Consider the following 334,048-nt stretch of genomic DNA (forward strand, 5'->3'; position numbering starts at 1 on the left):
GGTAGCTACGACTGGGAGCGGTCTGCGGCCAAGTGGTTGCGCGAGCTGGTGCCGGCGCGTTACGGCAGCTACCCGGCGATGCTGCGGCACCCCGTCCTGCTCGCCCGGCACGCCCAGATCCAGGTCCAGCACGAGATCCGGGTCGCCCGCACGGCCCTGCAGACCGCCCGCGCCGAGCTGCCCGGCCTCGGGATGTCCGAGTCGGTCATCGAGCACACGATCAAGATGTACGCCGCCGAGGTCATGCAGCTGAGCCACATCGCACGCTCCATCCGGGCGGTCAGCCAGGCCCTCGTGGACCACAACCACGCCCGCGCCTCGCACTGACACGTGCGACGTACGCGATAGGCGGCGCCCGTGCCGGGAACACGATGAGAAGGTACGGGTAGAGGTACGGACGAGCGAGGGGCGGGACCGATGGACTCCTGGACCTGGGGTGTGATCGTCGCGATCGTGGTGGCGGCGGCCGCCGTCCTCGGCGTGGCCGTGTGGCTGCTCCTGCGCCTGGTGCGCACCCGGCGCGACCTCCAGCGGGCCGGGCTCCCCACCGGCCCCAAGTGGATCTTCTGGGGCGCTGTCCTCTATCTCGTCCTCCCGACGGACGTGCTGCCCGACCCGGTGTACCTCGACGACATCGGCGTCCTGCTGCTGGCACTGAAGTCGATGCGCTCCGGACGGCAGGACGCCCTGGCCGCCGAGCGCGGTGACGGCACGGGAACCGCCCTGCGGGGATGAGACGTTGTCGGGCTGACGGTCACTGCGACGGACGGCCCCGATGAGCGAGCTGGTACCCGGGGGCAATGTGCCCCTGCCGCACGGCACCCTGACGATCAGGGTGCCCGGCCCCTTCGACGTCTCCGCCCTCGTCACCGACGACACGGGCAGGGTGGGCGCCGACGCCGACTTCGTCTTCTACAACCAGTCGGCGGCGCCGGGCGCCCGCCTCGCCGGGGGGACCCTGACGGTGGATCCGCCCCGGCTGCGCGCCGGAGCGACCCGCCTCACCGTCGTGATCAGCCCGGCCGAACCGGGCACACCCCTCGGTGACCTCCCCGCCCCGACCCTGCTCGTCACCGGCGCCGACGGCCGCGTCCTCGCCCGCTTCACCCCGCCGCGCCCCCGGCGGGAGACGGTCCTGCTGCTGGCGGAGCTGTACCGCCGGGGGCCGGGCTGGAAGCTGCGGGCCCTGGGGCAGGGGTACGCGGACGGACTCGCGGGCGTGGCGCGGGACTTCGGCGTGGACATCGAGGAGGACGCGACCACCGCTCCCACGGCCAAGCAGGCGCCCGTCCCCGCCGCACCCACACCCCCGCAGGCGCCCTCCCCTGACGGCTTCCTGCGGCTCGTGAACTCCGCCCGGGCCTCCGCCGGTTCCCCCGCCGTGTCCCTGAGTCCGTACCTCACGAGTGCGGCCGGGGCGCATGCCGTCGCGATGGCGGCGCAGGGGCGGCTCGACTCGGAGGGGGCCGACGGGCTCTCCGTCCATCAGCGGGTCACCGCCGGGGGCTACCGCTATCTGACCGTCGGCGAGCACCTGGTGTCCGGTCCCCGCACCCCGGCCGAGTTCGTCGACTACTGCCTGTCCGACCCGCAGGCCCGGCGCACCCTCTGCGAGCCCGCGTGCAGCGAGGCCGGGCTCGGGCGGGCGACCGACCCGCGCACGGGCACCGTCTACTGGACCGCGCTGTGGGCCCGGCCCTTCTCCGCCGAAGGACTGCGGCGAACGGCGGACGAGGTCATCGCCCTCACCAACGCCCGGCGGACCGCGGCCGGGCTGCGCCCGCTCGCCTTCGACCCGCTGCTCACCGTCGCGGCGCAGGCGCACTGCGACGACATGGTGGCGCGGGCGTTCTACGCGCACACCTCCCCCGACGGCGGTGAACCCTGGGACCGCGCGGCGGCGGCCGGATCCACCCGGCGGACGATCGGGGAGAACATCGCCTGCGGGCAGCGTTCCGCCGCCGAGGTGGTGGAGGGCTGGATGAACAGCCCGGGCCACCGCGCGAACATCCTGAAGCCCGACTTCACCCATATGGGTGTGGGATTCACCGGGGGCGGCGGCGCGGGAACCTACTGGACCCAGCTGTTCGGCGGTTGAAACCGAACCTCCGTGCCTTTCCTTCTTTCGAGTCGCTCAACTCGGCACCCCAGTCAGCTACTTGACTCTCCGTGATCACTCGTCTCCAATGCACCCTGTCGATGGACAGAAGGCAACGGGAGACGAATCAGATGGTTTCGAGAACGGTGGGCGCCGGCGCGGCTGCCCTGGGCGCGGTCGTGTTGTCCCTGCTGACGGTCCCCGCGCAGGCGGCCACCCCACCCCCAGCGCCCGACGCCGCGGGCCCGGACGTCACCGCGGTCACGGCCCCCCTGGCCGCCCCGGACCAGGCGGAGCTGCGCAAGGCGCTGCGTACGGCCCTGTCGCAAGGAGCGCCGGGGGCGTTCGCGCGGGTCGACGACAACGGCAAGGCCATCCATCTGGCGGAGGGTGTCGCCGACCGGGGCACCGGGCGGGCCATCGGCACCGGGGACCTGATCCGCGTCGGCAGCGTCACCAAGACCTTCACGGCGGTGGTGCTGCTGCAGCTGGTCGACGAGGGCAAGCTGAAGCTCGACACCTCGGTGAACACCTATCTGCCGGGGCTGTTGCCCGACAGGCGGATCACCGTGCGTCATGTGCTCAGTCACCGTAGCGGTCTGTACGACTACGCCAACACCCTCTTCGCCCAGTCGGTGCAGGGGTTCGAGAACGTCCGCAACCGCGTCTACACCTACCGTCAGCTGATGGACCTGTCGCTCGCGAAGCCCCTCACCAACAAGCCGGGCGCGGTCTACTCGTACTCGAACGCCAACTTCGTCGTGGCGGGCATGCTCATCGAGAAGCTCACCAAGAAGCCGGTGGCGACGGCGTACCAGGACCGGATCATCAAGCCGCTGAAGCTGGCCGACACGTACTACGTCCATCCGAAGAACACGATCCCCGGCCGGTACTCCCGCGGTTACATGACCGCCGACTCCTCCGGCCGGAAGATCGACTCGACCCTGCAGACCGTGTCCTGGGCGCAGAGCGCGGGGGCCCTGGTGTCCAGCGGCAAGGACCTGAACACGTTCCTCTCCTCGCTGATGCGGGGCGAGCTGACCTCCGCCGCCCAGCTGAAGCAGATGCTGAAGTGGACGCCGGTGAACAGCACGCAGGCGTACGGGCTGGGGCTGCGCCGGCGTGATCTGTCGTGCGGCTCGGTGTACGGGCACACCGGCACCGTGCAGGGCTACTACACCTGGGCGTTCACCTCGAAGAACGGCAAGCGCAGCCTGACGTCGTTCGCCAACACCTCCAACAACGGGACGGTGTACACCACCATGAACCGCACACTGGAGGCCGCGTTCTGCGGCTGACCCCTCAGGCTCCGCGCCTCCCGTGCCGGCCGGGGCGCCGGTGCGGCGGCTGGTCCGGTGGCGGACCGGCCGGTCGTGCTGCCGGGATGTCCAGCCGCCGGGGTTTCTCCCCGTCGAGGGTGACCGGCTCGCCGTGGTGGCGGATGGTCAGGGAGTCACCGCCGACCAGCTCGTACGTGGCATGGCGGGGTTTGATCTCGACGCGCAGGCAGGTGTCCCGCAGTCCGAGGCTGAAGGCGAGCCTGCTCAGCCGCTCGGGGAGCCGGGGCGCGAAGTCGACGACCGGCCCCTGGTGGCGCATGCCGCCGAAGCCCGCGACGAGCGCCGTCCAGGTACCGGCGAGGGAGGCGATGTGCAGTCCGTCGCGGGTGTTGTTCTCCAGGTCCCGCAGATCCATCATCGCCGCCTCGGTCAGATAGTCGTAGGCCAGGTCGAGATGGCCGACCTGGGCGGCGATCACCGCCTGGCAGCAGGCGGAGAGGGAGGAGTCGCGGACCGTCAGCGGCTCGTAGTAGGCGAAGTCGCGGGCCACCTGCTCCTCGTCGAAGCGGTCCCCGCACTTGTACAGGGCGAGGACCAGGTCGGCCTGTTTGACGACCTGTTTGCGGTAGAGGTCGAAGTACGGGAAGTGCAGCATCAGCGGGTACTGGTCGGCGCGGGTGCCGCGGAAGTCCCAGCGCTGGTGGCGGGTGAACCCGGCGTGCTGCTCGTGGACGCCCAGTTCCGGGTCGTAGGGGATGTGCATGGCGTGGGCGGCGTCCCGCCAGGCGGCACTCTCCTCGTCGTCCACGCCGAGCCGGTCGGCCCGCTCGGGGTGGCGTTCCGCGGCGTCCGCGGCGGCCAGGAGGTTCGCGCGGGCCATGAGGTTGGTGTACGTGTTGTCGTCGACCACGGCGCTGTACTCGTCCGGGCCGGTCACCCCGTCGATGTGGAACGCGCCGTGGGGGTCGTGGTGGCCGAGGGAGCGCCACAGCCGGGCCGTCTCCACGAGGAGTTCGAGGCCGGTGTCGCGTTCGAAGTCGGTGTCGCCGGTGACGAGGGTGTGGCGGACCACGGCGTCGGCGATGTCGGCGTTGACGTGGAACGCGGCCGTACCGGCGGGCCAGTACGCGGAGCCCTCCGAGCCGTCGATGGTCCGCCACGGGAACGCGGCCCCCTCGAGGCCCAGTTGGGCGGCCCGGTCGCGGGCGGCGGGAAGGGTGTTCTGCCGCCAGCGCAAGGCCTCGGTGACCGCGCCGGGCGCGGTGTAGGTGAGCAGGGGCAGTACGAAGGTCTCGGTGTCCCAGAAGGCGTGCCCGTCGTATCCGGAGCCGGTGAGGCCCTTGGCGGGCAGGGCCCGCTGTTCGGCGCGGGCGCCCGCCTGGAGGACGTGGAACAGGGCGAACCGCACGGCCTGCTGGATCTCCTCGTCGCCGTCGACCTCGACGTCCGCACGGGCCCAGAAGTCGTCCAGGTAGGCGCGCTGTTCGTCGACGAGGCCCTGCCAGCCGCCGTGCGCGGCGGCGGACAGCGCGGCGTCGACCTGGTCCGCGACGGCGGGCAGCGAGCGGGTGCCGGACCAGCCGTGGGCGACGAGCTTCTCCACGCGCAAGGTCTGGCCGGGCTCCAGGACGGTCGTCGCGGTGAGGCGGGCCACGTCGTCCCGGCTCTCGCCGCTGGTGCTGACGGAACCGGGAGCGGTGACGAGGTGGTCGGCGGCGGCGCCGACCCGCAGTCCGGTGCGCCGGGTGCGGTGGACGAGCCTCAGCCGGGGCCCGTCCGCGAAGTGCTCCTCGGGTTCCAGCGGTGACTCCAGGGCGACGGCGGCCCGGGGATCGCCGTCGCGTTCGGGGAGTTGCTCGTTGGCCACCAGCTCCGACTGGACGACGACGCGGGCCTGGCCGTCCACGGCCTCGACCTCGTAGGCGACGGCGGCGATCGCCCGCTGGGTGAGGGAGACGAGGCGGGTGGAGCGGACGCGGACGGTCGTCCCGGCCGGGGAGGTCCACTCGCAGGTGCGCCGCAGCACGCCCTCACGCAGGTCGAGGACGCGTTCGTGGGAGTGGAGGCGGCCGTAGCGCAGGTCGAAGGGCTCGTCGTCGACGAGCAGACGGATGATCTTGCCGTTGGTGACGTCGATGACGGTCTGCCCGGACTCCGGGTAGCCGTAGCCGGCCTCCGCGTACGGCAGCGGGTGCGTCTCGTGGACGCCGTTGAGGTAGCTGCCCGGCAGGCCGTGGGGTTCGCCCTCGTCGAGGTTGCCGCGCCAGCCGATGTGGCCGTTGGACAGAGCGAACACCGATTCGCTCTGCGGCAGGAGGTCGAGGTCGAGGTGCCGTTCGCGCAGGGCCCAGGGTGCGACGCCGTACGAGCGGTGGGTGATCACGCCCAGTCCCCCAGTTCCGTCAGGTCCGGTACGACGACGTCGGCGCCGTGGGCGCGCAGGGCGTCCGCCTGGCCGACGCGGTCGATGCCGACGACGTGCCCGAAGTGGCCCGCCCGTCCGGCGTCCATGCCGGCGAGGGCGTCCTCGAAGACGGCGGCGTCGGCGGGTTGGACCCCGAGGTCGCGGGCGGCGGCGAGGAAGGTGTCCGGGGCCGGCTTGCCGGGCAGGCCGCGCTCGGCGGCGACCACGCCGTCGATCCGCACGTCGAAGAGGTGCTCGGCGCCGATGGAGCGCAGGACGTCACGGCAGTTGGCGCTGGAGGAGACGACCGCGGTCAGCAGCCCCCGGGCGCGGGCCTGCTCGACGTAGCGCAGGGTGCCGTCGTAGGCCTCGACGCCGTCGGTGCGGATGAGGTGGAGGAGCAGGTCGTTCTTGCGGTTGCCGAGGCCGTGCACGGTGGCCGCGTCCGGCGGGTCGTCGGGACCGCCCTCGGGCAGCTGGATGCCGCGGGAAGCCAGGAAGGTGCGGACGCCGTCGGCGCGGGGGCGGCCGTCCACGTACTCGTCGTAGTCCTTGCCGCGGTCGAAGGGGCGGAAGGAGTCGCCGTCGTGGCGGCGCAGGAACTCGTCGAACGCCTGCTTCCAGGCGGCGGCGTGCACCACGGCGGTCCGGGTGATGACGCCGTCGAGGTCGAAGAGGCAGGCCCGGACGTGCCGGGGAAGGCCCAGGTCCGTCGGTTCGGTGGTCTCTGTCATGGAAGGGGGGTGCCCCGTGCGGCGGGAGTCAGTGGGCGAAGATCGCGGATTTCGTCAGCGGCGCCGAACGCGGCTGCCGCTGTGGGCGCGGCCGAGGGCGTGGAGGTGTTCCAGGGCGTCCAGGACGACGGTGCGGTCGTACCAGGCGAGCCATGCGCCGGCCTCGTCACCGACCACGGTCAGGGCCTTGAGCTGAGCACGGGTCAGTTCCTGGAGGGGGCGTTCGAGATGGGCCGAGACCATGCCCACGCAGAGCCCGGACGCGGCGGTCAGGGGCACGCTGTGGCAGGCGCGGCTGCCCGCCAGGAGGATCGCCTGCCGGGCGTCCTCGGTGAACACCGGGTGCGTCGCCACGTCCCGGACGGTCACCTGGGTGATGTCGCGGGCGGCCAGCGCGCAGGAGGTGCCCTCCTCGCCGACGAACGCGAAGAAGTCGACGAAGTCGTCGGTGAGGCCCGTGTGCCGTTCGATGCGCAGTCCGCGCTCGGCGCGGTCGGCGATCTGGACGTTGCCCATGTCGGTGCCGACGACCGCGAGGGTCTGGCTGAGCACGGCGGTCAGCACCTCGCTCCGGTTGCCGCGTCCGGTACGGCGGTCGCCTCCCTCCGTGAAGGTGAGGGAGGGCTCCGCGCGCCGGGCCCGGCCGGGGAACCACAGGGTGCCGCGCCCCTCGGGTCTCGGCGCGCTCACGGCGGCCTCGGCGAGGGTGCGCAGCTTGACGTTGTACTGCTGCGAGGCGCGCTGGAGCAGGGCGAACGCGGTCTCCCCGTCGGGCAGCGCGTAGCGTTCCCGCAGCATGCCCTGGGCCTGGGCGATCAGGGGGCGGCTCGCCATCCTGGTGCGCAGTTGCCGGACCTCCGCCCGCAGCCGCGCCACTTCCTCCCGCATCGCCTCGACGTCGCCCACCGACCCCGGCTCGCGCTCCTCCTCCACGGTCACCTTCCACTCCCCTGTCACGCTCGCCAACAGCATCGCTCGCCTGCCCCGTCCGGACCGGGACAATCCGAATTGGTCTACCGTCGTCCGCATGTCCCTGACCTTCGACGACCTGCTGGAGCGGGCCGCCTCACTCGTCCGCCCCGGCCGCCGGGCCCTCCTGGGCATCACCGGCGGTCCGGGAGCCGGCAAGACCACCCTCGCCGAGCGACTGACCGGGGCGCTCAACGGCGACGGGGAGCCCTGGGTCGCCCATGTACCGATGGACGGCTTCCACCTCGCCGATGTGGAGCTGGACCGCCTGGGCCGCCGGGACCGCAAGGGCGCGCCGGACACGTTCGACGCGGCCGGGTACGCGGCCCTGCTGCGGCGGCTGCGGGACGACGAGCAGGACCTGGTGTACGCGCCGGGCTTCGAGCGGACGCTGGAGCAGCCGCTGGCCGGGGCGATCCCCGTGCCGCCCGCCGCCCGTCTGGTGGTGACGGAGGGGAACTACCTGCTGCTGGAGGAGGGGGCCTGGGCCCGCGTACGGGCCCGGCTGGACGAGGTCTGGTTCTGCGCGCTCGACGAGACCGAACGCGTACGGCGCCTCGTCGCCCGGCACGAGGAGTTCGGCAAGGGGCACGACGAGGCGGTCGCGTGGGCGCTGGGCACGGACCAGCGCAACGCCGACCTGGTGGCGGCGACACGGGAGCGGGCGGACCTGGTGGTTCCGCCCGCTGCGATGCCGGCGTCCGGCGCGGCGGTGCGCTGAGAGGGGCGGGACGAGGGCGGCCCGCCGGGGTCAGGTACCGGCGGGTCGCCCCCGCGTTCGGGGCGTGCTCAGCCGCGCAGGGTGAGCAGCGGTTCGCCGTGTTCGTCGCCCGCCGGGTCGCCGATGACGGCGGTGAACGCGTCCGTGCGGACCGTGAGGCCGTCCGGGGTGTGGGCGAAGGACGCCCGGAAGGTGTCGCCGGGTCCGTAGCGGACCGCGAAGACGTGCAGGTCGTCCGGGCCGCCCGGTACGGGGGTCGCCTCGACGGCCGTGGACGCCACCAGGTGGGACCAGCCCTCGTCGGGGCTGCCGTACCCGCGCGGGTCGGCGGCGAGGGTGAAGGCGGCCTGCTCCTGGGTGGTGTCGGCGCGGGCGTCGAAGTACTCCGGGCCCTCGGCGGTCGGGTGGGTCAGACGCAGGTCGCCCGCGGAGGCGACCTCGGCCTCGGCGATACGGCGCAGCCTGTCGCCGTCGTCCGACACGTACGGCAGGCCCGCGAGGAGGTACGGCTCGCCGGGGAGGCGTTCGACGGCGACCGTGGTCCACAGCCGGGTGCCGTCGGTGACGTACAGGGACCGCACGTGCCGCAGGACGTGGTCGCGGGTGACGACGGGCTTGGTGACGAGCTTGGCGGCCAGTGCGCCCGCCCGTACGTCGCGGACGCGGACCTCGCCCATGGGGCGGCACAGCAGGAAGCCGTCGACGACCGGGCCGAAGCCGTGCTGGCGGTTGACGGCGGCCGGCAGGAGGTACGTCCCGTCGGCCTCGATCAGTGACGGGGTCATCCGCGAGTCGAAGGCGACCGAGACGCCGCCCGCCCGCAGCTGGTGCCGGACGGGTTGCGTGGACGGTGTGCGGTGCCAGGGGGTGGTGTCCTGGATCTGCCAGACCAGCATCCATGCGAAGTGGCCGTCGACCCCGCCGTCCGGCTTGACCGCGTACCGGCCCCAGCTGGTGTCACCCCGGTAGCGGCCGAGGTCGGCGCCGACGCGGTGGCCGAAGTAGCGCAGGCCGAGCACGGACTCGAAGCCGGAGTGCTGCTCGCTGTAGCGGGGGCCGCCGAAGTCGAAGCCGCCGGTGGTGAGGCGGGCGTCGAGGTAGCGGGCGAGGGCCTCGCCGTCCTCGGCGAAGATCTCCGCGCCGCTCACCCGGTGGGCCTGGGCGAGGAAGGACAGGGAGATCGGACCGTAGTTGTTGTCGTAGGCGCCGCCGTGCTCCGGCGGCAGGAGCGCGCCCCGGTCGCGGACCCGGTGGGCGCGGATCTCGTCGGTGTACAGGGCGATCGCCCGCTCCCGGACCCGCTCGCCCTCCTCGGGGGGCAGGTGCCGGGCGAGCATCAGGCCGCCGACGACGCAGCCGATGGCCTGGTTGCCGGCCTCCTGCGGGTTGAAGAAGGTCGCCTCGGTCAGCCAGCGCCAGTGGCCGCGGGCCATGTCGCGCAGGGCGGCGGTCCGCTCGTCGTCGAGGAGGCCGTCGGCGAGGTCGAGCAGGTTGACGGCCTGGAGCAGCGACCACACCGTGCTCGGCCAGTCGCCGATGGGGTGGGCGCCCGCCTCCAGGACGTACCGGGCGTAGGGGAGGCCGGAGCCCCTGACCCTCAGGTTGGGGTAGCCGGGGTTGTCGTCGGTGTGGACGCGCTCGCGCAGGTGGAAGTCCGTGCTGCGGCGGACGGCCTCGGGGAGCCGGGGGTCCTTGGTGCGCTGCCAGGCGAGCGCCAGCAGGGAGGTGATGCCGAGGGAGGTGTCGCCGATGTCGTCGTCGCAGTCGGGGTGTTCGAGGTTGCCCTCGGGCGTGAGCCGGGCGAGGGCCTGCTCGGTGACGTCGGCGAGGACCTCGTCGTAGGCCTCGGGGGAGTCCGGGAGGTCGTGCAGCGAGCCGAGCTGGCGCGGGAGGTGCACGGGTGGACGCACGGGTGGATCAGCCCTTCGTACCGGAGGTGGCCATGGCGGGGGGCGGAGTCATGCGGCGGGGGCGTGCCGGTGGGCGCGCAGGGCGACGGTCAGGGTGTGCGGGCCGAGGCCACCGATGTACACGCGGTTCCCGGTCGTGGCGTCGGTGCCCCCGACCACGGTGTGGTCCTGACCCGGGTCGTACCGCAGGACGTCGCTCCGGTCGGGCCCGGCGAGCGGGCCGCCCGCCTCGACGGTGGCCTCGACCCGGATCTCGTCGTCGCCGGCCCGGTAGGTCATCGGCCCGGTGGTCAGGCACCAGCGTCCCTCGCCGAGCGGTACGGCGCCCTCTGGGGCGCAGCCCGGCCGGAAGGTCAGTTCGAGGGCCCAGGGCACCCGGGGGCCGCTGATGTCGATCCGCAGGTCGGCGCCGTCCTCCCGCAGGTCGACCTCGACGCGGGTCGTGTGGGTGACCTCGTCGCGGGGCCGGTCGGGGAACGCCATCGCGGCGGAGAAGCGGCCCTCGTCCACCAGCCGGTAGCCGCCGTCGTCGCGCCTGTCCCCCTTCGGGAGCGGCTGGTAGTAGGCGGCGGTGAGGGTCTCGGTGAGCCGGTACCGGTGGTCGGCGGCCTGTTCCATGGCGGCGGCGCGGAAGGGACCCAGGTCGAAGAACCCGCGGGACAGACGGACCGCGTCGAGGACGGCGTCGCCGGCGAACAGGCGCAGGAAGGTGGGGTTGCAGGCGAGGCCCGAGCGGACGCGCCGGTGCGCGGGCACGTCGGAGCCGCCGTACACCACGGTGTGCGCGGTGGCCGTCGCGCGTGCGGCGAGACCGGCGGTGGTGAGGTACCGGTGGCGCGGAAGGGTTTCCGCCGCCGGGTCCGGCAGGGTGCGGGCCAGGTCCGGGGTGAGGAGGGTCCGGGCGAGCAGGTCGGGGTCGTCGATGCCGCCGGCGGCCGCCAGGTGTGCGGCCCGGGCGAGGTCGCCGCGGCCGGTGCGGATCGCGAGCAGCCGGTAGTGCGGCAGGTAGGGCGCCAGTGGGAACGGGTGGTGCTGGTCCTGTCGTCGTGAGTGGACGGTCTCCACCGTGCCGTCGGGCCTGATCAGGTCCAGGGTCGTGGTGAGGTTGCGTTCGACGGCGTCCGACAGGTCGGCTCGGCCGAGGACGTCGGCGAGGAGCAGCAGCGACGGGTTGGAGACATGGGCCGCGTAGTTGGCGCTCCGTTCCGAGTACTGGCCGTCCGCGTCGATGTCGACGCCCTCGGCGAGCCACTCCTCGACGCGGTCGAGGAGCCGCTGGTCGGGGAACGACCGGTGCAGCCGGGCGAGCGCCGCGCACAGTTCCCAGCGGTGGTTGGGGGTGTGCACCCCTCCGGTCAGGAGGCTTTCCGTGGCGGCGCCGGCGATCTCGGCGAGCGCCGCCGTGACGTCGTGCAGGTCCGGTCCCGCCCCGGCGGCGAGGACGTGCGCGTCGCACACGTCGTTGACGGTGAACGCGGAGTCCGGTGGTGACTGCACGTTGTCGCCGCCGGCGAAGAGGCCGGTGGTGGTCTGCGCGGCCCGCAGGGCGGCGAGGTGGGTCGTCGCGGCGGCGACGGCCCGCTCGCTGCCGTGGAGTGCCGAATCCGGGGAACGGTACGCCGCGACCAGGGTCTTCACCCGGCGGGCGAGTGCCCGGTGGGGCTCACCGGCGGGCTCCTCGTCGGGGCGGGCCGCGAGCGGGGCGGCCCACCGGTCGGCGGCACGGGCCGCCGCGCGGAGGAACTCGTGGTCGAGCGGGGTGGGCAAGGTCAGTCCTTCAGTCCGGCGTTGATGTCGGCGTTCATGACGTAGCGCTGGAACACCAGGAAGACGACGATCAGCGGGATCATGGAGATGACCGAGGCGCCGAGCAGGACCGACCAGTTGATGTTCTGCGCGCCGACGATGCTCTGGATACCGATCTGCACGGTGAACTTGTTGGGGTCGTTGAGCATCAACAGCGGCCAGATGTAGTCGTTCCACCGCCACTGGAAGGACAGGATGGCGAGGGTGAGCATGATGGGCCGGGACAGCGGCACCATGATCCGCACGAAGATCGACAGCTCCCGCGCTCCGTCGATGCGTGCGGCTTCCACGAGTTCGTCGGGGACCGTCAGGAAGAACTGGCGGAACATGAAGCATCCGGTCGCGGTCAGCACGGCCGGGAGGATGATGCCGGCGAACGAGTTGTAGAGGCCCAGGTCGCGGACGACCAGGAACGACGGGGCGAGCATGACCTCACCCGGCAGCATGGTGGTCGCGAGGATGCAGATGAAGAAGGCCTTGAGCCATCGGTTGTCGTACTTGGCGAGCGCGTACCCCGTGCAGCAGCTGACACCCACCGTGAGGATCGTCGTGATCACGCACACGATGGTCGTGTTGATGAAGTACTGGGAGAAGTTGGCACTGCGCCACGCCGTCATGTAGCCGGACAGGGTGGGGTCGTGCGGCACCAGCGACAGCGGATAGGAGAACAGGTCGCTGGCCGGCTTGAGGGAGCTGAGGATGAACCACAGCACCGGCAACCCGTACAGGCACGCCATGATCCACAGCAGTGTCGTCGCGGGCACCGCCCGCCGCAGCCCACCGGTGGCCGGCTTGCGCGGCCCCGTCCTGGAGACGGCCCGTCCGGGCCCGGCGTCGACCGGGCGCGGGATGTCTGTGGTTGTCATCGGTTCTCCATCCGCCGGTTGACGATCAGCTGGATGATCGCGACGGCCATCAGGATGAGCATGAGCACGAAGGAAGCGGCGCTCGCGTAGCCGATCTGGCCCCGCTTGAAGCCGGTCTCGTAGATGTACTGGACGAGCAGGTTGTTCGACGTGCCGGGTCCGCCGTTGTTGAGGGCGACGAACACCGGGTACTCCTTCATCGCGTTGATCGTGTTGAGCAGGATCACGATGAACGAGGTGGGCGCGATGCTCGGCAGGGTGATGCTGAAGAACTGGCGCCACGGGCCGGCGCCGTCGAGCGAGGCCGCCTCGTAGTACGACACCGGCACGTTCTTGATCGCGGCGATGAACAGCAGCATCGTGAAGCCCGTCCAGGTCCAGGACGCCGCCATCACCACCACGAGCAGCGACAGGTCCGCGTTCGACTGCCACGGGACGGCACTGCCGCCCAGCTCGCCGATGACGTAGTTGACCAGTCCGAAGTTCTCACCGAACAGCCACCGCCACAGGACGCCCACGACGATGGGCGACAGCAGCCACGGGATGAAGAAGATGACGCGGGCGACCGACGTGCCCTTGGCGTGCTTGCTCACCACCAGGTTGGCGGCGAGCAGCGAGAGAGCGAAGTTCAGCGGGACGAAGAGAACGGTGTACAGCAGCGTCCGGGTCAGCGCGTGGTAGAAGGTGGAGTCCCCGACCAGGTTCCTGTAGTTCTCCAGTCCCGTGAACTGGGGAACCCCCACACCCGTGTAGTTGGTGAACGAGTAGACGAGCCCGATGACCGCCGGCCAGACGAAGAACAGCGCGAAGAGGACGACATTGGCCGCGATGAGGACGAGCGGCGCGAGGGTGTACTTGCTGCGTCTCCTGGGCGGGCTCACGGACACGGTTGAGGCGTCCGAGGCGCGTTTTGTCATGTTCCTGACTCCGTGCTGGTGGATGGGGTTCCGGTGGGCCCAGGCCATGAGCCCGGCATCACGCGGGGCCCGACGGCCCCAGGGCGGCGGTGTCCCGCTCCCGCCGCCCGGGGCCGTCGGCCCGCGTCAGCCGCCGACCTGCTGGTTGTAGCCGGCCACGATGTTCTCCAGGGCCTTGTCGGCCGACTGCTGGCCGTTGATCGCCTTGCCGAGCTCCGTCTTGGTCGGGTCCTCGGTGAGGCTCTTGCCGTTCAGCACCCACTGCGTCTGCGCGCCGTTGAAGTAGCCGGAGATGGGGTCGTAGAGCGGGATGGACTCGTTGTACAGCTTGAACGCCGCCTGCGCCGCCTCGGACTTGAAGGGGTACTTCGGGTTCAGACCGCTCTCGACCGGCAGGAAGCCGGAAGCCTCGCACAGCGCACGGTAGTTGTCCGGCTCGTACAGATAGGACAGGAACTTCTTGGCGGCGGCGGCCGCGTCGGCGTTGTTGTTGAACCCGACGATGTTGCCACCGGCGTTCACGTCACTGGCCTGCACCGGCTGAGCCGGGGTCGGGACGCTCGCCCACTCGAACTTCTTGATGCTCTCCGCGAAGGCGGGGACCTGCCACACACCGGACCAGTAGGCGACGACGTCACCGCTCTGGAACATGGCCGACGGGTCGGCGCCGCTGGTCCACACCGACTTCGGCATGGTCTTGTCGTCGTTCCAGCCGACGAAGGTGTTCACGGCCTTCTTGGTCGCCGCGTCCACCGAGAACTTGCCGGAGTCGTCCGCGTGGACGTACTTGCCGCCCATCTCGTACACCATGGCGCGCAGCCGGGACGGCGACTGGTCGAAGGTCAGGGAGTACTTGGCCTTGGTCTTCTCGCGGACCTTGTTCGCCGCCTTGATGAACTCGGTCCAGGTCCAGGTCTTCTCGGGCGAGGTCGGGAAGGAGACGCCGGCCTTCTCGAAGAGGGACTTGTTGATGAACATGCCGGACGCGGTGACGTCCGAGGGGATGGACAGCACCTTCCCCGACTTGTCCTTCGCGAGGAAGTTGGCGTTGATGTTGTTGCTCTTCTTGCCGGCGATGGAGCTGAGGTCTATCAGCTTGTTCGACCAGATCGGGTCCAGCGCCGGGACGGCCGCCACGTCGGGCAGGGAGTTCGCCTGCGCGGCGTTGTGCAGCTTGGTCGTGTAGCCGTCGTAGGGGATGTTGACGAGCTTGACCTTGACGCCCGTCTCCTTCTCGTACTGCGCCACCATCTTCTTCCAGCCCGCGTCCTGCCCCGGAACCGTGGAGATCCAGAACGTCAGCGACTTGGAGGTCCCGCCCGATTCGGATCCCCCGCCGCAGGCCGAGAGCAGCAGGCCGCCCGCCGTGGCGACGGCAGCGAGGGGAACCAGGCGGCGCATACCGCCGCGGCCGAGTCGGCGGGAGCGCCGCACACCCACAGTGATCATCTTCGTTCCCTTTTTCGTCGTAGGGGACAGAGCACGGCGCCGACCGAGGCGGCACAGGTGCAGTTTGCAGGTGAAGTCGCTTTCCGGGGGCGCGGCCTCGCCCGGCCGCGTCGTCCACGCGGAGCGGTATCCCCGGCCGCTGTGGCCGTCACCGCACGGGCACGCCCTCGTGCGGTTGCCGTACGTCTCGTACGGGCTGGGAGACTCGCCCCAAGCCGGCGTTCCCGGCCGACTTAGAAAGCGCTTGTCCGGACATTGGCAGATGTCCATGGAGTCCGTCAATCCTCCACTCGCACCCCTCCGGTCACGGTTTGGATTCCTCGGGCCACGGCCAGCCGACTGGCCCCCACGACGGTGCCACTTTCACCCAGCGCGCTGCTCACCACCTCGGTGGGCCAGCTGAGCCGGGCCAGCTCGGCCCGCACACCGGGCAGGAGCTGCGGGTTCGACCCGACGGCGCCGCCCAGGACGATCAGGCCGGGGTCGAGCACGGCCGTGGCCGCGGCGGCGAGCCGGCCCACGTCGGCGGCGTGCCGCCCCACCACCTCGCACGCCCTGGGGTGACCCTCGTCGGCCAGGGCGAACAGCCGCTCGGCGGTGCTCGGACAGGGCCCGTCGGCGTCCTGCCAGGCGCCCGCCGCCCGCCGGAGCAGGGAACCCGCCCCGAGGTGCGCCTCCAGGCCCTCGTGGCGCGGTTCCCGGTCCGCGTCCCACGGGTAGGGCAGCCGGGCCACCTCACCGGCGGCGTGGTTCGCGCCGCGCAGCACCTGGCCGCCGATGACCACCCCGAGGCCGATGCCCACGCCGATCCGCAGGTAGCCGAAGGTTTCCCGGCCGCGGGCGGCACCCTCATGGAGCTCCGCGAGCGCCGCGCAGTTCACGTTGTTCTCGAGGTGGACCGGGACGCCGGGTGGCAGGGCGACGGACATGGCGTCGAAGACGGGGCCCGCCTTGGCGGTCGCCGGGCGCTCCCCGCCACCCTCCCTCCGGGTGGTCACGTCGCCGACCGCCACCACGACGGCCCGCAGCGGGGCGCCCGGCGGCAGCTCGGCGAGGGCCCCGCTCACCACCGCCGCGGCGTCGGGCCGGGAGCCGGCGCCCTCGGCGAGCAGGGTGCCGTCGAGAGCGCAGCCGCGTACCCGGGTGCGGCTCGGGCCCAGGTCGACGGCGAGCACGGCGCCGGCGGCGGGCCCGAGGCCGTAGACGGCGGCGGAGCGTCCGGTGCCGCCGGAGGCGGTGCCCGAGCAGGCGGCGAGTCCGGCCGCCTCCAGCTCGGCCACGGCGGACGAGACGGTCGGCTTGGACAGGCCCGCCCCGGCGGCCAGTTGGGGGCGGGTGGCGGTGCACGTGGTCGCCAGCACGGCGAACACGGTGCGGGCGCTCTCGCTCAGGTACATGGTCTCCCCAGTCGTGCCGCGGCGGTCCGCACGGGTCGTGCGGCATCCGGGTCCGAACCTCTTGACGCTCCCTAATTCGTTAGTTAATTTCCTAACGAAGTCAAGCGGTACTCGCCTGCCGCACCAGCAGAGGCCCGTCCCGGGGCTTCCCGAGCACCCCCCACAGACTTTTCTGTGTCCAGGCACGGTTCGCCCGCCGTCGCAGCGCCCATCGCAACGCAACGACGAGAGAGGCCTGCCGTGCAGGAGTTCAGACCCGCGGTCGGTATCGACGTGGGCGGCACCAAGACCCATCTCCGTGCTGCCACGGGGACGGAGACCGTCGCCGACCACGTCCGTACGAGCCGCGGCTGGCGACCGCACGACCCGGCGGCGGCCACCGAGTGGCTCGCCGCGCTGGTCGAGGAGGTGGTGCCCGCGCGGGTCCCGCCGGCTGCCGTGGCGGTCGGCGCGCACGCCTGCGAGACCCCCCGGCAGTGCGAGGAGATCCGCCTCGCGCTGGAGGCTCGGCTTCAGGTGCCGTGCCTGGTCGTGGGCGACGCCGAACTGCTCGTGCCCGCCGCCGGTCTCGACGAGGGCGCGGCGCTGGTCGCCGGCACCGGTTCGGTGGCGGTCGGGCGCCGTGCCGACGGCACGCCGGTGCAGGTCGGTGGCTGGGGTGCGGTCCTCGGGGACGAGGGCGGCGCGGCCGGCCTGGTCCGTGAGGCGGCCCGTGCCGTCTGGGCGGCGCACGACCGCGGCGAGGCCCCAGACCCGCTGGCCCGCCTGCTGATCGCCTCCTTCGACGTGCGCGAGGTCCCGGCGCTGGGCGCGGCCCTGGAGAGCGCCACGGACATGTCCGCCGAGTGGGGCCGGCACGCTCCCGTGGTGTTCGAGGCCGCCGAGCAGGGGTCCGTCCTCGCGCACCGGGTGATCGACGACGGGGGCCGCGCCCTCGCCTCGCTCGTCGAGCGGCTCGCCGCGCGCGGGGTCACCGTCGACGACGTGGTGGTCGCGGGCGGCACGATCCTGTCGCGGCCCGCCCTGTACTCGGCGTTCGCCGTCGCCCTGACCCACACACTCCCCCTCGCCCGGCCGCAGCCCCTCCAGGTGCCGCCGGTCGAGGGGGCGGTCGCGTTCGCGCGATCCCTCCTGCGGCCGGCCGGATCCTGATCACCGGCCCGCCGCCGACCGGACATGTGCCGGTCGTACGTCAGCTCCACGCTCAGCCCGCACGATCACCCCACGCGAAAGGAGCGGCATCTCCATGCCGTCATCTGCCGGGCACCACACGTTCAATCGGCGTCACTTCCTCAGGAACTCCCTCGGCGTCTCGGCCGGCCTCCTCGCCGCTCCGACCCTCGTGAACCTGTGGCAGGCTCCCGAGGCCAAGGCCGCCACCGCGTTCGCCGCGTTCGTCGACGACTACAGCACGAACATCACGTCGAACCGGACCCCTGAGACCAACGCCGTGGTCCGGGCGCTCGGCGGTTTCGCCGAGATCTGGAAGACCGGCGGCGCCTGGAACACCGGCACCCCGCTGCTGCCGGAGATCCTGCGCGCCAACATGCGCTACTGCGCGCGTCTGACCGGCCGCCGCACCGAGGCTCAGGCCCGTGAGGCCTTCGTCTACGACCGGCAGCACCAGAGCTACGCGATGATCGGCGCGCTCGGCCCGCTGGCGGAGCTGTACCGCTCGGGCGCCAAGGCGGTCACCTCGATCACCGCCGCCCCGGACGGCATACCGGCGACGAAGATCAACGACGCGGTGCCCGCCGACGCGCCCGCCGGCTCCGCGCTGGGCGCCGGCTCCCACGACTCCGACCTGGGCCTGGTGGCCAAGCTCGTCGACACCGTGCGCGGGGACTTCACCTCCAGCAACCCGGCCAAGTTGACGTTCCAGTACCCGCGCCCGTGGCGGATGAACGAGGACAGCGAGGTCGTCGACACCGGGCAGAAGGACGAGCTCGGGTTCCCGGTGTACGACTCCGACGTCGTCGTCGTGAAGCAGCTGCTGCGGCAGCGCAGCGAGGTCCCCGCCGAGGACGGCGGTTTCCCCAGCGGCCACACCAACGCCTTCCACCTGGCGGCCCTGGCCTACGCGTACGCGGTCCCGGAGCGCTTCCAGGAGATCATCACCCGCGCCTTCGAGCTGAGCCACACCCGGATCATGTCCGGCATGCACTCCACGGTCGACGTCATGGGCGGCCGGATCATGGCCACCGCGCTCGCCGCGGCCGTGCTGTACAAGCCGGAGAACACCGCGCTCAAGGCCGCCGCGCGCAAGCAGGCCGCCGAGTACTTCCAGGCGAGGACGGGCACGACGGCGGACACACTGTTCGCCTACGCGCACTCGGACCCCGACGACCGGTACGCCGACCGCGGGGCCAACGCACGTCTGGTCGAGCCCAAGCTGACGTACGTGCTGACCCGGCGGGGCCGTTCGCAGGGGCTGACCGTGCCCAAGGGCGCCGAGGTCCTGCTGGAGACGCGGCTGCCGTACCTCGACGCGGCGCAGCGTCGCGAGGTGCTGCGCACGACCGCGCTGCCGTCCGGGTATGTGCTGCTGGACGGCTGGGAGCAGTGGGGGCGGCTCAACCTGTTCGCGGCGGCGGACGGCTACGGGGCCTTCGACTCGGACGTCACCGTCACGCTGGACGCCGCGCTCGGTGGTTTCCACGGGGCCGACGCCTGGCGCAACGACATCGCGGGCCCGGGCGGCCTGGTCAAGCGGGGCGGCGGCACGCTCACGCTGACCGGTGCGAACCGGTACACGGGCGGCACCACGGTGCAGGCCGGTGTGCTCGCGGCGGGCTCGAAGGAGGCCCTCGGCCGGGGTGACGTGCGGGTGGAGGGCGGCGGCACGCTCAGCACGGGCGACCGCACGGTCCGGGTCCGCGGCGGGTACACGCAGGCCGGGGTCCTCGACGTGACGCTGGACCGGGGCGCCGACCCGGCCCTCGTGGTGGACGGGCGCGCGGTCCTGGAGCGGGGCAGCGAGTTGGTGGTCCGCTTCGACGCCGGGCAGCCGCCGCGTTCGGGCAGCACGGTGGCGGTGCTCGGGGCGCACTCCCTGCGGGGCCGGTTCTCCGAGGTGACCGTCGCCGTCGAGGGCTGGACGGCCGAGCAGGTCTGCACCGGCCACGGTGTGGCGGTGCGGCTGCGGCGGAAGTAGCACCTCACGAGCAGGAGGACCGCACGGCGGTGAGGAGGTAGGGGGCGGCGGCAGCCGCCCCCTACCGTCGTCTCAGGGGGCCGGCGGCAGCGCCTGTTCGGCCCAGATGGTCTTGCCGGCGCCGCTCGGGCGGCTGCCCCAGCGGTCGGTGAGCTGGGCGACGAGGAGCAGGCCGCGGCCGCCCTCGTCGAAGGTGCGGGCCCGGCGCAGATGGGGCGAGGTGCTGCTGGCGTCGGACACCTCGCAGATGAGGGTGCGGTCGCGGATGAGCCGCAGCTCGATGGGGGCGCCGCCGTAGCGCATGGCGTTGGTGACGAGTTCGCTGACGACGAGTTCGGTGACGAAGACGGCGTCCTCCAGGCCCCAGCGCACCAGTTGGTCGGTGGCGAGCTTGCGCGCGTCGGCGACGAGGGAGGGGTCGTCGGCGAAGTTCCAGACGGCCACCTGTTCGGCGTCGAGGGCGCGGGTGCGGGCCAGCAGCAGGGCCACGTCGTCGGCCGGGGTGTCCGGCAGGAGGTCCCCGAGCACGGTGTCGCAGGCGCGTTCCAGGCTGCCGAGCGGCCCGCCCAGGGAGGCGCGGAGGGCGGCGGTGCCGGTGTCGACGTCCCGGTCCCGTGCCTCCACGAGGCCGTCGGTGTAGAGGGCGAGGACCGAGCCCTCGGGCAGGTCCAGCTCCGTCGACTCGAAGGGCAGGCCGCCGACGCCCAGCATCGGTCCCGCCACCACGTCGATGACGTCCACCTGGCCGTCGGGCCGTACGACGACGGGCGGTACGTGGCCCGCCGAGGCGATCGAGCAGGTGCGGGCCACCGGGTCGTACACCGCGTACAGGCAGGTGGCGCCGATCTCCCCGCCGCCGCTGTCGTCGCCCGCCGCGAGGTGTTCCACGAGGTCGTCGAGGTGGGTGAGGAGTTCGTCGGGCGGCAGGTCGACGTCGGCGAGCGCCCACACGGCCGTGCGCAGCCGGCCCATGGTGACCGAGGCGGGGATGCCGTGTCCGACGACGTCCCCGACGACCAGGGCGACCCGGGTGCCGGACAGCGGGATCACGTCGAACCAGTCGCCGCCCACCCCGGCCTGCGACAGCGCGGGCAGACAGCGGGAGGCGAAGTCGACGGCCGCCTGGCCCGCCACCGCCCTCGGTAGCAGGCTGCGCTGGAGGGCGAGCGCGGTGGAGCGTTCCCGGGTGTACCGGCGGGCGTTGTCCACGCAGACGGCGGCCCGGCCGCACAGTTCCTCGGCGAGGATCATGTCGTCCTGGTCGAACGCGTCGGGGTGCTCGGGGGTGAGGCTGCGGACGAACACGGCGACGCCGAGCGTGGTACCGCGGGCGACGAGCGGTACGGCCATGAGGGACAGCTCGTGCTCCGTGGCGTCCCGGAGCTTGGCGGAGCGGGCGTCGTGCCGGGCGAACCAGGTGTCGAGGTCGTGGTCGCCGGTCCTGGCGAGGACGGGCTCGCCGCCGAGGAGGGCGCGGGCGGGCGGCGAGAAGGGCGGATAGAGGTCGGCGGAGCCCAGGCCGATCGCCGCCTCGGGGACGCCGGGCGTGGCGGAGTGGTGGGCGGCCCGGCGCAGTTCGACGCCCCCGTCGGCCGGGCCCGTCTCGGGTTCCTCGCCCTGGAGCACGGACTCCAGGAGGTCGACGCTGGCGAAGTCGGCGAGCCGGGGCACGATCAGTTCGGCGAGTTCGCGGGCGGTGCGGACCACGTCGAGCTTGGTGCCGATGGAACCGGCGGCCTCGTTCAGCAGGGCCAGGCGCTGGCGTGCCCAGTGCTGCTCACTGCTGTCGAACGCGGCGAGGGCGGTGCCGATGAGGGCTCCGGTGCGGTCCCGCACCGGCCACATCTCCAGGTTCCAGGCGTGCGTGCGGCGGCCGGACGGCGAACTGGTCCAGCTCTCGTAGTGGACCGGCCGGCCGGTCTCCACGACCATCTCCAGATGCCGCAGGAAGCCGCGGCTGTGGTCGGCGTCCTCCACGGTCTCCGAGTAGTGCCGGTGCCGGAACTCGGACTCCGGCCGGCCCATGGCCCGGCACGCCGCGTCGTTCATCCGCAGACAGCGCTGCCCCGTGTCGAAGACCGACATGGACATGGACGCCTGCTGGAAGGCCAGCTCGCCGAGGGCGCTCTCGGGCGGGTTCGGACTCGCGACCACGACGAACCCCCGTCGGCTGTCGGTCCCGCCCAGCAGGGGCACCAGCCGCACGGCCGTCCGCTGGGGCCGGCCGTCCCGGTACCGCAGGGTCAGCAGTGTCTCGCCGTGCGCGAGCAGCGCCCGGCGGGCCGCCGTCGCGTCCCCTTCGACCAGGTGGGCCGCCGGCTGTCCGACGACGTCGTCGGCGGTGTACCCGGTGAGCCGGCGCGCGCCCTCGCTCCAGTCCGAGACGAGGCCGTCGGCGTCGACCACCGCCATCGCCTCGTCGGCCGTGGCCGCCCGCCGAGCACCGGACGCCTTCGTCACCATATGGCCAGGATGGTCCGATCGTGGCGGGGCAACAACCCGGATGGGCCGGGGCCAGAGGGCCCGGAACCGCCGCGCGGCGGGCGCCGCCCGGCGGTTCCGGTACGCGGGATGGTTCCGGCGCGTGCGGCGGACCCTGTGTCGAGCGGCGGTTCCGGTGACGAAGGGCGGTTCCGTTTCCGGCGGGCGTTCCTAGGCCGTGGTGCGGGATTCGAGGTCCTTGCGGGTGTCGTCGCCGTACACGCCGGTCTCGTCCCCGCGGATGCCGTACCAGAGCTGGAACCGGGCGACGGCCTCTCTGAGGACGACGTCGTACTCGCCCGAGGTGGGGCCGTCGTCGTACACGTTGGGGATGCGCCGCAGGCGCTGCTGGAGTTCGGAGACCTCGGGGCCGCTGTCGCCCTCGCGGAGGGTGCCGGGCCCGTCGGGGTCGGCGGCGGCGTCACGGGCCGGGGCGGAGGGCGTGGGCGCGTCCTCGGCCGGTGCCGACGGGGTGGGGTTGGCCGGGCGGGCCTCCGGCCGGGTCTCACCGCCGGGGAGGAGGAGCGCGGCGCCGAAGCCCAGGAGGGCCGCCGCGCCGACGCCGACGACGACCGCCGCGCGTTTGAGGCCCGCTCCCCCGCCGGGTGTCGGGCGTCTCCTCGGCCGTCGCTCGGCGCGCGGGGCGGCGCCGGTGGCGAAGTCCTCGCCGACCCGCACCGGCGGGAGTTCCTCGGTCTCGTACTCGTCCGTCCGGGGCAGGATGCGCTCGGGGTCCGGTGCCGTCGGCCGGTCCGGGGCGGGTGGGGGCGGGACGGCGACGGTCTCGTACTCCTCCTTGGGGGCCGTCGTCCCCTTGTACAGCTCGAACTCACGCAGCAGTTCCGCCAGGGCCTCGGTCCGGCGGCGTCGCATCACGTATGTGGGTTCGATCGTGGGACGCTTCGTCGTCTGCCCTGGTTCGGGCGGCATCGACACGCTGTTCTCCTTCCGTGCGAGCGGTCTCCCGCCATCCCCGTGAGGAGATACGGGAGGACCGGGCGGAGGGTTCAGCTCATCCGCCGCTCGGCGTCGCGGCCGGGAGCACGGCGACGACCTCCCAGCCGGGCCCGTCGGTGCGGCCGCGGGCCCCGCAGGGAGCCAGAGGTCAGGCGTCAGGCGTCAGGGTCACGCGGATGCCGACGGTGCCGTCCGTGCCCCGGCGGAGCCGGCTGCCCAGGAGGGTGAGGCGGCCGAGGATGCCGTACTTGCGGGCGATGAGCCGGCGGTAGGCGGCGGAGCCGGCCGCGTCGAGGATCTCGGCGCGGCCGGGGACGGACTCCCCGGTGGGGTTGCCGCGGACGTCGCAGGGGCCGACGGCGACATCGGCGCGGTTGCGGATCCGCTTGACCTTCCAGGAGTCGGCGACCGTCCAGACGCCGAGCGCGTCACCGTCCCGCACCACCCACACCGGGGTGGGGACGGCGGTGCCGTTCTTGCGGTAGGTGGTGATCAGCAGGTACTTGCCCGCGCCGAGCGCGTCGAGTGTGGTGTCGGCCATGGGCGGAGTGTAGGTGCACGGCCGCCGGTCGGACCGGCGGCCGTACCGCTAGGAGCGGCTCGCGAGGACGGGCGGCGTCAGTCGAGCAGGCCGTTGTAGTCCGGGAGCTTGAAGGTGCGCTCGGCGTGGCCGCCGACGAGGTCGGTGGTGTTGTTGCCGACGTTGGCGATGATCGTGTAGCCGTCGGACTCGATGTCCGCGCGCGAGGCGGTCTTGTAGGCGGAGACCTCGGCGAACAGGTCGGGCAGGTCACGGACGTACAGGCCGTCGACGGGGTAGCCGACGGACTTCAGGTTCCACTCGGTGATGCTCTCGATGATCCCCGGGCGGGCGGTGACGAAGAAGACGGCGACGCCGCGGGACTTGGCGTACTGGGCGAGCTGGAGGGAGGGCTTCAGCGCCGGGGTGGGCAGCTTGTACCAGGGCGTGTAGTGCGTCTCCAGCGTGGTGTTGTCGATGTCGAAGACGATGGCGAGCTTGCGCCCGGACGTGTTCGTGGTGCGCTGCTGCACATAGGGCGTCGCCGTGTCGACGACGGCCTTCACGTCCTTCTGCCAGGTGGCGTAGTCGACCTCGGCGGCCGCGGCCGCGGCCGCGCTCACCGCCGCCCGGCTCGGGGCGGCGGCCGCCGGCACCGCGGCGGTCAGCGAACCGCCCAGACTCAGGACGGCCACCGCGGCGACCGTCGTGACGCGGCGTCCCACACCGCTAGCTGTCATGTTCGTCCCCTTCGCATGTGAAAGCGGCGAGGTCGTTCGAACCGTCGCCGCACTCGTCATGGTCATGCCCATCAGTGGCCGGGAGACTACCCGAGAGTTACTGATTGGTAGAGGGGTCGCGACGATCAGAAAACCGCGGGCCCGGAGCGAGGACGGCATCCGGTCGCGGTGAAGATCGCAGAAGACTCGGCAAAGGCCAATCAACGGGTCTACATTGCCCGTTGACTCTGCTTGCGCCACAGAAGATCCAGGAGCTGATGCCGTGACCGACAACCCGGCAGCCTCGGACGACTTCCCCTCCTCCTCACTGAACAGCCGTATCGTCACCACCCGGCCGGTCGCGGCGCGGATCTGGAACTACTGGCTCGGCGGCAGGGACTACTACGAGGTCGACCGGAAAGCCGGGGACGAGATCAGCCGGATGCACCCGAGCATCCACGACTACGCCCGCGCCGACCGGCAGTTCCTGGGGCGGGCCGTGCGTCATCTGGCCGCCGACGTGGGCATCCGGCAGTTCCTGGACATCGGAGCGGGGCTGCCGACCGCGGACAACACCCATGAGGTCGCCCAGCGGATCGCTCCGGACGCGCGGGTCGTCTACGTCGACAACGACCCGCTGGTCCTGGTGCACGCCCGCGCCCTGCTGACCAGTTCGCCCGAGGGCAGCACGGACCATGTCGACGAGGACGTGCGCAATGTCGACTCGGTCCTCGAACACACCGCGCGGACCCTGGACCTGAGCCGGCCGGTCGCGCTGATGCTGCTCGACGTGATGGCGTTCGTAAGCGACGCCGAGGACCCATACGGCATCGTGCGCCGGCTGATGGACGCCCTGCCCGCGGGCAGCCATCTGGTGCTGTCGCACACCATCACGGGGCCGGGGTGGGCGGATGTCGACGCGGCGGCGGCCTGGTGGAACGTGCACGGCACGCCTCGGCTGACGCAGCGCACCCCGGAGGCGGTCACCCGCTTCTTCGACGGGCTGGACCTCCTCGAACCGGGCGTGGTGTCGTGCACGCGCTGGCGCCCGGAGAGCACGGGCGAGGACGCCGGGGAACCGGAGGAAGTGGCCATGTACTGCGGAGTGGGGGCCAAGCGGGGTTGACGATCGACCGGGTTGCCGACCGGTGAACACGCGCCCGTCGCCGCACGTATAAGGGAAGGGCGCTCAAGGACCGGACGCCCTCGCGGTGTTGACGCCGTGTCGTACGGGGTTCGGGAGCCAGGTAATGAGGCACGCACGACGACGAGTCGTGAAGCGAGTGGCACGGCTTGCGGCCGTGGGAGGACTGCTCTGCGGGGGCCTGATGGTCACCCAGGCGGCGATGGCGACCGAACCCACCACCTCGCCGCCCGCTACCCGCAGTTCGGTGCTGGCGGCCTCCGGCACGGGCACGGGCCTGGTGAGCAGACTCGGCTCCTCCCGTACGGCGGGCACCTGGATCGCCGACGACGGGCGCCCCGTCGTCGCGGTCACCGACGAGGAGGCGGCGGCCGAGGTGAAGGAGGCCGGCGCCCGCCCCAAGATGGTCCGCTACAGCGGCAAGGAGCTGAAGTCCGCCACCGCGGCCCTGCGGTCGGCGCCCCGTGTCCCGGGCACCTCCTGGGCCATCGACCCGGCGTCCAACGAGGTCGTGGTGCGCGCCGACAGCACGGTCTCCAAGGGCGACTGGGCCAAGCTGACGGACCTCGCCGAGGACATCGGTGGCTCGGTGCGGATGGAGCGCACCAAGGGCGCGTACACCATGCGGCTCAACGGCGCTCAGCCGATCTTCGGTACGGGTGGACGCTGTTCGATCGGCTTCAACGTCACCGACGGGGAGAACGCGTTCATGCTGACCGCCGGGCACTGCGGTCCGACGGGCTCGGTGTGGTTCTCCGACAACCAGGGCCGGGAGGAGATCGGCCGGACCGTCGAGACGAACTTCCCCGGTGGCGACTTCTCGCTGGTGCAGTACCTGAAGGACGCGCCGAGCAACACGAGCAACGTCATCGCCGTCGGCGACGGGCGCGGGGTGCGCATCACGGGTATCGGTGACGCGGCGATCGGCCAGCGGGTGTTCCGCAGCGGCAGTACGACCGGTTTCCGCAACGGTGAGGTGACCGGACTCGACGCGACGGTCAACTATCCGGAGGGCACGGTCTCCGGGCTCATCGAGACCACGGTGTGCGCGGAGCCCGGCGACAGCGGCGGCCCGCTGTTCTCGGAGGGGGTGGCCCTCGGCGTCACCTCGGGCGGCAACGGTGACTGCACCCAGGGCGGGACGACCTTCTTCCAGCCGCTGGGGGACGCCCTGGACGAGTTGAACGTCCAGCTGGCGGGTGTTCCGCAGGCCCAGGCCACCGCCGGTGCCGACGCGCCCTCCGACGACGCGGAGCAGGGGGCGTCCGCGCCGGGTGCCGTGGAGCCGGGGGCGGTGGGGCCGGTGGACGCGTCCGGTGCCGCGTCGAATCTGATCGACCGACTCGCCGACCCGCGCAATGTGGGTCCTGGCCTTCTGGTCGTCGCCGGGAGCATGGTCGCTCTGGCGGCGACCCGCTTCATCCGTACGGAACAGGACCGGCAGGCCTACCGCCGCCAGTATTCGCAGACGTGGGGCTGAGCGCCCCGTCACGATCGGCCACGAGTCAGCCGCGGCCGGGGGGAGCTACTGGGCCGCGGCCCATTCGAGGACGAGGCGCTCGTACTGGCTGCGCTGCTCCGTGTTCAATGTCCCGCCGCTCCGGAACCAGAGCGCCCGGATCTCCTCGTTGACCTCGGCGGCCGTGCGTACCGGTCTTTCCGCTCTTTCCAGGACGACATCAGGGGTAGTGGACATGATGTAAACCCTATGTCGTCACAGGTGAAGCCGATGTGAGTAAAGATCCCAGTTCGGACATTACGGACCGTGAAGCTGATCACTCTGCGTGGAGGAATCGGCGGCCCCGAGTACCAGGACCTGGATGGCGAGCACGGCGGCGCCGCGCGCCCAGTCATGGAAGTCGGACACCTTGGTCTCCAGGGGGACCGGTGCGGCGAGGGGGTGCCGGTTGGCGCGGACGGCGTCGTCCACCGCCCGGCCCGCGACCTCCATCAGCCCGACCCCTTCCCCGGCGAGCAGGATCTTCTGGGGCATGACGAAGTTGGCGATCTGGGCCACGAGCGTGCCGAGCGCGCGGCCCGCCTCGCCGATGACGCGTGCGCACATCGGATCGCCGGCCGCCGCCTCCGCGAGGATCTCCTCGTACGTCACCTCGCGGCCGGTCGCCGCCTGGACCTGGTAGCGGATGGCCGGGATGGTGAGCAGGGACACGGCGCTGCCGCGTTCGCCGGTGGGGGTGAGCGGGCCGCCCGGGTCGATGATCCAGTGGCGTCCGAAGCCCCGGTCCTCCTCGCCGCCGCGGACCTGTGTGCCGCCGAGGACGAGTCCGTAGCCGAGGCCCGCGCCGATGGTGAGGACGACGAAGCGGTCGAGGCCGCGGCCCGCGCCGAACCAGGTCTCGGCCTCGACGAGCGCGGCCACGTCGTTCTCCACGACCACGGGCAGCCCGGTGCGCTCCTCGACGAGTCCGGCCAGCGGGACGTCGCGCCACAGCAGGAAGGGTGACTCGCCGACCACGGCCTGGTGCTCGACGAGTCCGCCGACACCGATGCCGATGCCCGCGAGGCAGGGGTGGCGGCCGGCGAGTTCCCCGGTCATCTCGGCGAGCAGATCGGCGACCCGCTCGGGTTCGTGCGAGGTGAGCGGGCGGTCGTGCCGGGCGACGATGTCGCTCCTGAGGGTGGTGACCACGCCGTACACCATGTCGTCGGTGATCTTGAAGCCGAGGAAGGTGCGGGACTCGGCGACGATGTCCAGCGGCTGGGAGGGGCGCCCCTGCCGGGTCTCGTGGAGCGCGGCGCCCTCGGCGGTCTCGACCAGGAGTCCCGACTCGATCAGCGGTTTGGTCAGCCGGGTGAGGCTTCCCGCGGACAGGCCGAGCCGCCGGGCGAGGTCGGTGCGCGAGAGCGGGCCGTGCACGAGCACCTCGATCGCCACGGCGCGTTCTCCGGCGCTGAGCGGCAGCCAGCTGGCAGCGAGAGCGGTCATGGGGTCACACTCCCACACCTTGTTTTTTTCATTACGGAAGCAACCACGCCATCGTAGCGGGCGCGATGCCGCCACTGGAAGAAGCCCGCCGCGCCTCTTGACGGCCCAATATTTTCGCAACGAAAGTAAGTGGCGAGCTTTGAGGCCGAGCCGCCGACGAGGGAGCCTCCGATGACCGTCGCCTCCAGCAGCCCGCCGTCCCGTCTTCCCCTGAGTGGAGCCGAGCCCCTGGAACCGCCGAGGAAGACGAGAACGCGTGCCCGGGGCGACGGCCCGGTCGCGGCCCTGTTCATCGCCCCGGCGATGCTGGGCTTCCTGGTGTTCCTGCTCTGGCCGACCCTGCGGGGCGTCTATCTCAGCTTCACCCGCTTCAACCTGCTCACCCCGCCGCGGTGGGTCGGCCTCGACAACTATGTCCGTATGGTCAACGACCCCATCTTCTGGGACTCGTTGACGGTCACGGTCGAGTACGTCGTCATCAACATCGGGGTGCAGACGGTCGCGGCCCTCGCCATCGCCGTCCTCCTCCAGCGGCTCACCCGGTCCGCCCTGCTGCGCGGGATCGTGCTCACGCCGTATCTGATGTCCAACGTGGTCGCCGGTCTGGTCTGGCTGTGGATCCTCGACACCCAGCTCGGCATCGGCAACGAGATCGCCGGCGCCCTCGGCGTCGACCGCGTCCCGTTCCTCGCCGACGAGACCTGGGCGATCCCCACCATCGCCCTGATCAATGTGTGGCGGCACGTCGGCTACACCGCACTGCTGATCTTCGCCGGTCTCCAGGCGATCCCCGACGACGTGTACGAGGCGGCGCGGGTGGACGGCGCGAGCGAGTGGCGAATGTTCTGGCGGATCACCATGCCGCTGCTGCGCCCCGTTCTCGCGGTCGTGCTGATCATGACGGTGATCGGCTCGTTCCAGGTCTTCGACACCGTGGCGGTGACCACGGCGGGCGGTCCCGCGAACGCGACCAACGTGCTCCAGTACTACATCTACGGCTCCGCCTTCGGCCGCTTCCAGTTCGGCTACGCCTCGGCCATGTCCGTCGCCCTGCTCGTCGTGCTCAGCGCGATCACCGTCCTGCAGTACCGGCTCACCCGGGCCGGCCGGAGCGACCTCGGCTGACGGAAAGGAGACACCGACATGGCCGCCGTGACCACACCATCGACCTCGGCCCCCGCGCCCACCCCGGCTCCGGCCGTACGCCCCGCCCGGCGACGACGCCTCCCCCTCGGGCGGGCCGCCGCCTGGACCGCGATGGGCCTGATCGTCCTCATCACCCTGCTGCCCTTCTACTGGATCCTGCGCACCGCGCTGTCCAGCAACGCCGGACTCAACGCCGACCCCGCCGACCCGTTCCCCGTGGACATCACCACCAGCGGCTTCGAACGGGCCCTCGGGCTCCAGTCGGCCGAGGAGGCCATCGCCCAGGGCGGGGCGGGTGGCGGGCTCGACTTCTGGCGGTATCTGCTCAACTCGGTGATCGTCTCGACCCTGATCACCGGCTGCCAGATCTTCTTCTCCGCCATGGCCGCCTACGCCTTCGCCCGGCTGCGCTGGCGGGGCCGGGACCAGGTGTTCGGGCTGTTCCTCGCCGGCCTGATGGTGCCGACCCTCTTCACGCTGCTGCCGAACTTCGTCCTCATCAAGGAGCTGCACCTGGTGGACTCGCTGCTCGGCATCGCGCTGCCCAGCCTCTTCATGACGCCGTTCGCGGTGTTCTTCCTGCGCCAGTTCTTCATGAACATCCCGCGCGAGGTGGAGGAGGCGGCGCTGCTCGACGGCGCCGGAAAGATCAAGATCTTCTTCCGGGTGGTCCTGCCGATGGCGTCCACACCGATCATCACGCTGTCCGTGCTGACGTACATCACCGCCTGGAACGACTACTTCTGGCCGCTGATGGTCTCCTACAGCGACAGCTCGCGCGTCCTGACCGTGGCGCTGGCGATCTTCCGGGCGCAGACCCCGGCGACCGGTGTCGACTGGTCGGGGCTCACGGCCGCGACGTTGATCGCCGCGCTGCCGATGCTGGTGCTCTTCGGCTGCTTCGCCCGCCGCATCGTCAGCTCCATCGGCTTCACCGGGATCAAGTGAGGTACCACTGATGCGACTTCGTACGCTGACCGCGCTCGCCGGAGCGCTGACGCTGTCCCTGGTGGCCGGCTGCGCGCAGGGCGGCGGCACCGGCGCGTCCTCGAACACGGTGACGTACTGGCTGTGGGACGCCAACCAGCTGCCCGCCTACCAGGCCTGCGCGAAGGGGTTCGAGAAGGAGAACCCCGGACTGGACGTGAGGATCACGCAGTTGGGCTGGTCCGACTACTGGACCAAGCTCACCGCGGGCTTCATCGCGGGCACCCAGCCCGATGTGTTCACCGACCACATCCAGAACTTCGGCCAGTTCGCCGACCTGAAGGTCCTCGAACCGCTCGACGACCTCGGCATCGACGACTCCGCCTACCAGCCGGGGCTCGCCGCCAACTGGATCGGCAAGGACGGCCACCGCTACGGCGCCCCCAAGGACTGGGACACCGTCGCGCTGTTCTACAACTCGAAGATGACCGCCGAAGCGGGGCTCACCGCCGAGGAGCTGAACAACCTTTCCTGGAACCCCGAGGACGGGGGCACCTTCGAGAAGGCCATCGCCCACCTCACGATCGACCGGAACGGCAGGCGGGGCGACGAACCGGGCTTCGACAGGCACAACGTGAAGGTGTACGGGCTGGCCACGGGCGGCGGCGGCTATGGCGACGGCCAGACCCAGTGGAGCAACTTCGCCGCCTCCGCCGGGTGGGACTACCTCGACAAAGCGCGCTGGGGCACGAAGTACCAGTACGACAGCAGGACCTTCCAGTCCGTGATCAAGTGGTACTTCGGCCTGGCGAAGAAGGGGTACATGCCGCCCCTGACGGACTACAACGTCCAGTCCAACCAGCAGAACACCCAGATCGCCGCGGGCAGGGCCGCCACCGCGTTCGACGGGGCCTGGATGATCTCCACCTACGCGGGCTTCAAGGGCAAGGACATCCGGACCGCCCTGACGCCGGTCGGCCCGACCGGCAAGCGCGCCACCATGATGAACGGCCTCGCCGACTCCATCGCCAAGGCGTCCAGGAACAAGGAGGGCGCCCGCAAGTGGGTGTCCTACCTGGCCTCGGACGCGTGCCAGAAGGTCGTCGGCGGGTACGGCGTCGTGTTCCCCGCCACCCCGGCAGGCACCGAGGCCGCCGTGGCCGCGTACCGGAAGAAGGGCATCGACGTCTCGTCGTTCACCGAGCCCGTGGCCGACAAGAAGCGCTTCCGGACGTTCTCCTACCCGATCGCCAGCTACTCGGCCGACATGACGGCGCTGATGCAGCCCGCGATGGAGGACATCTACGGGGGCGGCAAGCCGGTGAGCAGCCTCGACGAGACCAACGACCAGATCAACCTCATCCTCTCGCAGTGACCTGTCGATCCATGAAGGGCACCTCTTCCATGACGTTCTCCCTCGGCATCGTGGGCGCCGGCCAGTTCTCCGGCCAGTTCGCCACGCTGTTCCAGGCCCACCCCGGCGTCGGCGACGTGTACGTCACCGATCTGCTGCCCGAGCGTGCCGAGCACCTGGTCGCCGCCCAGGGCCTGGCCGGCACCTTCCCCTCGTACGAGGCGATGCTGGAGTCGAAGGCCGTCGACGCGGTCGCGATCTTCACCCAGCGCTGGACGCACGGGCCGCTGGTCCTGAAGGGCCTCGACGCCGGCAAGCATGTGTACTCCGCGGTGCCCATGGCGATCACCACGGAGGAGATCGCGGCGATCATCGACGCGGTCAGGGCGACCGGGCTGACGTACATGATGGGTGAGACCAGCCAGTACAACCCGGCGACCGTGCACGCCCGCAACCAGATCGCCGAGGGCGCCTTCGGGCGGCTGTTCTACGCCGAGGGCGACTACGTCCACGACATGGACCTGGGGTTCTACGAGGCGTACCAGTACAGCGGTGGCGAGAACTGGAAGCGGACCGCGAGCTATCCCCCGCTGCTGTACCCGACGCACTCGGTGGGCGGGGTGCTCGGCGCCTGGCAGACGCACGCGGTGAGCGTCTCCGCGATCGGGGTCGTCGACGGGCGCGGGGACGGAGTGTTCGACAAGGACGTCAGCCAGTTCGGCAACGACTTCTCCAACGCGACCGCGCTGTTCGAGGTGGCGGGCGGCGGCTCGTTCCGTACGAACGAGTTCCGGCGGGTGGGCTACCCCTCGCACATACGGGAGTCCCGTTTCCGGTTCTTCGGGACGGAGGCGAGCATGGAGCAGCTCGCCACGGTCGCGCTGTGGCAGGACAAGAAGGGGGTGAAGGACATCAGCGAGCTGCTCGAACCCAAGCAGACGCTGTCCCCCGACGACCCGTCCCTCCAGCACATCGCGCCGGATCTGCGGGCCGCGTTCACCTCCGGTTCGGCGCCGGTGCACGACCGGTCGCGGCTGCCGCGGGCGTTCGACCATCTGCACAACGGCCACGAGGGCAGCCACCACTTCCTGGTGGACGACTTCGTGACCGCCGTGAACTCCCGCACCCTGCCGTCCGTCAACGCGTGGGTGGCGGCCCGCTACACCCTGCCGGGGATCGTCGCGCACGAGTCCGCGCGGCAGGGTGGGGTGCGGTTGGAGATCCCGGACTTCGGGGACGCGCCCGAGGCGTGATGTGCACGGCGGTCCGTGAGCCGGGCTCCTGGCGGTCCGTCAGGTGCCCGGCTTGCGGCCGTACACGTAGACGTCGTCGCCCTTCTTCAGCAGCGACCAGTACTTCTTGGCGTCGGCCTTCGTCAGGTTGACGCAGCCGCGGGAGCCGGGCGGGTTGTACATGCTGACGGCGGCGGCGTGGAAGGCCTGGCCGCCGTCGAAGAACTGGCTGTACGGCATCGGCACGTTGTAGATGGACGAGACGTGGTCGATGTTGCGCCAGTAGATCTTCTTCAGACCGGTGCGGGTCTCGTAGCCGTCGCGACCGGTGCGGACGGGCACGGGCCCGTACACGAGCTTGCTGCCGTCCTGGATCCAGCTCAGCTGGAGCGTCAGGTCGACGCAGGCGATGCGGCCCTTGTTGACCGGGCACTTCCCGGCCTTGTTCGGGTTCTTGCCGACGGCCTTCTGCTTGTTCATCAGGTCCATCACACCCCAGGTGACGGAGCCCGCGTACCCGATGTTCGGGCTGATGCCGTGCCTGGTCTGGAACGCCTTGATGGCCAGGCAGTCGGCGGCCGACTGCCTGCCGTCGACCGGTCGGCCGAGGAACTTCTCGACCTGCTTCTGGTACGGCCCGGCCGATGTCGTGCAACTCGCCGCCTGCGCGGGCGTCGTGCCCAGCGCGAGCGTGAGCGGCGCCAGCAGTCCGGTGACGGTCAGTGCGATGGCGCCTCGTCTTCCTATGTCCCCCATGGCGGGCCTTTCCCTTTCACGCGTTTTGTAGGTTCTGCGGAGGTAGACAGCCGGCGTCGGCCGACGGTTGTGGTCCGGGTCGCTTCGAGACGAAACAGTTACACGGCGAGTAATTCGCATATAGAGTTCCCCTCATGAGCAACAGCGATTCCATATCTCGCGTGGCCCTCAAGAAAATCACCCCGGATGTGTCCGCGGCAATGGGCTCCCTGCACTCCGCCGCCGTTTCCGCGGCGCGGGACGCGAAGGTCGAGCCGGAAATCCTCGAACTGATCCGCATTCGCGCCTCGCAGATCAACGGCTGTGCCTTCTGTCTGGACATGCACACCAAGGACGCCCGCGCCCGGGGCGAGACCGAGCAGCGGATCTACGCGCTGAACGCCTGGCGCGAGACACCCTTCTTCACCGCTCGGGAGCGGGCCGCACTGGCCCTCACCGAGGCGGTGACCTCGGTGGACGAGGGGCATGTGCCGGACGACGTGTACGCGGCCGCGGCCGAGGTGTTCGACGACGATCAGCTCGCGGCCCTCATCTGGGCGGCCACCGTGATCAACGCCTACAACCGGATAGCGATCGCGACCCGGATGGTCCCCGGCGCCTATCAGCCGGTACAGAAGCAGCCGGTACGGAAGTGAAATTTCACAGGTAGTGCGGCGTGGAATGCGCCGGGCCGTTTCCATTCGGTCCGGCGCTTGCCCTCGCTCCCCTGCTTCCTATGTTTCGGGAAGTGGCTCCATAATGCCGTCCAGCCATTTCCGCCATTGTGGTGCGTGTACCGCCCGGCCGGCGGTCATGGGTCTGCCGGTCCAGGCGGCGACGGGGCGGATCCCGTGCAGGGCGTTGACGAGCCACACCTCGCGGCCGTCGAGGTCGGCCAGGGAACGCTCGCGGTGGGCGACGCGGACCCCGGTGCGGGCCGCCCGCTCCAGGACGAGCGCCGTGGTCACCCCGGGCAGGACGGGCAGCCGGGGCGGCGGCAGACAGAGCGTGTCGTCCTCCCACCACAGCAGGCTGGAGTTGGCGGCCTCCAGGACCAGTCCGGACGGGGCGATCAGCACGGCCTCGTCGGCCTGCGCGCCGGAGGCCCGGCCGCGCACCCGGGCCAGGGCGTCCAGGTCGGGTCCCTTGCGGCGGGGCACGGTGCGCGGGTCGGGCTGCCCGGCCGCCCACACCCGCACTTCGGCACCGAGGGGCGGGGCATGCCGCAGCAGCAGACGCAACTCCAGCGATCCGGAGGCGAGTTCCACCCGGGGGAACCACTCCCCCGTGCGGGGCAGCGCGGCCGTCATGTCCGTCCAGAAGTCGACCACCCGGCCGAGCGGTGGTGCCCCGCACTCGCCGCAGGACCGCAGGAACCGCTCGCGGTGCCGGTCGAAACCGCGCACCCGCCCGTCGCGCAGCAACCATGAGTCCGCGACGAGCAGCCGCCCGCCCTGGGCCTGACCGGGAGTCAGACCGTGTTCGGGGGACCAGGTCGACAGACCTTCCGCGATGGCCGGTTGTGTCACTCAGTGCTCCTGTGTTCGTTCGATCCCGGTTCAGTACGTGCGGCCCGTCAGTAGGTGCGGCCCGTGACGGCCGGGGCGCCGTGCCGGGGGCCGTACGGCGCGTGTTCCAGCCAGGCGCCGCACCGGGGGACGACGGGGGCGAGGGCCGCCGCCGCGCGCTGCTTGACGCGGACGATACGGCGCCGCGGCCGCAGATGGTCCAGGGCGGTGCCCGCGGCGGCGCTGTTGAAGAGGCCCGCGGCGCGCCGGACCTCGGCGAATCCGGCGACGGCCTCGGGCGTGCCGTCGGCGATCGCCCGGGCGGCCGCCGCCGCGTCGGCGATCCCGCTGTTCATGCCGCGTGCCCCGAACGGCGGGAAGAGGTGGGCGGCCTCACCGGCGAGCAGCACCCGGCGGTGCGGGTCGGTGAAGACGGCGGCGACCTTGCGCAGGAAGCGGTAGCTGGAGACCCACAGGACGCGGTCGCCGTAGCCGTCGCCGACGACCTCGGGCAGCCAGCGGCGCACGGCGTCCTCGGTGCCGTACTCCTCGGCCGTGTCGTCGTCCCGGCACTGCAGGTCGAGTTGGAAGCCGCCGGTGAACGGCACGCGCATGACGCTGCGGTGGCCGAGCGCCGGGTGCTCGTAGTGGAAGACCCGTTCCAGGGGCAGTTCGGCCCCGGCGATGTCGGCGATGTCGACGACGACGTGGAAGCCCTCCCCGTGGGTGCCCTCCAGGGGGATGCCCAGTTCGCGGCGTACGGCGGAGCGGGCGCCGTCGGCGGCGACGGCGTGCGTGCCCTCCCAGGTGCGGCCGCCGGCGTCGGTGAGCCGCACCCCCGTCGGGTCGGTGTGCACGCCGGTGATCCGCGCGTCCCACACGAACTCCACTCCGGCGTCCTCGCAGGCGGCGAGCAGGAAGCGCTCGGTGTCGACCTGGCGGAGGCTGGTGAACGGCGGGGTGCCGGTGGGCGGCGGGAAGGTGCGCGCGTAGACCTCGCGGCCCCGGTAGAGGGTGCGCTTGGTGTGCCAGGTCTGCCCGTACGCGGCGATCGTCGCCGCAAGGCCGGGGCGCATGCCCTCCAGGAGTTCCAGGGTCTCGCGGTGGACGAACAGGGCGCGGCTGCCCGGCCGTTCGCGGCCCTCGGGGTCGGCTTCGAGCAGGACGACGGGGAGGCCGTGGGCGCGCAGGGCGAGGGCGGCGGCCAGGCCGACCGGGCCGGCGCCCACGACGAGTGCGGGGGTCGTCATGTGCGGGCGCCCTCGGTGAGCATGCGGGTGATCTCGACCCGCTTGACCTTCCAGGTGGAGGTCATGGGCAGGTCCTCGAACCGCCACTGCCTCGGCTCCGCCATGGCCGGCAGGTCCGCGGTGGCCTCCTGCCAGCGCAGGGGGTCCAGGGGGCGTTCGCCGCGTACGCAGACCACGGGGACGGGTTCGCGGTCGGCGCCGGGGACGATGACGACCTCGCGCAGCTCCTCCAGGCGGGACATCAGGGTGTCCTCGACCTCCAGGTTGCTGTGGACGGAGTCGATCTGGTCGATCTCGCGGTCGATGAGGTGGAGGGCGCCCCAGCGGCTCTGGTAGCCCATGTCTCCCATCTGCCACCAGTCGCCGTCGAGTTGGCGCAGATAGCGTTCACGGGCGCCGAGGTAGGTGAGGATGCGGCCGCGGGTGCGGGCCTCGATGCGGCCGGGGGTGCCGGGAGCGACCCGGCGGCCCCTGTCGTCGGTGACGCGGACGCGGGTGAAGCCGGGGATGCCGATGCCGACCCGGCGGCCGTCCGCGCGGGCCGCGCTGCGGCGGGTGAACCACTGGAAGGCGACCGGGCCGGTCTCGCTCTGCCCGTACAGCTGGATGAGCCACGGGGAGCGCCGCTTGGAGGCGTCCAGCAGCCTTTGCACGGTCCGTGGGTGGATGGCGTCGAAGGTGGAGCCGTAGGAGCGGACGCGGGACAGCGGGGCGCCGGGCGCGTCGGCCAGTTCCTCCCACAGGACGAAGGTGTTGGGGTGGGTCTCGACGATGCCGGGGCGGTGGCGGGCGAGGAGCGGGCCCACGTTCGCCGGTTCCGGGTCGAGGATGAGGACCAGCGGACTGCCGAAGTGCAGCAGGACGCCGAGCAGATGGTAGAAGCGCGAGTGCACGAACGACATGTGCAGCGCGGCGGTCTCGCCCCGGGTGGGCCAGCCCATGGCCTTCTGCGGGACGAGCCGGTTCCACATGGTGTTCGGGCAGTGCACGGCGAGCTTGGGGACGCCGGTCGTGCCGGAGCTGTGGGTGATCAGGGAGGGTTCGCGGGGGTGGAGGCGTACGGCGGCGGGCGTCGCCGCGCCCGCGTACTTCTCCAGCGGTTCGGCCCCCGGGGCGTCGTCGACGCAGAGGGTGCGCCGGACGGCACCGGTGAGGTCGACGTCCCGCAGCGGGCCGTCGAGCTTGGCGCGGTCGGTGATCAGCCAGGGCTGGTGGAGGCGTTCGAGGAGCTGTCCGACGACGGGGCCCGCGAGGCCGGGCGACAGCAGGACGGGGACGGCGCCGATACGGGAGATCGCGCAGGTCAGCAGCACGATGTCGACGTTGTCCGACTTGTGGACGGCGACCTCCTCGGAGGGGCGCACGCCCGCTTCCCAGAGGCGGCCGGAGAGTTCGTCGACCAGGTCGGCGAGGCTGGCGTATGTGAGGTCGGTCCCGGCGGCGGGTGCGACGTCGAGGGGCCGGTCGAGGGTGACGAAGATCTGCCCGTGGCGGTCGGCGGCCTCCCGGAGCATCGAGCCCAGGTAGAAGCCGCGCCCGGCCGGCACGGGCGGCGCGCTCGGCCCGGCCTGCTGCTGGTGTCGCATGGTGCCCAACCTTTCTGCGGGGGCGGGGGCGGACGTGGCGGCCATGGCTCACCACGCCCCTTGGCGGACGAGGTGCCGGCGGAGCTTTCCGGTCGCGGTGCGGGGCAGGGTGGGCACGAAGCTCACACTGCGGGGGACTTTGAAGGCGGCCAGGTTGTCGCGGGCCATGCAGACGAGTTCGGCCTCCAGGCCGACCCCGATGGGCGGGACGGGAACGACGAAGGCCCGCAGTCGGCTGGCGCCGCGTTCGTCGGTGACGGCCACGACGGCGACGTCCCGCACCCCGGGGTGGGTGCGCAGCAGGGCCTCCACCTCCAGCGGGGAGACGGTGATGCCGCCGACCATCTCCATGTCGTCGGCGCGGCCCAGGTGCCGGTAGGTGCCGTCGGGTTCGCGGCGGGCCCGGTCCCGGGTGCCCAGCCAGCCGCCGACCAGGGCCCGTGCGGACTCCTCGGGCCGGTTGAGGTAGCCGGGCGTCACCGTCGGCCCGCGCACCCAGAGTTCGCCGGTCTCGCCGTCGGGCACGGGGTTGCCGGCGCGGTCGCGCAGTTCGATCTCGAAGCCGGGGACGGGGCGGCCGACCGTGCCGGGGTGGTTGTGGTCGAAGCCGTTGGCGCAGAAGGCGTGGCCGGCCTCCGTGGAGCCGATCTGCTCCAGGACGGGGGCGCCCAGCAGGTGGGTGACCCGCTTCCCGATGCCGGCGGGCATGCCCTCGCCGGCGGAGATCGCCCCGCGAACCGAGGCGAAGCAGCCCTCGTGCCCGTCGGCCAGGTCGGCCACCAGGGCGGCGTACGCGGACGGCACCGAGTACAGCAGGGTCACGCGGTGGCGGGCGACCAGTTCGTCCACGGTCGCGGGGGTGGGGCGGCGGCCGGTGAGGACCGCGCTGGAGCCGGAGAAGAGGGGGAAGACGAAGGCGTTGCCGAAGCCGTAGGCGAAGTAGAGCCGGGAGACGGAGAGGGCGACGTCGTCGGGGGTGATGCGCAGGACCCGGCGGCCTATGAGGTCGTGGTAGGTCCTCGGGTCGCCGTGGACGTGGACGACGCCCTTGGGGCGGCCCGTGGTGCCGGAGGTGTACTGGATGTAGAGCGGGGTGTGGGCGTCCACCGGGTGCGCCGTCTTCATGGGTCGTGCCGTCGCGGTCAGCGCGGCCAGCTGGTCGGAGCCGAGGCGCGGCGCTCGGGGGGCCGCGGTGGGTGTGGTCGTGCGGGCCGGGAGGCTCCGGTCCAGGCCGGGTCCCGTCACCCACAGCGCGGCCTCCGTGTCGTCCGCCATGAACTGCAGGTCGGGCGGCGGGAGTTCGGGGTTGACCAGCACCGCGACCGCACCCAGTCGGGCGAGTGCGAGGAAGGTGGTGACCCAGGTGACGGAGTCGGGCAGGGCCAGCAGGACCCGGTCTCCGGGGCGTACTCCGTGGTCGTGCAGCACGGTGGCCGTGCGGGCCGCGAGGTCGTGGACGGCGCCGTGGGTGTGGGCGCGGTGGCCCTGGTGGAAGGCGGGGCGGTCGGTCCAGCCGCGGCGCTCGGCGAGGGCCGCCAGGTGCGCGGCGAGGTTGCCGGGGGCGTCCGCGTCGGCCGGCCGGGACGCGGAGGCGCTCCGCTGGGCGGGGATGCCCGCGGCGGCCTCGATCAGCGTGGGGTGCGGTGTCGTCGTCATCGGGTGCTCTCCTCGGTGACGGCCGGGGCGGAGGCGTGCTCGCGGTGGGCCCGCATGAGTGCCGCGGTCTTCAGGAGCATCTCGTCGTACTCGGAGGCCGGGTCGGAGTCGAGGACGATCGCGCCGCCGGCGCCCAGGTGCATACGTCCGCCCCGGAACACGGCGGTGCGGATGACGATGTTGAGGTCGGCGCCGCCGCCGCAGCCGAGGTAGCCGAGGGCGCCCGAGTAGACGCCCCTCGCCTCGGTCTCCACCGCGTCGATGATCTCCATGGTGCGGAGCTTGGGCGCCCCCGTCATGGAGCCGCCCGGGAAGCAGGCCCGAACGCAGTCCACGGCGTCGGTGCCCTCGCGCAGCCGTCCCTCGACGGTGGAGACGAGCTGGTGCACGGTGGCGTACGTCTCGGTGGCCATGAGGCGGGAGACGCGTACGGTGCCGGTCCGCGAGACCCGGCCGAGGTCGTTGCGGAGCAGGTCGACGATCATCAGGTTCTCGGCGCGGGTCTTGGCGTCCGCGGCGAGTTCGTCCCGCAGCCGGTCGTCCTCCTCCGGTGTGGCGCCTCTCGGGGCGGTGCCCTTGATGGGTTTGGCCTCGGCGAGGCCGTCGCGGGTGATCCGCAGGAAGCGTTCGGGTGAGGAGCCCGCGATGTCGAGGTCGCCGAACCTGAGGAAGGCCGCGTACGGGGCGGGGTTGACGCGGCGCAGCGCCCGGTAGAAGTCGTAGGGGTCGTACGGGGCGGGTAAACGGGCCGCGTTGGTGAGGCAGACCTCGTAGCTGGTGCCGGCGTGGAGTTCTGCCTTGCAGGCGTCGATGTCGGCGAGGTAGGTGGCGCGGTCGCGCACCAGCCAGGGTTCGGCGGCGCGCGGGTAGGGCGCGGACGACCGCAGCGGCAGGGTGGGGTTCGTGGCGATGAAGGTCAGCTGGGCGAGCGCCGTGTCGAGCCAGTCGGCGGCCTCGCGGGCGGCGGCCGGGGTGTCCTCGGCGAGGCAGACGGCGTAGGTGTGGCCCTCCTGGTGGTCGACGGCGATCAGCCGGTCCGCGAACAGCCAGCAGGCGTCGGGGGTGTCGGCGGTGTGGCGGTTCGGGGAGCCGCTGTCGGCCTTCAGTTCGTAGCCGAAGTAGCCGACGTAGCCGCCGGTGAGGTCGAAGGGGAGGCCGCTCGCGTCGACCTTGCGGCTGGCCAGCTGCCGCTTCAGATAGTCGTACACGCTCGCGCGGACCCGGCGAGTGGGCCGCCCCTCCCGCTCGATCTCGCAGACGCCGCTGTCGACGTCGTAGCGGACGAACTCGGCGAGGGGGCCGGTGCCGTCGCCGAAGAACGAGAACCGGGACAGGCCCTCCTCGACGCGGGAGCTGTCCAGCCAGAAGGCGCGCGGCGCGTCGGCGTGCAGCCGGGTGAAGGCGGCCTCGGCGTCGACGGCGACGGCGATACGGCGGGAGTGCAGCCGGTACGCGGGCCCGGGGGCGCGCCGGGGGCGGGGGATCGCGCCGGAGAGGGGGGTGACGGCGGTGGTCCCCGCGCGGGCCGGAGCGGGGACGGGGGCGCTCCTCGGCGGATCGGGCGGGGCGCTCCTCGGCAGGTCGGACGGGGCGCTGCGGGAGCTTCTCGTACGGGGGCCGCCGGCTCGTTCCTCCGTGAGCTCGCGGAAGTTGACCAGCAGGCGGTGCCCGTGGTCGGTGAGGACGGACTCCGGGTGGAACTGGACGCCCCACAGCGGCCGTTCACGGTGGCGCAGCCCCATGAGGACACCGTCCTCGGACCAGGCGGTGGCCTCCAGGCTCGGCGGCAGCGGCTCGCGCACGGACAGCGAGTGGTAGCGGACGACGGTGAAGTTCTGCGGGAGCCCGCGGAACAGGTCACGGCCGTCGTGCCGGACCGTGGAGAGGTGTCCGTGGCGGGGCCACGGGGCGGGCTCGACGTCGGCCCGCTCCCCCACCGCGATGCCCTGGTGGCCCATGCAGACGCCCAGCACGGGGATCGCGGCCTCGGCGATGACCTGCGCGGCGATACCGAAGTCGCGCGGTTCCGACGGGTGGCCCGGCCCGGGCGACACCACGACGTTGTCGAATTCCCGCAGTTCCGGAATGGCGTCGGGCGAGGCGTCGTTGAGCACGACCACCGGCTCCTCGCCGTTGACCTCGGCGATCAGCTGGAACAGGTTGTACGTGTACGAGTCATAATTGTCGATGAGCAAGGTTTTCAACCTGCCCACCCCCCTCTGATCGTTCTCGGACCTAGGCGGTCCGACGTTTGTGCCGGCCGCGCAGCGCCTGCAACGGTGGATACAGCCATTTTTTGAGGAATCGCTGGAGCCTCGGCATGAGAATCCAGGTGACGATGGCCGTCACGGACAGACACAGCAGAAGTGTTCGGACGAGTGGATTGAGATCGGCGAGATAAGGGAGGACCAGCAGGTTGAACAGGAGCACGGGTGGGAAGACCGCGCTCATATTCACCAGCCAGAGTTTCCATTTCGGGGGCGGGCGCGGGGCGGCCGGCGCCGGTTCCCGGGCGGCCTGGGAGTCGAACCAGGCCTTGGAGCCCGTCACGCTGCGGCGACCAGTCTCCCGGGCCAGCCCCTCGGCGCGTGCCGCCCACTCGACCCTGACCAGGGAGTTCTCCCAGGTTCGGGCCGAATCCTCACTGTCGAAGCGGTAGACCACATGCCACTCCGCCTCTCCGTCGACCAGTACGCCGCCCCCCAGAAAGCCCGGCTGTCGCGCACTCGTACGCAGCGCGGCCCACCCCCACGAGTGGAAGTCGGCCTCACGCCCCGGCACCACGTGATACGCGATGGTGACGGTAACGGGATTCCTGCTCACGCCGTCGAGTACGGGAAGAACTGTCGCCCCGTTCAAATCTTCAACGAACTTTTTCAAGCTGTCCGGATCGTTCGCGTATGACGCTCTTTCAGCCGCCTTGGAGTCGTCTGTCGGGGAGTACGACGGAGCAACTTCCGTCAATTTCGGGAAGCGCTTGCCGGAGAAACCGCGAAAGGCGCACCATCACCCTCAGGCTCCGCGGAAAAGCGCAGCAAACCAAAGGAGAGACATGTCCAGGTACGACTGGGATATGCACCACGAGGGAATCGACCGGGCGCGCGCCGCAATCGAACCGGTACGGAAGGAAGTCACCGCGCACCCGATCTACCGGCGGGTGGAGAGCCGTGCGGACCTGGCCGTTTTCATGGAGCACCATGTGTACGCGGTGTGGGACTTCATGTCCCTGCTGAAGTCCCTCCAGCGGGACCTCACATGCGTCGACGTCCCGTGGGTGCCACGGGGTTCGGAGGTGAGCCGGCGGCTCATCAACGACATCGTCCTGGTCGAGGAGAGCGACGAGCTGAACGGCGGGTTCACCAGTCACTTCGAGCTGTACCGGGCGGGCATGGCCGAGGCCGGCGCGAGCACCGCCCGCCTCGACAGGTTCCTGGGGCTGGTCGGGGAGGGCCACGACGTGCCGGCCGCCCTGAAGGTGGCTCAAGTGCCCGGCCCCGCAGCGGAGTTCGTCCGGACCACGTTCGAGATCATCGCGGAGCGGCCGCTGCACTGCCGGGCCGCGGCGTTCGCGTTCTCACGGGAGGACCTGATCCCCGACATGTTCGACCAGGTGATCGGTACGGAGGGCACCGACCGGTTCCCCCTCTTCCGGGACTATCTGGCACGGCACATCGAGGTCGACGGCGAGGAGCACACCCCGATGGCGATGGCCATGGTGGCCGACCTGTGCGGGGGCGAGGAGAGGCGGTGGGAGGAGGCCGTGGAGACGGCGACCGCCGCGCTTGAGGCGAGGGCCCGCTTGTGGGACGGGGTTGTGGAGGCGATGGGGCAGGGGGTGGGGTAGAGGGGGTGGGGGCGGCGCAGGGGACTGTCGCCGGAAGTGTTGTACGGAGCCGTCGTGACAGCACCGCCGGAAGCGCGGGAGGGCGCTGCCGTCGCGCCGCCGATCAGTCCAGTTTCCTCGAAGTGGCCCACGACCGGGTCTCCGTCCCGCCCTACGCTGCGGGTTCATGGACCCCGTGCTCGCCGACGATCTCTCCCGGCTCCCCGATCTCCTGCAGTCCGCCCGTGACTTCGCCGCCAAGGAGGTGGCGGGCATCGCGGAGCGCCCCGTCGCCCGACCCGGCGACCGGCCCGGTCCCGTACCGCTTCCGTCGGCGGGCATCGGGGCGGAGGGTGCCCTCGCCCGCTTCACGGAGCGCTGGGCGCCGGGATTCTCCGGCTCCGCCGGGCCCCGCTACCTCGGCTTCGTCACCGGGGGCGCCACCCCGGCCGCCGTCACCGGGGACTGGCTGACCAGCGCCTATGACCAGAACGTGTCCGGGGGCGGCGACTCCTTCGCGACGGCCCTGGAGCGCGAGACCCTGGGTTGGCTGCGGGAGTTGTTCGGGTTGGGCGGGGAGTACGGGGGCGCGTTCGTGACCGGCGCGACCGTCTCCAACACGGTGGGGCTGGCCGTCGCCCGCGAGTGGCTCGGCGAGCGCCTGGGCGTGGACGTGTCCCGCGAGGGCGCGGCGGCCCTCGGCCCGGTCGACGTCCTGTCCGGCAGCCCGCACTCCAGCGTCACCAAGGCACTCTCCGTCCTCGGCATCGGCCGGGACCGCCTGCTCACGGTCCCGCTGCTGCCCGGCGGCCGGGAGGCGGTGGACGTGGACGCTCTCGCCGCCGCCCTGGAATCGCTCGGCGGGCGCCCGGCGATCGTCGTGGCCAACGCCGGGACGGTGAACACGGTCGACTTCGACGATCTGCGGGCCGTCGCCGCGCTGAAGGAGCGGTACGACTTCTGGCTGCACGTCGACGCCGCCTTCGGCGGTTTCGCCGCGCTGTCCCCGGCGTACGCGCATCTCGTCGACGGCCTCGACGCCGCCGACTCGGTCTGCGTCGACCTGCACAAGTGGCTGAACGTGCCCTACGACGCGGCCGTCCAGTACACCCGCCGCCAGGACCTCCAGGTCCGCGTCTTCCACAACGCCTCCCCGTACCTGGGTCTCCCCTCCGGCGAGCCCGACTTCCTGCATCTCACCCCTGAGAACTCCCGGCGGCTGCGCGCCCTGCCGGCCTGGTTCTCGCTGATGGCGTACGGCCGTGACGGGCACCGTGAGATCGTCGAGCGTAACGTCGCGCTGGCCCGCACCCTGGGGGAACGACTGGCAGGAGCACCGGAGCTGGTCCTGGCGGCGCCGGTCCGGCTGAACGTCGTGTGCTTCACGCTCGCCGAACGGCCGACGCGGGAGCGGGTGCACGCGCTGGCCGACGCGATCGCCGCCGGGGGCGAGACCTTCGTGACGCCGACGGTCCTCCACGGGACGCACGCGCTGCGGGCGGCGTTCAGCAACTGGCGGACGGAGGAGGCGGACGTGGAGCGCGTCGTGGAAGCGGTGCTGGCGGGCGCGGCGAAGGCAGACGTCTGAGCCTCTGGGAGATCCGGGTGGGCGCCGCCCCGGTCCTGCCCGGCGCCTACCCGTCCTCCCCCACCACATGCTCCTCCTCTCGCCAGGCGCGTGCCACCCGCTCGAAGGAGGTGTTGACGGCCAGCAGGCCGCCGTCGACGCGCAGGGTCGTGCCGGTGATCCAGGCGGCGTCGCGCGAGGCCAGGAACGCGACGGCGGCCGCGATGTCCTCCGGCTCTCCGACCCGGCCCAGCGGATAGATCTCGCCGAGGGCGTCGAGGTGGGCCTCGCGGCCCGCCCAGCCCGAGGTGCGGACGGTTCCGGGGGCCACGAGGTTGACGCGGACGCCGCGCGGGGCGGCGTCCCCGGCGAGCGTACGGGTCAGCGAGGCGAGGCCCGCCTTGGCGGCGCTGTAGGCGTGGTTGCCGAAGTCCTGGAGGCCGTTGACGGAGCCGATGTTGACGATCGCCCCGCGCCCGGAGGCCACCAGGTGCGGCAGCGCAGCGCGGGAGCAGCGGAACGCGCTCGTGAGGGTCAGGTCGAGGTCACGCTCCCAGGTCTCGTCCGGGGTGTCCTCGAACAGGGGTGTGTCCGGGGTGCAGCCGAAGGCGTTGTTCACGAGCGCGTCGAGGGAGCCGAAGAGGTCCACGGCGTGCGCGACGGCCGCCTCGACGGAGGCCCGGTCGCCGACGTCGCAGGGGAAGGCGTGCGCCGCGGACCCCCGACGGCGCAGGTCCGCGGCGGTCCGTTCGGCCGCCGGCAGGTCCACGTCGGTGACCAGGACCCGAGCGCCCTCCCCGGCCAGCCGCCGAGCGGTGGCCGCCCCGATCCCCCGCGCCGCACCCGTGATGAGCACGCCGTACCCCTCGAAGCGTCCTGTCGCATCCATACGCCAGAACGTACTGCGCGTCCGATCACCACGAAAGGATCACCACGACAGGCGCGACACGATCCTGAGTTCAGCGGTAGCCGGTGGTGTCTGCCGGCTTGCCGGCGTCCTGGACCTCTACGAGGTAGCGCCAGGCGTCCGGGCGGCTGCCGTCCAGGTCGGTGAAGCCGTACACCTGGGCGAGGCCGCCGCTGGAGAGGGAGGTGCCGTTGTGGCGGGCGACGTCGGGGTCGGCGGCGAGGGCGGCGACGGCCCGGCCGACGTAGCGCGGGGTCTCGGAGATGGCGAAGTGGGGGACGGTGTCCAGGGCGTCGCGCCAGTTGTCCTCGGTGACGCCGTAGACGTCGAGCATCATCTCCGAGCGGAGCCAGCCCGGGGTGAGGGCCACGGCCGTGGCACCGCGCGGGCCCAGTTCATGCCCCAGGGCGAACGCCATGCGCAGGACTGCGGCCTTGGCGAGGTCGTAGAAGAACGAGACGCGGTAGGTGTCGCGGTTGTATTCGGCGGTGCCGTCGGTCATCTCGACCACCAGGCCGCCCGGGTGGCGCAGCAGCAGGGGCAGCGCGTGGTGGCTGGTGATCGCGTGGGTGTCCACGGCGAGCCGCAGCAGCCGCAACCCGTTGTCGAGGTCGTGCTCCCAGACCGGGGCCTCCCAGTCGAAGAGTTTCTCGCCGCCCCAGATGTCGTTGACCAGGACGTCGAGCCGGCCCTGCTCCTTGTCGATCCGGTCCACCAAGGTCTTCACCTGGGTCGGTTCGAGGTGGTCCGTGGGGACGGCGATGCCCTGCCCGCCGGCCTCGGTGACCAGGTCGGCCGTGTCCTCCAGCGTCTCCGGGCGGTCGTACTCCGAGCGCCGCTGCCGTGTGCTGCGTCCCGTCACGTACACCGTCGCCCCGGCCGCGCCCAGCTCGACCGCGATCCCGCGCCCCGCTCCGCGTGAGGCTCCCGCCACCAGCGCGACCTTGCCGTCCAACGGCTTCACCATGCCGACCTCCTGTGCGTACGACTGTCACCATGACCGACGTCGGGGGTGCCCCGGCGTCCTCGACACGAGCCTTCCCGAGAAGCCGGACATCCTCTGTCGCCTTTTCTCGCTTTCCCGTGCCGGGTGCGCCTGGCAGGATGCGCGGATCATGGACGAGACGGCACCTTGCGGACGATGTGGAGGAACGGTCGCCCCGGACGGGCACTGCTGGGACTGCGGCGCGGCTCAGGTCGCCTTCCGGTCGCGCCTGGAGATCGAGGCGGACAGCGGCGCGGCCGGGGTGAGCGATCGTGGCCTGCGGCGCGAGATCAACGCGGACGCGATGGCGCTGGTGACGCGCGGGGCGTGGACGATCGGAGTCGTCTGCGACGGCGTGTCGATGGCGCCGCGCGCCGAACGGGCCGCCCGGGTCGCGGCCGAGGTGGGTGTCATCGCACTGGCGGGGTTGTTGGAGTCCGGTGTCCTGCCGGAGGTCGCGCTCGTCGAGGCCGCCGGGCGGGCGGGGCGGGTGGTCGCCGGACTGGCGGACACGGGGACGGCGCACACCGGGGAGCGGGGCGGGGTCGCCCCTGCGTGCACCTGGGTGGCGGGCGTCGTGGGACCGGAGGGCCTGTGGAGCGGCTCGGTGGGTGACAGCCGTGCCTATTGGCTGCCGGACGAGGGGCCCGGTATGACGCTCACCGAGGACGACACGGGCGACCTGGAGGCCCTCACCGCGTGGCTGGGAGCCGACGCGGACGAGCCCGTGCCGCACGTCCGGAGCTATCGGCCTGGGTGCGCGGGTCGGCTGCTGCTGTGCACCGACGGACTGTGGCGCCATCTGCCGGACCATGCCGCACTCAGGGCGGTGCTGCGGGAGGCCGGCCCACTCGACGGCGCACGGGCCCTGGTGTCGTATGCCCTGGAGGCCGGTGGCCAGGACAACATCACCGCGCTCGTCGTCCCGGTGACGGCGACGAGGGGCTGAGGGGGACGGCGACGAGGGCCGAGAGGGACCGCAGGGAGGGGCTGGCAGGAACGGCGGCGACAGGCTGACAGGAACGGCCGTGGGAGCGGGGCCGACGCCCGCGCGGAGCCGAACTGACGTACTGCCGGGCCGCTGTTGATGCACGGCGAGCCAAGGCGGCACCATGCCACGCCGACGGCGCCGAGCCGGGCCGACCGTCGACGCGCCTCAAACCTCGGCGACCATCGACGCGCCTCGAACCACGCCGGCCGTCTACGCGCTGCGAACCGGGGCGGGCCGACGCCGGGCGGTCAGCGGCAGTTGACCCGATGCGAGCCCGGCCGACAACCCGCCGAGTCGACCGGCGCCGCCGAGCCGGACCACCCCTACCCCAGCCGCCCAGCCGCCCAGCCCCCCCCAGCGCCGACGTAACGACCGACCGCCTCCCCTTCCCCCTCCCAGCCGGTGCCGGCCGCCATGCCTTCGCGGTGGCCGGCACCTCTGCGGGGAGGGGCGGGGGCGGTGGTGGATCAGTGGCCGCGGTCGAGCCACTCCTGGAGGTTCGGGGCCTCGGCGCCGATGGTCGTGCTGTCGCCGTGACCCGTGCGGACGACCGTCTCGGGCGGCAGCGCCAGCAGGCGGTCGCGGATGGAGTCGATGATGGTCGGGAAGTCGCTGTACGACCTGCCCGTCGCCCCCGGTCCGCCCGCGAAGAGGGTGTCGCCGGTGAAGACCGTGCCGAGGCCCGGGTCGTAGAGGCACACCGCGCCCGGCGCGTGGCCCGGGGTGTGCAGGACCGTGAGGTCGGCGCCGGCGGTCTCGATGACCTGACCGTCGGCGAGCCAGTGGTCGGGCTGCCGGCCGGGGTGGGTCTGCTTCCACAGCGGCAGGTCGTCCGGGTGGAGCCAGATCGGGGCGCCGGTGCGCTCGGCGAGGGCGGGCGCGGCGTCGATGTGGTCGTTGTGGGCGTGGGTGCAGATGATGGCGGTCAGCCTGCGGTCGCCGATGGCCTCGGCGATGGCGTCGGCGTCGTGGGCGGCGTCGATGACGACGACCTCGCGGTCGTCGCCGACGATCCACACGTTGTTGTCGACGTCCCAGGTGCCGCCGTCCAGACTGAACGTGCCGGACGTGACGAGGTGTTCGATCCGTGCGGTCATCAGAGCGTCACCACCGAACGCAGGACGTCCCCGGCGTGCATCCGCTCGAACGCCTTCTCCACGTCGTCGAGTCCGATGGTCTCGGTCACGAACGCCTCCAGGTCCAGGCGGCCCTGGAGGTAGAGGTTGATGAGCATGGGGAAGTCACGGTCGGGCAGGCAGTCGCCGTACCAGGACGACTTCAGGGCCCCGCCGCGGCCGAAGACGTCGAGCAGCGGGAGTTCCAGCTTCATGTCGGGGGTGGGGACGCCGACGAGGACGACCGTGCCGGCGAGGTCGCGGGCGTAGAAAGCCTGCTGGTACGTCTCGGGGCGGCCCACCGCCTCGATGACGACGTCGGCGCCGAAGCCGCCGGTCAGCTCACGGATCGCCTCGACCGGGTCCGTCTCACGGGAGTTGACGGTGTGGGTGGCACCGATCTTCTTGGCCGTGGTCAGCTTCCGGTCGTCGATGTCGACGGCGATGATCTTCTCGGCGCCGGCCAGCAGGGACCCGGCGATGGCCGCGTCCCCGACGCCGCCGCAGCCGATGACGGCGACGCTGTCGCCGCGGCCCACGTTGCCGGTGTTGATGGCGGCGCCGATGCCGGCCATGACCCCGCAGCCCAGCAGACCGGCGACCGCCGGGGAGGCGGCCGGGTCGACCTTGGTGCACTGCCCGGCGGCGACGAGCGTCTTCTCGGCGAAGGCGCCGATGCCGAGGGCGGGCGACAGCTCCTGACCCGTGGAGGCGAGGGTCATCTTCTGGCCGGCGTTGTGCGTGGCGAAGCAGTACCAGGGCCGACCGCGTCGACAGGCGCGGCAATTGCCGCACACGGCACGCCAGTTGAGAATCACGAAGTCACCGGGGGCGACGTCCGTGACGCCCTCGCCGACCGACTCCACCACGCCCGCCGCCTCATGGCCGAGCAGGAAGGGGAAGTCGTCGTTGATGCCGCCCTGCTTGTAGTGGAGGTCGGTGTGGCACACCCCGCACGCCTGTACCTTCACCACGGCCTCCCCGGGCCCCGGATCGGGCACGACGATCGTCTCGATCCGCACCGGTTCGTTCCTGCCCGGTGCGATCACGCCGCGTACTTCCTGCGCCATGGTGAACCCTTCCGTCGTTCCGTACGGACGGTCTCCCGTCCATGGTCACCCTACGGACCGACCAGCGGGTAGGCCCGCCCGTACGGGCGGATCCCTGGCCGAAAAGCTCGCCCGTGACGTACGCGCACCTCCCGGCTCCCGAGCTCCCCAGATACCCCCCAGGGTATTTCTGCTACCGTTGCGAACATACCCCCGGGGGTAATGCACCCCGGGTTCTCAGGCATCTGCCGCCGTACGAGGAGAGGAGCACTGCCGTGTACTTCGTCGACACGATCGAGGTGCCGGGGCTGGGCAACCGCAGCTATCTGGCGGGTGGTCCGCAAGGCGCCGTGGTGGTCGATCCGCCGCGCGACATCGACCGGATGATCACGGCCGCGGCCCGGCGGGGCGCGCGGATCGCGTACGTCGTCGAGACGCACGTGCACAACGACTACGTCACCGGCGGCCCGGAGCTGGCCCGGCTGACCGGCGCCGCGTACCTGGTGCCCGCCGGGGCGCGCGTCGCCTACGAACGGGTGCCGGTGCACGACGGGGACACGGTGAGGATCGACGCGGAACTGACCCTGCGCGCCGTGGCCACCCCGGGCCACACCCCGCACCACACCGCGTACGTGCTGGAGGAGGGCGGTCGGGCGGTGGCCGCGTTCACCGGCGGGTCCCTGCTCATCGGCACGGTCGGCCGCCCGGATCTCGTCGAGCCCCGGCTGACCGGTGAGCTGGCCCGCGCGCAGCACGCCTCGGCGCGCCGGCTCGCCGACGCACTGCCGGAGGAGACGGCCGTGCTGCCCACGCACGGTTTCGGCAGCTTCTGTTCCGCCGGGCGGGCGACGGGCGGGGCGACGACCGTCGGGCACGAGCGGGCCACCAACGAGGCGCTGGTCAAGGACGTCGAGACGTTCGTCGCCGATCTCCTGGCCGACCTCGACGACATTCCGGCGTACTACGCGCAGATGGGTCCCGTGAACGCGCGGGGTCCCGCCCCGGTCGATCTGACGCCGCCCGCCCCGGCGGACGCGGAGGAGATCGCCGCCCGTCTGGCGGCGGGCGAATGGGTCGTGGATCTGCGCAACCGGGTCGCGTTCGCACAGGGGCATGTGGCCGGGTCGGTGAACTTCGAGGCGGAGGGGCAGCTCGCCACGTATCTCGCGTGGCTGCTGCCGTGGGGCAGGCCTGTGACGCTGCTCGCCGCGTCACCGGAGCAACTCGCCTCGGCGCAGCGGGAGTTGGTACGGGTCGGGATCGACCGGCCGGTGGCGGCGGCGACCGGCTCCCCGGGCGACTGGCTGCGCGAGGGCGAGAGTCCGCGCTCCTTCCCGCGCGGCACGTTCGCCGACCTGGCGAGGGTCCACGGCGCCCAGGGGACCGTCGTCCTGGACGTCCGGCGCGACTCCGAGCGCGCCGGCGGCCATGTCGCGGGCTCCCTGCACATCCCCGTGCATCAGCTGCGCGAGCGGCTCCCCGAGATACCCGGCGGCACGATCTGGGTCCACTGCGCCGGAGGCATGCGGGCCGCCATCGCCGCCTCCGTCCTGGACGCGGCCGGCCACCGGGTGGTCGCCGTGGACGACGCCTTCGCCAACGCGGCCGGGGCGGGACTGCCGATGGCCAAGACCTCCGGGACACGGACGGCCACGGAGCTCGCCGCCGGGGCACGGACGCCTGCGGAGCGCGTCGCCGGGGCACAGGGGGCCGCGGAGCGCGCCGCCGAGTCCGGCCGTACGGGCGCGGCCTCCGCGGAGCGCGCGGCTGCGGGCCGCCGCCGCCCGGCGCTCCCCGCGTCCGCGTCGACGGGTGTCCCGTCCGAATGAGCGGCCTCGTTCTCGCCCTGCTCGCCGGGGGTGTGATCGGGGTGGCGCTCGGGGCGTTGGGCGGCGGGGGGAGTGTGCTCGCCGTGCCCGCGCTGGTCTATCTGCTGGGGTTCGCGCCCGCCGCGGCCACCACCGCGAGTCTGGTGATCGTCGCGTTCACCTCGGCGACCGCGCTGGCCGCGCACGCCCGGTCCGGTGCGGTCCGCTGGCGCGGCGGGATGCTCTTCGCGGCGGCGGGACTGGTGCCCTCGGCGCTGGGCGGGGCGCTCACCGCCCGTCTGCCCGCCGGACTGCTGACCGTGGCGTTCGCCGTGGTCGCGGGGGTCGCCGCCCATCGGATGCTGCGGCCCTCGGCCACACGCCGGGCGGAGTCGACCGTACGGGCGAGCCGGGTCGCCGCGTCCGGCGCGGGGCTCGGCGCGGTCACCGGTGTCCTGGGCGTGGGCGGCGGCTTCCTCGCCGTACCGGCCCTGGTGAACGTGGTGGGCCTGCGGATGCGCGACGCGGTCGGCACCAGTCTGCTCGTGATCACCGTGAACTCGCTGGCCGCGCTGGCCGCCCGCGCCGGGACGAGCGCGCACCTCGACTGGGCGGTCGTGGCCCCGTTCACGGGGGCCGCGATCCTCGGCGCGTGGGACGGCAGACGGCTGGCGGGCAGGGTCTCCGGGGACACCCTGCAGCGCGTCTTCGCCTGGGCGCTCCTCGCCATGGCCGCGCTCATGCTCGTCGACGCGCTCGTCTGACGGGGACTCGTCTGACCGGGGACAGGGGCAGCCCCCCCAGAGGTGCGGGGAACTGCGGCAGCAACCACGAACCACCCGCACCCGCCGACGAACCGCGCACCCCCGAGCCACCCCACGCCCGCGCCCCTCACGCCAGCGACAGGAACAGTTTCTCCAGCCGGGCCCGCATCTGCTCCGTCGTCTCGCCGTTCCGCTCGTTCTTCTCGGAGTCGGTGAGGCACTGCTGCAGCCCGGTGGCGATGATCGCGAATCCGGCCCGGTCGAGCGCCCGGGAGGCCGCGGCGAGCTGGGTGACGACGTCCTCGCAGTCGCGCCCCTCCTCGATCATCTTGATCACCCCGGAGATCTGCCCCTGCGCCCGGCGCAGCCGGTTCAGCACCGACTTGAGCTCATCGCCCTCGAACTGCAACTCCACGACCGACCCACTTCCTCTACATACCCTTGGGGGTATTTTACCGCCCCCTCAGGAAAGGATCGCAGGACCCATGACCACTCCCCTCACTCCCTCCGCTCCTCGCCGCCTCACCGTCCGTGAAGTCCGGGCGCGCCTGGCGGAGCTGACCGTCGTCGACGTCCGCACACCCGGCGAGTACGCCTCCGGGCATCTGCCCGGTGCCCTGAACGTCCCGCTGGACCAGCTGGAGCGGGCGCTGCCCGCGTTGAGGGCCGCCGGCGGCGAGCTGCTGATCGTCTGCCGGTCGGGGGCGCGGTCCGCGAAGGCGTGCGCCTTGCTGGCCGGGCACGGCATCGTGGCGGCCGACCTGACCGGCGGTACGACCGCGTGGGCGGCCGACGGCCATGAGCTGCACCACCCGGCCGGGGCCGCCCGGGCCGGCTGGGCGATGGAGCGTCAGGTCCGGTTCACCGCCGGCGCGTTGATCCTGGCCGGCCTCGGGCTCGGGCTGCTCCACCCGGCGTGGCAGCTGCTCTCGGCGGGCGTCGCTGGCGGTCTCGTCCTCTCGGCCCTCACCGACACCTGCGGGATGGCCGCGCTGCTGGCGAGGCTGCCGCACAACCGCCCGCGCGCCGCCGACCTCGACACGACCCTCGCCGCGCTGGCAGCGTCCGGCACGCGCTAGCCGAGCGTGGGGGAGAGTGCCGCCCCTCCCCCGGTCGCCGTCACCGCAGGAAGTCCCGCACCGCCGACGAGGTGCCGGCCTCGTCCAGCCCGTCGCGTCCCCTGAGGCCAGCAGTCGGTGCGGGACAAGTCACCGACCTCGCCACCACCGGCGCCCGCGCGGACGCCGGGGTCCCCGGGGTCCACCGCCACTGGCTGGGCGACCGCACCGTGGCCGACAGTGACCTCGGTGCGCAAGGGGCGACGGACGCGCTGGTCACCCTGGTGAGCCACCGGCCTTCCCCGTGTCCGCCGAAGCCCTGGACCTGCTGTGCGCCGCGCTGGACCCGTATCTCGACGCCCCGTTGGGGAACGTGATGCGCGGAGCGCGGTAATCCCGAGGCCGCGCCGCTCGACCGGGTCGCGTCCACCGTGCCCGCGCTGTTCGCGCTGCACGTGGCGCAGTTCCGGCTGCTGGAGAGCCGGGGCGTGAAGCTTGCGGGCGCCGCACACCCCGCTGGTCTCCGACGTCACGGCCCGGGCGGTCGGGGACGAGGCGACCGAAGTCAGCATCCGGCTGCGGGAGTTGAGTGATCCGGTGCGGTTCACCGACGCGGTCGGCCTGCTGAGCGGGGACGGGACGGACACGTTCCTGGAACTGCGCCCGGGCGAGGTCCTGGCTGGCATGCTCGACTCGTCCCCGCCACCCCGGGACGGGACGGAAGGGGCACCGGTGGTGCCGGCCCTGAGCCGGGACCGGCGGCAGCTGCTGGGCGGGGGAAAAGTCGTTCACGGTGCCGCTCACCACCGACGTAGGCTGAAGCTCCGCGCCCGGTCCCCACTCCCCGACCGACCTGCCGAGGAGCGTCGTGAGCACGACTGACCCCCAGGCCGAGCAGCAGCCCGACTGGCGGCTGCTGCTCGGCTATGTACGGCCCCATCGCTGGGCACTTCTGCTGGGCGCACTGCTGTCCCTGGTCACCGGGGCGACCGGACTCGCCCTGCCCCTGGTCGCCCGTGAACTGATCGACGACCTGTCCCACGACCGCGCCATCACCTGGGCGCTGCTGCTGATGTCCGCGCTGGTCGTGGGCAACGCGGCGGTGGGCGCCATGGGTTCGTACGTGCTGCGGCGCACCGCCGAGTCGGTGGTGCTGGGCGCACGGCGCACCCTGTCGTCGTACCTGCTGCGGCTGCGGATCACCGCGGTGGACCGCAGCGAGCCGGGCGACCTGATGGCGCGCATCACCTCCGACACCACCCTGCTGCGCGAGGTCACGACCGACACCCTCGTGGGCCTCGGCACCGGCGGGCTCACGCTCGTCGCGACGGTGGTGTTGATGGGATTCGTCGACCCGGTGCTGCTGGCAGTGACACTGGGCGTGATCCTCGGCGCGGGTGTGGTGTTCGGCGTGATCGTGCCGCGCATCAACCGGGCCAGCCGGGCGGCGCAGGACGCGGTCGGGGCGATGGGCGCCTCGCTGGAGCGGATCCTCGGCGCGCTGCGCACGGTGAAGGCGTCCGGCGCCGAGCACCGTGAGGAGGAGACCGTGCACGCGGCGGCCGAGGAGTCGTGGCGGCAGAGCGTACGGGCCGCCAAGTGGTCGGCGGCCGCGGGCAACACGGCGGGGCTCGCCATGCAGATCGCCTTCATCACGGTGCTGGCGGTGGGCGGCGCCCGCGTCGCCACCGGCGCGATCGACGTGGGCACACTGGTGGCGTTCCTGCTGTACGTGTTCTATCTGATGTCGCCGATCCAGCAGGTCGTGGGCGCCATCACCCAGTACCAGACCGGTGCCGCCGCGCTCGCCCGCATCCAGGAGGCGCTGCGGCTGCCCGCCGAGCCGGCCGCCCGGCCCGCACCACTGCCGGGCCCGGACACCGAGCCGGCCGCGGTCGCCTTCGCCGACGTCCGCTTCCGGTACGCCGACGAGCTGCCGTATGTGCACCACGGGGTGACGTTCGAGGTCCCGGCGCGGGGGATGACCGCGTTCGTCGGGCCCTCGGGCGCGGGCAAGACCACCGTGTTCTCGCTCATCGAGCGGTTCTACGACCCGGAGGCGGGCGTCATCACGGTCGACGGCCGGGACGTCACCGCGTGGGAACTGCCACGGCTGCGGGCGGCGATCGGCTATGTGGAGCAGGACGCGCCGGTGCTGTCCGGCACCCTGCGGGACAACCTGCTGCTGGGCAACCCCGAGGCCGACGAGGGCGAACTCGGCCGGGTGCTGAAGACGACCCGGCTGGACGGCCTGGTCGCCAAACTGCCGCAGGGTCTGGAGACACTGGTCGGCCACCGGGGCACCAAGCTGTCCGGGGGTGAGCGCCAGCGCGTCGCCATCGCCCGCGCGCTGCTGCGACGCCCGCGTCTGCTGCTGCTCGACGAGGCGACCAGTCAGCTGGACGCGGTCAACGAGGCGGCGCTGCGCGACACGGTCGCCGACGTGGCCCGGACGACGACGGTGCTGGTGGTGGCGCACCGGCTGTCCACGGTGACGATGGCCGACCGCATCGTGGTCATGGACGCGGGGCGGGTCCGCGCGGTCGGCACCCACCGGGAGCTGGTGGCCGCCGACCCGCTGTACGCGGAGCTGGCGGCCACACAGTTCCTGGCGTCCGGCCCGGTCGCTCAGAACGGGTAGTGCGCCTGCTGGGTGGACATGGTCACCCAGCGGGTGTTCGAGAAGGCCTCGATGCCCCAGCGGCCACCGAACCGCCCGTAGCCGGAGGCCTTCACACCGCCGAAGGGCACCTGGGGCTCGTCGGCCACGGACTGGTCGTTGATGTGCACGATGCCGGTGCGGATCCGGCGGGCGACGGCCAGGCCGTGGGTGGCGTTCTCGGTGATGATGCCGCAGCTCAGGCCGTTGTCGGTGTCGTTGGCGAGCTTCACGGCGATGTCGTCCTCGGCGAACGTCTCCAGAACGCAGAGCGGGCCGAAGGACTCGGTGTAGTACAGGTCGGCGTCCTTGGGGACGTCGGTGAGCACGGTCGCCGGGTGCACCGCGCCCTCGGGCCGGCCGCCCCCGGTGAGGACGGTGGCGCCCTTGGCGACCGCGTCCCGCACCAGCGCCGCGATCCGCTCGGCGGCGGAGGCGGTCACCAGGGGCCCGACCACCGTGTGCGGGTGGCCGGGGTCACCGGCGCGCAGGGTGGCGACCTTGGCGGTGAACTTCTGCGCGAACTCCTCGGCCAGCGACTCGTGGACGAGGATCCGGTCGCCGGACATGCAGATCTGTCCGGCGTTCATGAAGACGCTGAAGGTGACGGCGTCGACCGCGTAGTCCACGTCGGCGTCGTCGAGGACGATGACCGCGTTCTTGCCGCCCAACTCCAGGACGGCGGGCTTGAGATGACGGGCCGCGTGCTCGCCGATGATCCGTCCGACGTTGGTGGAGCCGGTGAAGTTGACCGCGCGCACCCGCTCGTCGGAGATCAGCGCCTCGGCGATCTCGGCCGCGTCCTCGGGCGCGTTGGTGATCACGTTGAGGACGCCGTCGGGCAGACCGGCCTCCCGGAACACGTCGGCGACGAGGAGACCGCAGGCGATGGGCGCGTCCTCGCTGGGCTTGACGACGACGGTGTTGCCGGCGGCCAGCGGCGCCGCGACGGCCCGTACCCCGAGGATGACGGGCGCGTTCCACGGCGCGAACGCCGCGACCACGCCGAGCGGTTCACGGACGGCGAGGCTCAGCGCGCCCTCCTTCTGGGAGCTGAGCACCTCGCCGCGCGGGGCGGTGATCGCGGCGGCCGCCTCGCGCAGGATGTTGGCGGCGAGCATCACGTTGAACAGCGCCCAGGGGCGGGTGCCGCCCGCCTCCCGCGCCATGATCTCGGCGACCTGGTCGCCCCGGGCCTCCAGCAGTTCGGCGGCCTTGAAGAAGACGGCCCGCCGGGCGAAGGGCGCGAGGGCCGCCCACTCCTCGAAGGCCGCGTCGGCGGCGTCCACGGCCCGCCGGACGTCCTCCGGACCGGCCGCCGCGACCGTCGCGTACACCTCCCCGGTGTACGGCTCGAAGTCCTCGGTGGTGCGGCCGGACGCGGCGGGCACGTCCTTGCCGCCGATCAGAAGGTCACGGGTTATGGCCATGGCGCGGCTTCCTCGGGGGTACGGTCGACGACGGTACGGGAGGGGGCGAAATCCCACCCCTTGTTCGTAAAGTGAAGATCACTTCACGTTACACACTCGTGATGCTCTGCCGGGGTCCCGGGAAAGTCAAGGGCCCACCGTGGACACGGCCCGCGCCGGGGCCTGTCAGCGCTTGCCGGGTTCCGCGCTGCGGAGGAGGCTCGATAGCAGGAGTCCCTCGCGGCCCGCTCCCCCGCCGGGCCGCGGCCTTCCGAGGAGGTCACCCATGGCTACCGCGCCAAGCCCCGCCTTCGACACCGAGACGTTGCGCCGAGGCACCGAGCAGGCGGACGCGTCGACCCTGCTGTCGCTCTACGCGGACGACGCCGAGTTGCGCGTCGTCGACCACAACACCCAGCCCAGCCACCCCAAGGTCCTGCACGGCCGCGGGGAGATCGGCGCGATGCTGGAGGACGTCTGCAGCCGGGACATGACGCACAAGGTGGAGCAGTGCGTCGTCCAGGGCGACCAGGTCGCCTACACCGAGTCCTGCGAGTACCCGGACGGCGTGCGGGTGCTGGCCAGCTCGATGATCACCCTGCGCGACGGCAAGATCGTCGACCACACGCTGCTTCAGGCCTGGGACGAGTAAGACGAGCAAGACGAGTAAGCCGGTCCGCGCGCATCCCGGGACGGCCGTCGGCCGCCGCGACCAGCGGCGCGCCGTCGTGCCGGCGCGCCGTCGTGCCGGCACGCCGTCATGCGGGTGCGCCGCTTGCCGGTACGCCGTCATGCGGGTGCGCCGTCTGCCGGTACGCCGTCATGCGGGTGCGCCCTCATGCGGGGACGCCCAGCGCGTCCAGCAGTCGGTGCATGTCCCCTTCGGCGAGTCCCGGGTTGGAGGCCGCGGGCCAGGCCGTGTCCGGGTCCCTCAGCAGTTCCTCGATCCTGTCCCGGGTGAGCCGGGGATCGGACGCGGCGGCCCTGCGCACCCACACGGCCTCGTCGCGGGTCAGGCGCTCGATCACCTCCGGTGCGGCGTCCGGGTCCTGAACGGCCAGCCGCCGCAAGCGGGGCTCGTCGTGGTCGGCGTACCGGGCGAGGCCCTTCGCCGGGAACTGCGGCAGGCGCACCATGTCGTGGACGGAGCGGCCGTCCCACTCCAGCGCCGTCCGCAGCAACACCCCCGCCGGCGCGTCCGGTTGGTACTCGCAGATCATCAGGCGGACCACGAAGTCCTCGTCCTCGGCGAGCCGTTCGACGAGGTCGGCCGGGAGAGCCGGGTGGACGGCCGCGCTCCTGCGCAGCCAGCGGTGGGCGGAGGCCGCGCAGGCGCGCAGGGCGTCCGAGTCCCCGTCGAGCGCCAGGACCCAGCCGAGGGGGCGCAGGGCGTCCGAGCGCCGCACGCTGTGGTCGACGGCCGCGCGCTGCTCCTCGGTGAGTTCGGGGCGCGCCGACACCGCGCGGCGCACCTCGTGCTCGGGGTCCGTGGCCAGCCGCGCCACGAGGTCGGGCGGCAGCGACGGATTGCCCGCCAGCGTCTGCCGGTCGTAGGGGTCGTCGAGGTCCATGAGCCGCACGGCGGTGGCGCGGGGAAGGCACGCCCCGGCCAGGATCTCCCGGCGGTGCACCGCCGTCATGGCGGCGAGCACGCCGTCGGTGTGGGCGGGGTCCGTCCGGCAGGCCTGCCGGGCCGCCGCCGCGCGTACGGCGGGGTCGGGGTCGTCGAGCAGTGCCTGCCGGTCGGCCGGGGTCAGCATGTCCCAGGCCCGGCACACGCCTGCGCGGACGCCGGGGTCGTCGTGGCCGGTGTGACGGGCGAGGACTCGGACCGGGATGCTCGGGGACATGGCCGCCGTGCCGCGCACCTCCGGGTCTGCGGCGGTGAGCAGTCGGGTGTACGCGGCGTCGGGGAGGGGTTCGGCGGTGGCGCGGTACGGGGTCGGGCCGTGCGCCAGCTCCAGCAGTACCCGGCGGTCGGCGTCGTCCACCAGCCGTGCCCGGTCGGCCGCGGGGGCGACCTCGCTCTGGGCGAAGGAGGCGCGCATCCGCCAGTCCGGGTGGGTGACGAACGCGTCGACCGCGGCGGTGGGCAGCTCCGCCCGCCGGCAGAGCCAGAGCCAGGCGGCCTTCGTCTCGGGCCGCGTCAGCCGCAGCAGCACCCCGGTGCTCGCGGCCCTGTTCAGGGCCAGGCCCTGGACGACCTCGTTCCGTTGGTACGTCATCGATCGGCTCCCCCGTCGTCGTATCGGCCGGTCATCGTACGGCGGGGGCGGCGGCGGGGAGGGAGAGGCGGTTTCGCGTCATCGCGGGCCGTCCGCCTGTTCCGGGGCGGTCGCGCCGCCATACTGGCCTGCGTGCGCGTAGCGATCATGACGGCGGGTTCCCGGGGCGACGTGGCCCCGTACACCGGGTTGGGGCACGGGCTGGTGCGGGCCGGGCACGAGGTCACCCTGGTGACGCACGACCGCTTCCGGCCGCTGGTGGCGGGCTCGGGGGTCGCCTTCCACGCGCTGCCCGTCGATCCACGGGCCGAGCTGGAGTCGGAGAGCGGGCGGAAGCTGCACCGCAGCGGCACCGGTGCCGGGAAGCTGCTGCGGGCGGTGAACATGGCCCGCGACGCCGTCGGGCGGATGGCCGACGACCTGGTGGTCGCCGCCCGCACCAGCGAGGCCCTGCTACTGGCCGGCACGCTCGCCCCGTTCGGACACACGGTCGCCGAGGCACTGTCGATTCCGAGCTTCGGCGTGAACCTCCAGCCGCTGGCGCCGACGGGCGCGTTCGCGCCCCCGATGACCGGGGTGCGGTCCTGGGGGCCCGTCCTCAACCGGGCGGCGGGGCACGCGGTGAACCTCGCCGTGGAGTGGATCTTCACGGAGGAGGTGCGCAGGCTGCGCGCCGCGTACGGACTGCCGCGCACCGGGCGGATCGCGGCGCGCCGGGCCCGGGAGCGGCTGGGGTGGACGGTGTTCCACGGGTTCAGCGCGCGGGTGGTGCCCCGGCCGGGCGACTGGCGGCGCGGACTGGACGTCACCGGGTACTGGTGGCCGTACGACCGCGAGGACCGGCTGCCCGCTCAGGTGCTGGACTTCCTCGACGCCGGGCCGGCCCCGGTGTTCGTGGGACTCGGCAGTGCCACGGTGCCGGACGCCGAGCGGATGAGCGACCAGGTCGTACGGGCCCTGCGGGCGGCCGGGCTGCGCGGGGTGATCCAGCGCGGCTGGGGCGAACTGCGGGGCGAGGGCGACGACATGCTGACCATCGGCGAGGTGCCGCACTCCCTGCTCTTCCCCCGGATGGCCGCGGTCGTGCACCACGCTGGCGCCGGGACCACGGCGGCGGGCCTGCGCGCCGGTGTCCCCGCCGTACCGGTCCCCGTCCAGTTCGACGAGGCGTTCTGGGCGGCCCGGCTGGTCGCGCTCGGAGTGTCGCCGGGAGCGGTGCCGCTGCGGGGCTTCACCGCCGACGCCCTGGCCGCGGCGCTGCGACGGGCGACCACCGACCCGTCGTACGCCCACCGCGCCCGGGCCCTGGCGGCGGAGCTGAGGGCGGAGGACGGAGTGGCCCCGGTCCTCGAGGCGGTGAACCGGCTGGCGGGCTGAGGCGACGGGTCGGTCCCATCGGACGAGACCGCCGCACGCCGGACCGACCCGCCAACTGCCGACCGGCGAGAGGCGAGAGGCGAGAGGCGCTCCGGTGACCGTCTCAGAAGGCCTCTCGGATCGCCGCGCCAACTCGCCGCCCGAACCCCCCGTCCCACCACACCGCCCGAACCCCCCGTCCCACCACACCGCCCGAACCCCCCGTCCCACCACACCGCCCGGACCGCCCGTCCCACCACGCCGCCCAAACGCCGTCCCGCCACGCTCGCCGGGCTGCGTCCGCCACGCGGTGCCGCTCTGTCCGCCGTCTCAGGAACTCTCCGGGGTCCACCCCACCGGGCGGAGGATCCCGAGGAGCAGTCGGACCAGTTCGTCGACCACCTCGTCGAGGTCGGCGTCGACATAGCCGGCCTGCCAGTCGTGGAGGAGGCCGTTGACGCTGCCGATGAAGGCCGTGGCGGCGAGGCGGTAGTCGCGGTGGGCGGCCTCTCCGCGGTCGGCGGCCGCGGCGGCCTCCGCGCAGAGGAAGTCGACCCAGCGGGAGCGGCGTTCGAGACGCTGCCGCTCCAACCGGGGGCTCACGCCGATGATCTCGGTGAAGGTGATGCGCAACCGGCGCGGATCCCCCGTCACGTTGGCGGCGTACGCACGGAACGCGGCGGTGACCCGCTCGGCGACCGGCCGCCCCTCCGCCGTGGCGAGGCCGTTGAGCGCGGCCTCCTCGGCCCAGTCGTTGACCTGGAGGTGGAGCGCGGCCAGCACGTCCTCCAGGGTGCGGAACTCCTCGTAGAACTGACGGGTCGACAGACCCGCCGCCTCACTGAGGGCCGCGATGGTGGTGCCCCGGAAACCGGGGCCGTCGCCGAAGAGTTGGAGGCCCGCGTCGAGGAAGCGGCGTCGGCGCTCGGCCTGGCGCTCCTCGGCGGACCGTCCTCCGTAACGGCCGGTGGGCTGTTTGAGCCTGCCCGCCACGCTTCTCCTCCCGACACAGCGTCACCCGTTCGACGGCCGAACCGGCGCTCCCCCGATTTTGTCGCGTCCGTGGTCTTGTGGAGAAGCACGCCCGTTCCTTACTTTCCAGTAAGTCAACTCTGAACGCCGCTGTATTCAGATTTCTCGCCCCGTTCTCTCCCCAGAGCCGCCTTGTCATGCCCCCAGCAAGCAGGAGGAACCAGCCATGATCCCCACCCCCGGCCCCCGTCGGCGCCGGGCCCGTCACCTCGGTGCCGTGGCCGCCGCGCTCACCCTGACCGCCTCCGCCGCCGCGACCGCGTCGGCCGCCCCCGCGGCCGGTACCGCGGACCTGCGCGAGGTGATGTTCGTGGGCAACAACTGGGAGGGCACCGCCGATGTCATCAAGGGCTCCGGCGACTTCGCGAAGATCGGCCGGGTGAACGTCATCCCGGACAAGGCCCAGCGGATGGCGGAGATCAACGCCGACCCGATCAAGTGGATCGCCTTCATGACGATCCGCAACAGCGTGGGTGAGGGCCACGACCAGTTCGTGGACGACATGTACTCCACGCCCGACGGCTCGGCGATGGTCGTCTCCCGCCCCAGCTTCGCCGACGTCGTGTCGATCAACCTCACCACCGGCGCCATCAACTGGCGTTTCCCGGTGTCGGGTTTCCGCGCCGACCACATGGCGGTCTCCCCCGACGGCAAGCGGGTCGCGGTCTCGGCGTCGACCGGGAACACGGTGCACGTCCTGGACATCGTCACCGGCAAACAGGTCGGTTCCTTCAAGACCGGCGACAAGCCGCACGAGAACATCTTCACCCGTGACGGCAAGTACATCTGGAACATGGCGATCGGCGATGTGAACACCCAGACCGACGCGCCCTGGCTGGACTGGACGAAGGGCGACCGGAAGATCACCATCGCCGACGCGAACACCTTCCAGCAGGTCAAGGTGATCGACATGCGCGAGCGGCTGAACGCGATCGGACTGAACGACTACTCGGACGCCGTCCGCCCCGCCGCGTTCTCGCCCGACGAGACGAAGCTGTACTTCCAGGTGTCGTTCTTCAACGGCTTCTTCGAGTACGACATCGCAACGGACAAGATCACCCGCACCAAGACCCTGCCGAAGTCGCCGGGGGTCAGCGACGACCGCACCACCTTCGTCAACGACTCCCGTCACCACGGCCTCACGATGAAGCCGGACGGCACCAAGCTGTGCATCGCGGGGACGATGGACGACTACGCGACCGTCGTGGACCGCGCGACCCTCCAGGAAGGGCCGCTCGTCCCCGTCTCCAAGCCGTACTGGTCGACCGTCAGCGGTGACGGAAAGTCCTGTGTGGTGTCCGAGAGCGGCGCCGACCAGGTCACGGTGATCGACTTCGCCACAGGGAAGAAGACCGTGTCCGTGCCGGTCGGCGACCACCCGCAGCGGGTGCGCGTCGCGCAGGTGCCCGTCGGCTGGACCGGGACCTCCGCCCGCTGACCTTCGGCTAGCCGAACTCCGAGGCCAGCCACCCCGACAGCTCCGCGCGCGCCGCGTCCAACCGCGTCGCGGACGGGGCTGTCGCCCCGTTGGTGACCAGGGCGTAGTGCAGCTTGCCCGAGTCGGGGGCGGTGAGCAGCAGCCGTCGGCTGCCGGTGCCGCCCGGTTCCGTGGCCGCCGCGATCGGGGTGGACGTGGTGTACGCCGGCGGCGCGGACGTCACCCCGAGGTCGGACACCACCGTCGTGGACGCGGTGGGGAAGGACGCCGGCAGGTGCAGTTCCGTCGGCTCGGTGCTGCCGTCGGAGCGCCACACCAGCAGGGCGTACTGCCCGGACCCGACGAGCGAGGAGACGTTCGGCAGGGTGCTGGGCACCGGGTTCCAGGTCAGCGTGGTGGAGCCGTCGCGGGAGCGGTCCTCGTAGGTGAAGGCGAGGGCGCTGCCCGCCGTGGCGCTCGGGTAGACCCGGTCGAGGAGCCGGGCGTCCTGGCGGAGCACGGCCGTGCCGGAGTCGTCGAGGCGTACGGCGGAGAGGTCCTCCCCGTTCCAGGCGTCGCCCTCGGTCTGCACCTTGTCGGGGTTGTCGTTCATCAGCTCGCGGTGCCGGCCGTGGTAGATGTCCCACTGCCACTGCGAACCGGACAGGACCGGGCCGGAGGCGGCCGGGTCCGACCACCAACTGCCGCCCTTCACGCGGGAGTCGAGCGCCTGGTACATGGCCTTGTAGACCGTGGGCGCCTTGTCGGAGACCGACCCGGCGAGCGGGTGCCCGAACTCGCTGACGATCGCGGTCGTGCCGCCCGCGGCGGCCCGGTCACGGACGGTCCCGAAGTTGGTGGTGTACTGGCCGTTCTCCGCCTTGCCCCACATGAAGACGCCGGAGATCGCCTTCTGGTCGTAGAAGTGGGTGTTGAAGACGTAGCGCGGGCCGATGGTGCCCGCGTCGAGCAGTCCGCCCTCCTGCTTCTGGAAGTCGATGTTGGCGTTCCAGAAGAGGTTCGGCTCCACGAAGGCGGGCTTGGACTGCCAGCCCGCCGCGTCCATCCGCGCGCGGAACTTGACGTAGAACGGCCACATGACGTCCTTCTCCCACGCCCTGCTCGTCTGCCCCGAGTCGAGGACGCCGGGATGCGGCTCGTTCCACGGGTCGAAGCCGACGACGCCCTGGAACTGGGCCGCCGAGAGGTTCTGCTTGATGTACGCCATGGTCTTCTGGGCGGTGGCCAGGAAGGAGTCCTGGACGCCGTACGTGTTGTGCCAGAAGTCGTACGTCGACTTCGTGACGGCGGCGTTCGAGGTGATGTTCTGCCCCCAGAACGGGCAGATGCCGCAGTACTCGTCGGGATAGTTCCCGAGGTCGACGGCCCACTTGGGCGCGCCGTCGCCGGTGTACCAGCTGTCGGAGTCGAACAGCCAGCGGGAGTAGAGGTCCTGGTGGAAGTCCGGGTAGACCCGGGTCCCCGCGTCGAGGAAGGCGCCGATCTGGGCGGTGGCCGCCGAGAGATAGGCGGTGTCGACCTGGCCGCGCACGGGCTCGGCGTACGCCCAGGACAGCAGGAAGCGGACGGAGTTGCCGCCGCCGAGCGCCCGGAGCGCGGTCGCCGATTTCCTGGCGTCGGCGACCGAGGCGAAGGGCAGACCGTTGTTCTCCTTGAGCTTCGTCTCGCCGGAGACGTTGTAGCCGCGCAGGACGACCTCGCGGCCGAGGCCGTCCTTGAACCTGCCGCCGTCGACCGTGAGGGTCGCCGCGGCCCGGGAGTCGAACCAGAGTTCGTCAGTGAGAGCGGAGGCGGGCTGGGTGGGGCCCGCCGTGGTCAGGAAGCCGGTGACGAGTACCAGGACACCGAGCAGACGTGTGCGCAATCTTGACATGTCCGCCACATTCGACATGTCCCTACCGTCCCAATGGACAGCCGAGCCGTCAATAGCATCTGACGCACGAGTAAGTACCCGTTTTTGCAAGACAGTTCACCTGCAACGGCGATTCTTCGCCGTCGCCGCGGCCCGTCACCCCCCGCTGTGACCACGGCCTTTCGGCGCCGGCCGAAAGGCTTGGCCTGCTTTTCGGTGCGCGGACCACACTGAGGCCGAACCACAGGAGCCCCACCAAGCCCGAGGGTCACGGCACCTTCGCGGGAGGGGGCGGTCCGGCCGGACCGGTTGCGACGACAGAGGAGATCACATGAGCGTGAGAAGTATCAGAAAGCGGGCGGCCGCCATGGTCGTGACGGTGATCGCCGCATTGGCCCTTCCGCTGGCGGCGCAGGCACCAGCACAGGCAGCGCCGAACGTCGCGGCCGGAAGGGCCGCATGGACACCGGAGATCTACCCCCTGTACTCGGGTGAGCGGGTATGGGCACGGGATGTGTCCGGTGCCAATCGGAACGCGGCGCTGCTTGCGTGCTCCGCGGCATCTGGAATCGCCTGCGTGTCGGTTGGCCAGGGCGACGGCAATCACAGCGTCTTCCACCTGTTCAGGTGCGAAACGCGTTCGCTCTCGAACTTCATCGACGCGCTGGCTGTTCGCAACAACCAGACCGGCGGAGCCGTGGTCCGGTTCTGGGGGCCCAACTATCGCGCCAACATCGAGGCGAACGGCCGGATCACCGAGGTCGGCCCGAACGAGGCGGTGTACGACTTCACTCACATCGACATCTGCTGAGGGCACTCGACCCGGGCACGCCGGTCGTGGTGTCCTGGTCGGAAGCCTTTGCGGTGACGGCCGCGGAGTGACGACCGTCTGACGTACAGGTGGTCGAGACCCTGATCGACCACGCCCTCTGGCGAGGGTCAGTCCGTGGCCGCTCGCTCGCTCGTCGGGCGCCTGCGCAAGGTCGGCTCGGTGAGGGGGCGGGGCTGCCAGACGCCGTCGGCGCGGTAGAGGTCCGTGCCCGGCGCCACGATCTCGTCGATCCGGTCGAGCACCGCGTCGTCGAGCACCAGGTCGGCCCCCTTGAGCAGCGAGGTGAGCTGGTCCATCGTGCGCGGGCCGATGATGACCGAGGTGACGGCCGGGTGCACCAGCGGGAAGGCGACGGCCAGTTCCGGCAGGGTGCGGCCCATCTCCTCGGCGAGGGCGACGAGGCGCTCGACGGCCGCGTACTTCTCCGCGTTGCCCGGGAGCGCCGGGTCGAAGCGGTGCGGGGTGAGCCTGGGCCGGCCGGCGGTGAGGTCGACCGGTCGTCCCTCGCGGTAGGCGCCGGACAGGAAGCCCGAGGCGAGCGGCGACCAGGTCAGCACCCCCATGCCCAGGCGCTCCGCGGTGGGCAGCACGGCCCGTTCGATGCCGCGCGCGAGGATCGAGTACGGCGGCTGCTCCGTGCGCAGCCGCATCAGTCCGCGCCGCTCCGCCACGTGGTGCGCCTCGACGAGGTCCTCCGCGGGGAACGTGGAGCAGCCGAACGCCCGGATCTTGCCCGCCCGCACCAGGTCGGTGAGGACGGACAGCGTCTCCTCGATGTCGGTGGTGTGGTCCGGGCGGTGCACCTGGTAGAGGTCGATCCAGTCGGTGTCCAGCCGCCGCAGGCTGTCCTCGACGGCCCGGACGATCCAGCGACGCGAGTTGCCGCTGCGATTGCGTCCCTCGCCCAGCGGGAAGTGCACCTTGGTGGCGAGCACGATGTCGTCGCGCACGCCCTTGAGTGCCTTGCCGACGATCTCCTCGCTCTCCCCTGCCGAGTACATGTCGGCGGTGTCCACGAAGTTGATGCCCGCGTCGAGCGCGGCGCGGATGACGCGCGCGCCGTCCTCGTGGTCCGGGTTGCCGACGGCGCCGAACATCATCGTGCCGAGGCAGTGGGTGCTGACCTCGATGCCGGTCTTGCCGAGGACTCGATAGCGCATGCCGTTGCTCCGTCGCAGGTGGGTGGATCGGGAGCGTCAGCCTAGGAGTTGGAGTGCGCTCGACGGCAAGGGCGGGCGGCGGGAACACACCGGCGGCTCCCGCCCGTCCCGCGCCGGGGTCGGTCCGCTGGGCCGTGTCAGCCGAAGGCGGCGCGCAGTGCGGGCAGCAGCGTCTTCTCCGACCAGTCCAGATAGGCGGGCTGGGACTCGCCGCCGATCTGCACCAGCGCGATCTCGGTGAACCCCGCCTCCGCGTAGGGGCGTACGGCCTCGACGAAGGCGTCCGGGTCGTCGCCGCACGGAATGGACTCGGCGACGTCCTCGGGCCGGACGAACTGGGTGGCCGAGGCGAACGAATCGGGGTGCGGCAGCTCGGAGTTCACCTTCCAGCCGCTGCCGAACCAGCGGAACTGGTCGTGGGCGCGCCGGACGGCCGTGTCACGGTCGGGGTCGTAGCAGATCGGCAACTGACCCACGCGTGGCTTGCCCTCGCCGCCGTGCCGGTCGAAGGCCGACAGCAGTCCGGCGTCCGGCTCCGTCGCGATGACGAGGTCGGCGAGCCGGCCCGCGAGGGCGCAGGACTGCTCGCCGGAGACGGCGATGCCGAGGGGCGGCGGCTCGTCCGGCAGGTCCCACAGCCGGGCGGACTCCACGTCGAAGTGGGGGCCGTGGTGGGTCACATGGCCGCCCTCGAAGAGCCCTCGGATGATCTCCACGGCCTCTTCCAGCATCTCGTGCCGTACGTCGACGGAGGGCCAGCCGCCGCCCACGACATGCTCGTTGAGGTTCTCGCCCGAACCGAGCCCGAGCCGGAACCGCCCCTCGGACAGCAGCTGCATCGTCGCCGCCTTCTGCGCCACCACCGCCGGGTGGTAGCGGAACGACGGGCAGGTCACATAGGTCATCAGCGGGATGCGGGACGTCGCCTGGGCGGCGGCGCCGAGCACGCTCCACGCGTACGGCGAGTGGCCCTGCGAACGCAGCCACGGGAAGTAGTGGTCGGAGGTGACCGAGAAGTCGAAGCCCGCGTCCTCGGCCCGGACGACATGGTCGACGAGCTCACGGGGACCGGCCTGCTCGGTCATCATCGTGTATCCGATGTGCACCATGGCTGCCGGGTCCCCGGCCGGGGCGGGTCCGAAACAGCCCGTCCGCGCCGGAGGGGCGGCGGAGGCGGAACCGTCGGACGCTGGAACCGGGGGCGTGGTGAGAGGAGCGCGGCCATGCGTGAGGTCCTCCCGGCGGTCGGCGAGTGGTACGCGGCGGGCGTCCCGTTCGGGCTCGCGACCGTCGTCACGGTCACCCGGAGCGCGCCTCGCGAACCGGGAGCCGCGCTGGCGGTCGGCCCCGGCGGCGAGGTCGTGGGCAGTGTGTCCGGCGGCTGTGTGGAGGGCGCGGTGTTCGAGCTGGCCCAGGAGGTGGTGGCGTCCGGGCAGGCGCGGCTGGAGACGTTCGGGTACAGCGACGAGGACGCGTTCGCGGTGGGGCTGACCTGCGGCGGGGAGATCGGTGTGCTGGTGCGGCGGGTGACACCCGAGGAGGACCCGGCGCTGGGGGAGGTCGTCCGGGCCGTGGCCGCCGGCCGGCCCGTGACCCTGGCGACCGTCGTCGACGGCCCCGCGCCGCGCGGCGCCACCCTCGCCGTCCGGCCGGAGGCGGTGTCCGGCTCCCTCGGCGCGGCCGGGCTGGACGCGGCGGTCGCCGCCGACGCGCGTGGGGAGCTGGCCCTGGGCGCGACGGTGGAGCGGCACTACGGGCCGCGCGGGGAACGCCGTGAGGACGCCGTGACCGTGTTCCTGCACTCGTTCGCGCCGCCGCCGCGCATGCTGGTGTTCGGCGCGATCGACTACGCGGCCGCGGTCGCCCGTATCGGCGTCTTCCTGGGCTACCGGGTGACGGTGTGCGACGCCCGGCCGGTCTTCGCCACGCCGCAGCGGTTCCCGGACCCCGTCGAGGTGGTCGTCGAGTGGCCGCACCGCTTCCTGCGCGGGACGCCCACCGACGACCGCACGGTCGTCTGCGTCCTGACCCACGACCCGAAGTTCGACGTGCCGCTGCTGGAGGAGGCGCTGCGCCGGCCGGCCGCGTACATCGGGGCGATGGGCAGCCGCCGTACGCACGACGACCGGATGCGGCGGCTGCGGGAGGCCGGCCTGGACGACGCCGAGCTGGCCCGGCTGCGCTCCCCCGTCGGCCTCGACCTTGGCGCCCGTACGCCCGAGGAGGTGGCGGTGTCCGTGGCGGCCGAGATCGTCGCGCTCAGATGGGGCGGCAGCGGGGCGCCGCTGACGGCGACGTCCGGGGTGATCCATCCGCCGGCCCCGTGAATCCGTCAGCGCCGACCCCTGAAAGCCGTGGCGGCGACCGTGACGGGCCCCGGTGAGGCTCAGGTCCGGGGCGGCAGCCGGTGCAGGCGTACGTCCCTCAGCTCGCCGTCCGCCGCGGTCGCCGTCATGTAGGTGCAGTGCGGCTGGCGGCGCCGGTCCGTCGGGGAGCCCGGATTGAGCAGCCTCAGGCCGGTGTCGGTGGTGGTGTCCCAGGGGATGTGGCTGTGGCCGAAGACGAGGACGTCGGTGTCGGGGAAGCGGTCGGCGCAGCGGCGTTCGCGGCCCTGGGCCGGGCCCGTCTCGTGGACCACGGCGAGACGCAGCCCGTCGAGGTCGGCACGGGCCACCTCGGGGAGGCGGGCGCGCAGGGCGGGGCCGTCGTTGTTGCCGTACACCCCGATGAGGCGGCGGGAGCGCTGTTCGAGGAGGTCGAGGGTGGCCTCGTCGACCCAGTCGCCGGCGTGGACGACCACGTCGGCGTGCGGGAGGTCGGCGAGGAGCCGCTCGGGCAGCGCCCTGGCGCGTCGGGGCAGGTGGGTGTCGGACATCAGGAGCAGGCGCACACCACCAGGGTGTCAGCCGATGGGGATCTCCGCCCACACCTGTTTGCCGCCGCTCACCGGTAGGGTGCCCCACGCCGCCGACACTGCCTCGACGAGGAGGACACCGCGGCCGCCCGTGGCCTGCCAGCCGATGTTGGCCGGTTTGATCGGGGTGCGCGGCGAGTTGTCGGCGACGGCGACCCGCAGCCGGTCCTGGAGGAGGGTGAGGTCGAGGCGGACCCTGCCGTCGGTGTGCACGAGGGCGTTGGTGACGAGTTCGGAGACCACGAGGAGGACGGCGTCCGCCTCCTCCCGGATGCCCCAGGCCCGCAGGACACGCCGGGTGTAGCGGCGGGCCTGGCCGACCGCCTGGGGCAACCGCCACACCGTCCAGTTCTCGCGGCGCGGACGCAGGGCCATGCCGTCGTAGCGGACCAGGAGCAGGGCCACGTCGTCGTCGCGGTTGGCGCCGCCGAGCAGGGTGTCGGCCACGACGCCGAGGTGGGCGGGGTCGGCGGCTGACAGGCCGGAGGCGAGCTGGTCGAGGCCGTCCTCCACGTCGAGGTCGGCGGACTCGACGAGGCCGTCCGTGGTGAGCGCGAGCAGGGCGCCGGGGGCCAGGCGCAGCGAGGCCATCGGGAAGTCGGCCTGCCGGAGGACGCCGAGCGGGGGCCCTCCCTCGGACTCGGTGATCTCGGCGGTGCCGTCCGGGTGACGCAGCACGGGCGGGATGTGGCCGGCGCGGACGTACCAGGCCAGGCCCTCCTCCATGTCGACGTCGACGTAGCAGCAGGTGGCGAAGAGGTCGGTCTCCATGTCGACGAGGAGGCGGTTGGCGTGCGCGACGACGACGTCCGGGGGGTGCCCCTCGACTGCGTACGCGCGCAGGGCGGTGCGCATCTGGCCCATGAGGGTGGCGGCGCCCGCGTTGTGGCCCTGGACGTCGCCGATGACGAACGCGACATGGTTGTCGGACAGGGGGATCACGTCGTACCAGTCGCCGCCGACCTCCAGCCCGGCGGTGGTGGGCAGGTAGCGGGCGACGGCGACCGCGCCGGGCAGCCGCGGCAGGCGGCGCGGGAGGAGGGTGCGCTGGAGCATGCCGACGAGTTCGTGTTCGGCGTCGAAGGCGTGGGCCCGCATCAGGGCCTGACCGGCCAGGCCCGCGGCTGCGGTGAGCAGGGCGCGTTCCTCGGGGCCGAAGTCGTGGGGGCTGTCCCAGCCGATCAGGCAGGCCCCGGCCATCCGGCCGCCGGCCGACAGCGGGAGGACGGCGAGGCCGCCCGGTCCGACCTCGGCGAGTGCGGGCTCCAGATCGGCGTCGGCGGGCCAGACCGCGGCACGGCCCTCGCGGAGCGCCGTGGCGAGGGTCGGCATGGTGCGCACCGGCGCGTCGGGCCATTCGGTGCGCCACTCGGTGCGCCAGACCTCGGGCCACGCCTCGGGCTGGGGCGGATCGAGCACGGTGACGACGAGCCGGTCGCCCTCCAGTTCGGCGAGGGCGATCCGGTCCGCCTGGAGGGGCTTGCGGAGAGCGGCGACGACGGCCTGGCTGACGTCCCGGACGGTGCCGGCGGTGGCGAGGGCGGCGGCGAGGCGCTGGACGCGGGCCACGTCACCGCGTCCGGTGCGCAGGGTGGAGGCGTCGGCGACGGTGCCGACGAGGCGGGCCTCGCGGTCCTCGCCGCCGGGCAGCAGCCTGCCGCGCAACCTGAGCCACTTCTGTTCGCCGGAAGGCTGCAGGATGCGGAACTCCAGCTCCCGGTCGCCGATGGACATGTGGTCGGCCTCGACGACGGACATCACGGCGGGCAGGTCCTCGGGCACGGTCATCGCGAGCAGGGTCTCGACCCGGCCCTCGAAGTCGTCGGGGCCGATCCCGAACAGCTCCAGCAGCTGGTCGTCGACCTCGATCTGTCCGGTGTCCATGGCCAGGTCGAACGAGGCGCCCGGGCCGAGCGGCGGGGCCGGGGCGGCCCGGGTGACCGCCTCCGCGAACAGGTCGAGGCACTGCCGGTCCTCGGCGGCGAAGCCGTCCAGGTCGTCGCTCACGGCGAGCAGACAGCCCCGTTCGTCCAGCGGCAGCACCCCCACCGAGAACTCACCGACGACCGAGCGGCGGGCGTCCGCGTCCTGGACGAGGTCGGCGGAGCCGCGCCACACCGGGTGGCCCGTGCGGACCGCCTCGGCGAGGGAGGTGGCGCCGGAGGTGGGATAGCTGTCGAGCAGCCCGTACAGGTTCGTCGGGACGCCGGCCGACGCGGTCAGGGAGAGCCGCTCGCCCTCGTCGTCCGGGGTGTAGACGGCGGCGAGCGTCGCCTCCGTGAAGACGAGCACCTGTTCGAGGATGGCGTGGAGGCGGTCGCGTGGGTCGAGGTCGTCGGCGAGGGACGCGAGGGCAAGTTCGGCACGCGGCTTCCTCGTTCCGCGTCCCGCCGCGCCCTCACTGACCACGTCCGCAATTACAGCGCTTCCGGCACGCGCGCGCAGCCCCTGTGGCCGGTCCGGGGGAGACCGGAACACACAGCGCGCACAGCGGGGATCGAAAGGGCCCGAACAAGTCTTTACGCATGCGTTCCGCACGGTGATCGCGTGACACGCGTGACGGCTTTCCGGTGACAGCCGTGACTGTCGGGCGCCCCGCCCGGCTGGAAGGCTCGACACCACACGGCCCAGGGACACGGCTCACACGACCCGGGGGGACTCGCATGGACAAGCGGTACGAGGCGTACGCGCTCGCCGACAGACACTTCTACGAGACACCGGACCGGCTGTCGGCCGGTGAGCGCGCCGGCACGACCGCGCCCGAGTACGACACGGCCCGCCGGGCGGTGCCCGAGGGCTGGCGGGCCGCCCGGATCGGCGACTGGCTGACCCTGACCCCCGTCGACGGAGCCGGCCGTCCGCGCCCCGCGCCCACCCAGGGCTGGAAGGTGCACGCCTCCGCCACCCGGGCGAACGCGGAGCGGATCGCGGCGACCGTGTGGGACTACTGCGTGCCCCGGCTGATCCCGTTCAAGTTCGTGCCCGGCCCGCATCTGCTGCATCTGCGCAACGCCAAGTACGCGGGCCGCGACACCAGCGGCAAGTTCGTCACGATCTACCCGGCCGACGAGGAGCAGCTGCACCTCGTCCTGCGGGAACTGGGCGCGCTCCTGGAGGGCCTCGACGGCCCGTACATCCTCACCGACCTGCGCTGGAACGAAGGTCCCCTCTACGTCCGCTACGGCGCCTTCGCCCGGTCCTTCGTCGTCGACGAGCGCGGCTCGCTGGTCCCTGCGGTCCGCGACGGCTCGGGCACCCTGGTGCCGGACCAGCGGAAGCCGACCTTCCATGTACCCGAGTGGGTGACGCTGCCCGCGTTCCTCGCACCGCAGCTGGCGGCGCGGAACACCACCACGGTCGGCGATCTGCCGTACCGCATCGAGAAGGCCCTGCACTTCTCCAACGGCGGCGGGGTGTACGTCGGCACCGACACCCGTGACGGGCGCAAGGTGGTCCTCAAGGAGGGGCGCCCGCACGCCGGGCTGGCCGCCGACGGGGCCGACGCGGTGACCCGGCTGGAGCGGGAGAGGGCCGCGCTGGAGCGGCTGTCGGGGCTGGGCGTCGTGCCCGAGGTCCGCGACTGGTTCACCCTCGGCGACCACCGCTTCCTCGTCATGGACTTCGTCGAGGGCCGCCCGCTCAACTCGTACGTCGCGGAACGCCACCCCCTGCTGGCCTCCGATCCCGACCCGGACGCGGTGGCCGCGTACACCGACTGGGCGTTACGAATCCACCGGGCCGTCGAGGAGGCGGTCGAGTCGGTGCACGCGCGCGGGATCGTCTTCAACGACCTGCACGTCTTCAACATCATGGTCGCGCCGGACGAGCGGTCGGTGTCCCTGCTGGACTTCGAGGCGGCGGCCCCCACCGAGGAGAACGGCCGGCAGATCGTCGCCCACCCCGGCTTCCTGGCACCCCCGGACCGCACGGGCCCCGACATCGACCGCTACGCCCTCGCCTGTCTGCGCCTCGCGCTGTTCCTGCCGGTCACCTCGCTCCTCGTGATCGACCGGGCGAAGGCCGCGCATCTGGCCGCGGTGATCGCGGGACAGTTCCCGGCCGTGCCACGACGGTTCCTGGACGAGGCGGTCGCCGAGATCGTACGGGCGGGCGCAAGCACGGGCACCGGGCGCGAGGCGGACGGCCAGGGGCGGGCGGCAGGGGGCGGCGTCGGCGCGCGGGGGGTTGACGCAGCGGGCGGCGACGGCGCACGGGGGCGCGGCGCGGTGAGCGGCGACGGCGCACCGGGGCTTGGCGCTGTGAGCGGCGACGCACGGGGGCTTGGTTCAGGGGGCGGCGGCACCCCCGTCGTCCCCGCCGGGGCCTCGCCGTTCGCGTCGCTCGCCGAGCCCGTGGACTGGCCGTACAGCCGGGACTCGATGGTCAAGGCGATCCTGGCGTCGGCCACACCCGAGCGGGACGACCGGCTCTTCCCCGGTGACGTCGCCCAGTTCTCGGACGGCGGCGGTCTCGGCCTCGCCCATGGAGCCGCCGGCGTGCTGTACGCGCTGGCCGTGACGGGGGCCGAGCGGTACGAGGAGGGCGAGCGCTGGCTGCTCGACCACACCGACCCGGTGCCCCTCGGCACTCCGCTGGGCCTGTACGACGGGCTCGCCGGGGTGGCGCACGTCCTGGACCTGCTCGGTCACCGGGAACGGGCCCTCGACCTCGTCGAGCGCGTCCTGTCCGAGAAGTGGCACAAGCTCTCCTCCGACCTGCGCGGCGGCCTGGCCGGACTCGGGCTGGTCCTCGGGCACCTGGCACGGGCCACCGGCGAGACGGAGCTGGACGAACGCGCCGACGAGATCGCGGCGCTCCTCGTGCGGCGCCTCGCCGAGCCCCGCCCCGCACCGCCCCGCCGACGCGCCGGCCTGCTGCGCGGCGCGAGCGGTCCCGCGCTCCTGCTGCTGCGCCGGTACGAGGCGACGGGCGACCGAGCGCTCCTCGACGCGGCGGGCGACGCCCTGCGGCTCGACCTGGAGTGCCTCGTCGAGCAGAAGAACGGCGGCCTGGCCGTCGACGAGGGCTGGCGGACGATGCCGTACCTCGGCGACGGCGGGGCGGGCCTCGGCATGGTCCTCGACGACTACCTGGCGGCGAGGGGGCTCCCCGGCGCCTCCGGTGACTTCGAGCGGGCCCGTGCGGGTGTCCTCGCCGCCGCCACCTACCGCTTCTACGCGCAGCCCGGTCTTTTCGAGGGCAGGGCCGGAATGATCCTCCATCTCGCGCGGACGGGCGCGTCCCGTGACCTGCTCAGGGAGCAGGTCGACGCGCTCGGCTGGCACGCCATGCCGTACCAGGGGCAGCTCGCCTTCCCCGGCAGTCACCTGATGCGGCTCTCCATGGACCTCGGTACCGGAACGGCGGGGTGCCTGCTGGCACTCGGTGCGGCGCTCGCCGACGACGCCCGGCCCCACCTGCCGTTCCTTCCGCCGCCACGGCGGCCCTGAGACGCGGCTCCGCGCTCCGGCGGAGTCGTGACGCACCACCCCGTCCCCAGGTCCCCCTCGGGGGAACCCAACCGAAAGGAAGCGACATGGCACTCCTCGACCTGCAGACGATGGAAGCCGACGAGACCACGGGCACCGGCGGGCCCAGCTCCCTGAGCGTGCTGTCGTGTGTGAGCGCGGCCAGCATCACTCTCTGTCTCTGACCCGGCGGGGCGCCAGCCCCGGACGGTCTTCCGTCGCATCGGCGCGGCACCGCGGTCGCATCCGCGGCGGCGGGGTCGCGCCACGGCTCCGGACGGTCCCTCCTCCCCAGTCCGGGGAGGGGCCGTCCGGGCCCTGCGCATGTCCGGCCCCCGTACGGCGCCTCCCCGCCCGGGTGGAGCGCCGACCTCGGCAGTCCCCCGGCAGTTTCCGGCCCCACGTCAGGACGGGTATGACGACCCTCACCGAACCCGGTGGTCACGCCGAACAGGGTGGTCACGGTCCGGCCGCCGCGTCCACCGACCCCGCCACGGCCCGCGCGTCAGGTACGCCGCCCGCACCGCCCGTGTCCGACGCCCTGCTGTCCGCGACGGTGCGGTACTCCGCGCGCCGCTGCACCGCCCTCGTGCTGGTGGCCCTGGCCACGACGGGGGCGAACCTGGTGCTGCCGGTCGCCCTGGGCCGCGCCCTGGACCTCCTGCTGACGGCCGACCCGGCGGCGACCCGCTGGGTGCTGTGGTGCGCCGCGCTGATGCTGCTCCTCACCGTGCTGGACGCGGTGGAGACCGTCGTCGGCGGGACGACGAGCGCGCGGGCCACGGCCTGGCTGCGCCGGCGTCTGACGGGGCACGTGCTGGCGGTGGGCCCGCGCGCCGTCGCCGGGTCCGGCCCCGGGGACCTGGTGGCACGGCTGGTGGGGAACGCCGCGCAGGCGGGAACGGCCCCCGCCACCGTGGCCGCGCTGCTCGCCGCGCTCGCCGGGCCGGTGGGCGCGGTGGCGGCGCTCGCCCTGATCCACCCATGGCTGGCGGGGGTGTTCCTGGTCGGGGCCCCCGCCTTGGCCCTGCTGCTGCGCGGACTCGCCCGTGACTCCTCGGCCTGTGTGACCCGCTACCAGGAGCTCCAGGGTCGTATCGCCGCCGGACTGGCCGAGGCCGTCGCCGGTGCGCGCACGATCGCGGCGGCCGGAACCGCCGGCCGGACCGTGGCCCGCGTCCTGCGCCCGCTGCCGGAACTCTCCCGCGAGGGCCACCGCATGTGGCGCGTCCAGGGGCGCGCCGCCGCGCGGGCCGCCGCCGTGGCCCCGCTGCTCCAGATCGGGGTGCTGGCGACGGCCGGTGCGCTGCTCGCCCGGCGACAGATGTCGGTCGGCGAGCTGCTGGCCGCGTCGCGTTACGCCGTGCTGGCGGCGGGCGTCGGCGTCCTCGTCGGACAGCTCTCCGGGCTGGTCCGCGCCCGGGCGGCGGCCCGGCGCCTCGACGAGGTGCTGGCCGAGCCTCCGCTCGGGTACGGGCAACGCCGGCTGCCGCCGTCCGGGCGCGGCCGGCTGGAGCTGCGCGGGGTGACCGTCCGCCGGGGCGCGCGCCCCGTCCTGGACGGGGTGGACCTCGTCGTGCCGGCCGGGACGACGCTCGCCGTGGTCGGTCGCTCCGGCGCGGGCAAGTCGCTGCTCGCCGCCGTCGCCGGCCGTCTGATCGACCCGGACGAGGGAGAGGTACGGCTGGACGGTGTGCACCTGCGCGCGCTGGACCACCGGGAGCTGCGCGCAGCGATCACCCACGCGTTCGAACGGCCCGCCCTGCTCGGCGACTCGATCGAGGACACCATCGCCCTCGGCGTCTCCCGCCCCTCCGCCGGCCGGGTGCGCCAGGCTGCGCGGGCCGCTCGCGCCGACGTCTTCATCAACCGCCTCCCCCACGGCTATGCCACCCGCTGCGCCGAGGCCCCCCTGTCGGGCGGCGAGACCCAGCGCCTCGGCCTCGCCCGAGCCTTCGCCCGCACGCCCCGTCTCCTCGTCCTCGACGACGCCCTCTCCAGCCTCGACACGGTCACCGAGCACGCCATCACCGCCGCCCTCCTCCACCGCACCCCCGCCCGCACCCGCCTCCTCATCACCCACCGCCCCACCACAGCCGCCGCCGCGGACACCGTCGTCTGGCTAGACGGGGGTCGAGTACGAGCAACGGGAACACACCGGGAGCTCTGGCACCTGCGGGGTTACCGGGAGCTGTTCGGGGCGGGGGGCGATGGGTTGGCGGGGGCGGACGGAGCGGAGGGCGACGGATCGATGGGGGCGTGCGGGAGATTCGGGGGCGTACGGAACGCCGGGCGCGCCGGTCACGCCGGGGAGGGGAGCCCGTCGAGCCGCGTTTGCGAGCCGCCCCACCCAACGGAGGGAGGGAACTGATGCGAAGGCGACGGGCCGCCAGGCAGCCGGACTCCCCGGCATTGGCGACCGAACCGCCGTCGGGCGAGGAGCCCGTGGAGCCTCGCCCGACGGACAGCGAGACGCACCCACAGCCCCGCCGCACGACGGACAGCGAGACGCGCCCGGAGCCCCGCACGGAGGACGGTGGGAAGTACCCAGGGCCCCGGCCCCGCACGGAGGACGGCGTGGAGTACCCAGCGCCCCGCGCGGCGGACGGCGAGGGGACCGGGCCGGTGGGAAGCGACCGCGCCGGAGCCGTACCGGACGGAGGCAGCGCCGAAGCCGCGCCAGACGGAGGCACCGCCGGAGCCGTACCGGACGGAGGCACCGCCGAAGCCCCGCCAGACGGCAGCGCCGGAGCCGCGCCGGGCGGAGGCACCGCCGGAGCCGTGCCGGACGGTGACTCCGCCGGATCAGCAGCCGCCCGCGTCGTTCCAGAGCCTCTGGCCCCACGCCGCCCCCTTCTCGCCGGTCTCGCTGAGCCTCCGCCTCCGCTCCGCCCTCCTCACCTCGGTGTGGCCGAGCCACCGTCTCCGCCCCACCCCTCTCACCCCGATCTCCCTGAGCCGCCATCCCCACCCGATCCCCCTCACCCCGATCTCCCCGAGCCCCCGCCTCCGTCCCACCCCCCTCGCCCCGGCCTCCCGCGACGCGCCCTCCGCTTTCTGGGGCGGCGGGTGGCCGTCGTCGTGCGGCTCGTGGCGTGGTCCGTGTTGGAGACGGCGCAGACGTTCCTCATGGGGTACGCGCTCGCCCGGGCCCTCGACGACGGGTTCCTGGTGGGACGGGCCGGCGTCGGGCTGGGGTGGCTCGGCGTCGGGGCCGCGGCCGTGGTCGTCGGGGCGTACGGGACCGGGCGGGTGTACGGGTGCGTCGCGGCACTGGTGGAACCGTTGCGGGACCGCCTCGTGCGCGGCGTCGTCGAGCGGGGTGTGCGGGAGGCCGACGACGGCGCGCTGTCCGGGCTGACCCAGCAGGTGGAGATCGCCCGGGACACCTTCGCCGGCCTGGTGATGGTGTCCCGCTCGTTCGTGTTCACGGCCGCCGGCGCGCTCGTCGGGCTGTTCTCGCTCGCTCCCCCGCTGCTGCTGGTCGTCGTCCCCCCGCTGGTGGTGGGCGTGGCCCTCTTCCTCGCGTCGCTCCGCCCCCTGGCGCGCAGGCAGGAGGCGTTCCTCGTGGCCGACGAGGCCCTCGCCACCGGCCTGGGCGCCGTGTGCCCGGGGTTGCGGGACATCACGGCGGCCGGTGCGGAGGAGTCGGTCGCCGACGACACGGGGCGGCGCGTCGACGCCGAGTACCGCGCGGCGCGCTCCCTCGCCCGCTGGGGGGTCATGCGGGTCGCGTCCCTCGCGGTCGGCGGCCAGCTCCCCGTCGTGCTGCTGCTGGCGGCCGCTCCCTGGCTGCTGGCGCGCGGTGTGACCGCGGGCGCCCTGATCGGCGCGCTCGCCTACGTCACCCAGTCGCTCCTCCCTGCCCTGCAGAACCTGGTCCACGGCCTGGGCACGAGCGGCTCCCGCCTCGCGGTGGTCCTGCGCCGGCTGGCCCCGGCGGACGAGCCGTCCCGCGCCCCCCGGCAGGAACCGAGGCCGGCCCCGGCGCCCCGCCCCACGGGCCCCCCACAGGAACCGGCGTCGCCCCCCGCCGCAGGCCGTCCCCCGGCGCCCCGGCAGAAGCCGGCGTCGCCGCCCGCCGCAGCCCGCCCCTCCACGGCCCACCCTGCGGCGCCCCGAACCACCCCGGCCGACCCCCCGCTCCCCCCGGCCCCGCCCGACGCCCTCACCCTCTCCTCCGTCACCTTCGCCTACGGCCCCGCCGCCGCGCCCGTGATCGAGGACCTCGACCTCCGGGTGCCCCGGGGCACCCACCTCGCCGTCGTGGGGCCCAGCGGCATCGGGAAGTCCACGCTCGCCGGGATCGTCGCGGGTCTCCTGCGCCCCCGGCACGGCTCCGTCCACTTGTGCGGACACCGGGTGCCCGGCGCCACATCCCGCGCACACCGGGTGCTCATTCCGCAGGAGGCGTACGTCTTCAGGGGATCCCTCGCGGAAAATCTCGGCGAGCTGCGGCCGAAACCCGTGCCCGCAGAGGACCTGTGGGCCGCCGCGAAGGCCGTGGGGCTGACGGAGCTGATGGAACGGCTGGGCGGGCCGGACGCCGAGATCGACCCCGACGCGCTGTCCGCCGGCGAGCGGCAGCTGATCGCGCTGGCCCGGGCCCATCTGTCGGACGCACCCGTCGTGATCCTCGACGAGGCGACCTGTCATCTGGACCCGGAGGCCGAGGAGCGCGCGGAGCGGGCCTTCGTACGGCGGCCCGGCACGACCCTCCTGGTGGTCGCCCACCGTGTCGGCTCGGCCCGCCGCGCGGACCGTGTGCTGGTCATGGACGGCCGCCGCGTCGCGTTCGGCACGCACGACGACCTGATGACCCGCTCACCGCTCTACCAGGACCTCATGGGCACCTGGTCCCCCACCGCCCCGGTCTCGTCGTCCCCCACCGCCCCGGTCTCCTCGTCAGAGCCAGCCCTCGCCCTGGGAGATCCGGATGGCGTCGATCCTGTTGCGCGCGCCCGTCTTGCGGGTGATCGCGGCCATGTAGTTGCGCACGGTCCCGTGGGACAGATGAAGGCTGCCGGCGATCTCCGCGACGGAGGCGCCCTCGGCAGCCAGGGATAACACGCTCAGCTCGCGTCTGGTCAGCGGCATCTCCGCGGCCTTGAGGAAGCCGAAGCCGAGCGAGTCATCGACGAAACGTTTCCCTCCGGCGACCTGGCGGATCGCGGCCACCAGCCGCTCCGGGGCGCCCTCCTTGTCCACATAGCCGAGGACCCCGGCCTCCGCCGCGCGCTTCAGCAGACCGGGGCGGCTGGCCTGGGCGAGCACCACGAGCCCCGCCGCGGCGCCGCCCGCGCCGCCGCGCAGATCGCCGAGGGGTGGGACGCCCACCGCGTCGGCGCAGTCCAGGTCAGCCGCGCAGACGTCCGGCCGCAGGAACCGCGCGCGCCCCGGCGCGGTGCGCCAGGGCGCGTCGTACACCAGCAGGTCGGTCTCCCGGCGGAGCCACTCCGCCAGTACCGACCGGACCAGACATTCGTCGTGCACGAGAAGTACCCGGATCACTGTCGCCCTCCGCCTCCCCCGGCCGCCGCCACTTCCTCGTCTCAGCGCGTGCCCATTGTTGGCGTCTGTGACCGCGCACGGTTCGCGAAGAACCAGCCAACGGGATGCGCGGGGGCGCACGCAGGGCGCCCGTGCGCAAGGCCGCGCATCCATCCAGGGGGAATGTCCGCGGCGAGTCGGGGTACGGGGCCTCGGCCTCCGCGGGGTGCTCGCCGTGCGTGTCGGGCCGTCAAGAGGGAGCCTTGACGCGGGGGCGTGGCGCGACCGTGCGAGGAGGTGGTCAGCATGTCCGACGTCCCGGCGTCCGGTGGGCGGACGACGGTCGAAACGGCACGTATGGGCCACCCCCTGCTGTCCCTCGCGCTGGCCGCGATGATGGACGACGTGCAGGCGCACTCCGGTGCGGTGTACCTGCTGGCCCATGACGCGCCCGTCCTGGAGATGGCGGTGATGGCGGGGCTGCCGCGGTCCTTCGCCGCGCCGTGGGAGCGGGTGAGCCTGAGCGCCCCGGCCCCGGTCTCCGAGGCCGTCCGGGAACGGCGGCTGGTGTGGGTCAACGGCGAGGAGCAGATGGCCCGCCGCTACCCCCGGATCGCCGTCGTCCTGCCCTATCCGTTCGCTATGGCCGCGCTGCCGGTCGCGACCCGTGACACCACGTACGGCGCCGTCTTCCTGACCTGGCCGGGCTCGCACCCCCCGGAACTCAGCGAACGCGAGCGGGACAAGCTCACCTCCGCCTGCGACCGGCTCGCGATACGGCTGCGGCGTGCGGAGGAGGAGGGCAGGCCGGTACTGCCCGAGCCGGACCTCTCGGCGCCGTCGACGACCACGGTGGCCGGGACGCTCGGCACGGTGGAGGCGGCCCGGATGGTGGCGCGTCTGCCGTACGGGATGTGCGCGCTCGATCTGCACGGGCGGATCACCTTCGCCAACGCGGCCACCGCCGAGCTGCTCGGCATCCCGGTGAGCGCGCTGCTGGGCATGCAGCTGTGGGCGTCCGTGCCGTGGCTGAACGACCCCGCGCACGAGGACCGCTACCGGGCCGCGCTGATGAGTCAGCACGTCACGTCGTTCATGGCGCTGAAGCCGCCGGGCGAGTGGCTGTCGTTCCGGCTGTATCCGGGGACGAACGGACTGAGCGTGCGGATCTCCCGGGCCCGCTCGGTCGCCTCGCCGAAGAGTGCCGCACGCCAGGAGGACGACGACGGTCCCGGCCGGCTGGTGACCATCGACCACGTGCTGGCCATGGCGAGCGCCCTCACCGAGGCGGTGGGGGTGCAGGACGTGGTGGAGCTGGTCGCGAACGAGATCGTCCCGGCCGTCGGCTCCCAGGCGCTGGTGATGCTCGGCTCACGGGCGGGACGGCTCCATGTACTGGGCCACCACGGGTACCCCGACCCGCACCTCGTCGAACGGTTCGACGGCATGCCGCTCAGCGCGCAGACCCCCGGCGCCCGCGCCCTGACCGCCGGGGTGCCCGCCTTCTTCGAGAGCCGGCAGCAGCTGGAGCATCTGTACCCGGTGCGCCAGACGACCCCGGACGGGATGGGCGCCTGGGCGTATCTGCCGCTGATCGCCCAGGGGCAGCCGGTGGGCACCTGTGTGCTCGGGTACGCCGATCCGCATCCCTTCCCGGCGGAGGAGCGCGCGGTGCTGACCAGCCTCAGCGGGCTGATCGCCCAGGCGTTGCAGCGGGCGCTGCTGTACGACGCCAAGCATCAGCTCGCGCACGGTCTGCAGGCCGCGCTGCTGCCGCACTCGCTGCCGTCGATCCCCGGTATCGACGCGGCCTCCCGCTATCTGCCGGCGACCCGGGGCATGGACATCGGCGGCGACTTCTTCGACCTGGTGCTCTCGCACGGCCGGGCGTCGGCGGTGATCGGCGACGTGCAGGGGCACAACGTGACGGCGGCGGGGCTGATGGGGCAGATCCGTACCGCGGTCCGCGCGTACACGACCGTGGGGCAGGCACCTGAGGACGTGATGAGCAGCACCAACCGGCTGCTGATCGACCTCGGCAGCGATCTGTTCGCCAGTTGTCTGTACCTGCGTCTCGACCCGGCGCACGGCACGGCCGTCATGGCGCGTGCCGGTCATCCGCCGCCGCTGCTGCGCCGGCCGGACGGGCGGGTGAAGGTGCTGGACCTCGCGGGCGGGCCGCTCCTCGGCATCGACGCGTCCGCCACGTATCCGACGACCGAGGTCGCGCTCTCGGAGGGTTCCGTGCTCGCGCTCTACACCGACGGGCTCATCGAGTCGCCGGGCGTCGACATCGAGGACGCGCTGGCCGATCTCGGGGAGCGGCTCGCGACGACCGGTGACCGGCCGCTGGAGGCGCTCGCCGACGGGCTCGTCCGGGAGACGGGGACGGCGGAGGAACGGTCGGACGACGTGGCGTTGCTGCTGCTGCGGGCGGTCGCCACCGGATGACTCGGCGATCGCGATCGCGATCGCGGGCGCGGTGCGCGGGCCGGGCCACGGCCACGGCCACGGGACAGGGGAAGGATGGCGGCATGGAACATGTGCGGGGAATCGGCGGGTACTTCGTCCGGGCCGCCGACCCGGCGGCCCTGAGCGCCTGGTACCGCGACTGCCTGGGTTTGGACATCGACGCGACGGGGCTGTGGCGTCAGGAGGCCGGACCCACGGTGTTCGCGGCGTTCGAGTCCGGGACCGACTACTTCGGGCCCGGCGACCAGCGGACCATGCTCAACTTCCGGGTACGCGACCTGGACGCGATGCTCGCCCAGCTGCGGGCCGCGGGCGCCGATGTCGCCGAGGAGACGCAGGAGATGGACGGTGTCGGCCGGTTCGGCTGGGTCACCGATCCCGAGGGCAATCGCATCGAGCTGTGGCAGCCGGTCTGAGCGTCACCGACCGCGGACACGGCAGCGGTCCGGCCCTCCCCTCGGAGGGCCGGACCGTTCCACCTGCGGGCCGGTGTGGTGTGGTGCGGCCCGCGGGTGGATCGTGGGGCCGACGGTCCGCTGTCAGTGGCCGCTGGTCACGGAACCGTCGTCCACGCCTTCACCGCTGTGCGGTCACCGACCGGCGTTGCCCTGCTGGTCGACGCCCTGGTCATCGGCGCCCTGCTGCTGCTCCTGGCCCGCACCGGCGTCACCGGCACCGGCCACGGCGCCCGCGTCGCCCTTGTCGCCCGCACCGGCGTCGCCCGCGTCGCCGGCACCGCCGACCGCCTGCTCGCCCGCGCCCGCCGCGGCGGCACCCTCTTCCTGGCCGGCGCCCGCGCCACCGTCGGCCTGCTCGCCCGCACCCGCGCCACCGGCCGCTTCCTCGCCGGCGCCCGCGGCGTCACCGGCACCGCCGGCGGCCTCCTCGCCGGCGCCCGCGCCGCCTTCGCCGATGGTGGCGCCGACCGCCGCGAGGGCGGTGGTGACGGGCTGGAAGAAGGTCTCGCCGCCCACAGTGCAGTCACCGCTGCCACCGGAGGTCAGGCCGATGGCCTGGCCGTCCTGGGTGAACAGCGAGCCGCCGCTGTCGCCGGGCTCGGCGCAGACGTTGGTCTGGATGAGGCCGGTGACGGTGCCCTCGGGGTAGTTCACCGTCGCGTCGAGGCCGGTGACCTGGCCGTCGGCGAGACCGGTGGTGCTGCCCATGCGGAAGACCTGGAGGCCGACGGTGGCCTCGCCCGCGGCGTTGATGTTCACCGTCTGGCCGTTGCCGAGGTCGACGGTGCTGGCCGCCTGGGTGGCGGGATCGTTGTACTTGACCAGGGCGAAGTCACCGACGCCGGGGAAGGTGGCGGTCTCCGCGTCGACCGTGCCGATCGGCGCGCCGCCCTCCTCCTCCGACCACTCGGGCTCCACGACACCGCAGTGACCGGCCGTCAGGAAGCCAGGCGTGCCGTCGGCGTTGGTGACGTTGAAGCCGGCCGAGCAGCGCGCGCCGCCGCCGAAGATGGCGTCGCCGCCCTCCAGGAAGGGCTTGAAGGTACCGGCGGACTTCTTGACGGTCGCCATGCCGGCGCCGAGGGACTTCACCGTGGACTCGACGGTGTCCCAGTTCTCACCGGTGACCGTGGAGTCGGCGGTGACCTGGATCTTGTTGGTGCGGGGGTCGATCGCCCAGGCGGTGCCCGGGACGGTCGCCTGCTTCTTCAGCGTGGCGGCGCCGGCCTTGAGCTCGGACCAGCTGTTGTCGACCTCACGGATCTCCGCACCGGCCTGCTCGGCCTGGGCGAGCACGTTGTCGCCGCCTTGGATCCGCTGGCGGTCGACGTTGACGACGAGCTGCTTGTCGCCCGATTCGTAGTACGCGCCTGCGAACGCCTCACCGAGTGTCTTCTGAAGCTGGGCGGCAAGAACGGAGGCGTCACTCGCGGCGAGCGTCTTCGGGGCGGCCTGGTTCGACTCCGTCTGGGACGCCATCGCGTTCGGCAGGATGAGGGCCGCGGCCCCGAGCGCCGCCACACCGCCTGCGGCAATGAACGCCTTACGCTTGGTGGCTCGTTTGTGACTCAACTCTTGACCTCCTGGGGACGGGGTCCGTGCCGCCGTCCGGCGGGTGAACTGGGGGCGCCTGGTTGCCAGTTGGTACGGATGGTTCCGGTGGGGTGTTCAACGCCTCGCAAAAAGATTTCGACGTTGCGTTTCGCAAAGTGCGGTTCGGGTGGGCATTTCACGACTTCCCGCCCGTGTGAGCGGGAACGATGCCCGCATGACGCTCACACCCGCCGAAGCCGACAAGATCCTCGCCGCCAACTTCGCCCCCTGGGTGCTCGACCTGGGCCTGACGGCCGTCGACCTGGACGAGGGGCGCGCGATGCTGCGCCTGCCGTGGTCCGACCGGCTGACCCGTGAAGGCGGCGCCCTGTCGGGTCAGGCACTGATGGCGGCGGCCGACACGGCGACGGTGATCGCGGTGTCGGCGGCGCGCGGCTCCTTCGTACCGATGACGACGGTCCAGCAGTCGACCAGCTTCCAGCGGGCGGTGGTGGGTGAGGACGTGCTCGTCGAGGCGGTGCTCACCAAGCTGGGCCGCCGGATGGCCTTCGCCGAGATCGCGATGACGACGGCCGACTCGGGCGAGCTGGCGGCCCGGGCGAGCACGGTGTACGCCCTGTTGGGGTGACAAGTCGCCCTTTCCGTGGCCGATCATCGCAACTGGGCGCCGTCGTGGGCACGTTCAGCGATGGCTCGACAGCGGTCCGTTCCGGTCACCGATGGAGACGACGGCTTCAGGGAATCTCCACACCGAATGCCCAGCGGGGTCACGGCGCCCGGCGGATCTGCACAGCGGTCCGCCGGGCGCCGCGTCTTTGAGGCGGGAGTGTCCAGTTCGTTTTCCGAGTGGCAATCAAGCGGTGATGACGATGCCGGGCGCGGTGTGAAGAACTTGGCCCCAACGCGTGCGCGGCCCTGCACGGATGACCGGCCTCGGTCACCAAGTGCGCTGGTGAGAGCACTTCTTGATTGGATGTGCGCCACGGCGATCTGCTTTGATCCATCGCACCGCGAGGGGCCGCCGAGCTCTCGGAGACGAGAGTCGAGCGCCCCCGTGTGCGGCCGTCGTTCTGTCCCCAGAAGGGGGCCGCTCCCCCCTTATGAATATCCATACGAAGGGAAGTTCCATCATGAACTCCACCCCCCAGGTTGAGACCGCCGAGCTGTCGGACGCCGCGCTGGACGCCGTTGCCGGTGGTCTGCAGATCAACGCCGTCGGCACCGTCACCGGCCTGGTGGACGGCGTCGCCCCGGTTTCCGGCCTGGCCAACACGGCCGTCAGCACCGTCGAGGGTGTCACCGGCCTGAACACCGCGCCGCTCACCAGCCTGGTCGCCGGTCTCTGATCGACCCCTGGTACCGCTGAGTCCCGGAACCGCCTGACGGTTCCGGGACTCTCGGGTGCCGTCGTCCCGTCCTCCGTTCCTCGCAGGTGAGGGAAGTCCCGTGCAGTTCCGCCAACAGGCCCTCGCCAAGCTCCAGTCGCCGGAGGAACTCGACCTCCCCGTGCGTTTCGCCCGCCCGCAGGGCTGGCTCGTGCTGTCCGTGACGGTGGTGGCCATGGCCGCCGCGTCCGCGTGGGCCGTCACCGGTTCCGTCGCCTCCACGGTCGGCGCGCCCGCCGTCCTCACGCACAACCAGGGCAGTTACGTCCTGCAGAGCCCGGTCTCGGGCCAGGTCACCGCCGTCCTCGTGAAGCAGGGCGAGCGGCTCCCCGCCAGGGCCCCGGTCCTGAAGGTGGCCACCGCCGACGGCGAGACCGTCGTACGGTCCGTCGCCGCGGGCCGGATCTCCGCGCTCGCCGCCACGATGGGCCAGATCATCCGCACCGGCGCCGATGTCGCGGCCGTCGAGAAGGTCGCGGAACCCGACGACCCGCTGTACGCCACGGTGTACGTGCCCGCCGAGAACGCCGCCTCCATCCCCCGGAACGCGCGCGTGGACCTGACCGTCCAGTCGGCGCCCGCCCAGCGCTACGGGGTGCTGCGCGGCCATGTGAAGTCCGTGGACCGCACCGCGCAGACACCGCAGTCGATCGCCGCGTTCCTCGGGGACCGCCAGCTCGGTGAGCAGTTCACCAAGAAAGGCCGGCCCGTGGCCGTCACCGTGCGGCTGGACCGGGAGGCGTCGACCAGGTCGGGCTACCGGTGGTCGTCGCAGGACGGGCCGCCGTTCGAGCTGACCTCCATGACCATGGCCACGGCTTCCGTCCGCATGGCCGACGAGCGTCCGATCGATTGGCTGCTCCCGTGACCTCATCCCCCGACACCGCGCCACCGTCGACGCACGGCAGGCGCAAGACGGCGCCGAGGAAACGCCCGGTGCCCAAGGGCGTCCGCAAGGGCGTCCGGACCCCGACCGTCCTCCAGATGGAGGCCGTGGAGTGCGGCGCCGCCTCCCTCGCCATGGTCCTCGGGCACTACGGGCGGCACATCCCGCTGGAGGAGCTGCGCATCGCCTGCGGTGTCTCCCGCGACGGCTCCCGTGCGAGCAATCTGCTGAAGGCGGCCCGTGGTTACGGTCTGACCGCCAAGGGCATGCAGATGGACGTGGCCGCCCTCGCCGAGGTACGGGCCCCGGCCATCCTGTTCTGGGAGTTCAACCACTACGTCGTCTACGACGGGATGGGGCGCCGCTTCGGCCGGCGCGGCGTCCACATCAACGATCCCGGCAAGGGCCGCCGTTTCGTGGCGATGGAGGACTTCGACTCCAGCTTCACGGGAGTCGTCCTCGTCATGGAACCGGGCGACGACTTCGAGCGGGGCGGCCGCCGACCGGGGGTGCTGGGCGCGATGCCCGCCCGGATGCGCGGCACGTCCGGCACCCTGCCGGCCGCCGTCCTCGCGAGTCTGCTGCTGGTGGCGGTGGGCGCGGCGGTGCCCGCCCTCAGCCGCACCTACATCGACATGTTCCTGATCGGCGGCCAGACCTCGCTGCTGGGTGTGCTGTTCACGTCCATGGGCGCGTGCGTGCTGCTGACGGTGCTGCTGACCTGGCTGCAGCAGGCGAACCTGCTGCGCGGCCGGCTGATCTCGTCGACGCTCAGCAGTGCCCGCTTCCTGCGCCATCTCCTGCGCCTGCCCGTCACGTTCTTCGCGCAGCGCAGCCCCGCCGACCTCGTCCAGCGGCTCCAGTCCAACGACGCGGTCGCCGAGACCCTGGCCCGCGACCTCGCGGCGGCCGGCGTGGACGCGATCGTGGTGGTCCTCTACGCCGTGCTCCTCTACACCTACGACCCGCAGCTCACCTTCGTCGGCATCGCGGTCGCCCTGCTGAACGTGGTGGCGATGCGGGTCGTGATCCGGCTGCGCGCGACCCGCACCGCCAAGCTGCGCGCCGACAACGCCCGGCTCACGAACACCGCGTACACCGGTCTGCAGCTGATCGAGACGATGAAGGCGACCGGCGGCGAGGACGGCTACTTCCGCAAGTGGGCCGGACAGCACGCGACCACGCTGGAGGAGCAGCAGCGGCTGGGCGTGCCGAGCGCCTGGCTGGGGGTGGTCGCCCCGACCCTCGCCACCCTCAACAGCGCGCTGATCCTGTGGATCGGCGGGATGCGCGCCGTCGAGGGCCACATCTCGGTGGGGCTGCTGGTGGCCTTCCAGGCGCTGGTCACGCGTTTCACCGCGCCGATCACCCGCCTCAACGGTGTCGCGGGCCGTATCCAGGACTTCGCGGCCGACGTGGCGCGGCTGAAGGACGTGGAGAACTTCCAGGCCGACCCGCTGTACGGCCGCCCCGACGGCGCCGAGTCGACCCGCCGGCTGCACGGCCACGTCGAGCTGGAGAGCATCACCTTCGGCTACAGCCCCCTCGACAAGCCGCTGCTCTCCGGCTTCGACCTGACGGTCGGACCGGGCCGGCAGGTGGCGCTGGTGGGCGGCTCCGGCAGCGGCAAGTCGACGGTGTCCCGGCTGATCTCGGGCCTGTACGCGCCGTGGGAGGGCGTGATCCGGATCGACGGCCGGCGTCTGGAGGACATCCCGCGCGGCGCGCTCGCCGCGTCCGTCTCCTTCGTCGACCAGGAGGTGTTCCTGTTCGAGGGCACCGTCCGCGACAACGTGGCCCTGTGGGATCCGTCGATCCCGGACGAGGCCGTGGTGGAGGCGCTGCGGGACGCGGCCCTGTACGACGTGGTGGTCCGCCGCCCCGGTGGCATCCACAGCCGGGTCGAGCAGGACGGGCGGAACTTCTCCGGCGGTCAGCGGCAACGTCTGGAGATCGCGCGGGCGTTGGTCCGCCGGCCCAGCATCCTCGTCCTCGACGAGGTGACCAGCGCGCTCGACGCGGAGACGGAGCTGGTCGTCATGGACAACCTGCGCAAGCGCGGCTGCGCCTGCGTGGTGATCGCCCACCGGCTCAGCACGGTCCGCGACAGCGACGAGATCGTCGTCCTGGAGCACGGCACGATCGTGGAGCGCGGCCGGCACGAGGAACTGGTGGCGCGCGGCGGCGCGTACGCCCGGCTGGTCAGGGAGCGGTGAGATGACTGCCGTCCACGAGGGAGACCTCGTTCTCGGTGCGCTGGGCGCCATGGGCGCGCCGTTGGACTGCGCGGGCCTCACCCGTCTCGACCTCGAAGGCCCGCAGGTGCTGTGGCTGGTGGCCTCCGGCGCCCTGGACCTGTTCGCGGTCGACGCCGCGGAGCAGGGTCACTGGCACCATCTCGGCCGACTGGAGGCGGGCGCCCTGCTGCTCGGCCCGGTCGCGGGGTCCCAGCACACCCTGGTGGCCCGCCCGCTCAGGGACTGTGTGGTGCGCCGTATCGGCCTGCGGGAGCTGTACCAGCCGGCGAACACCGAGACCTGGTCGTACGACGAGTGGGGCAACCCGCAGCTGGTGCCCCCGCAGAGCAGTCCGCTGGAGTACGCGCTCGCCCTGGGCGTCGGCCGCGGTCTGTCCATTCTCTTCCAGGCGCCGATGGCCACCGAGCAGGCCGCGGCCCCCACCGACGACGACGTGTTCTGGATGCAGGTCCCGCCGGGCAGCGTCCAGTACGGCTCGCTGTACGGGGCGGAGGCGGCGGCCGATCTGCTGATGGACCCGGGGGTCTGGCAGAGCATGGTCGACCAGCAGTACCGGCTGCTGGCCACCCTGGACCGCTGGATCGAGCAGCTGGAGCGCACCCACGAGGACCGTACGGCGGCCGGCATCAAGGCCGGTGAGGCCGTCCGCGTCCAGGCCGACCGGACGCTGCTCGCCTCCATCGGCCGGTCCTCGGCGGCCCGGCGGACGACGGCCGCGGACGCCGACGCGACGTACGCGGCCTGCCGGCTCGTCGCCCGCGCGGCCGGGATCGTGCTCGCGGAGCCCGCGCAGAGCGGCGCGGAGAGCGACCGGCTCGATCCGGTCGAGCGGATCGCGCTGGCCTCCCGGGTCCGGGTCCGTGCCGTACGGCTGGACGGGCACTGGTGGCGGGACGACGTGGGTCCGCTGGTCGGCCACCGGGCGCTGTCCGGTGCCCCTGTGGCCCTGTTGTGGCGGCGCGGCGGCTATGTGGCCGTGCAGCCGTCCTCGGGCCGGGAGACGCCGGTCGAGAGGGCGAACGCGGCGGAGTTCGAGCCGCGGGCGGTGATGTTCTATCGTCCGTTGCCCGAACGGGCGCTGACGCCGCTGCGGTTGACGCGGTTCAGCCTCCACGGCACCGGCGGCGACATGACGGGCCTGCTGCTGAGCGGTCTGGTGACGGTGGTGCTGGGCTCGCTGGTGCCGATCGCGACGGGCCGGATCCTCGGCGAGTACGTGCCGAAGGCGCAGGAGAACCTGATCGCGCAGGCGTGTCTCGCGGTGATGCTCGCGAGTGTGGTGTCGGCGGCGTTCCTGCTGTTGCAGAACCTGACGATCCTCAGGCTGGAGGGCCGGATCGAGGCGACGCTCCAACCAGCGGTGTGGGACCGGCTGCTGAGGCTGCCGACGAAGTTCTTCGCGTCGCGTTCGACGGGTGAGCTGGCGAGCGCCGCCATGGGCATCAGCGCCATCCGCCGCACGCTCGCCGGGGTGGGCCCGGTGGTCGCGCAGTCGGTGACGGTCGGTGCCGTGAACCTGGCGCTGCTGCTCTGGTACAGCGTGCCGATGGCGCTGGCCGCGATCGGCATGCTCGTGGTGGTGACCGCGGTGTTCCTCGGCCTCGGTCTGTGGCAGGTGCGCTGGCAGCGGCGGCTGGTGGTCCTGGGCAACAAGCTGAACAACCAGGCGTTCCAGACGCTGCGGGGACTGCCGAAGCTACGGGTGGCGGCCGCGGAGAACTACGCCTACGCCGCCTGGGCGGGCGAGTTCGCGCGCAGCCGGGAGCTCCAGCAGAAGGTCGGCGGCATCAAGAACCTCAACACGGTGCTGGGGGCGGTGTATCTGCCGCTGTGCACGCTGCTGATGTTCATGCTGCTGGCGGGTCCGGCGCGCGGTTCGATGTCGGCGGCGGAGTTCCTCACCTTCAACACCTCGGTGACCATGCTGCTGACCTCGGTCACCCAGCTGACCGGCGCGTTCGTGTCGGCGGTGGCCGTGCTGCCGCTGTTCGAGGAGATCAAGCCGGTGCTGGAGGCGACCCCCGAGGTGCGGACGGCCAGCACGCGCCCCGGCGTGCTCTCCGGCGCGATCGAGGCCCGCCGGCTGTCCTTCCGGTACGCGGACGACGGGCCGCTGGTGCTGGACGACGTGTCCTTCGCGATCGAGCCCGGCGAGTTCGTCGCGGTCGTCGGCCCGAGCGGCTGCGGCAAGTCGACCCTGCTGCGTCTGCTCATCGGCTTCGACCGGCCGGTGTCGGGCGGTGTCCTGTACGACGGGCAGGACCTGACCGCCCTCGACCAGTCCGCCGTGCGCCGGCAGTGCGGTGTGGTGCTCCAGCACGCCCAGCCGTTCACGGGTTCGATCCTGGACGTCATCTGCGGCACGGAGCCGTACACGCCGGAGGAGGCGATGACGGCGGCGGAGATGGCGGGGCTCGCGGAGGACATCCGGCGCATGCCGATGGGCCTGCACACCATCGTCCAGGGCAACGGGGCGGTCTCCGGCGGCCAGCGCCAGCGGCTGATGATCGCCCAGGCCCTCATCCGGCGCCCCCGCATCCTCTTCTTCGACGAGGCGACCAGCGCCCTCGACAACGAGACCCAGCGCACGGTCATGGAGAGCACCCGCGCCCTCAACGCCACGCGGATCGTGATCGCGCACCGGCTGTCCACGGTGATGGACGCGGACCGGGTGGTCGTGATGGAGGACGGCAAGGTCGTCGAAGTGGGCCCACCGGCGGTTCTGCTGGCGGACACCGGGGGACGCCTGCACGAGCTGGTACGACGCCAGTTGGCCTGACGCCCCGTCCGGTGGCGGTCCGGGGTGGGCCTGCCGTGGGAGCTGCGGTTGCCGGACGGACGGTCGCCGTGCGGCTGCCTCACCCGTACGGGCGCCGGATCCGTTCCCGCAGGGCGGGGTCGCGCAGCACGTCGACGGCCGTGCACGCCAGCGCCTCCGTGGCCGCCCGGAGCACCCGGCGGGCCCGTTCCGAGACGCCGGCCTCGGCGAACTCGGGTGTGTGGTCGGACCCGTCCTCGTCCATGATCGCGACGAACGGGTGGATGGCGGGGACGCGGGCGCTGACGTTGCCGATGTCGGAGGAGCCGAGGTACACGCCGTCCGCGGGCGGGCCCAGACGGACGCCGGCGCGGTCGAGGTGGGCGGCGAAGCGGTCGGAGAGCGGCCCACTGTCCCGGAAGTGCTCGTACCGGATGGTGGCCCGCTCGACGGTGACGCTCGTGCCGGTGGCCAGGGCCACGCCCTCGGCGCTGGTCGCGAGCTGTCGGGCGAGGTCGTCGAGGGCACCGGTGGTGGCCGCGCGCAGCCCGAAGCGGCCTTCCGCGAGGGCGGGGACGATGTTCGTGGCCTCGCCGCCGTGGGTGACGATGCCCTGGATGTGGGAGGCCCGCGGCAGTCGGCGGCCGAGCGCGGCCAGGACGTTGAAGAGTTCCACGAGGGCGGCGAGCGCGTCGACGCCCTCGGTGGGGTTGCCCGTGGGATGGGCGGCCCGCCCGTGGAAGGCGACCCGGTACTGCTCCTGCGCCGTCAGCGGGGCCCGGGTCCAGTCGTGCACCCCCGGATGGAACATGAGCGCGGCGTCGATGCCGTCGAAGACACCGGCCTCCACCTCCAGTGCCTTGCCTCCGCCGCCCTCCTCGGCCGGGGTGCCCACCGCCAGCACGGAGCCGGCGCCGTCGTCCAGGGCGGTGCGGGCGGCGAGGGCGGCGCCGAGGCCGGCGGCGGCGATCAGGTGGTGGCCGCAGGCGTGGCCGAGCCCGGGCAGGGCGTCGTACTCCAGCAGCAGCGCCACCGCGGGCCGCTCGGCGCCCGACCGCGCCACGAAGGCCGTCGGCATGCCCGCCACCCCCTCCTGGACCTCGAAGCCGGCCCGCCGCAGCTCACCGGTGAGCAGCGCCGCCGCCCGCCGCTCGTCGAAGGCGTACTCCGGGTCGGCGTGCAGGGTCGTCGCCACCTTCCAGCACGCGTCGGCCTGTTCGGCGACCGCCGCGCGCACCCGCCGGTACAGGGCGTCGGAGTGCTGGATCACGGGGCCTCCCGGTCCTCGGCGAACCTGTCGTCGTCGGCCTCCGGGTTCCACCGGACACCGGACCGACACCGCCGGGGGCCCTCCGAACACTTCTTCGGGGCGCTCCCCCGACCCGGCCCGTCCGGGGTGCGTCAGCCGGCGGCGCCCGCCTCGACCGCGTCCACCTCGACCGCCCCCGGCCGGGCCTCCCCCGCCTCGGCCTCGGTGTCGCCGCCCTCGGGCGGGCCGGGCTCCCAGCGGAGCAGGTCTCCCGGCTGGCACTCCAGCACCTCGCACAGGGCCTCCAGCGTGGTGAACCGCACCGCCCTGGCCCGGCCGTTCTTGAGCACGGCCAGGTTGGCGGGGGTGATCCCGACGCGGTCGGCGAGTTCGCCCACGGACATCTTCCGCCTGGCCAGCATCACGTCGATGTCGACGGCGATCGGCATCAGATCACCTCGGCCAGTTCGGCCCGCATCCGCGCCGCCTCGATGTCGCGGGCGACGGCCTTGGCGAGGAGCAGCCGCAGGACGAGCACGATGAGTGCGACCCCCAGGACCGCCAGGGAGACACCGCCCAGCAGCAGCACGACGCCCGGTGCGACCGCCTCGCCGGGCGCCAGCACCACGCCGAGTGCGAACACGAGGGCGGAGGCCGCCACCATCGCGCCGATGACGCCGTGCACATAGCGGAAGGCCTCGTGGGAGAAGACCGTGTCGCGCCGGACCATCGTCACCAGCCGCCATACACAGACCAACACCGCCTGAACGGTCACCACGCCCAGGACCACGATCACCAGCACCGGGGTGCGCACATGCGCCATGTCCGGGTCGAGACCGTCCAGATCGGCGGCCAGCAAGGGCACCATCACCCCCTGCACCAGCACCGAACCCGCCAACAGCACCGCGATCACCACGCGGAGCGCGAGCGTCGTCAGCTTTCCCATCACCCCTCCTTCTCTCGATGAGCGATGGAAATCTATCGATATTCGATACGCGAGGCAACAGCAGGGCCCATCACGGGCCACCGCGGAGGGACCGTCAGTGCCGCCCGGCCGCGCGCGAGCGGCGCGGCAGCAGCAGGATCGAGGCGACCGGGACGGCCGCCAGCACCGCCCAGGGGACGGCCGGGGGCAGCCCGGTGTCCATGAGGGACCCGGCGCCCGCGCTGCCGAGCAGGACGATCAGACCGGAGACGGAGGACATGGCCCCCGTGTACAGCCCGAGGCGGCCCTCGACGGCGAGGTCCGGCACCCAGGCCCGGGCGGCCGGGGCCACGAGCATCTGCCCGAGCGTCAGCAGGACCACGAACCCGGCGGCGGGCAGCAGCCCCGCGGTGCCCGTCCATCCGGCGGGCCGGGCGAGGGCCACCACGCCGAACCCGGCCGCGATCAGCAGCAGCCCCGCCGCCATCGACCGTCGCAGATCCAACCGGTCCCCCGCCCAGCGGGTCACCGGCAGCTGCGCGGTCACCACCAGCAGCGAGGACAGCCCGAACAGCCAGGCGAGCGCGGCCTGCGACCCGGTGGCCCGCTCCACCTCGTCGGGCAGCAGGAGGTACAGCTGGTTGTAGGCGAGCAGATAGGCCCCGTAGGCGCCGCACAGTGCCAGGAACCGGCGGTTGCGCAGCAGCCCGCCGAGGCCGCCCCGCACCTCGACCCGCTCCCGGCCGGGTATGTGCTGCGGCAGCAGCCGGGCGTGACCGGCGAGGACGAGGACGAAGACACCGGCGCCCCCGAGGCACACCACGCGGTAGTCGACGGCGAGCAGCAGAGCGCCGATGAGCGGGCCGACGAACGCCCCGGCCTGCCCCGCGACCGTGAACAGAGCGAGCACCCGCGTACGGGACCCGCCGCCCGACTCCTCCCAGACCACGGCCTGCCGGGCGACCTCGGACTCGACGGCGGGCGAGAACAGGGCCGCCGCGAAGCCGATGAGCAGCACGGCGCCGATGACCGACCAGGCCGCTTCGGCGTAGCCGAGCCATGCGAACCCCGCGATCCGGAGCACACAGCCCACGAGGACGACGGGGCGCACGCCGTACCGGTCGGCGAGCGCCCCGCCCACCACGAACAGGCCCTGCTGGCTGAACGTCCGCAGCCCGAGCACGAACCCGACCATCCAGCCGGCCATCCCGATCGCCGTGCCGAGGTGCTCGGCGAGGAAGGGCAGTACGGCGAAGAAGCCGACGTTGAAGGCCAGCTGGGTGAGGATCAGCAGCCGCAGCAGGGGGTTCAGCCGCCCCCAGGCGCGGAGCCGCGAGGGCTTTTCGGGCCCGCCTCGCGAGGGCTCGGCGGGTCGGCGTCGCGAGGGGCCGGCGGACGTCGGTACGGGCGCCTCGCCCACGTCGGCCACCCGGTCCGGGGCGGTTCCGCTCGGCTGTCGCTGGGGCTCGGTCATGCGGTCTCTCCTGCGGGGGTGGCGACGGCGGGCTCCGGCCGCCGTGCGGCCCTGGTGCGCGGACGGGGCAGCCGCACTCCGCCCGCGGCTGTGACGGCGAGCGCGCCCAGCAGTGCGAGGGCGGCGGCGGGTGCGAGGACGGCCCAGGGGGCGCGTTCGGCGTACGGCTGGTTCTCGGCGAGGAGGAGGCCCCACTCGGGGTCGGGCGGCTGGGCGCCGAGGCCGAGGAAGCCGAGGGAGGTCAGGGCGAGGGCCACGCCGGGCAGCCGCAGCAGGGCGTGGTGGGTGACGGGCGGCAGGAGCGCGGGGAGGATCTCGCGGCGGAGGAGCTGTCCGCCGGTCGCGCCGAGGCCCTTGGTGGCGGTGATGTGGGTGGTGGCCCGTTCCTGTTCGAGCAGGGCGGTGGTGTGGGCGGCGAGCGGCACCCAGGCGACGGCAGCCACGGCCAGCGCCGGGGTGGCCGCCCCGTTCCCGACGGCACCGGCGACGAGCAGGCCGGCGAGGACCGCCGGTATGGCGTTGACGGTGTCGACGAGCGGCCCGGACAGACGGGGCAGCAGCCCGAGCAGCACACCGGTCAGCAGTGCGGCGGCGCTGATCGCGACCGCCAGGGAGAGGGTGGTGAACGCGCCGTGTCCGATCCGGGCGAGGAGGTCCCGGCCGAGCGCGTCGGTGCCCAACGGGTGCGCCCAGGAGGGGGGTTCGAGGCGGGCGCCGGTGTCGAGGGCGAGCGGGTCGCGGGTCAGCCCGAGGGCCACGGTGCCGAGGAGGGCGGTGCCGAGCACGAGGGGGGCGACGCGTGGTCCGGCGGGCTTCGGGCGGTGCGGGGAGGCCAGGGCGCCGTCGCGCAGGGCGGGGCCGATGAGGAGGCGGGCGGCGAGCCGGGCGCAGGCTCCGGCGAGGGCGGCCAGCAGGACGAGGGCGAGGGTGCCGGCCTGGAGGACGGGGAGGTCCTGGGCGACGGCGGCCTGGAGTGTGGTGCGGCCGAGGCCGGGTATGTCGAAGATCTGCTCGACGGCGACGGCGCCGCCGGTGAGGCCGACCACGAACAGGCCCACGTTCGGCAGGAGTCCGGGCACACAGCGGCGTACGGCGCGGCGGGCCACGATCCGCCCGGGTGTGCCGCGCGCGGCGGCGGCGAGCGCCCAGGGTTCGGCGAAGGCGCCCGGCAGCAGGTCGTCGAGCATCCGGCCGAGCAGTGCCCCGGCGGGCAGACCGAGGGCGAGGGCGGGCAGCACCGTCCACCGCGGCCCGTACCAGCCGAGCGCGGGGAGCCAGCCGAGGTGGACCCCGACCACGACCGCGAGCACCGATCCGGTGAGGAACTCGGGCAGCGCGGCCAGCATCGCCGCCCCGCCGCCTCCGCCCCCGCGGTCGTCGAGGCGTCGGCCCGCGCCCCGCAGCAGGGTGCGGGCGCACACCGCACCGGCCGTGAGCAGCGCGACCACGAGCGCGGCGGCCATCAGCAGCAGGGAGACGCCGAGCGCCTGGACCACGGCGGGGGTGACCTCGCCGCCGGAGATCCACGACCGTCCGGCGTCTCCGCGCGCGAGCCCGCCGAACCACTCCCCGAGCAGTTTCGCCGGGCCCGCGTCGAGGCCCAGTTGATCCCGTACGGCGGCCAGGGCGTCCGGTGTCGGGTCACGTTCCGCGGAGCGCGCCTTGAGGACGGTGAGCGCCGGGTCGGTGCGCGACAGCCACGGCAGCAGGCCGATACCGCACAGCAGGGCGGCGGCGAGCAGGACGCGCCACAGGTTCCGTATCAGCGCCGGGTCCCCGTTCCGATGAGGGTGCGCTCGTACGGGTCGAGGAGCACACCGCGTACGGAGGTCCCGACGCCGGTGATGATCCGCTGGTGGACGAGCGGCACCGTGGCGTCGGTGGCGAGGACGGCCGCCTCGGCCTTCAACGCCGCCCGCTGCCGCTCGGCGGTGTCGGACTCCTGCTGGGCGTCCGCGACGGCACGGTCGACCTTCTTGTCGCACAGCAGCGCGAGGTTGTAGCCGCCGTCGCAGGTGAAGTCGCTCGCCAGGACGGAGACGGGGTCGCCGGTGTCGAGCAGGGAGTTGCGGGCGCCGACGAACGCGTCGAACTTCCCGGCGAGGGCGTCGCTCTCCAGCCGCGAGTACTCGCGCACCTCCAGTTTCACCTTGAATCCGGCGTTCTTGAGCTGCTGCTGGAGCACCTGGGCGACCTCGGGCAGTTCGGGCCGGTTGTCGTAGGTGGCGACGGTGATCGCGATGCCCGCGGGGTCGGCCGCCTCCGCCCGTCCGGCGGGTTCGGGGCGTTTGCCGGCGGCCCAGGTCACGGCCGGGCCGAAGACGCCGACACCGGGGTCGGCGTGCCCCTCGTACACGTCCTTGGCGAGGACGGAGCCGTCGACGGCCTCACGGGCGGCGGCGCGCAGTTCCGGGTCCGTGAAGGCGCCGTTCCTGGTGTTGAGCAGAAGGCTGGTGGTGCGGGTGGTGGCCGTCTCGTGGCGGGTGCCCCGGGTGAGGGTGGACCCCTGCGACACCGGGACGGCCTCGGCCACGTCGACCTGGCGTGTGCGCAGGGCGTTGGTGCGGGCGGTGCCGTCGGCGATGAACCGGGCGTCGATACCGGACGCCTGGGCCCGGCCGCCCCAGTAGTCGTCGTAGCGGTCCAGGGTGGCGGCGGTGGTGCCGGTGACCTCGGTCAGCTCGAACGGGCCGGTGGCCGCGCCGACGGGATTCACGCGCTTCCCGGCGTAGGCCTTGGCGGAGAGGATCGCGAGGCCGGGGCTGGCCAGCCGCAGCGGCAGGGCGGGGTCGGGGTTCTCGGTGGTGATCCGGACCTGCCGGTCGCCGTTCTTCTTCGCGGTGAGCGTGACGCCCGAGAGCGCCGGGGTGACGGGTCGGGCCTCGGCGGCGTGGGTGAGGGCGGCGGCGACCGCGGCGGGAGTGACGTCGGTGCCGTCCTGGAACGTCGCCTCGCGCAGGGTGAACAGCCAGTTCCGGTCGTTCTCGCGCGTCCAGGACCGGGCGAGCGCGGGGGCCGCCGCCCCGTTGGCGTCCAGCGCGGTCAGCCCCTCGGTGACACCGAGCCGGCTGAGGAGGGTGGCGTCGGCGCCGTACGGGGAGAAGTTCTCGGCGGGCGGGAACGCGAGGGCGACCCGCAACCGGGAGCCGTCGGCGGAGCCGCCCCCGGAGGAACCGCCCCCGGAGGCGAAGCAGCCGGTCAGAGCGGGGGCGAGCAGCAGTCCGGCGACGACGCGACGGCGGCGGCGGGGGGAGCGCATGGTCCTTGGTTCTCCGGGGGGCGGGGACGACCGATGGGGAGGCGGGGAGGGCCGTTGGGGGGCGGGCGGGCCGGTCAGGGGGCGGGGACGGCCGGTTGAGGGCCCGTTGCACGGCACCCTGTGTCATCCGACAGGCGAGGTGGCCGTGCCGACCGCCGTGCCGGGGGTGGGACGCGCCGGCAGCGGGATCTCGAAGTGCACGACCCGCTCGCCGGTCTCCGCACGCTCGTCGCACACCACGTCGCCCTGGGAACGCCAGAAATCCTCGGCGCCGGGCACGGCGGGGTCGGTGTGCAGATAGACGGAGTGGTAGCCGCCGTCGGCCGCCGCGAAGTCCAGCAGTGCCGCGACCAGTCGGCGGGCGAGGCCGCGCCGTCGGTGCTCGGGGCGCACATAGACGCGGCGCAGCTGGGCGGTCCGGCCGGACGGGTACCGCTCGGCCAGGGCGCGCGGGTTGGGCGGATGCGCGGGGCCTCGGGAGTCCAGCGCGCCGGTGGCGACGACCGCTCCGTCCCGCCGGTCGACCGCCACCAGGAGGGTGTGCCGGGCGGGCATGACGTACGCGTCGCGCAGATCGATGATGTCGCCGTGCCAGCGCGGGACGTAGCCCGTGCCGAAATCCCGGTAGACGGTGTCGAGCATCACCGCGCGGGCACGGTCGAGGTCGTCGGGGCCCGCGGGCCTGATGTCGTATTCCTGCACCTGCACATCATATGCAATAAGGCTGATCATCTTGATCGGGGGGTGGGTCGGCAGGCCATGGCCGGGGTGGTGAGCGGGAGCGCCCGGTCGGCCGGTACACGACTGTTCACCCCTGACCGCCGTTCGCGGCACGCGTGTCGCGGCGGCTCGCGGGTACTCCGGGGTCATGCGGATGAGCGTGGTGGATGTGGGATCGAACACCGTACGGCTCGTGGTGGCGGACACCGAGGGCGGCGTGCCGCTGCCGGTGCACACCGCCAAGTGGCGGCTGCGGCTGTCCGAGCAGGTGCCTCCCGGAGGGGACGTCCCCGACGAAGCCGTACGACAGCTGTCGGAGGCGGTCGCGGCCGCGGCGCGGACGGCGGAACGCTGGGGCGCCTCGGCCCCGTTGGCGTTCGCGACGGCCGTGGTGCGTTCCGCGCCGAACTGCCGGGACGTGCTGCGCGCCGTGCGCGAGGAGACCGGCGTACGCCTGTGCACCCTGCCCGGCGAGGTGGAGGCGGAGCTGACCTTCCTCGGGGCGCGGCGGTGGATGGGCTGGCGGTCGGGACCGCTCGCGCTGCTCGACATCGGGGGTGGCTCCCTGGAGGTGGCGTTCGGCCGGGGGCGGCTGCCGGACTTCGTGGCGTCGCTGCCGCTGGGCGCGGGCCGGCTGACGCATGAGTTCTTCGACGGGCAGGACATCCCGTCGCCCGACAGCGTCAAGGCGCTGCGCCGCAAGGTCCGCCACCAGCTGCGGGACGTCGCCGCGCGGATCCGGTGGGAGGGGCCGCGCACCGCGGTGGCCACGTCCCGCACGTTCCAGCAGCTGGCGAGACTCTGCGGCGCCTCGCCCGGTCGGCACGGCCCGTTCGTGGAGCGGGAGTTGCACCGGTCGGACCTGGCGCGCGCGATCGACCGCCTCGCCGCGCTCCCCGCGGCCGAGCGGTACACGCTCCCGGGCATCTCCGCGCCGCGCGCGGCGCAGAGCCTGGCCGGAGCGGTGGTCGGGCACACGACCATGAAGCTGACCGACCTCAGGTCGGTGACCGTCTGCCCCTGGGCGATCCGCGAGGGCGTGTTCCTCCGGCACATCGAGGACGGCCCGGCCTGGTGGGCGGAGGTCACCCACGACGACGCGGGGCCCGCCGCCCCGCTGCCGAGTCAGGCCGGTCCGGTCGCCCTACGGATCGCGACACCGGCCGGCTGACGCCCCAGGAAAGGAGAAGGAACCCCATGACCCGTCACCAGAAGCGCGTGCCCGGCGACCGGCCCGAGACGGCACTGGAGGAGGTCCTGCACGAGGCCGAGGAGGCGGAGACCCGTGTCACCGACTCCGCCCGGCAGCGCCGCCACCGGGGCGAGGCCGGTGAGGCGATCACGCCCAACGAACGGGCCCAGGAGGAGTCACGGCACGACGGCGATCACGACCGGGGCCGCGAATGAAACCGTGACCCACACCGGCGAGGCCGGTGAACGGCGCGCGTGGGGCCGGGCGGCGGACCGCCCGGCCCCACGGGTGCGCGGACACGGGAGGACGGCCCCCGCGCCAACGGCGAAGCCACGCCCAGTGGTTCAGCGGCCGGCCGGGACATCGGGTGGAACGATGGAGGGACCTGGGGGCAGGTGTACACCGTGCCGGTCGCGCCGGTACCAATCCGAGCCACACAGAAGTGGAGACGCGCGAAGTGAAGTTCCTTCTCGAGGTCGATCTGGACAGTACGGGCTGGGACGAGGGCACCGCCGTCCAGGAGTTGGAGCGCATCCTGCGGTACTGGGGCGGCAACCTCCGCCACTGCGAGATGGCGCCGGGCGACGGGCAGGCCCTGTACGACTCCGGACACCGGGAGGTGGGCCGCTGGACCGTCACCACCGAGTGACGGTCGGACCTGGACCCCGGACGATCGGCCCCACATGATCGGCCCCACGGAGAATCAGGCCCCGAGAATCAGCCCCGGACACAAGATGCCGGGGGTCGGCCGGCGGCCCCACTCCGCCTGGCCGACCCCCGGACGGGATCGCGTGGCACACCACGACAGGGCACGCACTCCCCAGTTACGGGCCCTCGCTCATCACTCGCGGAACCACACGACCCCGGTCTCGGGATCCCCTCCGGAAGGGGAACGGCACCGTCGCCCTAGAAGGCGAACAGGACCGACGTCGCGGAGTTCTTCACGCAATCATTGGAGAAGACACGCTCGTACGCGACGCGCTTGCCCTGCCAGACGCCCTGGACGGTGACGACCACGGGGTCGTACTGCTTGGTGCAGAACGCCCCGGTCGTACCGTTGAGGGCGCTGAAGTCCCCGTCGCTCGCCCGGAGTTCGGCGCACGCCTGGGCGGCGGCCGGGTGGGTTCCGGAGGGGCGCGGCGCGCAGGTCAGGGTGACCGCGCGCTCAGGGGTGGCGACCGCGGCGTCCTCACCGTGGCCGGTGGTCAGAACCATCGCTGAGGGCGCGTACAGCCCGGACGTGCCGGGCTGCGGGGCGGCCAGCGCGGAGCCCGCGAAGGGGCCGCAGACGGCGGTGGCCGTCAGGGTGAGAGTCGCTGCCCATCGCGCGGTGTTCGGCATTGTGTGCATCCTTCCGCTCTTGGATTGCCGGCGGTTTCGTCTCACCTGTCACGTGGACGAAGCCGCCCGATCGGTGCCGGTTCGGCGTGCGCCACTCTGCCGGGTCCGAGGCCGGAACACACATCGACCCCATGGGTTTCAGTAACTTTGAGTGTTGAAGTAGTGGCGTGAAGTCACGGAATTCGAACAAGCAAACCCCGATTCTGAGCGGCTCTTGATCGTCCGTTGATCACAGATGGCTGGATCTCCACGGCTCGGCAATCGGCCTGAAACATTCCGCTTGCCGCCGTGACTAATCCCGGATCGACTCCCGTGAGACCTTCGCGAGACCCCCGTGAGACCGCTGGAGTTCATGTCGGGACGCGGGGGACGAGGGTGGCGGGAGCGGCGGTGAAGTGGCGCACCGCGTCCCGGTGGTGGACGGCGGCGGACCGACTCGTCAGGATCGTCGGCGGGCGTGCTCGACGACGAGAGGCGGGACGGCGCGGATGGCAAAGCACTGGGCGGATTTCCAGTACGAGATCTATCTGAACGGGATGGCGGGGGCCGTGCCGCGGCTGCCCACCGACCTCACCCGGCTGGAGGAACTCGCCGAGCACCGTCTCGGTGCCGGCCCCGTCGGCTATGTGGCGGGCAGCGCGGGCGACGGCAGCACCGCTCGCGCCAACCGCGCGGCCCTGGACCGCCACCGGATCGTGCCCCGGCTGCTGCGGGACGTACGGGAACGGGACCTCACCGTCGAGGCCCTGGGCCGCACCCTGCCCGCGCCCCTGGCCCTCGCCCCGGTCGGGGTGCTGTCGATCGTCCACCCCGACGCGGAGTCCGCCGCCGCCCGGGCCGCCGCGGCTCAGGGCGTGCCGTACATCCTGTCCTCGGCGTCCAGCACACCCATGGAGGAGATAGCGGAGGTGATGGGCGACGCGGAGCGCTGGTTCCAGCTGTACTGGGCGAAGGACCGCGAGGTCACCCGGAGCTTCCTCGCGCGGGCCAGGGCCACCGGGTTCTCGGTGCTGGTCGTCACCCTGGACACACCGATGCTCGGCTGGCGGCCACGGGACCTGGAGCGGGCGTATCTGCCGTTCCTGCACGGCGTCGGCACCGCCAACTACTTCTCCGACCCGGCGTTCCGGGCGGGGCTCGCCAAGCCGGTGCACGAGGACCCCGACGCGGCCGTGCTGCACTTCGTGGGCATGTTCGGGGATCCGGGCAAGACCTGGCCCGACCTCGCGTTCCTGCGGGAGCACTGGGACGGGCCGATCGTCCTCAAGGGCGTTCTGCATCCCGACGACGCCCGGCTCGCCGTCGAAGCCGGGATGGACGGTGTGGTCGTGTCCAACCACGGCGGCCGTCAGGTGGCCGGCTCCATCGGCGCCGCGGACGCGCTGCCCGGGGTGGCCGAGGCGGTCGGGGACCGGCTGACCGTCCTCTTCGACAGCGGTGTCCGCACCGGCGACGACATCTTCAAAGCGCTGGCGCTGGGCGCCCGGGCCGTCCTCGTGGGCCGTCCTTACGTATACGGTCTCGCCCTCGACGGCCGGACCGGTGTCGAGCACGTCGTCCGTTCCCTGCTGGCCGAGTTCGACCTCACCCTGGCTCTCTCAGGACACCGGACGCCCGCGACCGTCGACCGGGACTGCCTGGCCACCGCCCCGGCGTGACGACACGGCGGCGGGGCGAAGGGGGCAGGGGTGGATCAGGCGGCCTGCAACTCCCGCGCGGGAAGCCGGCCCGCGCGTACGGCCCGGGTCAGGGCCTGGTGGTCGCGCTCGTTCTGGTCGGCGTAGGCCTCCGCGAAGGTGGCGAGGGCCCGGTCGAACGACTCACCGCCGCCCAGGTACGCGGCGATCGCGATCCGGTCGCCGGACCGGGCGTGCGCACGCGCCAGGGTGAACCCGCACAGCGCGCCGAACGCCCGCATGTCCTTCGGCCGCATCCGCTCCGGCATGGCGATGCCCTTCCAGTCACGCAGTTGACGGACGTAGAAGTCGCGCTGCTTGCCGTCGAACCCGTCCACCCGTTCCCAGCCGAGGAAGATGTCGCTGGTGGCCTGCATCAGCCGCTGGCCCGCGACGACCCGCTCGCCCTGGTTGGCGTACTTGCTCGCGCCGACGTGCGGGGCGAGGACGGACGCGTCGGCCTCCTTGGCCTGGAGGAAGAGGGGGTCCCGGCCGTCCCGGCCGAGCAGGAGGAAGATCCAGCACCGGGTGCCCACGCTGCCGACGCCGACGACCTTGCGGGCGACGTCGACGAGCCGGTAGTCCGCGAGGAGCGAGCGCCGGTCGGACGACAGGGTCCTGGCGTACCGCTCCAGCAGACCCCTGAATTGGCGTTCGAGACCGGCGCGCTCGATGTCCGGCAGCAGATCGGAGACCGGGATGAGCAGCGGGGGGTCCGCCGCGATCCTGGGCCGGCCGTCGACCGTCTCGGTGAGCTTGTCGAACACCTGAAGACTGTCGCGGGTACGAGCCTTGGCCAGGGCCTGGCTCAGATTCCGTTGGCTGCGCTTGCCCAGCCGGCCCGCGGCGAGGGTTTCGAGGACGTCCGCGCCGACCTTCGCGTACCAGACGTCGAGGTTGCCCGCCTCCGCGAAGCGGTTCATCGACTCGCGGTACTGACGGACGGTGGCCCGCACGATACGGGCGCGCTGGGCGTCGTCGAACCCGTTGGCCCGGCCCGCGATGACGAGACTGGCCGAGAGCCGCTTGACGTCCCACTCCCAGGGGCCCGGCAGCGTCTCGTCGAAGTCGTTGATGTCGAACATCAGCTGTCTCTCCGGCGAGGCCAGCAGCCGGAAGTTCAGCATGTGCGCGTCCCCGCACAGTTGCGCCGTGAGACCCGAAGTCGGGCTGCCGACCAGGTCGGAGGCCATGATCGCGGCGGCGCCCCGGTAGAAGCGGAACGGGGACTCCATCATCCGGCCGTAGCGGATCGGGACCAGTTCGGGCACCCGGGCCGCGGACTGCGTCTCCAGGATCGACAGCGGGTCCGGCCGGTGGGGGGACGGCTTGTACACGGCGTGGCCCGACCGCGGCGAGCGGCGGCGCGCCGCTTTGCCGAGGGCCGCGCGTTCCTCGGGTGTGGCGTGGGGTGCCACGCGCATCGCCGTGGTCGCGTTCTGGGACATCGAGCCCCTCCTGCCTGTGGTGCTGCGGCCCGTACGGTCAGCCCCGGGGCTCGATCCCGGCCTCGGCGACGGCGATGGCGATGCCGAGGGCGGTGGAGATGTTCCCCGCCGCCGTCATGACGCGGGCGGTACCGACGATGGGCGCGATGGCGACCAGTACGTCCTGGAGCTGCTCGGCGGTCAGACCGGACCGCAGGGCCGGGTCGATGTGCGCCACATAGGAGATGGGCGGGGCGTCCGACGCGGCGAGTGCCGCGATCCGCGTGAGGATCAGCATGTCCGGGGGCAGCCCGCACCGCTCCAACGAGTCGACCGTCATGGCGGCGAGGGTGTCCAGAACCGGGGTTTCAGATGCAGTGGACATGTCTAATGCCCTCCAGGTGAGGTGCGAGCCGGGGGGAAGACAGGAGGGAGGGGCTCCGGGTTCCGCGAGCTCGGGACTTCCCTCAACGGTAGAGCGGGTCCGGGCCGCGCGCACGGGATGGGCTGGTGGGCCCGGTGGTGCGGCCGTTTCGGCGGGAGCCATGCGGATGTCTCGGATGTCCGTTGTCGCCCATGGCAGCAGAATGGTCACTGTCCACCCGTTGGGTGAGGGATGGGAGACCTCCATGAAGGACCTCAAGTTCGAGCAGAAGCGCTCGCTGTCACGTCGTGAGGCGGCCGACCAACTCAAGGCGCTGGCCGAGGCCCTGCGGGAGGGCGGGGAGGCCGACATCGATCTCACCCCCGGCACGCTGAGCCTGCGGATCCCCGACGACCTCCGCAGCGAGATCGAGGTCGAGATCGGCGACGGCGAGGTCGAGCTGGAGATCGAGTTGAAGTGGCGGACGGCGGGCAGCCGCACGGCATCGAGCGAAGCGGCGAATCCGGCCCCGGACAAGCCGACGCCCCGCAGGAGCACACCCGCCAAGTCCGCCCGAGGCGGCCCGAGCAAGCCCAGAACGACGAAGCGGTCCCCCGCGAAGGCCTCCTGAGCCGGGCGAACGCGTCCGTGTCAGGCAGGTCATCCGTGTGCGGGGTGGGTCAGGGTGTGATCGGGGATCTCTCCGGGGCGGCCCCCGATGCCTGGGCGGGTGGCCGTCCGGCAGTGTGAGGGCATGACCTCGATTCGCATGTCACGCAGGGCTTTTGGGGGCGTCGGCCTGTGGGGGACGGCCGCGCCGGCCGCCGCCTCGGTGCCGCCCGCGCCCCGGTTGCGCGTCGGCGGCACGGGCGGCGGCCGTTGGCACGGCAACGCGGGGGTGGCCGACCAGCCGGATGATCGCCCGTGTCGTCGGCCTGCTCACCCGCGTCACCGGCGCCGCGGATGCGGCGCCCCGGGCATGACCGAACACGCTGGTCACAGCCACGCGTCGCGCCTCCCCTTCCTACGAGGCGCCCCCCGGCAGCAGGTTCGGCAGGGTCGGCGGCTTCGGCAGGCGCAGTGTGGTGAGGGCGGGCGGGGTGTCGGAGTTCGCTTCCGAATCGGTCGGGGTGTCGTCGCCGATGGACATGATCGAGCCGTTCTGCTCGGCGTCCGGGGAGACGCCGGGCTCGGGCTCGTCCGGCTTCCGCGCATCCGGCGTCGGCGCCTTCTCCTTCGCCTCCGGCTCCTTCGTGACCGGCTCGGTCTCGGCGGTGGGCGCCTCGGAGCCGGAGACGGAGAGCGACTCGGGGCTGGCGGTGACGCCGTCGGTGAGCCAGCGCTGGGTGGTGGAGTTGTCCCGGCCCTTCACCACGACATCGGCCTTGGCCTCGGTCTCCGTCGGGGCGACGGCCAGCCCCTCACCCCACCGGGGCAGCAACTCCCCCTGCGCGCTGAAGTCGTAGCGCACGTCCTCGCCGCGCCTGGAGTCCTCGTCGGCGCAGGTGCCGAGCACGACGACACCGGCGTCCACCTGGGAGTCCAGGCACAGCTCCGGATTGGCGACACTGCGCAGCAGCCCGTCCTTCTCGTAGGACCACTTCTGGGTCCAGTCGGAGGAGCACACGGCGAGTTCCGTGGAGGCGCCCTTCACCGCCTTGCCGCCCTGGATGTCGAGGCACAGGTCTGCGGCCTGGTTGCGCAGCCGGGTCTGCTGGGGTGCCGTGGGGCGGCCGGCCTTCGCGGGCGGCGTCGGCGAGGCGCTGGTGCCGCTCTCGTCGCCGGTGTCGGGCGCCGTGGCGACACCGGCGCCCGCGCTGGTGGACGCGGCGGGGTCCGCACCGCTGCCGTCGTCGGACAGCAGGGCGGCACCGAGGATGGCGGCGAGCACCGCGCCGGAGGAGACGCCGACGGTGAGCAGGGCCCGGGGGGAGCGTGCCCCGGCGGTGATCCGGCGGCGCTGGGCGGGGATCTGGGAGAGCAGACGGTGCTTGCCACCGCCACCCGAACGTCTCGAGTTCCCCTTGAACGGCGCCCGGCCGGGCCGGGAGTCGAGATAACGCCGCGCGCCCCAGCCGAGCACGGCCTCGGCGATGACCCCGCCGAGTCCGCCCTCGAAATGACTGAGCTGTTCCGCCGCGTAACGGCAGTAGCGGCACTCCAGCAGATGCTGCTGCACATCGGGGAGCAGGGCGCCGCCGCGGCGAATCGGCACGTCCAGCAGGCGGTTGTAGAAGCGGCAGTCCTTGGAGGGTGCGAGTTCCCGGTGGGCGCGCACACAGCCCTCGCGGAATTTCTCGCGCGCCTGCTCCAGTGTGGCCGTCGCGCTGTCGGCGTCCAGCCCCAGCAGACCGGTGGGTATGGTTATCGTTTCGGCTTCTACCTCGGTGTGCCACAACAGACACTGGGCGACGGCCGGGAGAGCCTGGAAAGACCGCTCGACGAGCTTGCGATTTTCGGGCGTCATGGACTTCGCCGCCCGCATACCGCGGCCTCCGGCAGGCTTGCGCAGGTCCGGCAGAACGCCGGAGACACCTTCCTCGGCGGACCACTCCTTGACGGTGTCCCGCGCGGCCACAAGCAGCCTGGGCCGCAACGCGACACCCGACTCGCCCCGCATCAACCCGTCGAACACCCGGTGGAAGGCCGTCGCGGTGACCATCGAGGCGACACTGGACCCCGAGGCGAGGCAGATGACGGCGTAGTCGTACGTCGGCTGCCAGTGCCGTGCCATCAACAGGGCGGCGGGATCGCCGGTGCCGCCTTCCGGCCAGCCTCGCAGCCGGGCGGCGAGAGTCTCGTCGGACTCCCCGGGGACCGGTCCCGGCGCGGGCGCGAAGGCAGGGCGGGGAGGGTGGGGGGTGTGCACAGAGCGGGTTCCTTCCAAGGCACAAGATGGCACACGGAGTTGTGACCGCCGAAAAGGGCCCTGGATTGGTGCGTACCTTTTGGCGGGCGCCGGGAAAGCGGCCGGGGACTGAGCCGCACGATGGCCGTCGACCTCGAGCCCTTTCGGACTCTTCGGTGGCCCGAAAAACCAATTGGCCTTTCAGGCCGGGCCCTTACCCATGCGCAGGAAGGTCACCCTTGCACAAGTTACTCGTGGCTAACAAGGCACTTGGACAACATCTGCATCACTAAAAGCAGGTCAGATGACCGGAACACAGCACTCCGATTCGCAGAACGAACCCTTCCGGTTCCCTGGTGGATTCCTGGTCCAAGCGCCCCGTGTGAACCGCGCGCACGCCTCGATGGCCTACGCACTCTCCCGGTACGAGGCGGGCTGGTTGTTGACTGAAAACGGCCGACTCGCTTGGGCCACGCGCGGAACGGCGGCTCTCCCGCGCGAAACGGGCCGCCGACCTTGTTCCTCCCGCCCTCGGTCGGCGGCCCCGGCGTTCCGCGTCAGATCTGCCAGGAGCGGAGGCAGTCCGCCGCCCCGTAGACATCCGTCTTCCCGGAGATCAGATCGCGGGCGAGGTCCACGAGGGCCCCGTAGGGCGGGTTGATACCGACACCGCTGACGAACATGTACGCGACGGCCGTGGCGCAGGCGAACCGCGCGTTGGCGGCCGGCAGGGGCTTGAGCACCGCCAGGGTGTGCAGCAGCGCGGCGGCCCGCCAGGCCGGGTCCGAGTCGACCCCGAGGCGTGGCGGGTCGACCCGATGCCTGGCCACGGCGGCCACGAGGGCGGAGAAGTCGTTGATCGTGGGCTGCTCGGGGAGGACCTCTTCGTGCCGTTGGAGCAGCCAGGGCACGTCGATGTGGATGACGGGAGCCATCGGTCAGACGGCCCGTCCCTCGACGGTGCGCGAGACGGGTTCGTCGTCGGGAAAGGCGGCGGCGAACTCGTCGGCGTGCGCGGTGAAGAACCGCCGGAAGGCCTCGGCCCCCTCCTTCAGCGCCCGGTGGCGCACGATGTCGGCCGCGGCCGCCTCCCGCACGAGCGCCTTCATCGACGTACCGCGTTCCTTGGCGATCTGCCGCAGGTCCTCTAGCTCGCGGTCGCTGAACTCCACATTCAGAGCTGGCATGCGCCAACGGTACCGCTCGGGTACTTACCCGTAAATATTCCCAGGTCAACGCAAGTTTCATGCGGTACCGAAAAGGGTGCGGCCGACGCCCCTGGCTGGGGTGCCGGCCGCCCGGGACGGATCAGGAGCTCAGGTCTGGTCCGCCACGAACGAGGCCATGCGGGCCAGCGCGGCGTTCCAGTTGATCGTGTGCTCGTTGGTCGACCAGGACTGGATGTCGTCGATGTAGCAGAACTGACCGACGCAGCCCTGGAGTTTCCCCTGCGCGAAGGGGTCCTGGATCCCCGAGTTGGCACCGCCCGCGAGGGTGCCCGCGGGCGGGTTCGGCTGGGTCGGGTCCAGCTGGTGGGCGTACCACCGGGCGTGCTGGTTGTGGGCGTTGACCTCGCCGTATCCGGTGACGTACGAGATGTTGAGGGCGTTGCGGCCGAAGAGGTAGTCCATGCTCTGGAGCGCGCCCTCGCGGTACTTCGACGCCCCGGTGAGGTCGTACGCGGAGGCGATGACGACCGCGTTGTTGAGGATCTGGTGGTTGGAGCCCCAGTCGTAGAGGTTCTTGTCGGGGGCGTACGGCAGGCCGTACGGGTGGTCCTGGAGCGTCGCCAGGTAGCGGTCGGCGCCCTTGATCACGGACTGGCGGACCTTGTCCCGGCCGGGCAGCTTGTTCGGTACGAGCGCGAGGTCGAGGCGCCCGGCGGCGGCCGTCCTCGCCCAGTCGAAGCCGATGGGCCCGAAGATGTCGGCCGTGTGCACCGGTGAGCCGAGGACGAAGTCCGCGTACTTCTTCTCGCCGGTGGTGAGGTAGAGCTGGGCGGCCGCCCAGTAGAACTCGTCGGCGACGTTGTTGTCGGCGTAGGCGCCGCCACCCGTGCCGTCGCTCTCGGAGGCGTACATCTCGGGATGCGCCCGGGCGGCCTCCCAGGCGGTGCGGGCGGCGGCGAGGTTCTTCGCCGCGTAGGCACGGTCGAAGGGGCGGTAGAGGCGGGCCGCCTGGGCGGCGGTGGCCGCGAGGTTCAGGGTGGCCGCCGTGCTCGGCGGGTGCAGTTCACGCTTCTGCGGGTCGTCGGCCGGCATCAGCGGCAGACCGGTCCACTGCTCGTCGTGGATCTTGTGGTGGGCCATGCCCGCGAGCGGCTTGCCCTGCGGCACCTGCATCTTCAGCAGGAAGTCCAGCTCCCAGCGGACCTCGTCGAGCAGGTCGGGGACCTTGTTGCCGCTCTCGGGGATGTCCAGCGAACCGTCGCCCAGCTTGTGGGTCCGCCCGGTGCGGGCGTACAGGGAGCGCTCGTACGTGCTCAGCACCTCCCAGGTGGAGATGCCGCCGTTGACGACGTACTTTCCGTGGTCGCCGGCGTCGTACCAGCCGCCGGTGACGTCGAGGGTGTAGTCGCAGACGCCGGGCTGGCAGGGCACGTCGTCGTCGCCCTTGTTGGGGGCGGCGTTGAGGTGTCCGGCGGCGCGGCCGTAGCCGGGGCGCAGTTCGTCGCGGATCGCGATGCCGCTGCGCTGGGTGTAGTAGTACTTCAGCGAGTCGAGCCGGAGCTTTCGGTAGGCGCTCGGGTCGATGTCGAAGGGGCGGCTGGTCTCGCCGTCGACGACCAGCGTGAAGCCGGTGCCGCGCTTGCGGTAGGAGCCGAAGTCGACGGAGTGGACGTTCTGCCCGGAGGAGGCGTCCACGCCGCGCGGGCGGGTGGAGCCGCGGGCGACCACGGAACCCGAGGCGTTCTTGAGTTGCCACGGCAGTTTGGCGGTGGCCTCGGTGACGAGGGTGGCGTTCTTCGGCCCGGCGGGCAGATAGGCGACCTGGTTGACGCGTACCCGTGGTCCGGTGTCGGGCTCGTAGACCTCCGGCGGCACCCCGCCGAGCAGGGACACGTCGTCCATGCAGAAGGTGAAGGGGTCGGCGTTGCCGCCCACCTGGAAGCCGACCTGGGCCTGGGGGGTGTCGACGGGTGAGGTGAAGGTGTACGAGTAACGGTCGCCCGAGACGTTCAGCTGCGGGCTCACCTCGAAGTAGGTGTCGTACGGCGCGGCCTGGAGGCCGACGATCGCCCGCAGGACCTTGCCCTGGGGCACGCCGGAGGCGGAGAAGCTGAACCGGTAGGACTCGCCCTTGACCAGGGTGATGTCGTTCTGGCCGACGGCGGCGTCCCAGCGGTTGGCGGTGCCACCGGGGATCTCGGCGCACAGGCGGCCGTCGGTGAGGGCGGCGGTGACGTTGCCGGTGGTCCACCACGGGGCGGTGGTGGTGTCGAACGTGCCGTTCTTGACCTGTTCGACCTCCTCGGCCTGGGCGGACCCGGCGGGCAGCGCGGTCAGTGCGGCCGCGAGCAGGGTCGTCAGGGCGAGCAGGGTGGTTCTACGTCGTTTCACGTCTGGGCTCCTCGGGGGAGGTGGGGGCGCACAGCGGTGACACGAGGCGTGGGAGCGCTCCCAGATGCGGACGATGGCCAATGCTGTTCGAGACATGACAGCCCGTCAACGGTCCGGACGGGACGGGTTTTCCGACCGGGAGCGGAACGACCGGATCCACCGGGGCGGAGCCGGCCGTTCCGTCCTGTCGCCCTGGTGCTGTGGGGGCTCCCGTCGCCGAGGGGCCCACGAGCCATCACAATCGATCGCGATCCAACAGAATCGGGCGAAGTGCCTCAGGGGCGCCAGGTGTCCCGCGCGTCACTCACGCCCGTACCGGCGCGACGACCCCCGCAGAATGCGGTTTCGAGCCCCCTTTCGCAGCAGAGCACATAGGCTTGAATTCACCCGTAAGCCCGTTCGGTACGGCGGAATGGAACTCGCGACGATGAGGACCCGCAAGGTAACGCACGGTGACACTGCGTATGCCCTGGACGGTGCCGCCACCGCGCGGGCGGTCCTGGACGGCGACGGCCGCGTCGTCGAGTGGAACGAGGGGGCCGAGCGTCTGCTGGGCCGGTCCGCGGCGGACGTCGTCGGACGACCCGCCGCCGAGCTGCTGGCCCCGGAGGCGTCCTGTCTGCCGCCCCCGCCGGGCAGCCTCAGCTGGAGCGGCACGCTCGCGCTGCGTCACCGCGACGGACACACGGTGACGGTGTGGCTCCTCGCCCACCAGTGCGGGCCGAAGGACGGGGACGGCAGCGGCGGCTGGCTGGTTCTGTGCCCGTTGGACGACCCCGGCCCGCTGGTCCGCGACGATCCGCTGGCCGCGGCGGTCATGGTCCAGTCCCCGTGCGCCATGGCGGTGTTCGACGACCGGCTGCGGCTGCGCGGCATCAACGACGTGATGGCCGACGCCGTGGGCATCCCCGAGAGGAAGCTCCGGGGACTGCACATGTCGGAGATCGTGGGCGGCCGACAGGGCGAGAAGCTGGAGGAGCACCTGCGCGAGGTCCTCGCCCTCGGCCGACGCAAGGACGTGCAGACCTTCCTCCGGGCCGCCGACGAGAACCGCGCCCACGCCTGGTCGGCGGCGATCGCCCCGCTGTGCGACGACACCGGCCGGCCGATCGGGGTCTGCGTCACCGGGCACGACATCACCGAGCAGTACCTGGCCCGTCAGCGGCTCCAGCTGGTGAACGAGGCGAGCATCCGCATCGGCACCACCCTCGATGTCCGGCGCACCGCCCAGGAGCTGGCCGACGTGTGCGTCCCGGCCCTCGCCGACTTCGTCAGCGTCGACCTCATGGAGTCCCTGGACCACGGGGACGAACCGCACGAGGGCCCGCTGTCCGCGCCCTTCACCCTGCGCCGCACCGCCCACCAGTCGATCACCCCCGGCAGCCCCGAAGCCGTCGTCGAGCTCGGCCGGACCGACGTCTACCCGGCCACCTCACCACAGGCGGCCTCACTGTCGGTGGGCCACACGATCGTCGCGACCGACCCCGCCAACACGCTCGTGGACTGGCTCGCCTGGGACCCGATACGCAGCGCGCGGGTCAAGGAACTGGGCGTCCACACCACCATGTCGGTGCCGATCCGGGCCCGCGGCACGACGCTCGGCGTGGCCGTCCTGACCCGCTTCAAACGCCTCGACCCGTTCACCCAGGACGACGAGCTGCTGGCCGAGGAGGTCACGGCACGGGCGGCCGTCTGCATCGACAACGCCCGCCGCTACTCCCGCGAGCGGGAGACGGCCCTCGCCCTCCAGCGCAGTCTCCTCCCCCAGACCCTGCCCCGCATGCCGGCCCTGGAGGCCGCCTCGCGGTACCTCCCGGCCGCGCAGGCCGGGGTCGGCGGCGACTGGTTCGACGTGATCCCGATGTCAGGGATGCGGGTCGCCATGGTCGTCGGCGACGTCGTCGGACACGGCGTCCAGGCCTCCGCCACCATGGGCCGGCTGCGCACCGCCGTCCGCACCCTCGCCGACGTCGACCTCGCCCCGGACGAACTGCTGACCCACCTCGACGACCTCGTCGTCCGGCTCTCCGAGGAGGCCGGCAGCGAGGGCGTCACCGGTGAGGTGGGCGCCACCTGTCTGTACGTCGTCTACGACCCGGTGACCCGGCGCTGCACCTTCGCCCGCGCCGGCCATCCCCCGCCGGTGGTGCTGGACCCGGACGGGCGGCCGATGGAGGTGCACGTGCCGTCGGGGCAGCCGCTGGGCCTCGGCGGACTGCCCTTCGAGTCCGCCGAACTCGAACTGCCCGAGGGCACCGTCATCGCCCTCTACACCGACGGGCTGATCGAGACCCGGGACCGCGACATCGACGCCGGCCAGGAACTGCTCGCCGACGCGCTCTCCGGCCGCAAGGGGCCGCTGGACGATATCTGCCGTGAGGTCGTCCAGTCGCTGCTCCCCGCGGGCGGCGCCCCCGACGACGTGGCGCTGCTCCTGGCCCGCACGAGAGGGCTGCGGCCCACCCAGGTCGCGACCTGGTCGATCCCCGCCGACCCGGCGTTCGTCGCCCGCACCCGGCAGTACGTGCTCACGCAGATGGCGCTGTGGGGCATCAGCGAGGCCGCGTTCACGGCGGAGCTGGTGGTGAGCGAGCTGGTCACCAACGCCATCCGGCACGGCGCCCCACCGATCCAGCTGCGGCTGATCCACGACGAGACCACCCTCATCTGCGAGGTCTCCGACGGCAGTGGCACCGCCCCGCACCTGCGCCGGGCGAAGACCTTCGACGAGGGCGGCCGCGGACTGCTGCTGGTCGCCCAGCTCACTCAGCGGTGGGGCAGCCGGCACACCGAGGAGGGCAAGACGATCTGGGCGGAGATGACCCTGTCGGAGGAGTGACGTCGGTCCCATGAGGATCCGGCGTGACGTCGGTCCCCTGAGGATCCGGCGCGACCGGAGGAAACGGACGCGTCCGACCTGCGCCTTTCCGCCGGAGCAGCCGCCCGGCCCGCGTCCCGGAACGCCCGTGGAAGCCGTACGCCCGTTCGTCGCGCGCTCGTTCACGGCGGTAATGTTCGTCAGTCGCCGTGCCGCCGAAGTCCCGAAAGTCCTTTTGTGAACACCGCCCTCGCCGAGGTCCTCTCCGTCTTCCTCCTCATCGTGGTACTCGGCGCCGCGGTCGCCCGGCCGTTCGGGCTGCCGGAGGCCGTCGTCGCCGTACCGGCGGCCGGGATCGCGGTCGCCACGGGCGCCGTCTCCCTGGACCACGCGCGGGACGAGGCCGAACTGCTCGGACCGGTGCTCGGGTTCCTCGCGGCCGTGCTCGTGCTGGCCAAGCTGTGCGACGACGAGGGGCTGTTCAAGGCGTGCGGAGCCTGGATGGCGCGGGCCTCGGCGGGGCGCCCCCAGCGGCTGCTGGGCTCGACGTTCGTGCTGGCCTCCGGGATCACGGCGGTACTGAGCCTGGACGCGACGATCGTGCTGCTCACGCCGGTGGTGTTCGCGACCGTCGCCCGGCTGGGCGCCCGCCCCAAGCCGCATGTGTACGCGACCGCGCACCTGTCGAACACGGCGTCGCTGCTGCTGCCCGTCTCCAACCTGACCAACCTGCTGGCGTTCACCGCGAGCGGTCTCACCTTCACCCGGTTCGCGCTGCTGATGGCGGCGCCCTGGGCGGTGGCGGTGGCCGCCGAGTACGTGGTGTTCCGGCGGTTCTTCGCGGACGACCTGGGTATGGCGACGCCGGTGGAGGAGACCGTCGAGCGGCCGCGGATGCCGATGTTCGCGCTGGTCACCGTCGTGTGCACGCTCGCCGGGTTCGTGGTGACGTCGGCGCTCGGCATCGAGCCCGCGTGGGCGGCGCTGGCCGGTGCGCTGGTGCTGTCGGTGCGGGCGCTGGTGCGGCGCAGCACCACTCCGGTGGCCCTCTTCCGATCGATCTCGCTGCCGTTCCTGGCGTTCGTGCTGGCGCTCGGCATCGTGGTGCGGGCGGTGGTCGACAACGGCCTCGCCGACGCGCTGGGCCGGGTGATGCCGTCCGGTTCGGGCCTTCTGGCCCTGCTGGGTGTCGCCGCGCTGGCCGCGCTGATCGCCAACGTCATCAACAACCTGCCGGCCGTCCTCGTCCTGGTGCCGCTGGCGGCGCCGCTCGGCACGGGCGCGGTCCTCGCCGTCCTCCTCGGCGTCAACATCGGCCCCAACCTCACCTACGCCGGGTCGCTGGCGACCCTGCTGTGGCGGCGCATCGTGCACCACCACGACCACGACGTGGACCTCCGCGAGTTCACCCGGCTGGGGCTCCTCACCGTCCCGGCGGCACTGGGTTCGGCCGTGGTGGCGCTGTGGCTGTCGCTGCGCGTGTTCGGAGGCTGACCGGGCTCGTGCGGCGCCGGCGGCCGGACCGAAGAGTCCGACGCGGCCGGTCGCCGCTCAGCCGCCGTCCCTGAGCGTCTGCCGGTACGCGCCCGGCGGCAGCCCGTAGCGCTGCCGGAACACCCGGCTGAAGTGGAACGGGCTGCCGAACCCGGAGGCCCTGGCCACCCGCTCCACGGGCAGTTCGGTCGCCTCCAGGAGCCGCGCGGCATGCAACAGGCGGGCGTGCAGCAGCGCGCGCATCGGGGAGTGGCCGACCTGCTCGGTGAACAGGTGGGCGAACCGCGACGGGGAGAGCGCGACCCGCTCGGCGAGGGAACGGACGGTGTGCGGGGCGCCGGGGTCCGCGGTGATCAGGTCCTGCGCGCGCCGGACCCTCGGATCGGCGTCGGACCGGTGGGGTTCCGCGCGGGCCGCGGTGAGCAGCACGATCTCCTCCAGCGAGCACAGGGCGAGTTCGCGGGCCGCGGTGCCGTGCGCCACGGCGACCTCGCCGTCCGCCGGGGCGCCGTCGGGCGGCGGGGGTGTGCCCTCCCCCGTCCAGCGGGCGTCGGCGAGCATCCGGCGGAAGGCGGTGTCGACGCGGTCGCGGCTGCCGTCGGGCGCCGGGGTGACGGCGTACACCCGGTCGCCGATCTCGTACGGCCGCAGCCACGCCGCCCAGGACGCCCTCGGCTGGCAGTGCACCCACCAGAACCCCCAGTGCCCGGCGCCGGGTGCGACCGCGTAGTGATGGGGCACGCCGGGCCCGAGGACGACCAGGTCGCCCGGGTGCGCGAGCGTCCCGGCCGCGCCCTGGCGGAGGACTCCCCCGCCGCCCGTGGTCCAGGTGAACAGCCAGCTGTCGGCGCCGTCCGGCCGGTTGACGGCGTAGGGCGGGCGCTGGTCGAAACGGCCGATGATCACCTGGCCCGGCGGCGGCGACGGATCCGCGGGCGCAGCGGTCTCGGACAGGTCGTCAGCACGCACAGGCATCCTCCCGAAAGGCGCTTCGACCTAGCGTGAAGCACATCGGACACCGAAGGGAAGGGGCGCTCGGATGGCAGCCACAGGCAAGGTCGACTTCGAGGAGAACGGTTATCTGGTGGTGCGGGACCTGTTCTCCCCCGTCGAGATCGGTCAGCTGTGCGAGCGGTTCACGGCGCTGCGGGCGGGCGGCCCGATCCCCGGTCACTTCCAGCCCCGCCCGCCGGCGGCCGACGGACCGGCCGACCCGCTGCACACCCACCCCCGGGTGATGCACCCGCACCGCATCGACGACATGTCGCTGCGGGTGCTCCTCGACGCGCGGCTGCGCGAGATCCTGGAGGAGCTGCTCGAGGAGGAGGTCCTGGCCGCGCAGAGCATGTTCTACTTCAAGCCGCCGGGTGCCCGGGGGCAGGCGCTGCACCAGGACAACTTCTACCTTCGGGTGGAGCCGGGCACCTGTGTGGCCGCGTGGATCGCCTGCGATGTGATCGACCGGGAGAACGGCGGCCTTGAGGTCGTGCCGGGGACGCACCGCATGGACCTGTTCTGCCCGGAGGAGGCCGACGAGGAGTTGTCCTTCGTCCGCGAGTACGTTCCGCCGCCGCCCGGACTGACCCCCGTGCCCGTCGACATGGCGCCGGGCGACGTGCTGTTCTTCAACGGCAGTCTGGTGCACGGCTCACAGCCCAACCGCACCACCGACCGCTTCCGGCGCTCCTTCATCGGCCACTACGTCGGCCGCTCCACCGAACGCATCGGGCGGTACTACGAGACGCTGACGATGAGCGGGGAGCCCGTCGCGCTGGCGGAGAGCGAGGGCGCGGGCCCGTGCGGCACGGAGTTCGAACCGTCGGGCGCCCACTGATCTCCGCCGGCACCGGGGGTCGGCGTCGGGCGCCGTACAGCGGGCGGGGGGGCGGCGGGCGCCGTACGGCGGGCGGCGGGCGGGGGGGTCAGCCGAGTTCCAGCAGCCCCCGTCGGACGGCCTCCGAGACCGTGCTCGCCCGGTTCTCCGTGCCCAGCTTGCGGTAGATGCGGACCAGGTGCGTCTTGACCGTGGCCTCGGTGACGTGCAGGGAGGCGGCGATGGAGCGGTTGCTGCCGCCCCGCGCCAGCAGCCGCACGACCTGGATCTCCCGTTCGCTGAGGAGGGTCCCCGGTTCGGCCAGCGGACCGGCGAGGTGTCCCGCCACCTCCGGGGCGAGGCCCATCCCGCCCGCGGCGGCGGCGCGCACGGCACGGAACAGTTCCTCGGGCGGGCCCGCCTTGAGGATGTAGCCGCGGGCGCCCGCCTCCATCGCGCGCAGGACGTCGCCCTGGCCGCTGTAGCTCGTGAGGACGACCACGCGGGTCTGCGGGGTGCCGGCGACGATGCGGCGGGTCGCGTCGAGTCCGTTCAGCCGGTCGCCCGGGTCGGTGTCGGGCGTCAGACGGAGGTCCATCAGGACGACGTCGGGGTGGAGCCGGGCCGCGAGGCGGACGGCTTCGGCGCCGTCGCCCGTCTCACCGACCACGTCGAAGCCGGGCTCACCGGTGAGGAGGGCGCGCAGCCCGGCCCGTACGACGGTGTGGTCGTCGACGATCAGGACGCGGAGCGGGGCGAGGTTTTCGTTCACCGGCCGCCCGCCCGGCCGGCCAGGGCGGGGGCGCCGACGGGGAGGGTGGCGCGGGCGAGGGTGCCGCGTCCCGGAGCGCTGTCGAGGGTGAGCGATCCGCCGAGGGCGCCGAGGCGCTCCCGGCCCGCGCTCAGCCCGTGGCCCCGGTCGCCGGGGCGGGTCGGTGCCGTCGCGGTGTCGAAGCCGACGCCGTCGTCCCGGACCTCGACGGTGACCGTGTTCTGTTCGCGGTGGTCGAGGGTGACCCACACATGGCGGGCGCGTGCGTGTTCGCAGGCGTTGGCCACCAGGCCCTGGGCGACGCGGAGCAGGGCGGCGGCCCGGTCGGCGGTGAGGGCGGCCGGGCGGCCCTCCACGCGGAACACCACGTGGGCCGGTGTGCTGGTGCGGCGGGCACAAAGGGAGCGCAGCGCGGTCCCGAGGTCGTCGTGCTCCAGGGCGGGCGGGGTGAGGTCGCGGATGATGGTGCGGGTCTCGGCGAGGTGGGCGCCGAGCGCGTCGGCGACCGCCCGGACCTGGGTCCTTGCGAGGTCGGGGCGGCGGTCCCAGTCGCGGTCGGCGGCCTGGAGGAGCATGCGGCTGCCGGCGAGTTCCTGGGCGAGCGTGTCGTGCAGATCGCGGGCGATGCGGGCGCGTTCGGCGAGTCGTCCGGCCTCACGCTGACCGCGCGCCAACTCCTCGCGGGTGCGGCGCAGTTCGCCGAGGATGTGCTGCTGGCGCCGGTAGAGGGCGACGGTCGCCCAGACCGCGGCGGCCGGCGGCACGACCCGTTCGATGTCGAAGGTGCCGGTGGCGCGGGCCACGAAGAGGACGACCAGGGCCGTGATCACGCCGACCGCCGCAAGGGCCGCCCGGTCGCCGAACATCCTGAGCGCGAGGATCGCGAGCGGGACCGCGAGCCAGGTGTAGCCGCTGCCGTGCTCGGCGGGGACGGCCCAGGAGATCCAGCACCACAGGCCGAGCAGCGTGCCGAGCCAGACGGGTCTGCCCCGCCGCCCCAGCCGCCCCCAGAGGGCCAGTCCGCCCACGTACCCGACGGCGAGCAGCACGGTCGGGGGCACGACGATCCAGCACAGCGCGGAGTTGAGGTCGACGAGCCGGATCAGGCCGCCGATGACGACGGTCAGGAACACCAGGTCGGGCAGCCGTCCGGGCGAGAGCCGGCTGCGGCGTACGACGGCGGGGACGGCGATGGCGGGGACGGCGATGGCGGGCACGGCGGCGGTTCCCTCTGCGACGGTCCGGGCGGGCGAGGAGCCAGCCGAGTGTAGGCAGTTGATCGTGTGACCGCAGTAAAGGATGACGCCGTGCCCGCTGTTTTGAGTCAGCCGGTCAGCGACCGGGGTGCAGACCCAGGGAGCCCGGCGTGGGGTCGCCCTTCACCTCGCCGAAGTAGAGGGCGAACGTCTGCTTCAGCCGTTCGACGTTCGCGCGGTCCTCCATGAAGCGGGGGAAGCCGTCGACATGCGCGTTGCCGTACTCCCAGACGGGCTTGAGTCCGCCGGCCGGGGTGACGTCCGTGCGGACGGACCAGCCGTTGAAGGAGCCCCGCTGACGCTCGGCGGACAGCGACCAGTTGAGGTACAGCTTGGCGGCGGTCGGGTGGGCGGCCCCGCGCAGGATCGCGGCGCGCTGGCCCCAGGCCATGAAGGGGTGCCCGTCGGCCACGGCCCAGCGGGTGGGGGCGCTCGCGGGGGTGGTCAGTGAGCCGGAGCCGCCGACGCCGATGACCTTCTGCCCGGCGTTGACGGCGGCGCCCGGGGAGTGCGAGCCCCGGTTGAACTGCGGCTGCTGCGCGGCGAACCTAGCGATCCAGTCCCAGCCGTACGCCTGCTGGTAGAGGGAGAAGAGGTAGAGCACCGCGTCGTCGTCGTGCGGGTAGGAGGACGCGATGCGGCCCTTCCAGCGCGGATCGACCAGCTCGTAGGGCGACTTGGGAGCGTCGGCGCCGGCCGCGGCCACGTCGTACAGGTAGCTGAAGCCGATGACCGACACGGCCGTCCACGCGCCGTCCGGGTCGCGGAAGGGCCGGTACACCTTCGAGAACCCCGCGGGCCGGTACGGCAGCAGTGCGCCGAGGTGCTTCCAGCGGGTGAAGTCCTGGAGGGTCTGGAGCTGGACGACATCGGGGACCAGGGTGCCGGTGGCGAGCTGGTTGTCGACGCGGACGTCGTGGTACTTGCTGTAGTCCACGACGACCGTGAGGTCGATGTCGGGGAAGCGGGCGCGGAACGCCGCGGCCGTGCCGTTCTGCTGGGTGGCGGTGTCGCCGCCCGCGTAGACGACGAGCCGGCCGCCCTCGGCGACGGCGGCGCGGTACAGCTCGTCGAGCGACCGGGTCTCCTCGCCGCGGGCCGCCGAGGACCGGCTCGACACCGCCTCGGGGGTGGCGGCCCGTGCGGTGCCGCCGACGGCGAGTCCGCCGAGCGCGGCACCCGCCGAGGTGGTGAGGATGCGTCGTCGGCTGGGATTGCTGGCCATGGGGGGTACGGTCCTTTCCGCGGCTCTGAGTCGTTCGGCGTGCCGCCGGGGCGGCGCCGTCAGTCTGCGGCGGGGTGAGGATCTCGCGCGTCGCCCGAAGGCCGATGACCGGTTCAACCGTTCGGTTGAACGGGGTGGCTCTCCGTCGCCAGCAGGTCCAGCGCCCGCTCCCACCGGAACTCGGGGCGCACGCCGTCGGATCGGACCTCACCGGCGTACGGGTCGCCGAACCGTACGCCCATGCCGCGCAGTCGCTCCAGGCTGGCGCGGTACGCCGGGTGGGCCGCCAGCGCGTCGGAGACACAGGGCAGGACGGCGATGGGGACGCCGAGGCCGTACGCCTCGCAGAGGGTGCCGAGGGCGAGGGTGTCGGCCGTGCCCGCCGCCCACTTGTTGAGGGTGTTGAAGGTGGCGGGCGCGACCACGACGGCGTCCGGCGGTGGGAAGGGCCGCGGGTCGCCCGGGGAGCGCCAGGCCGAGCGGATGGGGCGGCCGGTCCGTGCCTCGACGGCCGCCGCGTCGAAGAACCCGCCCATGGCCACGGGGGTCGCGAAGACCCCGACCTCCCAGCCCCGTCGCTGTGCCGCCGCGATGAGTCGGTCGACCTCGGCGGCGATCCCTGCGGCGCAGACGACGACGTAGAGGAAGGGCCGGTCGGGGGCGGGCTCCGGGCTCTGCCGGGTTCCGGGCGCGGTGTCGGTCATCGTGGAACCCTACTGAACCGCCAGCCGCCGGGCGCCCACTCGACGAGACGTTCGACGTCCGCGGCGGTCGGGGCGGGGCAGTCCGTCCAGCCCGACAGGAGGGAGGCAAGGAGGCGGCGACCCCGGACGGGCGCGAGCCACGTCCGGGCCCCTCCCCCGTCTCAGCCCGTCAGGGCGGTCACCCGGCGCATGACCTCCTTGCAGAACGCGCCCACCCCGTCGGGGTCGTCGATGAACTGGTTCGGCTTGACGCAGAACGTCGTGAACCCCTGCTCCAGTTGTTCCGGCAGGCAGGCGAGGGCCGCGCCGAGGTCCGCCGGGGAGCGATCGTCGGGGAAGACCGCCTGGGTGCCGCCGATCATCTCCAGCTCGGCGATGTCCCGGCCGGCCGCGGCCATGGCCTCCTTCAGCGCCTGGATGTCCTGCGGCGTGGGCCGGCCGAGCGGGTGGAAGCCGTGGCCGTACCGGACCAGGCGGCGCAGCACCGGGCCGTGCAGCCGCTGTCCGCCGAACCACAGCCGGGGCCCCTCGGGCCGGTACGCCTTGGGCTCGAAGTACACGTCCCGGAACGGGTAGTGCTCGCTCTCGTGGGAGATGGGGGACGGTCCCCACGCCTTCGCCCAGACGGCGAGGTGCTCGTCGAGCAGCCGCCCCCGGCTGCCGAAGGACACGCCGAGCGCGTCGTACTCGTCCTTGCTCCAGCTCACCGTGGGCTGCACCAGCAGCCGTCCCTCGCTGATGAGGTCGAGGGTGCCCAGCTCCCTGGCCATCAGCAGGGGGTGGCGCAGCGGGGCGAGCACCGCGGCGGCGGCGAGCCGCAGGCGCTCGGTGACGGAGGCGATCGCGGCGAGCAGCAGCAGGGAGTTGGGCCAAGGGGTGTACGGGTCCTGGTTGCCCGGGAGGGCGTAGTCGCGGGGGTTGCCCATGAGGCCCGCCGCCCCGGCGTCGGGGCCGAGCACGATGTGCTCGCTGACCATGACGGAGTCGAATCCGGCGTCCTCCGCCTCGCGGGCCCACCGTACGGCCGTGGGCAGATCGGCCCGGCCGCCGGTCAGCGTCCAGTTCTCGCTCAGCACGAGCAGCATGCGTGGTGCGGCGACCATGACACCCCCATTTCATTTGTGTCCAAACAAGATAAGGAGGCCGGGATTCCCGGGTCAATACCTGTCCAGGTGGATACTTGTGCGCCTACGGCGGCGTCGTGTCCGTCCGCCGTCCCCGGTCCGGCGCCGAAATTCGATTGCACTGGCGGGGCGCCCGCCCCCAAGCTCTGCCCATGTACATCACCGATGCCCTCCTGCCGCCGACCTCCGCCGCCGCTCGTCCGGTGCGGGGTCAGCAGCAGTCCGGCCGACCGTGGGGACCGACGCCGCCCCGGTCATGACGGCCGCGCTCGTCGCGGGACTCCTCGCGGGCTATGGCATCGCCATCCCCGTCGGAGCGGTCGCGACCTATCTGGTCTCCCTCACCGCCCGTACGTCCCTGCGCACCGGCGCGTGCGCCGCTCTCGGCGTCGCGACCGCCGACGGGCTCTACGCCCTGGTCGCCGCCCTCGGCGGTACGGCGCTCGCGGTCGCCCTCCAACCCGTGCTGGTGCCGTTGCGCTGGGCGTCCGCCCTGGTGCTCCTCGCGCTCGCGGTGCGCGGCGCGGTCACCGCCCTGCGCCAGTACCGGGCCCGGCGGCTGCCCGGTCGGCAGCAGGGGGACCCGGTGGGCCCGGCACGCGCGTACACCGCGCTCCTCGGGATCACCCTCCTGAACCCCACCACCGTCGTCTACTTCGCCGCGCTCGTCCTGGGCAGCCGCGCAGCCGAGGCCGTACGCCCGCTGGAGCAGGCGGTGTTCGTCCTCGCCGCGTTCCTCGCCTCCGCGAGCTGGCAGCTGCTGCTGGCCGGTGGCGGTGCCCTGCTCGGCCGCGCGCTGACCGGGCACCGGGGGCGGCTGGCGACGGGGCTCGTGTCGAGTGCCGTCATCGCGGTGCTGGCGGCACGCATGCTGCTGCCGTCCTGAACACCGGGGGGCGGGCGCCGAAACCGTTTCCGCGCCCGGCCCCCGGTGAGGATGAAAACGGCGGGGGCGTGTGTTGAAGACGGGGCGGTATCCGGACCCGACAGGAAGGGACTGTTGCCCCATGCCTCTTCAAGGCGAGTATGTGCCGAGCCCCACGCAATGGGTGCGGGACCAGGTGGAGTTGTACGAGAGCTCGGGCGGCACCGAGGGGACGACGCTGCTCGACACGGGGATGCCCGTCGTCATCCTCACCACCCGCGGCGCGAAGAGCGGCAAGATCCGCAAGACCCCGCTGATGCGCGTGGAGCACGACGGGCGGTACGCGGTCGTGGCGTCGCAGGGCGGCGCGCCCAAGCACCCCGTCTGGTACCACAACGTCACGTCCGACCCGCACGTGGAGCTCCAGGACGGCGCGACCCGGCAGGACATGACGGCCCGTGAGGTCACCGGGGACGAGAAGGCCCTGTGGTGGGAGCGCGCGGTCGCCGCGTACCCGCCGTACGACGACTACCAGAAGAAGACCGACCGGGAGATCCCGGTCTTCGTGCTGGAGCCGGCGACGGGCGCGTAGGAGAGGCCGGTGCGCCCGGTCGAGGGGAGAAAAATCCGCGGAGCGACGCGCATGATCCCCCGGACGCCGGGCATCCGAGTCTCAGGCCCCGCCGCGTTCCCCCGTCGCGGCGGGGCTCTTCGCTGTCTTCCCGCCCCCCGCGGCCCCCTCCCCCGGCTCTCCCCGCTCGGCCTGCCGCGCCCGCCGCGCGGCACGGGCGTCCGTCACGTCGAGGAAGATCTGTTCGGCCTCGGGGACGATGTGGGCGATGGAGCGCTTGATGCGTACGGCGATCTCCTCGACCCGTTCGCTGTCGAGACCGGGGACGAGGTCCACGCGGGCGGCCACCAGGGTGGAGTCCAGACCGAGCTCCATGGTGAGCAGGGCCTCGACGCTGTCGATCTCGGGCTGCGCCTCCAGCAGGGCACGGATCCTGTGGCTCGCCTCGGCGCCCGCCGCGCGCCCGATGAGCTGCTCGCGGGCGTCCCGGCCGAGCCAGAACGCCACGTACATGAGGAGGGCGCCGATCCCGAACGAGGCGAGCGCCTCCCAGAGCACCTGACCCGTCACCATGTGCAGGGCCATCCCGGCGATCGCGAGGGTCACGCCCAGTACGGCGGTGCCGTCCTCGGCGACGACCGTCCGCAGCGCCGGGTCCCGCAGGCCGCCCGCGCCGCCGCCCTGTGCGCGCACCTGGTGCAGGGCGCGCAACAGGGAGGCGCCCTCGGAGAGCAGGGCGACGCCGAGGACGGCGAGCCCGGCGACATAGCCGTCGTAGGAGTCCTCCGAGCCGCCGACCAGGGCGTGGAAGCCCTGGAAGACGGAGAAGCAGCCGCCCATGACGAAGATGCCGACGGCGGCGAGCAGGGACCAGAAGAAGCGTTCCTTGCCGTAGCCGAAGGGGTGCCGGCTGTCCGCCGGGCGGCGGCTGCGGCGCAGCGCGGCGAGGAGGAAGACCTCGTTGAGGCTGTCGGCGACCGAGTGCGCGGCCTCGGAGAGGAGGGCCGGGGATCCGGCGAGCAGTCCTCCGATGGTCTTGGCGACGGCGATCACGAGGTTCGCGCCGAGCGCGACCAGGACGGTGACGCGGGTCCTGCGGTCGGCGCCGTCCGCGCCGCCCCGCCGCGGGGTCGGCTCACACAGCTCGGCCGCACCGTCCCCGAGCCCGTCCCGCGGGCCGGGCACCGCACCGTCCGTACGATCCGGCGCGGGCTCCGACCCGTCGAGCCGCGCCCCCTCCGCGTCGCGCGCTGCGCACTCCCGCCTGCCGAGCCCTGCGCCGTCCGCATCGCGCGGTGCGTGGTCCGGCGTTTCGAACCCCGTCCCGTCCGCATCGCGCGGTGCGCTCTCCGACCCCCCGGGCCCCGTCCCGTCCGTATCGCGCGGTACGCGTTCCGGCGCTTCGAGCCCCTCGTCCACATGGCGAGGTCGGCGCTCCGGCCCGTCGTGCCGTGATGTACCGCCCTTGCCGCTCCCAGCCGTCGCGGTCCCGGGCGTTCCGTCGCCCCCCGTCTCCTTCCCCGGTGTTCCGTCCCCGTGCATCCCGTGCCCGGGTATCCCGGTGCCGGGCCGTTCCCGCCCCATGAAGCTCCTCCTGGCCCCCGCCGTCCGATGTGTTCGTCGGCCTCGTCGTCCTCGTGGCCGTCACTGTCCGGTCACCTGTGCCCGACTGCCCCGGCCGTTCCCGCTCACACCGTGGGGGTCGCGGAAATCGGGGAACCCGCACCAGGGCACACGTATCGAGGCGAGCGGATCGGGAAGGGCGAGCACGGTGAGTGGCGGCGAGGGCAACGAGGAGTACGGCCGGAGGCGGTTCGAGCGGTCGGCGAGCCATTTCACGGACCGCATCACCGCCGACGGCCGGGACGGCCGGCGCGTGGAGGCGGGCCGGTACCGGCTGGTCGTCAGCAGGGCGTGCCCCTGGGCGAGCCGGGCGGTGATCTCGCGGCGGCTGCTGGGACTGGAGGACGCCCTGTCGATGGCGATCGCCGACCCCGTCCAGGACGACCGCAGCTGGCGGTTCACTCTGGACCCGGACGGACGCGACCCCGTCCTCGGCATCCGGTTCCTGAAGGAGGCGTACGACGCGCGGGAGAGCGACTACCCGGGCGGGGTGAGCGTCCCGGCGGTCGTGGACGTGCCGAGCGGGAAGCTCGTCACCAACGACTACCAGCGGCTCACCCTCGACCTCGCCACCGAGTGGACCGCCCTGCACCGGCCGGGCGCGCCCGAGCTGTATCCGGAGGGGCGGCGCGACGAGATCGACGCGGTGATGGCGGAGGTCTACGAGGACGTCAACAACGGCGTGTACCGGGCGGGCTTCGCCACGGAGCAGAAGGAGTACGAGGAGGCGTGCGCCGCGGTGTTCCGGCGGCTGGAGGCGCTGTCGGAGCGGCTCGCGGGGCAGCGGTACCTGGTCGGGGAGACGATCACGGAGGCGGACATCCGGCTGTTCACGACGCTGGTGCGTTTCGACCCCGTCTATCACGGTCACTTCAAGTGCAATCGCTGGAAGCTGGCGGAGGACCCGGTGCTGTGGGCGTACGCGCGTGATCTGTTCCAGACCCCCGGGTTCGGTGACACCGTCGACTTCGACCACATCAAGCAGCACTACTACCGGGTGCACACGGGCATCAACCCGACCGGCATCGTGCCGCTCGGGCCGGATCTGTCGGGGTGGCTCACGCCGCACGGCCGCGCGGATCTGGGCGGCCGCCCGTTCGGCGACGGCACGCCGCCCGGACCGGTGCCCGCCGCCGAGGTCGTGCCCCCGCGGGGGCGGGCCTGACGCCGGCCGTACGGCGACGCTTCAGACCGCAACGCGAAGGAGGAAGGCCAAGTGTCCAAGAAGAAGAAACTGCCCCTCGCCTACAAGCCCGTCGGATTCGCCCTCGGCTGGGTGAGCGGTGCGCTGGCCTCGATGGCGTTCCAGAAGACGTGGAAGGTGATCCGGCACGAGGACAACGCCCCGGACGCGCTGGACCGGGATCGCGGGTGGGGCGAGATCCTGCTGGCGGCGGCCGTGCAGGGTGCGATCTTCGCGGTCGTGCGCAGCGCCGTGGACCGCACGGGCGCGAAGGCCATCGAGCGGTCCACCGGCGTGTGGCCGGCCCCGGAGAAGGGGGGCCGGGACTGAGCCCGACGGGGGTCAGCCCTGCTTGGGGGCCGTGGGGTGGTCGCGGCGCAGGGTGAAGGAGTGGCCGGCCGGGTCGGAGTAGCCACGCTCCTCGAACGGCCCGGCCGGCTCCTTCGTGTCGACGGGACGGCCGCCCAGCGAGACGATGCGCCGCTCGGCCTCGTCGAGGTCGTCGACGTAGAAGTCCAGGTGGGCCTGGAGGGAGTTCTCGGGGCGCGGCCAGCTCGGCGGCGTCGCGTTCACGTCGCGGCGGAAGGCCATCCGGGTGCCGCAGGCCCCCTGGATCTCCACGCGGTTCGCGGTCGCGTCCGTCTCCTCCGCGTCGAGCAAGTCCTTGTAGAACGCCGCGAGCTTCTCGGGCTCGGCGCAGTCCAGCACGACGAGTCCTGCCCGTACCAGTGCCATGTCTCTCCTCCGCGCGGTCTCCGGACGCGGGCGGACCCCCGGCGCCCATACGCTCCCCGGGTACCCCGAACTACCGCCCCCACCGGCGTACGGACCCCCTCTGTTTCCTGGACACTCGTCCAGCTATAGTGGACATCTGTCCAAGAAGTCGGTGACGGTGCCGAGTGGGTTGTGGAGGCTGTTGAGCATGGAGATCCTCGCTGGTGCGCTGGTTGCGTTGGTGGCGGTGGAGCACCTGTACATCCTGGTGATGGAGATGTTCCTGTGGCAGAAGGCGCCGGGGATGAGATTCCACGGGTTCGACGCGGACATGGCGCAGCGAACGGCGGCGATGGCGGCCAACCAGGGCCTCTACAACGGCTTCCTCGCGGCGGGCCTGGTGTGGGGCCTGATCGCGGACGACCCGACCGGGTTCCGCGCCCAGATCTTCTTCCTGAGCTGCGTCGTCGTCGCCGGTGTGTACGGCGCCGCCACCGCCAACCGCCGGATCCTCGTCATGCAGGCGCTGCCCGCCGCGCTCGCCCTGGCCGCCGTCCTCGTCGCCGGATGACCGCGGAGGACCCCCGGGCCGCCCGCACCCGGGCCAAGCTGCGGGAAGCCCTCCTCGACGAGTGCGCCCGGCGCCCCCTGGAGGAGGTCAGCGTGGCCGCGCTGGTCCGCCGGGCGGGGGTGGGCCGGGCCACGTTCTACGTGCACTACGCCGACCTGGAGGCGCTGGCGGTGGACGCCTGCGCCGATGTCGTACGGGAGGCCGTGGAGGCGCTGCACGCCTGGCGCGGCCGCCCCGACCCGGTACGGGCCCCCGCGGCCCTGGTGGAGTTCTTCGCGTCGCTCACCCCACGCACCGCCCTGTACCGCACCCTGCTGGCCCCCGGGGGCAGCGGCCCGCTCGGGCGGGTGCTGTACCAGGACCTGCGGGCGTACAGCCTCCGCGAGCGCGAGCTGGCGGGGGCCGCGGACGCGCCCCTGGTGGCGTCGGCCGTGGCCGCCACCTTCGCGGGGGTCCTCGCCGACTGGCTGCACGGCAGGATCGAGGCCACCTCGGAGGAGATCGCCCACCAGTCGTGGCAACTGCTCGTCGCCCTGCACCGCAGCCGGTGAGCCCCTCCCCACGCCCACGCGATGAGCCCCCGGTCAGGCGCAGCCGTGGCCCTCGGCCACCCGGGGCCACAGCTCGACGCCGTCCGGGGTGCGGACGTACGCCTTGGACGGGTCGTCCTCGACCAGCCACAGCTCCCAGTCCTCGGCCTCGTAGCGGTACCCGGTGTCGCGGGCCGCCTCGGGCAGGGCGACATCGCCGTCGTAGGCGGAGGTGAGCATCCCGTCGGGGAGGACGCCCTCGGGGTCACGGCCGTACAGTGCGCTGCCGTCGGCCCGGTCCCGGCCGGTCGACAGGAAGTGGGCCTTCTGCCAGTCGCAGTGTTCGGCGCCCTCGGAGCTGTGCACGGTCGTGATCGGCACCCGCCGGCCCTTGACGTCGGTCCAGATCTCGTACCACTGGGAGTCGGTGTAGCTCGCGGGCAGTTCGGCCGGGTCGCAGGACGCACTGGTCTCGGGGCCCCAGCCGGGGCTGTTGTCGCGGTCCTTGGCGACGATCACGGCGACCTTGGTGCGGCCGTCGACGTCGTACGAGAAGAGGGCCCGGTCCTTCTCCTCGCGCTCCAGGCGGTAACCCTCCCGCGGCACGTCGGGCTGCTCGATGTCGAAGTACGCCTCCAGCCCCTCCTCGGGTGTCCCTCCCCCGTCGTCCTTGCCCCAGCCGCCCGGACCGCCGCCGCCCGAGTAGAGCTCGCCGTCGCACTCCAGCGCCCGTCCGGCCGCGCCCGACTCCGTCCGCATCGCGTCGGCGTCGTCCTCGTCGACCTCCTTGTGCGGCACGTACAGCGGTCCGTCGTACGGAGTGGCGGGCGGTGTCCCGGTGATCACCGCGCTGTTGTCCCCGCCGGCGCCGCAGCCCACCGCCAACCCGGCCAGGGCGACCGCCGTCACCATGAGCCCTCTGCGCATTACCCACCCCTGCTCGTTGCGAACATGCTCTCCCTCCTCCGACGCCGCAGAGGCCCCGGACGTTCGACGGCCCGGCGGATGACCTGGTACGCGGTCACCCACCGGGCCGGAGCCACGCGGGGAGTGCGCGGCTCGGAGGGAGGACTCGGGTCAGAACGTCAGCACGGGCTTGATGCTGGTGCCGTCGCGCATGTCGGCCACCGCCCGGTCGATGTCCTCGAACTTGTAACGGCTGATCAGGCGCTCCAGCGGGAGCTTGCCGTCCTTGACCAGCTGGACGAGGACGGGGATGGCGGTCTGGATCTCGTTGTCGCCGAGGGTGAGACCGACGACGCGCTTGCCGCCGAGCATGCCGTTGACGTCGAGGGAGACCTCGGTGCCGAACGGCGGGGCGCCGACGATGACGAGGGTGCCGCGCGCGGCCAGGGCGTCCACGCCCTTGCGCAGGACGAAGACGCTGCCGGTGGTCTCCACGGCGCCGTCGACGCCCTGACCGCCGGTGATCTCCATGACGGCCTCGGCGATGTCGGCGACCTCGCTCGCGTTCACCGTGTGCGTGGCCCCCAGCTCCTTGGCCAGTTCCAGGCGCCCGGCGACCTTGTCGACGGCGATGACCGTGGTCGCCGGGGTGAGGGCGGCGGCCATGGCGGCGGACAGGCCGACGGCTCCGGCGCCGAGGACGAGGAGCGTGCTGCCCGCCCGGGGCTCCAGTACGTTCCAGACGGCGCCCACACCGGTCTGGACGCCGCAGCCCAGCGGGGCGATGGAGTCCAGCGGGACGTCGGGGTCGACCTTGACGAGGCCGCGCTCGTCGACCAGGGCACGCTCGGCGAAGGACGACTGGCCGAAGAAGTGGCCGCCGAGGTCCTGCCCGTCGCGGCTGATGGTGCTGGTGCCGTCGGCGCGACGGCCCCCGATCAGGTTCAGCGGCAGCCAGGTGGCGCAGTACGCCGGGTGGCCGTCACGGCAGTTGCGGCAGCCGCCGCAGGAGGTGAAGGACAGCACGACGTGGTCGCCCGGCTCGACGGAGGTGACACCCGGGCCGACGGCCTCGACGACACCGGCGCCCTCGTGGCCGAGGACGCCCGGCAGGGGGAAGGGCAGCGCGCCGCTGGCGACACCGAGGTCGGTGTGGCAGAGCCCGGCGGCGACCATGCGGACCAGCGCCTCGCCCGGCCCCGGCTGGTCGAGGACGACCTCGGAGAGGGTGAAGGGCGCGCCGCCGGACTCGACCACGGCGGCACGTGTGGTGGTGGACATGCTCGTGTACTCCTTCTTCGGCGGCGGGCCGCCGCAGCACCGCGGCCCGCCTGTGGTCCCGGGAGGGCGCTCAGTCGAGCGAGACGACGACGGACTTGACCTTGGTGTAGGACTCCAGGGCCTCGGGCCCGTACTCCCGCCCGAAACCGGAGGACTTCACACCGCCGAAGGGCACGGCCGGGTCGAGCATGGCCCAGTCGTTGATCCAGACGATGCCCGCCTCCAGCTGGTCGGCGACGCGGTGGGCGCGGGCCAGGTCGGTGGTCTGGAGGCCGGAGGCGAGGCCGTACGGGGTGGAGTTGGCGAGGGCGACGGCCTCGTCCTCGGTGTCGAAGGGCTGCACGGTGAGGACCGGGCCGAAGATCTCCTCCTGGACGACGCGGGAGTCGTTCGCGAGGTCGGCGATGACAGTGGGCTTGTAGTAGAAGCCGCCGTTCAGGTCGAGGCGCTCGCCGCCGCAGACGATGCGGGCGCCCTCCTTGCGGGCCAGCTCGACGTACTCCTCGACCTTCCTCAGGTGCCGCTCCCCCGCCATCGGGCCGACCACGGTCTCGGGCTGCCGGGGGTCGCCGACAGGCACACCGGGCACGGCGTCGGCGAGGATGCCGACGACGGTCTCGTACAGCGGGCGGGCGACGAGCAGACGGGGGCCGCCCATGCAGAACTGGCCGGTGTTGAAGACGAAGCCCTTGATGATCGCGCCGACGGCCTTCTCGATGTCGGCGTCCTCGAAGACGATGTGGGCCGCGTTGCCGCCGAGTTCCAGCGTGACCGGCTTCAGGCCCTCACCGGCGACGCTCGCCGAGTGCCGGCCGACGGCGGTGGAACCGGTGAACGCGATCTTGTCGACACCGGGGTGGCGGAGCAGTGCCTCGCCGGCGACCGGGCCCGTGCCCGTGACGACGTTGTAGACGCCGTCCGGGACGCCGGCCTTCTTGAGGAGCTCGGCCATGTAGAGGGCGCTGAGCGGGGTCTCCTCGGCGGGCTTGTGGACGACCGTGTTGCCGGCCGCGAGCGCCGGGGCGATCTTGCTGCCGGCGAGGATGAGCGGGAAGTTGAAGGGGGTGATCGCGCCGACGACGCCGATCGGACCGCGCTTGGTGTAGGCGAGGCGGTTCATGGGGACGTCGCGGTTGCCGCCGTCCAGGGTCCAGGCGAGGGAGGCGTAGTACTCGTAGTCGTTGGCGGCGTTCGTCACGTCGACGGCGTGGCAGAGCGTGATGGGCTTGCCGACGTCCTGGCTCTCCAGTGCGGCGATGTCGTCGGCGTTCTCACGGATCAGCTGGGCGACCCGGTGGAGCACCCGGCCGCGTTCCCGGCCGCTCAGCCGGGACCAGGCTCCGCTGTCGAAGGCCTCACGCGCGGCCCGTACGGCGTCGTCGACGTCGGCGGCGCCCGCTTCCGCGACGGTCGTGACCACCTGCCCCGTGGACGGGTCGACCACGTCCGTCCGTGCCCCGTCGGCCGCATCGCGCCACTGTCCACCGATGAACAGCCGCCCGGGTCCGCTCTCGAAGGTGGTCGTCATTGCCCACTCCCCAGCCTTGATCGCCAAGAGTTCAACAAACAGGTTTCCTGTTGGTCGCAGTCTCAACACACACAGGTTTCCTGTCAATGCCTTACGCTGACCCCCATGGTCGGCACCAAGGCACCCCCGTCGCTGCTCTATATGGTCAAACAGGTCGAGCTGGTTGTCCGCTCACACCTGGACGAGCTGGTGAGACCGGCCGGGATCACGGCCCTGCAGTACACCTCCCTGACCGTGCTGGAGCGGCACGACGGGCTCTCGGCGGCGCAGCTCGCCCGGGACTCGTTCGTCACCGCCCAGTCCATCGCGGACCTGGTCCGCAGCCTCGAGAACCGTGGCCTGGTACGCCGGGAGCGCAACCCGCACAACCGGCGCGAGCTGCGGATCCTGCTCACCGCCGACGGGCGCGAGCTGCTCGCCCGCTTCGCCGAACCGGTGCGTGACCTGGAAGAACGCATGATCGGCGAGCTCACCGCGCACCAGGCCGAGCAGTTCCGGCAGGCCCTGTCCAAGGCATGGCAGGCGCTGTCGTAGACCGTGGTGCGCGAAATTCCGGACGACCGGCCGAAGAAATCAAAGACATATGTCAATCGAACATGCTGAAATTCACCCTGACGGGGGTAACTTGCAGAGCGGGGACGGGTTTTGCCCTCACACAGTCCGGTTGGAGGCGATGCCGTCGTGTCGAGCGACCCCACACCTCCGGGCACCGGCCATCTGCGCGTGCGCGAGGACCGCGGCCGCACCGTGCTCGAACTCCACGGGGAGATCGACATCGCGGCGGCCGTGGAGATCATCCCGCACCTGGACGCGCTGACCGGCCGCCCCGGCGCACGGATCGTCATCGACCTCAGGCACGTCGAGTTCTTCGACTGCTCCGGACTGCGCCTGCTCCACCGGGCCCGGCACCGGGTCCTCGACCGGGGCGGTGAGCTGCGCCTGGTCTGCACCCATCCGCTCACCCTGCGCGTCCTCCGGGTCACCGGCCTGTCCCGGCTGCTGCCCCCGGCACCCTCGCTGGACGCGGCCCTGGAACAGCCCGAGGCCACCTCGGGCACGTTATGACGCGCTTCAGAGGCCCTTTCCTCGCGAAACCGCCTCTGAAGCGCGAACCCGCCCGCCGCGAACCCGCCCGCCGCGCCCGCGCGCTCAGTGACCCGGCAGCGCGTCGAACAGCGCGCTGACGGACTCGCCGTTGTGGATCCGGCGCACGGCCTCGGCGAAGGCGGGGGCGATGGAGAGAACCCGTAGCTTCTCGGTGCGCTCCTCGACGGGCACGGGCACCGTGTTGGTGCACACGATCTCCAGGACGTCCGGCTGCTCCCCCAGCCGTTTGAGGGCCCCCGCCGCGAACAGCCCGTGGGTGCAGGCCACCCGGATCGAGCGCGGCCCCAGCTCCCGCAGCCGTTGGAGGAGTTCCAGGACGGTACTGCCCTTGGCGATCTCGTCGTCGAGCACGATGACGTCCCGCCCGGCGACCTCGCCGATCACCGAGCTGATGCTCACCCGGTCGTCCGCGAAGCGCTGTTTCGCCCCCGCGGCGACCTGCGCGCCGATCATCCGCGCGAACGCCGCCGCCTCCTTGGCGTTGCCCAGGTCCGGAGAGACGACCGTCGTACGGCTCAGGTCGTACTGGCGGAAGTGCGCGGCCAGCTCCCGCAGCGCGTGCAGATGGTCGACCGGCACCGAGAAGAAGCCGTGCACCTGAGGCGAGTGCAGGGTCATCGTGAGCACCCGCCCGGCCCCCGCCGAGACCAGCAGATCCGCGACAAGACGACCGCCGATGGAGATGCGTGGGGCGTCCTTCTTGTCGGAGCGGGCGTACGAGTAGTGCGGCATGACGACGGTGATCCGGCCCGCCGAGGCGCCGCGCGCCGCGTCGCACATCAGGAGCAGTTCCACGAGGTGCTCCTGCACCGGCGCGACCAGCGGCTGCACCAGGAACACGTCCCGCTCCCGGCAGTTGCCCTGGAGCTGCACCTCCAGACAGTCGTTCGCGAACCGGCTCACCCGGGACGGGCTCAGCGGCACCCCGAGGTGCGCGCAGATCTCTTCCGCCAGTTCGGGGTGGGCGCTGCCGGTGAAGACGGCGATGTCACGCACGGTCGGCTCCTCGCATGAACATGATCAATACGGGTGGCGCGGCTCATGCTACTGGCCGTCCCTTCTACGCCGATTCGGGCATCGGCTCCCGGGCGGAGGACGCCGCCGGTCTACGGCGAAGTACGGACAATCTCCAACTCCGCGTTCCGCCAAGGTCCCTGCGGGCATTCGTTGAATCAGGAAGGAGGGCCGTCGACATGACGACGTCCATCAAGCGCACCCGTCTGCCCGGCTGGGCCAAGGTGCTCATAGCCGTGGTGGTCCTCATCGTGGTGCTGCTGGCCGCGCTGAGGCTGCTGGTCTTCAAGGGCTTCGACGACATGTTCGGCACCGAGGAGCACGACCGCTCGGGGCCCACCCTGCTCCGGTCCATCCAGGACATGAGCCGCTACGAGGCAGCCTCGGGCAACTTCCAGGTGGTCGTCGACCTGGAGAAGGACGCCAAGTACCTGCCGGACGCGATCCGCGGCACCCGCACGCTGTACGTCGGCGCGGGCACCGTGGACGCCTATGTCGACCTCGGCAAGGTCGGCGACGACGACGTGAAGGTGAACAAGGACCGCACATCGGCCACCATCAACCTCCCGCACGCCAGGCTCGGCGCCCCCGCCCTCGACACCGAGCACTCCTACGCCGTCTCCAAGCAGCGCGGCCTCCTCGACCGTCTCGGCGACCTGTTCTCCGACAACCCCAACAGCGAGCAGGCCGTCCAGCGGCTCGCCGTCAAGCACATCGGCGACGCCGCGAAGGACAGCCGGCTGACGGACCGCGCCGAGGCCAACACCACCGACATGCTCGAAGGGCTGCTGAAATCCCTGGGCTTCAAGGAGGTGAAGGTGACCTACGGCGGCTGACCCGCCCACCGGCACCTCCCGGAGCGCGCATCGCGGGCCGCTTCGGGGGTAACCGCCTTGACACACAAGGAAGTTGAAACGGGGAGGGTTGGATGGCCCGTACGACATCACGTTCCCGGTCCACCGTCTCGGGCCGCCGTTCGCCGACCGCGCAAGGCGATCGACGGCCCCTTCCGCTGCCCTTGCGGGTGCTGGTGATGGCACTGGCCTTCGCGGCCATGGTGGCGTTCGGCGCGGTGCTGGCGGGGCTCACGCTCCAGCCGTCGCCCGCCTCGGAGACCCTCACACACAGCAACCTGCGCCCCGGCAGCTCCCTGGAGCTCTACTGGCACCACCCGTCTCCGCGTGACGCCCTCAAGCAGCTCGGCGGGAACGTCCTGCTGGGGGTGCCCTTCGGCATCCTGCTGCCGGTGCTGGCGCCGGGGACCCGCGGACTGCTGCGGGTGCCCGCGCTGACGGCCCTGATGATGCTGCTGGTCGAACTGGTACAGGGCGCACTGGTGACCGGCCGCGCGTTCGACATCGACGACGTCATCCTCAACACCACGGGAGCCCTGCTCGGCTATCTGCTGCTCGGCCGGCGGCTCGGCAGGGCCGTGCACGCCCCTGCGGTACGGAAGCAGCCGAAGACCACGCGCGGTGGCACCGCCGGGCGGCCACGGACGGCCCGCAAGGCGGCGTTCCGCAAGATCGCCTGGCGCCTGCCCCGCCGGGCCAAGGGAGGGGGCGGCGCCGCCGAACGGGCTAGCGCGGCGTCCAAGTGAACTTGTCGCCGCCCACCCAGCGCACCTGCTCCGGGTCGTCGAGGTCATGGACGGTGATCCCGTACGCCGCGGCGGCCTGGAGCACGTCCGTCATCGCCTTGGCCTCGCCGACCACCTGACCGTCGATCTCCACGATCCGGAACGGCGGCGTACCCGGCTGCACGCCGAGCACCATGACCCGCGGGTGGGAGATATAGGGACTCGCGATTTCGGTCATGTCTAGAGCGTAGGCCCGTTCCGCCGTCCGTGACCGGGCGGCGGACGGCCGCCGTGCGGGTACCCGGCGGCTGGGCGAGTCTGTAAGCGGAACGCTGGAGGTGCCATGGATCCCGTCGAGGCCCTGGAGCGGATCGCCTTCCTGCTGGAGCGGGACCGGGCCCCCACCTATCGCGTACGGGCGTTCCGTACGGCCGCCGAGGTGCTCGGCGCGTTCCCGGCGGACGAGGTGGCCGAGCGGGCGGCCTCGGGGTCGCTGGAGTCGCTGAAGGGAATCGGGCCGAAGACCGCGCAGGTGGTACGGGAGGCGCTGGCCGGGCAGGTGCCGGACTACCTGGAGAAGCTGGAGCGGGAGGCCGAGACCCCGCTCACGGACGGCGGCCACCGGCTGAGGGAGCTGATCCGGGGCGACTGCCATGTGCATTCGGACTGGTCGGACGGGGGCAGCCCGATCGAGGAGATGGGCCGGACCGCCGCACGTCTCGGCCACGAGTGGGCGGTCCTCACCGATCACTCGCCCCGGCTGACCGTCGCCCGTGGCCTGTCCCCCGAGCGGCTGCGCGAGCAGCTGGACGTGGTGGCCGCGCTGAACGAGACCTGGGCGCCGTTCCGGCTGCTCACGGGCATCGAGTGCGACATCCTCGACGACGGCTCGCTGGACCAGGAACCCGAGCTGCTGGACCGCCTCGACGTCGTGGTCGTGTCGGTGCACTCCAAGCTGCGGATGGACGCCCGGTCGATGACCCGGCGGATGGTCGCCGCGGTCCGTGACCCGCGCTCCGACGTGCTGGGGCACTGCACGGGGCGGCTGCTCACCGGGCGGGGCCGGCCGGAGTCGGAGTTCGACGCGGACGCGGTGTTCACGGCCTGCGCGGAGACCGGCACGGCCCTGGAGATCAACTCCAGGCCGGAGCGGCTGGACCCGCCCCGGCGGCTGCTGCGGCGGGCGGTGGAGGCCGGGGTGCTGTTCTCCGTGGACACGGACGCGCACGCGCCGGGGCAGCTCACCTGGCAGATCCACGGGTGTGCGCGAGCCGAGGAGTGCGGGGTACCCGAGGACCGGGTGGTGACGACGTGGGGCGTGGAGGATCTGCTGCGGTGGGCCCACGACCGGAAGGTGCCCGCGCCGGGCGCCCCGCGGGGAACACCGCCCCTTGCGGAACGCGAGAAGTGACACCCGATGCGAGGAAAGGTGCGTCATGGCCAAGGCCGCTGTGTTCGATGTCGACGGGACCCTCGTCGACACCAACCATCTGCACGTGGTCGCCTGGTGGGAGGCGTTCCGTCAGGCCGGGCACCAGGTGGCGATGCATGACATCCACCGGGCGGTGGGGCTGCCGTCGCGGGACCTGATCACCCATGTGCTGGCCGGGGAACCGAAGCCGGAGGAGAGCGACGCGCTGAGCGCGGCGCACAAGGCGTTGTACGGGACGTACTTCGAGCGGTTGCCCCCGCTGCCGGAGGCCGGACGGCTGCTGCGGCGGCTCGACGGGCAGGGCTGGCGGGTGGTGCTGGCGACGTCCGCCAGTGGGCCGGAGCTGGCCGCGCTGCGGCGCGCGATCGGCGCGGACGACGCCATCATGGCGACGGCGAGCGCGGAGGACGTGGCCGAGGGCAAACCGGCCCCCGACCCGGTGGAGCACGCGCTGGAGCTGGCGAAGGCCCCGGCCGAGCGGTCGGTGTTCGTCGGGGACACGGTGTGGGACATGCGGGCCGGTGTCCGGGCGGGGGTCCGCTGTGTGGCCGTGCTCAGCGGGGGCATTCCCCGTCCCGAGCTGGAGGCGGCCGGGGCGGAGATGGTGTTCCGGAATCCGGCCCATCTGCTGGCCGCGCTGGACGACAGCCCGCTGGGCCGCGAGGAATGACCTGACGAGGGCCGCCGCGGACCCGTCCCGGCGACGTGACACGGATCACTCGCGAGACCCTGATCGGAGGGAACAGCCACGAGTGGTTGCCCGTTGAACAAACCGTGGGTGTGGATGGGACAGTGTCCCCGGGCCTCACCTTTTGCCCACAGGGAAGATCGTTCGGCTGAAGCCCTGTGGAGCGTTTCGCCGAGAGGCGACCGCCATCCGCACCCACACACAGACCGCCCCGACCGTGATTCCCCCGTCCGGTCGGGGCTTCTCTTTTGCGTGACCCTTTTCGCGTGAGCGGGAGCGTCAGTCCGTGAGGTCTCTCGGCCCGTACAGGGCGGCGGGCGCACCCGTCCGCAGGGCCCAGTAGCGGTCGCCGTACGACCAGTGCCACCACTCGGTGGGGTAGTTGACCAGCCCGGCCTCCGTAAGGGCGGCCCCCAGGGTCTCCCGGTGGGCGCGGGCCTCGGCCGGGATGTTCCCGGCGCCCGTGTAGCAGGCGCCCGCGCTGTCCTCGGGGCTGGCGTTGACCGGCGTACCGCAGTCGAGTTCGCGGCCGTCGGCGTCGACGAGGGCCAGGTCGACGGCGGCGCCCGCCGAGTGCGGGGCCAGCTCGGGCGGCGAGACATAGCGGCTGGCCGCCGTGCGGACGCGGGCGGCGTCCCAGTCGGGGTGCAGGGCGCGCATCTCGGCCGTGTACTCCTCGAAGTAACGGCGTTGCAGGTCCGGGGGCCGGTACCCCTCGACGAACAGCAGGCGCAGACCGTCCGGCAGCAGCGACTGGGCCCGGACCAGCCTCTCCAGCACGCTCGCGCGCAGATGGGCGTAGGCACCCGTGGCGTCGGCCTTGCGGGGGTCGACCGTCAGGGCACCGTCCCGGCGTACGTCGACGAGCGGATCGTCGCAGTCGTGCACGGGTACGGCCGCGACCTCGGGATCGGACATCAGGATGATCTCGGTCATGGGGGTGATCCTCTCGTGGGCGCGTCGGGGCACCACGGGAATCGGCCAGACCGGCGCCCGCCGGGGAGGGCCGCCGCGTGCATCGGCGTGGGCCGGGTACTCGTGGGCGGCCCTGGAAGTCGCGGCGCGAGAGGAGTCAGCGGTGAACAAGGAGTCCGGCGACAGGATCGTGATCACGGGCGCCACCGGCAATGTCGGAACGAGCCTGGTACGGCTGCTCGCGGAGGACGAGCGGGTCGGGCAGGTGCGGGGCCTCGCCCGTCGGGTCCCCGACTGGTCGCCCGAGAAGACGGAGTGGTCGGCCGTGGACCTGGGGTCCGGGGACGCCGACCTGACGAAGGAGTTCGAGGGGGCGACGGCGGTCGTCCATCTCGCGTGGGCCTTCCAGCCCACCCACGACCCGGCCACCACCTGGCGGACCAATGTGCTCGGCAGCATGCGGGTCTTCGAGGCGGTGGCGGCGGCGAAGGTCCCGACCCTGGTGCACGCCTCCTCGGTCGGCGCGTACTCGCCGGGTCCGAAGGACCGGTCCGTCGACGAGTCGTGGCCCACCCACGGCTGGCCGGACGCCGCGTACTGCCGGGAGAAGGCGTATCTGGAGCGTGCCCTGGACTCCTTCGAGTACGAGCATCCCGAGGTGCGGGTGGTGCGGATGCGGCCCGCGTTCCTGTTCAAGCGGGAGTCGGCGAGCGAGCAGCGCCGGATCTTCGGCGGACGTCTTCTGCCGGGGCCGCTCGCCCGGCCCGAGCTGCTGCCGTTCCTGCCCGACATTCCGGGGCTGCGGGTGCAGGCGCTGCACACCGACGACGCCGCCCACGCGTACCGGCTGGCGCTCCACTCCGATGTGCGCGGCGCCTTCAACCTGGCGGCCGAGCCGCCCGTGGACGCGGGGCTGCTGGGCGAGATGACGGGGTCGCGGCCGATGCGGCTGCCGCGGGCCGCCGTACGGTCGGCGGTCGCCGCCGCGTGGAACCTGAGGCTGCTGCCCGCCTCGCCGCACCTATTCGACGCGGTGCTGCGGCTGCCGCTGATGGACTGCAGCCGGGCCCGTGACGAGTTGCACTGGCGGCCCGAGCGGACGGCCGTCGAGGTGCTGGAGGAGTTTCTGGAGGGGCTGCGACAGGGTGCCGGCGCCGACACGGAACCGCTGCGGGGCCGGAAGGTGGGCTGAGCGGCCACCCCGAAAGGTGCGCCCCGAAAGGTGCGCTGATCAGCCGCCCGGATCGGACGGCTGAGGAGCGTGCCACCCGGACATGACGGCGCCTCCCCGGGTCCCACCGGGGAGGCGCCGAGTCTTCGTGGCCTCAGCGGCCGTGCGGCCGACCGCCTCACGGCGACGGCCGCGAGCCCTCCGGATCAGTCGGACGGCTCGTCGGGGACGGGCTGCTCGGGGTGGACACCGCCCGAGCGGGGCGCGCCCTGGCGTCCGGTGCCCGCCTCGTCCGTGTCCGGCACATCGGTGCCGGTCTCCTCTGACGCGGCCTCGTCCTCGGACCCACCGGTCCCCTGCCCGGGGGCCACCTCCCAGGGGTCCTCGCCCTCGGTCGCCTGCTGATCGGGCAGGTCCCTCGGGATCGGGTCACCGTTCTCGCCGGGACCCTCCAGCCGGTGATCGGTCACGGCGTGCTCCCTTCCTGTCGTGCACCGCGCGCGAGTACCTCGCGGCGATCGGCTGAAACCCGTGGGCCCCGACCGGCGCCGCCCAGTTCGTCGAGGGCGGCCGTCAGGTGGGGCGCGACCCGCTCCCGCCGCCAGGCGATGTCGTCCGCGTCCGCCTCGCGCGGCACCGTCTCCACCAGCATGATCAGGCAGAGGTAGCTGCGGTAGAGGGCGTAGCGCCGGGCGGCGCCCGGAGACAGGTGGGGGTCCCCTCCCGCTTCCTGATAGCCCGCCAGGAAGTCCGTGTCCTGCCGGATGTCCCCGAGCAGAGCGAGGGAGACGAAGTCGGCGACCGGGTCGCCCCAGAACATGCGCTCGCCGTCGATCAGACCGCCCACTCGGGCGGACGCCCCGTGCTCCACGAGGATGTTGCCGTCCCACAGGTCGAAGTGGACGAGCCTCGGCACGGTCACCTCGTCGAGCGCGTCGTAGGCGTGCCGCGCGGTGCGGGCCATCTCGTCGACGGGGCGGGGCAGCCAGGCCGCGTAGCGGCGGGCGTCGTCGAGCACGGCCTCGTACATGGTGGTGAAGGCGGTGCGCCAGTCGGGGGCGAGGGGGCCGAGGGCCCCGGTCGGGTAGCCGAATCCGGGCCCGGTGACCTTGTGCAGCCGGGCCACCAGGCCGCCCAGCTCGCGGCGCGCTCCCGCCTTCCGTTCCGCCGTCAGTCCCTCCCATCCGGCGCCGGGGCAGTGACTGAGCAGCACATGGCGGCCCGTCGGCGCGTTCTCGTCGAGGGCGGCGCCGACCACCCTTGGCACGGGGACCCCGACGGTCCCGGCCGCACGGCAGAACGCGGCCTCGCCGACGAGGAGGTCACGCTCGTGGGACAGGCCGGGGGCGGTGGACGGCGGAGGGATCTTGAGCACCAGCCGGGTGCCGTCGGTGAGGCGGAGTTCCTCGACCGTGTTGTAGGTGCCGCCGCCGAGCGGCAGCCGCTCGGCGAGGCTCTCCGGCGGCAGTCCCGCCGCCGCCAGGACGAGCCGAGCACGCTCCTCCGCGTCCACCGCGGTCCCCCTTCGTTCGCATCCGGGCACGGGGGCCCACTGTGCCAGTCGGCCCCCCGGACCGCACGGGGGTGACGGCGTCGTGGGGCGGAACCGCGCCATGGACCTCTTCGACCGCATCCCGCTGCCGGCGGCGGTGTGCGAGGTGTACGGCCGGGTGCTCCTGGCGAACCCGGCGATAGCCGGGGAGGGGGTGCGACACCGGGCCGGCTGTGTGGGCGGGACGTGCTGGAGCCGCTCCGTCCGCGGGAGGCGGCGCGGGTGGAACGGACCGCCCAGGCACTGCGCCTGCGGCACCGGTCGCGCTGTCCGGTGTCCGTGCGGTGGGACGCGGCGGACGAGGTCCGTCGGCACGGGGAGATGACGGCCGACCCGATCAGCGACGGCCCGGGCACCACACCCTCGTTGCTGGTCCTGGTCCTGGTCCGGGTACGGGGCGAAGCGGCCGAGACCGCGCAGCGACCCGCCGATCCCCCGGCGAGTCCGACCGAGGCCCGCGTCCTGGCCCCCCGGGGTGTGGCCGCCCGCCCCCGCCCCACGACGAAATTCATTGGCCCCTCCCCCGAAGTCTGAGTAGCTTAGGCAAGAACCTAGTGGCCCTAGGTTTTAGCCATCGAGCCACGTCCCACAGCCCCTTCCGGAGGACCGCCATGAAGCCGCTCACCGAGCAGGAGATCCGCAGCTCGTTCATCAACTGCTCCAAGGGCGAGGCGAAGCGCATCTCCCTCCCCCGCGACCTGGACGAACGCCCCTGGGACGACCTGGACTTCCTCGGCTGGCGGGATCCCGGCGCGCCCGACCGCAGCTATCTCGTCACCGAACGCGACGGTCGGCCCGTGGGGGTCACCCTGCGGTTCCCCTCCGCCCAGCGCGGCTTCCTGCACCGCAGCATGTGTTCCCTGTGCCTGACCACGCACCGGGGCAGCGGGGTCTCACTGATGACGGCCCGCAAGGCGGGCGCGGCCGGTCGGGAAGGCAACTCGGTAGGGGTGTACATGTGCGCCGACCTGGCCTGTTCCCTCTACGTGCGCGGCAAGAAGGCCCTCGACACGGGCAGCCGATTCGAGGAGAGCCTCACCACGGAGGAGCAGATCGCCCGGACGGTCGGCCACCTGAGCGCCTTCCTGGACAAGCTCTACGCCTGATCCTCCTGCCGAATCGTTTTGGTGATTAGGGTCCTCGGTCAGGAGTTCGGTGTACCGGCAAGGGGAACAGCGCAAGGATGCGAGACGTACGTGGCGTAAGGGCCCTGATGCACACAAAGGTGTCCCAGTGGCGACAGGATCCGGTGGTCGTGCAGTCCGTGCGGTCGGCCGCGGCCGCATCGGTCGCCTACGCGGTGGCGGTCTGGTTCAGCACGTCACCGGCGCCGCTGACGGCACCACTGACCGCGCTCCTCGTCGTCCAGGTCACCCTCTACGCCACGCTCACCAACGGCATCCGCCGGGTGAACTCGGTGGTCGCCGGTGTCCTCGTCGCCATCGGCTTCAGCGCGGTCGTCGGCCTGACCTGGTGGAGCCTCGCCCTGCTCATCCTCGCCTCACTGGCCGTCGGCCATCTGGTCCGGGTCAGCGAGTACGTACCCGAGGTGGCGATCAGCGCGATGCTGGTGCTCGGGGTGACCAGCGTCGGGGACACGGCGTGGACCCGGGTCCTGGAGACACTGATCGGCGCCGTCGTCGGACTCGCCTTCAATCTGCTGCTGGCTCCCCCGGTGTGGGTGGAGGCGGCCGGCGAGTCCATCGAGGACCTGGCCCGTCGTATGCGGCGGCTGATGAACCGCGTCGGTGAGGAGGCCGCCGGCCGCCCCGCCTTCGAGGTGGCGGCGGCCCGGCTGCACGAGGCCCGTGAGCTCGACTTCGACATCGTCGAGGTCGACGCGGCCCTCAGGCAGGCCGAGGACAGCCTGAAGCTCAATCCGCGGGTCCGGGAAGGACTGCTGCACCGGGTCGTGCTGCGCACCGGCCTCGACACGCTGGAGATCTGCACGGTGGTGCTGCGCGTGCTGGCCCGCACCCTCACCGACCTGGCCCGCGAACGGGAGCCCAGCCCGCTGTTCTCCCCCGAGGTGGGGGCGACCCTCGAACGGCTGCTCGGCGAGATCGGCGACGCGGTGGTCAGCTTCGCGGTCCTCGTCACCACCGACGTCAGCCGCAGCGCCGAGTCCGCGGAGGACCGCCTCGCCGCCGAGCTGTCGACGGCCGCCTCGACCCGCGACAAACTCGCGCAACTGCTGCTGGAGGACGTCCGTCGCGACCCGAGCGAGTGGCAGCTGTACGGCGCCGTGCTGACCGAGGTCAACCGCATACTGGACGAGCTGGACACCCAGCACCGCTCCCAGCGGCTGCTGGAGGAACTCGACCGCTGCACCCGCGAGCAGCGCGAGCGCTCCCCGCGCCTCACCGGCCTGAGCGAGCGCCTGCGCACCGCGCTGCCCTCCCGGCGGAACCGCTCCGGCCCCGTCGGACGTACTAAGTCACAAGGCACGACGCGATGACGAGGGGAGCGTACGGAATGGCCGACGGCACCGTGCGGATCGACGGGACGACACTTCACCTGCCGGGTGGTGTGCGGGTGCGCTTCATCCGCACGCTGCGCCTGCCCGAGACGGGCACGCACCAGCTTCCGCCCGGTCTGGGCGACTTCCCGATCCGCCGGGTCGAGGACTATCCGCACACGGCCCCCGAGGAGATGCGGGCGCGTGGCGGGGTGATGCTCCCCGTGTATCTCCGCGAGGCGATGTGGCTGCACTTCGGCGGTTCCCTGGAGCCGGCCGCGCTCCAGGTCGGCGTCGGCAAGGTGTGCGCGGTGTCGGGTGAGCCGTGGAGCAACCGGCTCAGCCGGAAACCGCAGAACTACGTGGTGCTGCCGCGTCAGCCGTGGCTCGACGGCATCAACTCCGGGAAGGGCACGGTCCGCCAGTTCGTCGCCGTCCCGCTGGGGCTCGGCGCGACGGTCGAGGGACAGGTCACCGGCGAGGAGGTGTTCGGCGGGGTGCAGTTGCAGTCGTTCCCGCTGAACGACACCCAGCTCGCCGTCTGGCGGGAGGCGGAGCGGCAGCGGGCCGCGCGGGAGCGGAACTTCGGCCCGGTCGGCGGTTACGGCGGCCCGGTACCGATGCCGCCGCCGGGCGCCGCCCCGATGCCCGCCCCCATGGCCGCGCCGCCCGGTGGCGCGCCCCTGCCTCCGCCGGCGCCGGGCGGCGCGCCCTTGCCACCGTCGGCGCCGGGCGGCAGCCCGATGGCGTTCGCGGCGCCGGGTGCCGCGCCGGCGGCCCGTGCGGCGGTGCCACCGCGGGCCCCGGCCGCGATGGGACTCGGTGTCGGCGGTTCGATGCGCCAGGAGGTCTACCAGGACACCTGGCCGCGCGGCAGCTGGGCGGAGCGGCCGGCCGGCCGGGTCTTCGTGCACCTCGTCACCCCGCCCGAGTGGCGCCGGATCACCGGTGAGGCCCCGCCGCCGTCGCCGGTGGACCGCGCTGCCTACACGAACGCGGGCCCCTGGTTCGACTACTACGACCAGGACGGGGTCGACGTCGAGCCCGCCGACGCGCTCGGCGCGGTCAAGCCGGTCGGCGACTGGCTCGGCACCGACCTCGACCCCTGGCAGCCGCCCGCCCCTGGCCAGATCAAGCCCCTCGGCGACGCCCCGGGCAGGCCGATCCAGGACGGCGACTGGTAACACCCCGACGGCGCCTGTTCTGGCGGGTCGACCCGCGCGGGCGTGAGCCGGGCGGGGGGCAAGGGCGAAGGTCGGGACCGGACAAAGAGGGGGCCGAGCCGGGCTCGGACCTGCCTCGGGGCCGGGGCTCGGACCCGGCCCGGACCTCGGCTCGCGCCGGCCCTGGCCGGCCCTGGCCGGCCCTGGCCGGTCGGGGCAGGTGGGGGCCGGTCGGGGCAGGTGGGTCTCGTGCTGGGGCGAGCAGGGCTCGTGCTCGTCGGAGTTCTCGGCGGCGGACGTCGCTTGGCACGCGGCGTCCGCCGTCCACGTTTTGCCTCGGGCCGCTCGGAGCCGTCAAGGTGGGTTCGGACGGGACGAGCGAGACCTGGGGTGCGACGGATGACGAGTGAGGCGGGGCGGGAGCCCGGCGCCTGGAGCAGGCGCCGGGTGCTGGGCATGCTGGCGGCGACGGCCGTACCGGCGTCCCTGGCGGGGTGCTCCGGGTCCGAGGGGACCACCGGCTCCTCGTCGTCACCGTCGTCGTCCGGGCCGTCGTCGTCCGCGCCGTCGGCGAGCGTCCCGGCTGCGGAGGCCGGTTCCCCCTCGGTGTCCCCCACGCCCACCGGCCCGAGGCCGTTGTTCCTCGGTACGTACACCTCGGAGGAGGGCGGCGGCACCGGTGTCGGCGTGGCGGTGTACGACGCCCGCAGCGGCCGGATCACGGGCCGGGGGACGATCGACGGTGTGGGTGACCCGTCGTATCTCGCGGTCCACCCGGACGGCCGGACGCTGTACACGGTGAACGAGCGCCCCGAGGGCGGGGTGACCGCGGTACGGCTGTCCGACCGGAAGGTCCTCTCCACCCGGAGCAGTGGCGGCGAGGCCCCCTGCCATCTCTCGGTGCACCCCGGCGGACGGTGGCTGCTCAGCGCGAACTACGGCACGGGCAGTGTCGCCGTGCACCCCGTCGAGCCCTCGGGCGCCCTCGGTGAGCGTACGGACCTGGTCGTGCACAGCAGCCCGGCGCCCGGTCCGGGGCAGCAGGGGCCGCACGCGCACCAGGTCGTCACGAGCCCCGACGGCGGTCATGTCCTCGCCGTCGATCTGGGCACCGACACGGTGTACACGTACCGGCTCGACGAGAAGCGCGGCACGCTGAGCGAGGTCTCCCGGGCGCGGACCCGGCCGGGCGCGGGGCCCCGGCACCTCACGTTCCATCCGGGCGGCCGGTACGCGTACCTCGCAAACGAGGTCGACGACACGGTGGTGGTCTGCGCCTACGACCCGGACAGCGGCCGGCTCACACCGGGCGGGCCCCGGTCCACGGGGACGGGGTCGGGCACGAACTATCCGGCGCAGCTGGTGGTGACGCCGGACGGCGCGTACGCGTATCTCGCCAACCGGGGGCACGACAGTCTGACGCGCTACGCGGTCGAGGCGGGGGGTGCCCGGCTGCGGCTGCTGGACACGGTGCCGGTGGGTGGGGAGTTCCCCCGTCAGATCGCCCTCTCCCCCGACGGCGGTCTGCTGTTCGCCGCGCTCCAGCGGTCGAGCGCGGTCAGTGTCTTCCGGGTCGATCCGGACTCCGGTGAACTGCGGCGGGCGGGTGAGCCGTTCGCGTCACCCGTCGCCGTCTGCGCGCTGCCGCTGTAGGGCGCGGGGGCAGGAGGCGGCGCTCGCCTGGGACAGCAGGACGTGCATGCGTTCGGTGAGCTGCGCCATGTCGTCGGCGGGTTTGTGGAACGTCAGGCGCACGTCGCCGTCGGTGCGGGCCCGTTCGACGCGCAGGGTGAGGCCGTGGCGGTCGACGGCGAGCGGCTGGACGCGTACGGCGCCGTGCAGGCTGTCGTGGGGGACGAGCCGGGTGAGCCGCTCGACGGCGTCGGGGTGGGCGTCGGCGAGGTGGGTCAGCAGCCTCGGCTCGGCCGTGGCCAGCGGGTCGGGTGCCGCGGCGGCGAAGTCGTCGAGGTCGACGACGACGGCGCCGGACGGCTCGCGCAGCACGATCCTGGTGGGCCGGAACTCCAGGTCGCCGTCATTGGGCGCGAACCAGCCGGCGAGCCACAGCCGGGCCCGGATGCGGCCCCGCACCGGGACGGGCGCGACGTCGGCGAACTCCAGCACGGCGGACGGCTCGCCGCGCGGCGCGCAGATCGCGGCGGCCATGAGCGTGCTGTCCTCGGGGACGCGCAGGATCACCCGGCCGTCCTCGGTGACGGTGTGCGCGCCGACGAACTCCTCGCGGCCGCCCTCGGCGGTCACCGCGCAGGACCACGCCGCCGCGAGCACCGAGCGGGCACGCTCCGCCGCGGCGGGCGCGGCCGTCCAGGTGTGACGGTCACCCATCCCAAACCTCCCTTAGGTAAGCCTTGCCTAACTTATCGAAGATCCGGGCGTACGCCAACCACGCCCGCCGATCCGGCAGGACGTGGTCCTCAGCTCAGGGAGCGAGCACCCCGAACAGCGCCCGCACACACAGGTCCCGCACCTGCCGCCGCGACAGCTCCGAGCCCCGGAGCCACTCAAGGCAGACGGCCGTGGTGAACGACAGCCACCCGCGCACGGCGAGCCGGGTACCGGGCCGCCCGTCCAGCGCCGCCCCGAACTCCGCGTCCGCGGCGAGCGCCTGGAGGATCTGCGCCTCCTGGGCGGCGAGCGCCCGCTGGTAGACCCGGCGCACGACCTGGTCACCGGTGGCGTCGGCACGATGGAAGGCCCGGAAGCCGTGGGGATGCTCGTCGACGTACGCGAGGAAGACGTCGAGCCCGTTGGTGAGCCGCTCGCGGGCCGAGCGCCCCGGCGCCGGGGTCATCGTGCGCAGCATCCGCTCGCTCTCGCACTCCACGACGGCCGCGAAGAACTCCCGCTTGTTCGGGAAGTAGTGGTAGAGCAACCCCCGCGAGACGCCGGCGATCTCGGCGACCTGCTCGATCCACACGTCGTCATACGGACTCTCCGAGAACAGCCGGGCCCCGACATCGAGGAGCTGCTCCCGCCGCTCGGCGGTGCTGAGCCGGCGGCGCGGACGCTCCCCCTGCTTGGCTGCCATGGCGTCACCTTACTTGACGTGAGTTCAACAACAGGTCGAGACTGAGCGCGTTATTGAACCCGAGTACAACAGCTTCGACAGGGCCTGCGCACGAGGGAGACGGTGCCATGACGGCGACGACGGGGACCACGGCCGCCAGGGGTTTCCGCAGCGCGGAGCTGAGCTGGCCCGAGCTCCACCGGATACCGCATCCGCCGCACCGGCTGCCCCTGATCGGCGACGCCCTCGGCTCCAACCCCCGTACGCCGGTGCAGGACTCCATGCGGCTCGGCCGGCGGCTCGGGCCGATCTTCCGGCGGAAGGCGTTCGGCAAGGAGATCGTCTTCGTGGGTGGCGCGGCTCTCGCGGCCGACATGGCGGATGAGTCACGGTTCGCCAAGCACGTCGGGCTGGGGGTCGCCAATCTGCGGCCGGTCGCCGGGGACGGGCTGTTCACGGCGTACAACGACGAGCCCAACTGGCAGCTCGCCCACGACGTCCTGGCGCCGGGCTTCAGCCGGGAGGCCATGGCCGGGTACCACCCGATGATGCTCGACGTCACCGAACGGCTGATGGACCACTGGGACCGGGCGGGTGCGGCCGGTCGGCCCGTGGACGTGCCCGGCGACATGACCAAGCTGACCCTGGAGACGATCGCCAGGACCGGCTTCGGCCATGACTTCGGCTCCTTCGAACGGGACCGCCCGCACCCCTTCGTCTCCGCGATGGTCGGCGTCCTCGCCTACGCCCAGCGCCGCAATGTCGTCCCCGACCCGCTGGCGCCGCTGCTGCTGCGGGCCGCCTCCCGGCAGAACGCCGTGGACATGGCGTTCCTCAACGACACGGTGGACGCGGTGGTGCGCGCACGCCGTTCGTCCGGGGTCGGCGGCGGGAACGACGGCGCCGGGGACCTGCTCGACCGGATGCTGGAGACCGCGCACCCGGAGACCGGGGAACGGCTGGCCGCCACGAACGTGCGCCGCCAGGTCCTCACCTTCCTGATCGCCGGGCACGAGACCACCTCGGGCGCCCTGTCGTTCGCCCTGCACTACCTCGCCCTGCACCCCGAACTCGCCGCGCGCGCCCGCGCCGAGGTGGACCGGGTGTGGGGCGACACGCCCAGGCCCGGCTACGACCAGGTCGCCAAGCTGCGCTACGTACGCCGGGTGCTCGACGAGACGCTGCGGCTGTGGCCGACGGCGCCCGCCTACTCGCGGGAGGCCCTGGAGGACACCGTGCTCGGCGGTGCCCATCCGGTGCGGCGCGGCGGCTGGGCGCTGGTGCTGACGACGATGCTGCACCGGGATCCGGAGGTGTGGGGCGCCGACGCCGAGACGTTCGACCCGGACCGCTTCGACGCGGCGGCCGTCCGCGCGCGGCCCCCGCACACCTACAAGCCGTTCGGCACGGGGGCACGGGCCTGCATCGGCCGCCAGTTCGCGCTGCACGAGGCCACGCTGGTGCTGGGACTGCTGCTGCGCCGTTACGAGTTGCGGCCGGACCCGGCGTACCGGCTGAGGGTCACCGAGCGGCTGACACTGATGCCGGAAGGACTTCGGGTACGCCTGGAGCGGCGCCCGGGGTACCGGCCCGAGGCCGTGGACACCGCGCCGGGCGCGGGCGCCGAAGACGGGGTCGAGGGGTCGCACGTCACGGGCTCGCGGGCGGGTGCGTCCCGTCACGCTGCCCAGTGACCGGGGCGGGTGACTGACGCCGGGAGCCGGGTGGCGGCGCTGCCCCGGGCCGCGTTGATCTGCGGCTGGGTGAGGAAGAACGCGCCGGTCAGGTCGGCGTCGGTGAGGTCCGTGTCGCGCAGGTCCGCACCGATGAGGTCGGCGCCCCGCAGATCGGCGCCGGTCAGGTCGGCGGCTATCAGATAGGCGCCGCGCAGATTGGCCTTCCGGAGGTCGGCGCCCTTGAGACGCGCGCCCATCAGGTCGGCTCCCCGGCGGTTCTTCGCGCGTCCCGCGCCCGCCCGCACGAGGTCGCTGACCTTCAGCAGCACCTCGTTGACGCGCTGCCGGTGCGCGGCGACATCGAGCTCCGCCAGTTCCTCGGCGGTGCGCCGGGTCAGCCGCTCGGTCTCGTCGAGCGCCCGGCGGACCTCCGCGTGGGCCGGGCGGGCGGCGGGCAGTGTCAGGGCCTCGGTCAGGTACCAGAGGAGTTCGTGCAGATGCCGGACGACCGGGAACACGTCGAACATCCGCCGGGCGTGCTCACGGCCGCCCGAGCGCCAGTCCCGGCCGCCGAAGGTGACCTGGGAGACCTTCTGTCCGGCGCCGAAGCAGTCGTAGACGGTGCAGCCGGTGAAGCCCTCGTCCCGCAGCCGGGTGTGGATGCCGCACCGGAAGTCGTCGCGGAGGTTCCCGCAGGGCTTGCCCGCGGCCTTGTCGACGGCGAAGTCCGCCGAGGCGGCGAAGGGCAGCGCCACACAGCACAGCCCGAAGCAGTTGCCGCAGTCGGCGCGCAGGGATGGTCGTTCCATGGGGATCACCCTAACGACGGCGGCCCGGGGCCGGGCGCGCCGCTTCAGCGGGGGAACACCTCGAAGGCCACGGCCGGAGTCCCGCCGAAGCGTTCGCCCGCCGCCCGGGCGTGGCCGGTGAGGAAGTCCCGGGCGTAGGTCTCGGGGTCCTGGTCGGTCAACGTCTCCAGGTAGGTGCGGTGTTCGAGGAGGGAGGCCACGGCGCGGTCGAGGCCGGGGGTCGCGTCGACGGCGTGGGTGGGGTGCGGGGAGCCGGCGACGGCCACCCAGCGGACGCCGTCCCACGGCTCCAGGCCCCGCTCGACGAGTTCGGGGAAGATCCAGCGGTTCCCGGCGTCGCCGGCGGCGTCCAGGGTGGCGCGGCCCACCGCGACGTGGTCGGGCGTGTTCCAGACGGTGCCGCCCCAGGTGTCGCGGTGGTTCAGGGTGATCACGAGTTCGGGGCGGTGTCGGCGGATCGCGGCGGCGATGTCCCGGCGCAGGGCGGTGCCGTACTCGATGACACCGTCCCGGTGGTCGAGGAACTCCACCGCCGAGACACCCACGACGGCCGCGCCGGCCCGCTGCTCCCGCTCGCGCAGCGGGCCGCACCGCGCGGGCTCCAGGGTGTCGATGCCCGCCTCGCCGCGGGTGGCCAGGACGTACGCCACCTCGCGTCCGGCGTCGGTCCAGGCGGCGATCGCCGCCGCGCAGCCGTACTCGAGGTCGTCCGGGTGGGCCACCACGGCGAGGGCGCGCCGCCAGTCGTCGGGCAGCGGCAGGAGCCGGTCGGTCGGTGCGTCGGCCATCGTCACTCCTCGTCGCGCGCCAGCGCCAGCAGCCGGTCCAGGACCCGCGGCCCACCGGCCCGTACGCCGTCGTGTTCGAACTCGTCGGTCACCCAGGTGCGCAGGCCCCGGACGGCCCGTGCCGTCTGAAGCGAGTGGGCCGTGTCGACGTACATGTCGTCGTGGTAGATCGCGGCGGCGACCGGCACCTCGTTGACGGCGAGCCGGTCCGGGTCGTACAGAGGTGCCCAGCCCCGCTCCCGCGCCAGGTCCTCGGCCGTCTCGCGCAGTGGGCGCAGGGCGGGGTCGTTCTCGAACATCCAGGGGTGCACGGACTCCCCCGTGAACAGCAGCGGGCCGTCACCGGTCAACGTCTTGGCGGCGTCGAACTGCGGGAACCGCACCCGCACCCGCTCCGCGGCCCAGTCGGTGGGGCCCGGGTCCTGGCCGTAGATCGCCTCGTGGAGGAGGGCGTACAGCGGGTGGCCTGCGTACGACAGGAGCCCCTGGACCTCCTCCTGGAAGGCGTCGGAGAGGGCGGGTCCCCGCGGGGTGCGCACGAAGGCGTCCTCCAGCAGGAAGTGCAGCCGGTGGCTGCCGTCGGAGCGGCCGAGCATGATGCCGAGCGACTGGAACGCCTCGACGGTGAACCGGTAGCCGTTCGGCAGGACCACGTCGTGCTGGAGCAGGTGCTCGGCGATCCGGCGGGCCCGCTCGACGTCCTGCGGGTAGCGGGCGTAGTGGGCGGCGACCTTGCGTTCGATGCGCGGGTAGGCGGCGTGGTAGACATCGTCGGCGGTCGCGTCGAGGGAGGGCAGTCCGCCGGTGATGAGGGCGGTGCTCAGCCCCTCGGGGGCGAAGGACAGATAGGTGACCGCGCAGAAGCCGCCGAAGCTCTGGCCGAGGACGGTCCAGGGGGCGCCGCCGGTGACCTCTCGGCGGATGGCCTCGCAGTCGCGGACGATGGAGTCGGCGCGGAAGCGGGCGAGGTAGTCGGCCTGCTCGGCGGGGCCGCCGCGCAACGGGAGGGTCTGGCGGTTGGCCGGGGTGGAGGCGCCGGTGCCGCGCTGGTCGAGGAGCAGGACCCGGTACTCCTTCAGGGCCCGGTCCAGCCATGCCTGGCGGCCGACGAAGCGGTTGGCGCCGAAGCCGGGGCCGCCCTGGAGATAGAGCAGCCAGGGCAGGTCCTGGCCGGCCTTGTCGCCCGCGACGACCTCACGCCCGTACAGCTCGATCCGCTCCCCCGCCGGGTCGTGGTGGTCGAGGGGGACGCTGAAGCGGCGGTCGGTGAGGACGACACCGGGCTGCCGGTAGCTGACGGACAACGGGGCTCCTTGCGCGGACGGATTCCAGGCCGTGATCCAGTCCAGCACAGATTCTCCGCTCCGCCGAGCCCGTGGATCAAGAAGATCCCGCTCTGTCCCGTGCCGGGTTGCTGATTTCCCGGTCAGTCCGGGCGGCGGTGACGGCGCCCCGTCGGCTGAACGGCCGGTCAGCGCGCCGAGAGGCTGGAGCGGCGCACCACCAACTCCGGCTGGAGGACGACCCGCCGGTGCTCGTGCGGGGTCGGCGCGGTGTCGGCCTCGGTCTCCTCCAGGAGCAGCTCGGCGGCGAGGGCGCCCATGGTGCCGGCGGGCTGGCGCACGGAGGTGAGGGGGACGGCGGCCGCGGCGGCGAACTCGATGTCGTCGTAGCCGACGATGGCGAGGTCGTCGGGGACGCTGACCCCGGCCGCGTACATGGCCTGCAGGACGCCGAGGGCCAGCAGGTCATTGGCGCAGAACACGGCGGTCGGACGTTCCGCGAGGCCGAGGAGGCGGGCGCCCGCGTCCCGCCCGGCGGCCACGTCGAGGCGCTCGGTCGGCAGTTCCCGCAGGGAGTCCGGGCCGAGGCCCGCCTCCTCCAGCGCCTTCAGGGCGCCGGTGCGGCGGTCGCGGACCTGGTTGAGGCCCGAGGGGCCGCTGACGTAGGCGAGGGAGCGGTGGCCCGCGTCCACCAGGTGCCGTACGGCGAGCGCGCCGCCCGCGACGTCGTCGACGGAGACCGAGCACTCGGTGGTGCCCTCGGCGACACGGTCGACGAGGACGAAGGGGATGCCGTGGCGGCGGAACGCCTCGATGTTCCGTCCGGTGGCGTCGGCGGGCGTCAGCAGGACGCCCCGGACGCGCTGCTCGGCGAAGAGCGACAGGTACTCGGACTCCTCGCTCGCGCTCTGGGCGCTGTTGCAGACCATCACGCCGAGCCCGGCGTCGCGCGCGGCCCGCTCGGCGCCGCGCGCGACGTCGACGAAGAAGGGGTTGCCCATGTCGAGCACGAGCAGTCCCATGATCCGGCTCCGCCCGGCTCGCAGCTGGCGCGCCGACTCGCTGCGGACGTAGCCGAGGCGGTCGATCGCGGCGAGCACCCGGGCCCGGGTCCCGGAGGCCACCGAGTCCGGCCGGTTGATGACGTTCGACACCGTGCCGACGGAGACTCCGGCGGCGGCGGCGACGTCCTTGATACCCACCGACTGGGCCATGGGGCGGGGACCTCCAGGAAGGTGCGGAGCGGCGGGCACACGTTCACATTACCGTCGGGTCACCACAGGAATGGCCCGGTCAGGTGCGGGAACGCTCCCCTCGCCCAGGATTCAGGCGGGGAGGGCGAAGTCGATGACGCGGAGCGCCGACGGCGTGGTTCCGCTGGACTTCACCTGGTACATCACGGACAGGACATTGTCCTGTGCGATACGGGTCTCGTCGATGACGACCTCGCCGAAGGCGTTGAGACCGCTGGGGTCGAACAGCGACTTCCAGTCGGTGTACCCGGAGGCGGCGGACGCTCCCCATATCCGGCCGAAGGGCAGGACCGCGTACGCGTTGTCGTACTTGTCGAGGGCGAGCTTGGTGCGCTGGCTGGAGCCGAGGGGTACGGGGATCTCGGTCTTCTGCCAGGTGCCGGAGGCGTTCCTGCGGACGTGGAAGGCCCGGCCGCCCGCGGTGCGGTCGGCGACGTAGTTCGTCGTGCACTGGCCGAAGCGGCCGGGGACATAGCTGATGATCGCGTGCGGGCGGCCGGCGGAGTCGGTGAACTGGCTCTCCTGGTTCATCAGCGAGTGGTCCGGGTTGAGGGGGTCCACCACCAGGCCGGAGTCGGTGACGGCGACCTTGTCGGAGCCGCCGGTGGTGCCGACGACGGTGCCCGCGTTGTTGCGCCAGGTGCGGCCGCGGTCGTCGGAGTAGACGTAGCCGGTGTCGTGGTTGGTGATGCCGCCGCCGTTGCACATCACGGCGCCGTTCTGCTCGCGCCAGGTGAAGAAGGAGTGCAGCCGGCCGTTCCGGTCGTAGTCGATGCCGTGCAGGTACATGTTGCGGGCGGTGGAGGAGCCGTGCTCGCTGGTGTAGGTGCCGGTGGAGCCGCTCCACTCGCCCAGGTTCGTCCAGGACGAGCCGTCGTACTCGGCGAGGGCGTTGCGGCCGTTGCCGGAGACGCCGGCGCGGTAGCTGAGCTGGAGCTTGCCCTCGGGCGTCGAGACGAACTGCGGATAGGTGAACTGCGAGGTGAGGGCGAGCCCGTCGAGGGTCGACCGGGGGGCGCCGAAGCGGCTCGCGGTCCAGCTCAGGCCCGCCGGGTTGTCCAGCAGACCGGCGACCGACTTGACGTAGGTGAAGCCGTCGCTGTGGGAGTCCATGTTGAGGTGCAGACGGCCGTCGACCTTGGAGACACCCATGGAGATGACGTTGTGGGAGTCGTTGTAGCGCAGCGTGTGGCCGACCTTGACGGTGGACCAGGTGCCGGAGCCGACGGCGCGGCGGCCGACGACGGCGTTGCGGTCGGCGGTGTACCAGACGGCGTACTGGTGGCCCTTGTAGGTCAGGAGGCCGTTCTTCTGGAACGCGTTGTTGTTGACCAGCCCGTCGTACGAGACGAAGTAGATGGCCTGGCTGTCCAGCAGGGTGGTGCCGGTCTGGCGGACCGAGGGGCCCGGGTCGGCGGCGCGGGCGGTGGTGGCGCCGAGGGCGGGGGCCACCACGGCGCCTGCGAGGGCGGCGCCGAGCGCGGTACGTCTCTTCATCTCCGGGGACTCCGTTGTCGTGCGAAAGGGGGGAGGGGTGACGGGAGCGGCGGGGTGAGCCGGGGGTTCAGGCCAGGTGGAACACCTCGGTGAGGGGCTTCATGGCCTCGTCGGGGCGGGCGCCGTCGAGGGACTCGAAGAAGGGTCCCATCTCCTTCTGCCAGCGGGCGTTGACCTCGGTGGCCTCCATGCCGGCGAGGGCGGCCCGGAAGTCGTCGGTCTCCAGGTAGCCGACGAGGAGGCCGTCGTCGCGCAGGAAGAGGGAGTAGTTGTGCCAGCCGGTGGCCGAGAGCGCTTCGAGCATCTCCGGCCACACGGCGGCGTGCCGCTCGCGGTACTCGTCGATCCGGTCCTCGCGGACCTTGAGCAGAAAGCAGACGCGCTGCATGAGATACCGCTCCAGGGGGTGAGGGGGGTGGCGTCGACTCGGCTGCCGGGATCAGAAGTCGAACTTGTCGATGTTCTCCTTGGTGAAGACGGTGGGCTTGCCGAGGTTGATCACACCGTCCTTGCCGATGGTGTACTCGCCCATGTCGCCGGCGGTGAAGGTCTCGCCCTCCTTGCCGGTGATCTGGCCGGAGACCAGCGCGACCGCGGTACGGGCGGCCAGTTCGCCGAGCTTCGCCGGGTCCCACAGCTCGAAGCCCTCGACGGTGCCGTCCTTGACGTACTTGCGCATGTCGTTGGGGGTGCCGAGGCCGGTCAGCTTCACCTTGCCCTTGTACTTGGAGCCCGACAGGTACTGGGCGGCTGCCTTGATGCCGACCGTGGTCGGGGAGATGATCCCCTTCAGCTTCGGATACTCCTGGAGCAGGCCCTGGGTCTGCTGGAAGGACTTCTGGGCGTCGTCGTCGCCGTAGGCGACCTTGACGAGCTTGATGTCCTTGTACTTAGGGTCCTTGAGTTCGTCCTTCATGAACTCGATCCAGGTGTTCTGGTTGGTCGCGGTCTGCGCGGCCGACAGGATCGCGATCTCGCCCTTGTAGCCGATCTGTTCGGCGAGCAGCTGGACCTCGGTGCGGCCCAGGTCCTCCGCGCTGGCCTGCGAGACGAAGGCGTTGCGGCACTCGGGCTTGGTGTCGGAGTCGTAGGTGACGACCTTGATGTCGTTGGTCATGGCCTGCTTGAGGGCGGTGCACAGGGCGCCCGGGTCCTGCGCGGAGACGGCCATGGCGTCGACCTGCTGCTGGGTGAGGGTGTTGACGTAGTTCACCTGGCCGGAGGTGTCGGTGGCGCTGGAGGGGCCGACCTCCTTGTAGCTGGAGCCCAGCTCCTTGAGGGCCGTCTCGCCGCCCTTGTCGGCGGAGGTGAAGTATGGGTTGTTGACCTGCTTGGGCAGGAAGCCGACCGTCAGGCCCTTCTTCAGCTCGGCGTTCGGGTCGGCCTTGCCGGTCGCGCTCGCCGAGGCGGCGTCGTTCTTGACGTCCTCCTTGGTGGTGCCGCCGCAGGCGGTGGCCGCCAGGGCGAAGGAGGTGACGGCCGCGAGCGCCGCACAGGAGCGACGGAGGGTTGTCTTGCGCATGAGGATTCCTTGGATACGGAGGGACGGGCGGGTACGCGGGTGCGGAATCGGCGGTGGGGGCCCAGGGGGTAGCCGTCAGGAGGCTGGAGTGGGCGCCTTGGGAACCGGGGCTGAGGCCGCGCCGCGGCCGGCCCTCGCGACGGAGATCTGGCGTGCGACCCGGGGGCCGAGCACGGAGAGGACGAGCAGGACACCGGTGACGAGGATCTGCGACTGGGCGGAGACGTCCCGCAGGCTCATCACGTTCTGGAGGGTGCCGAGGAGGAACACGCCGGCGATCGCGCCGCCGAGGGCGCCCTTGCCGCCGTCGAAGTCGATGCCGCCGAGGAGTACGGCCGCGATGACGGACAGTTCGAGTCCGGTGGCGTTGTCGTAGCGGGCGCTGGCGTAGTGCAGGGCCCAGAAGATCCCGGTGAGGGAGGCCATCAGACCGGTGACGGTGAAGAGGATCAGCTTCTGGCGCCTGACGCGGATGCCGGTGAAGCGCGCGGCCTCCTCGCTGGCGCCGATCGCGAACAGGGACCGCCCGAACGGGGTGGCGTGCAGGGCGATCACGGCGATGACGAGCAGGACCAGGAAGGGGACGAGGGCCTGCGGGACGAAGCTGTCACCGATGCGGCCGGCCGCGAAGTCGAGGTACTGCGCGGGGAAGTCGGTGACCGCGTCGGAGCCGAGCACGATCTGCGCGACGCCCCGGTAGGCGGCGAGGGTACCGATGGTGACGGCGAGGGAGGACAGGCCGAGCCGGGTGACCAGCAGGCCGTTGATCAGTCCGCAGACCACGCCGAGGGCCAGACAGATCGGGATGATCGTCTCGATGGTCATGCCCTGGTTCCACAGGGCGCCCATGACCGCGCCGGACAGGCCGGCCGTGGAGGCGACGGACAGGTCGATCTCGCCGGACACCACGAGCAGGGTCATCGGCAGGGCGATCAGCGCGATCGGCAGCGTGTTGCCGATCAGGAAGGACAGGTTGAGCGCGTTGCCGAAGCCGTCGACGGTGGAGAAGGACAGCAGGAGCACGACGATCAGGAGGGCGCCGACGGTGGAGTCCCACCGCTTCAGGGCGGACCAGCGGCTCACGCGCGAGGACGTGGTGTCAGCCATGGCGGGCGTTCCTCTTCTTCAGGGCGGTCGCCACCCGCAGCGCGACCACGCGGTCCACGGCGATGGCGAGGATGAGCAGGACGCCGTTGATGGCGAGCACCCACACCGAGCTGACGCCGAGGGCGGGCAGCACGCTGTTGATGGACGTCAGCAGCAGGGCACCGAGCGCGGCACCGTAGACGCTGCCGGAGCCGCCGGTGAAGACGACACCGCCGACCACGACCGCGCTGACGACGGTCAGTTCGTAGCCGGTGCCCGTGCCGGAGTCGACGTTGCCGAAGCGGGCCAGGTAGAGGGCGCCCGCGAGACCGGCGAGGGCCCCGCAGAAGGTGTAGGCGACCAGGATCCGCTTGCGGACGGGGATGCCGGCGAGGCGGGCGGCCTCGGGGTTGGAGCCGAGCGCGTACAGCTCGCGGCCGCTGACGAAGTGCTTCAGGTAGTAGGCCGTCGCCACCAGGACCACGAACGCGATCAGGGCGAGGTAGGGCACCGCGAGGATGCCGCCGGAGCCGAAGTCGATGAACCCGTCCGGCAGGCCGGAGGCGACGATCTGCCGGGAGCCGACCCAGATCGAGTCGATGCCGCGGATGATGTAGAGGGTGCCGAGGGTGACGACGAGGGCGGGCACCTGGCCGAGGCTGACGAGCAGTCCGTTGAGCAGGCCGAAGCCGATGCCCGTCAGGACCGCCAGGAGCACGGCCACGACCGCGTTCCCGCCGCCCTGGAGACAGGTGCCGGCGGCGAAGGCGCTGATGCCGAGCGTGGAGCCGACCGACAGGTCGACGTTGCGCGTGATGACGACCAGGGACTGGCCGACGGCGACCAGCACCAGGATGGTCGCGTTGAGCAGCAGGTCCTTGATGCCCTGCTCGGTGAGGAACTCGCTGTTGCCGAGCTGGGTGACGACGATCATCGCCGCGAAGACCACCAGGATGGCGAGTTCACGCATCTTGAAGACGCGGTCCACGAGCCGGGCGCCGCTGGACCTCGGCACCTCGGCGACGGGGGTGTTCTCGGGGGCGGTCACCGTCATGCGGCTGCCCTCCCGGTGGCCGCGGCCATCACGGTTTCCTCGGTGGCTTCGGAGCGAGGGATCTCGGCGGTGAGCCGGCCCTCGTGCATCACGAGCACGCGGTCGGCCATGCCGAGGATCTCGGGCAGGTCGGAGGAGATCATCAGGACCGCCACACCGTCGGCGGCGAGCCGGCTGAGGAGGCGGTGCACCTCGGCCTTGGTGCCGACGTCGATGCCGCGGGTCGGCTCGTCGACGATCAGCACCTTCGGGCCCGTGGCGAGCCACTTGGCGAGCACGACCTTCTGCTGGTTGCCGCCGGACAGCGTGTTGACGGTGTCCGCGAGGCGGGCGTACTTCACCTGGAGTTTGACCGCCCAGTCGAGGGAGCGGCTGCGTTCGGCGCCGCGGTCCACCAGGCCGGCCTTCACGGTCGTGCGGAGGCCGGTGAGACCGATGTTGCGCTCGATGGACATGTCCATCACCAGGCCCTGGGCTCGACGGTCCTCGGGGACCAGGGCGAGCCCGGCGGACATGGCGGCGGAGGGCGCCCCGTTGGTGAGGGGCTTCCCGTCGACGGCGACCTCGCCCGCGTCCCAGCGGTCGACGCCGAAGACGGCCCGGGCCACCTCGGTGCGGCCCGCGCCGACGAGGCCGGCCAGGCCGACGATCTCGCCGCGGCGGACGTCGAAGGAGACATCGGTGAAGACGCCCTCACGGGTCAGCCGGCGCACGCTCAGGGCGACCTCTCCGGGCTCGACCTCCTGCTTGGGGTACAGCTCCTCCAGGTCGCGGCCCACCATGCGGCGCACCAGGTCGTCCTCGGTCATGCCGTCGACGGGTTCGCTGGAGATCCAGGCGCCGTCGCGCAGGGTGGTGACCCGCCGACAGATCTGGAAGATCTCCTCCAGGCGGTGGGAGATGAACAGGACGGCGGAGCCCTGCTCGCGCAGGGCGCGGACGACGCCGAAGAGGCGGGCGACCTCGCTGCCGGTGAGGGCCGCCGTCGGCTCGTCCATGATCAGGACGCGGGCCTCGAAGGAGAGCGCCTTGGCGATCTCGACGATCTGCTGGTCGGCGATGGACAGGCCGCGTGCCGGGCGGTCGGGGTCGAGTTCGACGCCGAGCCGCCGCATCAGGGCGAGGGTCGCCGCATGGGTGGCCTTGTGGTCGATCCGGCCGAGGGCACGCCGGGGCCGGCGGCCCATGAAGAGGTTCTCGGCGATCGACAGGTCGGGGAAGAGCGTAGGCTCCTGGTAGATCACGGCGATGCCCGCGTCGCGGGCGTCGGCCGGACCGTGGAACACCGTGGGCACTCCGTCGAGGAGCACCTGACCGGAGTCCGGTCGGTGCACCCCGGCGAGCGTCTTGATCAGGGTCGACTTGCCCGCTCCGTTCTCACCGGCGAGTGCGTGCACCTCGCCCGGGAACAGTTCCAGGGACACGTCCCGCAGGGCGCGTACGGCGCCGAAGGACTTGGAGATGCCCTTCAGCGCGAGAACGGGGGCCGGACCCGTGTCGGACCGGTCTGTCATGGGGACTCCTCGACGACGCCGGTGGCGGAGGGTCGAGCCCTCACCGCGTCGTGAAAGGTTTCAACTAGGTTGCCGGGACGTTAGGCACCCCACGCAGGTCACGTCAATGGGTTCCAGTCGAAAATCTTTCGACGGAAGAGGTCACGAAAGGGCCACGGGCAACGGTCTTGACCTGGGGGGTTGACAGTCGGACGAGCCACTCATAGTTTCCCGTGCTGAATCGTTTCAGACATCAAAGCCGGTAGGAGCCCTGACGTGACCGAGCTCGCCGCGGTGAAGGCCGCCCTCAGGACACAGGCCGTCGAGACGCCGTCGTGGGCGTACGGAAACTCCGGAACCCGTTTCAAGGTCTTCGCGCAGGCGGGCGTGCCCCGCAACCCCTGGGAGAAGCTCGACGACGCCGGAAAGGTGCACGAGTTCACGGGCGTGGCTCCCACGGTGGCCCTGCACATCCCCTGGGACAAGGTCGACGACTACGCGGCCCTCGCCGAGCACGCCCAGCAGCGGGGCGTGCGGCTCGGCGCGATCAACTCCAACACCTTCCAGGACGACGACTACAGGCTGGGCAGCATCTGCCACCCGGACGCGGCGATCCGCCGCAAGGCCGTCGACCATCTGCTGGAGTGCGTCGACATCATGGACGCCACCGGGTCCCGCGATCTGAAGCTGTGGTTCGCGGACGGCACGAACTACCCCGGTCAGGACGATGTGCGTGAGCGGCAGGACCGGCTGGCCGAGGGGCTGGCCGAGGTGTATGAGCGGCTCGGGGACGAGCAGCGGATGCTGCTGGAGTACAAGTTCTTCGAGCCGGCGTTCTACACGACCGACGTCCCGGACTGGGGCACCGCCTACGCCCACTGCCTGAAGCTCGGGCCGAAGGCGCGGGTCGTCGTCGACACCGGGCACCACGCGCCCGGCACCAACATCGAGTTCATCGTGGCGACGCTGCTGCGGGAGGGGAAGCTCGGCGCGTTCGACTTCAACTCCCGGTTCTACGCCGACGACGACCTGATGGTCGGCGCGGCCGACCCCTTCCAGCTGTTCCGGATCATGTACGAGGTGGTGCGCGGGGGTGGGTTCACTCCCGAGGTCGCGTTCATGCTCGACCAGTGCCACAACATCGAGGCGAAGATCCCGGCGATCATCCGGTCGGTGATGAACGTCCAGGAGGCCACGGCGAAGGCGCTGCTGGTGGACCGGGAGGCGCTGCGCTCCGCTCAGCGGGCCGGGGACGTGCTGGAGGCCAACGCCGTGCTGATGGACGCGTACAACACGGATGTGCGGCCGCTGCTGCGTGAGGTGCGGGAGGAGATGGGGCTGGACCCCGACCCGCTGAAGGCGTACCGCGCGTCCGGGTGGGCGTCGAAGATCGTCGAGGAGCGGGTGGGGGGAGAACAGGCGGGTTGGGGGGCGTGACCGCCGCGCTGCGCTGGAGCCGATGCCGCGTCTCGTCTGCCTGTTCTTGTTCGTTGCGGACCGCGGGCCGTTCGTGGCTGGTCGCGCAGTTCCCCGCGCCCCTGAAGGCCCAGGCCCTGCGGGCCTGAGAAGCACGGGGCGCAGCCCCTGCTTTTCAGGGGCGCGGGGAACTGCGCGAGAAGCCCCCCACTCACCCGCACCCGGCGACGCACCACCGAGGCCCGAGCTGAACCCCGTACCCCGTACCCATCTAACCGTAAGGATTGATCGCACATGGCAACCCATCCCGCAGCCGCAGCTCTGCTCGCCCGGTCCCGGCGGCTCGGTGCCGATCCCCGGAACACCAACTACGCCGGTGGCAACACGTCCGCCAAGGGGACCGACACCGATCCCGTCACCGGGGGCGACGTGGAGCTGATGTGGGTGAAGGGGTCCGGGGGCGACCTCGGGACGCTCACCGAGGCGGGGCTGGCCGTGCTGCGGCTGGACCGGATGCGGGCGCTCGTCGACGTGTACCCGGGGGTGGAGCGCGAGGACGAGATGGTCGCCGCGTTCGACTACTGCCTGCACGGCAAGGGCGGGGCCGCCCCGTCGATCGACACGGCCATGCACGGGCTCGTGGACGCCGCCCACGTGGACCATCTGCACCCGGACTCCGGGATCGCGCTGGCCTGCGCGGCCGACGGGGAGAAGCTGACCGCCGAGTGTTTCGGGGACAGCGTGGTGTGGGTGCCGTGGCGGCGGCCCGGCTTCCAGCTGGGGCTGGACATCGCCACCGTGAAGCGGGACAACCCGGGGGCCGTCGGCTGTGTGCTCGGGGGGCACGGCATCACCGCCTGGGGCGACACCGCCGAGGAGTGCGAGCGGAACTCGCTCCACATCATCCGCACCGCCGAGGCGTTCCTTGAGGAGAGGGGGAAGGCCGAGCCGTTCGGGCCGGTCGTCGAGGGGTACGAGGCCCTGGAGCCCGGTGCTCGCCGGGAACGGGCCGCCGCGCTGGCGCCGCACGTCCGGGCCCTCGCCTCGCAGGACAAGCCGCAGGTCGGGCACTTCACCGACTCCGACGTCGTCCTCGACTTCCTGGCGCGCGCGGAGCACCCGCGGCTCGCCGCGCTGGGCACCTCGTGCCCGGACCACTTCCTCCGTACGAAGGTCCGCCCGCTCGTGCTGGACCTGCCCCCGGCCGCGGGCCTGGACACGGTGATCGCCCGGCTGAAGGAGCTGCACGCCGGGTACCGCGAGGGGTACGCCGCCTACTACCGGCGGCACGCCGAGCCCGACTCCCCCGCGATGCGCGGCGCCGACCCGGCGATCGTGCTGATCCCGGGCGTGGGCATGTTCAGCTTCGGCAAGGACAAGCAGACGGCGCGGGTGGCCGGAGAGTTCTACGTCAACGCGATCAACGTGATGCGGGGCGCCGAGGCGGTCTCCACGTACGCGCCCATCGAGGATTCGGAGAAGTTCCGCATCGAGTACTGGGCCCTTGAGGAGGCCAAGCTCCAGCGGATGCCGAAGCCGAAGCCGCTGGCCACGCGGGTGGCGCTGGTGACGGGCGCGGGCAGCGGGATCGGCAGGGCGATCGCGCACCGGCTGGTCGCGGAGGGTGCGTGTGTCGTCGTCGCCGATCTGAACGGCGAGAACGCCGCCGCGGTGGCCGAGGAGCTGGGCGGGACCGACAAGGCCGTCGCCGTGACGGTCGACGTGACCGACGAGGAGCAGATCGCCGGGGCCTTCAAGGCGGCCGTGCTCGCCTTCGGCGGGGTCGACCTCGTCGTCAACAACGCCGGAATCTCGATCTCCAAGCCGCTGCTGGAGACCTCCGCCGAGGACTGGGACCTCCAGCACGACATCATGGCCCGCGGTTCGTTCCTGGTGTCGCGCGAGGCGGCGCGGGTGATGATCGCGCAGAAGCTGGGCGGTGACATCGTCTACATCGCCTCCAAGAACGCCGTGTTCGCCGGCCCCAACAACGTCGCGTACTCCGCCACCAAGGCCGACCAGGCTCACCAGGTGCGGCTGCTCGCCGCCGAGTTGGGCGAGCACGGCATCCGCGTCAACGGCGTCAACCCGGACGGTGTGGTGCGCGGGTCCGGCATCTTCGCCGGCGGCTGGGGCGCCCAGCGGGCGGCGACGTACGGCATCGAGGAGGAGAAGCTCGGCGAGTTCTACGCCCAGCGGACCATCCTCAAGCGGGAGGTGCTGCCGGAGCATGTCGCCAACGCGGTGTTCGCGTTGACCGGCGGCGAGCTGACGCACACCACCGGGCTGCACGTCCCGGTCGACGCCGGCGTCGCCGCCGCGTTCCTGCGATGAGCACGGCGGTGAAGTCGTACGCCGCGGTCGACCTCGGCGCGTCCAGCGGGCGGGTCATGGTCGGCCGGGCGAACCGGGACTCGCTGGAGCTGGTCGAGGCGCACCGGTTCCCCAACCGGCCGGTGCGGACGCCCGAGGGGTTGCGCTGGGACGTGCTCGCCCTGTACGCGGGGGTCCTCGACGGGCTGAAGGCGGCCGGACGGGTCGACTCCGTCGGCATCGACAGCTGGGCCGTCGACTACGGCCTGCTCGACGCCGACGGGGCCCTCCTCGGCAACCCGGCCCACTACCGGGACACCCGCACCGACGGCGTCGCCGAGAAGGTGTGGGCCACCGTGCCCGCCGCCGAGCTGTACGCGGCCACCGGGTTGCAGTACGCGCCGTTCAACACGCTGTACCAGCTGGTCGCCGCCAGGTCCTCGGCACAGCTGGCGTACGCGAGGCGGCTGCTGCTGATCCCGGACCTGCTGTCGTACTGGCTCACGGGCGAGTTGGGCACGGAGCTGACGAACGCGTCCACGACCCAGCTGATCGATCCGCGCACCCGTGACTGGGCGTACGGCGTGGCGGAGCGGCTCGGGGTCGACCTGGAGCTGTTCGCGCCGCTGCGGCGGCCGGGCGACCCGGCGGGGCTGCTGCTGCCGCGGGTGCTGGAGGAGACGGGGCTGACCGGGCCGGTGCCGGTGACGACCGTGGGGTCCCACGACACCGCCTCGGCGGTCGCGGCCGTACCCGCCACCGGTGAGCGGTTCGCGTACATCTGCACCGGCACCTGGTCGCTGGCCGGGCTGGAGCTGGACGCGCCGGTGCTGACCGAGGAGAGCCGGGCCGCCAATTTCACCAATGAGCTGGGACTCGACGGCACGGTCCGGTATCTGCGGAACATCATGGGCCTGTGGCTGCTGCAGGAGTGCGTACGGGACTGGGGGGACCCGGATCTCGGGGGGCTGCTGCGGGCCGCCGCCGGGGTGCCGGCGCTGCGGTCGGTCGTGGACGCGGGGGACTCGGCGTTCCTCGCGCCCGGCCGGATGCCGGAGCGGATCGCCACGGCGTGCCGGGAGTCGGGGCAGCCGGTGCCCTCCTCCCCCGCCGAGGTCACCCGCTGCATCCTCGACTCCCTCGCCCTCGCCCACCGGCGGGCCGTCGCCGAGGCCCAGGCGCTGGCGGACCACCCGGTGGACGTCGTCCACATCGTCGGGGGCGGTACCCGCAACGCCCTGCTGTGTCGGCTCACCGCCGACGCCTGCGGGCTGCCGGTGGTGGCGGGCCCCGCGGAGGCGGCGGCCCTGGGCAACGTCCTGGTCCAGGCCCGCACGCACGGTGTGGTGGGCGACCGGGCCTCGATGCGCCGGCTCGTCGCCCGCACGCAGCCGCTGGTGCGGTACGAGCCGCAGGGCGACCCGGCGGCCTGGCGCGCGGCGGAGGACCGGCTCGCGCGGGCGTGAGGGGCGCCCCGGCGGCGTGTGCCGGGTTGACGCCTGCTCCGGCGGCCGGTGCCGCTTCCTGTGGGCGCCCTCCCCTGCCCAAGGAGGGGCTCCCCAGGGACGGGCGGGCCCCGCGCGTCCCTGGGGAGCCCCTCGCCCTTCGAGCATTGACGTCGTACTCTGCTTTCATCCGATGATCGACCCTCGAGGAGCCGCGATGCGTGTCGCCCTGTTCCTGACCTGTGTCAACGACACGCTCTATCCGGACACCGGTCGCGCCGTGGTGAAACTGCTGACCAGGCTGGGCGTCGAGGTGGACTTCCCGATGGATCAGACGTGCTGCGGGCAGGCGCACTACAACACCGGGTACCGACATCAGGCGGAGCCCTTGGCTCGGAAGTTCTCCGATGTATTTGGCGGGTGCGAGGCGATCGTGACGCCGTCCGGGTCGTGCGGGGCGATGGTGCGGGAGCTGTATCCGCGGATGGGTGAGCGGGCGCGGGCCGAGGGCCGCGGCGACACGCTGGCGCGCGCCCTCGCGCCGGTCGTGCCGAAGACGTACGAGCTGACCGAGTTCCTGGTGGATGTGCTGGGCGTGACGGACGTCGGGGCGTACTACCCGCACAAGGTCACCTACCACCCGACCTGCCACGGGCTGCGCGGTCTGGGACTGGGCGAGCGGCCGCGCCGGCTGCTCCAGGCGGTGAAGGGGCTGGAGCTGGTGGAGCTGCCGGGGGCGGACGAGTGCTGCGGTTTCGGCGGCACCTTCGCCGTGAAGAACTCCGACGTCTCGGCGGCGATGGGCCGGGACAAGGTGCGCAACGCCGAGTCGACGGGCGCGGAGGTGCTGTGCGCGGCCGACAACTCGTGTCTGATGCACATCGGCGGCACCATGGCCCGGCTGCGCACGGGCATGCGGCCGGTCCACATCGCGGAGATCCTGGCGAGCACGGAAGAGGAGCCGCTGGTATGACCGGTCGTAAGGAGAAGACGGTGAACGGGGCCGTGACGAACAGGATCGGGGGTGACCGGTGAGCGGGACGTTCGTCGGGATGCCGGCGTTTCCGAAGGCGGCGCACGAGGCCGTGCACAACGCGACGCTGCGCGGCAACCTGCGGCACGCCACGCACACGATCCGCGCGAAGCGGGCCAAGGCCGTCACGGAGGTGTCGGACTGGGCGGAGCTGCGCGAGGCCGGCAAGCGGATCAAAGACCACACGCTCCGTCATCTCGACCGGTATCTGGTGCGGTTGGAGGAGTCGGTGACGGCGGCGGGCGGTACCGTCCACTGGGCCGCCGACGCGGACGAGGCCAACCGCATCGTGACCTACCTGGTCAAGGCGACCGGTGAGACGGAGGTCGTCAAGGTCAAGTCGATGGCCACGCAGGAGATCGGGCTGAACGAGGCGCTGGAGGCCGAGGGCATCCGCGCCTACGAGACGGATCTCGCCGAGCTGATCGTGCAGTTGGGCAAGGACCGCCCGTCGCACATCCTCGTCCCCGCGATCCACCGCAACCGGGGCGAGATCCGGGACATCTTCGCGAAGGAGATGAGCGAGTGGGGCCGCCCGGCCCCCGACGGGCTGACCGACACGCCCGCCGAGCTGGCGGAGGCGGCGCGCCTGCATCTGCGGGAGAAGTTCCTGCGGGCCAAGGTGGGCATCTCCGGAGCCAACTTCATGGTCGCCGACACCGGCACGCTGGTCGTGGTGGAGTCGGAGGGCAACGGCCGGATGTGCCTCACCCTGCCCGAGACGCTGATCTCGGTGGTCGGGATCGAGAAGATCGTGCCGACGTGGCAGGACCTGGAGGTCTTCCTCCAGACGCTCCCCCGTTCGTCCACGGCCGAGCGGATGAACCCGTACACCTCGATGTGGACCGGCACGACGGGCTCCGGGACGACCGACGGCCCGAGCACCTTCCACCTCGTCCTCATCGACAACGGCCGCACCGACACGCTCGCCGACGAGGTCGGCCGCCAGGCGCTGCGCTGCATCCGCTGCTCGGCGTGCCTGAACGTCTGCCCCGTGTACGAGCGGGCGGGCGGCCACGCGTACGGGTCGGTCTACCCCGGCCCCATCGGCGCCATCCTCAGCCCGCAACTGCGGGGCACGGGAAGCGAGATCGACGCCTCGCTGCCCTACGCCTCGTCGCTGTGCGGCGCCTGCTACGAGGTGTGCCCGGTGGCCATCGACATCCCGGAGGTGCTGGTGCATCTGCGGGAGCGTGTCGCGCAGGGCGGGCAGGTCACCGAGAAGGGCGCCAAGGTCGTCCTCAAGCCCGCGAAGGGCCACGCCGCCGAGCGGGCGGCGATGCGGGCGGCCGGCTGGGCCTTCACCCACCCCGCGGCGCTGCGCACCGGCCAGCGGCTGGCGTCCCGCACCCGCCGCTTCCACCCCCGCACGCTGCCGGGCCCCGGCATGGCGTGGAGCGCGAGCCGCGCCCTGCCGACGCTGCCGGCGGAACCGTTCCGCGACTGGTGGCAGCGGACGAACGGGGGGCGGACGGAACAGGGGGGCGCGGACGGGGGCCGAGCGGACGGGGGCCGAGCGAACAGTGAGAGGACCCGCCACGGAGAGGACAGCGGCAAGTGAGCAGCAGGGATCTGATCCTGGGTCGGGTGCGGCGCGCGCTCGCCGACGTACGACGCGACGACGCTCCCCCAGCGACCGACGAAGCTCGTCGGGACCCCCAGTACGAGCAGGCCGTTCCACGAACGTACCTCCGGGAACACGGCGAACGGACCGTGGCGGAGACGGTGGACCTGCTGGCCGAGAACCTGGCCGACTACCGGGCGATCGTCCACCGCACGGACACGGCCGGACTCCCCGGTGTCATCGCGGAGTTGCTGACGGCGCACGGCTCGTCCTCGGTGCTCGTGCCGCCCGCGCTGCCCGAGGAGTGGCTGTCGGCGACGGAGGTGACCCGGGTCGCCGACCGGGCCGAGAGCACGCCGCACCAACTGGACGAGGTGGACAGCGTGGTCACGGCCTGCGCGCTCGCGATCGCGGAGACCGGCACGATCGTCCTGGACGGCTCCCCGGACCAGGGCCGCCGCCGCATCACGCTGGTCCCCGACCACCACATCTGCGTCGTACGCGTCCCCGAGCAGGTCGTCGCCTCGGTCCCCCTGGCCCTGGAACGCCTCGACCCCACCCGCCCCCTGACCTGGATCTCCGGCCCCTCCGCCACGAGCGACATCGAACTGGACCGGGTGGAGGGGGTCCACGGCCCCCGCACACTGGAGGTGGTGCTGGTCGCCGGGAGCAGGGACGAGTGAGAGGGTGCCGCGTCCGGGTTGGGCGGGGCGCCGAGGCTCAACCGGACGAGGTGTGAGTCCGGCGCCGAAAAACGGGGGCCGTCGGACGCGACGGCCCCGACTTCGTACGTGAGCCGGCCGTGAAGGAATCCTGGCCTGGGATTGCGTGGCAGACGGTGGGCTGGACCGCGTCCGTCCGAGGGAACCGGCCTCGAACAGGGCACGCCGTGGTGAGCGTGGGTCCGCCGGCGGGCCATCGTGGTGCGGCAAACCGATGGCGCTACGGATGGGGAACGCGGATGTCCGAATCGACCCGGGCCATGGGCCGGCGCAGTCTGCTCCTCGCCGGCGGGGCGTTGGCGACCACCGTCGCTGCCACGGGCGAGTCCAGCGCTCTGACCAGGGGGGAAGCGGTGCCGCGGGGCTCAAGGAGCGGCAATGACGCCGACCGGGCAAGGATCGACGTCCACCACCATTTCACCGCTCCGGCATGGGTTGACTGGGCGGAGCGCGAGGGGCTGGTGCAGCGGCAGGAGCTGCCGTGGTGGGCGCGTTGGGATCTGGACTCCACCCTGGCACTGATGGACCGGGTAGGAATCAGGACCGCGGTCCTCAACCCGACCATGCAGGACCGGTACCGCACCGCGGCGCAGGCCAGGGAAGGTCTCACCGTCGTCTTCGAGGCGATGGCCGACCTGATGGCCCTCCACCCGGGCCGTTTCGCCGTCCTCGCTCCCGCTGTCCTGGACCATCCCGAAGTGACCACGTGGGCTCTCCGCCGCGCCTTCGACGAGCTCGGTGCCGTCGGAGCCAGCGTGAAAGCCAACTACAACGGTGTCTACCTCGGTGATCCCTCGTACGACCGCCTGCTCGCCGAACTCGACGAGCGCGCCGCGGTCCTCTTCACACATCCGCTCGACCTCCCGGGCGGAACACCCGGCGTGCCCACCGTCCCCGGAATTCCGAACTTCATGTGTGATTTCCTGCTGGACACCACGCGTGCTGCTGTGAACCTGATCCGTACCAGGACACTCGACCGCTACCCGCACCTGTCAGTCATCCTCCCGCACGCCGGAGGATTCCTCCCTCAGATCGCCACCCGCATGGAGGCCTTCGGCGGCTTCTGCACTCCGCCCCTCGATGCTGCCCGTGTACGGGACTACCTCCACCGCTTCTACTACGACACGGCGGGCCCGTCGGCCCCCTCGGGCACTCTGGTGGCCACCGCCGGCGCCGACCGGATCCTCTTCGGCACCGACTGGCCGGCCGCCTCCGCAGACATCATCACCGACTTCACGGTGCCGGCCATCGAGACCGACCCCGTCTTCACCGACCGTCAACGACGCGGCATCAACCGCGACAACGCGCTCCGCCTGTTGCCCACGCTGAGGCGCGACTAGGGCCGTCTCAAGTCGGCGCCAATCGAAACGCAGCGGCGCGCCCTCGCTCCGCGGCCTGTACCTGCTGTGGCCTCAGCCACCGCTTCTCCCCGCCAGCGCCTCCGCCGCCACCCTGAGGTCCGCCACCAGCCCCGCGTACGCGCCCTCGCGGTCGTCGGCGCGCAGGACGGCCGACGGGTGGAGCGTGGCGACGACATGAGGGCGGCCGTCCTGGTCCTCGTCGTCACCCGGCAACGGCAGCAGGGCGCCCCGGTCCTTGGTGACCCGGAAGGAGCTGCCCAGCAGTGCCTTGCCGGCGGTCGCGCCGAGGGCCACCACGATCTCGGGGTGCACCAGGCGCAGTTCGGCACGCAGCCAGGGGCGGCAGGCGGCGACCTCCCGGAGTTCGGGCGCCTTGTGGATGCGGCGCTTGCCGCCTCCCGGCGGTCGTACGAACTTGAAGTGCTTGACCGCGTTGGTCACATACGCCTCGTCCATGTCGATCCCGGCCTCCTCGGCGGCCCGCCGCAGCAGCCGTCCGGCGGGGCCGACGAAGGGCTCGCCCTGCCGGTCCTCCTGGTCGCCGGGCTGCTCCCCCACGAGGAGGATCCTCGCGGACTCCGGGCCGGCGCCGAACACCGTCTGCGTGGCGTCCTCGTGCAGCGGGCAGCCTCGGCAGTCGGCCGCCGCGCGCCGGTGTGCCGCGAGGCCGCCGCGACTGGGCAGGAACGGCCCGGCGTCGTAGGTCCGGCCGCCCTCCCGCGAGGCACTCGCGGCTTCCCTGTCGCTTCCGGCACGGCTGCCGCTGCCGGACCGCTTGTCGGCCGCAGACCGCGTGCCTCCGCTCGAAGACCGCTTGCCTCCGCTCGCGGGCCTCGTGTCTCCGCTCGCCGACCGTGACCGCGCGTCGCTCGTGGGTCGCGTGGGGCTCATACGGGTCCGCCTCCTTCACCGGAGCGGGTGGTCGGGGCCCGATCCGGGTACCCCGACCGACGCGGATCCACCCCGCCCCGACGCGGATCCACCCCGCCCGGCACCCGTCCGCGGCAGCACGCCCGCGCCCGCCTCGCGCCCCGCCCCGTCCCGCCCCGGGTCAGACGTCCGCCAGCACCGCCAGGACGTCCGCGTCCGTGAGCTGGTCGAAGTTGTCGTACCAGTGGCCGACCGCGCGGAAGCCGTACGGGCTGCGCAGGCAGATCACCACGTCCGCCTCGCCGCGCAGCAGTTCGACGGACTCGGGGGCGCCGACGGGCACGGCGAGGATCAGGCGCGCGGGGTGTGCCCGGCGGGCGGCGCGCAGCGCGGCGCGGGCCGTGACGCCGGTCGCCAGGCCGTCGTCGACGACGATCGCGGTGCGGCCGCGCAGGTCGAGGGCGGGTCGGCCGCCCCGGTAGCGGCGCTCGCGGCGGCGGAGTTCGTCCCGCTCCCGTGCGACGACGGGGGCGAGGTCGGCCTCGGTGAGCCCCAGGGCGGCGAGCGCCGACCGGTCGAACAGGGGCGGGGCGTCGCCGACGATCGCGCCGACGCCGAGTTCCGGCTGGAACGGCGCGCCGATCTTGCGGGCCACCAGCACGTCGAGGGGCGCACCGAGCGCCCGCGCGACCTCCCGGGCGACGGGGACGCCGCCGCGCGGCAGGGCGAGGACGACCGGGTCGGGCAGCTCGCCCCTCTCCCCCGGCGGGCGCAGGCGCGCGGCCAGCTCCCGCCCGGCGTGCGACCGGTCGCGAAAACGCGTCGCCGCCGGGGCTCCACCATGGCTCAGCTGCGGATTCATGGCCTACCTCCCCTCCAGTGTCGCCGCCCGCGGGCGGCCCGTCCACGCCGGGCGTGTCCGAAACCGTTCACCAAACTTGGGTCATTCGTTTTCTTGAACTATTCGTGTTTGAGGGGGTAGGTTGGTCGTCATGACCGAGCCCCAGACTCCGACCACCGCCGAGGAGCTGCGCGGTGCCGGCCTGCGGGTGACGGCCGCGCGGGTCGCTCTGCTGGAGACCGTCCGGGACGGCGACCACCTCGGCGTCGAGGCGATCGCCTCCGGCGTGCGCGATCGCGTCGGCCACATATCCGTCCAGGCCGTGTACGACGCGCTGGGCGCGCTCACCGAAGCGGGACTCGTGCGCCGTCTCGAACCACCCGGCAGCCCGGCCCTGTACGAGGGCCGTGTCGGGGACAACCACCATCACCTCGTGTGCCGGTCCTGCGGCACCGTGGTCGACGTCGACTGCGCGGTGGGCCACGCCCCGTGCTTGACGGCGTCCGACGACCGCGGCTTCGCGATCGACGAGGCCGAGGTCATCTACTGGGGCCTGTGCCCTCAGTGCTCGCAAGCCAACGCCAGCAGTTAGCACCGTGATCCACCCAGTTCGGAAGGACTCCCATGACTGAGAACCACGACGCGATCGTCACGGATCAGAAGGCGGAGGGTGCAGGCGGTTGCCCGGTCGCCCACGGCCGCGCCGCGCACCCCACTCAGGGTGGCGGTAACCGTCAGTGGTGGCCGGAGCGGCTCAACCTCAAGATCCTCGCCAAGAACCCCGCGGTGGCGAACCCCCTCGGCGAGGAGTTCGACTACGCCGAGGCCTTCAAGAACCTCGACCTGGCGGCAGTGAAGCAGGACATCGCCGAGGTGCTGACCACCTCGCAGGACTGGTGGCCGGCCGACTTCGGCAACTACGGCCCGCTGATGATCCGTATGGCCTGGCACAGCGCCGGCACCTACCGCATCAGCGACGGCCGTGGTGGCGCCGGCGCCGGTCAGCAGCGCTTCGCGCCGCTGAACAGCTGGCCGGACAACGCCAACCTGGACAAGGCCCGCCGTCTGCTGTGGCCGGTCAAGAAGAAGTACGGACAGTCCATCTCCTGGGCCGACCTCATGATCCTCACCGGCAATGTCGCGCTGGAGCAGATGGGCTTCGAGACCTTCGGCTTCGGCGGCGGCCGCGTGGACGTCTGGGAGGCCGAGGAGGACGTGTACTGGGGTCCCGAGACCACCTGGCTCGACGACCAGCGCTACTCCGGCGACCGCGAGCTGGAGAACCCGCTCGGCGCCGTCCAGATGGGTCTGATCTACGTCAACCCCGAGGGCCCGAACGGCAACCCGGACCCGGTCGCCGCCGCCCGCGACATCCGTGAGACGTTCCGCCGCATGGCGATGGACGACGAGGAGACCGTCGCCCTCATCGCCGGTGGTCACACCTTCGGCAAGACCCACGGCGCCGGCCCCGCGGACAACGTCGGCGCCGACCCCGAGGCCGCCTCCCTGGAGGAGCAGGGCCTCGGCTGGAAGTCCAGCTACGGCACCGGCAAGGGCGGCGACACCATCACCTCCGGCCTGGAGGTGACCTGGACGGCCACGCCGACCCAGTGGAGCAACGGCTTCTTCAAGAACCTCTTCGAGTACGAGTACGAGCTGACGGAGTCCCCGGCCGGCGCCAAGCAGTGGGTGGCGAAGAACGCCGAGGCGATCATCCCGGACGCGCACGACGCGTCGAAGAAGCACCTGCCGACCATGCTCACCACCGACCTGTCGCTGCGCTTCGACCCGGTCTACGAGCAGATCTCCCGTCGCTTCTACGAGAACCCCGACCAGTTCGCGGACGCCTTCGCCCGCGCCTGGTACAAGCTGACCCACCGTGACATGGGCCCGAAGTCGCTGTACCTCGGCCCGGAGGTCCCGGAGGAGACGCTGCTCTGGCAGGACCCGCTGCCTCAGGCCGAGGGCGAGGCCATCGACGCCGCCGACATCGCGGCGCTCAAGGCCAAGCTGCTCGACTCGGGTCTCACCGTCTCCCAGCTGGTCTCCACCGCCTGGGCGTCGGCGTCCACCTTCCGCGGCAGCGACAAGCGCGGCGGTGCCAACGGCGCCCGTATCCGTCTGGAGCCGCAGCGCGGCTGGGAGGTCAACAACCCGGACGAGCTGCGTCACGTCCTGAGCGTCCTCGAAGGCGTCCAGGCCGGGTTCAACACCGGCGCCAAGAAGGTCTCCCTGGCGGACCTGATCATCCTCGGTGGTGCCGCCGCCGTGGAGAAGGCCGCCAAGGACGCCGGCTTCGACGTGGAGGTCCCCTTCACGCCGGGCCGTGTGGACGCGACGGAGGAGCACACCGACGTCGAGTCGTTCGCCGCGCTGGAGCCGACCTCCGACGGCTTCCGCAACTACCTGGGCAAGGGCAACCGCCTCCCCGCCGAGTACCTGCTGCTCGACCGGGCGAACCTGCTGACCCTGAGCGCCCCCGAGATGACGGCCCTCGTCGGTGGTCTGCGCGTCCTGGGCGCCAACACCGGTGGCTCCCCGCACGGCGTCTTCACCGAGACCCCGGGCAAGCTGACCAACGACTTCTTCGTCAACCTGCTCGACCTGGGCACGACCTGGAAGTCCACCTCCGAGGACCAGACCCTGTTCGAGGGCCGTGACGCGGTCACCGGCGAGGTCAAGTGGACCGGCACCCGTGCCGACCTGGTCTTCGGCTCGAACTCCGAACTCCGTGCCCTCGCCGAGGTGTACGCGAGCGACGACGCCAAGGAGAAGTTCGTCAAGGACTTCGTCGCGGCGTGGGCCAAGGTCTCCGACCTGGACCGGTTCGACCTCGTCTGATCCCGCGGGGATCCCGATCCCCGGGTGACACGGGCCGGGGCTGATCCGGCCCCGTCCGACCCCGGCGTCCGGGCCGGCCCCCATGGGCCGGCCCGGACGTCCGCGTATGGACCTCCGTGTGCGGGCCTCCATGTGCGGGTGTCCGCGCGCGGGCGTCCCGCGGTGCCACGGGGCAGCGGTGTTATGTCTCCGACGCGGTGTTCGCCCCGCACGGGAACCGGTCGATCGCCGAGACCGCCGACGCCCTCGATTCCGGCCTGCTGCTCCTGCGGGACCCTGCGCGAACTCCACCTCGGCGCCACGGGCGAACTCCCTGCACTGGGAGATGCTGGCCCAGCTCGCGCAGGCGGCGAGGGACCCGGCGCTGCTCTCACTGGCCTCCGCCTGTCGCCCGCGGACACTGCGCCAGACGCGCTGGACCAACACCATGATCAAGACGATGTCACCGCAGGTGCTGACCAGCCTGTGACCCCGTCCGTCACGGGTGCCGCTGCTGCGTGGGCGCGATGACCAGCTCCTCTATCAGCGTCCGCTCCGGAAGCGACGCGCACAGCAGCACGGCGCGCGCCACATCCTCGGGCCGCACCATGGCCGCCCGCTGCTCCGGGCCCGGCGGTACGGCACGGGTGTCGTGGACCGGCGTGTCGACCGCGCCGGGCAGGACGCAGGTCGCCCGGATGCCTTCGTCGCGGTAGCTGTTGCGGAGGTACGCCATGAAGTTCCGCACGCCGGCCTTCGCGGCGCCGTACGGGGCGCCGCCGAGAAGGGTGGGCCGGATCGCGGCCAGGGAGGAGATCGTGACGATGGAGCCGCCGCCACGCTCGATCATGTCCGGGAGGACGGCCTGGGTGAGCAGATAGACCGCGGTGAGGTTGACGCCCATGACGGCGTTCCACTCGTCCTCTCCGGTCCAGCGGACGTCCACGACCCGGCCCGCGCCGCCCGCGTTGTTGACGAGGATGTCGACGGGCCCGGCCGTGTCCCTGGTCCAGGCGACGAGTGCCCGTACGTCCTCGGCGTTCTCGATGTGCGCGGGGCGGGTGAAGGCCGTGCCGCCGTTTTGCGTGACGGCGGCGGCGACCTCGTCCAGCACATGCCGGCGCCGTCCGACGAGGACGACGCCGGCGCCCTCCTCGGCGAGCAGCAGCGCCGTCTCCCGGCCGATGCCGGTGCCCGCGCCGGTGATCAGCGCGGTCTTCCCGGCCAGGGTTCGCGCCTGTTTGCGGTCCCCGATTCCCATGCCTCAGCCCTCCCGCCGGGGGCGCGTCGTGCGCCCTTGTACTGGCCCTCGAACTCGCCCTTGAACTGAGCATGCCCACCGGACGGGAGGTGCCGAGGTCAGGCGCCGTAGAAGGCCGGGCGGTCGACCAGGTGGACCTCGACGCGGCCACCCTCTGTCTGGGAGCGGACGGCCGCCTCGCAGATCGCCGAGACGGCGTACCCGTCCCAGACGCCGGGGCCGGTCGCCTCACCGCGGCGGGTGGCGTCGACCCACGCCTGGACCTCGCGGTCGTAGGCGTCCTCGAACCGTTCCAGGTAGCCGGGGGTGACCGTGCCGCCCCAGCGTCCCGCGGTGGTGACGAGCAGGTCGTGTCCGTCGCCGATGCGGGCCGTGCCGTGCTCGCAGACGGCCTCGGCCTGGACCTGGTAGCCGTAGCGGGCGTTGAGGTAGATCTCGACGTCGGAGAGGGCGCCGCCGTCGGTCTCCAGGACGACGAACTGGGGGTCGGCGAGGCCCTCGGGGGCGTTCCCGGACGGGCGGGGGCGCAGCACGGTGACGGCGGTGACCTCCTGGCCGAGGAGCCAGCGGGTGATGTCCATCTCGTGGGCCACGGAGTCGTTGATGGCCATGGCGCTGGTGAAGCCGGGCGGGTTCTCGGGGTTGCGGTGCCGGTTGTGCAGCATCAGCGGGCGGCCCAGGTCCCCGCCGTCCAGCAGGGCCTTGAGCCTGACGTACTCACGGTCGTAGCGGCGCATGAAGCCCACCTGCACCCTGCGGTGGCCGAGCCGCTGCTCGGCCTCCAGCAGGCGGAGCGCGGCGGCGGTGTCCGGGGTGAGGGGCTTCTCGCACAGGACGGGCAGGTCGTGAGCGAATGCGGTGAGCAGGGCCGCCTCATGGGCCGGGCCCGGCGAGGCGACGAGCACGGCGTCGACGCCCGGCGAGGCCAGCGCCTCGGCGGGGTCGGCGAAGGCGGTGCAGCCGTCGACGCCCGCGGCGATCGCCTCGGCCCGGTCGGTGTCGAGGTCGACGACGGCGGCGACATGGGCGCCACTGGTCACCTCGGTGATCCGGCGCACATGGTCGGCGCCCATCCGGCCGGTGCCGATGACGGCGACACCGAGGGAGCTCTGCTGGGTCATACGGGTCCTTCGCTCGACGGGGCGATCACCTGATCGCAATATTGTCCGCGCGTCGAACGATCACCCGTTAAGCTCCCCCGGCGCGTACGGCGCGCACATGGGGTGGGGAATCGGCGTGGGGACATCGGCGTGGGGGACATGAACGACCGTCAAGGGGCGCCCGAGAAGGGCACGGGGGCGTGGGGCCAGGCGATCCTGGCGTTCGTCCTGTTCGGGGTGGTGGCCGCCGGCCTGTGGCTGCAGGACGCCTTCGCCGGACCGGGCACGGACAGTGGGCCGGCCACCTGCTCGACCTCGGACGACGCCTCACCGGCGCCGAGGAAGCGGGTCTCCGGGGCGCAGTTGTGCGCCGCGCTGAACCGCGAGGACCTGCCGAAGCTCGTCGGCACACCGCTGGAGGAGGCGGAGTCCGCGTCGGGCAGCGAGAGCGAGTCCCGCTGGGCCGGTGGCACCAAGACCATCACCCCCGAGGCGAAGGTCGAACTGGAGTCCCACACCGTACAGATCTCGGCGTCGTACGACGATCTCCCGGTCGCGGAGTCGATCGACTATCTGGGCGCCGGGGCCCAGTCCAAGACGGTCCTGGGGCACAAGGCGGTGCTCTACTCGGGGCAGACCATCGCCATCTCCTTCCGGCTCGACGGCGGCGACGCCACGTCGGGACCCGGTGGTGTCGCCCGCCATCTGCTGGTGGCGAGCGACACCGAGGACAGGGGCGACACCTACGACCTGGTCATCTGGCGTGAGGACCGGCTGCCGCCGGACGACGCGGCGCTGTTCCGCATCGCCGAGAAGGTGCTGCCGACGCTTCCCGGCTGGAAGTCCGGCTGAGCCGGAGGCGCGTCAGGCCAGGGTCACCTCGACCGGCAGCTTCTTGATGCCGTTGACGAAGTTGGACCGCACGCGCGGGACGTCACCGGCGAGCCGGATGTCCGCGAGGCGGGGGATCAACTCCTCGAACATGATGCGGATCTCGGTGCGGGCCAGCAGATTGCCGAGGCACAGGTGCGGGCTGCCCTTGCCGAAGGTGACGTGGTCGTTGTTCCGCCGGGCGACGTCGAAGTCGTACGGGTTGCCGAAGACCTCCTCGTCGCGGTTGCCGGAGGCGAACCACATGACGACCTTCTCGCCCTCCTTGATGTGCTTGCCGCCCAGCTCCACGTCCCGGGTCGCGGTGCGGCGGAAGTGGTAGACGGGCGAGGCCCAGCGCAGGAACTCCTCCACCGCGACCGGGATCAGCGACGGGTCCTCCTGGAGGCGGGCCAGCTGCTCGGGGTGCTGGAGCAGGGCCAGCATGGAGTGGGAGATGGTGTGGCGGGTGGTCTCGTTGCCGGCCACCACCAGCAGCAGGAAGTAGTTGTCGAAGTCCTGCGCGGAGAGCGGGACCCCGTCGCGGGGCGTGGCGTTGACGAGGCGGGACACCAGGTCGGTGCCGTCCCCGCCGCGCCGCTGCCGGGCCAGTTCGCGGCCGTACTCGAAGACCTCCACCGAGGCGGGCGAGCGGAACGGCAGATGACGGTACTTCTCGCTCTCCTCGCTGTGCAGCAGGACGTCCGCGTAGTCGGGGTCGGTGTTGCCGATGATGCGGTTGCCCCAGTCGATGAGCTTCTGGTTGTCCTCCGGCGGCACGTCCAGCAGCCGGGCGAGGACGTTGATGGGGAAGTCGGCGGAGACGTCGGCGACGAAGTCGAAGGTGCCCTTCGCCAGGGCCGCGTCCAGGGTGGTGGCGGTCAGGCCGCGCAGGAAGTCGGTGTAGCCGTTGATCACGCCCGCGCCGAACTGCCGCTGGATCACGCTGCGCAGCGCGCGGTGGCGCACGCCGTCCATCTCCAGGATGGAGGCACGGGTCTTGATCTGGTCGTCGTCGACCTCCTCCAGGTTGACGAACCTGGTCGAGGTGAAGGTCTCGGCGTCCCGGTCGACGCGGGCGATGTCGGCGTGCCGGGTGACGGCCCAGAAACCGGAGTTGGGGGCGTCCTCGGGCTGCCAGTGCACCGGGTCCTCGTGGCGCAGGGTGTGGAACATGCGCCAGGGCGTGATGCCGTCGGTGAAGTTGCCGAGGTCGGCGAGGTCCACGTCGGCCAGCGGCAGGGGTTCCTGGAGGGCCTCGCGGACGGAGGGGAGGTGGGCGGAAGTGGTCATGGTCTTGGTTCTCCTGGACGTCACAGGTGGTAGGCGTACTCGGTGAACTCCCAGTCGGTGACGTGCCGGTGGAAGCGTTCGACCTCGTTCCGCTTGTAGCCGAGGTACGAGGTGGTGAAGTCCTTGCCGAGGACCTCGGTGAGGGCGGTGTCCGCCTCCAGCGCGTCGAGGGCGTCGGGCAGGCTCTTGGGCAGGACGGCCGAGCGGGCGGTGTCGTAGCCGTAGCCCTCCAGCGGAGCGGGGGGCTCCTCGCCCGCCCGGACCCCGAGGAGCGCGGCGGCGACCGTGCCGGCGATCAGCAGGTACGGGTTGGCACTTGCGTCGCCGAGCCGCAGTTCGAGACGGGCGCCCGAGCCGCGCTCCGGCGGGACGCGGACCATGGCACTGCGGTTGTCGAGCCCCCAGTCGATCAGCCAGGGCGCGAGGGTGTCGGGCCCGAAACGCTTGAAGGAGTTGACCGTCGGGTTGGCGAGGGCGGCGAGGGCCGGGGCGTGGGCGAGGACGCCGGCGATGGCGTGCCGGGCTGTGGCGGACAGGCCGTGGGCGCCGGACGGGTCGTCGAAGGCGTTCTTCCCGCGCTCGTCGTCGCAGGACAGATGGAGATGGAAGCCGGAACCGCCGGCGTCGTTGAACGGCTTGGCCATGAAGGTGGCGAGCCGGCCCTCCTTACGGGCGAGCTCCTTGACTGCGGCCTTGAAGCGGAAGGACCGGTCGGCGGCCGACAGCGCCTCGGAGTGGTCGAGGTTGATCTCGAACTGCCCGCCGTCGAACTCGTGGTTGCCGTTGGTGGCGCCGATCCGCAGGTCGCGGAGGTGGCGCAGGGTGCGCAGCAGATGGTTGTCGGGGTCGGCGCGCAGGCCGGCGGTGTAGACGACTCCGGCCGCGCCCGAGTAGCGCTTCCAGCCGCTGGGGGACGCGGGGTCCTCGTCGCACAGGAAGTACTCCAGCTCGGGTCCGACGATGGGGGTCAGGCCCTGTTCGGCGCAGCGGGCGAGCACGGTGCGCAGCAGGTCGCGGGGCGACTCGGGGGCGGGTGACCCGGTGGCCGGGTCGACGGTCTCCCCGAGGCAGGCGGCGACGCCGGGCTCCCACGGCAGCGGGACCAGGGTGTCGAGGTCGGGTCGTACATGGATGTCAGGCAGTCCGGCGTCGAGGCCGCCCGGCACCGGGACGACGTCCCCCTGGGGGGAGGTGTGGTAGACGGCCCGGCAGAAGGTGAGGCCGTGTGCGCAGGCCGTGGGGAGGCTGTCGAGCAGGACGTCCCGGGCGCGGTCGGTGCCGATGAGATCGGGGTAGGTCACGCGGACCACGTCGATGCCCTCGGCGGCGAGCCGCTCCTGGTGCTGACGAATGTCCGGTGTTGGGGATGCGCTCACCGTTGTCTCCTCGGCGGCAGGTAAATGATTTGAGCCCAAACGATAAGAAGGGGTCCAGGGGCCCGCAAGGGGTTGAGGTCAAAAAATTATCCACCTGGACAGCTATTGACCAGGGGTGTGCGGCTTCCTATGTTGTTTGGAGCCAAATGACCTGAGGAGGACCGGCCATGAAGGTCGTCGTCGACATGAACAAGTGCCAGGACCACGGCCAGTGCGTTTTCGCCGCCCCCGAGGTCTTCCAGCTGGACGCGAACGGGCGGCTGGCCTACGTCAGCGACCCCGACGACGCGCTGCTCGACGAGGTCGAGGAAGCCGCCGACGTCTGTCCGCTCCAGGCCATCCGGATCGAGGCCTGACCATGGCTCCCACCAGCACACGCGTCGTCGTCGCCGGCGCCTCCATGGCCGGTCTGCGCGCCGCCGAGCAGTTGCGCGCGGCCGGCTGGACCGGGGCGATCACGCTCGTCGGCGACGAGCCCCACATGCCCTACAACCGCCCCCCGCTCTCCAAGGAGGTGCTGGCCGGGAAGGCGCCCTTCGAGTCCCTCGCCTTCCGGCCCCGCGCGAGCGTGGCCGACGTGGAGTGGCGCCTCGGCACCAGGGTCGTCGCGTCCCGCCTCGCCGACCGGACCGTCGTCCTCGACGACGGCTCGGAGCTGTCGTACGACGGGCTGGTGGCCGCCACCGGCATGCGGCCCCGGCGGCTGGGCTGCCCCGGCCCCCTCGCCGGACGCCACACGGTCCGCACCCTCGCCGACGCGCAGGGCCTGCGGGCGGAGCTGACCCGGCCCGGTGCCCGGGTGGTCGTCGTCGGCGCCGGGTTCATCGGCTGCGAGGTGGCCGCGACCGCCGTGGCCCTCGGTGTCGCCGAGGTGACCGTCGTCGATCCGCTGCCGCTGCCCATGGTCGGCCCGCTCGGCGAGCTGCTCGGCCGCGCGCTGCTCGCCCGGCACGAGGAGCGCGGGGTGCGCTTCGCCCTCGGCAGCGGGGTCGCCGGCTTCGCCGGCGAGGACCATGTCACCGGGGTGATCCTCGACGACGGGACCGTACTGCCCGCCGACGTGGTGGTGGAGTCGGTCGGCTCGCTCGCCAACACCGAGTGGCTGCGCGGCAACGGCCTCGACCTGACCGACGGAGTGCTCACCGACGAGCAGCTGCGGGTCGGCGGACGGCCGGAGGTCGTCGCGGTGGGCGACGTGGCACGCTTCCCCAACGCCCGCTACGACGGCGTACCGCGCCGGGTCGAGCACTGGTGCATCCCCACCGACACCGCCAAGCACGCGGCCAAGGTCCTCACCGGCGCCACGCCCGCGCCCTTCGCCCCGCTGCCCACCTTCTGGAGCGACCAGCACGACTTCCGGCTCCAGTCCTTCGGCGCTCCCGTCCTCGGCAAGGACGACGTGCGCGTCCTGGAGGGCGACCCGGCCGGGGACGTCCTGGTCGGCTACCACCGCGACGACCGGCTGGTCGGCGTCGTCGCGCTCGGCGGCCCGGCCATCGCCTCCGCCGCCGCCCGCCACCGCGCCGACCTCCTGAAGCAACCCGCCCTCACCGCGTAAGGAACCGCCTCACCATGACGACCGTCCGTGGATTCCTCCACCCCAAGACGGCGACGGGCTCCTCGTCGCTGATCCCCTCCCCGCCCTGGCGCTACTCGGGCGACCTGCTCACCGTCGAGTACCGCACGGACCCGGCACGGGTGCGTGAACTGCTGCCGGAGCCGCTGGAACTCGCCGACGAGGACCCGGGCGCGGTGGCGCTGATCTGGGCCGACTGGCAGTCCTGCTCGGCGTCCGGCGAGGAACTGCTCGACCCGGTGCTCTCCCAGTACAAGGAGGCCTTCGCGGTCGTCCGGTGCGGGTACCGGGGGCGGACGTACTCGCGATGCGTGTACATCTGGGTCGACAAGGACTTCGCGATCGCCCGCGGGCTGCACCAGGGCTACCCGAAGAAGCTCGGTTCCATCCACCAGACCCGGCCCCACCCGTACGGGCCCGCTCCGCGGATCGAGGCGGGGGCCCGCTTCGGGGCGACGCTCGCCGCGGCGGACCGGCGGCTCGCCCAGACGGTGGTGACGCTGCGGGAGCCGTCGGAGACGAACGGCTTCGTCAACGCCCACCCCATGGCCCACCACCGGTGGCTGCCGTCGATCGAGAAGGGGAAGGGACTGGCGCTGGACGAGCTGATCGAGTCCGGCGCGGCCTCCTTCGAGGGCGGGCAGCCCTGGGTCGGCGAGGCGGAGCTGGAGCTGTTCGAGGCGCCGACGGAGGAGTTGGCGCGACTGACGGTCGAGGAGCCGATCGCCGCGTACTACCGGCAGGTCGGCGTGGTGTGGGACGGCGGGCGGCTGCTGGAGTCCGGGATATCGGGAGCGGCCGCCGACTGAGCCCGACGGTTGAGCCCGGCGGGCCGCCACGGGCCGCCCGTGGCACGCCGCGCCCCCGCGGCACAGCCGCATGTCGACACGTCCCGCGCCCCTGGGCCGGCGCACCTCCCCTTCGCTGCAAAGGACACCTCTCCCCATGTCTGACAAGATCGTCGTCGGCGGAGTCCCCGTCGACACCCGGCACTGGATCGGCGGCGAACGCGTCGCCTCCCCGGACACGTTCACCGACCACTCCCCCATCGACGGCGCCGTACTCGGCGAGATCGCCCGCGGTGGCCCCGCCGAGGCCGCGGCCGCCGTCGCCGCCGCGAAGGCCGCGTTCCCCGGATGGGCCGCGACCCCGCGGGCCGAGCGGGCACGGATCCTGCACGCCGTCGCCGACGGCGTGGAGAAGCGCCTGGAGGAGCTCGCCGTCGTCGAGACCACCGACAACGGCGCCCTGCTGCGGTCGCACCGGCGCGGCGTGATGCCCCGGGTGGCACACAACTTCCGGTTCTTCGCGGACTGGCTGCTGAAGCTGGAGCACGAGGACTTCGAGACGCGCGGGCACAGGAACCACGTGTCGTGGGACCCGGCGGGCCCCTGCGTCCTGATCACCCCGTGGAACGCCCCGCTGATGCTCGCCACGTGGAAGGTCGCCCCGGCGCTCGCCGCCGGCGACACCGTGGTGCTGAAGCCCGCCGAGTGGTCACCGCTGACGGCCTCCCTGCTCGCCGACATCGCCGCCGAGGCGGGACTGCCGGCCGGTGTGCTGAACGTGGTGCAGGGCTACGGCGCCGAGATCGGCGACGCCCTCACCTCGCACCCGGACGTGCGCCGCATCAGCTTCACCGGCTCGGTGCCCACGGCCCAGCGGATCGCCGGATCGGCCGCCGCCCACCTCACCCCGCTCAGCCTCGAACTCGGCGGCAAGTCCCCGCTGCTGGTGTTCGCCGACGCCGACCTGGACCTCGCCGTCGACCTCGCCGTGGAGCAGTACGACAACGCCGGGCAGGTGTGCCTGGCCGCGACGCGCCTCCTCGTCGAGGAGTCGGTCGCCGAGGAGTTCACCCGCCGCTTCGTCGAGAAGGCGAGCGCGCTGAAGCAGGGTGATCCACGGGACGAGGCCACCGACATCGGCCCGAACATCCACCCCCGGCAGCTGGAGAAGATCGACGGCTTCGTGCGGCGGGCCCTCGCGGACGGGGCGCGGGCCGTCATCGGCGGGCACCGGCTGGACGGGCAGTACTACGCGCCGACCCTGCTCACCGACGTGGCGCAGGACTCGGAGATCGTGCAGGAGGAGGTCTTCGGGCCGGTCCTCACCCTCCAGACCTTCACCGACGAGGACGAGGCCGTCCGGCTCGCCAACGACACCCGCTTCGGGCTGGCCGCCACCCTCGCCACCGGCGACCCCGCCCGCGCCGAACGGGTCACCGCCCGGCTCGTCGCGGGCACGGTCTGGGTCAACTGCTTCTTCGTCCGCGACCTCCGGGCGCCCTTCGGCGGCTCCCGCCAGTCCGGGGTGGGCCGCGAGGGCGGCACCTGGAGCTTCGACTTCTACTGCGACCTGAAGAACACGGTCACCGCGCCGAACGGATGGAACAACCATGGGTGAGATCGTCGGGGCGGGCCTCCTCGCCCACGTCCCCACCATCGTGCTGCCCGAGGAGGACCGGCTGGAGCTCAACGAGGGCAAGGAGATCACCCTCGTCACGGGCCTGAAACAGCTCCGCAAGGACGTCTTCGAGCGGGACGACTACGACACCGTCGTGGTCCTCGACTCGCACTGGGCGACCACCGTCGAGTTCGTGGTCACCGCGCAGCAGCGGCGGGCGGGGCTGTTCACGTCCGAGGAGCTGCCGCGCGGGATGTGCCGTATGCCGTACGACTTCCCCGGCGACCCCGAACTCGCCCGCGGCATCGAGAAGTTCGCCGACAAGCACGGCACCTGGATCACCGCGATCGAGGACGAGTACCTGCCGATCTACTACGCCACCATCAACCTGTGGAAGTTCCTCGGCGAGGGCCTGCCGGACAAGCGGTGGGTGACCATCGGGGTCTGTCAGACCGGCGACATGGAGGACCACCTGCGCCTGGGCCGGGCGCTCGCCGACGGCATCGCGGCCACCCCGGGCCGCCGGGTGCTGCTGATCGCCTCGGGCGCCCTCTCGCACACGTTCTGGCCGCTGCGCGAGCTGCGCGACCACGAGGCCAGCGACCCGGTGCACATCTTCACCCCCGAGGCGCGCGCGGCCGACTACGAGCGGATCGCCTGGTTCAAGGAGGGCCGCCACGACCGGGTCCTCGACACCATGGACGAGTTCTGGAAGTACAAGCCGGAGGCGAAGTTCTTCCACTACCTGATGATGGCCGGCGCCCTCGGCGAGCGCGCCTGCGTCGCCAGGGCCCGGCAGTACGGCGCGTACGAGAACTCGATCGGCACCGGCCAGGTGCACCTCTGGTTCGACCGGCCCGCCGACGGCTGGACCGCATCCCACACCCCCGTACAGGAGTCCTCCCATGCCTGAGTACCGCCGCATCCTGCTCGACGGCGCCGCCGTCCAGGTCACCGTCGAGGGGGACGAGCTGGTCGCCGGGGACGGCCGCCGCGTCAAGACCGAGGACGCGCACCACCTGCCCCCGGTCGTCCCTTCCAAGGTGATCGCGGTCCACCTCAACCACCGCAGCCGGGTCGACGAGTTCGGGATCGAGCTGCCGGACACGCCCACGTACTTCCACAAGCCGACCTCAGCCCTCAACTCCCACCGGGGCGCGATCGTCCGTCCCGAGGGCTGCAAGTGGCTCAACTACGAGGGCGAGGTCGCCATCGTCATCGGGCGGACGGCGCGCAACATCTCCCCCGCCGAAGCGGGCGAGTACATCGCGGGCTACACCGTCGCCAACGACTACGGCCTGCACGACTTCCGCGACACCGACGCGGGCTCCATGCTCCGGGTGAAGGGCTCCGACACCTTCTGCCCCCTCGGTCCCGGACTGGTCACCGACTGGGACTTCCACGGCAAGAGCCTGCGCACCTACGTCAACGGCGAGGTCGCGCAGGACGGATCGACCGACGAGATGCAGTGGGACATGCACTACCTCGTCGCCGACATCGCCCGCACCATCACCCTCTACCCGGGCGACGTACTCCTGTCCGGCACCCCCGCCAACTCTCGCCCCGTCCGACCCGGTGACGTCGTCGAGGTCGAGGTGGAGGGCCTCGGACGGCTCACCAACCACATCGTCACCGGCCCCACCCCGGTCCGTACCGACGTCGGCGCGCAGCCCACCGAGTCCGAGGAGGTGCTGTCCACCGCGCTCGGCGGCGACTGGGAGTTCCGCGGCATCCGCCCGCCCAAGCGCTGACACGGCCTAGTCCTGCCGCACCGGGCCGCCGCACCGGGCGCCCGGTGCGGTACGGCGGACCGCTCGGACGCCCCGCGGGGGCCCGGAACCGTACAGGTAGGGTCACCGGCATGACCGACTCCGCCGACGCGCCCAAGAGCCGGAAGCCACGCAAGCGCCTGCACTACGGTGAGGGGCGGGAAGCCCTGCTGAACGCCGCTGTCCGGGTGGTGGCACGGGGCGGACTGCGCAAGCTCACCTATCGGGCCGTCGCGGAGGAGGCCGGGGTCACCCATGGACTCGTCGTCCACCACTTCGGTTCGCGGGACGCGCTGATCGAGGAGGCGCTCGCCCACACCATCCGCACGTCGCTGAGCGTCAGCGCGCTCGAACCCGGCACCGGCAAGGTCGCCGACTTCTCGACGGGCCTTTCGGAGATGGTCACGGCGGACCCCGGGCGGCAGGCGTTCCAGTACGAGCTGCTGCTGGAGTCCCGCCGCCGCCCCGAGCTGCTGCCCCAGCTGAGGGCGCTCTACGACGAGTACTTCGACGCCACCCGGCGCGAGCTGAGCCGCATGCTGCCGGCCGGCGCCGACCAGGCGCTGGTCCGGCTGGTGTTCGCCGCGCTCGACGGTCTGGTGCTGCACCAGCTCGTGCTGGGCGAGCCGGAGGTCACGGACGCCGCCGTGGAGCGGCTGCGCGGGCTGCTGCGGCTCCTCGAAGCCGACGGCGCCGACCGCACCGACGGCGGGGACGCCGCCGAGTAGCCCTCATCTGCGCTTTCCGAGGCCCCGGACGACGTTTCGTCCGGGGCTCCGTCGTGTCGCGCGCCGCCATCGGGGCTCTGCGCACGGGGGTGTCCACCCAGTGGAAAATCTTGCTCTCACCCCCTTGCCAAACGGATAGTTCAAGCCCACGATAAGGCAACTCGTTTGACCCGAAACGAACCTCCATCCCTCCCCGTCCCGACAGGTGATCCGAGTGGACAGTCAGACGGCGGTCGCCCCGCACACCTCGCAAGGTTCCTCCACGGCAAGCAGGCTCAAGCCCGACTCCCTCGGCGTCCTGGGCATCCTCTTCTTCGTCCTCTCCGCCCAGGCCCCGCTGACCGGCATCGCCGGCGCCGTGCCCATCGCGGTCGTCATCGGCAACGGGGCCGGCGCCCCCGCCGCGTATGTCGCGGCCGGCCTGGTGGTCCTGCTGTTCTCCATCGGCTTCGTCGCCATGGGCCGCCACGTCGTGGACGCCGGCGCCTTCTACACGTACATCGGCAAGGGCCTCGGCCGGTCGACGGGCTCCGGCAGCGCCGGCGTGGCCCTCTTCGCCTACTGCGCGATCCAGGCCGCCATGTACGGGCTGTACGGCGCGACCATGAGCGGTCTCGTCGAGCACTACACCGGCATCGGCGTCGCCTGGTGGGTGTGGGCGCTGGTCACGATGGCGGTCGTGCAGGTGCTGGGCGCCGCCGGCATCGAGATGGGCGCCAAGGTGCTCGCCGTTTTCGTCCTCGCGGAGTTCAGCATCCTCATCGCCTTCGCCCTGGTGACCTTCTTCCGGGGCGGCGGTCCCGAGGGGCTCGGCTTCACCGACAGCTTCTCGCCGGACGCGGCCCTCCAGGGCGCCCCGGGTGTGGCGCTGATGTTCGCGGTGGCGTCGATGTTCGGCTTCGAGGCCACCGCCATCTACGGCGAGGAGGCACGGGAACCGAAGAGGACCGTCCCCCGGGCCACCTATCTGTCGGTCGCCGTGATCACCCTGTTCTTCGCCTTCACGTCGTGGATGCTGGTCTCCGCGCACGGCGCGTCCAGGGCGACGGCGGACGCGGGCAAGGCGCTGGAGAGCGGTGACGCCGCCTCCTGGGTGTTCACCCCGATCGCCGACCTGTTCGGCGCGTGGACCGGCGACGTCCTGCCGATCCTGCTCGCCACGTCGCTGTTCGCGGGCATCCTCGCCTTCCACAACTCCGCCAACCGCTATCTGTTCTCCCTGGGACGCGAGGGTCTGCTGCCGCACGGTCTGACCGCGCTCAACGGCCGTCACTCCCCCTGGGTCGCCGGTACCGTCCAGACCGTGATCGCGGTGGCCCTCGTCGTCCCGTTCGCGCTCCTCGGCAAGGACCCGGTCCTGACCCTCTTCTCCTGGTTCAGCGGGGTCGCCGTCCTGGCGATCATGCTGCTCTACTTCTTGACCTCCGTGTCCGTGGTCGTCTTCTTCCGCCGCTCCCGCGCCGACACCCGGCTCTGGAACACGCTGATCGCCCCTGTCCTGGGCGCCCTCGGTATCGCCGGCGCGATCTGGCTGATCATCGAGAACTTCACCACGCTCATCGGCGGCGACCCCACCACCGCCCTCTGGCTCCAGCTGACCGTGCCCGTCGTGCTGGCTCTGGGGCTCGTCGCGGCCCGGCTGACCCGACGGAGCCACGCGGCCGCCGGCTGATCCCGACGTCCCGCCCGGCGGCCGACGGCGGCGCCACTCCCTGGTGCCGCCGTCGGCCCACTCCCCTCCCCCACCGATCCGACCTGCCGTCCCCCTCCCCCCGACTCAGGAAGAGGAGAGCCGATGCCGGCCCTCGCCCACGACGACCTCCTGCGCAGCGCCAAGGACCTGGACCTGCCCGCCCACCACCACATCGACGGGGCGGACGAGCCGGGCGGCGGCACCGCGTTCACCGTCGTCTCGCCCCGCAACGGACACGTCCTGCGCGAGGTCGCCGACGCCCGCCCCGCCGAGGTCGACCTGGCCGTGGCCGCCGCGCGCCGCGCCTTCGACTCCGGTCCCTGGCCCCGCCTCGCACCCGCCGACCGCGGCCGGATCCTGCTGCGCGTCGCCGAACTCCTCGAAGAACACCGGGAGAAGCTGGCCCTCACCATCAGCCTGGAGATGGGCAAGCCGATCACGGAGGCGTACGAGATCGAACTGCGGGCCGCGATCAACACGTTCCGCTGGTACGGGCAGCTGGCCGACAAGCTCACCGACGAGTCCCCCCACACCGCCCCCGACGCCCTCGCCCTCGTCACCCGCGAGCCCGCCGGGGTCGTCGGCGCAGTCGTCCCGTGGAACTTCCCCCTGACGCTGGCCGGCTGGAAGGTCGCCCCGGCCCTCGCCGCCGGCTGCACGGTCGTCCTGAAGCCGTCGGAGAACTCCCCCCTGTCCGCGCTGCTCCTCGGCCGGATCGCCACCGAGGCCGGACTTCCGCCGGGCGTCCTCAACGTCGTCACCGGCGACGGGCCGGTGGCCGGGCGGGCCATCGGGCTGCACCCGGACGTGGACGTGCTGGCGTTCACCGGTTCCACCGCGGTCGGCCGCCACTTCCTGCGCTACGCCGCCGACTCCAACCTCAAGCGCGTCTGGCTGGAGCTGGGCGGCAAGTCGCCGAACATCATCCTTCCCGACGCCCCCGACCTGGAGAAGGCCGCCGCCACCGCCGCCTGGGGCATCTTCTTCAACCAGGGCGAGATGTGCACCGCGCCCTCCCGGCTGCTGGTGCACTCCTCCGTCGCCGAGCGCGTCACCGAGGCGATCGTGGCCCGCGCCCGTGACCTGCGCGTCGGCGACCCGCTCGACCCGGCGACCGAGATGGGCGCCCTGGTCGGCGAGGCCCATCTGGAGCGCGTCCTCGACCACATCGGCACCGGCCGCGAGGAGGGCGCGCGGCTGCTGACCGGCGGCGAGCGCACCCTGACCGGAACCGGCGGCAGCTATCTGCGGCCCACCGTCTTCGACGGGGTGGACCCGGGCATGCGCCTGGCCCGCGAGGAGATCTTCGGCCCGGTCCTCTCCGTGCTGACCTTCGACGACCTGGACGAGGCCGTGCGCCTCGCCAACGCCACCGAGTACGGCCTCGCCGCCGGCCTGTGGACCTCCGACCTGTCCACCGCGCACCGGGTCTCCCGCGCCCTGAGGGCGGGCACCGTCTGGGTCAACTGCTACGAGGAGGGCGACCTGACCGTCCCCTTCGGCGGCATGAAGCAGTCCGGCAACGGCCGCGACAAGTCCGCGCACGCCATCGACAAGTACACCGAACTGAAGACCACCTGGATCCAGCTGTGACCCCTTCGCCCACGCGGCCCCTGACGCCCATGCGCCCCCTGACGCCTCATCGACCCCTGATCGCGATTCCGGCCCGGTTCGCCGCCACCACGTCCGCGCTCCGGTACGCCGCCGAGGTCAACGCCCGTGCCCTGATCGAGGCGGTGTGGCGGGCCGGCGGGGAGCCGGTGAGCGTGCACCCCGCCGCCGGGGACGTGGCCGCCCGCCTCGCCCGCTTCGACGGTGTCCTGCTGCCCGGCGGCGGCGACCTCGCCCCCCACCGCTACGGCGCGACCGACACCCACGCCACCGTGTACGACGTGGACGAGACGCAGGACGCCTTCGACCTGGCGGTCGCCCGCGAGACGCTCGCCCTGGGGCTGCCCCTGCTGGCGGTCTGCCGGGGCCTCCAGGTCGTCAACGTCGCCCTCGGCGGCACCCTGGAGCAGGACATGGGCGGCCCGGAGCGCGAGCACCGGCACCTCGTGCACCCCGTCACCCTGCGACCGGCGTCGGAGGTGGCGCGCGCGACGGGCGCCGAGAAGGTCGACGCGTCGTGCTACCACCACCAGCGTGTCGACCGCCTCGGCACGGGGCTCGAGGTGACGGCCACCGCGGTGGACGGCACCGCCGAGGCGCTCGAACTCACCGGTGCGCGCGGTTGGTTCACGGCCGTCCAGTGGCACCCCGAGGACACCGCCGCCGAGGACCCGGCCCAGCAGAACCTCTTCGACGCACTCGTCCGGGCCGCCCGCGACCGGAGCTGAGCACGGGGCAAGAGGAACTGAGAACGAGTTCAGGGACGGAGCACGGGTTCAAGGGCTGAGGACGGGTTCAAGGGCTGAGGACGGGTTCAGGACTCGGGGTGAAGCGGAGCAGTTCGTCGCCGCCCGGCTGCACCACGCCGTAGCTGCTCTCCGGGACCTCGTTCCAGGCGCCGGGCAGGTCCCCCAGGGGCTCGGAGACGACGAGCCGGGTCTCGTCGGAGACCTCGCGCAGGAAGGTCAGGTCGGGGTGGAGCGACCGGAGCGTCTCCACATCGGTGCTGTAGTAGAGCGAACGCGAGGCGCCCTGGCTGGAGTAGCGGAAGGCCCACAGCCGCCGCCCCTCCGTGACGGCCACCGTCATCTGGAGCGGGAACTCCACCCCGTGCTCGCGGCCGACCCGCTCCACCAGGCCCGCCATCCGCGCGACGGCGCCCGGCGGGTCCTCCTCCAGACCGAAGGTGAGCGCCAGGTAGAACATCATCTCGGAGTCCGTCGATCCCTCCATGTCGAGGAACAGCTCCGGGTCGACGACGAGTGCGAGGTCCCGGCGCATCCGTTGGAACTCGGCGATCGCGCCGTTGTGCATCCACATCCAGCGGCCGTGCCGGAACGGATGGCAGTTGGTCTGCTGCACGGCCGTGCCGGTGGTCGCCCGGATGTGGGCGAAGAACAGCGGGGACTCCACGTGGTCGGCGATCTCCCGCAGGTTCCGGTTGCTCCACGCCGGTCCGATGTCCCGGAAGACGGCCGGGGTGCTGGTGTGCGGGTACATGTCGTACCAGCCGACGCCGAATCCGTCGCCGTTGGTCGTCTCCACGCCCATCCGCGAGTGCAGGCTCTGGTCGATCAGCGAGTGCGCGGGCCGGTACAGGATGGTGTCGAGCAGCACAGGTGTTCCCGAGTAGGCAAGCCACCGGCACATGGGTCTCCGCCTTTCTTGGTCACCGACGGGGCCCCGGCCGGCGGCGCTCTCCTGGGCGCCGCCTCCGGTGGGGCCCTGACCGGGGTCGTGCCCTTCCCCTCCTCCTGCTCTCACATGCCGCTCGAAGCGAGGGAGTCGTCCTTGCGCACCACGCACAGGGCCCAGATGACGAACCCCGACACCGCGATCATCACGATCGACCACGCCGGGTAGTACGGCAGGGAGAGGAAGTTCGCGATGATGATGAGCGAGGCGATCGCCACGCCCGCGACACGTGCCCACGTGGACGTCTGGAACAGCCCGGCACTCACGATCAGGGCGACGGCACCCAGGATCAGGTGGATCCAGCCCCAGCTGGTGAGGTCGAACTCGTAGACGTAGTTGCGGGTCGTGAGGAAGACGTCGTCCTCGGCGATCGCCGCGATGCCGCGCATCACGTCGAGGACACCGGCGATCAGGAGCATGACGGCGGCGAACGCCGTCAGTCCGGCGGCCCATCCCTGCTTGGCCGAGTGTTCGCGCGTGGGGCGGGTGTGGTGTGTGGTTGCCATGCTGCTGCCTCGTTTCGTGTCGGCTCCGGGCGCGGTCGGCGACCGGAGGAGTGGGGGACGTGAGTCAGCGCTCCGGAGCGCCGGAGCCGCTCAGCACCAGTTCCTTGGCCCGGCGGTACTCCTCGTCGGTGATGTCACCGCGGGCGCGGATCTCGGACAGCCTGGTCAGTTCGTCGACGCTGCTGGTCCGGCCGGCGGAACCGGCGGCGGTCTCACGGATGTAGCTGTCGAAGGCCTGCTGCTGGGCCCGGGCCTGCGCCACCTCGCGGCGCCCCATGTTCTTGCCGCGGGCGACCACGTAGACGAACACACCCAGGAAGGGCAGGACGATCGCGAACACCAGCCAGCCGGCCTTGGCCCCACCGCTCAGCTCGTCGTCGCGGAAGATGTCGGCGATGACCCGGAACAGCAGGACGAACCACATGACCCACAGGAAGAACACCAGCATCGTCCAGAAGGCGCTCAGCAGTGGATAGTCGTACGCGAGATAGGTCGGCCCGCTCATGTCTGTCCTCCGTCCAGCCCGTGCCCGGCAGTCATGCCTGGCCTTGCTCCCTCAGCGTGCCCACGGTGGCAACCGCGCGTCCTCACCCGAGAAGGGTGAAGCCGCGTCGCCGACGGTGCGGACCGGCGTCCCCTCCGCTCACTCGTGGTCCTGGGGCCGACGGCGCGGCAGGCGGGCCGTCCGGTACCAGCCGGTGGCCGCGACCACGGGGCCGAGGGCCAGGCCGGACACGGCGACCAGGAACACCGCGATCAGCCAGGACAGGAACGTGAAGACCGGTCCGAGCGGGCCGAACTCCTCCAGGCTGCGCTGCGTGGCCGCGGGCATGAACAGGCGGGCCGCCCAGCTCAGCACCACCGTGCCCGTCCCCGCCAGCACGGCTCCGGGGAACAGCTCCCGCCAGCCGATCCGTCCGCCGAGCAGCAGATGCTGGGACCACCACCACAGCAGCGGCGCCGCCAGCACGGACAGCACCAGCCCCGCCACGGTGCCCAGCCCGAAGCCACCGCGCAGCGGTGCCTGGAACAGCAGGGCGCCCAGCCAGACCACGAGCCAGAGCAACCAGCGCCACGCCGTCACCGCCCGAAGGGGTGCCCTGGGCAGGTGCCAGCACCGTTCGCACACCGCTTGGAGCGCCCGGCTGAAGGCGGTGGCGGAGACGAGGGTGATCAGCACGCCGAGGGCGCCGACGGTGTCGCGGGTGGTACCGGTCGCGGCGAAGGCGTGACGCATCTCGTCGAGGGTGTCGCCGCGGATCCCCAGCACCGCGCGGAGCGAGTCGACCAGCAGGTCCTGGATTCCTCCGGGGGCGAAGGACGCCACCGTCATCAGCAGGGGGAGCGCCGTGACGAACGCCTGGGCGGCCAGTCGTACGGAGCCTTCCACCACGTTGAGGGCCGACAGGCGGGGCAGGAGCCGGGCGGCGGGACCCGCGCGCAGCCCGGCGGCGACCCGTTCAGCCCTGCTTCTGCGGGCGGGGGTGGCGGGGTCAGCCGGGGCGCGCCGTCTGGTCATGGCTCAGGGAGCCGCTCGCTCCGCGTCACCGTGGAGCCGCCTCGGCTCAGCGGTCATCGCTGCTCCCCCGGGCGGACGCGCGGCCCGGTGCGGCGCGCCCGGCGAGGGCGACGGCGCCCTCGGCCAGGCCGAGCAGGACGAGCCACAGGCCGAGCAGCCGGGTCAGGGCCCGTGCGGACTCGGCCGGGAGGGCCAGCACCACGACCCCCGCGACGGCACCGAGGATCGCGGCGCCGAGGAGGAAGCCGCGGTGGGGAAGGTCCTGGGCGGACATGGCCGTGTACAGGGCGAGGAGGCCCGTCACGAGCCACACCATGCCGACGATCAGTGCCAGCGCGGTGATGGTCTGCAGGGGGTTGCGCAGGCACAGCACTCCGGCCACCACGTACAGCACGGCGATCAGCAGTCCGGGGAAGCGTTCGCCATGGTCGGGACGGGCGAACGCGGCGACGAAGCGGAAGCCGCCGAGCACGAGCAGGTGCAGGCCGACGAGGACCGCGAGGACGTGCAGGGTCTCGTCCGGCCAGACGAGTACGAGGATGCCGGGCACGATCGTGGCGACGGCCGCCCCCAGCAGCCAGGTCCAGGACCCGCCGAGCCCCCCGAGCACCTCCGCCGGCCCGTCCCCGGACCGGGAGCCCACGGAGCCGGCACCCGGGCCGGAGTCGTGGGCCGCGGAGCCGGGGGCGGCCGTGGGGTGGTGGGCCGGGAGGCCTGGGGGCACCATCGGTCGGGAGGCCGTGGGGTCGGGACCGCCCGTGCGTCCGGAGGCCGGCGCGGGGTCGTGCGGCGCGGTCATGGAGGTCCTCCTCGCACTGTCACGCGGGACGTTCGCACGCCGTGGCCACGGGCACGTGGTGGCCGACGGGGCCAGCGTCCCCCGTCCGGCCGACCGCCGGGTCACCCGCGACGGGTGACCTGGGGCGTGGCCACGGGGCTGGACCGGAGGGCTTGAGCGCGCTCGGCGGCGTCGTACGGGCGGGGGCGGGGGTGCCGCCCCGTGGCGCCCGGCGGAGGCGCGCGTCGGCCGCGCGGCGGAGAGGATGGGCACGAGATGAGTGATCCCTCTGAGAAGCGGGCGGGCCACGGCCGCTCCCGCGCGGCCGACTCCCGGCGGCACCGTGAACGCCGTACCCGCCGGCGGGCGACGCGCGCGGTGGTCGCCCGTACGGTGCTGATGGCCTCCGGTCTCCTCGCCGCGTACTACCTGCTGCCCCTGGAGGAGTACCGCACCGGCGGTGCCCTGACTCTGATCGCGTGCGGTCTGCTGGCGGTCGTGCTGCTGTTCGTGTGGCAGGTCAGGATCATCGCCCGCTCGCCCTATCCGCGGCTGCGGGCCGTGGAGTCCCTCACCCTGACGCTGGTCGTGTTCCTGGTGCTGTTCGCGACGACGTACTACCTGATGGACCGCACCACGCCCGGCTCCTTCACCGAGCCGATGACCAGGACGGACTCCCTGTACTACACGCTGACGACGTTCACCACCGTCGGCTTCGGCGACATCACCGCCCGTTCGGAGACGGGACGGGTGGCGACCATGATCCAGATGGTGGTGGGTCTGCTGCTCGTGGGCGGTGCCGCGCGGGTGCTGGCGACGGCGGTCGAGGTGGGACTGCGTCGGCGAGGAGGGGAGCCGTCGGCCCAGGACGGCTCCGGTGCCGGGCCGGAGGGACGGGGCCGCGCGTCCGGGCCGTGAGTCGTTCCGGCTCATTCCGGCAGTTGGCGCATCTCCACGACCCGCAGTCCCAGTGACCGGCAGCGTGCCAGCAGCCCGTACAGGTGTGCCTCGTCGATGACGTGGCCGAACAGTAGGGTCTGTCCGGACATCAGCACGTGATCCAGCTCCGGAAAGGCCTTGGCCAGCGTCTCCGACATATGTCCCTCGACGCGGATCTCGTAGCGCATGAGCTGTTCTCCCGCGGGCGGCCGGGGTGCGAACTCCGTCCCTGTCCCGACGATCGTGCCGGTCGGTGCGTCCCCGGGCCTCACCCCGTGCAGGTGAACTCCCGTGACGGTGGACGCCGAGGCCCCGTGACGGCGGTCGCGGGGCCTCGATCAGTGTTTGAGGAAGAGCTTGAAGCAGATGATCGGCACGCCGAGCAGCACATTGACGGACGCGGCGATCAGGACGAGACGCCACGAGGCGCCGGCCCACCGTGCCGCAGCGACGGACCAGCCCACCTGCCCGGCCAGGGCCACGGCGAGCGCCAGCCAGACGGCGCCCTGGACGTCCAGGCCGAGGAGCGGGCTGACCGCCACCGCCAGGGCGGGCGGGACGGCGGCCTTCATGATCGGCCACTCCTCCTGGCAGACGCGCAGCACGACCCGGTGGTCCAGGGCCCGCTGGGCGAGGCGTTCCCCGAACAGCACGGCGTGCACGTGCGCGATCCAGAAGACGATGCCGGTGAGCAGCAACAGCAGCACCATCTCCACCCGCGGGAAGGATCCCAGGGTGCCGGCGCCGAGGACCACGGACGCCGCCAGCATGGAGCCGTAGATGCCGCCGGTGTAGTCCGCGTGGGCGCGGCGCTCGGTCCGCCTGGCCTGGACGGTGGTCCGGTCGTGGGCGGTGGTCCGGTCGCTCTCGGACACGGGAACCCCCTTCATGGGCGGCGGGTCGACCGGGGCGTTCCGGCGGCCGGGGCGGCGGCGTCCGGCGGCGCCGCCGGGCCTTTCCCGCCGGTCCCTCCGGTCCGCCCCGTCGGCAGATGCGGTGTGACGAGGTAGCTGGCGAGGGTGATGCCGCCGGCGGCGAGGAGGGCCGCCTTGAGACCGTTCAGCTGGGCGGTGGCGTAGGCGCCGGTGAGCGCCTCGACCTCGGACGGCGGCAGCCCGGCCCGCTCGGCGGCGGAGCGCACCTGGTCGGTGGGGACGAAGGAGATCCCGGCCTCCAGGGCGACACCCGTGCGCTCGCGGGTCTCCTCGGACAGCCGAGGGTCGTCGGCGACCTGGGAGGTGAAGGCGTGGGCGAGCGCGCCGACGAGGATCGAGCCCATGAGTGCCGTACCCAGTGCGGAGCCCAGGTTCTGCGCGGTGAACTGCATACCGCCGGCCTCGCTGCGCGCCTCCTCGTCCACGCTGGACTGCACAACGTTGCCCAGTTGCGAGGCGAGCATGCCCATGCCCACGCCGAGCAGGGCCATGGCGCAGGCGAACTGCGCGTCGTCGATGACGGGGTCGACGGTGGCCAGCAGCCACACGACGGCCCCGACGAGTGCGGCGAGGCCCAGCCGGACCATGCGGCGCGGCCCCACCCGCCGGCCCAGCCGGGCGGCGACGGTGGACGCCACGAGCATGGTGACGGACACCGGGAGCAGCCGCAGTCCCGTCTGGAACGCGTCGAATCCCTGGACGACCTGGAGGTACAGCGGGATGGTGAAGAACAGGCCGAGCAGGATGAGGTTCTGGCTCACCAGCGTCATCAGACCGGATCGCAACGCGGGGACGCCCAGCAGCGACAGATGCACCAGGGGGTCGCGGTGCTCACGCTCCCGGTGCCGTTCCCAGTGCCGGAAGAAGGCCAGGACGGCCACTCCGGCGGCGACGACGAACAGGGTGGGCGCGAATCCGAGGACGGTGAAGGGCGGGTTCCGGGGCTGCACCCAGCCCCAGGTTCCGCTCTGGAGCACCCCCAGCACGCCCAGGCCGAGCCCGGCGGCCGAGAGGGTCGCGCCGACGGCGTCCAGCCGGGGGCGCGGCCCGGTCCGGGGGAAGTCGGCGATCACCCGGCGGAAGCAGAGGACGGTCACGACGACCACCACCTCGCCGGCGAAGACCAGCCGCCAGGTGAGGTACGTGGTGACCCAGCCACCCAGCAGCGGGCCGACCGCGATGCCCGCACCGGCGAGTCCGCCGATGACGCCGTAGGCGACGGCCCGGTCCCGGCCGCGGTAGGACTCGGCGACGAGGGCCGCCATGGCGGGCAGCACCATGGCGGCCCCGATCCCCTCGATGACGGACCAGCCCAGCGTGAGGACCCACAGGGTGGGGGCCACGGCGGTCAGGGCCGATCCGGTGGCGTAGACGACGAGGCCCAGGAGGAAGACGCGGCGTCGCCCGAGGATGTCCCCGAGGCGTCCTCCGATGAGCATGAACGCGGCCATGACCAGCGCGTACAGGGTGATCACGGCCTGGATGGCCGTGACCTCGGTGTCGAAGTCCTCGACGAGCTGACTGATCGAGACGTTCATGACGGAGGTGTCCAGCACCATGAGGAACTGGGCCGTACCGAGAACGATCAGAGCCCGCCAGTGCGCCACGCCGCCCACCTCGCCGAGTCGGCCCGGGACACCGGTGAGGTAGCCCGGACAGCGACCCTCCGCCGACCGGCCGCCACGTCCATCGCAGCGCACGACCCCGCCGGCCGCCTCACCCGCCACGGGCGAGGCGGCCACGGCATGCGGGGTGACCGCCGCATGGTTGGTAGGGCCGGTCCACGGCCACTGGATGGCGGCCGCGGGCGTCGGCGCCGGACCTCCGGAATCGTCCGCGGCGGCGACAGGGGCAGCGGCGACGCCGCCCGCCTCGGGCGAGAACCCGGCCGCGGAAACCGCCCGTCGGGACGCGGTGCAGCGCGACGGCGGCGTTGCGTTCGTGGATCTCGACGCCGGCGCGTTCGGCGGCCTCCGCCAGGCCGTGGACGTACTTGCCGAGATCACTCTTGCTCAGGAGCGTGGTCTCGTGGCCGAAGTTCTCGGCCAGGTCGCGCTGCTTGTCCCGCATGCTCTCGAAGTGCCGCGGCTTGAACGCGACCCCCAGACGCCCTACACGCCGGAAGTCGCAGTCGATCCGCTCCTTGACCGTCAGCTCCTCCACGACGTCCACCGCCGTGCGGAAGGCGTCGTACAGTTCCCGGGCCCGCGGCTGCCCGTAGCGCTTGCGCGCCTCGGCGGGGCTGATGGTGATGCCCTGGGTGCACATGCTGCCGTTGCGTCCGGAGGCGATCCCCTACTGGCTCGACACCGCCCCCGCCTTTCCCGACCGGACCGGCAAGCCCCTGCCCGAGCGGGCGGACCTGGTGGTCGTCGGCGGCGGCCTCACCGGTCTGTCCACCGCCTACCACGCGGCACGCAAGGGCGCCCGCGTCGTCCTCGTGGAGAAGGACAAGGTCGGCTCGGGCTGCTTCATGGCGTACGTCCTCGGGTCTTCCTGGTCGTCCAGGGGTGTTTCTCTTGGTCCCGGCCTCAGCAGCCGAGCAGCGCCGGCAGGCCCGACAGGTCCGGCAGCTCGTCGTAGGGCCGGTAGTCGGCGCTGCCGCTGTGGAATTCGTAGCGGTTGATCCACACACGGCGCGCGAGGCCGAGGTCGCGGGTGGGAATGAGGTCGTACTCCCATCCCTGGGCCACGTGGATGACCTGGGCGGGGTCGATGTCCATGGCCTGGAAGGCGTACTCGAAGGTCCGCCGGGACGGCTTGTAGGCCTTGGCCTGCTGGGCGGTGACGACATGGTCGAACTCGACGCCGATGTTGGCCAGGTTCTGGGCGATGAGGTCGTCGTCCGTGTTGGAGATGATGGCGATCTCGTACCGGGACTTCAGCGCCCGCAGCGCGGCCGGGACCTCGGGGTGGGGGCCGAAGGTGGGCACGGCCTCGACCAGGGCCTCACCGTCGGACGTCCGGTACTCCAGACCGTGCAGACGCATGGCTGCCTCCAGGCTGGAGGGCAGCACCTCGCGGAAGGGGCGGTAGGCCTCCAGGACGGCCTGGAAGCGCATGACACGGAAGTCGTCGAGGAACTCGTCGACGTTCAGGCCGTCCAGGTCCAACCGGTCGGCGAGGACCTTCAGGGTGGTGGGGCCGAGCTGGAAGTCGACCAGGGTGCCGTAGGCATCGAAGGTGACGATCTGACGCATGACGTTCAACCTCTTTCCAGACATATGGGGCACCTCGTGCATCGAGGAGTCACGATCTCGTCGAGTGCGGCCGGGTTCGCCGCATCGGGGGTGGTTCAGGGGGCCTGTCGCGGCGTTGGCAACGACCCGTCGAGGACGGGATGCCGGTCAGGCGGTCGGCGGCGGCACCGCTGCCGCGCTCCGAGCGATGAGCGTTTCTCCCATCGAGGTGATACGTCAGTGAAGCACCGTGGAGAATCCGGCAACAAGGGACGTGAGGCCGCGAGATCGACCGGACAGATTGTGCCTGTGCACAATCACTGCGTTCCGGGGATCAGGAAACCGTCGCCCGGAAGCGGGCGCCCGCGTCCGTCTCCAGCCAGGCCAGGGCGAGGACCAGCCGGGCGGCGTCGGCCGGCCTGGACAGCTTCAGCCCGGTCGCCTCCTCCGCGGCCTGCAGGCGGTTGCCCACCGTGTTCCGGTGGCGGTAGGTACGGGCGGCCACCTCGGCGACCGAGCCCAGGTCGAAGTAGCAGCGCAGGGTGTCGAGGATGCTGTCGCTGTCACGCAGCCGGAGGAGCGGGCGCAGCACGCCGGTGGCCATCGCGCCGGGGAGCTCCTCCTGCGCCGACATGATCGCCCCGACCCAGTGGCCCTCCACATGCCGCACTCCGGGCCGCGTGGAGCTGCGGATCGCGGCGCGCGCGAACCGGATACCCCGTGCCGTCAGCGCCAGCCCGGGGACCTCAGCGACGCCGCAGCGCCACGGGGCGAACGGCTGGAGCATGGCGAGCACGGTCTCCCGGTCCAACCGTCCGTGGCGGATGACGCCGAGGAGTTCGTCGCCCATCCAGCCGAAGTGCCGCAGCAGGCCGCCCCGACGCAGCGCGTCGTCGACCTGGGACAGAGCCGGGTCCCCGGTGGGAACGGATTCGACCACGACCACGGTCAGGGCGACGTGCTCGGAGAAGCCCAGCAGCGTCGAAGCCTCGGCGACCGTGGAGGGGTCCTGCTCGCCTTCCAGGACGAGGCGGCTGAAGGCTCGGTTGCGTACCTCCGTACGACGGCTCGCCAGGTCGCGTTCGGTGCGGCGGTAGGCGTCGACGACTTCGACGCTGTTGGCGTCCGTCGCCTCCCAGACGCGGATCAACCCGTCGAGGAAGTCGGGATCGGCGCTGATGCCCCGTGCTCGCCCCTCCTCCAGCACGGCCTCCCACAGGGTCCTGAGGTCCAGCTGGAAGGAGTGCATCAGGGCGGTCAGGGGGAACGCCTGTTCCGCCCGCTCGCGTCCCACGTCCTCGGTGGCGCGTGAGACCGCCGCGGGCACGGGACCGCCGGCCAGCCGGGTCAGGGCGAGTTCGAGGGTTCGGCGCATCCCCTCCCGTTTCCGCACCGGGTCCCAGTCCGCCGACGCGTAGGCGGACTCCTCGGCTTCCAGCTTCGTGAGAGCACGAGAGGTCAGTTCGTCGAGTCGTTCATCCAGGAGCCGGCGCGCGATCGCCTGAACGGCGTCATGGCGGGCCCCACCCGTGGAGCGTCCCGAACTGCTCATGAGGACCGCCTTCTCCCGACAACAGTCGCACCGAGATTGTGCACAAGCACAAACTACAGGGTGGATGTCGCGGCCTCACGTCCCTTGTTGCCGGATTCTCCACGGTGCTTCACTGACGCAGCACCTCAGGCTGGAGAGCCGTGGGGGGCCACGCACGTGGAGCAGCCGCAGAGGCCCGCCGCGGCGGCTACGCCCGCCGTCGCATGGGACCGCGTCGATCGGACCGTCCGGGAACCCCGTCCGGGAACCCCGTCCGGCGGCGCGGCAGGGATCAGGCCGAGACCGAGCGCGTGACGCGGGTGACCCGAGCACGTGACGCAGGCCCCCTTTGAGTCATGTGCGGCCTGACGACGAGAGAGAGAACGTACCGATGACCTCAGTGACCACCACCGACCGGGACGGAGCGGCCGTCCCCGGTCCCACCCGCCAGTTGCCGGGCCCGCTCCTCGATCAGGTGCTGCGGCAGTCCTTCGGGCTCGAGGGATACGTCCAGCACCCGCTGGGAGGGGAGGTCGACCAGAACGTCCGGATCACCGGCGCCGACGGCACGCGCTACTTCGTACGGGTCACCCTCGCGGAGCCGGACTCGGCCGACGTCCTCTGGCAGAACGCGCTCCTCCAGCATCTCGCCGCCACCGTCCCCGACCTTCCGGTGCCTCGGCTGGTCCCGACGCGCGAGGGGCAGTGTCTCGCCGACGTCGTACACGAGGGCCGGACGCACGTGGTCCGTGTGATGAGCTGGCTCGAGGGCCGGGTGCTGGCGGATCTCGACGACCACCCCGCGGTACTTCTGCGTCGGTTGGGAGAAGCCGCAGGGCGGCTGAGCCTCGGACTCTCCAGTATGGAGCCGCCGGTGGGCCTGGCACCGCACGACTGGGACATGCGCCGGGCCGCCGAGATCGTCGAGGGGTCGCTGGACGCCGTCCAGGACGCGGACCGGCGGGAGTCGGTGCGCACGATCATGGGCTGGTACGACGATCTCCTGCCGGCCCTGGACCGGCTGCCGTGGAGCGTCCTGCACCAGGATCTCAACGACGCCAACGTCCTGGCCGACGCCGACGCCGACGGGGTGCCGCGGATCTCGGGCATCGTCGACCTGGGCGACTCCCTCTACGGTGTGCGCGCTGCGGAGGTGGCGATCGCGGCGGGCTACGCCATGGTGCGCAAGGCCGACCCGCTCGCCGCGGCCGCCGAGGTCGTGGCCGGCTTCCACTCGGTGCTCCCTCTCACGGCGGAGGAACTGGCGGCCGTCTATCCGCTGGCGGCCGCCCGGCTGTGCATGAACGCCGTGACGTGGACGCGCCGGGTCGCCGAGAGTGACACACCGTACGGGCGGACCCGCGTGCGGCACACCTGGCCGACGATCGCACAGGTGGCCGACATCTGCCCCGAGGTCGCCGAGGCGACGTTCCGGGTCGCGTGCGGGCTCCCCCCGACGCGGGAGCAGAGGCGGTTGGAAGAGGTCCTGGCGAAGGCTGCCGGAAAGGACGCCCCCTACGCACCGGCTCCGCGGCTGGTCGACCTGCGACCGGCCAGCGATCTCTACGACGAGGTCGACTGGCACGACGCGGGGGCGGTACGCGCGCGCGTCGACGACGTCCTCGACGGACGACGGCGGCGGGGTTACGTGCCCCACCTCAGCGCCTCGCTGCTCCTGGGGGGCCGGCGCCGCCCGGGAGTCGAGGAGCCCGCGACGGTGCAGGTCGGCGGCACGCTGATCCTGGCGGACGCCGAGGAGGTCGCCAGCCCGCTGTCCGGGGTCGTCGAGTCCCACGGTGGCCCCGGTGAGCCGTTGGTGCTGCGACACGCGGTCGAGGGCCTGGAGTTCTGGACGTGCTGGTGGGGGCTGGACGACGCGCCGCCCGTCGCGGCGAAGGTCCCGGCGGGGGCGCCGTTGGGACGCGCCGCCGTGAGCGAGGAGACGGACCCGCTCGGGCCCCGCGTCCAGGTACAGGTACACCGCACCGCGCGGATGGCCACGTGGCCGCCGCCTCGTGTCGTGCCACCTTCCGCACGGCAGGTGTGGAGCCACCTGTCACCCGACCCCGCCCGGCTCCTCGGGTTCACCGAGTCCTCCACCCCGGCCCCCACCGTCGACGACGTCGTCTCAGTGCGCCGTCGCCACATCGCTCGCTCCCAGCGCAACTACTACCGCACCCCGATGAACCTCGTGCGCGGGCGGGACGTGTGGTTCCACGACGAGGACGGCCTGGCCTATCTGGACTCGCTGAACAACGTCACCCACGTCGGCCACGCCGAGCCACGGGTGACGGCGGCCGCCACCCGACAGCTGCGCAAGCTCAACACCAACAGCCGTTTCGTCTACCCGCAGATCGCCAGTTACGTGCGGAAGCTGGTGGCCACGCTGCCCGACCCTCTCGAGGTCGTCTTCCTCGTGTGCACGGGCAGCGAGGCGAACGACCTGGCGCTGCGGATCGCCCGCCAGGTGACGGGCCGTAAGCACCTCGTCAACATCGACGGCGCGTACCACGGCAACACCGGCGTGGTGACCGGGATCAGCCCGAACCGTTACAAGGGTCCCGGCGGCGCCGGCGCACCCGCCACCACCCACGAGGTGGTCATCCCGGACCGCTACCGCGGCACCTACGGGTACGACGACGCGGACGCCGGAGCCAAGTACGCGCGCGACGCCGCGGCCGTCATCGAGCGGATCTCGGCCGACGGCCGCTCCCCGGCCGCCTTCATCGCCGAGTCCCTGATGGGATCCGGCGGGAACATCGTGTTCCCCGACGGTTACCTCGACGGCGTGTTCACCGCTGCCAGGCGGGCGGGCGCCCTGTGCATCTCCGACGAGGTCCAGGTCGGCGTCGGACGACTCGGGCCCTGGTGGGGTTTCGAGCTCCAGGGGGTCGTCCCGGACATCGTCACGATGGGCAAGCCGCTCGGGAACGGGCACCCCCTCGCGGCCGTGGTCACGACCCGGGAGATCGCCGACGCCTTCGACACGGGCATGAAGTACTTCAACACCTTCGGCGGCAACCCGGTCTCCTGCGCGATCGGCGAGGCCGTGCTCGACATCGTCGAGCGGGACGGGCTGAGGGAGAACGCCGTGAGCGTGGGCGGGTACTTCGCCCAGTCGCTGCGCGAACTCCAGCAGCGCCAACCGCTCATCGGCGACGTACGGGCCCAAGGGCTCTACCTCGGCGTCGAACTGGTCCGCAACCGCACCACCAAGACGCCGGCCACGGAGCAGGCCTTCATGGTCACCGAACTCATGAAGGAGCGAGGCGTCATCGTCTTCCCCAACGGCGTGCACGACAACGTACTGAAGATCAAACCACCCATGACCTTCCGCCGCGAACACGTGGATCTCTACGTCGACGCGCTGGACGAGGTCCTGTCCCTGCCCGAGCTGCGCTCGGCCGTTCAGTCCTGAGACGGTGCCCACGGCCGGCCGGCGGCAGCGTCACCCGGCGGCGGCCCCGGTCTCATCGACGTTCTGGTGAGAGCCGAGGGCCAGGTAGACGGCGTGCACCGCGAGGATCCGTTCGACCTCGTCGATGATCGGGGCGAAGAACTCCCGTCGGTGGTCGGCGTCGGTCATCGAGGTGATGGCGAAGTACATGCTGCCGAACGCGGCGATGAGTGTGGCGTTGCGCAGGAGCGCGAGCGGGGCGTCAGGCAGGAGGACCGAGTAGGCGGGCGGGGAGCCGATCCACTGTTCCGCCGTTTCCGGCGTGACCACGATCAGGCCGAGGACGAGGAAGAAGAGGAACAGCCCGAGACCGAACACCGCTGCCTGCACCAGCTGGCGGAGAGCGAACAACAACAGCAGGTTGCGGACCTGGCGCTTGTTGAGGGAGACGGGATCGAGTGCCGCACGGGGTGTCAGCCCGTCGATGTCCACGGAGGCGAGGGGTGTGCTCTGACACGCCCTCGACAGCAAGGGCGGGCTGAGGTCCTGCTCGACCCGCCCGATCTCGTCGCGCAGGCGGGCGGCAGCGGCGAGCACCGTGACTCCCACGAACAGCACGACGATCAGGGCGAGCCGCAACCAGGAAAGCCTGTTCATGGCCTGCCACAGTTCACCGGTGAAGAAGATGAACAGCGTCACGAACAACATGGGCGGCAGGGCTCGCCCCATCAGGTGCGCACTGTTGCGCAGGTCGTGGAGGGCGTGCCGGATCGCACGGCGCATCAGTGCGCCGACGCCGTACGCCGTGGCCGTGGCCGTGGTGACGAAGACGGCGGCGAAGAAGACGACGAACCCCAGGAGACCGGCGCCCTTGCCGCCGGGCGGTGTGACGGTGTCATCGACGGCGACCTGCAGCAGGGGGACCGCGATCGGCATCGCCGCATAGGCGCTGAGGACCCCGACCGTGGCCTTGGGCGAGACGCGGGGCAGTCGCCTGACGAACAGCCTGATCGTCGCCCAGCTGGCCAGTGTCACGACGGCCACGGTGGCGAGCAGGACCCACCGCCCCGAGCCCACGCCCTTGAGCGGCACGAGCCAGACGAGACTGGCGAGGGTCACGAAGCAGAGGGTCGGCAGCATCCGAGGAAGGACATCCTTGGTGAAACCGTAACCCTCGATCATGGTGGGCGTGCCTTCGCGGATGAACCAACGCTCCGTTCGGCGCAGCACGCCCGGCGCGGCGGCCACTCGCAAGGTTCCACCATTCCTGGGGGGGACAACTGCGCCGCGATCGTACAGCAGTCGCAATATGGCGGGATGTGCCGGCCGCCGTCCGTGCGCGGGCCGAGCCGCGGGATCAGACCGACTTCAGCCAGGCGCGACTTCCGGACAACGAGGATTCGCGGGCGCGCCACACCTTGACCCCGTCCGGGCAGGGCCCTAGCGTCCCGCTTGCTTGTTCGGCCCACGAAACATTGTGCGTAGCGCGCACATATCAGGAGGAGCCGTATGCGAAGGCGTGTTCTCGGTTGTGCCATAGCCGTGGTGACGGTCGCGGCGGCGGCCGGTTGTGGATCCTCCTCGTCGTCGGGCGGCGGTTCGCCGTCCTCGGACGGGAAGACCACACAGGTCACCGTCGGCATCATCCCGATCGTCGATGTGGCCCCGCTGTACCTGGGACAGGAGAAGGGCTTCTTCGACAAGCGCGGCATCGAGCTGAAGATGGAACTCGCCCAGGGCGGCGCCGCGATCGTCCCCGGTGTGGTCAGCGGTCAGTTCCAGTTCGGCTTCAGCAACGTCACCTCCCTGATGATCGCCCAGACCAAGGGAGTGCCGATCAAGTCGGTGGTCAACGGGGCCGCCTCCACCGGCGACACGGGCAACGACATCAGCGGGGTCGCCGTCAAGAAGAACAGCCCCATCAAGTCCGCCAAGGAGCTGGCCGGCAAGAAGGTGGCGGTCAACACCCTGCAGAACATCGGCGACACCACGGTCCGTGAAGTGGTGCGCCAGGACGGCGGCGACCCCTCGAAGGTCACGTTCGTGGAGATGCCGTTCGACCAGATGCCGGCCGCCCTGGACGGCGGGCAGGTCGACGCCGCGTGGATGGGTGAGCCCGCGCTGACCATCGCCAAGGGCCAGGGCGCCCGCGTCGTGGCCTCGCCGTTCGCCGAGACCGACCCGAAGCTCACCATCGCCACCTACTTCACCTCCGTCAAACTCCTCAAGGACAACCCCGACCTGGTGAAGAAGTTCACCGAGGCCATGACCGAGTCGCTGGAGTACGCCTCCGAACACCCCGACGAGGCACGTCGGACACTCACCACCTACACCAAGATCGACGGTGCGGTGCTGAAGGACCTGACGCTGCCGACCTGGCCCGCGGAGTACGACATGGCCTCCCTGGAGAAGCTGGCCTCGCTCGGCGAGGAGGACGGCATCTTCGGCGGCAAGAAGCCGGACCTGGACGCCCTGTTCTCATGACCGGGCACGGAACCGCCTCATGACCGAATCCGGGAGCACTCCTGTGCTGACGAAGACGCTCACCGGCGTGGGGACCGACAAGGGGCCCGGCGGGCCGGGCGGCGGCCGATCCCGGCGCCCACCGGCCGGACTCGTCACCCCGCTGCGGGGACTGGCCGGCCTGACCGGGCTGGTGGCGCTGCTCGAAGTGCTGCCGCGCACCCCTGTCGTCTCCGCCGACTACCTCCCACCCGCGTCGAAGACGGCCGAGGCCCTGGGGCAGCTGCTCGCCGAGGACGCGTTCTGGACCGCGCTGGGTGACACCCTGACCGGATGGGGCCTCGGCCTGGCCATCGCCGTCGTGGCGGGGGTGGTGGCCGGAGTCGTGATCGGTTCCGTGCCCGTGCTACGGGCGGTCACCGCCTCCACGATCGAGTTCCTGCGACCGATCCCGTCCGTGGCCCTGATCCCGGTGGCGGTCCTGCTCTACGGCACCGACCTGAGGTCGAAACTCCTGCTCGTGGTGTACGCCGCGTTCTGGCAGGTCCTCGTCCAGGTGCTGGCCGGCATGCAGGACGTCGACCCGGTGGCCGACGACACCGCCCGCAGCTACCGGTTGGGCACCTGGGGACGGGTGCGGTACGTCATGTGGCCCACGGCGCTGCCGTATGTGATGACCGGCGTGCGGCTGGCCGCCACCGTGGCCCTCGTCCTCACCATCACCGCCGAACTCGTCATCGGCGCACCGGGGTTGGGCAACCAGATCGCCGTGGCGCAGAACTCCGGAGCCGTGCCCCGGGTCTACGCCCTGGTCCTCGTCACCGGAGTGCTGGGCGTCACGATCAACCTGATGGCGCGGGCGGTGGAGCGGCGCGCGCTGCACTGGCACCAGTCCGTCCGCAGGGAGGGATGAGCCCCATGACCCGGACGACGTCAACCGTCCTCACCCTCGTCCGGCGTGCGCTGCTGGCCCTGGGTCTGCCCGCGGTCCTGTTCGCCGTGTGGTGGTTCGCCACCGCCGGGAGCACCGACTTCTACGTCCCCCCGCTCTCCACCGTCCTCGGCAGGTTCGGGGAGGTCTGGACGGGTGAGCGGCTCCTGACCGACGTCGTACCGAGCCTCGCGCGGCTGGCCGTGGGCTATCTCCTCGCCGCCGTCGCCGGGGTGGGGCTCGGCCTGGTGATCGGCACGAGCCGCGTCGTACGCGACGTCCTGGAGCCCGTCCTGGAACTCTTCCGGGCCATACCGCCACCGGTGCTCGTGCCCGTCATCATGCTGTTCGCGGGGATCGGCGACACCATGAAGGTGATCGTCATCGTCAGCGGCTGCATCTGGCCGATCCTGCTCAACACCGTCGAAGGGGTGCGCGCCGTCGACGAGGTGCTGAGCGACACCTGCCGCTCCTACGGCATCACCGGACCGTCCCGGCTGTGGCACCTGACGCTGCGCTCGGCCAGCCCCCAGATCGTCACCGGCATGCGGCAGGCGCTGTCCATCGCGATCATCCTCATGGTCATCAGCGAGATGTTCGCCGCCAGCAACGGGCTCGGCTTCACCATCGTGCAGTTCCAGCGTTCCTTCGCCATCCCCGAGATGTGGAGCGGCGTACTGCTGCTCGGACTGCTCGGCTTCGCCCTGTCGCTGCTCTTCCGGTTCGCCGAGAACCGGGTCCTGGCCTGGTACCACGGCCTGCGCCGCGCGCAGCGCAACCCCTGACAAGGAGACGAGCGATGCTCGACGTACGCGACCTGCAGAAGATCTACACCGGACGGCACCGCAACGTCGAGGCCCTGCGGAACCTGACCTTTCACATCGGCGCCGGCGAACTCGTCTGCCTGGTGGGCCCGTCGGGCTGCGGCAAGACCACCCTGCTGAAGTGCATGGCGGGACTGCTGGCCCCGACCGGCGGCGAGGTGCGCCTGGACGGCAGCCCGGTCACCGGGCCCCCGCCCGGCATGGCGGTGGTCTTCCAGGAGTACGGCCGCTCCCTGTTCGCCTGGATGAACGTCCGCGACAACGTCGCCCTGCCCCTGCGCCGCAAGAAGCTCGGCAAGGCCCGCGAGAGGGAACTCGTGGACCACGCCCTGGAGGTGGTCGGGCTGGCCGACGCCCACCGGGCCCACCCCTGGCAGCTCTCGGGAGGAATGCAGCAGCGCGTCGCCATCGCCCGCGCCGTCGCCTTCGAACCGAAGGTGCTGCTCATGGACGAGCCGTTCGCCGCCGTCGACGCACAGACCCGCGCCGAACTGGAGGACCTCATCCGGCGGTTGTGGCGCGAACTGGGCGTCACCGTCCTGTTCGTCACCCACGACATCGACGAGGCCGTCTACCTCGGCCAGCGCACCCTCATCCTGTCCACGTCACCGACCGTCGTGCAGGAGGACCTGACCATCGACCTCCCCGACGAGCGCGACCAGTTGCACACCCGCTCCAGCACCCGCTTCGCCGAACTGCGCGCGCACGTCTACGAGCAGATCCAGCGCGCCAAACACCACAACGGCGACCTGGAGGCACCGCCCGCCGACCGCGGCGACGACCTCGCACCGCAGACCACGAAATCGTGACGCGGCATCAGGGAACCGCACCACAGGGACAACCGCGGAGGCGCCATGACATCGACACACGAGGCGCCGCCTACCGACTCCGCGCTGTCGCCCGTGTCGCCCGCGCCACCTGAGCCTCCCGAGGAAGCCGTCACCCCCCTCATGCGCGGGATCGCCGTACTGCGCGGACTCACCGATGTCGGAGGGGCGGCGACCCTCAGCGATCTGGGTCGGGCCACGGGGTTGGCCCGCTCCACCGTCGACCGGGTCGCCGCGACCCTCGCCCGCATGGGATACGTCCGCCTCGACGGCAGCAACGCCGCCCTGGCTCCCCGTCTGATGGAGCTGGGCAACGCGTATCTGGCCGCGCTGCGCCTCCCCGACCTGCTGAGCGGGCACGCCGACGCCCTCGCCGACGCGCTGGACGAGTCGGTCTCCCTCGCGGTGGCGGACGGTGACGGCATCCGGTTCATCCACCAGGCGATCCGTCGGCGCGCCCTGTCCCTGAGCTTCCGCATCGGCGACCTGCTGCCCGCGGAACGCACGGCACCGGGCCCCCTGCTGGCAACGGAGTGGAGTGCCCAGGACTGGGCTCGCTGGCGGGAGCGACAGCTGGCCGACCCCGAGGACCTCGGCTTCCCCGCCATCCCCCGGCGCGCCCACGATGCCGCCACCGCGGACTTCCCGCGACGGGTGGAAGAGGCGCGGCTGCGGGGCTGGGCCCTGGACGACCAGCTGATCGAGCCGGGCCTGGTGGCCCTGTCCGTCCCCGTGCGCATGCCGGACAGCCGGATCGCCTGCGTGGCGAGTGCCGTGAGCCACACCAGCAGACACGGCGTGGACTCGTTGCGCGCTTCCCTCCTGCCCAGACTCCGCGACGCGGTCGCCGCCATGGAGCGGGAACTGGCCGTCGCGCCACCGCCCGAAAGGACGAGCGGGCCGACCGGCCTCGCCGCCTGGACGATCGCCTCCAAACAGGAACTGGGCGGGGAGTTCATCACGTCACTGGCCCGCGGCCTGACCGCGATCACCGCGTTCGGCGAGGGCCGCGCCGAACTGACGCTCTCCGAGGTCGCCGAGCGCACCGGATTGCCGCGGGCCACAGCGCGCCGGGCCTTGATCACCCTCCAGCACCTCGGCCATGTCACCGTCGAGGGGCGGTCGTTCCGGCTCGCGCCACGGGTCCTGTCCCTGGGGTTTCCCCCGCTGTCCAAGGCCACACTCACCCACATCGCCCGCCCCCATCTCACCGCTCTGACCGGGAGGGTGAAGAACTCCACGTCCCTGGCCGAGCTCACCGACGACCACGTCCAGTGCGCGGTCTCGGTGACCGCGGGCCGCATCATGGACGTCGACATCGCGGCGGGCTCCCGCGTACCCGCCTACGCGACATCCGCCGGCCGGGTCCTCGTGGCGAGTCTGCCGGGCGAGAGGCGCGCCGCCTGGCTCGCCCACGTACGGCTGGAGGCGTTGACCAAGCGCACCGTCACCAGGCCCACCGATTTGGAGGCGATACTCGAACGGGTCCGGGACGACGGGTACGCGCTGGTCGACGACGAACTGGAAGAAGGTCTCCGCTCCATCGCCGTCCCGGTGCGTGACCGCGCCGGGGTGGTCGTCGCGGCGGTCAACGTCCACATGCACAGCGGGCGTGGCACGGCCGCCGAGTGCGCCACGGACATCGTGCCGGAGCTGCGCGCCACGGCCGACTCGCTGGAGGCCGATCTGCACGTGACCGGTAGGTTCGTGCACGTTCCCGTCTCCTGAGAGACCTCGGCGGGGGGCGTTGTTGTCATGAGTGGAGTCGAACCGGTGCCGCTGGACCTGCGCCTCACCGCTCTCACACCCCACGGCCCGGCCGCCCTCTGGGGCAGCCTCGCCGCCGCGACGCTCCTGTCCACCGCCGCCGTCGCCCGCTGAGAAGGACCGGTCTCCTCGCCGCGTTGCGGCCGGTCGAGCGGCGGCAGGGACAGGAACCGTCAGTTCTCCTGGCGCCAGCGCTGGTTCGCGCCGCCCGAGCAGCTCCACAGCTGGATCTTCGTCCCGTTGGCCGTGCCCTGGCCGGCCGCGTCGAGGCAGAGGCCGGACTGCGCCGCGGTGATCGTGCCGTCGGCGCCGACGGTCCACTGCTGGTCCGCCTGGCCGTTGCAGTCCCAGATCGCCACGGGGGTGCCGTTGCCCGCGGACTGGCCGACCCCCAGGCACTTGTTGCCGTAGACGACCAGCTGCTTGCTCGCGGTGTGCGTCCAGCGCTGGTTGGAGCCGCCGTTGCAGTCCCACAGCTGTGCCTGCGTGCCGTTGGTGGTGGTGGAGTTGTTGATGTCGAGGCAGCGGCCCGACTGCTGGCCGACGATCTTCTGGCTCTCGGAGGGCTGCGGGGGTGGCGTGTTCGAGCCGAATTGGGTGAAGAACTGCCACACCGCGCCCGATGTCCAGGTGCGCCAGCCGCTCCCGGTGGACCCCTCCAGCGGGCCGGGGTCGTGCCCGCCGTCGAACGCGGCCCAGACGACGGGGTAGCCGGACCTGCATCCGGAGTACGTGGTGATGATGTGCCGGAGGCTTCCGGACGCCGGCTCGGGCGGGTTCTGCCGGGTGCAGCCGTTGTTCCGGACGAAGGTGTCGCGCAGTTCCCGTCCGAGGGAGATGGGCAGCACGTTGTCCCTGAGTCCGTGCAGACCCATGTAGGCGATGGGCTGGGTGCCGCCGTTGCATCCGCTGAGGTTCGCGCCGGAGTAGACCGCGACCGCCCGGAAGACCGTCGCCCGCGAGCAGGCGATGGCGTACGACATGCCGCCGCCGTAGCTGAAGCCCGCGGCGAACAGCTGGGCGGTGTCGACGCACAGGCCCGCCTGGAGCTGGTTGACCATGGCGTCGACGAAGGCCAGGTCCTGGCCTCCGGGGTTGGCCCAGCCGTTGCCGTTGCCCTGGGGGGCGACGAAGATCGTGCCGTTGTTCGCGGTGTCCGCCAGGCGCCGCAGACCGTAGTAGGACCAGTTGTAACCGTCCGTTCCGCCCGAGTCGACGTCGTTGGCCGTACCGCCCCGCCAGTGGAACCCGAAGACCAGCCGGTAGGGGCGGTTGCTGTCATAGCCGGCCGGGACCCGCAGGATGTAGCTGCGGGTCTGGCCGCCGCTCTGGATCGTGCGGGTGCCGCTGCTCAGCGCCGGGGGCTTGCCGCACCCGGCGCTGCCCGCGGCCGCGGCCTTCGTGGCCGAGGGGGGCGCGCCGGGGGTGCTGCCCAAGGAGCTTCCCGCGGTCGTCAGGACGAGGATCAGCGCGGCCACGAGGGACATCAGGAGCGGTTGGCGTCTCATGTTCTCCTTCTTCCGTGCTCGATGGGTGGAAGGGGAGTGCCGGTGAAAAGGGGGTGCCGGTGTTCGGACAGCGGTGATGGTCCACGCGTTGGTGGTGCTGGGGGGCGCCGTCCACATCACCGTGGCCGCGCCGACGGTGGTGCTGCCACCGCCGTCGAGAGCGGTGCGCGCGCCGGAGGACCGCCCCTCATGAGGGGCCAGAACGCCCCGAGATCATCCACTGGGAACCCTCAGGCATCCCATGTCGATAGTGATTCCACACACCACTGTGACTGTCAATAGCCACGCCAACCCCGGCTGGAACCACATCCGTCCCATGTCTGGGGCGAGTTGACAACAACGGGGGCAGGGCGACAACCGCGTACGGTGACTGCCCTGCCCCGGTGACCGCACGGCGGCCGTAAGTGGCTCGGATCGAACGCGATCAGCCGTCCGCCGCGGCGGTCACCGTGGCGGGGTCCACCCCGGTCAGTTCGGCGATGCGGTGCGGCGGCACGCCGGCGGCCAGTGCGCGCCCGATAAGGCCGTCCCTGCCGTCCGCGCAGTCCCGGTAGGAGAGCAGCTCCTCCTCGATCCGGGCGAGCGGCTCCGGCACCAACTGGTGGCGGAGCCGGCTCGTCTCCTCGTCGCTCAGCGGGACGGGCAGCCGTTCCGCTCCCTCGGGGATCGCCGCCGTCTCCTCCGGCGGCAGCAGCCGCACGCGCGGTGAGGTGCGCGTGATTCCGTGGGCGTCCAGCCATCCGTGTACGGCGGGGGTTTCCATGCAGGCGAGATCACCGACGGCGGCGGGGGCCACTCCCAGCGACGAGGACATGTCGTCCAGCAGGAACAGGTAGGCGTCGTCGGTCATCCTCGTTCTCCTTCACATCGGTGTGAGACGGCGATTGGATGACGTCCCATTACCCCGTCGGTTCGGAATTAGGGCCTGTCGTTTGGATCATGTCCGGGTCGCGGGGGTGCGTGGCCCGGAGGACGCTCAGCGGCAGAGCTCCATGATGGTGTCGCCGAACGTAGGGAACTCCCGGGTGGCCAGTTCGACCACGGCGGAGGCCGACCGGCGCGGGCCCGGCGCGAAGCGTTCGGCGACGGCCGTCAGATCGCGGTCGGGGTGCGCGATCCAGTCAGGTGCGTAGGAGGTGGCGGCCTCCCAGGGGCCGAAGCCGTCGGCCAGGAGCCACAGAAAGTCGCCCAGGTCGCGCGCCACGACTCCCGTCTCGCCCTCGGACCCCAGGAAGACGACGGGCTGGTCGGTGAGCGGCCGGCTCGGGCGGACGAGCCAGAACGCCGCGTACCCTCCCGAGCCGTCCTGACCGAAGACGCGGAATTCGGCGCCGTCGAGTTCGTCGTTTCCGGTCCACGCCTGGAACCATTCGGTGGTGTCCTCGGCGGACAGGAACTCCTCGAAGGGCTCGAAGTCGACTCCGTCACCGCCCTCGTAGTCGAACGGCACGGCCAGCGCGGCGGCGAGCGCGGCGGGGAACTGTCGATCATCAGCAAGCGTCACTCGCACAGGCTAGCGAGACTGCGATCCCCGCCCGCGCTCGGGCAGCCCGTCAGAGTGCCCCCGTCCGAGGGCAAAAAACCTGCAGGTCTCGAGGGTGTGGAGCGCCGACGGCCGGGCAAACGGCGGGGCGGAGGTGGAAAGAAATGGTTCCTTTGTTGCTCGTTCTGCTGCTGGCTCTGATCCTTTTCGGCGCCGGTTTCGCCCTGAAGGCCCTGTGGTGGATCGCCGTCATCGTGCTGGTGGTCTGGCTGCTCGGCTTCGTCGCCCGCTCCACGGGCCCCAGTGGTCAGCGGGGCCGCTGGTACCGCTGGTAGGCGGCGCCACGCACCGGGCACGCGCAGGTGAGGCCGACGCACCGAGCGGCGGCCTGGGCTGGGAGCGGGGCGGCTGCGGGTCGGCAGCCGCCTCGCTCCGCGCTCCTGGGTCCGGTCAGCCTCGGACGATGTTCTGGGCCTGGGGGCCCTTCTGGCCCTGGCCGATGTCGAAGGTGACGTGCTCACCTTCGGTCAGCTCGCGGTAGCCGGAGCCCTTGATCTCGGAGTAGTGGGCGAAGACGTCGGGGCCCCCGCCGTCCTGCTCGATGAAACCGAAGCCCTTCTCCGAGTTGAACCACTTGACGGTGCCGCTTGCCATACTGTTCGATCCTTCGTTCATGCCCGGGAACAGCCCTTCATCCGGGCATGCTCCGGCTCGGTACAGTCACACGAGCCACAGCTTTTCTACCCCGTTACACCCGGCTCACCCGACCGGCGACACAGCCGTTCCTCGCCGAAGTTCGAGCGGACGCGGCGCCCGGGCGACGCTGATGGTCTAACGCGGTGCGGTCAGGGCGGTGGCCGCCGTGAACTGCCACCAGTTGATGTTGAGCAGATAGCCGCTCCCTCCGGTGAAGCGCAGGTAGAGGTCCTGGGTGCCGGTGGCGCCGCTCACCGGACAGTTGACCGTCGTCCATGTCTGCCAGCCCCCGGTGCCCGGCACACCGCACCGGCCGACGACCGTCCCGTTCGGGGAGCCCAGGCGCAGTTCCACGGTGCCGCCGCTGCTGCCGGAGGCCACCCGCGCGGCGAACGAGGACGCGCCCGGCCCGAAGGCCACTCCTTTGACCTTGAGGTGGTCGCCGTTCTCGATCCAGCCGACGTTCATGCCGCCTTCCGCGGCCGGTTCGGTCTCGATCCCGGAACCCCAGGCGATCGTCTCGGCCTCCTGGCGCACATACGGATTGAGCGTGCCTACCTGAGGGGCCCCGGTGTTCGTCATGGTGATCGTCGGGATCGTGCCGTCGGCGTTGTAGGAGAACCTCTCCACCGCGACCGAGCGGGTGTAGCCGCCCCCGCCGGGCAGCGCGCCGTTGTGGTAGAAGAAGTACGAATTTCCCTTGAAGTCGACGATGCCCGGATGGTTGGTGAAGCTGCTGCCCTGAGTGGGCATGACGGTCCCCCGGTAGGTCCAGGGGCCGGTCGGGCCGGGCGCCGTGGAGTAGGCGATGAACTCCGAGCAGCACTTGGCGGCGAACACCATGTAGTACAGCCCGTTCCGCTTGTAGACCCAGGGGCCCTCCTCGTACAGGGTGGGCCGGTTGGGGTCGCCGGTGCGGGTGCCGAACCCGGCGGTGGTGAGCGGGATCCGGGTGGGGCTGCCCGAGTAGGAGGTCATGTCGGCGTTCAGCTTGACGTACCACAGGTTCGGGTTGCCCCAGTACAGGTACGCCTGGCCGTTGTCGTCGATGAAGACGCTCGGGTCGATCTCGCCGTTCTCCACCAGCGGACGGCCGAGGGCGTCCCGGAACGGGCCGGTGGGGCTGTCCGCGACGGCCACGCCGATGGCCATCCGGCCGGTCGCCCGGTTCTTCACCGGCACGTACCAGTAGAACCGGCCGCCCCGCTGCACGGCCTGTCCCGCCCACGCGTCGGCGGACGCCCAGCTGAACGTGGCGAGGCTGAGCGGAGAGCCGTGGTCGGTCCAGTTGACCATGTCGGCCGAGGACCAGACCCGCCAGTCCTTCATGGTGAAGTAGGTGGACCCGTCCTCGTCGTGCCCGGTGTAGAGGTAGACCCGTCCGTCGTGGACCAGGGGGGCCGGGTCGGCGGTGTAGACGTGCTGCACGATGGGGTTGTCGGCCCTGGCCGCCGAGGGCTGCACCGTGGCGGGGACAAGGGCGAACGCCAGCACGAGGCCCGTGATCCAGGCGACCGACCGCGCGATGTCCCTCATGTGCGGCTCCACTTCTGGCCGGACTGTCCGTTGCAGCTCCACAGGACCGCCGCCGTGCCGTTGGCGGTGCCGGACCCGTTGACATCGAGGCACAGCCCGGAACGGACGTTGCGGATCGATCCGTCGGCCTGTGCGGTCCACTTCTGGTTGTCCTGACCGTTGCAGGTCCAGATGATGACGCGGGTGCCGTTGGTGGTCCCCTGGTTGTAGGCGTCCAGGCACTTGTCGCCGAAGACGCGGATCTCGCCGCCGGCCCAGGTGGTCCACAGCTGGTTGGCGGCGGTGTGGCAGTCCCAGATCAACGCCGCGGTCCCCGCCGCGGTGGAGGCGCGATCCACGTCCAGGCAGCGGCCGGACCCGGTGCCGCGCAGGCGGGCGGTGGTGGCGGCCAGTGCGCTGCCGCCGCTGACCCGGAACACGGCGACGCCGTGGGCTGGCACGCTCGCGGAGACCTGACCGGTGGTGCTGGACGTGGCACCGGTCCACAGGTCGGTGAGGGTGAACGGCCCGCCCGTGAGGCCGACCTGGGCGGCGGTGGTGGTGACGGTCGCGGCGCTGCCGCCCCGGTTGAACAGACCTACGGCGACGGAGCCGTCGGCGAGGGGTTTGGCGAACACCTCGGTGCTGCCGTCGTCACGGACGCGGCGACCGCCGGCGCCGAGCCGGTCCTGGTTGACCGCGAGGAGACGGGGGTTGCGCAGGATCGCGCTGACGTCGGCGGACATGGTGCGGATGTCGTTGCCGGCCATCAGCGGGGCGGCCATCAGCGCCCACAGGGCGAAGTGGGAGCGCGACTCGGTCAGCGACAGGCCGGGACGCCCGACGACCAGCATGTCCGGGTCGTTCCAGTGGCCCGGGCCGGACTGCGCGGCCAGGGGCGCGGTGACGTCCAGGACGTTGCCGACACCCATCGGGTAGCTGTTGGTGTTGTTGTTCTGCCAGATGTCGAGCAGGTCCTCCGTGGTCCGCCACAGATCCGCCACCTCACCCCAGTTGTACGTGGAGCCGGTGATCGCGTGGAAGCTGTTGGGGTTGATGCTGTAGACGATCGGGCGCCCGGTGGCCCGCAGCGCGTCGCGCATGACGCTGAACCGCGCGACCTGCTCGTCACGGGTACCGCTGGAGGAGCACCAGTCGTACTTGAGATAGTCGACGCCCCATGAGGCGAACACGCGGGCGTCCTGCGCCTCGTGCCCCCTGCTGCCCGTCGACCCCGGATAGGCACCGGTGGTCTGCGCGCACGTCTTCTCTCCCGGCACCTGGTAGATGCCGAACTTCAGTCCCTTGCTGTGGATGTAGTCGCCGAGCGCCTTCATTCCGCTGGGGAACTTGGTCGGGTTGGCCCGCAGGTTGCCCGCTCCGTCGCGCTGCGGGTCGAACCAGCAGTCGTCCACCACCACGTACTGGTAGCCCGCGTCCTTCATCCCCGAGGACACCATCGCGTCCGCGGCCTGACGCACCTGCGCCTCGGTGATCCCGCATCCGAAGCTGTTCCAACTGTTCCACCCCAGGGGTGGAGTGAGCGCCGGGCTGCCCGGCGCAGCGGCGGGCGCGGCGGTGGCGGTGGAGTGGACGGAGGTCGTCACTGATGCGGCGACCGTCAGTGCGGCGGCGGCCAGGACATGGAGCAGTCGCCTGCCTGATCGTGTGGGCACCGGGGCTCCTTTCGGGGAGAGCGCGGTGGGGAACCCATCCCTCATGTCACGCCCATGACATGTCGACTCAGGGATGGATACGAAATTTCGAACCGGATTCGGAAAGTCTGGGCGTGACGGATCCTAGAGAGACGCGTGAACATGTCAACACCATCGGGACGTGAACCCGTCGACCGGGCACCACAACTTCCCGAATGTTTCGACGCGAGGACCGCATCGTGCGCCGAGCGCCCCTCCGACCTTGAGGTGACACGCCACCGGATGGTCTATCCGGCCTGTTCGCCGACCCCGCCAAATAACGTGCTAAATATGAAGAAATCCACTTTCGCCTCCCTGGTGTGCACGGCAGCGGTCATCGGCACAGGACTCGGGGCCGCCCCGTCGGTCGCCGCCCATCACAAGATCCACGTGGTCTTCCCCGGGAAGTCGATCCAGAAAGCGGTGGACGCCGCGAGGCCGGGAGACACCGTTCTCCTGGCCTCCGGCACGTACCACGAGAGCGTCACGGTGACCACGCCGCGGATCACCCTGCGCGGCATGGACCGCGGCGCCGTCGTCAAGCCGGCCAGGAAGAAGGCCGGCGACAGCTGCGCCAAGAGCGGCAACGGCATCTGTGTGACCGGGACGAAGAAGCGCAGCGTCGACGGCGTCACCCTCGCCTCCCTCACCGTGACCGGCTTCACCGGCAGCGGTGTGGTCGCCACATCGACCGACCGGCTGACCGTGCGCCGGGTGACCGCGACGAAGAACGGGGTCTGGGGCATCGCCCTGGAGCGTTCCGTGCGCAGTGTGCTCCGCGGGAACACCGCCCGCGGCAACGGCGACGCCGGCCTGTTCCTCGCAAACACCATCAAGGCCGAAGAAGGCGCCCAGAACACGCGGGGAGCGGTGGTCGAACGCAACCGCCTGTCGGAGAACCGGATCGGCATCACCGTCCGGCGCCTGCGGAACCTCACCGTCGCCGACAACCACCTCACCGGCAACTGCGCGGGCGTGTTCGTCGTCGGCGACGAGAACAAGCCGAGGGCCGGCGCGCTGACCGTACGGGACAACCTCGTCGCGCAGAACAACAAGTCCTGCCCCAAGACCGCGCGGCTGGACGCGCTGCAGGGCTCCGGCATCGTCCTGACCGGCACCGAGGACACCCTGGTGACGGGGAACCGGGTCATGGACCACGCCGGCACCTCCCCCCTGTCCGGCGGCATCGTCCTCTGGAAGAGCTTCGTGGGCACCCCCAGCGAGCGGAACCGGATCACCGACAACTTGGTGCAGGGCAACGCGCCCGCGGACCTCATCAACACCGACACCGGCAAGGGCAACACCTTCGAACGCAACTCCTGCCGGGCTTCCAGGCCCGCGGGGCTGTGCTGACCGGCGCCACGAGCGCTCAGGGACGGTCACTCATGAATTCGAGGAAGGGAAGCGGCGCATGACGACCGCACAGACTGCACCACCGCCGGCCATGCGGCTCCGGGAGCTGGTGTTCGGGGCCGCGTGCGCCGCCGCCATCCGAGCGGCCGCGCGGCTCGGGGTCGCCGACGCCCTCGGTGACGACCCGATGCCGGTGACGGACCTCGCCGCCGCCGTCAAGGCCGAACCGAAGCCACTGCGCCGGCTGTTGCGGGCGCTGACCTGCTACGGCATCTTCGCCGAGCAACCGGACGGGGCCTTCGCCCACACCGACATGTCCCGGCAGCTGCGCGAGGACGCCCCGGACAGCCTGCACTTCATCGCGCTGTGGTGCACCGAACCCTGGACCTGGGACGCCTGGCCCAGGCTGGACGAGGCGGTGCGCTCCGGTCGGAACGTCGTCGAGGACCTGTACGGGAAGGAGTTCTTCGACTACCTCAACAACGACGCGCCGGAATCGGCCGATGTCTTCAACCGCGCCATGACGACCTCCAGCGCGCAGTCCGCGCGGGACGTCGCGCAGTTCCTCGACCTGTCGGGAAGTTCGACCGTGGCCGACATCGGCGGCGGCCAGGGGCACGTGGTGGCGAGCCTGCTGGAGAAGCACCCGTCGCTGACCGGCATCCTGCTCGACCTGCCGCGCGTCGTGGAGAACGCCGACCCGCGGCTGCGGCCGGGCGGCGCGCTCGCGGACCGGATGCGTATCGTCCCCGGTGACTGCCGTGCGGCCGTCCCGGCCCACGCCGATGTGTACATCATCAAGAACATCCTGGAGTGGGACGAGGACAGCACCCGCCGGACCCTGCGCAACGTCATCGAGGCGGGCGGCCCCGGAGCACGGGTCATCGTCATCGAGAACCTCGTCGACGACACCCCCTCCATGCGGTTCAGCACCGCCATGGACCTGCTGCTCCTCCTCAACGTCGGAGGGGCCAAGCACACCACCGAGAGCATGGTCGCCAGGCTCACCGACGCGGGCCTCGTCATCGGCGACATCCGCCCCGTCAACCCCTACCTGCACGCGTTCGACTGCACCGTCCCCGGGTGACCGCCTCCCCCGGCGGAGCCTGCGGGCAGCCGGTCGCCGGGCACACGAGTGTCGTGTGCCCGGCGACCCGGCGCCGCGCCTCGGTCCCACCGGCTCAGGAGGAGGTCTCCCGCTCCCAGCGGTAGAAGCAGTGCGCCATCGCGTCCTTCGGTGAACGCCAGGTCGCCGGGTCGTACGCGGTGACGTACGCCGACAGCCGTTCGCTGACGTCCTGGAACAGGGGGTGCCCGGCCGCCTTGGCGATGGCGGGGCCGGGGTCCCGCTCGGACTCGATGAGGTGCAGATACACATCACCGAACTGGAAGAGGCTGCGGCGGGCGACCCCCACCAGGTGGGGCAGTTCCCCCCGGTCCGACTCCCCGAACACGTCGGCGATGTCGGGGGCCGACCCCGGGGCCATCCGGGCGACGATCAGAGTCTGGTGCATCGTGCTGTCCTCCGTCGGATCAGTCGGACAGCGTCGGCACGAGCCGGCGTTCCTTGGCGGCCTGCTCGATACGCTCCCGGATCAGGGCCATCTGGACCTTGGAGTTCCGGTTGATGTTGTCCGTCATCCAGGCGTCGTCGACCGGTGCGTCCGGCTTCATCTCGAAGTCCTGGGTCCACACCATGCGGGTGCCGGCGGGGACTTCCTCGTACTGCCACAGGATGTTCATGTGGGCGAAGGGGCCGGTCTCGATGCGGCGGGCCCGCACGCTGAGGGTGTCGCGGTCGGTCTCCCGCTCCGAGACCCAGGTCCACACGGTGCCGTTCTCGTCGGGGTGCATGGTCAGCCGGAACGTGGTCCGGTTCCCCTCCCGCGAGATGATGTCGGCGGAGGCGTACTCGCTGAACAACTGCGGCCAGTTCTCGACGTCGTTGGTCATGTCCCAGACCAGGTCGACCGGTGCGCCGATGGTGATCTCGTTCTGCGTGTGTCCGGCCATGTCAGGCTCCCGCGGGAAGTGCGCTGTTGACGGCGTCGAGGAACTGTCGGGGGCTCTTGCTCTTCTCCGAGTCCGGGGGCATCGGCGTGCCGTAGCGCTTCTCCAGCTCGCCCACGATGCCGAGCAACCCGAGCGAGTCGATGCCGAAGGTGTCGAAGCTGTCGTCGGAACGCTCCCGGAGTTCCTCGGGGGCCACGGTGATGCCGGCGGCCTTCTTCATCAGCTCGGCCAGCTCTTCCGGGGTGATGTTGTCACTCATGCGGTTTCACTCCTTGCTCCGTGATGTGTGCTGACGAGGCCTCAGTGGGAGGCGTCGGAGGCGCCGAGCCGTAGCACCAGCGCCGAGTTCGACCCCATGAGTCCACGGCTGAGGACCAGCGCCGTGCGCAGTTCGCTGGCGCGGGCGTGGGTCGTCACGAGGTCGAGGTCGTGGCAGACGTCGTGGACGTTGGGGGTGGGTGGGATCACGCCGTGCTCCATCGCGAGCACCGCCGCGGCGACGTCCAGGACGGGCGCCGCGCAGTATCCCCGGCCGATCGCGGTCTTCGGTGCCGTCACCGGGACCCGTCGGCCGTGGGCGCCCAGCGCGTCCGCGATCGCCAGCGCCTCGGCGCGGTCCGCCTCCGGTACGCCGAGGGCGTCGGCGAAGACCACGTCGATCTCCTCGGGCGCGCAGGCGGCCTCCTCCAGGGCGCCCCTGATGGCCTGCGCCAGTCCCTCGCGGGACTGCTGCCAGCGGGAGGCGCCGGTGAACGTCGCCGCGTGTCCCGCCAGCGTCGCCCGTGCCGGCGCTCCCCGGTCCCGGGCCGAGGTCTCGGCCTCCACGACGAGCATCGCGCCTCCCTCGGCGGGCACGAACCCGCAGGCCGCCGAGGTGAACGGGCGGTAGGCGCACTCCGGGACGTCCTCCGTGCTCAGCTCCTCGTAGCCGAGCTGGCAGACCACCGAGTAGGGGGCAAGCGGCGCCTCGGTCGCCCCGGCCACCAGGACGTCCGTGCCGCGTCGTACGGCCCGCGCCGCGTGCGCCAGCGCGTCCAGACCGCCGGCCTCGTCGGCGGCGACCACTCCGCAGGGGCCCTTGAAGCCCCGGCGGATGGAGATCTGGCCGGTGCTCGCGGCGTAGAACCAGGCGATGGACTGGTACGGGCCCACGTAGCGGCTGCCCTTGTCCCACAGCTGTTGCAGTTCCCGCTGGCCGAACTCGCCGCCGCCGGAACCGGCCGCGGTGACCACGCCCACGGAGAACGGCGAGCCGTCGGTGTCGGACCGGCTGAGGCCGGCCTCGTCGATCGCCAGGTCGGCCGCGGCCATGGCGAAGTGGGTGAAGCGGTCGGTCTGGACGAGGTAGCGCTCCTCGACCGCCGAGGGCGGATCGAAGTCCCGGATCTCACCGGCCACGCGCAGCGGCAGGTGCTCGCACCCTTCGCGGGTGACCCGGTCCAGCACGCTGATGCCTTCCCTGGTGGCCTTCCAGAAGGTCTCGGTGCTGGTTCCGTTGGGCGCCACCACGCCGATCCCGGTGACGACGGCGCGCCGGGTGTGCGGTTCGCTCATCACGTCTTTCCCTTCGGCCGGGTGAGGACCACCGCGGACTGGAAGCCGCCGAAGCCGCTGCCCACGGAGAGGACGCTGTTCAGCCGCCGCTCCCGGGCCACGCGCGGGACGTAGTCCAGGTCGCACTCGGGGTCCGGCGTCTCGTAGTTCGCGGTGGGCGGGACGACCTGGTGGGCCAGGGCCAGCACACAGGCGACGACCTCGATCGCCCCGATCGCGCCGAGGGAGTGGCCCACCATGGACTTGATGGAACTCATGGGCGTGGCGTAGGCGTGGGCGCCCAGGACCCGTTTGACCGCGGCCGTCTCGTGCCGGTCGTTCTGCTGGGTTCCCGACCCGTGGGCGTTGACGTAGTCGATGGCCGTGCCGTCGAGCCGGGCATGGTCGAGGGCGTCCTCGATGGCGCGGGCCATCTCCAGGCCCTCGGTGGTCAGGCCGGTCATGTGGTAGGCGTTGCCGAAGGTGGCGTAACCGCTGAGCTCGCAGTACACGCGCGCGCCGCGCGCCCGGGCGTGTTCCAGCTCCTCCAGGACGAGTACCGCTCCGCCCTCGCCCATGACGAACCCGTTGCGGTCGGCGTCGAAGGGCCGGGAGGCGTGCGCGGGATCGTCGTTGTTCGGGGAGGTGGCCTTGATCGCGTCGAAGCAGGCCATCGTGATGGGGGAGATCGGGGAGTCGGAGGCGCCGGCGATGCACACGTCGGCCCTGCCCTCCTCGATCGTGTGGAAGGCGTACCCGACGGCGTCGAGCCCCGAGGTGCAGCCGGTGGAGACGGTCTGCACCGGCCCGCGCGCCTCGAACCGCTCCGCCACCGTCGAGGCGAGGGTGCTGGGCGAGAACGCCCGGTGCAGATGCGGACCGGCCTCCCGGTGGTCCACGTCCCAGCGCTGCCCGCCATGGCTGACCAGCACGTAGTCGTGCTCCAGCCGGGTGGTTCCGCCGACGGCGGTGCCCAGGGAGACGCCGACGCGCCAGGGGTTCTCGGCGGCGAGGTCGAGGCCGGAGTCCCGTACCGCCTCCTCCCCCGCGACCAACGCGAACTGGATGTACCGGTCGCAGCGCGCGACGTCCTCCGCCGCCAACCCGTGGGCCGACGGGTCGAAGTCGCACTCGGCTGCGATCCGCGAACGCAGCCCGGACGGGTCGAAGAACGTGATGCCCCGTGTCGCCGTGCGACCGTTCGCGAGGAGATCCCAGAACGCCGGTATGCCGATCCCGCCGGGGGCGACGACGCCGATGCCGGTGACCGCGACGCGCCTGGTCATGAGCCGACTCGACTTCGCTCGGCGATCCGGTGCCCGCCCTCGTGGGCCGCGACCGGCGCGGCGTCGGTCTCCTCGGTGTCGACGTGGCCGAGCGGCGGGCTGGGGGCCAGCGGGCCGAGGTGGAAGACCAGGCGGGCCTCCACGTTGCCGACGTTGCGGAAGCGGTGCCGGACGTGGGCGGGGATCATCAGCCCCTGCTCGGGCAGCAGCGGATGGGGTTCACCGTCCAGGTCGACCTCCAGCTGCCCGCAGACGACGTAGACGAACTCCTCGGAGTACGGGTGGTAGTGCTCGGCGATGCGGTCGCCGGGCTGCACGATGGCCACACCCATGAAACCGCTGGTGGAGCCGACTGTGGTGGGGGTGAGCATGGCGCGTAGGTCGCCACCGCGCCTGGTGTTGGGCTCGATCTCACTGAGATCCACGATCGCGGGATGGCTGTTCGTCACGGCGTTCCTCCGAACTGGTGCTGTGGAAAGACGAGGGAGTGGCTGTCACGGCCCGGGAGGGGACGGCGGTCAGGCGCCGGGGGCGCGGCGGTCGGTCACGAGGCGCATGCGGGCGGCCGTCGCCAGGGAGGCGAGGGCTCCCTCTTCGGGGGCGGAACCGTTCGCGCCGAGGGCTCCCTCGTCGAGGAGCGCCGTCAGCTCGGCCGCCTGGCCGCGGTCCGTGAGTCCGAACACGGCTCCGGAAGCGGTGTCGGACCCGGCGCGGACGTCGACCAGCCGCACCACGACGTCGTCGCGGTGGAAGATCGTGCTGCGCAGCACCGGTCCGTGCGCGTCGTCCGCGGCCGCGGCGTCCTGCCGGGCGAGCAGTTCCGCCAGGCGCATGCCGCTGCCCTCGCGGGCGGGGTAGTAGTAGGCGCGCCGTTCGGCGTTCCCGCTCTCCTGGCTCGCCGTCACATGGTGCACGGCGGGCAGCGCGGCGCGGGTGAAGAAGAGGCGGGCGGACTCCGGGTCGTCCAGGTCCCGGTCCTGCTCCAGATAGGGGTTGATGGCCTCCTCGACGGCCCGTACCTCGGGCTGCCGGGCGACGTGCCGCAGCGCGGCGAGCAGGTCGCCCCGGACCTCGATGGCCCGCACGACCCGGTTGCCGTGCATGAACAGGGAGGTGCGGCAGAGCCGGGTGGTGGCGTCGACCTGCGGCTCCGGTGGGTCGTAGTCGGCGAGGATCTTGGCGACGACGTCTTCGCTGCCCGGCTTGACGGTGAAGGTGAGCGCGTGGCGGATCACTCCGTCACCGATGCGGGGTGACGCCTGGAGGCGACGCTGCCCGGACGCGGCCTCGGCCGCCGGGCCGCCGGTCTCCCGGACGATGTGGAAGCGCAGGGACCGGGTGTCGCGGACGCAGCTGTGCAGCGGCTCCACCATCCGTACGTGTTCCTCGCTGTTGACCCAGGTGAGGAAGGGCGGGGCGCTCTCCCACTCGCTCGTGATGAGCCATTGGGAGGGGTTCTCGATGGACTGGCACAGCTGGTCGCTGACATGTCCGGGGACGGACGCGACCTGGTTGCACAGGCCCTCGTACGCCTCCAGGAACTGCTGTTGGGCCCCTTCGTGGACGTCGACCAGCAGGACGACCCGCAGCCGGGAGCCGTCGAACACTGACTGGGAGACGCGCTGCGATGCCGGTGACGCCGGCGGTTCCGAAAGGCGGTCAGATGTGGTGGTCATCCTGCGCACTTCTCCTTCATTGGCGGAGGCGGACGAATGTCGGTTTCTCGATCCTGTGCCCGGCTGGGGAAGCGCGCGACTCGTGTGCTCTGCCCAGGTGACCGCCATCCGCTCGACGCGAAGGGCGGGGACCGCGGACGACGGCGGGCGGCCGTCCGCGCCCATGGGAAAGCCGCTGCGGCCGTCACGCGACGAGGGCGTGACGGCGACAGCGGCCGGCGTTTCCGGAGCAGCCCCAGGGGGGCGGCCGCCTGTGGTGCGGCGTCGTCTCCGGGGGGTCAGAGGGCCAGGACGGTCTCCAGCACCTGGCGCAGGGTCGTCTCGGGGTCCGGGACCCGCTCGGGGGATCGCCACGCCACGAACCCGTCGGGCCGGACGAGGACGGCGCCCGAGGGTGTCGTTCCGTGGGCGGCCGACCAGCTCGCGTCGCCGACGGGTGTCAGCTCGGCGTCGGGTCCGTCGCCCAGCCGGTACGACGTCAGGGGGACGGACGTCGACGCGGCGAGACGGACGGCGGCCTCGTGCCATCCGTTCGGGGCGCCGGCGTCGCTGAGCAGGACGAACGACCGCTCGTAGAGGTCGAGGGTGGAGATCTGTTCACCCCGGTGGCGTACCGGTACGTGGGGTGCCCGACTGCCGGGTTCCCCGGACAGGTCGAGGCGCTCCGGTACGGCCGGTGTGGCGGGGTCGGCGCCGACGACGGCGCCTTGCGGATAGCGGTAGCCGAGGGCCACGTTGAGGATGCCGCTCTGGGGGCCGCCGCCCTGCGCTCCGGGGGGCGGGGCGAAGCCGGGATGGCTGTGCTCGACCGACCGTGCGGCGGCGCGGGCGCTGGTCGCCTCCGCCACCGGGCGGCGCTCCACGTCGTACGTGTCGAGCAGCTCCTCCCCGGCCCAGCCGCCCAGCACCGCGGCCAGCTTCCACGCCAGGTTGTGGGCGTCCTGGATGCCGGTGTTGGAGCCGAAGGCCCCGGTGGGGGACATCTCGTGGGCCGAGTCACCGGCCAGGAAGACATGGCCCGACCGGTAGCGGCGGGCGACCCGTTGGGCGGCGTGCCAGGGAGCCCTGCCGGTGATCTCCACGTCGAGGTCGGCGACGCCGATCGCGCGGCGGATGTGAGCGACGCACCGCTCGTCGGTGAACTCCTCCAGGGTTTCGCCGTGTTCGGGGTGCCAGGGGGCGTGGAAGACCCAGTTCTCCCGGTTGTCCACGGGCAGCAGCGCGCCGTCGGCTTCGGGGCTGGTCAGGTAGCAGACGATGAAGCGCCGGTCACCGACGACGTCGGCGAGCCGGCGGGAGCGGAACGTGATGCTGACGTTGTGGAAGAGGTCCCCGGGACCGCTCTGCTCGATGCCGAGCTGCTCGCGGACGGGGCTGCGCGGGCCGTCGGCGGCGACGAGGTACTGCGCGCGGATGGTGGTGTGCTCGCCCGTCTCGCGGCTCTTGACGACGGCGGTGACGCCGGAGGGTTCGTCGGTGAACGACATCAGCTCGGTGGCGTAGCGCAGGTCGCCGCCGAGGTTCCTCGCGTGGTCGAACAGGACGGGTTCCAGGTCGTTCTGGCTGCACAGGCACCACGCGCTGGGGCTGAATCGGGCGGGGCCGCCGCCCGCGTCGATCTCCTTGAACAGCCACTCCCCCGCGTCGCCGACCAGGGTGGGTGTCTGCAGGATGCCGTGGTTGTCGGCCAGTGTGGCGGCGGCCTCCCGGATCTTCGGCTCGACGCCGGCGGCCCGGAACAGTTCCATCGTGCGGATGTTGTTGCCTCGCCCACGGGGGTGGATGGAGGTGCCGGCGTGGCGCTCCACGAGGATGTGCCGGACCCCCAGCCGGCCCAGGAACAGCGAGGTCGACAGGCCGACGAGGGAACCGCCGACGATGAGGACCGGGACCTGGGGGGTCGTGGGGTCGGTTTGCTCGTCTCGTGGGTTCACCGCTCGCCTCCCGTGCTGCGTGACCGTCGATTCGGCCGCGTGCGGCCGTGCGGTTCATGCATGCCCCGCGGTGCGGAGGCCGCGTCACGCTTCACCCGCTAGGCCGCCCGTTTCGCCGAGTCGCGGACGGGCCGCCCGCGTGGCGTCGGGCGGCGCCGAGGCAGGGCCGTCAGTGGGACTCGCGGCTCACCTCGGATCCGCTGGAACCGGTCAGGAAGTCGAGGTCGGCGCCGGTGTCGGCCTGCGTGACGTGGTCGACGTAGAGGCGTTCCCAGCCGCGGCGGGGGGCGGCGTAACCGTCGACCGTGGCCTTGTCGGGGGTGCGGCGGGCGAGTTCGTCGGCGGGTACGTCGACGTCAATGCGGCGGGCCTCGACGTCGAGGACGATGACGTCGCCCGTGCGGACGAGGGCGAGGGGGCCGCCGGCCGCGGCCTCCGGGGCCACGTGGAGCACGACGGTGCCGTAGGCGGTGCCGCTCATCCGGCCGTCGCAGACGCGGACCATGTCACGGACGCCCTGTTCGAGGAGTTTCCTCGGCAGCGGCATGTTGGAGACCTCGGGCATGCCCGGGTAGCCCTTGGGGCCGCAGCCGCGCAGGACGAGGACGGAGTCGGCGTCCACGTCGAGGTCGGGGTCGTCGATGCGTGCCCGGAAGTCCTCGATGGAGTCGAAGACGACGGCCCGGCCGCGGTGGCGGAGCAGGTGCGGGGAGGCGGCGGCCGGTTTGATCACGGCGCCGTCGGGGGCGAGGTTGCCGCGCAGGACGGCGATGCCGCCCTCGGCGACCAGCGGTTCGGCGCGGGTGCGGATGACTTCGGCGTCGTAGATCGGAGCGTCGTCCAGGTAGGTCACCAGCGGCTCGCCCGTGACGGTCAGCGCGTCGGGGTCGAGCAGGTCGCGGACCTCGCGCAGCACGGCGAGCAGGCCGCCGGCGCGGTGGAGGTCCTCCATCAGGAAGCGGCCCGCCGGCTGGAGGTCCACCAGGACGGGGACGCGTGAGCCGATGCGGTCGAAGTCGTCGAGCGTCAGGTCGATGCCCAGCCGGCCCGCGATCGCGAGGAGGTGGACGACCGCGTTGGTGGAGCCGCCGATGGCGGCGAGGGCCACGATCGCGTTGTGGAAGGACCCCTTGGTCAGGAAGGTCGCGGGCCGCCGGTCGACCGCGACCATGTCCACCGCCAGCCGGCCGGTGTGGTGCGCCGACTTCAGCAGCCGGCTGTCCGGGGCGGGGGTGCCGGCCACACCGGGGATCACCGTGCCCAGCGCCTCGGCGACCAGCGCCATCGTCGACGCCGTACCCATCGTGTTGCAGTGGCCCCGGCTGCGGATCATCGCCGACTCGGAGCGGAGGAACTGCTCCTGGGAGAGCGTGCCCGCGCGGACCTCCTCCGACAGCTGCCACACCCCGGTGCCGCAGCCCAGCAGACTGCCGCGGAAGGTGCCGTTGAGCATCGGGCCGCCCGGCACCACCACCGCGGGCAGGTCCACGGACGCGGCTGCCATGAGCAGGGAGGGGATCGTCTTGTCGCAGCCGCCGAGGAGGACGACGCCGTCGATGGGGTTGGCCCGCAGCATCTCCTCGGTGGCCATGGCCGCCATGTTGCGCCACAGCATGGCGGTGGGCCGCACGTTCGTCTCCCCCAGCGACACCACGGGCAGGTCCAGGGGGATGCCGCCCGCCTCGTACACGCCGTTGCGGACCGAGGCGGCCACCTCGTCGAGGTGGGCGTTGCAGGGGGTGAGGTCGGAGGCGGTGTTGGCGATGGCGATCTGGGGCCGACCGGTGAAGGCGTCGTCCGGTACTCCTCGGCGCATCCAGGCCCGGTGGATGTAGGAGTTGCGGTCCTGCCCCTCGTACCACTGCGCGCTGCGGAGTCTCACGGTCGGGCCCTTTCCATTATTCGGTACGACGATCTACAGTCTGGAACGCCATGCAGGATACGCAGACGTACGACGAATCGACAGACCCCGCCGGGGTGGGCGGGGCCGGGTCCGAGGACGGCGGTGCGGCCGGCCCGGAGGGGGGCCGTCTCGTGGGCTCGGACCGGGTGCTCGCCGTGCTCAAGGAGCTGGCCCGGTATCCCGACGGGGTGGGGCTGGACGAGCTGACCCGGGTGATCGGCAGTCCCAAACCGACCGTGCACCGGGCGCTGGGGGCCCTGCGCCGGGCCGGTCTCGCCGACCAGGACGACAGCAGCCGCTATGTGCTCGGGGACGAGTTCCTGCGCATGGCGTTCGCGCACCACGAGGCACGGCCCGACCACGTCCGGGTCCGGCCGGTGCTGGAGGCGCTGGCGCACCGCTTCGGGGAGACGGCGCACTACGCGGTGCTGGACGGCCGGGAGGTCGTCTACCGCGCGAAGGTCGACCCGCCCACCGGGGCCGTCAGGCTGACATCGACGATCGGCGGCCGCAACCCCGCCCACTCCACGGCGGTCGGAAAGGTGCTGCTGGCCCGGGAGTTGACATCCCTGGAGGAGGTCCGGGCGTGGGTGGGTGACGTGCCGCCCGAGCGCCGGACGCCCCGGACGCTGTGCACGGCGGCCGACCTGCACGCCGCGCTCGGGGAGGCGGCCGCCCAGGGCTATGCCTGCGAAGACCAGGAGAACGAGACCGGTGTGCACTGCCTCGCCCTGCCCGTGTACCTCACCTCGCCCACGGCCCCTTCCGGCGCGGTGAGCATCAGCGCCCTCGCCTACCGGACGCCCCTGACCGCCCTGGTGGACGCGCTCGACGAGATCCGGGCGCTGCTCGGTCCGCTCGCCGAGCCGCACGCCTGACCCACCCCCGCTCCCCCGCCGCCCCACCCTGGAGACAGCCCCGTGTACCTCATGCGCATCGGCGCCCACGGCGCCGAGAAGCCCGTCGCCCGCATCGACGACGAGACGTATGTCGACCTCTCCGACACCGTCACGGACTTCGACGAGCGCTTCTTCGGCTCCGGCGGCCTGGACCGCGTACGCCCCCTGGTGGCCGAACGCGTGGCCGCGGGCCGGGTGGCGCGGTTCGCGGGGGAGCGCGTCGGCGCCCCCTTCGCCCGCCCGCACCAGATCCTGTGCATCGGGCTCAACTACCGTGACCACGCGGCCGAGAGCGGCATGCCCGTGCCGGACGAGCCGATCCTGTTCACCAAGTCGCCCAACACCCTGATCGGCCCGAACGACGATGTGCGCATCCCGCGCGGCTCGACGAAGACGGACTGGGAGGTGGAGCTCGGCATCGTCATCGGCCGCCGCACCTCCTATCTGGAGTCGGTCGAGGAGGCACGTGAGGCGATCGCCGGCTATGTGGTCGTCAACGACGTCAGCGAGCGCGGCTTCCAGCTGGAGCGGGGCGGCCAGTGGGCCAAGGGCAAGTCCGCCGAGACGTTCAACCCGGCGGGGCCCTGGCTCGCCACCGCCGACGAGATCGACGACGTCCTCGCGCTCGACATGTGGCTGGACGTCAACGGGGTGCGGCGGCAGACCGGCAGCACCAAGACGATGGTCTTCGACCCGTACTTCATCGTGCACTACCTCAGTCAGTTCCTCGTCCTGGAGCCCGGCGACCTCATCAACACCGGCACCCCGCCCGGCGTCGGCATGGGCCTGACCCCGCCCACCTACCTCCGGCCCGGTGACGTGATGGAACTGGGCATCAGGCACCTCGGCGTCCAGCGGCAGCGTGTCGTGGCGCCCCGGTGAGCCGTCGCCCCATGCGTGCCTTCGTGCTGACCGGTCCCGGCGCGTACGAGGTACGGGAGGTGCCCTCGCCGGTGGCGGGCGCCGGCGAGGCCGTGGTCGACGTCGAACGGGTCGGGGTGTGCGGTACCGACGTGGAGTTCTTCACCGGCGAGATGGCCTACCTCCATCAGGGGCACGCCGCCTACCCCCTACGGCCCGGCCATGAGTGGTGCGGACGCGTCACGGCGGTGGGGGACGGTGTCGACCCCGGCTGGATCGGCCGCCGCGTCATGGGCGACACGATGCTCGGCTGTGGCGGCTGCCGCCGCTGTGAGCGCGGGCGTGGGCATGTGTGCGAGGCGCGGCAGGAGGTCGGCATCCGCGGTGCGCGGGACGGAGCGCTGGCGGAGCGGCTCGCCGTTCCGGCGTCCTCGTTGCACGCGCTGCCCGACTCCGTCGACGCCGTCCTCGGCGCGCTCGTCGAACCGGGCGGCAACGCCCTGCGCGCCGCGCGGGCCGCCGCGCCGGGCCCCGGCGACCGTGCCCTGGTCCTGGGCCCGGGGACGATCGGCCTGCTGACCGCGATGTTCCTGCGTGCCGCCGGTGCCGAGGTCCATCTGATGGGAGCCACCGAGGGCTCCCTCTCCTTCGCCCGCGGCCTGGGCTTCGAGCACGTCTGGACGGAGGACTCGGTGCCCGACCTGCCCTTCGACGCGGTCGTGGACGCCTCGAACGCCGCCCCGCTGCCGGCGAGGGCCCTGGAACTCGTCGAGCCGGGCGGCCGCCTCGTGTACATCGGGCTGGCCGGGGAGCCCAGTCCCCTCGACACACGCGCCCTCGTCCTCAAGGACGTCACGGCGGTCGGCATCCTGTCCGCGTCCCCCGGTCTCGACGCCACGATCCGGGCGTACGCCGACGCGACGGTCGACCCCGGACCGCTCGTCGCCGCGACCGTGGGCCTCGACGAGGTCGGCCCCGTCCTCGCCGGCCGACGCCCGGCGGGCGCGGGACCCGGACCGAAGATCCATGTCACCCCGTGAAGCCGGGTACGGCGTGGTAGGACGAAACCCATGACCCCCACGCCAGATCCGGGATCGTCACAGCAACCGGAGTTCACGGGCGCGGCGTACCGCGTCGTTGCGGCGGTTCACGGCCAGTTTGCGGTAGGCGCTCTTGAGGTGGGTCTTCACGGTGTTGATTGACACGTACAGGTCGGCGGCGATCTCCTCCGTCGACATCATCTCGGCGGCCCGCCGCAGAACGTCCCGCTCGCGTCCGCTCAGCTGCTCCACGATCACCGCGGAGTCGTCGGCGGGGGCGGCGTCCGGGTGGGCGGTGCCGGGCTGGAGCCAGCCCGCCGCCAGTTCCCGCAGGGGCGGCGCGACGAGGAACGGCCGGATCCAGGGGCCCGTCTCGTGGAAGGGCCGGCGCAGTTCGTCGCGGCGCGCCTGGTGCAGGGCCCGGGCCAGGAGCCTGCGGGTGGCGGCGGGGTCGCCCGCCCGGTACGCGGCCTGCGCGCGGACCAGGGTGGCGCGGACGGACACCGCGGGGCCGCCGCGCTCCTCCGGGTGCGCCCGGTCGAGCAGGTCGAGCGCCGCGTCGGGCCGGCCGGCCGCCAGCTGGGCGCGGGCGGCGCCCACCGCGCACGCCGGCTGGTCCTCGGGCAGTGACCTGAGCAGTTCGGCGGCCTCCTCCGGTCGGCCCTCGGCGAGGTGGACGTCGGAGGTGATCAGCGTGGCGCACGCCTCGGCCCAGGGGGAGGCCACCTCGGCGGGGACGGACGACCGTACGGCCCGCAGCGCCGCCCGGGTCCGGTCGCGTGCCAGCAGCAGACGCGCGGTCGTGAGGGCCTGGCCGGCGTCCAGCACCGGGTCGCGCAGCACGGACTCGGAGCCGTCCACGGTCTCCAGGAGGGACTCGGCGGAGGCGAGGTCGTCGCGGTCGACGGCCACGGCGGCCAGGACCAGTCGTCCGACGCCGCAACCGGACGGCTGCGACGGTCCGCACCGCTCCGCGGCGGCCGTCGCCGCGCGCGCGGTGCGCTCCGCCCGGCCGGTCCAGCCGTTCAGGCAGTCGATCAGCGCCAGGCGGCCCAGGCAGTCGGCGCGCAGGAGTTCGGTGGCCGCTCCGCCGGCGGCGTCGATCACCGAGGACAGGGCGGTACGGGCGTCCTCGAAGCGGCCGCCCCACAGCAGGGCCGAGCCCAGGTGGGCCACGAGCTGCGCGGTGAGTTCCGGATGCTTCTCCAGCAGGTCGGCGGGGATCCGGTTGCTGAGTCTCTCGGCCGCCGCCACCGCCCGGAGCGCCTTGCCGGGTGATCCGGTCTGCCGGGCCACCACGGCCTCCAGCAGGGCGCAGCTCAGCCAGGCGGCCGCGAGGCCGGTGGCGTCCTCCGCCGGGCCCCGCGCCATGAGGCCCTCCTCCGCGTGCCGCAGGTGGGCCAGGCCCCGGTCGACGTCGTGCCGGGCCAGTTCGCGGGCCGCGCGGACCAGGTCGGTGGCGGGGCTCGTCGCGTCGGGGCCCATCCGGGAGAACAGGTCGGCCAGTTCGTGGGAGCGCAGTCCGGTGAACAGCTGCCCGATGGCGAGGTCGTCGACGAGGACACCGGCGGTGAAGTCCCAGACGCCCGCCGCGGCGCCGTGGTCGAGGGTCTCGGTGAGGGAGCCGGAGTCGCGCAGCCACTCGGCTGCCCTGCGGTGCAGTTCGGGTTCGAGACCGGGTGCGCGCTCATGGAGGTGGGCGCGGAGTATCTCCCCGAACAGCGGGTGGAGGCGGTACCAGTTGTGGCCGAGGTGCTCCACGAACGCGTTGGCGCGGTGCAGCCCGGCCAGGATGGGCTCGGCGTCGAGGCGTCCGGTCAGCGCGTTCGCCAGGTCGGGGCAGAAGCGGTCGAGGACGCTGGTCCTGAGCAGGAGGTCCTGCGTCTCGGGTGTCTGCCGCTTGAGCACCTCCGCCAGCAGGTAGTCGGCCATCGGGGTGCGGTCGGCCTCGAACTCCTTGAGGTAGGTCTCCGGGTGCGGGCTCTCGCGTGCCGCGAGGGCGCACAGCCGTAGCCCCGCCGCCCAGCCGCGGGTCCGCTCGACGAGCGCGTCGGTCTCGGCCGGCGGGAGGCGCAGTCCGTGCAGCTTCAGCAGGGTGGCGGCCTCCTCCGGTGTGAAGGCCAGCTCCGCGTCCCTGATCTCGGTGACCTCGCCCGCCACCCGGTAGCGGTGCAGCGGCAGCAGCGGTTCGGTGCGGGTGACGAGGACCAGGCGCAGTCCCTCCCCCGCGTGGTGCAGCACGAAGTCGAGCTGGTCCGGCACCTCGGGGGCGGTGACCCGGTCGAACTCGTCGAGGACCACCGTCACGGGCCGTTCGCGTGCGCTCAGCGCGGTGGCGAGCCGGGTCAGTGTCGCGGGGTCGACCCGGCGGGCGTCCGTGGGCGGATCGACCTCGGGCAGTCCCTCGCCGCAGAGCCGGAGTGCCTCAAGGAGGTACGCCCAGAACATGCCGCCGACCTGGCCGACCGTGTCGGCGGTGAGCCAGACCACGGGGCCTTCCCGCCCGTCCGCCCAGTCGGCGGCCAGCAGCGTCTTGCCCGCGCCGGCGGCGCCCTCCACCAGGGTCAGCGGCGTCCGCCCGGCTTCGTCCAGGCGTGCGACCAGCCGGTCGCGGCGCAGGAATGTGGTCGGGCGTACGGGTAGGGCGAACCGGGTCCGCAGGAACGGGTCGCCCTTCGGGTCGGCCCGCTCCGCGGCTCCCCCCGATGCGTTCTCCTCGACCCCGGCCACGGCGCTCACCACCTGCGTTCGTCAGGTCGTGGACAGGTTGTCCGTCCTCAGCATCCCAGTGTTCGCGCCTGCCCGCCCGTCCGGCGCAACCCTGCCGTTCGAGGGACGGGCCACCAGGGCTACGGGCCGGGCCGAGGCGGGGCCGGAGAAGGGCGGGGCGGGGTGGGGCACGGGGCAGGCGGGGCAGGGCGGGCGGAAGGGCTTCCTCCGCCTGGGCGCGACTCGCTAGGTCGTGACAGGCCCTAGGCCTGCGGGCGGCGGCCGCTGCGGCGGGGGGCCGGGGCCGCGCCGTCGAGGAGGGCGAGGCGGCGCTCCTCGCCGTGCTCCTCGACCTGGAGGACGACGCGCCGCAGTCCGTCGGCGACGCTGCGGCACTCGTCGACGTCGAGCTGCGCGGCGACGAAGGCCTCCTCCTCGTTGAACGCGGGGAACACGCGCCGCATCAGCTCCTCGCCATCCTCGGTGAGGCTGAGCAGCACCAGTCGGCCGTCGGTGGGGTGCCCCGCCCGCCGCAGCAGGCCCCGCTTCTCCAGCGTCCGGGAGACCCCGGTGAGCGTCCCCTTGGAGATGCCCGCCTCCTCAGCGACGTGCCGGGTCTCCGACTCGCCCCAGATCCAGACCACCCACAGCACGACGAACGCCGTCCAGGTCAGGTCGGCGCCGCGCAGCACCGAGTTCTCCAGGTGCTGCCTGACCGCCGACGCGGCCCGGTAGATGTTGGCGACGACGGCCATCTGCTCGTGGCGGACGGGGATGCCCCCGAGCTTCGCCTCCGCCAGCTTCTCGGCTTGCGTGATGGATCGTTGGCCGGGCACGGGCACACTCCTTGACGCCATGGGGCACATCGGATCTCAGATGTCGTTCGGCTCCAAATTGTACGGAGCGCGGCGACGCGAGCGGTGATCACGTCCCCCGCCCGGAGAGCGCCGCGGCCCTACCATGGCGTCATGTCCGTCGAACTGTTCGCAGGCGTCCTCGTCAACGACTACGAAGCGGCACTCGGTTGGTACGAGCGCCTGTTCGGTTCGCCGCCGACGTTCATCCCGAACGACACGGAGGCCGTGTGGGAGCTGGCGGAGCACCGGTACGTGTACATCGAGCACCGGCCGGGGCGCGGCGGTCACGCCCTGCACACCGTGTTCGTCGACGATCTCGACGCCCGTGTCGAGGGGATCACGGACCGGGGGCTGAAGCCCGCGAACCGGGAGACCTACGCCAACGGCGTCCGCAAGATCACGTACCACGACCCGGACGGCAACGAGATCGGCTTCGGCGGCGCCCCCGCCCAGCTCTGACCGCCGCCCGTCGGACGCCCCCTCCTCCGGTCAGGACGCGCAGGACGACACCCATGCCTTCCGGTACGCCTCCCCTCACCCCGGAGCAGGCCGTCGAGCTGGTCCGGGCCCGGTACGCCCGGCCGCGGTCGGCCGACGGCTCCCCCGCCGAGCTGCACGTGCACGAGTTCGACGTCGGCTATCTGGTGTACGCGGTCCTTCCGCCCCGCACCGATCCCTCCGGCCGCCCGACGCCCGCTCCGCCGGGCGGCGCCAAGGTCGTGGTCTCCAAGGAGACCGGCGAGACGGTCACCGTCCCGAACCTCCCGACGGAGCAGGCCGTGGCCCTCTACCGGCGGAATCTCGCGCACGCCGCTCAGCGCCACCGGTAGGTCTGCTCCGAAAGGGGGCCGTGGTCGTCGTCCGCGGCCCCCGAGGGCGTCAGCTCTTGCCGAGGAGGCGCCAGATCTGGTTCTTCTTGGTGCCCAGCGCGCTCGCCGGGTCACAGGGCCACTGGTGGATCTTCGCGCCGGCCGCGGTGGAGATCTGGCTGACGTCCACGCACTTGCCGCTGTGCACGGCGACCAGTTGGTAGTCCTTGCTGTTGCCGAGGGCGCTGACGGGCTTGAGGGTGAACATCTGGTTAGTGGAGCCGTTGCAGGTGTACTGGATGACGGCTGCGCCGTCGGCGGTGGAGGCGCTGGCGACGTCCAGGCACTTGCCGCTGTACTCGTTGACGATGGTGTAGGTGTCCGCCCGTCCGGCGACCGGCTTGAAGTCGAGCATCTGCTGGTAGCCGCCCTCGCAGTGGTACTGCTGGTACTGCGTGCCGTTGGCGGTGGAGCGGTTGGTGTCGTCCAGGCACTGGCCGCTGTGCTGGGCGACGGCCACGGTGGAGACGGTGGTGTGGGACGGCGGGAGCAGGGTGACGGTGTAGCCGTCGGAGGCGTTCGTCCACGGCACGTTCACCGAGGTTGAGTTGCCGCTGACGGTCAGGGTCTGGTCGGAGACCGTCTCCGGACCTGTCACCGCGGCGCCGCCGTTGTTCGGTACGCGCTGGACGATCGCGCGGACCCGGTTGCCCTCCACCACCGAGGTCGTGTCGAGACGATCGAGGTTCACGGTCACGGTGCCGGTGTTGCCGTTGCTGCCCAGCAGGATCTTCGCGTCGCGAGCCGCGTTGTCCTTCGTCGCCAGCCCGTCGATGTTCGTGCCGGCCGTGACCTTCACGACGTTCCCGGTCTGCGAGCCGTAGTACCGGTAGAGGAACCACTCACCCAACGGCAGGTACTGGCCGGCGCTGTTCTTCGTGAGCAGCTTCGCCTGGAAGTCGTGCAGGTTGTTCGCGGACGCCCAGTTGGCGCGCAGGCCGTCGGCCCCGGCCCGTTCGAGGCGGGAGATGTACCAGCCGCCACGGCCCGGGTTCTGCTCGGTGGTGCCGGCGTACTCGTTGACCTGGAACGGACGGCTCGTCGTCATCGACCGCGCCGACAGCATGGATTTCACCGCATTGCTGTCGGCGACCGGGTCACCGGGCAGATCGTGCCAGCTGTAGGTGTCCGGCTCGGCGTCGTTCGCCTTCACGTAGTCGAGATACGTGTTCCACCAGGTGTTGCTCCCGGAGGGCTTGCCGCAGGTACTCGGCCCGACGACGACGGCGCCGGGGAAGGCGGCCCGGATCTTCTGGTAGGAGCGCTTCCACATCTGCAGGTACTGGGCCTGGCCCGAGCCCCAGAACGAGCGGCAGTCGGGCTCGTTCCAGATGTCCCACTCGATGTCGGTCATCCCCGCGGCCTTCACGTCCCCGAGGAGCCGGTCGTAGAAGGCGTCGAAGCTCGACCAGTCCCCGTTGTCACCGGGGAAGGTGGGCGTGGTGGTCCCGTCCGCGCCCCACAGGTCGTGCACCAGCATGACGAAGGTTCCGTCGAGCGCCTTGGTCCGCTTGTACTGGGCCAGGGTGCTGTTCCACCGGCGGTCGTACTTACCGGCGACCCAGCCGCCCGGCTTGTCCAGCTGGGCCCCGCCCGCCCTCATGAACTTCCACTTGATGTCCGTGTAGAAGTGGTCCTGGGGCAGCGAGCCGTTCTCGGTCATCCCGTAGATCGTGCCCGAGGCGCGGTAGGTGGGAGCGCCCCCGGTGGTGGCGAAGTCGACAGCGACGCTGGTGTCGGCGGCCTGGGACGGGCCGGCGGGCACCAGGGTCGTGGCCAGTGCGGCCAGGAGTACGGCGACGGTCGGGGTCAGTCGTCGCCGGGTGCGGGCTGCTGCTCTGGGAGGTGCGGTGCGCGACGTCATCGTGCGGCTCCTATGGACGGGAGAAGGGTGAAGGTGACCGGGCCCGGTCGGTCCCGGGGCATGAGGGAGGCGGCAGGTCAGCGGCTGTCGCGCTGGGTGTGGGCCTCGGCGAGGAGTAGGTAGGCGGCGGCGGTCCAGGTGTAGGCGCGGTCGCGCAGGCCCGTGCCGGTGAGGGCGTCGAAGTTCTCGGCGAAGCCGTGGGTCTCGCACAGGGCGCGGAAGCGGGTGCTGATCTCGTCCGCGAGGCGGTGGTGGCCTGCGCGGCGCAGGCCGTCCTCGACGAGGACGGTGGCGGGGGCCCAGATCGGGCCGCGCCAGTAGCCGTCGGAGAGGTAGTGCGGCGAGTCGGGTTGTTCGGTGGCCAGGCCGTACGGGGTGAGGTGGGTTCCGATCCGATCGGCGAGGACGGCGCCGACGGACTCCGGCAGGTGCTCCCCGAGGGCGATGGGCATCAGGTCGAGCAGGCTCGCGCTGGTCCAGATCTCGCCGGTGTCGGCCGACCGGGCGGCGAACCGGTCGCCCTTCCACAGGTCGCCGAGTATCGCGGCCTGCGTCTCGTCAGCCGTCCGCGTCCAGCGGCGGACGTCATCCGGCCGACCCAACTCCTCCGCCAGCGTGACGAGTTCGCGCAGTTGCAGGGTGAGGAAGGCGGCCAGGTCGGCGGTGACGACCACGCGTGCGGGGTCGAAGGTGGTGGCGTTGTCCCAGCCGCTGTCGTTGCCGTGCTGGTAGTGGGGCAGGGCGGCACCGGGTGCGCGCCGGGCGGTGAGCCAGAAGTCCGTCCAGCGACTCAACCGCTTGTACGCCTCTGTGAGTTGGGCGTGGGTGAGCGGTTCGGGGAGCCGTCGGCGCAGCAGGCCGAGCGTCCAGCCGTGGATGGGGGGCTTGACGAAGTTGTGCAGGACCTCGGAGTGGGTGACCGAGTCGGGCAGGGCGCCGGTCTCGTCCTGGTGGTCGAAGGGCAGGGAGAACTGGTCCCAGGCCAGGTCGGGGAAGCCGGGGGCGAGGGCGAGGGCGTTGAAGCAGTGGTCCCAGCTCCACACCTTGTCCATCCAGTGCTTGGACATCAGCACCGCGGGCCGGGTCACGAAGCCCCGTGGGCGGACGGTGGCCGACCACAGGACGTAGGCGGCGAGTTCGGCGGCCGGGGTCCCCGCCGAACGCCAGGGCGCCACGCGGTCGGCGAACGCGGCGAAGGCGGTGCGCGCGGCCGTCACGACCTGGTCGAAGCCGGTGGTCGAGGTGTAGGGGCGGCGCGCGGTCTCGTACTCCTCGACCGCCACCTCCCACGTCCGGTCTGCTTCGGCGCCGACCGTGACACCGCGCTCCGCACCGCCCAGCGCCTGCGCTCCGGGCACTCCGTCGACGGTGCCGGACAGGACGGTGATCCGGTAGCGCCGCCCGGTCTCGTACGAGGTGAAGACGTACGCCTCGGAGCCGGGCTCCCGGTAGAAGTAGGTGCCGCTGAACGGGGTCAGGGTCCGCGCGGCGGCCCGGAGGGCGAGGGAGAGGCCGCTCCCCCGCAGCCGTACGGTGTCCGGCGTCTCGTAGGCGAGGTCGACGCGGCCGTCCGCACCGGTCCAGCCGAGCAGGCCGGGGGTCGCCTCGACGCGGGTGTCGGCCCGGCCGCCCGTCACCGGGTCCAGGGGGACCAGGCGCAGCACGGCGTGCATGCCGTTCTGGTGGGAGACGAGGTGGAGGTCCTCGGCGCGCGTCTTCTCCGCCAGCACGGGAGAGATGCCGAACCAGGACCCGTACGTGCTGAAGGGGATGTCGTGGACGGAGAAGGACGGGCCGGACGGTGCGGCGGTCATGAAAGGTCACTCGTTTCTCGGCAGGGGGGATCGCGGCGCACCGCGTGGCGGTGGCGCCGTGACGTGGAGGGAGGAGGGACGTGGAGGGAGGAGGGAGGTCAGTCCTTGACCGCGCCGGCGGTGACGCCCGCGGCGACGTACCGCTGCGCGAGGACGAGGATGACCGCGGCCGGCAGGGAGGCCACGACGGCGGTGGCCATGATGGCGTTCCACTCCTGGTTGTTGTTGCCTATGTAGTGGTAGATGCCGAGCGTGATCGGCTCGTGGGCCCCGCCGTTGACGAGGGTCCCGGCGAAGACGAAGTCGGACCACGACCACAGGAACGCGAACAGCGACACCGTGACGACGGCGTTGCGGCTCATCGGCAGGACGATCGACACGAAGGTGCGCAGCGCCCCGGCGCCGTCGGTCTTCGCGGCCTGGAGCAGTTCGCCGGGGATGCCGGACATGAACGCGGTGAAGATGAGCACGCCGAAGGGGACGGCGAGGGTGGAGTCGGCGACGATCAGGCCGGGGACGGACTGGAGCAGGCCGAGTTGGAGGTAGATGGCGTAGAAGCCCATCGCCATGATGATGCCGGGGATCATCTGGGCCGCCAGCAGCAGGAAGCTGAGGATGCCGCCGCCACGCGGGCGCAGCTTGGCCAGCGCGTACCCGGCGGGCGCGGCCAGGGCCACCGTGAGGACGACGGTGCCCAGGCCGACGACGAGGCTGGTGCCGAGGTACGGCACCTGCTCGTGCAGCACGGTGCGGTAGCCGTCGAGGGTGCCGTGCGCGGGGAACAGGTCCGGTGGGCTCTTGCGCATGTCCTGCTCGGGGGTGAGCGACACGTTGAGCATCCAGTAGACCGGGAAGAGCATGAGCCCGGTCAGGAGAAGGCCGAGGGCGGTCTTCCACCAGGAGCGTGCGGCGCTTCGGTTCATGACAGTGCCTGCTTTCGCTGGACCTTCAGGTAGATCAGGCCGAACACCAGCGCCGCGACCACGAGCAGGTTGCCGACGGCCGCGCCGGGCCCGAAGGCGGGCAGGAGGTTGCCGAATCCGAGCTGGTAGGACCAGGTGGCGAAGGTGGTCGAGGAGTCGGCGGGGCCGCCCTTGGTCATGATCCAGATGATGTCGAAGACCTTGAGCGTGTAGACCAGCCCCAGCAGCAGCGTGATCGCCGACACCGGGCGCAGCAGCGGGAAGGTGATCCGCCAGAACCGCTGCCAGGCGTTCGCCCCGTCGAGGGCGGCGGCCTCGTACAGGCTTTCGGGGATGGATTGGAGGCCGCTGTGGAGGACGACCAGGTTGAACGGGACGCCGATCCAGATGTTCGCGATGATCACCGAGGTCAGCGACCAGTCGGGGGAGGTCAGCCAGTTCACCGGGCCGACGCCGACGGCGTGCAGGGCCGCGTTGACGATGCCGGAGTCGCTGTTGAGCATCCACGACCAGGTCGAGCCGGACACGATCAGCGGCAGCAGCCACGGCACCAGGAACAGCGCCCGCAGGGTCGTGGAGAGCCGGAAGTGCTGGTGGAAGAAGACCGCGAGGGCCAGGCCGATCGCGTACTGGAAGACCAGGCAAACGGCGGTGAAGACGACGGTGTGCAGCAGGGCCGGCGCGAAGGTCGGGTCGTCGAAGATTTTCGTGTAGTTCGCCAGGCCGGTGAACGGCGCGTCGCCCTGGACGAAGGAGCGGACGGTGTAGTTGCGCAGGCTGAGGTCGAGGTTGCGGTAGAGCGGATAGGCGTAGAAGAGGGCGAGGTAGAGGGTGACCGGGGCGAGGAACGCCCAGGCGGCCCACTGTGGGGAGGTCGGGCGGCGCCGTGCTCGCGCGTCGACCGGCCGGGGGGCGGCGGCCGCCGCCGCTCCCTTGCGGACCTGTGCGGGTCGGCGATCCGGCATCTGTGTCACGGGGTTCATCTGCGGACCGGTCAATCCCGGCTACTGGGCGGCGGACTGCGCCTTGGCCAGCGCGTCCTTCGGCGACCCGGCACCGCTGAGGGCGGACTGCACGGCCTTCCACAACTGCTCGGAGATCTTCGGGTACTTGGTGCCCAGGTCGTCGCTGGTGCGGCCCTTGGCCGCCCTGACCGCGTCCACCCAGGGCTTGAGCTGGGCGTTGGCCGCGATCTGCTTGTCCTGAACCTCGGCGGTGGGCGCCACGTAGGACAGGGTGGTGTCGGTGTCGAACAGGTTCTGAGTGCTGGTCAGGCAGGTGGCCAGCTTCCGCGCGGTGGCGTAGCGGCTGGTGTCGCCCTGTACCGGAAGGGTGACGAACTCACCGCCGGTCGGGGCGGCGGCGTTGCCCCCCTGCGCGCCGGGTATGGGAAGGACGCCGTAGTCGAAGCCCGCCTTGTCGGCATTGGCGAGCTGCCAGGTGCCGTTCTCCGCGAACGCGTAGTCGCCGCTCGCGAACTCCTGCCAGCTCGTCGTCTGCGTGTTGTTGATGACGGAGTTGGGGGCGTAGCCCTTGTCCAGCCAGCCCTTCCACAGCGACAGCGCGGAGACGGCCTGGTCGGAGTCGAGGTCGGTCAGCTGGGCGCCGGAGCCCCAGAACCACGGCAGGAACTGGAAGCTGCCCTCCTCAGTCCCGATCGCGGAGAACGTGATGCCCTTCTTGCCGGCCTTCTTCACCTTCGCCAGCGCCGACGTCAGCGACTTCCAGTCCTTGACCGAGGCGACGTCCACACCGGCCTTCTTCAGCACCTCCTTGTTGTAGTAGAGGGCCAGGGTGTTGGCGCCGATCGGTGTGCCGTAGGTCTTGCCGCCGGACTGGCCGGCCGCGAGCAGGTTCGGGTCCGCCTTGGAGGTGTCCAGCTTGTTCTCGTCGGTCGTGGTCAGCACGCCCGCCTCGGCCAGCGTCGACACCACCGGGTTGTCGACGATGAGCACGTCGGCGGAGTTGTCCTGCTGCGCGGCCAGCAGCGCCTTGTTCGACAGATCGCTGGTGTCGAAGGCGGTCCGCTTGATCTTCACGCCGGCCTTGGTGCCGCACTTGTCGAGCAGCTTCGCCCAGGCCGAGCCCTTGTCGAACTGCGGGTACGGGTCCCAGATCGTGTACGTGCCACCGTCCGTGTCCTTGGCGGCACCGGTGCTGCCCGAGCCGGAGGAGCAGGCGGTGCCGACGACGGCGACGACGGTCGCCAGGGCCGCGGCGAGGAGACAGCGGCTGGTGGTTCTACGCATGGCGGGTTCCTTGCTTCCAGGCACGGCTGTGCCGTGAGAGGGGCGGAAGAGGGGCATACGGGCACACCGAACGGCCCTGTCAGGGGTGTCGATTCGGGCTGACCGGTGCACAGAGAGGCGAACGGGAAGGCCCGTGGTCTGCGGTCAGGAGTCGCTGGTCAGGGATTGCGGCTAGGAGGACAGCGGTTCGGAGATCGGCGGCTCGGGGCTTGCGGCTCGGGGATCGGCGGCTCGGGGAGCCGCGGTTCAGGAGGGGCTGGCGGGTGTCGGGGCCTGGGCGAAGGAGGCGCCGCCGGCGGGGCCGGTGCTGGCCCGCAGGGAGATCGGCGGGGCGAGGAGGAGGTGGCGGGGAGCGGCGCCGGGGTGGTCGAGGCGCTCGATGAGCAGGTCGACGGCGCGCCGGCCCATCTCCTCGGCCGGTACGTCCGCCGCGGTGAGCTGCGGGGTCACCGTCTGAGCCCACCTGGACGCGACCACTCCCGTCACGGAGAAGTCACGCGGTACGTGGCGGCCCGCGTGGGCGAGCCCCCGGTAGAGACCGCCCAGGGCGGCCTCGTTCAGCGTGACCAGGGCCGTGGTGGCCCGATCGTCGTGCAGGATCTGCTCCAGACACGCCTGCCCCGAGGCGGCATCGTCACCGCAGCAGTACGTGCGCACGGTCAGCCCGCGTTCCGCGGCGGCCTTGGTGAAACCGTCCAGGCCCCGGTGCGCGGACTCGTAGCCCGCCCGCAGAAGCTGCTCGGGCCGGTTGACGAAGGCGACCCGGCGGTGGCCGAGGTCGGCGAGGTGGTGGACGCACGCCGCGGCCAGCGCGGTGTGGTCCAGGCCCACCCACCAGGTGCCCTCGGGCCGGGCGGTGCGGCCGATGGTGACGGAGGGGAAGTCCAGTTCGGCCAGGTGATCGACCCGGTCGTCCTGCAACCTGATCTCCATCAGGATCGCCCCGTCGACCCGCCGCTCCCCCAGCAGCCGCTGGAACGAACGGTCACTGTCCACACCACTCGGCGACAACAGCACGTCGTAGTCATGAGCCGCCGCCGCCTCCACCACACTGCCGATGAAATCGAGCTGCATCCCCGTGTAATGGTTGCCTGCCGGCGGGAAGACCAGACCGATCGTGCTGGTCCGCCCGTTGGCCAGGGCCCGGGCACTGGCGTTCGGACGGTAGCCCAGCTCGTCGATGACCCGCTGGATCTTCTCCCGGGTCTCGTCCGACACCGGACGCTTGCCACTCAGCGCGTACGACACGGTGGAACGCGAGACACCGGCTCGCTTGGCGATCTCACCGATGTTCACGGCACTCCTTCGTCGAACCGGTTCGAGGGCGAACCGCTCGTCGAACCGGTTCGCGTGAAGGGAAGGTAGGAGCCGCCCCGGACACTGTCAACCCCTCGCGCCGCGCTCCGCACCGCCTGTCCACGGGTCCCTGTCGGGAGTATTGCTGGGGCGATACGGCGATGCTAGGTTCCGGCGAACCGGTTCGACAGAGCCGCACCCTGTCACGCGATCCTCGAATCGACCCCCGGGATGCCGGGCTCCCCCACCCCGTATCCCATCGAACCGGCTCGGCCCTGGGCGGATCACCTCACGGAGACCTCAGTGCGACGCAATCGCAGCAGAACCCGAGCCGCGGCAGCCGGTGCCACCGGGGTCACGGCCCTCGCCGCCCTGCTCGCCGGACCCGCCGCGGGCACCGCCGGCGCGGCGGAGCCGGAACGGCTCGTCATCGATCTCGGCACCGACACCGGCGCCTTCCACGGCGGCGCCTCCGGCTCCCTGTACGGCGTCTACGGCGACGGCGTACCGAGCCGCAACCTCATCGAGGGGATGGGCCTGCGCACGGTGTCGACGAAGGCGCAGGACGGTCCCCAGCATCCGGGCGCCGACGCGCTGGAGATGCTTCCGCCGTTCGTGGACTCCGGCGGCAAGGACGTCTACATCTACATGACCGACATCTACCGCGGCTTCCCCTACCAGTGGCCGGGTGCCGACGGCCCCGCCCGGCTCGCGGACTTCCAGCAGAGGATCAGGAAGCAGGTCGCCCAGGTCAAGACGATGGGCGCCTACAAGGACCATGTCGTCTACGTCCCCTTCAACGAACCCGAGGGGAACATGTTCGGCACGGGCGAGTGGAGCTACGACAAGGTCTCCTGGCTCGACGACCCGCAGCACTTCTTCGCGGCGTGGAAGGACACCTACCGGCTCATCAAGGGCCTCGACCCCGAGGCGCGGATCGCCGGCCCCAACACCTCGGTCCTCTACGACCAGATCAAGGGCTTCCTCCGGTACGCGAAGGCCAACGACGTCGTGCCGGACGTGATGACCTGGCACGAGCTGTCCTCACCCGCCAAGGTCCGCACGAGCGTGGCCACCTACCGGGGGTGGGAGAAGGAGATCGGCGTCGGCCCGCTGCCGGTCAATGTCAACGAGTACGGCCACAACTACCACCTGTCGGTGCCGGGCCAGGTCGTCCAGTGGGTCTCCGCCATCGAGGAGTCCAAGATCGACGCCGACCTGGCGTACTGGAACATCGACGGCAACCTCAACGACTCGGCCGTGGAGGCCAACAGGGGCAACGGCCAGTGGTGGCTGTTCCACGCCTACGCGCAGATGTCCGGGCACACCGTCGAGGTGACCGCCCCACACCCCAACCAGCAGTACACGCTCCAGGGCGTGGCGACCCTGGACGAGGACAAGAAGCAGTCCCGGGCCCTCTTCGGCGGGCAGAGCGGCGCCGCGGACATCGTGTTCCGGAACATCGACCCCGCTTTGTTCGGGACGACCGTGCGGGCCACGGTCCAGGAGATCCCGTGGACCGGTCAGGTCGGGGACTCGGCGCAGCCGCTGCGGCTCTCGGACCGGGAGGTGACGGTCGGCGCCGACGGTTCGGTGACCCTGCCGATGACCGGCATGAACGAGATGTCGGCGTACCAGGTCATCCTCTCCCCCGGCGGCAACGGCGGGGACCCGGCCGCGCCGTCGGTGAGCTGGCGCCGGACCTACGAGGCGGAGAACGCCACCTACACCGGCAAGGGCTACTCCAGGAACGGCCCCGAGGGGACGCCCTCGGACGTGGGCAGGTTCGCGACGTCCGGCGCCTACGACGTGGGCGGGCTGCGCACCGGATCCGACGGGGTCCTCGCCTTCGACGTCGAGGTCCCGCGGGACGGCACCTACGACCTGAGCGTCTTCGCCAACTCCTACAACCTCTACGACCTGGTGAAGGAGCAGGGCCCGACCAATGTGTTCCTGCGGGTCGACGGGAAGGACCCTCGGGAGTTGCGGCTGCCGCTCGGCTACAAGTGGGTCGTCTGGGGCCACACCGACACCACCGTCGAACTGACCGCCGGCACGCACCGGATCACGCTCGCCGCGCGGGACCCGGAACTGGGCGTCACCAAGGGCGACGCGATCATCGACAAGATCGACCTCGCGCTGCGCGACGAGAACGTGATCGCCCCCGCGATCTACGAGGCCGCGTACGCCTCGCTCTCCGGGACGCGGCCGGACTACGGCCGGCCCGGTGCCTCGGGTCCCGGCACGGTGCCGCTGGCGAAGGGCGACTCGGCGACGTTCTGGGTGTACGCGCCCGCCGACGGCGAGGCGACCGTGTCGGTCGACCACCTCGGCGGCGGCCGGGCGGGCCTCTCGCTCAACGGCGAGCGACTCGACGTGCCCGAGGTCGGCGGGGCCGGGAAGGGCACGGACCGGGTGCAAGTCTTCCTCTCCGGCGGCATCAACAAGATCACCGTCACCGGCACCGCCCGTGAACTCGCCCTCGACCGGCTCCGGATCGCCCCGTCCGCCGGCTCCCTGAAGACCCGCGTGTACCAGGCGGAGGACGGCACGGTGACGGGGGCCGCCAAGGTGACCGACGCCTACACCTTCGCGACCAACGGCAAGGCGGTCACCGGCATCGGCGACGGCAGGGCCAACGCGCTGACGTTCGACGTCGTCGCCGAGCGGCCCGGCCGGCACGCGCTGACCATCCGCTACTCCAACGCGGAGCAGGCGCCCGCCACCCACTACAACCCCGACCCGATCGCCCGCCACGCCGACCTCTCGATCAACGGCGGCGCGACCCGGCGGATCCTGTTCCCGACGACCTTCCACTTCAACAACTTCTGGGACCTGACCGTCCCCGTCACGCTGGAGAAGGGTGCCAACCGGCTCACCTTCACCGCGGAGGAACTGCCCGACTTCGACGGCGACACCTACAACCAGTACGACCAGCGGTCGCCGTACGCCCCGGTCATCGACCGGATCGGCGTGACACCGCTGGCCGGGAGGTAGTCGGGGCCGGTCCGGTGGGGCGCGCGTAAATCGGTGGAACGACGCCGACGCGCGCCGCTACCGTGCTGCCGACCCGAGTCGCCCGATCAAGGACGTGCCGTTGTACACCGTGTGAGACCTCCCGACTGCTGATCTGTCGCGCGTCGCGCCTGTCCGTGCGCCGCGCTGCTTCCTGCTGCGGACTTCTCACTGAAACCGGTGTACTTCTGTGCTCACCACCTGGGTGGTCATGCCCACCTGCCTGCCTCTCGTCGTGCGTCGCTGCTCCGTGTGCGCGTCGGAGCGCTTCCGGGCGAACGGCAAATTCCGTGTCAACGCGAACCACAAGCTCATCGACGCCTGGCTCCTCGTGCGCTGCACGGGGTGCGGGGACACCGCGAAGCTCACGGTCCTGGAGCGGACGCGGGTGCGTTCCCTCCGACCGGAGCTCCTGGACCGGATGCACGACAACGATCCCGCCCTGGCGGCCGAGGTGCTGGGGGATCCGGTCGTACGCCGCCGTCACCGCGTCGCCCTCGACTGGGACGGCGCCTGGCGTCTCGACACCGGCGGTGCGGATCTCCCGGACCGCGAGGTGATCGACGTGTCGGTCCGCTTCGCGGCGCCGATCCCCGTACGACCGGTACGGCTGATCGCCGAAGGCTGCGGTCTCCCGCGGGCCGAGGTCGAGCGGCTGATCGAGGAAGGGAAGCTCGTCTCGGCGGTCCGGCTGAACAGCAGACTCGCCGGCGACTTCACCTTCACGCTCAAGCGCTGACCGTCCCACGGAAACGGGGGCCTGTCCGGCGAGTCCGCCGGACAGGCCCCCGGTGGGCAGGGGGCTGTGTCGGTCCGGGCGGGCGCGCTTAAGGTCCCGGTATGAGCAACGTACGGATCTCGGAGCGCGCCCGGGCGGTCGCCCCGTTCTACGCGATGGAGTTCGGCAAGCACGCCGCCGCCCTGGAGGCCCAGGGGCACCACGTCGTCAAACTGAGCCTCGGGGAACCGGACTTCGGGGCGCCGCCCGCCGTGCTGGACGCGATGCGGGAGGCCATGGACGGGCGCCCCCTGACCTACACGGCGGCCCTCGGGCTGCCCGCGCTGCGGCAGGCCATCGCCCGGTTCTACGAGGACCGGCACGGCGTCGAGGTCGACCCGGCCCGGGTGGTCGTGACCGCGGGCGCCTCGGCGGCGCTGCTGCTGGCCGCCGCCGCGCTCGTCGACCCCGGTGACGAGGTGCTCCTCGCGGACCCGGCGTACCCGTGCAACCGGCAGATCGTCGAGAGCTTCGGCGCCCGCGTCACCCTCGTCCCGACCACCGCCGAGGGCCGGTACCAGCTGACCGCCTCCTCGGTGCGGGCCGGCTGGACGGAGCGCACCCGCGGGGTCATGGTCGCCACGCCGTCCAACCCGACGGGCACCTCGGTGCCGGCCGGCGAACTCGCGGCGATCTGCGAGGCGGCCCGCGAGCGGGACGCGTGGCGTCTCGTCGACGAGATCTACCTCGATCTCGGCGACCACGACGGGCAGGGACGGCCGCCGCGCAGCGCCCTGTCGTTCGACCCCGGTGCCGTCGTCATCAACAGCTTCTCGAAGTTCTTCGGCATGACCGGCTGGCGGCTCGGCTGGTGCGTCGTGCCCGAGCCGCTCGTACCGGCGCTGGAGCGCCTGGCCCAGAACTACTTCCTGTGCGCGTCCGCCCCGGCCCAGCTGGCCGCGCTCGCCTGCTTCACCCCGGAGTCCCTGGCGGTGTGCGAGGCCCGCCGTGTCGAGTTCACCGAGCGGCGGGCGCTCGTCCTCGACGGACTGCGCCGCATCGGGCTGCCGGTCCCGGTGCCGCCGGACGGCGCGTTCTACGTCTACTTCGACGTCAGCGGCACCGGGCTCACCTCGTGGGAGTTCTGCGAACGGGCCCTGCGGGAGGCCCATGTCGCGCTGACCCCTGGCCGGGACTTCGGCGTGGGTACGGCGGACAGCCACGTACGGCTGTCGTACGCGGCGTCGGCCGAGGACCTGCGCGAGGGCATCGCCCGGCTGGGGAAGTTCCTGGCGACCCTGGGGTAGGGCCGTCAGCCGGCGCGTACCGCCGCGTCGAGGAGGGGGCCGAGTTCCCGGGCGACGGTGGTCAGGGCGCGCACGTCGCGCTCGGCCCTGGCCATCAGGATCGCCCCCTCCAGGGCGCTGATCATGAGCGTGGCGAGCGCTCCCGCCCGCTCCTCCGGCACCCCCATGTCCGTCAGCGCCGCCGCCACCGGGCCGGTCCAGCCGGCGAACGCGGCGGCGGCCGCGGCCCGCGTGGACGCGGTGGACTCGGCGCAGTCCACCGTCGCGGCGGCGACGGGGCAGCCGCCCGCGAACCCGACGGTCTCGTACTCGTCGGTCCACTGGCGCACCATCTCGGCGAACAGCCCGCCGGGCGTCGGCTCGTCCAGCGCGGCGAGGAAGCGGGCGACCCGCTTGCCCGCGTACCGGCCCGCCCAGTCCACGGCCTCGTTGACCAGTTGTTCCTTGCCGCCGGGGAAGTAATGCTGCAACGAGCCGCGCGGCGCCCCCGCGTGGGCGGCGACCTCCCGCATCCCGGTCGCCGCCACCCCGTCGCGCCGGATCAGCTGGGCCGCGCTGAAGACCATCCGCTCCCGCGGCCCCCGTACGGACTCCGCCATGCCCCGACCTCCCGCGTCCCGCATGTCCCGGCACCTTCGCGGCCGACCTCACGGCGCCACCCTATGACCGCTGTCATAGCGGGGGCTACTATGACCGCTGTCATAGTCGAGTGCGGGGCGGCGGGCTCATGGACGGGCCGGGAAGGCAGTGCGTCGTGGACGTCGGTTTCATCGGCCTCGGGGTCATGGGGCAGCCCATGGCCCTCAACCTGGCCCGTGCCGGGACACCCCTCGTCGTCTGGAACCGCACCCCGGACCGGTGCGCGCCCCCGCGTGCCGCCGGTGCCGAGGTCGCGGCGGGCCCGGGTGAGGTGTTCGAGCGGGCCGGGACCGTGTTCCTGATGCTGGCCGACGAGACCGCCGTCGACGCGGTCCTGGGCCGCGGCACCCCTGATTTCGCCGCCCGTGTCGCCGGACGCACGGTCGTCCACATGGGCACGACCTCCGCCGAGTTCTCGGCCGCTCTGCGGGACGACATCCGGGCGTCCGGCGGGCAGTACGTCGAGGCACCGGTCTCCGGATCCCGTGTTCCGGCCGAGCGTGGCGAGCTGGTGGGGATGCTCGCGGGCGACGAGGACGCCGTGGCGGCCGTACGGCCCCTGCTCGCTCCCCTGTGCCGGGAGACGTTCGACTGCGGTGCCGTTCCGGGGGCGCTGCTGATGAAGTTCTCCGTCAACCTCTTCCTGATCACTCTGGTCACCGGGCTCGCCGAGGCGTTCCACTTCGCCGACCGGCACGGTCTCGACCGGGGGCTGCTGCGGGACGTGCTGGACGCGGGGCCGATGGCCAGCGCCGTCTCCCGGATGAAGGGGCCCAAGCTGCTGACCCGTGACTTCGCCGTGCAGGCCGCCGCCGCGGACGTCCTGAAGAACAATCGTCTGATCGCGGAGGCCGCCCGCGAGGCCGACCTGGCCTCCCCGCTCCTCGACGTCTGCCACGCGCTCTACGGCGAGACCGTCGAGCAGGGCTTCGGCGGGGAGGACATGGTGGCCGTGGTGCGCGCCCTGGAGGCCCGGACGGACGGTGCCCGGGGGAATCACCGTCACCGCACGCCCTGAGCGCCTGGCGGTCCCGTATGCCAGGTAGGGGGCCTGGGCGGCCACACCCGCGACAGCCCGGGTCCCCGTTGCCTACAGTGAGGGCAGGGACGGCCCGGGCGAGAGGGGACGCGATGCACGATGCTCCCGACCCGGCGACCTCCGCCGCGGCCACGCGCTCGGGCACCAGTCGCAGTACCTCCGCCACCATCGCGCCCAACATCCTGCGGTATCTCGCACGGGTCGCCGAGGAGGACGGTGTCGACCTGCGGCCCGTGCTCGACGAGGTGGGGCTGGACGCCACGGTGATGCGGTCCGCCGCCCTGCGCGTCTCCTACCGGCAGGGCAGCGACGTCATCCGCCGGGCCCTGGAACGGACCGGGGACGAACACCTGGGACTGCGGGTCGGCGCGGCGCAGCATCTCACCGCGTGGGGGCCGCTCGGCCTCGCCATGATGGCCGCCGAGACCTTCCAGGAGGCCATCGAGACGGGCTTGCGCTACCAGAACCTCTCGGGGGCGATGCTGGTGTGGTCGGCCCGTTGGGAGGGCGACGGCTATGTGCTGCGCGCCGACCTGCCGGACCCGGCGCTGGACCCGGCGGTCGCCGTCTTCCTGATCGAGGAGGCGTATTCCAGCGCCGCCACCCTCACCCGGCTGAACGTGGGCGCCTCGTTCGCCCCCGAGGTCGTCGACTTCGCGTTCCCCGCGCCGCGCGACACACGACGGTTCGAGGAGCTGTTCCGCTGCCCGCTGCGCTTCGGCGCACCCGGCAACCGCCTGGTGCTCCCCGCCCGCTGGGTGCGTGCGACGCAGCCGGGCCGGGACTCCATCACCTATACGTCGACCCTGGAGCTGCTGGACTCGCAGCTGGCGTCACGCCGCGACCAGCAGGACCTCCTCGAAGTGCTGGAGGTGTCCATCGCGCAGAGCCTCCCGGACGTCCCCTCCTTCGTGGAGCAGGCCCGCCGGCACGCGTCCAGCGAACGCACCCTGCGCCGCCGGCTCGCCGAGTGCGGCACCACGTACGAGGCGCTCGTCGACGGAGTGCGCCGGGAGAGGGTCGAACAGCTCCTCCCCCGGCCCGAGTCGACCCTGCGCGACATCACCCGTCAGGCCGGCTTCGCCGACGTGCGGGCGCTCCGGCGGGCGGTGCGGCGCTGGCACGGTGTGACACCGGTGGAGCTGCGGGCGAGGCTGCTGGAGCGCCGGGGGGCGGTCGGCAGACCGCCCGCTTGACGTCCGGCCCACGTCGCCGCCCCTGACGGCCCCGATCGCCCCGGGCCTCCTCGGTCTCAGCGCGTCCGGATCCAGACCGTCTTCTCCCGCGTCCACTGGTGGAAGGCGTCGGTCGACTTCTCCGCGCCGCCGAAACCGGACTGCTTCCAGCCGCCGAAGGGCGTGGTGATGTCGCCCTCGCTGTAGGCGTTGACGGACACCACCCCCGCCTGGACGCCACGCGCGAGGCGGAGCGCGGTGTCGAGGTCGCGGGTCCAGACCGACGCGGCGAGCCCGTACTCGGTGGCGTTGGCCAGGCGTATCGCCTCGTCCTCGGAGGTGAACGTCTGGACGGTGACGACCGGGCCGAACAGCTCCTTGGTGAGGACGTCGCTGCCCTCGGGCGGGCGGGTGATCACGGTGGGCGGGTAGTAGGCCCCGTGCCGGGGCAGGCCGTGGGGCAGGCCGCCGGTGTGGACGCGGGCCCCGCCGTCCCGTGCGGCGTCGACCGCCGCCGCGACCCGGGCGAAGGCCGCCCGGTCGATCAACGGTCCCACCTGGGTGCCGGGGTCCGCCGGGTGGCCGATGACCAGGCCCCTCGCGGCGGTGGTGAACCGTTCCACCACCTCGTCGGCGATGTCGCGGTGGACCAGGACACGGGACCCGGCCGTGCAGTTCTGCCCCATCGTGAGGAACGCGGACTCGATCATGTGGTCGATGAGTTCGTCGCCGTAGGAGAGGGCGTCGGCCATCAGCACCTGGGGGCTCTTGCCGCCCATCTCCAGCGACACGCGTTTGAAGTTGCTGTCGGCGGCGTCCTTGAGGATGCGCCGCCCGGTGGCGGTGGAACCGGTGAACGACAGGGCGCCCACGAGGGGGCTGCGGGCGAGGGCGGCTCCGGTGACGGAGCCGTGGCCGGTGAGGACCGTGAGGACGCCGTCGGGCAGGCCGGCCTCGGCGGCGAGCCGGGCCAGGTGCAGGGCCGAGCGCGGGGTCGCCTCGGCGGGCTTGACCAGCAGGCAGTTGCCCGCCGCGAGGGCGGGGCCGACCTTCCAGGCGGTCATGGCGAGGGGATAGTTCCAGGGCAGGATCGCCGCCACCACCCCGACCGGTTCCCGGGTGACCAGGCCCAGGGCGTCCGGTCCGCCCGCGGAGACGCGGCCGAAGACCTTGTCGGCCGCCTCGGCGAACCAGCGGATCGACTCGACGGCGCCCGGCACATCACCGGTGAGGCATTCCGTGATGGGCTTCCCCGCGTCCTCGCTGTCCAGCCGGGCGAGGATCCCGGTGTCGCGTTCCACCAGGTCGGCGAGGCGCAGCAGTACCGCGGCTCGATCCCGGACGGGCAGCCGCGACCACACGCCGGACTCATGGACCCTCCGGGCCCGGTCGGCGGCCTCGGCGACCCCTTCGGCACTGGTGGCGGCCACCGTGGTGATCAGCTCCCCGGTGGCCGGGTCGACGACGGTCAGCAGGGCGGTGCTCTCGACGACGGTCACGCCTCCTCCACCAGTTCCCAGCGTCCGTCGACCTGTCGGGCCAGTCCGCGCCGGCGCAGCTCGTCGAGGTAGCGGGCCATGCCGCGTTCGCCGCGCTGGCGGAACAGCGGGAACATCCTGGGCAGCAGGTTCGGCACCAGCATCGCGAGCCGCACCAGCCGGGACTCGCCGGGCCGGGGGTACGCCTCCAGCCGGGGCCGGTCGAGAAGGCTCACCACGGCGGCCACCACGTCGGCGGGCTGCTGCGGCACGTCCTGGAACTGCAGGGAGTTCCCGCCGTCGACCGCTTCCTGGCGCAGCATCCGGGTGTCGGTCGCCGAGGGCAGGACGGACCCCGCGAGGATGCCCTTGCCGCGCAGGTCCAGGCCGATGGCGAGCATCGCGCCGCGCAGCCCGAACTTCGACGCCGTGTAGATGGGGGTCTCGCCCAGGGGGAAGATCCCGCCGAGGGAGACGGTGGTGATCACGCGGGCGTCCCGCGCGGCCCGCAGCAGCGGTACGGCGATCCTGGTGGTGACGAGCGGCGACGTCAGGTTGACGGCGATCTCCCGCTCGATGCTCTCGACGCTGCGGACGTCGAAGCGTTCGGCGCTGGTCATGCCGACGTTGTTGACCAGCACGTCGAGCCTGCCGTACACGTCGGCGACCTGTTCGAAGAGGTGCTCGACCTGGGTCCGGTCGGTCAGGTCGCAGGCGAGGGCGGTGTGGCCCGTGCCGGGCAGTTCGGCGGCGACGCGCCGGGCGCGACCCTCGTCGAGGTCGACGACGACGCAGCGGGCGCCTCCGGTGGCGAAGCGGTGGCACAGGGCGCTGCCGATCCCGCCGGCGCCGCCGGTCACCAGCATGACCTTGTCGTGGAAGTCGTAGCGGCTCATGACAGCGCCTCCAGGTGTCGCGGGGACCGCACGGCCGGGGGCTGGCCCTCGGTGCGCCAGCCCATGTCGGCGGCGATCCTGGAGAGGTGCTTCACGATGGCGGTGCTGTCGACGTAGCCGGTGTGGCGGGGTGAGGCGACGAACTTGATGCCGCCGGACAGGTCGGGGCGGTCGGTGCGGATCATGCGGGCGAACCGCTCCGCGTTCGGCAGCCGGTGCCGTACGTCGTGGATGTACCCGGCGATCAGCTGGGCCTGGGTGTCGAACAGCCGGTAGGCGCCGGAGTTGGTCTCGATGAAGCCGACGCCGAACAGGCCCTCGTGGTCGCGGGAGAACGACGACAGATACAGGTCGGGGTGCTGTTCGTCGCCGAAGTACTTCTGGGCGACCGGCACCTTGTGGACGTATCCGGTGGCCAGCAGGATCAGGTCGAAGTCGTCGCGGGTGCCGTCGGTGAAGTGGACGGTGCGGCCCTCGGTGCGGGCGATCCCCGGCCGGGCGGTGATGTCGCCGTGCTGGAGGTGGTGGATCAGCAGCGAGTTGATCGCGGGGTGCGTCTCGAACAGCTTGTGGTCCGGCTTCGGCAGGCCGAGGCGGGTCGGGTCGCCGTTGAGGAGCCGCAGGAGGGTGCCGAAGACCCGCTGGGCGAGCCACATCGGCAGGTGCGGTCCGCCGCTCGCGATGGTGTCCACGGGCCGGCCGAAGAGGTGCTTGGGGATGAACCAGTAGCCGCGGCGCATGCTGATCACCGCGTGGTCCGCGCTGCGGGCCGCGTCGCAGGCGATGTCGCAGCCGGAGTTCCCGGCGCCCACCACCAGGACCCGCTTGCCGCACAGTTCCTCCGCGCTGCGGTAGCCGACGGTGTGGCGGATCTCGCCGGTGAAGTGGCCGGGGATCTCCGGCGCGTTGGGGTGCCACTGGGCGCCCGTGCAGACCACGACCTGCCCGTGCGTGGTCCGCCGGCCGTCGGTCCGGGTGACCGTCCAGGTGCCGTCGGCGTTCTTCTCGACGTACTCGACCTCCACGCCGAACTCGATGCGCTCGGTCAGCCGGTAGGCGTCGGCGAAGGAGGTCAGGTACGACAGGATCTGCCGGTGGGGCGGATAGTCCGCGAAGGTGTCGGGCATCGGGAACCCGCCGAAGCCGGACAGGGTCCTGCTGGAGATGAAGTGGGCCGACTCGTACATCGGGCTGCCCGGGTTGTCGATGTCCCAGATGCCGCCCGGCCCGGTGTGCCGTTCGAGGTGGGTGTACGGCAGGTTCCGCTCCGACAGGGCCCTGGCGACCGCCAGCCCCGCGGGCCCCGCCCCGATCACGCATGTGTCGTACCGGCTTGTTTCCATGAACCAGTTCCCTTGTCCGGCCGTTCGCGGTCCCCTCGTCGAGGGGTAGTAGGGAACCTACGGAGCGGCGGTGCGGGAGGAACTGGTCGTCGCGGTCAAAGAGGGGGCCTCAGCGGCCAGCGGCGGGGCCGCCGGGATGCCCGGCGCGTGCCTTCTCCCACAGGATCGGGTCGTGCGCGTTGACGATGGTCAGGTCCGCGTCGCCCCGCCCGTACAGCTCGGCCAGGCGGGCGTGGTTGGCGCGGACCTTCGGGAAGTCGTGGGCGAGCAGCGCTTCCGTGGCGCGCAGGACACGCGGCACCGGGGTGCGGCCGTCGACGAGGCCGCGGTGGAAGAAGGAGTCGCCGGCGTGCAGGATCCAGCGGTCACCGGTGTCGACGGCGACGCAGGCGTGGCCGCGGGTGTGGCCCGGCAGGGAGATCAGGACGATGCCGGGGGCGATGGTGTCGAGTTCCTTGGCGGCGGCGAAGCCGCGCCAGGGCTCACCGTCGGGGGTGTGTTCGACGAGTTTCGGTCCGTGCGCCCACTGGATGGGCCGGTAGCGGTTCCGCTCCCGGCGGGACGGGGAGGTGATGGCCCCGCGGACCTCGGCCGCGGTGGTGTGCACCTGGGCGTCGGGGAAGTCGGACAGCCCGCCGATGTGGTCCAGGTCGAAGTGGGTGAGGACGATGTGCCGGACGTCCGCGCGGCGGAACCCGAGGGCCTCGACCTGGCGGGCCGCCGTCTCGTCGGCCTTGAGCACGGGCCTGAGCAGCCGGCGTGATCCTCCGAGGCGACGTCCGGGGTCGTCGATGTCGTGCAGTCCGAAGCCTGAGTCCACCAGGACCAGGCCGGTCGGCGCCTCGACGAGCAGGACGTGGCAGACCAGCCGGGCGGTGGGCGGGAGCAGGGTTCCGCAGTTGAGGTGATGGACCCTCATGGCAGTACGACCTCCGGAGGGTCGGCGTAGGGGCAACGGTGACGGGGCCTGGGGGACGGGCCTCCGGGCGGAGGCGGGGCGGGGTGGCGGTGCGCGGCGCGAGGACGACGCTCCGCCCGGCGCCGCACGTCAGGCGTGCTTGAGCGGTACGCACCACACCAGGGCGGTGCCTCCGCCCGGGGGCTCCGTGAGGTCGAACCCACCGCCGAGCTGCTCGGCGCGTTCGGCCATGTTGCGCAGTCCGCTGCGGCGGCCCTCGGCCGGGACGCCCACGCCGTTGTCGGTGACGGACAGCCGCAGCTCGTTCCCGTCGGTGGCGAGGACGACCTCGGCGCGGTCGGCCCGGGCGTGGCGGGCGATGTTGGTGAGGGCCTCGGAGAGGACGGCCACCGCGTGGTCGGCGATCTCCTTGGGCACCTCGGTGTCCAGCAGGCCCTCCATGCGCACGCTGGGAGCGAAGCCCACGACCGGCGCCGCGTCCCCGACCACTCGTACGGTGCGGGCCCGCAGGCCGGTGCCCGCCGCTCCCTCGCGGGTGCGCAGGCCGAAGATCGTCGACCTGATGATCTTGATGGTCTCGTCCAGGTCGTCCACGGCCCGCGAGACGCGTTCGGAGGCCTCGGTGTGCTCGATGAACCGGCCCGCGCTCTGCAGGGTCATCCCGGTGGCGAACAGCCGCTGAATGGCCAGGTCGTGCAGGTCCCGGGCGATCCGGTCACGGTCCTTGAGGACCGCGACCTCCTCGGCCTCCAGCCTGCGTTCCGCGAGCTCCATCGCGATGGCCGCCTGGGCGGCGAAGCCCCGCAGGAGGTCGATCTCCTTCTCCGTGAACGCCGGCCGCCCCGCCTCCCGCACCAGGAGCAGCACACCGCGGACGCCGCTCTCGCCGGTGCCGACGGGTACGGCGACGGCCGGTCCGAGGCCGGTGAAGCCCGGTGCCCCCGCCGAGACCCGTACGTCGTGGACGACGTCCGGGCTGGTGACGGCGGTCGCCCCGGCGAAGGCCTCGCCGAGGAGGCTGCCCTGCACGGGCAGGACCAGACCGTTCAGGGTCTCGGCCTCCTGGCCGAGGGCGAGTTCGACGGACAGCGAGTCCGTCTCCTCCATCGGCATCGCGACCCCGGCGAGGGCGGCGCCGGTGATCTCGCGGGCCCGGTCGGCGATCAGGCCGAGGACCTCGGTACGGTCCCCGCCGGCCATCAGACGGTGCACGATCTCGGCGTTCGCCCGCAGCCAGCGCTCACGGAGCCGGGACTCCGCGTAGAGCCGGGCGTTGTCGATCGCGACACCCGCCGCGACGGCCAGGGTGAGGGTGACCGAGACGTCCTCCTCGTCGAACTGGGCACCGCCGCGTTTCTCGGTCAGGTACAGGTTCCCGAAGACCTGGTCGCGGACCCGGATGGGGACGCCGAGGAAGGTGTTCATCGGCGGGTGGTGGGGCGGGAAGCCGTACGACGCCGGATGGTCGGAGAGCTTCGCCAGGCGCAGCGGCTCGGGGTGGCGGATCAGCTCGCCGAGGATGCCGTGGCCCTCCGGGAAGGGGCCGATCCGGGCGATCTGCTCCTCGCCCACGCCGACGGTGTGGAAGGCGGACAGACGCTTGCCGTCGGGGCCGATGACCCCGAGGGCCGCGTACTCGGCGTCGACGAGTACGGCGGCGGCCTCCACGATGCTGCGCAGGGCCTGCTCCAGGTCCAGCTCCCGGCCCACCGAGAGCACCGCCTCCAGCAGGCTGTGCACCCGGTCCCGGGTGCCGCGGGCGGCGTCCAGGCGGGCCTGGAGCTCCTCCAGCAGCTCGTCCAGCCTCAGCTGCGGCAGCCGTACCCGGGCCTCCTCCGAGCGTCCCACCTGACGGTTCCTCCGGTCCCCTGTTCGCGGACCCCACCGGTCCGGCCCCTGTGGCCAACGTAACGGTCGGCCGCGTGGCACGGTAGCGAATCCAGCCGTACCGACGGGGACCGGGCGGGCAGCTCCGCCTGCGGCGGAGGGCAGCGAACGACGCCGGGACGGGCCCCGAGGTCGGGACCTTCGGCCCCTGCGGGACGGGTGGGGTCGGAGTGACAATGGAACGAGGAGCGGCACCGATCCCCCGCGGTGTCGCTCCGTTCTCCGTAGCGGCCGGCGGCCCTCGGCGGACCGGGGTGGCGCGAGGGTCAGGCCGCGCGGACGGCGACCTCTCGGTGCGGCAGGTCGCCGAGCACCACCTTCAGGGCTCCGGTGTCGGTGGCGCGGCCGAAGACGTCGTACGCCTCCTCCATGTGGTTCAGCGGGAACGTGTGGGTGACCAGGTCCGCGGTGGGCAGGCGCCCGGCGGCGGCCATGCGCAGCAGCGTGGGGGTGGAGCTGGTGTCGACCAGGCCGGTGGTGAGGGTGACGTTCTTGATCCACAGGTCTTCGAGGTGCAGCACGGCGGGCTTGCCGTGGACGCCGACGTTGGCGACGTGGCCGCCGGGGCGCACCATGCGGGTGCACGCCTCGAAGCTCTCCGGCAGACCGACCGCCTCGATGACCACGTCGGCGCCGAGTCCGTCCGTGAGGTCGGCGACGAGCTGCTCGGGGTCCTCTCGGGCGTCGGCCACGGCGTCGGCGCCGAGCCGCTTGGCGGCCTCCAGCCGGGCCGGTGCCGGATCCACGGCGACGATCCGCTCGGGGGCGAACAGCCGCGCCGTGGCGATCGCGGCGAGACCGATGGGGCCGGCCCCGACGACGGCGACGGTGTCCCCGGGCCGCACGTGCCCGTTGAGCACACCCACCTCGTAGGAGGTCGGGAAGATGTCCGCGAGGAGCACGGCGTCCTCGTTGCCGACCGTGCTGGGCAGTACGTGGACGGACAGGTCGGCGTGGGGGACGCGGACGTACTCGGCCTGGGTGCCGTCGATCAGATGGCCGAGGATCCAGCCCCCGCCGCCCCGGCACTGCCCGTAGGCGCTCTCCCGGCAGAATCGGCAGCGGCCGCAGGCGCTGATGCAGGAGACGAGGACGCGGTCGCCGGGGCGTACGGTCCGGACGTCGCCGCCGACCTCGACGATCTCGCCGACGGCCTCGTGGCCGAGGACCGTGCCGGGACGCACGTCGGGGACGTCGCCCTTGAGGATGTGCAGATCCGTGCCGCAGATGGTCACGGCGTCGACCCGTACGACCGCGTCGGTCGGGTCCTTGAGCGCGGGGTCCGGGATGTCCTGCCAGGCCGACTGCCCGGGTCCGTGGAAGACGAAGCCTTTCATGACGCTCCTCACCGTCCTTCTGCGCATGCCGGGAAAATCCCCTACATCCAGCTTGTCCGCTGGACGCGGACCTCGCACGGTCCCGCCCGGGCCCTCGTGCCGGATCCCGGTCCTGTTCGGGCCGGCACAAAGGGGACCGAACGGCCCTACCGCCGACCCGGTCAGCAGGGCTTGTCTCATCCCATGGACGAGAACGACACCGGGTCCGCGCCGTACCGCACCCACCGCACCTCCGGCGGCGCGACCGTCGTGACACTGCGGGGCGAGATAGACGTCGTGACGGCTCCCGCGCTCGCGGCCCGTCTGGACGCCCTGACCTGCCGTCCCCACCCCGACCTGGTGCTGGACCTGCGCCCGGTCGACTTCATCGACTGCTCCGGGCTCGGTGTGCTGTGCCGGGCCCGCAATCGCGCGCGGGACCAGCACGGGCGGCTCCACCTGGTCACCGACGACTCCGGCTTCCTGAGGCTGCTGCGCTGCACCGGCCTGACCGACGTGTTCGAGGTGCGTCCCCGGCTGCCCGGGGAGCCGGCGGGCCCGGTGCCCGCCGCGGCCCGCTGAACCATCCGCGTACGGCGACGGCCGGCGATCCACCGATGGAAGGCGTTTCCACCGGTGGACGGCGGCCGTCAGGCGTTCCAGGTCCAGTCGGCGACCTCGGGCAGGTCGGTGCCGTGCTCGCGGATCCAGGCGTGGTGGCGGGTCCGGGCGTCGGCCATCCGCTGCCGAACGGCGGCGGCGCGGACGGCGAGGCCGGGGACGCGGTCGACGACGTCCATGACGAGGCGGTAGCGGTCGAGGTCGTTGCGGACGACCATGTCGAACGGTGTGGTCGTCGTGCCGGACTCCTTGTAGCCGCGGACGTGCAGGTTCTTGTGGCCGGTGCGGCGGTAGGCGAGGCGGTGGATCAGCCACGGATAGCCGTGGTAGGCGAAGATCACCGGCTTGTCGGTGGTGAACAGCCCGTCGTACTCGAAGTCGCTCATCCCGTGCGGGTGTTCCTCCCGCGGCAGCAGCCGGGTCATGTCGACGACGTTCACCACGCGCACGGCGAGTCCGGGCAGGTGCCGGCGCAGCAGTTGCGCGGCGGCCAGCACCTCCTGGGTGGGGACGTCGCCGGCGCAGGCGAGGACGACGTCGGGTTCGCCGCCGTTCTCCGTGCCCGCCCAGTCCCAGATGCCCGCGCCGCGCGCGCAGTGGGCACGGGCGGCGTCCATGGACAGCCAGTCGTAGCAGGGCTGCTTCCCGGCCACGACGACGTTGACGTAGTCCCGGCTGCGCAGGACGTGGTCCGCGACGGAGAGCAGGGTGTTGGCGTCCGGTGGCAGATAGACCCGGACGACCTCGGGGCTCTTGTTGAGGACGTGGTCGACGAAGCCGGGGTCCTGGTGGGAGAAGCCGTTGTGGTCCTGGCGCCACACATGGGAGGTGAGCAGGTAGTTGAGGGAGGCGATGGGGGCCCGCCAGGGCAGCTCGCGGGAAGTCCGCAGCCATTTGATGTGCTGGTTGACCATGGAGTCGACGATGTGGACGAACGCCTCGTAGCAGGAGAACAGGCCGTGCCGGCCAGTGAGCAGGTAGCCCTCCAGCCAGCCCTGACAGGTGTGCTCGGAGAGGATCTCCAGCACCCGGCCGTGCCGGTCCAGGTGCTCGTCCACCGGCAGCATCCCGGCCTGCCATGCCTTGCCGCTGGCGTCGAAGACGGCCTGGAGGCGGTTGGAGGCCGTCTCGTCCGGGCCGACGACGCGGAAGTCCCGGCGGGCGCGGGTGTCGTTCATGACCGCTTCCAGGAGGCCGCCGAGGACCCGGGTCGGCTCGTGGAGGGTGGCGCCGGGCTTGTCCACCGGGACGGCGAAGTCGTCGAGGGAGCGGACGGGCAGGTCGCGGACGAGGAGACCGCCGTTGGCGTGCGGGGTGGCGCCGAGGCGGCGGGGGCCTTCGGGGACGCAGGCGAGGACGTCCGGGACGGGCCGGCCGTCGGGGCCGAACAGGTCCTGCGGCCGGTACGACCGCAGCCACGCCTCCAACTGCCGCAGATGGTCCGGGTTCTCCCGTACCCCGGCCAGCGGGACCTGGTGGGCGCGCCAGGTTCCCTCGACGGGCTCCCCGTCGACCTCGGCGGGGCCGGTCCAGCCCTTCGGGGTGCGCAGGACGATCACCGGCCAGTGCACGCGCTCGGTGACGCCGTCCTCGCGGGCGGTGCGCTGCATGAGGGCGATCCGGTCGAGGGCCTCGTCGAGGGCCGCGGCCATCGCGCGGTGCACCTGCGCCGGGTCGTCGCCGGTCACATGGATCGGGACGTGCCCGTAGCCGCGCAGCAGGGTGTCCAACTCGCTCTCGGGGAGACGGGAGAGGACGGTCGGGTTGGCGATCTTGTAGCCGTTGAGGTGGAGGATCGGCAGGACCGCGCCGTCGTGCACGGGGTCGAGGAACTTGTTCGAGTGCCAGGCGGCCGCCAGCGGCCCGGTCTCCGCCTCGCCGTCCCCGATCACGCAGGCGACCAGGAGGCCGGGGTTGTCGAAGGCCGCGCCGTACGCGTGGGCCAGCGAGTAGCCGAGTTCGCCGCCCTCGTGGATGGAGCCGGGGGTCTCCGGGGCGACATGGCTCGGCACTCCGCCGGGGAAGGAGAACTGCCGGAACAGCCGCTCCATGCCCCGCTCGTCGCGCGGGACGTCGGGGTAGATCTCGCTGTAGCTGCCCTCCAGCCAGGAGTTGGCGAGCACGGACGGCCCTCCGTGGCCGGGGCCCCAGACGCACAGCGCGTCCAGTCCGCGTGCCTTGATCACGCGGTTGAGGTGGGTGTGCACGAGGTTGAGGCCGGGTGAGGTGCCCCAGTGGCCGAGGAGCCGCGGTTTGATGTGCTCCGGCCGCAGCGGTTCGGTCAGCAGGGGGTTCGCCATCAGGTAGATCTGTCCGGCGGCCAGGTAGTTGGCGGCCCTCCAGTGGGCGTCCAGGGTGCGCAGTTCGTCGTCGGAAAGTACGGTGACGTTCTGGTGTTCGACCTTGGTCATGGGTGACTCCGGAACTCATCGACGGGGGTCATTGGGCGGTGGAGGCGGCATGGCCGGCAAGAAGGCGACGAGGGTGCCGCGCGCGGCGTACGAAGAGGAACTGCTGCGTCTGCAGACGGAGTTGGTGAAGCTCCAGGAATGGGTGCGGGCGACGGGCGCCCGACTGGTCGTGATCTTCGAGGGGCGGGACGCGGCGGGCAAGGGCGGCACGATCAAGCGGGTCGCCGAGCACCTCAACCCGCGCGTCGCCCGGATCGCCGCGCTGCCGAAGCCGACGGAGCGCGAGCGCACCCAGTGGTACTTCCAGCGGTACATCCAGCACCTTCCGGCGGCCGGGGAGATCGTGCTGTTCGACCGGTCCTGGTACAACCGGGCCGGCGTCGAGCACGTGATGGGCTTCTGCACCGAGGAGGAGTACCAACTTTTCCTGCGACAGTGCCCCATCTTCGAGCGGATGCTGGTGGAGGACGGGATCCTGCTGCGCAAGTACTGGTTCTCGGTGAGCGACACCGAGCAGCAGGACCGGTTCCGCAAACGGCTGGAGGATCCGCTGCGGCGCTGGAAGCTGTCGCCGATGGACCTGGAGTCGATCTCCCGCTGGGAGGCGTACTCGCGGGCCAAGGACGCGATGATGGTGCACACCGACATCGCCGAGGCGCGGTGGTTCGTGGTGGAGAGCGACGACAAGCGGCGGGCCCGGCTGAACATGATCGCCCACCTGCTGGCCTCGGTGCCGTACCACGAGGTCCCGCCGCCGGTGCTGGACCTGCCCGAGCGTCCCGCGTCGACCGGCTACCAGCGCCCTCCGCGCGATCTGCGGACCTACGTCCCGGACCACGCGGCGAAACTCTGAACGGCGGCGCTCCGGACGTCGGCGACGCTCCGATCGGCGGGCCGCCGGGCTCACCGCCGGAGCTGTTCGTGTACGGCCATGTGCTGGTGTACGGCCATGGAGGTGCTCCCCTTCGTCCGTGGCCGGGCCGCGGCCCGGCGTCGCTCGACCTCGCGTCCTCACTCTCGCGGACCGCGGCCGACCGCGCCGGATGCCGAAGGGCCGCGACGACGGGGCCGGACGGCCCGAAGGGGGCGGGCCCGGTGGCCCCTGGCGCGGCGCCCGGGCACGCCCGCGCGCGGAGGGTGCGCTCGTGGGGGCCGATCGGCCCTAGTGCGGGCGGCACGGGCGGCGTGATGATCGGCATCATGGGCAGACCCGTGATCTGTCCTCTTCGCCGGGGAACGAGGGGCCACGATGTCCGAGCCACGTACTTTCACCGAGCAGAACCCGATCCGTGTGTTCCTGCTCGACGATCACGAGGTCGTCCGGCGGGGCCTCGCCGATCTGCTCGACTGCGAGCCGGACATCTCCGTGATCGGCGACGCCGGCACCGTCGAGCAGGCGCTGGTGCGGGCCCCGGCGCTGCGGCCCGACGTCGCCGTCCTCGACGTGCGGCTGCCGGACGGCGACGGCATCTCGGTCTGCCGTGAGCTGCGCAGCCGGATGCCGGGGCTGAGGTGTCTGATGCTGACCTCGTTCGACGACGAGGAGGCCCTGCTCGACGCGATCATGGCCGGTGCCTCCGGGTACGTCCTCAAGCAGATCAAGGGGTCGGACCTGGTCTCCGCGGTCCGTACGGTGGCCTCCGGCCAGTCGATGCTGGACCCCGCGACCACCGCCCGGCTGATGCGGTCGCTGCGGGCCGAGCCGGCGCCGGGGCCGGCCGAGCCGTCGGAGCTGGCGGCGCTGTCACCGAGGGAACGGGACATCCTGGCGCTGATCGGCGAGGGGCTCACCAACCGGGAGATCGGCAAGAGGCTCTACCTGTCCGAGAAGACCGTCAAGAACCACATCTCCCGCCTCCTGGCCAAGCTGGGCGTCCAACGCCGCGTCCAGGCCGCCGTCCTCGCCACCCACCTGGACCAGCCGGCCCCGGGCGAACACCGGCCGGGCTGAACGAAACAGTGGCCGCCCCTCAGTGGACCCCGGCCGGACGGGGTGGAGAACGGGCCGACCGGCCCTACCCGCGTTCGACTGTCGTACGGACGATGGGCTGATGGTTCAGAATGATGCGTTTCGCGTGCTCGACCGGCAGGAGTGCCTGAGACTGCTGGCCAAGGTGCCGGTCGGGCGGGTGGTCTACACCCGGCGCGCGCTGCCCGCCGTACTGCCGGTCAACTTCGCCCTCGACAGCGACGACGCCGTGCTGCTGTGCACGTCGGCCGGCTCCGACCTGGTGCGGGCGATCGACGGTGTCGTCGTCGCGTTCGAGGGCGACGAGTTCGACCCGGCCACCCGGTCCGGCTGGAGCGTCGTCGTCACCGGCCGGGCCGACGTGGTGACCGATCCCGCCGAGCACGAGCGGCTGTCCCGCACCGGCCCCGTCTCCTGGATGCCCGCACGGAACGAGGTCTTCGTGCGGATCGCGTCGGAGATGGTCACCGGCCGGGAACTCGGCACGCGCTGATCGGGCGTCGGCGCCGCGACAGGGCTCTTGGGAGGTCGTTCCGGGGCCACCCGGTCCCACGTCGGACGCACCCGTGGGCCGATGCTCCCGACTCGATGGGGCCATTGGTCCCCACTTCGCCGGTGATGGGCGAACGGCGCCGAAACGCAGTCCCTTGCCTGATACACAGAAGGCCGGCGCCCGGGACGCGGCGCCCGACCCCACCTCTTCCGCCCCTTCCTGGGAGGCCTCATGCTGTCCGCAGCCGGCCGCGCAGGCCGCGCAGGCCGACCAGGTCGAGCGGGCCGGCCGGAGCGACCGGGGCGACCAGGGCGGTGCGGAGTTGCGGAGCGGTGCGGAGTTCCGGAGCGGTCTGATGGACCTCGACGGTCTCGAACTGCCCCAGGACGCCACGGTGTTCCTGTGCGGGCCGCTGCCCTTCATGCGGGCGGTGCGCGGTCAGCTGCTGGCCGGGGGGACACCCGCCCGCAGCATCCGGTACGAGGTGTTCGGCCCCGACCTGTGGCTGCCCGGTTCCTGAGGGAGCGGGCACCCGAGGGGGGAGCGGCTGACCGGATCGGTCCGCTTCCGGACCCGATGCGGCCTGTCGCCGTCCCCTCCGCGCGGCCGAGGCTTGGGGCATGACCCGTGCACTGATCGTCATCGATGTCCAGGAGTCCTTCCGCGCCCGCCCGCTGTGGGAGGCGATCTCCGACCCGAAGATCGCCGACAAGGTCAACCGGTTGGTCCGGTTGGCCCGCCGGGCCGGTGACCTGGTGGTGTGGGTGCTGCACTCCGAACCCGGCACCGGCGGCGCCTTCGACCCGGCCCTCGGCCACGTCCGCCTGCTGGAGGAGCTGGAGCGGCCCGAGGCCGGCGAGCCGCTCGTCCACAAAACCTCGCACAACGCCTTCACCACCACCAACCTGCAGCAACTCCTCACGGAGCGCGGAGTCCGCGAACTCACCGTCTGCGGCATCCGCACCGAGCAGTGCGTCGAGACCACCGCCCGCGTCGGCAGCGACCTCGGCTATCGGGTGACCTTCGTCACCGACGCCACCGCCACCGATCCGATCCCGCACCGCGACGCGCCCGCCGACCGTAGCGTCGCCGAGCTGCTCGCCGACCCGCGCACCCTGCCCGCCGCCGAGGTGATCCGCCGCACCGAGTACGCGCTCGCGGGACGGTTCGCCACGATAGCGACGGTGGACGGGCTGGAGGCCGCGGCTCACGATCCGGCATGATGACCGGATCGTGAGCCACGTCGTGTTCTTCCTGGTGCCCGGGGTCCATCTGCTGGACCTGGCCGGCCCCGCGCAGGTCTTCTCCACCGCGGCGGACTTCGGGCAGCCCTACACCCTCCGCTACGTCGCCGAGCGGCCCCAGGTCCCCACCGCTCAGGGTCTGCCCCTGGTGGCCGGGGCCGACTGGCCGGACCTCGGGCCCGAGGACCTGATCGTGGTGCCGGGCTGGCGGACCGTCACCCTCGCCGACTCCCCGGCCATCGCCGAGGCCTCCCTGAAGGTCCTGCGGGACCACCATGCCCGGGGCGGCACGGTGGCCAGCGTCTGCGCCGGCGCGGAGGCGCTCGGGCGGGCCGGCCTCCTCAGGGGCCGCCGCTGCACCACCCACCACGATGTGCAGGACGAACTGGCCCTGCGCCATCCCGGCGCGGTCGTCGTGCGCGACGTGCTGTTCACCGCCGACGACCGGGTGATCACCTCGGCCGGTATCGCCAGCGGCATCGACCTGGCCCTGCATCTCGTCGCGGGCAGGCACGGCCCCGCCGTCGCCGCCCGGGTCGCCCGCGACATGGTCGTCTACGCCCGCCGCAACGGCCACGAGCCGCAGACGAGCGCGATGTTCCGGCACAGGTCCCACCTCGACGACACCGTGCACCGCGTCCAGGACCTCATCGACACCCGCTTCGACCGGCCGCTCCCGCTGCCGGGTCTGGCCTCGGCCGTCGGCGTCAGCGAGCGCACCCTCACCCGGATGTTCACCCGCGCCACCGGCCTCACCCCGCTCCGCTACCAGCAGACGCTGCGCCTGGAGCGCGCCGAGCACCTCATCAGCCACGGCGCCACGGTCGACGCCGCGGCGCGCTCGGTCGGCTTCGAGGACGCCCGGATGCTCCGCCGCCTGCGCGCCCGCGCGAACTGACCCGGCCCCGGGCCGCGCGGGTCACGCCGAGGCCGGGTCCGGTGCCTCGGCGGGGCTCTCGGCGACCAGGTCCGGCAGGAGCCCGCGCAGCGCCTCTCGCTGCGCGGGCCCCATGAACTCACCGAGCGCGTCGGTGACCGTCCCGGCGAGCGCGTCGGATGCCTCCTTCAGCAGGCGCCGCGCCTTCTCGGTGAGCGCGACCTGGATCCCGCGCTTGTCGCCGCACACCGAGGCACGGGCGACGAGGTCGGAGTGCTGGAGGCAGGCGATCTGGTAGGTGAGCCGGGTCTTGGGGCGGCCGAGGAGCTCCGCGATCCGGGTCATGCGCAGCCCGTCCTCGGGCTGGGTGGCCAGCAGGCACAGGACCAGGAACTCGTCGTGGGAGACGCCGAGCCGCTCCTTCACGACCGCGCGCAACCGCTGCTCCACCGCGCCCGTCGCGCCCAGCAGCAGCATCCAGGCGTGCAGCTCGACCGGCAGCAGGCCGCCGCTCCCCTGCACGGACGGGCATTCAGGCAGGTGAGCGGGGTGTTTGTCGTGTTCGGCCATGGGCCCAGTGTACCTGTTGTCCATTTTTGGAAGACCAGGTTGTCCAAATTCGAATTACGAGCTAGCTTCACTCATACAAATTTGGACGACCGCTGGATCATGACTCCCCTCATGACCGCTCGACAGGAGAAACCCCATGACCGTCGCCGTGGAAACCGGACTGTGGCAGCTCGACACCACCGCCTCCACCGTCGCCCTGCAGCACAGGACGATGTGGGGCCTGGTCACCGTGAAGGGAGCCTTCGGCACCGTCGGCGGCCAGGGCGAGGTGCGGCCCGACGGGTCCGCCGTGGGCGTCGTGACCGTCGACGCCGCCTCGCTGGACACCAGGAGCGCCAAGCGCGACGAGCACCTGAGGTCCGCCGACTTCTTCGACGTGGACCACCACCCGGAGATCACCTTCGCCGTCCGCAGCGCCGAGCTCCGGGACGGCGACACGGTGGGCGTCGTCGGCCAACTCACCGTGCGCGGCATCAGCAGGCCGCTGTCCCTCACGGCGCGCCTGACCGAGGCGAGCGCCGAAGGGGTCACCCTGGGCACCGAGTTCACCGTCGACCGGGAGCAGTTCGGCATGGGCTGGAACCAGCTCGGCATGATGCGCGGCGCGGCCACGATCACGGCGACGCTGCGCTTCGTCCGGACCGCCGCCTGAGCACACCGCCTCCGCCAGGTGTCGGGGCGCCCAGAAGGGGGACTTGGTGGGCAGACCGGGTTCAGCGGCCTTCCCCCGGGGACTGACCCGGTTCAGGCTCCTCCTGTTCAGCAGTGAGCCGGGGGAGCCGACGCCCCGAGGTCAGCCGAGGTTGCCCTGTTCGCAGACGCGGCGGGCGATCTCGCGGAGTTTGACGTTGCTCTCCTGGGAGTAGCGGCGCAGTACGTCGAACGCTTGCTCCTCGGTGAGGTGCCGGCTTCCCATCAGGATGCCCATGGCCTCCCCGATGACATGGCGGGTGGCGACCGCCTGCTCCATCTGGGCATGGGTGCGTGCGGTGGAGAAGGCGATCGCCGCGTGGGACGCCAGCAGCCAGCCGGCCAGTTCGCTCGCCTGGGTGAAGGCGCCGGGCCTACGGGAGTAGAGGTTCAGCGCGCCGAAATCCTCGTCGTCGGTGAACAGCAGGAAGCCCGTCATGCTGCCCACGCCGAGGGCGCGCGCCCGGGGCGCGAAGGCGGGCCAGCGCTGCTGCTCGGCGGTGAGGTCGGCGATACGGAAGACCCGCTCGCCCTCCGAGCTGCGGGCGGCGTCGAAGCAGGGCCCCTCCCCCAGCTGCTGCTGCAGCGCATCGCTCTCGGTGACCAGATCGTGGGTCGGCGCGAGGCTCTCCACCTTCGTGTCGTGCAGGACGAGGATGCCGGCGGCGTCGCAGCCGTCGACCAGTTCGGTTGCCGACGCAGTGATCCGCTCCAGGGTCTCCGTCACTGATTCCTGCGCGAGGAGATCCCTCGCCATCGTCGCCATCTGCTGGGCGAACCGTCCCCAGTCCACGTCGTCCTCCGCTCCTCGTCGCACGGGGAGACCACTACCCCGACTTGTGCCCGTGCGTCGCGGTGCCACCGAGGATCACGAGACGCACCGCCTCACACCACCATGCTGCGCCTACGCCGGGGCGCGGGCCACGCGTGCCCCGACGCCGTACTCGGCCGTTCGGGGCGCTGTCAGTGGGCGGTGGCAGCATCGGACGCATGACCGACATGGACAGCACGGCATTCGACTGGCAGTCCTTTCTGCGGGCGTGGAGCGGGGAGTGGGCGGACTCCGTGCCGGACGACGAGTCACGGGATGAGGAAGAGACCGCCCGGGAGACCCGTTGGCTGGGATTCCCGCCCGCGTCCGAGGAGCGGATCACGGCCATGGAGGAGCGCCTCGGGCGACGGATGCCCCCGTCGTACCGCGCGTTCCTGAGGATCAGCGACGGCTGGCGGCACGCGGGCGGGTTCGTGTGGCGGCTGGCGGGCACCGGGCACGCCCGCTGGCACGACAACGAGTCGGGACTCGCGGATTTCATCGAGGAGCACCTGGACGAGGATGCGGGGCCCGAGGAGCGGCGCGAGGCGGACGTGTGGCGGCGCGGGCTGCAGCTCGACGTCGAGTCCGACGCCACCCGCGTTCTCCTGGACCCCGGCGACGTCGACGAGCGGGGGGAATGGGCGGTGTACACGTGGGCGAGCTGGCGGGCCGCGCCACCCGAGCGGTTCGCGGACTTCGGCGCGTTCATGCGGGAGATGCACCGTGAGTTCCACCGGCTGCGGGCGCGCGGCGGCGACGGCGCCCCGGAGTTCGTCAACGACACGACGCGCGGGCTGGACGCCCGGATGGACGAGGCCCGGTCGACGGCGCTGCGCGGCGACTGGGAACGGGCCGTGAGGGTGCTGGACGAGGCCAAGGAGTACGGCAGGCCGCGCGCCGCCGGCCTGGGCGACCAGATACGGCGCCTGCTCGGGGAGACCTACATGGTCCACTTCGAGGACGTGGTGACGGACCCGAGGTACGCGCCCGACCTGCTGCCGCCACTGGTCGCCGAGCGAGCGGCGCACTCCCATCGGGGGGACACCACACTGAGGTTTTCCCTGCGGGGCGCCGACCAGGAGCTGGTGTCCCTCGCGTACGCGACGCTGGACGAGGTCAGGAGCGGTGCGTACCGGTACACGGCGGGCGGACCGTTCGGGGAGGCGGTCGAGCGGGCGCGGGAGCTGGCGCGGTGGGGCGACTCCGACGGTGCGTGGCGGACGCTGATCGACGCGGTCCCGCTGTGGGAGCCACTGGGACCGGACCACCTGGCTCCGCTGGGCTGGCTGGCCGACCCGGTACTCGGGCCGCTGCTGACCGAGGAGCGGGGCCGGGAGCTGCTGTCCACTCCCCGGGGCGGACAGTCCGGTGCGGTGCCGGAGCCGGCGGGGGCGCTCGACCCGGGCGGTCTGGCGTGGCTCGCGGAGCCTGACCCGGGCAACAACCGCGTGTCCTACCGGTTCGTGCTGGTGGAGGGGGCCGAGCCACAGGAGCTGCCCGCACGTCTCGCGGACGGTGACGGCGCCACGCTGGGTGCCCCGCGGACCCGCGGGGAGGCGCGCCGCGGAGCGCCGGCCGACCGCAGGGAGTTCCCGCCCTTCGAGGACAGGGCGCTCATGTCGGTGGGCCGGGCCGGCACCGGTTGGAGTTTCGCCTTCGACGGCGAGCCCGCCCCGTTCGACCGGCGGCGGTTCGTCTCCCCGGCCGAGGCCGCCTCCGTCGACGGCACCCGCGCGGTGGTGGTGTGGAGCGCTCTGCGGACACATCACCGGCCGTCCTTCCATCTCTCGGTGGCGCGGGACGGCGCCGAGCGGTACGCGTTCACGTACGCCGAGGGAGAAATACGGCGGAGCGGCGAGATACCACGGGCGCTGGACCCGAGCAGGTTCTTCGGCGACCGGGCGGACGGCGCGCAGGCGGAACGGGCGGTGCTGGAGGCGGTGGCGGAGGAGTTCGGCGTGTCCCTGCCCCGGCACGCCATCGTCCGGGGGCGACTGCACACCTTCACCACCCGCTCCTGGAGGCGTCCCCCCTTGGACGGAGAGATCTACACGGTCATCCGCGTGGGGTGAAGCCGTCCGCAGACACTCGCGTCTGCCGCGCTCGCGGCAGTCCGCCGCGTCGCGCGGCGGCACCACAGCACCTAGTCCCGTTGTCGCCGTCCCCTTGGCCTCACCGGCCCCGGCACGGCGAGGTGCACCCGCTCGGCACCTCCCGCGCGGCAGATTCGGGTACTCCTTCCGGAGGTGGCGTCATGTCCGAATGGCGCGTACGCGCGGCCCGCGCCGGGAAGTGGCCCCTGCGCTCCTCGGGCCACGCCGGCCGCGGCGGTACGGAGCCGGCCCCGGAGCACGCCCTGGACGCGTGGACGGAACCGGACGACGTGCCACGGGTGCCGCTGGAGCGCAGCCTGGTGGACGCGGCGGTCTACCGCGACGGACGACGCGTCGACGCCGCCGCGTCCCTGGCGGAGATCTACGAGCAGCTGCCCGGCGCGCCCGGGACGATGGCCTGGATAGGGCTGTACCGGCCGACCCCGGAGCAACTGTGGCAGGCCGCCGATCAGTTCGGGCTGCACGAGCTGGCCGTGGAGGACGCGATCGTCGCCCACCAGCGGCCCAAACTGGAGCGCTACGGGGCCACGCTGTTCGTCGTCCTGCGCTCGGCCCGCTATCTGGACGAGACGGAGGAGGTCGACTTCGGGGAGATCCACATCTTCGTCGGCCCGGAGTTCGTCCTCACCGTCCGCCACAGCCAGGTCCCGGACCTGGGTGCCGTCCGCAAACGGCTGGAGACCGACCAGGGCCTGCTGGCGATGGGCCCGGAGGCGGTGCTGTACGCGATCCTGGACGCCGTCGTCGACGGGTACGCGCCGGTGGTGGCGGGTCTGCAGAACGACATCGACGAGATCGAGACCGAGGTGTTCGGCGGCGACCCGAAGGTGTCCCGCCGTATCTACGAGCTGTCCCGTGAGGTCGTCGACTTCCAGCGGGCCACCCGTCCGCTGCTGACCATCATGCGCAGCCTGGAGGCCGGCTTCGCGAAGTACGGCACGAACGAGGAGCTGCAGCGCTATCTGCGGGACGTCGCCGACCACGCGACCACCGTCGCCGAACGCGTCGACGGCTTCCGGCAGGCGCTCGGCGACATCCTCACCGTCAACGCCACCCTCGTCACCCAGGCGCAGAACGAGGAGATGAAGGCCCTGGCCGAGGCGGGCCACGCGCAGAACAACGAGATCAAGAAGATCTCCAGCTGGGCGGCCATCCTCTTCGCGCCCACCCTCATCGGCACCGTCTACGGCATGAACTTCGACCATATGCCGGAGCTGCACTGGGTCCTCGGCTACCCCTTCGCGATCGTGCTGATGGCCCTGGTCTGCGTCAGCCTGTACGTCGTGTTCAAGCACCGGGACTGGCTGTGAGCCGCGCCGGGGAGGGTCAGTGGCCGCGGGGGGCGTACATGATGACGGCCATGCCGGCCAGGCAGATCAGCGCGCCCACGACGTCCCACCGGTCGGGGCGGTAGCCGTCGGCGACCATGCCCCAGGCGAGGGAGCCGGCCACGAAGACACCGCCGTAGGCGGCGAGGATCCGCCCGAAGTTCTCGTCGCTCTGGAAGGTCGCGACGACGCCGTACAGACCGAGGGCGATGACGCCCGCGCCGATCCAGGCCCACCCCTTGTGCTCGCGGACGCCCTGCCAGACCAGCCAGGCCCCGCCGATCTCCAGGAGGGCGGCGACGAGGAAGAGGGCGGCGGAGCGAGCGACGGTCATGGGCGCGACACTACCGACGGGGGCGTACCGCCCCTCCCGGCAGTCCTCCAGGACTCGCCCTGCCTCGGCGCCGTCAGCGCTCGAAGCGGTATCCCATCCCCGGCTCCGTGATGAAGTGCTTCGGGTGCGACGGGTCCGCCTCCAGTTTCCGGCGCAGTTGTGCCATGTAGACCCGGAGGTAGTTCGTCTCCTTGCCGTACGACGGGCCCCAGACCTCCTGGAGCAGCTGCTTCTGGCTGACCAGGCGGCCGGTGTTGCGCACCAGCACCTCCAGCAGCTGCCACTCGGTCGGGGTGAGGCGTACGTCCTCGCCGCCCCGGTTGACCTTCTTCGCGGCCAGGTCCACGGTGAACCCGGCGGTCTCCACCAGGACGTCCTCGCCGACGGTGGGTTCGGCGCGGCGGACGGCCACCCGCAGCCGGGCGAGGAGTTCGTCCATGCCGAACGGCTTGGTGACGTAGTCGTCGGCGCCCGCGTCGAGCGCCTCGACCTTCTCGTCCGAGGTGTGCCGGGCGGACAGCACGATGATCGGCACCCGGGTCCAGCCGCGCAGGCCCCTGATGACGTCGACGCCGTCCATGTCGGGCAGCCCCAGGTCGAGGACGACCACGTCGGGGTGGCGGGAGGCGACGAGCTGAAGGGCGGTGGCTCCGTCGGACGCCGCGTCGACGTCGTACTTGCGCGCCTTGAGGTTGATCACGAGCGCGCGCACGATCTGTGGCTCGTCGTCGATCACGAGCACCCGGGTCATCAGGTCTGCCTCTCGGTGGGTACCAGGTGGTGCGGCCCCGCGGTCGCCGCCGGTACGGGCTGCCGGGGTCCGGTGCCCGTTCCCGCGGCGCGGAGGGTCAGGACCATTGTGAGGCCGCCGCCGGGGGTGTCCTCCGCGGTGAGGGTGCCGCCCATGGCCTCGGCGAAGCCGCGGGCGACCGCGAGGCCCAGGCCGACCCCGGCGCCGCGCGGGGCGTCGCCGTGCCGCTGGAAGGGCTCGAAGATGCGGCCCTTCGCCTCGTCGGGGACGCCGGGACCGCGGTCCACGACCCGGACCTCCACCCGGTCGGCCAGGGCGCTGGCCGCGACCACGACCGGCTCGCCCCGGGGGCTGTACTTGACGGCGTTCTCGACGACGTTGGCGACGACCCGCTCCAGGAGCCCCTTGTCCGTGACGACCATGGGCAGGCTCTCCGGCACGTCCAGGACGACCGCCGACCCGGGGTCCGGTATGCCGCCCATCGCCATGGGCACCACCTCGTCCAGGTCGGTCTCCGTCATGAGCGGGGTGACGGTGCCGGTCTGCAGGCGCGACATGTCCAGCAGATTGCCCACGAGGTGGTCGAGACGGTCGGCACCGTCCTCGATCGCCGCCAGCAGCTCGGCCCGGTCCTCCTCGGACCACTCCACGTCGTCCGAGCGCAGCGACGACACCGACACCTTGATCCCGGCGAGCGGGGTGCGCAGGTCGTGGCTGACGGCGGCCAGCAGAGCGGTGCGGATGCGGTTGCCCTCGGCGAGTTCCTTGGCCCGGTCCGCCTCCTGCCGAAGCCGTTGACGGTCCAGGACCACGGCGGCCTGGGCGGCGAAGGCGGCCAGCACCCGGCGGTCGGAGGCGGGCAGCACCCGCCCGGACAGCGCGAGCGCCATGTGGTCGCCGACGGGCATGTCGACGTCCGCCTCCTCGGGGCTCCCGGCGGGACGAGGGCCCACGCTGCCGGCGCGTATCCAGGGATCGACGTCGCTGGTCCGTTCCAGCAGCGCCGCCGACTCCATGGCGAAGGTCTCCCGGACGCGTTCCAGCAGCGCCTCCAGACTGGTCTCACCGCGCAGCACACTGCCGGCCAGGAAGGAGAGGATCTCCGACTCCGCGCGCAGCCGTGCCGCCTGGTGGGTGCGCCGTGCCGCCAGGTCCACGACCGACGCCACCGCCACCGCCACCCCCACGAAGATCACGATGGCGAGGATGTTCTCGGGGTCGGCGATCGTGAGCGTGTGGAAGGGCGGGGTGAAGAACCAGTTCAGCAGCACACAGCCCACCACGGCCGAGGCGAGCGCCGGGAGCAGACCGCCGAGCAGGGCCGCCGCCACCGTCAGTGCCAGGAACAGCAGCATGTCGTTGGCCAGGCCGGCGTCGGGCCCGAGCTGGAGCAGCAGGGTGAGCAGGACGGGCCCCACGACGCCGACGAGCCAGCCTGCGACGATCCGTGCCCGGCCGAGCCGGGCGCCGCGCGCCACCGGCAGCCCGCGCCCCTTGCCCGCCTCGTCGTGGGTGATCAGATGGACGTCCAGGTCGGGGCCCGAGTCGCGGGCCACCGTCGCGCCCACGCCCGGCCCGAACACGTACTGCCGGCTCTTGCGGCGCGAGACACCCAGCACGATCTGGGTGGCGTTCACCCCGCGCGCGAAGTCCAGCAGCGCCGCCGGGATGTCCTCGCCCACGACGTGGTGGAAGGTGCCGCCCAGGTCCTCCACCAGGGTGCGCTGGACGGCCAGTTCCTTGGGCGAGGCGGAGGTCAGCCCGTCGCTGCGGGCGATGTAGACGGCCAGGACCTCGCCGCCCGCGCCCTTCTCCGCCAGCCGGGCCGCCCGCCGCAGGAGGGTGCGTCCCTCGGGACCGCCGGTCAGGCCGACGACGATGCGCTCCCGCGAGCCCCATATCGTCGACACCCGGTGCTCGCTGCGGTACTCCGTCAGGTACTCGTCGACCCGGTCGGCCACCCACAGCAGGGCCAGCTCCCGCAGGGCGGTGAGGTTGCCGGGGCGGAAGTAGTTGGACAGCGCCGCGTCGACCTCGTCCGGCTTGTAGACGTTGCCGTGCGCCATGCGCCGCCGCAGCGCCTGCGGGTCCATGTCGACCAGTTCGATCTCGTGGGCGCGGCGCACCGTCTCGTCCGGCACGGTATCCCGCTGCCGCACTCCCGTGATCGACTCCACCACGTCGCCCAGTGACTCCAGGTGCTGGATGTTCACCGTGGAGATGACGTCGATCCCGGCCGCCAGCAGTTCCTCCACGTCCTGCCAGCGCTTGGTGTTGCGGGAGCCGGGCACATTGGTGTGGGCGAGTTCGTCGACCAGCGCCACCCGCGGGCGCCGTGCGAGGACCGCGTCGACGTCCATCTCCGTGAAGACCGTACCGCGGTACTCCAGCTCGCGGCGCGGGACCTCCTCCAGACCGTGCAGCATGACCTCGGTGCGCGGCCGCCCGTGGTGCTCCACGAAGGCCACCACGCAGTCGGTGCCGCGTTCGGTCCGGCGGTGCGCCTCGGACAGCATCGCGTACGTCTTGCCGACGCCCGGCGCCGCGCCGAGGTAGATCCTGAGCTTCCCGCGTGCCATGGTCTCGTCTCTGCTCTCGTCTGCTGTCGTGCGCGGTTCCGGCCGTGGGGCGGGGCTCACGTCTCGAAGCGGTAGCCCGTCCCCGGCTCGGTGATGAGGTGGCGGGGCCGGGAGGGGTCCGCCTCCAGTTTGCGGCGCAGCCGATGTACACCCGCAGGTAGGGGGTCCGGTCGCCCTCGGGCGGCCCCCCACACCTCCCGCGGCAGGTCCTTCTGCGGGACGAGGCGGCCGGGGCTGGTGATCAGGATCTCCAGCCGGCGCGCAGCCGGACCATCAGCGCGTCCATGGCGAACGGTTTGGTGATGTAGTCGTCGGCGCCCGGGTCGAGGGCCGCGGCCTTGTCATCGGAGGAAGTCCGCGCGGACAGCACGAGGATGGGGGCGGGGGTGCTGCCGCGCAGGGCCTTGATGACGTCCACGCCGTCCACGTCGGGCAGACCGAGGTCGAGCATGACCACGTCGGGGCGGTGATCACCGGCGACTGAGTCGCTCCGCCCGTTCTCCCGCGTTCAGCTCCCGGACCCCAGGCACACGACGGGTACCCGTTGGACGAGGTTGTTGGTGAACCCGCCCCGGTTCCAGGGCTGGTCCAGGGGCTGGGTGCGGCCCTCGGCGTCGGTGGCCCGTGCCATCAGGACGTGGTCGCCGGGGACGGCCGTCCACGCGAAGCGCCACCGGCGCCAGGCCCAGCGATGCGCGCCCGCCGGCTCGACCTCGGCCTCGCCCCAACCGCGTCCCCCGTCCGTGCTGAGCTGCACCCGTGACACCGGCGCCCGCCCCGACCAGGCGCGCCCCTCCAACTCCAGAGCGCCGGGCCGGACGACCCGCGCCCGCGACATGAAGTCGGGGAAGCCGGGCGGGATCAGCAGGGCGCGCGGTGCCATGCGGGTGACCGGCTCGCCCTCCTCCTCGGGGTGCTGCCGGAGCCGGTAGGCCACGGTCTGCTGGAAACCGGTGAACGGACGGTCGGTCACGGTGATGTCGCGCAGCCACTTCACGTGCGCCATGCCGTACCAGCCGGGGACCACGAGGCGCAGCGGGCGGCCGTGCTGGGGAGGCAGCGGGGCACCGTTCATCGTGTGGGCGACCAGCACATCGGCCCGGTCGCTCACGGCCACGTCCATGGGGAGGGCGCGCCGGTAGTCCTGCTCGACGCCGCGCTCCACACCGTGATCGGCGCCGGTGAAGACGACGTCGACGGCACCGTCCTCGACCCCGGCGTCGGCGAGCAGCAGCCGCAGCGGGACTCCCGTCCACTCCGCTGTGCCGACCGCCTCGACCAGCCAGGGCTGGCTGACCGGCCGGGGCGTCAGCAGGGCCCGCCCGTTGCCGGCGCATTCCAGGGTGACGCGCAGGGTGACGGCGGGGTACGCGCGCAGATCCGTCGGGGTGAGGCGCAGGGGACGGCGGACGCCGCCCCCGATGGTCAGTTCCCACGACACCTCGTCGGCGACGTAGGGGATGTCGTAGTGGGTGAGGACGTAGTGCAGTCCGGGCGGAGTGAGGTCGTACCGCAGGGCCTCCAGCGGCAGACCGTGATTGCGGGCGGCCAGCGCCAGTTCGTCCCGGCCGATGCCTTCGTCCGGCCCGGCCAGCCGCGCTGGTGCGCTCACATCGGAGAGCCGACGCCCCATGCTCGTATTGTCCGCTTCTCAGGCGGTGCCTGCACGGCGCTCACCCCTCGTCGGTGAGGGCGGCGGCGCCGAAGGAGACGTCGAAGCGGTCGCACCAGATGGTGACGCTGGTGTACCGGGAGGGGTCGACGCCGCCGGGCAGCGGATAGTTCTGGCTTCCCTTGTTGCCCTTGAGCTTTCCGAGGCTGACGTGGGCGCCGTCGTCGAAGACGTGCCAGCCGGCCCGCCCTTCCTTCACCGGCGCGTCGGTCAGCCACACGCGCAGATCGGGGCCGTTGCTGGTGTCGAGCCCCTCCAGCCGGACCACGTGCGACCCGTCGGCGAGCCGTACGAGCCGCACCGTGCCCGTCGTCGTGTGCTCGTGGCTGATCAGATCGCCGCTCGACACGGTCACCGGCCCGGTCGGCGCCGAGCGGGAGGGCGACTCCTCCGGTTCCGCCGGCTCAGCCGCGGGGTCCCGGGAGACGTCCACGACCGTACCGGGCAGGGCTTCCGTCACCGTCTCGTCCTGCCACAGCTTCCACGGCTGGAACCAGTACAGCCCGGCGGCCATGGCCACGACCACCATCGCCGTCAGCCCGGTGATCAGCGGCGTCCTCCGCTTGCGCCCCATGCCGTTCCCTCTTCCTGTTCCGTGGTCCGCCGGTGCGTCCGTGCGTCCGTGTCGTCTCCTCCATTCAACGTGCTCCGGGGCGCCCGTCCCACCGTCACCGTCTTACGGAAGCGTGACGTGCCGGGCGTGGCCCTGGGGTGCGGCCGGTGGCCGGTTCTAGCGTGGGCCGCATGCGAGTACTGGTCACCGGCGGTGCCGGATTCATCGGGTCCCATGTCGTCGACGCGTTGGCGGAAGACGGCCACGAGCCCGTCGTGTTCGACGTGGCGGTGGACGCGAGCGAGGACGTACGGGACCGCGATGCCGTCGCCCGCGCGCTGGACGGTGTGGACGCCGTGTGCCATCAGGCGGCGATGGTCGGGCTGGGCACGGGGTTCGCCGACGCGCCGGAGTACGTCTCGCGCAACGACCTGGGGACCGCCGTGCTGCTCACCGCCATGGCGGACGCGGGGGTGCGGCGGCTCGTGCTGGCGGGGTCGATGGTGGTGTACGGGGAGGGACGGTACGCGTGCGCGCGGCACGGCGTGGTGCGGCCGGGGCCACGGGACACCTCCGGTCTCGCGGCCGGGCGCTTCGAGCCGCTGTGCCCGGGGTGCGGGGCCGAGCTGTCGCCGGGGCTGGTGGAGGAGGACGCGCCGGTCGACCCGCGCAATGTGTACGCGACGACGAAGCTCGCCCAGGAGCATCTGGCGGCGGCCTGGGCCCGGGCCACGGGCGGAACCGCCGTCTCGCTGCGCTACCACAACGTGTACGGGCCCCGGATGCCGCGGGACACCCCGTACGCGGGGGTGGCGTCGTTCTTCCGTTCCGCGCTCGCACGCGGTGAGGCGCCCCGGGTGTTCGAGGACGGCCGTCAGCGGCGGGACTTCGTCCACGTCCGGGACGTGGCGGCGGCCAACGCGGCGGCGCTGGAGGCGGACACGGCCACCGGCGCGCTGACCGTGTACAACACCGGGAGCGGCGAGCCGCACACCGTCGGGGAGATGGCGCGGGCGCTGGCCGCCGCCCACGGCGGACCCGAACCGGTCGTCACCGGCGAGTACCGGCTCGGCGACGTCCGGCACATCACCGCCGACTCGCGACGGCTGCGGGCCGAGCTGGGCTGGAAGCCGGAGGTCGGGTTCGCCGAGGGGATGCGGGAGTTCGCCCGGGCCGGGATGCGCGGCGCGTAGGCCCCCTGGACCGGTGGTGCTGCCCGCTTTCAGGAAGCGGCCGCGGGCAGCACCACCTCGAAGCGGCAGCCGCCGGGGATGTTGCGTACGGAGGCGTGTCCCCGGTGGGCCTCCACGATCCCCCGCACGATGGCGAGGCCGAGACCCGCGCCGGCCGGGGGTGTGCGGGCGTGGGTGCCGCGCCAGCCGGTGTCGAAGACCCTCGGCAGGTCCTCCTCGGCGATGCCGCCGCAGCCGTCGGTCACGGAGAGCACCACGCCGTCCGGGGACCGCTCGGCCGCCACCGCGACCGTGCCGTCGGCGGGGGTCCGGCGGATGGCGTTGACCAGCAGGTTGGCGAGGACCCGGCTCATCTCCTTGCCGTCGACCTCGACCGGCACGGGTTCGACGCGCGCGGCGGCGAGCCGCACACCGTGTTCGCGGGCGAGCGGGTCGGCGCCCGCCAGGGCGTCCCCGACGAGGTCGTACAGGGACATCCGGGAGAAGGAGAGGGTCAGGCTGCCCGCGTGGATGCGGGAGAGCTCGAAGAGGTCGCCGACCATGCCGTCGAGGCTCTCCACCTCGGTACGGATCTGCCGGAGATAGCGGTGGGGGTCGGCGGCGACCCCGTCCTCCAGTGCCTCGGCCATGGCGCGCAGGCCCGCGAGCGGGGTGCGCAGGTCGTGGGAGATCCAGGCGACGAGTTCACGCCGGGAGGACTCCAGGGCGCGCTCGCGTTCCCTGGACGCGGCGAGCTTGGCACTCGTGGCGGCCAACTCGGCGCTGAGTGCGGCGAGTTCGGCTGTGGCCGGGCCGTCGGGGGCGGTGAAGTCGCCGCCGTCGCCGAAGGATCGCGCGGCGATCTGGAGGGCGCGGCTGCGGGCGACGACCCAGCGGCCGAGGAGCAGCGCGGTGGCCAGGGAGACGACGGCGGCCATGGCGACGACCGTGGTGACGACGGTCAGGTCGTGCGGGGAGAGGAACATCGCCCAGGCGACGGCGAGCGTGCCGGCGAGCATGGCGGTCACGGCGACGGCGGCCACGACGGTGAGCGACGCGGTGAGCGAACGGCGGCGCAGCGGCCACAGCGCCAGCGCGCCCAGCCCTCCGGCCGCGACGGCGCCGAGGAACGCGTACAGGGCGATGAGCAGGGTGTCGCGCATCGTCAGTCCTCCCTGCCCTCGGACGGGGCGTGCTGTGCGTTGCCGTCGGCGGGCGTGCGCGTGGGGTCGAAGCGGTAGCCGACGCCCCACACCGTCTGGATCAGCCGCGGTCGCGCCGGGTCGTCCTCGATCTTGCCGCGCAGCCGGCGGACGTGGACGGTGACCGTGGAGAGGTCGCCGAAGTCCCAGCCCCACACCTCCCGCATGAGGTCCTCACGGCTGTGCGCGCGGCCCGGGTTGCGGAGGAAGAAGGCGAGGAGGTCGAACTCACGCAGGGTCAGGGCCAGTTCGGTGTCGTCGCGGGTGGCCCGGCGGGCGGCCGGGTCGAGGCGGAGACCGGCCGAGCTGAGGAGCCGGACGTCGGGTGCGGGTCGGGCGCGGCGCAGCACGGACTCGACGCGCAGGACCAGTTCGCGGGGACTGAAGGGCTTGGTGACATAGTCGTCGGCGCCGACCTCCAGCCCCAGGATGCGGTCGTCCTCGTCGCCCCGCGCGGTGAGCATGATGACCGGGACCGGACCGCGCGCCCGCAGCCGACGGCACACTTCCAGGCCGTCCATGCCGGGCAGCATCAGGTCCAGCACGACCAGGTCGGGCCGGTGGGCGGCGGCGCGGGCCAGCGCGGCCGGGCCGTCGTCGGCGCGGTCCACGGCGTAGCCGGCGCGGTCGAGGTATCCGGTGACGACCTCGGCGACCGTGGGGTCGTCGTCCACCACCAGGACGCGCGCGGCCGCCGGTGGACTCGATTGCTGTTCCATGCGGTCAGCCTCGCACCTCACCGGGCGTTCGGGCGGCGCGGACCGGGAGGAGGCCGTCGACGTCCGTGTTTCGTAAGGAGACCGCGCCCGTTATGCGAAGTTCGTCCTCGTAGGGTGAAAGCCGTGACTACCTCTCCCCCGCCTTCGGGCGTCGACGTCGTGCTGCCCTGCCTGGACGAGGCGGAGGCCCTGCCCTGGGTGCTGGCCAGGATCCCGGCCGGCTGGCGCGCCCTGGTCGTGGACAACGGCTCGACCGACGGTTCGGCGGACCTCGCCCGCTCGTTGGGCGCGCATGTGATCCATGAACCGCGCCGCGGCTTCGGTGCGGCCTGCCATGCCGGGCTGACCGCGGCGACGGCCGACATCGTGTGCTTCTGCGACTGCGACGCCTCCCTCGACCCGTCCCTCCTCGTCCCCTTCGTCAGCGAGGTCGCGGACGGGCGGGCCGACCTGGTGCTCGGCAGGAGACGGCCGCGGGGCCGGGGCGCGTGGCCCGCGCACGCCCGGGCCGGAAATCTGGCGCTCGCCCGGATGGTGCGCCGCCGCACGGGGCTGCGCCTGTACGACCTGGGCCCGCTGCGCGCCGCCCGCCGCGAACCGCTCCTCGCCCTCGGCCTGACCGACCGGCGCAGCGGCTATCCGCTGCAGATGGTGGTGCGTGCCGCCGACGCGGGCTGGCGCGTCACCGAGCACGACGTGCCGTACCGGCCGCGCACCGGGGCCTCGAAGGTCACGGGGACCTGGCGGGGCACCTGGCAGGCGGTACGGGACATGAGCCGCGTCCTCAACGAGACGCCGACGCCCGCCGAGGCGGAGGGGGTCCGCCGATGACCACGCTGCTCGTCATCGCCAAGGAGCCGAGGCCGGGCCGGGTGAAGACCCGGCTGTGCCCGCCCTTCACCCCGGCCGAGGCGGCGGCGCTCGCCGAGGCCGCCCTGGTGGACACCCTGGACGCGGTGGCCGCGACCCCCGCGGACCGTCGTGTCCTGGTCCTGGACGGGGAGCCGGGCCCCTGGATGCCGCCCGGCTTCGATGTCGTCCCGCAGCGGGGCGGCGGGCTCGACGAACGGCTCGCCGCCGCCTTCGCCGGCTGCGACGGCCCCGCCCTGCTCGTCGGCATGGACACCCCGCAGGTCACCCCGGAGCTGCTGAGCGTGGACCTGGCGGCCTGCGACGCGTACTTCGGTCCGGCGCAGGACGGCGGTTTCTGGGCCCTCGGGCTCGCCGCACCGGACCCGGAGCTGCTGAGGGGGGTGCCCATGTCGACGTCCGTCACCGGCGCCGTCCAGCGGGCCCGGCTGACCGCCGCCGGTCTGCGGGTCCGCGACCTGCCGACCCTCCGGGACGTCGACACGGCCGACGACGCGGAGGCCGTCGCCGCGGTCGCGCCGCACGGCCGTTTCACGGCGGAACTGGCCCGGCTGCGCGCGGTGAGCGGCCGATGAGCGGGCACGGGCAGGACACCATACGGCGGCCGACCCGGCCCACGGACCCGACCCGAACCCCGGAGCCGACCCGAACCCCGGACCCGGCCTGGGCCTGCGATCCCTACGCCGACGCCCTGCGCGCCGGCCGGGGCCCGCTGTTCCTGCGCCGCGGCGACGGCTGGATGCTGCCCCTGGAGGTGGAACGATGGTGCGCCCGCGCCGACGAGGTGGACCTCCAGGTCCTGGAGCGGTGCGAGGGCGCCGTCCTCGACGTGGGGTGCGGGCCGGGGCGGCTGGTCGCCGAACTCGCCGCCCGTGGGCGGACCGTGCTCGGCGTCGACGTCAGCCGCGCCGCCGTCGCCCGCACCCGACGGCTCGGCGGCCAGGCCCTCACCCGCTCGGTGTTCGAGCCGCTGCCCGGCGAAGGTCGCTGGGACACCGCGCTGCTCCTCGACGGCAACCTCGGCATCGGCGGCGACCCTGCCGCCCTGCTGCGCCGACTGGCCCGACTGCTGTGCCCCGGTGGTCTGTTGATCGCGGAAACGGTGCCGATGGATGTGGACGAGCGGGCCGAGGTCCGCCTGGTGAGCGGTGCCGGGCCCGACGCCGGTGCCGAGACCGCGTTCCCGTGGGCGCGGCTCGGCACACCGGCGCTGCTGCGGCACGCCCGCCGCCTCGGCTGGCGTGCCGCCGATCAGTGGACGGCGGGCGGGCGGTCCTTCGTCGCCCTGCGCGCCCGCAGCACCAGCAGCAGCGCCGAACCGCCGAACAACAGGGCCGTGATCAGCAGCCAGCGGCCGAGGAAGCCACTGGCCGACATCCCGGTGGCGGACGCGTAGCGGTCCGCGACCCGCCCGCTGATCAGCGGGAACCACACCAGCAGGAGCAGCCCGGACAGGGCGGCGGGCACCCGCACGTACATGACGCGCGCCCGCCGTACCGGGAGCGGCGTGGGCGCCGCTCCCTTAAGGGGGCCAGCCGGGCCCTCGCGGGACCCGGCACTGTCCGCCGCCCGGACGAGCGCGCGGTCCGCCGCCGCGTACAGCGGCAGCAGGACGAGGTCGTGCACCACCGCGGCTCCCACGAACCACAGCGCGACGCCGACCCAGTCGTCCGCGAGCAGCCGCACCCCGGCGTACCCGGCGAGCGCGAACGAGCCTGCCAGAAGCAGCAGTTGGAGAGGTCTGCCGAGCGGCAGCCGGTAGCTGGTCATCACAGGTCTCCGAACGTCATCCGTGCCACCCACTTGGTGTTGAGGACTCCGGGCGCGGCGGGCACGATGATCCGCGCCGGGTGGCCGTGGTCCGGGGACAGCCGCTCGCCGTTCACCTCCAGGGCGAGCAGGGAACGGGAGTCGCGGACCTGGTTGGCGCGCAGCGCGGCGCGGCGGAAGGCGCCGTGCCGCTGGAGGGACTCCACCAGGACGTCGGGGGCCGTCTCGGGTTCGTGTCCGACGAGTGCGGCGAGGTCCCGCAGCCGTACGCCCCGCCACCACTGGTCGGAGGTGGACCAGCCCTCGACGCAGGCGATGGGCAGTGCCGCGCTGTGCAGGGGCAGTTCGGCCAGTTCGGCGCGGCTCAGCCGGACGGTGCCGGAAGGCCCTGTGACGACCAGGCGCCATGCCTCCTCGCTCGTCTCCGCCGCGCTGATCCCTCTCGCCGCGGCCGTCTTGTTGATCTGGAAGCCGTTCGGTCCGCTGCCCGGTTCGGCGCCGCCGTGCGGGGCGAGGAGGGCCGTGCGCCGTGGCAGACCGTCGAAGTTGCGGCCCACGGTCGTCCCGAGCAGCAGCAGTGATCCACCCCCGACCAGCCACACGGCACCGCGCCGCGACACGGTGGGCTCGGCAGGGTCCGGGGACACCAGCGAGGGTTCCTCCGCCGACACCGGCGGCGCGACCCCTTCCCCTCCGCCCGCCGGGGACCTCGGGGGCCGAGGCCCGTCCTCCTCGCCCGCCCGCGACCCCGCAGGCCGAGGCCCGTCCTCCTCGCCCGCCCGCATCCGGCGCAGGTTGCGTACGGCTGTCGGCGCCCTCAGCACCACGTGGACGGCGAACGCCGCGAAGAACACCCACGCCCCGTAGAAGTGCAGGGGGTAGAAGGATCCGGGAAAGACGTAGTCGAGCTGGATGTTGAGCACACCGGTCACGAACTCGAACAGCACACCGCCGACGAGCAGGAGCAGCGAGATCCGCTCCAGGGCGTGGGCCACGGACCGCGCCGGGGGCAGTTGGAACAGCCTCGGCACCACCGACCACAGCTTGGCCAGCAGCACGGGGACGAGCGCGATGCCGAGGGTGACGTGGACGCCCTGGGTGAGCCGGTACAGCCAGGGCGGGTCCGTCGGCCAGGGAAACAGATAGAAGCCGAGGACGCCCTTGTCCGGGGTCTTGTCGTTGACCGGCGACAGATCCGGGTTGTACGCGGCGTACGACAGCAGTCCCGTCACGAACAGCACGGTGATCCCGGCGAGGAGGACCACGCCGAGGAGGGAGGTGAACCAGGGGCCGCGCAGGGGACTGCGCCAGAAGGCGGGCGAGGAAGGAGACCGTTCCATGCCCCGACGCTAGGCCCGGGACACCCCGTGCGGGGGTGCGCGACTCATGACGAAACGCTGACGTCCGCGCCCGTCGGGCGGGCACCGGCCGCTGTCCGGCCTAACGTCTCGGAGCGTGAACCGCGATCTCCGCCGTGACCTGTACGCCGTCGCCGCCGCCGCGCTGCTCGTCGTGACGGCCGCGCTGGTCGGCGTCGCCGTCAAGCGCGCCAAGGACGTCCTGCACGTGGGGTGGCCGCCCCTGTACGCCAACTGGCTGCCCCACGCCGGCCCGGGCACGCCCGCCGCGCTCACCGTGGCCGTCGCCGTCGTGGCGTACGGCCCGACCCTGGCCGCCCGGCTGCCCTGGCGGCCCCTGCTGTGGACCGCGTGGGCCGGCGCCACGGCGTGGACGTTCTCCCTCGCCCTCGTCGACGGCTGGCACCGCGGGATCGCCCGCCGGCTGACCACCCGGTACGAGTACCTCCAGGTCATCGACCGCTTCGACGACATCCCCCGCACCCTGCGGGACTTCACCCGGCACATTCTGCTCGGCTCCCCCGACCACTGGCCCCCGCACGTCGCGGGCCACCCGCCCGGGGCCACGCTCACGTTCGTCCTCCTCGACCGGATCGGCCTGGGCGGCGGTGCCTGGGCGGGCGTCCTCGTCATCACGGTGGGGGCGGCCACCACGGCGGCGGTCCTGGTCACCGTACGGACGCTCACGAGCGAGGCTCTGGCGCGCCGCGCCGCCCCGTTCCTCGTCCTGTCCCCGGCGGCGGTGTGGGCGGGGACGTCGGCGGACGGGTACTTCGCGGCGGTCGCCGCCTGGGCCGTGGCGTTCCTGGCCCTCGCGGTGACCGGACACCGGCCGCGCACCACCGCCTTTGCCGCCGGCCTCCTCCTCGGCCTCACGGTCTACCTGTCGTACGGCCTCACGCTCTTCGCCGTGATGGTCGCGGCCGTCCTGTTCCTCGGCACCCGGCGCGGGACGGTCGTCCCGTACGTGATCGGGGGACTCTGCGTCGTCCCGGCCGCGTTCACCGTGGTGGGCTTCGACTGGTGGGAGGCGTACCGCCTGCTGGTGGAGCGCTACCACCAAGGTGCGGGCGGCTTCCGCCCGTACGGCTACTGGGTGTGGGCCAACCTCGCGTGCACCGTCCTCGTCGTGGGTCCGGCGACGGTGGCGGGCCTGCGCCGCACGGGCGCCGTCCTGGCGCGGTGGGGCGCCTCGCCCGCCGTCGAGCGCCGTCTGGGGCTGCTGCTGGGCGCGGCCCTGCTCATGCTGCTCGTCGCCGACCTGTCCGGGATGAGCAAGGCGGAGACGGAACGGATCTGGCTGCCGTTCGCGATGTGGCTGCTCGCGGCAGGCGCCTTCCTCGACCGCCCCCGCGTCTGGCTGACCGCCCAGGCGGCCCTGGCCCTGCTCCTCAACCACCTGCTGCTGACGGGCTGGTGAAGCGGACCCGAGCCACCCACCGCCCTGTGCGTCGCCGCCCGCCGCTCAGGCTTCCCCGGGGGAGCGGCGCCGGGATCCTGACGGGGCACGCCTGGCGCGCGCCGCTCCGCTTCGAGGTCGGCCTCGGGGGGTACCCGGGCCGGGTCTCCGGAGTGTCGGGCCGTGCCGTGAAGGAGGCGTCGTGATGAGCGTGCGAGACCGGATGGCCGAGCTGCGCCGCGTCGCCCGGGAACAGTTCGGGTGGAGCGATCTGGCCGCCGAGCAGACGGAGGCGATGGAGGCGCTGCTCGACGGCCGCGACGTACTGGTGGTCATGCCCACGGGTTCCGGCAAGTCGGCGATCTATCAGGTGCCGACCGTCATGCTCGGTGGTCCGGCGGTCGTGGTGTCGCCGCTGATCGCCCTGCAGCGCGACCAGGTCGCCGGTCTGCGGGAGAGCGGGGCGCCGGACGCCGTGGCCGTGAACTCCGCACAGCCCCGATCCGCCACCGACAGTGGCTGGCGGGCGATCCGGAACGGTGATGCCGAGTACCTGTTCTTGTCCCCCGAGCAGCTGACCAAGGACAGTGTCGTGGAACAGCTGCGCGAACTGGGCCCTTCGCTGTTCGTCGTGGACGAGGCCCACTGCGTCTCCGCCTGGGGACACGACTTCCGCCCCGACTACCTGAACCTGGGCGAGGCCGCCGAACGTCTGGGCCGCCCGCCGGTTCTCGCTCTGACGGCGACGGCCGCGTCCCCGGTCCGGGCCGACATCGTCGAGCACCTGCACATGCGCGAGGCCCACGTCGTGGCGACCGGGACCGATCGGCCCACCATCCATCTGGCGGTGCGCACCTTCACCGACGACCCCGCCAAACGCGAGGCCGTCGCACGCTGGACGGCCCGGGCGCGCGCCCCCGGCATCCTCTACGCCGCCACCCGCAAGGACGCCGAGGCGTACGCGGGGCGGCTTCGACAGGACGGCGTGGACGCCGAGGCGTACCACGCGGGCATGGCGGCCGCCGACCGCCGCCGGATCCACGACGGCTTCATGGCCGGCGCTCCCGCCGTGGTGGTGGCCACCTCCGCGTTCGGGATGGGCATCGACAAGGCGGACGTACGGTTCGTCGCCCACGCGTCCGTCCCGGAGTCCCTGGACTCCTACTACCAGGAGATCGGGCGCGCCGGCCGGGACGGGGAGCCGGCCCGCGCGGTGCTGTTCTACCGCCCCGAGGACCTGGGGCTGCAGAGGTTCCTCACGGCCCGGGCCCTGGATTCCGACGCACTGCGCCGGATCATGACCACGCTGCTCGGCCAGGACGCCCCGCAGAGCCGTAGCGGGATCGCGCGACTGTGCGGCCTGTCGCGCCGGAAGACCAGCGATCTGCTGAACCTGCTGGAAGAGGCGGGAGCGGTGACGGTCGAGGGCAGGCGCCGCGCGGTCCGGGCTCTCACCGGGCACGGGGCGGACGAGGCCGCGGAAGCCGACGAAGCCGCGGCGGGGGCGGCACGCGTGTTCGAGCGGCGGCGCCGCGTCGACCGCTCGCGCATCGAGATGATGCGCGGCTACGCCGAGACGCCCACCTGCCGCCGCCAGTACCTTCTGGGCTACTTCGGTGAGCAACTGGACGCGCCGTGCGGGCGGTGCGACGTCTGCGACCGCGTGGACGAGCACCCCGTCACCGGAGCCGGGCGCGGGGACGCCGCCCTGCCGCACGGGCACGGGCCCTATGAGACGAATGACCGGGTGCGCCACGCGGAGTGGGGTGCGGGCACCGTGATGCGCACGGAGGAGGACCGCCTCGTCGTGCTGTTCGAACAGGTCGGCTACAAGACGCTGTCGCTGACAGCGGTACAGGAGGGCGACTTGCTGACCGGCACCTGACGCGTTCGGCGACCGGGTCATGACCGGTCGACGCCGGTGACCGGTGACCGGACCATGACCGGCCGGACAGCGGGTGAGAACACCGCAAACGGTATGCCGCGCCGCGTAGGGGTACCCGCCACCGGACACTGTCGGCAGCCGCTGGGGCGGCCGGGCGTCGCGGCCGGTCCGCGCAGAGGAGAGACCCGGAGAGACCCATGCCCGAGACGATCAAAGAGCAGACGGTTGGGCAACTGGGCGGCCCGAGCAGCGTGCTGGCCCGGCAACGCCGTGATCATGCCGAGATGGACAGTTTGATGGACCGCCATCAGACCCTGGTGGACGGTGAGGACCGCGAGCGGGTTCTGCGGGAGACCGTCCAGTTGGTCTTCAGCCATGCCTTCGCCGAGGAGACCGTCCTGTGGCCGGCCGTCCGGCGCTCGGTCGAGGGCGGGCACGAGTTGACCTCGCGGGTCGAGGAGGAACACCAGCAGATCAACGATCTTGTCGCCGACATCGAACGCCTGAGTCCGGGTTCTCCTGAGCGTGAGGAGAAGGTACGGCAGGTCTTCGCGCTGATACGGCAGGACATCCGCGACGAGGAGGACCTCGTGCTGCCCCGGCTGCAGGAAGCGCTGCCCGCGGCGCAGCTGCGCCGGCTCGGCACGGCATGGGACACGGTACGGCGCGGCGCGCCCACCCACCCCCACCCCGTCATCCCTCGGCGCCCGCCCGGCAACGCGGTCCTGGGTGTACCACTCGGTCTCTACGACCGGCTGCGCGACGCCATCGGACCGAGCACGCCCATGGCCGCTGCCAAGAAGGTGTTCACCGGCCTCGCCGGGGTCCTGACGCTGGTCGCGGCCGTCGCGATGCGTCGCAAACGACATTGAACACGCATCTTCTGATCGGGAGGCATCATGTCCGTGCGGGGATGGTTCCGCGAACACCTGGGAGGTCGTACGACCGAGTCCTCCGCGGAGGTCCGTTCGGGCCGGTCGGAGGACATGGGCGGTAAGCCGGACACCGAGGCGGCGGACCGGCACAGCACGACGGGCACGACACCCAACGACGTCTTCGTGGGCCGGGTCGCGGGCGACGACCCCGGCTACCTGGAGACGGGCGCCGAGAAGCGCGCCGAATCGGACACCGGGGAGGGCGACGAGCCCACGACACCGGCGTAGGCGAGACGCCGCCCCCGAGCGCGGGTGTACTTGTGCTTGGCACTGTCCTGGCGGGTACCCGGCGCCGGCATCCCCAGCCGACGTCGACTTACGGCAGGAAGGAAGAGCATTGCGCGACTCCGTCGAGTCCGACACCGCACCGGGCGGCTCCGCGTCCCGCAGGTCCATGGGCGTCTGCGCGCTGATCGGGGCGGCGGTCATGGCCTCGGTCGACGAGATCGTCTTCCATCAGATCCTGGGGTGGCACCACTTCTACGACCGTTCCACCTCCGGCGTGGGCCTGTTGTCCGACGGACTGCTGCACACCGCCGAACTGCTGGCTCTTGTCGCGGGCTTCTTCCTCTACGCCGATCTGCGCCGCCGCAGGGCCCTGGCGTCGGCCCACGCGTGGTCGGGCTTCTTCCTGGGGCTGGGCCTCTTCCAGCTGTTCGACGGGATCGTGGATCACAAACTGCTGCGTCTGCACCAGATCCGGTACGGGGTGGAGGTCACTCCGTACGACTGGGTGTGGAACATCGCCGGCCTGGTCCTGCTGCTCGTCGGCGTGGTCCTGGCCCTGCGTGCGGCCCGCCGCAGCGGGGCCGGGGCGGCGTCGTGACACTCGCGCACGTCCACCCCGGCCCGGCCACCGGACCTGGGACGGGCCAGCTGCTCACCGTCGTGGCCGCGCTGCTGGTGGCGGTGGCCTATCTGCTGGCCGCGGGGCGTCTACGACGCCGCGGGGACGCCTGGCCCCGGTGGCGGGATGTGTCGTTCACCGCCGGGGGCGTCGGTATGGCCTGGGCGTCGGGGGGGACCATTCCGGGAGGACCGTTCACCGGGCACATGATCCAGCACCTCGTCGTCGGCATGGCCGCCCCGTTGTCGTTCGTCGTGGCCCGCCCTCTCACCCTCGCCCTGCGAGCCCTCAGGCCGGGCCGGGCACGACGGCGCCTGCTGGTCCTCGCGCGATCCCGTCCCGTCGGCTGGCTCGTGCTCCCACCGCTGGCCGCCCTGCTGAACGTGGGCGGTCTCTGGCTGCTGTATCGGACGGACCTGTTCGCGACCATGCGGCACCAGCCGGTGCTGCACGGCGTGGTGCACACGCACATGCTGGCGGCGGGGCTCGTGTTCACCTTCGCCGTCTGCCAGCTCGATCCGGTGCGCCGTCGCTGGAGTACCGCCGTGCGCGGTGCCACCTTGCTGGCCGCCGGCGCCGCGCACGCGGCGCTCGCCAAGACGCTGTACGCATCGCCGCCGCCCGACACCGACTTCGCTGCCGCCGACCTGCACAGCGGCGTCCAGTGGATGTACTACGGCGGCGATGTGGTGGATGCGGCCTTGGCGGTGGTGCTGGGGGTGGGCTGGTACACGGCCGGCGGACGGGCCCGTGCCCGTCGCACCCGACGTGGAGCTGCCCCGACCGGCTCCGAACAGACGGTTCGCCACCTTGACGGTTCGCCACCTCGCCTGCCCTCGGAGCCATGGCGACCCCATGGCGGATCAGCCCGGAGCTGCCCTGGACAGCGCCCTGGAGCCGACCTGCTCGAGGCGGCGGCGCCGGACACGACGACCTAGTCGGCGCCGACTCCAGCAGGTCTTGATCCTTACGGCGTCATCATGCCGGTCCGTCCTGGTCACCGATTCGCCGTGTCCCACCCACCGGGACGCCGCCCGCCGCACGACCAGTGCGTGACGGCGGTCGTACCGGGTACTCGCCAGGGCATGATCAAACGCGCACTGTGGCAGGGACTGCTCGCCGGTACCGCCGGAGGCGTCGTGATGACTCTCGGCGAGAAGATCGAGCAGGGCGTCACCGGCCGGCCCGACTCCCATGTGCCCGCGCGGGTCCTGCAACGGCTGACCGGCCTGCCCGAACGACCCGGCCCCCGGTCGCTGGCGGTCAACTGGGGCATGCACTACGGCCAGGCCGCCCTCCTCGGGGTGCTCCGGTCGGTCATGGCCCAGGCCGGACTGCGCGGACCGGTCGCCTCCGCCAAGTTCGCCGTCGTCCGCCTCACCAACGACCAGATCCTGGAAAACGCGACCGGCGTCGGTGCCCCACCGCAGACCTGGCCCCGCAAGGAACTCGTCGTGGACCTGCTGCACAAGGCCGTTTACGCCTTCGCCACGGGTGCCGTCGCCGACGCCCTGGCCGCTCGCGGCGGCCCGGGTCCAGGGCAGCGCCACGCCGCCGCCCGCCCCGGCCACCACGCCCACGTGGGTCCCCTCCCCCGTAGGCATGCCTACGGGGGATGAATCCGGCAGTCGTCACCGACGGCGCGTCGGACCAGCCGTCCGGGCGGTGATGACGGGAGCCGCTCGTTCACCGTCGGCCGCTCCTGACGTCCCGTGTACTCCGCGCTGGGGAGGAACGCAGCCAGGCCGCGATCCATCCGGTCTGCATCGCGGCGTCGAGGAGGTACGTCGGCCGGATCCGCCCCTTGGGTACGTAGACCAGGTCGACGGCCAGGAGGGTCAGGGCGGTGCCCAGCCCGATGCGGCGGGCGTGGGCCGGGCCCTGCGTGTCCCCGGCCGCCGCGAGCTGGGCGGCGCCGACGGAGGCGAGCAGTCCGCCCGTCGTCATTTGGAGCCACTCGTCGGTCTTGGGGCCGAAGATCCACTCGAAGCTGCGCAGGTGCAGCAGGGGCCACAGTCCGCCCACGATGTTGAAGGCACCGTGCGCCACCGCCAGCGTGTGGGCGGGGCCCCGCACTCCGGTTCTGCTCACGGGACATCCCTCCGTAGGTCCCCTGCCGGGTACCCCTGCCCGGGTGCCCTCACTCCGGGCTGAGTTCGACCGTCGTCGTGACGCGGTCCGGTGGTGAGACGCAGGTCGAGGGGTCATCCGGCCTGGTCGGCCGTTTGCGGTAGGCGCAGATGGGGACCCGGCTGCTCATGACCACGACGCCACGCCCTCGGCTGCGGCAGAACCGGGTCCTGGCGCTGCCGGACCGCCTGGAGCGAGACCCTCGGACCGGTACGGTGATCGACGCGATCAGCCGGGGGGTGCGGGCCCTGCCGCTCGATCGCGGCCGGGACGCGCTGCACGGCGGGTGGCTGGGCCACCCCGCGCATCCACTGATGGTGCAGGTGCCGGTCGGCAGCCGACTGTCCGCGGCCCTGCCCGATCTACGGCCCGTCGCGATACGCCTGCGCCGGGACGACCGAGCCGAGCACGCGGGCACCGACCGGCAGACAGCTCGGGAACCGGGCGCCGCGAAGGAGGATGTGCCTCATGGATTCCCTGGCCACCACGTCTGACAACGGGAATGACGCCACAGATGGCGCCGTAGCCGACAAGGCGGCTGACCACCGCCTCGCACCACGCCTGCGCGAGCTGGCCCGGCGCACCGGACGACGGTACTCCGCAGGGCACGACCGGCCGCTGGGCGGCTATCTCGCGTCCATGACGGGATTCGGAGCGTACACGGCGGCCTGGGCCACGGCGGTACGGCTGCGCGGGCGCCCCCTGCCCGACCGGCCCCAGCCCTGGGACGTGGCCCTGACCTCGGTCGCCACCTTCCGGCTCAGCAGGCTCCTGAGCAAGGCGTCCGTCACCAGTCCGCTCCGCGCGCCCTTCACGCGGTACGTCGGCCCGCAGGGCCCCGCCGAGCTGCACGAGGAGGCGGAGGGCGGCAGGGACACCGTCGGCGAGCTGGTGACCTGCCCGTTCTGCACGGGCGTCTGGGTGGTGTCCACCCTGACCGCCGGCCAGTTGCTGTGGCCGCGTGCCACCCGGACCGCCATGGGCGCGCTCGCGGCACTGGCCGGCGCGGACGCGCTGCACTTGGCGTACGGCGCACTGGTGAGCCGGACCACCGGGGACGACTGACCTTCCGGGCGGCTACGACGGCACCGTCGGCAGTTCAGGGTGACGGCGCATAGTGGTGGGCAAGGGCCGTGGCGAGGTCTCTGAGGTGAGCCCTGACTTCGGTGGGGCCGTGCACGGTGATGGCGCTCCCGAACGGCAGCAGCGCTCGCACGTCCTCCAGACGCAGGAAGCGGATCGTCACCCTGTGGCCGGTGGCGGACCGGGCGGTGGCCGCCGCGTCCTCGTGGTCGTCCCGGACGAGTCGTCGGCCGAAGATCCGTCGCGCTCGCTCGATCTGGGTCTGGTCGATGGTGGCGCTGACGTCTATGGCGTGGTCGTGTTCCCACTGATCAACGAGCGCCGCGGCGACGGTGGCCAGGGTCTGGCTCTCGCGGACCCGTCGTGGCTGGTCGACCTCTTTCCACGCCGTGATCCGTTCGAGTCGGTACATCCGTGGCACTCGGGCACAGTCGGCGACGAGGTACCAGATGCCGGCCTTGGCGAACAGTCCGTAGGGATCCACGACCCGCTCGCGCGCGCGTGATTCGCGTGGGCTGTCGTACTCGATCCGCAGCCGGCGACCCCGCCGCACCGCACCGATCAGCGAAGCCGGAGTCGTGTCGGAGGCTCGTGCCTGACGCCAGGGACGGCTGTCCACGTGCACCACGTCGGTGAGCGGCAGGAGCTCATGCACTCGACGTGGCCGTGCAGCGGCGATCTTGGAGAGCGCGCGCCGGCTTTCGACCGATGCGTCGAGCTCCGCGCGTTGCCTCTCGTCCAGCCCGGTGAGCGACAGATGATCGCGCTCGCCCGGCGTGAGTCGCGTGAGGTCGAACCCGGACCCGGGCAGCACGGTCACGCCTCCGAGGCGGCCCCGGTGCGCGGTCACCGGCAGACCGGCGTCGCGGAGCCAGTTCAGGTCCCGGGTGATGGTGCGAAGGGACACCCCGAGCGCCGAGGCGAGTTCCTGAGTGGTCACGGCATCCCTCGATGTGAGGAGCAGCATCAGGGTGAAGAAGCGATCTGGGGTCACCCACCGAGCTTTTCAAGGAATTGCGACACGATGCGGCGCATATCCCGGTCAGGCTGGTGGATCCGTACCGTCGACCTGTGAGAAGGAACGACCATGACCACGTCCGTGGTGTCCATCGTCTATGTGAACGACGCACCGGCCGCAGCTCGCTTCTACGGCGAACTCCTCGGCATGAGCCCCTCGTTCGAGACGCCGGGATACATCACCTTCGACCTCGGGCCAGGAGCTGACCTCGCCCTGTGGTCCGGCCAGTTCGAGGATCTGTCACCGGATGTCCCGCGGACCGGTGAGGTGTGCCTGGCCATCGACGGTGGACCCGACGAGATCAGCGCGATCTTCGAGCAGTGGAGGTCCAAGGCGGTCACGATCCTGGGCGAGCCTCACGATGCGGGATTCGGGCTGACCTTCCTCGCCGCCGATCCTGACGGGAACCGAATCCGCGTCGCACCGCGGGGCTGAAAGGCCGCGATGCGGCAGGCACGCACGACAGGTGTCGCGCCTGCCGCCAACGGCTGTCCGTCACCTCCGGATTCACGGTCCGCCGCCGTCGGCCACCGCCTCGGCGTCGTCGGACGGTTCCTCCGACAACGCTGCCGTCGGCCGCCTCACCACGAGGCGCTGGACCTCGTACGACATCTCCTTGACATGGGGAGCCGGTCGGGGGTGATAGCGGCCCGCGCACACAGACAGGTTGACGATGAGGTAGGCGTGCCAGGCAGGTCCCACGCCTCGGCGGTCGGCGAACACCTGGCTGCCGTTCACCCACCAGATCACGGACCTCGCGCCGAACTCGACGCGAAGGTCGACCCACGCGCCCGGGCGGATGGCGGAGTCGCGGTAGTAGAGGTTGGCGCCGCGGACGTGGTTGGTCAGCTCCAGGAGGTCGGGGTTGTCGGGGTGGTACTCAAAGACATCAATCTCCTGGTCGCCGTCGCGCCAGGTCCAGATGGCGGGCCAGGCCCCGATTTCGCGCGGCAGTCTGACCCGCGCCTCGAGAACGTCCCCCGCACGGACGGTGAAGCCCTCCTCACTCCCCTCTGTGGTGAGCAGGCCCGTCTTCCACCGGCCGTCCTTGCGGAGCGTGGCGCGGAAGGTGCCCGAGCGGCTGTACGCGGGGTCCGCCGTCAGGTGATCCAGTTTGTTGTCGCCCGGGTTGATCGGTCCGCCGTTCGGATATGCCCACGAACGCCCTGCCACCCATTGACGGGTGGACGCGAAGTCCGCCGTGAAGACCACCCCGAGTCGGGACGAGATCTCCTCAGCCGACGGTGTTCCGTCGCATGCAGGATTCTCCATGCGCGGATGCTGCTCCTTACAGGACTTCGGCATGCAAAGACCGATGAATCCTGAGAAAAGGTAACTCGGACGGGTGAATCCATTGGTCACCCCTTGCGCGAATAACTCGGCAGCAACGGCCGCCGTCGCCCGGTCGCCTCCGCCGCCAGGCCCCGCTCGCCGCGCCGGTGCGTGACCGCCGTCCTACGCTCGGGGCACGCGACGCCGCCCGATGCGTGACGACACCCACGGCGATGCCGCCGGCGTTCTTCACCAGCTGGACGGCGTAGGCGCCGAGTCCGCCGGTGGCACCCCAGATCAGCACGATGTCGCCCAGATGCGCTGCTCGGCACCGAGCATGCCCTCGGCGTGGGTGACGGGTGCCTGGTCGCCCACCTGGACGCAGCTGACGACGACGTGCTCGCCCACCCGCCAGCGCCGTACCCCGGCACCCGTCCGGACGATGATCCCGGCGGGTCCATGGGCGGGCGCGGACCGGCCGAGGGGGGCGACAGCACGGAGAGGACGGCTGCGGGAGGTGGGGGGAGGGGGAGGGGGACGGCGAGGGGCTGGGAAGAGAGGAGGGCGAAGGGCTGGGGAGCGGGGAGGACGGCGACGTCCGGGAGGACGGCCGACCAGGTCGGGCACCGACATGTTCGGCAGCAGGTTGTGGTCGCCCTTGTCGCCCAACAGGTACAGCGAGCTGACGGCGTCGCGGAAGGTCGCGGGGTCGCCGTAGGGTGCCAGGCCCATCACCTTGTACTCGTCGCCGAAGCCGTAGCCGAGCAGCTGGGTGGCGTTGAGGTAGAGCATGCCCGGTGACTTGAAGACCGGGTAGTCGGCCAGCTTCTCCAGCCGTCCCCCGCCCGCCCGGTAGACGGTGCCGGAGTTCTCCTCGCCGCGGCCGTCCAGGACCAGCACCAGCGACTCCGGCATCCCGGCGCGGCGGCCTGTGCCAGTGGGAAGGTCCGGCCGATGAGTGGCCGCAACTCGCCGCGGGGTGCCGCTTCGACAGCCCGCGGCGCCAGCCGCCGCCGGTCCTCGGCGGAACGTCGCACATCCTGGATGCCGCGTAGCCGCACACCCCGCTCCCGTGCGGCCCGCGTATCGACATCGGTGAAGGAACCGCTGGGCGCGCCATGCGCGGAGAACCGCGCGCCCGGCACCGTGAGTTCGAAGGCGGCTGGGCCGACCGCCCCGCCCACGCCGTCGAAGACGACATCGACGCCCCGGCCATCGGTGGCGCCTGCCGCCCGTGCGTCACACGCTGAGCGCTGCTCGTACGGTCTGCTCGGACTCCGCTCCTCCCGATCCCGAGGAGGTGACGCGTCCGGCTTCCAGTACGTAGTACTGCTGCGCGGCGCGCATGGCGAAGCCGACGTGCTGTTCGACGAGGAGGACGGACAGGCCGCCGCGCCGGGTCAGGGCGAGGATCGTCTCCTCGATCTCGGCGACGACGGAGGGCTGGATGCCCTCGGTCGGTTCGTCGAGGAGGAGGAGCCTGGGGCGGGTGATCAGAGCGCGGGCGATGGCGAGTTGCTGACGCTGACCGCCGGAGAGCAGGCCGGCGCGGCGGCCGGACAGCTCGCGCAGGACGGGGAACAGGTCCAGGGCCTCGGCGATGGCCTCGTTGCCGTCCGGGCGGCCGTCGGCGACGAGTTGGAGGTTCTCGGCGGTGGTCAGGTGGGGGAAGGACTGCTGGCCCTGGGGGACGTAGGCCATACCGCGGGCGACCCGCTGGTGCGGAGCGAGGCGGGTGATGTCCTCTCCGTCCAGCAGGATCGTCCCGTTCGTCGGCCTGATCAGGCCCATGGCCGCACGCAGAAGGGTGCTCTTGCCTGCGCCGTTGTGGCCGAGGACGGCCGCGACGCCGTCCTTCGGTACCGCGAGGGTCACTTCGTGCAGCACGGTGGTGCGGTCGTAGCCCGCCCGGACGGTGTTGATCTCCAGCATGGGCGTCACGCCTCCTCGGCGACAGGAACGGCAGCGGGCTCGGGTTCGGAGGCGCGCCCGAGGTAGACCTCCTGGACCTTGGTGTCGGCCTGGACTTCGGTGACGGAGCCTTCGCTGAGCACTCTGCCGGCGTGCAGGACGGTGACGCTGCGGGCGAAGGAGCGCATGAAGTCCATGTCGTGCTCGATGACGACGACCGTGTGGTCCTCGCTCACACGCTGCAGGAGTTCGCCGGTGGCCTCGCGTTCGTCGTGGCTCATGCCGGCGACGGGCTCGTCGAGCATCAGCAGCTTCACATCCTGGACCAGCAGCATGCCGATCTCCAGCCACTGCTTCTGGCCGTGGGCGAGCACGCCCGCCGGGCGGTCCCGCAGCTCGGTCAGGCCGGTGGTCTCCAGTGCCTTCGTCACCGCCTCGGGGACGCCCTTGCGGCGCCGCAGCATCGTCAGCGGACCGCGCCTGGCTCCGGCGGCGATGTCGAGGTTCTGCAGAACGGTCAGCTCTTCGAAGACGGTGGCCGTCTGGAAGGTACGGCCGATCCCGAGGCGGGCGATGCGGTGCACGGGCTTGCCCAGGAGTTCCTCGCCGCCGAAGCGCACGGACCCGGTGGCCTTCACCAGTCCGGTGACCGCGTCAACCAGGGTGGTCTTGCCGGCGCCGTTGGGGCCGATGAGGAAGCGCAGGTCTCCGGGGCGGATGTCCAGGTCCACGCCGTCGACGGCCTTGAACCCGTCGAACGTCACCCGCAGGTCGCGGACGGTCAGTCCCTCGCCGCTCATGCGGTCTCTCCAGTCGTACGGGTAGGGATACGGCGCTTGCGCAGGACGGTCACCAGCGAGGCCAGACCGCCGGGCAGGAAGCCGACGGCCACCACGAACAGCAGGCCCTGGAGGTACGTCCACGCGGCGGGGTAGGCGTCCGAGAGCGTGCTCTGCGTCCAAGCCACCGCGATCGCGCCGAGTACGGCGCCCACCAGGCTGGCCCGGCCGCCGACCGCTGCGCCGATGACGAAGCCGATGGACGGCACGATCCCGATCAGTGCCGGGGAGATGATGCCGACGGCGGGGACGAAGAGCGCGCCGGCCAGGCCCGCCATGCCGGCCGCGATGACGTACGCCACGAGCTTGACGTTGGCGGGGTCGTAGCCGAGGAAGCGCACCCGTTCCTCGGAGTCCCGTACGGCGATGAGGAGTTCGCCGTAGCGGCTGACGAACAGTTGGCGGGCGGCTGCCATGAGCAGGAGCAGCACAGCGGCGACGATGAAGTACACCGTCCGCTGGTTGACGGGGTCGTTCAGGTCGTAGCCGAAGAAGCCCTGGATGTCGGTCAGGCCGTTGGTGCCGCCCGTGGTGGCCTGCTGGCCGACCAGCCAGATCGCGAGGGCCGCGGCGAGTGCCTGGCTGAGGATCGCGAAGTACGCGCCCTTCACCCGGCGGCGGAAGACGAAGAAGCCGAGCAGCGCGGCCACCGCCATCGGCAGCAGTACCGTCATGGCGAGCGCGAACGCCGGGTTGGCGAACGGTTTCCACCACCAGGGCAGGGCGTCACCTGTGCCGTACAGCTGCATGAAGTCGGGCAGGGTCTGGCCGGTGGCGGCGGCGTCGGCGAGCTTGAGGTGCATGGCCATCGCATAGCCACCGAGGCCGAAGAAGACACCCTGGCCGAGGACCATCAGTCCGCCGCGGCCCCAGGCGAGGCTCACGCCTACGGCCACGATGGCGTAACACAGGTACTTGGCCAGGAGGTTGAGCCGGAAGTCGGACAGGACGAGCGGGGCGATGCCGAGGAGGAGGACGGCGCCGAGGAGGAAGGCGCCCGGTACGCGGAAGCGTTCCGGAAGGGACGCCGACGGCTGCGCGACGGACGTCGTCGTCGTGGTCGGGGAGGTCGTTGTCGTCATGCCAGGCTCCGGGTGCGCAGTGTGTACAGGCCCTGGGGTCGCCATTGGAGGAAGGCGACGATCGCCACGAGCACGATGACCTTCGCGACGCTCACAGTGGTCGAGTACTCCAGGACCGACTGCAGCACGCCGAGCGCGAAGGCGGTGATGATGCTGCCCTTGAGCCGGCCGATGCCGCCGACGACCACGACCAGGAAGGCGTCGACGATGTAGTTGGTGCCCATCGTCGGGCCGATCGGGCCGACCAGGGTGAGTGCGACGCCGGCCACACCGGCCAGGCCCGAGCCGATGAAGAACGTCGTACGGTCCACCCGCTCGGTGGCGATGCCCGACACCTCGGCGAGGTCGCGGTTCTGCACGACGGCCCTGATGCGGCGCCCGAGCGGGGTGAGCCGCAGGATCAGCGCGAGGCCGAGGACGCACAGCAGCGCAAGGCCGAGGATGAACAGTCGGTTGTTGGCGAGGGTGGTCCCCGCGACCGAGATGTTGCCGGTCAGCAGGTCCGGGGCGGCGGTCTGCACGTTGGGGGCGCCGAAGATGTCACGGGCGAGTTGCTGGAGCATCAGGGAGACGCCCCAGGTGACCAGCAGGGTGTCCAGCGGCCGGGTGTACAGACGCCGGATGAGCAGCCACTCCAGGAGCGCTCCCATGGCGCCGGCGACGAGGAAGGCCAGTGGCAGAGCGACGAGCAGGGAGAGGCCGGCGCTGCTGATGGACTTCTGCAGCACGTAGGTGGTGTAGGCGCCGGCCATGATGAACTCGCCGTGCGCCATGTTGATCACGCCCATCTGCCCGAAGGTCAGGGTCAGGCCGAGCGCGATGAGCAGCAGGACGGCGCCGATGCTGACGCCGGTGAAGGACTGGTTGAGGATGACCGTCATGAAGCGGCTCCGGGTCCGGGACGAAAGGTGCGGGCTTTCCATGGGCGTGACCCGGCCTCACGACGAGGCCGGGTTCCACCGGTGGAGGACTGGGCTCAGGAGAGGCCGGAGGCCCAGTCGTAGCCCTTCAGATAGGGGTCCGGCTTGACCGGCTTGCCTGAGTTCCAGACCTCCTCGATGAGGCCGTCCGAGCCGACCTTGCCGATGCGGGCCGTCTTGTAGACGTGCTGGGTGGCGCCGTCGACGGTGACCTTGCCCTCGGGGGCGTCGAAGGTGATGCCGTCGGAGGCGGCCTTCACCTTGGCGACGTCGAAGGAGCCGGCCTTCTCGACCATCGCCTTCCACAGGTAGACGGAGATGTAGGCGGCCTCCATCGGGTCGGACGTCGGCTTGTCCTTGCCGTAGGCGGCCTGGTACGCCTTGACGAACTTCTCGTTCGCGGCGCCCGGAGTGGTCTGGTAGTAGTTCCAGGCCGTCAGCTGACCTTCCAGGTACTGGGTGCCGATGCTCTTGACCTCCTCCTCGGCGATGGAGACCGACAGCACCGGCAGGCTCTTCGCGGTGAGCCCGGCGGACTTGTACTCCTTGAAGAAGGCCACGTTGCTGTCGCCGTTGAGGGTGTTGAACACGGCGTCCGCGCCGGCGTCCTTGACCTTGTTGACGATGGTGCTGAACTCCGTTGAGCCCAGCGGCGCGTAGTCCTCGCCGAGCACCTCCATGCCGTTGGCCTTCGCGTACGCCCTGATCTCCTTGTTGGCGGTGCGCGGAAAGACGTAGTCGCTGCCGACCAGATAGATCTTCGTCAGGCCCTGCTTCTTGAGGTAGTCCAGCGCGGGCACGATCTGCTGGTTGGTGGTCGCGCCGATGTAGAAGATGTACGGCGACTGCTCAAGGCCCTCGTACTGCACCGGGTAGAACAGCAGCGACTTGTTCCGCTCGAAGACCGGCTTGACGGCCTTGCGGCTGGCCGAGGTCCAACAGCCGAACGTGGCCACGACCTTGTCGTCCGTGATCAGTGTCTGCGCCTTCTCGGCGAAGGTGGGCCAGTCGGAGGCGCCGTCCTGGCTGATCGGCTTGAGCTTCTTGCCGAGCACACCGCCTGCGGCGTTGATCTCCTTGACCGCGAGCAGCAGCGCGTTGTGGACGGTCACCTCGCTGATGGCCATGGTGCCCGAGAGCGAGTTCAGCAGACCGACCTTGACGGTGTCGCCCGAGGTGTCCGCCTGCGCGCCGGCGGAGGACGTGTCGCTGCCGGTCTTGGCGCCGCACGCGCTGAGGGCGGCCGAGGCGCCGAGAGCGGATACGCCTGCCAGAAGACCGCGCCTGCTGATGTTGAGCCCGGACATGCAAAACCTCCTTGCCCCGAAGGGCGGTGCGAAGCGAGCGGAAGACTCTGGGGAGGAAGGGAAAGAGATGGATCGGACGCGCTTCAGTGGCGGCGGCGTTGGCACGCGACTCCCCCAGCCGTTCCGGGGTGGCCTCCGGGCTGGTCGCTGAAGTGCGTCCACAGCCTGCGGCGGAACTGTTTCACGCGCGTTTCGGCGCAATTGAAGAACAGTTTCCAGCGGAAGTATCAATGTGGGTCAAGAAAGAGAGAAGCCGCCACTGATGACTCACGACCGACGGTATCTCAGGGACCACATTTATTGCTTCCAGCAGAAAGGTTTAGATCTGGGAATGCTCGTCAAGAGTGAGGTGATCGACGGTAGGCTCGTGGCATCCCCGCCGGCGGGGAGGTTGCGGACGCAAGCTGAGGAGTGCAATGGCGAGGCGGCCCCATGAACTGCTCCACCTGCTGACCCGGGCCGAGCGCCTCTCGGTGCGCCGAGTGCAGTCCGTGCTCGACGAGTTCGACTGCTCCATCGAGGCGTGGCGGGTGCTCGACCTGCTCTCCGACAGCGAGGGGCACAACATGACGGCCCTCGCCGACCACGCCTTCCTACCGGCACCCACCCTGACGAAGCTGATCGACCAACTCGTCGACCAGAACCTGGTCTTCCGCCGCATCGACCCCGCCGACCGGCGCCGCGTCCTGGCCCAGCTCACCCCCCGGGGTCGAGAGCGCTGGCAGCGGCTTTCCCGCGCGGTCCGGGCCGACTGGGGCGAGGTGGAGCCTCTGGTCGCGGAGGACGAAGAGGAGCAGCTGAAGATCCTGCTCGATCAGCTGGCCGGGGCGTTGGAGGGCAACGGCTCCGTCACAGCAGCTCGCGCGGAGCGCTCAGTTGGGCGAGCACGTTGAAGTCGAGGCCGTCCGCTTCCGCCAGGTAGATGCGCTGGCGCACGTGCCGTCCCTCCAGGCTCAGCAGGCCGCGCGGCCCTTCGTAGGCGACGTGCTCGGCGGCCGCTCCGATGGCGGACACGTCGAGGGTGCGGGCCCGTTCGATGAGCGCCGCGAGCAGCAGCACGCCTTCGTAGCAGGACTCGCCGAGGCTGCCGGGCACCGGTGCGTCCACGCCGAAGCGAGCGGCGTACCGGCCGTGGAAGTCCATGGTGTTCTGGTCGGCCAGTGAGGCGAAGAACCCGGCCGTGCTGTGGAGGTCGGCGGTTGCCTCGGGACCGCTTGCCAGCAGCATGCTCTCGTCCATGAGCGTGCTCAGCCGCAGGCAGCGCTGGTCGAGGCCGGCGGCACCGAAGGCCCGGTTGAAACGGACCGCGTCGCTGCCCACCAGGAGCATGAGCACGCCGTCGGCGTCCGTCCGTTCGATGCGCCGCAAAACGTCGGTGAAGTCGTCGGTGCCCAGCGGGAGGTATGCCTCACCGCAGACGCGGCCCCGGCATTCGCGGGCGTAGCGGCGGGCGGCCTGGGCGGTGCGCCGGGGCCAGACGTAGTTGTTGCCGACGACGAACCAGCGGCGCACGCCCCGCGCCTCCGCGAGCAGCCGCATGGCGGGCAGCAGTTGCCAGGCTGGGGTCTCGCTGGTCATGAAGACGCCCTCGGTGCTCTCGCCGCCTTCGTACAAGGCCGTGTAGACGTACGGCACCCGGTGCGCGATCCGCGGAGCCACGGCCTGCCGCACCGAGGAGATGTGCCAGCCGCTGACGCCCTGCACCGCGCCCGTGGTCACCAGGGCCTCGACCTCGTCCGCCACCCGTTGGGGGTCCGCGCCGCCGTCGACCTCGAGCAGCCGCAGCTCCTTGCCGAGCACGCCGCCCGCCTTGTTGATCTCCTCGGCGGCCAGCCGTCCGCATGCCTCGCAGGTGGGCCCGAAGATCCCGGCAGGCCCCTGCATCGGGTACACGAACGCCACATTCAGGGTGGACTCGTCGGCCGTGAACCACTCGGGGGCGTGGAGGCGGAGCGACGGCGGGTGCATGGGCCCATCTTTGCCGCACCGCCCTCAGCGCCCAAGCGGTGGCCCGGATCGAGACCGATTCGTAGAAATAGGGCGCGACTCGCTGCCTCGGCAGCCGGATCAGGTCTGCGCGGGTCCTCGTAGAGGGCGGAGTCCAGCATCGCCGCACCCCACGCCGGGGTTGAACCCGCGCGACCCGGCCCGCTATCCGGGACATCAGGACCTCGAACGCCTCCTGCCAGCGGGCAGGGTCTACGCTGTGACTCCCGGCCACCGCATGATCTTCAGTCTTCGCACACCGATGATCAACGGTGGCCGCGCCCGTCTTCACCGCCCCTCGGTCACGATGTGCGAAGACGGGGTCGCGCCCGCCGTCTCGTGCCAGGAGGACACATGCGACGTGGTGAAGTCTGGTGGGTCGACTTCGATGAGCGACGCCCGGTCGTGCTGCTCTCGGACGAGGAGTCATCCGGGTTTCAGGCGATGCAGGTCGTTGCGCCGGCGGGCGTCGACATCAGCGGCCTGGGCGTTGAAGTGGCCGTAGGGGCCGAGGAAGGACTGCCCTTCGAAGGCGTGCTGCGGTTGGCGTTCCCGCGTCCAGGCTTCGCTCCGTGCACATGGCTGACCACCGTGGCCCGGGACGACCTGATCGAGCGGGCGGGCGTGTTGTCCTCCGTGAAGCTCAGCGAGGTTGGAGAAGCCCTCCGTGCCGCTGGGCAGAGGAGGGAGTGGACCCCGATGGCAGCTGCCAGGATCAGCGAGATCAAAGATGCCCGCCGTCTCGGAGGACTCGGGTAGCGGACGCCTGCGCTGCCAGCTCGATCTCGCGCGGCGCCGGGGCATCCGCGCGGTCATTCCGCAACCGTCCGACCAGATCGACCACCGCCTACGGCGAGGCCGCCACGGCGGACGCCCGCCCAGCTTCGACACCCAGGTCTACAAGCAGCGCGACACCGTCGAGCGGTGCGCCAACCGCCTCAAGCAGTGGCGCGGCCTGCGCACACGAACCGACATGCTCGCCATCGCATACCAGGCCGCACTCCACCTCGCTGCCATCCTCATCTGGAGCCGACGCCGACCAAAGAGACAGAACCTCGTAGAGGACTTCAGGCTTGGACACTCTTTCGTAAGCGGCTGGCTACACCTGGTCACGCTGCAAGCGGCGAGCGGGATTCGCAGGCGGGCCGGGGTCGCGGCGAGCGCGATGTCGCCGTCCCCCGGGGCGAGGTCGGGGACCACCACGCCCCGGGCGGTCGGCACGGCCAACCGGTCGAGCACTGGTACTACCCCTTCGCGCACGCCACGCACTGGTCCGGGTTCAGGATGGGGTGACGGCGAGGACACGGCCCAGTGCGCTGTCGGGCCGGGTGGTGAGTTCCTCCCAGGTGCCTTCCTCCGTGATGCGGCCGGCTTCGAGGACGGCGATGCGGTCGGCGCGGCGGATGGTGGCGGGGCGGTGGGCGATGACGATCGTTGTGCGGCTCTCTCTGCCGAGCACGCTGGCGAGTTGGGCGTCGCCGGTGTTGTCGAGGTGGGCGGTGGTCTCGTCGAGGACGAGGACTCGGGGCTGCGCGAGCAGCGCGCGGGCGAGGGCGATCCGGGCGCGCTGGCCGCCGGAGAGGGTGGAGCCGCGCTCGCCGACGAGGGTGTCCATGGTGGCGATGCGGTCGACGCCGCACAGCCGAGCGGTTTCGGCGAGGAGGTAGTCGTCCGCCTCTGGTGCGGCGAGCCGCAGGTTGTCGGCGAGGGTGCCGTGGAAGAGGGGGGTGTCCTGGCCCACCACGGCAACGGCGCGCCGGAGTTCGGCATCGCTCAGGTCGCGTACGTCGACGGGCTCGCCGCCGCGGGGTATCAGGTGGACGGTGCCCTTGGACGGGTCCCAGAAGCGGGCCAGCAGGTGGGCGCAGGTCGACTTGCCGGCCCCCGAGACACCGACCAGGGCGAGGGTCTGCCCTGCGCGGACTGTCAGTTCGACCCCGTTCAGCACGGGTTGACCGCCGTAGTCGAAGCTCACCTGGTGCAGCCGGACGCCCAGCGGACCGGAGGGAAGCGGGCGGGGTGAGGCGGGCGGCGGGGCGAGAGCGGGGGCCTGCACGGCCGCGTCGACACGGGCGGCAGCGGCGCGCAGTCCCACTGCCTGGCTCAGTGCCCTGGCCGACTCGGCGACGGGGCCCAGCACCGACAGGGCCAGCGCCATCGCCGCCGGGGCCCACGCGCCGTGCAGCCGCCCGGAGGTCACGGACTGTGCCGCGGCGGCCACCACACCGAGGACCGCGAGCACGATGAGGAGGTCGCGGACCGCGGCGGCCATGGCCTCCCACGTGGCCTCGGCCTTCTGGGCCTCCCCCACCTGCCGGCCCTGTTCGGCGAGTCGGCGGCGCCGCTCGCTCAGCCCGCCGAAGGCGAGCAGCTCACGCAGCCCGTCGACGGTCTCCACGGTGTCGGCCGACAGCTTCGCGGCGGCCGCCCGGGTGCGGGCTCCGCGTGCCGCACGTCCGCGCATGTCGGCGAAGGGCGCCGCGGCGAGCAGCGCGGCGACCGGCAGCACCGCCGCCAGCAGCCATGGCTCCACCGTGGCCAGAACAGCGGCACCGCCAGTGAACACCGCCCCCGAGGCGAGGAGTTGGGCCGTGGTGTGGGCGTAGAAGAACTCCAGTGCCTCCACGTCGGCCATGGCGGTGGCGGCAAGGTCCCCGCTGCGCCGGCCGGCGACGCGGGCGGGCGCACTGCGGGCGAGCCCGTCGAAGACCCGCACGCGCAGTTCCGCCAGCACCCGGTAGGCCAGGTCGTGGCTGAGGTCCATCTCGCGCCAGGTCGTCAGGGCGCGTACGAGCACGAGGACGATGAGCGCAGTGACCGTACCGGCCGAGGGGGCGCGGTCCTCGATGACGGCGGTTCCGACGGTGTGAGCGGCCAGCGTCAGCAACGTGACGAGTGAGCCCTGTTCGACGAGTGCGGCACCGCACGTGCGGGCCATCATGACCCGGTGCCCGGCGAGCACGGGGAGCAGGGCGCGCAGTGAACCGCGTGCGGGGATGTCGGCGCTACCGCGATCGGTGGTGGTGCTGCTCATGCGGCGAGCCCTTCCTCGTGAGCGTGGCCCGCCGTGACGAGCTTGGCGTAGACGCCCCCGGCTTCGACGAGGGTGGTGTGCTCGCCGACGGCGTCCACGCGTCCGCCGTCCAGCACCACGATGCGGTCGGCGTGCCGGACGGCGGCGAGCCGGTGGGCTACCACCAGGACGGTCCGGCCACCTGCGGCGTCGAGCAGCTCGCGGATGATGTCCGCCTCACGGCGTTCGTCGACCGCGCTGGTGGCCTCGTCGAGGACGAGTACCGGAGCGTCGGCCAGGAGGGCGCGCGCGAGGGCGAGCCGCTGGCGCTGGCCGCCGGACAGGGTGGCGCCCCGTTCCCCGAGGACGGTGGCGTAGCCGTCCGGGAGGGCGGTGATCTCCTCGTGGATGCCGGCGGTTCGTGTCGCGCGTGTCAGCTCGTCGTCCGTGGCGTCCGGCCGGGCCAGGCGCAGGTTGTCGGCGATGGTGGCGTGGAAGAGGTACGTCTCCTGGGAGACGACGGCGATGCCCTGCCGCAGTGAGTCGAGCGCGTACGCGGTCACGTCGTGGCCGTCGAGGGTGATCCGGCCGCCCTGCGGGTCGCGGTGGCGCAGGAGCAGGCTGAGGAGCGTGGACTTGCCGGCGCCGGACGGGCCGACGATCGCGGTCGTGCATCCCGCCTCGGCGGTGAAGGTGACGCCGCGGAGCGCGGGCGTCTCGGCGCCGTCATAGGTGAAATCGAGGTTCTCGAAGCGCAGTTCGGGCGGACCCGACCAGTGCGCAGGAGCCGATCCTGTGTCGGGGACGGCGGGTTCGGCGGTGCGCAGCGCCGCGAGCCCGTCGGCTGCCGACACGCCCAGGTAGCCGGCATGCCATTCGCGGGACAGGTCGCGGACCGGACGGAAGCACTCGGAGGCCAGGAGCAGCACCAGGTAGGTGCCGGTCGCCGTCGTGGATCCGGTGACGGCCGCCCAACAGGCCAGCAGCCCGGCGGCCGCGGTGCCGCCCTGGATGGCCAGGTCGGTGAGGCCGGTGTCGACGAGGGACACGCGCAACTTGGCGACGGTGGCCCGGTGCAGCGCCGCCGACCGCTTCTCCAGCCGCTCCCGGGTGCGACCGACGGCGCCTGCGGCTCGCAGGGCGGGCATGCCCTGCAGTGCTTCGAGGTAGTCGGCGCCCAGTTCTTCGTAAGTGTCCCAGTGTTCCTTGCCGCGCTGGGCCAGGAGCCGGTCCCAGGCGCGCGGTCCGAAGAGGGCGAGCAGGAGGGCGGGTACGAGGCCGAGGAGGGCGGCCGGTTCGATGACCGCCAAGGCACCGAGCAGCAGGGGCGGCACGGTGAGGGTGATCAGGAGCTGGGGCAGGTAGCGGGAGACGTAGGCGTCGACGCCCTCCACGCCGTCGACGAGAGTGGTGCGGACGGCCCCGGCGCGGGCGGTGGTCAGGTGCGCGGGGCCCAGCTGTCCGAGGCGGGTGAGGAGTTCGTCCCGCAGAGCGACCCTGACTCCGGCCCCGGCTCGGGTGGCGGTGCGCCGTTGCCAGTTGCCGAGCCCGGCACGTGCGGCGACGACGCCGAGCACCGCGCCGAGGAGCAGCGGCAGCCGGTCCGTTGCGCCGCGGGCCAGGTCGGCGAGGGCCACTGCCAGCAGTACGGCCTGCGCCAGGTGGGTGAGGGTGACGGCCGCCTGCAGGAGGGTGGCCGCGAGCAGGGGTCGCCTTGCGTGCCGTGCGGCGTGGCGCAGCTCGGGGTGGACGATCACGAGGTCTTCTCCTCGTCGGGGTGGGTGGTGCCGAGGGCCAGACCATGGACGATCCAGTCCCGGCCCGGTGGGGCGCCGAGGGCGGCGCCCAGGTCCGCCTGCTGCCAGGAGCCGACGGGGCGGGCGGTCAGCCCACGCCGTACGGCGGTCAGGTGGGCGAGGTGGACGGCGAAGCCGGCCCGTAGGTGCGTTCGGCGGATCAGCGCTGCGGCGGCGTCTGCCGGACAGCCGTAGGCGAGGAGGACTGCGCCCGCGTCGGCGATCCACGCCTGGCCCGCGGCCCAGGCGGCGAGCGTCGGCCGTGCCTCCCCGGCCGCGAGCCGCCGCAGTGTTCCGTCGGGGGCCGGCTCGACCAGTTCGGGCTGCGGTTCGCCGACGGCCACGCACCAGGCGAGGTCACCGGCGCTCGCCTGAACGGCAGTGGTGAGCACCGCGCGCAGGACGTCCCGCGACGGGGTGCCTGTGAGCGGTGGTGCGGCGCTGCGGCGGGCCAGCAGCTCTCCGGGGGCGGATGCCTCCATGGGCGGGCTCGCCCCATCAGGCCGAGAAACCCGGCCTGCCCTCCGAGGCGGGGTGACGTGCAGTGCGGCCAGAGGGCCTTCGCTCAGCCCGTCCAAGCGGAGTGCGGGCTCTGCCATGTCCAGCGCACGGGCCGCGAGCCACAACGCCCCGGCGACGTGCCCGGTGTCCAGCAGCATCAGCGGCCAGGCGCGGTGGCCGTAGTGGGAGACCGTGCGCCGTGGGGTGACGGAAAGTTCGACGGTCACCCCGGGTGGCGTGCCGCCGGTTGCGGGACCGAGGCGGTGAACGCGGTGGCGCAGCGGGTCGTAGCCGTAATGCCCGGGTGGCAGCAGGCAGCCGGCGCCAACGACGAGCTCGGCGTCCACCGGGTGCAGCCCGCCGGCGGAGGGGGCGGGCCGCAGCCGCCCGGAGCCGTCCCAGGCCGCGAGGGAGAGGCGGAGCAGCAGGTCCAGGTCCAGCTGCCCGGGGGCGGCCTGCGGCAGGGCGAGCGGCGGTCCCGGCCAAGGGCGGACGACGGGACCGGCGGGCGTGTCCGGGCCCGGCGGCTCGGGCGAACGGGCGCGGGCGAGGGCGGTGACGAGGTCCACGCTCTCATGAAGGAGGTCCACAGGGAGGAGGCCCCTCACATGTGCGGCGGAGGAGCCAGCGTGAAGTCCTCCGGCGCGCTCGGCACGGTCGTCCGCCAGCCGCGGGCCACAGCGGCGTCGGCCAGGCGCGGGCAGCCGAAGTAGCCGAAGGCAGCGGGGGCGTTGGGCAGGAGCCCGGAGACGAGGACCCTGGCGACGCGCAGGGACGTCTCGGCCACGTCCTCGGTGGTGAGGTCGAACGTCATGACGCGGTGGCCGCCCTCGTGGAGCGCATGTTCCAGCCGGTCCCGGCTGCCGGGCTCGACCGCGTCGATGGAGACGGTCCCGAGCGCGGGGTCGATGAACCTCCGGGCCTCGGGCGTCATCCGCTCGTCCAGCCACACCTGGACGTGCGCGCCCAGGTCCCGGACCTGCTCGAACTGTTCGCCGCACACGTCGAGATAGCGGCCGTCCTCGCGATGGTCCAGGTACAGCCCGCGAGCCAGCAGCCCGGCCTCGACGGCCTGGAACACCCAGCCGTCGGGGTCGGTGAGACCTCGGGTGAACACCCAGGTGTGGACCGCTTCGAGTACAGCCTTGCGGGCGGCCTCGGCCGGGTCGTACTTGCAGGCGAACCCGGCGGCGTACAGACCGAGCCGGGCGTCGTGGACGAGCGCGGCCATGCAGGGGGCGAACTCCGAGGGCATCTCGACGAGATGGACGTCGAGCGCGGATCCGGCGAGGTCGTCGGTGAGGCCGGGCACGGTGCCCGGGTCGATGCCGCGGGTAGGGCCGTCGAGGTGCCACCACAGTTCGAGCGCGTCGCGTTCCACGGTCTCCAGCAGGCCGCGCTCGGCCGCGTCGTCGAAACCCTGCCCGGTGGCGATCCCCGCGTAGTTGAGGTGGTGGGTGCGCGGCAGCGCACGCAACTCCCCCTGACGCCAGTTGAGGTGAGTGAGTGCGACGGGCGCCCAGACCTCGGCGGTCCGTCCCCCGGGCAGCCGCTCGGTGCCACGCGCCCACAACGACGGCGTGTCGGCGGTGAGGGGGCGGTAGGGAAACTTCTCCCGGGCGTACTGCCAGTCAGCGTAGGCCGGCAGTTCGTCCGGCCCGTACAGCCGCAGCCCCTTCTCGGCCAGTTCGGCGGCCGTGCCGCGCAGGGGAGCGTCGGGGTGGCCGGGCGGCGGCACTCGGTTGCCGCAGTATCTCTCGATCCCTTCCGCTATCGCGGCTATTCGAGCACTCTCGTGGTCGCCGAAGGTGGTGCCCAGCGACACCCGGTCGGCGGGCCACAGACCGAGCCTGCGGGCGTCGGCGATCTCGGCGGTGAGAGCGGTGTAGCGGGGCGGTGCGCCCACGGGGTGCTCGACGGGCTTGACGTCGCGGACGATGCCGCAGACGGGGTCGACAAGAGCTTCCAGCGGCAGCGCCGTCATCGCGGGATCTCCTCTGCGGGATGGGCGGGCGTGGGACGGGAACGGAGCACGGGCAGCCGGAGCGCCACACTCCCGGCGTCGACGTCGCGCCGGGAGGGGAGCAGCCGGGTGGCCGTGACCGGGTCGTCGCCGGTGTGGGGGTTGCGGGCGTGGGCCGGGAAGTGGTGCCCGGCGATCTCCAGGCGGAGCCGGGTGCCCGCGATCAGCCGCCGCGCGAGCCGGCCGAGTCCTACCGTGAACTCGGCCTGTGTTCCAGGTGGTGCCTCGCGCCGGACGATCCCGACGGCGAGCCGCTGAGCCACTCCCTGGGGGGTGAGTGAGACGAGCCGGACGGTCCAGTCAGCGGACGCTGTGTGGGCGGTGGCCCTCAGCCGCACCTCCGCGGGGCCGACCACGTCCAGCGGACGCGGCAGCGGCGCAGTGACCAGCAAACAGCGGTCGGGGGTACCGTCCTGGGGAACGGCCAGGTCCTCTGACGACACGGGGCGTTCGGGATCGGCCGTGAAGGAGGAGCCGTGCAGCAGACGTACGTGCTGCGTGCGCGGCTCTCCCTCGGCGTCGGCGGGCACCCACAGAGTGCTGCCGCCCAGGCCGACCACGCCACGGGGCCCGGGAGCGAGGTCCCCAGCGAGAGCGCGGCGGGCCCATCGCACGTAGAGCTCACCGAGACTCACCCGGTGCACCGGATCGGCATCGGGTCCGGGCTCGGCGACGAGGCCGTGCCCCCAGGGTCCCAGCAGCAGCCGTGCCGACGGGCCGCCCCAGCGGCGCCACAGCGCCACGGTGTCCTCGGTGAAGTGGTCGTGGTGGCCGCCCACCGCGAGCAGGGGCATCCCGGCGGACTCCGCTCCCGAGAGGAGCCGGCCGCGTTGGCGGTGGCTCCACAGGCCGGGCCATGACGGCAGGCTCCGGCCGAGCCGCTCGGGGAGGCCGGTCAGCGGCAGATGGGTGAAGAGGCCGGGGTCCGCGGCGAGGGCCTTGTCCAGGGCGTTGTCGTCCGAGTCCGGCCGGTCGCCGTGGGCCGCCCACCATCCGGCGCGGGCCAGCAACCGTTCCACGCCGGAGGGCTCGCGGGCCGTCTCGGCGGTGCCCAGCGCGGGCACCGCGGCGATGACGGCGTCGGGCCGGGCGTCCCTGGGGGCGTCGAGCGCGAGCGCGAGTGCGCAGTGAGCGGCGTAGGAGGCGCCGACGGCGACCAGCCGCCCGTCGCTCCATGGCTGTCGGCGGATCCAGCGGGCTGTCGCCGCTCCGTCGGCGGCCTCGTTCTCGTACGGGTGCCACTCCCCCGGCGACGCGTGCCGGCCCCGTACGTCCTGGAACAGTGCGGCGAACCCGCGGCGGGCCCAGCCGCGCAGCTCGGCGCGGTGCCGTGTCCGGTCGTAGGGCGTGCGGATGAGGACGGCCGGGAAGGGGCCGTCGCCGTCCGGGAGGTGGATGTCGGTGGCGAGCCCTTCGACGGCCGTCGTGGACGGCGTCATCCGGCCTGCTTCGGTAGGCGGGCGACGTCGGGAACGGGCAGCACGGGATGCTCGGTGACGGTCAGCGTGCGCAGGTCCACGCGCCGGAGCCGGCGCCGGGCGGGGAGGCCGTCCGTGTCGGTCGCGCCGGTGATCCACCGGCTGAGGTCGTCGGCGAGCAGGGCGGCCACCAGCCCCGCGGCGGGCGCGGTGAGGTGAACGGGCGCACCGGACGTGCGAGGCCCGCTCCAGTAGGCGGCCAGCTCCCGGTGCGCGGGGGTGGCGGCGAGCCGGCGGGCCCGGACGTGTGCCGAGGTGACGTCCCCGGCAACGGCCGCGAGAGGCTCGATGTATGCCTGCCAGCCCTCGCGGTGGCAGCGCAGCCAGGCGATGCCGCGCTCGGGCAGCCGGTCGGCTTCGTCCCACAGCCCTTCGGGCACGGGCCCGTCGAGACACCACACGACGGCGGCGGGATCTCCGGCGGACATGTCGTCAGGTGACATGCTGCCGTGCACGGCCGTTCGCGGCTCGGCGCCCAGCGAGCGCAGGAGCTCGGCCAGTGGTTCGGTCAGGACGGCGTCGCCCAGCAGCCGGATGCCCCGGCGATCGGCGGGCCATCGCGGGCGCTGCGCTTCACCCGTGAGGTACCCCGTACCCTCGAAGGCTTGGACGATGCGGTCGATTTCGTCGTCCGGCTCACCTGCGGCCGTACCGGAGAGGCGGGACAGCAGGGCGTCCTCGTCCGCGTCCCCCGTCCTGACACTGAGGAACTCCCCCTCCACCGTGCGGACGGCGAGACCCCGCCCGGGTACGGTGACGACCTCGACACCGGGTGCGAGCTGGCTGCGGGACACGTAAGTCCTCCTGTGAGAAGGGGCCTTGGAAGGGCGTGTGCCCGCCCGCGAGGTGACGGACGGGCCCACGGTCGAGGGTGCTGAACCCTCGTTTACTCCTCGGTGTCCTCGAAGGGGTTCTCGACGAGGGCGTTGGAGTGCGTGGCCGAGGCGTGAGCCAGCTGACCGGGGTCGGCGATCGGCGCGAAGACCTTCTCGGTGTCCATGAACTCTCCTTCTGCGTAAGGGAGATACGGCGTTCTGGTGAGCGCCACACCAGAAACCCTAGTGAATACGATTTTCATATTCTAGAGCTGGGAGAGGGTGATCTGGGTAACACACGGGCCAGCCCCCTTGGGGATCCCGGCCGACCCGGCCGGCCACCCGGAGGACCTCTGCGAGCAGCCCCGGCGTGACGACCTCCTTCGGCGTGCCGTCGGCCACCACCCGGCCGTCGCGCAGCGCGACGATCCGCTCGGCGAACCGGGCGGCGTGGGCCAGGTCGTGCAGCACCATCACCACGGTGAGGCAGCGTTCCTCACGCAGCCGGACCACCGTCTGCAGCACGTCGAGCTGGTGGTGCAGGTCCAGGTAGGTGGTCGGCTCGTCCAGCAGCAGGACCCGGGTGTCCTGGGCGAGCGCCATCGCGAGCCGCACCCGCTGCCGCTCGCCCCCGGACAACGCGTCGACATCACGTTCGGCCCACTGCTCCACACCGACGTCGCGCAGTGCGCGGCGTACGACGGGGTCGTCGCCCTCGCGCAGCATGCCGAGCGGGCCGCGCGCCGCGTACCGCCCCTGCCGGACGAGTTGCCGTACGGTCATGCCCGGGACGGCAGGAGCCGACTGGTGCAGCAGCGCGACCCGTCGGGCGGTGGCGCGCCGGGACAGCCGGGCGAGGTCGTCCCCGGCGAGCAGCACACGCCCCTCGTCCGGCCGCAGCAGCCCGGCGGCGAGCCGCAGGAGGGTCGATTTCCCACAGCCGTTGAGGCCGATGAGGGCGGTCAACTCACCCGGTTCGACGGTCATGTCGACGCCCCGCAACACGGGTTGGCCGGGGTAACCGAAGTGGACCCCCTCGGCGCGGATCCCCACGGACTCGGTCATGCTCTGTCCTTCAGTCGACATCAGAACGTACGGCTCGGCGCGCGGCGCACGACGAGCAGCAGCAGGGCTGCCCCGAGGCAGGCGGTGAGGGCCCCGACCGGCAGCGTGAGCCGCCCGGAGTCCAGCGCGACCGCCAGAAGCCCTGAGGACAGCTGCGCCGCCGCGTCCGCCCCGCACACCACGGCCGCACCCACAAGGGCGGCGCCGGGCAGGGTCACCCGCAGGTCGGCGCCGAAGACCGCCAGGGCGAGGTGCGGTACGAGCAGCCCGACGAACCCCAGCGCCCCCACGGCGGCCACCGCACCCGCTGTCAGCGCCACCGCGCACAGCAGGGCGAGCGACCGGGCGCGGGCGGCGGACAGCCCGGCGGCGAGGGCGATGTCGTCCCCGCAGCGCAGCAGGGTCAGCGGCCCGGACAGCAGCCAGGCCGCGGCACCCCAGGCCAGCGCCCACGGCCACAGCAGGTGCCAGTGCTGCCACACCCGGCCCTCCGTCGTGCCGACGAGCCACTGCACGACGCTGCCGAGTTCGCCCGGTGCGACGAGCAGCACCATGGCGGTGAGCCCGCCGAGCACCGCCGACACCAGCACCCCGTGCACTGCGGTCTGCGCGGGGTCGCCGCTGCCGCGTCCGGCGAGCAGCCACAGCAGCGCGGCCCCGGCGCAGCCGCCCACGCACGCGGCGACGACCACGGCGAGGGGCGATTCCCACCCCGCGAGTCCGAGGCCGGTCGCGCCGACGGCACCGAGCACGGCGCCCGGCGTCACACCCGTCACCTCGGGTCCGGCGAGGGGGTTGCGCAGCGCCGACTGCAGGACCAGGCCCGCCACACCGAGGCACGCCCCCGCGCCGAGGGCCACGAGGAGGCGGGGCAGTCGGAGTTGGAACAGGATGTGTCGTTCCGTCGTGTCGCCGCCCCCGCCGAGGACGTCCCAGACCACGGCCGGGGACATGCCGCGCCCGACCACCAGTTCCACACCGGCGCATACGACGGTGAGTGCGGCGAGTACCGCGAAACGCCGGCTCACTGGGCCTCCTCCGCTCCGGTCGCCTCACCGCGTGAAGCGGAGACACCGGAAGGACCGTCGCTCCCGGAAGCCCCTCGACGGACGTAGTCTTGGGCCCGCGTGGAAGGCTCCTCCTTCTCCGAAGGACCGGCGGGCACGGTGTGGGCCCCCTGCGTCGCCGAGGCCGCGGCAGCGGTGCCCGCCGCTCGGCGCCGGGCCGTCGGCCTGCGGCTGCCCGACCGGAGCAGGGCGACCCCGGCGGGCACACCGACCAGAGCCGTCCACGCGCCGACCGGCGTCTCCACGGGCGCCAGCGCAAGGCGGGCCGGGACGTCGGCGACGGCCACGACGACGGCGCCCCACGCGGCAGACCAGGGCAGCCAGCGCACCGCGTCCGCCGCGGGATTGAACCACCGCGCCAGGTGCGGAGCGAGGAAACCGACCCACGCCACCGGCCCGCACACGGCCGTCACGGGCGCGATCAGCACGACGGCGATGGCCAGCGCGGCCAGCCGGGCCCGCTGGGCGCTCACACCCAGCGCCTCGGCTTCCTCGTCCCCGAGCCGCAACACCGAGAGCACAGGCGCGCACAGCACGAGCGCGGGGACCGCGACGAGCAGCCACGGCCACAGCCCGGTGACGTCGTCCCAGGTGCGGGCAGAGAGGGAGCCGAGCAGGTAGCGGTAGATCAGCTGGAGGTCGAGCTGGTCGGCCATCACCATCAGCACGAGCAGCGCGGCCTGCAACGCGGCGGCGACCGCGGCGCCGGTGAGCAGCACGGCGGAGGGACTGCGCCCCAGCCCCGCGGCGAGCAGCGTGAGCCCGCCGCCGAGCGCGGCCCCGCCGATGGCCAGCAGGGGCTGAACAGCGGCAGGAAGGGACACCGACAGCACCAGCGGGGCGGCCACCCCGAGCGCGGCACCGGACGACACACCCAGCATCTCGGGGACGGCCAAGGGGTTGCGCAGCGCCTCCTGCAGCACGAGCCCGGCCGCACCCAGACAGGCCCCGGCGACAAGCGCCAACACCAGCCGGGGCACGCGCAGCTCGGTGACGACGATCCCGGCGAGCGTGGTGTCCGAGTCCATCAGCGCACCGGGCAGCCGGTGCAGCGGGACATAGGGCGTGCCCAGGCTCAGCGCGCAGGCCGACGCGGCAACCAACAGCGTTACCACGACGGGAAGTTGCCATCCTCCAGCGGATTGCACCGACCGCTGAGCGCCCGATGTGGCGTCACCTTCCGCGGTGCGCGTCGCGAGGGGCGCGCTCACCGCAGTGCGGCCGTGGCCTCATCGAGGATGATGCCCAGCGAACGAGTACCGCGCCCCTTGGCCCACACCTCGGAGTTCACCTCGTGGACGTCGCCGTTCCTCACCGCCGGAATCTTGCCCCACAGGGGGTTCTTCGCCAGCTTCTCCGACAGCTTGCCGTCCGCCTCGCCGAAGCTCAGTGTCTCGACGAACAGCACGTCCACGTCCGCCGCGAGGATCTCCTCGAGGCTGTAAGTGCCCTCCACTCCGCGGGACTTCCAGGGGTAGTCGGCTAGCTTCGGGAAGAGGCTGGCGCCCACGTCGGTCTCCGGAGTGGCGACGCCGAAGTTCTCGTCGCTGCCGTAGATGATGAGCGCGGTCTTGTCGCTCCTGGTCTTCTCGGCCTCGGCGAGCTTGGTGCGGAAGGCCTTCTCGGCCTTCTCGCCCTCCGTGGTACGGCCGGTGAGTGCGGCGACATCACGCAGGTAGCCCACGCTGTCCTCCCACGTCTCGGGCTGCATGGGCCAGAAGGTGGTGGCGTCCTCCAGGGCCGGGGCGAGCTTGCCGTGGGTGTCCTTCAGGCCGATCACGAGGTCGGGCTTGTGGGAGAGGATCACCTCCACCTCGGGCGCGATGAACCCGCCGGGGATGACGTCGACCTTCTTCGCCTTCTCCTCCCCCAGGAAGTCGGGATGGGCGAGGAGTGCGCTGTTGGTGGCCGTGGGGACGATGCCCAGCTCGGTCAAGATGTCGTCGCAGAGCGCGAACAGGCAGACAATGCGCTCGGGTTCCTCCTCGAGGGAGATCTTGACCCCGCCCGCGTCGGTCAACGCCCGTGCCACCTTGATGGGTTCGACGGTTACATCGGTCTTCGGACCGGGCGCGGCGGCCTTCTCGCCCGCCGGTTCGGTGGATGAGCCGCACCCGACCAGCACCGAGCCCACTAGCGCTGCGGTGATCCAGCCTCGGACGAATCTCGACGGTGAGCGCAGCATCGATGCCCTCGCTTCTTCTCAGGGACCCGGAACGCACCGAAGATACATGATAATCGTTTTCAATCGGACCAGTTTTTCCTGGAGGCATCGATGACAGCCGCCCTTGCTTTGCTGCTCGTCTCCGACCACGTGGAGGGAACCATCCACGTGCTGACCGTGCCGGACGGCACCGAGACGGGCCGCCTCACCGGCCGTCACCTCTCGGAACATGCCGGGTTCCTGGCATTGCCGGGCGGGCGAGCGGCCTGCGTGGACGACCGAAGGGGCGAGTTGCTGGTGCTCGACCCCTTCGGCGATGAGCTGGTGGAGACCGCGATCCCGGTCGCCGTGCCGGCCGAACACCTGGCCTGCGCCCCGTCCGGTCGGTGGGTCGCCGTGACAACGGGCCTGGGCGAGAACGGCGAGCCGTGGTCGGACCTGCTGACGGTCGTCGACCTCACGACGGGAGACGCGGCCCGGGTACGCACGCGCGTCGGCGAACCGGGTGTGACGGTTCTGGGCAACGGTGATCCGCTGGTCGTACTGCGGCACCGGGAGCCCGGCACGGTGGCCGTCCACCGGTTCGCCGACCTGCTCGCGGCACCGCCCGGCTGCCCTCAGGTCACGCCCCACGCACACCTTCCACTGCCGGACGACGGACACGGGGACGCTCAGGACCCGTACGTCGGCCACGTGTTCGCTGCCACGGGTGAAGGGGTGCACCGGGCACGCCGCGAGGGTGATGTACTCGTCCCGGAGCAGATGATCCCCTGGGATGCACCTGCCCGGGGCTGGTACCTGCGGCTCGATCCTCGGCGACGGGCACTGTGGTCGACGCTGCGGGGCGGCCCCGCAGACCCGCTGCGGTGGCCGGAATGGACCAACCAGGCTTGGCGCCACGACCTGGAGACGAACCGCACCACTCTGACCGAGCTTGGCCCCGGCCTGGTCTTCCGGCTGGCCCTCACCCAACACCACACCGCGTTCACCCGCGTTCACCCGGACGGCGACGAACTGATCCTCCTGGACGCCGACGACACCGCCCGCCGCGTCTCGCTTCCCGCCATGAAGGGCGCCCCCCGCCGCGGCGGCACCCCTTGGGAGGGCGTCCAACGCCGTGCGGTGGCCGCCTCACCGGGCTCCGACTGGGTCGCCGTCACCCGCGGCGGTCACGGTGAGGTCCACGTCTTCGACGCCCGAACCGGCAGCGAAGCAGCCCGGTGGAAGCTGGACACCCCCCTGGGCCACGGCGGCCACACGATGCTGCGCACGCAGGCCGACGGCGCCGAAGGCGATCCCGTGGGCCGCTGACAGCCGGGCCGCGCCCCGGCGTCACAGGCTCCAACGGGAGAGGGAGGCAGTCACGGCAGAGCGCACGGTGCGCCTGGGCACGGTCCGTCACTCGACCGCGTCTTCACTCGCTTCGACAACTGGCCCAGCCTGATGGGCACCGTCCTGCGTACGGGCTTGTGCGACCGATGGGTGGCGGACTTCCTCGCCACCCGTCCCACCGGCACCGTGGTGGAGATCGGCACGGACTCAACACCCCGGCACGAGCCGGCGCTCCACCCGGGCGGTGCGCGTGCGCGTCTCCGCCGTACTGGTGGCCGCGACCGTGCCGGCCGTACTCCTTGTCCCCCCCCGCTGGTCCGCGACGCGACTACGACGTCACGGCTGGAGCAGCGGGCTGTCGCCGCGCTCCTTGGCGGTGGTGCAGCGCCGGGCTGCCAGTTGACGACGGCCCACATGGCGTCGATGAACGCCTCAGCGGCGCCCGCGCATGCCGCTGCAACCGTGACACACACTCAGTCGACTCCGGCCGTGACCGGCTGGGTGAGCATCAGTCGTTCACTCCAGGTCGTCGATCGCGGCCCGGATGAGGTCGCGGGCGGCGTGGCCGTGCCCGTGGTGCTCGCAGTGCGCGGGGCAGGGCTGGCCGGCCGGGGCAGAGAGGATTGCGCCGTCCACCTCGCTGCCGCGTCACCGCATGATCGGGTCGCGCCCGTGGTCGGGTTCCTGCCACCGCAGGGACGGAGCCGCTTGGGGCGGGTCAGCGGCGTGGCCAGCCGGTCAGGTTTTTCCAGACGGCACTGCGTATCGAGTTGACCGGCACTTGCTCGGGCACGTACTGGTCACAGTGCGGGTTGTGACAGGGCCCTGCGGTCCAGATGGGAACGTAGAGGCCCATGGACTTGTGCCGTTCGACCACGGTCTTCACCGGCTGCTTGCACGAGCGGCAGGCATGTCCGGACGACCGGACTGTTCTGGTCTTGCGCTCACCGTTCATACCAGGCATTTTACGACTGCTTTGCCCTATTTTGATAGATGCGAGATATTGACCCCTACGCGCAGAACGCGGCTTGCAAGGCGTCTGCCCTCAGGTAGCCGGGCGGTGGGGTGGGGGATCGGTTGGTTCCTCCGGCCCGCTGCCACCGGGAGGGTCACTGGCTGTCGGCGGGTCGGCGGTTGTGGCGGCGTCCGCGACGGATGGGGCTTCGGGGCGGTCGGGCGGGGGCCGCAGCATGCTGACCGCGATGGAAACGGTCAGGACGCCGGCGATGACTGCCAGGCTCAGCGGTGAGGGGACTTCGGGGATCGCGGGGCTGATCAGTTTGTGGGATGCCTGCAGGATGAGTTTGACGCCGATGAAGGCCAGGATGATCGCCAGTCCGGTGCTGAGGTAGTGGAAGCGGTCGAGCAGGCCGGCGAGCATGAAGTAGAGAGCGCGCAGGCCCAGGATGGCGAAGGCGTTGCTGGTGTAGACGATGAAGGCGTCGCTGCTGACGGCCAGGACGGCGGGCACGCTGTCGACGGCGAAGACGAGGTCGGCCGCCTCGATCGCGGCGACCACGGCGAGCAGCGGGGTGCCGACGCGTTTGCCGGCTTCCTTTATGAAGAAGTGCGGTCCGGCGTACTCGTCGCGCACGGGGATGACCTTGCGCAGCAGCCGGACGGCGATGCTCTTGCCCGGGTCGAAGCTCTCGTCCTCTCCTTTGAGGATCTTGTAGGTGCTCCAGAAGAGGATGGCGGCGAAGACGTACAGGACGGCGGTGAAGCGGCTGACCACGGCCACGCCGGCGGCGAGGAAGATGCCGCGGAAGACCAGGGCGCCCAGGACGCCGAGGAACAGGACACGGTGCTGGTAGGCGCGCGGCACCTTGAAGTAGCCGAAGATCAGCGCGAAGACGAAGAGGTTGTCGACCGACAGGCTCTTCTCCAGCAGCCACGCGGTGGTGTACTCCACGCCAGCGGTCGAGCCGACCACCAGGAAGACGGCGACACCGAAGACGATCGCCAGTCCGACCCACACCGCGCTCCAGGCTGCGGCCTCGCGAAAGCCGATGACGTGTGCCTGCCGGTGCGCCAGCAGATCGATCGCCAGCGACACCAGCACGGTGATGGCGAACACCATCCACAGCCACAGTGGCACGTCATGCACAGGTCCGACCCCCAAGCGATCGCCGGGCAGCCCCTCCTTCGAGTCTGGGGCATCCCACGGTGCTTGTCTTCCTCGCCAGGCCCAGGGCCCGCCCGCGCCCTGCTGGCACGGAGGTGGGCGGGTCTGCCGCCTCGCGCGAGAGGAACCCGGCCAGAAAGGCGGGGCCCGGCTTCGGCCTTGCACCTCCCGCCCCATCCACAGATCGACAGCGGACCACTGCTCGGAGGCGAGGATCATGCAGGACGAGGCCCAGGGCAGCTCGCACCGGCTGGCTGAGGAGCTCCCTGATCGGCGCGGCGGCGGCCGAATGGCTGTTCATCACCGGCTGGGTCATCGGGTGTCCGCGGGTGAAGACGCTACGCCGGGCGCTTGAGCCTGATCATGGCCGTCGCCGGTCGTTGGTGTACCTAGGATTTGCCAGGGTGACGGCAAGAGTCGGTGATGCTGAGAAAGCGGCCGGTGTGCTGCGCGCCGGCGGGCTGGTGGCCCTTCCGACCGAGACCGTCTACGGTCTGGGTGCCAACGCCGAGGACCCCGCCGCCGTCTCACGCATCTTCCAGGTCAAGGGGCGTCCACCCTCTCACCCGCTGATCGTTCACCTCGCCAGCGCGGAGCGCCTGGACGACTGGGTCGAGGACGTACCCCACGCGGCCCGCCTGCTGGCCGAACATTTCTGGCCCGGGCCCCTCACGCTGGTCCTGCGCCGCGGCCACCGGGTGCCACTGGAATCCTGCGGCCCGGACGGCTGCCCGTTGGGGCAGCCGCCTCTCTCTGGTGTCTTTCCGGTCCTGATCAGCCCCGGGTGATGTTCTGGGCCTGCGGGCCCTTCTGGCCCTGGCCGACGTCGAAAGTGACGTGCTCACCCTCGGTCCTCGCGGTATCCGCTGCCCTTGATCTCGGAGTAGTGCGCGAAGACGTCCGGTCCGCCGACGTCCTGCTCGATGAAGCCGAAGCTTCGAGGCAGGTCACCAGTAGTGTCGGCGGCCAGCGACCGCGTGTCCCATCGAGCCCATGATCCACAGGACTGCGCCGATGACCGCGAGGATGATCCCGATCGTCCACAGGATCGCAATGCCGGTGATGAATCCGACGACAAGCAGGATGATGCCTAGGAGGAGCATGACGGCCTCCGGTGTGCAGTAGTGCTGCTTTCACTGTGCACCCCAGCGCCGTGGTGGGGAAGTGCCGGTGTCCACGCGTTCAGCGGTGATCGCACGGCGGGAACTTCCTGGGGAGACGGCATAGCCGCTGTTTCCCGCAAGGCGACCCGCATTGCACTCGTACGCGGCGGCTTCGTGCGTACATCAGCTGGTGGTGAGCATGCCTTCCCATAGGCGCTTCAGGGCGCGGGCCAGGAGGCGGGAGACGTGCATTTTGGGAGCAGCCGAGGTGTTCGGCGATCTGGGCCTGGGTGAGTTCGCCGACGAATCGCCAGTGGATGATCTTCCGGGACCGTTCGTCCAGGTCCGGATCAGTGGGGCCAGCATGGAAGTCTTCGACCAGTAGCAGGGCGGTGTCGTCGGTGCCGATGAAGTCCTGGTGATACTGCTCACCGCCCCGGCTGGCACCGGCGCCAGAACCAGGCTTTCCGCTTCGTGTCCGCACGCCGGTGCAACTTTCGTGATGCCGCCGCGCGCAGGGGTGCGCACCTGGGTCGCGACCGCAGGTCGGTCCCAGTCGAGAAAGCCGCCCATGCCCAGTCGACGATGGCTTGGACCTCGCTGCTCGTTGTCGTCCATGACAAGCGGGATATGGGGTATTCGGCCGGGACGCCTAGGGCCACACGCAATGATCCATATCGGCGAGAAGGGCAGGTCGTACCGGTGACGAGCGCGGACGCGGTTTTCGCGTGGCTGGGAGTCGGAGCGTTGCTCGCGGCCGTGCTGCCTCGGGTCCTGTCGGGACGACCGCTGTCGCTGCCGCTGGTTTTCCTGCTGTGCGGCATCGGCGTGTATCTGCTGCCTCTGTCACTGCCCGTGATCGACCCGGTGGGTGACCGGGTGGTGGCCGAGCATGTCACCGAAGTCGTGGTGATCATCTCGTTGATGGGTGCGGGGCTGGCGCTGAACCGGCCCGTCGGGTGGCATCGATGGGGCGTGACCTGGCGGTTGCTGGGTGTCACCATGCCGTTGGCGTTTCTGATCACCGGGCTGGTGGCCTGGTGGTTGCTGGACTGGCCACCGGCCGCTGCGTTCCTGTTGGGGGCCGTCTTGGCTCCGACCGATCCGGTGCTCGCTGCGGAGGTGCGGGTGGGCGAGCCCACGGATGACGAACACGACGAGGACGAGGTGCGGTTCGCTCTCACCAGTGAGGCGGGTCTGAACGACGGACTCGCGTTTCCGCTGACCTATGCGGCCGTGGGGTTGGCCGCCGCCGCGGGCAGCGGCTGGTCGGCCGAGTGGATCGGTCCGTGGGCCGCGCAGGACCTCGCGTCCAAGTGCGCTGTCGGTGTGCTGGGCGGGCTGCTGATGGGGCGGGTGCTCGGCTGGCTGTTCTTCCGGGCACGATCAAGGGCTCTGCGGCTGTCCCAGCACCGGGAGGGCTTCGTCGCACTGGGCGCGACCTTCCTGGCCTACGGAGTGACGGAGCTCGCCGGGGGTTACGGCTTCCTGGCAGTGTTCGTCACCGCGTGCGCCATCCGGTCCGCTGAGCGAGCCCACGGCTATCACAACGTCCTGCACGACTTCATCGAGCAGGTGGAGCGCCTGCTGACCGCGGTCGTGCTGTTCCTGCTGGGCGCCTTCATCGCGCTGGGCGGCCTGTCTGCTCTTACGTGGCGGGGCGCGGTCACCGCATGCGTAGTGTTGCTGGTGATCCGGCCGCTGTCGGGGCGGGCCGGCCTGCTGCGGAGCTCCCTGGGGAGCCGGGAACGCTGGGTCGTCGCGGCGTACGGCGTCCGGGGGATCGGCTCGTTGTACTACCTTGCCTACGCCTTGGGCCAACAGGGCTTTGCTGTCCCAGAGCGGGAGCTGTGGGCGGTGGTGACCTTCACCGTGCTGGCCTCGGTCGTCCTGCACGGCGTCACGGCAGGCCCGGTCATCGCACGCCTCGACCGGCTCCGAGACACCCGATCCATGTAGCAGCCGCGCTCTGTGCTGCAACCGCGACAGCGTCCTTGTGAAGAAGGTGGACGCCGCCAGCCCCGTAAAGAAGCCATGCACATCAACCGGGTGTTCTTGCATTCGCCGGGAACGAGGAGCCTCCCCCTGAGTAATTAGGTCTCCAGTTCCAGAACATAGCGGGATGCGGCCATCGAGCGTTTGACGGAAATCTACAAGGCGAAGAAGGCGGCCCCGCGGGGGCGGGCGAAGGCGGAGCGGATCGCCCGGTACGGGGCGATGCGGTTCGAGGAGTACGCCACCGAGTGGAAGGCCGGCCAGCGGGATCTGGGACCGGCGTCGGTGGTGCACCTGGAGTCGCTGCTGAACATCCATCTGCTGCCGCTGCTGGGCATCCGGCGGATGAACACCTTCGACCGGCGGCGCATTCGAGATCGGAGCTCGGTGGACCGGTTCATGAACTGCCGCGGTTTCTGCTCGTTGCCGTCCGGCAGCGGCGAGGCCACGGCCGGACTTCCGCTGCCCGTCACGGCTGCAACTTTCGGATGACCGGAGCCCGGCCGGTCGGCGGGGGCAGCCCCACTGGTCGGCGGAGTGAATGCCTCGTGGTGCCGAGATGGGATGGCGGTGCAGGTCACCACGATGAGGAGTACGTGAATGAACGCAGTGAGGGCCAGGACCGCGACAGCGTTGGCGGTCGCCCTGGCGGTCGTCTCCGGCACTGTGTCGGCGGCCACGGCTGCCGGCAGGGGGGCCGTACGGGCGGACATTCGTGCCGATGTGGACCGGGACGGCACGGTCGATGTCACCGGGGATTCCGATGTCGCGGGCAAGACGACGTGGAACAGCGGGCGGGGCGCGATCTTCCTGCCGAACCTCGGTGACAGGCAGCGGCGTTGCAAGACGAGGACTGCGGATGGCCGCTGGCTGTCCAACGCCCGGCTCCAGGCTTGCAACGACGCCGAGGGCACTGTCGTACGGGCGCCGGAGTACCTGGCGCCGCTGCGCACTGTGCCGGTCGCGGACGTCTCGGACTCCGCCACCGGCAGCCTGCAGTTGGTCGGTGCGGGCAGGTCAAAGGTCCGGCTGTTCCTCAAGCGCGGCGACACCTGGACCTACGTCACCGCCGGGACCCGCGTCACCGCCGCCGAACTGCGCGCCGGACTCCGGCTCGGGCTGGACGGACGGGACGTCATACGGGAGGACTGGGACGGCGGGATCACCGTCCGGTTCGCCGTCACCGACGGCGACCGCACCTCCACCGACGAGGTCCTGCTGCGCGCCGCCCCGGTCCTGATCCACCACCACCTTCAGCGCGTCGAGCAGGCACTGGTCGTGGACGGCAACCGCGATGACCCCAACCAGCGGAAGTTCGCGCGAGAGTTCGCCCAGAAAGTGCGCGAGTCCGGTATCACCAAGCCGACGTACAAGTTCAAGGACGGCTCGGACATCTGGGCGCAGGACTTCATCGAGCCCGGCTACGTCAGTATGCCCGGCCCCGGCGGCAAGCCGCGCGTCCTGCGGATGATGATCCGCTCCGCGCAGATGGACCGCGACGCCGGCAAGCAGGTCTTCGAGCTGCGCGGCCCCGGAGTCGGCGCCGTGCAGATCAACCAGGGGCTGTTTGACGGCCAGATCAACTCCACGGGCAACCTGGAGACCATCCCGCCGTACACCCACAACGGCAAGTCATACCCGGCGGGCCGGATCATCACCGGCCGGCACGGCTCGCGACTGCCCGCGCACACGGCCTTCCTGAAGGCCCAGCAGGCGCAGGACCCGCTGGTGCTCGACACCGGTTGGCTCGGTGTCGGCCACGTGGACGAGTTCGTGCAGTTCCTGCCCGCCGACACCCCGCGCGGCTGGAAGATCGGCATCGCCGACCCGGAGGGCACGCTCGCCCTGCTGCGCAAGGCACAGCGCGAAGGGCACGGCCACACGAAGGTGTTCTCCATTCCGCGCTCCTACGCCGACGGCCGCATCCCCACGATCGACCAGGCTCTGTCCGACCGGCAGTTGCTCAAGGACAACGCCTTCGCGGCCCGGAAGATCAAGGAGAACCTGGCGCTGCTGAAGCGCGAGACCGGCGTCACGGACGCCGAGATCGTGAAGATCCCGGCGATGTTCGAGAGTGGCTTCGGTGGCTCCCCCGGAGCGCAGGGCCGCCCGGTCATCGCCTACCACCCCGGTGCCGTCAACGGCGTCGCGCTGACCCCCACCACCTACCTCGCCCCCAAGCAGTGGGGCCCGGTCATCGGCGGCAAGGACATCCTCGCCGAGGCGGTGACCCGGGCGTACGCCAAGGCCGGCATGCGGGTGCGCTACTTGGACGACTGGCGTACCCACCACGTCTCCGCCGGCGAGGTGCACTGCGGCACCAACACGATCCGCGCCACCGGCACCGCCTGGTGGAGCTCCCCCAAGTAAGACCGAACTGACCGCACACAGGAGACTCAAGTGAGATACCGCAAGACCCTGCCCTGGCTCGCTGCCGTGGCCTGCTTCGCGACCGCCTGCAGCAGCACGTCCGGCACCGATCCGGCTACCACCCCGTCGACGACGTCCGCCGCGGCCCGCACGGCGTCGGCCTCCGAGGAGCGGAACGAGGAGCTCGTTCTGCGCCTGTACTCGGAGGCGTTCAACAAGGACAAGACCGACGTGGTGAAGGAGCTCGTCGCGACCGACTACGTGCAGCACGACAAGTCGGTTCCCGGCGGCGCCGCCGGGCAGGTCAAGCAGTTCGAGGACGTCAAGGCGAAGATTCCCGGTGCGGTGGCGACCGTCAAGCACGTGGCCGCCGACGGTGACCTGGTGGCCGTGCACTGGCACGCCTCGGCCACCCCGAAGAACGAGGCGACCGGCCAGGCCAAGGCCGACCTGTTCCGGGTCGACAACGGCAAGCTGGTAGAGCACTGGAGCATCACGCAGACCGTGCCGAAGAAGACGGCCAGCGGGAACTCGCTGTTCAGTGACGTGTACCGGTACCCGAACCGGGAACCGGACCTGTCCGAGGGACAAGAGGAGAAGAACCGGAAGTTCGCGGTCGACGCATATCGCAGGCTGTCCGACGGGGACGCGAGCGTGATCGACAAGAGCTGGGATCCGCGGTACCACCAGCACAACCCGGCGGCCGCGAGCGGAACGGCTCCGCTGAAGCAGTTCTTCCAGCAGAACACGCAGGGCGCCCCCTCGCCCAGCAGTACCGGGGGCGGCGGGACCCGGTTCGGCAACACCCTCGCCGACCGGGACCTGGTGTGGGTCTTCAGCTCCGACTACGTCGTCGTGGACCTCTTCCGCGTCGTCGACGGAAAGATCATCGAGCACTGGGACGTCGTCGCCGACGGCGCTCAATAGTCCCCTTGGGTCACGCGGAGGGAGCAGCCGCCCGGCGCTGATCAGGTCGATCGTCGTCAACGACCATGCCATGGCCCGGATCGCGGGACGATTCGTACGAGTTGAGCCCCGGGCGACTGCCCGCGCCTACCTGCTCGGGCTGCTGCCGAAGACCGAGCGGAAGAACTGCTGGCGGCTGGCCGAACGGGCCGGTCACGCCCGGCCCGGGCCGATGCAGCGCCTGGTGCGCTACGCCCGCTGGGACGCCGACGCCGTCCGCGACAATCTGCGCCTGTCATGGACCTGGTCAGGAGTGCACCAGGAAAACTTTGTGTGACGGGAGTGTTGACTGGGACAGGCTCAGAACCTACCTTCTGGTCGAGTTTGCGAACGATGTTCGATATCTCGGCAATGTGGGGGTGGGTGCTACCTCCGCCCCGCCAGCACCAAGGGAGCAACCCGTGAGGCCTGAACTCACCCGTCGGACCATCCTCGGCCTGATGGCCGGCTCCGCAGCCGCCGCCTTCACCGGCATATCGGCCGGTACCGCCCGAGCCGCCGTGCCCGCGTCGCCCGGCGTGACGTACACGAACACCATCGCCGAGAGGCGGGCCGACCCGCACATCTTCAAGCACACCGACGGGTTCTACTACTTCACCGCCACGGTGCCGGCGTACGACCGGATCGTGCTGCGCCGGGCCACCACGATCCAGGGGCTCACTTCGGCCGTCGAGACGACGATCTGGACCAAGCACACCACCGGCGAGATGGGCGGTTACATCTGGGCCCCGGAGATCCACTTCATCGACGGCAAGTGGTACATCTACTTCTCCGCCGGCGCCGCGAACGACAAATGGAGGATCCGGCCCTACGTCCTGGAGTGCGCGGACGCGAACCCGATCACGGGCACCTGGACGGAGAAGGGCCGCATCGCGCTGCCGCTGGACACCTTCTCCCTGGACCCGACGACCTTCGCCGTCAACGGCACCCGCTACCTCGCCTGGGCGCAGGACAACCCGCCCGTGTTCGGCCTCGGCACCAACATCTACATCGCCCAGATGTCCAGCCCGTGGACCATCACCGGCACACCGGTCCTGCTTAGCCGGCCGACCGCCTCGTGGGAGAAGGCTGGCGCGACGGTCAACGAGGGCCCGGCTGTGCTCCAGCGCAACGGCAAGGTCTTCATGACCTTCTCGGCCAGCGCCACCGACGCCAACTACTGCATGGGCATGCTGACCGCGTCCGCCTCGGATGACCTGCTCAGCGCCTCGTCCTGGACCAAGAACGACGGCCCGGTCTTCGCCAGCTTCGCCGCCACCAGCCAGTACGGCCCCGGGCACAACCAGTTCACGGTCTCCGAGGACGGCAAGTCCGACATCCTCG

General features: G+C 72.1%; 300 protein-coding genes and 11 pseudogenes (1 of these 311 running past the window's edge). 144 read left to right on the forward strand and 167 right to left on the reverse strand.

All coding sequences use genetic code 11. The features are described 5' to 3' along the window. The 4 genes from ACZ4Z3_RS27570 to ACZ4Z3_RS27585 form a co-directional block, all read left to right on the forward strand. Positions 1-327, forward strand: the 3' portion of a protein-coding gene (locus ACZ4Z3_RS27570; RefSeq protein WP_468503535.1) for a hypothetical protein. Its footprint begins 57 nt before the window's first position; only the last 327 of its 384 coding nucleotides appear in the window; its start codon lies beyond the left edge, outside the window; it ends in the stop codon at positions 325-327. A 90-nt stretch (positions 328-417) separates the two neighbouring features. After that, on the forward strand, positions 418-735 hold the full coding sequence (locus ACZ4Z3_RS27575) for a DUF1232 domain-containing protein (protein WP_055522162.1): 318 nt from the start codon (positions 418-420) through the stop codon (positions 733-735). Positions 736-775: 40 nt separating this feature from the next. Further along, positions 776-2,098 carry a CAP domain-containing protein gene (locus tag ACZ4Z3_RS27580; protein ID WP_468503536.1) on the forward strand — a complete coding sequence of 441 codons (1,323 nt, stop codon included), beginning with the start codon at positions 776-778 and terminating at the stop codon, positions 2,096-2,098. Between the two features lie 131 nt (positions 2,099-2,229). Beyond that, positions 2,230-3,396 (forward strand): serine hydrolase domain-containing protein, encoded by a 1,167-nt coding sequence (locus tag ACZ4Z3_RS27585; protein WP_468503537.1) that lies wholly within the window; start codon positions 2,230-2,232, stop codon positions 3,394-3,396. 4 nt (positions 3,397-3,400) lie between these two features. Here the strand turns inward: ACZ4Z3_RS27585 and ACZ4Z3_RS27590 are convergent, their stop codons facing one another. From ACZ4Z3_RS27590 to ACZ4Z3_RS27600, 3 genes are read right to left on the reverse strand one after another with little or no spacing between them, the layout of a single operon-like run. After that, positions 3,401-5,761, reverse strand: a complete 2,361-nt coding sequence (locus tag ACZ4Z3_RS27590) for a glycoside hydrolase family 65 protein (RefSeq protein WP_468503538.1) — start codon at positions 5,759-5,761, stop codon at positions 3,401-3,403. Then, on the reverse strand, positions 5,758-6,516 hold the full coding sequence (locus ACZ4Z3_RS27595; protein ID WP_468503539.1) for an HAD family hydrolase: 759 nt from the start codon (positions 6,514-6,516) through the stop codon (positions 5,758-5,760). The genes ACZ4Z3_RS27590 and ACZ4Z3_RS27595 overlap by 4 nt, the downstream gene beginning before the upstream one ends. 54 nt (positions 6,517-6,570) lie before the next feature. Next, positions 6,571-7,455, reverse strand: coding sequence for an ANTAR domain-containing protein (locus tag ACZ4Z3_RS27600; protein WP_468503540.1), 885 nt, complete (start codon positions 7,453-7,455; stop codon positions 6,571-6,573). Between the two features lie 88 nt (positions 7,456-7,543). On the opposite strand from ACZ4Z3_RS27600, the gene ACZ4Z3_RS27605 reads away from it, so the two are divergent. Then, positions 7,544-8,206 carry a nucleoside/nucleotide kinase family protein gene (locus tag ACZ4Z3_RS27605; protein ID WP_468503541.1) on the forward strand — a complete coding sequence of 221 codons (663 nt, stop codon included), beginning with the start codon at positions 7,544-7,546 and terminating at the stop codon, positions 8,204-8,206. Positions 8,207-8,274: 68 nt separating this feature from the next. Here ACZ4Z3_RS27605 and ACZ4Z3_RS27610 read toward each other — a convergent pair whose 3' ends face one another. The 6 genes from ACZ4Z3_RS27610 to ACZ4Z3_RS27635 form a co-directional block, all read right to left on the reverse strand. Further along, positions 8,275-10,104, reverse strand: coding sequence for a hypothetical protein (locus ACZ4Z3_RS27610; protein WP_468503808.1), 1,830 nt, complete (start codon positions 10,102-10,104; stop codon positions 8,275-8,277). A gap of 60 nt (positions 10,105-10,164) precedes the next feature. Continuing rightward, positions 10,165-11,883 carry a hypothetical protein gene (locus ACZ4Z3_RS27615; protein WP_468503542.1) on the reverse strand — a complete coding sequence of 573 codons (1,719 nt, stop codon included), beginning with the start codon at positions 11,881-11,883 and terminating at the stop codon, positions 10,165-10,167. Between the two features lie 2 nt (positions 11,884-11,885). Next, positions 11,886-12,788: a carbohydrate ABC transporter permease gene (locus ACZ4Z3_RS27620; RefSeq protein ID WP_468503543.1), complete on the reverse strand. Its 903-nt coding sequence runs from the start codon at positions 12,786-12,788 to the stop codon at positions 11,886-11,888. Then, positions 12,785-13,705, reverse strand: coding sequence for a carbohydrate ABC transporter permease (locus tag ACZ4Z3_RS27625; protein WP_468503544.1), 921 nt, complete (start codon positions 13,703-13,705; stop codon positions 12,785-12,787). The genes ACZ4Z3_RS27620 and ACZ4Z3_RS27625 overlap by 4 nt, the downstream gene beginning before the upstream one ends. A gap of 126 nt (positions 13,706-13,831) precedes the next feature. Beyond that, positions 13,832-15,154 carry an extracellular solute-binding protein gene (locus ACZ4Z3_RS27630; RefSeq protein ID WP_468503545.1) on the reverse strand — a complete coding sequence of 441 codons (1,323 nt, stop codon included), beginning with the start codon at positions 15,152-15,154 and terminating at the stop codon, positions 13,832-13,834. Positions 15,155-15,432: 278 nt separating this feature from the next. After that, positions 15,433-16,551, reverse strand: a complete 1,119-nt coding sequence (locus tag ACZ4Z3_RS27635; RefSeq protein ID WP_468503546.1) for an ROK family protein — start codon at positions 16,549-16,551, stop codon at positions 15,433-15,435. 240 nt (positions 16,552-16,791) lie between these two features. Between ACZ4Z3_RS27635 and ACZ4Z3_RS27640 the strand changes: the two genes are divergently transcribed. Both ACZ4Z3_RS27640 and ACZ4Z3_RS27645 read left to right on the forward strand, forming a co-directional pair. Continuing rightward, the gene (locus tag ACZ4Z3_RS27640; protein WP_468503547.1) at positions 16,792-17,703 is read left to right on the forward strand and encodes an N-acetylglucosamine kinase; all 912 of its coding nucleotides are present in this window, start codon (positions 16,792-16,794) and stop codon (positions 17,701-17,703) included. 94 nt (positions 17,704-17,797) lie between these two features. Further along, positions 17,798-19,705: a phosphatase PAP2 family protein gene (locus ACZ4Z3_RS27645; protein WP_468503548.1), complete on the forward strand. Its 1,908-nt coding sequence runs from the start codon at positions 17,798-17,800 to the stop codon at positions 19,703-19,705. Positions 19,706-19,777: 72 nt separating this feature from the next. On the opposite strand, the gene ACZ4Z3_RS27650 is transcribed toward ACZ4Z3_RS27645, so the two are convergent. The 4 genes from ACZ4Z3_RS27650 to ACZ4Z3_RS27665 all read right to left on the reverse strand — a co-directional run bounded on the left by ACZ4Z3_RS27650 (position 19,778) and on the right by ACZ4Z3_RS27665 (position 24,403). After that, positions 19,778-22,168, reverse strand: a complete 2,391-nt coding sequence (locus ACZ4Z3_RS27650; protein ID WP_468503549.1) for a SpoIIE family protein phosphatase — start codon at positions 22,166-22,168, stop codon at positions 19,778-19,780. A 189-nt stretch (positions 22,169-22,357) separates the two neighbouring features. Further along, positions 22,358-23,122 carry a peptidoglycan-binding domain-containing protein gene (locus ACZ4Z3_RS27655; RefSeq protein WP_468503550.1) on the reverse strand — a complete coding sequence of 255 codons (765 nt, stop codon included), beginning with the start codon at positions 23,120-23,122 and terminating at the stop codon, positions 22,358-22,360. 169 nt (positions 23,123-23,291) lie between these two features. Further along, positions 23,292-23,684: a PPOX class F420-dependent oxidoreductase gene (locus ACZ4Z3_RS27660; RefSeq protein WP_468503551.1), complete on the reverse strand. Its 393-nt coding sequence runs from the start codon at positions 23,682-23,684 to the stop codon at positions 23,292-23,294. A 77-nt stretch (positions 23,685-23,761) separates the two neighbouring features. After that, the gene (locus ACZ4Z3_RS27665; RefSeq protein ID WP_468503552.1) at positions 23,762-24,403 is read right to left on the reverse strand and encodes an HAD family acid phosphatase; all 642 of its coding nucleotides are present in this window, start codon (positions 24,401-24,403) and stop codon (positions 23,762-23,764) included. A gap of 262 nt (positions 24,404-24,665) precedes the next feature. On the opposite strand from ACZ4Z3_RS27665, the gene ACZ4Z3_RS27670 reads away from it, so the two are divergent. Next, positions 24,666-25,508, forward strand: a complete 843-nt coding sequence (locus tag ACZ4Z3_RS27670) for an SAM-dependent methyltransferase (RefSeq protein ID WP_468503553.1) — start codon at positions 24,666-24,668, stop codon at positions 25,506-25,508. Positions 25,509-25,632: 124 nt separating this feature from the next. Further along, the gene (locus ACZ4Z3_RS27675; protein ID WP_468503554.1) at positions 25,633-27,006 is read left to right on the forward strand and encodes a S1 family peptidase; all 1,374 of its coding nucleotides are present in this window, start codon (positions 25,633-25,635) and stop codon (positions 27,004-27,006) included. A 45-nt stretch (positions 27,007-27,051) separates the two neighbouring features. Here ACZ4Z3_RS27675 and ACZ4Z3_RS27680 read toward each other — a convergent pair whose 3' ends face one another. Both ACZ4Z3_RS27680 and ACZ4Z3_RS27685 read right to left on the reverse strand, forming a co-directional pair. Then, entirely contained in the window at positions 27,052-27,222 is a 171-nt protein-coding gene (locus ACZ4Z3_RS27680; RefSeq protein WP_169797929.1) for a hypothetical protein, read from the reverse strand. A gap of 60 nt (positions 27,223-27,282) precedes the next feature. Then, a complete protein-coding gene (locus ACZ4Z3_RS27685; RefSeq protein ID WP_468503555.1) occupies positions 27,283-28,473 on the reverse strand; it encodes an ROK family protein in 1,191 nt (396 codons plus the stop codon). A gap of 171 nt (positions 28,474-28,644) precedes the next feature. Between ACZ4Z3_RS27685 and ACZ4Z3_RS27690 the strand changes: the two genes are divergently transcribed. The 4 genes from ACZ4Z3_RS27690 to ACZ4Z3_RS27705 are packed head-to-tail and all read left to right on the forward strand — an operon-like array spanning position 28,645 to position 33,153. Then, on the forward strand, positions 28,645-29,598 hold the full coding sequence (locus ACZ4Z3_RS27690; protein WP_468503556.1) for a carbohydrate ABC transporter permease: 954 nt from the start codon (positions 28,645-28,647) through the stop codon (positions 29,596-29,598). An 18-nt stretch (positions 29,599-29,616) separates the two neighbouring features. Further along, positions 29,617-30,567 carry a carbohydrate ABC transporter permease gene (locus tag ACZ4Z3_RS27695; protein WP_468503557.1) on the forward strand — a complete coding sequence of 317 codons (951 nt, stop codon included), beginning with the start codon at positions 29,617-29,619 and terminating at the stop codon, positions 30,565-30,567. A gap of 10 nt (positions 30,568-30,577) precedes the next feature. Further along, positions 30,578-31,921 (forward strand): ABC transporter substrate-binding protein, encoded by a 1,344-nt coding sequence (locus tag ACZ4Z3_RS27700; protein WP_468503558.1) that lies wholly within the window; start codon positions 30,578-30,580, stop codon positions 31,919-31,921. Between the two features lie 29 nt (positions 31,922-31,950). Next, positions 31,951-33,153 (forward strand): Gfo/Idh/MocA family protein, encoded by a 1,203-nt coding sequence (locus ACZ4Z3_RS27705; RefSeq protein ID WP_468503809.1) that lies wholly within the window; start codon positions 31,951-31,953, stop codon positions 33,151-33,153. Positions 33,154-33,192: 39 nt separating this feature from the next. Here ACZ4Z3_RS27705 and ACZ4Z3_RS27710 read toward each other — a convergent pair whose 3' ends face one another. Then, positions 33,193-33,888, reverse strand: a complete 696-nt coding sequence (locus ACZ4Z3_RS27710) for a L,D-transpeptidase family protein (RefSeq protein WP_468503559.1) — start codon at positions 33,886-33,888, stop codon at positions 33,193-33,195. Positions 33,889-34,022: 134 nt separating this feature from the next. Here ACZ4Z3_RS27710 and ACZ4Z3_RS27715 point away from each other — a divergent pair, with 134 nt between their 5' ends. Next, a complete protein-coding gene (locus ACZ4Z3_RS27715; protein WP_468503560.1) occupies positions 34,023-34,523 on the forward strand; it encodes a carboxymuconolactone decarboxylase family protein in 501 nt (166 codons plus the stop codon). 78 nt (positions 34,524-34,601) lie between these two features. Here the strand turns inward: ACZ4Z3_RS27715 and ACZ4Z3_RS27720 are convergent, their stop codons facing one another. The 6 genes from ACZ4Z3_RS27720 to ACZ4Z3_RS27745 are packed head-to-tail and all read right to left on the reverse strand — an operon-like array spanning position 34,602 to position 42,747. Further along, a complete protein-coding gene (locus tag ACZ4Z3_RS27720; protein ID WP_468503561.1) occupies positions 34,602-35,396 on the reverse strand; it encodes an aminotransferase class IV in 795 nt (264 codons plus the stop codon). Between the two features lie 47 nt (positions 35,397-35,443). Continuing rightward, the gene (locus ACZ4Z3_RS27725; RefSeq protein WP_468503562.1) at positions 35,444-36,625 is read right to left on the reverse strand and encodes an FAD-dependent monooxygenase; all 1,182 of its coding nucleotides are present in this window, start codon (positions 36,623-36,625) and stop codon (positions 35,444-35,446) included. Next, complete coding sequence (locus ACZ4Z3_RS27730) at positions 36,622-38,211, reverse strand: class I adenylate-forming enzyme family protein (RefSeq protein WP_468503563.1); 1,590 nt, start codon at positions 38,209-38,211, stop codon at positions 36,622-36,624. Before ACZ4Z3_RS27730 ends, ACZ4Z3_RS27725 begins: the two co-directional genes overlap by 4 nt. Positions 38,212-38,259: 48 nt before the next feature. Next, on the reverse strand, positions 38,260-39,867 hold the full coding sequence (locus tag ACZ4Z3_RS27735) for a benzoate-CoA ligase family protein (protein WP_468503564.1): 1,608 nt from the start codon (positions 39,865-39,867) through the stop codon (positions 38,260-38,262). Further along, positions 39,864-42,071 carry an aminodeoxychorismate synthase component I gene (gene pabB, locus ACZ4Z3_RS27740; RefSeq protein ID WP_468503565.1) on the reverse strand — a complete coding sequence of 736 codons (2,208 nt, stop codon included), beginning with the start codon at positions 42,069-42,071 and terminating at the stop codon, positions 39,864-39,866. The genes ACZ4Z3_RS27735 and pabB overlap by 4 nt, the downstream gene beginning before the upstream one ends. Before the next feature lie 31 nt (positions 42,072-42,102). Next, positions 42,103-42,747, reverse strand: a complete 645-nt coding sequence (locus tag ACZ4Z3_RS27745; RefSeq protein WP_468503566.1) for an antibiotic biosynthesis monooxygenase — start codon at positions 42,745-42,747, stop codon at positions 42,103-42,105. A 172-nt stretch (positions 42,748-42,919) separates the two neighbouring features. Here ACZ4Z3_RS27745 and ACZ4Z3_RS27750 point away from each other — a divergent pair, with 172 nt between their 5' ends. Together ACZ4Z3_RS27750 and ACZ4Z3_RS27755 are read left to right on the forward strand one after the other, a co-directional pair. Beyond that, positions 42,920-43,711, forward strand: a complete 792-nt coding sequence (locus ACZ4Z3_RS27750) for a DUF3050 domain-containing protein (protein WP_468503567.1) — start codon at positions 42,920-42,922, stop codon at positions 43,709-43,711. 166 nt (positions 43,712-43,877) lie between these two features. Further along, a complete protein-coding gene (locus tag ACZ4Z3_RS27755; RefSeq protein WP_468503568.1) occupies positions 43,878-45,278 on the forward strand; it encodes a pyridoxal phosphate-dependent decarboxylase family protein in 1,401 nt (466 codons plus the stop codon). 46 nt (positions 45,279-45,324) lie between these two features. On the opposite strand, the gene ACZ4Z3_RS27760 is transcribed toward ACZ4Z3_RS27755, so the two are convergent. Both ACZ4Z3_RS27760 and ACZ4Z3_RS27765 read right to left on the reverse strand, forming a co-directional pair. Next, entirely contained in the window at positions 45,325-46,146 is an 822-nt protein-coding gene (locus ACZ4Z3_RS27760) for an SDR family NAD(P)-dependent oxidoreductase (RefSeq protein ID WP_468503569.1), read from the reverse strand. A 70-nt stretch (positions 46,147-46,216) separates the two neighbouring features. Then, positions 46,217-47,131 carry an SDR family oxidoreductase gene (locus ACZ4Z3_RS27765; protein ID WP_468503570.1) on the reverse strand — a complete coding sequence of 305 codons (915 nt, stop codon included), beginning with the start codon at positions 47,129-47,131 and terminating at the stop codon, positions 46,217-46,219. A 148-nt stretch (positions 47,132-47,279) separates the two neighbouring features. Between ACZ4Z3_RS27765 and ACZ4Z3_RS27770 the strand changes: the two genes are divergently transcribed. Further along, positions 47,280-48,098, forward strand: coding sequence for a PP2C family protein-serine/threonine phosphatase (locus ACZ4Z3_RS27770; protein WP_468503571.1), 819 nt, complete (start codon positions 47,280-47,282; stop codon positions 48,096-48,098). A gap of 509 nt (positions 48,099-48,607) precedes the next feature. On the opposite strand, the gene ACZ4Z3_RS27775 is transcribed toward ACZ4Z3_RS27770, so the two are convergent. Together ACZ4Z3_RS27775 and ACZ4Z3_RS27780 are read right to left on the reverse strand one after the other, a co-directional pair. Then, positions 48,608-49,237 carry an MBL fold metallo-hydrolase gene (locus ACZ4Z3_RS27775; RefSeq protein ID WP_468503572.1) on the reverse strand — a complete coding sequence of 210 codons (630 nt, stop codon included), beginning with the start codon at positions 49,235-49,237 and terminating at the stop codon, positions 48,608-48,610. After that, positions 49,237-50,325 carry an S-(hydroxymethyl)mycothiol dehydrogenase gene (locus ACZ4Z3_RS27780; RefSeq protein ID WP_468503573.1) on the reverse strand — a complete coding sequence of 363 codons (1,089 nt, stop codon included), beginning with the start codon at positions 50,323-50,325 and terminating at the stop codon, positions 49,237-49,239. The genes ACZ4Z3_RS27775 and ACZ4Z3_RS27780 overlap by 1 nt, the downstream gene beginning before the upstream one ends. Before the next feature lie 254 nt (positions 50,326-50,579). Between ACZ4Z3_RS27780 and ACZ4Z3_RS27785 the strand changes: the two genes are divergently transcribed. Then, positions 50,580-52,133: a rhodanese-like domain-containing protein gene (locus ACZ4Z3_RS27785; RefSeq protein WP_468503574.1), complete on the forward strand. Its 1,554-nt coding sequence runs from the start codon at positions 50,580-50,582 to the stop codon at positions 52,131-52,133. Further along, complete coding sequence (locus ACZ4Z3_RS27790) at positions 52,130-52,876, forward strand: sulfite exporter TauE/SafE family protein (protein WP_468503575.1); 747 nt, start codon at positions 52,130-52,132, stop codon at positions 52,874-52,876. The genes ACZ4Z3_RS27785 and ACZ4Z3_RS27790 overlap by 4 nt, the downstream gene beginning before the upstream one ends. A 127-nt stretch (positions 52,877-53,003) precedes the next feature. On the opposite strand, the gene ACZ4Z3_RS27795 is transcribed toward ACZ4Z3_RS27790, so the two are convergent. Continuing rightward, the gene (locus ACZ4Z3_RS27795) at positions 53,004-53,291 is read right to left on the reverse strand and encodes a metal-sensitive transcriptional regulator (RefSeq protein ID WP_055524155.1); all 288 of its coding nucleotides are present in this window, start codon (positions 53,289-53,291) and stop codon (positions 53,004-53,006) included. 70 nt (positions 53,292-53,361) lie between these two features. On the opposite strand from ACZ4Z3_RS27795, the gene ACZ4Z3_RS27800 reads away from it, so the two are divergent. The 3 genes from ACZ4Z3_RS27800 to ACZ4Z3_RS27810 all read left to right on the forward strand — a co-directional run bounded on the left by ACZ4Z3_RS27800 (position 53,362) and on the right by ACZ4Z3_RS27810 (position 56,575). Beyond that, positions 53,362-53,955 (forward strand): rhodanese-like domain-containing protein, encoded by a 594-nt coding sequence (locus tag ACZ4Z3_RS27800; RefSeq protein WP_468503576.1) that lies wholly within the window; start codon positions 53,362-53,364, stop codon positions 53,953-53,955. 474 nt (positions 53,956-54,429) lie between these two features. Continuing rightward, positions 54,430-54,816, forward strand: coding sequence for a hypothetical protein (locus ACZ4Z3_RS27805; RefSeq protein ID WP_468503577.1), 387 nt, complete (start codon positions 54,430-54,432; stop codon positions 54,814-54,816). After that, complete coding sequence (locus tag ACZ4Z3_RS27810; protein WP_468503578.1) at positions 54,803-56,575, forward strand: ABC transporter ATP-binding protein; 1,773 nt, start codon at positions 54,803-54,805, stop codon at positions 56,573-56,575. Before ACZ4Z3_RS27805 ends, ACZ4Z3_RS27810 begins: the two co-directional genes overlap by 14 nt. Here the strand turns inward: ACZ4Z3_RS27810 and ACZ4Z3_RS27815 are convergent. Next, complete coding sequence (locus ACZ4Z3_RS27815) at positions 56,563-58,023, reverse strand: aldehyde dehydrogenase family protein (protein ID WP_468503579.1); 1,461 nt, start codon at positions 58,021-58,023, stop codon at positions 56,563-56,565. The genes ACZ4Z3_RS27810 and ACZ4Z3_RS27815 overlap by 13 nt on opposite strands. Before the next feature lie 265 nt (positions 58,024-58,288). Here ACZ4Z3_RS27815 and ACZ4Z3_RS27820 point away from each other — a divergent pair, with 265 nt between their 5' ends. Then, positions 58,289-58,654, forward strand: a complete 366-nt coding sequence (locus ACZ4Z3_RS27820; RefSeq protein ID WP_468503580.1) for a nuclear transport factor 2 family protein — start codon at positions 58,289-58,291, stop codon at positions 58,652-58,654. A gap of 184 nt (positions 58,655-58,838) precedes the next feature. On the opposite strand, the gene ACZ4Z3_RS27825 is transcribed toward ACZ4Z3_RS27820, so the two are convergent. After that, positions 58,839-60,227 (reverse strand): hypothetical protein, encoded by a 1,389-nt coding sequence (locus ACZ4Z3_RS27825; RefSeq protein ID WP_468503581.1) that lies wholly within the window; start codon positions 60,225-60,227, stop codon positions 58,839-58,841. A 147-nt stretch (positions 60,228-60,374) separates the two neighbouring features. Here ACZ4Z3_RS27825 and ACZ4Z3_RS27830 point away from each other — a divergent pair, with 147 nt between their 5' ends. Further along, positions 60,375-61,604, forward strand: a complete 1,230-nt coding sequence (locus ACZ4Z3_RS27830) for a glycosyltransferase (protein ID WP_468503810.1) — start codon at positions 60,375-60,377, stop codon at positions 61,602-61,604. 309 nt (positions 61,605-61,913) lie between these two features. On the opposite strand, the gene ACZ4Z3_RS27835 is transcribed toward ACZ4Z3_RS27830, so the two are convergent. Further along, the gene (locus tag ACZ4Z3_RS27835) at positions 61,914-62,576 is read right to left on the reverse strand and encodes a TetR/AcrR family transcriptional regulator (protein WP_468503582.1); all 663 of its coding nucleotides are present in this window, start codon (positions 62,574-62,576) and stop codon (positions 61,914-61,916) included. 205 nt (positions 62,577-62,781) lie between these two features. Here ACZ4Z3_RS27835 and ACZ4Z3_RS27840 point away from each other — a divergent pair, with 205 nt between their 5' ends. Continuing rightward, positions 62,782-64,053: a YncE family protein gene (locus ACZ4Z3_RS27840; RefSeq protein ID WP_468503583.1), complete on the forward strand. Its 1,272-nt coding sequence runs from the start codon at positions 62,782-62,784 to the stop codon at positions 64,051-64,053. Between the two features lie 7 nt (positions 64,054-64,060). Here ACZ4Z3_RS27840 and ACZ4Z3_RS27845 read toward each other — a convergent pair whose 3' ends face one another. Next, the gene (locus ACZ4Z3_RS27845) at positions 64,061-65,926 is read right to left on the reverse strand and encodes a glycoside hydrolase family 5 protein (RefSeq protein ID WP_468503584.1); all 1,866 of its coding nucleotides are present in this window, start codon (positions 65,924-65,926) and stop codon (positions 64,061-64,063) included. A gap of 310 nt (positions 65,927-66,236) precedes the next feature. On the opposite strand from ACZ4Z3_RS27845, the gene ACZ4Z3_RS27850 reads away from it, so the two are divergent. Then, complete coding sequence (locus ACZ4Z3_RS27850) at positions 66,237-66,716, forward strand: hypothetical protein (RefSeq protein WP_468503585.1); 480 nt, start codon at positions 66,237-66,239, stop codon at positions 66,714-66,716. A 128-nt stretch (positions 66,717-66,844) separates the two neighbouring features. On the opposite strand, the gene ACZ4Z3_RS27855 is transcribed toward ACZ4Z3_RS27850, so the two are convergent. Together ACZ4Z3_RS27855 and ACZ4Z3_RS27860 are read right to left on the reverse strand one after the other, a co-directional pair. Further along, complete coding sequence (locus tag ACZ4Z3_RS27855; protein ID WP_468503586.1) at positions 66,845-67,897, reverse strand: aldo/keto reductase; 1,053 nt, start codon at positions 67,895-67,897, stop codon at positions 66,845-66,847. A 137-nt stretch (positions 67,898-68,034) separates the two neighbouring features. Then, a complete protein-coding gene (locus ACZ4Z3_RS27860; protein WP_468503587.1) occupies positions 68,035-69,006 on the reverse strand; it encodes an LLM class F420-dependent oxidoreductase in 972 nt (323 codons plus the stop codon). A gap of 114 nt (positions 69,007-69,120) precedes the next feature. On the opposite strand from ACZ4Z3_RS27860, the gene ACZ4Z3_RS27865 reads away from it, so the two are divergent. Then, positions 69,121-70,224: an XdhC family protein gene (locus ACZ4Z3_RS27865; protein ID WP_468503588.1), complete on the forward strand. Its 1,104-nt coding sequence runs from the start codon at positions 69,121-69,123 to the stop codon at positions 70,222-70,224. Between the two features lie 59 nt (positions 70,225-70,283). Here ACZ4Z3_RS27865 and ACZ4Z3_RS27870 read toward each other — a convergent pair whose 3' ends face one another. Both ACZ4Z3_RS27870 and ACZ4Z3_RS27875 read right to left on the reverse strand, forming a co-directional pair. Continuing rightward, positions 70,284-70,787: a metallophosphoesterase family protein gene (locus ACZ4Z3_RS27870; RefSeq protein ID WP_468503589.1), complete on the reverse strand. Its 504-nt coding sequence runs from the start codon at positions 70,785-70,787 to the stop codon at positions 70,284-70,286. 12 nt (positions 70,788-70,799) lie between these two features. Further along, the gene (locus tag ACZ4Z3_RS27875; protein ID WP_468503590.1) at positions 70,800-73,220 is read right to left on the reverse strand and encodes a SpoIIE family protein phosphatase; all 2,421 of its coding nucleotides are present in this window, start codon (positions 73,218-73,220) and stop codon (positions 70,800-70,802) included. A 254-nt stretch (positions 73,221-73,474) separates the two neighbouring features. Here ACZ4Z3_RS27875 and lanKC point away from each other — a divergent pair, with 254 nt between their 5' ends. The 4 genes from lanKC to ACZ4Z3_RS27895 all read left to right on the forward strand — a co-directional run bounded on the left by lanKC (position 73,475) and on the right by ACZ4Z3_RS27895 (position 81,346). Beyond that, positions 73,475-76,261 (forward strand): class III lanthionine synthetase LanKC, encoded by a 2,787-nt coding sequence (lanKC, locus tag ACZ4Z3_RS27880; protein ID WP_468503591.1) that lies wholly within the window; start codon positions 73,475-73,477, stop codon positions 76,259-76,261. 86 nt (positions 76,262-76,347) lie between these two features. Continuing rightward, positions 76,348-76,464 (forward strand): SapB/AmfS family lanthipeptide, encoded by a 117-nt coding sequence (locus ACZ4Z3_RS27885; RefSeq protein ID WP_005483995.1) that lies wholly within the window; start codon positions 76,348-76,350, stop codon positions 76,462-76,464. 230 nt (positions 76,465-76,694) lie between these two features. Beyond that, complete coding sequence (locus tag ACZ4Z3_RS27890; RefSeq protein WP_468503592.1) at positions 76,695-78,650, forward strand: ABC transporter ATP-binding protein; 1,956 nt, start codon at positions 76,695-76,697, stop codon at positions 78,648-78,650. A 758-nt stretch (positions 78,651-79,408) separates the two neighbouring features. After that, a complete protein-coding gene (locus tag ACZ4Z3_RS27895) occupies positions 79,409-81,346 on the forward strand; it encodes an ATP-binding cassette domain-containing protein (RefSeq protein ID WP_468503811.1) in 1,938 nt (645 codons plus the stop codon). Here ACZ4Z3_RS27895 and ACZ4Z3_RS27900 read toward each other — a convergent pair. Beyond that, positions 81,269-81,943 (reverse strand): annotated as a pseudogene (locus ACZ4Z3_RS27900) (LuxR C-terminal-related transcriptional regulator); the annotation flags it as partial. The gene ACZ4Z3_RS27895 and the pseudogene ACZ4Z3_RS27900 sit on opposite strands and share 78 nt — an antisense overlap. 132 nt (positions 81,944-82,075) lie before the next feature. Between ACZ4Z3_RS27900 and ACZ4Z3_RS27905 the strand changes: the two are divergent. Continuing rightward, positions 82,076-84,220 (forward strand): SpoIIE family protein phosphatase, encoded by a 2,145-nt coding sequence (locus ACZ4Z3_RS27905; RefSeq protein ID WP_468503593.1) that lies wholly within the window; start codon positions 82,076-82,078, stop codon positions 84,218-84,220. 83 nt (positions 84,221-84,303) lie between these two features. Then, complete coding sequence (locus tag ACZ4Z3_RS27910) at positions 84,304-84,657, forward strand: VOC family protein (protein ID WP_055715363.1); 354 nt, start codon at positions 84,304-84,306, stop codon at positions 84,655-84,657. A gap of 174 nt (positions 84,658-84,831) precedes the next feature. On the opposite strand, the gene ACZ4Z3_RS27915 is transcribed toward ACZ4Z3_RS27910, so the two are convergent. Beyond that, positions 84,832-86,271, reverse strand: coding sequence for a S1 family peptidase (locus tag ACZ4Z3_RS27915; protein WP_468503594.1), 1,440 nt, complete (start codon positions 86,269-86,271; stop codon positions 84,832-84,834). Between the two features lie 196 nt (positions 86,272-86,467). On the opposite strand from ACZ4Z3_RS27915, the gene ACZ4Z3_RS27920 reads away from it, so the two are divergent. From ACZ4Z3_RS27920 to ACZ4Z3_RS27940, 5 genes are all read left to right on the forward strand, one after another. Further along, positions 86,468-86,881, forward strand: a complete 414-nt coding sequence (locus ACZ4Z3_RS27920) for a PaaI family thioesterase (RefSeq protein ID WP_468503595.1) — start codon at positions 86,468-86,470, stop codon at positions 86,879-86,881. A gap of 502 nt (positions 86,882-87,383) precedes the next feature. Continuing rightward, entirely contained in the window at positions 87,384-87,599 is a 216-nt protein-coding gene (locus ACZ4Z3_RS27925; RefSeq protein ID WP_468503596.1) for a type A2 lantipeptide, read from the forward strand. 100 nt (positions 87,600-87,699) lie between these two features. Then, complete coding sequence (locus ACZ4Z3_RS27930) at positions 87,700-88,506, forward strand: hypothetical protein (protein WP_468503597.1); 807 nt, start codon at positions 87,700-87,702, stop codon at positions 88,504-88,506. Positions 88,507-88,574: 68 nt separating this feature from the next. Beyond that, positions 88,575-90,740 (forward strand): NHLP family bacteriocin export ABC transporter peptidase/permease/ATPase subunit, encoded by a 2,166-nt coding sequence (locus ACZ4Z3_RS27935; protein ID WP_468503812.1) that lies wholly within the window; start codon positions 88,575-88,577, stop codon positions 90,738-90,740. Between the two features lies 1 nt (position 90,741). After that, positions 90,742-93,561, forward strand: a complete 2,820-nt coding sequence (locus ACZ4Z3_RS27940; RefSeq protein ID WP_468503598.1) for an NHLP bacteriocin export ABC transporter permease/ATPase subunit — start codon at positions 90,742-90,744, stop codon at positions 93,559-93,561. Positions 93,562-93,640: 79 nt separating this feature from the next. Here the strand turns inward: ACZ4Z3_RS27940 and ACZ4Z3_RS27945 are convergent, their stop codons facing one another. From ACZ4Z3_RS27945 to ACZ4Z3_RS27975, 7 genes are all read right to left on the reverse strand, one after another. Then, entirely contained in the window at positions 93,641-94,810 is a 1,170-nt protein-coding gene (locus ACZ4Z3_RS27945; RefSeq protein WP_468503599.1) for an amidohydrolase, read from the reverse strand. 131 nt (positions 94,811-94,941) lie between these two features. After that, on the reverse strand, positions 94,942-95,238 hold the full coding sequence (locus ACZ4Z3_RS27950; RefSeq protein ID WP_468503600.1) for a helix-turn-helix domain-containing protein: 297 nt from the start codon (positions 95,236-95,238) through the stop codon (positions 94,942-94,944). Further along, on the reverse strand, positions 95,238-95,735 hold the full coding sequence (locus tag ACZ4Z3_RS27955) for a DUF2975 domain-containing protein (RefSeq protein ID WP_468503601.1): 498 nt from the start codon (positions 95,733-95,735) through the stop codon (positions 95,238-95,240). Before ACZ4Z3_RS27955 ends, ACZ4Z3_RS27950 begins: the two co-directional genes overlap by 1 nt. A 94-nt stretch (positions 95,736-95,829) precedes the next feature. Next, on the reverse strand, positions 95,830-97,188 hold the full coding sequence (locus ACZ4Z3_RS27960) for an MDR family MFS transporter (RefSeq protein WP_468503602.1): 1,359 nt from the start codon (positions 97,186-97,188) through the stop codon (positions 95,830-95,832). Next, complete coding sequence (locus ACZ4Z3_RS27965; protein ID WP_468503603.1) at positions 97,185-98,684, reverse strand: ABC transporter permease subunit; 1,500 nt, start codon at positions 98,682-98,684, stop codon at positions 97,185-97,187. Before ACZ4Z3_RS27965 ends, ACZ4Z3_RS27960 begins: the two co-directional genes overlap by 4 nt. 266 nt (positions 98,685-98,950) lie before the next feature. Continuing rightward, on the reverse strand, positions 98,951-100,447 hold the full coding sequence (locus tag ACZ4Z3_RS27970) for an ABC transporter substrate-binding protein (protein ID WP_468503604.1): 1,497 nt from the start codon (positions 100,445-100,447) through the stop codon (positions 98,951-98,953). 123 nt (positions 100,448-100,570) lie between these two features. Continuing rightward, positions 100,571-101,149: a GNAT family N-acetyltransferase gene (locus tag ACZ4Z3_RS27975; RefSeq protein WP_468503605.1), complete on the reverse strand. Its 579-nt coding sequence runs from the start codon at positions 101,147-101,149 to the stop codon at positions 100,571-100,573. 166 nt (positions 101,150-101,315) lie between these two features. Here ACZ4Z3_RS27975 and ACZ4Z3_RS27980 point away from each other — a divergent pair, with 166 nt between their 5' ends. The 3 genes from ACZ4Z3_RS27980 to ACZ4Z3_RS27990 all read left to right on the forward strand — a co-directional run bounded on the left by ACZ4Z3_RS27980 (position 101,316) and on the right by ACZ4Z3_RS27990 (position 103,008). Beyond that, a complete protein-coding gene (locus tag ACZ4Z3_RS27980; RefSeq protein WP_468503606.1) occupies positions 101,316-102,338 on the forward strand; it encodes a Ppx/GppA family phosphatase in 1,023 nt (340 codons plus the stop codon). 26 nt (positions 102,339-102,364) lie between these two features. Further along, positions 102,365-102,574, forward strand: a complete 210-nt coding sequence (locus ACZ4Z3_RS27985; protein ID WP_468503607.1) for a hypothetical protein — start codon at positions 102,365-102,367, stop codon at positions 102,572-102,574. A gap of 242 nt (positions 102,575-102,816) precedes the next feature. Beyond that, entirely contained in the window at positions 102,817-103,008 is a 192-nt protein-coding gene (locus tag ACZ4Z3_RS27990; protein WP_468503608.1) for a hypothetical protein, read from the forward strand. A gap of 257 nt (positions 103,009-103,265) precedes the next feature. On the opposite strand, the gene ACZ4Z3_RS27995 is transcribed toward ACZ4Z3_RS27990, so the two are convergent. Then, positions 103,266-103,700, reverse strand: a complete 435-nt coding sequence (locus ACZ4Z3_RS27995; RefSeq protein WP_468503609.1) for a protease inhibitor — start codon at positions 103,698-103,700, stop codon at positions 103,266-103,268. A gap of 488 nt (positions 103,701-104,188) precedes the next feature. Between ACZ4Z3_RS27995 and ACZ4Z3_RS28000 the strand changes: the two genes are divergently transcribed. Further along, positions 104,189-105,358, forward strand: coding sequence for a lactate 2-monooxygenase (locus ACZ4Z3_RS28000; RefSeq protein WP_468503610.1), 1,170 nt, complete (start codon positions 104,189-104,191; stop codon positions 105,356-105,358). Between the two features lie 35 nt (positions 105,359-105,393). Here the strand turns inward: ACZ4Z3_RS28000 and ACZ4Z3_RS28005 are convergent, their stop codons facing one another. Next, positions 105,394-106,824 carry a DUF2252 domain-containing protein gene (locus ACZ4Z3_RS28005; protein ID WP_468503611.1) on the reverse strand — a complete coding sequence of 477 codons (1,431 nt, stop codon included), beginning with the start codon at positions 106,822-106,824 and terminating at the stop codon, positions 105,394-105,396. 37 nt (positions 106,825-106,861) lie between these two features. Continuing rightward, on the reverse strand, positions 106,862-107,188 hold the full coding sequence (locus tag ACZ4Z3_RS28010) for a carboxymuconolactone decarboxylase family protein (RefSeq protein ID WP_468503612.1): 327 nt from the start codon (positions 107,186-107,188) through the stop codon (positions 106,862-106,864). Positions 107,189-107,432: 244 nt separating this feature from the next. Here ACZ4Z3_RS28010 and ACZ4Z3_RS28015 point away from each other — a divergent pair, with 244 nt between their 5' ends. Beyond that, a complete protein-coding gene (locus ACZ4Z3_RS28015) occupies positions 107,433-107,798 on the forward strand; it encodes an amphi-Trp domain-containing protein (protein WP_468503613.1) in 366 nt (121 codons plus the stop codon). Between the two features lie 393 nt (positions 107,799-108,191). Here ACZ4Z3_RS28015 and ACZ4Z3_RS28020 read toward each other — a convergent pair whose 3' ends face one another. The 4 genes from ACZ4Z3_RS28020 to ACZ4Z3_RS28035 form a co-directional block, all read right to left on the reverse strand. Next, entirely contained in the window at positions 108,192-110,036 is a 1,845-nt protein-coding gene (locus tag ACZ4Z3_RS28020) for an RICIN domain-containing protein (protein WP_468503614.1), read from the reverse strand. 536 nt (positions 110,037-110,572) lie between these two features. After that, positions 110,573-110,950: a hypothetical protein gene (locus ACZ4Z3_RS28025; protein WP_055537770.1), complete on the reverse strand. Its 378-nt coding sequence runs from the start codon at positions 110,948-110,950 to the stop codon at positions 110,573-110,575. A 3-nt stretch (positions 110,951-110,953) separates the two neighbouring features. Further along, positions 110,954-111,202 (reverse strand): hypothetical protein, encoded by a 249-nt coding sequence (locus ACZ4Z3_RS28030; protein WP_468503615.1) that lies wholly within the window; start codon positions 111,200-111,202, stop codon positions 110,954-110,956. A gap of 129 nt (positions 111,203-111,331) precedes the next feature. Beyond that, positions 111,332-113,575: a glycoside hydrolase family 9 protein gene (locus ACZ4Z3_RS28035; protein ID WP_468503616.1), complete on the reverse strand. Its 2,244-nt coding sequence runs from the start codon at positions 113,573-113,575 to the stop codon at positions 111,332-111,334. A gap of 427 nt (positions 113,576-114,002) precedes the next feature. Here ACZ4Z3_RS28035 and ACZ4Z3_RS28040 point away from each other — a divergent pair, with 427 nt between their 5' ends. After that, complete coding sequence (locus ACZ4Z3_RS28040) at positions 114,003-116,414, forward strand: SpoIIE family protein phosphatase (RefSeq protein ID WP_468503617.1); 2,412 nt, start codon at positions 114,003-114,005, stop codon at positions 116,412-116,414. Positions 116,415-116,630: 216 nt separating this feature from the next. After that, on the forward strand, positions 116,631-117,887 hold the full coding sequence (locus ACZ4Z3_RS28045) for an SLC13 family permease (protein ID WP_468503618.1): 1,257 nt from the start codon (positions 116,631-116,633) through the stop codon (positions 117,885-117,887). A gap of 57 nt (positions 117,888-117,944) precedes the next feature. Here the strand turns inward: ACZ4Z3_RS28045 and ACZ4Z3_RS28050 are convergent, their stop codons facing one another. After that, positions 117,945-118,862, reverse strand: coding sequence for a helix-turn-helix domain-containing protein (locus ACZ4Z3_RS28050; protein ID WP_468503619.1), 918 nt, complete (start codon positions 118,860-118,862; stop codon positions 117,945-117,947). A 64-nt stretch (positions 118,863-118,926) separates the two neighbouring features. On the opposite strand from ACZ4Z3_RS28050, the gene ACZ4Z3_RS28055 reads away from it, so the two are divergent. Continuing rightward, the gene (locus ACZ4Z3_RS28055; RefSeq protein WP_468503620.1) at positions 118,927-119,721 is read left to right on the forward strand and encodes a phytanoyl-CoA dioxygenase family protein; all 795 of its coding nucleotides are present in this window, start codon (positions 118,927-118,929) and stop codon (positions 119,719-119,721) included. Positions 119,722-119,809: 88 nt separating this feature from the next. Here ACZ4Z3_RS28055 and ACZ4Z3_RS28060 read toward each other — a convergent pair whose 3' ends face one another. From ACZ4Z3_RS28060 to ACZ4Z3_RS28080, 5 genes are all read right to left on the reverse strand, one after another. Further along, a complete protein-coding gene (locus ACZ4Z3_RS28060; protein ID WP_468503621.1) occupies positions 119,810-120,472 on the reverse strand; it encodes a response regulator transcription factor in 663 nt (220 codons plus the stop codon). Then, positions 120,469-121,689 (reverse strand): sensor histidine kinase, encoded by a 1,221-nt coding sequence (locus ACZ4Z3_RS28065; RefSeq protein WP_468503622.1) that lies wholly within the window; start codon positions 121,687-121,689, stop codon positions 120,469-120,471. Before ACZ4Z3_RS28065 ends, ACZ4Z3_RS28060 begins: the two co-directional genes overlap by 4 nt. Positions 121,690-121,804: 115 nt before the next feature. After that, a complete protein-coding gene (locus ACZ4Z3_RS28070) occupies positions 121,805-122,953 on the reverse strand; it encodes an ABC transporter substrate-binding protein (RefSeq protein WP_468503623.1) in 1,149 nt (382 codons plus the stop codon). Positions 122,954-123,066: 113 nt separating this feature from the next. Next, the gene (locus tag ACZ4Z3_RS28075; RefSeq protein WP_468503624.1) at positions 123,067-123,657 is read right to left on the reverse strand and encodes a flavoprotein; all 591 of its coding nucleotides are present in this window, start codon (positions 123,655-123,657) and stop codon (positions 123,067-123,069) included. Positions 123,658-123,818: 161 nt separating this feature from the next. Continuing rightward, positions 123,819-124,760, reverse strand: coding sequence for an LLM class flavin-dependent oxidoreductase (locus ACZ4Z3_RS28080; RefSeq protein WP_468503625.1), 942 nt, complete (start codon positions 124,758-124,760; stop codon positions 123,819-123,821). Between the two features lie 277 nt (positions 124,761-125,037). Between ACZ4Z3_RS28080 and ACZ4Z3_RS28085 the strand changes: the two genes are divergently transcribed. Then, positions 125,038-125,667 carry a LysE family transporter gene (locus ACZ4Z3_RS28085; RefSeq protein WP_468503813.1) on the forward strand — a complete coding sequence of 210 codons (630 nt, stop codon included), beginning with the start codon at positions 125,038-125,040 and terminating at the stop codon, positions 125,665-125,667. A gap of 121 nt (positions 125,668-125,788) precedes the next feature. Then, on the forward strand, positions 125,789-126,238 hold the full coding sequence (locus ACZ4Z3_RS28090) for a nitroreductase family deazaflavin-dependent oxidoreductase (protein WP_468503626.1): 450 nt from the start codon (positions 125,789-125,791) through the stop codon (positions 126,236-126,238). Between the two features lie 81 nt (positions 126,239-126,319). On the opposite strand, the gene ACZ4Z3_RS28095 is transcribed toward ACZ4Z3_RS28090, so the two are convergent. After that, entirely contained in the window at positions 126,320-127,360 is a 1,041-nt protein-coding gene (locus tag ACZ4Z3_RS28095; protein ID WP_468503814.1) for a cation diffusion facilitator family transporter, read from the reverse strand. A 628-nt stretch (positions 127,361-127,988) separates the two neighbouring features. On the opposite strand from ACZ4Z3_RS28095, the gene ACZ4Z3_RS28100 reads away from it, so the two are divergent. Next, positions 127,989-129,005 carry a glutathione S-transferase family protein gene (locus ACZ4Z3_RS28100; RefSeq protein WP_468503627.1) on the forward strand — a complete coding sequence of 339 codons (1,017 nt, stop codon included), beginning with the start codon at positions 127,989-127,991 and terminating at the stop codon, positions 129,003-129,005. A 51-nt stretch (positions 129,006-129,056) separates the two neighbouring features. Further along, complete coding sequence (locus ACZ4Z3_RS28105; RefSeq protein WP_468503628.1) at positions 129,057-129,353, forward strand: DUF4235 domain-containing protein; 297 nt, start codon at positions 129,057-129,059, stop codon at positions 129,351-129,353. A 12-nt stretch (positions 129,354-129,365) separates the two neighbouring features. Here ACZ4Z3_RS28105 and ACZ4Z3_RS28110 read toward each other — a convergent pair whose 3' ends face one another. Beyond that, complete coding sequence (locus ACZ4Z3_RS28110; RefSeq protein WP_468503629.1) at positions 129,366-129,758, reverse strand: VOC family protein; 393 nt, start codon at positions 129,756-129,758, stop codon at positions 129,366-129,368. Positions 129,759-129,945: 187 nt separating this feature from the next. Here ACZ4Z3_RS28110 and ACZ4Z3_RS28115 point away from each other — a divergent pair, with 187 nt between their 5' ends. Together ACZ4Z3_RS28115 and ACZ4Z3_RS28120 are read left to right on the forward strand one after the other, a co-directional pair. Next, positions 129,946-130,308: a DUF1304 domain-containing protein gene (locus ACZ4Z3_RS28115; RefSeq protein WP_468503630.1), complete on the forward strand. Its 363-nt coding sequence runs from the start codon at positions 129,946-129,948 to the stop codon at positions 130,306-130,308. Continuing rightward, the gene (locus ACZ4Z3_RS28120; RefSeq protein ID WP_468503631.1) at positions 130,305-130,859 is read left to right on the forward strand and encodes a TetR/AcrR family transcriptional regulator; all 555 of its coding nucleotides are present in this window, start codon (positions 130,305-130,307) and stop codon (positions 130,857-130,859) included. The genes ACZ4Z3_RS28115 and ACZ4Z3_RS28120 overlap by 4 nt, the downstream gene beginning before the upstream one ends. Positions 130,860-130,892: 33 nt before the next feature. On the opposite strand, the gene ACZ4Z3_RS28125 is transcribed toward ACZ4Z3_RS28120, so the two are convergent. The 3 genes from ACZ4Z3_RS28125 to ACZ4Z3_RS28135 all read right to left on the reverse strand — a co-directional run bounded on the left by ACZ4Z3_RS28125 (position 130,893) and on the right by ACZ4Z3_RS28135 (position 134,553). After that, the gene (locus ACZ4Z3_RS28125; protein ID WP_468503632.1) at positions 130,893-131,765 is read right to left on the reverse strand and encodes a hypothetical protein; all 873 of its coding nucleotides are present in this window, start codon (positions 131,763-131,765) and stop codon (positions 130,893-130,895) included. 150 nt (positions 131,766-131,915) lie between these two features. Next, entirely contained in the window at positions 131,916-133,025 is a 1,110-nt protein-coding gene (locus tag ACZ4Z3_RS28130; RefSeq protein WP_468503633.1) for an NAD(P)-dependent alcohol dehydrogenase, read from the reverse strand. A gap of 70 nt (positions 133,026-133,095) precedes the next feature. Beyond that, positions 133,096-134,553: an aldehyde dehydrogenase family protein gene (locus ACZ4Z3_RS28135; RefSeq protein ID WP_468503634.1), complete on the reverse strand. Its 1,458-nt coding sequence runs from the start codon at positions 134,551-134,553 to the stop codon at positions 133,096-133,098. Positions 134,554-134,658: 105 nt separating this feature from the next. On the opposite strand from ACZ4Z3_RS28135, the gene ACZ4Z3_RS28140 reads away from it, so the two are divergent. Both ACZ4Z3_RS28140 and ACZ4Z3_RS28145 read left to right on the forward strand, forming a co-directional pair. After that, positions 134,659-135,087, forward strand: a complete 429-nt coding sequence (locus tag ACZ4Z3_RS28140; RefSeq protein ID WP_468503635.1) for a MarR family winged helix-turn-helix transcriptional regulator — start codon at positions 134,659-134,661, stop codon at positions 135,085-135,087. 147 nt (positions 135,088-135,234) lie between these two features. Further along, on the forward strand, positions 135,235-135,618 hold the full coding sequence (locus tag ACZ4Z3_RS28145; RefSeq protein ID WP_468503636.1) for an anti-sigma factor antagonist: 384 nt from the start codon (positions 135,235-135,237) through the stop codon (positions 135,616-135,618). Between the two features lie 84 nt (positions 135,619-135,702). Here the strand turns inward: ACZ4Z3_RS28145 and ACZ4Z3_RS28150 are convergent, their stop codons facing one another. Then, the gene (locus ACZ4Z3_RS28150) at positions 135,703-136,656 is read right to left on the reverse strand and encodes a ribose-phosphate diphosphokinase (RefSeq protein ID WP_055513378.1); all 954 of its coding nucleotides are present in this window, start codon (positions 136,654-136,656) and stop codon (positions 135,703-135,705) included. A gap of 197 nt (positions 136,657-136,853) precedes the next feature. Here ACZ4Z3_RS28150 and ACZ4Z3_RS28155 point away from each other — a divergent pair, with 197 nt between their 5' ends. Beyond that, the gene (locus ACZ4Z3_RS28155) at positions 136,854-137,510 is read left to right on the forward strand and encodes a DUF4230 domain-containing protein (RefSeq protein WP_468503637.1); all 657 of its coding nucleotides are present in this window, start codon (positions 136,854-136,856) and stop codon (positions 137,508-137,510) included. Positions 137,511-137,602: 92 nt separating this feature from the next. Continuing rightward, positions 137,603-138,274, forward strand: coding sequence for a VanZ family protein (locus ACZ4Z3_RS28160; RefSeq protein ID WP_468503638.1), 672 nt, complete (start codon positions 137,603-137,605; stop codon positions 138,272-138,274). Here the strand turns inward: ACZ4Z3_RS28160 and ACZ4Z3_RS28165 are convergent. Further along, a complete protein-coding gene (locus ACZ4Z3_RS28165; RefSeq protein ID WP_055541310.1) occupies positions 138,255-138,491 on the reverse strand; it encodes a hypothetical protein in 237 nt (78 codons plus the stop codon). The two genes, ACZ4Z3_RS28160 and ACZ4Z3_RS28165, sit on opposite strands and share 20 nt — an antisense overlap. A gap of 105 nt (positions 138,492-138,596) precedes the next feature. On the opposite strand from ACZ4Z3_RS28165, the gene ACZ4Z3_RS28170 reads away from it, so the two are divergent. Then, positions 138,597-139,664: a PHP domain-containing protein gene (locus ACZ4Z3_RS28170; protein WP_468503639.1), complete on the forward strand. Its 1,068-nt coding sequence runs from the start codon at positions 138,597-138,599 to the stop codon at positions 139,662-139,664. Positions 139,665-139,689: 25 nt separating this feature from the next. Continuing rightward, the gene (locus ACZ4Z3_RS28175) at positions 139,690-140,355 is read left to right on the forward strand and encodes an HAD family hydrolase (RefSeq protein ID WP_468503640.1); all 666 of its coding nucleotides are present in this window, start codon (positions 139,690-139,692) and stop codon (positions 140,353-140,355) included. Between the two features lie 297 nt (positions 140,356-140,652). On the opposite strand, the gene ACZ4Z3_RS28180 is transcribed toward ACZ4Z3_RS28175, so the two are convergent. Further along, positions 140,653-141,309, reverse strand: a complete 657-nt coding sequence (locus tag ACZ4Z3_RS28180; protein WP_468503641.1) for a M15 family metallopeptidase — start codon at positions 141,307-141,309, stop codon at positions 140,653-140,655. 142 nt (positions 141,310-141,451) lie between these two features. Here ACZ4Z3_RS28180 and ACZ4Z3_RS28185 point away from each other — a divergent pair, with 142 nt between their 5' ends. Then, complete coding sequence (locus ACZ4Z3_RS28185) at positions 141,452-142,480, forward strand: SDR family oxidoreductase (RefSeq protein WP_468503642.1); 1,029 nt, start codon at positions 141,452-141,454, stop codon at positions 142,478-142,480. 185 nt (positions 142,481-142,665) lie between these two features. Here ACZ4Z3_RS28185 and ACZ4Z3_RS28190 read toward each other — a convergent pair whose 3' ends face one another. Continuing rightward, the gene (locus ACZ4Z3_RS28190; protein ID WP_468503643.1) at positions 142,666-142,929 is read right to left on the reverse strand and encodes a hypothetical protein; all 264 of its coding nucleotides are present in this window, start codon (positions 142,927-142,929) and stop codon (positions 142,666-142,668) included. Further along, entirely contained in the window at positions 142,926-143,972 is a 1,047-nt protein-coding gene (locus tag ACZ4Z3_RS28195; RefSeq protein ID WP_468503644.1) for a phosphotransferase family protein, read from the reverse strand. Before ACZ4Z3_RS28195 ends, ACZ4Z3_RS28190 begins: the two co-directional genes overlap by 4 nt. Positions 143,973-144,233: 261 nt before the next feature. Here ACZ4Z3_RS28195 and ACZ4Z3_RS28200 point away from each other — a divergent pair, with 261 nt between their 5' ends. The 5 genes from ACZ4Z3_RS28200 (at position 144,234) to ACZ4Z3_RS28220 (ending at position 149,285) form a co-directional block, all read left to right on the forward strand. Beyond that, positions 144,234-144,545, forward strand: a complete 312-nt coding sequence (locus ACZ4Z3_RS28200; protein ID WP_468503645.1) for a hypothetical protein — start codon at positions 144,234-144,236, stop codon at positions 144,543-144,545. A 77-nt stretch (positions 144,546-144,622) separates the two neighbouring features. Then, complete coding sequence (locus tag ACZ4Z3_RS28205) at positions 144,623-145,117, forward strand: FBP domain-containing protein (protein ID WP_468503646.1); 495 nt, start codon at positions 144,623-144,625, stop codon at positions 145,115-145,117. Between the two features lie 77 nt (positions 145,118-145,194). Then, on the forward strand, positions 145,195-146,469 hold the full coding sequence (locus tag ACZ4Z3_RS28210) for an FUSC family protein (protein WP_468503647.1): 1,275 nt from the start codon (positions 145,195-145,197) through the stop codon (positions 146,467-146,469). Positions 146,470-146,486: 17 nt separating this feature from the next. Beyond that, positions 146,487-147,653 carry a hypothetical protein gene (locus ACZ4Z3_RS28215; RefSeq protein WP_468503648.1) on the forward strand — a complete coding sequence of 389 codons (1,167 nt, stop codon included), beginning with the start codon at positions 146,487-146,489 and terminating at the stop codon, positions 147,651-147,653. 378 nt (positions 147,654-148,031) lie between these two features. Further along, positions 148,032-149,285: a lactonase family protein gene (locus ACZ4Z3_RS28220; protein WP_468503649.1), complete on the forward strand. Its 1,254-nt coding sequence runs from the start codon at positions 148,032-148,034 to the stop codon at positions 149,283-149,285. Here the strand turns inward: ACZ4Z3_RS28220 and ACZ4Z3_RS28225 are convergent. Both ACZ4Z3_RS28225 and ACZ4Z3_RS28230 read right to left on the reverse strand, forming a co-directional pair. Then, positions 149,253-149,978, reverse strand: a complete 726-nt coding sequence (locus ACZ4Z3_RS28225; protein ID WP_468503650.1) for a DUF2470 domain-containing protein — start codon at positions 149,976-149,978, stop codon at positions 149,253-149,255. The genes ACZ4Z3_RS28220 and ACZ4Z3_RS28225 overlap by 33 nt on opposite strands. A gap of 94 nt (positions 149,979-150,072) precedes the next feature. Further along, positions 150,073-150,681: a TetR/AcrR family transcriptional regulator gene (locus ACZ4Z3_RS28230; protein ID WP_468503651.1), complete on the reverse strand. Its 609-nt coding sequence runs from the start codon at positions 150,679-150,681 to the stop codon at positions 150,073-150,075. A gap of 107 nt (positions 150,682-150,788) precedes the next feature. Here ACZ4Z3_RS28230 and ACZ4Z3_RS28235 point away from each other — a divergent pair, with 107 nt between their 5' ends. Continuing rightward, positions 150,789-152,354, forward strand: coding sequence for a cytochrome P450 (locus tag ACZ4Z3_RS28235; protein ID WP_468503652.1), 1,566 nt, complete (start codon positions 150,789-150,791; stop codon positions 152,352-152,354). Here the strand turns inward: ACZ4Z3_RS28235 and ACZ4Z3_RS28240 are convergent. The 10 genes from ACZ4Z3_RS28240 to ACZ4Z3_RS28285 all read right to left on the reverse strand — a co-directional run bounded on the left by ACZ4Z3_RS28240 (position 152,339) and on the right by ACZ4Z3_RS28285 (position 163,142). Next, on the reverse strand, positions 152,339-153,145 hold the full coding sequence (locus tag ACZ4Z3_RS28240; protein ID WP_468503653.1) for a pentapeptide repeat-containing protein: 807 nt from the start codon (positions 153,143-153,145) through the stop codon (positions 152,339-152,341). The genes ACZ4Z3_RS28235 and ACZ4Z3_RS28240 overlap by 16 nt on opposite strands. Before the next feature lie 44 nt (positions 153,146-153,189). Beyond that, positions 153,190-153,933, reverse strand: coding sequence for a PIG-L deacetylase family protein (locus ACZ4Z3_RS28245; protein WP_468503654.1), 744 nt, complete (start codon positions 153,931-153,933; stop codon positions 153,190-153,192). Positions 153,934-153,935: 2 nt separating this feature from the next. Further along, positions 153,936-155,237, reverse strand: coding sequence for an alpha/beta fold hydrolase (locus ACZ4Z3_RS28250; protein ID WP_468503655.1), 1,302 nt, complete (start codon positions 155,235-155,237; stop codon positions 153,936-153,938). Between the two features lie 167 nt (positions 155,238-155,404). Next, positions 155,405-156,430 carry a LacI family DNA-binding transcriptional regulator gene (locus ACZ4Z3_RS28255; protein WP_468503656.1) on the reverse strand — a complete coding sequence of 342 codons (1,026 nt, stop codon included), beginning with the start codon at positions 156,428-156,430 and terminating at the stop codon, positions 155,405-155,407. 111 nt (positions 156,431-156,541) lie between these two features. Beyond that, positions 156,542-157,966, reverse strand: coding sequence for a BNR repeat-containing protein (locus ACZ4Z3_RS28260; RefSeq protein ID WP_468503657.1), 1,425 nt, complete (start codon positions 157,964-157,966; stop codon positions 156,542-156,544). A 67-nt stretch (positions 157,967-158,033) separates the two neighbouring features. Next, positions 158,034-158,354 (reverse strand): L-rhamnose mutarotase, encoded by a 321-nt coding sequence (locus tag ACZ4Z3_RS28265; protein WP_468503658.1) that lies wholly within the window; start codon positions 158,352-158,354, stop codon positions 158,034-158,036. A 51-nt stretch (positions 158,355-158,405) separates the two neighbouring features. Then, positions 158,406-159,488, reverse strand: coding sequence for a rhamnose ABC transporter substrate-binding protein (gene rhaS / locus ACZ4Z3_RS28270; protein ID WP_468503659.1), 1,083 nt, complete (start codon positions 159,486-159,488; stop codon positions 158,406-158,408). A gap of 75 nt (positions 159,489-159,563) precedes the next feature. Continuing rightward, positions 159,564-160,595 (reverse strand): ABC transporter permease, encoded by a 1,032-nt coding sequence (locus ACZ4Z3_RS28275; RefSeq protein ID WP_468503660.1) that lies wholly within the window; start codon positions 160,593-160,595, stop codon positions 159,564-159,566. Next, positions 160,588-161,628, reverse strand: coding sequence for an ABC transporter permease (locus ACZ4Z3_RS28280; protein WP_468503661.1), 1,041 nt, complete (start codon positions 161,626-161,628; stop codon positions 160,588-160,590). The genes ACZ4Z3_RS28275 and ACZ4Z3_RS28280 overlap by 8 nt, the downstream gene beginning before the upstream one ends. Further along, positions 161,625-163,142, reverse strand: coding sequence for a sugar ABC transporter ATP-binding protein (locus ACZ4Z3_RS28285; RefSeq protein WP_468503662.1), 1,518 nt, complete (start codon positions 163,140-163,142; stop codon positions 161,625-161,627). The genes ACZ4Z3_RS28280 and ACZ4Z3_RS28285 overlap by 4 nt, the downstream gene beginning before the upstream one ends. 255 nt (positions 163,143-163,397) lie before the next feature. Between ACZ4Z3_RS28285 and rhaI the strand changes: the two genes are divergently transcribed. From rhaI to ACZ4Z3_RS28320, 7 genes are all read left to right on the forward strand, one after another. After that, entirely contained in the window at positions 163,398-164,558 is a 1,161-nt protein-coding gene (gene rhaI / locus ACZ4Z3_RS28290; RefSeq protein ID WP_468503663.1) for an L-rhamnose isomerase, read from the forward strand. A 273-nt stretch (positions 164,559-164,831) separates the two neighbouring features. Continuing rightward, entirely contained in the window at positions 164,832-166,871 is a 2,040-nt protein-coding gene (locus tag ACZ4Z3_RS28295) for a bifunctional aldolase/short-chain dehydrogenase (RefSeq protein ID WP_468503664.1), read from the forward strand. Further along, positions 166,868-168,316, forward strand: a complete 1,449-nt coding sequence (locus ACZ4Z3_RS28300; protein WP_468503665.1) for a rhamnulokinase — start codon at positions 166,868-166,870, stop codon at positions 168,314-168,316. The genes ACZ4Z3_RS28295 and ACZ4Z3_RS28300 overlap by 4 nt, the downstream gene beginning before the upstream one ends. Positions 168,317-168,512: 196 nt before the next feature. After that, positions 168,513-169,268 (forward strand): (Fe-S)-binding protein, encoded by a 756-nt coding sequence (locus tag ACZ4Z3_RS28305; RefSeq protein ID WP_468503666.1) that lies wholly within the window; start codon positions 168,513-168,515, stop codon positions 169,266-169,268. Positions 169,269-169,326: 58 nt separating this feature from the next. Beyond that, positions 169,327-170,889, forward strand: a complete 1,563-nt coding sequence (locus tag ACZ4Z3_RS28310) for a LutB/LldF family L-lactate oxidation iron-sulfur protein (RefSeq protein WP_468503667.1) — start codon at positions 169,327-169,329, stop codon at positions 170,887-170,889. Next, entirely contained in the window at positions 170,886-171,575 is a 690-nt protein-coding gene (locus tag ACZ4Z3_RS28315; protein ID WP_468503668.1) for a LutC/YkgG family protein, read from the forward strand. The genes ACZ4Z3_RS28310 and ACZ4Z3_RS28315 overlap by 4 nt, the downstream gene beginning before the upstream one ends. A 278-nt stretch (positions 171,576-171,853) precedes the next feature. Continuing rightward, positions 171,854-172,954, forward strand: coding sequence for an amidohydrolase family protein (locus tag ACZ4Z3_RS28320; RefSeq protein WP_468503669.1), 1,101 nt, complete (start codon positions 171,854-171,856; stop codon positions 172,952-172,954). Positions 172,955-173,026: 72 nt separating this feature from the next. Here the strand turns inward: ACZ4Z3_RS28320 and ACZ4Z3_RS28325 are convergent, their stop codons facing one another. Continuing rightward, on the reverse strand, positions 173,027-173,866 hold the full coding sequence (locus ACZ4Z3_RS28325) for a UdgX family uracil-DNA binding protein (RefSeq protein ID WP_468503670.1): 840 nt from the start codon (positions 173,864-173,866) through the stop codon (positions 173,027-173,029). A gap of 160 nt (positions 173,867-174,026) precedes the next feature. After that, the gene (locus tag ACZ4Z3_RS28330) at positions 174,027-174,707 is read right to left on the reverse strand and encodes a phosphoribosyltransferase (RefSeq protein WP_468503671.1); all 681 of its coding nucleotides are present in this window, start codon (positions 174,705-174,707) and stop codon (positions 174,027-174,029) included. 130 nt (positions 174,708-174,837) lie between these two features. On the opposite strand from ACZ4Z3_RS28330, the gene ACZ4Z3_RS28335 reads away from it, so the two are divergent. From ACZ4Z3_RS28335 to ACZ4Z3_RS28345, 3 genes and pseudogenes are all read left to right on the forward strand, one after another. Next, positions 174,838-175,278 carry a Fur family transcriptional regulator gene (locus ACZ4Z3_RS28335; RefSeq protein WP_468503672.1) on the forward strand — a complete coding sequence of 147 codons (441 nt, stop codon included), beginning with the start codon at positions 174,838-174,840 and terminating at the stop codon, positions 175,276-175,278. 32 nt (positions 175,279-175,310) lie between these two features. Further along, the gene (gene katG, locus ACZ4Z3_RS28340; protein WP_468503673.1) at positions 175,311-177,527 is read left to right on the forward strand and encodes a catalase/peroxidase HPI; all 2,217 of its coding nucleotides are present in this window, start codon (positions 175,311-175,313) and stop codon (positions 177,525-177,527) included. 248 nt (positions 177,528-177,775) lie between these two features. Next, positions 177,776-177,996: pseudogene (locus tag ACZ4Z3_RS28345) on the forward strand (hypothetical protein); the annotation flags it as partial. Between the two features lie 9 nt (positions 177,997-178,005). Here the strand turns inward: ACZ4Z3_RS28345 and ACZ4Z3_RS28350 are convergent. Both ACZ4Z3_RS28350 and ACZ4Z3_RS28355 read right to left on the reverse strand, forming a co-directional pair. Further along, on the reverse strand, positions 178,006-178,767 hold the full coding sequence (locus ACZ4Z3_RS28350) for an SDR family NAD(P)-dependent oxidoreductase (RefSeq protein WP_468503674.1): 762 nt from the start codon (positions 178,765-178,767) through the stop codon (positions 178,006-178,008). A 98-nt stretch (positions 178,768-178,865) separates the two neighbouring features. After that, positions 178,866-179,888 carry a Gfo/Idh/MocA family protein gene (locus tag ACZ4Z3_RS28355; RefSeq protein ID WP_468503675.1) on the reverse strand — a complete coding sequence of 341 codons (1,023 nt, stop codon included), beginning with the start codon at positions 179,886-179,888 and terminating at the stop codon, positions 178,866-178,868. A 138-nt stretch (positions 179,889-180,026) separates the two neighbouring features. On the opposite strand from ACZ4Z3_RS28355, the gene ACZ4Z3_RS28360 reads away from it, so the two are divergent. After that, positions 180,027-180,719 carry a DUF6215 domain-containing protein gene (locus tag ACZ4Z3_RS28360; protein WP_468503676.1) on the forward strand — a complete coding sequence of 231 codons (693 nt, stop codon included), beginning with the start codon at positions 180,027-180,029 and terminating at the stop codon, positions 180,717-180,719. Between the two features lie 12 nt (positions 180,720-180,731). Here the strand turns inward: ACZ4Z3_RS28360 and ACZ4Z3_RS28365 are convergent, their stop codons facing one another. Further along, positions 180,732-182,030 (reverse strand): cytochrome P450, encoded by a 1,299-nt coding sequence (locus ACZ4Z3_RS28365; RefSeq protein WP_468503677.1) that lies wholly within the window; start codon positions 182,028-182,030, stop codon positions 180,732-180,734. Positions 182,031-182,050: 20 nt separating this feature from the next. Further along, positions 182,051-183,406 carry a glutamine synthetase family protein gene (locus ACZ4Z3_RS28370; RefSeq protein ID WP_468503678.1) on the reverse strand — a complete coding sequence of 452 codons (1,356 nt, stop codon included), beginning with the start codon at positions 183,404-183,406 and terminating at the stop codon, positions 182,051-182,053. Positions 183,407-183,573: 167 nt separating this feature from the next. Here ACZ4Z3_RS28370 and ACZ4Z3_RS28375 point away from each other — a divergent pair, with 167 nt between their 5' ends. The 10 genes from ACZ4Z3_RS28375 (at position 183,574) to ACZ4Z3_RS28420 (ending at position 193,917) form a co-directional block, all read left to right on the forward strand. Continuing rightward, on the forward strand, positions 183,574-183,762 hold the full coding sequence (locus ACZ4Z3_RS28375) for a ferredoxin (RefSeq protein ID WP_055512415.1): 189 nt from the start codon (positions 183,574-183,576) through the stop codon (positions 183,760-183,762). Positions 183,763-183,764: 2 nt separating this feature from the next. Next, a complete protein-coding gene (locus ACZ4Z3_RS28380; RefSeq protein ID WP_468503679.1) occupies positions 183,765-184,964 on the forward strand; it encodes an NAD(P)/FAD-dependent oxidoreductase in 1,200 nt (399 codons plus the stop codon). A 14-nt stretch (positions 184,965-184,978) separates the two neighbouring features. After that, a complete protein-coding gene (locus ACZ4Z3_RS28385) occupies positions 184,979-185,791 on the forward strand; it encodes an acetoacetate decarboxylase family protein (RefSeq protein WP_468503680.1) in 813 nt (270 codons plus the stop codon). Between the two features lie 136 nt (positions 185,792-185,927). Beyond that, a complete protein-coding gene (locus ACZ4Z3_RS28390) occupies positions 185,928-187,388 on the forward strand; it encodes an aldehyde dehydrogenase (protein ID WP_468503681.1) in 1,461 nt (486 codons plus the stop codon). Beyond that, a complete protein-coding gene (locus tag ACZ4Z3_RS28395; RefSeq protein WP_468503682.1) occupies positions 187,381-188,301 on the forward strand; it encodes a 3,4-dihydroxyphenylacetate 2,3-dioxygenase in 921 nt (306 codons plus the stop codon). Before ACZ4Z3_RS28390 ends, ACZ4Z3_RS28395 begins: the two co-directional genes overlap by 8 nt. Beyond that, complete coding sequence (locus tag ACZ4Z3_RS28400) at positions 188,294-189,139, forward strand: fumarylacetoacetate hydrolase family protein (protein ID WP_468503683.1); 846 nt, start codon at positions 188,294-188,296, stop codon at positions 189,137-189,139. Before ACZ4Z3_RS28395 ends, ACZ4Z3_RS28400 begins: the two co-directional genes overlap by 8 nt. A gap of 110 nt (positions 189,140-189,249) precedes the next feature. Continuing rightward, on the forward strand, positions 189,250-189,885 hold the full coding sequence (locus tag ACZ4Z3_RS28405) for a TetR/AcrR family transcriptional regulator (protein ID WP_468503684.1): 636 nt from the start codon (positions 189,250-189,252) through the stop codon (positions 189,883-189,885). A gap of 214 nt (positions 189,886-190,099) precedes the next feature. Further along, a complete protein-coding gene (locus tag ACZ4Z3_RS28410; RefSeq protein WP_468503685.1) occupies positions 190,100-191,557 on the forward strand; it encodes an APC family permease in 1,458 nt (485 codons plus the stop codon). A gap of 123 nt (positions 191,558-191,680) precedes the next feature. After that, positions 191,681-193,171, forward strand: coding sequence for an aldehyde dehydrogenase (locus tag ACZ4Z3_RS28415; protein ID WP_468503686.1), 1,491 nt, complete (start codon positions 191,681-191,683; stop codon positions 193,169-193,171). A gap of 29 nt (positions 193,172-193,200) precedes the next feature. Then, a complete protein-coding gene (locus ACZ4Z3_RS28420) occupies positions 193,201-193,917 on the forward strand; it encodes a gamma-glutamyl-gamma-aminobutyrate hydrolase family protein (protein WP_468503687.1) in 717 nt (238 codons plus the stop codon). 67 nt (positions 193,918-193,984) lie between these two features. Here ACZ4Z3_RS28420 and ACZ4Z3_RS28425 read toward each other — a convergent pair whose 3' ends face one another. The 5 genes from ACZ4Z3_RS28425 to ACZ4Z3_RS28445 form a co-directional block, all read right to left on the reverse strand. Next, positions 193,985-194,839, reverse strand: a complete 855-nt coding sequence (locus ACZ4Z3_RS28425) for a class II glutamine amidotransferase (RefSeq protein ID WP_468503688.1) — start codon at positions 194,837-194,839, stop codon at positions 193,985-193,987. Between the two features lie 110 nt (positions 194,840-194,949). Further along, the gene (locus ACZ4Z3_RS28430; RefSeq protein ID WP_468503689.1) at positions 194,950-195,390 is read right to left on the reverse strand and encodes a DUF7144 family membrane protein; all 441 of its coding nucleotides are present in this window, start codon (positions 195,388-195,390) and stop codon (positions 194,950-194,952) included. A gap of 64 nt (positions 195,391-195,454) precedes the next feature. Next, positions 195,455-195,895, reverse strand: coding sequence for an SHOCT domain-containing protein (locus ACZ4Z3_RS28435; protein WP_468503690.1), 441 nt, complete (start codon positions 195,893-195,895; stop codon positions 195,455-195,457). 138 nt (positions 195,896-196,033) lie between these two features. Beyond that, entirely contained in the window at positions 196,034-196,909 is an 876-nt protein-coding gene (locus tag ACZ4Z3_RS28440) for a YhjD/YihY/BrkB family envelope integrity protein (protein ID WP_468503691.1), read from the reverse strand. Positions 196,910-196,955: 46 nt separating this feature from the next. Continuing rightward, positions 196,956-197,708 carry an HdeD family acid-resistance protein gene (locus ACZ4Z3_RS28445; RefSeq protein ID WP_468503692.1) on the reverse strand — a complete coding sequence of 251 codons (753 nt, stop codon included), beginning with the start codon at positions 197,706-197,708 and terminating at the stop codon, positions 196,956-196,958. 255 nt (positions 197,709-197,963) lie between these two features. Here ACZ4Z3_RS28445 and ACZ4Z3_RS28450 point away from each other — a divergent pair, with 255 nt between their 5' ends. Further along, positions 197,964-198,605: a potassium channel family protein gene (locus ACZ4Z3_RS28450; RefSeq protein WP_468503693.1), complete on the forward strand. Its 642-nt coding sequence runs from the start codon at positions 197,964-197,966 to the stop codon at positions 198,603-198,605. An 11-nt stretch (positions 198,606-198,616) separates the two neighbouring features. On the opposite strand, the gene ACZ4Z3_RS28455 is transcribed toward ACZ4Z3_RS28450, so the two are convergent. The 4 genes from ACZ4Z3_RS28455 to ACZ4Z3_RS28470 form a co-directional block, all read right to left on the reverse strand. Further along, the gene (locus ACZ4Z3_RS28455; RefSeq protein ID WP_055543260.1) at positions 198,617-198,814 is read right to left on the reverse strand and encodes a hypothetical protein; all 198 of its coding nucleotides are present in this window, start codon (positions 198,812-198,814) and stop codon (positions 198,617-198,619) included. Between the two features lie 150 nt (positions 198,815-198,964). Next, positions 198,965-199,516 carry a hypothetical protein gene (locus ACZ4Z3_RS28460; RefSeq protein WP_468503694.1) on the reverse strand — a complete coding sequence of 184 codons (552 nt, stop codon included), beginning with the start codon at positions 199,514-199,516 and terminating at the stop codon, positions 198,965-198,967. Then, complete coding sequence (locus tag ACZ4Z3_RS28465) at positions 199,513-201,168, reverse strand: MFS transporter (RefSeq protein ID WP_468503695.1); 1,656 nt, start codon at positions 201,166-201,168, stop codon at positions 199,513-199,515. The genes ACZ4Z3_RS28460 and ACZ4Z3_RS28465 overlap by 4 nt, the downstream gene beginning before the upstream one ends. A 109-nt stretch (positions 201,169-201,277) precedes the next feature. Beyond that, positions 201,278-201,829 (reverse strand): hypothetical protein, encoded by a 552-nt coding sequence (locus ACZ4Z3_RS28470; RefSeq protein WP_468503696.1) that lies wholly within the window; start codon positions 201,827-201,829, stop codon positions 201,278-201,280. Here ACZ4Z3_RS28470 and ACZ4Z3_RS28475 point away from each other — a divergent pair. Continuing rightward, on the forward strand, positions 201,828-202,187 hold the full coding sequence (locus ACZ4Z3_RS28475; protein WP_468503697.1) for an FAD-dependent oxidoreductase: 360 nt from the start codon (positions 201,828-201,830) through the stop codon (positions 202,185-202,187). The two genes, ACZ4Z3_RS28470 and ACZ4Z3_RS28475, sit on opposite strands and share 2 nt — an antisense overlap. Here the strand turns inward: ACZ4Z3_RS28475 and ACZ4Z3_RS28480 are convergent. Both ACZ4Z3_RS28480 and ACZ4Z3_RS28485 read right to left on the reverse strand, forming a co-directional pair. After that, positions 202,093-202,761 carry a haloacid dehalogenase type II gene (locus tag ACZ4Z3_RS28480; RefSeq protein WP_468503698.1) on the reverse strand — a complete coding sequence of 223 codons (669 nt, stop codon included), beginning with the start codon at positions 202,759-202,761 and terminating at the stop codon, positions 202,093-202,095. The two genes, ACZ4Z3_RS28475 and ACZ4Z3_RS28480, sit on opposite strands and share 95 nt — an antisense overlap. Positions 202,762-203,074: 313 nt before the next feature. Continuing rightward, positions 203,075-204,292, reverse strand: a complete 1,218-nt coding sequence (locus tag ACZ4Z3_RS28485) for a PucR family transcriptional regulator (RefSeq protein ID WP_468503699.1) — start codon at positions 204,290-204,292, stop codon at positions 203,075-203,077. Positions 204,293-204,662: 370 nt separating this feature from the next. Here ACZ4Z3_RS28485 and ACZ4Z3_RS28490 point away from each other — a divergent pair, with 370 nt between their 5' ends. Continuing rightward, a complete protein-coding gene (locus tag ACZ4Z3_RS28490) occupies positions 204,663-207,689 on the forward strand; it encodes an aminotransferase class III-fold pyridoxal phosphate-dependent enzyme (protein ID WP_468503700.1) in 3,027 nt (1,008 codons plus the stop codon). Positions 207,690-207,719: 30 nt separating this feature from the next. Here the strand turns inward: ACZ4Z3_RS28490 and ACZ4Z3_RS28495 are convergent, their stop codons facing one another. Continuing rightward, positions 207,720-208,850, reverse strand: a complete 1,131-nt coding sequence (locus tag ACZ4Z3_RS28495; RefSeq protein ID WP_468503701.1) for a hypothetical protein — start codon at positions 208,848-208,850, stop codon at positions 207,720-207,722. A 327-nt stretch (positions 208,851-209,177) separates the two neighbouring features. On the opposite strand from ACZ4Z3_RS28495, the gene ACZ4Z3_RS28500 reads away from it, so the two are divergent. Genes ACZ4Z3_RS28500 through ACZ4Z3_RS28525 form a run of 6 tightly spaced genes read left to right on the forward strand, consistent with a single transcriptional unit; the run spans position 209,178 to position 214,594 of the window. Then, on the forward strand, positions 209,178-210,152 hold the full coding sequence (locus ACZ4Z3_RS28500; RefSeq protein WP_468503702.1) for an ABC transporter substrate-binding protein: 975 nt from the start codon (positions 209,178-209,180) through the stop codon (positions 210,150-210,152). A gap of 19 nt (positions 210,153-210,171) precedes the next feature. Continuing rightward, a complete protein-coding gene (locus ACZ4Z3_RS28505) occupies positions 210,172-211,044 on the forward strand; it encodes an ABC transporter permease (RefSeq protein ID WP_468503703.1) in 873 nt (290 codons plus the stop codon). A gap of 5 nt (positions 211,045-211,049) precedes the next feature. Beyond that, positions 211,050-211,847 (forward strand): ABC transporter permease, encoded by a 798-nt coding sequence (locus ACZ4Z3_RS28510; protein WP_468503704.1) that lies wholly within the window; start codon positions 211,050-211,052, stop codon positions 211,845-211,847. Positions 211,848-211,861: 14 nt separating this feature from the next. Further along, positions 211,862-212,695 carry an ABC transporter ATP-binding protein gene (locus ACZ4Z3_RS28515; RefSeq protein WP_468503705.1) on the forward strand — a complete coding sequence of 278 codons (834 nt, stop codon included), beginning with the start codon at positions 211,862-211,864 and terminating at the stop codon, positions 212,693-212,695. A gap of 45 nt (positions 212,696-212,740) precedes the next feature. Continuing rightward, positions 212,741-214,441 (forward strand): IclR family transcriptional regulator domain-containing protein, encoded by a 1,701-nt coding sequence (locus ACZ4Z3_RS28520; RefSeq protein ID WP_468503706.1) that lies wholly within the window; start codon positions 212,741-212,743, stop codon positions 214,439-214,441. Between the two features lie 27 nt (positions 214,442-214,468). Beyond that, on the forward strand, positions 214,469-214,594 hold the full coding sequence (locus ACZ4Z3_RS28525; RefSeq protein WP_468503707.1) for a hypothetical protein: 126 nt from the start codon (positions 214,469-214,471) through the stop codon (positions 214,592-214,594). Between the two features lie 59 nt (positions 214,595-214,653). Here the strand turns inward: ACZ4Z3_RS28525 and ACZ4Z3_RS28530 are convergent, their stop codons facing one another. From ACZ4Z3_RS28530 to ACZ4Z3_RS28540, 3 genes are all read right to left on the reverse strand, one after another. After that, entirely contained in the window at positions 214,654-215,967 is a 1,314-nt protein-coding gene (locus tag ACZ4Z3_RS28530) for an RICIN domain-containing protein (protein WP_468503815.1), read from the reverse strand. Between the two features lie 445 nt (positions 215,968-216,412). Beyond that, on the reverse strand, positions 216,413-216,838 hold the full coding sequence (locus ACZ4Z3_RS28535; RefSeq protein ID WP_468503708.1) for a DUF6003 family protein: 426 nt from the start codon (positions 216,836-216,838) through the stop codon (positions 216,413-216,415). Positions 216,839-216,964: 126 nt separating this feature from the next. Continuing rightward, entirely contained in the window at positions 216,965-217,498 is a 534-nt protein-coding gene (locus ACZ4Z3_RS28540) for an SMI1/KNR4 family protein (RefSeq protein ID WP_468503709.1), read from the reverse strand. 137 nt (positions 217,499-217,635) lie between these two features. Between ACZ4Z3_RS28540 and ACZ4Z3_RS28545 the strand changes: the two genes are divergently transcribed. After that, complete coding sequence (locus ACZ4Z3_RS28545) at positions 217,636-217,806, forward strand: DUF5670 family protein (RefSeq protein WP_468503710.1); 171 nt, start codon at positions 217,636-217,638, stop codon at positions 217,804-217,806. A gap of 115 nt (positions 217,807-217,921) precedes the next feature. Here ACZ4Z3_RS28545 and ACZ4Z3_RS28550 read toward each other — a convergent pair whose 3' ends face one another. From ACZ4Z3_RS28550 to ACZ4Z3_RS28560, 3 genes are all read right to left on the reverse strand, one after another. Then, entirely contained in the window at positions 217,922-218,125 is a 204-nt protein-coding gene (locus tag ACZ4Z3_RS28550) for a cold-shock protein (protein ID WP_055522082.1), read from the reverse strand. Positions 218,126-218,302: 177 nt separating this feature from the next. Next, the gene (locus tag ACZ4Z3_RS28555; protein WP_468503711.1) at positions 218,303-219,703 is read right to left on the reverse strand and encodes a glycoside hydrolase family 43 protein; all 1,401 of its coding nucleotides are present in this window, start codon (positions 219,701-219,703) and stop codon (positions 218,303-218,305) included. Then, the gene (locus tag ACZ4Z3_RS28560; RefSeq protein WP_468503712.1) at positions 219,700-221,358 is read right to left on the reverse strand and encodes a glycoside hydrolase family 27 protein; all 1,659 of its coding nucleotides are present in this window, start codon (positions 221,356-221,358) and stop codon (positions 219,700-219,702) included. Before ACZ4Z3_RS28560 ends, ACZ4Z3_RS28555 begins: the two co-directional genes overlap by 4 nt. Before the next feature lie 309 nt (positions 221,359-221,667). On the opposite strand from ACZ4Z3_RS28560, the gene ACZ4Z3_RS28565 reads away from it, so the two are divergent. Together ACZ4Z3_RS28565 and ACZ4Z3_RS28570 are read left to right on the forward strand one after the other, a co-directional pair. Then, positions 221,668-222,729: a right-handed parallel beta-helix repeat-containing protein gene (locus ACZ4Z3_RS28565; RefSeq protein WP_468503713.1), complete on the forward strand. Its 1,062-nt coding sequence runs from the start codon at positions 221,668-221,670 to the stop codon at positions 222,727-222,729. Positions 222,730-222,787: 58 nt separating this feature from the next. After that, the gene (locus ACZ4Z3_RS28570) at positions 222,788-223,816 is read left to right on the forward strand and encodes a methyltransferase (protein ID WP_468503714.1); all 1,029 of its coding nucleotides are present in this window, start codon (positions 222,788-222,790) and stop codon (positions 223,814-223,816) included. Between the two features lie 94 nt (positions 223,817-223,910). On the opposite strand, the gene ACZ4Z3_RS28575 is transcribed toward ACZ4Z3_RS28570, so the two are convergent. The 9 genes from ACZ4Z3_RS28575 to ACZ4Z3_RS28615 all read right to left on the reverse strand — a co-directional run bounded on the left by ACZ4Z3_RS28575 (position 223,911) and on the right by ACZ4Z3_RS28615 (position 233,053). Continuing rightward, positions 223,911-224,243 (reverse strand): TcmI family type II polyketide cyclase, encoded by a 333-nt coding sequence (locus ACZ4Z3_RS28575; RefSeq protein WP_468503715.1) that lies wholly within the window; start codon positions 224,241-224,243, stop codon positions 223,911-223,913. A 19-nt stretch (positions 224,244-224,262) separates the two neighbouring features. After that, the gene (locus ACZ4Z3_RS28580; RefSeq protein WP_107465655.1) at positions 224,263-224,742 is read right to left on the reverse strand and encodes an SRPBCC family protein; all 480 of its coding nucleotides are present in this window, start codon (positions 224,740-224,742) and stop codon (positions 224,263-224,265) included. A 1-nt stretch (position 224,743) separates the two neighbouring features. Next, entirely contained in the window at positions 224,744-225,001 is a 258-nt protein-coding gene (locus ACZ4Z3_RS28585; protein WP_468503716.1) for an acyl carrier protein, read from the reverse strand. Between the two features lie 41 nt (positions 225,002-225,042). Next, the gene (locus tag ACZ4Z3_RS28590) at positions 225,043-226,296 is read right to left on the reverse strand and encodes a ketosynthase chain-length factor (protein WP_468503717.1); all 1,254 of its coding nucleotides are present in this window, start codon (positions 226,294-226,296) and stop codon (positions 225,043-225,045) included. Further along, positions 226,296-227,561: a beta-ketoacyl-[acyl-carrier-protein] synthase family protein gene (locus ACZ4Z3_RS28595; protein WP_468503718.1), complete on the reverse strand. Its 1,266-nt coding sequence runs from the start codon at positions 227,559-227,561 to the stop codon at positions 226,296-226,298. Before ACZ4Z3_RS28595 ends, ACZ4Z3_RS28590 begins: the two co-directional genes overlap by 1 nt. Then, positions 227,558-228,010 carry a cupin domain-containing protein gene (locus tag ACZ4Z3_RS28600; protein ID WP_391335606.1) on the reverse strand — a complete coding sequence of 151 codons (453 nt, stop codon included), beginning with the start codon at positions 228,008-228,010 and terminating at the stop codon, positions 227,558-227,560. Before ACZ4Z3_RS28600 ends, ACZ4Z3_RS28595 begins: the two co-directional genes overlap by 4 nt. 69 nt (positions 228,011-228,079) lie before the next feature. Next, a complete protein-coding gene (locus ACZ4Z3_RS28605) occupies positions 228,080-229,237 on the reverse strand; it encodes a SchA/CurD-like domain-containing protein (protein WP_468503719.1) in 1,158 nt (385 codons plus the stop codon). Between the two features lie 278 nt (positions 229,238-229,515). After that, positions 229,516-231,171 (reverse strand): FAD-dependent oxidoreductase, encoded by a 1,656-nt coding sequence (locus ACZ4Z3_RS28610; RefSeq protein ID WP_468503720.1) that lies wholly within the window; start codon positions 231,169-231,171, stop codon positions 229,516-229,518. 169 nt (positions 231,172-231,340) lie between these two features. Beyond that, positions 231,341-233,053, reverse strand: coding sequence for an IlvD/Edd family dehydratase (locus ACZ4Z3_RS28615; protein WP_468503721.1), 1,713 nt, complete (start codon positions 233,051-233,053; stop codon positions 231,341-231,343). A 50-nt stretch (positions 233,054-233,103) separates the two neighbouring features. Here ACZ4Z3_RS28615 and ACZ4Z3_RS28620 point away from each other — a divergent pair, with 50 nt between their 5' ends. From ACZ4Z3_RS28620 to ACZ4Z3_RS28630, 3 genes are read left to right on the forward strand one after another with little or no spacing between them, the layout of a single operon-like run. Continuing rightward, positions 233,104-233,952, forward strand: coding sequence for an IclR family transcriptional regulator (locus ACZ4Z3_RS28620; RefSeq protein WP_468503722.1), 849 nt, complete (start codon positions 233,104-233,106; stop codon positions 233,950-233,952). A gap of 42 nt (positions 233,953-233,994) precedes the next feature. Then, entirely contained in the window at positions 233,995-234,855 is an 861-nt protein-coding gene (locus ACZ4Z3_RS28625; protein ID WP_468503723.1) for a fumarylacetoacetate hydrolase family protein, read from the forward strand. Between the two features lie 11 nt (positions 234,856-234,866). Continuing rightward, on the forward strand, positions 234,867-235,874 hold the full coding sequence (locus ACZ4Z3_RS28630; RefSeq protein ID WP_468503724.1) for a zinc-dependent alcohol dehydrogenase: 1,008 nt from the start codon (positions 234,867-234,869) through the stop codon (positions 235,872-235,874). A 57-nt stretch (positions 235,875-235,931) separates the two neighbouring features. On the opposite strand, the gene ACZ4Z3_RS28635 is transcribed toward ACZ4Z3_RS28630, so the two are convergent. Together ACZ4Z3_RS28635 and ACZ4Z3_RS28640 are read right to left on the reverse strand one after the other, a co-directional pair. Further along, entirely contained in the window at positions 235,932-238,613 is a 2,682-nt protein-coding gene (locus ACZ4Z3_RS28635; RefSeq protein WP_468503725.1) for a winged helix-turn-helix domain-containing protein, read from the reverse strand. A 233-nt stretch (positions 238,614-238,846) separates the two neighbouring features. Continuing rightward, positions 238,847-239,419: a MarR family winged helix-turn-helix transcriptional regulator gene (locus ACZ4Z3_RS28640; RefSeq protein ID WP_468503726.1), complete on the reverse strand. Its 573-nt coding sequence runs from the start codon at positions 239,417-239,419 to the stop codon at positions 238,847-238,849. Between the two features lie 132 nt (positions 239,420-239,551). Between ACZ4Z3_RS28640 and ACZ4Z3_RS28645 the strand changes: the two genes are divergently transcribed. Further along, positions 239,552-239,899 (forward strand): VOC family protein, encoded by a 348-nt coding sequence (locus ACZ4Z3_RS28645; protein ID WP_107465644.1) that lies wholly within the window; start codon positions 239,552-239,554, stop codon positions 239,897-239,899. 53 nt (positions 239,900-239,952) lie between these two features. Beyond that, positions 239,953-240,270, forward strand: coding sequence for a hypothetical protein (locus tag ACZ4Z3_RS28650; RefSeq protein ID WP_468503727.1), 318 nt, complete (start codon positions 239,953-239,955; stop codon positions 240,268-240,270). 49 nt (positions 240,271-240,319) lie between these two features. Here the strand turns inward: ACZ4Z3_RS28650 and ACZ4Z3_RS28655 are convergent, their stop codons facing one another. From ACZ4Z3_RS28655 to ACZ4Z3_RS28680, 6 genes are all read right to left on the reverse strand, one after another. Continuing rightward, entirely contained in the window at positions 240,320-242,173 is a 1,854-nt protein-coding gene (locus ACZ4Z3_RS28655) for an RICIN domain-containing protein (RefSeq protein ID WP_468503728.1), read from the reverse strand. Between the two features lie 77 nt (positions 242,174-242,250). Next, positions 242,251-243,987, reverse strand: coding sequence for an amylo-alpha-1,6-glucosidase (locus tag ACZ4Z3_RS28660; protein WP_468503729.1), 1,737 nt, complete (start codon positions 243,985-243,987; stop codon positions 242,251-242,253). Positions 243,988-244,085: 98 nt separating this feature from the next. Then, on the reverse strand, positions 244,086-244,910 hold the full coding sequence (locus tag ACZ4Z3_RS28665) for a carbohydrate ABC transporter permease (protein ID WP_468503730.1): 825 nt from the start codon (positions 244,908-244,910) through the stop codon (positions 244,086-244,088). Beyond that, positions 244,907-245,875: a carbohydrate ABC transporter permease gene (locus ACZ4Z3_RS28670; protein WP_468503731.1), complete on the reverse strand. Its 969-nt coding sequence runs from the start codon at positions 245,873-245,875 to the stop codon at positions 244,907-244,909. The genes ACZ4Z3_RS28665 and ACZ4Z3_RS28670 overlap by 4 nt, the downstream gene beginning before the upstream one ends. A gap of 39 nt (positions 245,876-245,914) precedes the next feature. Then, positions 245,915-247,159, reverse strand: coding sequence for a sugar ABC transporter substrate-binding protein (locus tag ACZ4Z3_RS28675; protein ID WP_468503732.1), 1,245 nt, complete (start codon positions 247,157-247,159; stop codon positions 245,915-245,917). 246 nt (positions 247,160-247,405) lie between these two features. After that, entirely contained in the window at positions 247,406-248,455 is a 1,050-nt protein-coding gene (locus tag ACZ4Z3_RS28680; RefSeq protein WP_468503733.1) for a LacI family DNA-binding transcriptional regulator, read from the reverse strand. Between the two features lie 303 nt (positions 248,456-248,758). Between ACZ4Z3_RS28680 and ACZ4Z3_RS28685 the strand changes: the two genes are divergently transcribed. The 3 genes from ACZ4Z3_RS28685 (at position 248,759) to ACZ4Z3_RS28695 (ending at position 253,495) form a co-directional block, all read left to right on the forward strand. Beyond that, positions 248,759-251,452: a cellulosome protein gene (locus ACZ4Z3_RS28685; protein ID WP_468503734.1), complete on the forward strand. Its 2,694-nt coding sequence runs from the start codon at positions 248,759-248,761 to the stop codon at positions 251,450-251,452. Positions 251,453-251,660: 208 nt separating this feature from the next. Next, positions 251,661-252,209, forward strand: a complete 549-nt coding sequence (locus tag ACZ4Z3_RS28690) for a DUF1062 domain-containing protein (protein WP_468503735.1) — start codon at positions 251,661-251,663, stop codon at positions 252,207-252,209. A gap of 101 nt (positions 252,210-252,310) precedes the next feature. After that, complete coding sequence (locus ACZ4Z3_RS28695; protein ID WP_468503736.1) at positions 252,311-253,495, forward strand: pyridoxal phosphate-dependent aminotransferase; 1,185 nt, start codon at positions 252,311-252,313, stop codon at positions 253,493-253,495. A gap of 5 nt (positions 253,496-253,500) precedes the next feature. Here the strand turns inward: ACZ4Z3_RS28695 and ACZ4Z3_RS28700 are convergent, their stop codons facing one another. Beyond that, positions 253,501-254,094, reverse strand: coding sequence for a TetR/AcrR family transcriptional regulator (locus tag ACZ4Z3_RS28700; RefSeq protein ID WP_468503816.1), 594 nt, complete (start codon positions 254,092-254,094; stop codon positions 253,501-253,503). A gap of 155 nt (positions 254,095-254,249) precedes the next feature. Between ACZ4Z3_RS28700 and ACZ4Z3_RS28705 the strand changes: the two genes are divergently transcribed. Together ACZ4Z3_RS28705 and ACZ4Z3_RS28710 are read left to right on the forward strand one after the other, a co-directional pair. Continuing rightward, complete coding sequence (locus ACZ4Z3_RS28705) at positions 254,250-255,152, forward strand: NAD(P)-dependent oxidoreductase (RefSeq protein WP_468503737.1); 903 nt, start codon at positions 254,250-254,252, stop codon at positions 255,150-255,152. 113 nt (positions 255,153-255,265) lie between these two features. After that, positions 255,266-256,369, forward strand: a complete 1,104-nt coding sequence (locus ACZ4Z3_RS28710) for an AraC family transcriptional regulator (RefSeq protein ID WP_468503738.1) — start codon at positions 255,266-255,268, stop codon at positions 256,367-256,369. Positions 256,370-256,425: 56 nt separating this feature from the next. Here the strand turns inward: ACZ4Z3_RS28710 and ACZ4Z3_RS28715 are convergent, their stop codons facing one another. The 6 genes from ACZ4Z3_RS28715 to ACZ4Z3_RS28740 all read right to left on the reverse strand — a co-directional run bounded on the left by ACZ4Z3_RS28715 (position 256,426) and on the right by ACZ4Z3_RS28740 (position 264,208). Continuing rightward, positions 256,426-257,847, reverse strand: coding sequence for an aldehyde dehydrogenase family protein (locus ACZ4Z3_RS28715; protein WP_468503739.1), 1,422 nt, complete (start codon positions 257,845-257,847; stop codon positions 256,426-256,428). Further along, on the reverse strand, positions 257,844-258,722 hold the full coding sequence (locus ACZ4Z3_RS28720; protein WP_468503740.1) for an SDR family NAD(P)-dependent oxidoreductase: 879 nt from the start codon (positions 258,720-258,722) through the stop codon (positions 257,844-257,846). The genes ACZ4Z3_RS28715 and ACZ4Z3_RS28720 overlap by 4 nt, the downstream gene beginning before the upstream one ends. Further along, positions 258,719-260,065, reverse strand: a complete 1,347-nt coding sequence (locus tag ACZ4Z3_RS28725) for a flavin-containing monooxygenase (protein ID WP_468503741.1) — start codon at positions 260,063-260,065, stop codon at positions 258,719-258,721. Before ACZ4Z3_RS28725 ends, ACZ4Z3_RS28720 begins: the two co-directional genes overlap by 4 nt. Before the next feature lie 109 nt (positions 260,066-260,174). Continuing rightward, positions 260,175-260,984 carry an MBL fold metallo-hydrolase gene (locus tag ACZ4Z3_RS28730; protein WP_468503742.1) on the reverse strand — a complete coding sequence of 270 codons (810 nt, stop codon included), beginning with the start codon at positions 260,982-260,984 and terminating at the stop codon, positions 260,175-260,177. A 129-nt stretch (positions 260,985-261,113) separates the two neighbouring features. Continuing rightward, positions 261,114-262,832 carry a sensor histidine kinase gene (locus tag ACZ4Z3_RS28735; protein ID WP_468503743.1) on the reverse strand — a complete coding sequence of 573 codons (1,719 nt, stop codon included), beginning with the start codon at positions 262,830-262,832 and terminating at the stop codon, positions 261,114-261,116. A gap of 305 nt (positions 262,833-263,137) precedes the next feature. After that, on the reverse strand, positions 263,138-264,208 hold the full coding sequence (locus ACZ4Z3_RS28740) for a zinc-dependent alcohol dehydrogenase family protein (protein ID WP_468503744.1): 1,071 nt from the start codon (positions 264,206-264,208) through the stop codon (positions 263,138-263,140). A 183-nt stretch (positions 264,209-264,391) separates the two neighbouring features. On the opposite strand from ACZ4Z3_RS28740, the gene ACZ4Z3_RS28745 reads away from it, so the two are divergent. After that, positions 264,392-264,769 carry an STAS domain-containing protein gene (locus ACZ4Z3_RS28745; RefSeq protein ID WP_468503745.1) on the forward strand — a complete coding sequence of 126 codons (378 nt, stop codon included), beginning with the start codon at positions 264,392-264,394 and terminating at the stop codon, positions 264,767-264,769. A 68-nt stretch (positions 264,770-264,837) separates the two neighbouring features. Here ACZ4Z3_RS28745 and ACZ4Z3_RS28750 read toward each other — a convergent pair whose 3' ends face one another. Then, positions 264,838-267,219 (reverse strand): phosphoketolase family protein, encoded by a 2,382-nt coding sequence (locus ACZ4Z3_RS28750; protein ID WP_468503746.1) that lies wholly within the window; start codon positions 267,217-267,219, stop codon positions 264,838-264,840. A 49-nt stretch (positions 267,220-267,268) separates the two neighbouring features. On the opposite strand from ACZ4Z3_RS28750, the gene ppk2 reads away from it, so the two are divergent. The 6 genes and pseudogenes from ppk2 to ACZ4Z3_RS28780 all read left to right on the forward strand — a co-directional run bounded on the left by ppk2 (position 267,269) and on the right by ACZ4Z3_RS28780 (position 271,823). Further along, positions 267,269-268,072: a polyphosphate kinase 2 gene (gene ppk2, locus ACZ4Z3_RS28755; RefSeq protein WP_468503747.1), complete on the forward strand. Its 804-nt coding sequence runs from the start codon at positions 267,269-267,271 to the stop codon at positions 268,070-268,072. Between the two features lie 396 nt (positions 268,073-268,468). Further along, the gene (locus ACZ4Z3_RS28760) at positions 268,469-269,170 is read left to right on the forward strand and encodes a response regulator (RefSeq protein ID WP_468503748.1); all 702 of its coding nucleotides are present in this window, start codon (positions 268,469-268,471) and stop codon (positions 269,168-269,170) included. A gap of 100 nt (positions 269,171-269,270) precedes the next feature. Further along, the gene (locus ACZ4Z3_RS28765; RefSeq protein WP_468503749.1) at positions 269,271-269,681 is read left to right on the forward strand and encodes a pyridoxamine 5'-phosphate oxidase family protein; all 411 of its coding nucleotides are present in this window, start codon (positions 269,271-269,273) and stop codon (positions 269,679-269,681) included. Between the two features lie 343 nt (positions 269,682-270,024). Next, positions 270,025-270,201, forward strand: a pseudogene (locus ACZ4Z3_RS28770) (hemin transporter); the annotation flags it as partial. 100 nt (positions 270,202-270,301) lie between these two features. Then, positions 270,302-270,904, forward strand: a complete 603-nt coding sequence (locus tag ACZ4Z3_RS28775; RefSeq protein ID WP_468503750.1) for a cysteine hydrolase family protein — start codon at positions 270,302-270,304, stop codon at positions 270,902-270,904. Between the two features lie 10 nt (positions 270,905-270,914). Continuing rightward, positions 270,915-271,823 carry a GlxA family transcriptional regulator gene (locus tag ACZ4Z3_RS28780; protein ID WP_468503751.1) on the forward strand — a complete coding sequence of 303 codons (909 nt, stop codon included), beginning with the start codon at positions 270,915-270,917 and terminating at the stop codon, positions 271,821-271,823. A gap of 21 nt (positions 271,824-271,844) precedes the next feature. Here the strand turns inward: ACZ4Z3_RS28780 and ACZ4Z3_RS28785 are convergent, their stop codons facing one another. Then, on the reverse strand, positions 271,845-272,372 hold the full coding sequence (locus tag ACZ4Z3_RS28785) for a MarR family winged helix-turn-helix transcriptional regulator (RefSeq protein ID WP_468503752.1): 528 nt from the start codon (positions 272,370-272,372) through the stop codon (positions 271,845-271,847). A gap of 136 nt (positions 272,373-272,508) precedes the next feature. On the opposite strand from ACZ4Z3_RS28785, the gene ACZ4Z3_RS28790 reads away from it, so the two are divergent. Further along, on the forward strand, positions 272,509-273,024 hold the full coding sequence (locus ACZ4Z3_RS28790) for a YceI family protein (RefSeq protein ID WP_468503753.1): 516 nt from the start codon (positions 272,509-272,511) through the stop codon (positions 273,022-273,024). 141 nt (positions 273,025-273,165) lie between these two features. On the opposite strand, the gene ACZ4Z3_RS28795 is transcribed toward ACZ4Z3_RS28790, so the two are convergent. Beyond that, positions 273,166-273,855: a GAF and ANTAR domain-containing protein gene (locus ACZ4Z3_RS28795; RefSeq protein WP_468503754.1), complete on the reverse strand. Its 690-nt coding sequence runs from the start codon at positions 273,853-273,855 to the stop codon at positions 273,166-273,168. Between the two features lie 197 nt (positions 273,856-274,052). On the opposite strand from ACZ4Z3_RS28795, the gene ACZ4Z3_RS28800 reads away from it, so the two are divergent. Together ACZ4Z3_RS28800 and ACZ4Z3_RS28805 are read left to right on the forward strand one after the other, a co-directional pair. Further along, on the forward strand, positions 274,053-275,948 hold the full coding sequence (locus ACZ4Z3_RS28800) for an SMI1/KNR4 family protein (protein ID WP_468503755.1): 1,896 nt from the start codon (positions 274,053-274,055) through the stop codon (positions 275,946-275,948). Between the two features lie 182 nt (positions 275,949-276,130). Further along, complete coding sequence (locus tag ACZ4Z3_RS28805) at positions 276,131-277,300, forward strand: magnesium and cobalt transport protein CorA (protein ID WP_468503756.1); 1,170 nt, start codon at positions 276,131-276,133, stop codon at positions 277,298-277,300. A 16-nt stretch (positions 277,301-277,316) separates the two neighbouring features. Here ACZ4Z3_RS28805 and ACZ4Z3_RS28810 read toward each other — a convergent pair whose 3' ends face one another. The 6 genes and pseudogenes from ACZ4Z3_RS28810 to ACZ4Z3_RS28835 all read right to left on the reverse strand — a co-directional run bounded on the left by ACZ4Z3_RS28810 (position 277,317) and on the right by ACZ4Z3_RS28835 (position 283,228). Beyond that, positions 277,317-277,652 (reverse strand): YnfA family protein, encoded by a 336-nt coding sequence (locus ACZ4Z3_RS28810; RefSeq protein WP_099968568.1) that lies wholly within the window; start codon positions 277,650-277,652, stop codon positions 277,317-277,319. Positions 277,653-277,725: 73 nt separating this feature from the next. Then, the gene (locus ACZ4Z3_RS28815; protein WP_468503757.1) at positions 277,726-278,403 is read right to left on the reverse strand and encodes a response regulator; all 678 of its coding nucleotides are present in this window, start codon (positions 278,401-278,403) and stop codon (positions 277,726-277,728) included. Beyond that, positions 278,403-280,982 carry a sensor histidine kinase gene (locus tag ACZ4Z3_RS28820; protein WP_468503758.1) on the reverse strand — a complete coding sequence of 860 codons (2,580 nt, stop codon included), beginning with the start codon at positions 280,980-280,982 and terminating at the stop codon, positions 278,403-278,405. Before ACZ4Z3_RS28820 ends, ACZ4Z3_RS28815 begins: the two co-directional genes overlap by 1 nt. A gap of 56 nt (positions 280,983-281,038) precedes the next feature. Next, positions 281,039-281,463, reverse strand: a pseudogene (locus ACZ4Z3_RS28825) (response regulator); the annotation flags it as partial. Between the two features lie 27 nt (positions 281,464-281,490). After that, positions 281,491-282,615, reverse strand: a complete 1,125-nt coding sequence (locus tag ACZ4Z3_RS28830) for a sulfite oxidase (protein WP_468503759.1) — start codon at positions 282,613-282,615, stop codon at positions 281,491-281,493. A 40-nt stretch (positions 282,616-282,655) separates the two neighbouring features. After that, the gene (locus ACZ4Z3_RS28835; protein ID WP_468503760.1) at positions 282,656-283,228 is read right to left on the reverse strand and encodes a DM13 domain-containing protein; all 573 of its coding nucleotides are present in this window, start codon (positions 283,226-283,228) and stop codon (positions 282,656-282,658) included. 170 nt (positions 283,229-283,398) lie between these two features. Here ACZ4Z3_RS28835 and ACZ4Z3_RS28840 point away from each other — a divergent pair, with 170 nt between their 5' ends. After that, complete coding sequence (locus ACZ4Z3_RS28840; protein ID WP_468503761.1) at positions 283,399-284,400, forward strand: NAD-dependent epimerase/dehydratase family protein; 1,002 nt, start codon at positions 283,399-283,401, stop codon at positions 284,398-284,400. 29 nt (positions 284,401-284,429) lie between these two features. Here ACZ4Z3_RS28840 and ACZ4Z3_RS28845 read toward each other — a convergent pair whose 3' ends face one another. Further along, a complete protein-coding gene (locus tag ACZ4Z3_RS28845; RefSeq protein WP_055541072.1) occupies positions 284,430-285,542 on the reverse strand; it encodes a sensor histidine kinase in 1,113 nt (370 codons plus the stop codon). Between the two features lie 2 nt (positions 285,543-285,544). Further along, positions 285,545-286,300, reverse strand: a complete 756-nt coding sequence (locus tag ACZ4Z3_RS28850) for a response regulator transcription factor (RefSeq protein WP_468503762.1) — start codon at positions 286,298-286,300, stop codon at positions 285,545-285,547. 114 nt (positions 286,301-286,414) lie between these two features. On the opposite strand from ACZ4Z3_RS28850, the gene ACZ4Z3_RS28855 reads away from it, so the two are divergent. The 3 genes and pseudogenes from ACZ4Z3_RS28855 to ACZ4Z3_RS28865 all read left to right on the forward strand — a co-directional run. Beyond that, positions 286,415-287,131: a glycosyltransferase family 2 protein gene (locus tag ACZ4Z3_RS28855; protein ID WP_468503763.1), complete on the forward strand. Its 717-nt coding sequence runs from the start codon at positions 286,415-286,417 to the stop codon at positions 287,129-287,131. Continuing rightward, the gene (locus ACZ4Z3_RS28860; protein WP_468503764.1) at positions 287,128-287,745 is read left to right on the forward strand and encodes a TIGR04282 family arsenosugar biosynthesis glycosyltransferase; all 618 of its coding nucleotides are present in this window, start codon (positions 287,128-287,130) and stop codon (positions 287,743-287,745) included. Before ACZ4Z3_RS28855 ends, ACZ4Z3_RS28860 begins: the two co-directional genes overlap by 4 nt. A gap of 164 nt (positions 287,746-287,909) precedes the next feature. Then, positions 287,910-288,290: pseudogene (locus ACZ4Z3_RS28865) on the forward strand (class I SAM-dependent methyltransferase); the annotation flags it as partial. Between the two features lie 131 nt (positions 288,291-288,421). On the opposite strand, the gene ACZ4Z3_RS28870 reads toward ACZ4Z3_RS28865, so the two are convergent. Both ACZ4Z3_RS28870 and ACZ4Z3_RS28875 read right to left on the reverse strand, forming a co-directional pair. Beyond that, on the reverse strand, positions 288,422-288,940 hold the full coding sequence (locus tag ACZ4Z3_RS28870; RefSeq protein WP_468503765.1) for a hypothetical protein: 519 nt from the start codon (positions 288,938-288,940) through the stop codon (positions 288,422-288,424). Continuing rightward, on the reverse strand, positions 288,940-290,280 hold the full coding sequence (locus ACZ4Z3_RS28875; protein WP_468503766.1) for a molybdopterin-dependent oxidoreductase: 1,341 nt from the start codon (positions 290,278-290,280) through the stop codon (positions 288,940-288,942). The genes ACZ4Z3_RS28870 and ACZ4Z3_RS28875 overlap by 1 nt, the downstream gene beginning before the upstream one ends. 115 nt (positions 290,281-290,395) lie before the next feature. On the opposite strand from ACZ4Z3_RS28875, the gene ACZ4Z3_RS28880 reads away from it, so the two are divergent. The 7 genes from ACZ4Z3_RS28880 (at position 290,396) to ACZ4Z3_RS28910 (ending at position 296,983) form a co-directional block, all read left to right on the forward strand. Further along, positions 290,396-291,718 carry a hypothetical protein gene (locus ACZ4Z3_RS28880; protein WP_468503767.1) on the forward strand — a complete coding sequence of 441 codons (1,323 nt, stop codon included), beginning with the start codon at positions 290,396-290,398 and terminating at the stop codon, positions 291,716-291,718. Positions 291,719-291,902: 184 nt separating this feature from the next. Next, positions 291,903-293,582, forward strand: a complete 1,680-nt coding sequence (locus tag ACZ4Z3_RS28885; protein WP_468503768.1) for a RecQ family ATP-dependent DNA helicase — start codon at positions 291,903-291,905, stop codon at positions 293,580-293,582. Positions 293,583-293,779: 197 nt separating this feature from the next. Beyond that, positions 293,780-294,454: a hemerythrin domain-containing protein gene (locus ACZ4Z3_RS28890; protein ID WP_468503769.1), complete on the forward strand. Its 675-nt coding sequence runs from the start codon at positions 293,780-293,782 to the stop codon at positions 294,452-294,454. Between the two features lie 27 nt (positions 294,455-294,481). After that, positions 294,482-294,745 carry a hypothetical protein gene (locus ACZ4Z3_RS28895; RefSeq protein WP_468503770.1) on the forward strand — a complete coding sequence of 88 codons (264 nt, stop codon included), beginning with the start codon at positions 294,482-294,484 and terminating at the stop codon, positions 294,743-294,745. 166 nt (positions 294,746-294,911) lie between these two features. Next, positions 294,912-295,343, forward strand: coding sequence for a DUF2243 domain-containing protein (locus tag ACZ4Z3_RS28900; RefSeq protein WP_468503817.1), 432 nt, complete (start codon positions 294,912-294,914; stop codon positions 295,341-295,343). Further along, positions 295,340-296,302 carry a cytochrome c oxidase assembly protein gene (locus tag ACZ4Z3_RS28905; RefSeq protein ID WP_468503771.1) on the forward strand — a complete coding sequence of 321 codons (963 nt, stop codon included), beginning with the start codon at positions 295,340-295,342 and terminating at the stop codon, positions 296,300-296,302. The genes ACZ4Z3_RS28900 and ACZ4Z3_RS28905 overlap by 4 nt, the downstream gene beginning before the upstream one ends. A 147-nt stretch (positions 296,303-296,449) precedes the next feature. After that, the gene (locus tag ACZ4Z3_RS28910) at positions 296,450-296,983 is read left to right on the forward strand and encodes a hypothetical protein (protein ID WP_468503772.1); all 534 of its coding nucleotides are present in this window, start codon (positions 296,450-296,452) and stop codon (positions 296,981-296,983) included. 67 nt (positions 296,984-297,050) lie between these two features. Here the strand turns inward: ACZ4Z3_RS28910 and ACZ4Z3_RS28915 are convergent, their stop codons facing one another. After that, positions 297,051-297,455 carry a hypothetical protein gene (locus ACZ4Z3_RS28915; protein WP_468503773.1) on the reverse strand — a complete coding sequence of 135 codons (405 nt, stop codon included), beginning with the start codon at positions 297,453-297,455 and terminating at the stop codon, positions 297,051-297,053. A 167-nt stretch (positions 297,456-297,622) separates the two neighbouring features. Between ACZ4Z3_RS28915 and ACZ4Z3_RS28920 the strand changes: the two genes are divergently transcribed. Further along, entirely contained in the window at positions 297,623-297,988 is a 366-nt protein-coding gene (locus ACZ4Z3_RS28920; protein ID WP_468503774.1) for a hypothetical protein, read from the forward strand. Further along, on the forward strand, positions 297,963-298,559 hold the full coding sequence (locus tag ACZ4Z3_RS28925) for a DUF1360 domain-containing protein (protein ID WP_468503775.1): 597 nt from the start codon (positions 297,963-297,965) through the stop codon (positions 298,557-298,559). Before ACZ4Z3_RS28920 ends, ACZ4Z3_RS28925 begins: the two co-directional genes overlap by 26 nt. Before the next feature lie 34 nt (positions 298,560-298,593). Here ACZ4Z3_RS28925 and ACZ4Z3_RS28930 read toward each other — a convergent pair whose 3' ends face one another. Beyond that, the gene (locus ACZ4Z3_RS28930) at positions 298,594-299,571 is read right to left on the reverse strand and encodes a helix-turn-helix transcriptional regulator (protein ID WP_468503776.1); all 978 of its coding nucleotides are present in this window, start codon (positions 299,569-299,571) and stop codon (positions 298,594-298,596) included. A 93-nt stretch (positions 299,572-299,664) separates the two neighbouring features. Between ACZ4Z3_RS28930 and ACZ4Z3_RS28935 the strand changes: the two genes are divergently transcribed. Beyond that, positions 299,665-300,030, forward strand: a complete 366-nt coding sequence (locus tag ACZ4Z3_RS28935) for a VOC family protein (RefSeq protein WP_468503777.1) — start codon at positions 299,665-299,667, stop codon at positions 300,028-300,030. 72 nt (positions 300,031-300,102) lie between these two features. On the opposite strand, the gene ACZ4Z3_RS28940 is transcribed toward ACZ4Z3_RS28935, so the two are convergent. The 3 genes and pseudogenes from ACZ4Z3_RS28940 to ACZ4Z3_RS28950 form a co-directional block, all read right to left on the reverse strand. Continuing rightward, positions 300,103-300,867, reverse strand: a complete 765-nt coding sequence (locus tag ACZ4Z3_RS28940; protein ID WP_468503778.1) for a LamG domain-containing protein — start codon at positions 300,865-300,867, stop codon at positions 300,103-300,105. Positions 300,868-301,164: 297 nt separating this feature from the next. Continuing rightward, on the reverse strand, positions 301,165-301,782 hold the full coding sequence (locus ACZ4Z3_RS28945) for a hypothetical protein (protein WP_468503819.1): 618 nt from the start codon (positions 301,780-301,782) through the stop codon (positions 301,165-301,167). 68 nt (positions 301,783-301,850) lie between these two features. Next, positions 301,851-302,051 (reverse strand): annotated as a pseudogene (locus ACZ4Z3_RS28950) (NADPH:quinone reductase); the annotation flags it as partial. Between ACZ4Z3_RS28950 and ACZ4Z3_RS28955 the strand changes: the two are divergent. After that, complete coding sequence (locus ACZ4Z3_RS28955) at positions 301,986-302,117, forward strand: hypothetical protein (protein WP_468503820.1); 132 nt, start codon at positions 301,986-301,988, stop codon at positions 302,115-302,117. The pseudogene ACZ4Z3_RS28950 and the gene ACZ4Z3_RS28955 sit on opposite strands and share 66 nt — an antisense overlap. Here ACZ4Z3_RS28955 and urtE read toward each other — a convergent pair. The 5 genes from urtE to urtA form a co-directional block, all read right to left on the reverse strand. Next, a complete protein-coding gene (gene urtE / locus ACZ4Z3_RS28960) occupies positions 302,107-302,799 on the reverse strand; it encodes an urea ABC transporter ATP-binding subunit UrtE (RefSeq protein WP_468503779.1) in 693 nt (230 codons plus the stop codon). The two genes, ACZ4Z3_RS28955 and urtE, sit on opposite strands and share 11 nt — an antisense overlap. 5 nt (positions 302,800-302,804) lie before the next feature. Further along, complete coding sequence (gene urtD / locus ACZ4Z3_RS28965; RefSeq protein ID WP_468503780.1) at positions 302,805-303,578, reverse strand: urea ABC transporter ATP-binding protein UrtD; 774 nt, start codon at positions 303,576-303,578, stop codon at positions 302,805-302,807. After that, positions 303,575-304,699, reverse strand: a complete 1,125-nt coding sequence (gene urtC, locus ACZ4Z3_RS28970; protein WP_468503781.1) for an urea ABC transporter permease subunit UrtC — start codon at positions 304,697-304,699, stop codon at positions 303,575-303,577. Before urtC ends, urtD begins: the two co-directional genes overlap by 4 nt. Further along, the gene (gene urtB / locus ACZ4Z3_RS28975) at positions 304,696-305,580 is read right to left on the reverse strand and encodes an urea ABC transporter permease subunit UrtB (RefSeq protein WP_468503782.1); all 885 of its coding nucleotides are present in this window, start codon (positions 305,578-305,580) and stop codon (positions 304,696-304,698) included. The genes urtC and urtB overlap by 4 nt, the downstream gene beginning before the upstream one ends. Positions 305,581-305,675: 95 nt before the next feature. Then, entirely contained in the window at positions 305,676-306,926 is a 1,251-nt protein-coding gene (gene urtA / locus ACZ4Z3_RS28980; RefSeq protein WP_468503783.1) for an urea ABC transporter substrate-binding protein, read from the reverse strand. 416 nt (positions 306,927-307,342) lie between these two features. On the opposite strand from urtA, the gene ACZ4Z3_RS28985 reads away from it, so the two are divergent. Beyond that, positions 307,343-307,819, forward strand: a complete 477-nt coding sequence (locus tag ACZ4Z3_RS28985) for a MarR family winged helix-turn-helix transcriptional regulator (protein ID WP_468503784.1) — start codon at positions 307,343-307,345, stop codon at positions 307,817-307,819. On the opposite strand, the gene ACZ4Z3_RS28990 is transcribed toward ACZ4Z3_RS28985, so the two are convergent. Beyond that, a complete protein-coding gene (locus ACZ4Z3_RS28990; RefSeq protein ID WP_468503785.1) occupies positions 307,776-308,894 on the reverse strand; it encodes a substrate-binding domain-containing protein in 1,119 nt (372 codons plus the stop codon). The two genes, ACZ4Z3_RS28985 and ACZ4Z3_RS28990, sit on opposite strands and share 44 nt — an antisense overlap. Before the next feature lie 372 nt (positions 308,895-309,266). Between ACZ4Z3_RS28990 and ACZ4Z3_RS28995 the strand changes: the two genes are divergently transcribed. Both ACZ4Z3_RS28995 and ACZ4Z3_RS29000 read left to right on the forward strand, forming a co-directional pair. After that, positions 309,267-309,671, forward strand: coding sequence for a type II toxin-antitoxin system PemK/MazF family toxin (locus ACZ4Z3_RS28995; protein WP_468503786.1), 405 nt, complete (start codon positions 309,267-309,269; stop codon positions 309,669-309,671). Beyond that, a pseudogene (locus ACZ4Z3_RS29000) lies at positions 309,580-309,996 on the forward strand (hypothetical protein); the annotation flags it as partial. The gene ACZ4Z3_RS28995 and the pseudogene ACZ4Z3_RS29000, both read left to right, overlap by 92 nt. Before the next feature lie 195 nt (positions 309,997-310,191). Here ACZ4Z3_RS29000 and ACZ4Z3_RS29005 read toward each other — a convergent pair. The 11 genes from ACZ4Z3_RS29005 to ACZ4Z3_RS29055 form a co-directional block, all read right to left on the reverse strand. Then, positions 310,192-311,946 carry an ABC transporter ATP-binding protein gene (locus tag ACZ4Z3_RS29005; RefSeq protein WP_468503787.1) on the reverse strand — a complete coding sequence of 585 codons (1,755 nt, stop codon included), beginning with the start codon at positions 311,944-311,946 and terminating at the stop codon, positions 310,192-310,194. Next, on the reverse strand, positions 311,943-313,682 hold the full coding sequence (locus tag ACZ4Z3_RS29010) for an ABC transporter ATP-binding protein/permease (protein WP_468503788.1): 1,740 nt from the start codon (positions 313,680-313,682) through the stop codon (positions 311,943-311,945). Before ACZ4Z3_RS29010 ends, ACZ4Z3_RS29005 begins: the two co-directional genes overlap by 4 nt. After that, positions 313,679-314,812, reverse strand: coding sequence for a nitroreductase family protein (locus tag ACZ4Z3_RS29015; RefSeq protein ID WP_468503789.1), 1,134 nt, complete (start codon positions 314,810-314,812; stop codon positions 313,679-313,681). Before ACZ4Z3_RS29015 ends, ACZ4Z3_RS29010 begins: the two co-directional genes overlap by 4 nt. Before the next feature lie 14 nt (positions 314,813-314,826). Then, on the reverse strand, positions 314,827-316,206 hold the full coding sequence (locus ACZ4Z3_RS29020; RefSeq protein ID WP_468503790.1) for a YcaO-like family protein: 1,380 nt from the start codon (positions 316,204-316,206) through the stop codon (positions 314,827-314,829). Beyond that, entirely contained in the window at positions 316,203-317,684 is a 1,482-nt protein-coding gene (locus tag ACZ4Z3_RS29025) for a CocE/NonD family hydrolase (RefSeq protein WP_468503791.1), read from the reverse strand. Before ACZ4Z3_RS29025 ends, ACZ4Z3_RS29020 begins: the two co-directional genes overlap by 4 nt. Continuing rightward, positions 317,681-318,517 (reverse strand): hypothetical protein, encoded by an 837-nt coding sequence (locus ACZ4Z3_RS29030; protein WP_468503792.1) that lies wholly within the window; start codon positions 318,515-318,517, stop codon positions 317,681-317,683. The genes ACZ4Z3_RS29025 and ACZ4Z3_RS29030 overlap by 4 nt, the downstream gene beginning before the upstream one ends. A gap of 92 nt (positions 318,518-318,609) precedes the next feature. Then, on the reverse strand, positions 318,610-318,723 hold the full coding sequence (amiA, locus tag ACZ4Z3_RS29035; RefSeq protein WP_268256018.1) for a streptamidine family RiPP: 114 nt from the start codon (positions 318,721-318,723) through the stop codon (positions 318,610-318,612). A 58-nt stretch (positions 318,724-318,781) separates the two neighbouring features. Continuing rightward, positions 318,782-319,603: an ABC transporter ATP-binding protein gene (locus ACZ4Z3_RS29040; protein WP_468503793.1), complete on the reverse strand. Its 822-nt coding sequence runs from the start codon at positions 319,601-319,603 to the stop codon at positions 318,782-318,784. A 20-nt stretch (positions 319,604-319,623) separates the two neighbouring features. Then, entirely contained in the window at positions 319,624-320,631 is a 1,008-nt protein-coding gene (locus tag ACZ4Z3_RS29045; RefSeq protein WP_468503794.1) for a FecCD family ABC transporter permease, read from the reverse strand. Next, entirely contained in the window at positions 320,628-321,785 is a 1,158-nt protein-coding gene (locus tag ACZ4Z3_RS29050; RefSeq protein WP_468503795.1) for a FecCD family ABC transporter permease, read from the reverse strand. The genes ACZ4Z3_RS29045 and ACZ4Z3_RS29050 overlap by 4 nt, the downstream gene beginning before the upstream one ends. 92 nt (positions 321,786-321,877) lie before the next feature. Next, the gene (locus ACZ4Z3_RS29055) at positions 321,878-322,855 is read right to left on the reverse strand and encodes an ABC transporter substrate-binding protein (RefSeq protein WP_468503796.1); all 978 of its coding nucleotides are present in this window, start codon (positions 322,853-322,855) and stop codon (positions 321,878-321,880) included. A gap of 90 nt (positions 322,856-322,945) precedes the next feature. Between ACZ4Z3_RS29055 and ACZ4Z3_RS29060 the strand changes: the two genes are divergently transcribed. Next, positions 322,946-324,145, forward strand: a complete 1,200-nt coding sequence (locus ACZ4Z3_RS29060) for a hypothetical protein (protein ID WP_468503797.1) — start codon at positions 322,946-322,948, stop codon at positions 324,143-324,145. A gap of 739 nt (positions 324,146-324,884) precedes the next feature. On the opposite strand, the gene ACZ4Z3_RS29065 is transcribed toward ACZ4Z3_RS29060, so the two are convergent. Together ACZ4Z3_RS29065 and ACZ4Z3_RS29070 are read right to left on the reverse strand one after the other, a co-directional pair. Next, on the reverse strand, positions 324,885-325,121 hold the full coding sequence (locus tag ACZ4Z3_RS29065) for a hypothetical protein (protein WP_468503798.1): 237 nt from the start codon (positions 325,119-325,121) through the stop codon (positions 324,885-324,887). A gap of 90 nt (positions 325,122-325,211) precedes the next feature. Then, positions 325,212-326,273, reverse strand: coding sequence for a TerC family protein (locus ACZ4Z3_RS29070; protein ID WP_468503799.1), 1,062 nt, complete (start codon positions 326,271-326,273; stop codon positions 325,212-325,214). A 422-nt stretch (positions 326,274-326,695) separates the two neighbouring features. On the opposite strand from ACZ4Z3_RS29070, the pseudogene ACZ4Z3_RS29075 reads away from it, so the two are divergent. Then, positions 326,696-327,010, forward strand: a pseudogene (locus ACZ4Z3_RS29075) (L-threonylcarbamoyladenylate synthase); the annotation flags it as partial. 55 nt (positions 327,011-327,065) lie between these two features. Here the strand turns inward: ACZ4Z3_RS29075 and ACZ4Z3_RS29080 are convergent. From ACZ4Z3_RS29080 to ACZ4Z3_RS29090, 3 genes and pseudogenes are all read right to left on the reverse strand, one after another. Beyond that, positions 327,066-327,261: pseudogene (locus ACZ4Z3_RS29080) on the reverse strand (cold shock domain-containing protein). Next, a complete protein-coding gene (locus tag ACZ4Z3_RS29085) occupies positions 327,239-327,394 on the reverse strand; it encodes a DUF6131 family protein (RefSeq protein WP_468503800.1) in 156 nt (51 codons plus the stop codon). The pseudogene ACZ4Z3_RS29080 and the gene ACZ4Z3_RS29085 overlap by 23 nt, the downstream one beginning before the upstream one ends. A gap of 183 nt (positions 327,395-327,577) precedes the next feature. Next, a pseudogene (locus ACZ4Z3_RS29090) lies at positions 327,578-327,842 on the reverse strand (sigma-70 family RNA polymerase sigma factor); the annotation flags it as partial. Between the two features lie 254 nt (positions 327,843-328,096). On the opposite strand from ACZ4Z3_RS29090, the gene ACZ4Z3_RS29095 reads away from it, so the two are divergent. From ACZ4Z3_RS29095 to ACZ4Z3_RS29120, 6 genes and pseudogenes are all read left to right on the forward strand, one after another. After that, the gene (locus tag ACZ4Z3_RS29095; protein ID WP_468503801.1) at positions 328,097-329,353 is read left to right on the forward strand and encodes a cation:proton antiporter; all 1,257 of its coding nucleotides are present in this window, start codon (positions 328,097-328,099) and stop codon (positions 329,351-329,353) included. A gap of 180 nt (positions 329,354-329,533) precedes the next feature. Beyond that, positions 329,534-329,881: a hypothetical protein gene (locus ACZ4Z3_RS29100; protein WP_468503802.1), complete on the forward strand. Its 348-nt coding sequence runs from the start codon at positions 329,534-329,536 to the stop codon at positions 329,879-329,881. 108 nt (positions 329,882-329,989) lie between these two features. Beyond that, complete coding sequence (locus ACZ4Z3_RS29105; protein ID WP_468503803.1) at positions 329,990-331,759, forward strand: protein-arginine deiminase domain-containing protein; 1,770 nt, start codon at positions 329,990-329,992, stop codon at positions 331,757-331,759. Between the two features lie 30 nt (positions 331,760-331,789). After that, positions 331,790-332,686, forward strand: a complete 897-nt coding sequence (locus tag ACZ4Z3_RS29110) for a nuclear transport factor 2 family protein (RefSeq protein ID WP_468503804.1) — start codon at positions 331,790-331,792, stop codon at positions 332,684-332,686. A 70-nt stretch (positions 332,687-332,756) separates the two neighbouring features. Continuing rightward, positions 332,757-332,957: pseudogene (locus tag ACZ4Z3_RS29115) on the forward strand (transposase); the annotation flags it as partial. Between the two features lie 208 nt (positions 332,958-333,165). Next, a partial coding sequence (locus ACZ4Z3_RS29120; RefSeq protein WP_468503818.1) for a glycoside hydrolase family 43 protein occupies positions 333,166-334,048 on the forward strand: 883 nt, incomplete at its 3' end.

Source organism: Streptomyces sp. NPDC030296, assembly GCF_055572815.1.

Coding starts and splice junctions, on each gene's coding strand:
- ACZ4Z3_RS28725 (WP_468503741.1), bottom strand. CDS start 260,065: ATGGAAACAAGCCGGTACGACACATGCGTGATCGGGGCGGGGCCCGCG.
- ACZ4Z3_RS27800 (WP_468503576.1), top strand. CDS start 53,362: ATGACCACTCCCCTCACTCCCTCCGCTCCTCGCCGCCTCACCGTCCGT.
- ACZ4Z3_RS28575 (WP_468503715.1), bottom strand. CDS start 224,243: ATGCACCAGACTCTGATCGTCGCCCGGATGGCCCCGGGGTCGGCCCCC.
- ACZ4Z3_RS28590 (WP_468503717.1), bottom strand. CDS start 226,296: ATGAGCGAACCGCACACCCGGCGCGCCGTCGTCACCGGGATCGGCGTG.
- ACZ4Z3_RS29040 (WP_468503793.1), bottom strand. CDS start 319,603: ATGACCGAGTCCGTGGGGATCCGCGCCGAGGGGGTCCACTTCGGTTAC.
- ACZ4Z3_RS28830 (WP_468503759.1), bottom strand. CDS start 282,615: ATGGGGCGTCGGCTCTCCGATGTGAGCGCACCAGCGCGGCTGGCCGGG.
- ACZ4Z3_RS28525 (WP_468503707.1), top strand. CDS start 214,469: ATGAGTGGAGTCGAACCGGTGCCGCTGGACCTGCGCCTCACCGCTCTC.
- ACZ4Z3_RS27690 (WP_468503556.1), top strand. CDS start 28,645: ATGACCGTCGCCTCCAGCAGCCCGCCGTCCCGTCTTCCCCTGAGTGGA.
- ACZ4Z3_RS27700 (WP_468503558.1), top strand. CDS start 30,578: ATGCGACTTCGTACGCTGACCGCGCTCGCCGGAGCGCTGACGCTGTCC.
- ACZ4Z3_RS28550 (WP_055522082.1), bottom strand. CDS start 218,125: ATGGCAAGCGGCACCGTCAAGTGGTTCAACTCGGAGAAGGGCTTCGGT.
- ACZ4Z3_RS28215 (WP_468503648.1), top strand. CDS start 146,487: ATGGCCGACGGCACCGTGCGGATCGACGGGACGACACTTCACCTGCCG.
- ACZ4Z3_RS28030 (WP_468503615.1), bottom strand. CDS start 111,202: ATGCCAGCTCTGAATGTGGAGTTCAGCGACCGCGAGCTAGAGGACCTG.
- ACZ4Z3_RS28955 (WP_468503820.1), top strand. CDS start 301,986: ATGCGCGGAGAACCGCGCGCCCGGCACCGTGAGTTCGAAGGCGGCTGG.
- ACZ4Z3_RS27625 (WP_468503544.1), bottom strand. CDS start 13,705: ATGACAAAACGCGCCTCGGACGCCTCAACCGTGTCCGTGAGCCCGCCC.
- ACZ4Z3_RS28360 (WP_468503676.1), top strand. CDS start 180,027: ATGAACGACCGTCAAGGGGCGCCCGAGAAGGGCACGGGGGCGTGGGGC.
- ACZ4Z3_RS28870 (WP_468503765.1), bottom strand. CDS start 288,940: ATGACCAGCTACCGGCTGCCGCTCGGCAGACCTCTCCAACTGCTGCTT.
- ACZ4Z3_RS28845 (WP_055541072.1), bottom strand. CDS start 285,542: ATGCGCGACACCCTGCTCATCGCCCTGTACGCGTTCCTCGGCGCCGTC.
- ACZ4Z3_RS28555 (WP_468503711.1), bottom strand. CDS start 219,703: ATGAGGGACATCGCGCGGTCGGTCGCCTGGATCACGGGCCTCGTGCTG.
- ACZ4Z3_RS28720 (WP_468503740.1), bottom strand. CDS start 258,722: ATGAGCCGCTACGACTTCCACGACAAGGTCATGCTGGTGACCGGCGGC.
- ACZ4Z3_RS27950 (WP_468503600.1), bottom strand. CDS start 95,238: ATGCCGATCGCCGTCGACATCGACGTGATGCTGGCCAGGCGGAAGATG.
- ACZ4Z3_RS27925 (WP_468503596.1), top strand. CDS start 87,384: ATGAACTCCACCCCCCAGGTTGAGACCGCCGAGCTGTCGGACGCCGCG.
- ACZ4Z3_RS28585 (WP_468503716.1), bottom strand. CDS start 225,001: ATGAGTGACAACATCACCCCGGAAGAGCTGGCCGAGCTGATGAAGAAG.
- ACZ4Z3_RS28485 (WP_468503699.1), bottom strand. CDS start 204,292: ATGAGCAGTTCGGGACGCTCCACGGGTGGGGCCCGCCATGACGCCGTT.
- ACZ4Z3_RS28415 (WP_468503686.1), top strand. CDS start 191,681: ATGCCGGCCCTCGCCCACGACGACCTCCTGCGCAGCGCCAAGGACCTG.
- katG (WP_468503673.1), top strand. CDS start 175,311: ATGACTGAGAACCACGACGCGATCGTCACGGATCAGAAGGCGGAGGGT.
- ACZ4Z3_RS28320 (WP_468503669.1), top strand. CDS start 171,854: ATGTCCGAATCGACCCGGGCCATGGGCCGGCGCAGTCTGCTCCTCGCC.
- ACZ4Z3_RS27770 (WP_468503571.1), top strand. CDS start 47,280: ATGGACGAGACGGCACCTTGCGGACGATGTGGAGGAACGGTCGCCCCG.
- ACZ4Z3_RS28300 (WP_468503665.1), top strand. CDS start 166,868: ATGAGCACGGCGGTGAAGTCGTACGCCGCGGTCGACCTCGGCGCGTCC.
- ACZ4Z3_RS28160 (WP_468503638.1), top strand. CDS start 137,603: ATGGCCCGTACGACATCACGTTCCCGGTCCACCGTCTCGGGCCGCCGT.
- lanKC (WP_468503591.1), top strand. CDS start 73,475: ATGGACAAGCGGTACGAGGCGTACGCGCTCGCCGACAGACACTTCTAC.
- ACZ4Z3_RS28355 (WP_468503675.1), bottom strand. CDS start 179,888: ATGACCCAGCAGAGCTCCCTCGGTGTCGCCGTCATCGGCACCGGCCGG.
- ACZ4Z3_RS28665 (WP_468503730.1), bottom strand. CDS start 244,910: ATGAACCGAAGCGCCGCACGCTCCTGGTGGAAGACCGCCCTCGGCCTT.
- ACZ4Z3_RS28785 (WP_468503752.1), bottom strand. CDS start 272,372: ATGGCCGAACACGACAAACACCCCGCTCACCTGCCTGAATGCCCGTCC.
- ACZ4Z3_RS28510 (WP_468503704.1), top strand. CDS start 211,050: ATGACCCGGACGACGTCAACCGTCCTCACCCTCGTCCGGCGTGCGCTG.
- ACZ4Z3_RS28110 (WP_468503629.1), bottom strand. CDS start 129,758: ATGGCACTGGTACGGGCAGGACTCGTCGTGCTGGACTGCGCCGAGCCC.
- ACZ4Z3_RS28430 (WP_468503689.1), bottom strand. CDS start 195,390: ATGGCAACCACACACCACACCCGCCCCACGCGCGAACACTCGGCCAAG.
- ACZ4Z3_RS28480 (WP_468503698.1), bottom strand. CDS start 202,761: ATGCGTCAGATCGTCACCTTCGATGCCTACGGCACCCTGGTCGACTTC.
- ACZ4Z3_RS28440 (WP_468503691.1), bottom strand. CDS start 196,909: ATGACCAGACGGCGCGCCCCGGCTGACCCCGCCACCCCCGCCCGCAGA.
- ACZ4Z3_RS27620 (WP_468503543.1), bottom strand. CDS start 12,788: ATGACAACCACAGACATCCCGCGCCCGGTCGACGCCGGGCCCGGACGG.
- ACZ4Z3_RS28990 (WP_468503785.1), bottom strand. CDS start 308,894: ATGCACCCGCCGTCGCTCCGCCTCCACGCCCCCGAGTGGTTCACGGCC.
- ACZ4Z3_RS28545 (WP_468503710.1), top strand. CDS start 217,636: ATGGTTCCTTTGTTGCTCGTTCTGCTGCTGGCTCTGATCCTTTTCGGC.
- ACZ4Z3_RS28115 (WP_468503630.1), top strand. CDS start 129,946: ATGGAGATCCTCGCTGGTGCGCTGGTTGCGTTGGTGGCGGTGGAGCAC.
- ACZ4Z3_RS27820 (WP_468503580.1), top strand. CDS start 58,289: ATGGCTACCGCGCCAAGCCCCGCCTTCGACACCGAGACGTTGCGCCGA.
- ACZ4Z3_RS29065 (WP_468503798.1), bottom strand. CDS start 325,121: ATGAACGGTGAGCGCAAGACCAGAACAGTCCGGTCGTCCGGACATGCC.
- ACZ4Z3_RS28840 (WP_468503761.1), top strand. CDS start 283,399: ATGCGAGTACTGGTCACCGGCGGTGCCGGATTCATCGGGTCCCATGTC.
- ACZ4Z3_RS28475 (WP_468503697.1), top strand. CDS start 201,828: ATGCTGCCGTTGCGTCCGGAGGCGATCCCCTACTGGCTCGACACCGCC.
- urtA (WP_468503783.1), bottom strand. CDS start 306,926: ATGTCCGGGCTCAACATCAGCAGGCGCGGTCTTCTGGCAGGCGTATCC.
- ACZ4Z3_RS28010 (WP_468503612.1), bottom strand. CDS start 107,188: ATGTCCACTGCATCTGAAACCCCGGTTCTGGACACCCTCGCCGCCATG.
- ACZ4Z3_RS28220 (WP_468503649.1), top strand. CDS start 148,032: ATGACGAGTGAGGCGGGGCGGGAGCCCGGCGCCTGGAGCAGGCGCCGG.
- urtC (WP_468503781.1), bottom strand. CDS start 304,699: ATGACGACAACGACCTCCCCGACCACGACGACGACGTCCGTCGCGCAG.
- ACZ4Z3_RS28210 (WP_468503647.1), top strand. CDS start 145,195: ATGCGAGACGTACGTGGCGTAAGGGCCCTGATGCACACAAAGGTGTCC.
- ACZ4Z3_RS28000 (WP_468503610.1), top strand. CDS start 104,189: ATGGCAAAGCACTGGGCGGATTTCCAGTACGAGATCTATCTGAACGGG.
- ACZ4Z3_RS28425 (WP_468503688.1), bottom strand. CDS start 194,839: ATGTGCCGGTGGCTTGCCTACTCGGGAACACCTGTGCTGCTCGACACC.
- ACZ4Z3_RS28660 (WP_468503729.1), bottom strand. CDS start 243,987: ATGACCGCCGCACCGTCCGGCCCGTCCTTCTCCGTCCACGACATCCCC.
- ACZ4Z3_RS27675 (WP_468503554.1), top strand. CDS start 25,633: ATGAGGCACGCACGACGACGAGTCGTGAAGCGAGTGGCACGGCTTGCG.
- ACZ4Z3_RS27650 (WP_468503549.1), bottom strand. CDS start 22,168: ATGGTGACGAAGGCGTCCGGTGCTCGGCGGGCGGCCACGGCCGACGAG.
- ACZ4Z3_RS28400 (WP_468503683.1), top strand. CDS start 188,294: ATGCCTGAGTACCGCCGCATCCTGCTCGACGGCGCCGCCGTCCAGGTC.
- ACZ4Z3_RS28090 (WP_468503626.1), top strand. CDS start 125,789: ATGCCTCTTCAAGGCGAGTATGTGCCGAGCCCCACGCAATGGGTGCGG.
- ACZ4Z3_RS27830 (WP_468503810.1), top strand. CDS start 60,375: ATGACGGCGGGTTCCCGGGGCGACGTGGCCCCGTACACCGGGTTGGGG.
- ACZ4Z3_RS28435 (WP_468503690.1), bottom strand. CDS start 195,895: ATGAGCGGGCCGACCTATCTCGCGTACGACTATCCACTGCTGAGCGCC.
- ACZ4Z3_RS28260 (WP_468503657.1), bottom strand. CDS start 157,966: ATGAAGAGACGTACCGCGCTCGGCGCCGCCCTCGCAGGCGCCGTGGTG.
- ACZ4Z3_RS28940 (WP_468503778.1), bottom strand. CDS start 300,867: ATGGAGAATCCTGCATGCGACGGAACACCGTCGGCTGAGGAGATCTCG.
- ACZ4Z3_RS28120 (WP_468503631.1), top strand. CDS start 130,305: ATGACCGCGGAGGACCCCCGGGCCGCCCGCACCCGGGCCAAGCTGCGG.
- ACZ4Z3_RS28910 (WP_468503772.1), top strand. CDS start 296,450: ATGATCAAACGCGCACTGTGGCAGGGACTGCTCGCCGGTACCGCCGGA.
- ACZ4Z3_RS28750 (WP_468503746.1), bottom strand. CDS start 267,219: ATGACCAAGGTCGAACACCAGAACGTCACCGTACTTTCCGACGACGAA.
- ACZ4Z3_RS28225 (WP_468503650.1), bottom strand. CDS start 149,978: ATGGGTGACCGTCACACCTGGACGGCCGCGCCCGCCGCGGCGGAGCGT.
- ACZ4Z3_RS27750 (WP_468503567.1), top strand. CDS start 42,920: ATGTCCAGGTACGACTGGGATATGCACCACGAGGGAATCGACCGGGCG.
- ACZ4Z3_RS28900 (WP_468503817.1), top strand. CDS start 294,912: ATGGGCGTCTGCGCGCTGATCGGGGCGGCGGTCATGGCCTCGGTCGAC.
- ACZ4Z3_RS28895 (WP_468503770.1), top strand. CDS start 294,482: ATGTCCGTGCGGGGATGGTTCCGCGAACACCTGGGAGGTCGTACGACC.
- ACZ4Z3_RS28350 (WP_468503674.1), bottom strand. CDS start 178,767: ATGGGAATCGGGGACCGCAAACAGGCGCGAACCCTGGCCGGGAAGACC.
- rhaS (WP_468503659.1), bottom strand. CDS start 159,488: ATGCGCAAGACAACCCTCCGTCGCTCCTGTGCGGCGCTCGCGGCCGTC.
- ACZ4Z3_RS28800 (WP_468503755.1), top strand. CDS start 274,053: ATGACCGACATGGACAGCACGGCATTCGACTGGCAGTCCTTTCTGCGG.
- ACZ4Z3_RS27725 (WP_468503562.1), bottom strand. CDS start 36,625: ATGACGACCCCCGCACTCGTCGTGGGCGCCGGCCCGGTCGGCCTGGCC.
- ACZ4Z3_RS28765 (WP_468503749.1), top strand. CDS start 269,271: ATGGTTCAGAATGATGCGTTTCGCGTGCTCGACCGGCAGGAGTGCCTG.
- ACZ4Z3_RS28650 (WP_468503727.1), top strand. CDS start 239,953: ATGCCTTCCGGTACGCCTCCCCTCACCCCGGAGCAGGCCGTCGAGCTG.
- ACZ4Z3_RS27735 (WP_468503564.1), bottom strand. CDS start 39,867: ATGACGACGACACCGCACCCCACGCTGATCGAGGCCGCCGCGGGCATC.
- ACZ4Z3_RS27575 (WP_055522162.1), top strand. CDS start 418: ATGGACTCCTGGACCTGGGGTGTGATCGTCGCGATCGTGGTGGCGGCG.
- ACZ4Z3_RS28920 (WP_468503774.1), top strand. CDS start 297,623: ATGACCACGACGCCACGCCCTCGGCTGCGGCAGAACCGGGTCCTGGCG.
- ACZ4Z3_RS28405 (WP_468503684.1), top strand. CDS start 189,250: ATGACCGACTCCGCCGACGCGCCCAAGAGCCGGAAGCCACGCAAGCGC.
- ACZ4Z3_RS28080 (WP_468503625.1), bottom strand. CDS start 124,760: ATGGTCGCCGCACCACGCATGCTGCTCGTGCTGAGCGAGAACTGGACG.
- ACZ4Z3_RS27765 (WP_468503570.1), bottom strand. CDS start 47,131: ATGGTGAAGCCGTTGGACGGCAAGGTCGCGCTGGTGGCGGGAGCCTCA.
- ACZ4Z3_RS27630 (WP_468503545.1), bottom strand. CDS start 15,154: ATGATCACTGTGGGTGTGCGGCGCTCCCGCCGACTCGGCCGCGGCGGT.
- ACZ4Z3_RS27860 (WP_468503587.1), bottom strand. CDS start 69,006: ATGGTGCACATCGGATACACGATGATGACCGAGCAGGCCGGTCCCCGT.
- ACZ4Z3_RS28985 (WP_468503784.1), top strand. CDS start 307,343: ATGGCGAGGCGGCCCCATGAACTGCTCCACCTGCTGACCCGGGCCGAG.
- ACZ4Z3_RS27970 (WP_468503604.1), bottom strand. CDS start 100,447: ATGCGCTCCCCCCGCCGCCGCCGTCGCGTCGTCGCCGGACTGCTGCTC.
- ACZ4Z3_RS27705 (WP_468503809.1), top strand. CDS start 31,951: ATGACGTTCTCCCTCGGCATCGTGGGCGCCGGCCAGTTCTCCGGCCAG.
- ACZ4Z3_RS27955 (WP_468503601.1), bottom strand. CDS start 95,735: ATGGGAAAGCTGACGACGCTCGCGCTCCGCGTGGTGATCGCGGTGCTG.
- ACZ4Z3_RS28670 (WP_468503731.1), bottom strand. CDS start 245,875: ATGCCGGATCGCCGACCCGCACAGGTCCGCAAGGGAGCGGCGGCGGCC.
- ACZ4Z3_RS27790 (WP_468503575.1), top strand. CDS start 52,130: ATGAGCGGCCTCGTTCTCGCCCTGCTCGCCGGGGGTGTGATCGGGGTG.
- ACZ4Z3_RS27855 (WP_468503586.1), bottom strand. CDS start 67,897: ATGCGCTATCGAGTCCTCGGCAAGACCGGCATCGAGGTCAGCACCCAC.
- ACZ4Z3_RS29060 (WP_468503797.1), top strand. CDS start 322,946: ATGACAGCCGCCCTTGCTTTGCTGCTCGTCTCCGACCACGTGGAGGGA.
- ACZ4Z3_RS27685 (WP_468503555.1), bottom strand. CDS start 28,473: ATGACCGCTCTCGCTGCCAGCTGGCTGCCGCTCAGCGCCGGAGAACGC.
- ACZ4Z3_RS27845 (WP_468503584.1), bottom strand. CDS start 65,926: ATGTCAAGATTGCGCACACGTCTGCTCGGTGTCCTGGTACTCGTCACC.
- ACZ4Z3_RS28295 (WP_468503664.1), top strand. CDS start 164,832: ATGGCAACCCATCCCGCAGCCGCAGCTCTGCTCGCCCGGTCCCGGCGG.
- ACZ4Z3_RS28565 (WP_468503713.1), top strand. CDS start 221,668: ATGAAGAAATCCACTTTCGCCTCCCTGGTGTGCACGGCAGCGGTCATC.
- ACZ4Z3_RS28245 (WP_468503654.1), bottom strand. CDS start 153,933: ATGGCCGACGCACCGACCGACCGGCTCCTGCCGCTGCCCGACGACTGG.
- ACZ4Z3_RS27755 (WP_468503568.1), top strand. CDS start 43,878: ATGGACCCCGTGCTCGCCGACGATCTCTCCCGGCTCCCCGATCTCCTG.
- ACZ4Z3_RS28125 (WP_468503632.1), bottom strand. CDS start 131,765: ATGCGCAGAGGGCTCATGGTGACGGCGGTCGCCCTGGCCGGGTTGGCG.
- ACZ4Z3_RS29055 (WP_468503796.1), bottom strand. CDS start 322,855: ATGCTGCGCTCACCGTCGAGATTCGTCCGAGGCTGGATCACCGCAGCG.
- ACZ4Z3_RS27595 (WP_468503539.1), bottom strand. CDS start 6,516: ATGACAGAGACCACCGAACCGACGGACCTGGGCCTTCCCCGGCACGTC.
- ACZ4Z3_RS28325 (WP_468503670.1), bottom strand. CDS start 173,866: ATGAGCCCCACGCGACCCACGAGCGACGCGCGGTCACGGTCGGCGAGC.
- ACZ4Z3_RS27635 (WP_468503546.1), bottom strand. CDS start 16,551: ATGTACCTGAGCGAGAGCGCCCGCACCGTGTTCGCCGTGCTGGCGACC.
- ACZ4Z3_RS28255 (WP_468503656.1), bottom strand. CDS start 156,430: ATGGCCCAGTCGGTGGGTATCAAGGACGTCGCCGCCGCCGCCGGAGTC.
- ACZ4Z3_RS28775 (WP_468503750.1), top strand. CDS start 270,302: ATGACCCGTGCACTGATCGTCATCGATGTCCAGGAGTCCTTCCGCGCC.
- ACZ4Z3_RS28395 (WP_468503682.1), top strand. CDS start 187,381: ATGGGTGAGATCGTCGGGGCGGGCCTCCTCGCCCACGTCCCCACCATC.
- ACZ4Z3_RS27905 (WP_468503593.1), top strand. CDS start 82,076: ATGTCCGACGTCCCGGCGTCCGGTGGGCGGACGACGGTCGAAACGGCA.
- ACZ4Z3_RS28570 (WP_468503714.1), top strand. CDS start 222,788: ATGACGACCGCACAGACTGCACCACCGCCGGCCATGCGGCTCCGGGAG.
- ACZ4Z3_RS28240 (WP_468503653.1), bottom strand. CDS start 153,145: ATGGAACGACCATCCCTGCGCGCCGACTGCGGCAACTGCTTCGGGCTG.
- amiA (WP_268256018.1), bottom strand. CDS start 318,723: ATGGACACCGAGAAGGTCTTCGCGCCGATCGCCGACCCCGGTCAGCTG.
- ACZ4Z3_RS28505 (WP_468503703.1), top strand. CDS start 210,172: ATGACCGAATCCGGGAGCACTCCTGTGCTGACGAAGACGCTCACCGGC.
- ACZ4Z3_RS27695 (WP_468503557.1), top strand. CDS start 29,617: ATGGCCGCCGTGACCACACCATCGACCTCGGCCCCCGCGCCCACCCCG.
- ACZ4Z3_RS28445 (WP_468503692.1), bottom strand. CDS start 197,708: ATGACCGCGCCGCACGACCCCGCGCCGGCCTCCGGACGCACGGGCGGT.
- ACZ4Z3_RS28365 (WP_468503677.1), bottom strand. CDS start 182,030: ATGACCACTTCCGCCCACCTCCCCTCCGTCCGCGAGGCCCTCCAGGAA.
- ACZ4Z3_RS28380 (WP_468503679.1), top strand. CDS start 183,765: ATGGCTCCCACCAGCACACGCGTCGTCGTCGCCGGCGCCTCCATGGCC.
- ACZ4Z3_RS28630 (WP_468503724.1), top strand. CDS start 234,867: ATGCGTGCCTTCGTGCTGACCGGTCCCGGCGCGTACGAGGTACGGGAG.
- ACZ4Z3_RS27585 (WP_468503537.1), top strand. CDS start 2,230: ATGGTTTCGAGAACGGTGGGCGCCGGCGCGGCTGCCCTGGGCGCGGTC.
- ACZ4Z3_RS27850 (WP_468503585.1), top strand. CDS start 66,237: ATGAGCGTGAGAAGTATCAGAAAGCGGGCGGCCGCCATGGTCGTGACG.
- ACZ4Z3_RS28230 (WP_468503651.1), bottom strand. CDS start 150,681: ATGGCAGCCAAGCAGGGGGAGCGTCCGCGCCGCCGGCTCAGCACCGCC.
- ACZ4Z3_RS27985 (WP_468503607.1), top strand. CDS start 102,365: ATGACCCGTCACCAGAAGCGCGTGCCCGGCGACCGGCCCGAGACGGCA.
- ACZ4Z3_RS29020 (WP_468503790.1), bottom strand. CDS start 316,206: ATGACGGCGCTGCCGCTGGAAGCTCTTGTCGACCCCGTCTGCGGCATC.
- ACZ4Z3_RS27910 (WP_055715363.1), top strand. CDS start 84,304: ATGGAACATGTGCGGGGAATCGGCGGGTACTTCGTCCGGGCCGCCGAC.
- ACZ4Z3_RS28695 (WP_468503736.1), top strand. CDS start 252,311: ATGAGCAACGTACGGATCTCGGAGCGCGCCCGGGCGGTCGCCCCGTTC.
- ACZ4Z3_RS28205 (WP_468503646.1), top strand. CDS start 144,623: ATGAAGCCGCTCACCGAGCAGGAGATCCGCAGCTCGTTCATCAACTGC.
- ACZ4Z3_RS27660 (WP_468503551.1), bottom strand. CDS start 23,684: ATGGCCGACACCACACTCGACGCGCTCGGCGCGGGCAAGTACCTGCTG.
- ACZ4Z3_RS28165 (WP_055541310.1), bottom strand. CDS start 138,491: ATGACCGAAATCGCGAGTCCCTATATCTCCCACCCGCGGGTCATGGTG.
- ACZ4Z3_RS28745 (WP_468503745.1), top strand. CDS start 264,392: ATGGACGAGAACGACACCGGGTCCGCGCCGTACCGCACCCACCGCACC.
- ACZ4Z3_RS28005 (WP_468503611.1), bottom strand. CDS start 106,824: ATGTCCCAGAACGCGACCACGGCGATGCGCGTGGCACCCCACGCCACA.
- ACZ4Z3_RS28995 (WP_468503786.1), top strand. CDS start 309,267: ATGCGACGTGGTGAAGTCTGGTGGGTCGACTTCGATGAGCGACGCCCG.
- ACZ4Z3_RS27605 (WP_468503541.1), top strand. CDS start 7,544: ATGTCCCTGACCTTCGACGACCTGCTGGAGCGGGCCGCCTCACTCGTC.
- ACZ4Z3_RS29085 (WP_468503800.1), bottom strand. CDS start 327,394: ATGCTCCTCCTAGGCATCATCCTGCTTGTCGTCGGATTCATCACCGGC.
- ACZ4Z3_RS28700 (WP_468503816.1), bottom strand. CDS start 254,094: ATGGCGGAGTCCGTACGGGGGCCGCGGGAGCGGATGGTCTTCAGCGCG.
- ACZ4Z3_RS28580 (WP_107465655.1), bottom strand. CDS start 224,742: ATGGCCGGACACACGCAGAACGAGATCACCATCGGCGCACCGGTCGAC.
- ACZ4Z3_RS28170 (WP_468503639.1), top strand. CDS start 138,597: ATGGATCCCGTCGAGGCCCTGGAGCGGATCGCCTTCCTGCTGGAGCGG.
- urtE (WP_468503779.1), bottom strand. CDS start 302,799: ATGCTGGAGATCAACACCGTCCGGGCGGGCTACGACCGCACCACCGTG.
- ACZ4Z3_RS28280 (WP_468503661.1), bottom strand. CDS start 161,628: ATGACGGTGACCGCCCCCGAGAACACCCCCGTCGCCGAGGTGCCGAGG.
- ACZ4Z3_RS27665 (WP_468503552.1), bottom strand. CDS start 24,403: ATGACAGCTAGCGGTGTGGGACGCCGCGTCACGACGGTCGCCGCGGTG.
- ACZ4Z3_RS28790 (WP_468503753.1), top strand. CDS start 272,509: ATGACCGTCGCCGTGGAAACCGGACTGTGGCAGCTCGACACCACCGCC.
- ACZ4Z3_RS28850 (WP_468503762.1), bottom strand. CDS start 286,300: ATGGAACAGCAATCGAGTCCACCGGCGGCCGCGCGCGTCCTGGTGGTG.
- ACZ4Z3_RS28500 (WP_468503702.1), top strand. CDS start 209,178: ATGCGAAGGCGTGTTCTCGGTTGTGCCATAGCCGTGGTGACGGTCGCG.
- ACZ4Z3_RS27995 (WP_468503609.1), bottom strand. CDS start 103,700: ATGCCGAACACCGCGCGATGGGCAGCGACTCTCACCCTGACGGCCACC.
- ACZ4Z3_RS28810 (WP_099968568.1), bottom strand. CDS start 277,652: ATGACCGTCGCTCGCTCCGCCGCCCTCTTCCTCGTCGCCGCCCTCCTG.
- ACZ4Z3_RS28385 (WP_468503680.1), top strand. CDS start 184,979: ATGACGACCGTCCGTGGATTCCTCCACCCCAAGACGGCGACGGGCTCC.
- ACZ4Z3_RS28495 (WP_468503701.1), bottom strand. CDS start 208,850: ATGATCGAGGGTTACGGTTTCACCAAGGATGTCCTTCCTCGGATGCTG.
- ACZ4Z3_RS28285 (WP_468503662.1), bottom strand. CDS start 163,142: ATGACAGACCGGTCCGACACGGGTCCGGCCCCCGTTCTCGCGCTGAAG.
- ACZ4Z3_RS28890 (WP_468503769.1), top strand. CDS start 293,780: ATGCCCGAGACGATCAAAGAGCAGACGGTTGGGCAACTGGGCGGCCCG.
- ACZ4Z3_RS28645 (WP_107465644.1), top strand. CDS start 239,552: ATGTCCGTCGAACTGTTCGCAGGCGTCCTCGTCAACGACTACGAAGCG.
- ACZ4Z3_RS28675 (WP_468503732.1), bottom strand. CDS start 247,159: ATGCGTAGAACCACCAGCCGCTGTCTCCTCGCCGCGGCCCTGGCGACC.
- ACZ4Z3_RS28655 (WP_468503728.1), bottom strand. CDS start 242,173: ATGACGTCGCGCACCGCACCTCCCAGAGCAGCAGCCCGCACCCGGCGA.
- ACZ4Z3_RS28330 (WP_468503671.1), bottom strand. CDS start 174,707: ATGAATCCGCAGCTGAGCCATGGTGGAGCCCCGGCGGCGACGCGTTTT.
- ACZ4Z3_RS28875 (WP_468503766.1), bottom strand. CDS start 290,280: ATGGAACGGTCTCCTTCCTCGCCCGCCTTCTGGCGCAGTCCCCTGCGC.
- ACZ4Z3_RS28140 (WP_468503635.1), top strand. CDS start 134,659: ATGGTCGGCACCAAGGCACCCCCGTCGCTGCTCTATATGGTCAAACAG.
- ACZ4Z3_RS27645 (WP_468503548.1), top strand. CDS start 17,798: ATGCCGTCATCTGCCGGGCACCACACGTTCAATCGGCGTCACTTCCTC.
- ACZ4Z3_RS28815 (WP_468503757.1), bottom strand. CDS start 278,403: ATGACCCGGGTGCTCGTGATCGACGACGAGCCACAGATCGTGCGCGCG.
- ACZ4Z3_RS28925 (WP_468503775.1), top strand. CDS start 297,963: ATGGATTCCCTGGCCACCACGTCTGACAACGGGAATGACGCCACAGAT.
- ACZ4Z3_RS27680 (WP_169797929.1), bottom strand. CDS start 27,222: ATGTCCACTACCCCTGATGTCGTCCTGGAAAGAGCGGAAAGACCGGTA.
- ACZ4Z3_RS28450 (WP_468503693.1), top strand. CDS start 197,964: ATGAGTGATCCCTCTGAGAAGCGGGCGGGCCACGGCCGCTCCCGCGCG.
- ACZ4Z3_RS28490 (WP_468503700.1), top strand. CDS start 204,663: ATGACCTCAGTGACCACCACCGACCGGGACGGAGCGGCCGTCCCCGGT.
- ACZ4Z3_RS28025 (WP_055537770.1), bottom strand. CDS start 110,950: ATGGCTCCCGTCATCCACATCGACGTGCCCTGGCTGCTCCAACGGCAC.
- ACZ4Z3_RS27980 (WP_468503606.1), top strand. CDS start 101,316: ATGCGGATGAGCGTGGTGGATGTGGGATCGAACACCGTACGGCTCGTG.
- ACZ4Z3_RS27840 (WP_468503583.1), top strand. CDS start 62,782: ATGATCCCCACCCCCGGCCCCCGTCGGCGCCGGGCCCGTCACCTCGGT.
- ppk2 (WP_468503747.1), top strand. CDS start 267,269: ATGGCCGGCAAGAAGGCGACGAGGGTGCCGCGCGCGGCGTACGAAGAG.
- ACZ4Z3_RS28275 (WP_468503660.1), bottom strand. CDS start 160,595: ATGGCTGACACCACGTCCTCGCGCGTGAGCCGCTGGTCCGCCCTGAAG.
- ACZ4Z3_RS28420 (WP_468503687.1), top strand. CDS start 193,201: ATGCGCCCCCTGACGCCTCATCGACCCCTGATCGCGATTCCGGCCCGG.
- ACZ4Z3_RS27715 (WP_468503560.1), top strand. CDS start 34,023: ATGAGCAACAGCGATTCCATATCTCGCGTGGCCCTCAAGAAAATCACC.
- ACZ4Z3_RS28235 (WP_468503652.1), top strand. CDS start 150,789: ATGACGGCGACGACGGGGACCACGGCCGCCAGGGGTTTCCGCAGCGCG.
- ACZ4Z3_RS28070 (WP_468503623.1), bottom strand. CDS start 122,953: ATGGCCAGCAATCCCAGCCGACGACGCATCCTCACCACCTCGGCGGGT.
- ACZ4Z3_RS27865 (WP_468503588.1), top strand. CDS start 69,121: ATGCGTGAGGTCCTCCCGGCGGTCGGCGAGTGGTACGCGGCGGGCGTC.
- ACZ4Z3_RS28460 (WP_468503694.1), bottom strand. CDS start 199,516: ATGAAGGGGGTTCCCGTGTCCGAGAGCGACCGGACCACCGCCCACGAC.
- ACZ4Z3_RS28710 (WP_468503738.1), top strand. CDS start 255,266: ATGCACGATGCTCCCGACCCGGCGACCTCCGCCGCGGCCACGCGCTCG.
- ACZ4Z3_RS28335 (WP_468503672.1), top strand. CDS start 174,838: ATGACCGAGCCCCAGACTCCGACCACCGCCGAGGAGCTGCGCGGTGCC.
- ACZ4Z3_RS27710 (WP_468503559.1), bottom strand. CDS start 33,888: ATGGGGGACATAGGAAGACGAGGCGCCATCGCACTGACCGTCACCGGA.
- ACZ4Z3_RS28805 (WP_468503756.1), top strand. CDS start 276,131: ATGTCCGAATGGCGCGTACGCGCGGCCCGCGCCGGGAAGTGGCCCCTG.
- ACZ4Z3_RS28520 (WP_468503706.1), top strand. CDS start 212,741: ATGACATCGACACACGAGGCGCCGCCTACCGACTCCGCGCTGTCGCCC.
- ACZ4Z3_RS28265 (WP_468503658.1), bottom strand. CDS start 158,354: ATGCAGCGCGTCTGCTTTCTGCTCAAGGTCCGCGAGGACCGGATCGAC.
- ACZ4Z3_RS28055 (WP_468503620.1), top strand. CDS start 118,927: ATGGCAGCCACAGGCAAGGTCGACTTCGAGGAGAACGGTTATCTGGTG.
- ACZ4Z3_RS28085 (WP_468503813.1), top strand. CDS start 125,038: ATGACGGCCGCGCTCGTCGCGGGACTCCTCGCGGGCTATGGCATCGCC.
- urtB (WP_468503782.1), bottom strand. CDS start 305,580: ATGACGGTCATCCTCAACCAGTCCTTCACCGGCGTCAGCATCGGCGCC.
- ACZ4Z3_RS28175 (WP_468503640.1), top strand. CDS start 139,690: ATGGCCAAGGCCGCTGTGTTCGATGTCGACGGGACCCTCGTCGACACC.
- ACZ4Z3_RS28305 (WP_468503666.1), top strand. CDS start 168,513: ATGCGTGTCGCCCTGTTCCTGACCTGTGTCAACGACACGCTCTATCCG.
- ACZ4Z3_RS28390 (WP_468503681.1), top strand. CDS start 185,928: ATGTCTGACAAGATCGTCGTCGGCGGAGTCCCCGTCGACACCCGGCAC.
- ACZ4Z3_RS27580 (WP_468503536.1), top strand. CDS start 776: ATGAGCGAGCTGGTACCCGGGGGCAATGTGCCCCTGCCGCACGGCACC.
- ACZ4Z3_RS28730 (WP_468503742.1), bottom strand. CDS start 260,984: ATGAGGGTCCATCACCTCAACTGCGGAACCCTGCTCCCGCCCACCGCC.
- ACZ4Z3_RS28015 (WP_468503613.1), top strand. CDS start 107,433: ATGAAGGACCTCAAGTTCGAGCAGAAGCGCTCGCTGTCACGTCGTGAG.
- ACZ4Z3_RS28515 (WP_468503705.1), top strand. CDS start 211,862: ATGCTCGACGTACGCGACCTGCAGAAGATCTACACCGGACGGCACCGC.
- ACZ4Z3_RS28050 (WP_468503619.1), bottom strand. CDS start 118,862: ATGCCTGTGCGTGCTGACGACCTGTCCGAGACCGCTGCGCCCGCGGAT.
- ACZ4Z3_RS28595 (WP_468503718.1), bottom strand. CDS start 227,561: ATGACCAGGCGCGTCGCGGTCACCGGCATCGGCGTCGTCGCCCCCGGC.
- ACZ4Z3_RS27780 (WP_468503573.1), bottom strand. CDS start 50,325: ATGGCGCAGGAAGTACGCGGCGTGATCGCACCGGGCAGGAACGAACCG.
- ACZ4Z3_RS28130 (WP_468503633.1), bottom strand. CDS start 133,025: ATGTCCACCACCACACGTGCCGCCGTGGTCGAGTCCGGCGGCGCGCCC.
- ACZ4Z3_RS29005 (WP_468503787.1), bottom strand. CDS start 311,946: ATGAGCAGCACCACCACCGATCGCGGTAGCGCCGACATCCCCGCACGC.
- ACZ4Z3_RS27825 (WP_468503581.1), bottom strand. CDS start 60,227: ATGACGTACCAACGGAACGAGGTCGTCCAGGGCCTGGCCCTGAACAGG.
- ACZ4Z3_RS28605 (WP_468503719.1), bottom strand. CDS start 229,237: ATGACCACCACATCTGACCGCCTTTCGGAACCGCCGGCGTCACCGGCA.
- ACZ4Z3_RS27775 (WP_468503572.1), bottom strand. CDS start 49,237: ATGACCGCACGGATCGAACACCTCGTCACGTCCGGCACGTTCAGTCTG.
- ACZ4Z3_RS28455 (WP_055543260.1), bottom strand. CDS start 198,814: ATGCGCTACGAGATCCGCGTCGAGGGACATATGTCGGAGACGCTGGCC.
- ACZ4Z3_RS27815 (WP_468503579.1), bottom strand. CDS start 58,023: ATGGCCATAACCCGTGACCTTCTGATCGGCGGCAAGGACGTGCCCGCC.
- ACZ4Z3_RS27895 (WP_468503811.1), top strand. CDS start 79,409: ATGGGGTACGCGCTCGCCCGGGCCCTCGACGACGGGTTCCTGGTGGGA.
- ACZ4Z3_RS28620 (WP_468503722.1), top strand. CDS start 233,104: ATGCAGGATACGCAGACGTACGACGAATCGACAGACCCCGCCGGGGTG.
- ACZ4Z3_RS27960 (WP_468503602.1), bottom strand. CDS start 97,188: ATGACCGAGCCCCAGCGACAGCCGAGCGGAACCGCCCCGGACCGGGTG.
- ACZ4Z3_RS28935 (WP_468503777.1), top strand. CDS start 299,665: ATGACCACGTCCGTGGTGTCCATCGTCTATGTGAACGACGCACCGGCC.
- ACZ4Z3_RS27760 (WP_468503569.1), bottom strand. CDS start 46,146: ATGGATGCGACAGGACGCTTCGAGGGGTACGGCGTGCTCATCACGGGT.
- ACZ4Z3_RS28155 (WP_468503637.1), top strand. CDS start 136,854: ATGACGACGTCCATCAAGCGCACCCGTCTGCCCGGCTGGGCCAAGGTG.
- ACZ4Z3_RS28835 (WP_468503760.1), bottom strand. CDS start 283,228: ATGGGGCGCAAGCGGAGGACGCCGCTGATCACCGGGCTGACGGCGATG.
- ACZ4Z3_RS27885 (WP_005483995.1), top strand. CDS start 76,348: ATGGCACTCCTCGACCTGCAGACGATGGAAGCCGACGAGACCACGGGC.
- ACZ4Z3_RS28860 (WP_468503764.1), top strand. CDS start 287,128: ATGACCACGCTGCTCGTCATCGCCAAGGAGCCGAGGCCGGGCCGGGTG.
- ACZ4Z3_RS28040 (WP_468503617.1), top strand. CDS start 114,003: ATGAGGACCCGCAAGGTAACGCACGGTGACACTGCGTATGCCCTGGAC.
- ACZ4Z3_RS28885 (WP_468503768.1), top strand. CDS start 291,903: ATGAGCGTGCGAGACCGGATGGCCGAGCTGCGCCGCGTCGCCCGGGAA.
- ACZ4Z3_RS28135 (WP_468503634.1), bottom strand. CDS start 134,553: ATGACGACCACCTTCGAGAGCGGACCCGGGCGGCTGTTCATCGGTGGA.
- ACZ4Z3_RS28535 (WP_468503708.1), bottom strand. CDS start 216,838: ATGACCGACGACGCCTACCTGTTCCTGCTGGACGACATGTCCTCGTCG.
- ACZ4Z3_RS27730 (WP_468503563.1), bottom strand. CDS start 38,211: ATGCGACACCAGCAGCAGGCCGGGCCGAGCGCGCCGCCCGTGCCGGCC.
- ACZ4Z3_RS29025 (WP_468503791.1), bottom strand. CDS start 317,684: ATGACGCCGTCCACGACGGCCGTCGAAGGGCTCGCCACCGACATCCAC.
- ACZ4Z3_RS28530 (WP_468503815.1), bottom strand. CDS start 215,967: ATGTCCCTCGTGGCCGCGCTGATCCTCGTCCTGACGACCGCGGGAAGC.
- ACZ4Z3_RS28820 (WP_468503758.1), bottom strand. CDS start 280,982: ATGGCACGCGGGAAGCTCAGGATCTACCTCGGCGCGGCGCCGGGCGTC.
- ACZ4Z3_RS27890 (WP_468503592.1), top strand. CDS start 76,695: ATGACGACCCTCACCGAACCCGGTGGTCACGCCGAACAGGGTGGTCAC.
- urtD (WP_468503780.1), bottom strand. CDS start 303,578: ATGAGCGGCGAGGGACTGACCGTCCGCGACCTGCGGGTGACGTTCGAC.
- ACZ4Z3_RS28740 (WP_468503744.1), bottom strand. CDS start 264,208: ATGAAAGGCTTCGTCTTCCACGGACCCGGGCAGTCGGCCTGGCAGGAC.
- ACZ4Z3_RS28945 (WP_468503819.1), bottom strand. CDS start 301,782: ATGCCGGAGTCGCTGGTGCTGGTCCTGGACGGCCGCGGCGAGGAGAAC.
- ACZ4Z3_RS28375 (WP_055512415.1), top strand. CDS start 183,574: ATGAAGGTCGTCGTCGACATGAACAAGTGCCAGGACCACGGCCAGTGC.
- ACZ4Z3_RS27920 (WP_468503595.1), top strand. CDS start 86,468: ATGACGCTCACACCCGCCGAAGCCGACAAGATCCTCGCCGCCAACTTC.
- ACZ4Z3_RS28470 (WP_468503696.1), bottom strand. CDS start 201,829: ATGTGCACCCAGGGCATCACCATCAGCCCCGCCGAGGCGCGCAAGCGC.
- ACZ4Z3_RS28075 (WP_468503624.1), bottom strand. CDS start 123,657: ATGACCGACACCGCGCCCGGAACCCGGCAGAGCCCGGAGCCCGCCCCC.
- ACZ4Z3_RS29105 (WP_468503803.1), top strand. CDS start 329,990: ATGAACGCAGTGAGGGCCAGGACCGCGACAGCGTTGGCGGTCGCCCTG.
- ACZ4Z3_RS28180 (WP_468503641.1), bottom strand. CDS start 141,309: ATGACCGAGATCATCCTGATGTCCGATCCCGAGGTCGCGGCCGTACCC.
- ACZ4Z3_RS28760 (WP_468503748.1), top strand. CDS start 268,469: ATGTCCGAGCCACGTACTTTCACCGAGCAGAACCCGATCCGTGTGTTC.
- ACZ4Z3_RS27940 (WP_468503598.1), top strand. CDS start 90,742: ATGACTGCCGTCCACGAGGGAGACCTCGTTCTCGGTGCGCTGGGCGCC.